Raw genomic sequence first — 461,373 nt, 5'->3', positions numbered from 1 at the left:
GACGACCAGAACACGCCGTCTGCACCCATGGATACCACCACGTCGGACACGCCACCGGCACGGATGCCGTCAACCGTAGCTGCCACTGAGGCCAAATCCTTCAGGGGTGTGCCGGCCCAGTCAGACAGCTCGTCCGTGTTGGGTTTGATGGCGTAGGGACCAGCTTTGATGCCGGCCTTCAGGCCCGCGCCACTGGTATCCAGCCATACCGGTTTGTCTGCTTGGGAAGCTTGCTCGACAAGGTTTGCCAATCCAGAAGGCGGAAAGCCATCTGGCAAACTGCCTCCGATGACCACCGCGTCGCATTCCGGCAGCAGGGATTTGAGGCGGAGTTGAAGGCGCTGAACTGCGTCATCCGGGACCCGGAAACCGGGGCCATTCAGATCGGTTACCCGGCCGCCAGCCTCAGCAATCTTGATGTTGTTTCGGTTCTGGCCGGGAACGCGTACAAAACTGTCCTGCAGGCCCTCTGCCTCAAACAGACGTTCAAAGGGCGCAGCATTGGCGTCTCCCAACAGCCCTGCAACGGTGACCGAATGGCCCAGACGCGCCAGCACCCGAGCTACATTGATGCCTTTTCCGGCCGGCTCCATCAGGGTATGACCTGTGCGATTTACCTCTCCGAGAGCGAGGGGCGCCGTTTCAACACTCAGATCGAGAGCCGGATTCAGGGTGATTGTCAGGATACGGGCCATCACCAGGCCTCCAGGGCATCACGTACCTCGGACGCCGTCGCCAGAGACAGCGCCTTTTCAGCCTGTTGTCGGGCGTTTTCAAGGTTCAGACCGCGAATACAGGCCTTCACCAGGGGCACCCGACGACTGGTCACAGACAGTTCGTCGACATCCAGCCCGACCAGAACCGGAATCGCCTGGGGATCTGAGGCCAGCTCCCCGCACACCCCGACCCAACGGTTGTGGGCATGGGCAGCTTCCACGGTCATCCGGATCAGCCGCAATACCGAGGGGTGCAGTCCATCCGATTCCGCGGAGAGCTGCCCATGGCCGCGGTCGATGGCCAGTGTGTACTGGGTCAGGTCATTGGTACCTATCGAGAAGAAATCCACTTCCGGCGCCAGGGTCGAAGCCAGCAAGGCACAGGAGGGCACTTCAATCATCACGCCGACCTGAACATTACTGGCCGAAACCTCGCTCTGGACTTTTGTAACAATGGCCCTGGCTGCTCGGAACTCCTCGAGATCCTTCACCATGGGGAACATGATGCGAAGGGGGCGATCACCTGCCGCAGTCAGCAGGGCCCTGACCTGGGTTTCCAGAATGTCCGGGCGGGTCAGTGACAAGCGGATGCCACGCATGCCCAGAAAAGGGTTGTCTTCCTGGGGTAACGGCCAGTAATCCAGCGGCTTGTCGCCACCCACATCCAGGGTACGGGCTACCAGGGGCAAACCGTCCAGGGCATCGAATGCGTGCTGGTATTCAGTGACTTGAGTGGCCAGATCCGGCGCTTCCGGATGGGCCATGAAAATGAACTCGGTTCGAAGCAGGCCAACACCGTCGGCGCCCCGTTCAACAGCATCCGGGGTGTGGGCGGTGTTGCCGAGATTGGCGCAGACTTCGATGGTATGGCCATCTACGGTGGTAGCAGGTTGATTGCGGTTCTCATGAGCTTCGGCCTGCAACGCGTCCAGTTGTTGCAGACGGCGACGGATCTTCTCGCAGCGTTCGGCCCCGGGGTTCGGCACCAGGCAACCCCGTTCGCCATCCACCACCAGATCGGAGCCATTCAGGATTGTCAGTATTCGCTCACCGGCACCTACGACCGCAGGCAGCCCCAGGGCTCGGGCCAAAATTGCACTGTGGGACGTCGCTCCCCCGCGGGCTGTGACCAGGCCACGCACCCTGGTGGTATCCAGCCGAGCCACATCCGATGGCCCGAGATCGTCAGCCACCAGGATATAAGGAGTGTCCGGCGGCGTCGGCATGGCCACGCCACAGAGGTTGGACAGGACCCGGCGCCCAACATCCCGCAGATCCGCGGCACGTTCGGCCAGCAAACGGTCCGCCAGCGCTTCCTGGGCCCTGGCCGCGGTATCTATGGCTTTCCACCAGGCTGCTTCGGCGGACGCCCCTTCGTTGATCGCTTCCAACGTAGCCTGGTAGAGATCTTCGTCCTGAAGCATTTCCACGTGTACCGAGAGAATAGGCGCGGCTTCGCCGCCTTCCGCCTGACGGATCAGGGTTCGAAGCTGACCGTCAGCACTATCGACGGCCTGGTTGAGGCGCTGGATCTGTTGTTCGCTATCTTCTGCAAATTGCGGATATTCAAGGGTCGGCTGTCGCATGACGAAAGCCGGTGCCAGCGCCAGTCCGGGAGATGCGGCAACCGCTTTAACCGGCTGATCATCCGTCAGTGCGGGAGCCTGTTCGGCTTCAGGCACCTTGGTTTGCGGACCCGCAGACCGCAATGGAGAAACTTTTTCACCCAGGCCGCCTTCAATGGCGCTGGTCAGAGACTGAATGGCCTGGCGTGCGTCATCCCCAGTCGCCGAAAGCACCAACGTCTGGCCCCTGCGGGCGCCCAGGCCGATCACCCGAGTCAGGCTGGTAGCGGATACTGCGGCACCTTCGCCTTCCAACAGGCGCAACCGAATACTGGCATTGTGGCGACGCGCCTCCTGGACGAGTTGCTTGGCGGGTCGCGCGTGTAGGCCATGGGTATTCAACAGGGTGACTTTCGCCGTCACTGCATCGGCCGCCTCGCCGGAAAGCCTTGCCAACAAGGCCTCAGCACTCAGGCCCTGAATAGGTTCATCACCAGCCAGGAAAGTATCGATGCGCTCCAGCAGGTCATGGCACTCATCACCGGGTCCGGCCAGACAGAACACCCCACGCAGTTCCGCAGTTGCACGCTTTGGTGTTGCCAATGAAAGGGTCGGGCGCCTGGCGCCAACAGTGTGGTGGGTCAGCCAGAAGCCCTGACCAAGATCCACCGGCGGTTGGCCGACAATGCTGGCCAGAAAATCCGTGTCGACGCACCGCAAACTCTGCAGACGTGCAGCTGCAATCAAGGCCAGTTCGTTCGGTGTGGAGGCATCTATTCCGAGACAGAGCGTCTCGCTGTCGCATTTGGCAACGGCCGGAGCTTTGGAAAGCAAGGCAACCAGTTCCGCGGCATCCGTAGCATGGCCCAGCTTCTCAGCCAGTCCTGGCTTATCCAGTACCCGGGTCAAATGGCGGAGAATATCCAGGTGCTCGTCGGACTGTGCAGCGATGGCTACCAGTACATGCACCCGCGCACCATCGTGCCAGGTGACCCCCTCGGGGAATTGAAGAATGCGAACACCGGTTTCAAGGACGGCATCCCGGCTTTCCGGTGTACCGTGGGGAATGGCGATGCCGTTGCCCAATACCGTGGAAGACTGTTGTTCACGGGCGTTCATTCCAGCCAGGTATTCCGGGCAAGTCCGGCCAGCGCGCTCAAGGTCTCGAGCAGCCTGTTGCAGTGCGTCCTGCCAGTCAGAGGCAGTGGCACCCAATCGAACGTCATTGGCAGTTAGCGTAAGCATGAGGTTGCCTCGCTTTTTGTTTTGATACTGCGTATCAGTTTTTGTTTGCTGAATCGTGTCAGCATGCTTAAAATCGATGGTGAAACAGATATGATCAGAAATCAAGCAATCTTTTAATCGGAGCTGTCGTCCATGACCCTTGTAGAACTTGCCCGGCTTGCCGGCGTTTCAAGAACCACGGCCAGCTATGTCATTAATGGTCAGGGGGCTGCACGGCGCATCAAACAGGACACCATCGAAAAAGTGCTTACGGTGGCTCGTAAGCACAACTTTCAGGTAGATACCCAGGCGGCAGCGCTACGGGGTGGCGCCAGCCGGACCCTCGGATTTATTCTGCCGGATCTCGAGAACACCAGTTATGCCCGCCTGGCCAAATTGCTTGAGCAGGGCGCGAGGGCGAGAGGCTATCAGCTCCTGATTGCCGGCTCTGATGACGACCCCGAGACCGAAAAATCCCTGGCCCGAGCACTGAAAGCAAGGCGCTGCGACGCCCTGATTGTTGCCAGTGCTCTGGCCCTGGACGACCCCTTTTATCCCCAACTGCAAAAAGAAGGTCTACCGGTGATTGCTGTTGATCGCGCCCAGTCTCCGGATAAGATTCGATGTGTGGTCAGCGACAACCGCTCAGCAGCCGAGATCCTGACCCGTTCTGTGCTGGGAGGGAAAACCGCCAGTATCGCCTGGCTGGATGCCGTGCCGGAGATCGCCATGACCCGGGAGCGCCGGGAAGGTTTTCTGGCGGCCGCAAATGAGGCCGGCATTGCCCCGCTGGTAGAAAGTGGCCTCCACTACGATCGCGCCTCCGGTGCCGCAATGATGCGTCGGATCCTGACTGACCATGGCTTGCCGGATGCCTTGGTTACAGCCTCTTTCACACTGCTTCAAGGGGTTCTGGATGTTCTGCTCGATCAGCCGGACCCGCTTCCGAAGGCTCTGAAAATAGCGACCTTCGGCGATGACCGGCTGCTGGACTTTCTTCCACTGGCGGTCAACTCTCTGCCCCAGGATCATGAGGCCATCGCCAATGCGACACTTGAGCAGGCACTGTCGGCTATTGCACAGGAAGGCCCTGTAGACACCATAGTGATTAACCGGTCTCTGAAGACTCGGGCCGCGGATCGGCAGAGTCGCCCTGTGCAAACCACCAGCGCGGAAAAAACCTGCTGATGGCCGGCTGCAGAAACCGGTCATCAATGAGCCAGATCACCCCCCGGTCTTCCGGGGTGCGAATCACCCGCCCCGCCGCCTGGGCCACTTTCTGCAGCCCCGGAATCAGATAGGTGTAGTCATAGCCGGCGCCGAAGCGTTTTTCGAGGCGACCCTTCAGGATTTCATGCCAGGCATCGAACGGCGGCAAGCCCAGGGTGGCCACAAAGGCACCGATCAACTGATTGCCGGGCAGATCAATGCCTTCACTGAACACCCCGCCCAACACCGCAAACGCCACACTGCCCTCCGGGTTCCGGAAACCGGCCAGAAAGTCTGCTCGATGCTGAGGCGACATGCCCGGTTGCTGAGCTCGCTGGGGTATATCCGGCGCATGCTCCGCCAACGCGTCGCTGGCCTGCTTCGCGTATTTGAAGCTGCTGAAAAACGCCAGGTAATGCCCGGGCCGCTCACGGAACTGGCGGGCGATCAGGTCGGCAATCGGTTTGAGTGATGCCTCCCTGTGAGCCTGGCGGGTGCTGATACCAGGCGTGAACTGCACCTGCAGCTGGTCGGCGCTGAACGGGCTGGGCAAGGAGGTAAAACGGGAATCCTCGGGCAACCCCAGCAAATCCCGGAAGTAAACACCGGGGCTCAGGGTGGCGGAAAACAGCAGAACCGAATGCGCCGCCTCGAACCTTTCCCTCAGGAAATCCGCCGGAATGAGGTTCTGGATGGTCAGGCTGGCCCGCCCCCGACCGGCGCGCTGGAACTCACACAGGGAATGATCACCAAAGGAGTCCGCCAGCTTCATGAAGGCGACGCTTTCAAACAACAGCTCCTGCAGGGCCAGATCCGGGGGATTATCGGCCAGGTAATCGGTCAGATTCGAGACCATGGCCTGCAGGGCACCCAGCAATTGCGTCGGCAGTGTCTCCAGAAACTCCGGGCTTTCTGTATCAGCCTGGTAATCCCGGATCAGGCTCTGCCAGGCGCGGGCGGTGCGATCGATGGCGGATTTCAGCGGCTTCGGTGCGGTTTTTTTGATCCTCAGTAAGCGCTGCTGATCCAGCCGAACCGAATACATACCCCGGCCACGGTCCACCAGGTTATGGGCCTCATCCACCAGCACGCTGGCCTTCCAGCTGTTCTGGCGAATCAAACCGTGGAGCAGGGCGGATTGATCGAACAGCCGGTTCACATCCCCGATCACCACATCGCTCCACCGGGCCATTTCCTGGGCCAGAAAGTAGGGGCAAATATCGTGACCGGCGGCGATCTTCGCCAGAGTGTGCTGATCCAGCGTGCCTTCGCTCTGGGCGGCTTCCGCCCGGGCGTCAGGAAGCCGGTCGAAAAACCCTTTAGCCAGGGGGCAGGAATCGCCATGACAGGCCTTGTCCGGGTGCTCGCAGGCATCGTCTTTCGAGACCAGTTCCAATGTTCGCAGTGGCCAATGCTGGGCAGCTTGAGCCGAACGCAGGCGGGCTACCGCATCCATGGCCAGCTGACGGGCGGTATTGCGACAGGTGAGGTAGAACAGGCGGTCCTGGCCGGCTGCTGGCATCGCCATCAACGCCGGGAACAGGGTGCCGAGGGTCTTGCCCAGGCCTGTGGGGGCTTCCAGCAAAAGGGTGCCGGACTTTACCGAGTTTTTGTACACCGTCTCCGCCAGCTGGCGCTGCCGGGGGCGAAATGCGGGGAAGGGGAATCTAAGGCCTGAAAGCAGGACATTGCGCTGCTCGCGGTGATGTTCTTCCTGCTCAGCCCAGGCCTTGTAATGACTACACAGGGTTTCCAGTTCCTGCCAGAGCTCTTTGGCACTGGCGGTCTCCACCACTGGCGTTTCCTTGTCTCTTCCAGTGTCGTAATAGATCAGTGCCAGCTCCAGGGTTTTCCGGTTTTCCTGCCGGCACAACAGCGCGCCGTAGGCTCTCAGCTGAGCGCGATGGAGTGCCCGCTGATGCTCACGGATTCGGGACAGGTCGCCCCGATGGGTTTTGATCTCTTCCAGCCGGCCTCGGTGGGGGTTATAGATATCGGCGCGGCCGGAAAGCAATAACCCCATACATTCACCGGTCAGTAAATGCTCGCTTTTATAGCCGTAGCCGCGCCGGGACTGGATTGCCTGATGGCCAGCAATGCCCTCCTCGGCACTGGGTGCCGGGGTATAGCGGAAGTCCAGGTCGCCCTTACGCGCGGCAAACTCGCACAGAGTCCGGACGGCAACTGTCACCGTCATTCCATCGCCTCGCTCGCCTGCCATCGCACGTAACAGACACTGGCGGGGATGCCTTCAACCGCAAAGAACTCGAGCCAACGAATCTGGTGGTCCTGCAAACGGTCACCCGGCCCCTTCACTTCGATCATTTCATAACGCTTGTCAGGCTCAGCCGCATTGGGGAGAAACCGGATCAGATCAGGAAAGCCGCTACGATGCTCCCGGATATTCAACAGCAGGCGACGGAACAGGCGTTCCAGATCCGCCGGTGGCAGACAGTCCAGCGCCAGGCTCAGCAGTTCCTCGGTGATGACCGGCCAGATGACGAACGGATTGGTGGTGCCCTGTTTGGCCCGGTAATTCGCCAGTATCCGCTCCCGATAACTGCCATCCGCCAGCCGCGCAAAGCATTGCTCGAACGATCCCTTCCGACGGCTGACGAAATCTTCCCGGGTCAGGTCCGCCGGGCCCACATGGAAGGGATGGAAAAAGGCCCCCGGCACCGGCGCAAAAATGGTTTGCCAGCACAGAAGGCCGAACAGGCCGTTGATCAGGGTGTTCTCCACATAAAGCACGGGCGCCTCGTCCCGATACAGGTGGTCCCGAACGGCGTATTCGACCGACCCGACCTCTGGCTTCGGCAGGGTGAAGGTGATCTCCCGGATGAGCGGCTGCTCTGGGGGCGGTGGCGGTATCTCGCCAAGCCGGCTCGCAAGCCGCTTGAGAATCCGCGCCAGGCCCTGGGCTTCAGCATCGCTCAGTTCCTGGTTCTGCCACTCGGAGGCAATGGCCCAGGCTTCCTGGTGACGCTTCATCCGCTCCAGCAACCGGAGCTGTTTCAGCCGCGCTTCCCGATGGCCGCTGCTGGCGAAAGCCTCCAACGCCAGCTTCCGTTCCCCCTGGCGCTCTGCCTGCCGGCCCAATTCCAGCAACAGCCGGTCCCGGCGGCTGGTCAGCCAGGCGTTATCCGAGGGTGCCGGAACCGCCTGCCAAACCTCGTGGGCGGGTACGCCCTGGTCCAGCCATTCCCGGCACTGGTGCATGGCAAGATACAGGTCGACCTCTGAACGATACTGGAACGCCCGGGAATCAGGCGTGAAGGTCACCGGCTCATACTGCTGATGGCCCAGTTCCACCAGCACAAAATCGGACCAACTCTGGCGGAGGTTGCCGAAAAACATCAGGCGCACCCGGTCAAACAACGCCATGGTTTTGAGCCTGATAACCGGTCTGGCGTGCTGGCCGAGCCAGTCGGCAACGATCAGAGGGTCGGGAAATCGCAGAAGCAGAGCGTCGCGCATCCGGCCTTTGGGCAGGTTGGCGGGCTCTCCGGCCGCCTTTAAAAGCGGCTCCATGGCCGGACGCAGTTCTCCAAGCGTGAACAACCGAAACAGCTCATCCAGGCTGAGCAGAGGATCGGTGTCCAACCAGCCTGCCTCCATGATTTCGTCGAGGGCACGGGCCTCTGGTACGCCGAGCTCCGGATACTTGAGCTTGTCCGACCGGAAGAGATCGCCCGTGCGCATCACCATTCGGGTCAGCAAGGCCCGGGCCGGCATTGAAAGGGTATGAAAACTGGCCAGTCGATCCAGCTCTTCTGCTGTCAGCAAGTCACCGTGATGGCTCTGAACCCAGCCAAGGACGGTTTCCATGTTCTCGAGGTAATAGAGCGGATTATCGAGATCCGCAGTGGCCAGTTGTGTGCTCTGTCGCTTCGCCGGTGACATGGCCAGGTTGATCTTCCTTCAGGATGGTTCGGGAAAGTGACGCTACCACGTTGAGCCGTCGGCATGACATTAACGTAGGTAAGACACTGATTACAGGAGAACACCATGACCGCACCCATCCTGATTACCGGCGCCGGCCAACGCATCGGCCTGGCCTTTGCCAGAGCCTGCCTTGACCGCGGCCAGCCCATCATCGTCACCTACCGCTCCTATCGACCGGCCATCGACGCGCTGCAGAAGGCGGGAGCAGTGTGTCTCCATGCGGATTTTGCCACGAATGCGGGCATTGATGACTTCATCCAGGCCCTGAAATCCCGGACGGACACGCTACGTGCCATTATCCACAATGCCTCGGACTGGATACCAGAGAGCGAAGACTCCGACCCGGCAGACGTGATGAACGCCATGATGCAGATTCACGTGATGACACCTTACCGGATAAACCTCGCGTGCCGGTCGATGCTGGAGCAGGAGGGTTCGACAACCGACATTATCCACATGACCGACTACGTGGTGGAGAAGGGCAGCGCGAAGCATATCGCCTATGCCGCCAGCAAGGCAGCCCTGACTAACCTGACCCTGTCGTTCGCCCGTCTACTGGCGCCCAGGGTCAAGGTGAACGCCGTGGCGCCGTCCCTGATCATGTTCAACCAGGGCGATAGCCAGGCGTATCGGGAGAAAACCCTGAAGAAGTCGCTTATGGGAATAGAACCGGGGGCTGAGGTCGCTGTCGCCACGCTTCAGTTTCTGCTGGACAACCCCTATATCACGGGCCGCACCCTGCCCCTGGATGGTGGGCGCCATCTGGTTTGATCCCGTTAAATGCCCAGCTCGGCCGGCTGGAGTCTCACGCCGGCCACCTTCCAGACCCCTTCAGTGAGCACCATCCGGTAATAGGCGTCCCATCGCTTGCCCTCCGGCCCCTGCAACCGCACCACCTGGATTTCAAAGGCGCCGTGGGGCACGCGCTGGGTAAACTCGATGGCCGTGGCGTGGTGCACCGCCGGGTAGGCTTCACGAACCATATCGACAAACACCTGTGACGACCCGAATCGACGCTTGATACCCTCGGAGGCGTGGGCCCAGGCCTGCTCCTCGTCGTTGTTCGCAAACGCTTCGATCTGGCGCAGGATGGTGTCGCGGATTTCTGCGTCTTTGTCACTGGCCACAGACTGTGGGGACCCGAGAACCGCGAAGCCAATGAAAGCCAGAAGCACGGGAATCAGCCACTTTCCGGAAACGATGTGTTGGTGACCCATGATGGCACCTCTCTATTGTTCATCTTTTAAACAATACGGTCGGATCAGGGCTCCGGATTCGCGTTCCGCCAGCCAGCTTACTCTCACCGACGCGCCTTCTCCGGCCAGATGATCTTCATCAGGGCCCGACGCTTTGGATCCGGGAAGGCAATGGCGTTGTCAGACCTCGCGATTGAAAGGACCTCGCCGAGCATACGAAACAGTTCGATATTATCGTGAACACAGCGGGGAATGGCCTCATCCCTCAGAAAATCCAGGTAGCGCTCCAGATTCTCCTCATCAGGCCGCCAGTGATCGCCAAAGGCGTTCCGGAACAGGGCCCGGGTAGCAATGGCTCGCCATTCGTCGCGATACCCGGTATCGAGCCTTTCCGGATACACGTACAGATCTTTGATTTCCTGATCAATTTTCACTTCCACGCGGTCCGGGGGGAACAGCATCCGCATGGCCAGCAGGTCGTAGCTGTCATTCAACTGCTCGTCCACGGCGGCTTTCACCAAATCAATCCTGCTCATAGTTGCTCGCTTTATGACCTGTAACGGAAAGCGGTTCGTACCCTTCCTTACGACAACAAACCTGCGGGAGACTTCCCATGCACATGGACACTGGCGAACTGAAAAAACACAAGCACGACACGATTTCTCTGTTGGAGATTGTCTCGATGGAAGGACGCTATTATATGGTGCGGTTCTATCTGGAGGGTCAGGGCTACGTTCTGACGGACCCCTACGACAAGCCAGTCATGTTCACCGGCGCCTGTGCCGTGCGAGAACATTTCCACGAATACGAGGTCGAGCGCACCGAGGTGATTCCGCCGACTGGAACCGATGAAATGATTGGTATGCCTGACAGCGGCTCCGAAACCATGCGGGTCCCTCTCTAGGGCCCGCTTGACGTTCCCCTAGCTTCCAGCGAATGAGAGCGAATCCACCAGATCGGCGCCGTTGAAAACGGCCCCGTGAAAATCGCTCTCCGGTATCTGATTGAGCGTAAACACGATGGCACTGGCGGCCTGTTCGGCACTCAGGCAATCCCCCGACGTCAGACGATTGGCCAGCCACTCCGCGTGGGGCAGATCTAACTTGCCCGCCTTGTCGATATGGCTTCGAATACCCGGCGTATCCACCAGCCCCGGCTGAAAGAGGCTGACAACCGGCCCGTCCGACATGGTGTCGAACTCAACGGACATCTGACGCACCAGCCGACGCAGCGCCATCTTGCTGATCCCGTAGCTGCCCGTTCCGGGTTGCGCATGCTTGTCCATACCCGCACCAATCATCACGATTCGCGACGAGGGTTCACCCCCTTTGAGTATCGGTAACAACGATTGGGTGAGCAGCATGGGCGCGGACACGTTCACGGCCAGGGCTTCCTGGAAATCGATGAGCCCAAGGCTGGCAAAATCCGCAGCCGGCTCACCCACGCCAGCGCAATACACGAACGCTGAGAGATGATCGACGGCATCACTTAGCTGTTGAGCCAGATTGCGGGTGCTTTCGGGATCCGCAAGGTCCACTTCCAGCGTCATCACTTCACGGTCGGGCGCCTCCACGCGGAGCTTTGTCGCGACCTCCTCCAGCTTCGACACGGTGCGACCTGCAAGGATCAGGTCGTGGCCTTGAGCAGCAAGTTCCAGGGCCAGGGCCCGCCCAATGCCCGACCCCGCGCCAGTGATCAGTGTCCACATAGTGCTTCTCCCTTTTGCCGATAATTCACGACACCGTTTGTCGCGACGGGCCGTTATGATTTTTGGAGATCAGACGTTTCAGACAGTCCGCATCTGTGGTCACATACGGTAACCTGTAGCAACAGGATTGAACTGCACACCAGACAAGGAAATTCATGGCCGCACTCTCCACCGAGCCCACCGAGCAACGCGCCAGGATCGAACCCGGGTTTCACGCAATCCACGCCAACCATCTGGAAGACTTGCGCCGGGCCGTTGTCTACATCTGTCGGCACAACCCCATGCCGCCACTGGAGAGCGAGACCTTCCTGGTGCAGAGCAACGGTATTGCCCAGTGGCTAAAGCTGGCGCTGGCGGAGAAGCGCACCGAAGATGGCCTTGAGGGCGGCCTTGGGATTGCCGCCGGTATGGATTTCCTGTTCCCGGCCCGGTTTATCTGGCAAGCCTACCGGGCCGTGCTTCCGGACGGTGAGGTACCGGAACAGTCGCCCTTCGACAAACGGCGGCTGGTGTGGCGGCTGTACCGGTTATTGCCACGTCTGGTGGGGCAGGACGAGGCCTTTACACCGCTCGCCCGGTTTCTGGAAGGTAACGATCCGGACCTGCGCAATTTCCAGCTGGCCGAAAAGGTGGCCGATCTGTTTGATCAGTACCAGGTGTTCCGGGCCGACTGGCTGGCTGCCTGGGAGCAGGGCAAGGACGTGATTATCACGGCCCGGGCCGAGGAAAAGTCGTTGGATGCGGAAACCCGCTGGCAGCCCCTGCTCTGGCGCCGGCTGGTTGAGGATGTGGGCGCAGACGCTCATACCAGCCGCTCCCAGATCCATACCCGGTTCATGGAACAGGGCCAGCGACTTCAGGCGCCGGCCAACCCGTCCCGGCTGCCAACCCGGATCGTGGTGTTTGGCGTCTCGTCGCTGCCACGGCAAGCTCTGGAAGCCCTGTACGTCCTGAGCCGGTTCAGTCAGGTGGTGCTGTGTGTTCACAACCCCTGCCAGTTCTACTGGGCCGACATCATCAGCGACCGGGAACTACTCACCGCCGAACGCAAACGGGGCAGGACCCATCCGACACTTTCCGCCATTGAGGATCCGGACCAGCTGCACCAGCACGCCAATCCACTGCTGGCCGCCTGGGGCAAGCAGGGCCGGGACTACATCCGGCTGCTGGACGAGTTCGACAACCCGGACCAGTACCGGGGCAGCTTCCAGACCCCCGACCAGAAAATTGATATTTTCTCGGACCATGGCAACGAGGACGCACCGCGCCTGCTGCATCAGCTGCAGAACGATATCCACAACCTGACGCCCCTCCAGGAAATCCGCCAGCAACAACGACAACTGGATATTCAGCGGGATCATTCCCTGGCGTTCCACGAGGCCCACAGCCCCCAGCGGGAAGTGGAAATTCTGCACGATCAGCTTCTCGCCGCCTTCAACGTCGATCCCACGCTGCGGCCCCGGGACGTCATCGTGATGGTGCCCGATATCAACGTGTACGCGCCCCACATCCAGGCCGTATTCGGCCGCTACCAGCCGGGCCGGAAGCGCCACATTCCCTTCACCATTTCCGACCAGGGCCAGCGCCACCACGAGCCGGTGCTGATTGCCCTGGAAACCCTGATGTCACTGCCCCGCAGCCGTTTTGCGGTGAGTGAGATCATCAGCCTGCTGGAAGTACCCGGCATACGGGACCGTTTCGGGATCAATGAAGACGAGATCCCCCTGGCTCGTCGCTGGGTCGAGGGCGCCAATATCCGCTGGGGTCTGCACGGCCAGCACCGGGAAAGCCTGGACCTGCCCGCCGAGCTGGAGCGCAACACCTGGCAATCCGGGCTGCGTTCGATGCTGCTGGGCTATGGCATGGGCGACGATGAGCCCTGGGCCGGTGTGGAACCCTTCGGGGAAATCGGGGGCCTGCAGGCCAGCCTTGCCGGCCGCCTGAACGACTTTGTGCATCAGCTGGAAACCCTCTGGCAGGCGCTGCAGACCCATCGCACACCGGACGAATGGGAGGGCCTGTTCTCAGAGATGCTCGGGCAGTTCTTCCATAAGGTCGAAGGCAGCGACCTGTTGCTGCTGAACCGTTTCCGCCGCCAGTTGGCGCAGTGGCTGGAAGACGCCCTGGCAGCGGGCCTTGAGGAACAGACCCTGCCCCTGAACATCGTCAAGGATGTGCTGCTGGAGGGGCTGGATGAAGGCGGCCTGAACCAGCGTTTCCTGGCCGGCAAGGTCAATTTCGCCACCCTGATGCCCATGCGGGCCATACCCTTCCGGAAAGTGTGCCTGCTGGGCATGAACGACGGCGACTATCCCCGCTCCCGGCCGCCGGTGGATTTCGATCTTATGGCCCAGGATTACCGCCCGGGGGACCGCTCCCGCCGGGAAGACGATCGCTACCTGTTCCTGGAAGCCCTGTTATCCGCCCGGGAGCAGCTTTACATCAGCTGGGTAGGCCGCAGCATCAAAGATGATTCGGAACGGCCGCCGTCGGTTCTGGTGGGGCAGCTTCAGGATCATCTGGACAGTCTCTGGTCCGTGGCAGGGCAACCCGAAACCAAGGTCATCGAGGCACTCACTACCCAACACCCTTTGCAGCCGTTCAGCCGGAGCTATTTCCCGAAAGCCAACCGGCTGGAGGAGGGTGGAGAGGGGGAAAACAGTTCGCCCCGACCCCTGGCCGAGGTGTTGGAAGCACGCCGGTTATTCACCTACGAGCGGGAATGGCGCAGTGCCCATGGTGGTGAGGCTGCCGCGCAGACACAGTCGGCACTACCTTACCAGGCGCCCGAAGAGCCCATCAGCCTGAACGATCTGGCGGCTTTCCTGAAAAAGCCCATCGACACCTTTTACCAGCGCCGGCTGCAGGTGCGCTTCGAGGATGTTGAAGACGACGACACCGACAACGAGAATTTCGAGCTGGACGGCCTGGACCGCTGGCGCCTGGACAACGAGCTGATCCAGAACGGGCTGCTGAAAGCCAGCAGCGAAGAGGAACTGCACGACCGGTTGCAGGCAACCCTGGACCGCATGGCGCGACGCGGCGACCTGGGTATGGGCGTGACCGAACACCGCCTGCGTTCCGAGCTGGCGGGGCGCTTGCCCGATCTGTTCGAGCGTTACCAGAACGCACTGGCTGACTGGCCGGAAGCGGTTGCTGAACCGCTGCCCTTTGATTACTGGTTTGAAAGCGCCCTGGGTTCGGTGGAAGTCGCTGATCTGATCGACAACCTGCGCTGCAATGCCCAGGGCGAGCTGTGCCGGCTGGTGGTGGCCAGCTCCAGCCTGCTGACCGGCTCCGGTTCAAGCAAGAAAGTACGCTATGCCAATCTGATACGGGACTGGCTGATCCATCTGAGCGGCCAGCTCGGCGGACAACCCTTTGAAACCCTGGTTCTGGGCAAAGAGGAGGGGCGAAAATTCCGCTTTGCCCCATTGCAGCCGGAACAGGCCAGACCGCTGTTCGAAGCGGTACTCACCCGGTGGATGGAGGCCACCACCCGGGCGTTGCCGCTTCACTGCGAGGCCGGCTTTGCCTGGATCACCAGTTTCTACGGCAGTAAAAAGTATGTCGGTGACCATGAACGAGCCATATCAGAGGCGCAGCAGGCCTATACCATTGCTCTGGAGCGGGATACCGGTTACCTGAGAGGAGCCTTTGAAACACCGGAGCTGCTGATGGCCAGCGGTGAATTCGAAGCCCTGCTGCATCAGCTCTACGTGCCGGTTTGGGAAGCCGAGCAGGACAAATCGGCTGCAGATCAGATCGGAGGCCTGGAATGACCGAGCAGATGACCAACCGGAATCCGAACCTGGATCCCCTGGCACTGGCCCTCAACGGCAGTGCTCTGATTGAGGCCAGTGCCGGCACCGGCAAAACGTTCACCATCGCGATTCTGTATGTACGCCTGGTGCTTGGCCACGGCCAGCCGTCAGACAGCCCGCTGCAAAACCTGCTACCTCCCAACCTGCTGGTGGTTACCTTTACCGAGGCCGCCACCAAGGAACTTCGCGACCGCATCCGCACTCGGCTCACCCAGGCAGCGGAGGTGTTTTCGGAGGCTGCCGACGAGCCCAACCCGCCCGCGGAAACGGCGCTGATCTATCAGCTACGGGATGAAAGCTACCCGGATCCGGCCAGCTGGCCGGAATGCCGCAAGAAGCTGCTGTTGGCCGCCGAATGGATGGACGAGGCGGCGGTATCCACCATCCACAGTTTCTGCAATCGCATGCTCAGCGAGCACGCCTTCGACAGCGGCAGCCTGTTCAAACTCACCCTGGAAACCGACCAGAGTGAGCTGCTGGACGAGGTCGCCCGGGATTACTGGCGCACCTTTGTTTATCCGCTGCCCCCGACGCTGATGGAGGAGGCCCTGAGCCACTGGAGAACGCCGGGGGATCTGCGCCAGGGTATTCGCAACCTGATTGATGATCCGCAAAGCCTGGGCACACCACCGGACAGCGTTTATCAGGCCATCGATCAGGTGGTCCACCGGCGTCTGGAACAGTCACAGGCCCTGAAGGGTCACCCGTGGAGTCAGTGGCATGGGAAGGTCATCGACCTGCTGAACGAGCTGAACAAGAGCAAGCGGCTTCACGGCGCCAGCAAGAATGCCATGATAAAGGTCTGGGAATTTCTGATTGCCTGGGCGGAATCCGACGACCTGTTACCCGAAAAAATCGACACGGCTGCGGGTTTTAAAAATCAGACACCCGAGGGTCTTAACAACATTCTTAAAGGCGATGAAGCCACCCCCCATCACCCAGCCTTTGACGCCATCGAAGCGTTGCTGGATTTCAGCCAGAACCAGCCCAGCGCGAAATCCGATATCCTGCGCCACGCCAGCCACTGGATTGCCGAGCGGCTGGAGTCGGAAAAACAGAAACGCTCGGAGATGGGCTTTGACGATCTGCTCACCCGGCTGGACGATGCCCTGCACGGCGCCCGGGGCGACCAGTTGGCGGCCACCATCCGCCGCCAGTTTCCGGTGGCCCTGATCGACGAATTCCAGGACACCGACCCGGTGCAGTACCGCATCTTCGACCGCATCTACGATGTCGCGGACGGCGATCAAGATACCTGTCTGCTGATGATCGGCGATCCCAAGCAGGCCATTTACGGTTTCCGGGGTGCCGATATCTACACCTACCTGCAGGCCCGGCAGGGCGTGAAAGAGCGCACCTACACACTGGGTAAAAACTTCCGCTCCGCCAAAACCATGGTGGCGGCGGTTAACCGGGTATTTGAACACAGCGACCAGAACAGCCGTGACGGCGCCTTCCTGTTCGGCAAGGGCGATACCTCACCGCTGCCGTTCCAGGGTGTGGACGCCCATGGCACCAAACGAAGCTGGTCGATCAACGGGGAAGTGCAGCCCAGCCTGGTGTTCTGGACCCACGAATCCGGGGAAGAAGACAGGGACGGCAATCCGAAAGGTATGGCCAAGGGCACTGCCACCGCCGATGTGGCGGAAACCTGCGCCAGTGAGATCGCCCAATTGCTGACCCTGGGCCAGGCCGGGCAGGCCGGTTTTGCGCGGCCCGATCATCCCGAGGATCTGGAGCCGGTTGCCCCCAAAGACATCGCGATACTGGTCAACAACCGCAACGAGGCCAGCGCAGTTCGGGAGGCTCTGGGCCAGCGACGTATCAAGAGTGTGTACCTGTCAGACCGTGATTCGGTGCTGACCTCACGGGAATCACAGGAAATGCTCTGCTGGCTTCGGGCATTTGCCGAGCCCCGGCAGCTGGCCTATATCCGCGCGGCCCTCGCTACACCCACCCTCGGTCAGTCCTGGCATGCCATGAATCAGCTGCTCACCGATGAGCTCGTGCTGGAACGGGAAATCGAGCGTTTTATTGGTTACCAGCAGCAATGGCAGAAGCAGGGTGTACTGCCCATGCTGCGAACCTTCCTGATGGATTTCGAGGTGCCAGGCCGGTTACTGCAACGCCCTGACGGCGAACGGCGGTTGACCGACATTCTGCACATTGCCGAGTTGCTGCAGCAGGACAGTCTGCAACTGGACGGCGAACATGCCCTGGTGCACCACTACACCCAGATTCTGCGTGCAGCCGACGAGGAAGATGAACACCGTACCCTGCGGCTGGAGAGTGATGCCGGCCTGGTGAAGGTCATCACCGTGCACAAGTCCAAGGGCCTGGAGTACCCGCTGGTATTTCTGCCCTTTGGCACAGCTTTTCGCGCCCAGAGTGAAAAGCAGGCCTTCGTGCGCTATCACAATGACCAGGGCAGGCTGGTCACGGTATTCGACCCGTCGCCGGACGACGTGGCCAGGGCTGACCGTGAGCGCCTCGGCGAGGATATCCGCAAGTTCTACGTAGCCCTGACCCGGGCCCGCTTCGCCACCTGGGTCGGCACGGCGGCCCTGGACAACTGGCAGCAAAGCGGACTGGGCTACCTGATTGCCGGCGAAGGGCAAAGCCGTATCAGCGATTGCCTGGGGAAACTGGCAGAGGGCAGAGCAGAGATCCGGATAACCCCGTTACCGGATCCGGACGATACGCACTACCACGAACCGGCGCCCGAAGCGCTTGGCCCGGCCATGGTCTCTTCCCGTGAGGCCAGAGAGGACTGGTGGATTGCCAGCTACTCCTCCATCGAATACACCGGCATGACCGGCACCGGGATCGCGTTTACCGGTGAGGTGGAAGATGCCCAGACCCAGAACCTGCTGGAAGAAAGTACCTTGGACGAAGAGGAAAACCCGGCTCAAATGGCCAACCAGTGCAACCAGCATAACTTCCCGAAAGGCGCCGGACCCGGCACCTTCCTGCACGAATTGCTGGAATGGTGCACGCAACAGGGGTTCCAGCGGGTTGTGGATAACCCGCCGCTGCTTCATGAACAACTGACTCGGCGCTGCGGGACCCGTGGCTGGAACGAGTGGGTGGAGTCGCTGGAGCGCTGGTTGCTGGCATTGATCAGCAAACCATTGAGCCTCGACCGGGCCGGTGCAGAAACCGTCTGCCTGGCGGACCTGACCACCCTGCGCCCGGAACTGGAGTTCTGGTTTGAAAGCCGCAACGTCAGTATCCGGAAACTCGACGAGCTGGTAACCGCGCACACCCTGAATCACGCGGACCGTCCCCGAGTCGAGGAGACCCGATTCAACGGGATGCTCAAGGGGTTTATCGATCTGGTGTTCGAACACAACGGGCGCTATTACGTGCTGGACTACAAATCCAATACCCTGGGCGAAGACGACAGCGCCTATACCGATCAGGCAATGGGCAACGCCATCCTGGATAAACGCTACGATCTGCAATACGTGCTCTACCTGCTGGCCCTGCACCGGCTGCTTAAAGCCCGTTTGCCGGATTACGACTACGACCGACACATTGGCGGCGCGGTGTATCTGTTCCTGCGAGGCATTGATTCCAGCACAGGTGGCGCCTTCACCGATAAACCGTCCAGAGTCCTGATTGAACAACTGGATGCCCTGTTCGATGGCGAGTCCGTTGGGGAGGTGGCCGCATGAGCCGTTCCCGTTCCCACACCAGAAAGTCCGACCATCAGATTGACCTGTTCGCCGAGAACACCGGTCCGGAAACGTCGACCGTAACGGCAACCGGTGATACCACCCTCGATATCAACGATCTGCTCTCGAGCCCGGATAAAACCGAGGTTCTGCTGGTGCACTGGCAGCAGGCGGAGTGGATCCGCCCGCTGGATGTGGGGTTCGCCCGGCTGATCCGGGAGCTGTCGGAAGAGCAGGGCGAACGCCCGCACCCGCTGGTTCTGCTGCTGGCGGCACTGGTGTCGCATCAGGTGGGTCGTGGCCATGTCTGCGTCGATCTGGGCAATCTCCTGACCGATCCCGGGAATACCCTGTCACTGCCGCCTGAGGAGTCGGTCCAGGAGCCGCTCACCGATTCAGGCACCAACGAACGGGACCGGCCCAAGCCCGCCGAAGTGCTTGCACTTGTAACGCTGCCGGAATGTTTGAGCATACTGGAAAGCGCCTGCGCCGTAAGTGATGGCTCACATACAACACCACTGGTGCTGAACGAGACCCGGCTCTACCTGCGGAGATTCTGGCGCTACGAGCAACGTATCGCTGACGGCATCCGGCACCGGCTGGCTCTGCCGTCGCCCCTGACAGACCCGGAATCCCTGCCCGCCCGCACCCTGTCTCTTGCGCTGGACACCCTGTTTCAGTCGTCAGAACCGGTGGATTACCAGAAACTGGCCTGTGCCCTGGCGGCTCGAAACCATTTTGCCGTTATCACCGGTGGGCCCGGCACCGGTAAGACCACCACCGTGGTCAACCTGCTGGCGGCCTTGCAGGCGGTCGCCGGGGAATCCCCAGAGCGGGCGGGTCGGAAATACCGGATTCGCCTGGCCGCCCCCACCGGCAAGGCCGCTGCCCGGCTGAACGAATCGATCGGTGGGGCGGTCAGCCGCTTGCCGCTTGCCGAGCTGCCGGGCAACGTGGACCTGAATGATATTCCTACCAGGGTCACGACCCTGCATCGCTTGCTGGGCAGCCGGCCGGATACCCGCAAATTCCGCCATAACCGGGACAATCCTTTGCCGGTGGATATCCTGGTCATCGACGAGGCCTCGATGGTGGACGTGGATCTGATGGCATCGGTGTTCGATGCCCTGCCCGCCAACGCCCAGCTGATCCTGCTGGGCGACAAGGACCAACTGGCCTCCGTGGATGCCGGTGCGGTTCTGGGAGAGCTGTGCCAGCGGGCGCTGCAGGCCCACTACACACCGGAGACGGCCCAGTGGCTGGCCGTCATGGCCGGAGGCGAGATACCGGAGTCACTGGTGGACGAAACCGGCCAACCCATGGATCAGGCCGTGGCCATGCTGCGCAAGAGCTACCGGTTCCGGGAGGACAGCGGTATCCGCGCCTTTGCCGAAGCAGTGAATACTAATGCGCTTGATAACGGCGTGTTGCGCCAGATCCGGGAAGCAGAATTCGACGATGTCATTTTGCTTAACAGCCGGTCGAAAAGTGGGGACACAGAAGACACCCTGGACCTGGTGTGTCGACATGCCATCACCGGCTCACCCGAGGCATTCCGAAATGCCGGGCAGGGCCGGCAAGTGAATGGCCAGAGCCTGCCACCACCAGTTGGTTACCGCCATTACCTCGAACGCTTGCAGAATCATGGCCTGAACGAAAACAGCCCCCGCGAAGACTGGGATGCGATGGCGGTGCAGCTCCTTGAAGCCTTCAGTGACTTTCAGGTGCTCTGTGCCCTGCGCAAGGGCCCCTGGGGCGTGGAAGGCCTGAACGACCGGATCGCAAGGCAGTTACTGGGTGAAAAACTGATCCCGCGGGCCGAGGGCTGGTATGAGGGCCGGCCTGTGCTGATTACCGGCAACGACTACAACCTGGGCCTGATGAACGGCGACATTGGCATTGCCGTCAACGTGCCCTGGGATCGGACCGACACCGGTGAGCCCCGCTATACCCTGCGGGTGGCGTTTCCGGATAGCGACACCGCTGGCGGTATCCGCTGGATCTCGCCCAGTCGTCTGCAGCAGCTGGAAACCGTGTACGCCATGACGGTGCACAAGTCCCAGGGTTCGGAGTTCAACCACACCTGCCTGGTGCTGCCAGACCGCCTGAGCCCGGTCCTGACAAAAGAGCTGGTCTATACGGGCATTACCCGGGCCCGGAACTGGTTCAGCCTGATTGCCGGGGATACTCTGGTGCTCAGGGAGGCCGTCTCGCAACAGGTCACCCGGGCCTCAGGATTGGCGCTCGCGCTTGCGGAATCTACTGACTAATGGGTATCGCCTCCGGCGACAGGTTCTTATATGATCGCCGGAAATTCTCTGACAAGCAGTATATGGAATGCCCTCTCATTCTTTTTATCTTCAGCAAGACGAAGCCTCCCGTCTAAAAACCATCCTTGATGGCACCGCCGCCGGCACTTGGGAATGGAACGTTCAGACCGGGGAAACCATTTTTAACGAGCGCTGGGCCGAAATCATTGGCTACTCATTGGAAGAACTCCAACCGATTTCCATTGAAACCTGGATGAAGCACGCCCACCCGGACGATCTGGCTCTGTCCGAGCAGAAGTTAAATACTCATTTCCGTGGCGACTCAGAGTATTACGAGTGTGAAGCGCGCATGCGTCATCGCGACGGCCACTGGGTCTGGGTCAGAGATTATGGTCGCCTCGTCAGTCGGACACTTGAAGGCGAGCCCGAGTGGATTTCCGGAACGCACATAGAGATCTCCAGCAGCAAGCAGTACGAACAGAGACTGGAGCAAATCAAGGCTGAGCAACAGCAAACGATCCAGCGTTTTGAAAAAATGGCGTCGCTCTTGCCGGGTGTGGTGTTCCAGTTCGAGATCAGACCGGACGGAACCATGACGTTTCCCTATGCCAGTGCCGGCATTGAACGGGTCTATGGTGTCACCCCTGAACAGGCACGGGAAGATGGTTCGATCGTTTTCAACGCGATCCACCCGGAAGATCTCAAATACGTAGAGCAGACCATCAATCTCTCCCGGAGCAGCGGCGAGAAATGGATCTGCGAGTATCGGGTGGTAAACAACGGTGTCACCAATTGGGTTCTGGGTCGTTCGCAGCCCGAATTCAAACCGGACGGCACAGTAGTCTGGCACGGTGCCATCCTGGACATCACATCTCAAAAAGCACTGGAAGAGCAGCTCCGGAAAAGTTCGACCATCGACGACCTGACAGGCGTAGCCAATCGCAGGCGCTTTACCGAGGTTTTGTCTTGGGAATTTGAGAGGATGAAACGAAACGGAGCCGGCTATGCAGCAGTACTGCTCGATTTTGACTGGTTCAAGAAAGTGAACGACCGTTACGGGCACCACATCGGCGACCTGGTGCTCAAGGAAACGGCTCACCGAATCAAGAGTGAACTACGGTCTGGTGACACTCTCGGACGGATCGGTGGCGAGGAGTTTGCTGTGCTCATGCCCCAAAGCGATGAAGGCAGTGCCAGACAACTGGCTGAACGCCTAAGACAATCCGTCGAAGAGTTGGAATTTGTTGGCTTCAAGGAACTCCGGGGCACCATCACCTGCGGCGTCGCAATCGCTGACCGGGCCGACGAGAAGCCCAGCCAGATTCTTGTGCGAGCCGACCAGGCTATGTATCGGGGTAAAGCGCAAGGCCGGAATCAAGTGGTTGTGTTCCGGTCGTCGGAACAGGACACCGACTAGGTTTCGCCATCCTTGCTGTCGGATTGATGCTGCTGCGACCAGAGCCGGGCATAATGGCCCCTCCGGGCCAACAAATCCAGATGGTGTCCGCTCTCCACGATTTTTCCACCCTCCATCACAAGGATGCTGTCCGCATCCATAACAGTGGACAGCCGGTGCGCAATCACTAGTGTTGTTCGCCTTTGGCTCACTTCCTTGAGCGCCGTAAGGATGGCCTGCTCCGAGAGTGAATCCAGGGATGACGTAGCCTCATCCAGGATCAGCAACGGCGGGTTCTTCAGAATCACCCGGGCAATGGCCACTCGCTGCTTTTCGCCACCAGAGAGCTTCAGGCCACGCTCGCCAACCTTCGTCTCGTAACCCTCCGGCAGGCTGTGGATAAAGTCTTCCAGGTGAGCCATTCGAGCCGCCCGATAGACCTCTTCCTCGGTGGCTTCCGGCCGGCCATAGGCCAGGTTCCGGTACAGGGTATCGTTGAACAGCACGGTATCCTGGGGCACCACACCGATCGCCGACCGCAGGCTGTCCTGGGTCACATTTCGGATATCCTGGCCGTCGATCCGTACGGCGCCCTGATCGACGTCGTAAAAGCGGAACAACAGGCGGGCGAGGGTAGACTTGCCCGCACCACTGGCGCCCACCACCGCCACCTTGTGACCGGCCGGGATGGAAAAATTCACATCCTTCAGAATCGGACGGTCAGGGCGGTAGGCAAAGTGGATGTGTTCAAACTGGACTTCGCCTTTATCCACAACCAGCTCGGTGGCGTCCGGGGCATCTTCAATGGCCGGTTTATCCCCCAGCAGTTTGAACAGGCGCTCGACATTCACCAGGGCCTGCCGGATTTCCCGATAGACGAAACCCAGGGCATTCAGGGGAATGAACAGTTGGAGCAGGTAGGCATTGATCATGGTGAAGTCACCGAGGGTGATCTCTCCGCTGGCCACCTCCCGAACAGCCATGGCCATGATCACGATCATCGCCAGACCAATAATCAGTGCCTGACCGGAGTTAAGCGCGGCAAGGGACAACCGGTTTTTCAGCCGGGCCTGTTCCCAGTCGTCCAGATCAACGTCGTATAACTGCGCCTCATAGCGTTCATTGTTGAAGTATTTGACGGTTTCATAGTTCAGCAGGCTGTCTATGGCCCGCGAGTTCGACTGGTTATCCCGGGCATTGGCTTCGCGCACGAATTTCGTCCGCCACTCGGTGATCTTGATGGAAAAGACCACATACACCACCACGGCCACCAGGATCGCCAGCACATAACCCACGTTGAACACCACGAAAAGAATGCCGGCGACCATCAGGATCTCCAGCAGGGTGGGCACAATGTTGAACAGGGTAAAGCGGAGCAGAAAGCTGATGCCGTTGGTACCCCGCTCGATATCCCGCGCCAGGCCACCGGTCTTTCGATCCAGGTGGAAGGCCAGTTCCCGCTGGTGCAGGTGCTCGAACACTCGCAGGGACACCCGGCGCATGGCCCGTTCAGCTACCCGGGCAAATACCGCATCCCGAAGCTCATTGAACAGGGTGGCGCCAAAGCGCAACGCGCCGTAAGCCACCACAAGGATCACCGGGATCCAAAGCAGCATGTCCGCGCCGCGGTTCTGGTCGAGGTAGTCGACGATGTATTTCAGGGCAATGGGCGTGGCAACAGTCGCCAGCTTGGCCAACACCAGCAAAACCAGGGACAGGACTACCCGGCCGCGGAATTCGGCGAGATAGGGCCAGAGGCCTGAAATGATTTTCCAGTCCGGTTTATGATCTGCCGGGTAATCGTTGTCGGCGTAGGCTCTCAATTCATGTTCCTTCCGCTTCGGAGTAGTCGAGCGCGCGGGTGGAGCAGCTTGCCAGGACACGCTGTAAATACGTCCCTGTACGCTCGGCGAAAGCCATCCCTGGCTTTCGACGGTCCTGGCAAGCTGCTCCACCCGCACGCTCTTGCGTAGCTGTATGATAGGTCTTGTATGGAGTACAAACCGTATTGTTAGCGGAGTCTACAGCACCCCGTATCCAGGAGGCACATCATTAACACTCGTCACCGCAAGGCCCTGAGACTGGTCATCGACTTTATCAGCCCCTATCGCCGGGCCGTCGCAGGTGCCCTGGTGGCGCTGATTTTTACGGCCGGTATTACGCTCGGGTTAGGGCAGGGTTTACGTATTCTTGTCGATCAGGGATTAGCCACCGAGTCGCCGGAGAATCTGGCCAGAGCCATCGGTCTGTTTTTCATCCTGGTATTGGGGCTCGCATTTGGCTCGTTTGCCCGGTTCTATCTCGTGTCCTGGATCGGCGAGCGGGTGGTGGCGGATATTCGCAAGAAGGTGTTTAACCACCTGATTGATCTTCATCCGGGCTTTTTCGAGCAGAACCGGGCCCTGGAAATCCAGTCCCGGTTCACCGCCGATACCACGGTTCTGCAGTCGGTGATTGGCTCCACCGTTTCCATTGCGCTGCGCAATGCCCTGATGCTGGTCGGGGGGTTGCTGCTGCTGTTCATCACCAACGCCAAACTGGCGAGCATTATTCTGCTGGGCTTTCCCCTAGTGATCGCGCCTATTCTGTTCTATGGCCGGCGGGTGCGGGCTCTTTCCCGTTTAAGCCAAGACCGGGTTGCCGATGTTGGCAGTTACGTGGGCGAGAACCTCACGCAGATCAAGACCGTTCAGGCCTTCAACCATCAGCCCCACGACCGCAAATATTTTTCCGAAGTGTCTGAACGGGCGTTCGAGATCGCCCGCCAGCGTATCCGTCAGCGCGCCTGGCTGACCACACTGGCCATTTCCCTGGTGATGGGCGCTGTGGGCATCGTTATCTGGATAGGGGGCCTGGACGTTATTCACGGCCGGATCAGCCCGGGTGAGCTGGCAGCCTTTGTCTTCTACAGTCTTCTGGTGGGTGTTGCTGCCGGCGCCATCAGCGAGGTCATCGGCGAGTTGCAAAGGGCTGCGGGGTCGGCGGCGCGGCTGTTTGAACTGCTGCAGACGGAGCCGGCGTTTGAGCGCAAAGAGTCGACGCTGAAACTGCCTGAACACGTGCAGGGAGCAATCCGGATTGACCGGCTCAGCTTCAGCTATCCGGGGCGGCTGGAACAGCCCGCGCTGACGGATCTTACGCTTGAAGTTAAAGCTGGCGAGACCCTGGCCCTGGTGGGCCCGTCCGGAGCCGGCAAATCCACCCTGTTTGATCTGTTACTGCACTTTTACCAGCCGACAGGGGGCCGAATTCTGATCGACGGTCTCGACACGGCCGAGCTGTCTCTCGATGCCCTGCGCCGGTGTTTTTCACTGGTGCCTCAGAATCCCGCCCTGTTCCATGGCACCGTGGCCGACAATATCCGCTATGCCCGGCCCGATCCCAACCAGGAGGATGTCGAACGGGCTGCGAAAATCGCCCATGCCCATGATTTCATCCAGAGCCTGCCAAAGGGCTACGAGACGCCACTCGGGGATGCTGGCCTGGGCCTGTCCGGTGGCCAGAAGCAGCGTCTTGCCATTGCCCGCGCGCTGCTGGCCGATGCCCCGATCCTGTTACTGGATGAAGCTACCAGTGCCCTGGATGCGGAAAGTGAAAACCTGATCCAACAGGCTATGCCGGCGCTCACCGCCGGGAGAACCACCCTGGTGATTGCCCATCGACTGGCCACTGTCCGGGACGCTGACCGTATTGCGGTATTGGACCAGGGACGCCTGCTGGCAGTAGGAAGTCACGAGGAGTTGATGCGCCATAACGCCCTCTATCAGCGCCTCGCAAAACTGCAGTTTCGGGACGATGCCGCCTGAGGGAGACAATAGTCGGTTTGTTTCCTGTGACCGTACTACTTACACTGGTAGGTGAAACTTTCGAACCTGAACCCAGGGAGAATGGCAAAGTGAGCAATAAAGAATTGCAGGCACTCAAAGAACGCTACGTTGCGGCGGGCGCGGCAAGTCCCAACGAACAGTTTGCCGACCATGCAACGAATGCAGAGCTGTGGGATGCAGACGGCAAGCGCATGATCGATTTCGCCGGCGGCATCGGCGTACTGAACATCGGCCATCGCCACCCGAAGGTGGTGGAAGCGGTCAAGGCACAGCTGGACAAGCTGATGCATACCTGCCAGACGGTTATGCCCTATGAGGGCTACGTGAAACTGGCGGAGAAGCTCAGCGGTGTGGTTCCTGTGCGTGGCCACGCCAAGGTAATGCTGGCCAACTCCGGTGCCGAGGCCCTGGAAAACGCCATGAAGATCGCCCGTGCAGCGACTGGCAAAACCAACGTCATCTGCTTCGACGGTGGTTATCACGGCCGGACCTTCTACACCATGGCCATGAACGGTAAGGCAGCGCCGTACCAGACGGATTTCGGCCCCATGCCCGGCACCGTTTATCGCGCGCCTTATCCGGTTCCGTACCACGGCGTCAGTGAAGATGAAGCACTGCGTGGCCTGAAAATGGCCATGAAAGCCGATTCCCCGGCCCGCAACACCGCAGCGATCGTTATCGAGCCGGTGCTGGGTGAGGGCGGCTTCTACGCGGCTCCGACCAGCTTCCTCAAGGAAATCCGCAAGATCTGCGACGAGAACGATATCCTGATGATCGCAGACGAAGTGCAGAGCGGTTTTGGCCGGACCGGCAAGATGTTTGCCATCGAGCACAGTGGCGTTGAGCCGGATCTGATGACCATGGCCAAGAGTATGGCTGATGGCATGCCGATTTCCGCCATCGTCGGTACCGACAAGTACATGGACGCGTCCGGCCCGAACTCTCTGGGCGGCACCTACACGGGCAGCCCGACCGCCTGTGCGGCAGCCCTGGCCGTATTCGACGTGTTCAAGGAAGAGGACATCCTCGGCAAGTCCCAGGCGCTGGGCGAAAAACTGAAGCAGCGCTTCAGCCAGTGGCAGGAACAGTTTGCCCACGTCGACAATGTGCGCAATCTTGGTCCCATGGCTGCGTTTGAGCTGGTGGAAAGCAAGGAAAGCCGTACGCCGAAGCCGGAACTGGCAGCGGCGGTAACCAAGAAGGCGAAGGAGAAGGGTCTGATTCTCCTGAGCTGTGGTATGTACGGCAACACCTTGCGGTTCCTGATGCCGGTCACCATCGAAGACGAGGTGCTGGAAGAAGGACTGGCGATTGTGGAAGAAAGCCTCAAGGAAGTGGGTGCCTGATCGGCGCTGACGTTCAAGAGGAAACAGAAAAGCCGGGCATAAGCCCGGCTTTTTTATGCCCGTTTGGAAAGCGTCTATTCAGCCAGACCGCCGCTTCTGTGTGCGGTGACGGCGGTTACGTCCACACTTGTATTCATCGTATACTGCCCAGACTACTCCGGCAGTGCCTTCCGGCCTGCTCCAGTTTCACCAATCAGGCTAGAACATGACGTCTCCGAGCTCCGCCAACGTTCCGGACCACAAGCCAAGGCCCTGGGTCGACTTGCTGGTCAGTATTATCATTCCATCCGTTATCCTGATGAAGTTCAGTGGCGAAGAACATCTGGGCAGCGTGAACGCACTGGTCATCGGCCTGGCGTTTCCACTGGGCTGGGGGTTGTTCGAACTGATCAAGTACCGCAAGAAAAACTTCATTGCGGTACTCGGTCTGGTCAGTGTCGGGCTGACAGGCGGCATTGGCCTGCTTGAGCTGGATGCGGGTTGGTTAGCCATCAAGGAAGCCGCGATTCCCGCGATTATAGGTCTGGCGGTACTGGCTTCCACACGAACCAAGTACCCTCTGGTACGCACCCTTCTGTATAACCCAAGTGTTCTGGATGTCGATAAGATCCATAAGACCCTTGAAGAACACAATCGGGTTGAGGAATTCGAGGCCCGCCTGCTCAAGGCGAGTTACTTCTTTGCGGGCACCTTCCTGTTTTCATCCATCATGAACTACGTGATTGCTAAATGGATCGTGGTCAGCCCGTCCGGTACCGAGGCGTTCAATGAGGAGCTTGGTCGGATGACCCTGGTGAGCTATCCCATGATCGCCATTCCTTCCATGATTATGATGATGCTGATCTTTTATTATCTCTGGCGCACTATTCGCCGGCTGACCGGGTACACGCTGGAAGAGGTGATGGCACCGCATCTGGCGGAGAAAGAGAGGGAGCGAAACGAATCGTCGGAATCGAGCACCGGTAAATAAAACCTCCAGGGGTCGGTCGTTGCCGAACAGGATCGAAAACAAAAAAAGCGGCGAAGGTTTGAAGCCTTCGCCGCTTTTTTTGTGCCTTTTGGACGGTTGTGATCAGACGTCCAGGTTGGTCACTTCCAGGGCATTGGTCTGAATGAAGTTACGACGCGGTTCGACATCGTCGCCCATCAGGGTTGTGAAGATCTGGTCTGCCGCAATGGCGTCTTCGATCGTCACTTTCATCATGCGGCGGGTCTCCGGATCCATGGTGGTTTCCCACAACTGCTCTGGATTCATCTCGCCAAGACCCTTATAGCGCTGGATATTCAGACCGCGCTGGGCCTCTTTCATCAACCAGTCCAGGGCACCTTCGAACGACAGCACCGGCTGCTTACGCTCGCCACGTTGGATATAGGCGCCGTCTTCAATGAGGCCATCCAGAGTTTCACCCATGCGGGCGATCGCTGCGTACGAGGATGATTCAAAGAACTCATGGCCGAATACATGCTCGTAGGGAATGCCATGCACGTAGATGGTTACCTTCGGCAGGTACAGCGCCCGCTCGGTATCCTTGGTGACCGAGAAGGTGTATTTGGTACCGGTGCGGGTATCCAGGTCCAGGCCATCGCCGAGACGCGCAACCCAGCGAGCCACGGAAGCTTCTTCCTTCAGATGCTCAGGCTTGAGCGTGACGTTCTGCAGCATCTGCTCCAGCACTTTGGCCGGATAGGCCCGAGACAGTCGCCCAATCATGTTCATGACCGCCTGGTAGTCCTTGACCATGGTTTCCAGAGCGGAATCCTTGATCGCCGGGGCTTCCGGGTTCACATAGAGCTGGGCACCTTCCAGAGCGGTCTGGGTGAGGTAAGCTTCCTTGGCCTTCTCGTCCTTCAGGTACTGCTCCTGCTTGCCACGCTTGACCTTGTAAAGCGGCGGCATGGCGATAAAGACATGGCCACGCTCGATGATTTCGCGCATCTGACGGAACAGGAAGGTCAGCAGCAGTGTCCGGATGTGAGAACCGTCCACGTCCGCGTCGGTCATGATGATAATGGAGTGGTAACGCAGTTTATCGGGATTGAATTCTTCCCGGCCGATACCACAGCCCAGAGCCGTGATCAGGGTGCCCACTTCTGCAGAGGACAGCATCTTGTCAAAGCGGGCTTTTTCCACGTTCAGGATCTTACCTTTCAGCGGAAGGATTGCCTGGGTCTTGCGGTCACGGCCCTGTTTGGCGCTACCACCGGCCGAGTCACCCTCCACAATGTAAAGTTCGGAAAGGGCGGGGTCCTTCTCCTGGCAGTCGGCCAGTTTGCCGGGCAGACCGGCGATATCCAGGGCGCCTTTGCGGCGAGTCATGTCACGCGCCTTTCGAGCGGCTTCACGAGCCCTGGCGGCTTCCAGCATTTTGTTGACGATGAGTTTGGCTTCGTTCGGCTGCTCCTGCAGGTACTCCGCAAAACTCTGGTACAGCTCCTGCTCAACCGCGGTCTTCACCTCGGAGGAGACCAGCTTGTCCTTGGTCTGTGAGGAGAACTTCGGGTCCGGAACCTTGACGCTGATGATGGCAGTCAGGCCTTCCCGGGCATCGTCACCGGAGGTCGCAACTTTCGCCTTCTTCCCCAGACCTTCCTGCTCGATATAGTTATTGAGGGAACGGGTCAGGGCCGCCCGGAAGCCGGCCAGGTGTGTGCCGCCATCGCGCTGGGGGATGTTGTTGGTAAAGCAGTAGATGTTCTCCTGAAAAGCATCGTTCCACTGCATGGAGACTTCCACCGCGATACCGTCTTCGCGCTCGCGATTAAAATGGAAAACGCGGTTGATCGGGGTCTTGCTGGAATTCAGATGCTCGACAAAGGCGCGCAGGCCACCTTCGTACTCGAAGACTTCTTCCTTGCCAGAACGCTCGTCGGTCAGACGAATGCGCACGCCACTGTTCAGGAACGCGAGCTCACGCAGACGCTTGGCGAGAATGTCGTAGTGGAATTCAATGTGGGTAAAGGTTTCCGGCGAGGGAATGAAATGCACCTTGGTACCCGATGCGTCAGTCTCGCCGACGGCTGCCAGAGGTGCATTGGGAACACCGTGGGTGTAGGTCTGCTCGTAAACCTTGTTGTCTCTACGAATGGTCAGGGTGAGGGTAGAGGACAATGCGTTCACCACCGAGACGCCCACGCCGTGAAGACCGCCGGACACCTTGTAGGAGTTATCGTCGAACTTACCGCCGGCGTGCAGCACGGTCATGATAACTTCCGCAGCAGAAACGCCTTCCTCTTCGTGGAGGTCCACCGGAATGCCACGGCCGTTGTCCTTCACGGTTACCGATTCGTCCGGGTGGATAATCACACCAATCTCTGAGCAGTAGCCCGCAAGCGCTTCGTCGATGGAGTTATCCACCAATTCAAAGACCATGTGGTGCAGGCCAGTGCCATCATCGGTATCCCCGATGTACATGCCTGGCCGCTTTCGCACCGCATCCAGCCCTTTCAAGACTTTGATACTGGAGGAATTATAGTTCGATTCACTCATTCGGAAACTCCTGAAGCGTGATAGGCCGGGGCATTCTTTGCTCTTCGCACCGGTCTTATTCTTCCGTCAATTTGCCATGTTCCACGTGGAACAATCTGTAATCCGGTGCATTACCCTCCGGCCAGAGCTGATCCACCATGGGACGCTCAATCGACGTGATAAACACCTGACAACGTAATGCCTGTAACCTGATAGCCAGCATGGCGCGATGGCCCTCATCCAACTCGGCGTTAATATCGTCGAGCAAAAAGGTCACCTGCTTGCCCATGTCACTCAACACCATGCCTTGGGCAATCTTCATCAAAATCACCAGGGTTTTCTGCTGGCCCCGGGAGAACGTTTCGGCAACAGGCCTGCCCTGAAACTTCAACCGGATGTCTGCGCGATTCGGACCATATAATGTGTGCCCGACTTTTCGCTCCTGATCCCGATGGTCTACCAGTAATTCTGCCAGCGGCCGACTGACATCCCAGCCCGGGTAATACTCGAGCTTCAGACCTTCGGTCCAGGGTACCTCTACTTCCCGAACCAGCTTTTCAAAAGCCAACTTGAACCGGCCAAAGGTGCCGGCACGGGCCTCAGTAATGCGCTCACTCAGGGTAGCGTACTGATGATCCCAGACACGCATTAAAGCTTCGTCTAGTCTACCATTTCTCAGCGTTTGATTCCGCTGTGATGTCACTCTCTGGCATTGTTGCCAGAGAGATCCAAAGGAAGGTTCCACGTGGAACACTAACCAGTCCAGAAATTTACGCCGCTTCCCGGGTCCACCTGCCACCACATCAAAAACACCAGGATCGATCACAGATACCGGCAGATGCTTGGCGAGGGCAGAAAGACTCCTGACCGCCTCACCATCCACCCGTAACATCGTTTCCTTCTGACCCACATCCCGGGATATTCCCAGGCGATGCACCAGATCGGTCTCGCTGCTATGCCTGCGTGGGTCCAACCCATGATCGAGACCACCAAACACCGTCAGCCGTTGTTCGCCATGACTCACCACTGCCTGGTGTCTGTTCACCCGAAACGAACGGCCCAATCCCAGATAACCGATGGCTTCCAGCACGCTTGTTTTACCGCTTCCATTTTCTCCATAAAGCAGATTAAACGAGGATGAAAAGCTGACCGGCGCCGACGACAGGTTGCGGAAGTTCTCAGTCTGGAATTTTACAAGCGCCATAGAAAAGCAGACTCGAAGGGGACGAGGGCAGGAAACAACACAAAACCCTTTAACGAAAAAGGCAGCGTTACCTTCCCGTCGGTAACGCTGCCCTAGTGTACAAAAGCCAATCGCTCAAGGCGACAGCCTCAGTGGAGCATGTTCAACCGTTCGTCCATGAACACATCCATTTCTGGTGCAAGGATGTGAACATAGCGATCGAAATACAGGAACTGTTTCAGTAGCAAAGCGAATTCCCTTGGAAAATGCAGGCCATGGCTTTCGCCGATCTTAACCATATCCATCAGGATATGATTAACATCGTCTTCTGCCTGCTCCGCCTCATAGGGAACCTCGTCGGGCACCATTCGGTCCATCTGCTGGTAGAGCCGTCTCAAATCGCTGGCCAGATCATCTGCCCGAACCGTCTGACGGGTAATACCGATTCGGATCATCGCGTCGGCCATTCCCTCGAAATTCCCAACCATAACGGCTGAAATGAAATCGCTCACCGCCTGCCAGGTATCCGGCTTGATACGGCCGACAATTCCGAAGTCGATAAAACCAACCCGACCGTCCTTGAGAACCATCAGGTTGCCGGCATGCACATCCGCGTGGAAAAACTCACATTGCGTCAGACTGGAAAACCAGGTGTTCATGGCCGTGATCAGCGTACGCTCCGGATCACGGGCGTAACCGCGGATACTTTCCAGATCGGTCAGGGACACACCGTGGAACCGCTCCATGGTCAGGATCCGCCGGGTGCTGCAGTGTTCAAACACCCTCGGTACTGCCGCATCTTCATTATGGGTAGCGTGCAGAAACTCCCGGAACACCTTCAGGTTGTTCGCTTCCTTGATGAAATCGCACTCTTCCATCATGGTCCGCTGGATTTCCTCGACGATACCGGACATGGAGGTCCAGGACAGTTTCGGTGCCAGAGTTTCCAGAATACGGGCAGACAGGTACAGGAAGTTCAGATCGGTTAAGAGAATGTTTTCCACACCCGGCTTCTGAACCTTGATCACCACTTCTTCACCGGAGACCAGACGCGCGGCGTGAACCTGGGCAATCGATGCCGACGCCAGGGCCACCGGATCGATTTCCGAATAGACTTCGTCCAGGGGCCGACCAAGCTCTTCCCGGATAATTCTCTTGATCACACCAAAGGGCAGGTTGGGTGTTCTGTCCAGGCAGTGCTGGAACTCCTCGACATACTCCTTAGGGAAAAACGTCGGGGAGCTGGCAATGAACTGTCCCAGTTTGATGTAGGTTGCACCGAGGGATTCAAACGTCTGCCTCAGCAAGCGCGGCGTTGGAGGGCGATCCCCCCGAAGCCAGTTGATCCCGGTGCGCCCGAGTACCGACACAGTCTGGCCAATCCTGAAGGCGCCTTTGATTCCATTCGTTACGGTACTCATCAATCTCATCTCCTCCTACAGCCTCATGGGCATGACAACATAGAGGCAACGGTTATCGTTTTGCGCCTCTATCAACGCACTGCTGTTCGGATTCGACAGGGTTATTTTTACCTGGTCCTCATCCAGCGCGTTCATGACATCCACCAGATAGCCTACATTAAAACCGATTTGCAGGGATTCGCCCTGATAGTCCACCGGCAGCGCGTCTTCGGCCTGTTCCTGATCCGGGTTGTTGGCAAATACCTGGAGTTCATTGGATGCTAGGTTCAAGCGCACGCCGCGGATGTTCTCGTGGGACAGGATGCCCGCCCGTTGCAGGGTATTCTTCAAGGTGGCGCGGTCCGCCAGGACGATCTTGTCGCCCCCGCGCGGAATCACGCGATTGTAGTCGGGGAATTTGCCTTCAATCAGTTTCGAGGTGAAGGTATAAGACCCCACCGTCGCTCGCAGGTGGTTATCGCCAATAACCAGGGTCACCGGTGTTTCCACATCATCGAGCAACCGGGCCAGTTCCAGTACCCCTTTGCGCGGAACAATAACCTGACGCAGCTCCGGGCAATTGGTGGCCAGTTCCAGATGTGCCATGGCCAATCGATGGCCGTCGGTAGCTACCGTCCGCACATGGTCCTTGTCCACCTCCAGCAACAGTCCGTTCAGGTAATAGCGCACGTCCTGCTGAGCCATGGCGAACGCCGTGGCATCGAGCATCCGGCCGAGTTCTTTCTGGGGCAATTCCAGACGGAAGCTCTCGTCTTCGTCTTCCACGTTCGGAAAGTGCTCCGCCGGCAGGGTCGACAGGGTAAAGTGGCTGGCGCCACACCGCAGGTGCAACCGATCGCCTTCAAGCGACAGCTCCATCGGCGCCTCGTCCCCCAGGGCCCGGGAGATATCCGACAGCTTGCGGGCCGGAACGGTAATCCGGCCGGGCTGATCTACATGCACCGGTGTTACCCGCGCCACCAGTTCCACTTCCATATTGGTACCGGTCAGGGTCAGGGTATTGTCCTCGGCCACCAGCAACACGTTGGAGAGCACGGGCATGGTCTGTTTTTTTTCCACCACGCCAGCAATGCTTTGCAGCGGGGTAAGCAGGGATTCACGGCTGATCGTCAGTTTCATGGCACTCAGCTTTCTTTATGTTGGAAGGGTGAATGTTGTTCGCCAACGCCCGGCATCAGGTGGTCAGCAGTCTCATAAAATTCTGATAATCCTCGCGGATGCCCGGATCAGTCTCCTGCAACTCCACGATTTTCTTGCACGCATGCAATACGGTGGTGTGGTCACGCCCGCCAAAAGCATCACCAATCTCCGGCAAGCTGTGATTGGTCAACTCCTTCGACAACGCCATGGCGACCTGCCTTGGCCGGGTCACCGTTCGAGTCCGGCGCTTGGATAGCAGATCGGCCACCTTGATCTTGTAATATTCCGCCACCGTGCGCTGAATGTTGTCGATGCTCACCTGTTTCTCGTGCAGCGCCAACAGGTCTTTCAGGCTCTCCCGAATAAACGGCGGAGTGATTTCAGAGCCGGTGAAGTGAGCATTCGCTATCACCAGACGAAGCGCGCCTTCGAGCTCCCGAACGTTTGAACGAATCTTCTGGGCAATAAAAAAGGCCGCTTCGCTGCTGAGCTTAACATTGGCCTGATCGGCCTTTTTCATCAAAATGGCAACCCGCGTTTCCAGTTCCGGCGGCTCTACCATCACCGTCAGGCCCCAGCCAAACCGCGATTTGAGTCGCTCTTCCATATCCACAATTTCTTTCGGAAACCGATCGCAAGTAACGATTACCTGCTGCCCGCCTTCCAACAGCGCATTAAAGGTATGGAAGAACTCTTCCTGAGAACGCTCCTTGCGGGCGAAGAACTGGATATCATCAATCAACAGCGCGTCCACTGAACGGTAATAGCGCTTGAACTCGTTGATGGCGTTAAGCTGCAATGCCTTCACCATATCGGCAACAAAACGCTCCGAACGGAGATAGGCCACCTTCGCCTTGGGGTTACGACGGACAATTTCGTTGCCGATCGCATGCATCAGGTGTGTTTTACCAAGACCAACCCCGCCGTACAAAAACAGAGGGTTGTAGGCGCCACCCGGATTCTCGGCCACCTGCATGGATGCGGCACGGGCGAGCTGGTTGGATTTGCCTTCCACAAAGGTTTCGAAGGTGAACCCCTCGTTGAGGAAGCTCTGGTGTTTGATGTCACCTTCAACCTGAACCGGACGCCGCTGGGTGTCACTCTTCGGGCGCACGGATGGTGTGGATGCAACGGTGGCGGCCACGCCTTTTTCTTCTTCGGTTACCCGGCTGCCGGCCTCTTCCTGAACCTGACCGTTGACGCGGGCAGGTGCTTCCGACCGTTTGACCGGTTCGCCTTCACGGGGTGCGGAACCCACTTTCATATTGACCCGGGGCGCCTGCCCACCGTTCAGATCCTTGAGCACCTCTTCGATACGTCGCAGGTACTTTTCGTTTACCCAATCCATGACAAAACGGTTTGGGGCGAACAGCATCAGCTGCCCCTCCCGGTGATCGGACTGCAGGGGCCTGAGCCAGGTATTGAACTGTTGTGCGGGAAACTCGTCCCGGAGTACTTCAAGACATTGATGCCACATACTGTTTGGCACGACAGCCTGCTCCCGATAACCCTGAAATGTCTCTGAACGGACAAGGGACTTCCTGTCCTGTGAGATGACCCCGAATTCTAACCCGACCGGCCCTCCAGTGAAAGGGCTAAAGCCAGTTCATGAACAGCCTGTGGAAATTTATTTCTTTGTATTTCAATTTTTTACGAACTTACCTACAACCTTGTGTACAGAAAATTCCTACAATGAAAGTTACCCACAGCCCTGTGTGTACAGCCCGGGTTTAACCCTGTTAGGAACCACGGGATGCAACCGGGGATAACTTTCAACCTCGCTTCGAAAACGACTTACCCACATTTCACCCTGCCATCGTCCACAGATCTCAGGGCGCCTTATCAATACCCTTATAAACCGCCCAACGAACTGTTTTTCTGTTATTTTCTTCGCTTATCCACAGAAACCTGCGGTACTAATAACAGTAATAATTAATCCTTAAAAAAATTCTAAAGAGACTTACTGAATTTATTAGCTGACCTGCCTGATTCCGAATTTCGGGCATGCGCATAACCCCCTAGCAATAAGCATTGAATTCCCACCGGTATTTGCATAGAATGCCGCTCCTGTTTTGGCTGTTCATTTTCCAGCCAGTTACTGAATTTCCAACTTACGAATTGTGAGATCATCACCATGAAAAGAACGTTTCAACCAAGCGTCCTGAAGCGTAAGCGCGTTCACGGTTTCCGTGCCCGTATGGCCACTGCCAACGGCCGCAAGGTTATTTCCCGTCGTCGTGCCAAGGGCCGCGCACGTCTGTCCGCGTAAGCTCTGATTGCCTCATGAAGGCTTTGAGTTTCCCGAAATCACATCGTCTCTTGCGACCTGCTGATTACGGCAAAGTCTTCAACGACGTGCAGCTGAAAGTTCCACACCGGAATTTTCTGATCCTGGCGACACCGAATAATCTCGGTCACGCCAGGATCGGTTTGATCTTCTCGAAGAAAAACCTGAAGCTTGCAGTTCAGAGAAACCGGGTAAAGCGCCAGGTCAGGGAAAGTTTCCGTCACCAGACGGACCTGCCCGGCCTGGATCTCGTGGTTCTGGGACGCCAGGGGCTGGTTTCCCTGGACAACCACTCGGTTCGGGCATCCATGGATGACCTCTGGCGACGTCTCAGGAAAAAGTACGCTCAATCTCAGCCATCCCGGGCAGCACCATCGGAATCTGCCAATCGAGGAACGGGTTAATGCGCAAGCTTCTGCTTCTGCCCATCCGCTTCTACCAGTATGCAATCAGCCCGCTGATGGCCAGTCACTGCCGCCACTACCCCACCTGCTCACAATACGCCGTTGAAGCCATTAACCACCATGGCGCGCTTAAAGGATTATTTCTCGCAATCCGGCGTCTGTTAAGGTGTCATCCCTGGGCGGAAGGCGGTTATGATCCTGTACCGGGAACGGCAGAACCCCGGGCTCCGGAAACCGCAACAGCCTGCGTACACGCTGATCACTCCCATACAACAACCCAGACCAGACAGTAACTCTATGGATATTCAACGCATCGTATTATTTGCCGGCCTGGCTATTGTCAGTTATCTGATGGTGCTTGCCTGGAATGAGGACTACCATCAGCCGCCCGAGACGGCTCAGGTCGCTGAATCCCAGCCTTCGCAAACCGCTGGCAACATGGGCAATTCCGACAATATGGTGCTTCCGGAGGACAGCTCCGCTCAGGTTGATGGTGATGGCGAGTTCACCACTCCGGAGACTGGTCAGGCTGTCATCAGCTCAACCGAAACCACCACCGCGGTCAGCGATCAATTCATCACAGTTCGCACCGATGTCTACGATCTGCAGATCGATCGGGTCAGCGGTAACCTGGTAAAAGCACGGCTGCTTGATTACGACGATACCCTGAACAGCGAAAAGCCGTTGACGCTCCTGAACAACACGCAGAATCGCCTGTACGTTCTCGAAAGTGGGCTGATTGGTCGTGATGGCCCGGATAGTCGCAAAAACGGTTCGGCTCCGGTCTACAGTGCTGACGCTGCAAGCTATGAACTGGCGGAAGGCGACAACCAGCTTCAGGTAGATCTGACTTACACCTCTGATAATGGCGTCCAGATCACCAAGCGTTATGAATTTGAACGCAACAGCTACGAAATTGGCGTCAAATATCTGGTTGAAAACCAGTCGAGTGAAGAATGGCAGGCCAATTTCACCGGCAAGATCGTCCGGGATCAGTCCCCGGACCCGACCTCCCAGACCAGCATGGGTATCCAGGCCTTCCTGGGTCTGGTCATCAGCTCCCCGGAAGATCCCTACGAGAAGTTTGATTTCGGAGACCTCCAGGAAAACCAGATCAATCAGTCGGTTACCAACGGCTGGCTGGCCTTCCTGCAGCACTACTTCCTGTCGGCATGGGTACCGGAGCGCGATATTCCCGCCCAGTACCAGACCACGCGCCGTGGCCCGAACTATGTAATGGGCTTTGTTTATCCGGCTACCAGTGTGGCGCCGGGCGAAACCGCAGAGATCGGTGCCCGGGCCTACGTTGGGCCGAAGATCATTGAACGCCTTGAAGGCATGGCTCCGAACCTCGACCGTACCGTTGATTTCGGCTGGTTGTTCTTCATTTCGCTGCCGCTGTTCATCATTCTGGACTGGTTCCATAGCCTGGTTGGCAACTGGGGCGTGTCCATCATCCTGCTGACGGTTCTGGTCAAGGCGGTGTTTTTCCATCTGTCCGCTACCAGCTACAAGTCTATGGCCAAGATGCGGGCCGTTGCGCCTCAGCTGACCCGGCTGAAAGAACTGTACGGAGACGACCGGCAGCGCATGTCCCAGGAAATGATGGCGTTGTACAAGCGGGAGAAGATCAATCCGCTGGGTGGCTGTCTGCCCATACTGGTACAGATGCCGGTGTTCATCTCCCTGTACTGGGTTCTGTTCGAGAGTGTTCAGCTTCGTCACGCGCCATTCATGCTGTGGATTCAGGATCTGTCGGTCATGGACCCGTACTTCATCCTGCCGATACTGATGGGTGCCAGCATGTTCCTGCAGATGAGTCTGAACCCGACGCCTCCGGATCCGATGCAGGCCAAGATCATGAAGATGATGCCGTTGATCTTTACGGTCTTCTTCCTGTGGTTCCCGGCAGGTCTGGTTCTGTACTGGCTGGTGAACAATATTCTGTCCATTGCCCAGCAGTGGTACATTACCCGCAAGATCGAAGCAGAAATGGCCGGCAAGAAGCACTGACCGGTGCCCGAACCGACCCGGCAAAGGCTCCTGTATGGAGCCTTTGTTGTTTTCAGCCTGTGGAAAAAGCATGAGCCAGAGTTCTGACACCATCGCAGCCATCGCCACCGCACCGGGACAGGCCGGAGTTGGCATTGTTCGTATCTCTGGGCCCAAGGCCCTCGCCATTGCAAAAAAGATGCTGGGGTTTGAGCCGAAACCGCGATATGCCCATTACGGCCCCTTCCATGACAGCCATGGCGAGTTAATAGACGAGGGCATCGGCCTGTTTTTCCCCAACCCCCACTCGTTCACCGGCGAAGATGTGTTCGAGCTTCAGGGGCACGGTGGTACGGTGATTCTCGATCTTCTGCTCCGTGAGGTGTGCAGCCAGGGTGCAAGGCTCGCCCGGCCCGGCGAGTTTTCCGAGCGGGCGTTTCTGAACGACAAACTGGACCTGGCCCAGGCCGAAGCGATTGCCGACCTGATTGAAAGCAGTTCGGAACAGGCGGCCCGCTGCGCGGTTCGTTCGATGCAGGGTGTGTTCTCCAGGCAGATCGAGGATCTGGTGGAGGCGGTCACTCATCTGCGGATCTACGTGGAGGCGGCGATCGATTTTCCCGAGGAGGAAATCGACTTCCTGGCCGACGGCAAGGTGGCCAGTGACCTTCAAAACCTCCTGGAGCGGCTCGGGAAAATCCTGGCCGAAGCCCAGCAGGGAACGATTCTTCGTGACGGCATGAAAGTGGTGATCGGCGGAAGGCCTAATGCCGGCAAGTCGAGTCTCCTCAATGCCCTGGCCGGTCGCGAAGCGGCCATTGTTACGGCGATTGAGGGCACAACCCGTGATGTCCTGCGGGAGCATATCCACATCGATGGGATGCCCCTGCACATTATCGATACTGCCGGCCTGCGGGACAGCCCGGACGAAGTGGAACAGATCGGTATTGCCCGGGCATGGGAGGAAATCCGTCAGGCCGATCGCATTCTTCTGATGGTGGATGCGACTACCACCGATAAAACCAGTCCCCATGAAATCTGGCCGGATTTCATCGACCAGCTACCGGCCAACGCCCCGGTGACGGTGATACGGAATAAGGTGGACCTCTCTGGTGAAACGGTCGGTATCAGTGCCGAAGAGCATCAGAGCGCGCCGGTGATCCGTCTGGCAGCAAAGTCTGCCGAGGGCCTGGAGATTCTCCGGGACCATCTCAAACAATGCATGGGGTTTGCCAGCACCACAGAAGGTGGTTTCCTCGCCCGGCGCCGCCATCTTGATGCCCTGGAGCGCGCCCAGGCCCTGCTGATCCAGGGCCAGAGCCAGCTGGAGGGTTTCGGTGCCGGCGAGCTTCTGGCTGAAGACCTGCGTGCCGCCCAGGATAGCCTGGGCGAGATCACCGGGCATCTGACGCCTGATGAGTTACTGGGCAAGATCTTCAGCAGCTTCTGTATCGGTAAATAGCGCTAACCGGTCTTCCGGCGTTCCTCGGAGGTGACTGGCACCAATGCCTCAGTGCTGTTGCGGTTGCCCAGGAAATCCGGGCGCGGTTTGTTGCCGCAGAATGGGGCCTGGAGCTGGTTTTCCACACTGTTATAGACGAAAAACAGGTTGCTGCGCGGCCAGGGCGACATATTGGCATTGGAGGCGTGGAGCGTGTTGCACTCGAAGATGATCAGCGAGCCGGCAGGGCCGGTTGGCGCTTTGATACCGTAGTCATCCGCCATGGCTGCCAGGTCCCGATTGTTGGGAACACCAAGTTCCTGTTTTTTCAGCGACGACTGGTAGTTGTCCTCCGGTGTGCGGCCAACGCAGGGCACAAAGGTCTTGTGGGAACCGGGAATAAGCATCAGGGGGCCGTTGAAAGGCGTGTTGTCGGTGAGGGCGATGGAGAAGCTGACTGCCCGCATCCGTGGCATGCCGTCCTCGGCGTGCCAGGTTTCAAAATCCGAGTGCCAGTCAAAACCCTTGCCGTGGAAACCGGGTTTGAAGTTGATCCGGGACTGGTGGATGTAGGCTTCACTGCCCAGAAGCTGACGTACCATGGCCAGAATCCTGGGATCCCGGGTCAGCCGGTCGAATCGGTCCGACAGTTCGTGAATGCCAAAAATCGAGCGGATTTCCTGCTTGCCGGGTTCAGTAATGGTGCCTTCCGAGCGCAGAATACTTTCATCGTCCTCATAGCCCCGCAAATCCTCCCGGAACTGGCGCACCGTGGCCTGGTCGAGAAAACTGTCGAAGACCAGAAAACCGTCGCGCTCATACTGTGCCAGCTCAGTCTCACTTAGTGGTCCGTCGGAACGGTCCGAGCCGCTGCTGTGAACCACGGGATCCTGACGTTCAAAGCTTTTGGTGGGGCGTTCCAGGCGGGTGGGATAAAAGTCGTCAGTACGAGTCTCCATATTCGAACCTCCTTACTTTTATTCGAGACATCAGAACATTTTCATTTAATTCAGTGAGTTAATAACTCCAATTCGGAAATGCACCTGTAAAATGGGTTCAGGCGGACGTATTTCAAGGGCAAAAAAACCCGGGCCGAGGCCCGGGGATCAGGTGTACCGGATACCCTACCCGGTGAAGGCCAGATCTTCGGCGTCGAGCTGCATCAGGTTTTTGCTGGGGCTGAGCATGCTGGTGGCGTGGCTCTGGGCCCGGGGCAGCAAACGTTCAAAATAGAACTCGGTGGTGGCGAGCTTGGCCTGGTAAAAGCCGGTGGATTCCTCACCACCGTTATCGAGTTTATCCACAGCCACCGCAGCCTGACGCAGCCAGATATAGGCCATGGTGACGTAGCCGCTATACATCAGGAAATCGTAGGATGCGGAACTCACCACATCGCGATCCTTGCGCGCCGCGAGCATGATACGGACGGTCAGCAGGTTCCATTGCCCGGTCAGCTTGAGCAGTTCCAGAGCCCAGGGCCGTAGCCGTTTATCGGTGAGATGCTTACGGGCAAAATTGGCAATGTTCAGGGTGAACTCGCGCACCGCGCCGCCCTGGGTCATCAGCAATACTTTTCGTCCCAGCAGGTCCAGCGCCTGGATACCGGTAGTGCCCTCGTACAGGGTGGCGATGCGGGTATCCCTGACAATCTGCTCCATGCCGTGTTCGCGGATGTAACCGTGGCCGCCAAAAACCTGGACCCCCAGGTTAGCCGCTTCGCAGCCGAGTTCAGTGAGAAAGCCCTTCAGAATTGGCGTCAGGAAGCCGAGTTTGTCATCGTACTTTTCCGCCTTTTTATCGTCACCCTCGGTGAATCCCTCGACCATGTGATCGGCCAGGCGGGCCGCATAATACAGCATGGCCCGACCGCCTTCGGCGATGGCCTTCTGGGTCAGTAACATCCGGCGTACATCAGCATGATGGATCAGGCTGTCGGCGACCTGCTCCGGCTCTTTCTTGCCTGAGAGTGCCCGCATGGAGCGCCGATCTTTTGCATAGGCCAACGCCCACTGATAGGACAGCTCCGCCGGACCGACGCCCTGAATGGCGGTGCCGATGCGGGCGGTGTTCATGAAAGTGAACATGCAATTGAGCCCTTCATTCTCGGGGCCAATGAGAAAACCGGTGGCGCCATCGAAATTCAGTACACAGGTGGCCGAGGCCTTGATGCCCATTTTCTTTTCCAGGCTGCCGCAGACGACACCGTTGCGCTCACCGACATCGCCGTTACCGTCGGGCAGGAACTTGGGTACGATAAAAAGGCTGATGCCCCGGGTGCCCTTGGGGGCGTCGGGCAGACGGGCCAGCACAATATGGATAATGTTCTCGGTCAGGTCGTGGTCGCCAGAGGAGATGAAGATCTTGGTTCCGGTAAGCCGGTAGCTGCCGTCGGCCTGTGGTTCGGCTTTGGTCTTTACCTGGCCCAGATCGGTGCCACACTGGGGCTCGGTCAGGCACATGGTGCCGGCCCAGCGGCCGTCGGTCAGTGGCGCAAGGTAGGTCTGTTTCTGGTCTTCCGTACCATGAAGGAAAATTGTGTTCATGGCCCCCAGGGACAGCCCCGGATACATGGAGAAAGGCCAGTTGGCAGTACCCATCATTTCCTGTTTCAGCAGTCCCATGGACGCGGGAAGGCCCTGGCCGCCGTATTCCTCGGGCGCTGAGAGTCCCTGCCAGCCCCCCATGGCGTAATGCTGGTAGGCGTCCCGGTAACCGGCGGGTGTGGTGACTTCACCGTTGTCCAGTTTGCAACCTTCTTCGTCGCCAGAGAGGTAAAGTGGGCTCAGCACCTCTTCACAAAACTTTCCGCATTCGCCGAGTATCGCGTCCACGATATCGGGCGTGGCGTTTTCACCGCTGGTCAGGGTGGCGTAATGACCCGGGTAATCGAACACCTCGTTCAGCAGGAATTTCATGTCGCGCAAGGGTGCTTTGTAAACCGGCATAGCGGAATCCTCTGTGTCTTTCTCAACAATCTTGGGTGGGCAACCACCGTTCGTTGCCTTGTGTTTTACGCCAATACCCGGGCACTGCCATTGACGAAAAGCACCGGGCAGACTGTCAGAATGGACAATTGGCCGAGATGACGTAGCAGAGATCGTGGATTCCGGGTAATGATCGTTAAAGAGGCTTTCGGCGTATTTCCTTGCGCCGAGGACCCCCACATATTCCTGTTCAGAGAGTGTAAAAGTCATGCAAAGCCTGTTTACCGAGATATCGAAACGCCTCTCGACACCTATACTCTGGGTATTGTTTTCGGCACTGCTGCTCAGTGGCTGTGCCAGTCCCTCGCTCGAGGACTACGCCGACCGCACGCCAGAACTGGTCCCTGAAGAGTTCTTTACCGGCGAACTTTCCGCCCGGGGGGTGGTCAAGAATTTTTCCGGTGAGGTGATTCGCACCTTTGATGCGGATATTAGCGCGTCGTGGGATGACGAGGGCGTAGGCACTCTGGATGAGGTGTTCCGTTTCGATGACGGCGAAGTGCAGACCCGCGTCTGGACCCTGACTCCCGCGGAAGACGGCTACCATGCTGACGCCGGTGACGTGGTTGAACCCGGAACCATGCGTTGGAGTGGCAATGCAATTCACATGAATTATGTGCTCCAGGTGGCCTATGGCGACGGTACCCTGGACGTACGCATGGATGACTGGATGTACCTGATTACGCCCGACACGTTGATCAATCAGACCACCATGAGCAAGTGGGGAATCGACGTGGGCGAGGTGGTTCTGGTCATCCAGAAAAAGTAACAGACGACTAACCTGACCCCGAAATACCTGGAAATCCTATGTGGAAACAGTGGTTGATTGCGTTGGTACTGGTGGCTGTCGCTATCGGCGGCGCCTTTGTGTATCAGAACTTCGATGATGGGACCGCCGCCCAGAGCGGCCGCGAACGTCCCGCCAGCGCCGTTAACACCATGCTTCCGCAGATGGAGGCAGTACGGGATGTGGTCAACGCCGTTGGCAGTCTCAAAGCCCTGAACGCGGTGGAACTGACCACGGAAGTCAGTGGCCGGGTGGTGGAATTGAATCTGGAAACCGGCCGCCGGGTGGGGCAGGGCGACGTCCTGTTGCGGCTTGATGATCGCCAGGCCCGGGCAGACCTGCAGGTGATCGAGGCGCAACTGGCGGATGCCCGCCGACAGCTTGAAAGGGCACAGCGGTTGCGTTCGAACAACAGTATTTCCCAGTCCCAGGTGGATCAACTGAGAACGTCAGTCGATGTCGCCGAGGCTCAGCGCCAGTCAGCTCAAGTTCGTCTGGAAAACCACCGGATCGAGGCGCCGTTTGCCGGTGTGGTCGGGCTGAGTGACATCAGCGTCGGCGCCTATATCACTACCGGAACCTCGGTGACTACCCTGGATAACACCGACCGTATGGAACTGGGCTTTTCGATCCCGGAGCGTTTCCTGGGGCAGGTGAGTCTCGGGCAAGAGGTAAGGGGCGCATCGCCGGCCTATCCGGACCAGACCTTTTCCGGCCAGCTGGTGGAGTTGGGTTCCAGGGTCAGTGAGTTGAGCCGTTCGCTGCCTGTCCGGGCACTGATCGATAACCCGGATGGTCTGCTCCGGCCGGGACAGTTCATGTCTGCGACGCTAACACTCCGGCAACGGCAGGCGCTGGTAATCCCCGAGCAGGCGGTGATGATCCGGGGTGATGAACAATATGTGTTTGTGGCTGAAGACGGTGTGGCCCGGCGGGTTTCGGTGAGCCTGGGCTCGCGCATGCCCGGTTTTGTGGAAGTTTCGAACGGTCTGAGCCAGGAAGACCCGGTGATCGTGACCGGTCAGGACCGACTCAGCAGTGGGGACCGGGTTCGGGTATTGGAAGACGACAAAGCCATTCCCGAGAACCGTTTTATTACGGCCAGGGAGTCGTAACCGGTGGTCCTCTCTGACGTCTCCATCAAGCGGCCGGTGTTCGCTACGGTCCTCAGTCTTCTGATCGTTGTGTTCGGTCTGGCAGCCCTGATGGGCCTGCCGGTGCGCGAGTACCCGGATATTGACCCACCCGTTGTTTCCATCTCTACCGACTACACCGGCGCCGCGGCCGAGGTGGTGGATACCCAGATTACCCAGGTGATCGAAGGTGCCATCAGTGGCATTGAGGGTATTCGGTCGATCGAATCATCCACCGAGCAGGGCGAGTCCCGAACCAGTATTGAATTTACCACCGCCCGGGATGTGGATATTGCCGCCAATGATGTCCGTGATGCGGTGTCCCGGGTGGCCAACCAGCTGCCAGATGAAGCCGATCCACCGGTGGTGCGCAAGGCGGATTCCGATGCACGCCCGATGATGTGGGTGACCCTGCGCAGTGATGTCTGGGACAGTGCCGAATTGAGTGACTTTGCCGACCGGGTCCTGGCGGACAGGTTGTCGGTACTCGATGGTGTTGCCGACGTGCGTATCGGTGGCGAACGGCGCTATGCCATCCGGGTCTGGCTGGACCGCGAACGTCTTGCGGCTCGGGATATCACCGTGGCGGAAGTGGAACGGGCCCTGCGTGCCAACAACGTGGAGCTTCCGGCAGGATCGGTGGATTCGTCCACCCGGAATTTCACCGTGCGGGCCGAGGGCCGGCTGTCGAACGTGGAACAGTTCCGGGAGCTTGTGGTTCGCCGGGATGGTAATGATCTGTTGCGCCTGGGCGAGGTGGCCAATGTCCAGATGGGTGTGGAGTCGGATGTGAGCCGCCTGCGCGCCAATGGCCAGACCGCCATCGGCATGGGGATTATCCGCCAGTCCAAGGCCAACACCGTTGCGGTTTCCGATGCCGTCCGCGCCGAGCTGGAGAAGATCCGGGAGACACTGCCACCGGAAGTCACCATCGCGGAAAGCTACGACGAATCCATTTTCATTCGGGCTTCCATCAAGGAAGTGGTCACCACGCTCGCCATCGCAGTGTCTCTGGTTATCCTGGTTATCTTCCTGTTCCTGCGCTCCTGGCGGGCGACCCTCATTCCCGCGGTGACCATTCCGGTTGCGGTGATTGGTGCCTTTATCGGTCTGGGCTTCCTGGGTTTTTCCATCAACGTACTGACCCTGCTGGCGGTGATTCTTGCCATCGGCCTGGTGGTGGACGATGCCATCGTAATGCTGGAAAACATCCAGCGCCGGATTGACGAGGGTGAGCCCCCGTTGCTTGCCGCCTACCGGGGCGCGAAGCAGGTTGCCTTCGCCGTGATTGCGACCACTCTGACCCTGGTGGCGGTGTTCGTTCCCATCTCCTTCATGGGCGGCAACATTGGCCGATTGTTTGCCGAATTCGGCTTTACCCTGGCGGCGGCAGTGGTGTTTTCGAGCCTCGTGGCCCTGACCCTGGCGCCGATGCTGTGTTCCAAGTGGCTCAGGCACAGCCCCGAATCGGCAGAAGGTCATCGTCTCTGGGCCGCCAGTGAAAAGGCCCTGAATGGCCTGACCAATGGTTACCGCAGGCTGTTGGAGTTTTCCCTGAGGCAGCCGGGCTTGTTGCTGGGCCTTGGACTTGTCGGGCTGGTCATTGCCGCCGTGGTGTATCCGAAATTGCCTCAGGAGCTGGCGCCTACCGAAGACCGTGCCGTGATTATCATGCCCACCAGCGCGCCCCGTGGCTCAACGGTGGAATACACCGACCACTACGTTCGGCAGGTGGAAGAAACACTGCTCCCGTATCTGGACGAGGGGATAGCCAACCGTTTGCTTGCTATCGTCGGATTCCGCAATGAAGAGGACAATGCGTTCATGATCATGGGCCTGGTACCCTGGGAAGAGCGGGATATCAAGCAGCAGGAGGTGACCAGCGAAATCCGCAGGAAGTTGGCTGATGTGTCCGGCATCCGGACCGTGGCCGTCAATCCGGCGGGTCTGGGCCAAAGGGGTTTCAGCCAGGCGATCGAGTTCGTGGTGGCTGGTCCGGACTATGAGTCGGTTCAGGCCTGGAGCCAGGAGATCGTGGAGCGCGCCAAGGAAAACCCGAATCTCCAGAACTTGGATACTGATTTCGAGCTGACCCGGCCGGAACTTCGGGTGAACATCGACCGGGAACGGGCCGCGGATCTGGATATCACGGTAGAAGACGTGGGCCTCACCTTGCAGACCATGCTGGCTTCCCGGCAGGTAACGACTTACATCGATCGAGGCCGCGAATACGATGTAATCATTCAGGCGGAAGATGCCAACCGGGCAACGCCCGAAGACCTCGGCCAGATTTTCCTGCGGCCCCGGGAGGGCGGTAACCTGATCCCATTGCAGGCACTGGTTTCCGTGCAGGAGATCGGCGCCAACCCGGACCTCCGCCGCATCGACCGCCTGCCCGCTGTGGTGATCAGTGCATCTCTGGCGGATGGTTACGACCTGGGTTCGGCATTGACCTACCTGAACAACCTGGCTGTGGATAACCTGCCGCCGGAAGCCCGCGTCAGTTACAAGGGCCTGAGCCGGGAATTCCAGGAATCCTCGGCGGCAATCTACGTTACCTTTGCGCTGGCTTTCGTCATCGTGTTCCTGGTGTTGGCAGCCCAGTTTGAAAGCTGGATACATCCGTTGATTATCATGCTGTCGGTGCCGCTGGCGGTAACCGGGGCTCTCCTGGCGCTCTGGTGGACGGGTATCAGTCTGAACATCTACAGCCAGATCGGCATCATCATGTTGCTGGGGTTGATGGCGAAGAACGGGATATTGATCGTGGAGTTCGCCAATCAGCTCCGGGACAAGGGTTACGAGGTGCGGGAAGCGATTCTCGAAGGCGCCTGTCTGCGTTTCCGTCCGGTACTGATGACCACCATATCGACGATTTTCGGTGCCGTGCCCCTGGTGATTGCCACTGGGGCCGGAGCCGAGAGCCGGGAGTCGATTGGTATGGTCATTCTGGGCGGGCTGGTCTTCGCCACTACGCTGACCCTGTTCATCATTCCGGTGCTCTACAACCTGTTGGCCCGGTTTGCCAAGTCTTCCAATGCGGTGGAAAAAGAACTGGAACGTCAGGCGTCCGGACAGGCGGGTGGCACTGGATTGGCCGCCGCGCCACAGAAACGCGCCGACGATTTCTGACTGACCGGGTGATTACAGGGTGGCCGGGAACTCCAGCTGGCCGCCAAACATCTCATCCGGGTGTATGTCGACGCAGAAGACCTGTTGCCCCGGCAGCATTGTTGAGAGGGTGACGGTACGTTTTGCATCCGGCAGACCGACGTAGGGCCGACAGCTGCTGATGTGCTGGGGCCGTTCCAGGGCATTCCGGAAGTACTCCCGGTGGGTCCATTGAGCGCCGGCGGAATGATACAGCGGATTGAACTTTCCGCGATGAATGTCCGGATTGGCGCGGGCAAGGTTGCCTTGCTGGATGCCCTGTGGATTGAGCAGGAAGCAGCGTTTCACGCCATCCACTTCCAACAGCTTGTTGCAGGCGGTGCTGAACGGCAACTCCCGGCTCAGGGAATGGCAGGCTTCGAGAATTTCGAAACGCAGAAGGCGGAAATAACTCTCCTGATCCCGTATGTCCTGGGCTGATGACTCGCTGGAATCGGCAATGATGCGTTTTAGCGCCTGTTCGGTCAGCTCCGGCTCGTGTTGTTTCAGGTTGGACGGCCTTGCGAACAGGAAGCCCTGCAGAAGATCGGCCTCCGTTTGCAGGGCAATGTGAGCCTGGGTGTGGTTCTCGATCCCTTCCAAAAGCACGAGGCTGCCGCTTTCGCGGATCATCTTTACCAGACTCTCCAGCAGCATTCGGGCGCGACTGTTGTTCTCGGCGTTTACCAATAGGCTCCGGTCGAGTTTCACAATGAGCGGATTGATGCGCCACAGGCGCTCAAAATTGGAATCGCCCATACCGAAATCGTCGATAGCGATCTGAAAGCCGTGTGCTTTGGCCTTGAGGATGAATTCCAGAAGTGCGGTCGGGTTGTCGGACGCGGTTTCGACCAGTTCCAGAACCACTTTCTCGGGATCGATTCCGCTACGCTGGCATTGCAGAGCAAGCTTTTCCAGGGAGGCTTCCGGATGGATGCAGGTACCGGGATTGATATTCAGGAACAGCCAGACGGTCTGGGAGCTGGCCGCAAAGTTGTCCAGATGGAGCTGCAACAGGTGCCGATCCAGCTCCGGTGTCTGGTTGTTTTTTTCGGCCTGTTCGAAAAGCGTAAACGGAGAGATGCTCTCATTGTTCTTTCTGACCCGGACCAATGCCTCGTAGCCAACCAGTTTTCGATGGGTTGGGCTCAGGATAGGCTGGTAAACAGAACTGAAATCATAGTCGTCGATGATCTTTGGAGTCTTGGATATTTCGGCTCCGCGATAGATGCGCCGTGGAAGTCGGACTACGCTGCTCATGGTCAGGAACCTTTATAGTGCCAATAATCCAGCCATCCTGGCCCGATGAAAAAGTGTCTGAACAAGGAGACCAAGCGAATTTCGTACCAGACGGCTAAAAATCAAGCGTTTGAAAATGCTTAACCCCGTCAAATAAATGAACATGATTGCCGCTTTTTGCGCTATTGCACCGGATTCGGGCAAATTTTCGGTCGCAACGCCGGCAACGCACCAAAACAGGGTTTCTTGATGCCATCGAAAAGTCAGTTCCGTTTGCTTGGCCAACGCCGGTTCCTGCCGTTTTATCTGACCCAGTTCTCTGGCGCCTTCAACGACAATCTGTTCAAGAACGCGCTGCTCCTGCTGATCACCTTCAGTGCCGGCGGTTTGATGGGGTTGTCGGTGAATGTGGTGGTTAACCTGGCTGCTTTCCTCTTCATATTGCCGTTTTTCCTGTTTTCCGGTATTGCCGGCGAGATGGCGGATCGCTACGAAAAATCCCGGATTATCCGGAATGTGAAGTTGGCGGAAATTGTCATCATGGCCGTTGCCGCACTCGGACTGTGGTTCGGCTGGTACGAGTTGTTGCTGGTTCTGTTGTTCCTGATGGGTACCCAGTCCACGTTCTTCGGTCCGGTGAAATACGCGATCCTGCCCCAGGTGTTGGCGGACGATGAGCTGGTGGGCGGCAATGGCCTGGTTGGTATGGGCACGTTTGTGGCCATTCTTCTCGGCACCATAGCTGCGGGTTTGTTGATGGGGTTTGAGACTGCGGCCCGGTTAACGGCGATTGCGGTCGTCGCCATGGCGGTCCTTGGCTATCTGGCGGCGCGACAGGTTCCGGCGACGGATTCCGATGGTTCCGGTGTCAATGTCCGGTTTCGCCCGGTGCTCGAAACCTGGAAACTGATGGCTCTGGCGGCCGAGCGCCGGCAGGTGTTGCTGGCGGTGCTGACGATCTCCTGGTTCTGGTTCCTCGGAGCCGCCTATCTGACCCAGTTTCCCAATTTTGCCCGCACCAACCTCCTGGGTGACGAGACCGTGGTGACCCTGTTATTGGCCATGTTCACGATCGGCATTTCCATCGGCTCCATGATGTGCGAGCGACTCACCAAACACCGCATTACCCTGTCACCCGTGCCCTGGGGCGCCCTGGGGCTGAGCCTGTTCGGAATAGACCTGTATTTTGCGGTGCCGGATGATCCCATGGCGTCGACCTGGTGGACCCTGTTGACCGATCCTGTCTATCTGAGGGTTTTGATGGATCTGGTCGGTATCGGGATTTGCGGCGGTCTTTTCATCGTGCCTCTGTATGCCTTTATCCAGCACGAAACGCCACGGACCAAACGTGCCCGTATCATTGCTGCGCTGAATGTCATTAATGCATTGTTCATGGTGGTGAGTGCCCTGGCCGGAATTGTGGTGCTTGGTGTGTTGGAGGTAAGCATTCCGGGGTTTTTCCTCCTGCTCTCGCTCCTGAACGGGTTGGTGTTGCTGGTGGTCTGGCGGCTTCGACGAAAAACAGCCGGCAGTTCTGTGGATAATTAGTTGGACAACCTACGGAAAGCCTCTGGATTACTTTCTGTAAAATAATATAAAACAATAGCTTAGGTGTTTTTTTAGGGTGATTAATAAGTAGTCTTGCATGTGGATAACTTTCTTGAAAACTTTTCTGAGAAGAGTGATCCAAACCCATGAAAAGCCGTAGGTTTCGGTTTTCCACTATCCATTTGACGCTCGGAAAAGTCCCCTTTGAGCCCTGACCAGGCCACTGCCGCTTTCAACGTGGTTCGTCTCTGGTTAAAATTTGCACATCCTGACTGCAATTTCCCGGGTGAAGCGTTATACTCGCCGCCCGATTTTATCCCCCGATTTCCGAGGTGAGCTGTGGATTTTCCGACCCGTTTCGATGTCATTGTCATTGGTGGTGGCCATGCCGGTACCGAGGCCGCGCTGGCGGCTGCGCGCATGGGTTCCCAGACCCTGCTGCTGACCCACAACATTGAGACCCTGGGCCAGATGTCCTGCAACCCGGCCATCGGCGGTATTGGTAAAAGCCATCTGGTAAAAGAAATCGATGCGCTTGGCGGTGCCATGGCCGAGGCCACGGACAAGGCTGGCATCCAGTTCCGGGTCCTTAACAGCCGCAAGGGACCGGCCGTGCGCGCCACCCGTGCCCAGGCTGACCGTGTGCTTTACAAGGCCGCCATCCGCCATACCCTGGAAAGCCAGCCGAACCTGACACTGTTCCAGCAGGCGGCGGACGATCTGATTGTGGAAAACGACCAGGTGACCGGTGTCGTGACCCAGACCGGTATTCGCTTCAACGCCAGGACCGTGGTGCTTACCACCGGTACTTTCCTGGGCGGCGTTATTCACATTGGTATGCAGCACCATGCCGGCGGCCGTGCCGGTGATGCGCCGGCCAATGCCCTGGCACAGCGCTTGCGGGAACTGCCGTTCAACGTTGGTCGCCTTAAAACCGGCACGCCGCCTCGCATCGACGCCCGGTCTGTGGATTTCTCGGTGATGCAGGAGCAGTGGGGGGATGACCCCACCCCGGTGATGTCTTTCATCGGCAGCCGTAGCCAGCATCCGGAACAGGTATGCTGCTACGTGACCCGGACTACCGAACAGACCCACGATATTATCCGCAGCGGTTTCGACCGTTCGCCGATGTTTGCCGGCAGCATCGAAGGTGTGGGTCCCCGCTACTGCCCGTCGATCGAGGACAAGGTAAACCGCTTTGCTGACAAGGATTCGCACCAGATCTTTGTGGAGCCGGAAGGCCTGACCACCAACGAGCTCTACCCGAACGGGATTTCCACCAGCCTGCCGTTTGATATCCAGTTGGCGGCGGTGCGTTCGATTCCCGGGTTTGAAAATGCCCATATCACCCGGCCGGGTTACGCCATCGAATACGACTACCTGAATCCGCAGGACCTGCGCCATACCCTGGAAACCAAGTTTATCCAGGGCCTGTATTTTGCCGGCCAGATCAACGGCACAACCGGCTATGAAGAAGCGGGCGCTCAAGGGCTGCTGGCCGGGATCAACGCTGCCCTGCGGTCGCAGGAAAAAGACGAGTGGTACCCGCGCCGGGACGAGGCTTACCTGGGTGTGCTGGTGGATGACCTGATCACCATGGGCACGTCCGAGCCCTATCGCATGTTTACCAGCCGCGCCGAGTATCGCCTGATCCTGCGCGAGGACAACGCCGATCTGCGTCTGACCGAAACCGGTCGCAAGCTCGGCCTGGTTAATGATGAGCGCTGGCAGAAGTTCAATGACAAGCGCGAGGCGATCGCCACCGAGCGTAGCCGCCTCGAGGCCACCCGGATTCACCCGAATACCGAGGCCGGTGAGCGCGCCAACGGCTTTCTCAAGCAGCCGATGACCCGTGATCAGTCCCTGGCAGAGCTGCTGCGCCGGCCCGAGATTGTCTACAGCCACATTGCCGAGATCGGTGCCGAGAAAGCGGAAGATCCGGTGGTCGCGGATCAGGTGGAAATCGAGATCAAGTACGAGGGTTATATTTCCCGTCAGACGGACGAGATTGAGCGGCTCCGTAAAAACGAGAACACCGCCCTGCCGGTGGATCTGGATTATGACGTCATCGGCGGCCTGTCCAACGAGATCAAGCAGAAGCTCAAGACCGTGCGGCCGGAAACCGTGGCTCAGGCCTCACGTATCCAGGGTGTGACCCCGGCGGCGGTGAGCCAGATCCTGGTGCACCTGAAAAAGCGCGACCTGCTGCGCAAACAGTCGGCCTGATTCGCGCCCATGACCAAGTCACTCTGGCACGGCCAGCTCCGGGATGGACTGGCCACGATGGGCCTGTCCCTGGATGAGGATCGGCAGGAAAAGCTGCTGGCTTTTCTGGGCCTGCTTAACAAGTGGAACCGGGCTTACAACCTCACGGCTGTGCGTGATGAGCGTGTGATGGTGTCCCGGCAACTGCTCGACAGCCTGAGCATTCTGCCGTGGGTAACGACGGACCATCTTCTGGATGTGGGCGCCGGCGGCGGCCTGCCCGGTATTCCCCTGGCGATCGCCCTGCCCGAAAAACGCTTTACCCTGCTCGACAGCAACGGCAAGAAGACCCGCTTTCTCAACCAGTGTGTGCTGGAGCTCGGCCTGAAAAATGTCGAGGTTGTTCACGGGCGCGCGGAAGATTGCAATCCTCCGGAACCCTTCAGCCAGATCAGCAGCCGAGCCTTTACTGCGCTCGAGAATCTGGTGAGCTGGTGCGGTGATCTGTTGGCAAATGAGGGTGAGTTCCTTGCCATGAAAGGTCAGTTTCCGGATGATGAAGTGTCTGCCCTTCCGGCTGGCTGGCAGGTAACATCCAGCCATTCCCTGGACGTACCGGGCGCCGATGGCGACCGCCACCTGCTGGTGATCGCCCGGACCGTGAATTCCCGGTAGTTTGGCAGTCCAATTTCTGAACCGGTAACCCATAAACAAGGAGGCAGGACATGGCGCGCGTGATTGCAGTGACCAATCAGAAAGGCGGCGTGGGCAAAACCACCACCTGCGTCAACCTTGCTGCCTCCCTGGCCGCCACCAAGCGTCGGGTGCTGCTGGTGGATATGGATCCCCAGGGCAACGCCACCATGGGCAGTGGTGTGGATAAAAACGCCCTGGAACTGTCTGGCTACGACATGCTGACCAAGCGCGCCAGTGCCGCCGAGGTGATCATTCCCGCCGAGGCTTCCGGCTTCGATATCCTTCCGGCCAACGGTGACCTGACGGCGGCCGAAGTGGAACTGATGAACGAAATTGGTCGCGAACACCGCCTGAGACTGGCGTTGAACACCGTTCGTGATAATTACGATTACATCCTCATCGATTGTCCACCATCGCTCAGCCTGTTGACGGTGAATGCCCTCTCGGCGGCAGACTCTGTGCTGATTCCCATGCAGTGCGAGTACTACGCCCTTGAGGGGTTAGCGGCGCTGATGAACACCGTTGAGCAGATTCAGGAAACGGTCAATCCGAATCTGCAGGTAGAAGGCATTCTGCGTACCATGTACGACCCTCGCAACAGCCTTACCCTGGACGTTTCCGGCCAGCTGAGCGAGTACTTTGGCGACAAGGTGTATCGTGCAGTGATTCCCCGCAATGTCCGTCTGGCCGAGGCCCCCAGCTATGGGGTTCCGGCCCTGAAATACGACCGCGCCTCCAAGGGTGCGATCGCCTACCTGGCCCTGGCCGGCGAAATGGTACGCCGCCACGGTTCAAAAAAGACATCCGCGCCGGTTGCGGTGTAACATACCGCCCTGTCACTCACTTAAGCACAACGATATTCAACGGGAAGAATGACTGACACCATGGCGGCGAAGAAACGAGGTTTGGGTGAACGTGGACTGGGCGCCCTGCTGGCGGGCTCCAAGGTCAATCTTGACCAGGAGCTGAAAGACCACGACGGTGAGCTCCGCGAAGTTCCCATTGATCTGATCCAGCGCGGCCGGTACCAGCCCCGGCGCGACATGGATCCCGCCGCCCTGCAGGAACTGGCAGATTCCATCCGCCAACAAGGCGTGATGCAGCCGGTGGTGGTTCGTCCCATCGCTGAAGGCCGTTACGAGCTGATCGCCGGTGAGCGCCGCTGGCGGGCCACCCAGATGGCCGGCCTGGACAGCATCCCTGCCATCATCCGGGATGTCCCCGATGAAGCCGCCATCGCCATGGCGCTGATCGAGAACATCCAGCGTGAGAACCTCAATCCCATTGAAGAAGCTTTCGCTCTTCAGCGCCTGCAGGACGAGTTTGGCCTGACCCAGGCCCAGGTGGCCGAAGCCGTGGGCAAATCCCGTACGACTATTACCAACCTGCTTCGACTGATCGGTTTGTCCGAAGACGTTCGTATTATGCTCGAGCATGGCGATCTGGAAATGGGCCATGGCCGGGCAATGCTGACCCTGGCGCCGGAACTGCAGATGCAGGTGGCCAAACAGGTGGTGGCCAAATCCCTGTCGGTTCGCCAGACTGAAGCCCTCGTACGACGGGTGCAACAGGAAACACCGGACAGCAAATCCCGGAAAAAGGGAGTGGTGGACCCCAACATTCGCGCGCTCCAGGATGACCTGGCGGAGCGATTGGGTGCACGAGTGTCCATCGATCATGGCCAGCGTGGCAAAGGCAAGCTGGTGATCGAGTACAGTTCCCTCGACGAACTCGACGGCATCCTGGGCCACATCAAATAAAATCGTCGGGGTTTTGTGGGTCGTCCGACCCCCCTACGAAAGTTCGTATCTGGTTACGTACACAACATGTAGTGGTGAAAAACTGAACGGCCGTCTATTTGTGACGAAAATTGCCAAAACCCAGTTATTACGCCGCTTTTGACGGATCAGCCGGTTCCCGGTTTTGTTGATTCGTGCACATTGAACACATATAATCTGCGGCGCTCGTGTCGGTGTATTTGCTTACTTTTTAAACGACATCGACCGAAAAGCACCGTACTTCCGGAACGAACATGACGAAGGCAGCTTCAGGCGGCATTGGCCGTCCACCCATCGCACGATGGTTTGTTATAGAGAGTGTGGTACTTGTCTTCGTCAGCCTGGCGTTTCTCTTGCGAGGCGAGGTTTCCGGTTATTCAGCGCTGCTGGGTGGACTTATCTTTCTGATCCCCCATGGTTATTTTGCGCTCAAGGCATTCCGCTACGCCGGCGCGCGGTCTGCCAAGAAGATCATGACGTCTTTTTATCAGGGTGAGGCCGGCAAGCTCATCCTGTGCGCCATCCTCTTCACGATGGTGTTCAAATGGATTCAGCCGCTTGATATTGCGGCACTTTTTTTAACATTTGCGATCATGCTGGTCACCAACTGGTTGACACCGCTTCTGGCGGGCAGCAATACGCAGCAAAGCTAACTGGACCTGGGAAACCGTTATGGCAGGAAGTGCATCCGAATATATCCAGCATCACCTCCAGAACCTCACCTACGGTAAACTTCCGGCAGGCTATGAGCGTGCCGACGGTACCGTACTTCAAGATGCAACCTGGACGCTGGCTCACACCGGCAGGGAAGCATCCGACATGGGCTTCTGGGCTCTGCACATCGATTCACTGGGCTGGGCAGTCGCCCTCGGTGCCCTGTTCCTGTTTATTTTCCGCTTGGCCGCCAAGCGCGCCACCTCAGACCAGCCCGGCGGGCTCCAGAACTTTGTTGAAGTGATGGTTGAGTTTGTCGATCAGAGCGTCAAGGAAACCTTCCACGGCAAGAACAAGGTGATTGCGCCGCTATCGCTGACCATCTTCTGCTGGGTATTCCTGATGAACCTGATGGACCTGGTGCCGGTAGACTTCCTGCCCCAGCTGTTCCACCTGATGGGTCTGGAATACATGAAGGTCGTTCCGACTACGGATGTAAACGTAACTCTGGGTATGTCCCTGTCCGTATTCGCTCTGATCATCTATTACAGCCTGAAAGTGAAGGGCGTGGGTGGCTTCGTTGGTGAGCTGACCCTGCACCCCTTCTCTTCAGACAACCTGTTCCTGAAGATTTTGCTTGTCCCGATCAACTTCCTGCTGGAAGGCGTGAGCCTGATCGCCAAGCCGATCTCACTGGCGCTGCGTCTGTTCGGTAACCTGTACGCAGGCGAGCTGATCTTTATCCTGATTGCACTGCTGCCGTTCTGGGCACAGTGGGCACTGTCTGTACCCTGGGCGATTTTCCACATTCTGGTTATCACCCTGCAGGCATTCATCTTTATGATGTTGACGATCGTGTACCTGAGCATGGCTCACGAAGACAGTCACTGATCGGACACCATTAAGCCGTAGTTCTAAACCCTAAACCCTTAAACTGAAAAACCTAACTGAAAACTGGGAGTTATCATGGAAACTGTAGTTGGAATGACCGCTATTGCCGTTGCACTGCTGATTGGCCTGGGTGCCCTGGGTACTGCGATTGGCTTTGGTATCCTCGGTGGCAAGTTCCTGGAAGGCGCTGCGCGTCAGCCGGAAATGACCCCGATGCTGCAGGTTAAAATGTTCATCGTTGCAGGTCTGCTGGACGCCGTAACCATGATCGGTGTTGGTATCGCACTGTTCTTCACTTTCGCCAACCCGTTTGTCGGCCAGATCGCCGGTTAATCGAGTCGCCAGAGCCGGGGTTTTGCCCCGGTCAGATGATTCTTAACAAAACAGGCGAGAGGTGAAGACGTGAACATTAATTTGACGATGATTGGTCAAGCCATCGCGTTCTTTATCTTTGTCGTCTTCTGCATGAAGTACGTGTGGCCGCCAATCATGGCCGCACTGCAGGAGCGTCAAAAGAAGATCGCTGACGGACTGGCTGCCTCAGACCGCGCTGCGCGCGATCTGGAACTGGCTCAGGAAAAGTCAGCTCAGGAACTGCGTGAAGCCAAGCAGCAAGCTGCTGGTCTGATTGAACAGGCCAACAAGCGCGCGGCCCAGATTGTGGAAGCATCCAAGGATGACGCCCGCAAGGAAGGCCAGAAGCTGATTGAGCAGGCCAAGGCCGAAATTGAACAGGAGCGGAATCAGGCTCGTGACGCTTTGCGTGCAGAAATTGCCAGCATTGCCGTTGCCGGTGCCGAGAAGATCCTGGAAACCTCTGTCGATGCCTCCAAGCACAACGAGATGTTGGAAAAACTGGCGGCAGAACTTTAAACGACGAGGTTCATCATGGCAGAACTGAGAACGCTGGCCCGTCCCTACGCAAAGGCAGCATTTAGTGCCGCTCAGGAGCATGAACAGCTGGCTGAGTGGTCCAAGGTGCTGACGATCGCCGGGCAGGTCACCGCGAACAAAGACATTCGACAGCTTCTCGCGAATCCGGGTCTGGAAGAGCAGAAGAAGGCTGAACTGATTCTGGAGGTCGCTGAAGATGGCGTCACCGATCAGGTCCGCAACTTTTTCGCTGTACTGGCTGAAAACCGCCGGCTGACTCTTCTTCCTGAGATTGCAGCGCTCTTCAACACGTACCGGGCTGATCTGGAGCGCACTGTTGATATCGAAGTTACCGCGGCTTTCGAGCTGACGGACGAACAGCAACAGAAGCTCGCCCAGGCACTTTCGAAGAAACTCGAGCGGCAAGTGTCACTCGCAGCGTCATTGGACAAGTCTCTGATTGGCGGCGTGATTATTCGCACCGGCGATCTGGTCATTGACGCATCTGTACGCGGAAAGCTGACCAAGCTGGCCGACGCTCTGGGCTCCTGATTTCAGCACAAGGTTTGAGGATATTGGCATGCAGCAACTGAATCCATCCGAGATCAGTGACATCATCAAGAAGAGAATCGAGAAACTCGACATCTCTTCCGAAGCAAAGAACGAAGGTACGATCCTGTCGGTATCCGACGGTATCGTGCTGATCCACGGTCTGGCCGACGTTATGTACGGCGAGATGATTGAATTTGCCAACGGCACGTTCGGCATGGCTCTGAACCTGGAGCGTGATTCCGTTGGTGCGGTTGTGCTGGGTGACTACGAAGATCTGGCTGAAGGCCAGAAAGTTCGTTGCACCGGCCGCATCCTGGAAGTACCGGTTGGTCCGGAACTGATGGGCCGTGTGGTCGACGCTCTGGGTAACCCCATCGACGGCAAGGGCGACCTCGGTACCGACCTGACCTCTCCGGTCGAAAAGGTTGCACCGGGTGTTATCGCTCGTCAGTCCGTTGATGAGCCGGTTCAGACTGGTCTGAAGGCAATCGACACCATGGTGCCGATCGGTCGCGGCCAGCGTGAGCTGATCATCGGTGACCGTCAGATCGGTAAGACCGCTGTCGCCATCGACGCGATCATTAACCAGAAAGACACCGGCATCAAGTGTATCTACGTTGCCGTCGGTCAGAAGCAGTCTTCCATTGCCGCCGTTGTGCGCAAGCTGGAAGAGCACGGTGCCATGGATCACACCATCGTGGTTGCCGCCGGTGCCGCCGATCCTGCAGCGATGCAGTTCCTGGCTCCGTACTCCGGTACCTCCATGGGTGAATACTTCCGTGACCGTGGTGAAGACGCCCTGATCATCTATGATGATCTGTCCAAGCAGGCTGTGGCTTACCGCCAGATCTCCCTGCTGCTGCGTCGTCCGCCAGGCCGTGAAGCATACCCGGGTGACGTATTCTACCTGCACTCCCGTCTGCTGGAGCGTGCGTCCCGTGTTAACGCTGATTACGTTGAGCAGCTGACCAACGGTGAAGTGAAAGGCCAGACCGGTTCCCTGACCGCTCTGCCGATCATTGAAACCCAGGCTGGTGACGTATCCGCGTTCGTACCGACCAACGTAATCTCCATTACCGACGGTCAGATCTTCCTGGAAACCAACCTGTTTAACTCCGGTATCCGTCCGGCGATGAACGCCGGTATCTCCGTATCCCGGGTAGGTGGTTCGGCCCAGACCAAGATCATGAAGAAGCTCGGCGGTAACATCCGTCTGGCTCTGGCCCAGTATCGTGAACTGGCCGCTTTCGCACAGTTTGCTTCCGACCTCGACGAAGCAACCCGTCAGCAGCTTGAGCACGGTCAGCGTGTAACGGAACTCATGAAGCAGAACCAGTACAGCCCGATGTCTGTGGCTGAAATGGGTACGGTTCTGTTCGCAGCCAACGAAGGCTTCCTGGACGACGTTGATGTCGACAAGGTAGTGAAGTTTGAAGCGCAGATGCTCGACTGGATGCGCTCCGAGCAGAAAGACCTCCTCGACAAGATCAACGAGAAAGGCGATTACAACGACGAAATCGCTGCCGGCCTCAAAGCTGCACTTGAGAAATTCAAGACCACTCAGAGCTGGTAAGAAAACGGGCCTGCGGCAATTGTCGCGGGCCGCTTTTCGTAGCAACGAGTGTCTAACTTGAGAAGGCAGTGAGTTATGGCCGTCGGCAAAGAAATACGTAACCAGATTTCAAGCATCAAGAGCACGCAGAAAATCACCAGCGCCATGGAAATGGTGGCTGCGAGTAAAATGCGTAAGGCTCAGGAACGCATGCAGGCAACTCGCCCGTATGCCGACAAGATGCGTCAGGTGATCGGGCACATTGCCAAGGCGAATGCTCAGTACAAGCACCCGTTCATGGTCGAGCGCGAGGTAAAGCGCGTGGGCTATATCGTGGTGTCAACTGATCGTGGCCTCTGTGGTGGTCTGAACATCAACCTGTTCAAAGCGCTTGTCCGTGAAATGAAAGCGTGGAAAGAAAAAGGAGTGGAAACCGATCTGTGCGCCATCGGGCAGAAAGGGGCTTCCTTTTTCCGGAGCTACGGCGGCAATGTCGTCGCGGCGCTGACCCATCTGGGGGACAGCCCGAGCTCTGAAAAACTCATCGGCAACGTCAAGGTTATGCTGGATGCGTTCTCGGAAGGCAAGATCGACCGTCTTTATGTGGTCAGCAACGAGTTCGTCAACACCATGACCCAAAGCCCGAAGGTCGAGCAGCTTCTGCCCCTGCCTGAGAGCGAAGACGAAGAAGAGATCAAGAACCAGTGGGATTATCTCTACGAGCCCGATGCCAGGCAGATCCTCGATGGCCTTCTGCCACGTTTTATTGAATCCCAGGTGTACCAGGGTGTGGTAGAAAATCTGGCATGTGAACAGGCAGCCCGGATGATCGCCATGAAGAGCGCAACTGATAACGCCGGTAGCATTATCGACGAGCTTCAGCTGGCTTATAACAAGGCGCGTCAGGCAGCCATTACCCAAGAGATATCGGAGATTGTGAGCGGCGCCGCTTCGGTCTGATCCGACCCACAATCCAACTGGTTTTATTGACTATCAAGATAACGAGGAACCGAGCATGAGTAGCGGACAAATCGTTCAGATCATTGGCGCGGTTATCGACGTGGAATTCCCACGTGACTCCGTACCCAAAGTATATGACGCACTGCTGCTTGAAGGTGGCGAAACAACTCTGGAAGTCCAGCAGCAGCTGGGTGACGGCATTGTTCGTACCATCGCCATGGGCAGCACCGAAGGCCTGAAGCGTGGCCTGAAAGCAGAAAACACCGGCAACCCGATTTCGGTACCGGTTGGTACCCAGACTCTGGGCCGTATCATGGATGTTCTGGGTCGTCCTATCGACGAAGCCGGCGAGATCGGCGAAGAAGAGCGTTGGGCGATTCACCGTAAGGCACCGGGCTATGCCGATCAGGCAGCGTCTGCGGACCTGCTGGAAACCGGCATCAAGGTTATCGACCTGATCTGCCCGTTCGCCAAGGGTGGTAAGGTTGGCCTGTTCGGTGGTGCCGGTGTTGGTAAAACCGTAAACATGATGGAGCTGATCAACAACATCGCGAAAGAGCACTCCGGTCTCTCCGTATTCGCAGGTGTTGGTGAGCGGACCCGGGAAGGTAACGACTTCTACTACGAAATGAAGGAGTCCAACGTTCTCGATAAGGTTGCCATGGTTTACGGCCAGATGAATGAGCCCCCCGGAAACCGTCTGCGTGTGGCCCTGACCGGTCTCACCATGGCCGAGAAGTTCCGGGACGAAGGTCGTGACGTACTGTTGTTCGTCGACAACATCTACCGTTACACCCTGGCAGGTACCGAAGTATCCGCACTGCTCGGCCGTATGCCGTCTGCGGTAGGTTACCAGCCGACTCTGGCTGAAGAGATGGGTCAGCTGCAGGAGCGTATTACCTCCACCAAGAACGGTTCCATCACGTCCATCCAGGCGGTATACGTACCGGCGGATGACTTGACTGACCCGTCGCCTGCAACCACCTTCTCGCACCTGGATGCTACCGTTGTACTGAGCCGTGACATCGCTTCCAAGGGTATCTACCCGGCGATCGATCCGCTGGATTCCACCTCTCGTCAGCTGGATCCGCTGATCATCGGTCAGGAGCATTACGAAGTGGCCCGTGGCGTGCAGACCAACCTGCAGCGCTACAAGGAGCTGAAAGACATCATCGCCATCCTGGGTATGGATGAACTGTCAGAAGAAGACAAGCTGACTGTAGCCCGTGCCCGTAAGATCGAGCGTTTTCTGTCCCAGCCGTTCCACGTTGCTGAAGTATTCACCGGTTCCCCCGGTAAGTACGTTTCCCTCAAGGAAACCATCAGCAGCTTTAAGGGCATCCTGAATGGCGACTATGATGAACTGCCCGAGCAGGCGTTCTACATGGTTGGTACCATTGAGGAAGCGGTCGAGAAAGCGAAGGAAATGAAGAGCAAGGCAAAGAGCTAATCTGAGCCGACGCATTTGTTTCCGGATCGATCAAAGAGGCAACTGACATGGGTATGACCGTGCATTGTGATGTGGTAAGTGCCGAAACAAAGATCTATTCCGGATTGGTGGAAATGCTGATCGCAGCGGGCTCTGAAGGTGACCTGGGTATTGCCCCGGGTCACACCCCACTGCTGACCCAGCTGAAGCCGGGCCCTATTCGGATTATCAAGCAGGGCGGTGAGGAAGAAATTCTTTACGTGTCCGGCGGGTATCTGGAAGTCCAGCCCAATCTGGTGACTTTGTTGGCGGATACCGCTGTTCGTGCAAAGGATGTGGACGAAGCAGCCGCGCTCGAAGCTCAGAAAGAAGCCGAGAAAGCACTTGCCAACAAGACTGGTGAATTCGAGTACTCCCGTGCCGCTGCAGAGCTGGCCGAGGCTGTTGCCCAGCTTCGTACCATCCAGCAGCTGCGTAACAAAATGCGCTAAGCATTTCCGTTTCGGGTTTGCCGAACACCGAAGCCGCATCCTGAGCGGCTGGAAGACCAACGTGTTGCGTTGGCCGTCCGGCCCTGAAGGGTGCGGTTTTTTTATTTTCAGCATTCAGAGAGTAAACACTCCGGGAGCCTGACTTTTCCATGAGCCCGCTACACGTCGTCATTCTGGCCGCTGGCCAGGGTTCCAGAATGAAATCCGCACTGCCAAAGGTGCTGCATCCGATTGCCGGCCGCCCTATGCTTCATCACGTGATCGACACCGCCAAACAGCTTGGCGCCGAGAGGATCCATACGGTCATAGGTCATGGTGCTGACAAGGTTCGGGAAACCACCGATGAGGCCTCGGTAAACTGGGTCACCCAGAGTGAGCAGTTGGGTACCGGCCATGCTGTGGCTCAGGCCCTGCCGGATCTTCCCGATGACGCCCGTGTTCTTGTGCTTTACGGCGATGTGCCTCTGACTCGTCATGAGACGCTCGACGGATTGGTTGGGACACTTGATGACCACACCCTGGGTTTGTTGACCGTCACCATGGACAATCCCCAGGGATACGGACGGATTGTCCGGAGTGCTGATGGCGACGTGCAGTCGATCGTCGAGCAGAAAGACGCCTCTCCCGAGCAGCAGCAGATCCGCGAAGTGAACACCGGGATACTGGCGGTGTCGGCGAAACACCTGAAAACCTGGTTGCCGACGCTCTCCAACAGCAACGCCCAGGGCGAATATTATCTGACCGACATCATTGCCATGGCGGTGGAACAGGGTCTCCGTATTGCGGTGTCCCAGCCGGAGAATCCCTATGAAGTCCAGGGAGTCAACAATCGCCTGCAACTGGCTGAACTGGAACGCTGGTTCCAGCGCCAGCAGGCTGACCGGCTGATGACAGAAGGAGCGACACTCGCGGACCCCTCCCGGATAGATGTCCGTGGCGAGCTGAGTATCGGCAATGACCTCTGGATTGATGTGAACGTGGTATTCGAGGGCAAGGTCAGCCTTGGCAGTAATGTATCCATTGGCCCCGGTTGCGTCATCAAGGACGCCACCATTGCAGATGGCGCGGAGATCAAGGCCAACAGCGTGATTGAAGGGGCCGTAATTGGCGCCAGCGCCCAAATCGGGCCGTTTGCACGTATCCGGCCGGGCACGGAACTGGCGGCCAACACCAAAGTGGGCAACTTCGTGGAAACCAAAAAGGCCATTGTGGGTGAGGGCAGCAAGATCAACCATCTCAGCTATGTGGGTGATGCCTCACTGGGCCGTAATGTGAATGTGGGTGCAGGAACCATCACCTGTAATTATGATGGTGTGAACAAGTACCGGACGGTGCTCGGCGACGGGGTCTTTGTCGGCTCCAATACAGCCCTGGTTGCGCCGGTTACCGTTGCGGCCGATGCCACCATCGGTGCCGGGTCCACCATCACCCGTGATGTAGCCGACCACGAACTGGCCGTCGCAAGGGGCCGGCAGCGCAATATCGCCGGTTGGGAAAAGCCGAAGAAACACTGATACAAACGATCAACAGACAGGTAGAACAGCATGTGTGGAATTGTAGGCGCCGTTTCGGAAAGGGACGTTCAGGGTATCCTTCTTGAGGGTCTGCGCCGTCTGGAATACCGGGGATATGATTCGGCCGGTATGGCTGTAATCGGTGGCGACCACAGTGTCCAGCGCGCTCGGGAAGTGGGTAAAGTTGCCGCACTCAGCGATGCCATGGAAGCAAACCCTCTCGCGGGCCACCTGGGCATTGCCCATACCCGCTGGGCAACCCATGGCGAGCCCTCTCAGATCAACGCCCATCCGCACATGTCCGGCGACCGGCTGGCTATTGTCCACAACGGGATCATCGAAAACTATCAGGAGCTGCGTGAAGAATTGCGGGCTGACGGTTTCGAGTTTACGTCCCAGACCGATACCGAAGTCGTCGCGCACCTGATTGAGAAACACTACCGCACACTGGGTAATCTCCATGATTCCGTGCGTTCGGCGATCGCCCGTTTGCGTGGAGCCTATGCCCTGGCGGTGGTACACGCCGACGAACCGGAGCACCTCGTGGTATGCCGTGAGGGCAGCCCCCTGGTCATTGGTGTGGGTATTGGCGAAAACTTCATCGCGTCTGACCAGCTGGCGCTGCTGCCAGTGACCGACCGGTTCATGTTCCTGGAAGAAGGCGATATCGCCGATATCCGAAAGGACGCCATTGCCATACTCGATCGCGATGGCAGCCCCGTCGAGCGGGAGGTAACCCGCTTTGAGCACGGCACCGACTCGGCGGATAAGGGCGAGTACCGTCACTTCATGCTCAAGGAAATCTACGAGCAGCCGAAAGTGATCAAGGCCACGATGGAAGGTCGGGTTACCAAGACGCGGGTGCTGGAGCAGGCCTTGGGTACTGAGGCCGCCAACCTCTTGGAGAACGTTCGCCACGTCCAGATCATTGCCTGCGGCACCAGTTACCATGCCGGTATGGTGGCCCGTTACTGGATTGAGGAACTGGCGGGCGTTGCCTGTTCCGTGGAGGTGGCTTCCGAATTCCGCTATCGCAAACACGTGATCCAGCAGGACACCCTGTTCCTCTGTATTTCCCAGTCCGGCGAAACCGCCGATACCCTGGCGGCCCTGCGTCAGGCGAAAAAAGCAGGTTTCCGGGCAGCATTGGCCATCTGTAACGTGCCGGGCAGCTCCCTGGTTCGCGAATCCGACCTGGTGATCATGACCCAGGCGGGACCGGAAATCGGCGTGGCCTCTACCAAGGCGTTCACCACCCAGCTCACGGCTTTGCTGATCTTTACCCTGGCCCTGGCCCGTCATAATGGGCTGCCCGAGGAGCAGGAAGCTGAAATCGTCGAGGCTCTTCACCTCGTGCCTGGCCAAGTCAGCGATGTGCTGGCCCTGGATGGCGAGATCGCCGAGATGTCCAAGGCATTCATGGATAAGAACCACAGCCTGTTCCTGGGGCGCGGTTCCCAGTTCCCGGTGGCTCTTGAAGGTGCCCTCAAGCTCAAGGAAATCTCCTACATCCACGCCGAGGCCTATCCTGCCGGCGAGCTCAAGCACGGCCCCCTGGCCCTGGTCGACAGCGAAATGCCAGTGGTCACTGTCGCTCCCAACAATGACCTGGTTGAGAAGCTGAAATCCAACCTGGAAGAGGTCCGGGCCCGCGGCGGTGAACTGTTTGTCTTTGCTGATAAAAAGGCCGACGTCAAAGCGGAAGAGGGCCTGCACGTGATGCAGATTCCGTCAGTGCATCCGATTACCGCGCCGATCGTGTACACCGTGCCACTGCAGCTGCTGTCCTACCATGTGGCTGTGTTGAAGGGTACCGATGTGGACCAGCCGCGGAACCTGGCCAAGAGCGTCACTGTAGAATAGCCCCGCAGGCCAGCAAGGCCTTGATGTCAGAGGACATTAAAGTTTGATAAATAACATTAAAGTTTGACTATTTACATTAAAGTTTGATCAAAAAGGACCCCCTGCTATTCTCAAATTAGCAGGGGGCTTTTTTTATGACAGACACTGATAAACCGATTAATCCGAAGCACGAAAAGTTACTTAAAACTCGGGGGCGGGGAAGAGGCAAAGACTACGAGCCGTTCATCAAAGTTCACGAGATCAGCAGCTCAGGTGAGAGCGTGCGAATCCGTAGTGCTTCGGTCGGAAGAGTTCATCACTTACTGTCTCGTATCGAGCTTCTCGCCTTCTTGGTCTTTGATCAATTCGAACAAACGATCGATATACGGGAACAATACCCCCTCCCGATAAACGACACTCTCGATATCTGCTCACGATTAGGCATCAGGCATCCACAGATCCATGGCGGACTGACAGTTGTATCCACTGATCTGTTGGTTGACCTGTCGCCCAGGCAGCAGCTTGCGATTGCGGTGAAGTCTTCCGAAGAGCTCTCTAAGGCGAGAGTTATAGAAAAACTACAAATTGAAAAAATCTACTGGGAAGCGCGTGGGGTTGAATGGAGGATTTTCACAGAAAAAGAGGTATCTGACGGTCTGCGGGAGAATCTCCTGTGGATCCAGCCCTATCTCAACCCAGACATGACCGCCTATCAGCAACTTGGTGATTCAGATGTGCAGGATCTTTTACACCGCTTGAAAAGGCATCCCCGGACCAAAATCACCAAGCTTTGTGCGAAGTTTGACGACCAATACCAGTTGGAACCGGGATTTCATCTCGGACTCCTTCGACATGCAGTCGCCCACCGGTTCATAAGGGGTCCGTTGAATAAGGTATTTCACAGCTGGACTTTTGGCGATCTAAGCCTCAGAGGCGAAGCGTTCGCGAGCGGGGTGAACCATGCTTCTTAATCGGGTATTCAAAGATCCTGCGACGGGCAAGCGTTACCGCGTTGTCCTGGAGCACCTTAGTGATTTGATGTTGATTGATGTGGATAGCGAAAAGGCTTGGCCCTTCCCTATATCAGAACCAGAATTCGAGGCGCTTGGGTATACCACCATTCCCGACCCCTATCCACTATCGACCGTGGAGGAAGGTAGCGTTGGCGCCCAAAGGCGTGACGAAGCCTGGAACACGCTCAGCCCACTGCTGAACCATTACTTGTCATTATTTAGCAAAAAGGAACGAAATCGGCTAATTAAGGAGCTATTAGCGTCCACCGATAAACCCCGACTGTATATTATTCGACAGCTTCGCCGCTACTGGCAAAGGGGAATGGCACCCAATGCGCTGGCGCCGGATTACTACAAATGTGGAGCCAAAGGGCAGCCCAGACGAGAGGTCGAAAACAAGGTTGGTCCAAAACGAACAGTCTCACCGGGAAGAGGCGTTCCTGTAACCGATGAAGTAGCCGAGCTGTTTCGAATGGTACTGGATGGCTTTTACCTAACCAATGAAAAGGTGCCGTTTACCGCGGCATATGACAAAGCAGTGGGGCTCTTCAAAGCCCGATACCCCTCTGCAACTGAAAAAAGCCTGCCCACGATGAGGCAGTTCAGATACTTCTATGAAACCAATTATCGTAAGAACGAGGTGATAAGGAAGCGAACGCCAAGCCGTATCTATCAGAAAGATAAACGGGCGCTTACCAGTACCTCTGCGAATCTTAATTTTGGACCAGGGGCTCGGTATGAGATTGATGCAACCATTGGTGATGTTTATCTGGTGGCTGAGAACGATCCTAGCTCGATAATTGGCCGTCCCGTGATGTATTTCGTCAAAGATGTGTTCAGCAGAATGGTAGTGGGCATGTATGTGGGGCTTGAAGATCCTTCCTGGGCAGCGGCGATGATAGCTTTGGGAAACGCCTTCAGCGATAAAACAGCCTATTGTCGCGAATACGGTGTGAATATCAGGACTGAAGATTGGCCTAGTGTTGGTGTTCCGGCCGGTATCATGGCTGATCGAGGAGAGCTTTTATCCAAGCAAGCCGATGTGTTGGTTAACAGGTTTGGCATTCAACTCAGTAACTCACGGGCCTACCGAGGTGATGACAAGGCGATCTGCGAGCGGTTTTTCAACACTATTCAGAGCAAATTCCGTCCCTATGTAGGCGGTGTGGTCGAGCCGGTAAATGGCAAAAAGCGTAATGGTAAGCGTTATGAACTGGATGCGGAGTTGAACCTACCAGAATTCATGAAATTGCTGATCAATCTGGTCATCATCTACAACACTCAGCACGTTGTCGAAGGCTATGACTTTGCTCCGGATATGCCAACAGATTTGCCGGCAGTGCCAAGAGAGCTTTGGAACTGGGGCATTCAGCATCGCACCGGCATGCTCCGATCTTGCGAGGAAAATCTCGCCCGCATCAACCTCTTACCTTTCGAGACTGGCACGGTATCCCAAGTGGGTATCACCTTCAAAAGCCTCGTGTATACCTGTCAGGAAGCGCTGTCTGCGGGCTGGTTTGATCGAATCCGACAAAACCGTCCCTCAAAAGTATATATCGCTTTTGACCCGCGACGGACTAACACCGTTTACCTGAGGCCTGATTCTCAATTCGAAAACTACTGGGTGTGCGAGCTTTCTGACCGAAGCCGCCGTTTCAAGGATATGAGTTTCGTCGAAGCAGCAGGAATTCAGAAAGAGATGAACCGCACCAAAGCTACAGCCAAGCAAGAGGAGGATTATCATAAACCCGATGCCCTCACCGCCGTTGAGGAGATCGTCGCCAATGCGAAGAAACGGAAAGACGCTAAAAAACCAACTGTTACAAACTCGAACCGACTTAAAGGGATACGGCAAAACCGCGTCAATGAAAAAGAGTTGGAACGAAACCGCAGCGGAATTAAATCCAACACGCAATCTACTCGGGATCGTCCAGCGGATATAGTACCGTTCCGCTCCAACAACACTGAATCAAACGACAGTCTCGATTACCCGGATATGGATGCCTTCTTGGAGGATGACGATGAGTAAATTGCCCCTCGCCCAATACCAAGAGGCAGAAATCCGGGAATATCAGGGCCATCCCCTAATAAATGCCTTACCTCCAATCAATTCGCCCCAAACAGCGGCAAAGTTGTTGGGGCGATTCCCAAAAGTCTACGAATCGGAGAAGTCTCTTCCATCTCATATTCGACGCCAGGCAATGATGAGAATCCTGGATCAGTTTCTTTATCCAACCAAATCACATCTTCAATTGGAGCAAATGATTTCGGGTATGCTCCGCCGAGGGTACCTCAGCCGAAACATTGCCACACCGGATTACCACCATAATCTTGAAGACGTTGACCACACCGACTTCTCCTCGATTGCTCGAAACGCTGGCAACGAGGCTCTTGTGAGCTCGGTTATTGGATGTTCCGGCACTGGCAAGTCGACGGCAGTAGAAGCAATTTTACAAACCTATCCACAGGCTATTTACCATCCCGAATACCAGCACTCTCAGCTCGTTTGGCTGAAAGTGGAGTGTCCGCATGATGGTTCGGTAAAGAACCTTTGCACAAACTTTTTCAGGGCTGTAGATCTTGCCCTGGGGACAGATTACCAAGCCCTTTATGTGAAAAGCCGATCCTCTGCCGAGTCCATGCTCGGAAGCATTGCTCGCGTGTCAGCTCTGCATTCGATAGGACTGTTGGTCATTGATGAGATTCAGCATCTGGAGAAGTCTCGATCAGGTGGCTCAGCCAAGATGATCAACTTCTTTGTGACGTTGACGAACGTGATCAAAGTCCCCGTCCTTTTCATCGGAACACCGAAGGCTCTGGAGCTTTTCCAGCCCACAATGCGATCCGCGCGGCGAGCAGCCCAATTTGGCAGTCTGGATTGGGGCCGTTTTGCAAGGGCAGGAGCCGATAGAGGCGACGGGGAGTGGGAGCAGTTTTTTAAGCGGCTATGGAAACTTCAGTGGCTTGAGAACCCAACTCCCCTAAGCCAGGAAATAATGGATCTGTTCTGGGAGTACACGCAAGGAATTGCGCACATTGCGGTTGCCCTCTTTTATCTCAGTCAGGCGCGAGCCGTCGTTGCTGATCGTAATGCAATTGATAGGCCCCTGGTAACCAAGGTCTATAAGGAAGAGCTCGCGATGATTCATCCCATGATTTCCGCACTGAGAAGCGGACGGGAAGAAACAATCCTTCAGTATGCGGATCTGGATATTCCCCGGGAATCATTGGCAGCGCAAACTTCTTTACCGGAGATGCCATATATACCGAACGATGGCGAGGCTGCTGAACAAGCAGACATCTCAAAATCCAAGCAGCTGATTTCTTTGCTTATCCAAATGGGTATTGGAGAGGACATTGCTCCCAGTGTTGCGGATCAAGCGTTGGCAGAGAACCCGAACGACAGTCTTTTTGAGCTCGTCGGCCATATCAAAAATTTGGAAGAGCGAAGTGTGGATATGCCGGTTCAAAAGACGTCTCCCCGAAAATCTAAGAAGCCCAGCCCAGTGTACGTTGAGGATGATCTGCGACTGGTACAAGGGGAGGATCCAGAAATGACCTATCAAGCTCTGAGGAAAAAAGGAGTGATTATCGAACTCTCGACTTACCTCTGAGGATTCAGCAGTTGATAGCATTGCGAGTTGCACGATGTTTCGTATATGCGCGCGAGCAAACTGTTCAACTGATGATAAGTTTCGGGTTCCGGGTGTAACTGTGGTCGAAATTGCCATCTTTGGATCAATCAGATACGAGGTCAGGGCCATCGCCAGAAAGGATATTAGATTAGAGAGGTGCGAGCAGTTCACGGCAGCTATACAGTATGAGTTGTTTGGCGACTCCCAGTAGGACCAAAAAGCTAAGCATCAAGGGTTAGTGTTGGGTTTTAAACAAAAGCGAACATTCGAGTCAGAGCTTTCCTCCAGAGCCTCCAGTCATTCAGTAATCCTCTTCAAGCAGGCCAACAAGGTCCTGCCGAATGGATTGAGCGCTTAAATCTTCCGGCCGGATAAGCAGGCGAGGATTACCATCACGATCAAACACATAGACTGCACCGCTGTGAGTAACGGCATAGTCACCTTCTGCGTCCGGTTCTTCATGCCCGAACGTCTACCGGTATCGCTGGGTAAGCGTGCGGAGGTCAGAGGCGTTGCCGGTCAGCCCGATGATTTTGTCACCAAAAAAATTGACGTACTCCGCCAGGCGTTCGGGTGTGTCGCGCTGAGGATCGACACTGACGAACAACGTAAGTACTTCCTCCTGATTTTCCGTGCTCAGCCCGCTGACGGCCTGGCTGAGTTTTTGCAGAGCAGTGGGGCAAACATCAGGGCAAGAGGTAAATCCGAAAAACAGCATTCGTACCTGACCACTGTAATCATCGCCTGAAACCCGTGTTCCCTGACTGTCGATCAAATCGAATTCAAGCTTGGGCATCACGCCGCTGATTTCTGTCCCGTGCCAATCCGGCGGATCATCGCCCATGCAGCCAACAAGGAGGATTGCCAGCATCATCATTGCAATGGATGCAAAGCGCTTTGCGTGGTGTTGGAAGCAGGGTTTGATCATCAAGTGGTGTCCTTCAATTACGTGTTGGAAGGATTCTGGTGTCCCAGAACAATCGCCAAGTCTTCCGGCACCGCCATCGGTTCAAATGCGCTGACGTTGGCAAGTCCCGTATTGCCGACAGGAACCCGGATTCGTGAAACCAGCAACGCAGCGAAGGCCCGAGCCAGCTGACCGAGAACCTCGCGAGCATCGCGCGCGTGCCAGCCAAGCCGGAGCATGCGCAAATGTGTTGTCGTGTGCGCTAACGCGAACTTCTGGCTCAGAATATGAGCCCGTTCAAGATGTCTGAACGCTGTAGCGACATCGCCCTGATTGTCAGCATCAGCGGCTGCTGCCGGTTCTGTCAGATAGAACGTCTTGAGTTCACTGTTCACTGCTCAGTTCTCCTGCCTTATCGGCCAGCTAAGTTGTGGGCAAAGATTTGCCCGGGATCAACCGAGTCTTCCGAGTACCGGAAATGCGGATAACATCCATGATGCAAACCGGGTCATCTGTCCCGTCAGCACCATTACCCCCATAACAACCAGAACCAGCCCTGCCAGGATTCTCAGTGACTGACTCCAGCGGCTCATCCAGCGCACTCGCGCCCGAAAGTGCTTAATAAATAAAGCCGTTGCCAAAAATGGAATTGCCAACCCCAGCGAATAAACGGCCAGGTACAGCATGCCGGTTTCAGCATTCGCATGGGTGGAACTGAGAGCCAGGATAGCGCCCAATATCGGGCCAATACACGGTGTCCACCCGACGGCAAAGGCCAAGCCGAGAAGGAACGCTGCCGTGGGCCGTCCACCCTCAAGGGTTTGCCCAAAGCGCCAGTCGCGCTGTAACGCGGGCATGCTCCACCAGCCCAGCATAAATAGCCCCATCAGCACAATCAGAATGCCCGCCACCAGATTGGCTTCCTGCCGGTAGGCCATCAGCCACTGACCGAGCAGACTAGCGCTGGCACCAAAAGCGATGAACACTACACTGAACCCAAGGACAAAACAGATACTGAGCCACAGAGATTGCAGTCGACTCGAACGGTCTGTGACAGTGCCGCCCGTAACGACCGATAGATACCCCGGAACCAGCGGCAGAGTGCAGGGTGAGAAAAATGACACCAGGCCGCCAAAAAAAGCAGCCAGCATTCCCCATGTCGCAAGATCTGGCATTTCCGTGAGTCCTCAATTTTCTGAGTTCAGTTGACGGTGGAGGGCATCAAGCCCATCCGTGTTTTGTTCGACACCGGTCGACTATTTCTGTGCGTCTGGGAGCGACTCCTGAACAAGACGAAGTAGCGGTTTGGGACCAAACTCCGTGAGTTGGCGGCCATTCACGAAAAAAGTCGGGGTGCCCCGAACACCGATGGTTTTGACGTCCTGCATGTCCTGATCAAGGATGGCGCTTATCCGTTCGGATTGCATATCCTCACGGGCTTGGGACAGGTCCAGACCGGCTGCCTCGGCCGCTCCCCATGCCTTGGCAACCTTCGGGTCGTCGTGCCAGGCCGGCTGCACCTCCAACACAGCTTCCAGCACCGGTTCATAGACATCTTGCAGGCGAGCTGCTTCCAGAATTCTGGAGACTTCCTCGGAACCCTGATGGAACATTGTGTACCGCAAAACAAGCCGCACCTGGCCTGGATACTCAGCAAGTATCTGTTTCACGATCGGGTAGAACGCCCGGCAGGCTTCGCAGGAGGGGTCGAAAAACTCAACGATGATCACCGGTGCGTCGGCAGGCCCGAATGTGGGCGAATGGAAGCGTACCAATGCTTGTTGGTTCGCGATCGGTTCGGCAGCGGCAACAGACTTTTCGCCGGTGGTGGCCGTTTTTTGAGGCTGCTGGGGCTGTGGCTTGAATAGGACGGCGGCTGAAAAGGCTGCGATCAGCACGAGACACACGACAACAAAGATGGCACGACGATTCATGTATGAACTCTCCGACGGATAAGCAAGAGCAGAATGATGATGGCAACAAAAATGGCCAGCGATAGAAACGGAAGCGGCAGCCCACCAAATATCGTCATTCCGTCACCCGAGCAGGACGGGCCAGTGGCCGTGCAGGGCTGAATGGGTTGTGGAATGAGCCCCACATAAAGCAGTGAGTGGGCTAGAGCGAACAGGGAGCCAATGACAGACAGCGGCATAGCGTAGCGCCAAACGTTAAAATCCGAGTAGTAGCAGGCGACTGCGAGAATCACCGCCAACGGAAACATGAAGGCGCGCTGAAACCAGCACAGAACGCACGGAGCCTGCCCGAGAACTTCCCCGATGTAGATGGCTGAAAGCGAGGACCCCGCCGCCAGTAGCCAGGCTGACAGCAGCAGCCCCCATGGAATCACCCGGTTATTGGTGGTCACCGGGATGGCTCTCTGGATTCATTGGCACAAGTGCTTTGCGAAGAAGAGCAGCAGCTGTTTCCAGCGGTATCGCCTTCATCTTTGCTCGATTTATCGGCGGTTTCAGCCCCACCGGCACGCCATTCCTCCATACCCTCACGGATGACCTGCCAAGCGGAGTGCAGGAATAGCGCAGCAATGGCGAGGCCCACAATGATGTCCGGCCAGAGGGTATTGGTGAGGGCGACCAATCCTGCCGCAATGATTACACTGCTATTGGCGAACAGATCGTTCCTGGAACACATCCAGGTGGAACGCATATTGAGATCGTCCGCACGATGACGGTAGAGCAACACAAAACAAACGCCGTTTGCAAACAGGGCAAGAGCGCCGACAGCGCCCATCCACTCGGCGGCGGGCACTTCCTGTATCACCAGCTTGCGGATGGCATCGGCGACAACAACAAGCCCGAACAACAGCATAAAGCCGCCTTTGAACAAAGCCGCTCCGGCACGCGCGCGACGGCTTCGGTCCAGCACGAACAGTGTCAGTGCATAGACAGACGCGTCGCCAAACATATCCAGCGAATCGCCCAGCAACGCGGTAGAGCTTGCAATCCAGCCGGCGCTGAATTCCACCACAAACATCACTGCGTTGATGGCAAGCGCAATGTAAAGCACCCGGCTTTGGCTCGCTCGCAATTGTGCCAGTTCACCGGCCTTGTTTTCACAGCAGCTGTCCACGACGAACCCTCCTAAAACGTGCAATACATCGATACACTGGTGGTTATAGTAACTATAAGGTCAATAGCGATGAGCGAAAAAAGGAACACGGTCGGTCGGCTAGCTGATGATACGGGCGTTAAGCCCGTGACCATCCGTTATTACGAAAAAATTGGACTGTTGCCGAAAGCGACCCGCTCGGAGTCGGGCTATCGTCTCTACTCCGAAGAGGATCATTCGCGGCTGCTGTTTATTCGACGAAGCCGCGGGCTCGGATTTAGCCTTGACGATATTCGTGAACTGCTTTCACTGGCGGATCGTCAGCAGGAGTCCTGTGCGGGTGTGGACGCCAAAGTTGAACAACAACTGGTTCAAGTGCGCTCTCGACTGAAAGATCTACATGCAATGGAACACGAGTTGGAAAGACTGAGTGCGTGTTGTGACGGCGGAGTTATTATGGACTGCCGAATTATCGAGACACTCTCCGGCTCTGCTTAACCACTTTGTATGTGCCCGCCAACCAGGACTGTCTCAATTCGAGTTGGGACAGTCTATTCAGTCAGGCATCCTCCTGAATAAGAGCAACGAGGTCATGCCGAATTTCTTCTCTACTCAGATCGGGCCGCATTAAGAGGCGGGGGTTACCTTCGCGATCAAATACATAAATCGCGCTGCTGTGTGACACCGCATAATTTCCATCAGCGGCAGGTTCGTCATAACCGAAGGTTGTTCTATATCGTTTTGCCAGTTCACGAAGCTGGGGTTCTTTTCCAGTGAGTCCTACAATATTGTCGCCGAAGAAATCCACGTATTTTGCGAGACGCTCAGGCGTGTCACGTTTCGGATCGACACTCACGAACAAAGTGAGTACTTCATCCTGAAGCGCGGGGTCCAGGCCACTGGTTGCCTGATTGAGTTTTTGCAGGGCGGTCGGGCAAACATCGGGGCACGAGGTGAACCCGAAAAACAGCATTCTCACGCGGCCACTGTAATCATCGCCAGATACAGACTTGCCCTGGCTATTGATCAGGTCGAATTCCAGCTCAGGCATCAAGCCACTGATGTTTTTACCGTTCCAGTCTTCCTCGTCATTGCCAAAGCAACCAGTCAGCAATAGGGATGCTATCAGCGTTAAGGTCGCCGATATGATTTTGGTGCGCTGTCGCCAGAAGCGAGTTCTCATGACGCTGTTTCCTCAAGTTGTTTGGATTGGTTGGTATATTTTCCGTCCTGATGCATGGCTCGCCGGAGCATCAGAAGAATACCAAGGATGCTCATCATGGCTGGAGGAATATAGGTCAGCATGCCGCCCAGAAGCTGGTCGACTTCCGGGTCCAGCGGCCAGGCCCTGCCACAGACTTCGTAAACGTCATAGACCATGTCACGTGAGAACACGATCCACGCCCCAAGAAACATCTGAAGCACACCTGCGGCAGCCAGAACCAACATGCGTCTGCCATACCCCAACGATGAGGTGATCGCAGGCGGTCGCGGGTCGAAGATCAACCACCAGAACAGCAGGCCATCCAGTAACATGCTCCAGTTCATGACCCAGTACAGATCTCGACTGAGCATGGCGTCGAAATGGATTGATGGCCACAGCCAGAAATAAATGAGCCCGACAAACAGGAATAGGGCGATGAAGGGTTGTTGCAGGACTTGATAAACCCAACTCAGAGGCCGGAGCGTGCGCCTCCAGCCTGGGCTGATTTTTTCAAACCAGAACCGCATGACTGGCAAGGGATTGGAAAGCGCGATCAGGATAGGCCCGATGTGATGAAGAATCAGGTGCTGGCCCCGATGGACGAAGAACATGTATTGTGCGTAGTAATCGAAGCGGGTCTGCATCACCGCATAACAGATCAGTACCCCCAGGGTGAACGCAAAGATCCGCAGTGAGCCTGGCCGGTCCTGTTCCGGCATCCGAATTAGCCCGACGCCATAGAATCCCATCACGAGCATGTAGCTGAGTATGGTCAGCGGCGAGAAATCGTAGGGTAAAAGGTAGTCAAGCAGTGACATAGCGTTGCCGGTTGTTTTGTTGTTATTTCAGTGACCCTACCTTGGATGTCACCAGGTCGTACAGTTCCTGAGGCCCCAGGCGGCTCAAGGTGTCTCCGTTAACGTAGAATGTTGGGGTTCCGGAAATTCCAACCGCCTTAACGTCCGCAGCATCCTGTTGAATAATGCCGTCAATCTCGGGTGAGTTCATACCGGCCCGAGCGGCTTCGACATCAAGTCCGGCTGACTCCGCCGCATCCCATGCTGCGGCGACCTTTGGATCATCGTGCCATTTCGGTTGTGCTTCCATAACAGCGTCCAGTACCGGCTCATAGACCCCCTGTTCACGGGCGGTTTCCAGGATTCTGACGGCCTCTTCCGAGCCTTTGTGAAACAATACGTAGCGCAGTACCAGACGCACGTTGTCCGGGTAGGCAGCCTGAATCTGTTTCACATAGGGATTCATGGCGCGACAACCTTCGCAGGATGGGTCGAAGAACTCGACAATGGTTACCGGCGCGTCCTCAGGGCCAATAACGGGAGAGTAATCCCTCACCAGTGGCGTTTTTTCAACAACGGCGGGTTCATTAGTGCCCTGGGAGCGATCGTAAATAACAAAAGCACCAGCAAAGACAACCAGACAAAAAAGAAGGAGACTGATGACCAGGGTTCGGGTTTGCACGGGAGATTTTCCTATTTTAAATGAGTTTACGGGTTTCAGATTATTCAGGTGTCCGGTAGCAGCCGACTAGGCACCCACCGCAGATAAAGCATCATTCCAAACAGTTCCAACAAAGACTGGACGACAATCACCACGACGGCCACAGCCCAGGCCTCTGGCATTGACAGTGCCAAAGGTAAAACCACGAAGGAGTTGCGTGTTCCTAGGCTGAAGATGACGGTGCGACCGGTTTCTACCGGTAATCGAAAGACCCGGCGCAGAGCCTTTCCAACCAGAGCCGCAGCTAGAAGATAGGCCGGAAACAGAATCATCAAGGGCCAGATAAGTGAGCCGGTACTGTCGATCTGGCTGACCTGTGTCATTGAGATGATGAACAGTACGACTGTCAGCAGAGGGACCGGCATCAGACCCATGAAGCGAATGAACCCGATGGCTTTTCTGGAGTTTTCGGCCCATTTTTCAGTCAGAAATGCCAGGATAAGCGGGACAATAATCAGCCCGCCAAAGGCCGGCAGGAGGTGCCGCCCAAGCTCAAGATTCACGTCGAACTGATTACCCATGAAAAGCCAGAGGTAAAGTGGAAGAAGACCCAGTTGAGCAATCAGCAGAACCGGTGTTGCCGCAATGGCTCGGGTGCTGTCCCCCTTGCCTAGGTGAGTGAAGGTGACAAACCAGTCGGTACAGGGCATCAGCAATACCAGAAGCACTCCCAACTTCAGCGCGTCATTGTCCGGCAGCGCCAATATCAGCAAGGCAGTGATCGCCGGCATGACCAGAAAATTTCCGGTGAGCAAGGCACCCATGAACCGACGGTCCCGGAACATATCAGACAGGTGGGTCAACGGTGTTTGAGTAAATGTGGCGTAGAGCAGAACTCCGAGCAACCCCCAGATTAAGTAATCCGGCACACTGTCACCGAGGGACGATGTCCAATCCACAGACAGTCCGAAAACAACAGCGATGAGGTAGGCCCAGACCTGGTGGCGTTCAATTACGTCTCGCATGGCGTGCTCGTAACCGAGTGGAATGTCGGCCATTCGCAGCATATCTGCCACACGGTACCCTTTTCAGCAGCCCTGCTAGCCATGGCCATAAGTATGGGCATCTTTGTGACTGTGATCAGGATGTTCAAACTCCAATGTTGAATGAGTGATGCCGAACTCGTTTTCCAAAGTTCGTTTTATCCCACCCTTGACTTTTTCAAGTTCATTCCAGGCACTTATTTCGACCACCACATGGGCGTCGAGGGAGGCATCATGCTCACCCATCTGCCAGAAATGTACGTGGTGAAGGTCTAAAACGCCTTCTACGTTTGATAAAGCCTCGATGACAGAATCTGTGTCGATATCCAATGGACTACCCAGCATGAGTGTCCGGATGGTTCCGCCGATTTCCGTTAGACCCAGGTAGAGAATATAGCTTGCGATACCAATTGTGATCGCGGGATCAACCCAACGCATGTCGTACAGGAGAATCAGGGCGCCGCCTACAACGACTGCAATTGACGCAAACGCATCAGACAAGTTGTGTAGAAACAGCGCACGGATGTTGACGCTGTCCTTTTGCATGGAGTAAGTAAGCAGCGCGGTCAAACCATCCACTACCAATGCGATAATGCCAAGCCAAACTACCCACCACCCCTTGATTTCCGGGGGATCTATGAATCGCATGCCACCTTCGTAGATCAAATATGCCCCGATCATTATCAAAGTGGTGTAATTTATGAGTGCCGCAACAACCTCAATTCTCCCGTAGCCAAAGGTCATCTTCGAGTCGGCCGGGCGGCGTGCAATCTTCCGCGCCGCAAATGCGATAAATAGTGACGCCATATCCGAAAAGTTGTGTATAGCGTCGGCTATCAGCGCCAAGCTGCCAGCGAAGATCCCTCCAGCGATCTGAGCCAAGGTTAGGATACCGTTCGCCCAGATAGCTACTGCAACTCTCTTATCCTTAGTATCCGGTGACATGTGAGCATGCTCGTGGCCCATTGTTTTCTCCTTGGTCGTTGCTGTTCAATTAAACGTAGTCGCAACACTCGCTAAGCCTGGCTCAGAGGGCTTAGCGAGTGTTGCGACCGCGCGAAAACTAGCCATTCTGGCGATTTTCCATGTTATTCCCGGCACCTTTCTCGGCTGTGAAGCTCGTGACCAAAATCATGGCCACGCCCAGGACGATGAACACGTCGGCAAGGTTGAACGCCGGCCAGTGCCGGGATTGCCAATGAAAATCCAGGTAATCGACAACATAGCCTCGAAAAACTCGGTCGATGACATTTCCAAATGCACCGCCAAGTACCATCGAATAGGCTAGTGCTTCGGTTCGCTTATGGCTGTCCCGAATCAATTTGACCAGAACAGCCGAGACGACAATGGCTATCGCAATAAAAAAATATCGCTGCCAGCCACCGCCATCGGCAAAGAGACTGAAGGCAGCGCCTTTATTCCATACGTGCACCCAATTAAAGAAAGGGGTGATCTCAACCGATTGTCCGTAAGCCATGGATTGCTGGACGAGCCATTTAATAAGTTGGTCGGCCAGAGCTATAAGTGCCGAAAAGCCGAGAAAAGTGAGCGTAAAAAAGCGAGAACGGTCTTCAGACATCGAATTATCCTTTTAGCGCAAGGATGCGCTTGGCACCAATGAGTACAATGCCTCCCACAATACCGCCAATAACCAGATCCGGGTAGTTGGAGCCGGTCCAGGCAACAAGAAGGGCTGCAAGGATAACTCCCAGATTGATAACCACATCATTGGCCGAAAATATCCAGCTGGCTTTCATGTGAGCACCGCCGTCACGGTGTTTGGCGATCAGGAGCAGGCAACTGATGTTGGCAATAAGGGCCACAGATGCGACGGCCATCATCATTGACGACTGGGGATCACTGCCAAACAGAAAGCGCCTGCCAACTTCAACCAGTACCCCAGCGGCAAGGATAAGCTGGAGTATGCCAGCCACATGCGCCGCTCTGACCTGCATTTTGATGCCGTGCCCAACGGCGTAAAGCGCGAGACCGTAGACGGCGGCATCGGCAAGCATGTCTAGCGAGTCTGCAATCAGGCCAGCGGACTGGGCGATCAGGCCCATCGTCATCTCGACCAGAAACATCAGTGCGTTGATTGCCAGCAGTATCCATAAAGTGCCGGACTCTTCGCTTTCGTTGGCCTTAGAAGATTCAGCCGCTCTGACGGATTCAGCGCTGGCGTCTTCTGTCCTCTGCAAGGAAGCGCCCAGGCCCAGGTTTTCCAGTTTGCTGGTAATAGGACCGGTTTCTCCATGGTGGATAATTTCCAACGTACGACCCGATAAATCGAATGACAGCGACTGAATGTTTTCAACGCCAGTCAGTGCCATTCGAATCATTCGCTCTTCCGAGGGACAATCCATTTTTGGTATTCTGTAGGTGCTTAGCTGGCTACCTGTTTCGGCGGTGGCGCGTCCCTGAAACTTGTCATCTACGACAGAGTCTTCACTGCCACACTGCCCATTGCAGGGTTTGCTCATTTTCTCGGCTCCGGTTCTCGTGCAAATGATGTCATTTAAAACCCTGTAGCTACTACAGGGTCAATGACTAATCTACTCTAGTAGTCGTCAAAATCGGCGTTTGTCTGGATAAAGATCTACAATGATAAGTGCGATGGTGTGGGCATCTAATTTTTTTCGGGGGTAAACTTTATGATTTCATTTAAAAGACTTACAGCAACCGCTGCGTTGTTGGTTTTTCCTGCATTCGTGCTAGCGCATGGTGATCAAGGCTCATGGCAAGGGCATGGTCCTGGCATGATGATGGATCAGGAGCAAATGCAGCAGATGCACCAGAACTGGTCCCACATGAACCAGCTGATGCAACGCATTCCTGATGAAGCTTCACCGCAAGAACGGCAACAATTGATGCGAGAACACAGAGAGGCGATGCAAGAGCAAATGGGTTTTATGCATCACGGTATGATGGGCCCCGGCATGATGCGGGGCCAACGGGGCATGATGGGGGGCCAGCATATGATGAATGGCAGCCAACCAAAAAATGGTGATGGTCCGACTACCGAACAACAAATTCAGATGATGCAGGAGCGCATGGATCAAATGCAGCTGATGATGGAGCAAATGCTGCAATACCAGCAAAATCTGAAGGTAGAGTGATCGAGAAGCCTTCAAATACTTCTGTTTAACAGACGCTTAGTGTCTGGCGAGTTTGATAGGCTGACGTTTGTGAAAACGGCCCAGTAGCTGGCTTTTAGTCTCTACGATCCGTGACCTTTTACGGCTGAAAGTTGGTGCTCTGGGCGCTACTTCGAATGTTCGCTTTGCGACCATCCCGGATTCCGGCCGGCACCGTAAACAAAACCGCGAGTTGCTCCCTCAGTTCACCCTGAGTTGGTTAGGAAACGAGCTTTCATGATCCTGGTAAGCGGTCAAATGGCGTCACAAACGAAGCCCGAGGTAGTGTGTTCGGTTCAAGTGGGCGGCTTGACCAATTGAGAAGCATATTAGAGATGGCGGCCAAGACCTGAAGCTATCATTCATCGTAAAACCCGCCCAATCGACGTGATTAGAACCTAAACAAGGCCATCATCTGGTGTTGCTTACGGCATACATCAAAAGATGTCTTTCCCAGTATCCAGAAAGCCGCGGTCAAAACAGAACCGCGGCTATCACTAAAACTGCACATTAGCACTTGCGCCGACGTGAGCGACTCGTCAACGCGACCAAGCCAAAAGCTAACAACCCTAACGTTCCCGGCTCTGGAACGGGTTTTGGATCGGTTGGACTCGACAATTCTGCGGTAAAACCAATGTTTTGAAAATCGACCTGACGGTTGGATCCTGTAAGAAACGCTGTAACGTATTGAACGTTTAACGGAGCGGCCAGAGTAATATCCTGAGCTGTGATACCTGGAGCACTGCCTAGATCTGGTAAAACATCCAAAATGCCCACTTGAGAATTCGCGGAATTAAAAAAAGTGAACGCGATATTGTCGACATCAAAGTTTTCACCTGTGTAATTCCAAAAGTGCAGAATGTTTAGGTCGTACTCCTGCCCAAAGTCAAATGAGAGTTCCAAGCCCCCGCCGATCTCATCAGCTGTATACCAAATATGTGTTGTTTGATTGTGGAACTCCTCGGAAGTCGCGCTAGGCGCGTCAATCACTTTGTTGATCGTTTGGCCGCCTGAGAAGGTGTTGTTAAACGAACCCGGCGACGTGCCCGAGCCTACTGAAACCGAAATATTTGATTCGTTCAGGTAAATAGGCGCTGCTACAGCATTTACCGCACCCCAGACAAAAAATGCCACTAAACTGTTCAGTAATAGTCTCATTAGCATCTCGATGTTCCTCTCCATTTGTGGGTCGGGATAGTGTTTAAGCAACGGTGATGCCATAGATGTCAAATCCTTTTAATTCAAAGGTCTGTCACTGAGATCGTCTGTACTCGTGTAAAGAAAGTTGACGACAAGAACTACAAACAACGAGGTTTGAACGGGCAAGTTGCGTTGCGGTTTAACAAGAAGATCTTCCAGTGAAACAGCGGGGGGGGGAAGTGAACAAGGTCGCGCGGCCGAGGAAAAGGCCTGTTTTGAGAACAAAGCACAGGCGTTACGCCCGAATCTGAATGTCCGATTTGCGACCGGAGCACCTAAACAAAAGCGGACGTTCAGAAATGATTCAATTGACCACTAAGCGGACCTTTTCAGGTCGGGGCTTACCCAATCCGGCTATTCGGAAACAAAGCACGCTGATGTCGCAAAGCCGACATTCAGATTTACGCCTTGGGTAAGTTCGGTTCCCTTAAAAGGGCATCCGGTGGAGGCCTTTCGCTACTCCGGCATAGAGACCGTTACGCTGATGGATTCGTACCAGGCGGCCAGGTCTGATATTTGCTGGTCCGTAAGGTCTTTTGTGACAACCGACATCATCTCGTTTTCGCGTTTGCCGCTGCGGAAGGCCTTCAGCTGTTTCTCAAGGTAAATCTGACTTTCGCCGGCAAGGTTTGGCGCAATTGGGATTTTCGCAATACCATCAAGACCATGGCAGGTTTTACACTGAGCTGCGAGTGTGCGGCCCTCGGCCGGGTCAGCGGCAAAGGTGTTTGCAGAAAAGCCGAGGGACGCACCCATGAGTATCACGCCGAAGCGCGCTTTGGTCAGTAGTGACATTTATTGTTATCTCTGAGTAGCCAGAGAGCCTGGGACTCTCTGGCGTAAGGGATTGGAGATAGCGTCTCAGGAACCGGATCCGGTATAGGCAATCCGGTAGATGGCGCCAGCCAGGTCATCAGAGACCAACAATGAACCATCTTTCAGTTGTGCCACGTCCACTGGGCGGCCGAGGTATTCGCCGTTTTCGCTAAGCCATCCTTCTGCAAAGGGAACGGTTTCGCCAGTAACATTGCCGTCGGCATCCACCGGAGTGAACATGACTCGTGCACCTACAGGTTCAGTTCTATTCCAGGATCCATGCTGCGCGATGAAAATTCCGCCCTGGTAATGTTCCGGGAACATATTTCCGGTGTAGAACGTCATGCCCAGATCAGCCGCATGAGCGACGGTCTCAACAACCGGAAATACTACCTCCACGGGCACTTCTTCTCCTTGGTATTCGGTTGTGCGCACGTTACCCCCGCCGTACCAGGGGTGGCCAAAATGCTGGCCCATTTCTGTCTGTCGGTTGAGTTCTCCGGGAGGTATATCGTCACCCATACCGTCAACCTGGTTATCAGTCCACCAAAGATTTCCGGTGGTAGGATGGAAGTCCTGTCCGACTGAATTACGTACACCGCGGGTATAAACTTCCCTGCCGGTGCCATCCTGGTTGATACGGATGATCCCGCCGATACCCACTTTACTGAAGGTATCGAGATGTTCTGGCGGAGCAACGTTATAGGGTTGTCCCAGCGAGACATAAAGTTTGCCGTCGGGGCCGATGTCGCATACCCGGGCCGTATGATTGTAGCTGACAAATTCCTCTGGTATCAGCTCACCTTCGGGAATCAGTTCGAAGGCCACCACATCGCCGCTTTCATAGAAAAACTCTGCGGCGGGGTAGGCCAGAATCCGGTTCTGTTCGGCAATGTAAAGCACTCCCTGCGGTGAAAAACACGGGCCATTGGGCACTGCCTTGTCTATCGACGGGGCAAAGTTCTTCACCTCATCCGCAACCCGATCCTTGTCGCGGTCTGTCACTGCCCAGACTTCGGTTTTTCGGGTACCTACAAACGTAACGACCCCCTGCGGCCCCACCGCTATGTGCCGAGCGTCCGGGACCAGAGCATAAAGAGAGATTTCAAAACCTTCCGGCAGTGTAATTTTCTCAAGTGTTTTCCGGATGGCATCGGCACTGCTACTGTTCTGGTCAACAGTCGTGAATTCCGCCTCACCAGTCACCTGGAATTTGCCGAGCTTTTCCAGGTTGTTGGACTGGCCATAAGCGAAGGGTGTGGCGGTAAGGCCTGCCGCGACAGCGAGAACTAAAGCTTTTTTATTCATTGTTTTTATTGCCCTCTTGATTCACTGATTAACAGTCAGCCAGCGATCTGGTGGCTGCAGCTTTACGTTTTGTTATAACAACAAGATTAAAGTTCGCGAGTACCCGGAAGTCAAGGAACAGGTTGGTGTTAGCCAGGGTAATCCCGCCATATGTGAGCTGCTAAAATGATTGGCAGCGAGCTCAGCAACACCGACTATAAAAAGCAGCGAGCCTGCTTAATATATCCGCGTGATTGAGAGCTTTGCGGAATCCGTGGCCTTCTTCCGGGTAAAGCCTGACCAGAGGTTACTGGCCATTCGCTCGGATCGCTTCCGCCTTGCTCCGCGCCTGTTCCGACACGACGACGGAATCCTTGCCGCCCTGAAAGAATGCCATTGGCCGCCTGATTCGACTGGCCTGAGCCAGAGGTGAACGTTGCTCCCACTGGTGAGGCACCTGGTCCAGCGGCCCCGGCAGCCAGTCCAGATAACCGGACTCAAAACGATGGGTCATCTGCCGTAGGCGCTCAGGGTCACTCACACCAAACTAGCTTACGCCGGCGGTGAAATAGCCGGACAATACCAGTGCCATCAGTGCCGTGTAGCCCCCAGAGCTGCGCCCCTGCATGACGACAGACCGACGGCTGGCTTTTTCGGAATTGACGAGGTGTCTGGCTGCAAGCTCCATGTCTTCAACGTCCAGGATTCCCCACTGTCCGGCGAGGGACAAACGGAAATCACGACCAAAACCGGAACTGCCGCGGTAGTTCACTTCGGCTACTGCGAAGCCCTGATGACATAGAAATTGAATCTGAGGACTGAGTACGGGGGGAGGCCATGGAGGTAGGACCACCATGGGCAATCATCACCAGGGGCGGCGCATTGCTCAGCAATGGTATTGCCGTCAGCCTGAGAGAGGGTGCGCAGGGAATGGTAAACGAGGTCTGGTCGGTTGCCGGAACCTTATTCCATCGAGGACCACCATTACAGTGCTCAAGCATCCTGAATAATGGAAATCCACTGCTCAGGTCATCATGAACCTGCGCTGTGCACAAAACATCCAGGGGCATGCCTTCCCGTAACATCAGCAAGCCGGTGGTGTGGTACACCTGGCTGTCAAACAAAAGAACGGCACTTATGCCGGTGTCACGCAATGCCCCGTCTGGCTGCATCGCTGCATCGCATCAAAAGAGGCCAACTGATCGATAAAAATTCCCGCTCGTTACTCTTTCGCCAAGTTGTAGTGTTCAAATAATCCTAAAGAATATTCTAATGCAAGCTTGATCGCTTCCTGAGGGCCTCTCACCGTGCCCGCTTCATTTTCGGGGGTTACAAGACACCTCGTCTTTGGTAGCGATCTTGCCACTTACTCTGGTGTCCGGAATTATTGAACCCCTACATAGTGTAGTGGTCAACTAATCCCGGACAGTATTTTAAGGTTTTCCTCAGCGGCAACGGGAGAAATACCACCGTTGAACGTGTGAGGTCGTTGCCGGTTGTAGTAGTCCATCAGATAGCCACCAACATCTTTTTTGGCCTCAGGCAGGTTCCGATATCCCAAGGCCGGTATCCACTCAGATTTCAGGCTCCTGAACAGCCTCTCCATCGGTGCGTTGTCCCAGCAGTTGCCACGTCGGCTCATGCTTTGTGTCATTCGATAGCGCCATAGTCTCTGACGGAACTTACGGCTTGCATACTGGCTTCCCTGGTCCGAATGGAACATAACTTTCTCTGGGTGACCGCGCAGTTCCCAGGCGTGGTCCAGAGCTTTGACGACCAGATCTGCATCCGGACTGGATGACAACGCCCAACCAACAACGCGGCGAGCATACAGATCCAGCACGACAGCCAGATAACTCCACCGCTGGCCGCTCCAGACGTAGGTGATGTCACCACACCAAGCCTGATTGGGCCGGTCTACCGTGAACTCGCGGGCCAGGTGGTTCGGGATATCCGGTCGTTCGACCGTGGCCTGCTTGTAAGCGTGAGGGCCTGGCTGCTTACAGATCAGCCCCAACTCGCTCATCAGACGTCGAACCTTGAAGCGCCCGACGACAATGCCTTCTTCGCTGAGTAAGCCCTTTATTGTCCGGCTGCCGGCAGAGCTGCGGCTCTTCGTGAACAGCCGGTTTACCTGGGCCTTCAGGGCCAGACGCTCAACATCCACACGGTTCCGCCGTTGGCGGTATTCGTAGTAACTAGAACGACTGATATCAAACGCATTGCAGACCATTTCAACAGGTATTCGCTCACTCAACTGGTCTATCAGCGCGTACGATTCATGTCGTCCGACATCAAGAGAGCGGTAGCCTTTTTTAGTATGTCTTTCTCCTGTTCAAGGCGCTTGCAGCGGGCTTCCAGCTCCTGAATACGGCGCTGCTCCGGGGTTAACGCCTTGCCCTTCGGGGTGACACCGTCACGCTCCTCGGTCAATTGGTTAACCCAGCGCCGGATAGCACTTTCACCAATTCCCAGAGACACGCTCGCCTGGGGAATCGTGTAACCTTGATCCAGCACCAAGCTGGCTGCTTCCTGTTTGAACTCAGGAGAAAAAGAACGTCGCTTTCTGGTCATCAGACACCTCGTTTATGGTGGCGATATTACCACCTACGTTGGTGTCCGGAATCATTGAACCACTACAGGCGGTTCAAGGAACTTGATAGAAACTATGGGATTGATCGTAAACATAGATCTCTTTAAAACGACCATCTCCTTGACGCCGCATTTCTGACAGACATTGGATCAGCTCATCGCGTTCTGGTTCGCCTACAAAAGGTGAGAACAGTCCTACCAGAAGCACACCAGCTCCGCTCTTTTTATAGATATTCCCGATCGATGTGCTCGCGTACTTTTTTTCAACTACGGACTGAACAACGTCAGAAAAGCGAGCGTCGGGATCTCTAATAGCCTTCCGCTCTGTTGGGATATGTTCCATTTCGTCAGCGGCATATGAAGTTAGGCTTCTCGCAAAGTCTGGACCAATGAAAGCATCGGTAATTTCGAGCCAAGTAAGTTGGTTATCCACTTCAACTACAGCATCGGGAGGATCAGGATGGCTTATAACAGTCAGCGCTCTGCCTGCATCTTCAAGGTGCTTTTTGAAGGAGCCGATAACACTCCTCTCATGTGCATCCTTAATCTCACGTCTCTTCATAAATAATCTCAAAACGCTGACAATTAATGGACTAATTCGGTAACTAATCCGCTCGAATTATTGCCGTGATTGCCGACTCAGAAACCTTAATTTTGTCGCCATGAGACCAGCTTTCGTATTCCCATTGAGGGTCAGGACCGATCCCAACCAATTCACCGCTAACCATGCCAGACGAGCATTCTGCCACGAGGATGTAAAAATCAGTGAATGCCCCGGCGCGCACCGTCACTGTGTCATTTGGCTTCGGAGGCCCTTGGTTCGATTTGGCATCGCTACCAATGAACATCCTTCCGAACCTCGGGGGAAGTGGGTTTTCGAACTCATTGTACATCGCACATTCCTTTTGAAAGTTAGGAAAAATATCTTAGGGCAACGTTGAGCGTCGGCAGGGCCGAAAACTTACCCCATATCGCTGAAGGTGCCCAACGCTTGGTCGAGTATGAAGTACGCGTCATCACTTTTTTTCAGAATTGCACATCCAACCCCGTGATTGCACCAGTAATTCTGACTTCCCAGAACAGCTAAGGCTTGATTAGCGGGAACCAGGACTATCGATAACGAAGGCTCAGCCTGCCCGCATCGCAGAGAGTCCCGGTAAATGTGGGCGGAAGACATGGAGTCCAGAATTCGGCTTTTACTCGCTGTGTATTTGCTGTCGAGGCAGATAAATTTTTTCTGTTCGCCATGCACGATTTCCAACAGCATATCTGGGCGCCGTTCCTTAGAAACTGAGAAGTACCCGTATCGGTTGGGTGTTTCAAGGGACGGACAAGTCATCTGGAAAAAGAGAGTTATCCGCTTCGAGCCTGACTGGCCCCGGAGAATCAGATCTGCAGATACCGGGGTCTGCTCCAATTGCCACTCATAATCCGGGTATCGGGATTGCAGGGCCTCCGCGAACGCCACGAAACACCAGACCTCATATATTTCCCATGTGGGCGCAAGGTAGTGCTGCTCATCGCCACCCATATCCGAGAGGCCCTGGCGCAAAAGTCGGATACCAGCCCGAAAGGTCATGTTGTAGTGCGGATGGCCGGAAACGGCATTGAGATCCGCAACCCCTTGTTTGTCGATGCTCGCACTCACGAAGGGCTCGCTCCGTGCGATTCGCCCCAACTGCTTGTCTATGGATTTCAAAAAACGAATACGCCGCGGCAACCGCACTTGTAGGTCGGTTTCCGTTTCCGATCCTGACACCCTCAAGTCTTGAAGCTCTGAAAGCATGGATCGCGCAAGCCTGCGCACTTCGATCAACTGGCGCGCCGTCAGCCGGTTAGCAGGGTTATCCATGGATGGTTCGTGAAAGGGAACGTCCAGATTGCATTGCTCGGGAGCAAGAAGGGGTTCAGCGTCAAGGTCTCCGGATAATGCTGAAAGCAGGGCGGCGTTCGCTGTCAGGCGCTGTACCGTAACTCCATCAATTCTTTTTGCCATATGAAGCGGCATCTGTTCACGGCGACTGCTAAGTCGAACGATAGGCCGGTCTTGTATAGCCCTGAGTCCAGATAGGTAACGATCAATGAACTTTCGAAGTCTGGCATAACGAACCCACAGCGAAATGAACCCGGACCGACCGCTTACGTTGTGCATGGCGGGTTCAGTTCCAGTGGCCAGCTGCGGCAAAAAGTCGATAATTTGTTGCAGGTATTGATTGAACTGATCTCGCCCAGATTTATGTGGAGCTGGGGATACGTCTACCCGATATCGGATCGGCTGTGCCAGTTCAGGCAACTCCAGCTCCAGGCCAACCTCGCCGGCGAAAAAGCCCGGTTCCCAGACCCAGTGTTGCCCGATGTCATCCACATTTAGTAAAGCATCATCGACATAGCACCTGGCATTTTGATCAGGAATGCCGATCAGATAGGTTTGAGCTTCACTCAGGCCCAGCAGAGTCCGCTCAGTATCCAGGTAACCAAGCGGTTCGTTTGAGGCCGTTGACGCGAAAACCGGTAGTTTCATATCAGCGCCAGAATCGCATCATTCCAGTATCTGCCAGGTCAGATTTCAGTGACTCAACCTTGGCACGGCATCGCTTCAGGTCGTAGTCAGCCAGAACCGAAATCAGCTTCAACAAGGACTCGTGCAGCCTCTGGCTTTCGGAGCCCCTCAACTTCGGAAGCACCCGTGCGTAGATAACATCGTCTAGCGCTTGAGATAGCTCGATGTCCGGAGTTTTCTGTGCCAGAGAAAGGTAGGACAACACATCCTCAACGGTGCGCCAGCCAAAGTGCAGTCGCTCGGTTTCCAGTGCTGCGAGAAGATCAGTTAGGCAACTTTTCACACGAGCCAGATCCTGCTCATTCAGTCCGAACTTTTGCCAGTTCGGATAAGCCTGCAGATTGATGTCCCAGAACTCCATGGTAAACGCACGATCCAGCACCTTGTCGGAAATGCCATGGGTGGTTTCGTCCATGTTGACGGTGCCGATGAAAGCTACGTTACTGGGGAATGGGATAGTGCTTGGCACTCCATCAAAGGTTTTTCCTTCATTATGCAGTCGCAAGTGTTCCCCTGTTTCCATTGCAGACAGAACGGGTGCGAAATACTGCTCTGGGTGAGACAGGTTCATCTCATCCAGGATCGCAATGAAAGGTTGGCCAGGGGTGTTGGCGGCTTGAAGCAGAAAGTCCAGCAATGGGGAGCGTACATAGTTGTCCGGCCGTAATGGGTTAATGTGCCCAAACAGTGGGGATGGGTCATACCACCCAGGCTGCACCGCCTGTACAAACACGTGCTTGTCTGCCGGAAGCCCGAACTGCTCTGACAGTGCTTGCCCATACCGTTGAGCCAGAAGTGTTTTACCTGACCCAGACAGGCCAGCGAGGATGGCAAAATGCCTCCGTTCGTGGGACCACAGTCCAAAGTGCAGCTGGCTTACGAGTCTGGCGGAAAAAGCGGTGCTGGCAGTTACGGCTTTGATCAGGGAGCCTTGATCGATACTACCTATATCCAAAGACGCGTCATCGCCATCTACTGCATCACTCTCCTCTCCGAGATCCTCGGGATCGAGGAATTCCGGCTCCCAGTGAATCTGTGCTGCCCATTCCTTGCCGGTTTCAGTGAGTGAGAACAGCCCATTCTCCGAGTTTTGGACCAGATCAAAACCTTTCAGCCATTTGATGATGCTTCCGGGCATAAAGTTCGAGGTCCAGCCGGAATTCACCTTTCTAAGCAGGTTATAGAGCTGACGGCTGGTTTGGTCTTCTTTCCCCAACGCCAAAAGAACATGATCAATTCCCAGAACCCGTGTCAGAAAGATTGGGATCAGTTCTCGGGGATCTTTGGTATCCAGATATAGCTGCCCACGCGTGGTTTTCGTGACAATGCCTTCGTGTTCCTCGATGACATAGAACTCATTCTTCAGAACATTGACCGTCGTCCGCAGGCTGCTTTCCCGGTAATCTGGAAACTCCGACCTGAGAAAATCAATGAGCTCGTCGCGTCGCACGCCATCCTCAACAAAGCTCAGTGCTTTGATCAGGGTCGCAATACCGCCACGAATGCTGGTCAGGCCCTTACGTCTTTGAATCGCAGGAAGCGGTTTCAGCTTCACTTCACCCTTATCATCGGCCTCCTCCGCTACCGTTTCGGTATGGGAGCCCTGAACATGCCCTTCATAGACAAACCAGGGCAGTGTCATGCGTTCGGCAAGCGCCTTAGGTGAGCATTCTACCGGGCCCAATAGCTGTTCCAAACGGCGCATCAGATCATATTGGCAAGTGACCACTTTCGGCCGGCGGGAGGAATCGCCAAACCAGGCCCTGTGACATTCCTGAGCCATAAGATCATAGGTGATGGTGCTGAAATAGCGCGGATAGAGGGCAGCCATTACCCGACAGATTTTCACCCACGCAATCCGATTGGTGTACTTTTTCATCCATGCAGCGATTTCGTCATGGAAGGCTTGGAGCCGGGTGATTCGGGCTTCTGAACTTTCAGGTAGTGGCTTAAGCGACTCCTCAGCAATCCAAGATCTGAATTCAGGATCCTCAAGAGCAGCCGAGATATTGACCGTACCCATTCCCACACCGCTGACGGCATTTTCCTCCCAAAGCTTTTGCTGAAATTCGAGAGTTTTGCGGGTCTCCAGATCCGCCCCTTCAACATACTCAAGAAAATCCGCCAGGCTGGAAACCCAGTCAGGATTTCGTTCACTGGGGGAGATGTCGTCCAGAATGGTTTTGAGTTCCGTGTCCTTAGAGAGATCGGAGTGCACAAGCTATTCCTTTTATTCTTGGGGAGGTGTTCGGGTACCGGGCTTGGGGAGACCGGACTGGAGGCCGTCAATGTGCTCGAACAAATCAGCGTTAACTTCCTGCCACAGGGGATCGAGGATGAATTCAATACCTTCACGTCTCGCCATTTTGGCGGCTGGAACAAAGTCGCTGTCCCCGGCCACCAGAATGATCGTATCGACCTGCTGTTTGAGTGTCAGTGACGCGATATCGATGCCAATTCGCATATCCACTCCTTTCTGCCTGAGCCCCAGGCTAACGGTGCCACCATCCAGTGTGTTCCAGAGATCCCTTAATTTCAGAAGGCTCTGCGTTTGTTCGGGTGACAGGGTGAGTTTGGTTTCATCAGGCATCGAATCACCCTCTGGCGAGGGAATCTGATCAAGCGCGGACAACCACTCTCGGGTCTTCAGAAGTTTTTTCGTGTACTTGGGATTGATGGTCCAATCACTGTCTTTATTGACCTTTCCCAGCCGAAGCGCGACTTTTCGCTGTTTTCTGAGAGCATCGAACAGTTCGTGACGTTGCCTGGCGACATCAGACTTGGAAAAATCGATAGCACGATTATCTACTGGATGGTGGGCCTTGCCGTCGTAAGGCAGCGCATCGTAGAAGAAAATTCGGTAAACATGCTGCTGCCACTGCCGATTGCTGTCGCCCGTCAAAGATCTAATGTGCTGCTTGCACATCCGACGAATGCAATCGGCTATTTTGGTTACTGTATCGCAACCATCGGCATTTACGAGCTTGGGAAGGCGCTTGAGGAAGAAGCCACCATCGATAAGGATGGCAATGTTGCGGTGGCTCATGGCTGACTCCCGAAAGCAGAGATTTTCGAGAGTCCAGAAATAAGAAAGCCCCAGGGGATCGGCGCACCCTCCGGATGTGTGAGGGGGCTTACTGCCAAGGGGCGGATGTGTTGCGAAGTTTGGTAGCCAGGCCCGCTGTTGTCAAGTGACCTTGACGGAAAATGCCGAAAACATCCGTGTTGCATCATTTCGCCTTTTTTCTCAGATTATTTTTAACATCCTGAATTCTAAAGGGTAGTTCAGAGAGAGATTAAACGGTAGTCGGTTTGCTTCGGGTTTTCTTCACAGGCTTCATTGCCGCTCGCTCTGCCTTGATCCTCTCCAGCAATGCCTCCGCACTGTTTTCCCCACTGATCAGCTCCGGATTCTCCTTGCGCCATTGTTCAGTGAGCTCTCCGCGGAAGGCCTTGGCAAGTATGGACGGTGTGAGGTTGTTGACGCGGGCCAGGGCGTTGTTGACCTGTTGTTCGATGCGGTCGGCGTGGGCGAAGAGTTGGTCTACTCGGCGGACGATTTCGGTTTGTTCTTTTTCATCAGGTACTGAAATGCTAATGACACGAACCTTGTTGAGATTAAGGTTTGGCTGAGCCCCACCGGCCGCTGCTTTTCGGGTCTCCTCGTAATTCTCAAGAAGCCTCAGCTTCAGATAGCTGCGTAGGATCTTTTGTTCATCGGCTGTGACGGCAGCGCAGGCTTGGTTACATGTGGCGGACAGTCTCAATTCTGTTACCTGTCCACGAGTTTTACCTTCACCGTACATTGCCAACAACAGTGTGCCTGGTGGAAAGACCTTAAGAGAGCACTCATCAACGGCTCTTTTAGTTACAAATTGCTCCGCTGATTCTGTATAAATTGCTCCTGTACTGGCGCTGGTCAGCCATGGCATATCGCCATCTTTCCAGTATTTGGGCTCTTTTCGGCTAGGAGTTTTTCCTGTTGCAACGGTTGCAACATCACCAACAGTAAGAGCGTCCCAATCGGTAATGCTTACACTATTCTGATCTCGCCACTCCTCGGTCAACCGCCCACTCACTGCCGCAGCCAGCACGGACTGACGGAAGCGTTTGAGGATTTTCGGGATGCGTTCGAGGCGGGCTTTCGTGTTTTCCACCTGGGCCAGCAGGGTATCGAGTTTGTCGGCGATGACTTTTTGTTCGGCGATCGGTGGAAGGGTAATGCTCCAACTTTCCATGCCGGACTTTGTAATGTGGGGCATTGCTACCCCGTGAGCAGAGGCTTTTAAATCCTCAGTGATACGAAGAAGCTCATAGTAAGCGAAGCGCTTATCCATAGCGCTACTGGGGAGTATCTTCCATATGTGGTAATGGAAAATCAGTTTATGGTCCCATCTTGACCAGTACGGGCCAAAAGTAGCTGACCATGCGTAAAGTAGGTCACCTTTTTCGCAATATTTGTCTGGCTGAAGGTTGAGGTCTGAATAAAACCAGTTTTCTCCGCCATTCAGATTCTGAATTCTCAGAATTGGCGTACCGGCATCAAGCATCTCTGGCTTTTTATAAGCTCTTCCGTTTATGAGGGTAAGAACGGTCCCTAACTGACAGGAAGTCCAGCCATTTGGTGTGGTCGGATCAGTCATGACTTCCCACCAGCTAAGACTTCACTAAGAAGCACCTTGGCCCCATCAGCCTCCTCCTCACCCCCCAACTCCCGCATCAAGGCATCCAGCTCTCCCAACGCCTGCACCAGCTCCCCCATAGCCTCGCTCGCCAACACACTCGGCTCCGGTAGATTGGCCGCATCCACACTGTCGCTGTCCTTCAGCCAGGAAATATCCAGCGAGTCGCCCTTGTGCTCGGCAATCCACTGGCGGCTGAAGCTGCGCCATCTACTGTGGGCCAGGCGGGGGTCAATACCTTCGTTCTCGTCGCTGTGTTCCGGCAGTTCAATGTCTTCAGAATGGAAGCTGTATTCGCCCTCTTTGCGTTCGCTGTCGCCGTTGGGGCTGTCACCATACACAGTCTCAAACGGCTTCAGGTGCGGGTCGCCAAAGGGCGTCCGTTTGCCAAAGCTGGGCATGTTGGTGCGCAGGTCGTAGACCCAGACGTTTTCCGTGCATTGTTCTTCCTGGAATTTGTCCGCCGCGCTGCCTTTGGTGAAGAACAGAACATTGGTTTTCACGCCCTGGGCGTAAAAGATGCCGGTGGGCAGGCGCAGGATGGTGTGCAGATTGCACTTGTGCATCAGGTCCCGGCGTACATCGGTGCCCACGCCGGCTTCGAACAGCACGTTATCCGGCAGCACCACGGCGGCGCGGCCACCGGGTTTGAGGTTGCGGTAGATGTGCTGCAAAAAGGCGAGCTGTTTGTTGGTGGTTTTGTAGGTGAGGTCGTCCCGGGTGATGCTTGCATCGCCGCCCTTGCTGGTGCCGAAGGGCGGGTTGGCGAGGATTACGTCGGCCGCCTCCAGTGCCTTACCTGCATCACCTAGGGCGTTGCCCAAGTGGATTACACCTTCATCATCCCCTTCCATGCCATGCAGCAGGCAGTTCATTAGCGCCAGCCGGCGGGTACCGGGCACCAGTTCGATGCCCACGTAGGCCTGGGTGGTCTGGAAGTTTTTCTGTTCAGCGGTCAGTGTATACAGGTCGTCAGTCTGGCTTTTGATGTATTCGTGGGCGGCAATCAGAAAGCCCGCCGTGCCCGCGGACGGGTCTTGGATGCGTTCGCCGGGTTGCGGCTTCAGGCAACGCACCATGGTGTTGATCAGCGCGCGTGGGGTGAAGTACTGGCCGGCGCCGGATTTGGTTTCGTTGGCGTTCTTCTCCAGCAGGCCTTCGTACAGGTCGCCCAAGCCGTCTTTCTGGGCGCTGAACCAGTCGATCTGGTCCAGGGTTTTGATCATCTGTTCCAGGTGGCGCGGCTCCCGCAGGCGGGTCTGGGCATCGGCGTAGATGGCGCTGATCAGCGGGTCGTCGTGTACCAGATTGCTGTCGCCGTCCTTGCCGGTGGAGAGGCTGAGCAGGATGCGTTTGTAGTCGTTCAGCAGGTTGATGCCGGACTTGCCGTTCAGGTCGGTCCAGCGGCAGCCCTCGGGCAGCGGGTGCTTTTTCAGGGTGCCGGCTGCGGTGTTCTCGTGCACCATCTTGATGAACAGCAGCAGCACCAGTTCGGTGACATAGTCCGAGTAGTTGATGCCGTCGTCCCGCAGAACGTCGCAGAGGTTCCAGAGTTTCTGGACGATGTCGTTGTTGGTCATGTTATGAGCCAGTGCCTGTAGTGAGGAGCTATGGTTAGATAGCGAAGGAATTTACCATTTTCTGGGCTTTGATGTTAAAGCACTCTTCTGCTGGGTAATATCCTTGTCCGAATCGTTGTTTTAAGTCCTAGCCAATGCACGGAGCTGTATTTGCGTCACTCTGCCTATCGATTGATTCACCGTTTTCTGAACCCAGTACTTCCGGACTCCCGCCTGAGCGCCTACTTTCGCTGGAAATCAGCGCTGACATTGGTAGGAACGGAGTTTCACGGTGAAAACCTCCGAAAAAATCGGGCAAAACTGGAGCGGCTCTTTGACCCAAATATGCCGCTGCAATCGGAGCTCTCGCGACTTCTTCCGGAAAATTTGAAGGCACCCTATAAGGTTCTGGATGTGGGAGCAGGACCAATCAGCAAGGTCGGCAAAATCGTGGATGGCCGCTCTATAGACTTGATCCCGGTTGATCCTTTGGCAGACGACTACCAGCAGCTGTTGGAAAAAAATGATTTGCAGCCGCCGGTTCCTACCCAGAAAGGTTATGGAGAGAGGCTTACGGAGCAGTTTCCAGAGAATAGTTTCGACCTTATCCATGCTCGGAACAGTGTTGATCACTGCCTGGATCCGGTTGCGGTCATTCTAAATTGTGTTCGTGTACTCAAGCCCGGCTGCCATTTTTATCTGAACCATTACCGGAACGAGGGTATCGCTGCAGATTATTACGGGCTGCACCAATGGAACTTCAACCAGTTGAACGGCCGGTTTGTCGTTTCCGACCGCTTTGGCAAAGTGATATCCATAAGCTCTGTGCTGGAGGGTATGGCGCGTGTGACTTCGGTTGAGATTCAGGGAGACCGAATCATTGTTGTTATTCAGAAAACAGGCTCATGAGTTCGAATACTCAGCAATGGCACCTGATTGGGAATGGCCCTGGCAAGGCTGAGATCAGACCAAATGAGAGATTGATACGTTTCAATCAATCAGATCCCGGGCCAAAGTCATCAACTCTTGTTGTTTCAAATGGTCGCGGAAAAGGGATCAACCAACCGTTCCTCGTTGAAGGGCTGCAACCACCTCATGATTTCGAGCGCCGTTTGAATGAGACTTCAGGGGTTCTTGAAAGCCGACTGGGAGTTCGTCCCTCTGCAGGGCTGACGACCCTTATTGCGTTGGGCGAGGAGCCCTGTAGCCTACGAATTAGCTGCATGGACCTTCTTCCCACTATTGCCCGGCCAGAGCATTTGTCGAACCGTCAGCCACTAGCGTGCTGTTTTCATAATTGGTTGGGCGAACGCCGCATTGCATTGCCATGGGCGCGCAAGCTCGATTGGCCGGGGTTCTGGTTGTCTGAATTGGAGGGTTCCAAGTTGAGCCAGGCTTCCGACCCATACCCTCGGCTTCTGTCACTGTCCTCCATTGAGAGGCAGGAAGGTTTGACGTTGATACGGTGGCTGGCCCGGCTACCTCACGCCTGTTGGAAAACACACGCAACAGAAGAGCTGCTCATGCATGCAGAACATTTGTTCTTCTTGAAGAGAGGTGTTCGCGATACGTCGAACTGGTGGATTTTCGATTTTGAGGCTTCTGGGCTTATGGCGCGGATTCATCGCACGCTGGCAATGGCTCAACAGGCCCTTCTTTCTCCAGTGCAGGCTTTGCCAGAATCTCTTTAAGAGCCGCGACTTCCTGTTCTTTATGTGTGGCTGAGTAATCATCCCGTTCGTGCCAGTATGCATACCCGGAGTCGAGATAGACGGGGCTTCTGGTCAGCTCAGCCATCGGTAGCATGGTGGCGTAGTCGGTCACCTGCCGATACCAGTCATCGTCGGCCGTTTTGAGATGTTGAGCCGGAATGCGATCGAAGAGTTCTTTGGAAAATGCCCTCATGTGGGCCCAGGTATTGCCACCGCCTTTTTGCCTAGGGGAGTTGTAATCCGGTTGATAGAGCTTCAGCGGTTTGTTCGGTCGGAACATCGGCATTTGAATGAGATCATGGCCCTTCGCTCTTGCCCGAAGTAACCGCTCGACAACGGTGTCCTGCATCAGGTAATCATCCTGATCCAGAATCACGATCATTGACGATGGATTGGTACAAATCTGGCTAACGGCTTTTTGCATATTGGCGATATGGCCCTCACGTGTGATGTTCCTTACCAGCGTGTAACGATTCTCGAACGGGCGCATCCGTTCGGGATAGTGCCAGGAATGGGCGTAGCCGCTGGCATCATCGATCAGAATTACTCCGAAGCTCTGGTCTGACTGGTGTTCCAGAGATTTGAGGCACCGCTGTAGTTTTATGGCAGGTGTAAAGCGTCCCTTAAGCAAGAAAATTACAGGCTCATGCCGCTGCGGATACCGCCAGGCCGCGTTTGGCACGAGGTCAAACTGTTCGGCTTGCTTCGAAGGAAAGATGCCCTGGGCGACCAGATCTCGTATTGCAGAGGAGTTCAGCGACGCTTTGTCTTCATTCCGCGGATGGATATAGAAACTTTCAGGGTTCCCACCTCTGAGGGAAGTATGTCTCCCGCTTTCTTTCTGGAATTGCTGTAGGGCACGATGCCAGGTGAGTTGATGGCGGCCGTCGTGTACCGGATTGTTGATTGGCAAACAACGACGGATTCGATTTAGGTCGAGAAGACCGAACCGCACTTCCGGAGGGAATTCACCGGCTTCTCCGTGGTACGCCAAAATGTCATGCGTCGCCTTGGGAATATTGAATCCTACGCTGAGCGCACCATCGGCAGAAATGGCGTCAAGCATGTCGGTAAGATAATCATGGCCCAGCCTTTTTCTGCCAACCAGAATATCGCAGTCACATTGAAGGACATAGCGGGTCTGGATCTTAGAAAAGGCCCAGATCTGGGGATAAAGCGGAGCATTCATCATGGTGTGGGTGTGCGTGGCTTCCGATGCATTAAACCACTGCTTGTAGATAGCCTGTATGGACTCGGTGCCTTTTGGTGGCGTCAAAACTGCGTGAATTAATCCATCAGCTTTCAGCCTGGCTGCCTTATCCAGAACGCTTTGTAGGTCTGGCTCTGAATATTGTCGAAGAAAGGGCCCCGTATACCCATCAACCAGCAGGACTGTTTTAGCGAAAGTAGTTGGGAATGATAGCTGTGTGACGATATGGGCGACTTGTTCGTACAAGCCATCAGCATCCTGGGCGCAGCATTTGATAAGGAGCGTAACGTCAGTTGCTTCTTTGTCGGCGGCTGGGGACGCCGAAGCGGCTGCATTCGGGACATGAAGACCGGAAATCAAGTCGCTATAAAAATCTGCAAATCCTGGAATCTCCGATAAAGCCTCTTCTGGCCGAAGTGTCGACGATCTGCGCACCAGCTCCTCATCGTCGTAACCGAGTATTCCGATGCCGTAAAGCCGCGCGCTCATGTCCAGAAAATACGAACTCGTAAGCGGCTGGATATCTTTTCCTATGTCGATGTAGTGAAGATCACCCTTGGGCGTTAGCCGCAGGTTGTCACGCTTGATATTCAGCGTGGCAATGCCAGCTTTGTAAAGTGCCTGAAGGAAGCGCACGACCTGGTCGAACGGTATGTGTTCTCTTATCGTTGAATAGGCAACCTTCGGTGTTGCATAGTGCCAAAAGCCTTCTCTGGCCTGAGACCATTGAACCGGCGGAATAGGGACAGTTTTATTCCTAAGAAGCTCCTCCAGGATTGCCACTTCGGTGGCATTAATCGACCATGGGTAGAACTCCTTGCAGACAGTATCACTCTCAAGCCAGACGGCACCCTCTAGTCCGTACCCGAGTAGCTTCCGATCATTGTTTTTCAGATTGAGAAGCTTCTGCGCCACAAAAGCCAGTTTTTTGCGGCTATCTGACCAGTAGCCTGAGTCGCGATTGGATTGAGTGTCATTGCCAGTTAACGAATAGATGGCATAGGTGGGTTGGGAGACAACGCTCACTCGATCCGGAAAATCAAAAAGCAGACGCATCACGAACCAATGATCTTCAGCGCTTCGGATATTCGGGTAACGTAATCCGGCATCTGTTCTCAGTAGCAAGTTACAGGAGGGAAGCTCCCTCTCTTGGCCTTCAATACAAAAGCTTTGGATGAGCTGGACGAGGGCTTCTGTATTCAACAGCTCCTCAGGTGAGGCACGGTTGATATTTGAGGAAAGCGACCCATTAATTCTGAGCTTGTTGCTGCCGATTGCCGCGATCGAATTTTCAGATTCCGCCTGGCAGTAGAGGGCTTCGAGGCTATTGATAGCAGCAAACTCGTCGTCTGCATCCAGGCGAGCGACCCAGCGGATGTGGCTCTGCTTTTCTGCCCAGTCGAGAATCTGATTCCGGGATCGCGCCGGGGAACCACAACGGGCAGTTAGTATCGTAATGGCTGGATGATTGAGAATGGCGCCTGTCACCTCCCGCCAATTTTCTTCAGATTGATCATCCAGTACCGTAATTTGTGCCTTTCTCTCATAGACAAGAGTCTGCTCGACGGCGCTTTTAAGAGCCCGTTTCAAGAGCTCTGGTTGGTTCTGGTGAGAGACCGCAATAACGACCGGCGCGGCCCTGAACTCATTGCTGGCGGCTTTCAGACACTGGAGTTTTCTCAGAGTGAGAGTCTGCGATTTCCGGACCGGGGCGCGAAGAGGCAAGCGTTACATTCCTTGTACGGTTTGTTCGATAGTCGATTTATTCAGGCCAAAGAGGGATTCCATGCGACGGAAAAACTGCTCCTGTTGGACCAGGGACATCTTCCGGCCATGTAGCTTCAGAAACTGAGCACTGCCTTTCAGCTTCTGCTCAGACCCTACAGCGGATAATGCATCAGGAGAATGATTGATTTGCCAATCAACGGTGATCCGGCGAGTGTATTGAATGTCGAGGTCACCCAATTCGAGTGCCCGGATGGCGAAGTCTCTGTCGTTACAGCTGATGAGTCCGTCGGTGTATCCGCCGATGCGTAATGCGGTTGATAGCCTGATAAATGTGTTTGAGCCCTGCCAGCCAGGATTGCCGGTTAAAAAATCGTTCGCGCTGATATTTTCAGGGATATTTCTCGCCAGAATGGTGTTGTCTTGGAATACGTTTATTCCAGACAAGACAACATCTGCCGGCCCATTTCTCGAAGTTGCTTCGCAGGAGCCGAGGTGGTCGGCGTGCCAGTGGTCGTCATCGTCGATAATGGCGACGTAGCAATCTTTGTACAATTCTCTGAGGATTGAAAACCCGGTGTTCCAGGTGCCGGCAGCTCCTTGGGAGTTTTGGTTCTGCCCGAAGACCACTTTCACTGAAGGCGTAAGCCTTCTCAACATATCTTGCTCTACGTCGGAAAAGGGTCTTTCATCAGAGACGACCACGATTACGTCTGGTTTACGTTGCTGGGCTTCAACAGCAGGCAGGGCATGCTTAATGAGCAGGTTAGGCCTTGGCCTCGTGGCGATTACTACAGCAATAGGTAACATCAAAAAATTAGGCGCTTTCAGCGCCCCACATGGTGTCGTTTAGCTCCTCCAGTACGGTATCAAGCTGATCGCCCAAAATTTTGTCCATCTGTTTGGCGCCACCGTCATCTGCAAATCGGCTATTCACAAACTCGCGGTCGATAATCACTTCATGCACCAACTGTTTGGCTAGCCGTTCGAGCCATTTTCGTTGAGCCGGGCTCCATTCGTGTTGGGTGTAAATATGGTCCATAGCTTGCGCTACCCGCTGTTCAAACGGGATGAGAGGTTCTCCCAGTGCAGCCTGGCGGATGTACCCCACGATGCTTGCGGCAATATCCTTGTTTGTTTGTCTACGAACAGCACTCTGCAGTTTGGCCTCTGAGTAGCCGTGGTTATCCAGTAGAAGGCGCACCTCCTTCAGTTGCTCACGCGTGAGGTTTCGAGGTCTATTGACCACGACTGAGAGTGCAGCGGACTGGTTCAACTGTTCCTTTATGAACCGACCGAATTCATCCAGATAATCTTCAGGCCGTTCGTGAATGCCGTAGCTCTGAGTTCGCTTTTTGAACTCATCGTCATCATAGGAAATCAGAGGCATGGTTTCCGTGCCGGCGAGAGATTTCACTTCTGCTAACTGGGCCAGTAGTCCGCTATGTTGTTTTATGAACTCCGACGCTTGCCGGGGACCAAGCTTATGCAGGTGTTGGTGTAGGGATTTGGGCTCCACGCCCCAGCTCTGGTGTAGTTCGTCCAGTTTCTGTTTCAGTTCCGGGCGGTTTTCAGCTTTGTTGTCGGCCTTACGCAGCACCCGCATAAGTTTCTGGCTAAGCTGACTGAGCACTACGTCAGCCTGGCTTTCATCGGGTTGTTCGCCGGGACTGCTGAGGGCCTTTTCCAATTGTTCGTCGTCGGTGAGCTCGCCCACCAGTTGCTCAAGGGTGATATTTGGATCTTTCACCAGGGGCTTCATGGTGTTCACATCCTGCAATGCGGCGTAGATGTCTACCGGATCGTAGATGCGGAATACGGTCTTACCGATCTCGTCGCAGCGGCGGGTGGCGCGCCCGATCATCTGTTCGTACAAGATGCGTGAACGTACCCGGCGCATGAACACTAGGTTGCAGATTCGTGGCACGTCGATGCCAGTTGTGAGCAGGTCTACGGTGATGGCAATGTTGGGATATCGTTCGTTTTTATAACGACGAATGAGCTGGTTGACCTTGTCGCTCTGGCCAGTGATCTTAGCGACTGCGGCTTCGTTGTACTGCCCGTTGTAAAGCTCTTTGAAGGCATCATCCAACAACCGTTTGACCATATCAGCATGCAGATCGGTGGCGCAGAAGATCATGGTCTTCTCATCGCCGAAAGGATCAAGTTCTTTTACTAGCTGCTCGCATATAACCCTGTTGAAATTGTCGTTTATCACCCTACGGTTGAAGGCATCCACGTCAAAACTGAGTTCATCCTCCAGCTCGGTGGTGTCCAGTTCTCCAGTCTGAGTATTGATCACTTCGACCGGTTTTCCCTTTTCGAAGCTAATACCGTTCTGGGTGAGCAGGGTTTCATAGCGAATGGGCGGTTCGTGGTCGATCAGCCAGTCGTCTGCCACCGCTTCCCGATAGGAATAGGTGTAAACGGGTTTGCCGAAAATCTCACTGGTGTGCTTGGCTGGCGTGGCGGTGAGGCCGATTTTGACCGCATCAAAGTAATCTAGCACACGGCGGTAGCTGGAGATGTATTGACTCGTATCCCGGGTGGCTAGCTCGCCTTCGGTCATCTCCTGATCCAGGGTATAGCCCCGGTGGGCTTCATCGATGATTATGCAGTCGAACTGGTCGATTGGTGGGGGGGCATCGCTCATGAAGATGCGTTTGACCATGGCCTGAACCGTGGCCACTTGAATTCGCGTTTCCGCTTCGGCGGCCATGTCGCCCAACTCGGCCACGTTATAGATCTTGCTGAGGGTGTGGTTCTGCTCAAGTGGTGCTTCGTTGAAGGCATCGATGGCCTGTTGGCCAAGAGCAGTGCGGTCTACCAGAAACAGAATACGGCCGAAGCGTTCCGCTTTTAAGAATCTATACATCAACCCGATGATTGTCCGGGTTTTACCTGTACCCGTCGCCATAGCCAGCAATGCAGACCGTATACCCCGGGCAAGGGCATGCTCTGTAGTAGTGATGGCCTCTTGCTGATAGTCGCGCAGTTTCAGATAGCCGAATGGCTCGTCACTCAACAATTTTTCGGCGTTTTCTTTATCTCGCGTCAGCAGATCCAACAGGCCGCCCGGAGTGTGAAATCGGGGCAGAGCCCTGCGCAGGTTGCTGGGTTCGCGTACATCCCTGAACCATGTGCCGGATTGTTCCGCCAGTTGGGGGACATAGGGGCGTCCGTTGCAGGAGTAGACAAAAGGAACCATGAAATGACCGTCGTCATCTGACGGCCAGGCGATGGTACGACCGTTAAGCTCCCATGCCCCAACGACCGGCGCTTCGACTTTAAAACCTCTGCTGTAACGCTCGGCTTGGGGGATTTTGCCAGCAACATTGGTATTTTCTTTCTTGGCTTCCACCACTGCAATCGGTGTGAGTCCCGCGAACAACACATAATCCGCCCGACCCTTTTCACCACTGTTATTTGTTGGCCATTCGGCAATCGCTCGGTAAGTACCTTTTTCCGGCCTTGCGCCTTTCTGGTAGGTTATTTCCTGGCTATCAGCTTCCCATCCTGCCTCAACGAGTTGCTGGTCAATGAGGATCCGAGTGAGCTCTTCGTTCAGGACCAGGGTGTCACTGGCGGCTTTGGTTTGCTGGGCTACCTTCTGGCGTTGAGCGTTGACAGTCTTTTCGCCTTGCTCCGCGAGTTGCTGTTGCAGCGACTTGATCTTGTATTCGTAAGCCTGCTGCTGCTCTTCCAAGGCCTGCTCATGCTGCTTGGCCTGTTCAGCCAGAGCACGAGACTCCTCGTCCATCGCGTGGGCTAACGCTTCGTATTCAGCCTTCTCTTTTGCGATCAGCTGGCTGAGTTGCTGGCTGCTATCCAGCTCAATATTGGTTTGTTGGAGTTCGTGACTGAGCTTATCGATATCCGCTTGTAGCTGACGTAATTCGGCGCTGGGGTCGGCCGGCGGCAGGAAGGGACCGGGCTTGAAGCTGGGACCAGTTTTGCCGAAGGAGCGGTGGAACCAGATTGCGAGTGCCCGAGCCAGTTTCAGACCGTCCATGGCTTCTTTATGACGGGTGCGGAACTGATGGGTCGCTTTATTACCCTCAATCCGTAGGGTGTGGAACAGCTCTGTTACCTGAGGTTCCAGGCGCAGCTCCCGGTTCAATCTGTAAAGCAAGTCGGCCTGGCTGGTCTGCTCGTCGAATTCGATTCCAGAGAGAGCGGCAAGGTGCTGGGCCAATGCCTCGCCGAACTGGCGAAGTTTAATCAGAGTCGTGTTGGGATCACTGGAGAAAGCGCGTTCTGCAGTGCCTGCAAGCTCGACAAATAATTGGTCATGTTCGGCCAGAAAGCCGAAGTTTGCCGATGAGTAAATGCTCTCCTGCACGACTGCTCCCTATACCCAACTGTCTCAATTCGCAATGCTCAGAGTCGGGGACGACTCGTCATAAGACAAACAGTTAGGTCTCTCTTGGTTGTTATCTTCCTAACATAGTTGTGACTGTATCAGCGTTTTTTCAGGCAGGCCAATATCTTGTTTGCCTGACGCTTGAGGGAAACTGACACTGGGCATATGGAAAGCGTTTTGCGGTCAATAAGCGCATTGGCGCCCTTCAGACCGCAAGTGCACCAAGGAGATTTAGGCGCCCCTCGGTTAACTTGGCGGGCCGTGTGTCTGTTACCAATATCACTTTTAACTGAGGATGGATGTCCAATGCAGTCTTTAACCAGGCTGAAGTTCCGAAGTCGTTTAGATCGTGTGCATTGTGGATGATCCAAACACCGTCTCTGTTGGGCAGCTGTGGAGTTCGCTGTTTAATAGAGTCGACAAAACACTCAACGCGGTCTTCAGATAACAGTGCTTGAAGGGCTTCGGCAGACTGTTCCAGACCCATCGTTTTAGCTCGATAGACCAAGCAGCGCCCGAAGCCGCACTTATAGGCTTTGGAGGCTTTATGTGCAGCTGCTTTGAGTCTCCCCAATTCTTCTGCTTCGATTGTATTGGTGGTCGACATGTGGCGCTCCTTGCGGTAGCGATCCAGTGAACGAAAGGCTTAGGTCGTAACGGTTAGTTTAGCCTACCGACGTCGGTGTTGAGTGGCTGGTCTGAAAGTCGGCCAATTTGATACTCCCTGTCATGATCGGACAACTTGCATTTATTTGACTATTATTTGATCAGCTTAAGCTTGAGTTTATGAAGTATGCTGATGCAGTTTCCGCGGGCTCACGACGACGAATTGCTAGGCAGCGTTATTGCGAGGTTCGCTCAAAGGCAGGGCCTCGAAGACGATAAGGTAGTCCTGGACCAGCTTTTTGGTTCCCGGCACATTGTCCCGTCAACGGTTCTTCAAGGCCATGCGAATCAGCTTCTTGCACATATTGGGCACCTATGGGACATCTCGCCCCGGGAACTGATAGAAAACCATACCCTTCTTCCGATATTTCGCCCTTTTGTGGCTGCCAAAGTCTATGATCAATTCACTCGCGATTTATGCGGTCAATCCAAGAACCACAGTATGCTTCGAACCGGATTGGCTGCTTCCAATATCATTTGGCCCTCAAGCTTTAGGGTTTGCCCCCTGTGCAGCCAGCGTCAGTTGAGAGGACTTGGCTACCTATACTGGCAGCGGCTCTTCCAATGCCCGGGCGTGGAAGTGTGTCCCGAACATGGGTGTTTGCTGATCGATACCGGTATACCGCTTCAGTCGCAGCGCCGTAATCGGTTCGTCGGTACACAGACCGTGACTCAAAATATTCCCGCGCTTTCAGATCTGGGCGAGAGAAAAGATTGGCTGTTGTCTTCTCTTATTGCAGAGCTACTCCAATCCCGACCAACCGAGGCGCCCAATAGCTATCAATGGTCGAGGTTCTATCGGGCTTTGGCAAAACAGCAGAATCTGTGCAAGGGAAAAGGCGTGAAGCATGACGACATCGCAGCTCAGGTTCGAGAATACTGGGGTGGTGACTGGTTGGAGCGATGGGGGCTCTCGTTGAGGGCCTGTGACAATTGGCTGGTTTCGATGTTCCGAAAACACCGACGTCCTTTTTCGTACCTGCAGCATTTCGCCTGTTGGTGTGCCCTTTATGATCACGAACCTTTGTTGACCTCGGTGTTAACCAAGGCGACAGAGTTTTCGAGGCAGCCTGACAGGCGAGCCGTATATTTCTCGCCTCGTGCAGACACTGTTTGCCATGAGTATCGGGCGAGCTGGATAAAGTTAATGAGTCGTTATGGTTCTTTGCGTGAGATCAGGCAGCAAAGGGATGGTGTGCGAGTTTATTCCTGGCTGTATAGATTTGATGCGAAATGGCTTTCTGTTCATAAACCAGGAGAAATACGGCGGCAAACCAAGGGAAAAATTGATTGGATTAGGCGGGATCGGATGATCTTGAGAGAGCTACTAGTGGTAGAGCGTTCAGTCTGGCAAAAGCTGGACGGACCGAGGAGGTCCAAGAACTGGTACTGCAAGCAGGTTAATGGCGGGAAAACCTTAGAGAAGAAACTCAGCAATCTACCTCTGTGTAAGGCATTTTTTGTTCGCTATGCGGAAACCGTCGAGGAGTATCAGGTAAGGCGCTTAGCATGTATATTTGCCAGCCTGTTAAGAACCAACCAATGGCTGACTCCGATCCATGAAATTGAACGAAGTGCCGGGCTCGATCAGGAAAAGTGTCGCAAGGCTGGCCGAGAGATCCTGGAACAGAACATCCCCGCCTGGCAGTTTTCTGAATCGATTCCCCTCCGATTCCGCTCTCCAACATGCTGATGGTCTTTGGCTGCGAAAATGGTTATTTCTTAAAAGCCGTCCGTTCATAAATGTGCAGTTTGAAGGGCATAAACAAAGCTCGGTTCCGGCCGAGCTAATTCCAATGCTCGTGGTGGGAAGCAAGTATGACAATAAGACGAGAATCCGCAGCTCTAAGAGTCAGCACTCTTCGTTCTACATTGCAGATGAGCCAGAGGCTTTCTCTTCAAAGGCCGGAACAAATTGGTTCCAGTTTCGTACTGGCTCGGGATACAGCGTTCGAGTTCGTCAGATAGAGTTCGCCCGCTGTTTATTTTTGAACAATTTCCACCTGACTAGAACCGCGTTCAGACACGATGGATTATCGGGTTTAGCGCAGGTGTCTGAGTCTGATGAGGCAACCGTCATTAAGCTGTCGGCAATGGCGGACTTCCCTCCGAACAATCTGCGTAACAAAGCAGCGCTTCAACACCTTTCTTGGATGATTCTGGACGAGAAAGCACGCAAAAGTTTTGGATCGATTTTAGGTTGTTGGATGGAAGCGGACCGTGAACCCTGGGCGTTTTCGTTCCATCCCCCCTCAGTAAAAGGCTGGAGAATATCTGGGTTTGGCTTTTATGGTGAGGGTGAAGAGGAAGGCATTTTTACGATTGATGAAATTGCGCGCCTTCACAACCCGGTTTTTATGCATCCGAAAAGGATTGTTGTCGATCACCCTAGATTTGAAATTGCCCTTAGTAAAAGTCCAGAAAGTGGTATCAGGCCAAAGATTCCTCGGACTGTAGAGGAGGATCCGGAGCTTATCCTCGATATGGAACCGGAGCTTGGTAATCAGTTAGATGAGGAAAATGACACGGCATTTGAGTTCTCATTTGAGGAAAACCTGGATATAGAAGTACAGGTGAATGGAAGGCGGTATCGGGTAAAACCCAGAGTGGACGGGGAGCTTTCAAAACCGCGTGAATATACCAGTCCTGGGCATGCGGGGGAGCACGGATTTGGCCGTGAGCTGAATTATGGAATTAATAGGGCAGGAGATTGTGCAACCTTAACAGAAGAAGCACTCATCGAGGTTGAATCGGTCAGTAGGTTTGAGAATTTTGAAAAGGTCGTCAATCGCTTGAGTGAACGACCGGATTTTTATTTGGAAAAGAAAACCTGCTTCCAGCTGCCTTGGCCGGGTGACGTCAATACGACCAGTACTAATACGGTTACCGGGAAACCGGTTCAATGCTATGTCGCTGAGATGAGATACTGCAACACTCACGTCACGATTTTTGAAATTGACGTTGAGAGCTTGCTCAAGGAGCACACTATTAGCAATTTGGTCGTGGTGTTCAAAGATGATGTTCCAAGGTGCATTAGGCGGGTACTTCAAAATTGTTCATCGAAGGGCGTCAAATGGGACCTCAAGCAAATCGAACGATTATCTTCCGCCTATGGCACTTGCAGCCACCCCAAAAGAATGGACAGGAGAAATGGTGTGTCCGTTGAAGTTCCAGCTCACCGTTACCAGGAAAGGTGGGTAGCTGCATTAGAACGTGAAATTAGTGGTGTGGTCAGAGACTTGAACAAGCTGAATGGATAATCAGATAGTTCATTTTAGTACTGGTGCCAAGTCCATCCTGCAGGGGCGGTCATGATCAGAGAGCAATCCCAATAAGATTGACTGCAAAACTTGGATTCCAAGGAGTCTGTTCTTTAGGTCGTCACCACGAAGCGTTACAGCAACCCGCTGCTTGAGATCGGATTGAATGGTCGGCGGGATTTTCGGCACCAAAACAATCATTTGATAAAGCTACTGGAGGCCTAGAAGCACTTGGGCAAGTTTGTCGAGTGGAAGATACAATGGCACCCCAGTGTAGGAAATTAGAGCGTCAGGCATGGCTCTCTTTTCATGGAAAACCGTGCTCAAGGAGCCTGTAAATAAATCTGTGTAACTGCCCACCCCATTACAGGTGGCCGTCCAGGCGGTCACCGAATTCGATAATAAAGCGATTCAATGCCGGCTTCCAATCACGGATCGGCATGGTCCATTTCTTTGAGGCCTGTTGGATCGCCAGGAAGGCCACTTTCAGGGCCGAGTCATCACTTGGGAACAGCTTCCGGCGCTTGGTCGCTTTGCGGATCACGCTGTTCAGCGACTCAATGGCATTGGTGGTGTAGATCACTTTCCGGATCGCCGGCGGGTACTCGAAGATGGTGATCAGGTTATCCCAGTGGCTTTGCCAGGAACGAGAGATCTGTGGGTATTGGCTGTCCCAGCGCTCTCCAAAGGCCTCCAGTGCCTGCCGGGCTTCATGTTCCGTGGCGGACTGATAGATCTGCTTCAGATCGGCCGTCACGGCCTTGTAGTCCTTCCAGGATACATAGCGCAGCGAGTTGCGAACCATGTGCACGATGCATAGCTGCACTTTGGTTTGCGGGTACTCAGCGGCAATAGCATCCGGGAAGCCCTTGAGGCCATCCACACAGGCGATCAGGATGTCCTCCAGGCCCCGATTCTTGAGTTCTGTCAGTACCGACAGCCAGAACCTTGCACCTTCAGTTTCGGCAAGCCACAGGCCCAGCAGCTCCTTCTGGCCTTCCATGTTGATGCCCAGGGCCAGATATAGGGACTTGTTGATCACTCTCTTGTCCTGACGAATTTTCAGAACGATGCAGTCCAGATAGACGATGGGGTAGACCGGATCAACAGGGCGATTCTGCCACTCGTGAACCTGATCGATCACACGTTCCGTCACTTTGGACACCAGCGTGGCCGAGATGTCGGCGTCATACATCTCCTTGAAGGCGTCCACAATATCCCGGGTGCTCAGGCCCTTGGCGTAAAGCGCCAAGATCTGGTCATCCATCTGGGTCAGGCGGGACTGACCTTTACGGACGAACTGAGGCTCGAAGGAACCGTCCCGGTCACGAGGAGTCTGTATCGGTACTTCGCCGTGCTGGCCCTTCAGGCGCTTGGCGGAATAGCCGTTACGGCTGTTGCCGGTGCCACGGCCTTCAAGAGCGTGCTTCTCGTATCCAAGATGCTCATCCAGTTCGGCGTTGAGTGCAGTCTCGACGGTGAGCTTGACCAACTGCTGTGTGAGGGCTCCGAGATCTTTTTCAGACTTGATGTCCTTGGCCAGCTCGGCGGCCATAGCTTTAAGTTTTTCTTGGTCCAATTGCGTACCCACGATGGTATCCTTTTGAAAAGACTACTCAGTCGTGGGCAGTTACACAATTTGGTTTACAGCCTCTGCTCAAGTTTTTTTATGAGGCCTCTAAGAATGCGGATGCGTTCGAGGCTATTCATGAGGTCGATCGGTTTTTCGTTTCCGATAGCTTTAATCGGTTGGTTAAGCCAGGATTCTGCGAGTTCCGCATCACCATCAAACGCCTCAATGACCGCTTTCCGTGCAGCCGCTTGCTCTTCTTCCAGAGAACGGGTTTGGCCGCTCATGAGTGAATCTCCGATGAGTCTCAGTGAATTTTTAGACGAATCCGTCGTGTCAGCCCAAGAAAAGTGAGATTTTGAATTAGCTCATCAACTGAGCCTGTCGCTCACCATATTCTCGTACGTGTTTAAAAATAAAAGGAAATGCTGTTATTCCTTTGTGGCGGACATGCCAAACATCTAGGCTACTCCAAAACCATTCAGGTACGGTGTCATTTCCGGCATCTGCAATATAGACATGATTGAAGTTATCTTGCTTTCGAGCGGGTGATCCAACTGCACCTGCCGTGTACATGCCCGATTCCCGATTAATCCATGTCCCTGTTGAGGCTTGAAATACGCCTAGCTCCCAAGATGCGAAGGGAGCTTTTAGCCGGTATCCATGATCTGCGAGGAAGTCATGGAAATGGCGTTTTTCCGAGCTCTTATAGTCTATGCCACTCAACTCACGAGCAGAAATAGTCTGCTGGGCGTTGGAGCCAAATTCCATCAGTCTTGGTACTAACGTGCTATCGGGGTTATCAGCACAATACTGCGCGATGAGTTCAGAGGGGATGCCGCTTGTAAGCGCGGCATCCATTTCTTTGACCCAGGTATGTATCTGCCCTTCGTTTGGAAGGCAAACTGCACCGGTATCAACTGCGATGATGAATTTTCCAGCGTCCGGCCAATAAATGAGATCGGCGCGATCGTAGCCCTTGAAGACCTGCTTTTGTCGGTTCTCATCGAGATCCATCCATAGTTCATCCCTTACCGCATCTGGAAGGCTGTCGAAGACCAATCGGTCGTGATCCCGGTGAGCGTAAAACATCGGCCAAGGTGCCTTTGGCTGTAAAGTTTTCGTTGACGGCCTTATGGATGTGATGAACCAGGCATCTGCCGGCAATTCCGGATAGTCGAGTAATAATCTTCTTTCCTTTACCTCCATTTTGATCAATAGCTCTTTTATAAGAACCTGAGCAACGTGGGATTTTCCCTCCTCGTGCAATCGCTCAGGATAGCAGGACTGTATAACCGTATCTGGGTACTTTCTGCGAGCTATCTGATAGGGATCCACATCCTTGCTTTCATAACTGTCCTTGGTATTCACGATCAGGATGTTCAGTCCATTTTCTTCGATTTCGTTGGTGAGCGCTGACTGAATTCCAAGACGGTCCAGCTCCGAGGTGAGTCGAATTCCAGCTTCCGGATCGTTGCTAGAGTTTGTTACCCAAATAGGGTGTTGCCTCATCTGATCGTTCAACTTTTTGTACGCATCGCGTACTTGCTGGTGCTTAACTCGGTGGTGGATGTCTGGATGGATTGATTCCTGACTAAAATCGATGGTGGTGCCATAGGCTCTTTTCAGGTCATCCAGAAACATGGAGAGAACCCCAAGACGGGTCTGGTAATAGGACTCCAGTGTTGGCTGGCCCTGTAGATCGATTGCTGAAACGCGGTTTTTCCTTTTTGTCGCCGGCGCTCTTTTGACATACTCGCCTGACGTACCTTTACGAACCTCCTGCCCTAAGCTATCTAGTTCATATCGTGGTAGTTTGGCAATCTTTGGTGGAAGCTGTCCTTGTTCATTTTCGTGCATTTTTACGGGAGTGAATGTTGTCGTCTGAATATCCAAGCGCCAGCGTTTCGCGATCCGGCTCCAGGTTGGATCTATCCGAACCGTTGTAATAACGTTCCATTTCGCGGCATATTTTTTCTGCCTTATTACGTAGTAAAGACCGTCGGCATCGAACCGTGTGGGCTTGTCATCCGGGTCTAAAACCCTTGGGATGGCCCTTATGAGGAGTCCTCGCAACGCCCATTGCGGGATCTGTTCTAGCGGTTCTGCTTTTACGCTCAGCGTGTGGTCGTGCAGCGAGATGTTTTCGGATTTCGGGAGTAACACCAGAAATCGTGATTCTTTCCCTTCCTTGATCAAAGCCAGCACTGGGCCGGATTTGTAAATTCTCGTCGCTAGATGCGGGAATCTGGACTCCTTTTCTTTTTCGCTCCAGCCGCGATACGAAATCGATGCCACCGAAAACCGATCGGCCAAGGCAGGTAAGTCGGATGGTGTCATCGTCATAAAATTCGTTAAAACTGGCTTCATTGGACGCTCCCTATCCACTCCAAGAGGGTTATCAAGTGCTTCTCGATAACATTTCCGGAGCTTCTTTCAATCGCTCCTGGTATTTCAATGACGGAGGTCGCTGCCTGATGTGTCGGTTTTAACTCGTTGTCCAAGAGCCGAAGCTTGCTACCCTTGGAGTCAAACAGGTTAATGTAGACAAAGCGTGTGACCCCAATAGCTTGCTCAATGGCGGCAGCTTTGCGTGAGTGATTTTCGACTATACCTTCATTGCGCCAATGCTTTGCATCTACAGCAATCCAAGGTGTGTCAGGCGATGGCCTGATAAGGAAATCAAACGTTTCATAAACAGGACTGGGGAGGTCGGAGACCTCAAAACCGAAATGGCGAAGTATGACTTTGATCCCCTCTTCGCCGAGAGCACCTTTGTATAAGTTAAAAAATGCCGCTGGATTCATAATGTAGGGATGCGGTTGCCATTCTGTCGCAAAGCCTTGTTCTTCAAAATGCTTGCGCACCTGTGAATTTCTCATCAGTTCTGGAAGGCCACTCTCGCCCTCGCTTACCCAGCGTCCGCAGTCAGCTCGGTCGAAAAACTTGAGTTCGCCCTCAGAGTTGAGAGCCTCCGTCTTCGTCTCAAGGCTTCCGGTGAAGAGGTAACCATCCTGGGTTGGCGATTTAATATAGACACGAGGATAGGTTCCGGCAGCTGTTTCGCGTGTTGGCTCAGTTAGAAGCTGCCTTCGTAGGGCCTCCCAATCTCGAATGGCCGCTTCGGGATCGTTTCCCCGAAAACCGGACATCAGTTCCTTTATCAGTGAGAGTGTATCCGCAGTGTAGAAGGCAGCGCGATTGTGTAGGCGCGTCGTTTCCCTATCCTTAAAGGTATCGGTTCCCAGGGCTTGTGCTGCCTTTACAAGAGCCACATATTCAATTGAAAGTCCTTCTTCAGGCCGGTGGTCTGAGGCCAGAGCTTCCCGGAGGTCTCCATCAGCCAGCAGTTCAATATTTGCTCTTTTAAAAGCTGTTCGGGCAGTGCGGCCAACAGCCTGCTCGACAATTTTACGAACAAGCCAAATGTAATCGCCGGTTTGATGATAGCGACTAAGGTTTTGCTCGTGCCGGGAGCCTAGCAGCGAATTCTTTATCCATTGCCTGGCCTCTCTAAATGGAATCCAGTTTGATTCCTGTAAAGCCATAATCTGGTGGAAAAGCAGCAACTGGTTGATTTGATAATCGTCCGTGTCCGAAAGCCATTGATGAGATGGCTTCTCTAGATATAGGGTATCGATATCAGTTTTGACCTCCTCTGATCTAGGACCATCACCGACCCAAATAAGATTACCCTGATCTTTAGGATGCATCACGTGGTAGTCAGGATTCTTACCCTCGCCCATTGATGCGTAAGTGGACAAAAGAATCACCTTGTCATCGGTATTGCTCAGTTGAGTGAGCACCTCATTGAACTCTCCCAGCTTCATCGACTGTGCATCCATACCTGGAAACAGCCGAACTCGCCTCTTCCCCAGCACGTTCTTATCATCGAGGAATTGCTGGAGAAAGCGGACGAAGTCTGGGTAACGGACGGAATCAATCGTGCGGTTCAAAATCACTAGCATGTATCGATTATGTTGAGCAGCCATGAAGTGCTCCAAAGCTTTGAGAAGCTTGGATACCCAGTTCAAGACGTAATCTCCATCTTGGTCCAGTTGCAGCCATGTATTAAGGACCATTGCTGGCTTCCGCACGGATTTCCCGGATTGAGAAAAAAGCTCCTCGGCAACTAACGCGCGATCTGCCGTCAAAAAGCTTGAATTCACGCTGACCCCACACGAGCTATACCTCCGCCTAGAATGGTAGTAGTCGCTGATTTTCTTTGTCTGCGTTGGGGATAACTCGATAAATCTGGAGCCGAGTCTGGTTTTCATATACTCCAGGTCGAAGTTCTTGATGACAGTTCGGGAGGTGGCGGTCGCACTGATACCGAGGATCTTGGCGCCTGATTCAACCAAGCGTGCCATAAGCCCAGAAGGCGTAATTGTGAAACCTGTATAGAAACAGCTAACCGTGTCACTCGTGCCTTCGTTTCGACGAACATCGGTGAGTTTCAGGCCGTTATCATGGTAAGTACGAGAGGCCATACGAGTGGGGGATTGCAGAAATTTTGAGCGCCTGCCTGCAAAGCTGACTTGAGCGTCGAAAGCAGCGAACACTGCCGAACTCAGGTCCTGCAAGTTGAAGTGTCGCAAAATAGACATCACAGCTTCTTGATAGGTAGAACTCTGCGACCCAGAATCGCCGAAGTGTGAAGAGGCGTTATTACTGAGATAACGCCAAACTGATGCCCGCATCGTCCAGATGAAGCGTCGGAATTGCCAATCCGCTTCATTGACGAATCGACTCAGCCGGTTTGAGAGCTGCTCTGGAGGCATTGCATCGGCGGGAAGGGACTCACTGTGAATGAAGTTTTTGCGCCGATCGCTATCTGTGCGCAGGCTTAGCATGTGCTCTGCACTGTGCGCATGTGTAATGGTTCGATCCGAAAATAGCCGGACCTTTTCTGTCTCCAGCGTTGTTCCTTCAGTATTGAAGGCAAACTGAATATGCCAGCGATCAGCAAATTCTTTGAGGCTTTGTTTTAGGTCGTTGAATATTTCCTCAATACCTTCGTAGCGTTCTGAGCGTTCCAGCTCATGTTGTTGAAGATTTGCATGTATTGTCCGGGTCACTTGGATTAAGTCCAAGGCCGTTTGTTCGGCCATGTGCTGAAGGATAACTTCGTTCTGGCGATCAAATTCATCGATAATGAGCACGGCGCCATCGAGCTCCCGAATGGGATGAACCCTTGATCTCAGTGTTTGATAGCCTGAGAGAAACTTACGAGTGGTCATGAAGCAAACGTTGGCCACCTTCCGTTGAAGGCGATCGCCTGGGACCAATTGATCTAGGTTCTGATAATCGGATGCCGATAGTTGTATCCCTTTTTCGCTGCGCAGGATGCTGTGAATTCTGTTGAGCATGAGCCGATAGGTCTCTGCCGCCTTCTCCTTTATTACCTCTTGCACGCCGGGACGCATCGAAGGGTGTGCGGCTACCGACTGCCTGAGTTTTTGTAAGGATCTCCAGCAGTTTTGGATTCTTGGGTCGGAATGCAGACCAAATCGATCCATAACCGACTCAACAACGGATTCGTTCACGTCGAGCAGTTGAGAGTCTTGGCCAGGTAAGTAGACGATCCGTTGCTTTAGCTGCTCTTTTTCGTTCTCAGATAGGCGCGGTTTTCCGTCGACGGCTTGTGAATCAATCAATTGCAGAAGTTCTTCATAGGTGTGACGAACGTTGTCCACGGAGTTGGTAATGTAGTAGATCGTGCGACGGCGGTTTGGATCTAGATTTTTGGACTGGATGAGCTCTTCCAGGATGGCGACTTTGATGCTGTGAGTCTTCCCTATACCCGTTGGCGCTGGTATCGGCACCAGGCAGCCTTGATCATTTTCTGCCCCCAGAACGTCTTGGAGATCGCGTTGCAGGATCTCATCCAAAGGCGAGAGTGGTGGCTTGGAATCACCTGCAAACCCGCGCTCTGTTATCATTCCCAACTCCTTTTAATGCAAAGATGGATAGCAGGTTGCCGGGTTTCGTTAGAAATCTCGATACTGGATAGGTCTACAATGCGTCCACTTTTTGAACAGGTGTAATAGGGAGAGCCATGTCAGCGGATGATGTCGCGTGGGAAAAGAAGAGTAAGTTCCACCTAATAGAAGTTGTTGCCTATTGGGAGGGGCGCGTGACGAACGATCACTTAAAGCGCGCTTTCAAAATAAACAGCCGCACTACCGGCTCTCGACTCTTCCAAGCGTATAACAGCATTACACGTGGCAACCTGAGCTACTCTGCTAGCCATAGAGGTTATGTTCCGAGCGACAGTTTTGACTTCCGGTTCAGCATCGGTGATCTGGGCGAGTACCTGTCGCTTATGACCCAACACAACACTCTGAACCCATCTTTTTCAGGCATCAAAGATCTACCTGCACCGACAGAGGCAATCTCGATTCCCCATAGGGCTGTTTCCCCTTCGGTTGTCAGGCAAGTGGTTGTTGCAACGCAACAAAGATCAAGGCTGGAGTTAGTTTATCGGTCACATTCAAGCCCTGATGGGGAAGATCGCATTATTGCACCTCACACTTTGGTCTATTCAGGACTACGCTGGCATGCTCGTGCATGGTGCGAGAAGCATAAGAACTTTCGGGATTTTGTGCTCACACGTATTGAACCCGGTGCCGAAGTGATCGGGGAAGCCCTACCGGAGGCTGATCCAGTATTAGATGAAAACTGGAATCGCCAGATTAACCTTAAGTTAATTCCAAATCCGGAACTAAGTGAGGCGCAGCAGCGCATGGTGGCTTTGGACTACGGGATGGGTGATGAGCGAAGCCTGAATGTCCGTGTGCGGGCGGCCATGGTGCATTACCTGATGCTCTCGCTGAACGTGTTCTTGGGCAGGGAAAGGTTTAAGCCGGAGGAGCAGCCTTTGGTGGTGGCAAATATAGATGAGATCGAACCGTTCGTATTTGGTTAAGATTTTGGTGGACCCGTTGGCGTGGAGTAAGGTGGTTCAGATTGGCAGGACGTGGTCTCCGAGACGGAAACTCATAAAATGGCCTTTGTATAGGAGGGCCTGAATGAGATTAGGCCATTTTTGCCGTAGGATTAGCACTTTGTAGGCCAAAAGGCTTACTACTTTAGAAAAACTGGGATCTCTATCGAGGAACTGGCGAAGAATCCGAGGATAAACTATACATACTTGAAATATCCGGATTCCTTGCGTTCCGCGCTTTAATAGATTACTGAGGATCCAGTCTGCGAGCCAAGTACTATCGAGTTTGAAGTGTATAAAAATAAATAAGATGGCGGACATTATGGTTGAGTACGCAAAAGACTGTGAACTGGTTATTGGCCTAGCAAGCCCGGTAGGCGTAAATCATGATGACGTAGAGAGTAGGCTAAGAGATATTTTTGGTCAATTTAATTATGAAGTTAATTATATACATTTGAGCGAGCTTGTTTCAAAGCATTTTGATAAGCGCCCACCTAAAGGTCTAAAAGAAAATGATAGACTTGACTGGGCGATGGAGACTGGAACAGAGCTTCGTAACAGGTATGGTCGCGGCGATTTATATGCGTTGATGGCTATGGATGAAATAAATTTAAATCGAGCTTCTGACCATCAAACAGTCTTGCCAAGAAAGCGCACTGTCCATGTTATTCGATCTTTGAAACATGCCGAAGAGGTTAACACGTTAAGACAAGTATATGGTCAAGGGTTTTTCTTGTTAGGCGTGTCGGCAAGTACAGAAAGCAAGAAGCATTATCTGCGAGAGTTAAAAGGTGTAGAGGACGAAAGTGAGCTCGATAGACTTATTCAGCGAGATGACAAGGAAGTTGATAAGCTTGGACAACAAACAAGAAATGTATTTCAATTGGCAGATGCATTCGCAACAACGGATGATAACACTCGGTTATCGAAGCAGTTGGGGAGAATAGTTGATCTGATATTTTCGCATCCATATCAGCCTCCTACAGAGGAAGAGTACGCCATGTTTATGGCCTATGCCGCATCATTAAGGTCGGCAGATCTGTCGAGACAAGTAGGAGCGGTGCTGACAAATGATATGGGTGACATTGTTTCTACTGGTGCTAACGATGTCCCCAAGTTTGGTGGGGGGCTATATTGGCCGGGCGAGGATGATTGTAGGGACTATGTTCGTAAAGAAGATTCAAATGAAATGCAACGAAATAGAATTATGGAGGAAGTAATAGAGTCCATTGTTGGGAAAGGCGTTGATAAAGCGGAAATTGAAACTTATAAGAGTAAGCTTTCAAAAACAAGAATTGGTGATTTAACTGAATTTGGCCGAGCAGTACATGCGGAAATGGAGGCATTATTACAAGCCTCAAGGAACGGGATATCTATACGAGGGGCTAGGTTATATACTACCACTTTCCCATGTCACAACTGCGCAAAGCATATTGTTGTATCTGGGGCAAAAGAGGTTGTTTACATAGAGCCTTATCCAAAAAGTTTCGCGACAACGTTGCACGATGACTCTATTAATGACTTGGAAGAGCCAGTATTAAATAAGGTGAACTTTAGACAGTTTGTTGGGATTGGTCCTAGGAAATTTATCGACTTGTTTTCGATGAACTTAGGGAATGGGAGAAAGATAAAAAGAAAGGAAAATGGAGTAGTGGTGAGTTGGAGTAGAGGGACTGCAGAACTCAGAGTGCCAATGTCACCGCTCTCTTATCTAGAGTCTGAAACAGATAGCGTGAATCTATTTTCCAGTTTAGTAGGGGGCAGAAATGAATGAACACGAATTGATAAAGAAGAACCACGAAAGAGCTCAGGAGATTGTGAACTCTTGGCCCTCCTGGAAGCGCGAGTTCTCAAAAGTACATTGTTCTTCTGATGTAAAAAGCTTCAATGATCAAGGGCCTAAAGAAAAGCGAACTTGATGACAGTTGTGATAGGAGAGACTGTAGTTTCCCCGCAATTGATATTGAATGCTAAAGATGGTCCTTTAAAAATTATTGAACCTTAGTAAGGCTGTGTTGGGCAAACGACACTGGCCCTTAGCATACGTTGGGAGTCCTAAATCCTGAGTGTCAGAACTAATGAAAGGATCTCCTCACATCGGAAAAAATGTCAAAGTTTATTGTCAATGGATTGTGTAGGCCAGATCTTGTTTGTGTCGAAAAATATCAAACTTTAGAAATCGCTCGGCCTCAAAATGCGCGAAAATGAGGCCGGTTCTTATCAAACATTAATGTCCTCTGACACTTGATCACAGAACAAACGTTTTCTTGTATTTCACGATAATGATAATTATTATCATTATCGTGAATAAACAAGGAGAACGTGATGGAATTTCTGTGTCCCAATCACCGCCAACAGTTCGCGGACCTGCCGCTGGAAGAACGCAAAGACCTGTGGCTGTTCTGGATGGAGAATGCCCACGACTGCAGTGAGCAGGGGCAGTGGCGGGATGTTATCTCGCTGGCTGGCAGCGCCTTCGATCTTGCTTGCCTGCACGGGCCGCGGGATGAATCCTGCATGCACATCGAACTGACTCTCTCAGCCATACTGGTCTCCCGGGCCCTTTCTGATCGCGGTGAGCGGGCCGGTATGGACGCGGTGATTCTCCGGGCACTGGAGAGCCTTCAGCACCCGGACCATGCCGCCCCCATCGACGGTTGCTGTGATATCCACGACAGCGTTTCTGTGCTTATAGATCCTTCACGGCACGCAGACTTTTTTGCCGACTACCTGAACTGGCCCTCCTTACCTTTCGTTCCACCAAAACGGGCAACTATGATACGGACGCTCCATTGACCTCGTAACCGGACAAACACAGGCACAGTTAGCAAACCAGGTTGGATAGGCGTGGAGTGGGCAGGTTGCACACATTCAGTCAGGCAGATTTCGAACGTTTCGGGCAGCTTTACGACATAGAATTTCGGTTCCCGGCCATCCAGGGCGACACCAGAAGTGATGACCGTATCGTTGCCCGGGGTGAGATTGCCGAGTACAGCCTGGCATCGGGTTTTCGGTTTACGTTTTCTTCGCTTCAGGTGCTCCAGGCGTATGAATCAGTCTCTTCTGGTCATGCGCCGTTGCTTGTGCTGGTCGTTCTGGATGGCATCGTTGAGCTTACCCTCGGGTCGGTCGAACACGTTTTGTCACCGGGTGATGCTGTCAGCATGCAGCTGCACCCGGACTATCCGTTACGGGCGCACCAGCCTGAGCAAGAGCATCTGCAAATTGTGGCACTCGCTTTCGACCCACGCGGCGCAACATTGGGCCACGTCTCCTCCAGCTTACAAGACCTGACCATTCTTCCCAGGGTTCCCATGCGCCAATGGAGTGTGCCCCACCCGTTCGAGGAGTTGCTGCGGACCCATGCACGCCTCACGATGACCGTCGCCCAGAAAAGCCTGGTTTTGGAGGGCCTCGCGCTGCAGCTTGCCGGATTGGGTCTGGCAGGCGACGAGCATGAATCCCCGGATGTTCCGGTGGTTCCGGTCCAGCAACGTCAGCGACTTGAGCTCGTAAGGCAGCATCTGGAGTTCACTCCGGACCATGACCACACCCTAAAGGACCTCGCACAGATGGCTGCCATGAGCCCAAGCGGCCTGCGAGCGAAATTCCGGGCGATGTACGGAGTGCCGGTGTTCGACTATCTCAGAAAATGCCGACTTCGATTGGCAAAGCATTATCTGGAGCAAGGCTTCAGTGTTGAACAGAGCGCGAACAGGGTGGGTTACACCCACGCGACCAATTTTTCGACGGCGTTTCGCCGAGAGTTCGGCTTTTCTCCCCGACAACGGGCGGCCAATCACAAGAAATAGCATTGCGCACAGGTTTTTTGGCTTCTGGAATACCAAAACTAGGATCTAAACGACAATAATTCGCATTACACTTAAACCTGTAAAGCGCGTTGTTTGGAGCTGATCAATGAATTCGTTACGTGATAATCGCCAGTACTTACTCCCGTCCGGCCTGGCCGTGGCCATAGCCGGGGTTCTGGCAAGCCCGATACTGTACGCGCAGGAAGCGAATATTACCGAGCTGGATGCCATTGAAGTATCGGCAGATGCCGCCGAACCGAGCGGCACCGCACCGAGTGATGGCTACACCGCAGAGGCGACCGTTACCGGCACGAAAACAACCACCAACGTGGTTGAAACGCCCCAGTCCATTTCCACAGTCACAGCGGATCAGATCGAGGACCAGAACGCGGCCAACCTGGGCGAAGTTCTGCGTTATACAGCCGGCGCCCGAGGCGAGACCTTTGGTTTCGAGCCGCGCACCACGTTTCTGAGAATACGCGGCTTCGATGTGGCCACCAGTGGCTTGTTTCGTGACAACCTGAAACTGGCGAACCCCGGCTTTGCCGCCGGTTACAGTCTGGAGCCCTATGGCGCCGAGCGCATTGATGTGCTCAAGGGGCCTTCTTCCGTTCTGTACGGACAAGCGGGCCCGGGTGGGTTGGTGAACTATGTGTCCAAACGTCCTACTTTCGACACCCGTCGAGAAGTGCGCGTTGAGGCTGGTACCAACGATCTGGTCCAGGGTCAGTTTGATATCAGTGGGGCGGTGAATGACAGTGATACCCTCGCGGTTCGCCTGGTAGGCCTGGTTCGCGACAGCGAAACCCAGGTGGATTTCGTCAACGACGACCGAAAGTACCTGGCCCCCAGCCTGACCTGGCAGCCCACGGACGCCACCCGACTGACGGTATTGGCGCACTGGCAGTACGACGATACCCAGCCATCTCAACGTTACCCGTTGCAGGGCACGTTGGAGCCAAATCCGAATGGACCGATTCCTGACAACCGGTTTACCGGCGAGCCAGGGTACGATGCCTATGAGCGTCGCGAGAGTGCCATTGGTTACGAGTTTGAGCACCGCATCAATGACCAGATAGTTCTGCGTCAGAATGTCCGGGACTACCGTAACGATGTTGACGACCAGACCATCTACACCACCGGCTTGCTGGCGGATCAGAGAACCATTACCCGGTCACGCTTCGACAGTTTCGGTCGCATTGACGGACTGGCCATGGATAACCAGCTGCAGTTGACTGCCCAGACGGGCTCGGCAGAACATACCGTTTTGGTCGGCCTTGACCATCAGGATATCGATGTGTCATCCCGGCAGTTCTTTGGGGCCGCAAGTAACCTGGACATCTATGATCCTGTCTATGGGGCGCCTGTCCCTGATGCCCCATTGTTTAAAGACGAGGACGGACAACTCAAACAGACCGGCATTTACCTCCAGGATCAGATCCGGGTAGACCGTTGGACGGTTTCCCTTGGCGGCCGGTATGACGTGGCCCGTTCCGAGACACTCAATAATCTCACCGGCGCCACAGCTAGCCGGGAAGACGAGGCCTTCACTGGTCGTGCCGGTGCCAGTTACCAGTTCGCGAATGGCTTTGCCCCCTATGTGAGCTACATGGAGTCGTTTCTCCCCACCACAGGTATCGATGCGGCCGGCAACCCGTTCGAGCCCGAAACCGCACACCAATATGAGGTGGGCGTAAAGTACCAGCCCAATACGGACACGCTGGTGACACTGGCCTGGTTCGACCTGACCCGGGAAGACTACCTGACCACCAACCCATCGACCTTCGCCAATGAGCAGAAGGGCGAGGCCAACTCACAGGGCCTTGAGATGGAAGCGCGCACCCGTCTGTTCCATGCGCTGGATGTGATCGCCAGCTATAGCTATACCGACGCCGAGATCACCAAAGCCAGCAATCCGGTGGAAGAGGGCGAGCCGCTGGAATACACACCGGAACATGAAGCGGCCTTGTGGGGAAAATACAGCTTCCGGGGCGGCATGCTGCATGGCCTGGGGCTGGGTGCCGGCGTGCGTTACATCGGCGAGAGTTTTGGCGCGGCGTTCAATGCGGATAATTCTGCCCTGGAAGTACCGGATGTCACCCTGGTGGATGCTGCGATTACCTACGACATTGGCCAGGTGTCGCTGGGGCTGCATGCCCAGAACCTGCTGGACGAACAGTATGTAGCAACGGCTTTCGACAGCTCCGGTACGTATGGCACCCGTCGTGAAGTGACCGGTTCCGTTACTTACCGGTTCTGATTGCATTATCCTCCCGGCGCAGGGACGCGCCGGCTCCGACCCATTTTCTCAACAGACCCTATCAGTGTCCTTCCCCCAGAACATTTGTGTATTTTTTTCACAAAGCGACCTCACAGCCACGCAAATCGGTTAAAATACGCGCGCTACATCTTTGTTGATCAAGTAATACTACGAAGATATCTGTGTTGATCAGCGCCCATTCCCCATTTGCTTGTTAGTAAGACCAAAATCGGTCTTCATTTTGTACCTTTGGCCCATACCCCGGTACGCAAATATCAAGGAAGATGCGGGCCTGCTGGCACACAATACCAATAACCCGTTTTCTCAGAAGATTTCCGTAATGCCCAATACCGTTATCTCCGGCTTTACCCACAACTTCCTTGGCAAGGCGCCCGTCTGGTACAAGCAGGTGATCCTGCTGTTTCTTGTCGCCAACCCGATTGTCATGTGGACCCTGGGGCCCGGAACGGCCGGCTGGCTTCTGATCGCAGAGTTTATTTTTACTCTTGCCATGGCCCTGAAATGTTACCCGCTTCTGCCGGGTGGCCTGCTGGCGGTAGAGGCATTGCTGATTGGCCTGACCACGCCGGATGCAGTGTATCTGGAAGTGCTAACCAACTTCCCGGTGATCCTGCTGCTGATGTTCATGGTGGCGGGCATCTACTTCATGAAGGAACTGCTGCTGGTGACGTTCACCCAGATTCTGGTGGGTGTGCGTTCCAAGTCGGCGTTATCGTTGCTGTTCTGTAGCGCAGCAGCACTGCTTTCGGCCTTCCTCGATGCACTGACGGTTACCGCGGTTATTATTAGCGTGGCGGTCGGGTTTTACGCGGTTTACCACAAGGTGGCCTCCGGCAAGGGCTACCAGCACAAGGACCACAACGCGGGCAGCGATGACGAAGTAATCGAGCTGCACCGTGAAGATCTGGAAAATTTCCGGGCGTTCTTGCGCAGCCTTTTGATGCATGGTGCTATCGGTACCGCGTTGGGCGGCGTTGCCACCATGGTAGGTGAGCCCCAGAATCTGTTGATTGCCAAAGTCGTGGGTTGGGACTTTGCCGGTTTCTTCCTGCACATGGCGCCAGTGAGTTTGCCGGTATTGGCGGCTGGTTTATTTACCTGCTGGGCCCTGGAGAAGCTGCGTTGGTTTGGCTACGGCGGGCGTTTGCCCAAGCCTGTGCGTCAGGTGCTGGAAGAATTTGCGGAGAACGAGCGGACCAAGCGGACCAAGGCTGATCAGGCGGCTCTCTGGGTACAAGCCTTTGCCGCCGCGATCCTGGTGGTGGGCCTCGCTTTCCATCTCGCCGAGGTCGGCCTGATTGGCCTGCTGGTCATCATCCTGATTACCTCCTTTACCGGCGTTACCGACGAGCATCAAATTGGCAAGGCCTTCCAGGAATCCCTGCCGTTTACCTCGCTGCTGGTGGTGTTTTTCGCGGTGGTTGCGGTGATCCACGAACAGCACCTGTTCAAGCCGATTATTGATTACGTGCTGTCGCTTCCGGAAGCCCGGCAGCCTGGCATGTTCTTCATTGCCAACGGCGTGCTCTCAATGATCAGCGATAACGTCTTCGTAGCGACTGTTTATATCAGCGAAGTCAAACAGGCTCTGGATGCAGGGGCCATCAGCTACGAGCATTTCCAGAAGTTGGCAGTTGCCATCAACACAGGTACCAACCTTCCCAGCGTTGCGACTCCCAATGGCCAGGCGGCTTTCCTGTTCCTGCTGACGTCTGCCATAGCGCCGCTGGTTCGGCTGTCCTACGGCAAGATGGTGGTGATGGCGTTTCCCTACATGCTGGTAATGGGCGGTGTTGGTCTGTACATGGTTATCAACCATATTTGACATTATGTTCGGATTTTTGCGGGCGGTGTCAGTGCAGATCTTTCCGGGTCTGTTAATCTTTGGCTAAACAGACCCGAACAATACGGATTCCATGCCCAGAAACTGCCCGGTCCATTCTTCCCGACTCTCTGAAGCCATGCATTTGACCGTTGTCCGGCTTTGGATATTGCTGGTAGGTTTATTATTTACGTCCGCCTCCCTTGGCGCGTCGGAATCCGTAAACAAGACTCTGCGCATTGCCTATGTGGAGTTTCCCCCCATTACCTATCAGGCCAGCGATGGCCGCCCTGCTGGCAGCTTTATAGAGCTTACCCGGAAGATCGCTGTGGAAGCGGGTTACGAGCCGGAATTTCTCTTCTTGCCCATCAGCCGGGTATACCTGTATCTGCGCAACGGTAGAATTGACGTTTGGCCAGGTTCGGCCAACGTTCCTGCCCTTAACGGTGAAGTTCTTGAGACCTGGGTCACTCCCCTCGCGACCCAGCTCAGTGCCTGGTATCTGGAGGGAACCGAACCACTTACACATTTTGATCAACTGCAGGGCAAGACCGTCATCACGATAGGCGGGTACACCTATGGAGGGCTCTTGTACTGGCTGGAGGCGGAAGGTTCGATTGACGTCACCCAGGCTCCAAACTATCGGGCTGCTCTGGAAATGCTCAAGCTTGGCCGAGGCCATTACCTGTTTGGGCATCGGGATCCGGTCGTGGAAACCCTGACCATGCCCAAAGACGAGAAAATCCGTGAATCGGCGATCCGTTTGAGGAATCTGACCTGGCTGTTCTCGCTGGCCAATCCCCGGGCAGCGATCCTGCGGGAAGAGTTCAATGATGCCTACATCCGTCTGGCTGAAAAGGGTGAAGTGCCGCCGATACGAAACCTTGGAGAAAGCTTTGTGATCCCCGGATTTCCCGAGCAATACCGTTAGTAGTGTTCAGGGCTCAGGAATCCGGGTTCAGAAGGATGTCCCCATACCAGGCCGTGGCCTTTTCACCGGTGTTGTCCGAATCCGACATGATGGCAATGCCCACGACCGGTGGCGGTTCCTCGCCAAACGCTTCCCGATAATCGGCCATGATATCCCGCTCCACCGTGACCCATTCGCCGACCTGTTCTGATCCGGAATTCACGGCAATCATCATGGTTTTCTCGGTGTACGGGTTGGGCACAATCTCGCCCTTCGGGAGAGTATTGGCCCAGATGTAGTTGAGGGCATTGCCCGGCAGGGACTCACCGAATAACACCTCGACTGTCTTGCGTTTGGCGCGCTCGAAAAACCCCGCCTTCTCGGGCTGGAACTCGAACGCCACATAGATTCTGGCCGGGTAATCGTCCCCGGACTTTTCCCGGGCATCCCCGTTTTCGAAGACATTCGAGACCTTCCAGCGCCATTGCAGAATCAGCGAATCGGTTGGCTCCAGCCTGACCCGTGCGATCAGTCCCGACGCACCGCCGTCCGTGGTCGCCCGCACGACCTGCTGACCGTATTCGGTTGTCAGTTCATAGCGGCTGAGCTGATCTATCTTGGGGAATTCCAGAGGCTCCCAGCCATCATTCAGGGACTGCATTTCCGAGAAAGGTGTGAGCGGGGATGGTGTCTGTGCCAACAACAGCCCTGACAGGCCCATCAGAACCAGCACTGATAAAAATGTGGCAGTCTTTCTCATCGAGCTTCTCGCTTTCAAGATCACAGTACCCCGATGGACAGACGCTATGAGCAAAAGTGCCCGAGGCCATTACTGGATTGCGAGCAAGCGGATTGCACTGGCTGCGGCCGCCGTCCGGTTTTCTACGCCCAGTTTCCGGAATACCTGCTCCAGGTGTTTGTTAACGGTTCGGGGACTCATATCCAGGATCTGGCCTATCTCCCGGTTGGTCTTGCCGTTCGCGATCCAGAGTAACACGTCGGATTCTCTCAGTGTCAGCTCGAACCGTTGCCGCAGGGCTGCTGTTGCGCTGTTCTGGTTCTGTGGTGTTTTCAGCCGCAGCAGGTATTCCCGGTTATCCACAAGGGCAAGAAACTCTACCGTTCTGTCGATGCCCATGATTTCGACTGGCATGCTGTGGCCCGGCTCGGGACGGTGGCCCAGCCATTCCTCCAGTCTGGCACGTACCTCGGGGAATTCGGGATGCGCTGCGTCGGGCAGGTACTGGCAAACCTGTGGCGTGCCCCACAGCAAGTTCGCCTCGCGGTCCACCGCAAACAGGTTCTGACCGGCCGTATCCAGGGCGCTACGAGCACTGCGGGTCATGCGGGCGTTCGTCAGGTGTACATCCATTCTGGCCAGAAGTTCGGTGGTGTTAATCGGTTTGGTCACGTAATCCACGCCACCGGCGTTGAGCCCCATAACAACGTGCTCGGTATCGCTTAGACCGGTCATGAAGATGATAGGAATATCGGCGAACGCAGGGTTCTCTTTCAATCGACGACAGGTTTCAAAGCCGTCCATATGGGGCATCAAAGCGTCCATCAACACCACATCCGGGGTGATGTTCTGGCTTATCGTAAGGGCCTGGTTTCCTTCCAGCGCAACGAGCACCGTCATACCTGCCTCTTCCATGGCATCGTTGATCATTCGAATGGAGTCGACTGCGTCATCTACGACCATCACGACAGTCTTCCGGTCATTATGAAGCTTCATGTTCGGCTACCTCGAGTAGTTCAAGAATTTTCTCAAACTGGAAATCGTTGGTGAGTCTGGTGAGCTCAATCGCAAAGGGTTCGGCCGCCTCGCCGCTGTGTTTCAGGTCATGCAATGCCTCAAGCAGGCCTTTCCGGTGTCCGATCCGGGCCAGAGTGGCCAGAGCCAGGCGATGCTCCATTTTGGGTAAAGGCAAAACGCCATGGTCGGGTGCTGGAATAGCCGCCATGGGATCCGGGCTCTTATCGAATCGCCAATTGAGATCCAGCACGCTGGCAATGGTGTCGAGCAACAGGTTCAGCCGAACCGGTTTGATGATGTAGCCATCGTGCAGACGCGGTGAGTCTGCGGCGTGGTGGCCCTCGTTAGCGTCGGCAGAGACCATCACGACAGGCATGGTGTGCTTGTGCTGTCGTAGCATTGCCAGGACTTCCCAGCCGCTTTGGCCCGGCATGGACACGTCGAGAAGCACAAGGTCAGGGCGTTCAGCCTCAATGGTTGCCAAAACCTGCAGAGCATTGCCAAGATCGACGATTTCAAAGCCCAGTGGCGAGAGCATGGCCCGCATGACCTGGCGGTGGGACACATCGTCATCCACCAGCAGTACCTTTCGCCGCGAACCGTGGTAACCGTAGATGCGCTTGGCCGGCATTGATATCGAGCGGGGTGTCGAAGAATGCAGGCTTGATAGCATCAGACTGACCCGGAAGACACTACCCTGGCCCGGTACACTCTCCAGCGAGATATCGCCACCCATGATTTCCGTGAGCAGGCGGGTAATGGTCAGACCCAGGCCTGTGCCGGCCCGGCTTTGCCCCGGTGTCCGGATACGTTCGAAGGGTCGGAAGATGCGTTCCACATTCTCAGGGGCTATGCCTTCCCCGGTATCGCGTACGGTGAACTCGGCGACCTGACTGCGATAACGCAGGGTCAGGGAGACGCCGCCCCGATCCGTGTATTTGATGGCGTTGGAGAGAAGATTGATCAGAATCTGGCGCAGCCGCTTCTCATCGGTGGTGACCATTTCCGGAAGCGGGTTGGGGCAGTGGTAATCGAAGGCCAGGCCTTTATCTTCTGCCTGCAGGCGGAACATGGTCACCAGTTGCTCCATCAACAGCTCTATTCGAACCTGATCGCGGTGCAGGTCCAGGCGGCCAGCCTCGATCTTGGAAATATCCAACAGCCCCTCTATCAGATCGGCGAGGTACTCACCGCTGCGGCGAATGACGCCGAGGGCTTCCTTGCGGTGGGAGGGAATGGTCTCGTCGTTTTCCATCAACTGGGCATAGCCGAGGATGGCATTGAGCGGGGAACGGAGTTCGTGACTGATCCCCGTCAAGTAGCGACTTTTCGCCCCGTTGGCGGCCTCCGCCTGTTCCTTTGCCTGCTGAAGAGCCTGGTCGGTCCGTTCGTGGGCGACGATCTCTTCCATCAGGAGGCGATTCTGGCGACGGGACTCTTCCTCGGCCACCACCCGGCTTTCGTGGGCGAGCACGAACAGCCAACAGATCACGCCGGTCACGATCACCAGAATGAAGAACACCTTCCACAGGGTTACCGATAAAAGAATGCCTTCAGCGGGTGAAGCGACCGGCGTCTTGAAATAGATCAGGGACAGCAGCAGGCCGGAAAGGCCGTTGATGAGCACCAGCAGGCTCAGAAAATGCCCGAGCCTTGAGCGCAGACCGGCCAAGACCGGTTTTGGCATCAGGCTCCCGAGAAACTGATTGAGCTGTTCCTGATATCCGGCCCCCGGTTTGCAGGCGTCTGCGCAACGGGCATCGAGTGAACAGCACAGTGAACAGATGGTGCCGTCATACGCGGGACAATGGGTGAGATCTTCCGGTTCGAAGTGATGTTCACAAATCGTGCATTGCACGAGCTGATGGTCAGTAGCGATGGGGACGAATGGCCGTGCTGTGTAGAAACGGCCACCGGTTTTCCAGGCGATCAGAGGCGCCATGATCAGCGCGACTCCCATGGCGATAAAATGGGACAGAGCCTCCGGATAGACGCCCAGTATGCCGGTGTGGCAGATGATTCCTACTACAGAGGCCGTCAGCATGGCACCAACGCCGACCGGGTTGATGTCGTACAGGTGGGCACGTTTGAACTCAATGTGTGCGGGACTGAGCCCCAGTGGTTTGTTGATCACCAGATCCGCCACCAGCGAACCAACCCAGGCAATGGCGACGATGCCATAGAAACCCAGGGTTTCCTCCAGCGCCCGGTAAACACCCAGTTCCATCACCAGCAAGGCAATCGCGACGTTGAAAAACAGCCAGACAACTCGTCCGGGGTGGCTGTGGGTGAGTCGCGAGAAGAAGTTGGACCAGGCGATGGAGCCGGCATAGGCATTGGTAACGTTGATCTTGAGCTGGCAAAGAATGACGAAAATGCCCGCCATCGCCAGGGAGATCTCGGGCGAATGGGTAATGTAATTGAAGGCGATCAGATACATCTGGGTAGGATCAGCCGCCTCCGAGGCGGTAACGCCCTGTTTCAGGGCAAGAACCGCAAGAAAGGAGCCCGCCAGGATTTTCAACATGCCGATCACAATCCAGCCAGGTCCGCCTGCCATAACGGCGGCCCACCAACGTCGCTTTTCCCGGGCATTGCGGGGTTCTGGAATGAAGCGCAGGAAATCCACCTGCTCGCCGATCTGGGCAATCAATGAGAACACCACAGCCGCCGCAGCCCCGAACATAACGATGCTGAAGCCACCGGAATCAACCGGGTTAAGTCCCTCGAACTGTGTCCAGTCGCTGACTGAAGAGGCATCGGCGTAAACAATAAAAACAAAAGGCACCAGTTGGAGAAAAATGAAGGCTGGCTGGGTCCAGACCTGGAACCGGCTGATCGTGGTGATCCCGTGGATTACAAAGGGAATGATCACCACGGAGCAAATCAGGTAGCCGAGAACCAGGGGAACCCCGAACAGCATTTCCAGCGCCATGGCCATGATGGCGGCCTCGATGGCGAAAAAGATAAACGTGAACGAGGCGTAGATCAGCGAGGTGATGGTGGAGCCTATATAGCCAAAGCCGGCACCGCGAGTCAGCAGGTCAATGTCGACGCCATAACGGGCCGCGTAGTAACTGATCGGGATGGCGGTGAGGAAGATCACCAGACTGACGGCCAGTATCGCGGCGACCGCATTGTCGAATCCGTAGTGGAGGGTAATGGAGCCGCCGATGGCTTCCAGTGCCAGAAAGGAGATGGCGCCCAGGGCTGTGTTGCTTACCCGGGCCGCGGACCAGCGCCGGGCACTCTTGGCGGTAAAGCGAAGCGCATAGTCTTCCAGGGTCTGGTTGGCTACCCACTGGTTGTAGCTGCGCCGAACCCGAAAAATATTCTGTCTTGCCGCCATGACTGCCTTGCCTTTGGTGTTTGAGTGCCCCGCGTTAGTGCAGCTTCAAGCTGAAATGCACCGGATGAGAAAGCCGGAACAATATCCGTGCCATAGACCGGTGCAGGAATGTTCTTCTTCTGCATGCCTGCGTTTTTAGCCTGTCCTGTTGGTTACAGGAATGCGTCAAATGACGTAGCGCGCTGGGGCGATTGCCGAATGGGCACCTGTACGGGTGCCGAGCAGAATGATTCTCGTGGGCACTGTGCTTTCGAAGGGAAGCGCGGATCCGGACTTCAAAAACTGCGAGGAATCACCATGGATACGACAGATCAAGCCGCCAACGGGCGGTCGTTCGGTAAGGGACTGGGGCTGAAAAAGAGCCTGATGACGCTGGCGGCTTCCGTCATGCTTGCGACGTCGGCACAGGCGGCAGTGCCGGCCACAGCAGAGGTCAACACGACTGGTCTGGCGGTGACGGATGACACCGTTACGGTCGGCATTCTGCACTCCATCACCGGCACAATGGCGATCAGTGAGATTGGCTCGGTTCAGGCGGAAAAGCTGGCTATTGACCAGATCAACGCCTCCGGTGGTGTCCTGGGCCGCCAGATTGAATTCGTTCAGGAAGACGGCGCCAGTGACTGGCCGACCTTCGCTGAAAAATCCCGGAAGCTACTGCGCCAGGACAACGTTGCTGCGATCTTCGGCGCCTGGACCTCGGCTTCCCGCAAGGCCGTTCTCCCGGTTATCGAGCAATACAACGGCATGCTCTATTATCCCACCTTCTACGAGGGTCTTGAGCAGTCGCCCAACGTGGTCTACACCGGCCAGGAAGCGACCCAACAGATTCTTGCCAGTATCGACTGGGCCGCAGAAACCAAGGGTGCCAAAAGCTTCTATCTGCTCGGATCGGACTACATCTGGCCCCGTACTTCGAACAAGATCGCCCGCAAGCACATCGAGGACAAGCTGGGCCTCAAGGTCTCTGGCGAGGAGTATTATCCGCTGGGTCACACCCAGTTCAACTCGGTGATCAACAAGATCAAGCTGCGCAAGCCGGACGTGATCTTTGCCTCGGTTGTCGGTGGCTCCAACGTGGCCTTCTACAAGCAGATGAAAGCGGCCGGTATCGATTTCACTGATGAGAAGCCCCTTCTGCTGACCATCTCCGTGACCGAGGACGAAATCCGCGGTATCGGCGGTGAGAACGTGGACGGCATCTACGCCTCCATGAAGTATTTCCAGAGCCTCGATAACCCCAACAACAAGGAATTTGTTGCGGCCTTCAAGGAAGCCTACGGCGATGACATGGTCATCGGTGACGTGACCCAGGCGGCTTATCTCGGCCCATGGCTGTGGAAAGCTGCGGTTGAAAAAGCCGGCTCATTCGACATCGACAAGATCCGTGAAGAATTCGCAGGCATTGAGTTCACCAAAGCGCCAGAAGGTTACGTGCGCATCCACGAAAACCATCACCTGTGGTCCAAGACCCGTATCGGCCAGGCTCAACCTGACGGCCAGTACAAGGTTGTCTACGAGACCGAAGAACTGATGGAACCGGACCCGTTCCCGGAAGGCTACCAATAAGCCCGGACTGCTGGCGCCCCCGGGCGCCAGCATCCGTTGCCTCTGAACACAAGATTAAGGGTTTGAAGGGTAAGTTGGTCTAAAGGGGAGTAAGGGTCATGTTTGATGGCTACACCAGCAGTGAGTTGATGTCGATATTTGCCATGCAGGGGTTTGCCGGGCTCTCCCTGTTTTCAGTGTTCGTACTGATGGCATTGGGCCTGGCCATCATCTTTGGTCAGATGGGGGTGATCAATATGGCCCACGGGGAGTTCATGATCCTCGGCGCCTACACAACCTACCTGACATCCGGTTTTTTCCAGTCCTATCTGCCGAGCCTGTTTGGCGGCTACTTCTTCGTCGCCATGGTTCTGGCTTTCCTGATTTGTGCTGCCCTGGGGGCATTCGTCGAATGGCTCATGATACGGCGACTCTATCACCGACCACTGGATACCCTTCTGGCCACCTGGGGTCTGAGCCTGATCATGCAGCAGGCTTACCGATCCATCTTTGGCGCCCGGGAAGTGGGTGTGGACCTGCCCGAGTGGATGATGGGGGCGATCCAGGTGACTGACCTGGTGGAGCTGCCCATCAACGGCTTGTTCGTGATGATCATCGCGCTGTCCATTGCCGTGGGCGTGTATTTCCTGATGTACCGATCCGGCTATGGCAAGAAAGTGCGGGCTGTGGTTCAGAATCGCCCCATGGCTGAAGCCGTTGGTATCAACAGTGCCGGTATCGACCGAGCCACCTTTGCTCTCGGGTGTGGCATCGCCGGCGTCGCGGGTGCTGCCTTCACCATGATCGGTTCCACCGGTCCGTCCTCTGGCCAGGCTTATATCGTAGACACCTTCCTGGTGGTGGTGTTTGGCGGTGCCCAGAGCCTGATCGGCACCATTGTGTCCGCCTTCGGTATATCCCAGGCCCAGTCCACCATGGAGTTCTTCCTCAGTGGTTCCATGGCCAAGGTGCTCACCCTGCTGGTCGTCGTCGGCATCCTGATGCTGCGTCCAGAAGGACTCATGGCCCTCAAGGTCCGTCGCTAGGAGATTGTCATGAAGAGTTCATCCCCATTGAAATGGTTTGCCACCCGCGAGGGACTGTATTACGTCGCACTGGCCGTGTTGCTGGTGGTGCTTTTGCCACTGGCGCTGGACCCATTCCGCCTGAACATGGTGGGCAAGTACCTGACCTACGCCTTTGTCGTCATTGGCCTGGTGATGTGCTGGGGCAAGGCCGGCATTCTCAGCCTGGGCCAGGGTGTGTTCTTTGGCCTTGGCGGCTACTGTATGGCCATGTTCCTGAAGCTGGAGGCCTCCACTCCGGAGGCCACCGCCATCCAGTCCACCCCCGGCATCCCGGATTTCATGGACTGGAACCAGCTCACCGAGCTGCCCTGGTTCTGGGAACCGTTCCACAGCTTCTCCTTCACCCTGCTTGCGGTGATCGGTGTGCCGGTTCTGCTGGCGTTCGTTATCGGCTTCGCCATGTTTACCCGGCGGGTGGGGGGCGTGTACTTCGCCATCATCACCCAGGCCATTGCCGCAATCCTGACGATCCTGATTATCGGACAGCAGGGCTATACCGGCGGTGTGAACGGCATTACCGATCTGCAGACGCTGAACGGCTGGGACATCCGCACCGATGAGGCCCGGACCATCCTGTACTTTGTCTGTGTTGGCATGCTGTTCCTCTGCCTGTTTGTGGCGCGCCTGGTCCAGAACCGGAAGCTGGGCCGCATCCTTGTGGCCATGAACGCCCAGGAAAACCGAGTGCGTTTTTCCGGCTATGACGTTGCCGCCTTCAAGATCTTCGTGTTCTGCCTGGCAGCGGCTTTTGCCGGCGTCGGTGGTGCCATGTTCACCCTGATTGTCGGCTTCATGTCGCCGTCGTTCATCGGCATCGTCGCTTCCATCGAGATGGTCATCTTCTGTGCCCTGGGTGGCCGGTTGTCCATCCTCGGCGCGGTCTACGGTGCCTTGCTGGTGAATGCCGCCAAGAGTGGCTTCTCGGAATCCTTCCCGGAACTCTGGCCGTTTGCCATGGGTGCGTTGTTTATCGGTGTCGTACTGGCCTTCCCGAACGGTCTGGCCGGCCTGTATCAGACCTACGTCATGCCTCTGGAAGACAAGATCTTCAAGCGCAACAAGGGTGCACAGCTGGAGGCCAAGCCCGCGGAAAAAGCCGCAGAGCCGAAGCCGACCGCTGAGAAGACTCCTGATTACGATCCGATGATCGATTCCTACAGCCCGGAGAAATCGTGATGAGTGCAGCCAAAAGCAAAAGTGGGGATTTCCTGCTGGCGGTCGAAGGCCTGACCGTGTCATTCGATGGCTTCAAGGCCGTGGATGACCTGTCCTTCTACCTCGATCCCAAGGAAATCCGGGTCATCATCGGCCCCAACGGTGCCGGTAAAACCACGGTTCTGGACCTGATCTGCGGCAAGACCAAGGCCACGTCCGGCTCCATCAAGTTTGACGGTAAGGAGCTTACCAAGCTCAAGGAGCACCAGATTGTTCACTCGGGTGTGGGCCGGAAGTTCCAGACCCCGTCCGTGTTCGAGGACCTGACCGTCTTTGAAAACCTTGAAGTGTCCTACCCAAAGGGACACAGCGTGATGGGCGCCCTGGGATTCAAGCGCGACGCGGAGGTGATCAATGCTGTGGAGGAGGTGGCTGAAACCATCTTCCTGACCGAGGCCCTGAATGAGCCGGCTGCATCGTTGAGCCATGGCCAGAAGCAGTGGCTGGAGATCGGCATGCTGCTGATCCAGAAACCGGACCTGCTGATGCTGGATGAGCCGGTAGCCGGGATGTCCGTCACCGAGCGCAAGAAAACCGCCGAGCTGCTGAGGGTGATTACCAGGGACCATACGGTATTGGTGATCGAGCACGATATGCAGTTTGTCGGTGATATCGCTGACCGGGTCACGGTCATGCATCAGGGCAAAGTTCTTTCCGAAGGGTCCATCGAGCACGTGAAATCGGACCCGAAAGTCATCGAAGTCTACCTGGGGCACTGATCATGCTGAGCATCAAACATCATTCGGTGGCCTACGGCCAAAGCACCATCATCGATGACCTCAACCTCGACGTGGCAAAGAACGAAATAGTCGCCGTGGTGGGGCGAAACGGCATGGGCAAGACCACGCTGATGAAATCCCTGGTGGGCATGACCCCCACGCGAGGCGGTGAGGTCAGCCTGGATGGGAACGACCTTTCCGGCCTGAAGAGCTTCCAGCGTGTGCGCGCCGGAATCGGTTTCGTGCCGCAGGGGCGGATGATCTTTCCGACACTGACGGTACGGGAGAATATCGAGACCGGCCTGGCCGCCGTGGGTGAGAAGAAGGTACCCGAGGACCTCTACGAGATGTTCCCGGTACTGAAGGAAATGCAGAACCGGCGTGGTGGCAACCTTTCCGGCGGTCAGCAACAACAGCTGGCTATTGCCCGGGCACTGGCCACCCGGCCCAAGGTGCTGCTGCTTGACGAACCCACGGAAGGTATCCAGCCCAACATTATCAAGGAAATTGCGCAGACCCTTCGGCGCATCCGGGATGAGCGGGGCCTGTCGATTGTGGTGTCGGAGCAGGTTCTGAGCTTCGTGATGGATGCGGCAGACCGGATCCTGGTGATTGAAAAGGGCGCGATTGTGCACGAAGAGAGCCGCGAAGAAGCGGATCAGGACAAGATTGCGAGCTATCTGGCGGTTTAACGAGGAGCAGAACGATGAGACACGGTGATATTTCCAGCAGCGACGATACCGTCGGCGTGGCGGTGGTGAACTACAAGATGCCGCGGCTGCATACCAAAGCCGAGGTGTTGGACAACGCCCGCAACATCGCTGACATGATCAAGGGTATGAAGGTCGGCCTGCCGGGCATGGACCTGGTGGTGTTCCCGGAATACAGCACCATGGGCATCATGTACGACAACGAGGAAATGATGGAAACCGCGGCCACCGTGCCCGGTGACGAAACGGCCATCTTCTCCGCCGCCTGTCGTGAGGCGAACACCTGGGGCGTGTTTTCGCTCACCGGAGAGCGACACGAGGATCACCCCAACAAGGCGCCGTACAACACCCTGGTTCTGATCAACAACGAGGGTGAGGTCGTCCAGAAATACCGCAAGTGTATCCCCTGGTGTCCGATCGAGGGATGGTATCCGGGTGACACCACCTACGTCACCGAGGGGCCAAAGGGCATGAAGATCAGCCTGATCATCTGCGACGACGGCAACTATCCCGAGATCTGGCGCGATTGCGCCATGAAGGGGGCGGAGCTGATTGTTCGCTGTCAGGGCTACATGTACCCGGCCAAGGAACAGCAGGTGATGATGGCCAAGAGCATGGCCTGGGCCAACAACTGTTACGTTGCGGTGGCCAACGCCGCCGGATTTGACGGCGTGTATTCCTACTTCGGCCACTCCGCGATCATTGGCTTCGATGGCCGTACCCTCGGGGAATGCGGTGAGGAAGACATGGGCATTCAGTATGCCCAGCTGTCCGTAAGCCAGATCCGTGATGCCCGTGCGAACGACCAGTCCCAGAATCACCTGTTCAAGCTGCTGCACCGGGGCTACACCGGTGTGCATGCCTCCGGGGACGGCGACAAGGGCGTGGCCGACTGTCCGTTCGAGTTCTACCGTACCTGGGTGATGGACGCCCAGAAGGCGCAGGAAAACGTGGAGGCCATGACCCGGAAGACGGTAGGTACCGCCGAGTGCCCGGTGGGCGAGCTGCCGTTCGACGGCAAGGAAAAATCTGCAGGGGCATAAGCCCGGGAGGTGCTGATGCCGTTTATTAACGAACGGCTGGAAGCCAACCGGGAGTCCATCGAAAAGAACCGGGCCGCTTCAGGCCCGGTTCGTGCTTCCCGGTTCCGTTTCGAGCCCGATGCTGTCATGGTCCGCCTGCGGCAAAACATCGTCGGCCAGGACGAGGCCCTTGATGCCATGGAATCCATGCTGGTGCGGGTAAAAGCCGACATTGGCGAGGACAACCGGCCGCTGGCGGTGCACCTGTTCCTGGGGCCCACGGGTGTGGGCAAGACTGAAACCGTGCGCCTGATCGCCGAAGCCATTCATGGCAACCGGGATGGCCTGTGCCGTATCGACATGAATACCCTGGCCCAGGAGCATTACGCGGCGGCACTCACCGGCGCGCCTCCGGGCTACGTGGGCAGCAAGGAAGGCCATAGCCTGTTTGATCTGGACAAGGTTCAGGGTTCCTTCAGCAAACCCGGCATCGTGCTGTTCGATGAAATCGAGAAGGCCAGCAAGGAAGTGGTCCGTACCCTGCTCAATGTGCTCGACACCGGCCGACTGGTCTTCCCCTCCGGCAATCGGGAGATCGACTTCCGCAACACCCTGATCTTCATGACCAGCAACGCCGGTGCCCTGGACGCTGAGACCCACCAACAGCGATACCAGCGGGGATGGCGGCGCTGGCTTGGTTTATCGCCCGGCAAGGGCGAGGCCATTCGCGATGCTGCCTTGCGACGCCATTTCGACCCGGAGTTTCTCAACCGGATCGACCAGATCCTCACCTTTAACCGGCTGACCGACAACTGGCTGGAAGCCCTGCTGGACATCGAGCTGGCAGGTCTCAATCGTCGGCTCTCCAAGAAGCACGCAGAGCTCAGCCTGTTGCCGGAATTGCGCGCTGAACTCTGCCGGAGTTACGACGCCCGCTACGGAGCAAGGGAACTGTTGCGAGCATTTCGCCAGCGCCTGGAGCCGGCGGTAGCGCGGGCACTGCTGGCCTATCCTGAGTGCCGTCGGTTCCGTGCCGGACTGAAGGGCAACACGGTCACCGTTTACCAATACGTCGAATGACGTAGGCACCGGGGGCATTTCGCGAATACCTCACCGGCACGGGATTCCGGATAGTAAAGGCGTTACCTAATCGTGCAAGCCAACACCAAGGAGCGCCCGTTATGGCTGAAACCATTATCAAGATCGATCTGAACAAGTCGGCTTATGAGAACGACAAAATCCACAACCGCTGGCACCCGGACATTCCGCTGGTAGCCACCGTCAAGCCGGGGGACGATTTTATCGTCGAGTGCTACGACTGGACCGGCGGCCAGATCAAGAACGACGACAGTGCCGACGACGTGCGGGATGTCGATCTTAGCCAGGTGCACTTCCTGTCTGGCCCGATCGGCGTGGAAGGCGCCGAGCCCGGCGACCTGCTGGAAGTGGACATCCTCGACATCGGCACCTTCGAAGAAAGCCAGTGGGGCTTCAACGGGTTCTTCTCCAAGCAGAACGGTGGTGGCTTCCTGACCGAACACTTCCCGGAAGCCCAGAAATCCATCTGGGACTTCAACGGCATGTTCACCAAATCCCGCCACATTCCCAACGTGGAATTTGCCGGCCTGATTCACCCGGGCCTGATCGGCTGCCTGCCCTCCAGGGAGCTGCTGGAAACCTGGAACAAGCGGGAAGCCGGCCTGGTGGCCACCGATCCTGAGCGGGTGCCGGAACTGGCGACACTGCCCAACGGCGAGACCGCCCACATGGGCCAGATGACCGGTGAAGCGGCCAAAGCTGCCGGCGCCGAGGCCGCGCGCACCGTGCCGCCACGTGAGCATGGCGGTAACTGTGATATCAAAGACCTTTCCCGTGGTTCCAAGGTTTACTTCCCGGTATACGTGGATGGTGCAGGCCTTTCCGTGGGCGACCTTCACTTCAGCCAGGGCGATGGTGAAATCACCTTCTGCGGCGCCATCGAGATGGCCGGCTGGATTCACCTGCGGGTCAACCTGATCAAGGACGGCGTGAAGAAATACGGCATCAAGAACCCGGTGTTCAAGCCCAGTCCGATCAAGCCCCGTTATGACGACTACGTGATCTTCGAAGGCATCTCGGTAGACGAGGACGGCGGCCAGCATTACCTGGACGTGCATGTGGCCTATCGCCAGGCCTGCCTGAACGCCATCGAGTACATGACCAAGTTCGGCTACACCAAGGCCCAGGCCTACGCGATTCTCGGTTGTGCACCGGTGGAAGGCCACATCAGCGGCGTGGTGGATATCCCCAATGCCTGCGCCACACTCTGGCTGCCCACGGGCATCTTCGACTTCGACATCAACCCGTCCGCTGAAGGCCCCCAGAAGAAAGTCAGCGGGGGCATGGACGTACCGTTGTCGAAAGATAAGGAGTAATCACCATGCCTGTGTATGACTACAAGTGCCGGGAGCACGGCCTGTTCAATACCCTGGCTACCATGGAGGATGCGGCCAAGCCGGCGGAATGTCCGACCTGCAAGGCGCTTTCGCCCAGGGTGATCGTGTTGCCATCGCATATTGCGGCCATGGACCCGGCTAAAAGGGCGGCTGAGGACCGGAACGAGCGGTCTCGACACGAACCGGTTTTTTCCACCGCGGACCGACGGGCCCACGATAAGGAGCACAGCCGGGCCTGCGGCTGCGGCTCCCAGAAACCGGGTAAGTCCATGCTGTTCTACACCGCTGATGGGAAGAAGATGTTTCCCTCCATGCGGCCCTGGATGATCAGCCACTGATTGGCTGAGTTGATACTGTCACGTGTTTGGCCCCCTCTCCGGGGCCTTTTTTTATTCTGCTGGTTGTTCCTTCTGGATATCGTGTATATAGTGTTTTCATCCTTGGTCAAATACCAGATGTAGTGATCAGTGCGTAACCAAATCGGTCAGCGCGTGATCACCCCACACATTCTGGTATCGGGAATCCGGTGAGACTCCGGAACTGACGCGCAGCGGTATTGGGGAACAAGCACGGCATTACGACACTGGTTGATACCGGGAAGTCGCCGAGCGAGGCCGAATCCAACGATTCACGCCCCTGAGTCCGAAGACCTGCCAGGGATACGGAGCTTCACAGCTCCTGACTGCACCTTCGCGACTCAGGGTGAGCAGACCGGTTATGCCCAGCCATTCCTATGGCGAGGTGTGCCCCTGCGTACGCGATGGTGAAAGGAATTCAACGCGTATTCAGGAGAACACACATGTCTGCCTCAGCCCTGGCCGAACCCCGGCCGACCTCGCACACCGATACCGAATCCCTCCAGGTCATCAAACGCAATGGCACTCTTGTCGGCTTCGATCCGTCGAAGATCAGCATTGCCGTGACCAAAGCCTTCCTCGCCGTCGAGGGTGACACCGCCGCCGGCTCCGCCAGAATCAATGATGCCGTACATCGGGTCACCGACCAGGTAATCCAGGCCATTGGCCGCCGCCTGAAGGCGGGTGGCAAGGTGCACATCGAGGATATTCAGGACCAGGTGGAACTGGCCCTGATGCGGGCTGAGGAGCAGAAAGTGGCCCGCGCCTACGTGCTGTACCGGGAAGAGCACGCCCGCGAGCGTGCCCGCCATGCTCCTGTGGAGGCCCACCCGCACCTGACCGTGAAAAAGACCAGCGGTGAAATCGCTCCCCTGGACCTGGGCCTGATGAAACTGCAGGTGGAACAGGCCGCCACAGGGCTGGAGGGAATTGACGGGGATTCCCTGGTAGACGATGCCCTCACCAACCTTTATGACGGCATTGCCGAGGAAGACGTGCTGTCGGCCCTGATCATGACCGCCCGCAGCCGGATTGAGCGGGAGCCGGACTACAGTGCCGTCACCGCGCGCCTGCTCCTTGAGCAACTTCGTCTGGAGAATGCCGCCGCCCTGGGCCTGCCCATCAGTTTGCCCTTGGCTGAGATTTATCCACAGGCCCTGAGTGCCTTTATCGAGGCAGGTATTCGTTATGAACTGCTGGACGAAGCCCTGGCCGCTTTCGATTTGGAGCGCTTGGGAGCCGCCCTGAAACCGGAACGTGACCTGCAGTTCGGCTTCCTGGGCCTGCAAACCCTGTACGACCGCTACTTCCTGCACTGGAACAAGGCCCGTCTTGAGTTGCCGCAGGTTTTCTTCATGCGCGTGGCCATGGGGCTGGCCCTGCGGGAAGACGACCCGAATGCCCGGGCCATCGAGTTCTACGACCTGTTGTCGTCGTTCGACTACATGGCGTCCACACCCACGCTGTTTAACAGCGGTACCCGCCATTCTCAGCTGTCGTCCTGTTACCTGACGACGGTGGGCGACGACCTTGAAGACATCTACGGCGCCATCCGCGACAACGCCATGCTGTCGAAATGGGCTGGCGGCCTGGGCAACGACTGGACGCCAGTCCGTGCGCTGGGCTCCCACATCAAAGGAACCAACGGCCAGAGCCAGGGTGTGGTGCCTTTCCTCAAAGTAGTCAACGACACCGCCGTGGCGGTCAACCAGGGCGGCAAGCGTAAAGGTGCGGTGTGTGCCTACCTAGAAAGCTGGCACCTGGACATCGAGGAATTCCTGGAACTGCGTAAGAACACCGGCGACGAACGCCGCCGCACCCACGATATGAACACTGCCAACTGGGTGCCCGATCTGCTGATCGAGCGCATGCGCGAAGACCGTGACTGGACCCTGTTCTCCCCCAGCGATGCGCCGGATCTGCATGACCTGTATGGCAACGCCTTCCGGGAACGCTACGAGCATTACGAGGCGCTGGCGGAGCAGGGCAAAATCAAGCTGTTCAAGAAAATCCCGGCCAAGCAGCTGTGGCGCAAGATGCTCACCGTGCTGTTCGAAACCGGCCACCCCTGGATCACCTTCAAGGACCCGTGCAACCTGCGCTCCCCCCAGCAGCACCGGGGCGTGGTGCACAGCTCTAACCTGTGCACGGAAATCACCCTGAACACCAGTGCCGAAGAGATCGCCGTATGCAACCTCGGTTCCGTGAACCTGGCCGCGCATATCGCCAACGGCGAGCTGGATGTGCAGCGCCTGGAACAGACGGTGAACACCGCCGTGCGCATGCTCGATAACGTTATTGACATCAACTATTACGCCGTGCCCCAGGCCCGCAACTCCAACCTCAGGCATCGCCCGGTCGGTCTTGGCCTCATGGGTTTCCAGGACGCGCTCTATCAACTGGGCCTGCCGTATTCCAGCCCGGAAGCGGTTGAGTTTGCCGACGTTGCCATGGAGCAACTCAGCTACTTCGCCATCCGCGCCTCGGCTTCGTTGGCGGGTGAGCGAGGCGCCTATGAGAGCTTTGAGGGCTCACTCTGGCAGCAGGGCATCCTGCCGATCGACTCCATCAACCTGCTCAAGGAGAACCGCAGGGAAGGGGATTTAGCCATAAACACCAACGCCCGGCTGGACTGGTCGCCAGTCAGAGAGCTGATCGCCAGAAATGGCATGCGCAACAGCAACGTCATGGCCATCGCGCCCACGGCGACCATCTCCAACATCGTTGGCGTGTCCCAGTCCATCGAACCGGCGTACCAGAACCTGTTCGTCAAATCGAACCTCTCCGGCGAGTTTACGGTGGTGAATCCGTCGCTGGTTCGTGACCTCAAGGCCGAAGGTTTGTGGGACAACGTGATGGTCAACGACCTCAAATACTTCGATGGCAGCGTGCAGCAAATCGACCGCATCCCGGCGGAACTCAAGGCCCGTTACGCCACCGCTTTCGAAATCGATGCGAGATGGCTGGTGGAAGCCGCTGCCCGTCGCCAGAAATGGCTCGATCAGGCCCAGAGCCTGAACCTGTACATGGCCGAGCCCAGCGGCAAAAAGCTGGATGCCCTGTACCAGCTGGCCTGGGAACGTGGCCTGAAAACCACCTATTACCTGCGCTCCCTGGGTGCCACCGGTGCCGAGAAAACCGCTCCGGTTGACGCGCCCCAGCCACAGGTGTGCAGCATCGACGACCCGGACTGCGAAGCCTGTCAGTAACTGCTCACTAAACGATTTCGAGGCAAAACCATGCTTGATTGGGACGACGAACCAAAAACTGAACCCAAAGCGGCGCATCCCGGCGCCCCGGCACCGGTGAACGTGGACGACAAACGAGTCATTAACGGCGAAACTGACATTAACCAGCTGGCACCGTTCAAGTACCCCTGGGCCTGGGAGTACTTCATGAACGCCAACAAAAACCACTGGACCCCCCTGGATGTGAACATGGCCCAGGACGTTCATGACTACCATCACAGGCTAACCGCGCCGGAAAAGCACGTGTACGAGAACGTGCTGGCCTACTTAACCACCTCGGATATCCTGGCCATGCGCAACATCGGCCTGGCGGTCATGGAGAAGATGAGCGCGCCAGAGCTGCAGATCTACCAGGCGCGGCAGGTATACGAGGAAGCCATGCACACCTGGGCCTACCAGCACTGCATCGAAACCCTCAACCTGGACCAGAGCGAGATCTACAACCGCTACCGCGTGGTACCCGCCATCAACGGCAAGATCCAGATTGCCAACCGCCGGCTGGATGCGGCCATGCGCCCGGACATGAACCTGCGTAACAAGGACGACCTGCAGGAATTCATCATGTCCTACCTGTTCTTCGCGGCGGTGTTCGAAGGCACCTGGTTCTACAACGGCTTCAGCCCCATCTTCGCCCTCCAGCGCCGGGGCCTGATGCGTGGTACCGGTGAACAGCTGCAGTACATCCTGCGGGACGAGGCCATGCACTTCTCATTCGGCCTGAAAGTGGTCAACCAGATCGTGGAAGAGGAGAACATCACCTTCGATCCGAAGGCCGTGCGCGAGATGTGGGACGAATCGGAAGCCGCCGAGAGGGCCTATGCGGACTACATCCTGCGGGACCCGATTCTCGGTTATTCGGCTGAGTATCACAGCGAACAGTTCCGCTTTGTGGCCAACCGCCGCGCCCGCACCGTCGGCCTGGAAGAGCCGTTCCCAGGCGCGAAGAACGTGTCGCCCTGGCTGGATGAACAGGCCACCCTGCGCAAGGAAAAGAACTTCTTCGAGACGCGGGTGATTGAGTATCAGACCGGGGCTCAGTTGGAGTGGTGAGGGCTTACTGACTTCTAGCCGAGCGGACTGCGCACCCCTGCGAAACCTTGTCCGAGGACGTGGGTATAAATCTGGGTGGTGCGCAGATCCGCATGGCCCAGTAAATCCTGAACCGTGCGGATGTCGGTTCCCCGCTTCAGGAGTTCCGTGGCAAAGGTATGTCGAAAGGTGTGGCAGCCAGCGCGCTTACCAATGCCGGCTTCTTGTGCAGCCGCGCGCACAGCCCGCTGTACAGAGGATATATGGCGATGATGGCGAGCGACATTACCTAGATTATCCGTGCTGAGCGTGGGAGAGGGGAACAGCCACTGCCATTAAATCCAGGTCCTTGATGCGCAAGCGACAGGCCTCGGTAACCCGCAAGCCCGATCCATAGAGCAGGGAAGCAATCAGCCTGTCGGTTTTACCAAGCCGGTCGATAATCTGCATGGCTTCCTCGTGCGTCAAAACCACGGGTAATTTCCGGGGTTTTTTTGAGCGAATAACTTCCCCAATTTCACCGAGCGGCTTATCCAGCACTTTGTCGTAGAGAAAAACGAGAGCATTCAGGGCCTGCGCCTGGGTGGCTGCCGCGACATTACGATGCACAGCGAGCCAGGTCAGAAACTCATTGACTTCGTGGGGCCCCATATCGGGAGGGTGCTTCATTTGCTGAAAACGAATGAAGTAACGGATCCAGTACCAGTAGGTTTTTTCGGTACGGATGCTGTAATGATTCACGCGGATAACCGCACGAACCTGCTCCCGTAAGCGAGGCTGTTTTCCTTTCATTCGTCTTGGCTCCCTGCCAGTGCTGTTTATTTATACAGTATTGTTGGTGGAGTGGATCACAGATGTCAAATGATTACATGGAAAGGCGGTGTGTCGTGGGCTAACCTGTTGTTTTATAAATTTATGGGCATTGCGTACTGTGATCCAGAAGCCGTAATAACGAAGCGGTCAAATTTCTGCAATCATGAAGCGCTCTGTCTAATTGCTGTTAAGCGCCATCGCTGGGGTTTCGTACTAATTTTTGAAAAGTTAGTAGATGACCGGCGTGTCGAGGTGTATACTAATTTCAACAAAATTAGTATTTGGGGCGAATTGCATGAAAATTCCAGTTTCCCCTCCCTCGCAAGAGAGAGTCTTCGAAATTATTAAAAGCGGCGACGGAGATAAGATCGCGCAGCTTTTCGATAGGTCTATTGGACCCTGTGATTCTAAGGGACGCTATCTGCACTGGGATAAGCTCAGGCATCTCACTATGCCCGAAGGGTATGATGCCGAATTGTACTGGCTAGCAATGAGAGAGTCCCGGTCGAGAATTTCGAAAGAGCTTCCTTTTCGGGATAAGGGAGGAAAGCCGTTTCAATTTTGTATTCCAGATACCGTAATGAGAGACATACTCTGGATAAGTGAAAATGCCACAGGAGCGATACAAGCTGATAGTAAAATCTCAGATCCTAAAACCAAGCAAACCTATCTCATTAATTCGCTTATAGAAGAGGCTATTAATTCCAGCCAATTGGAGGGGGCGTCTACTACTCGCAGGGTCGCGAAGGAGATGCTTAGAACGGGCAGGTCTCCAAACGATCATTCAGAAAAGATGATCCTCAATAACTATAATGCCATGAATTTCATCAGGGAATATAAGGATGAGATTCTGACAAAATCTATGATTTTAGAGCTCCATAGTATTGTGACGGAGGATACGCTTGCAGAAGAAGACTCTGAGAAGATGGGTGTTTTTCGCGGAAAGGATGATGATATTAGAGTCTACTCTCATGATGAAAAGTTGCTTCACACGCCGCCATCGTCGGATGAACTCGATGATCGGATCCAAAAGATATGTGATTTTGTTAATGCTGACTTTGATAAAGAAAACCAGTTTATTCCTCCAGTCATAAAAGCAATCGTCGTGCATTTCATGATTGGTTATGATCATCCTTTTGTTGATGGTAACGGTAGAACAGCTCGCGCCCTTTTTTATTGGATTATGGCGAGGGAAGGATACTGGCTGATGGAGTATATTTCCATATCTAGGGTTATAAAAATGGCGCCAGCCCAGTATATGTATGCTTACCTACATACTGAGACTGACAGCAATGATGTTACATACTTTATTATTCATCAGCTTGAGGTTATCAAAAAAGCTATAAGAGATCTTCATAGTTATCTTGCCCATAAAACTGGGGAGTATAGAAGAGCAGCTAGACTGTTAGAAAATTCAAAGCTGAGTGGTGCTTTGAATCATAGGCAGCTTGGTTTGCTAAAAAATGCTCTCGATAACCCAGGTCAAGAATATACTATTAAGTCACATAAAAATTCGCATGGGGTGTCATATCAAACAGCGCGGACGGATTTGCTAGCTTTGTCTGATGAGTTCAAAATATTAAAAAAGTATAAAGTCGCTAAGACAGATGTTTTTGTTGCGCCGCCAAATTTGGTTGAAATAATAAAGAAAGGATAACTTAACAAGCAGCGTCACTCGGAGGCACTGAAGTGCGGCGGTGCGCTCTGGCGTTAAGCACTGAGGATCTATGAAAGATATCTTGATCTTAATTGTCGGATGGATACTCGGCACCATTTCTACTTGGGTCTTCGCAAGGAAGGGTTCTGCGGATATCGCTGACGCAAGAGATCAGGTCACCACCCACACTCAAGACCAGGTGCGCGAATTGACCGCTCAGCTCTCAGCTCTTGGCAAACTGACGCAGTATTCTCTGGCTCAGATAAAAGAAGCAGACTTGGAATCTGCTGCTGAGTTCGAAAAACAGACTTCCGAGGAGTTCGGCAGAACAAAGAAAGTTCTCGATTCCTTACCGGAAAAAGCCAAGCATGGGATCGATATATCCATGTTTGATCAGACAAGGCCGTGCCGTGTTTGCGGTAAACCAAGCGTCCCTTCAGGTTTCGGTCCAGACCAAGGCGGATCAATGGTTTGGTATTTTCAGTGCCCAGAACACGGGCGTTTTCCAAGCGGCCACATGGCTGACATGCTGGATTGAGGGCTCAACAAGGTGGTCAACGGGACGCCAACTACGCTGCGCTCCGTTGGCGCCCATTACCACTGGCGTTATGAATTCGATTTGGGAACATAGATGGAACCAGTAACACTGTCTCTACTAATCGGCATTTCGGGAAGCCTCATAGCAACCCTTATTTTTATCGGGGTTTCAGAGTTTATCCGAAAAGGGTTTTTGCCTTGGTACGCAGATAAGGTGTACAGAGGTGTCCGAATTGATGGCACCTGGATTATGGACACCGACCGAAGTAAGGATGAAATCCAAGTGTCGCTGACATTGCGACAGCATGGTGAAGATATCTCCGGTAACGTGGTCGTCGAGGTCGAGGACTCAAAAATGGCCTTTGAGTTAATCGGTCGTATTCAAAACATGTACTTTGCCGCAGCCGCCTATCCCGTATCGAAACGGCATATTGACCCGATGACCTTCCTTCTGCACATAGATTTTTTAAAGGGGTCGCTCAGAATGCAAGGGGGCATGTGCCTCGCGAAACAGGCCGGTGATGTCAAAGCTTATGATGAGCAGTGTTTTATTTTCCAAGATTCATAACCAGTCATTCCAGTTCGTTACGGCCCAAATGGGCCTCCACCGGACGGCCTTTTCTTCGCTTTGCTTCGCTACGCAAAGGCCGCCGCTGAATTTTGGCGTTAGAGCTATATGAGCACAGAACGTACAACTCCTTATGGAATGTGGCGTTACGGAAACGATTTCCGCCGTGCCTCGCTATACGTTCGTGACGGAGTCGACGACAAATACTTCATGCCTTACTACTTTCTTGTTGGCCAGTCGATCGAATTATCGTTCAAGGCTTTCCTGATGGGGCGCGGTGAATCAATTGAAGAACTCAGAAAACGATTTGGTCACAATCTCAAAGCGCTGAGTGCGGAAGCTCGGCGAAGGCAGATCGGACGGGAGGTAAAATTGGATCGCGTTCATTTTGGCGTGATTGACCTATTGAGTTACGAATATACGAAACACCGTTTCCGGTACTTTGAGGCTGGCACAATGGCTGTCCCGGACGTCACACTGATACAGGCTGCATCAGATCGACTTTCTGAGGGGTTGAGGACATTCTGCTATAAGGAAACGAAGTGGTAGATCGCTCTAACAAGTAGTTGCAGTTCGTTCCGGCCCTGGCGGGCCTCCACCGGACCGGTTTTCCGGCGCGGTTGCGCCTCCAAACCGGCCGCTGAACATTGGCGTTAGAACACGTTTTAATTAATGGACTTGGAATGAAAATTCATCGCTTTATGGCAGTCGCGCTCTTTCTTTCCGGCTGCGCATCGGGGCCAAGGTCGTACGACAGTGTGCTTGGCTATAGTACCGAGTCGCTACCAGCTGGAATCCAAGTCACCTATGTGGATGAAGCAGACAGTAGTACAGAGAAAATACTCTCCCAAATCTCTGAGGTTTGTAATGAGGCACTCGGGCCGACCTCTAATGCGCCAGTTATTAAGGTGAAATCGGTTACCGAATATGAGCGTCAAGTTAAAATGAGTGTACCAATACCTGTTGGTGTTCAGAATATTGGGACATTTTCCAGCGGAGGGAGCAGTCTTCCAGGCGCCACAATACAGAGTTCAGTTACCCAAACCGATACGGTGTTTCGCAACATTAAACTTCAAGAAGTGGTGGCTCTTTGTTCAACCGCGCCCTAGCCAGCGCAGGCAGGGCGACACCCTTTTCATTGCGTCTTTGGCTCCATTACAAGGGTGCTCATGCTGCGGGCGTTAAATGCCGGTTATAGCCAGGTCCAAAGCTCCAACGATCTGGTCTCTGAAATGTGAGAGAGAGCCAATAGGGGTCTTGAGATGTTTTTCAGGCACGGAGGAAATTTGCGGAGTTAACAGCAATAGCTCTTGATCGGCAAAGCTGATTTCGGGAGTGAGCCCTTGCATAGCTTCGCCACCGAAGGCAGAACGTTTGCCCAAAGGGATGACAATACGAGTTGCCAAATCGCTAAGAAGGCTGCTTTGAATATCCACAAGGTAAGGATAGTGAGCCTTGCTGATTTTGCTCGGGTTGGGGTACACATCGAACTGTGCCATCAAAACTCCCTGAATTCGTCGCCGAAGCATCCATGTTGTTCGACGAAATCGTTGTAGCTTTTTATCGCAGCGCGATTCTCTTCAACCCATTGAGCGGCCTCGCGTTTCGAAAGCTCTTCTTTCAGAGCTCGTTCCAGGGTGGCAGACAAGTTGATGTTCAGTTCCCGGGTCTTACGCAGAAGATCGCTATTGATTGAGAGGTTCGCTGCCTTTTTGGGGGCGGCTGAGTCATAGAGTTCGGCCATGAGGGCCTCCCAGAAGATTTAGAATACAAAGCTTGATCCTATGCGCATAGCTATGCGCATGCAAGCAGTTAACCAATGGCTGTTGTCGGACGTGCATACTCTGGCGCTCTGTCACGCCGCAAAGCCAAGGCGTTAGAACTTAGAGAGGAAACGAATGTTTGTTGCCGTTTATGAGTTTGAAATCAAGGAAGGCGCAGAGACTTCATTTCGCGAAGCCTGGCTCGAAGTGACGAAAGCTATCTATGAGCACTGTGGCAGTTTTGGTTCAAGACTCCATACCTCAGACAAACCGAATATCCTGGTTGGTTATGCTCAGTGGCCTGATCGGGAAACGTGGGAAAAGGATCGTCCCGTAATCGATGAAAAATATCATAGAGCACGCAAACAAATGCTCGACTGCCTGGTTCAATCGAAAACTGTCTATGAATTGGAAGTCAGTGACGATTACTTGCGTGCCAATCAGTCCCGTAGTCCCAACCAGGACTGACTGACAGCCTTCCCCTATTCAGCAAGAAGCGCAAACTTATCCACGCCATATCTCACATCAGGCTGCGCGTACGGCTACCCTCGTACCATTAAACGCCGCGTTGCCGGTCAGTGCGTCAATGCGCCCGGAATCGGTAACGTCGTTCATGCTCACGCCGGGTTGTCCCTGGGCGACCGACATGGCGGTGTCCGGCCGGTTGTGGCCCCAGCCCTGGGGCATGCTGATCACACCCTCGAACATATCGTCGTCGATTTCCACCGGCAGGTTGATGCTCCCGGAAGCCGACGTAACCGTGGCCAGTTGTCCGTCTTCAAGCCCGATTTTGAGGGCATCTGACGCGTTCATCTGCAAAGTGCACGGGTTTTTGCCTTTTACCAGCCGGTGTGAATTCTGGGTCCAGGTATTGTGGCTGCGGGGCAGGCGGCGGCTGATCAGCGTGAACGGATACTCGCTGTTCTCATCTGCCTGCAACAGGCCCGAGGCATCCAGGCGTTTCAGATCCTTCAGGTATAGCTCGGGGGCAATGCGGATCTTGCCGTCCTCGGTCTGGATGCGCTGCGCCAGGCAGGGCTGAAGTGGCCCCAGATCCACCCCATGGGGGTTGGCTTTCAGGGTCTCCAGGCTCATGCCCTCTTTTCCGTAGGCGCCGTGTTTCAGGCCCAGATCCAGCATTGCCTCCGGCGTTACGCCATCGTCTTCCAGGCCCGTTAACTGCAAGGCCAGGTCCCGGAGAATTTCCCAGTCGTGTTTCTGGTTCGGGGTTTTCTCGAACATTGGCTCGGAGAACTTGGCGGTGTTGCGCACGGCGAAAGAGTTGAAGAACACATCGAAGTGGGGCACTTCCAGCCCTGTCGTGGCGGGCAGGATGATGTCGGCATGGCGGGTGGTTTCGTTCAGGTAGATATCCACCGACACCATGAAATCTAATGCATCGAAGGCGTCTTCCAGTCGGGCTCCGCCGGGTGCCGAAAGCACGGGGTTGCCGGCGATGGTGATCATCGCGCGGATCTGGCCTTCGCCCGGGGTCAGGATCTCATCCGCCAGGGTGGCCACGGGGAATTCGTTGTTGAAGTAGGGGAGCTTTCTAACACGGGACTCGTAACGGCCATAGGAACTGGGCTTGCCCTTTTTGTCCCGAACCAGATCAAAGGCCGGTTGGGGGAACATGGCGCCACCGCGGCTATCGAAGTTGCCGGTGAGAATGTTCAGCACGTTGTTCAGCCACTGGCAGAGGCCGCCGAATGACTGCGTCGAGGCGCCCATGCGGCTGTAGCAAACGGCACTTTTGGCGGCCGCCATCTCCCGGGCCAGCTCGCGGATGGCGCTAGCGCTCATACCGCAGGCGTCCGCCACGGATTCCGGAGCATAGGGTTTGACGGCCCCGGCCAGTTGCTGCAGCCCGTCGATCCGGTCTTCCAGGTGGCCCAGGGTAACCAGCTGTTCCTCGAACAGGGTGTGGACCATGGCCAGCATGAACAGGGCATCGGTTTCCGGGCGGATAAACAGGTGCTGGTCGGCCTTTTTCGCGGTTTCGGTGCGCCGTGGATCAACCACCACCACCTTGCCGCCCCGTTGCTGGATGGCTTTCAGGCGTTTGCCCACGCCGGGTGCGGTCATCAGGCTGCCGTTGGAGACAATCGGGTTGGCGCCGATGATCAGCATGAAATCGGTATGGTCGATGTCTGGCACTGGGATTAGCATGCCGGCGCCGAGCATGTAATTGGAAGCCACGTGATGCGGTAACTGGTCGGCGGAGGCGGAGCTGTAGCGGTTATTGGTGCCCAGCGCCTTGAAGAACCGCGGCAGCATGATGGCGTTGCCAAAGTTGTGGGCGTTCGGATTGCCCAGGTACACCCCGACGGCATCCTGGCCATGTTCCTGCTGGATACCCCGAAACCGCGAGGCGATTTCCTCGAAGGCTGCTTCCCAGCTGATCTCCTGCCAGCCGTCCGCGGTGCGCTTCATGGGCGTTTTCAGGCGGTCCTTATCGTTGTAGAAATCCTGCAGTGCGACGGCTTTCGGGCAGATATGGCCGCGGCTGAATGGGTCGTTGTTATCGCCCTTGATGGACAGGATCTCGTTACCCCGATGCTGGATTTCGAGGCCACACATGGCTTCACAGATATTGCAGGTGCGGTAATGGGTCTGGGTGTCGGTCATGGCAAACACTCACTCGGGATATTGTCATTATTGGTTCAGGCAGTGTGGCACAGGCCGGCGAAAAATCAGACGGTCATAATTCACATAAAACCGGTCAATCCCGCCAAATGATGTTTCTGCCGATGTCGGAAAGACAGCCTGGTTTTTCATCGTACAATAGCGCCATGGCAAGATCTTTTTACCGTCGGGGCCCGGACCATCGTGCCAGTGCGCCGGTTACCTTTCTCGACGTCCGCCGTCGTTTCCAGTTCCGTTCCATCGAGCTTGGCCGCTGGGTCACCGAGCCGGAGAAACAGCGCAGTGCGTCGCTGTTCTACGATGCCCTGTGCGACCTGATGACCATTCTTGGCGGCACCGAGTCGCTGGTGTCCCTGCGCGGCACCCTGGCGTTGCAGTACGGCATTGGCGGCCGGCCCGGCGTGTCGGCCCACTACACGCCGGCCACGCGCAGCTTCTCACTGGCCAAGAACGCAGGCCCGGGCAGCATTGCCCACGAGTGGTTTCACGCTTTCGACCATTACATTGGTGAGAAGCTTTTCGGTGAGGCCCAGAGAGGCCAGTTTGCGTCGAAACTCTGGCTCCGCCGCGACGATGCGGTTCGCCACCCTCTGAATGACCGTCTGCAGGCCTGCTTTAAAGCGGTTTTGCTGGACGAAGAAGGCGCAGAGCCCAGCGAGCTCTTCCGGTGCTCGGTGAAGGCGGACAAAGCGGCCGGGATTCAGTACTTCAGCCTGCCCGAAGAACTCTGCGCCCGGGCGTTTGAAGCCTTTGTGCAGGATTCCGACGTAAAGAATGCCTTTCTGGTAAGCGGAACCCGCGAATCCGAAGAAGCAAAACTGGGGCTCTATCCGGTTGGCGCGCAACGGGAACGGGTTAATCGTGCATTCCAGGGTTATTATTCAGCCCTGGGCCAGGCCCTGCGCGCGGCCGGAAGCTGATCGCTTCCCTGGCAGGTGCACTGCCATTGCCGCGCAGGCCTGAGCCATGGAGCGGTCAGTGGCAGTGCGCGTGGGAAGCAGCGTCCTCATCCCGTGGGTCGCCCATGCCGCCTTTGAGGCCGTATTTGATCAACAGCAGATTGGCCGGCCAGGCGGCAAACAACCCGAGTGAGAGCGATACGTAAAGTGATGACCAGAACAGGGCATCACCCATGGTTGCTTCTCCGCCCAGATACAGGTCGGTGGTGATTGCCACGGACTCCATGACCACAATACTGATGGTTTCCGCGACGAAGGCGCCCTTGAAGGCTTCCTTGAAGGGCATCCCGTTCTGCATCATCGGGCCAATGTTCAGGGCAAAGCCGAATATATACGCGAGGGTAAAGGTGATGATGGCTGCCCAGAAGTTGCCCATGGCAAACAGGCCAACCGAGATGATCACCCCGAGAATCTCGCCTATGCCGCAGCCCGAATAGCAATGGGCCACCGAACGAAAACCCTTGCGGGCAAGACTGTCCGTGGGGATCTGTTTGCGCCCGGAATATCGGTAGATGGCAAGGCCTATCGGTCCCGAATAAAGCACGGTCAGCCCCCAAACCCACTGCATCATGGAGGCGATATGGCTGTTGCTGGTTTTCAGGTCATAGATCACCCAGGCAACACTGGCGCCAACGAGTGCCAGCCAGATGCCCAAGCCCGTCCAGGTGTCGATAAGGGCCTGAATCTGATCAAGGCTCATAGAAAGAACAATCCTTTCCCGAGAAGTGTACTGTTAGTGCAGTCCTTGGAGGCCCGGTGTCTTTCTTTCAACCTCCAGCCATGCCTTGAGATCGTCCAGAGGCTTCGGTGGGCAAATCCAGTAGCCCTGGAGCATTTCCGCTCCGAGAGATTCAAGGAGGTGTGCCGATTTTTCGGTCTCAATGCCTTCGGCAACCACCCGATAACCCAGGCCCTGGCCCATACTGATGGCGGTTTCCACAATCATCCGGGCGCTGTCGCTGGACTCGATGTCCTGCAGCAGGGTGCGGTCCAGCTTTATTTCGCTGGCGGGCAGCTTCTTCAGGTAGGAGAGTGAGGAGTAGCCGGCGCCGAAGTCGTCAATTGAGAGCTTGAGCCCGATCGCCGTCAATTCATTCAGGGCTTTCAGGCCCCGGTGTGGATCGTCCATGGCCGCGGTTTCGGTGAGTTCGATGATGACCTGTTCCGCCTGTAGCTGATATCGCTTTATGCGGGTTTCAAACAGGCCAATCAGTTCTGGAGAACTGAGATCGCGAGCGGAGATATTCACTGAGATGGTCAGCTCCGGATCAATCTCGTGGAGTGCTTTGAGATCGTTCATAGCCTGATCCACCACCCAGCGAGTCAGGTGTTTGATCACACCGGTTTTCTCCGCCATGGGAACGAAGTCGATCGGTGGCACCCAGCCCCGGTCCGGGTGATGCCAGCGGATCAGGGCTTCCACACCCACCACTTTACCTGTCGCCAGGCTGATTTTGGGCTGATAGTAGAGCTCGGTCTGATTGTGGTGCAGTGCCTCCCGGAGGTCGGACATCAATGTCAGCCGGCTTTCGTCATAGATGTCATCCTTGCGGGAATACAGGCCGGTTTGATAAGGGCCATGAGGCGCCATTTCCATGCCGACATGGGCATTGCGGATCAGCAGAGCGGCTTTCTTGCCATGTTCCGGATAGCTGGCGGCACCGAACCGGGGATTGGGCTCTATGGCGATGTTATCCAGCAACACGGGTTCCGCCAGTTGTTTAAGTGCGTTATCCAGCGACTGGAAGTCGTCTGCCGTTTTACTGACGTTCACCAACAAACCAAAACTGTCGCCAGACAGCTGATATACCCGCTCATCGTTCCCACGCGCATCGACGGTTTGATGAACCATGGGCAGGCCTGAGGCCAAACGGGTCATCTGCTCTGCCATGGCCTTGAGCAAACGTTCGCTACGGTCCAGGCCCAGGGTCCGGTTGATTTCCTTGAGCTGCGTTATCCGGGTAACGCCCACCATGAAGCGGCCGTTGGGGTTCTGCCGCAATTGCTCATCCACCATCCATTCGAATCGGTTCCGGTTTGGTAGCCCGGTCACCGGGTCATGGGTCAGTGCTTCATTCAATTGGGTCTGGGCTTCGTTGCGGGCCTTCTGTTGTTTGAGGATATCGGCCTGAGCCTGGATTTTCTGTTCCCGTTCCCGGTATAGGCGGTCGGCGAGGGCAAGCGTGAGAATGAAAGCCTCGAGCCCGGAGCCGATCTGCATGGCGTACTCGGTAAAGAAATTCTCCGGCAGCAGGCCCAGGGCCCGCCCCGCCGTTGCCGAGACCCCTATCGTAAGAGGTGTCCAGGCGATCGTGAAGAACACCCCGGCCCTGACACCGGCAGCCCAGGCCACAGGGCCGGCCACCAGGAGCAGTGAGAAGAACGCGAACGCGGAAACGGCCGCCACCCGGATACCGGTGTCGTAATCCAGCAGCGGCGCAGACAGGAAAAACAGCATTTCAAACAAGAGCATAGCCTGCAGGGCCCGGTACAGCCTGGGGCTGTTAGAGCGAACCTGGAGGAACTCCATGCAGAAAAGTATCGAAAACATCGCCAGGAATGGCATCGACAGCAGAAGCACATGCGTGTGAAGAAACGGTGCGCCCGGGTAGATGTGCTGAAGTGTATAGCCGCGCACAGCGGCGAAGAACAGGAAGTAGCCGGAAATGGCCAGGGCGTAGTACAGGTACAGCTTTTCTCGCAGGGTCAGGAACACGGCCAGGTTGATCAGGATGATCACTGCCAGACTGCCGTAATAGAAAAAGTGCAGCTTCTGCTCGTTGGCAGCGGCCTCGTAAAAATCATTCTGTTGCCAGATCTGCAGCGGCACCACCATCGTGCCCTGGGTGGCGACCCGGATATAAAGCGTTTTCGAGGCGTCCGGGGCTACATGGAATCGATATAGCATGTTGGGATGGTCGACATCCCTGGGGTAGAAAGAGCGGGTGTCCCCGGTGGCGAATTCTCGGAGCAGGGTGCCGCCGGAGAGCTCGTGAAACACCACGTCATCAAGCTGGGAATAGCCCAGCTCTGCAATCAGAAGCTGGTCGCGGCCGGTCTGGTTTTGCACCTCAACCCGCAGCCAGTAGGCGGAATCGGTAATCCCGAAGGTGGCCTTACCCGATGGATTGGTCTGCCAGGCGCGATCGGGAAGGGCGCGAACATCGGCCAGTTCCGCTTCGGCGCTGGCGTCTTCCCAGTACTGGAAATGGCTTTCAATCGGTTTTTCTGAGGCAAGTGTGACCGGGGCGCTATTCGCATGCGCAAACTGCGACGTGAAAGTCGCCAGACTCAGTAAAAAGATACGCAGAGCAGTGCTGAGGATCACCAACAGTAGACCCCGTTATATCGCCATCAGGCTTTTTTATTTTCCTGATCATCAGCTTAACAGCCTTTCTTCACCGGAAAAGCCGAGAACCAATATTTAATGTAGCGAAATGTCTCATATCTGCAGATTCTCCGCCTTGCCCACCCGTCCTTTTGTGCTCCCCGTAGCCCTCAAGCACCTGTCTCGATAGCGGCCCATCTGCTACGTTGAAAGGAGACATTCATTCCCAAGGAGGCCTCTATGTTCGTCGCTGAAAAAGCAACCGGGCACCTGATCGAAGTTCTGGATACACAGGCGCTGTTTGATCCCCATAGCCAGCAGGTGCGAGGCAGCCTCCATTACGGAGAGGAGGCGCAGGATCCTGAATTGTTTAAAAAAGCCGAACTCGCATTTCCCTCCGGTGAAGCGCTTCCTGTGTGCTGGACAGACCCGGATTACCGTCGCCATAGCTGATATTTGCTTGCCCTTCCTGCCGTCACAACCGCGCCATATCAGAGTGGCGCGAGGCTTCCCTGCTTTCTGATCAGGTTTGAATTCCCCGCCTCGCTTCTGTAAGATTTTTATTAATTGAACGTTCAATTAATAAAAAGCAGGGCTGATTGGTGCTGCTTTTCAACACCGGAAACAAGACGAGTAACCGAAGCCGCCATGCCAAAAGTTGGGGTCAAAGACACACGCAAGCAGCAGCTGATTGAAGCCACCATGCATTCGATTGCCGAGCTGGGCATGCAGAACACCACCATTGTGAGCATCAGCAAACGGGCGGGCATGTCCTCCGGGATTATCAGCCATTATTTCGGCGGCAAGCAGGGTCTGATTGAGGCGGCCCTGCGTTATCTGCTCGATCAACTGGGCAAGGAACTGCGGGAGCGCATGGCCAAGACCGACCGCTCCCCGGAACAGCGGCTCAATTGCATCATCGAGTCGAACTTTTCCGAGTTTCAGCGCTCGGCGCTGGCGGCCAAGACCTGGCTGAGCTTCTGGGCCCGGTCGATGCATGAGCCGGGGCTCAAGCGGCTGCAGCAGATCAACAACGCCCGGCTGTACAGCAACCTGCGATATTCCTTCGCACAGGTGCTTGAACCCGGCGCAGCGACTGAGGCCGCCCGGCAAACCGCGGCAATGATCGATGGGTTCTGGTTGCGCAGTGCCCTGAGCCTGGACCCGGCAGAGAGTTTTGAAGCCGGTGAGCGGCTCTGCAAGAAATTTGTCCACGAGACACTGGCGCAGGCAACCGCCTGAGCCGGGATTGATTCGAACGGCCCACAAGGCCTGAAGACACCGAACTGAGGTTAATTACCGACTATGTCTGCATCTCTTCCTGTTGTTCAGAATTTCGTCCATGGCCGTTTCCTGGCCAACAGCACCGGCGAAACCTTCCCTGTGGTGAACCCGGCCACGGGTCAGGTTATCTACGAAGTGGAAGTGGCGGATGAATCCGTGCAGCAGGCCGCCATTGAAAGTGCCCGCGCCGGTTTTGCCGAGTGGTCTGCCATGACTGCCATCCAGCGCAGCCGGATTTTGCTTCGGGCGGTTGCGCTTCTGAGAGAGCGTAATGATGAATTGGCTGCCGCAGAGGTGCGCGATACTGGCAAGCCCTGGCAGGAAGCAGAAGCCGTGGATGTGGTCACCGGTGCCGATGCGGTTGAGTTCTTTGCCGGCCTGGCACCCTCCATCGAAGGTAACCAACAGGACCTGGGCGGTGATTTTTACTACACCCGCCGGGAGCCCCTGGGCATCTGCGCCGGCATTGGCGCCTGGAACTACCCGATCCAGATCGCCTGCTGGAAATCCGCGCCGGCCCTGGCCTGCGGTAACGCCATGATCTTCAAGCCATCCGAGGAAACCCCCATGGGTGCGGTGAAGCTGGCGGAAATCTTTACCGAAGCGGGCGTGCCGGCGGGCGTGTTCAACGTGGTGCAGGGCGCCGCCGAAGTTGGCCAGTGGCTGACCCACCACCCGGAGATTGCCAAGGTCTCCTTCACGGGAGAAGTGGCCACCGGCAAGAAGGTGATGGCAGCGGCATCTTCCACCCTGAAGGACGTCACCATGGAGCTGGGCGGGAAGTCACCGCTGATCATCTTTGACGATGCGGATCTCGAGAACGCCATTTCCGCCGCCATGGTCGGCAACTTCTACACCCAAGGTGAGATCTGCACCAACGGCACCCGGGTGTTTGTTCATGAAGATCTGTACCCGCGCTTTATCGAACGTCTGCTGGAACGCACCCGCAACAATATCAAGCCTGGCGACCCGATGAATCCGGACACCAATTTCGGCGCGCTCATCTCCGCAAAACACCGGGATCTGGTGCTCGATTACATCGCCAAAGGCCTGTCCGAAGGCGCGACTCTCAGCCACGGTGGTCGGGCCTTTGAGCCGGAGGATTGCAAAGGCGGCTATTTTGTGGAACCCACCATTTTCAACGACTGCACCGATGATATGACCATCGTAAAGGAAGAGATTTTCGGGCCGGTGATGTCGGTCCTTACTTTCCGCGATGAGGACGAGGTGATTGCCCGCGCAAATAACACGGATACCGGTCTGGCCGCTGGCGTGTTCACCAACGATATCCGTCGGGCCCACCGGGTGATTCACCAGATCCAGGCCGGCATCTGCTGGATCAACAGCTACGGCGCTTCCCCGGCGGAAATGCCGGTCGGCGGCTACAAACTCTCCGGCATCGGCCGCGAGAACGGGCGCGAAACCATTGCTCACTACACCCAGATCAAATCGGTGTATGTGGGCATGGAAGACCTCGACGCCCCGTTCTAATCCCGCACACGACACAGGAGAACGCGTATGACAGAAAATCGATACGACTACATCATTGTGGGTGCGGGTTCCGCCGGTTGCGTGCTGGCCAACCGTCTGACCGAGGACGCGCGCCACCGGGTGCTGCTGCTGGAAACCGGCGGCAGCGACAAGAGCATCTTCATCCAGATGCCCACCGCCCTGTCCATTCCCATGAACACCAAAAAATACGCCTGGCAGTTCGAGACCGAGCCGGAGCCGTTCCTGGACAACCGCCGCATGCACTGCCCCCGGGGCAAGGTGCTGGGTGGTTCCTCCTCCATCAACGGCATGGTGTATGTCCGTGGCCACGCCCGGGATTTTGACGAATGGGATTCCGAGGGCGCTACCGGCTGGCATTACCGCAACGTCCTGCCCTATTTCAGGAAGGCCGAGACCTGGGCCTTTGGCGGCAACGACTACCGGGGCGATAAGGGCCCGCTCGGTGTCAATAACGGCAACAACATGCAGAATCCGCTCTATAAGGCCTTTATCAGGGCGGGTTCCGATGCCGGGTATTTCGAAACCGACGATTACAACGGTACCCAGCAGGAAGGCTTCGGCGCCATGCACATGACCGTCAAGAACGGGCGTCGCTGATCCACCGCCAATGCCTATCTGCGCCCGGCCATGGAGCGGGATAACCTGACCGTGGTCACCCATGCCCTGGTGCACAAGGTGCTTTTGGATGGACGGGATGGCAAAACCGCCACCGGTGTCCGTTACGAGCAGGGCGGCAAGGTGCACGAGGCGAAAGCCGCCGAGGAAGTCATCCTGTCAGCGGGCTCTATCGGTTCACCCCACCTGCTCCAGCTCTCTGGTATTGGCAAGCGTGAGGTACTGGAGCAGGCCGGTATTGAGGTGAAGCATGAGTTACCCGGTGTCGGGGAGAACCTGCAGGACCACCTGGAGTTCTACTTTCAGTATCGCTGCAAACAGCCGGTGTCGCTCAACGGCAAGCTGGACTGGTGGAACAAGCTGAAGATCGGTGTTCGCTGGATTCTCCGCAAGGACGGTCTGGGCGCCACCAATCACTTCGAGTCCTGTGGCTTTATCCGGTCCAAGGCCGGCGTCGAGTGGCCCGACCTGCAATATCACTTCTTACCGGCAGCCATGCGCTACGACGGTAAAGAAGCCTTCAACGGAGACGGATTCCAGCTGCACATTGGTCACAACAAGCCGAAGAGTCGGGGCTTTGTGCATGTGCAATCGGCCGATCCGAAACAGGCACCGACTATCCGCTTCAACTATCTGCAGCACGAGGCTGACCGGGAGGGCTTCCGGGACTGTGTGCGCCTGACCAGGGAAATCATCAACCAGCCGGCCATGGACGAGTACCGCGGAGCGGAGATCCAGCCCGGTGCCGAGGTCCAGACCGACGAGGAAATTGATGCGTTTGTCCGCCAGGCGGTGGAGAGCGCCTACCACCCGTCCTGCTCCTGCAAGATGGGCACCGACGAGCTGGCGGTGGTGGACCCGGAGACGCGGGTTCACGGTATCCGGAATCTCAGGGTGGTGGATTCGTCCATCTTCCCGACCATACCCAATGGCAACCTGAATTCGCCCACCATCATGGTGGCCGAGCGGGCAGCCGATCTGATCCGGGGCAGGGAGCCCCTGCAACCCTCTGACGCGCCTGTGGTAATGGACGACCAGTGGCAGACACGTCAGCGACCGGGACAGGCAAAGCGCGCGCTCGCATAGCGCGTCGTCATCCCACCCGGGCGTGCAACGCGCCCGGGGTTTTGCAAGCCCTCAGGATTTCCCTATCAGCGCGACGGTGTTCTGCCGTTTTCGGGCGCCCGATAGGCAAGTCCTGGGTTTGTGTCCGATTCGAAAGAAGCAGCGCTTACCAAGTAGAGGAGGAACACCCATGCTGTTCATTGCAAAGAAACAAAGTAACCGGAGGACCTTATGACACTCTGGTTATCTGCAGGTCTGATCTTCACCTTCGCCGCCATTGTGCTGATTCTGTACAAATGGTGGGACATCCAGTGCATCGGCGTGACGCCCGTCCGCACCTTCACCTTTATCGCCATCCTGTTCACCTCAGGTCTGGATGTGGGGCTGATCCTGTTCCCGTTGACCGAGTTCGGTGGCTATGGCGATCTGTCTGCGAGCCCTGAGTACGGCTTTGCCAACCCCCTGGCTATCGAATTCGGGTTCTGGGCGTTCCTGATCTGGGGCTTCTATTTCCTGACCTGTTTTTACTTCGCGATCATTGAGCCGCGGGTGCAGTTCTTCGAGATTCCGTTGGTGAAGGTCGTAAACAACGTGGTGATCATCGGCACCTGTGCGTTTACCGCCTATCTGCTGCTGGTGAATCTGCCCTGGTACCTGCCCATGCTAGGTGATGGCGAATCGGTGGTGCCAGCGTTCTACTTCATTGTATTTGCCTCGATTGCGCTGGCGGTCTATTCCAGCTCCAAGATCAAATATGTGCGCATCCTCAGTCTGGGCTCGAGCCTGTTGTTTATTGCCCTGATCGTGGGCATGTGGTTCCGGCCTCACCGGCAGACTTCTTTGGCACCACCGGATTGATCGGCGAGTACTTCGCCAACATCCACCAGTTTGCCCTGCCGATCAACGACTACCACGAGTTCTACCTGTTCTGGTGGTTTGCCTGGAGCATCATGATTGGCCAGTTTACCGCGCGTTTTGTGAGCGGTATCCGTACCTGGCAGCTGTTGATTGCCATGCTGGTGGTACCGTCCATCGCCATTGGTGTCTGGTTTACCGTGCTTTACCACTACCTCGCGGAAGGCCTGCAGATTGCGGCATTCACCAATCTCGCCATGATTTCGGTGGGTGTGTTGATGGTGGTGAACTCGCTGGATTCATTGATCCGGCTCTATACCGACAATCTCAATCTCACTGCCCAGCACCTCGGGCGGGTGAACTATGTGGTGTTCAATTTCCTGGCGATGGTTGGTCTGACCATGCTGTTCCAGCTGGATTTCTTGCGGATTCAGTGGGTTGGCGCCCTGGTGATTGCGCTGTATTTTGGCTGCTTCGTCTATATCCTGGCGAACAAGCGGGCAGAAGTGGCTGCCATTAAAGCGTCACCGAAAGAAAATATTCTGGACTTTGGAAAGATTGAACTGGCTGGCTAAGACCCCATAAACGGGGTGGCGGAAAAATTCCCTTCAGAAGCCAGGGATAGGTTTTTCCTATCCCTGGCTTGGGAATTATCAATTTTATCCGCACCGCCGATATCCGTACTGTGGGCGCCACAAAGTCATTAACTTATGAATCCATCAACAAGGAGTTCTTTAATGGGCATCATTAACAGCGAGATCAAACCGTTCAACGCTACCGCCTTCAAAAACGGCGAGTTCGTTGAAATCAGCGAAGCAGACGTGAAAGGCAAGTGGGCGGTATTTTTCTTCTACCCGGCCGACTTTACCTTCGTGTGCCCGACCGAGCTGGGCGACGTGGCTGACAAGTATGAAGAGCTGCAAAAACTGGGCGTTGAAGTATTCTCCGTGTCTACCGACACGCACTTCACCCACAAGGCATGGCACAGCAGCTCCGAGACCATCGGTAAGATCAACTACTACATGGTTGGCGACCAGAACGGCACCATCACCAACAACTTTGGTGTGATGCGCGAAGGTCAGGGCCTGGCAGACCGCGCTACCTTCCTGATCGATCCGGACGGCGTTATCCAGGCGATGGAAATCACTGCTGAAGGTATCGGCCGTGACGCAGACGACCTGATGCGCAAAGTGAAAGCCGCTCAGTACGTTCGCAAGAATCCTGGCGAAGTATGCCCGGCCAAGTGGAAGGAAGGCGAAGAAACGCTGACTCCGTCACTGGACCTGGTTGGCAAGATCTAAGCTCTCCGAATGGAAAGCTTGGTTACAAAAAACCCCGGAAAATCCGGGGTTTTTTTATGTCTGACGAAAAAGTGAGGTTCAGAGAGCCTCTAGAATGGTTTCGGCGCTGGTCTCGTCCAATCCCTGGGCGTCGATATTCAGCAGCTCAACCTTGCCGTCATTCACGATCATGGCGTAGCGCTGGCTACGAATGCCCATGCCGTTCGCGGTCCGATCCTGGGTCAGATCCAGAGCCTTGGCGAACTCTGCCACGCCATCAGCCAGCATGATGATCTCTTCGGCGTTGTGGGCCTTGCCCCAGGCGTCCATTACAAACGCATCGTTCACTGATGTGCAAACGATGCTGTCGATGCCTTTGGCCCGCAGTTTGTCGGCATTTACCACAAAACCGGGTAAATGGGCGGCTGAACAGGTGGGGGTAAACGCGCCGGGTACGGCAAACAGAACGGCTTTCTTGCCGGCAAAAAGTTCACTGGTACGGACTTTCTCAGGGCCTTTTTCGCCCATTACCTGAAGTTCGATGTCTGGCAGGGTATCACCCGGCTGAATTGGCATTGCTGTGGTCTCCGCTGTTGTCCTTGCTGAAATAGTCGGCACCCCGGGCCTTGAGGCGATAGAACTCTTCAATTACGCCGGCCATCGCCTCGGCACAGTAGGGCCGCAGACCACTTAATACGAGCCGTTTGGTCACTTCGCCCACTGGTGTGTGATCGGCGGTCAGACGGTATTCCAGGAGAACGTTACCCCGTTTACCGGCTGCCTCCAGGGTGGCGTTGTGCAATTCCAGCCCGGGCGAGGGCAGATCCAGATTCTCCAGGGCCAGGCTCATGCTCTCGTACATCACCATGGGGCGATCAGGATTGAACATCACCCCGTTAGACTCCATCAAAGGTTTCAGGGTATGGGGAAAGTTCTTGCCGGAGGCCGCCACATAGGCACGGGTGATGGTCTCGATCAACTCCTCATCCCGGGTTGTCGCGCCACTGCGGGCCACCTCGATATAGACCTTGCCGGCATCGTCACAGACGTCAATGGTGTTTTCGGTTTCAACGAACTTGAGCGGCACATTTTCTCCAAGCAGGCTGCGGAACCGGAAGGTCATATTCTCCGACAGCCCGAACCGAGCAAGCACAATGGCGAAAAGCAGGTCTCCTGGAACGCAGAAACGGCGGGCATCCGGGTCGTGGATGGGATTGAAATCCCCCGCAATTTCCTTGGCGAACTGGCTTGCCTGCAGGGCGGAAATTACGACGTGTCCGTCCTGGACGGAGTGGAAACGGTCTAGAAACATGCTTTGCCTATTCTGGATACCAGAGAATGATGTTGCGACGATATGACAACATCATACTGCGGCAGGCTTTCGGTGGATATGCGCTATTGGTCAAGCCCCGAGCAGCGGTGAATCTGGAGGTATAGCAAAGCCCTATCAAACAGTTTGGGTCAATTAATTTGAGCATTGAGTGGCGGGGCCGTATTGTTGCACCAACTCAACTTAACCACCGTATTTGATTCAAATACTTAGTTCCGAAATTTAAAGGAGAAGTCAGACTATGTTGGATGCCAATATCAAGGAACAGCTCAAGGCCTACATGGACAAGCTGCAGCAGCCGATTGAGCTGGTTGCGGCCTATGACGACAGCAAGAAGTCCCAGGAACTCCGGGAGCTGCTGGAAGAGCTGGAGCCGATGTCTTCCAAGATCAGTCTCCGCACTGAAGAATCCAATGACGTGCGTCGTCCGTCCTTCGCCATCAACCGAGTAGGCACCGATATTGGCGTTCGCTTTGCGGGCATCCCCATGGGCCACGAGTTTACTTCCCTGGTCCTGGCCCTGCTGCAGGTGGGTGGTCATCCCTCCAAGGCGTCCCAGGATGTGATCGAGCAGATCCAGTCTCTGGAAGGCCGGTTCGAGTTTGAAACCTACTTCTCGCTGTCCTGCCAGAACTGCCCGGACGTGGTTCAGGCCCTGAACCTGATGAGCGTGTTGAACCCGAACATCACGAACACCTCTATCGATGGGGCCCTGTTCCAGGATGAAGTGGAGCAGCGCGAAGTCATGGCGGTTCCCAGCGTTTACATGAACGGTGAGCCCTGGGGCCAGGGCCGTATGACCCTGGAAGAAATTGTTGCCAAGCTGGACACCAGCTCCAGCGAGAAAGACGCCGAGAAAATCAATCAGAAAGACGCCTTTGAGGTCCTGATCATTGGTGGCGGCCCGGCTGGCGCCTCTGCTGCCATCTACGCTGCGCGGAAGGGCATTTCCACCGGCATCGCGGCCGAGCGTTTCGGTGGCCAGGTAGCTGACACCATGGGCATTGAGAACCTGATTTCCGTACCCTACACCGAGGGTCCGAAACTGGTGGCGGCCATGGAGCAAAACGTCAAGGAATACGACGTGGAGATCATGAACATGCAGCGCGCGGAGAAGCTGATCCCGGCGTCACGCCCGGGCATGCTCCACCAGGTAAGGTTGGAAAACGGTGCCACACTCAAAGCGCGCAGCCTGGTGCTGTCCACCGGTGCCCGCTGGCGCCAGATGGGCGTTCCGGGAGAGGAAGAGTACCGCAACAAGGGTGTGGCCTACTGCCCGCACTGCGACGGCCCCCTGTTCAAGGGCAAGCGCGTGGCGGTAATCGGTGGAGGTAACTCCGGTGTCGAGGCAGCCATCGATCTGGCCGGTATCGTGGGCCATGTAACCCTGATCGAATTCGGTGCCGAGATGCGTGCTGATGAGGTGTTGCAGAAGAAACTGCGGAGTCTGAAGAACGTGGAGATCATCACGTCAGGACAGACCACCGAGATTACCGGGGAGAATGGCAAGGTCAACGGTCTGAATTACACCGACCGCAACTCCGGTGAGCAGCATCACATCTCCCTGGAAGGTGTGTTTGTACAGATCGGCCTGGTGCCCAACACCGAATGGCTGAAGGGTGACATCGAACTCAGCCAGCACGGCGAGATCATCGTTAACGACCGCAACGAAACCTCCATTCCGGGCGTTTTTGCAGCGGGCGACGCGACGACCGTGCCTTACAAGCAGATCGTGATCTCCATGGGCGAAGGTTCCAAAGCCGCCCTCAGCGCCTTTGACTTCCTGATCCGCAATTCTGTGGACGAGAGCGAAGACGAAGCGGCGTAATCCACTCAACGCCGCCTGATGAGAGAGAAAGGCACCGGAGCGATCCGGTGCCTTTTTTTTTCAAATCCCCATATTTAACAAGGTTTTTCTGGCGTATAGAAAACGACATTGCCATACTGCGGAACCTGTATGAAAAATAGTCATTTATTTGTCGTCATGGACTGATGCGCGAGTCATGAAACGCTACCTCTCTGGATTTCGGGTACTCCTGTTTGCCGCAGTCATACTGAGTACGCCTGCCGTGGCCGATCCGGTGATCCGGATCGCGGTTCCGGATATCACCAGTCTGCTGACCGAAAACCGGGATGGTGTTTACCAGAGAATCCTGCACAGGGCCCTGGAAGGCCTTGATGCGCCTGTGACCGAGCAGTTCTTCCCCTACAAACGGGCCATGATGGTATTCGAGCAGCATGGCGCAGACTGCATCTATTCCTTCACCGAGGTCCTTGAGCGTCGATTGGGCGACGATGCGGTTATTGCCAGTTTTCCACTCGGCAAATTCACCTATTACCTGTTCACCCCGCAGGACGCAGATCCCATCAGTTCCCTGTCGCAACTGGAGGGGAAAACCGTGGGTGCGGTTATTGGTCATGAGACCTATCTGGACGGAGTGCTGGAGGACCACGACGTTAATGTGATCTGGTCGAAGAGCGATGCCCAGAACCTGGCCATGCTCGAGCACCAGAGATTCGGCGCCATGATTGCTGCGGTTCCGGATGTCCGGCCTTTTATGGACGAGCTCAGCTACGATCCGAAGACGCCCCTTCTTGAAAGTTACGATCGGCTTACCTGCCACAACACCGAAGCCAACCGGCAGTTCCTGACCAGGCTCTCGGCTCGGATGAAGAGCCTCAAAGAAGCCGGGCTCTACGAACAATTGGCCGGCCAGCTCTACGTTGAGTTTGAAGACCCCGCTCCGGCCGCTGAACATTCCCTTCTGAACTGAGACATTGGTTACGGATCTCCGCTTGTGTGTTACACGACAGGTCGGTAGCTTAGGCCCCGCGAAAGCGAACGTTGCCAGATCGTCCAGAGGGTTGTTCATTACATGAAGTCCTTTCCAGCCCGCTTCCTCATCGGTTTCCTGCTCCTGTTTACAGTTCCTTTGGCAGACGCCGGCACCCGACCAAGCGTTGTTTTTCTTTCCCCGGACGACTCCCGTTTCTGGCAACTGGTGGCCGGTTTCATGGAGTCGGTGGCGGAGGATCTCGAGGTAGACCTCGAGGTTCAGTACGATCGGGAGAGTCATCGATTCAGCTACCTTCGCATGGCGAAGGACGTGCTGGCCCGCGAAGAAAAGCCCGACTACCTGCTGTTCATGTGCAAGGAGAATGTTACCGAACCCATGCTCAGGCTCGCGGATGGGGCAGGGGTAAAGGTGTTCACTTTCAATACCGATGTGCCTGACGGCGCCCGAGCCAGCATCGGTACGCCGCGAACGGTTCTGCAGGGCTGGCTCGGCCACCTATCGCCGGACAATATTGCCGCCGGTCGCACCCTGGTAACGCTACTGGGTAAGCAGGCTGAACAATCAGGGCTCGCCTCCGAATCCAGAATTCCCATGTTGGCCCTCTCGGGAACACGGGATTCCTCTGCCGGCAAGGATCGGGACGGGGGGATGCTGGCGGCTGCCGTTCAACAGCGCAGTGAGCTTCTGCAGCTTGTGTATGCCAACTGGAGCGGAGCCCTGGCCCGTGAAAAAACGGAAGTCCTGCTGAAACGCTATCCGGAGACTGTTTCCATATGGAGCGCCAGCGATGGCATGGCACTGGGGGCCATTGAAGCTGCCCGGAATGCCGGCCGGGTCCCGGGGCAGGATCTGCTGGTGGGCAGTGTCGACTGGCAACCCGAAGCCCTGGATAAAATCCGGTCCGGGGAGTTGCTGGTCAGCCTGGGCCGGCATTTCATGGGTGGTGGGCTTGCCTTGCTCCTGCTGCATGATTATCACCATGGCCGGGATTTCGATGATATGTCACCGGATTATGTGTTCCGCTACAAGCTGGAACCGGCAACCCGTGACAATATTGATCAGGTACAGCGCATTGCGGATCCGGAGAATTGGAGCAGTGTGGATTTCCGGCAGTTCAGCCGTGTTGGCGAGACTGAGACTGCGAAGGCCGTGCCTGATCCGGATGCCGTGCTGGATGCGATCACTGGAGCGCTGGCAAGGCAGGAAACGGGCTCGGTAGCGAGCAGAGAATAAGGCCTTCGCGGATTCGAGCAGGCTCTAGGGGCTCGATATATCCTGCACCAGACTGCCTTTCGGAGCTTCAGGCTCCTCTTCTTCGGCAAAGAGATGACTGTAGGCCGCCCGGACACCAGAGACGATAAACTCATGGGGCACGTCGTCGAACAGGCCGTGGTCGTTCACATATTCCATGTGCGCGTGGCCATCCTCGGTGTACTCCTGGAACATGGAATCGTGCACCCCATCGAATTCCAGCGGCTCCACCTTCATCAGCTCGCACAGTTGCCGATTGAACGCCGGCGTCGCCTTCACCCATTGGCCATTCAGGAACAGCTCGATATACCCGTGCATACGGAAAATGTCCGACCGCAGCCATTCGATCAGTTTCGGGCTTGAGAGATGGTTGCGTACATCGGCCAGGCCGAGGCGGCTGGGAACGCCAATCGAGCGAGCTGCCGCGCCCAGGAGAACCGCCTTTGGGATGCAGTAGGTTTCGCCGCTTTCCAGAGCGTAGCTGGCACTGAACGTGTTGGCATCGGTCCGGAATACGTAGGGGTTGTAGCTGATGCTGTCACGAACAGCGAGATAGAGCGCCTTGATCTGCTCCACCGGCTCATCAGGAACTCCCTCCAGCTCTGACTCGATCCAGGCCTGCAGCCGGGGATGGTCATAGTCAAAAAAAGCGGTGGGCTGGAGATAGCGTTCCATAGTCATCAGTCCGGTCTCGGGATCAGACTCTGATCGTGCTCAATTGGCAATGCACAGGCAATGGCGGTTTCCGCCAGAACGATTGGGGAAAGTGCTCAGAGCATGGGGTTTGCAGTCTAAAGGTCCCGCATTAATTCGTAGGTGCACATATTCACCGCTGAGGCCAGGTTCAGGGACTCGATCTGCCCCTGGCCTTGAATGCTGTACGACACCGCCTTCAATTGATTGAGGGCCTCCCGCGGCACGCCCCGGGCCTCGTTGCCGAACAGATAACAGTCGTGTTCCCTGAAGCCCCGGGATGCCATCGAACCGCCATTGAGGTCGAGGCAGGCCAGGCTCTGGTATCGGTCGGGAAGGCTTGTCAGAGCAACGTCGGTTTCAAGAGGGACGTGAAAGAGCGCCCCCATGCTGGCTCGCACTACCTTCGGGTTGAAGGGGTCGACACTGCCCGGGCTCAGCAGACATCGGAAACCGCCGAACCAGGCGAGGGTGCGCAGTATCGTACCGAGGTTGCCGGGGTCCTGAACCTCATGCAGGTAAATCGTTTTTTCCCCGGGCACCGGTTCAGCCGGGCGCTCCGGCATGGGCACCACCGCAAGAATCCCCTGGGGTGTCCGGGTGTCGGCGAGCTGTGCCATCTGGCGATCGCTGATGGCATGGGTTCTGAACGGGCTTTGCCAGTGCTCATAGGCGCTGGTGGCGTAGAGCTCCGAGGCTTCAAGAGCAGGTTGGCGGGCCGCGGCTTTCTGCAGCTCAAGAACCAGGTGCTCGCCCTCAACGAGGTAGTGGCCAAACGACTGCCGGTACTTTTTCTGGTGCAGCTTTTTGATGTCGGCCAGATTCACGAGGGCGGTCTCCCGTCAGGTGGGCTTGGTGGGTTCTGAAAAATCACAGGATGCTGGCCGGATTGTACGTGTGGCCGGCCCGGTTGTCAGGATTTTGCCGCCGCCCGGCGCGGCACGTACAATTAGCGCCTGGTTTTCCCGTTTTGAAGAGACCCCATGGCCCGATCCAAAAGCAGTAACCGCTGGCTTGAAGAGCACGTAAACGACCCCTTCGTGAAACAGGCGCAGGTGGACGGCTACCGCTCACGTGCCAGTTACAAGCTTCTTGAAATCAACAAGAAGGACCGGCTGATCCACCCTAACATGGTGGTGGTGGATCTGGGTTCCGCCCCCGGTGGCTGGTCCCAGGTGGCGGCCAAACTGGTGGGCCACAAGGGCCGCGTGATTGCCTCCGACATCCTGCCCATGGATGCCATTGCCGGCGTGGATTTTATCCAGGGTGATTTCACCGAGAACGATGTGTTCGAGTCGATCATGGCCACCCTGGGCGATGACCCGGTGGACGTGGTGATTTCCGACATGGCGCCGAACATCAGCGGCGTGACCGTTGCCGACCAGGCCGCTTCCATGTACCTGGTGGAACTGGCCCTGGACATGGCAAGCCAGGTACTCAAGCCCAAAGGCAGCTTCCTGGCCAAGGTGTTTCAGGGCGAAGGGTACGATGAGTACCTGAAATCGGTCCGTGCTGTCTTCGACAAGGTTGTGGTGCGCAAGCCGGATTCCTCCCGCTCCCGCTCCCGGGAAGTCTACATCCTCGGCAAGGGCTTCAAGGGCTGATTCAGCCTGCAGCCCGGTCGAACCCCTGCATGACGTTGACCGCATTGACGCCGATGGCATCGACGTCGTAACCGCCTTCCATGGTAAAGACGGTTGGTAGTCCAAGCCGGGCAAGTCTCTGGCCCAGGGTCAGGTAATCGCCGGACGTCAGCTTGAAGAACGAAATCGGGTCTTCTTCGAAGGTATCAACACCCAGGGCGACCACCAGGGCGTCCGGCTGGAATGCCTGGATCCGCTCGCAGGCGGTTTCCAGCCCCTGACTCCAGACGCTGTAGGGGGTGTTGGGCGGGTAGACCATATTCAGGTTGTAGCCTTCGCCGACGCCCTCGCCGGTCTCATCTTCAAAACCGAGAAAATGCGGGAACACCAGGTCCGGATCGCCATGCAGGCTGATGGTCAGCACGTCGTTGCGATCGTAGAAAATCGCCTGGGTGCCGTTGCCGTGGTGGAAGTCCACATCCAGCACGGCGACCTTGCCATAGCCCTGGTCACGAAAGGCCTGGGCCACGATGGCGGCATTGTTGAAGAAACAGTAACCGCCGAACAGATCGGCGTGGGCATGGTGTCCGGGTGGCCGGCACAGGGCAAAGGCGGCACGTTCACCCCCGGCCACCAGTTTCTGGGCGGTCAGGGCCACATTGGCTGATGCCCGGGCGGCTTCCCAGGTGCCGTCTGAAATCGAGGTCTCTGCCGCAAAGCTGTAGTAGCCCAGCCGGCCGTCGATGTCTTTCGGCAGCCGATGGCGCATGCCGCGCCCGGCCCAGACCGCCGGGATGGCTTCCCCTGGTTTGCCGGCCGCCAGCCATTCCTGCCAGCAGGTTTCCAGGAAAGCCACATACTCGGCCGTGTGCACCCGTTTGACGGGTTCCAGACCGAATTCTTCCGGTTCCAGAATCTCTCCAAGGGCCTGATCCTTCACCCGTGCCAGGATGGTTTCGGCACGGGAAGGCTTCTCGTGGGGCTCGATCAGCAGTCCGCCGTCCAGTTCGGTTTTGACATGTCGGCGGCTGTGCAGGGGAGAGAATACGGTTTTCATGGTCGGGGACAGTCCTGGCTCAAAGGTGCGAATTACTTTGGCACACGGTGCTCCGTGGCTCAGTTCCGGTAATTATGACAGGCTGAAGCCTTTTCCGGGGAGAAGGCATTTCCGTTATGGCAACAAACAGATACACCGTTGAACAATGACTGAATTTATCGCGGATATGACCCTCGCCGAGGGGCTGGGCCAGGTGTGCGGTCTTGTTGCGCTGGGTTTCTGCATTGCCGGCTTCGCCAACAAGAACGACGACCGGCTGATGGTGCTGCTGATTTCCGCCAACGTTGCCTTTGCCCTGATGTTTGCGTTTTTCGAGAGCTGGACGGCATCGGCACTGACGGTACTGGTGATCCTGCGCATTACCCTGGCCCGCAAATACCAGGGCAACTGGCCCATCATGCTGGGCATGCTGGCGGTCAATCTGGTGGTTGCCTGGGCGACCTGGAAATCGATCACCGACGTGTTCCCCCTGGCTGCCGCGGTTTTCGGCACCGTTGGCATGTTCATGCTCCGGGGTATTCCCCTGCGTATCATCCTTGGACTGGCAGCACTGGCCTGGATGCTCAACAACATCGTGATCGGCTCCCTGGGTGGCACCCTGGCCGAGGGTATGGTGCTGGTCACCAACATCATCACCATCATCAGGCTCTATCGGCTGCAGAAGAAATACCCCGATTTCACGCCCGGAAGTTGAACGGCGTTGCGGGTCGGCGGTTTCGCATCTCGAGACTGACTGAAACAACCAGGGGCAGGGACCACTTTGGCCAATTCCCGACCAGCGCAGCCTGAGCTATCTTGATTGCAGGCCATTGATTATAAAAAGCGGACTGGAATCCGAGAGGACAGGCAATGAGTAACCAGCATTTCGATGTACTGATCATCGGCGCCGGCGTTTCCGGCATTGGCATGGCATGCCATCTTAAGCGTGAATGCCCCGGCAAGTCGTTTGCCATCCTCGAACGTCGGCAGTCCCTGGGTGGCACCTGGGATCTGTTCCGTTACCCGGGAATCCGCTCGGATTCGGACATGTTTACCTTCGGCTACAATTTCCGCCCCTGGACAGGCGGCAAGGTGCTGGCCGACGGCGCATCGATCAAGAATTATGTGGCGGAGACCGCCAGGGAGCATGATGTCGAGCGCCACATCCGCTTCGGGCTGGCGGTGAAGACAGCGGACTGGTCAGGTGTCGACAAATGCTGGAAGCTCTCGGCCCTGAACGAAGCCACCGGCGAAACAGAATACTACACCGCCAACTTCATGGTCGGCTGTACCGGCTACTACAATTATGATCAGGGCTACAAGCCGGACTTCCTGGGTGAAAATGATTTCCGCGGCCAGATCGTACACCCGCAGCACTGGCCGGAAGATCTCGACTACGCGGGCAAGAAGGTGGTGGTTATTGGCAGCGGCGCAACTGCCATTACCCTGGTGCCGACGATGGCAGAGCAGGCCGCTCATGTCACCATGCTGCAGCGCTCACCCACCTATCTGATGCCTCTGCCTTCAACCGACAAGGTGTCTCTGGCCCTGCAGAAAATTCTGCCCGAGAGAACCGCCTATCGGCTGACCCGGGCCCGGAATATTTCCATTTCCCGTTTCCTTTACTTGCGCTCCAGAAGGAGCCCGAAGTTCATGCGCCGGCTGTTCCTGGGCATTATCAAACGCAAGGTTGGGGACACCGCCGATATGCGGCACTTCACGCCGGATTACAATCCTTGGGACCAGCGCCTGTGTGTGGTAAAAGACGGGGACCTTTTCCAGGCCATGAAAGCGGGCAAGGCGTCCATTGCCACCGATCATATTGACCGCTTCACGGAAACCGGCATCCGCCTGAAATCGGGCGAGGAACTGGAAGCAGATATCATCATCCCGGCAACAGGTCTGGATATCCAGATGCTGGGTGGAATCCGGCCGACCGTGGACGGCCAGGAAGTCGTGATGAAAGACAAGATTATCTACAAGAACGTGATGGTGGAGGGCGTGCCCAACGCCGGCATGATCTTCGGTTACACCAACATTTCCTGGACCCTGAAGGTGGACATTGCCGCCGAGTACCTGTGCCGGCTGATGAACCTGATGGACAAGCGTGGCTATCGTACCGTGGTGGCCCGGGACACTGAGAACAGTCGCGGCGACGACACGGTGCTTGGCTCTCTGGATGCCGGCTACATTCGCCGGGCCGCCGATCGCCTGCCCCGCCAGGGCACTCACGGGCCCTGGAAGTCGTCCCAGAATTATCTCGAGGACGTCAAAATCCTGCGATTCGAGCCGATTGAGGATGGCTACCTGGAATTCGATGGAAAGCGGACCCACGCGAGCCACAAGGAATCCGGTGGTTTCCTGCGGCCCCTGCGCTCGGCCCTGTTCGGAACCTGATCACTCAAAAGCCGAACGTATGACATCCCGGTAGTTGCGAATGCGCTGCACGTAATGCACCGGCTCATAGCCTCGGGCGTATCCGTAGCGGGTGCTGGGGTAGTATCGCTTGTCGGCTTTCAGGGGTAGCACCTCGGTCATATCCTGCCAGGAGTCCGGATTCTTGTTCAGGTTCCGCGCCAGTTCCCGGGCATCCAGCAGGTGCCCACGGCCGATGTTGTAGCTTGCCAGCGCCAGGAAGGTGCGGTCCGGCTCAGGAATAGTCTCTGGCAGGCGGCGGTGACGGTCGGCCAGATAGCGGGCGCCACCATCAATAGCTGCATCGGGATCGAGCCGGTTGGTTACACCCAGAGATTCGGCGGTTCGTCGGGTAAGCATCATGATGCCGCGGACACCGGTGGGGGATTTCGCCGCTGGATCCCAGTGGGATTCCTGATAGGCCAGTGCGGCCAGCAGGTCTGCGGGCATGCCGGTTTTGGCCTCCGCTTCCCGGAATTGATCGATGAAATCGGGCAGGCGGTCTTCAATGCGTCGATTCAGGGCCCGCAGATCCACGAAATCAAAGTCGCCAATGTAGGCATAGTAGCGGTTCTCCATCAGCCCTATGGCCTCATCGCCTTCGACGCTATTCATCCACTCGTGGGCATCGGAGGCCAGATCTTCGGAAGCCTTGGGCATGTACCAGCCAAGATTCCGCCCCTGTGTGAGCGTCATCGCCACTTCCAGGTGGGGGAAATGCCGGCGCATGACCTGAACAATGTTGGAATCAGCGACGGTGCAGCCGACATCCCGTTCGGCAACATCCGAGAGAATGACCTCTGTCGTGCGATCTGCATCCTCCTCAAAAGCGATTCCCGGATGCTGTTCATTCAGCTTGTTCAGGGTTTCAACGTAGCTGGAGCCGGCGGTTACGACAATATCAGTGCCGGGAATGTCCTCAGGTTTGCGGGGCATGGGCCGAGCGTCGCGATGGCAGACGAGTTGTTCGGTAATCTCGGTGTGAGCCGGGCCTCTTACAAAGCGCTCATCGCGGGAGGCGAGGTGCGTCAGTCCCGCTGCGGCCAGATGGGTGTTGCCAGATTCCAACGCCGCCAGAACGTCGCTGGTGGAATCAAGCATGGTCCATTCTACCTGCCAGCCCCGACTCTCGGCGTAGGCGCTGATCAGTGCGTGCTCCGGACCGACGGGGTTTTCGTGGCGATCCAGGTAATAGGTGGTGGAGCCATTGCGGGTGGCGACTTTGAGTGTCCCGGTTTCCGACGGTGGTTTGAGCTCTGCTGTCGGCTGTGTTGTCGTCTGTTGGCTGCTATTTTCACTGCAGCCGGCGAATACGAGCGGCAGGATAAGAATGCCGGGGGCGAACTTCCATCGGGACATAGCGAGGAATTTCCTGTCTTTTAGGATGATTTCTACGTATAAACGCGTATCTCCTGTAAACCATACTCCTGAATTCCGGAATTGGATCCCCTTTTGGGCCAACAAGGCCCATGAGGATCTCAAGTATCCCGCCAGCGGAGAATGTGTCAGGCTGAGCGTCCCCTTCCTTATTACAGATCACAGGCGATCGTTGTATGGCCTCCGGTAGAAAAAGTAGAAAACGCGCTCTCTGGCATCCCGCTTTTTGGGGGGCCTGGGCTCTGGTCTTCCTGCTCTGGCTTTTCTCATTTCTTCCCATGGGACTGAAGCAGCGCTTTGGTCGCTGGCTGGGGAGGCTGCTTTCCAGAAAAATGCGATCCCGGGCCAGGGTTGCGGACGCCAATCTCGCCGCCTGCATGCCGGATCTGGATGAAGCAACCCGTCGCCAACTGGTTGAGGATGCCTTTGTGGCCTCGGCGCGTGGCGTTCTGGAAAGCGTTCATGCCTGGTGGCGGGATATGACTCCCTATTGCGAGAGCGCGTCGGTGTATGGCACCGAGCACCTTGAAGAAGCAAAACGACGCGGCAAGGGTGTGCTGCTGATCGGTGGTCACTACAGTATTTTCGATTTTGCACTGCCCTTGATTGCCTGCAAGCTCGATAAGCCGGGTTACATGTATCGCCCCAACAACAATCCGGTGATCGACCGTATGATCGAACGCGGCCGCCGACGCCATTTTGGTATCCGGCCCTTCACCAAGCGTCAGATCAGACCCATGTTGTCGTTCCTTAAAGAAGGGGGGCAGGTCTGGTTCGCCTGTGATCAGGATTTCGGCAACAAGTCGGAGGTGTTTGTGCCCTTTTTCGGGGTCAGTGCCGGCTGTATTACGTCGCCGAGCTACATTGCCCGGGAATCCGGCGCCGCCGTTATCTGCGTGAGTCACCTGCGAATGCCCGATGGCAGTTACCGGGTGGTGTTCTCTCCGATTCAGGAATCCTTCGGCGAACATCCGGAACAGGACGCCAAAGTCTGGAACGGTTTTATTGAAGCCACTGTTCGTGAGCAACCCGATCAGTACCTCTGGCTGCACAAGCGATTCAAGAGCAGGCCAGAAGGTGCGGCAGCGATATACTGAGGCGCGTTCATGCGTAACGCCTGCCTCTGTTCTATCCTGAAAACTTCAGCAAACCCTCTGGAGGATATTATGCGCTGCACTCTCAGACTGGTTCTGGTGGCATCGACTCTGCTGTTCGCCATGTTCACCCATGCCGCAGATGGACTGATCGCGATCAAAAGCAGTCACGATGTAAAAACCACGGCCGACAAACTCGAGTCTGTGCTCAAAGAGAAGGGCATGACGGTCATGGCCCGCGTTAATCATCAGCAGGGCGCCGAAAAAGCCGGGCTGGCGCTGCGGCCGACCGAAGTGGTTATTTTTGGCAACCCCAAAGTCGGCACGCCACTGATGCAGTGCGCCCAGAGTGTGGCCATTGACCTGCCCCAGAAAGCCCTGATCTGGGAGGATGCCACCGGTGAGGTATGGCTGGGGTACAACGATCCGCAATACCTGAAGAGCCGCCATGACATCGAAGGATGCGATGAGGTGCTCGATAAAGTGAGTGGCGCATTGGGAAATTTTGCCAAAGCGGCCACTCAATAGAGAAAACTCAGGCCACTATCGGGAAATCGAGCCAGGTTCATTCCTCGGGTGTACGGATCTGTTCCAGGCCTCTTGCCAGTGTTGCCCGTGACAGTTCGCCCATGTGGGAATCGATTAATTGGCCCTGGGCATTGTAGAAAAGCGTGGTTGGTAAGCCATTGCTGCCCACAGCCCGGGCCAGCTGAGCCTGATCGTCCCGGTACAGATTGTTCAGGTTCAGACGGTTTTCCTCAAGAAAGGAACGGATGGTTTCCGGCTGTTCCCTCTGGTTGGCAAACACAAAGGCGACATCCTGGTAGATATGCTGGGCCTCCTCCAGCACCGGCATTTCGCGAATACAGGGCGGGCACCAGGTGGCCCAGAGGTTCACCACCAGGGGTTTGCCCGGAGCTAACTGGTCCATGTGGACTGCTTCGCCATTGAGCGAACGCAGCGCAACGTCCGGCATGCCTCGGGCCTGCTGTTCGATCAGTGTGATGGTTCCTGCGGTGGCAGCCCAGAACAGGGCGCCCGTCAGCGCAGCAGTAGCCAGGGGTTTGCGCTGCGCTTCCCTGCGCCAGAGCAGAAAGCCGGTGAAGATGAGGGCGCCGACGACACCCCAGAGCACATCGAAACCGCCGTCCCGGATATCAATGATGCCCAGAAGATCATTCTGGTAATGCTCGAAGTAACTGATAACGAAACCGACCCGGGCACAGAGCATCGCTACCACGAAGATATCGGCCACCGATCCGGCTACGGGCACCCTATATTTGCGGCCCAGCACCCCTCCAACCAGCAGAGCCAGGCCGAAGGCGATGACCAGGAGCAGGTGGCCGATGGACAGGCTCAATGGGCCGATGCTGACGCTCATTCTCTCAACTCCATGTTGGCTTCCGGTGATCAAAACACTCTGACTTGAGGATGTCCGCCAGGTTCCTTCGGATGCTTATTATAATCACCTATGGCTAATTGCCCGGGCCTCTGTTAATGTGCCCGCATCCTGCCTCTAGGGATTCCGCAGTTTAAGGCTTTAAGCCCGTGCGACCTTTCCATACGACCTGTCAGAGGACGTCACCCCGATAACGGCGCGTGACCGTAGTCGTCTTTTATTCCATGAATGTTCATGGCATCTGCCCGCATTCACCGAGAACGGTGGTCGTGGAGGCAGAATAATCAAGAGTTGATCCTATATGAGTTTTTCTTCACTCGGTTTGTCCGAGCAGCTGGTCCGTGCCACGTCTGACCAGGGTTATGAAACCCCGTCTCCCATTCAGGCCCAGGCCATTCCCGCCGTGCTTTCTGGCCGGGACGTTATGGCTGCTGCCCAGACCGGTACCGGCAAAACCGCCGGTTTTACCTTGCCCTTGCTGCAGCGTCTGGGTGAAAACCCGCGCACCGGCAAAGGCCCCCGCGCGCTGATCCTGACGCCCACCCGTGAACTGGCGGCACAGGTTCACGACAGCGTGAATCTTTACAGCAAATACGTTCCTACCAAGGCCGCGGTGGTTTTCGGTGGTGTGAAAATCAATCCGCAGATGATGAAGCTGCGCAAAGGCCTGGACGTGCTGGTGGCAACACCGGGCCGCCTGATGGACCTGTATCAGCAGAACGCTGTGCGCTTCAACGAAGTGGAAATCCTGGTGCTGGACGAAGCCGACCGCATGCTGGATATGGGCTTTATCCGCGACATTCGCAAGATCCTTTCGCTGTTGCCGGCCAAGCGCCAGAACCTGTTGTTCTCCGCCACCTTCTCGAATGAGATTCGTACTCTGGCCGAAGGTCTGCTGGATAACCCGGTTCAGGTTGAAGTGGCGGCTCGAAACACCTCTGCCGAAAACATCAAGCAGTCTGTCTACCCGGTGGATCAGAGCCAGAAAACCGCCCTGCTGAGCAAGCTGGTGCGTGACAACAGCTGGGACCAGGTGCTGGTGTTTACCCGCACCAAGCACGGTGCCAACCGCCTGACCCAGAAACTGGAGAAGGACGGTATTACCGCTGCTGCCATTCACGGCAACAAGTCGCAGGGTGCCCGTACCCGCGCGCTGGCGGACTTCAAGGCTGGCGAAGTGCGTGTGCTGGTGGCAACGGATATCGCGGCTCGTGGCCTGGACATCAAGCAGCTGCCCCAGGTGGTGAACTTTGAACTGCCCAACGTACCGGAAGACTATGTGCATCGTATTGGCCGCACCGGCCGTGCCGGTGAGAGTGGTCACGCCCTGTCACTGGTCAGTGCTGATGAAGGAAAAATGCTGGCGGGCATCGAAAGGCTGATCAAGAAGCAGCTGCCGCGCACGGAAGTGGAAGGCTTTGAGCCGACCAACAACCTGCCGCTGAAGCCGAAAGCCAAGGCCGATCCCAGCCGCGCCCGTACCCGCAGTAGTAACGGTGGTGGTAATGGCCGGCCCGGAGGCAAGCCGAAAAGCTTTGGGGACAAGCCAGGTGGCCGCAGTGGTGGCCGGAGCCAGAATGGCGGTGGTCAGCGAAGCCGCTCAGCCCAGCGCCAGAGTGCCTGAGGCAGGTCAGGACAGTTCAGGAAGGCGGGGCAGATGCTCCGCCTTCCTGTTTCTGGCGGACAAAAAAAGGCGGGGCCGGAGGGCCCCGCACAGGAGAGCGCACCTTTCGTCAGCCAACAGACCGTGGCGACTGACGGAGGCACGGGGATCAAAACTTGTAGGACAGGCCTACCATGTAGACCCAGGGGTCGATATCAACGTCAATGGTGCTGGTGTCTGCTTTAGTGTTGCCAGCGTAGGCGTTGATGGTGGCCTCGGTATCGATGTCTGCGTACCAGATAGCGGCGTTTACACCGATGTTGTCTGTGACCATGTAATCCAGGCCAATCTCAGCTGCCAAGCCAAAGCTGTCATCCAGTTCGATGTCGGTGCGGTCCACGCCTGAGGCGAGTGTTGCATAGGTATCGGTCAGAGTCTGGGTGGTTTTCTCTTCAAAGAAGTTGGTGTAGTTCACGCCAACGCCAACATAAGGCTGGAACTTGCTGCCACTTGGCATCGGGAAGTATTGCAGCGTGATGGTTGGCGGCAGTTGCTTGGTTTCGGCCAGTTTGCCGGCGCCACCCAGAATGGATCCATCACCTTCAATGTTGTGCTTGAACGGCGTCGCGCCCAGAATACCCAGAGCAATCTGATCAGTGAACATATAGCTCACGGTCAGGCCCAACTGAGTGTTGGAATCAACGCTAACCTTGGCGCCGTCAAGCTCACCAAGAGCATTGGAGTTCAAATTGCTGCTGGAGGAATCCGGATCAACAGTCACCACGCCAACGCGGCCAATAAAATCACCAGCTTCGTACGCTTGAACAGCCGGCGCCGCAGCCATAACCGCTGCAGCCAGAACACCAAGTTTAAATGTGCGGGACATATCCATCTCCTTAACCTGAATCGTTGATGGCTTCAGATTAGTGGCAGCGGAGAAAGGAAACTTGATTTAGCGCAAGATTGGCCGGGCAGGGGGGCTGGTTTGATCGCAAGATTGACGTAGCTCAAGAAATCGGGCGGCGCCGCGATTACTGCGGAGAGTCAGGCCGAGTTCTTTTTTCGCACTGGCAGGCTTTCTTCCGGAACAAACACATCGCGAATGGACAGGGCTTTGCCATCGGCGTCCTGGACTTCCACCGTGTGTATCGGGCGACCGGTGGCGCGGTCGCGCAGGTCCAGCGGAGCCTCATCCGGGGCGGGGTTCCATTTATCTCCCCACTGGCGCAGGGCAATCACCACCGGGAACAGATCCCGGCCTTTCTCAGTCAGGCGGTATTCAAAGCGGGAGCCGTGTTCGCCCACATCCACCTTGCGCAACACCTCGTTATCCACCAGCCGGGCCAGACGATCGCAGAGGATATTCTTGGCAATGCCCAGTTCCTGCTGGAAGTCCACGAACCGGCGGGTGCCATACATGGCGTGTAGTACGATCAGCAGGGACCACCAGTCACCCACTTCATTGAGGGCACGGGCGACGGAGCAACTGGAGTCATCAAAACGTTTTCTGGCCATGGTGGGAGTGTACTGAATAGGGTTGCATTTTAAAACCAGATTCAATATGGTTGCTTAACGAAACCAAACTAGTAAGGTTGCACATTACCATGAGCATGAATCTTGGCCCGCTTTTCGAACCGTTTGAACTTCACAACCTCAAGCTGCGTAACCGGGTGGCGATGGCACCGATGACCCGCAACTTCTCGCCTGATGGTGTGCCGGGTGAGGATGTTGTGGCCTATTATCAGCGCCGCGCCGAAGCCGGCGTTGGTCTGATCATTACCGAAGGCACTACAGTAAATCACCCCGCCGCCAGTGGTTATCCCAATGTGCCGGCATTTCATGGTTCCGACGCCCTTCAAGGCTGGAAAAACGTTGTTGATGCCGTGCACGAAGCCGGTGGAGCCATTTTCCCGCAACTCTGGCACGTTGGCGCCGTACGCAAGGAAGGCACACCTCCGGATCCTTCGGTGCCCGGTTACAGCCCATCCGGTCTGTTTGGCCCTGGCAAGCCCAACGGCAAAGCCATGACCAAAGAGGATATTGAGGATGTCGTCACCGCCTTTGCCGATGCCGCCCAGGATGCCAAAGCCCTCGGTTTTGATGGTGTCGAGATCCACGGTGCCCATGGCTACCTGCTGGACCAGTTCCTGTGGGAAGGCACCAACCAGCGGGACGATGAATACGGCGGCTCTATGGAAAACCGCCTGCGCTTTGTGGTCGAAATCGTTGAGGCGGTGCGCCATCGCGTCGGGCCTGATTTCCCGATCATGCTGCGGTTCTCCCAGTGGAAGCAGCAGGATTACGAAGCCAAACTGGTGAACAGCCCTGAGGAACTCGAACGGTTCCTGAAGCCACTGGTGGAAGCCGGTGTGGACATTTTCCACGCCTCTACCCGCCGGTTCTGGGAGCCGGAGTTTGAAGGCTCGGATCTGAACCTCGCAGGCTGGACCCAGAAGCTTTCCGGCAAGCCGACCATGTCCGTGGGCAGTGTCGGGCTGACCGAAGATTTCATCAGCGGCACCTTTGCCAGCAAGCAGGAAGCGGTTGAGAAAGCCGGGATCGATGAGCTGGTGGAGCGGATGAATAACCACGAGTTCGAGCTGATTGCCGTTGGTCGGGCACTTCTGCAGGATCCCGAATGGCTGATCAAGGTGAAAGAAGGCCGGTTGAACGAAGTCGAATCCTTCGCCAAGAAGTCCCTCGCCAAACTGTATTGATTATCCCCTTCGATCGGACGATCGACCTGCCGCAGCGCCTCCCGGCCTGCGGCTTTTTTGTTTCCGGAAACCTGTCGTCTTCGTAATCGCGTCTGCTCAGAGACACGTTATGATGGGTGAAATTCACCCGAATATGAGGGATACGTATGTCGATGATTGGTTCGGTTAAAACGTTGTGCGTGGCTCTGGTGATGGCGGCCATGGTGGGCTGTGCGACTGTCGGCAAAGACTTCGCCACCCACAATGTGGACCAGATCCAGATTGGTGAAACCACGCGGGCCGATATCCAGGAGATGTTCGGCGAGCCGTGGCGCACCGGGATCGAAGACGGCAAACGCACCTGGACCTATGGCAAGTACAAGTGGTCTGCCTTCGGTGAAGCGGAAACCACCGACCTGGTGGTGCGGTTCAACCAGGACGGCACCGTGTCGTCCTACGTGTACAACACCACCGAATAACTCCCGAAGAAAACAGGCGCGGGGCTGCCTTCAGCCCCGCAAGCCTCCTACCAGCTTATCGATGCTTTCCTTGGCATCGCCGAACAGCATACGGGCGTTGTCCTTGAAGAACAGTGGATTCTCCACCCCGGAATAACCGGTGGCCATGCCCCGCTTGAGGATAACCACCTGGTGGGCCTTCCAGACCTCCAGCACCGGCATGCCGGCAATCGGACTGCCCGGGTCTTCGGCGGCGGCCGGGTTCACGGTGTCGTTGGCGCCGATGACCAGCACCACGTCGGTATCCGGGAAGTCATCGTTGATTTCGTCCATTTCCAGCACGATGTCATAAGGGACGTGGGCTTCCGCCAATAGCACGTTCATATGCCCTGGCAGACGGCCGGCCACCGGATGAATGCCGAAACGCACGTTTACGCCCCGTTCCCGAAGGATCTTGGTCATCTCGCTGACGCCGTTCTGGGCCTGGGCCACCGCCATACCGTAACCGGGCACAATGATCACCGACTGGGCGTTGCGCAACTCCTCGCAGACATCATCGGCACTGGATTCGTGCACCGTTTGATCGGCGTCCGCGGCCGCCGAACTGCTGCTGGTCTGGCCGAAGCCACCGAGAATCACGCTGATGAACGAGCGGTTCATGGCCTTGCACATGATGTAGCTGAGGATGGCACCGCTGCTGCCCACCAGGGCACCAACGACAATCAGCAGATCATTGCCCAACATGAAACCGATGGAAGCGGCGGCCCACCCGGAGTAACTGTTTAGCATGGATACCACCACCGGCATGTCGGCGCCGCCAATAGCCATGATCAGGTGAATGCCGAGGACCGAGGCAATGGCGGTCATCAGGATCAGGGCAACGATTCCCAGGGCCATGCTCTCGGTGCCCAGGAACCAGGCCCCGAGCAAGACGCAGACAATGATCGCTGTCAGGTTCATCAGATGCCGTCCGGGCAGGGTCAGCGCCTTGCTGTCGATTCGGCCGTCCAGTTTGCCGCAGGCCACCAGTGAACCAGTGAAGGTAATGGCACCTATAAAAATGCCGACAAACACCTCCACCAGTTTGATGGTGTGCTCGGTACCGGAGGTGGCAATCAACGGCTCGATATAACCGGAAAAACCTACCAATACCGCCGCCAGACCCACGAAACTGTGGAGCAGGGCGACCAGCTGAGGCATCTGGGTCATTTCCACCTTGTTGGCGATGGGAATGCCAATGCCGGCACCGAGCAACACGGCAATGATGATGGCGGTAATGCCTCCGTCTACGCTGGCCAGAGTGGCCCCCACCGCGATGATAATGCCGGCGACGCCGTAGAGATTACCGCGCCGTGCCGATTCCTGGTGGCTGAGGCCACCCAGGCTGAGAATAAACAAGATACTTGCGACCACGTAGGCCACGCTCACCAGTCCTGTGCTCATATCGGGCGCCTCCTACTTGCGGAACATTTTGAGCATGCGATGGGTGACCCGGAAGCCACCGCCCACGTTGATGCTGGCAATCAGCACCGCCACAAACGCCATGATGCCAACGGCAATATTCTCCGCCTGGGCCAGATGCAGAATGGCGCCGATAACGATGATGCCGCTGATGGCGTTGGTAACGCTCATCAGGGGGGTATGCAGGGAAGGGGTTACGTTCCAGATCACCTGCCAGCCAATAAAGCAGGCCAGTACGAACACAGTGAAGTGTTGCAGGAAGCTTTCCGGCGCGTGGGCGCCCACTCCGTAGAGCGCCAGGGCCGTCACCACCAGAAGAACGCCTTTGCCGATCAGGCTGCGACGGTCCGCGTCCTTCTTGGCGGCCGCTTTTGCTTCGGCTGAAGGCTCCTCGGTGCCCGGTGCGGGCTTGGGGCTGACCGGCGATTCCGGTTGTGGCGGCGGCCAGGTTATTTCGTCCTCGTGAACCACCGTCAGGCCGCGGATGACTTCGTCTTCCATGTTCACCAGCGGCGTGCCGTCTTTCTCGGGTGTCAGCTCGGTGAGCAGATGCACCAGGTTGGTGGCGTACAGATCACTGGCCACCTTGGCCATCCGGCTGGGCAGGTCGGTGTAGCCGATCAGGGTAACGCCGTGTTGATGGGCGACTTTGCCCGGTTCGGTCAGTTCGCAGTTACCCCCTCGCTCTGAGGCCAGATCCACGATCACGCTGCCGGGCTTCATGGATTTTACCATGTCGGCGGTGATCAGTTTCGGTGCCGGTTTGCCGGGAATCAGGGCGGTGGTGATGATGATATCCACCTCTTCCGCCTGCTCTGCAAACAGCGCCATCTCCGCCTTGATGAACTCGTCACTCATCTGCTTGGCGTAACCACCGCTGCCGCTGCCTTCCTCGTCACCGAAATCCAGTTCCAGGAACTCGGCGCCCATGCTCTCGACCTGTTCCTTTACTTCCAGCCGGGTATCAAAGGCCCGCACGATAGCGCCCATGCTGTTGGCCGCGCCAATGGCTGCCAGGCCAGCCACTCCGGCACCGATGACCATGATTTTCGCGGGTGGCACCTTGCCGGCAGCGGTAACCTGCCCGGTAAAGAAACGCCCGAAGTGGTTCGCCGCCTCGATCACCGCCCGATAGCCGGCGATGTTGGCCATGGCGCTGAGTGCGTCCATCTTCTGGGCGCGGCTGATGCGGGGCAGGCTGTCGATGGCGAAAGACGTGATCTTTCTGGCGGCCAGCTTTTCCAGCAATTCCGGGTTCTGGGCTGGCCAGATGTAGCTGACCAGAAACGCGCCCTCCTTCATCAGATCCGCTTCGTGTTTGCCCAGTGCCGGATTTTCCATGGGCGCGCGGACCTTGAGGATAAAGTCGGCTTCTTTCCACAGTGAGCTGGTATCGGCTGCGATGGCTGCGCCCACTTTTTCATAGGCGGCATCGGAGTAGTTCGCCGCCTCGCCGGCGCCGCCTTCCACGATCACGTCATAACCAAGTCCGATTAACTTGTGAACAGAAGGTGGCGTGGCGGCCACTCGCCGCTCGTCCTCAAAGATTTCCTTGGGGATACCGATTTTCATTATTGGTTTGCCTCCGGATTTCCCGATTGATCACTTGTTCTGGTTATCTACATACTAGTGCAGGTTGCCAGATCTGCCCGGAAAGCGGATTTATCGGAGGTATATCAGCCCTGCCTCAGGGCGAGGCGTTCGACTTCCGTTTGCGACAGGTGATCAAGCATCGCACCCCGGAACTGCCGGTTGATGAAATGTTCGGTTTCGGTCTGGATGGTTTCGCGCTGGGCGGGTTTCTCGATGTAATCCATGGCCCGGAACAGGATGTAGCGGATGGTCATGCGGGAGACTTCATGAATGGTCTCGGACGGCACGGCGCTCACCAGTTGCCGCTCGATAATGTCTTCGGCCATTTCCCGGGCGCTGGCTTCAAGCTGTGATTCAAGGGCCCGTCGCAGTATCGGGGAGGGGCCGTGGAGTTCCCGCACGGCCACCGTAGTTGCCGCCGGATTGGCCAGGAAGTAGTGGTACACAAACGCCACCGTATCCCGCGACGCCTGTTCGGAAGAATCCGCCATCTGCCGCAGATCCCGGACCCCGGCTTTCATCTCCTCGGCAATGTAACCCAGTACCTGCAGGCCGAATTCATCCAGGCTCTTGAAGTGTCGGTAAAAGGTATTCGGATTCAGCCCCGCCTCCCGGGCAAGCTCCCGCAGTCCCAGCGACGTCAGGCTCCGGGTTTCGGTAATCAGCCGAAGCGCAGCCTGGATGAGTTTCAGCTTTCCGCCGGTTAATCCGTTCATCTTTTCCTCTGCTTTGGAGGTTGGCCGCGTTGGCAGGTATTCCGAAAACCGCTGCAAGTACGTCCATGTACGCTTGCTCTCCGCCATCCCTGGCTCCGAGCATTTTCGGAATACCTGCCCACAAATGACCAGCCCCCCCAGCCAGAGCCCGCCGCAGAGGCCAATGATCAGTCACCTGAGGCCAATCACCGAACCAGGAGTATACGGTTGTATACCAAGCTGTGTATACATGTGTCTACCGGCCATGATGACCCGCCGGATAACAACAGACAAGGTCTAGTGTCCCGTTTAGCTGGGGCACTGGGGCCAACGCAGGAGTGCAGCAATGACACAGAACACACAGATCGCCATCATCGGCACCGGATTCTCCGGCCTGGGCATGGCCATCAAACTCAGGGAAGCCGGCTACAACGACTTCGTGATCCTGGAGCAGAGTGACGACATCGGTGGCACCTGGCACCAGAATCATTACCCGGGGTGTGCCTGTGACGTGCAGTCTGCACTCTACTCCTTCTCCTTCGAGCAGAACCCGAACTGGAGCCGGATGTATGCCCAGCAGCACGAGATCAAGGCGTATCTGAAACATTGCGCCGAGAAATACGGGCTGATGAAGCACATCCGGCTGAACACCCACGTGGCGGGAGCGCGATTTGATGAGACCCACCAACGGTGGGTTGTTGAAACCTGTGATAGTCCGACGCTTTGGGCGTACATGCAGGAAAGAGGCGTGAAGCCGGGAGACCGGTTGGATCGAACCGATAAGGGGCTGCCGGAATTCACTACCTTGAGGGCCGATATCCTCGTTTCCGGAATGGGGGGATTGAGCACGCCGGCGTATCCGGAGATCAAGGGGATCGAATCCTTCACGGGCAAGCGTTTCCACTCCCAGGACTGGGATCACGACTACGATTTGCGCGGCAAGCGGGTGGCGGTGATCGGGACCGGTGCCTCGGCCATCCAGTTTGTTCCGGAGGTGGCGAAGCAGGCGGCAAAGGTAGACCTGTACCAGCGCACACCACCGTGGATCATGCCCAAGCCGGACCGTGCCATCCGGCCAGTGGAGAAGCGGCTTTTCCGGATGTTCCCACAAACACTTAATGCGTTCAGGCAGAGTATCTACTGGTCGCTTGAGGCGCGGGTACTGGGCTTTGTGGGCAATCCGCGTATTCTGAAGTTGGGTGAACTGCAGGCCCGCCGGCATATCCGCAACCAGATTCCGGACAAGGCCTTGCGCAGAAAGGTTACCCCGGATTTTCATTTCGGCTGCAAACGGGTGCTGATTTCCAATAACTACTATCCGGCGCTGGCCCAGGACCATGTGGATGTGGTGACCGAGGGTATCCGTGAGGTGCAGGGCAACACCGTGATCGATGGTCAGGGCAACAAGCGGCAAGTGGATTGCATCATCTACGGCACCGGTTTCCGAGCCCAGGACCCGATTCCCGCGGGCATGATCTTTGGCCGTAATGGTCAGGATCTGCTGGATGCCTGGAAGGATGGCGCCGAAGCATACAAAGGCACCACCATCAGCGGTTTCCCGAATTTCTTCATGCTGATGGGGCCGAATACCGGCCTCGGCCACAGCTCCATGGTGTATATGATCGAAAGTCAGATCCAGTACGTGCTGGATGCCCTCCAAAAGATGCGCCGGCAGCAATGGAGCAGCATGGAAGTGAAGCCGGACGCCCAGAGCCGTTACAACGCTTCCATTCACGCAAAGCTTGGTGATTCAGTCTGGCAGACCGGCTGCAAGAGCTGGTACGTGAACGAAAACGGCAAGAACACCACATTATGGCCAGGCTTCACCTGGCAGTTCCGTCAGCAGACACGACGCTTTGATGCGGCTCAATATCTGGTTCGTGCACCAGAATCCGGGGTTAGCGAGCGCGAATCGGCTCTGGCCGTTTAACGGTTGGCAGCGGGGGACTTTCGGGCAGCTTTCGGGCGTGTCCAGGTTGCGTTTTGGCCCTTTTGGCCAATACTGAAAGGATGGTCTTGCCGCTCTCGGCCAAGGATGTCCCCTGATGAAGCTGTTTCACTGTGGCCGATGCGCCAACCTGCTGTATTTTGAAAACAGTCGTTGTACCAGTTGTGGGTCTGGACTGGGCTTTGCCCCGGATGTCATGGACTTGCTGGCTATCGAGCCAAACGATGATGGCACCTGGGCGGCCGTCGCCCGGGGCGACCTCTACAGGCTTTGTGGCAACTATCAGAACCAGGGTGCCTGCAACTGGCTGATCCCTTCTCCGGACGCCCACACCTTCTGTGTCGCCTGCCGACTGAACCGCACCATCCCCGATCTCAGCATTCTGAAGAACAACGATCTCTGGCGGCGTCTGGAGAAGGAAAAGCGGCGTCTGGTGTATTCGGTGTTGCGCCTTGAGCTGCCCTGCGAACCCCGTAATGAGGACCAGTACGGGCTGGCGTTTGATTTTCTGGCTGACCAGCCGGCGATGTTCGACGAACGCGCGAAAGTAAAAACCGGCCACGCAAATGGCGTGATCACCATGAATATTGCCGAGGCAGATCCTGTGGAACGGGAGCGGATGCGCAGCCAGATGGCTGAGCCTTATCGCACTGTTTTGGGGCATTTCCGTCACGAATCCGGTCATTACTACTGGGACATCCTGGTCCGGTCCGGGCCGTGGCTTGGGCCGGTTCGGGAGATGTTCGGTGATGACGCCAGAGACTACAAACAGGCGCTGGACCAGTATTACCAGTACGGCCCGCCGGGTGACTGGCAGAGCTGGTACATCAGCTCCTACGCCAGCAGCCATGCCTGGGAAGACTGGGCCGAGACCTGGGCACACTACCTGCATATGGTGGATACATTAGAGACTGCCTGGCAGTTCGGGATGCGGGTGAATGCCCGCCAGCGCCCGGTAATGAACAGCGAACCAGACCCTGCGTTTGACCCCTACCAGGCCGACGATTTCGATGCACTGATCAAGCACTGGTTACCCCTGACGCTTGCGCTCAACAGCCTGAATCGAAGCATGGGGCATGACGATGCCTACCCCTTCGTGCTTGCGGCTCCGGTGGTGGAGAAACTCCGTCTGGTACACCGAATAGCTCACGGTGGTTAACGAAAGGACCCCAAATGAAAAAGAACAAATCGATAGACTGGAAAAACTACGATCCCAACGAGTTCTACGATGAACTGATTGCTGCCAAGGGCAAGCCCCGGCCTGCGGCCACGGCGATTACCGACTACCTGGGCAATCTTGGTTCCGAGGAAATCCAGGCGCGCCAGCAGGCGGCCGAACTGGCGATACTTGAGATGGGGGTCAGCTTCACTATCTATAGCGAGGGCGAAAATATTGACCGGGCCTGGCCCTTCGACATCATTCCCCGGGTTATTTCGCGTCGGGAGTGGGAAACCATCGAGCAGGGTCTGGCCCAGCGCCTGACGGCCCTAAACATGTTCATCAACGACATCTACAACGACCAGAACATCGTCAAGGACAAGGTCATCCCCAAATATGTGTTCGCCAACTCGAAGAACTTTCGCGAGCAATGTCGGGGGTTCACGCCGCCACTGGGGGTCTGGGCGCACATCTGTGGATCCGACCTGGTGCGGGATAAAGATGGCAAGGTGTATGTTCTTGAGGACAACCTGCGGGTCCCCTCGGGTGTTTCCTACATGCTGGAGAACCGTCAGTTGACCAAACGGGTGTTCCCGGAGCTGTTCGACAAAACCAGCATTCTGCCGGTCGATGACTACACCAACCAGCTGTTCGACATGCTGGCGTCGATTTCGCCCCGGCCTCAGGACCACCCGAAAATTGCGGTGCTCACGCCAGGTATTTTCAACTCCGCCTATTTTGAACATTCCTTCCTGGCTCAGCGCATGGGCGCCGAGCTGGTAGAAGGGGCCGACCTGGTGGTTGGCGAAGATGATTGTGTCTACATGCGTACTGTCGAGGGCCTGGAGCGCGTGGATGTGATTTATCGCCGCATTGACGACGATTTCCTGGACCCGGAGGTATTCCGTTCCGATTCCACTCTGGGCGTGCCCGGTCTGATGCGAGCCTGGCGCAATGGCAAGGTTGGCCTCGCCAATGCACCGGGTGCCGGCGTGGCCGACGACAAGGTGATCTACGCCTTCGTGCCGGACATGATCCGTTACTACCTGGATGAGGAGCCGATCATCCCGAACGTGCCCACCTACATGTGTGTGAACAAGCAGGATCAGGAGTATGTCCTTGAGCATCTCGACGAGTTGGTGGTCAAGCCCGCGAACGAGTCCGGGGGCTATGGCATGCTGGTGGGGCCCCATTCCACCAAGAAGCAGCGCACCGAGTTCGCGCGCCTGATCAAGAAGAACCCGCGCAACTACATCGCCCAACCCACATTGAGTCTCTCTGTGGCCCCAACTTTGTGCGACGAGGGCCTGGCGCCCCGACACCTGGATCTTCGGCCTTTTGTGCTGCAGGGCGTGAGAACCTACGTTACGGCTGGCGGGCTTACGCGGGTGGCGATGCGAAAAGGCTCCCTGGTGGTGAATTCGTCCCAGGGCGGTGGAAGCAAGGATACCTGGATCGTGGACGAGGAGAATTGATGTGCTGTCACGTGTAGCGGAACGACTGTACTGGATGGCCAGATACCTTGAGCGGGCCGAGAACAACGCCCGGATGATCATGGCCTTTAATTCCCTGGCGTTGGACATGCCCCGGGAAACCCAGCTTTCCTGGAAGGGACTGGTGGCCGTGACGGGCATGGGGGCGCTGTTTGACCAGCATCATCAGAAGGCCGATGAGCGCAACTGTGTGAAGTTTCTGATGGCGGATGGCTACAACCCGAGCTCCATTGCCTCCTGCATCAAGGCCGCCCGGGAGAACGTGCGCACCACCCGGGACCAGATTCCAACCGACGCCTGGGAGGTGATCAACGAGCTGTACCGGTACATCCTGGAGAACATAGATCAGGGGGTTGGTAAGCGGGCGAGGTACGAATTCCTCAACGAAATCGTGGGTCGCTGCCAGATGCTCAATGGTTTGCTGGCCGGTTGCATGAGTCACGATGAGGGGTATGACTTCATCCGAGTAGGCCGCAACCTGGAGCGGGCGGACATGGCCACCCGGCAGATTGAAGTGGGCGCCCTGCAGTTCCTCGACGGCTGGGATGGCACCGAAACCTATGGCGGGCTGCTGTGGACCAGTGTCCTGCGTTATCAGAGTGCCTTCCAGATGTACCGTCACAATGTGCGGCGGAAGGTCAGCGGGCCTCTGGTCATTCGTTTCCTGTTGCAGAATGAGCCGTTCCCGCGATCGGTGCTGCACAGCCTCAGCGAAGTCGCGGGCGCTCTCGACCGTCTGCCAAGGAACGAGATTCCGCTCCGCACCGCGTTGCAGGCGGTACGTCACACCCGGGATGGGGACGTGGATGCACTGATCCGCAAGGAGGACGTGATCCTGTTCCTGGAAAAACTGCAGTTAGAAATCGGTGAGCTTCACGACGATATTGCAGAGACGTGGTTTCCTGTCTACGAGACAGCCTGAAACTCCCAATTTTATTCGCCTGTGAGATAGGTTCCATGTCGATTCACGTTGCCCTGAGCCATACCACCCACTATCGCTATGAGCGCCCGATCAGCCTGGGCCCGCAAATAGTTCGATTGCGTCCGTGTCCGCACGGGCGGACGCGCATCCTCAGCTACTCGCTGAAGGTGGAACCAGAGGGTTATTTCCTGAACTGGCAACAGGACCCCCAGGCCAATTATCTGGCCCGCCTGGTGTTTCCGGAGAAAACCGAAGAACTGAAGATCACTGTGGATCTGGTTGCCGAGATGGCCGTGATCAACCCGTTCGATTTCTTTCTGGAACCCCGGGCAGAGACCATTCCGTTTGAATACGAGGAGTGGCAGACGGCAGAGCTGGCGCCTTATTTACAGAAACTACCGGAAACACCGGAATTCCGTAAGTGGATGGCCACCATAGACCGCAAGGAAACTCCCAGCGTGGATTTCCTGGTGGGTGTGAACCAGAGCCTTGCTGACCGTATTGATTACCTGATCCGGATGGAGCCGGGCGTCCAGACCCCGGAGGAAACCCTGAAAAAGGGCTCCGGCTCCTGTCGGGATTCGACCTGGTTGCTGGTGCAGACGCTCCGGCATCTGGGGCTGGCGGCGCGCTTTGTGTCCGGCTACCTGATTCAGCTCAAGGCAGACCAGAAAGCACTGGATGGCCCTTCGGGCGCTGAGGAAGACTTCACCGATTTGCACGCCTGGTGCGAAGTCTTCCTGCCGGGCGCCGGTTGGGTGGGGCTGGATCCGACGTCCGGCCTGTTTGCCGGAGAAGGGCATATCCCGCTGGCCTGCAGCCCGGATCCGTCCTCGGCGGCGCCAATTACCGGCATGGTTGAGGAGTGCGGGGTCGAGTTCGAGCACCAGATGAGCGTTCAGCGCATCTGGGAAGCACCTCGGGTGACCAAACCCTATACCGAGGCCCAGTGGCAACGCATCGTTGGGCTGGGCCATGACGTGGACCAGCGTCTGACAGAACTGGATGTGCGTCTGACCCAGGGCGGTGAACCCACCTTCGTGGCGAATCACGACCGGGACGAGCCGGAGTGGAACACCGAGGCCATGGGCCCCACCAAGCGCAAGAAGGCCATCGAGCTCTATCACCGGATGCGGGATCGCTATGGCGCTGGCGGGTTGGTTCATTTCGGCCAGGGAAAGTGGTATCCGGGGGAGCCGCTGCCCCGATGGTCCCTGAACTGTTACTGGCGCAAGGATGGCGAGCCGATCTGGCGGGACGAGCGCTGGCTGGCGGATGAGCGCATCGAAGGCAACGCAAGCCCGGAAGATGCCCACAGGTTTTTGTCGGCCCTGGCGAAAGAGCTTGGTGTTGATGAAAAACAGCTGTTCCCGGGGTTCGAGGATGCCTTTTATTACTTGTGGCGGGAGCGACGTCTACCGGTCAACGTCGATCCTTTCGATGCGAAACTCGAGAATGCCTTGGAGCGCAAGCAGCTTCAGCAGATTTTCAGCCGGGGACTGGATGAGCCCGTCGGCTACGTGCTGCCACTGCGTGTGTCGGAAAAGGAACAGGCCTGGGAAACCGGCCCGTGGTTCCTTCGCAGTGAACGCTGTTACCTGATTCCGGGCGGCTCCCCCATGGGGCACCGGCTGCCTCTGGACAGCCAGCCCTGGGTGGAGGAAGCCGATTACCCCTGGATCCATGAGCAGGACCCGTTTGCGCCCCGTGGCCAGCTGCCGGCCAGCGAGGAAATCCGCCAATGGAACAGCCGGGGCCAGTCCGGGCAGGTGTCGCCGGAACGGGCGCCGCCTAAAAAAGGAAAGTCGGCACCCGAGATTGTCCGCACCGCCCTGTGCGTGGAGCCCCGGGAGGGCATTCTTCGTATTTTTATGCCGCCGCTGGAGAAGCTGGAGCCATACCTTGCCCTGGTTTCCGCCATCGAGAAAACCGCCAAAGAGCTGCAGCAGTCGGTTCTGCTCGAGGGGTATGAGCCACCCTCGGATCACCGGTTGAGTCATTTCCGCATCACGCCAGACCCCGGGGTGATCGAAGTGAATGTGCAGCCGGTCCGGACTTGGGATGAGCTGGTTGAACAGACTGAGACTCTGTACGCGGACGCCTATGAGTGCCGGCTGACCTCCGAGAAGTTCATGATGGACGGACGTCATACCGGCACCGGTGGTGGCAACCATTTTGTATTGGGTTCGCAAAAGGCAGAGGATTCCCCGTTCCTGCGGCGCCCGGATCTGCTGCGCAGCCTGATCAGCTACTGGCATAACCATCCCAGCCTGTCCTATCTGTTTTCCGGCCTGTTTATTGGTCCCAGTTCCCAGGCGCCGCGGATTGATGAGGCGCGCAACGACCATGTGTTCGAAATGGAACTGGCGTTCCGGGAGATGGAGCGGTTATGCCCTGTGGGCAAAAAAGTCGCGCCCTGGGTGGTGGACCGCTTGCTCCGGGACCTGCTTACGGACGTCACCGGCAATACCCACAGGGCCGAGTTCTGTATCGACAAGCTCTATTCCCCGGACGGCCCGGGTGGGCGTCATGGTCTGCTCGAGTTGCGGGCCTTCGAGATGCCACCCCATGCCCGCATGAGCCTGACCCAGCAATTGCTGCTGCGGGCGCTGGTGGCCCGATTCTGGGAGCAGCCCTACAAACCCAGCGGGCTGGTTCGCTGGGGAACCGAGCTGCACGACCGGTTCCTACTACCTCACTATGTCTGGCAGGACTTCGAGGACGTCATCGACGATATGAAGGCCCAGGGTTACCCGCTCGAGAGCGAGTGGTTCGCGCCCCATTTCGAGTTCCGGTTCCCCCGGATCGGCGATTACAAGGTCAAGGGCATAACCCTTGAGCTGCGTTCGGCTCTGGAGCCCTGGCATGTGACCGGGGAACACGGCGCTATCGGCGGCACCGCCCGCTACGTGGATTCTTCCCTGGAGCGTTTGCAGGTGAAGGTACGCGGCGCTGCCCCGGATCGTTACCAGATCACCTGCAATCAGGTGCCGTTGCCGCTTCAGCCAACAGGGATGGTGGGTGAATCGGTCGCCGGCGTCCGGTACCGGGCCTGGCAGCCATCCCAGTGCATGCACCCGACCATTGGTGTGGATGGGCCTTTGGTGTTTGATATCGTGGACACCTGGAATGAACGCAGCCTGGGCGGCTGTGAATATCACGTGACCCATCCCGGTGGCCGGAATTTCGAGACTTTGCCGGTGAACTCGTTCGAAGCGGAAGGCCGCCGCATGGCGCGCTTCTTCCGGATGGGACACAGCTCGGGGCAACAGCCCCTGCGGCCGGTTCCGGAGCATCGGGAGTTTCCGTTTACCCTGGATCTGCGATATCACAAATAAGATGCCTGGACATGTGGTTTGATGCTGGCTCCGGAGAGTAGAAAGCGGCTATGCTTCCAGCTCACTGACTAACGGAGCCTGAATTCAAGGTGGCGAAGCAGCAAGCAGTTACTGACATCCTCCGCCAGTACCATCCGGTGCCGGACCGGTTTGATGAGCTTGGCACCGGGGGTTCCGGGCCCAAGTCGCACTGGCGTCCGTTGTTGCAGCAGCTGAACCTTGAGTCTGTCGCTGGTCTCAACCTCAGGGCTCAGGCGGTTTCCAATGCCATCGCCGAAGATGGCGTAACCTACAACGTCTATGAAGACCCCCGCGGCGATACCCGACCCTGGGAGGTGGATCTGCTGCCGCTGGTGTTGGGCGCCGATGAATGGCAATGGCTCTCGAAAGCCGTCGCCCAGCGTGCAGAGCTCCTGGACAGCGTTCTGGCCGATCTATACGGCGAGCAGTCGCTGTTAAAAGAAGGTCTTATGCCTCCGGCCCTGGTCTACGGGCAGGCGGGTTTCCAGTGGCCCTGCCAGGGGATTCAGCCTGCCGGGGGCCGGTTCCTGCACCTGTATGCCGTGGATCTGGCGCGCGCACCAGACGGCGGTTGGTGGGTAATGGCAGACCGTACCCAGGCGCCCTCCGGCGCCGGTTACGCCCTTCAGAACCGGCTGGTGATTTCCCGGGCGTTCCCGGCGCCATTCCACAACCTGCCGGTAACCAACCTTTCGGAATTCTTCCAGGGTTTCCAGAACAGCCTGGCGGGCATGTCGCCAGCCGGAACCGAGTCACCGCTTTGCGTTCTGCTGACCCCGGGCCGTTTCAACGAAACCTATTTCGAACATGTGTTCCTGGCCCGTTACCTGGGTTTGCCGCTGGTCGAGGGCCAGGATCTGACCGTGCGAGATGACACGGTGTACCTGAAAACGCTTCAGGGCCTGCGGCGGGTACACGCCATTTATCGCCGGCTGGACGATGGCTTCTGTGATCCGCTGGAGCTTCGCGCCGATTCCGTGCTGGGGATTCCCGGGCTTCTGGGAGCGGTGCGGGCAGGCAAGGTGCTGATGGCAAATGCCCTGGGTTCCGGGGTGCTTGAGAGTGCGGCGTTATTCGGGTTTTTGCCGGAGATTTCGAAGAAATTACTGGGCTCGCCTCTGGCTATGCCGTCGGTGGCGTCCTGGTGGTGTGGTGAGAAACCGGCTCTGGATTATGTCATTGAGCACCTGGACGAGCTGGTCATTAAACCGGCCTTCGCGAGCATGCGAATGGAGCCGGTGTTCGGTTACCAGGTGAAAGGTGCAGAGCGGGACGCCCTGATCAAGAAGATGCATGCCCATCCCCATGCCTTTGTCGGCCAGGAGCTCGTCCATCTTTCCCAGGCGCCGGTCTGGAAGGGGGATCCGGAGCAGCCGCTGGCCACCCGGTCCATCGGCCTGCGGCTGTTTGCGGCGGCCACGCCCTCCGGCTGGCGGGTCATGCCCGGTGGGCTGACCCGGGTCGCCATGGATGCGGGTGTGGAAGTCATCTCCATGCAACGGGGAGGGCTGTCGAAGGACACCTGGGTACAGGCTCGCTACACGGCCCCCTCCAAGTCACTGATCAAGAAACGGCTGCAGGTGTCTGACCTGCTCGACGGCGAGCGGGACACGCCCTCCCGGGTGGGAGAAAACCTGTTCTGGATGGGCCGGCACTCGGAGCGGGCGGAGGGAACTGCCCGTTTATTGCGGGCGGCGTTCAACCGCCTGTCGGGCCACGACCAGGCCAGTGAAGAAGCCCTGCTCGGGCTGCAACAGGCCGCCGAGCAATTCGGGACCCTTCCGGAGCCTGAAGAAGATGCGGTCCCCGAGCCGCTTCCCGACGCCTTGTTGAGAGCGGTGAGTGACCTGCAATTTCCGGGTTCAATTGCGTCGATTCTCCAGGCGTTGCTGTTCAATGCCAGCCAGGTCCGGGACCGTCTGTCTTCCGACAACTGGCACACGCTCAATCGGGTGGGTAAGCCCCTGAGCCCGGCGCCAACTACGCCGGACCGGTCGATTCGGGCACTGAACCTGGTGTTGCTGGACTGCATCTCCCTGGCGGGCTTTGCGATGGATGACATTACGCGGGATGCCAGTTGGGTTTTCCTCGTGATCGGCCGGCGCCTGGAGCGACTGGCCAATCTCTGTACGCTGATTTGCGTGCCCCTGTTCAGCGACCGGTTCAGCCGCCATGCCATGCTAGAGTGGCTGCTGGAAGTGGCCAACTCGGAAGTCACCTACCGCACCCGATACCGTCGGACACCAGAGCTTCTGGGGGTACTCCATACCCTGGTGATAGACGCAAGCAATCCTCATTCGGTGATGTTCCAGCTGCGCCAGCTCCAGAAGGACCTGCCGGAGATGGGTCGTAAAACCGGTCAGCTGTTTCCGCCGGATCTGAACGAATCGCTGCAGCGGCTGCGAGCGCTTGATTTGCATCCGTTTGAGCGCAAACGCCCGGATAAAGCCTGTGAAGCCCTGGCGGAGCTATTGTGTGACATCCGGTCGGAGGCCTATCGTGTGTCTGATGAAATCCAGCGGCAGTGTTTTATTCACACCCGGTATTCCGACCGGTCTGTGAACCCGGATTGAGGCACCTGTCATGACATTTGTCCGTTACCATGTGCGTCATGAGACCCTCTACCAGTACGATCAGGTGGTGGGGGAGTCCCACCATTTGCTGAGGCTTACGCCACGGGCCCTGCCCTGGCAGCGGAATCTGGAACATCATCTGGCGATTGCACCGGAACCCCCGGTGCGAAGCTCGTTCCTGGACAGTTTCGGCAATCGGATTACCAAGATTGATTTTACCGCGGAACATGAGTACTTACGGATCATCAGCGAATTCTGGGTGGAGCTTCGTGAGCGTCCGAAACCCTCGGCAGCCGCGGCAAAAGTTCCCTGGGAAACCGTCCGCGATAGCCTGCGGTACCGTGCCGACAGGAAGTTCCCGGCGGACCATCTTCAGGCCACGGCGTTCCGGTTTGTCTCCACCAATGTGCCCATTGATTCCCAGTACGCCGCCTATGCCCGGGAGGCGTTCCTTCCGGGGCGCGCGCTGGTAGAGGCGGCCGATGCCCTGATGCGGATGATTCATCGCGATTTCAGTTTCGATGCAACGGCGACGGAAACCTTCACTCCGGTCGAACAGGCGTTCAAGGCCCGTCGAGGGGTTTGCCAGGATTTCTCCCACATCATGATTGCCTGTCTTCGCTCGTTGGGCCTGGCCGCACGTTACATGAGCGGGTATATCCTGACCCATCCGCCCGAGGGCAAGGAGCGCCTTGTTGGAGCCGATGCTACCCATGCGTGGGTGGCTGTGTTCGTGCCGGATTTCGGCTGGCTGGAGCTGGATCCTACCAATGCCCTGAGGCCGGACCTGGAACACATTACCCTCGGCTGGGGCAGGGACTTTTCCGATATCACCCCGATGCGGGGCGTCCTGCTGGGGGGTGGTGGACATGAACCGGAGATTGCCGTGACCGTGGTGCCCGAGGAGGAGTTCGCCTCCCTGTACGGCGACGGCGAAACCTATCTGGAAGAACTATCGACTTAACCGAATCCACCCGTCCGGTTGTGGTTGAGCTTATCCATACGTTCACTTCCTTACGGCGGAGTGCCGCGTAGCAAGCTATGCTTGCGGGCTTTCGATGGCACCCGGACGACACGGAATGATTGAAACGTTTTTCTCGACTTACATCAGCAGCACCATTCGCTTCCTGTTCCTGCTGGCGCCTTTTTTCGTAGTGACCATGTTCCTGGCGCTGACCAGGGGCCTTCCAGCAACCGAGAAAACATCGATCATCCGCCGTGCCTGCGTTTCGGCCTTTCTGATGGGCGTGATTCTGTTCTTTGCCGGCCCGCTGTTGTTCAGCGCCATCGGCATTACCCTGAATTCGTTCCGGATCGGTGCCGGTTGCCTGCTGTTTCTGACCGCCATCAGCCTGGTGACCAGTGGTACCCGGAATCACGCCACCGGGCTGCCTGATGAGGACCGTGATGACATTGCCGTTGTGCCACTGGCTATTCCGGTGATGATTGGCCCGGCCACCATTGGTGCGATCATGGTGTACGGTGCCGAACTCAACCGGGTATCTGAGGTGGCCGGCGGGCTCCTGGGGCTGGTATCGAGCCTGTTGATCCTGGCTGTGCTGCTGCATCTGTCAGGCTACCTTGAGAAGGTGCTGGGCAAGACTGGCCTGAACATAATGTCCAAGATCAGTGGTCTGATCCTTTCGGCCATGGCGGCTGAAATCGTGCTGACGGGCATTGCGGGTTTTATTGCGTCCACCTAGAGTATTCCCCGTTCCGTTCTCGCAGCAGGGTGTCTGATGTCTGCCAATACCATTGAGCACAATCGCCAACGATACGATTTCTCCGGCGTCGAGTCGGTCTGGCTGTTTGGTTATGGCTCCCTGATCTACAAGGTCGATTTTCCCTTCCTGGAGCAGCGCCCGGCGTCGATTCGGGGCTGGGAACGGCGGTTCTGGCAGGGGTCGCACGATCACCGGGGAACCCCCGAGTCGCCGGGCCGGGTGGTAACCCTGGTGAAAAAGCCGGATGCTGTCTGCAAGGGCATGGCGTTCCGGGTGTCGCCCAATGTGTTCGAACACCTGGATGTCCGGGAAAAGAACGGTTATCTGCGCCTGAGCACCAGGCTTACCTTCGACGATGGCAGCCATGCCGAGGGTCTGGTTTATATCGCCACCGAAGACAACGAGGCCTTCCTGGGCCATGCGCCGGACGCGGATATTGCCCGCCAGATCGCCTCTGCCTCAGGCCCCAGTGGCCCGAATGCCGATTATCTCTTGCGCCTTGCAGAGTCCCTGAGGGCAATGGGTGCGGATTGCCCGCACACCTTTGCCATCGAATCCCACCTGCGTGATGAGTTGAGCTAAGTCCGTTTAAGTTTGCTTTAAGGTTCGGGGAGCACACTCACCAGACCTTGAATCACACTTATCCCGGAAAATCCCATGGGCTTGTCCTCAAAACCCACTCTTCACGCGCAGCCGTTTGTGCATAGCGGAACCGGTCGGTTTCAATGGCCTGCAATCAAACCGCATTGGCTGGTGTTGATCAGCGCCTTTGCACTTACCGCTCTGTATAACGTTCCTTTCTACACCGCCCTTGATCGATACGTCGGCTTTGATCAGCCGATGCTGATGTTCAAACTCGCGTTTTTGTTGCTGCTGGTCAACCATCTCCTGATCAGCCTGTTTTCGGCACGATTTATCCTGAAGCCGGTACTGGTGTTTCTGTTTTTAAGTGCAGCGCTCAGTGGGTATTTCATGAACGCGTATGGCGTGCTGATCGACAAGCACATGCTGCAGAACGTGTTCGAAACCGATGTGCAGGAGGCTCGCGGCCTGCTGAGCCTCGGACTGCTTGTGCACATGGCGCTCTTCTTTGTGATTCCGGTTGTGCTGCTCTTCCTGGCACGCGTGAGCTGGCCGGCGGGCCTGAAAAGGGTCACTCACTGGTTGGCCCCGATCATTGTTGATATCGCTCTGATTCTGGTACTGGCGTTGACCAGCTATCAGGAGATGGCTTCAACGTTCCGTAATCACCGCGACATCAAGGATCTTGTGGTGCCGGTGAACAGTGTTGCTGCCCTGGCATCGCTGGGTAGCAAGGTGGCTGCGGCGCAGTTTCCCCAGGAATACCAGCAGGTGGGGCTGGATGCGACGGTTTCTCTCCCGGTTTCCGATCGCGCCAAACCCAATCTGGTGGTTTTCGTTCTTGGTGAAACTGCGCGCGCAGACCATTTTGGTCTGAATGGCTATCAGCGCGATACCACCCCGGAGCTCAGTAAACTGGCCCGGCAATCGGGCGGAACACTGGTCAATTTTCCCCGCGTATCCTCCTGCGGGACCGCAACGGCCTTGTCGGTGCCCTGTATGTTCTCGTGGCTGGGCAGATCGGATTACGATGAAGCCGTGGCCAAGAACAGTGATAACTTCCTGGATGTCATGACCCGCGCCGGCATCGTCAGTACCTGGCTGGATAATAACTCCGGCTGCAAGGGCATGTGTGACCGGATTCCGACCGTTCGTCCGGAGGATACCGACCTTTGCCAGGGCGAGTACTGTGATGATCTGGTGCTGCTGAAGGGTGCCCATCAGCAGCTCGATGTTGCAGAAAACAACGACCATTTCATGGTGTTGCATCAGCTTGGCAGTCACGGTCCCGAGTACTACAAGCGCAGCAAACCGGACCAGAAAAAGTACCTGCCCGAGTGTCAGAGCAATGAACTGCAGAGCTGTGACCAACAGGCCATTATCAACGCCTACGATGACAGTATTCTGGTAACCGATCGCTTGCTTGGGGAAACCGTGCGCATGCTGAAATCCATGCAGGCGGATTACAACACTGCCCTCGTGTATGTCTCTGACCATGGCGAGTCACTGGGCGAGGGTGGCATCTACCTGCACGGTATTCCTTACATGCTGGCGCCGGAGGCCCAGACCCATGTGCCCATGGTTGTGTGGTTGTCAGACGGTTTCCGGATGGATAACCGGATTGATGCCGAGTGCGTCAACCGGATCGCATCGCAACCGTTGAGCCACGACAACCTGTTCTCCTCCATGCTGGGACTGATGAACGTAAAGACCGGGGCGATCGAGCCGTCGCTCAATATTTTCGAGGACTGCAGAACCACCTGAGGCGCTGAACGTTTTCTTCACCTTCTGACAGAAAATACGACACTACCGGCCATTCAAACGTCAAGCTGACGGGGCCTTGCGTAAAGATCCTGCAAAGCAGGCCCCAAGGCACTGACATTCGCTCCCGCTTCGATAATCTGGGTTCAGAGGCATCCGGCACTGGGTCCGGATGCGAGATCTGTCTCTGAGCAGAACGGGAGAATCATCATGAAGCGACTGTTGATCGGAAGCCTGGTAACGGCATTCCTGATGGTGTCTGCTCCGGTGATGGCGGATGATGACCGCCGGGGTCAGGGTTGGCAAAAGCACCATGAACGCGGCAAAGCCTCACCTCCGGGTCATGAGAAAAAGTTCCTGCAGGCCCATTACCGCGACAGCCATTACGATCGGCACCATCACAAGCCCCGGCACTACAAACAGCATAAGTGGGACCGCAAGCACCACAATCGTTACGATCGCCACGGCTACCATGGTGACAAGCGCCATTGGGGCAAGAAGCACAAGCGCGATGTCTATCGCGACAGGCATGACCGCCGGCGTGACTGGCATCGCAACCATTCAGGCCATTACCGCCTCAAACTGGGCTACGGTGACGGATTGCCGCCGGAGGCCCGGATTGGTCGGATCATTCACGACACTCACGCGCTAATTGAATCGTCCCGGCACTGAATGAAGCTTCCTGGCTCCGGAGCTGCTGTTGCTCCGGGGCTGGATTAAATCCTCTTGCAGGCTCCTTGCGCCGGTGCTGCAGGCCAATGAGCAGCAGGGGCACCACGATCATCAGGCTGCCGGCCAGGAACCACAGGTCGGGCACCTCTCCGAACCAGATCCAGCCAATCCCCACGGCCCAGATCAGACCGGTGTACTCGGCGCTGGTGACCTGGTTGGCGTCTACCTGGCGGTAGGCCAGCAATACGGTGATGTTGTAGCCCAGAATGAACAGGGCCGAGCCCATGGCGCCGATCAGGATGCCTGAATCCCACTGTGCGCCTTCCCACCAGGCCAGGGCGCCAGCCGCTGGCAGAATCAGCAGGTAGTTCAGGAATAGTTTGTGGACAGTGCTCTGCTGATTCGGAAGTTTCCGGACCAGGACGGCGTTGATGGCAAGGGCAAACGCCGAGCCAAGGGCTGCCACGGCCGCCCAGTTGAATTCCACCGGCCGTAGAATGAGCACGATGCCGGCAAAGCCACTGAATACGGCGGTGACGCTCAGGGGAGTGAGCTTTTCCCGGAACAGGAATACCGAGAGCACCATCACGAGGATGGGCGCTGCATAGAACACGGCGTTGGCAGTCGCCAGGGGCAGGTTGCCCAGGGCGATCACCATGCACAGGAGGCCGGCCAGGTGGATGTGGGCCCGGAAGGTGTGGATCTTCAGTCCGGCGAACAGGTTTTTCCGGTCCAGTTGTCCTGCCAGCGGCAGCAGAAGGCCCAGGGTGATCAGGCAGCGCAGAAACGCAAACTGAAATACGGGCGCGCCGGGCTCCAGGAGTTTGATGAACACGTCAGAGATCAATGCCATGGCGTTGCCGATCACCAGCAGCAGGATAGCGCTGTTTACGGTTTTTCCTGACATTTTTTTCTCCTTTGCTTTTCAAGTTCGGGTGCAAGAGCAAATCGAGCGGCTCCCTCCGAAAACCGCTGTGAATACGTCCCTGTACGCTTGCTCTCCGCCATCCATGGCTCCGAGCATTTTCGGAGGGAGCCACACGATCTGCTCCCGTAACATGTGTCAGTCCAACGCTACGGTGAGATCTGGTGATCTTTGAAATCAAATACTTGCGGCGGGGTCACCAAAATTTCGATTTTGGGTGACCGTGATAAGGCGAGATTTCTAATCGTTAATCACGGATAGCATGAGATTTCTTCCGTGGGCGATCGCTAACGAATTGATCCGAATAGATTTTTAGCACCAAAAATAGGGAAGGTAAAGTGCTGATGGCTTTGGTGGGGCGGCCTGGAAAGAGAACCAAAATAAGGATGATGGGTCGAGATGAAACACCATTGCTTCGCCTTGAATGCTTTAGCAATTGGGGGCGTGAAATACCCTAGCAAGTCATTTAATTTTGCTCAGGCTTGAGCGGGCCTTCAACGGGTCGACTTGGAGAAGCAGAGCTCTCTCAAGCCGGCTACTGAATAGTGAAGTTATGGACCCTAGTAATTTGACACAGCTTTTTCAGTGGCTAAGATGAAAGCCAATGTAGTGCATGCTGCATGGGCTAAACGAGGCCTGAGCCCCCAACTCTATTCGTGATAATCCTGCTTTATGCATTTTCATTTGAATTCAGCTGCTAATAAATGGGGAGCGCAGAGGAGAATTCATATGAAAATTAGTTCCAAAAGAGAGTTTCATGCTGTGGTCGGTTCGCTCCGTAGTCTTCTCGCAGACGATGGAGTTTCAATTAAGACGACACGCACCCAAGAACTGCTCTCTCAGTCTTTAGGCTACAAGTCTGCAAATGGGTTACTCGCATCTCTGCCTGTTGATATTGAGCTTAATGACGCCGTGTTTCGGAACTTTGATGATCGCTTGAGGAGCAATCACGCTGTTTTGAGTGTTGATGCAGCATCGCTGCTCCGGTCTTTAGAGGCTGCTCATCGAAGTTACTCGACTGTCTGGAATAGTGATTCTCGATGCTATCCACAAAAGCTATCTAAAAATGAGAACTACTGGTATTTAACGGAACATGGCTGGATCCCGTGGAGTCAGATGGACTTTGCGAAAATGAGGGTCGAGCTAAATATCTATAAGGTGGTTCAGTCTCATTTCGCACCATTCCTTGATGACGATTCGTTCACCGGTAGCGTATGGCCTATCTGGACGGCAGACATTGCTAGCGATGACTTTGAGAGTCAGGCAACCAAATTAGAGAAAGATTTTGGTGAAATGCCAGATAAAGCGCAGATGTTTTCACGACTGAAATAAACCATAAAAGTGGCAGTTGCCGGAGGCACCTACGCTGCGCTCCGGCACTCCGGAAAAATCAACTTTATAAGTAGGTCTGATGATGCCCGACTTCACGAGAGACGAGATTTTGCTGAGAGCATGTAAAGCGCTTGTCTATAATTTCGCCAACCAAGTAGAGGAGGGGCGGGACGTTGTCCATACCCGAATATTCAATTATTTCCTCCATCCCGAAGATCGTTATGTCTATTATGGCGCGTCAGCATCTGTGACCGGGAAAACTAAAAACCACCCTGAGAATGCAGTGCCGTGTGCTGTGCTAATTGATGAGTGTTTCCGGTTGCTCAAAGATGGAGACCTTAGCCACGATCAGGTCGCTCGTCTGCTTAAAAAACACTGGAAGATTGTCAAAATCACTAAAGAAGAGTCTAGAAAGCTGGATTTTGAACTGGGGTATAAATCGAAAATGCCAGAAGGTTGGTCTTTTGAGGAAGGTGACACTTTTGAGAGGTTCAAGTTGGGAAAAATCGAGCTGATACCTGAGACTTCCAGTTTATAATCAGGCTCTCAAGGAGAACCAAAAGCGCAGTAATTCCGGTTCCCTTGGCTGCGCTTAGGAGCCAATTGTAAACATCCCTGTTTCAGTTGCACCGCTGATTAGAGTTTTCCGCTCGTTGGTGTTTCGCCAGGTATTCCCATGGCGTCAGGTCTTCCAGTGAATCGTGAGGGCGCTCATCGTTGTATTCCGTCATCCAGGATTCGGTCAGTTCTCGGACTTCGGTGAGATTCCGGAAGACATACATATTCAAGATCTCGTCCCTGTAAGTCCGATTGAAGCGCTCAACATACGAATTCTGAGTTGGTGTGCCCGGCTTGATAAACTCCAGCTCGATACCGTGTTGCTCAGCCCAATCTGCCAAGGCCATCGAGATGAATTCAGGACCGTTATCCATGCGTAGTTTGGCCGGGTAGCCTCGCCAAGCAATGATGCGCTCCAGAACTCGTATGACCCTCGGTGCTGGCAGGTTCAGGTCAATCTCAATAGCCAGCACCTCCCGGTTAAAATCGTCCACCACGTTGAAGGTGCGGAACCGGCGACCACAGAACAGACTGTCGCTCATGAAATCCATGGACCAGCATCGATTAACGGTGACTGGTACGCTCAATGGCTCCGGGTTTCGTGTCGGGAGTCGTTTCTTGCCCCGTCGTCGTTTGTTCAGGTTGAGAGCACAATACAGCCGGTGTACCCGCTTGTGATTCCATCCGTGCCCCCAGCGTCTCAGCACCTTGAACAGCTTGCTGAAGCCGTAGGCGGGATAGCGTTCAGTCGCGCTTTGAAGTGCTGCAATCACCGGTTCATCCCGGGAGGTATCTGGTCGATACCGGTACACAGAGTCACTGATGCCAGCGATTCGGCAGGCCCTGCGGATGCTGACACCGTGAGCCTGCTTGAGGTAATCCACCAGTTCTCGTCGAACGGCTGGCTTTACAGCTTTTTTTCGATCACATCCTTCAGCAGCTTGTGATCCAGGCTCAGCTCGGCGTACATCTGCTTCAGCCGGCGGTTTTCCTCTTCCAACTCTTTGAGGCGCTTCACATCAGAGGCCTCCATGCCGCCATACTTCGATTTCCAGTTGTAGTAGGTCGCATCGGAGATGCCGTACTCCCGGCAGACTTCCTTGACCAGGCGGCCGCCCTCGACCTCCTTCAGGATCTTGACGATCTGTGACTCGCTGTACCGTGATTTCTTCATGTCGTTCTCCGTTTGCCTCATTGTAGGCCGGAGAACTCTAATTACGCATGCGCCGATTTTAGGGGATGGTTACACCGGCTAGTCTGTGATGTTTTGCTTGGCACCTACAAAAATAAAACCCGTGCTTCCTGCGGTATCGCTAAAAAAGGCCTTACCCACCAGTGTACTTCCATCATAAGAAACCGCGTCACAGGTAACGGGAACGCTCCCATCGTTCGGAGAGGAAACATCATTGAACCTCTCTACATTCAGCAATTCACCGTCTACTTCTTCAACGAATTCCAGCTTACTTATGGCGCCAGTTATACTGATTTGGCCACTGCAAGAGCCACTTTCCGAGACAACGACTTGCCCTGAGCCAACAGAGATGGATCCACCTACCAACCCAATTCGACCGTCATCCTTTGACGCATCGGCGCCGCTTCCCAACGTCACGACCGTGTAAACACCAGCTTTACCAGTACCGGCAACGATTTGTTCCAAAACGTCTAGCCTATTTTTCAAGTCCTGCACATCAACTTCATTTGTTAATACACGGTTTTGTAGCTCTTCTGCGATTGTTTTTGCCTCCGCAGCATCCGTCGCAGCTGTTTCCGCGGTGTTTTCCGCGCTGGCCGCATCGAGCTGTGCAATCGAAGCCTGGGCTTCTGCCACCTCTGCCGTGGTTTGGGCGTTGTTCGCAGCATCAAGTGCGTTCTGTGCTGCGATGGTGGCCGTATCGGCGGTCGATTGGGCGCTGTTCGCGGACGCTTGAGCTGCGCTGGCTGCGATAGCTGCTGCATTAGCGTCATCTTGCGCTGCATTGGCGTCATCTTGCGCTTGATCAGCTGACGCCTGCGCGTCATCAGCAGTTTGCTTTGCCTCTTCTGCAACTATTTGCAATTCGTTAGCGCTCGCCTGGGCAGCATCGGCCTTTGCTTGAGCATCGTTCGCAACATTTCTTGCATCTCGCGCTGTGTTTAAAGCTACTCCTGCTGTCGAGTCGGCATCGTTAACCCCGGACTCCACTACAGTAAAGTTTTCGTTCATTAGCGTTGCGGAGATGGGATCACCAGCACTAAACGTATTCGGAACAGTAATGGGGTCAGCAAGTGACGCAGAGCTGAGTAGCACGAAAACCGAAACAAAACACATATTTTTGAACATATTAGCTTCCTGCCAGCCTATTGTAATATCAGTCAATTATTCAAATATCGAACCATCGTTCCATTGTGAGCCACCGAATATGCCAGTCTCGCCGACATTACTCCCATCTCCAACAAAGATTCGAAGAGGATCTGTAGGGAAAGCGTCAATGAGATCACTCGCTCCATCGTTGTCAGAGTCGGCGATAAAATTTAGAGAACCTACTGAAATCTCGATTCTGCCATCTATCAAGGCACTCGTATCCGTAGTGGTTCCGGTAACGCTCGTTTCCGAGTCTAGAAGCGATTGGATGCTGCTTATCGGTATTGAGGTTCCCGGTATCGTTAATGTGATGGGATCAATTTCAACCGAGTTTTTGAGGTCCACAATGTCGTTTAACGCTAAAATCGGCGAGCCTGAGACCTTCCCATCAATGCGTCCATCAGTTATGTCCGCAGCGATGGCGTCTAGAATAAGGTCCGGAGTTGAAATAGCTGTAGGATTTTGACTTTCAATTTCGTCGTTCAAAGCGACCGTTAGCGCCGTGATTACTTCAATCGCGGTTCGATATTCTGCGACCTGTAGCAGATCTAATTGGGAAGTGGTTTCATTGTTGACTAGCGGCGCTGCGGTGAAAATATCGATATTTTGATTCATGCCGAAGCCCAAAAATGATTTCACCTGGCCAGCGGCTGCGTCTAGCGCGGAAGTAAACTCTGATGCGCTTGTCACGCCGTCGTCATTTCCCGAGAAGGCCCCGGAGGAACTGTCGGCATTTGAAATGGCTAACTCGACAGCAAGTGTCGTCATTGGCGTTGCATAAATCGGAGAACCTGAATCTAAAATGGCTGGAGACATTACTGTTGTGAGTTTTTTGAGAACAGGAGCGCTCCCAGTCGTTAAGTCTAAGGTGTCAGCATCGGCGACAATTTCAAGAATATAAAATTTGCCGGCTTCTAAATTCAAATCGATGATTTCTGCCCGGTTGTTGGTACTGCCGACATCAAATACCTCACCTTTAAAATCACTCTGACTTGTATCGATACGATAAGCGGTAACCAACGCACCTATTAGAGGACCTTTAACTCCTCCTCCACTAACTGAAATGGGTGTGACTGAGGTATTTGGAGCACTGTCGTTACTCGCACTACCGTCACTTCCCCCTCCACACGCGGTGACGGCTAAAGTAATTATTATCCAAGCTGCAATGCGTATGCTGGCGTCTGATCGCACTTGATTCCCTTCTATGCTCGAATTGATCCAAAATAAAATTCAGCACATTGTGGGCCAACTTTAAAAAGATGTTTTTTTTCATAAAGGTACTTTGGCGGCATTACTCATGGAGTCCAGCGGTGTGTAAACCAAACTGACGGAAACATTGATTTTTGCAAAAAAATGGTGCTCCTGGATCTGATTGTAGCTCTCAGTTGCTCTGTTTTGGCACACTAAAAATTGTTAGAAAGGACCTCGCCTGACTGAGCAATACGAACCTTTTGCAATTTCTCGATATTCAGGTTTTTAAGAAGTTTAAACTGTCCTGAGCGCCTCAGAAGATCCGCTTTGGGAAGGCGCCAAGCAATTCAACCCGGAAAAAAGGCCCGTTTTGAGTACAGGGCAGGCGTTACGCCCGAGGTGAATGTTCGCTTTGCGACCGATTGCCCTATTTGGAGGAAGAAACCCACTGCTTGAGTCATACTTAAAGGCCCCCGCCCTGAATAGGGGTTGTACGGCCTCCCGTCACCCTCTATCAACCAACCTCACGAGAGGCAATGGTATGACTCACTTCAACCTATTACTCCCAATCACCCTGACGATGCTCGTTCTTGTGTCCACCGTCGGTGCACAAGATCAAGACGCACAGCCGCTTCTCTACCAGACAGGCGACCCCACCGAATGGCCTCCCGAGCTGGACGCAGTCATCGCCGCGCCGGAAAATCACACAGTGCTCCTGGAAAACGAGCGAGTGCGCGTGTTCGAAGTTACCCTCGCCCCCGGTGAACTGGAGAACCTGCACCATCACCGTTGGCCCAGCGTTCTTCACATCACGGAGGCAGGTCACTTCATTGACCGCAACGCGGACGGCGAAGTCATCTTCGACTCCCGGGAGATGAGCGGGCCGCTAACGTTGCCGCTGACGATGTGGAAGGATCCGGAGGCTCCTCATTCCGTCGAGAACCTGAGTACTACGCAGAGGCTCAGGCTCCTCCGGGTCGAATTGAAGCAGTAGGGGGCGCTAATTCGGCAGGCCGGGGTTCTGGCGGCGCTCTCTCAGAGCTTCGCCACCAAGCCGTCTGACCAGTCGCTTAGGCGCCGTTCCGGCCGTAAGCCTCCACTGAGCGCCCTAATCAGGGAGCTCTTAAGCTTATGCGTTTGAATTAAAACCTGAATGTTTGCTTTGCGACCGCCGGTTACGAATAAATAACGGTCAATTATTTGCGCACCGCAACGAAAAGCAATTCGTTTTATCCTTCCAGAAAATATGGAAAATAGAAAATCGATCCTGGACCAACAGAGCGAACAGCGTGGAATACCTCGTTTCGATGTGGGAGCTGGCTAGAGCCGGTGATAAGCAAGGTGTCGTATTTTTCATCGCCCTTTACTGCTTTTTGATAATGAGTCTTTCACTCATAGGCCAGTTGAGAATGCGACAGTGGCCTTCAGTCAGAGGCAAATTGCTGGATGGCGGCACCCGTACCTTCGGCGGGAGCGATCGATATGACGCTGACACTCGATATGTTGTTAGCGCGCTCTATGAATATGAGGTCGATGGCAAAAGGTATCGGGGCAAACGTGTCTCACCTTGGATCTTCGTCACCAATCGAAACGCTAGGGGTATTCTCGATCATCAGTTCAAAAGTGTGGATCGGCACGGGGGCTTGGTTAAGATTTTCTATAACCCGAACAACCCGAAGAAAAGCACACTGTTAAAGCCCGGTAAATTCGGACTTTGCGTATCTTTCGCAATTTGGATAGGCCCGCTGCTAGCCTACGGGGCGTCTTTTCATTAAACCTCGCCGATGATGCCGGCAGCTGAAACTGAGATCTGAACGTACGCTTTGCGACCATAGCTTTACTTTTGTAACCCGCCAATCAGTCTTTAGAGCGCCGCAGTCAGTTTCGTGTGTCGTTCTACGCTGAGGAATGACCCTGACCTCCCATTAGGTCTTACAGACGGGATTGGGTCATCCCTTGATATCTCTGTGAGTGGAGGGGTCAACCATTCGCCGGATGAGCCTGCAATACCCGGTGGCTCCTCTGACGCGAACGCAACCCAATAAGAATTAACGGCACCACGATCATGGCGCTGCCCACGGCGAACCAGAGGTCGGGCATCTCATTGAAACCTACCCATCCGATCAATACCGCCCAGATCAGGCCGGTGTACTCAGCACTGGTGACCTGATTCGCATCCACCTGCTGGTACGCGAGCAGGACGGTCATGTTGTAGCCCAGGATGAACAATGCCGAGCCTGAGGCACTGATGAGCATTGAGCCATCCCAACTAGCGCCTTCCCAGAGTGCCAAAGCCGCTGCGGCCGGGACAATTAGCAGGTAGTTCAGAAACAGCTTGTGAATCGTAGACTGCTGCTTGGGCAGCTTGCGCACCATCACGGCATTGATAGCCAGGGTAAAGGCCGAGCCAAGTGCGGCAATGGCTGCCCAATCAAATTCGACAGGCCTCAGGATTAACACGATGCCCAGGAACCCGCTGAACACCGCGGTCACGCTCATCGGTGTGAGGCGCTCACCAAACACAAGGGCAGCCAGGACCATCACCAGTATCGGCGCGGCGTAGAACACGGCGTTGGCCGTGGCGAGGGGCAAGTTGCCCAGGGCTACGACCATGCACAGCATGCCAGCAAGATGGATGTGCGCGCGAAGGGCGTGGATCTTGAGACCTGCGAACAGGTACTTCCGGTTCAGTTTGCCAACCAGTGGTATGAGCATGAACAGAGTCAGGACGCAGCGCAGGAAGGCAAACTGGAAAATAGGGGCACCGGGCTCCAGCAGCTTGATAAAGACATCGGAAATGATCGCCATAGCGTTGCCGATCACCAGCAAAAGTATGGCGCTATTGACGGTTTTTCCTGACATGGTGCCCCCCTTTAAGTTTCGGCGTCGACGGTTTCATGCCCGCCTCGCGCCTGGGTGAATTTCGTTACCTACCGCTCAATGCCAGAGACCACAGACAGGCGCCAAAACGACATCAAGAGCTCGGAATCTCACGCTAAAATTGTGAGGCGCTTTTTCGGATAGGACATAAGCGGACTCACAAGCCTTGGTAGCTCTGGCCTGGAGCAATCCCACGTATCATGAGATCGAATCTCAATCTCAAGTTGGAATGACAAACATGGAGGGCAGTCTAAGTGGGTGCTAATATCCGATAAAATGATCAATATTCACGTGCTATTAGAAAATTAGATAATGAAGCTGCCACCCCTGAAAGCCCTGCCTGTTTTCGAAGCCGTTGCCCGTCTCAACAGCTTTTCACTCGCTGCCGATGAGTTGGCGGTGAGCCAGAGTGCCGTCAGCCATCAGATCAAGCAGCTGGAAACCTACCTGGGCGAGCAGTTGTTCTGGCGCAGTGGACGGACGCTGTCGCTGACCGATGAGGGCCGGCAGTACCTGGATGCGGTCAGTTCAGCGCTGTTGCAGATTGAGCGGGCCAGTGAGCAGATTCTGGGGCATGAGGAGTCCTTGCTGAGGCTCTCGGTGTTCAGTTCGTTTGCCGTGCGCTGGCTGGTGCCACGGTTGCCGGATCTGAAGCGGTTGCATCCTCAGCTGGATCTGGCGCTGGAGATGAGTAGTGGCAATCCGGTGTTGTCGGACCGGGTTGCAGATTGCTTTATTACCGTTAAGCCTTCTTCGCCGGCATTCAGCTATGAGCTGCTTTACGAGGAGCGTCTGTTCCCCGTGTGCAGCCAGGATTACTGGCAGAAGATACGCCGGGAGCTGGCGTTGGAAGAGGTTGCCGGCGACCCGGCATCGGTGTCGTTAACGCCGGCGATGATGGCGGAGTTTCCGTTGCTGTCGACCTACAGCATCTATAACCGGCAGGGTGGGGATTGGGAAGCCTGGTATCGTGAAGCGGGCCTGGACCTGCCCAAATCCTGCCGTTTACTGCACTCGAGTCATATGCTGCTGTCGCTGGAGGCTGCGCGCTTCCACCAGGGAATTGCGCTGACCAACGACTATATGCTCAGCACCCGCAAGGATTCCGGTGACTTTGTGCGCTTGCCCTGCCACTCCGTTATGACGGGCGACATTTTTTACTTTGCATGGAAAACCAGCCGTCGTCGTGAACGAGGGATTCAGCTTCTTCGGCGTTGGCTGGTTTCAGAAGCGATCAATTCAGGATTACGTCCGGAAGAGGTATCCGATTAGCCGGGCAGGCGAGCAGGATGTTAATCCTGCGACGGAACGTAACGTGGACACTGAGCGTGTGTACACAAAGTTATCGGGGCTTGGCGATCCATCGAGCCCGTTCCTGACCTTTGTCTGAGAGGAGCCACAAGACTATGTACAAAACTCTGTTTGCTGCCGTTATTGTATTGCTGTTTGGTGCGACCACGCCCGTCAACGCTGGCAATCACACCGATGCATTGCCGCCCGGGCTGCAGAAGAAGTTGGAACAGGGCAAGCCGCTGCCCCCTGGCTGGCAGAAAAAAGTGGATATTGGCCGGGGCGACCGTTTGCATCGTGAGCTTTACGATTATGGTGATGTGCGCGACATCGGCGATGGTCGGGAAGAAGTGAGAGTGGAAGACCGAATTTATACGGTGATCAAGGACACTCGGGAAATCATCAACATTCTCGATCAGTAACGGGTCACTCCCCACCGCCCGTTTTATCCGGCGCTTTCGGACTGAAGGCGCAGCGGTCTGGCTTGATGTCCAGCAGCGGGGTGCCGTCCAGACAGTCCAGGCCGCGCACGATCAGGGTCCCTTTTTCTATACGAACCAGTTTGACCATGGACGTGCCAATCGGATTGGGCCGAACCGGCGAGCGCAGGGCAAAGGTGCCGAAGGTCTGGCCGTCGCTTCTGGGGCTTTGCCGGATCAGGTCCCGGCGGCTCTGGTCGAGCCAGTAAAGCACCTCAATGGTGTCGTAGTCTTCGAGCCCCGCCAGCGCGTTGTGCCAGACGGGGTCCAGAACCAGCTGGCACTCCGGGCCGTCAAGGCGGCCCTGGCGCGGGCAGTCCTTGCGATCGCGCCAGGGGGTATGAATGGTGCCGATGAATCGCAACGTGGCGTCAGAGGCCGGTTCCAGTTCCACGGCCTCCTCATTGGGACGCAAATCTGCAAGATCGCTCATCGACCAGCCCGTACCTTATTTCTCGTCTCTGGGTGGGCGTTCGACCACCTTGCGCTTGCCTTTGGCGCACCGGGACAGCGCTTTCAGGCCATCGGCATCGAAAGCATCCACGCGAATCACATCGTAAAGCGCTTCCAGTGCTTCCAGCAGTTTGTCGCATTCGTCTGCCTTGACCACGCCCTGGGCACAGGCCCAGTCGACCAGTTCCTTGCGCTGATGGCCCATCAGCAGGTCAATGCCGCCCAGTTCGTCTTCATCGCGGTTACGCATGGCGTCATGCAGTCGGCTGCGCATGTCCGCGGTCTCGTTGGCCAGCTTGTAGGCATTGAGCACCCGCCCGAGCGGATCTTCCGGGTCCATGGTGGTGTAGGTACCGCGACTGATGCGCTGGCGTACCGGGGTGTCCTTGACGATGGATTCCGCGACCTGTGCGCCCAGCTTGTCGTCCGGGCCGTTCAGGCCAGTGGCACCCAGCGGGAACACCAGCAGTCGCAGGGGCCAGCGCAGGGCCGGAACCGGGAAGTTGATGATGGCTTCGCGCATGGAGCCCTGTAGATCCCTGAGGCAGGTCTGTAGGCACCACTCTACCAGCGGCCGCTGGTCATCCGGGTAACCCTCCTCATGCCATTGTTTGATGACGGCGGTGGCGTAATAGAGTTGCACCAGGCAGTCGGCCATGCGCCCTGAGAGGCGTTGCCGGGCCTTGAGGCCTCCACCAACGGTCAGCAGAGTGACGTCAGTCATCAGGGCGAAGGCTGCTGAGAACCGCGCCAGCTGTCGGTAGCTGGACTTGATGTTGCCTTGCCGTGGCACCGATTCGGCCCATCCCCTGGTCAGTCCCAGCAGCAGGGCCCGAAGGGCGTTGCGGGTGGTATGGGCCAGATGCCGGTAGAAGATACCGTCGAATTTCTTCGCTGCCTTGTCCTCGTCTTCCATGCCTGCTGCTTCGATTTCCTCAACAATGAACGGATGGCAGCGGATGGAACCCTGGCCGAAGATCATCAGGCTCCGGGTAAGGATATTGGCGCCTTCCACGGTGATCCCGATGGGGACCGCCTGGTAGGCCCGGGCCAGGAAGTTGCGGGGGCCGGTGATGACACCGCGGCCTGCCACCACGTCCATGGCATGGTTGATGACTTCCCGCATCAGGTCGGTATTGCGGTATTTCAGCACGGCGGACGGCACCGAGGGCCGCACGCCACGGTCCAGCATGCCGGAGGTCAGCAGCCGGGCAGCGTCCATCATGTAGGTGTAGCCTGCGATGGGCTCCAGGGCTTCCTGCACGCCTTCAAACTGGCTGATGGTCCGGCCGAACTGTTCCCGGGTGTAGGCGTAGGAGCCGGTGGCCAGGCTGGCCACCTTGCCGGCACCGGTGCCGAGGGCGGGCAGGGAGATGGAGCGGCCGATAGACAGACACTCCAGCAGCATGGTCCAGCCCTTGCCGAGCATATCCTGGCCGCCGATGACCTGTTCCATGGGAATGAACACGTCGTTGCCCCAGGTGGGACCATTCATGAATACGGTGTTCATGGGCAGGTGGCGGGCACCGGCGTTGACGCCGTCCGTGTCTTTGGGCACCAGTACACAGGTCACACCGATTTCATCGGAATCGCCCAGCAGCTTGTCCGGATCATAGACCTTGATGGCCAGGCCGATCAGTGTCGCCACCGGGGCCAGGGTGATGTAGCGCTTGTTCCAGGTGACTTTCAGGCCCAGCACTTCCTTGCCGTTCCATTTGCCCTTGCAGACGATGCCTTTGTCCGGAATGGCGCCGGCGTCGGAGCCGGCCACCGGGGAGGTGAGGGCGAAACAGGGAATCTCGTCGCCGCCGGCGAGTCTGGGCAGATAATGCTGTTTCTGCTCATCGGTGCCGTAGTGCATCAGCAACTCGCCCGGGCCGAGGGAGTTGGGCACCATCACGGTAACGGCAGCCGATACGCTCCGGGTGGAAATCTTCATCACGATTTCCGAGTGGGCGGTGTTGGAGAACCCCAGGCCGCCGTCTTCTTTGGGAATCACCAGGCCGAAAAAGCCGTTCTCACGGATGAACTTCCAGACCTTGTCCGGCAGGTCGTATTGCTCGTGGGTGATTTTCCAGTCGTCGAGCATGGCGCACAGCTTTTCCACCGGGCCGTCCAGGAAGGCCTGTTCCTCGCTGGTGAGGTGCGCCGGCTTGGCGTCCAGCAACTTGTTCCATTTGGGCTTGCCGGAGAAAAGTTCGCCGTCCCAGTCCACCGAGCCGGATTTCAGGGCTTCCGCCTCGGTATCCGAGAGTTTCGGCAGCCGGCTGCGCACCCAGCCAAGCAGGGGGCGGCTGAGCTTGTCGAGGCGCAAGTCGCCGGGAATAACAAGGATTAACGCCAGCGCCAGCAGTACACCGCCACAAAGAATGCTGATCAGGTGCCATTCATCCTGGAACAGACCCACAACGGTCGCAATGGACATGACGGCAGCGGCTGTGGTGCCGCCTATACCCAGGTAGATCAGCACCAGGGCACTGATCAGCAGAAGTAGAACACTCATGTGAAGACCTCCGTATCGTGAATGCAATCAGCGAGAAACTGACCTTTACCATCGGTCAAAGCCTGACCAGTTGCAAGAGGCGTGGGGGCGGGATGTAAAGATTGATTGCAGTAATGAAAAGCATTGTCAAAAACCCGCAAGTTTCTCTCCATTGATTGATCCAGACTGCAACTTTCGGAGAACACATAGCCTCATTCAATAAAAAGTACCCGGAGCCTAATGATGTTTAGCCAGCTCACCGTTGCGAAACGCCTTGCCCTTGGCTTTGGTCTGATTCTGTCGCTGATGATTGCCATAAGTCTGGTTGGTAATCATCGGGTCGGTTTTATCGACAGGACCCTGACCGACGTGGGTGATGGCGCCGCCGTGAAGCAGCGCTACGCCATTAACTTTCGGGGCAGTGTCCATGACCGGGCAATAGCCATTCGCGATGCAGTACTGGTTGAGAACGACCGGGAGCTACAACGGCACCTCGCGGACATTGAGCGTCTTAAGGGGTTCTATCGGGATTCCGCCGGCCCGATGGATAGGATGTTCCGGGAAGAAGGCGCTAACAGCCGGGAAAGGGAGCTCCTGGCAGCGATCAAAGAGATCCAGCGCAGGGCCCTGACGCTGACCGGCGACCTCCTCGAGCTTCGCCTGGCGGGAGAGATCGACCAGGCCCGGGCATTTCTGCTCAGCGATGTCTCTGGCGCTTACTCGGAGTGGTTGAAACGGGTAAATGCCTTTATTGATTACCAGGAAGAGGTGGTTACAGGTGGCGTGGATGAGGTTCGCGAGGCAGCGAGTACATTCAATGCGTTGAACCTGGCCGTCACCGGTCTCGCGGTGGTTCTGGGTGCCCTGGTGGCACTGGTGATCATTCGCCGATTGAAGAAGATTCTTGGCGGTGAGCCCGAAGACGTTGCCCGGGCCATTCGTCAGCTGGCCGATGGTGAGTTGGACCAGGAGCTCCGGACACGGTACCCGGATAGCGTGATGGGCGCGCTGCAGGACACTGTGGAGCGATTGGGCGGCATTATCCGGGAAGTAGGGTCTGCCGCTGAAGAGCTCTCCACTTCCTCCTCTGAACTTGAAAGCACTTCGGATAACAACAGCCGACAGATACGTCTCCAGGCGACCGAGGCGGAACAGATGGCCACGGCGGTGAACCAGATGGCCGCCACGGTGAACGAAGTGGCGGGTTTTGCCGCCAGCGCGGCAACCGCCACCCAGAAAGCCGACATCGAAGTGGAGAGCGGTAATCGCGTGGTGCAGGAAACCGCGGCCTCCATCGGAGAGCTGGCGGAAACCCTGGAGCAGGCAACACAGACTGTGCAGCGCGTGTCCCAGGACAGCGCCAATATCGAAAAGATCATCGAGGTGATCAACGCCATCGCCGAACAGACCAACCTGCTGGCGCTGAATGCTGCGATCGAGGCGGCACGCGCCGGCACCCATGGACGAGGATTCGCTGTCGTGGCCGACGAAGTACGGTCGCTGGCATCGCGGACCCAGGATTCCACCCGGGAAATTCAGGAGATGATTGGAAACCTGCAGGCGGGCGCCGGCCAGGCGACCGAGGTTATGGAAAGCAGTCGGGAGCTTGCCCGCACCACGGTGGACAAGACCAGCGAGGCGGAAGCTGCTCTGGCCCGGATTCGTCATGAGGTGGGTGCCATCAACGACATGAATGCCCAGATCGCCAGTGCCTCGGAAGAGCAGAGTTCCGTTGCAGAAGAAGTTAACCGCAATATCAGCCGCATCCATGATGCCACGGTGGAGACCTCAGCCGGTTCCGAGCAGGTGGCCGGGGCAAGCCGGGATCTGGCCGTGCTTGCCGGTCAGCTGCGTTCGCGGGTCAGTGTGTTCCGGTTCAAAGGCTGAGGCCGGAGATCAGCAGTGCCAGGGTCGCCAGCAGCACCGCGACGTTGGTGCCGAGGAGAGAGTTGAGCTGTTCGGGGCGGTTGAGCGCGCCGGGCAGCTTGACGCTTATCCAGATCGCTGCCGGCAGAGGCGCAAACGCGAGAGCGGTCCACAGCGGTAACCAGCCAATCCAGATCGCCGAGCCCAGAATCCCAAAGCTGCCCAGCAGCAAAAGCGCAACCAGGCGGGTGGCGGCTTTCTTTCCAAGAGTAATCACCAGATGTCGGCGCCCGACTTTCCGGTCCGCGTCGGCATCCGGTATCTGATTGATCAGCAGCAACTCACTGACGAGCAGCAGGCCGATGGTGGAAACGGTAAGGGCCGTTGCGTCCAGCCGGGCCCCAAGGGCAATCAGACTGCCCAGAATCATCACCGGTCCGAACCCCAGCCCCGGAGCCAGCAGGCAAATCAGCGGCGAACGGGTAATCCAGCGGGTATACGTGAGCACCAGCACCACGCCGGCCGCGCCGAGCACCAGCATTGGCAGGCCCCGGAGCCAGAGAAAATACAACCCGATTGCGACAACCAGTCCCAGTGTGCCAAAGGCGGCCAGCAGGACTTGCCGGGCGGCGGTGGGAACCTCCGGCAAGGCACCACTGCCGCCGGAGAATGGCGTGCGACGGGTAATCAGATCCAGCCCGGAGGCAAAGTCTTCGTACTCATTGAGCAGATTGACGGCGGCATGGGCCAGCAGGGCGCCAATCAGGACGAGCAGGGTATTGAGCAGGGCCGGAGGCTCGCCCTGGTGCCAGGCTACCGCCACGCCAAGGCCGGCACACAGCGGTGCGAGTACCAGGAAATTGGGTCGGGAGGCGCGCACCACCGCAACGGTTTCAGACATCGGGTCCTTCCTCGGCTAACAGAGCGGTTAGTGGGGCAGATGCTCAGACGTAGCCGGCGGCAAACACCAGACCGAGCACAACCGGCATAACCACAAGACTGCCCAGATTGCTCAATAATACCAGCGAGGCGACCTTGTGTGGCTCCTGCCGATACTGTTCCGCCACCATGTAATTGAGTACGGCCGGAGGCAAGGCTGCAAATACCCACAGCGCCGCCACCTGCATCCCGGGAAGATCCAGAACCGCAATCATCGGCCATGCAAGGATCAGACCGCTGGCGGGACAGGCGATGGCGCCCAGCATACCCAGTTTCCAGTCACTGAAATCGATATCAAGCATGCGCACGCCAAGGGCAAAGAGCATCAGCGGTATGCTCACACCACCGAGCATGTTCAGGGTTTCCAGCAGCCATTCCGGCAGGGTCACGCCCCCGAGATTGACCGAGAGCCCGGCAATACTGGCAAATACGATGGGCAGCTTCAGGCGTTTTACGATGGAGGTATGGGGGGCGAGCATGTACAGCCCCACCGAAAAGTGCAGCAGCATTTCCACGATGAATAGCACAATGGCCGCCGGCAGGGCCTCATCGCCGAAGGCCAGTACCAGCAGCGGAAGACCCATATTGCCGGAATTGTTAAACATCATCGGTGGCAGAAAGGTCTTCAGGTTCAGCTTCAGAACCCTGGCCAGCGGATACAGAACAATTCCTGATCCGAGCACAACCACCGTGGCGGCCAGTGCAAGCTGGGCGTAGTTCTGCAGCGGAGCCTGCTGGTCAGCAAGAACAGCGAAGACCAGCATGGGCACAAACAGTTCCATGTTGAGAACGTTCAGTCCCTGGATGTCGGGCGTCCGGTAGCGGCCATAGAGTGCGCCGCAACCGGCGATCAGAAACACCGGCAACATGGTGGACAGAATCTGGCCAATCATTGAACAGGCTCCGGGGAATGTTTGGAAGTTTTTATTGGATAAACCGTTAGGTTCGCAAGTATCGCCCTGCTTGGGCAAGTGTTTATCGACGATGTTCGACCAAAGCCGGATATGGACACGGTGGCGACATCGGCAGCCGACGGTTGCGATGGCCGTTCGGGCCCACCACAATACCGTTTTCCAATGTTGTTATCTGCCCTGGAGAGTCCCTGTGTCCAGCCCGTTTGATCAGCCGGTTTCCCGGGAACACACCTGTTCCGTCAAGTTTGATGCCCGCAAGGCGGTTTTTGGCACCGAGGATGTTATCCCGGTCTGGGTGGCCGATATGGATTTCGCGGCACCGGAGGCTGTCACCCGTGCGTTGAGGGAGCGGGCGGAACATCCGGTTTATGGCTACACCCTGTTTCCGGACAGTCTTTACCAGTCGATGATCGACTGGTTTGCCAGTCGCCATGACTGGGAGATCCGGCGCGAGTGGATACTGATGGCGCCCGGCGTGGTGCCATCGATCAACGCCGCGTGCATGGCCTACGCGGGACCCGGTGAGGGCGTCATCATCCAGCCGCCGGTTTATCCGCCGTTTTTCAGTTCGGTGCGGCACAGTGGCCGGGTGGTGATCGAAAACCCCTTGGTGCCGGAGGATCCGGACACCGGAGACCCGGGCCACTACCGCATGGATCTTGATCACTTGGAGCAGTGCGCAGCCCGCCCCGATGCCCGGATCCTGCTGCTGTGCTCGCCCCATAACCCGGTTGGCCGGGTTTGGTCGGAGGAAGAACTGACGGCGGTGCTGGATATTGCTCGCCGGCACCGGCTGGTGGTGGTCTCCGACGAGATTCATTGTGACCTGACCTTCACGGATAAACCCCGCCACACCATGCTGGCGAAGCTGGCCGGTCCTGAAGATGCACTGGTAACGGCGGTCGCACCGAGCAAGAGTTTCAACATGCCCGGCCTCGGCCTGTCGGCTCTGGTTATTCCCGATGCGGACCGGCGCAAGGCAATGAAGGACGTGTTTGAATCCATGCATCTGCCCCAGTGCAATCCGTTCAGTATTGCCGGGTTTGAGGCCGGCTACCGCCATGGTGCCCCCTGGCTGGACGATCTGATGGCCTATCTGCAGGCCAGCCGGGACTATGTGGTGGAGGCTGTTGGCCAGCGCCTGCCCGCCATTCGCGTGTCCGCTCCGGAGGGCACCTATCTCATGTGGCTGGATTGCCGCGAACTGGGGCTTGACGATGCCGGCCTGAAACGCTTTTTTGTCCGGGAAGCCCGTGTGGGCATGAACCCCGGACTCTCCTTTGGCGACCCGGGCAGTGGCTTTATGCGCCTGAACATCGGCTGCGCCAGATCGGTTCTGGAAGAGGTCATCGGCCGCATTGAAGCGGCTCTCTAGTCAGTTGCCCGTTCCTCGTTACTGTTGGCCTTCCAGGGAACAATGATCCTCCACCAGTTGCCAGCGAGGAGGCTTGTTCATGCCGGGCATGTCACCATTGGTTGCCCGGATAGCCTCCCAGATCTGACCGCCGTGGGTGACCAGGCTGCCAACCGTGTAGCTTCTGGAAAATAGCCACGGGTCCGGTCTTACGCACATGCCGGAAGACGTCTCGCCCCGTTTGCTCTTGCCAACGGATTGGCCGGCCTCGGTGCCTTTCTGGCCGTCTCCGGTCCGGGTTTGGTCAACCGGTTGCTTACGGCCCTCGCAGTCCGGCACAGAATCCAGTTCTTTCCAGTCGAACGTAATGCCGGGCTCCAGGCCCTCGTGCAGTTCGCGGGACTCATACCAACTGCCTTTGTGAAAGACCGCTGCACCGGCTGGATAATAGCGGGTAGGCACCCACTTTGACTCTTCGGGATCACAGGGTTCCGCTGCAGCCGGCGCCGACAGGCCAGCGGCCAACAGGACCAGAACCAGGCAAAAGAAGCGGTGAGAGTTTCCTGGCACAGGTTTAATCATGGGGGTCTCCTTTTGCTGAGCGTTCCGGGGTTGGGTAGTGGGTGTGTTTCCGGGTCTGCGTGGCCAGCACCAGCCCGGCCAGGATCAGTGCCCCGCCGATAACATGAAACAGCCCGAGGGATTCGGCCAGGAAAATGCCGGCCAGAACCGTGGCAAACACAGGGGTCAGGTACATAAAGATGGCCGCCCTGGCCGGACCAATTTTATGCACACCGTGGTTCCAGAATCCATAGGCCAGGATCCCCGGGAAGATGGCGAAGTACAGCAACGGCATGGCGGTGCTTTGCGACAGCTCAAAGCCACCAGAGAAGAACAGCAGATCCGTCAGATAGAAGGGCAGGACGACCAGTGTGCCGAGGAGAATCTGGGTGGTCAGAAACGTTAGTGCAGGCAGTGGTACGGCCTGCCGTCTCAGTAGCACCGAGAACAGGCCCCAGCTGAACACCGCCGCCACCATGATCAGATCCCCCGGCTGGGCCTGAAGGCTGGTGAGCACCGAGAGATCACCGCGGGCAATCACGGTAACGATGCCGGTGATGGCCAGTGCGATCCCGAAGGCCTGGACCGGACGGGTGCGGTCGCCTAGGAGAATCCAGGCCAGCAGTGCCACAAAAATGGGGATGGTGGCGTTGATCAGGGCAATGTTGGTCGCGGTGGTTGTGGTCGCCGCCAGGTACAGCAGGGTATTGAACGCCCCCACGCTGAAGGTCGCCAGGGCCAGCATGGAACCGAACCGCTGGCGGATAACGTCGCGGTGGCGCCAGATACCCGGCAGGCCGAAAGGCAGCAGGATGGCCAGGGCGATTACCCAGCGCCAGAACGACATGGAGAGCGGCGGAATGTTCTCTACCGTGCCCCGGGCGACAACGGCGTTGCCGGCCCAGAACAGAGGTGTAAGAACCAGCCCGATGTAGGCCAGGCCGGGAATTCGTGACAAGACTCCGGCGTTCTCGGAAGACACAAAGGCTCCTGTGGGGTTGGTGAGGCCCGAAAAAAGCCTAGCATACTACTCTCCGGGAACTTCTGCCTCCGTACCAATGTGGTAGGCGGCAAAACCGGCCATCACTACCTGGTCCACGGCCATACCGATAACCCGGCCATCGGTGGTAGACCGGATGGGGTGCTGGGCATTGGTGATCGGATCGGAGACGTAACCGAGAATCTCTCCTTCCGATACGTTTGCCCCCAACTCAATTTCGCTGAACAGAATCCCGCCGTGGTCCGCGCGGATCCAGTCGGAATCGTAATAGACAGGCTCCGGATCGCCCCATACGAACATCCGGGAGATCATGCCCTGACGCTCCATCAGACTGGTGAGGCTGTTCACGCCGGCGCTGATCTGGTGTTGCTGGATGCGGTGGGATTCTCCGGCCTCCAGGGTGACGGTGCGAATACCGGCTTCCACAGCGGCCGTGCGCAACATGCCACCAGAACCAGAGCTGTGCACCACCGCCATGCGATCAAAGCCCCGGGTGAATTCCGCCACGTCCGGGTTGTTCATGTCGGCACGAAGTTGCGGCAGGTTGGTGCGTTTCAGTGAGCCGGTGTGGATGTCCACCAGCATGTCGCACTTGCGAATCACGTTCTCGAACAGTGAGTGGGCAATCCGGTCGGCCAGGCTGCCATCGGGGCTGCCCGGGAAATGCCGGTTGAGATCCCGGCGATCGGGCAGGTAACGACTGCCCTGCTGGAATCCCGGCAGGTTCACAATCGGCACACCCACGACCGTACCCGACAGCTTCTCCGGGTTCAGGTCATACATGGTCTGGCGGATGATCTCGATGCCGTTCAACTCATCCCCGTGAACAGCACCGGTGAGGCACAGCGTCGGGCCGGCGTTGATACCGTTGACCACCAGAACCGGGGTTGTCTGGGACAGCCCGGCAATCTGGATGCCGGGGGTCCAGGCCAGGCGGGTCGAGGTACCGGGCAGAACATCATTGTCCAACAGCGTGAAGACCTCGCCTTCGCGAATCTCGGGCTCCGGCTCGGGTTCGGCCACCGCTTCGGTTGCCATGACCTCGGATTCTGCGGCATCTGCATCGGTATCAGCGGGCGCTGAAACCTGTGCCTCCGGTGGCGGCGCAACCTGCTTGAGATCGATGTTCGGGGCTACCTTGCGGGAACCGGCCGAGGGCGTATCGATACCGGCTCCGCCCTGTGGGACTGCCGGCTGACGGGCTTTGTTGTCCTTCCCTTTGGTCTGCAGGGGGGCCGACTGTTCAACGTCTTCGACGCTCTCGTCCTCGGCCAGTTCCGCGATCAGCACTTCGGATTTTTTGCTGGCCTTTGCCGAATCGGTTTCAGCCAGAACAGGTGCAGACAGCCAGGGTATGACCAGGCCAATAAGCAGGATCCGGGGGGACGGTTTTTGAAGCCGCTCAAACAGCATATTTCCTCACGGTTCGTCAGTGTGCGCTCAAGGATAGAGTGCCTCTGGCGGTCATGAATACTGCTGTGACAAAGGTTTAATGCCACTTTCATGAAATCCGGCCAAGTTATAACAAAAACAGTTATACGCCGGAAAAGTGATTAAAAATATGGGTGTTTTGCGAAATCCCGTGTGCTTTCGTTACTCCCGCGTTAGCTGTCGTGTACGACATGCCACAGATCTTCCTCCCGGAACGCCCTGTGCTCGGCCTCCAGTTTCAGCAAATGCGCCAGGGCTGACCGTGCCGCAAGGCCGTGGATGGCGGCCGGAACATCGTCATAGGCTTTTGCGGTAAGAGCTTTCAGATCCACTGGAGCCAGGGCTTCCAGCGCACGGGCCACCTTGTGCTCACGGGACAGACGGTGGGTGATCAGGAAATCGATGACGGCCTCGGGATGCCCCATCAGGAAGCCGTGTGCCGGCGCAATGTAGCGAATGGATTCGGCCAGCAGCTCGTAGAGCGACTCGATGTAGGCCTTCATGTCGCCGTCCGGCGGATTAATGACCACCGTTGAGCCCTGCATGATGTGGTCACCGGAAAACAGCAGCTTCTGGTCGACCAGCAGAAAACACAGATGGTTCGAGGCATGACCCGGGGTATGAAGCACCTTCAGGAGCCCGGCTTCGGTCACAATCAGATCACCGTGCTCCGGTTCATCATCGGCCCGGAAGGTCTGGTCCTGGCCGGCACCCGGGGGCGCCGGCCAACCGAACACCCGGCAACCGGTGCGCTCTTTCAGGGCCGCAACCGCCGGCGAATGATCCTGGTGCGTGTGGGTAACCACAACCTGATCAATCACCCCACCGGTCACCTCCAGAATTCGCTCGATATGGGACTCGTTGGCGGGGCCGGGGTCGATCACCGTGAAGCGTTCATGGCCCAGAATGTAAGTGTTGGTCCCTGGCCCGGTCATCATCCCCGGGTTGGGCGCCGTCAGCCGGGTGACACGGGCCGCGACCTCAACCGCCTCTCCGGGATTAATCTCCGCCCGGGTCGAGCCTTCACCTTCCGGATCCAGCTTCGCGGCCTCATCATAGGCCGGCGCTCCCGGCTCCAGCGTCACCGGCTTACCCTTTTTGACCGCCGGCCAGGGCTGGTTGGGGTAGGGCTCGGGCGGGTTGGCGTGGGCATAGCGCATCAGCGCATCGGTGGTCTCGAACCCGTTCAGCACCCGCAACGTCCGAATCGTTGGCAACCCCAGCAACCGCTGGCCGTTCCGATGATCCTCAAGGGCCTGTTCCGGGCGGATCCAGACATGATCGATGGTTTCGATACCGTCGTGCCCGGCCAATTGACCTTCCGGAGCGGGCGTCACGAAAAACCGTGTATCGAAACGCCTCGGCGGCCCCGGCGGCGTAATCCAGTGGCCGAGATAGGCAAGCCTGTCCAGCGGAAGCGCCAAGCCGTGCTTTTTGCACAGACTGGCCAGAGACAGATCGCCGTCGAACACCGACCTCCGATCCGCATGGGCCGGATGATCCCCGGATATCGGGTTGCCCTGTTTATCCACCGCAACCAGAACCCCGGACTCCTCAAAACACTCCCGAACCGCCGCCAACATATAGTCCGCGCCGCCTTCATCGACACTCATGGTCTGACTGATCTCGGCGTCTCCGGGCCCGATAATATGGTCCTGCCCGTGAGTCTCGTTTTCCTCGACTCGCCCGCCAGGGAATACAAAATAGCCGGGCATAAACACGGCGTCCCAGGTGCGTTGCAGCAGCAGGACTTCAAGGCCTTCGGCTGTATCTCGAACCAGAACCAAGGTGGCAGCAGGGCGAATATCCATAAAACTCCATCTTCAAATATTTATTGTCAGTGCGCGGGAGTGATACGAACGATGGCAGGGAAGGGCTTTCCAAAACTGTCTGTCGCCAGGGATGGCGACAGTCAAGCGTCACATGGACGTGCCGCAAGGAGCGTGTTTTGGAAAGCCCTTCCCTGCCGTCGCTCCACCAAAACCATCGGCGCGGAGGTCTCATAGCAAGATAACCGATTTGGGACTGGGCGTCTTGAGATGAACACTAAAGTCGAACAGCGTATGATTTGCCCCAAGATACCCAGTGAAAACAGGAACCCCCGTGGCCCGAATCAAACTCTCCTTCCCGGACGACGTCTTCTGCTTCGAAACCAGGATGCCCGTCAGAATCACCGACATCAACGGCGCCAACCACCTCGGCAACGACGCCCTCATCTCCATGCTCTCCGAGGCCCGGGCCCAGTTCCTGGTCAGCTATGGCATTCAGGAAGCCAGCAAGGACGGCACCGGCATTATCGTCACCGACCTGGCCACCATGTACCAGTCCGAGTCCTTCTTCCCGGAAATGCTGCGCTTTGAAGTGGGTCTGATGGACTTCAACAAGTATGGCGGGGATTTCGTATTCCGGGTCACCAAGGCCGAGAGCGGCCAGCCGGTGGCACTGGCCAAATACGGATTCGTCTTCTTCAACTACCACCGCAAGGAAGTGGTGCCGGTACCCGAGAGCTTCCGCTCACGCTTTGCCTGAGGCGAGCTCCGCCTTCAAACGCGTCATGCCGGCCCGGTAGAAGCTGTAAGCCATGGCGCCGGCGAACAGATTGCCCACCAGCGCACCACTCATAAGGCCATAGACCCCGTTGATCTGGCTACCGATCCAGAGCAGGGGCAGGAAGCACAGGAACAGGCGCAGGGTGGACACCAGCAGGGCCCGCATCGCCAGTCCGAGGGCATTGCACACCGACACCATCAGCATGCACACGCCCAGACCGCTGTAGCTCAGCGGCACCCGCACCAGATAACCGGCGAGAACCTTCTGAACATCACTGTCGCTGGAGAACAGTTCCGACACCAACCCGGAAGCCACCACCCAGGTCAGGCCGATGGCCAGCTGCCAGACCACCACAAACCGGACCGCAAGGCGCACCAGTTTACGGATCTGCTCGATATCCCCGGCACCCAATAACCGGCCAATCATCGGCGGCATCGACATGGTCAGGGCCAGCACCACCACAATTGAGAAAAACTCCAGACGGGTGCCCAGGCCCCAGGCGGCAACGGCGGCGGAGCCGAAGCCGGCCACCAAGGCTGTCGCCAGCATGGCCGAGACAGCCGGCATCAGTTGGCTGACCATGGCCGGAGCCATGATGCCATTGAGCTGTTTCAGGGCCTTCCAGAGGGCAAGCTCGCGCAGGTCGAACCGGATCCAGTGGCGTTTCAGAAGTTTCGGATAGATCACCAGACAGCCGATTCCGAACGAGGTAATGGTCGCCCAGGCGGCGCCGGGCAGTCCCCAGCCGAAAACAAAGATGTAGAGCGGGTCCAGGGCGATGTTGGTCAGGCTCGTGGCCACCATCATGTACCCCGGCAATTTTGTGTCACCGTGGGAGCGACACACACTGTAGCCGAAATAGAGGAATGCCCCGGTCCAGGCGGCCATCAGCCAGGGAACCCAGTACTGCCGGATCAGGGGCAGTAGTGAGTCTTCGGCGCCGAGCGCGGTCATGATGGGCCCCTGCAGAAACCACAGAGCCACGCAGATGACAAAAACGAGGCTGCCGCCAACGGTAATGATCAGGCCTCCCAGACGGTAGGCGCGCAGTTCATCGCCGGCACCCAGGGTGCGGGAGACAATCGCGGTGGTCGCAATCCCCAGCCCCACCTGAAGGCCGATGATCAGTTGCTGCATCGGCAGGGTGAAGCCCAATGCCGCCAGCGGGTCCCGGCCAAGCTGACCCACGAAGGCACTGTCGGCCAGCTGGAAGGTCATCAGGGACAACACGCCGAACAGCATGGGCCAGGTCATGCTGTAGAGCTGGCGGGCCAGGGATGGGTTCTGGGTGGTGGTCTGCACGGGGTGTTGTGGGCCTTCGGTTTGGCTTGGGGGCGAGATTCTAACAGGTCTGGCTTTCGGTGTTAGCAAAGGTGCCGGAACGACTTACCAGGAGACGCCGTGAACCCATCCCTGGGGGCTTGGCATTGCCATCCCTGGCAATGCACACTCCTGGTAAGTCGTTCCGGCACCTTTGCCCGGATCGTTGGTGGTGTTTCCAACTGCCAGATTTTGAATTTGAGGGCTTAAAGCGCCTTCAACGCCGCATCGTAATCCGGCTCGTTCTTGATCTCATCGACCAGCTGGCTGTGGACGACCTTATTGTTTTCGTCCAGTACAATCACTGCCCGGGCGCAGAGACCGGCCAGGGGGCCGTCCTGAATGGCAACGCCGTAGTCTTGCTGGAAGCTGTAGTTCCGGAAGGTGGAGAGGGTTTCGACGTTTTTCAGGCCTTCGGCGCCGCAGAATCGGGCGGCGGCGAAGGGCAGGTCAGCAGAGACGACCAGGACCACGGTGTTGTCCAGGCTGCCAGCCTTTTCGTTGAATTTCCGGGTGGAGGCGGCGCAGACGCCGGTGTCGATGCTGGGGATGATGTTCAGGATCTTGCGCTTGCCGGCCCAGTTGTCGAGTTTGACTTCTTCCAGGCCGCTGTTGGTCAGGGTAAAGGGAGGCGCGTTGTCGCCTGTTTCGGGAAATTTGCCGCTCAGTTCAATGGGATTGCCGTCCAGGTTAACGCTGCTCATAGTCTTTGCTCCTCGGTGTCTGGTTTAGAGTGTTAAGTACTCTGTGTAGACCACTTTGGATGATTTTGCCTTAATTGCCGGTCGCGCCTTGTGGCTCGAAACCTTTCGCAGGATAACGCTGAACCAGTACCAGATAACAGCCCGTGGCGATGGCGGCGCAGGCTGCAATGATCAGGGCCATGACCAGAGAAGTGCCATCGTGCAGGTGGCCCACCAGCATACCGGCGACGGCCGCAACGGCCATCTGGGTGAAGCCGAACAGGGCCGAGGCGGAGCCGGCCATGGTGGGGAAGTTCGCCAGGGCGCCGGCCATGGTCTGGGGCAGGACCATCCCGGTGCCGATCATGAACAGGGCTTGGGGCAGGATAACCGCCCAGACGTTGAACACTTCACTAAGGGCCAGCACGGCCATCAGACTGCCGCCAGCCACGGCGATAATCAGGCCGCGCACCAGGATCTGGTCCGGCAACAGACGACGGCCGAGACGGACGGCGGTCAGGTTGCCGACAATATAACCGGCCACCATGCACGCAAAGTAAAGACCGAACTGTTCTGTTGGCACGCCCAGGAAATCGATCAGGACGAACGAAGAACCAGACAGGAACGCAAACAGTCCGGAAAAGATCAGGGCATTGGTCAGGGTATAGCCCAGGAAGCTGATGTCCTTTGCGATGATCCGATAGTTACGCAGCAGACTGCAGAGCTTCAGCGATTGGCGATGTTCAGGCCGCATCGGCTCGGGAATGCCGAAGGCCACCACCAACGCCATGACCAGGGCATAGCCACCCAACGCCAGGAATACAGAAGCCCAGCCAAGGCTGGCGGTTAGCAGACCACCAATGGTCGGCGCAACTGCCGGCGCCAGGGCCATGATACTGGCCAGGATGGCAAGGATCTTGGCGGCTTCGCGGGGCGTGTAAATATCCCGAATCGCCGCCCGACCCAGGACCGGGCCGGCAGAACCACCAAGCGCTTGCAGGAAACGGCACAGAATCAGCGTTTCGATGTTCGACGCCAGGGCACAGCCAATGCTGGCAATGGCGAAAAGCACGAAACCACCAATCATGATCGGCTTGCGACCAAAGCGATCTGCCAACGGACCGCAAATCAGCTGAGCAATGGCAAAGCCGACCATATACAGACTCAGCGTCAGCTGAACCTGATCGGTACCGGTGCCAAAGTCTGAACCAATCTGAGGCAGTGCCGGCAGATACATGTCCGTTGCCAGCGGCCCAAGGGCCACAGCGGCGGCAAGAAGTATCGTTGTCCAGACACTGGTCAAAGTCAGCATGTGTTTCCTAATGCGTTTTCAGAGAGTTACCGAAAGAGTAACGACAGGTCAGGTTGGGAAAGGCTTTCCAAAACTGTAGAGGGCCAAGGATGGCCCGAAACAAGCGCACATGGATGTGCTCGTAGCGTGTTTTGGAAAGCCTTTCCCAACCTGGCCGACCGCCGAGTAATGGCAGTCTAGGTGAGAGGAGGTAAGAAGATAACGCCAGCAAAGCTCATACAACCTATGAGCAAAACTAATTGATTAACTTTTAAGACCGTTGAGGGTAGCGGCAACGGCATTCACCTGGTTGCGCAGCCACTTGTGGGCGGGATCGTTCTGATTGCGGCGGTGCCACAGCATTAGCAGGGTAAAGGGTTTGAAATCAAAAGGTAGCGGAACCCAGGCGAAGTCCCGGAGTAAGTGTTTGCTCATGCCCTCCGGGGCCGTAGCAAGCATATCTGTTCCGCGGAGGAACTCCGGTAGGCCGGAGAAGTTGGAGACCGTCACCACATTGCGACGAACCAGACCACGGGTGTCCATGGCGGTTTCCACAGTCGGTTTTTCGCCGGTGGCGAACAACAGGGCAATGTGGTCTGCCTTAAGGTATTCCGGCAGATCCGCTGGCGGTTTCCGGTGTTCAGGATCATAGAACACCACCATGCGATCGGCCATCAGGCCCCGCTGCATAATGTCCGTCGCCTCCGGCGCGTGGGGAGAAATCACCAGATCACAGACATCCTTCCGCAAAAGGTCTGCCCGAGGAATGCCAGATGGAATCACCTGAAGGCTGATGCCCGGAGCTTCCTGCCGCAACGTTCGCACCAGGCCCGGCAAAAGCAGGTCCCGCTGGTAGTCATTGGCAGCAATCGTGAAGGTGAACTCTGCCGTGGCGGGACTGAACGGCGGGCCCGAGGACAGCGACTGCAGGTCATCCAAAATCTGGCGGATATGGGGCCCGGCCTGAAGTGCGTAGCGGGTTGGCACAATGCCGCGCCCGGACTTCACGAACAGGGGGTCGCCCAGGGCCTGGCGCAGACGTTCCAGCGTGTGACTCACCGCAGACTGGGTAACGCCCAGCCTGACTGCCGCGCGGGACACGCTGCCTTCATCAAGCACCGCCAGAAAGGTGCTGAGGGCCCGGAAATCCAGGTTGAATGTATCAATCGGGTTCATGAATGGCAGTGTAACCCGATGCCTGCGGTGGCGCTACGGCGCCTCGCGGGATTCGTTTGCCTGAATGAATGTTCCAACAGCCTCTGCCAGATCGTCGAACCAGGGGTTGTAAGTCAGCCGGCTGGTATACACCGGACGCTCCGTGTCGTGCCAGGCACTGAACCAGAGATCTTCCTCCGGCAACTGCCGGCAACCCTCCAGAGAGATGTTATTCGGTTCCAGGCATCGCTGCAGTGGCGCGCCCAGGCCGTAGAGTTCGTTGTCTGGCGCAATCAGCAGGGACTGATGAGAGAATTCCAGGATATTGGCATCAGGCAGATAACTGCTCAGGAAACGGATGCGCTCATCGGCCTGAGCGACCGGCCAGGGTTTACGGGTATCCCGAAAGATCATCATGGCATTCCCGGGATTGCTAAACCGCTCCCGGAATTGCGTGACCAGATACTCGAGATTGATCACCGAGTCGGCCTCCGTGGCGGCCAGGAACAAAGGCATATCGAGGCTTTCCTTCTGGATTATCCGGCTTTGCGCCGCCGATATAACGTCGCCGATCTGACTGCCGGCGTTGAAGGAAAACGACTCGTACTTCACCGGATTAAGTTCGGGCTCCTTCTCTACAAAATCAGCAAACACGTCGGCGATGGGCGCCAGCCAGAGGTAGTCCCGCAAACCGTTAAGCTGCCAGGCCGGTGCAACCGCAATCAGACCCGCCGGTCGAGGACCGGTCTCTGAAAGCGCGTAATCTGTGGCCAGTGCCCCGCCCAGAGAAAAACCGCCAATAAACGCCCGATCCACCTCCTGCGACAGGGCAATAAAGTGATTGCGTACCTGTTCGCGCCAGACCTCGGCGCTGGCCGTCACCATATCGCCGGGCCGGGTGCCATGTCCCTGCAGCAACAGCGTCCGGACTTCAACGCACTGATCCGCCAGGTAACGGGCCAGATCCCGGAACACAAAGGGTGAATCGCTCAGGCCGTGAACCAATAGGATCCCGGCACGATCCCCGGAGCTGCAACCCGCCGCCGGTGCCAGCCGGTACGGCAGGTTCCACTGCACCTGCTGCTCCCGCTCAAACCCGTAAACCGGCACCAGATTGGTATCGACATAGGCTTTGACAGATTCCACGTAGCGGTCGAAGTCGGTAACCGGCTCGGCGCCCAGGGTTGAGGGCCCGGGGCTGTAGAGTTGAGTGCTGGTGGCGCAGGCGGCAGTGGCGGCCAGCACCAGTAAAACAAGTAAAGTCCTGAGGATAGTCATAGCCGGCGTGTGGGTTTCGCCCCTTTGGTCATTACTGTCGTCATTGCTGACTGTGTTGAGTGATCGTTCAAATCTCGATACTGTGACTGCAGTATACGACCCCGAACCCCCTTCCGGATGAGGAGCCCCACCGATGACCATGACCCTCGCTTTCGACGTTTACGGAACCCTGGTTGACCCCATGGGCATGTCCCGCCTGCTGGCGGAAGACGCTGGTGACAGGGCAGAGGGCGTAGCCGCGTTGTGGCGGGAGAAACAGCTGGAATTCTCGTTCCGCAAGGGCCTGATGAAAGTCTACGAAGATTTCGGTGTCTGCACCCGCCAAGCTCTGCGCTACGCCATGGCAACCCACAAACTGACCCTGTCCGAAGAGCACGAAAACGCCCTGATGGCGGCCTACCTGTCTCTGCCCGCGTTTGACGATGCCTTGCCGGCGCTGAAAACACTGAAAGGGCAGTATCCGCTGTTCGCGTTTTCCAATGGCGGTTATCCGGCACTGGAGAAAGTGCTCGGGCACAACGACTTGCTCGACCAATTTGAGGGTCTGGTATCGGTAGACGATATCAAGAGTTTCAAACCCGATCCTGCCGTTTACACCTATGCCCGGCGTGCAACCGGTTCCTGGGAAAAGCCCCTGTGCCTTGTGTCCAGTAACGCGTGGGATGTAATCGGAGCCCGAGCTGCAGGATTACTCGCAATCTGGGTTCAAAGAGATCCGAACAAGGTGTTTGAAGATTGGGGTATTCAGCCGTCTGCTGTAATCAACAGTCTTTCAGAACTAGAGGCAACCTTGAAGAACCTCTGATGCCAGCGGAGGCGGGTGTTGGGGTAGGCTTTCCAAAACTGTAGAGGGCCAAGGATGGCCCGAAACAAGCGCACATGGATGTGCTCGTAGCGTGTTTTGGAAAGCCTACCCCAACACTCGCCGGCAAACTCCAAAGCATCCCAAGCAGAAAACTCAGTCCGACCGCAAAGCCAACCACTCCGCCAACTCCAGCCAACTCTGACGAGGCGCCTTGCTCCCGGCAAGGATGCCCATATGGCCACCCGGCACAACCCGGAACGTCTTGTCCGTAGAGCTCACATGATCCATCACCCGCTTGGCCGCACCCGGCGTCACGAGCGTGTCGTCGCCCCCGGCGATGGCCAGTAAGTTGGCACTCACATTGTCCAGCCTGGCAACATCCTCGCCGATCTGTATTTCCCCTTTGGACAACTGGTTGTCGATCCAGACCCGCACCACCGTGTCCTGAATGATCCCGCCGGGGTAGGCCACCATACGGTCCAGAAACGCCGATGTGGTGGCGTGACTGGTGACAAACTCCCGGTCACCCAGACGGATGATCAATTCCCAGTAACTCATCACGCTGGCAATCGGATTGGTCAGCTTGAACCCGATGGTATTGGCCCAGCCGGGGGTATGAAACCAGTGAGGTTTCACATCGTGAAGCCGGAACCCGGTGCGTTTCCGCACAAACCCGGCCACATCCGCCATGCGCTGATTCACAAGCCCCAGGATCCCGGATGCATGGCTGTCGATCGGCGAGCCCAGCACAATGGCATTGCGCACATGTTGATCGTTGCTGAGCGCGGAATAGAACAGCGTGAACATGCCACCCATACTCCAGCCATGCAGCGACAACTCCTGTTCACCGCTATGCTCCCGAACCCGGTTCAGGTAGGCCGGCAGCAACTCGGCCACATAGGTATGCAGGTTGTAGTGACTGTGTTCCCGCGTGGGCATGCCCCAGTCGATCAGATACACCTCAAATCCCTTGGCACGCAGAAACCGAACCAGACTGCGCTGGGGAAACAGATCGTAGATCAGCATATTCACCGCCAGGGGCGGCACGATCACAATCGGTGTCTTATGGGCCGTGCGCTCAACCGCAATGGTCTCGCCTTCCAGCTCGATGAAATCCTCGGCCAGTGGTGGGTAGTAACGCAGGCTGACCAGACCATCGGTATACAGGGTTTCAAACGGCGTCTGCCCGGCCTGCACCAGACTGGCGGCCCGGAACACCCGGTCGAAAGCGTTGCCGGCATAAAGGGCCGTTTGCCGGGTAACGCCTGCCGCCCGGTCAGCGGCGGATTTGAAGAGATTGGGCATGGGAATGTCCATGGAGAATTTGACGCTCACTATACGGATTACCGAACTTCTACTGTCCCGTCTCGCAGGCCAGACATCGAGATTATCCATGGTGAGGCGCAAATCACCATGGCAGAAGTGTCCAAACCGGTGGGCAAACCGGTCACTTCAGGCCACTGCCCAATGCGGTCTGTGGTTGCTATCATTAGCCCCTATTTGGAAACAATAACCAGAAACAGGACCGCCATGCTCAGCTTTCTCCCTGCCCCCGTCATCGGTGTACTCAATTCTATCCTGTTGGGAATCAACACCCTGTTCTGGTGCATCCTGCTCTACATCCCGGCCATTCTCAAACTCATCATCCCCATCCAGGGCTTCCGGGTCCTGTGTACTCGGGTCATCATCTGGATCGCGGAAGCCTGGGTTGCCTGCAACACCGGCTGGATGAAGCTGACCCATGGCACGAAATGGGATGTGAAAGGTGCCGAAAACCTCCAGCGGGAAAGCTGGTACCTGGTGCTGGCCAATCACCAGAGCTGGGTGGATATCTTCGCCATGCAGCGGGTGTTCAACCATCGGGCGCCGTTCCTCAAGTTCTTCCTCAAGCAGCAGCTGATCTGGGTGCCGGTGATCGGCCTCGCGTGGTGGGGTCTGGATTTCCCGTTCATGAAGCGCTACACCCGGGAATACCTGATCAAACATCCGGAGAAGCGGGGCGAGGATCTTCGGTCAACCCGCAGGGCCTGTGAGAAGTTCCGGTACACCCCGGTGAGTGTGATGAACTTTGTCGAAGGCACCCGGTTTACCCAGGCCAAACACGACAAACAGAAGTCGGCCTACAAGCACCTGCTGACGCCCAAGGCTGGCGGTGCCGCCTTCGTGCTCGACGCCATGGGCGATTCGATCCAGACCCTGGTGGACGTGACCATCGCCTATCCGGACGGAGCACCCACCTTCTGGGAATTTATCTCTGGCCGGGTCAAGGAAGTCAAAATGGAAATCCACACCGTTGATATCCCGGAGCATCTGAAAGGCCGGGACTACTCAACGGATGCAGAGCACCGCCGGAACGTGAAAAACTGGCTGGGGGATCAGTGGCAGGCGAAGGATGAACGGCTGGAGCGGATGCTGGCCCGGTAATTACCGGGCATCAGCTGTCGGAGTCGTCTTCCACTTCATCCGGGTGTTCCTGCTTGTAGCGCTCCCACTCTTCCCAGTCGTGGGGCGTCCCCGCATGGGGCCGGCGCAGGTGCTTGGCGTGCTCCATGGCGTTGTGGCGCAGGCTGTGGTCCCGCTCTTCCTCTTCCTTGTCAAAACCGTACTTTTTCAGAAATTCGTCAGGGCTGATGGGCATGGCGCACCTCCATCAAAGGAATATGTCCTTGTAAGTACGATGCGCCTGCCCGTGTGGTTTTTCAACCGTCGTCGGAGCCGGTCCCGGTCGGGATCTCCTGTGCTTCCACCAGCTTGAAGTTGATCTGCCTGCGTTCTTCGTCCACGCCTGCAAAGCTTACCGTTACCGGCTGCTCCAGCTGGAAGATTCGGCCGTTCTTGTTGTGGATCAGGCGAAGAGTGACCGGGTCAAAGCTGTATTTGCCATCCAGATCCTTGCAGCTGACGAACCCTTCCAATCCGTTGGCATCCAGCCGTACAAAGAAACCGGCGGGCACCGTGCGGCTGATCACACCGCTCATGGGTTCTTCGCCGAGTGTTTTGGCAAAGTCACTCTTGAGCCAGGCTTCCAGACTGTTTGCCGCCTGACGGGCGCGGATCTGTGCAGCCTGCAGGGCCTCGAGTTGATCCTCGGTCAAGGCCTTCATGGGGGTGTCCCACAGCGCCGACTTGATCAGCCGGTGGACATAGAAGTCCGAGAACTTGCGCAGTGGCGAAGTAAAGGTGGTGTAGGCGTCCAGGCCCATACCCTGGTGAGGCGCGGGCTTGAAGCTCAGTTCGGCCCGGGCCAGCTGGCGGGACAGTATGGCTTTGACCGGCACCTCGGCTTCCAGGGCATCGGTTTCTTTCATCAGTTTCCGGAAGCCTTCGGCCTGATGGGCATCAACCCCCGAGAGATGTGGTGCGTGGCTGTCGATCAGTGCCCGGATGTTGTCGGCGCGATCATCCCGTAGCCCGGGGTGCTGGATAAACAACCCTGCAGTCTGGTTGGCGAGGAAGTCTGCGGCGCAGCGGTTGGCGGCGACCATGCACTCTTCCACCAGCCGATGGGCTTCATTCTGGACGGACGGTTCAATCAGCCGGATGCGTTTGTTTTCATCGAGCCGGAGGCGGAATTCCGGCCGGTCGCCGCTCAGCAGCGCATGTTCACTGCGCCATTTCCTGAGTGCTGTCGCTGCCTGGTGCAACTGGTCCAGGCTGTTGGCAACGTCGTCCGGAAGTGCCTTGATCTCATCGTCCTCCCGACCTTCGATCAGGTTTGAGACGAGCTCGTAGCTGAGCTTGCCCTTGGACTGGATAACCGCCTGGTGAAAGCTGTAGTCGCCCAGGCTGCCATCGTTGTTAACCTGAAGATCACATACCAGAGCCAGCCGCTTCACGTCTGGCATCAGAGAGCACAGGCGGGTGCTGATGCTGTCAGGCAGCATGGGCAGGGGTTCGCCCGGGAAGTAAATGGCGGTGGCGCGATTGAACGCCTCCTGCTCCGCGGGGCTGTCGGTTTCGATCACAGCGGTCGGGTCGGCAATGGCGATCGACAGCGTCCAGCCGGTGGCGTTGGGTTCGGCCAGCAGGGCATCGTCCATGTCCTGGGTGCCCGGGCTGTCGATGGTCACATACGGGCGATCCGTGCGGTCTTCCCGCCCGGCTTCCCGGGATTCGATATCACTCTCACTGAGGCTGTCGGCCTGTGTACGCACCGCGTCCGGCCAGGTGTCGGCCAGATCAAAGGTAGCCAGGGTGAAAGAGCGTTCAATACCGGGTTCTCCCGCCTTGCCGATTACCCGCAGTACCTTGGCCTGGCCCTTGCCATCCTTGATCGGATGCTTGTGAATCTGACAGTAGAGGTAATCGTCCTGCTGGGCGTTCATTCGCTCTTTGGGGGGAATGAAGATCCAGCGGTTGATGCCCGGGGTTTCGGGCACCACGAAATGGCCTTTGCCTTTCACCAGGTAACGGCCAACAAAGGTGTTCAGGCGGGTTTCCAGCAGTTCGTCCACAACACCCTGGGTTTTGCCTTTCTCAACCTCCTGCTCGGTGACATTCACCCGGTCCCCGGGCAGCACCTTCTGCATTTCCTCGGGTGGCAGGAAGACATCCCGGCCTTCGTCGAGCGCAACAAATCCGAAGCGGCCATTGGTGGCTTTGACTGTTCCGGGAAAAACCACCTTGTTGTCCTTGATATCCGATTTCAGCTGGCGCAACTGGCTGAGGGCGTCGGCATTGAGCATGAAGTAACCTGGCTGGTAAAAAAAATGAATGATGGGGCGGAGTATAACGGTTATGGCGGTATGAGTCAGACCCGTTACGCGGGGTTAATCTCCGGGTCTTCCGAGGTGGTAATACAGACCCGGTTGCGCCCCTCATCCTTGGCCTGATAAAGCGCCCGATCCGCTTGACGAAGAATGGTATCGGTGCTGTCACCCGGCAGAGCAAAGTAGCCACCAACACTGACGGTGACCTGGGTGCCGGTTTTGCGGCTCTCCTGTTCCACGGATTCCCGGATGCGGAGGGCGATACGGTGTAGTGTCTCTGGATCGCAGGGCGACAACAGGACCACGAACTCGTCCCCACCCCAGCGTCCCGGATGGTCGTAGGGGCGCACGCCGGCTTTCAGCCACAGGGCAACCCGGCACAGGATCTGATCGCCGGCCTGATGGCCCAGGTTGTCATTGATGCTCTTGAAATGGTCAATGTCCAGCCAGATCACGCCAAAGCCGGTCTCCTGGCGGCGGGCCCGCTGGATTTCCAAATCCAGCACTTCGTCCAGGCCGCGACGGTTTTTCAGGCCGGTCAGGGGATCGACGCGGGCCAGTCGGTTCAACTCATCCGTTCTTTGAGCGACTTTTTCTTCGAGTTCCCGGGTAGAGTGGCCGAGGCTCTGGGTCATTTTCTCGAAATGATCCGCCAGCCAGCCGATCTCATTATCCGGTTTATCCAGCCGCGGCAGATCGAAGCTGCCCTCCCGGACTTTTTCCACGGCGTGTTTCAGGCTCATGATGGGCTTGAGAATCCGGGACTGGATAATCAGGTGGAACAGCACCAGTGTGACCAGCAGTGTGCCCAGGAATACCGCCACCAGCGGCCACAGATAGCTGGTTGGCAAGAGTGTATTGAGGTCAAGCAGGGTGATCTCAAACCAGCCAATCGCCGGCAGGAAGGCAACCCCGGCCAGATGCTTGCGGCCATCCACCGTCACGAAGCCGCTTTCCACCTGGCCGGCCTGGTCGCCCGGCTTCTTGAGAAGCTGCAACATACCGAGAATCTGCTGCTTGTCCTGGGGATCATCGAACAGCAGGTCGATGGTGTTCTTCTGGCCTTCGGGTTTGATGATGCTGGCGAAGTCGATGTAGTTCCGGTCGCGATAGAGCTGGATGGCGCCATTGTAATCCACGAACAGGGTGGTGATGCCCTCCTGACCGATGTCGACAATATCCTGCAGAAAAGCATCCAGACTCAGACCGGTTCCGACCATACCGACAATTTCGCCGGCCTCATCGCGCATCAGCACATCAATCCAGAGTTTGGTAACACCCAGCTCGGTATCCGGATTTACGTTGAGGTGGAAGTCGCGACCTTCTTCTATGAGCTGGAAAAACCAGGCGTCATCCGGCTTGTCTTTATCCAGCACATATCGGAACTGGTTACCGGCGTATTCGTTCTCCTCGTTGTTGTAGTAATAGTGGGCATTGTTGACGAGGGCAACGAAGTAGTTGTTGTCCCGGAAATTGGAACGAAAACTCTCCATCTGGCGGATGGCTTCAGCTTGGAGTGCGGTGTCATCCGGATTAGCGGCCCAGTTGATCAGGGCGGAGGAACTGGCCATCTGTTTGGCCAACCCGATTTCCCGCTCCAGGGACTGCAGCAGGCGGGCGCTGTCGTAGCGAACCTGTATTTCCGCGACCTGTTGGCCCCAGCGTTCGATGATGCTCTCGGACAGCTCCCGGTAGGCCAGCCACGAAGCCACGGAAGCCACGATGATGAGACTGGCGGCCAGGCCAAGGATGCGGGTTTTAAGGCTCAACGAGTATCCCTCTCGGATTTTTCTGGGTTTCTGGGCGCCAATGATAGAACACTGGTTAACCAGAGTGTAGAAAAAACAGACAGGGACTGGCAGGAAGCGGGAGGAAAAGGAGGCCGCAAGGGCCGATAAATACCGGCCCTTGCCTGGTTATTGGCGTTAATTGTGCTCGGAAAAGATCCGGGTCTGTCCCGCCTCGTTAAACAGGATGACCTTGTAATGATCTTTCCGGTCGCCCATTTCCATGCCGGGTGACCCCATGGGCATCCCGGGCACGCTGAGGCCGGTGGCCTGGGGTGCTTCGCTGATCAGGCGCTTGATGTCCTCGGCTGGCACATGGCCCTCGATGACGTAGTCACCCACGAATGCGGTATGGCAACTGCCAAGACCGGCAATCAGGCCTGCGTCGGCCTTGATCCTGCCCATATCGTTGGTGTTGGTCGCCTCCACCTCGAAGCCATTTTCTTTCAGGTGATCTATCCAGTCATCACAGCAGCCGCAGGTCGGGGATTTGTAAACGTGGATGCTCTGGGCTGCGCCGGCTGCCAGCGCCGTGGTGCTGAATCCCAGGGCTGCCATCAGGCCAAAAGCCAGGGTGTGTTTTTTCATGGCAAGTACCTCAGTGGTGATGTTGATGTTTACTTGAGCCTGTGTCGTCAGAACCGGAAAGCCAGAACCACCAGACGATGGCTGCCATCAGGGCAAGACCTCCGACGTTGACCAGCATTGTTTCCATCAGTTCCGCTCCTGTTGCTGTTTCGGATCACTGTTGCTGTCGTTCTGTTCCGGACGGTGACTGGTTCGGAACAACCTCAGACGGTTGGCGTTCGAAACCACCGTCACCGAAGACAGGGACATGGCAGCGCCGGCCAGTATCGGACTCATCAGTATTCCCCAGACAGGGTAGAGCAGGCCGGCGGCCACCGGAATACCCATTGTGTTGTATACGAACGCGCCAAACAGGTTCTGGTGAATATTTTTCACCGTGGCCCGGGAGATCTCGATGGCATCGGGCACGCCGTGGAGCGAGCCTCGCATCAGCGTGATGCCGGCGCTCTCAATGGCCACATCCGTGCCGGTGCCGATGGCAAAACCGACGTCCGCCGCCGCCAGGGCCGGAGCATCGTTGATGCCGTCGCCGACCATGGCGACTGTGTGGCCCTTGCCGCGCATTTCACTGACCACCTCGGCCTTGTCTTCAGGCAGCACTTCCGCGCGATAGTCATCGATGCCGGCTTTTTTCGCGATGGCCTTTGCGGTGGCGTCGACATCGCCTGTGACCATCATCACCTTGATGCCAGCCTTGTGAAGGCGCTGGATGGCAGCCTTGGAGTCCGGTTTGATGGCATCGGCAACGCCAATGACCCCCAGAGCTTCGGTGCCCAATGCCAGAAACAGGGGCGTGCCGGCTTCTTGGGTAATCGAGTGGGCGGCATCGTCCAGATCGCCCAGCGCAACGCCCTGGTCTTCCAGCCAGCGGCGGTTGCCCAGACGCACGGGCTTGCCGTCGAGTTCACCTTGCACGCCTTTACCATTCAGGGCCTCGAAACCGGTCAGCTTCTCCAGCTGAACGCTTTTTTCTTTGGCCTTCGCCAGAATCGCCTCGGCCAAAGGGTGTTCGGAGTGTTGTTCCAGCCCCGCCGCGAGCGCCAGCAGGCGTTGCTCTTCACCGTCGCTGGCATGAACCCGGGTAACTGCCGGATGACCTTCGGTGATGGTGCCGGTTTTATCGAGTATCACCAGGTCCAGCTTACCGGCGGTCTGCAGCGCATCGCCCTGGCGGATCAGGGCGCCGTATTCCGCCGCCTTGCCAACGCCAACCATCACCGACATGGGCGTGGCCAGGCCCAGGGCGCAGGGGCAGGCGATGATCAGCACCGTGGTGGCGGCCACCATCATATGAACCACCGCCGGTTCCGGCCCGACGTTGTACCAGACCAGCGCCGCCACGACGGCAATCAGCATCACGGTGGGCACGAACACCGACGAAATCTTGTCCGCAAGCCGTCCAATGGCAGGCTTCGAGCCCTGGGCTTTTTTCACCAGCTTGATGATTTGAGCCAGCGCGGTGTCACTGCCAACCCGGGTGGCCTCGTAGACAATCGAACCATGGGTGTTGAGGGTGCCGGCAGACACCTCATCGCCTTCCGATTTGCTCACCGGCATGGGCTCACCGGTGAGCATGCTCTCATCAATGCGAGTAGAGCCTTCGGCAATCACGCCATCGACCGGCAGTTTCTCACCGGGTCTTACCCGGATGTGGTCGCCCTTGAGAACCTCCTCTACCGGAATGTCCTGCTCTTCACCATCCCGAATCACCCGCGCGGTTTTCGCCCGCAGGTCCAGCAACCGGCGCACCGCCTCCGATGTCTTGCCTTTGGCCCGAAGCTCCAGGGCCTGACCCAGGTTGATCAGGCCGATGATCATCGCCGAGGCCTCAAAGTAGACATGGCGAGCCATCTCCGGCAACGCGCCGGGAATACTGGTGACGACAATGGAATAAAGCCAGGCGGTGCCGGTACCCAGGGCAATCAGGGTGTCCATGTTGGCGTTATGGTGCCGGAATGCCTTCCAAGCACCAGTGTAGAAGTGTCGTCCGGTAGCGATCATTACCCCAAGAGTGAGAATGCCCAGGTTCAGCCAGGTGAGCTGATTGGCATCCGTCACCATCATGGTGTCGAAACCCATGCCGTAGACCATCAGCCCAAGACCCAGGCTCAGACTCACGGCCATCTTTATCAGCAGTGTCTTGTACTGCTTCCGGTCTTCCTCCTGCTTGCGTGCGTCCGCTTCGTCCTCGTCCTCGATCACGCTGGCGCCATAACCGGCATTTTCTATTGCCTTCACCAGCGCCTCGGGATCGGCATCACCCGTGGCCGTGGCGGTATTGTCCGCCAGGTTCATATGGGAATGGCTGATACCGGAGACCGACATCAGGGCCTTCTCAATGGTGTTTACACAGGAAGAACAGGTAGCACCGGTCACGGACAGATGAATCTGCCCGTCCGCACCGGCTGCTGCCCCAGAACCAGTCGGAGCAGAATCTGCCTCGGTTGCCTGATCTTCAGAGTCGTCGGCGGTATCGGCCTCATCCTCATTCCCTGAAGAACAGCAACTGGCCGGCTCGGCGTCTTCCTGGAAAGGCTCGGCCGGGTAGCCGGTCTCGGTGACAATCCGAGCCGCCTCATCAGCATCCACGCCCTCCGGCAGGTCCACGGTCTGTTTTTCCAGATCGACCTCAACCAGCTCAGCATCGCCTGTCAACGGCTCCAGGGCGCTGCGAATCTTCTTCACACAGCCCTGGCAGGAAGCCCCGGAAATGCTGAGAGTGGTTTGTAAAACAGGTGTGTCAGTCATCCAGAATCACTCCTCGTTCTGTTCAGTTGCCCCGCAACAGGGCGCCGGATCATCCCAGTGTTCGATCAACCGGCAAATGGTATGGCCATCGGGCGTACCATCCGGCATGTCCTGCCAGGCGGCCAGCGCAACGGTCATCCGCTTGCGCAATTGCTGCAGCTCCCGAATCTCCCGCTCAACCTCCGCCAACCGGTGCTGAAACACATCCCGAACCATCGGACACGGCGAATGATGATTGTCCGCCTGATCCAGGATCTGTCTTATCTCAGGCAACGAAAATCCCAGCTGCCGCGCCTTACGGGCAAACCGAAGCCGTCGAAGATCCTCGGCATCGAACTGCTGGTAGTTGTTGTCCGGGTTACGGGTCGGTTTGAGCAGGTTCTCGCGGGTGTAGAACCGGACCGTATCCGGGTTTACGTCAGCGGCTTCTGCAAGCTCTTTTACTTTCATCGCCTTGTTCTCAATGTGCCAAAGATAATGGCTTCAGGAACCAGAGACTGAAGTCAGCACGGCAAACTCCAAACCAATTAAAAATAGACTAAAACCTGTGAGCAACTCACAGGTCAAAGGTTTTCTTGAGGAGGGAAAATCGAAGGACGGCTATCAATCCCGCGAGCGAAGAAACGTACCGCAGGTCTTGCACTGATCCGGCGCCATCAGCTTCGCCTGCCAGCCAATCTTGTGGCCACAAGCCGGACACGCCAGCTTCAGCTGCAGAACAATAATAGGCGTGATCAGCGCAGCGATCAGAACACCCAGGGGGCCCCAGCTTTCACCGCTGGACAACCCAAGCTGACTGCTGAACACCAGAATGACGGTCAGCGCCACAAACGCGAAAATGAAATAGTTCCGGTTCCAGCGTTCCCACTGGCGAATTTTATCGTCCTGCTCCGGAGTCAGGTATTGCGCGGCCATAGAATCTCACCTGAAGGATTTACCCGTATCTTGGGGACGGGCCGCGGCAATTACAATCCGGAATCGGCCGTAATGCCCGCCACCAGAACACCGGAAGCCAAGGCCTTCTCAAGGTCGGAAACCGGAATCGGTCGGCTGATCAGATAACCCTGGGCAAAGTTACATCGATGATTCTTCAGGAAACTCAGCTGCTCCTCGGTTTCCACACCCTCGGCCACCACCTCAATACCCAGGTTGTGAGCCAGGTTGATCACCGCCCGGGTAATCACCGCGTCGTCATGGCGTTCCGTGACTTCCGTGATAAACGAGCGGTCGATTTTCAGCAGGTCAACGGGGAAATCCCGAAGGTAACCGAGCGACGAATAACCCACCCCGAAGTCATCAATGGCAAGGTGAACACCCAACTGGTGCAGACGCGAAAGCTGATTCAGGTTGTGCTCGATGTTCTGGATGAAGATTTCCTCGGTGAGCTCGACCTCCAGGCGATTCGCCGGCACATTCTCCGCCGCCAGGGCTTCCCGAATGTGGTCCACCAGATCCTCGTCGTCCAGCTCCCGGCCCGAGAGATTGACCGCAATGCGCAGGCCCTCATGGGGAGTGCCTTTCCATGCGGCCAACTGCCGACAGGCCGCCATGACCACCCAGCGCCCGATATCAGTGATCCGACCGCTCTCTTCCGCCAGCGGGATAAACTCCACCGGCGGCAGAAGACCGCGGCGGGGATGGCGCCAGCGGATCAGCGCCTCGACGCTCTGGATTTCACCGGTGTTCAGGTTCAGCTGGGGTTGATAGAAGAGCACGAATTCGTTGTTGGCCAGGGCCTGGCTCAGATCCTTGTCCAGTTCAAGACGCATGACTTCCCGTTGCTGCATGCCCTCGGTATAGAACTGATAGGTATTCCGGCCCTGTTCCTTGGCCCGGTAGAGGGCAATGTCGGCATTGCGCAACAGCGTATCCGCATCCAGACCGCTCTGCGGGTACACCGCTACACCCATTGTGGCGGTAATGCTGTGGGACTGTCCCTGAACATCGAAGGGCTGGTCGAAGCACTGTTTGATCTGGCCCAGCAGGTGAATGATGTCGTCAATGTCGTCCACCTGTTGCTGGCAGAACATGAACTCATCGCCCCCGGAGTAGGCCACCAGCAGGCGTTCATTGCTGAGGCGGTTCAGCCGCTCGGACACCTTGATCAGCAGTTCATCCCCGAACTGGTGGCCGAGGGAGTCGTTGAGGGTCTGGAAACGGTCCAGGTCCAGCATCACCAGGGCAACCTGGCGCATCTGGCGATCGGCAATGTTCAGGGTGTGGGACAGGTCTTCCATGAAGAACCGACGGTTCGCCAGGCCGGTGAGGGTGTCGGTGGATTCCAGTCGCGCCAGATCTTTCTGAATGGCGGTGCGCTGCGCGATTTCCTGATCCAGTTCCCGGCGGGTCTTCAGCAGCGCGCGGTTGCGCTTGAGAATGAGCTGTACCAGCAGCGTGGTCAGACTGGTCAGCAGACCCATCAGCAAAAGGGTTGCAAAGGTCATCCCCGGCCAATAGCTGTACTGGCTTTCCACCCATTCAGTGGAAGGGCGCAGGGTCAATGTCCAGTCCAGGGTCGGCAAATTAACGTCCTGGGTCTGGGCAAAGTCGCGACTAACCGGCTGGGACACGTTCAGTTCATAGCTCACCTCGCCGGCCTCGCGAATCTCGACCCGGAAGGATTCCAGAACCCGCTCGGTGAGAAGCTGGCGCGCCAGCACTTCCATTCTGAACACGCCCGCTATAAAGCCATTATTCTCGGGGCCGGCACCCACCGGTGCATAGATCACCATGCCCTTGCCGCCCTGGCGCAAATTAATGATACCGGAAAGATCCCAGCTGCCGGACTGTTTCGCCCGTTCCAGTGCCTGGCGCCGTTCCTCGTTGAAGGCGACGTTGTAGCCGATGACCTCTTCGTTGTCGGTAATCGGCTCCAGCCAGCGGATAATGAAATCGGAGTCAATCCACTCAATGGCCTGGTAAACGCCGAAGTCGTCGAGGTAGTTGCGGGCATCCCGCCGCCACTCCTGTTTGGTTTTGGCAGGGTCTGCCTCCAGGCGTTTGGCCATGCGCCGGATGGCTTCGGCGTGGATCAGAAATTCCCGCTCCAGGTGGTTGGCCATGGCCCGGGCTTCGTTGGTCAGGTTTGCTTCTATCTGACGTTTGTCCTGCTGTACCAGCCCGTAGCGCAGGCCGGCTGCCAGACCCAGGAAAACCAGAAAGATCACCACCGGAAACAGCGGGCTCAGCAGGCCCGAGACAACAGGTTTGGGAGGTGATACAGGTTGTTCCACAGGTTACTCCGTGACTTTAAACGGTGGTACCGGGCAGTCGGCAGCGCCAGCGCAATTATGAAGCATTTCTACCGGCCACCGCCATCAGTTGCTTGATTCGGTCCCGAAGCGAGACTCCAAAGGCGCCGTCGGACAGTGGCCGTGCAATTTCCGGAGAACCCTCGTCAGGTTCGGAACCCGTGCCTCCCAGGTCGATGATACGCGGGGTGACTGGCTGCTTGTCGCCATTGAGCAGCACCTCCACCTTTGGTTTCAGCTTGCGCCGGGGGTGGGTCGCCAGGACGATGGCCACTTCGCCCGTCGACAGCTCGACCAGGCTGCCGGGCGGATACACGCCAATCATCCGTATGAAGGCTTCCACCATGGAAGCGTCGAACTGTTGGCCGCGGTTACGGAACAGGATGCGAATGGCTTCGGAGGCCGGTAGCCCATCCCGGTAACACCGGTCGCTGGTAATGGCATCGAAGGCGTCGACGATGGAAACCAGACGGGCGAAACGGCTGATCTGCCACTCCGCCAGCTGTTCAGGATAGCCGCGACCATCCATGCGTTCATGGTGGTGACGGGAGACATCGCTGATAATCGGATCCAGATTGACATCAGCACAAAGCAATTCGTAACCCAGCGTTGTGTGCTGTCGCATGATGCTGTGCTCTTCTGGCGTCAACGGGCCGGGTTTATTGAGGATCTCGTCGGGAACCCTGAGTTTGCCAAGGTCGTGCAGCAGACCGCACATGCCCACGGTCTCCAGGTCTTCGTCCGGCATGCCCAGGAAGCGGGCAAAGGCGACACAGAATATAGCCACCCTGAGGCAATGCTCTGCGGTGTAGGCATCCCGGGACTTTATCCTGCTCATCCAGAACATGGCGCTTGCGTTGGCTTTCACGCTGTCGACGCACTCCCGGATGATGGGGCGGGCGCTCTGGAGGTTGAGGTCATTGCCGGCTTCAATCTGTCGGGTGACTTCTTCCACAAAGGCCTGGGTCCGGCTCCAGGTTGCGTGTGCCCTTGGGAGTTCCTGCTGGAGAGAGCAGGTTTCCGGCAGCGGTTCGCTGGTGCGACGCTTGAGTAGCGAGATCTGATCGAGCACCGGGTTCAGGCGTGATTCTTCATCCTCCACCAGAACCCACTCACAGTACTGCCGCAGAATCTGCGCCTGGTTGTCATCAGTCAGGGTGAAGCCCTGAAACAGAACCGGCACCTGGGTCCAGGGCCGGTCCAGGCTCACGACGCGCATGCCGGGCTGGAGAAGGTCCACCGGTAAGCGCACCCGCTGGAGAGTCGAAACAGGGGAGTCCGAATGAGTTGCGAGCGCCGACGGCGCCGAGACGGAATGTCGGTGCTGTTTGCTGGATTTACGTCGGAACCACATGGCTCTACCAGTCTTCTGTTTTATGTCCGGTGATTATGTCAGACCTGACAGACCGGTTACAGAAGAGTGCTGGAAGTGTGACGCAGTTCCTGATGCAGATCGGGTATCAGGCGTTTCCGGAAACTCTGGCAATCCCCAGCCGGGGAATTTCCTGCTTGGGGCAACGGTCCATCACCACGGTCAGCCCCGAGGCTTCCGCTCGCGCCGCCCCTTCATGGTTGATGACGCCAATCTGGAGCCAGACCACGGGGATTTTCAGATCGATGGCCTGGTCGATAATCGCATCGGTGCGCTCCGGCGCCAGGAACAGGTCAACCATGTCCACCGGTTCGGGAAGGCTTCGGAGGTCGGCGTATACCGTTTCACCGAGCACGGTCTGACCTGCCAGGCGGGGATTGACCGGTAGGATTCGGTAGCCCTGGGACTGCAGGTACTCCATGACCTCATGGGAAGGCCGGCTGGTCTTTTCACTCGCGCCGACAAGGGCGATGGTCCTGACAGTGGTCAGGATGTCACGCAACTGTTCCGGGCTGGTACTGGGCATGATGCTGGCGAAACCTCGCTGGATTAACGGTGTGCCTGCAGACAGACAGACACGGACTCCGCGTAGCGTAGCGCGTGGGGCTTGTCGATTTCCACCTCGGCCCACTGGACCGCCTCGTGTTCCATGACAATGGTCAGGACCTCGTGGGTCAGGCGTTCCAGCAGGGCGAAGCGATTGCCATCCACGTGGTGAATGATCTGCTTGGTGATGGTGCGATAGTTGAGGGCGGCAGAGATTTCATTCCGGTTTACCGCCTCAGAGGCATCGTAAGTCAGCGCGACGTTGATCAACACGTCCTGCTGATTATTGATTTCTTCTTCCTTGATGCCGATGTAGGCCCTGAGAAGAAGATCCTTGATGCGGACTTTTGCCAGGTGATTCCCGTTGACGTCTGTCATGCGCCCTCCCTCGGGTCAGATAGTTCAGCGATTGTTACTGATCAGCGTCAGAAACTCTGTGCGGGTCGCCTGGGATTTGCGGAACTGCCCCAGCATCATCGAGGTTTTCATGCGGGAATTCTGTTTCTCCACGCCCCGCATCATCATGCACATGTGCTGGGCTTCGATGACAACGGCCACGCCCTTGGCGCCCGTGACGCTCTCAACAGCTTCGGCAATCTGTCGGGTCAGGTTTTCCTGGATCTGCAGACGGCGGGCGTACATGTCGACGATGCGGGCAAACTTGGACAGGCCCAGTACCTTGCCAGCGGGCAGGTAGGCAATGTGGCACTTGCCGATGAACGGCAGCATATGGTGCTCACACATGCTGTAGAGTTCGATATCCTGAACCACGACCATTTCATCCATGGCCGATTCGAATACCGCATTGTTCACCAGGTCGCCAAGGTCCTGCTGGTACCCGCACGTGAGGAACTGCATGGCCTTGGCCGCACGCATTGGAGTGTCTTGCAGACCCTCGCGATCCGGGTCTTCGCCCAGGCCATCGATGATGGCACGGAAGTGCCCTGAGAGGTCGTCAAGGAGTTTACTCATAGTCTTTTCCGGTTAGCAGTGTCTTACGAGGGCCAAAGCTTAAGGCAATTTGCCCGCCATCTCTACGCTTTACGCAGGCATCGTCGGAAAAGACCACTTTGGCCGCCACGCCCAGTGGTATGGGCGGTGGGGCTATGGCAGTGGCGGCCGGTTTGTTCTACAGTTTCAGGCTATCAATGTTCGTCGGGGACAATGCATGGATGAGGTGATGCCGACCGTTGGTGGGGTTTCCGCCGCGGGGCGCGAGGAAGGCACCCTGGAAGGGTGGCAACATGGAGGTAAGTGGTTCAGTTTCGGGGGACATGCCATCTTCAGCCGGATGGCAGGCTCGGGAGAACCGCTGGTGCTGATCCATGGATTTCCCACTGCCAGCTGGGACTGGAATCGGCTCTGGCCGATGCTGGTTCAGCAGCACAACGTGCTGGCCCTGGACATGCTGGGCTTTGGCTTTTCCGATAAACCCGCCGATTACGATTACAGCATTGAAGACCAGGCGGATCTGTTTCAGGGCTGGATTGAGGGTCTGGGTCTGCCGTCCGTGCACCTTCTGGTTCATGACTACGGGTGCAGTGTTGCCCAGGAGCTTCTGGCGAGGGAGCAAGAGGACCTGCTGCCATTCCGGATTGCGAGTGTCTGTTTCCTCAACGGCGCCCTTTTCCCCGAGGTCCACAATCCCCTGCTTATTCAGAAGCTGCTGGGGAGCCCCTTTGGCGGGCTGATCAGCCGAGGCCTGACCCGACGCAGTTTCGAGCGAAACTTCCGCCGGTTATTCGGAAGCCAGAATCCGCCTGATCGACAGGATATGGAGGATTTCTGGCACCTGCTGACCTACAACAACGGCCGGGGCATCCTGCATCATCTGATCCAGTTCATGGAAGAACGACGCTGTCACCGCAACCGGTGGGTTGGCGCGCTGCAGAAGGCAACGCAGCCGATGCGATTGATTTCGGGTACCGCCGATCCGGTCTCGGGTGCCGGCATGGTCAGACGCTACAGGGAACTGATGCCCGATGGTGATGTGGTCACCCTCAGGAATATCGGGCACTACCCCCATCTGGAGTGCCCCTGGGAAGTTTTCAGTGCCTATCGGGAGTTTCGCAAGCGCTGCGAGGGATAACCCCCGGGGCGGGCTTTCCTTAGCCCGATGCGGAATCGGGCATATCCTCGGCACCCCGGCCTACAACCGGTAGCGGCCGGGCCGCGTTGACGACCTGGTTGCGACCCCGGGATTTTGCTTCGTAAAGCGCCTGGTCCGCCCGGTTCAGCCAGACTGACCAGGTCTCACCCTTGCTGACCTCGGCGACACTGGCACTGGCGGTTACCTTGATATCTTCCAGGAATGGCCGTGCGCTGATGCTGGTCAAAAGCTGATTCGCCAGCACATCGGCATCTTTCTGGCGGGTTTCCGGCAGAACGATCATGAACTCCTCACCACCAATCCGGAACAGCTGATCGCTCTCGCGCAGGCGGGATCTCAGGCGCAGTGCCATTTCCGTGAGCACCTTGTCGCCGGCCAGATGACCCCACTGATCGTTGATCGTCTTGAAGTAGTCAAGGTCCAGCAGAATCAGGCTGGAGACCCGCTCATACCGCTCCCGCATCTGAATCTGACCGTTGAGGATGTCAGCCAGTTGCGAACGGTTCAGACAGCCGGTCAGGGGATCGGTGGTTGCCAGTCGCGTGAGTTCCTGCTGAAGCTTGCCCACCAGCCAGGCGAAAATCATGGCAAACAGGCACGTGAGGCCCAGCGAAAAGGTTATCCGCCAGAAGTCGGCCTCGGGAAATCGTAAAAAGGACACGACGGCCATAACGACAACGAAAACAATGTTACTTCCAATCGCCTCCCTGAGCGGTAGTAAAAAGAACAGGGCCGTGGCCGCCGGGTAGGCCCAGTACAGGCCGGCATGGCCATTGATGTGTGTCGAGTAGGCGGCACTGACCACGGCGAGCAGTGGAAACAGACGGCCTTTGAGGAAGTAGGTGCCCCGGAACCTCAGGAATGCGATAACCAGAAGGGCGTTCGTGCAGAACAGGACCAGTACCGCGGAAAGCAGATAATGGGATTGCTGCCATTGCACCAGAACCAGGGGCGCTACGGCGATAAATGCCCAGAAATGCAGGTGATAAACCAACTGGCGCTTGAAACCCAGCACCGCGAGTGTCGGGTTGGTGGCAAGGGTGGAGGGTGGTACCGAAAAATTCACAGCATACTCCCGCTGTTTGAGTCGTATCCGCCCGCGTCCGGTGCCGGGACAGTCTTGAAGTCTAGCATGGCCGTTCATTTAATGAAGCAGACAGCGCCGTTTATGACCACCATTAGTTTTGTTCAGTTGGCCGCGCCTTGTCCACTTCGTTAAACTCCGCGGGACTGATTCAGGGACACGCCCAGGGACCATCCTATGACTGCTATTCACATCCGAGAACCGGCTCTGACGATCCGGGCAGGCCGGCGCGCGATGCAGCGCCTCAGGGAAACGCCGCTGTCGCCCGAGGATGTGCATGTCATTCCGGGTGCTGCCGGTGGCCCCAAGGCTCTGGGAATAAGTGGCCTGGATAAAGCCATTTTCGGTGACTGGTTGCCAAGGGTTCCGCAGGAGCGATCATTGATCGGCTCGTCGATCGGCAGCTGGCGTTTTGCCGCGGTGGCTTCCTCCGATGACCCGAAAGCCCAGCTTGCCCGGCTGGCAGAACTTTATACCGCACAACGCTTTGCCAAGGGTGTCAGCGCTGCGGAAGTGAGCCGCAAGAGCGTGCTGTTTCTGGAAGAGCTGCTCGGTGGGCGGGAAGACGCCATTCTGAACCACCCATGGTACCGACTGAACGTTGTGGTCGTTCGCAGCCTTGGCATGCTGGCGGAAGACGCCCGGGGCCGGCTGGGGCTCGGCCTTATGGGCGCGATCAGCGCCAACATGGTCAGTCGTCGTCATCTGGGCAGGTTCATGGAGCGGGGGATCATCCATGACGCCCGCCTGAAAGCGCCTGTGTCCAAACTGGTGGATTTTCCCAGCCACGAGGTTGCGTTTAACCGCGATAACCTGTTGCCTGCTCTCCTGGCCTCCGCATCTATCCCCCTGGTGATGTCCGGTGTCCGCAATATCCCCGGCGCGCCCGAGGGTGTCTATCGAGACGGTGGTTTGCTGGACTACCACCTGGATCTGCCTTACCAGCAGCCTGGCGTGGTGCTCTACCCGCATTTCACCGATAAGGTGGTTCCCGGCTGGTTCGACAAGTCCCTGCCCTGGCGGCGGGGCGACGCCTCCCGGTTGCAGGACGTGCTGCTGGTTGCGCCATCAAGAAGCTATCTGGAGTCCCTGCCTGACCGCAAGCTCCCGGACCGGAAGGATTTCGAGCGCTATGCCGGTGACGATGCCGGCCGGGAACGGGCCTGGCGTTCGGCGATTGCCGAGAGTGATCGCCTTGGCGATGAGTTTATGGAACTCACGGAAACCCGGCGCCTGCCCGATGTCATCAGGCCGCTCTGAACACAGGGCTTCCGAAAGAGTGACTATACTGGTGCAGTAAAGTCACGAATCGGGGAATACGTTATGTCGGATGAAAAACCGGTGGTCGCCAGCAAGACACCGTTCTCTGTGATGGTTGAGGCGGGCAAGAACTACTTCTGGTGTGCCTGTGGCCGCAGTGGTAGCCAGCCATTCTGTGACGGTTCCCACAAGGGGACCGGGATAACCCCGATCAAATACGAGGCGGAGAAGAAAGAGTGGGTGTGGTTCTGCGGGTGCAAGCAAACCGGTAACGCCCCTCTCTGCGATGGCAGTCACAAAGCGCTCGAGTAGAGCGCCATTCGCTGCAGGGTGCTCACCCTGAAGCCCGAGAGGCCGTGAACCGGGTCTTTCAGTGCCCGAACCCTGAGTACTACTGGAATCTCCGTCTCCTGGTCACGATGGACCAGGGAAAGGTCAACGCGTTCAATGGAACTGTCACTGCGGGCGGCCGCGAGAGCTCGCCGGAAATTGTCCCGGGACGCCGGTGCAACAAGTTCCTCCAGGGGCTGGTTGACCAGGTCAGCGGGTGCCTGGTCCAGAAGTTCGGCGATTTGCGGTGAAACAAAACCGATCCTGCCTCTTTCGTCCAGTTCCCATATGACCGCACCGGACAGGGCCACCAGATCCCGGCTCCGTTGCTCACTATCGTTCAGTGCCCGCCGAAGTATCGATTTTTCGACCTGAAAGTTGGCGATCTGATGGTCAGCACCAATTTCTCTCTGTTCCAGACCACGAATGTGAAGTGTTTGCCGGTGTAGCCGTCGGTTCAGCACCAGGGTGAGGGCGGCCGCGAACACCGACAGGGCTGCACCGGCGATCCAGACGGTTCGTCGGGAGGCTTGGGCGACCGCTTCAAGTCCCTCTGGCGACGGTACGGTCGTGAGTATCCAGTTCTGATCCATTGGCGAAACTTCGGTACGCAGCGCCCGTGTCGGGTCCACCGAACCGTTGGTGCCCAGTTCCAACAGCGGCATCTTGGTATGTCGTTCGAGGGTGTCGATGCGCAGTCCGAGAGAATCCGGCAGGGTGTCACTGAACAAGGCCTGGAGCCAGGCAGACACGGGTTGGTTGTGGTCGCCCACCATAGACTGGTCCGGAACGTTGGCCAGCAGATGATTCACCAGGGCCTGATGCTGGGCGTGATATCGCGCTTCGGCAAGCGCCATGGCCCGACGCGCTTCAATGTTTGCAGTAATTCCGGTTACCAGCAGGCCGGCGGCGACCAGAAGCAGGGGAATCCAGATTCCTGGCCATAAGACCGGTCTGCGGAAACGGGCTGGAGTCGAGCTTTCCATGCCGGGCGTCCTTTGCGGCTGGGTCTGTACCCTCAGAACAGACCGACGTTACTCCTATACTCTAGTCCAGCTCGTGAAGAGAGGGAAATGCTCAGGTCCGGACTTTGCCAGCTGCGCCGTAGACCAGCAGGAATACGGCAAAAGCCGTAACAACAACGGAAGGGCCGGCCGGTGTGTCCAGGTGCCAGGACAGACTCAGACCGCCGCTCACCGCGACAAACCCGAACCCGACGGCCATGGCCGCCATGATCTCCGGATTGTGGGCCAGGCGCCTGGCGGTTGCCGCAGGAATGATCAGCAGTGCGGTAATCAGCAGCACGCCGACGATTTTCATGGCTACCGCGATGACCAGTGAGAACATCAGCATCAGAACCAGGCGAAGCCGCTCTACGGCAACACCCTCCACCCGGGCGAGTTCTTCGTGAATCGTGCTCATCAGCAACCCCTGCCAGAGCACGGCAAGGAGGATAATGATCAGTGCCGCGCCGCCGTAGATCCACAGCAGGTCTTCACGGCTCATGGCCAGCAGATCCCCGAACAGAAGGCCAGTCAGATCGACGCGGACATCCGGCATGAAGCTCAGGGTTACCAGCCCTATGGCCAGGGCGCTGTGGGCCAGTATGCCCAGCAGGGTATCGGTTGCCAGAGTCCGGGTCCGTGACAGGAGTACCAGTGCCATGGCCAGCACCACACAGGTGATGATCACACCAAGGTTCAGCGGTACGCTGATCAGGAAGCTCAGGGCGATGCCGAGCAAGGCCGAGTGTGCCAGGGTATCGCCAAAATAGGCCATTCGTCGCCAGACCACGAAACAGCCCAATGGCCCGGCTACCAGGGCCACGCCGAGTCCGCCGATCAGGGCGCGCCAGAAGAAATCGTCCAGAATTGCGTCAATGATGGGCATGGTCACATTCCGTGTGTCTGCCCTCGACAACATCCCCGTGCAGATCGTGGCTGTGGTTGTGGTGATGATGATAGACCGCGAGGGACTCTGCCACGGGGCGACCGAATGTTTCGATGAAAGCCGGGTCGTGGGAGATGTCCTCGGGATAACCGCTGCAGCAGACATGCTGGTTCAGGCAGATAACCTTGTCGGTTGCTGCCATGACGAGGTGCAGGTCGTGGGAGATCATGATAACACCGCAGTTCAGGTCATCCCTTAGCTGGCGTATCAGATCATACAATGACGCCTGGCCATTGATGTCGACGCCCTGGGCGGGCTCATCAAGGACCAGAAGGTCCGGTTTGCGGGCCAGGGCCCGGGCCAGCAACAGCCTCTGCTTCTCTCCCCCGGAGAGGTGGTGCACGGAGGCATGCAGCAGGTGTCCGACGCCGGTGCGGGCAAGGGCAGACTCACATTCCGCGAGGGACTGGCCGCTGAGCAGCATGAACCGCTTGACGCTCAGAGGCAGTGTGGCCTCCAGCGTCAGATGCTGCGGGACGTACCCGATCACCAGGTTCTTTTTCAGGGACACCTGACCCTCAGACACTTTCTGGATGCCGAGTACGGCCTTGATCAGTGTCGTCTTGCCTGCCCCGTTTGGACCAATGATGGTGATGATATCGCCACGGTGAATCTTCAGGTTGACCTGATCAACCACGGGGCGTTCGTCAAACCGGACAGTGAGGTTCTCCAGGTTGACCAGAGGATCAGTCATGGCCGGGCTCCGACTGGCATCGGGGGCAAAGGCCGGCAATTTCAAGCGTCGTGGTCTCGGGCCGGAAGCCTTCGCCGGATGCGGCTTTACGAACCTCTGTTGACACCTCTGGAGCGGTCAGTTCGAGCACATTGCCGCAGGCGCGACAGATCAGAAACATACCGGTGTGGCTTTCACCCGCGTGGGTACAGCCGATAAAGGCGTTGAGCGACGCGATGCGGTGCACCAGCCCATGCTGCTGAAGGAAATCCAGTGCGCGGTAAACGGTGGGCGGCGCAGCGTTATGACCATCGGACGACAGCTCCGCCAGCACGTCGTAGGCGCCCAGCGGCTTGTGGGATTGCCAGATCAGCTCCAGAACCCGTTCCCGGATGGGCGTCAGTCGGGCATTCTGCCGCTGGCAAATGGTCCGGGCGTCAGTCAGGGCCTGACTGACACAGGCATCGTGGTTGTGAGGCCGGTAGGGAATAGCACGGGCAGACATGGTCGCAATCCTGCAAAATTTGAAACATTATAACATTTGCAGGGCTGTCTGCCATGTCCGGCAGTGGCACGGGTCAGTGTCGGGACTTTACAACCAGGGATTCCAGAAATTCCAGATTCGGGATCCAGGCATGCTCACCTTCAACCTCGACCTGCATCAGATCCGCCGGCCCCGGTTCACCCTCCAGCTTCCTGACCTGGTCTTCCGCCAAACGGGCCTGGCTGGGAATGCCCTGGGTAACCAGTGCCATAAACGGGACTTCCTTGTGGTGATCGCCGATGGTATTAAGGACCACGATGCGGCCCCGATTATCGCCCGGAACGGTGAGGGCTCCGCCGTTAGCCGCGTCGTATGAAATCACCGGAAGTTGCAGGCCCCGCCAGTCAAGGTAGCCAACCAGCCATTCCGGCGTGTTCGCGCCGGCATCAGCGCTGGCATAGTCGACCACTTCCGCAATCGAGACGTTGGGCAGCAACAGTTGCCGTCCGCTCATGGGAATCATGACGCAGGAGAGGGATTGGCTGTTGTCATTCATTGCGTGTTACCTCAGGCGGAGTCCCGTTTCTGCCGGCTCTTGAGCAGGCAGGATTCTTCGATGGTTTTTACCAGTTCCCGTGCCAGCTGCTCCGGGGTGCCACAGAAACCGCTGCAACCGGTGGCGGCGACGGATTCGGGCATAGAGCTATTGCCGCAGCTTGTGCTCTCCTGGACCCAGATCCGGCTACCGTAGGCTTTCAGTAAAGGCGCTGCAATAGCGCCATCATTACCCATGCCGGAAAAAAGAATAGCATGGCAGCGCTGGCCGTAATGATCCGCGACGTTAAGCAGGACCTGATCAATGGAAGGGCCATAGGGCCCTGGCCAGGCATTGCTGGTTTCCGTCAGGGCTCCCTGCTCGTTCAGCTTCCATTCGTGCTCTACCGGCATCAGCACCACATCACCATTCCTGACCCGATAGCCTTCCTCGGCTCGCTTGAGCTGGTAATGGGCATGGCGACCCAGTACCCGCGTAAGAACCTCTGTAAAGTTCCCATCTATGTGCTGGGCGTAGATGAAGCCCACGGGCAGATTCGGCGGCAGGTGGTCCAGAAACGTCTTAACCGCCGCCGGCCCTCCCAGTGAAGCGCCCAGAATCCAGACTTCCTCGGCGACCGAACCGGGTACGGCAGGCGTTATCCAGTGAGGCAGGTCCGGCGATGGTGCTGGTGCCGGCGTTTCCTGCTCCAGTTCTGCCAGAGTGGCTTCTGAGTCCAGCTCTTCCAGGTGCCCCAGTTGCTGCTCAAGTTTGCCCAGTAAACGTCGTTCCCAGCGAAAATACTCGGTACTTCCCGGCTTGGGTGCTTCATCCAATCCGAACAGTACCGGTGCGTCGGTATTTTCAAGCAGGTGATCGAACAGTAACGGATGATCGGCCTCGTCTTCGAGGGTGACCAGCCAGAGACTGGCATCCGGGAAATCCGGGTAGCCCAGCAAACGCTCTGGATCCCCGGAAAAACGCACCTCCAGACCGAACTTGGATGTTGCGGCCTGCAGTCGGTGTCGCTGCAGAACCACATCCGAGACGATCCCGACCCGCGGCCGGCCAGACTGGCCGGCCATCACTGACGTCCGGTCAGCCGCTCAATGGTCTCAAGCAACTCGGTTTCCTGGAACGGCTTTCCGAGGTACTCATTCACACCAATGGCCAGCGCACGTTCGCGGTGTTTCTCGCCGGTCCGTGAGGTGATCATGCAGATCGGAATTTCCCGCAGGCTGTCGTCGTGGCGCACGAAGCTGGCAACCTCGAAACCATCCATCCTCGGCATTTCGATATCCAGCAGGATGATGTCCGGTTTGTGATCCTGCAATTGTGCGACCGCGTCCAGGCCGTCTTTGGCAGTGATGACTTCCATGCCGTTGCGCTCCAGCAGTCGTGAGGTAACCTTCCGTACGGTAACCGAGTCGTCCACCACCATGACCACGGTAGCCTGCTCCTCGTACCGTGCAGACTCCCGGGCTTTCTCGAGATTGGCCAGGCGCTGGCGCTCGGACAGGATGTCGGAACGGATCATCGCAGGCAGGTCGAGAATCACCACCACGTTCCCGTCACCCAGGATGGTGGCACCGGACACACCGCGCACCGAACTGAACTGCGGGCCAAGGGATTTAACAACGATCTCCCGGCTGCCCATCAGGTTGTCCACCTGCAGGGCCATGGGCTGCTCAGCGCCGCGCACCAGAATCACCGGCAGCGGCAGGGCCTGCCCCTGCAGCTTCGGATGGTGATCGCTGTTCAGCAGGCTGCCCAAATATTGGAGCCGGTATTCCTGGCCGGCGTATTCGTACATCGGCGCGTCCGGCTTGTAGTATTCCTCAAGCTCGTAGGTGCTGACCCGGACAATACCCTCGATGGTGTTCAGCGGGATCGCGTAGAAATCCTCGCCGGTGGACACCATCAGCGCCCGGTTGACGGAAACCGTGAACGGCAGGCGAACCGTAAAGGTGGTTCCGCGGCCAACGGCGGAATCGATGTCGAGGCTGCCGCCAAGCTGTTTGATCTCGCTGGCAACGACGTCCATGCCCACGCCGCGGCCGGAAATCTGGGTCACTTGTTGGGCGGTGGAGAAGCCGGGTTGCAGGATAAACTGCAGGATTTCCCGCTCGGACAGATCCTCGTCTTCCCGCAGCATGCCCTGACGGATCGCCTTGTCGCGAATGACCGAAGAGGGAATGCCGGCGCCATCGTCGATCATCCTCAGGACAACGTCGCCACCTTCGCGGGTCAGTGACAGTGTGACTTCGCCGGTCTCCGGCTTTCCGGCTTGCTTACGGTCCGCCGGGCTTTCAATGCCATGGTCCAGGGCGTTCCGGAGCATGTGCTCCAGGGGCGCGATCATGCGCTCCAGGATGTTCCGGTCCATTTCGCCTTCGGCGTTGCGGACATCGAAGTCGACTTTCTTGCCAAGTTCGCCGCTGATCTGGCGAACGATGCGCCGTAGACGGGGCACCATGGAGGCGAACGGAATCATCCGGGTCTTCATCAGACCCTCCTGGAGTTCCGTGTTGATCCGGGACTGCTGCACCAGCAGGGTTTCAGTGTCCCGTACCCGGTCAGACAGGGTTTCCCGCAGGTCTGCAAGGTCCGAGGAGGACTCGGTCAGAGCCCGGGACAGCTGCTGGATGGAGGAGTAGCGGTCCATCTCCAGCGGGTCGAAGTCGTCGCCGTAATCCGGTCCGTGTTCTTTCTCGGCACTGAACAGGATCTGGGCTTCGGTCTCGATTTCCATCCGGCGTAGCTGCTCACGCAGACGCTCGATGGTTGCGGCCATTTCGTCCAGGGTATGGCCAAAATCGCTGGTCTGCTGCTCAAGCCGGCCACGGGTAATACTGGTTTCACCCGCCAGATTGACCAGCTCATCCAAAAGCGGCGCGGACACCCGAATGGTCTCCTGGGCCGCCCGCTGTGCCTCGGCCGCCTGTTTGCGAACCTTGGCCGGCGATTTCCCGGGCTTGGGTGCCGGTGCTACCGGTTTTTCTGTCTGGGCGGGAGGCGTCGGCTCTTCAGGCTTTTTCGGTTCCGGCGCGGCCGGGGCTGGCGCAGGCTGTTCGGCCTTTGCCGAGGGCACACCCATGCCGGACTCATAACCCTTACGGATGTCGGCAACCAGGGCGATGATGGCGTCGTGATCTTCGGTAATGGCCTGCCACTGGGACTCATCCGGGGCATTGCCGCCAAGGTCGATCAGACGGGTCTCAAAGGCGTGGGCCCTGTCGCCAAGCTGGGTCAGCTGGGAGAGGCGGGCGCCGCCTTTCAGCGTATGCAATGCACGCTGGGCTTCCTGGTTGAAGGTGTGGTTTGCCGGCTCCTTGCGCCAGTCATCGAGCAGCTGCTCCAGCTGGTCCATGATTTCACCGGCTTCCTCCAGGAAGATTTCCAGTACTTCCGGATCGATCGCTTCCTGTTGGGACTCTTCTCGGGGAGCAGCGGTCTTTTCGGCGGCCACTTCGTGGGCCACCCGGAAGTCCTCAATCAGGTCCGCATCGGGCTCGGGCTTGCTGCCCTGTTCCAGGCTGTTGAGCATGGTCTTCAGGCTGCCCAATGCCCGGTCGCTGAGCTTCAGCAACGTCTTCTGGTTATTGGACCCGGAGATGAGGGGATCCAGAGCGTCGGACCAGGCTTCTGCCAGGTTGGCAATCGGATCGACGTCAGAAAGCCGTGCGCCACCCTTGAGGGTATGCAGTTCCTGCTGCAGCTGGGTCAGTCCGGTCAGTTCCTCCGGCTCGTCGCGCCACTGGTCCAGACACTCGCTAATGGCGTCGTAGATTTCCAGGCCTTCGTCCAGGAAGATGCCGATCAGGTCATCATCGCTGGCCTGTGTCAGAGTCTCGCTGAGGTCGGGGGCATCTGCTGACTCCTCGGGGGGCGCCTCGGCAATTTCGGCCCCTGCCGGCTGTTCCGGCTCTTGTACACGATCATCGGACGGCGCCGACTCGCCCCGAAGGATGGACTGGACGCGAGCGACCAGCTCCTCCGCCGGTGGGCAAGGCTTCTGCGTCGCCACCTGCTCAACCATTTGCGCCAGCCGGTCATGGCAGGCGAACAAGAGGTCGTTCATGGCGTCGCTGGCTTCCAGCTGCCCCTCCGCAACCTTTTCAAACAGGTCTTCGAGCACGTGGGTCAGGTCGCCAATGGCCTCAACGCCAGCCATCCGGGCGCCACCCTTGAGCGTGTGAACATCCCGTTGCAGTTCCGCGGCAATGCTCCGGTCCGACGGGTCTTCGGTCCAGGTGTGCAGGGCGCTGCCGGTAGAGTTGATCAGGTCGTAGGCTTCTTCCAGGAAAATGCCGACCAGCTCCGGATCCAGGTGCGAGAGATCGGCAACACCGTCTTCCACCTCGCCGGTTTCCGCGGTTTCTGAATCGGAATCGACGGGTTCCTCGACTTCCGGGAGCGGGGCCTGCTCTTCGTCGTTGAAATCCGGTTCTGCTTCTTCAGGGCTCGCAACATTGGTGACCGGGCGTGTTCCGGTGGCGCTGTCGATGTACGCCTGGATTTCGCCAATCAGATCCGGCGCAGGGCGCGGTGGCTCCTTGGCTTCAAGGTTCTCGACCATGCCCGCAAGCCGATCGTGGCAGCGGAACAGCAGATCTGAGAGCTCATCATTGATCGATAGCCGCTGCTCGGTCAGTCCCTCAAACAGGTTTTCCAACTCGTGGGAAAGATCGCCTACGGCAGGAATGTCGGCCAGGCGTGCACCACCCTTAAGGGTATGCAGATCCCGCTGCAGCAACCGAAGGATATCCAGGTTTCCGGTATTTTCGCTCCAGCTCTGCAGCGCTTCGGCGGTGCTGTCGATGAGGTCGCGGGCCTCTTCCAGGAAGATCTCCGCAAGCTCTTCGTCCATGTCATCATCGGATTCGGACATTTCCGGCAGCGGCGGTTGTTCGGCCGCCGCTGGTTCTTCATTTGCCGGTACTTCGGTTTCATCCATCTCAAAGCTGAGATCGATTTCCTCGAGTTCACCGGTGAATTCCTGCTCGAAGGCGTCGGGCTCCTGGATTTCTGTGCTCGGAGCCCGTTTCAGGTTTTCGAGCGCGGTAACCATGTCGTCGCTGGATTCCGTGGCAAGCCCGGCAGCCACCTGATCCATCATGTTGATTAGCTGTTCGTGAGCTGCCCGAACGGTCTCGAAAAAGGTTTCGTCCGGCGCTTCATCGTGTCTGGCGGCTTCGTCGTAGGTGTCTTTCAACGCGCTTGAGAGCGCGGCAACGTCGCTGAGCCCGGCTTCTGAGGCGCCGGAGGTCAACTGCTCCAGCTCGGAACGCAACGGGTTCAACGACTCCATCTCGCCGGGATTGTCCGCCCAGTGGTCGAGAATCCGGTCAGCATCCAGAACGATGTCGAGGCCTTCGTTCAGGAACAACTGAACCAGCCGTGACGGTGCCTGCTGCGGATGCTGGCGCGGAGCTTCCTCGCTGTGGCCGCGGAGTGTCTCTTCCGTCAGTTGGTCCAGCTTCTCGAGGAAGGCTTCGGTGCCCGGCAGCGAGGCCTGTGGATTTTCACGGATCTGGGCCAGGCCCTGGGTCAGGAAATCGCAGGCGGATTCGATCAGCGAGAGCACGTCGCGGTTGGCCCGCTTGTTCTGTGCCCGGGATTCCTTGACGAAGCGTTCCAGTGGTGTGATTACAGCAGCAATGGGTGCGATGCCGGCGGTATGGGCGCTGCCTTTGAGTGTATGCAGGGCCCGGGAAAGATCATCGGTGTAGGTAACCGTGGTCTTGTCTCCGGCTGCTGACAGGAAATCCTTCAGCGTCTGCAGATGGGTCTCGGTTTCACTTTCAAAAATATCCAGCAATACCGGGTCGACCGCATCCTCTTCAGTCGTCTCGATCTCTGCGTCTGCAGCGGTGATCTCATCTTCCGCTACGGTTTCGGAGCCGTCCGATTCGGCCGCCGGCATCATGCTGGCATCGGGAATCTCACCGCTGGCCAGGGCGTTGGCGCGGGCTTCGAGGTTGGCGGTATCGAAGGAAGCCGCACGGCGCTTCTCGAAATCGTCGACCAGGGCCGGCAGGCTGGCAGTGACATCCTCCAGAAGACTGGCGATGTCATCGTTCATGAAGATGCTGCCGTCGATAACGCGGTTCAGCATGTTTTCCACGGACCAGGCCAATTCGCCAACAACCAGCGCGCCGACCATACGGCCACTGCCTTTCAGCGTGTGGAAGGCACGTCGAACTTCTGACAAAGCGCTGCGGTCATCGTGCTGGCGCAAAAGCATTGGCAGGTATTCGCGAATGGTGTCCAGCACCTCACCGGCTTCTTCGACGAATATTTCAAGTATTTCATCGTCAATCAGGTCATCGTCATCGGCGGACTCATCCGACACGGCCTCAACGGTGGCTTCTTCAACGATGGATTCCGGGGTTTCCTGCTCTTCTTCTCCCGAGTCGGCGACGGTGTCTTCGACCTCGGGAGTGTCCGGAGTCGTCAAGGCATCGTCGTCGGTGCGACGGGTGGTTGCCATGGCCTCGGCCCGGTTGATGAGCTCCTCCACGTCGCCTGCGGTCTGGCCGTCCTTGAATTCACGGATCAGTGACGGAATGCGGGCATTGACCTCGTCCACCAGGGCAAACATGTCTTCGGTGGGGCGAATGGTCTGATCGATCACCCGGTTCAGCAGGTTTTCCACAGACCATGCCAATTCGCCGATACTGGTCGCGCCCACAAGTCGTCCGCTGCCCTTGAGCGTATGGAAAGCACGACGAACTTCGGTCAGAGCCTCACGGTCGTCGTGATTCTGGCGCAGACGGGGATAGAATTCATGAATGGTCTCGAGTACCTCTTCGGCTTCCTCAACGAAAATGCCGAGAATCTCGTCGTCCAGGAGCTCCGAATCCGAGCTTTTGGCTTCTTCCGGGGCGGTCGAAACGCTGGCTTCATCCTGCCCATCAGACGGTTCAACGACGGGCTCTTCCTGGGCCGTGGTTTCAGTCCAGGTGGGCTCAGCCCCGATCGGAAAGCCGAGGGAAGCGAGACTGTCTTCGGCAACCCGCAGAATCGAATCGTTTTCGCCAATCCCTTCAGCGAGGCGCTCCAGGTAATACTCAATGCTGGTAACCGCATCGGCCAGGATGTCGAGCTGCTTCCAGTCAGGAACCTGCTTGCCGTCCAGCAGCACATCGCTGATGTAGCGCTCTGCCGAGGCCAGCATGCTTGCAACCCGGTCCAGCGGGATCAGGCTTAGGCCGCCGCGAATGCTGTGCAGCAGGCCGGGGACATGCTCAATTTCCCGGGTATCCCATTGCGAGGCAATGAAATTGACGATGGCGGATTTCACCTGCTCCAGGGTGTTCCGCGATTCCCGCAGCAACGCGCCGCTGGCCTCACCCAGTTCACGGGAGCCAAGGTTAATTGGTGTATCAGAGGTTTCGTCAGCGGACGACTCCTGCTGACCTTCGCTGTCCAGACCGGCGAGACTGGCTTCGACGTAAAGCAGTGCGCCGGCGATATCCATCAGCGTGCCATCGTCAACCAGCTCGGCCTGGGCGCTGAGTTTCTCAACCAGTTCGACCTGCTCGGTGATCACTTTCCGCGGTATGCCCAGACCCAGTACAGCCAGGGTATTGGCCACCTGGCGCAGACCCGGCAACAGGTCGTCAAGCTCACTGTTCTGGCGGAGCTCTGAGCGGACAAACAGATCCAGCTGATCCTTCAGTTTCGCCAGTTCTTCATTGAGCGCGCCGACAACGGAATGGATGGCGTCCCGGCCGGGGCCGGAGACACGGGTTCGGGCGGCATCAACATCGTCTTCTGACGGCAGTGCCTGGTTCAACTGGTAGGCATCCCGCAGGGCACTGACCTGGGGTGAATCCAGATCCCGCGCACGGGCAACGTAGTAGAGCAGGTGTTTGAGCAGCGCTTCCGGTGCCGGTTGCTGAAGGATATCGGCGTGCTCGTCGGTCAGTCGGCGTATTTCACTGTCCAGCTCCCTGAGCAGGGATTTCACCGCCGCATTCACCGGGTTTACGTGTGCCTGAAGTGTTTCCACGAACGCACTGGCCGCTTTCCAGAGCTCGCCCCGGGGCGTTTTCTGGCATAAACGGACCAACCGTTGAATAACCTTCTGCATGTACTCGAAATGAGCATCGAGATCCGCTTCCCGGATAACACCGGCCAGCGCGAACTGGTACATCTGGCGCAGTTTGCGGATGTGGCCCAGGACTGTGGGGTCCTGCAGGCGCTGGGAGACCTTCCCGGACACAGTCATTCGCGAGGGGGCCAGGTCTGGTTTGAACAAAGAGGTATCAGACAGCAGGGATTCGCCACGGGCGGCCCGGAGGTCGTTAAGCAGTGGCAGCAGCACCATCGGAAAATCGTCCTGGCTGCTGGCCAGATGCTCGAGGTACTGGGGCAACTGCAGGATGGCCTGCATCAGGACTTCAACGGCTTCGTCGGTATTGGCAACGGTTTCGTTGAGTACGGCCTGGGTGAGCTTTTCCATCTCCTCGGTGAGCAGGGCTGCACCATAGAGCTCGACCATTTGCAGGGTGCCATGTACCTGATGGAGATAATTCAGGCAGAAGCGCAGGCGCGCGGTGTCGTCACGATTCTCGACATACGCTTCCAGTGCATGCTGACCCTGGGTCAGCGTGTCCTGTATCTCTCCCCGAACCCAGTCGAGGGCGATGCTGTCATGGTGATTGCCCATAACCACTCCGGTTATTCTTCGTCAGTCTGGCGTTTAATCCACGCCAGCACATGTTCCGAGGGGACTCTCTGTAACCCTGGAGGCTGCCAGTCGGTCAGCTCTCCCTGGCCCAGTACCAGCAACCCCCCGGGCGCCAGCCGCTCTGCAAGTCGCTTGACAATTTCCCGCCGGCGCCAGCGGCGGAAATAAATCAGCAGATTCTGGCAGAAGATAATGTTCATCCCGTGCATGGGTGCTTTATCCAGGTCCAGAACATTCAGTCTGGTAAAGCACACCCTGTCGCGGATGCTGTTCACGATTTCTACGGTGTTCCGCTCGGCCGGGCGGAAATACCGTGCTTTCATTTCCTCGTCCATTCCCAGCAGTTTGCGGGGATTGAACTGACCGTTCCGGGCCTTCTCGATCACCGGCTTGCTGATATCAGAGCCGGTGACACCGAACAGAGTCTGCAATGCCAGCTGCTCCATGCATTCATTCAGCACCATGGCCAGGGTGTAGGGCTCTTCCCCGGTGGAACATCCGACACTCCAGGCCTCCAGGGGGCGCTTTTTCAGCTGTTCCCGCGGCCGTGTCAGGACATAGTCGGATACCAACCGGAAGGCGTCGGGATCCCGGAAGAACCGGGTTTCCTGGACAGTGAGCCGGTCCACCAGCGTTGACCATTCCCTGATTGCATCCGGCCCGGATACGATCTTTTCGTAATAGGCCTGATAGCTGCTGCAGCCGATTTCCCGCATCCGGATGCCAAGGTTCGTTTCCAGAAACGAACGGCGCTCGGACGACAGGGTGATCCCGGTTCGGTGTTCCAGCAGGGTTTGCCACTGGCTGAACTGCGCCTCGTCCATATCCGGAAGTCGACGCAGTGACCAGATGCCCTCGGCAGGTGACAGGTTGTTATGCATTTGCGCCATAAACCGTCAACAGCCCTGGAACGGAAATCAGCCCACCACCGGAACGTCGCTGTCTTCCTCTTCCTCGTAATCCGCCGCTTCTTCTTCCGGCAGAGTAAAGCCGGCAACGGAGGAGCGAAGCTCGGACGCCATTTCTGCCAGGTTACCGATAGACTTCGCAGTCGCGTTGGTACCGGAAGACGTCTGGGACGTGATTTCCTGGATAACGTTCATGGTGTTGGAAATGTGCGCCGCCGACGAAGACTGCTGACGTGCAGCGTTGGAGATGTTCTGGATCAATTCCGCCAGAGACATGGATACGTTCTCGATTTCCTCGAGGGCGATACCCGCGTCCTGGGCCAGACGGGCACCACGGACCACCTCGGCGGTGGTGTGTTCCATGGAGATAACGGCTTCGTTGGTGTCCGACTGGATCGTCTTAACCAGCGCTTCAATCTGCTTGGTCGCTGCAGAGGAGCGTTCCGCCAGTCGCTGTACTTCGTCGGCAACAACCGCGAAGCCCCGGCCAGCGTCACCGGCCATGGAGGCCTGGATCGCCGCGTTCAGGGACAGGATGTTGGTCTGGTCGGCGATGTCGTTGATCAGGGATACGATGTCACCGATTTCCTGGGAAGATTCACCCAGACGCTTGATCCGTTTGGAAGTTTCCTGGATCTGCTCACGGATGTTGTCCATGCCACGGATGGTGTTCTGTACCACTTCCGCGCCTTTCTTCGCGATCGCAACCGACCGCTCTGCAACCGCGGAGGACTCGGCAGCGTTCGACGATACCTGGTCGATGGACACGGCCATCTCGTTCACCGCGGCGGAGGCGCCGGCGATTTCCTGGGCCTGGTGCTCGGAAGCATCGGCAAGATGCATCGCAGTGGCCTGGGTTTCCTGAGCCGCTGACGCTACTCGTACGGCAGTACCACGAATCGCCTGTACCAGTCCGCGCATCTGGTCGATCGCGTAGTTGATGGAGTCGGCGATGGCACCGGTGAAGTCCTCGGTTACCGTGGCCTCGGTGGTCAAGTCACCATCAGCCAGGTCGGCCAGTTCGTCCAGCAGTCGCAGGATCGCGTTCTGGTTCTGCTCGTTCTGCTCTTGCGTAGTAGCCAGTCGGGCCTGGGCTTCGCGGTACAGGGCCAGACCGATAAACACAACAATGGCAACCATGGCGGCCAGGATCGCGAAGGCCAGGGTCGGGCTGACCAGACGTGAGCCGGACTGGGTCCGGAAGTTCTCGGCCAGTACAGACAGTTCGGAAAGCAGGATCTCGGAATTCTGGAAGATGTCGCTGGCAGCAGTACGAACCTTGAAGAGGTCGGGAGAGGCTTCAAGGATTGCGTCTACGTTCTGGGAAACGAACTGGAACAGTTCATCGACAGCTTCAAGGCCGTAGATGGCGTCTTCGTCATTTACCTGGGAGATCCCCATGGCCGGGTTGCCGTTCAGCTGGCCTTCAAGCACTCGGCCGAACAGGCTTGCGTCACGACCGAAACGGTCCGCGGCAATAACCGCGTCTTCGTCACCGGAGAGTACGTTGTTAACCGAGCGAACAATCCGCTCCGCCAGGAGTGACTGACGCTGCGCCAGTGCGATCTGTTCGGCGGGTGCGTCGTTGTCGAGCAGGATTTGTACGATATCGTCGTACTCAACCTGCAGCTGCGGAATGGTTTCGTTCAGAGTCCGGGCAACCTCGTGGAGACCGAGCACCGCATCCTGGGTGGAGAGGATGCTGTCGGCGTTTTCCCGCACGGTGTTCCAGTTTTCCTGAACGCCACTCTGCTGGGCCAGTTCACTCGGCGGCAGACCGGTTTCCGGATTACCCTCGGTTACGTTGGTCCAGAGCTGCTGGAATTCGTCACGGGAGCGGCGCAGCTGGTTGAAGGCCTCGGCTGTACCGCCGGCAGCCTCGGTCGCGTTCTTCGCAATCTCCTGAGAGAGCACCCTCAGTTCGGCGGTGTTGGCGATGTATTCCTGATCGTTCTGGCTGTCTGTATTGATAATGAACAGCACCACAACGAGCAGGATAGTGAGTGCGATCAGCGCGGCGATCAGGCCGGCAACCAGCTTGTTGCCTCCCTGTCCCATACTGAGTCTTCCGGCTCTGTTCTTCATTTTCTGGCTCCCGGCCTCTTCAAGAAATTGGCAAGTTTGTTTTTTCGGGTTTCAGGCGGTCAGGGTGATGTTCCTGCCATTGTCACCACCCTTACCACTGTGCGACGTCAAGAAATCGTTCGTCCTCGAGCAGGTCGACGGCTGAAAACACTTTCCAGACTTCCTCGTTGCGTTCATAACCGCCTGAGACAAACGGTCGAACGTTTTCAGGCACGCCCTCGGGCGAATCCTTGAAACTGTCAGTTGCGAAATACTGCATGCCCAGCACACTATCGACTACCAGCCCGCTGAAAATGTCACCCTGCTCTACCACCAGCACGCGCCGTTCCCGCTGGCTACGGGAAGAGCGGGGAATATCGAAAAAGCCGGCAAGATCAACCAGGGGCAGGAGGCGGCCGCGAACATTGGCCGCGCCAAGCAAAAACGGGCGAACCCCCGGTATATGGGTAAACCGGGGGACGTGGAGGATTTCAGTGACTTCGCCCATGGGGGCAACATACCGTTCGCCTGCGAGAACGAAGCCGATGCCGTTCCACAGTTCAACGGCTTGCTGTTGTTCCGGCAGGCCGGCAGCCAGCGACCGGCTGCGCGCGGCGATATCCGTCAGAACGGCAAAAGGGGCGGCCTGGGCGGACATGCTTACTCCACGGTTGGGGATCAGGCAATCAGACTGTTGATTGTTTTGATCAGGTCGTCTTCGTTAACCGGCTTGACCAGGTAACCCTTGGCGCCCTGTCGGGTGCCCCAAACGCGGTCAGTTTCCTGATCCTTGGTGGTTACGATGACGACCGGGATGGACGCGGTTTCCGGGGCGCGGGTCAGTTGGCGGGTTGCCTGAAAGCCGTTCAGGCCGGGCATAACCACATCCATCAGAACCAGGTCCGGGGTCTCTGCACGAGCCTTGGCAACGCCGTCTGCGCCGTTGTCAGCTGTAAGCACCTCGTGCTTATGCTTTTCCAGGATCGTGGAGATTTTCTTAACCTCGGTAGGGGAATCGTCAACAATAAGAATGCGGGCCATGGTTTCCTCGATAGTTCTTGGGGTCAGCAGGTTTACTGTTCCGCCTGTGGAACATACTGGCGGATGGTATTAAGCAGCTCATCCTTACTGAACGGTTTGGTCAGATACTGGTCCGAGCCGACGATACGGCCCTTGGCCTTGTCGAACAGACCGTCCTTGCTGGAGAGCATGATAACCGGCGTCTTTTTGAAGGAGGAATTGTTCTTGATAAGTGCGCAGGTCTGGTAGCCGTCCAGGCGGGGCATCATGATATCGACAAAAATGATGTCCGGCTGTGAATCGGCAATCTTGGCAAGAGCGTCAAAGCCGTCAGTCGCGGTGATGACCTCACAGCCGACCTTTTTCAGAAGGGTTTCTGCGGTGCGACGTATGGTTTTACTGTCGTCGATCACCATGATCTTCAAGTTCTCGAAGTTGTCATCCATTGTCCAACTGCCTTGCGCTCAGCGACTGTCGTTATTTTAAAACGGGGGTTTTAACACAAACCTTAAGGTTCTTCTATAAACCCCGCTCATTTATAGATTATCAATGGCCGGATAAAAAGTATTAGTTTGTGACCAAATGTACTACTGCCCGCAACGTCACGTAACTGACTGAGGATTTCTCCGGATGCATTTGCAGTTCGGGTACAATACCATCTGATTTCAAAGCATAGCACTTAATGTCTGGTCCGCTCTGCAGACCGGTTCGTGTTTTTAACCCTCAGGAGTGCAGGAACGCCCATGACCGTCAGACTCGGGATCGTGATGGATCCGATTGAAGATATCCACTTCAAGAAAGACAGCTCACTGGCCATGTTGCTGGCTGCCCAGAAACGCGGTTGGGAAATCGAGTACATGGAGCTCCCCGACCTGTACCTGGACGGTGGCCGTGCCATGGCGCACACCCGTGACCTGACTGTGCACATGGATCCGGAAAACTGGTACGGCTTCGGGCCGTCCCAGGACCGGGCGCTGGGAGATCTGGATGTCATCCTCATGCGCAAGGACCCGCCGGTAGACCGGGAGTTCCTGATGGCCACCTATATACTGGAGGCGGCCGAGCAGCAGGGCGCTCTGGTGGTCAATCCGGCGTCCACGCTGCGTGACTGCAATGAGAAGCTGTTCGCCACGCAGTTTACTGACCTGACACCGCCACTACTTGTCAGCCGTTCGGCTAGTCGCTTCCGTGAGTTCTACGCCGAACACGGCGATGTCATCATGAAGCCGGTGGACGGCATGGGCGGTCATTCGATCTTCCGTATCCGGGAAAACGATTTCAATCTCGGTGTCATCATCGAAACCCTCACCAACTATGGCACGCACCAGGCCATGGCCCAGAAATACATCCCCGAAATCAGCGATGGCGACAAGCGCATCCTGCTGATCGACGGTGAACCGGTACCCTATTCACTTGCGAGAATACCCTCCCATGGCGAGAATCGGGGCAATCTGGCCGCCGGCGGCCGGGGTGAAGGTCGTGAACTGACCGCGCGGGATCGTGAGATCTGCGAACGCGTTGCCCCGGTGATCAAAGAGAAGGGCCTCATTTTTGTGGGCCTGGATGTCATCGGTGACTACCTTACCGAAATCAATGTCACCAGCCCGACCTGTATCCGGGAACTCGATGCGGCCTTCGGGATCGATATTGGTGGCTTATTGATGGACGCGATTGCGAAGCGTCTGGGCCAGGCATAATCCGGTGATGGCGGCCGGGCAGGTATAACGACAGGATCCATATCAGGAATGGCAGTTCAGGTAAGCGACTTCGACCGGTTTTCCTTCACCCTGTTTATGGCGCTGGCGGTGCACGCCATCGTGGTGCTGGGAATCACCTTTGCGCCTGAACCGCCCCGTTCCTCTGCCCAGACCATGGAAATCACCCTGTCCCAGTTTGACGATGAGGAAGCTCCGGAGAAGGCGGATTTCCTGGCCCAGACCAGTCAGAAGGGCAGTGGTACCGAGGAAGAGGTTCGGGAAATGACCACCCCGCAGCCGGCGGAGGTGAGCCAGCCGCAGGTGGCACAGGTTCAACCCGAGCCTCCTGCGCAAACCGAGCCGCAGCCGCGTCAGGAAAAGCAGGTCGTTCAGACCGAAAGTTCTTCCAGTCAGAAGGTTCGCCAGCCTGAAGAGCGCACCAGGCCGGAAGAGGAGCCTCTGCCGGTTCGCGAGAAAAAGAGCCTGATGGAGCGCAGCCTGGAAATTGCCAGCCTTGAGGCCCGATTCGATGCCCAGCAGCAGGCCTATGCCCGCAAACCCAGGGTGATGCGGGTAACCGCCGCCTCTACGCTCAAGTCCACCAACGCCTGGTACGTTCAGAACTGGGTGAGCAAGGTAACGCGGGTGGGGAATATCAACTACCCGACCGAGGCGCGCAATGCCGGAATCTATGGCACACTGAGAATGCTGGTGTCGCTGAAGAAAGACGGCACCATTAAAGAGGTGGCTATCCTGCAGTCTTCCGGCAGTACCGTGCTGGACGATGCGGCAATACGCATTGTCAGGATGGCCGCACCTTTTGCACCGTTTCCGGACGAAATGCGGCAAGAGGTGGATGAACTCGAAATCATACGTACCTGGTCCTTCCAGCGTCGGGGGCTGACATCCGGATGACAGCATCGAAACACTCTCCCCATAGCTTGCGGCACCATTTCCTGGTGGCATCACCCTATCTTGCTGATCCGCGTTTCCACGGCGGCGTCATCTATATCTGTGAGCATTCCGACGACGGTGCCCTGGGGCTCATGATCAATCAGCCGCTGGACATCCATCTGGGCGAGATTCTGGAACAACTGGATCTGCCAGGCGGCGAGCTGGATCTGCCGGTATTCAGCGGTGGTCCGGTGCAGCCGGAACGCGGCTTTGTGCTGCATCCCCCAGGCACCAGCTGGCAGAACACGGCGAAGGTCACCGACGATGTTCTACTGACCACATCCCGCGATGTATTGGCAGGCATTGGTCGTGGCGAAGGTCCCGACGAGTACCTGGTGGCATTGGGCTATTCCGGCTGGAGCGAAGGGCAACTGGAAGAGGAACTGGGCAGCAACGCCTGGCTCACCTGTCCGGCCAACACCGACATCCTGTTCCGTACTCCCTGGGAAGAGCGCTACAAGGCGGTGCTGCAGCTGATCGGCATTGATCTCAATCAGCTCAGCGAGTCGGTCGGTCATGCCTGAACCGGCCAGCCGTCGCGTCATGGCGTTCGATTTTGGCACCCGCCGTATTGGCGTAGCGGTTGGTCAGGAGTTGCTTGGATCCGGCCAACCGGTGGCTCTGATTCCTGCCCGAGACGGTATCCCCGATTGGCAACAGATTGAGTCCCTGCTCGAGGAGTGGCGTCCGGACCTGGTCGTGGTCGGTTTGCCCCTCAACATGGACGACACCGAAAACGAGATGTGTGCCCGGGCGCGCAAATTCGGCAAGCGCCTGCATGGGCGCTACCACATGCCGGTCGAGATGGTGGACGAGCGGCTCACCAGCTTCGAGGTCAAGGGTGAAGTGATGGCCGCCGGAGGCAGTCGTGATTTTGGTCGCCACGGAGTGGATGACCGGGCCGCGGTGCTGATCCTGGAAACCTTTTTTCAACAGTGAGGACCGAATGACGGCATTGCTTGATATTGATCAGTTGCTTGACCAGATGGAAACCGGGCTACGTCAGGCGCTCGAGCAACGGGGCGTGCAATCCCCGGTCCTGATCGGTATACGGACCGGAGGCGTCTGGCTGGCCGACGTGCTGAGCAAACGCCTTGGCATCGAAGAGCCGTTCGGCGAACTGGACATCTCCTTCTACCGCGATGATTTCAGCCGCATCGGCCTGAATCCCCGGGTGAAACCCTCGAGTCTGCCCTTCGATACCGAAGGCCGTGACATCATCCTGATTGACGATGTCATCATGAGCGGCCGGACGATCCGCGCCGCCATGAATGAGATCTTCGATTATGGCCGTCCAGCCAGTATCATACTGGCCACCCTGATTGACCTCGGTGCCCGGGAACTGCCCATCCAGCCGGATGTGGCTGGCAAGACAATGGCGTTGGAATCCCATCAACGCGTCAAACTGCGTGGCCCCGACCCGCTCCGTATCGAGCTTCAGGAAGCCGGACAATAAACCTCCGAATCGGATAACAGGCGACCCATGACCGCGAACGACTCTTCCCCGCACCACTTGCAGCTGACCCGGGATGGTCAGTTGCGGCATTTCCTCACTCTCGACGGTCTGGATCGGGCGCTGCTGACCGACATCCTGGACACGGCGGACTCCTTTATCGAGGTCGGTGAGCGAACCATCAAGAAAGTGCCACTGCTTCGCGGGCGAACCGTGGTAAACCTGTTTTTCGAGTCCAGCACCCGAACCCGCAGTACCTTTGAGCTGGCGGCCAAGCGCCTCTCTGCGGATGTGCTCAACCTGGATATCAGCACCTCGGCCACCTCCAAAGGCGAATCCCTGTCTGACACGCTGCTCAACCTGGAAGCCATGGCCAGCGACATGTTCGTGGTCCGGCACTCCCAGAGTGGTGCGCCGCATTTTATTGCCGAGAGCGTGACGCCCGGCGTCGCCATCATCAACGCTGGTGATGGTCGCCACGCTCACCCGACGCAGGCCATGCTGGATATGCTGACGATTCGCCAGCACAAGGGGCGTTTCGAGGGCCTCAAAGTCGCTATCGTTGGCGACGTGCTGCACTCCCGAGTGGCCCGCTCCCAGATCCGGGCTCTCAACGAGCTGGGTGCGGAGGAAGTTCGCGTCATTGCCCCGGGAACCCTGCTTCCCAAAGACGTGGAAAGCCTCGGCTGCACGGTGGAATACGACATGACCCGCGGGATGAAGGATCTGGATGTGGTCATCATGCTGCGACTGCAGAAAGAGCGGATGGAAGGCGCATTGCTGCCCAGCGAGCGCGAGTTCTACCGGCTCTACGGCCTGAACCAGCAAAAACTGGCGTTGGCCCATCCGGAATGCATCGTTATGCACCCGGGGCCGATCAATCGGGGCGTTGAAATCGAATCGGCGGTTGCCGACGGACCACAGTCGGTCATTCTGAACCAGGTGACCAACGGCATCGCCATCCGGATGGCGGTCATGTCCATGGCCATGGGTGGCCAGGTTTCAGAACGGCAGCAGAAATTGAGTGAGAGGGGCCAGGCATGAGCAGTGTCAACACATCCGGAACCAGCCTGAAGATTACCGGAGGCCGACTGTTCGATGGTCAGGGCCCGGAGCAGCAGAATACCGCGCTGCTGATCCGGGATGGCCGTATTGCCGCGATGGGCGAAGCTGCCGCCCGGGCACAGGCCGACGAGACAATCAGTGCAGAGAACGCTGTCATAACGCCGGGGTTTGTCGATCTTTGCTGTAACCTCCGTGAGCCGGGCAATGGCCAGAAAGGCAATATTGCCTCGGAAACTCTCGCAGCGGCTCATGGCGGTTTCACGACGGTCTGCGCTTCGCCGGAAACTTCGCCGGTGAACGATTCCAGTGCCGTCACCCACCTGATCCGGGACGGCGCCGCCAGCCGGTCGCCGATCCGGGTGTTGCCCATTGGTGCCATCACCCGGGGTCTGGAGGGTGATTTGCTCAGCGACATGGCGGGCCTGGCCTCGGCGGGTTGTGTCGCTGTGGGTAATGGCTCCCGGGGCGTGCGCAACGCCCGCATCTTGCGCCGCTGCATGGCCTACGCCCAGACCTTTGGTTTGACGGTGATGTTCAGTCCCGAGAACCAGGCCCTGGCCGCCGACGGCTACGCCCACGATGGCCTGGTAACATCTCGCCTGGGCCTGCTCGGTATTCCGGAAGTGGCGGAAACCGCCGCGGTGATGGAAATGCTGTTGCTGGCGGAGGAGACCGGGGTACGGTTGCATCTGAGCCAGCTCTCCTGTGGTCGCAGTGTTGAAATGCTGGCTGAAGCCCGCCGCCGCGGCATTGCGGTAACCGCCGATGTGGCCATGCACCAGCTTGTGTTCACCGAGGAGGCCCTGGCCGGTTTCGACAGCCGCTTCCATGTTCGGCCTCCTCTGCGCGGCGAGGGTGATCGGAAGGCGTTGATAGCCGGTGTTCGGGACGGCGTGATTGATGCCATTGTCAGTCAGCATCAACCTCACGATACCGCCGCCAAGCAGGCGCCCATGGCAGCCACCGAACCGGGACTGTCGAGCATTGAGAGTGTGCTGTCGTTGGGGCTGGAACTGGTGGAGATGAATGAACTGGCACTGCCCGATCTGATTCGCGCGCTGACCAACGGTCCGGCTTCCGCGCTGGGCAGAACAGCCCGCCTTGCCGAGGGCGAAATCGCTGATGTCTGTGTGTTTGATCCTGATGCCTTCTGGACACCGAACTCGAAAACACTGGTTTCAGCCGGTCGCCATGCGCCGGTGACCGATCGCGAACTGCCGGGTGTCGTCCGGCTCACTCTCAGTGAGGGTCGAAAGGCCTGGCCAAAGCCGGCAATCTGAATCCGGCTCAGGCGACAAAGTGCGGCAGGGGTTGCGGAACCTCTGTCGACACCATCACAGAATCCCCCCTTTATGCTGAAAAACCCTTGATGGCAGGCACCTGTGCCAACGTATTCTTGTAGCCGTCGCCCTATGGTCGACCAAGGAAAGCGTGGCCTGACCGGTTCATTTTCACAGACCGGCGCCCGACAATAATAATCAGGAGTCATCCCGTGAAATCAGCAAACCTCCCCCAGCGGGTAGCTTTGGCAACTGCCCTCTGTGCCAGTCTGGTATTCCCCTCGATGGGGCAGGCACAGGCGCAGAACGAGCCTCTGGAACGCAGCTTTTGCGTTTTTGACCCGGTTGGTGCCAATGGTCCCCTGTTTGCCATCACCAAAACCTTCCAGCCGGTTGCCCTGAAAAACGGCATCAAGCTGGACCTTCGCGCCTACACCGATGAGAAGGTGGCCGCCGAGGACTTCAAGGCGGGCCAGTGCGACGCAGTGCTGCTTACTGGCACCCGGGCCCGGGAATTCAACAAGTTCACGGGCAGCCTTGAAGCCATGGGCGCAGTGCCCGGCGAAGAGGAAATGCGGCTGCTGTACAACACCCTCAGCCAGCCCAAAGCCCGGCCGTTCCTGATTGATGGTCCCTACGAGGTTGCCGGTGTATTCCCCGGGGGCGCCATTTACCTCCACACCCGGGACCGCAACATTGATTCTGTTGAGAAACTGCAGGGCAAACGGATTGCAACCCTCGATTACGATCAGGCATCCGTGCGGATGGTTCGCCATGTGGGGGCATCTGTGGTGGGGTCCAATTCCGCCAACTTTGCCGGCAAGTTCAACAACGGTAGCGTGGACCTGGCCTATGCTCCGGCCGTCGCCTACACACCACTGGAACTTTACAAGGGCGTTCAGCCCAACGGTGCGGTGGTCAAATATGCCCTCGGGTATATGAATTTCCAGGTAATCATCCACCGTGACCGGTTCCCGGATTCCGCCGGCCAGATGGTGCGTGACCAGGCCATCAAACGCATAGACGAGGCCTACGAGATTATTGCCCAGGCAGAGGCTGAAATTCCGGAAGGCGTCTGGATGCAGCTGCCCCAGGAAGACACCGCTGAATACGACAAGATGCTGCGCAAGGTGCGTCTCTCGTTGCTGGAGGACGGTGTATACGATGAGCGGGCTATCAAGTTGATGAAAGCGATTCGGTGCCGGGTAGATGCCACTCGCTCTGAGTGTGCTTCCGTCGCCGGAACCTGAACCAGGGGTAAAGCAGGCCCGCAGCTGCGGGCCTGTGCCTGACTAGCGGATTTCGTCTTTGAGCGCCTTGCCGGCCTTGAAGCCTACGGTTTTGCTGGCAGGGATGCGAATGGTCTCGCCGGTTTGCGGGTTTCGTCCATCACGCGCTTCGCGGCTGCGGATGTTGAAAGTGCCAAAGCCGATCAGGGTGACATCCTCGCCACGGGAGGCGGCGGCCGATACCTGGTCGGTAAATGCGGTAATCACTTCGCTGGCCTTTTCCCGGGTCAGCCCGGTGCGGTCGGCAATGGCCGCGGCGAGTTCAGGTTTGCGCATCGGATACTCCTTTTATTGTATTTCTGCGGGTTCGGTCTGTACTGGCCGGAATCACAACGACTCTCGGTTGCTCCAATCTATAGCGGCTCGCGGCCCATTGTGCAAACCAAGGGGTGGCATAGGTGTGTGTAAATTGGCGTCATTTGCGGCATCGGTCGCATAAAAACGGGGCCTCCTGCGCCATAATGCGTGCCTGGTTACAGACTGTAACAAACCGGTTTCTCCGCCAGAGTCCGGGCCGTGCGATTGCAGCAGGGCTGCATCAGAACAAAAAACGCAAAAGGTGAAGAAGGTATGACCCATTTCCGGAATCCCTCCCGCAAGTCGCCGTTTTCCGCGCGTCGAGTGCGTAACCTTGTGGCGGCTTTCACGGCCAGTTTGGTCCTTGGCGGCTGCAGCGCGGTGAATCACGTGATGTACAAGACCACCGGGGATGTGATGCAGGGCTTCTCCAGGGATCACACGGTGCCTTTTCTGATGGAAAGCAACGATCTGGCCATGGGGTGCGCCATGAGCGAGGCGACTGCGCCACTGCTGATGTCCTTCGGCCGCGTTACCAATGAGCCGGACCAGTTGGCGGTGATGCTCTACCTCAGTGCCGGCGGCTGCGCCGAAGAAGAGGCCAGGGAGCACGAGCTGGCCGCACTTGCCGCCCTGAATGCCATGAACGGCAATGAGGCCGAGGATGCCATGATCCAGCAGAAGCGCGCACATAGCGTTGCTGCCCGGCGCTATTACAAGGCCTGGCAGCACCACAATGCCCATTACGGCAATCCTGCCGATGGCGAATGCCCGGATTTTGATGACGACATGGACGAGTTCATCTACATGGCGGGTCTTCTTTCCGGCCTCCAGGCGCTTAATGCCCAGATTCAGTCCACCTCGTCCATTGGCGTACCGGCGAACGTTGGCTCCATTGCCGCCCGGGCCACAAGCTGCCTCGATAATGAAAAATGGTGGGGTGCGCCCATGGCATTGCGGGCAACGGTGTGGGCGATGATTCCGGGTGCCCAGCCCGAGGGTGAGAACGCGTTTGAACGGCTGGCCATCGCCGACGATCAGGGCGAGGTTGCGGGTGTGCGTTTGCCCCACGTGTTCCACGCCATCGCGGCCCTGAACAAGGGAGACGAAGCCATGGTCCGTTCGGTGATCCGGGATCATGCCGAATCGATCGAGACTACGCCGGCCAATGAGCAGTGGCGGTTCGTGGACGCCATGGCCACCGATATGATCGTCGCGGTTTCTGACCGTCTCTGGGTTGAGAACACCGGGCACCGTACACCCATGGGACAGCTGGGCAGCTTCTGGGATGACCAGGCGGAAGCCGTTGAAACCATGGATCTGGACGATCTGCTGTAACCACTCCCTATCCAGAGTAATCAGTTATGTCGAAGGGCGGTTTTCATCGTAGCGGGCTGGAGTGGTTTTCATCGCTGCCCGCCTGTCTGTTATTGCTTGCAGTGGTCATTTTCTCCACGAGCAGCGACATCCACAACCAGATGCTTCGGGGCGGTGAACAGCTCTGGAGTGGCTATTACAAGTTGCGGATGGATCCGGTTCAGCCCACCTGCGACCCGACTCGGGATATCGACGCGGCGGTTGCTGAAGAAATGGCGGCGGATGCCGAGACGGATGACCCGATGGCCGCGTTGCTGGGGGCCGAGGAAAAAGACCCGGCTGACGTCCGGCTTGCCATCGAACGAGCGGTTGCTGACTGCCGCGAGGCCCACCAGAATTTCGAAAATCTCAGTGAACAGCTGACACCAGGGGTGAAAGCCTATCGGGCCATCGAACTTTTTATTGCTGACCTGATCGCCTTTGGCCTGGAGTCACAGCGTTTCATCCTCGTGATCCTTGTCATGCTGTGCGCGGTCACGGCGACCCTCACTCGTCATCATATCGCCATGCGTGCCATGGAAACCCGGCTGGATTACACGGTCTCCCATACTCTTCAAACCATCGCCAATGCCATGCTGCTGGGGTCGAGCGCAATCTTTCGCCAGTCCAGCCTTGGTTCAGACACGGCGGTCTCGTCCGAAGAGTTGTTGCTGCACAATTTCTGGATTATCGGTTTCGCCTGCCTCACGTTGGCCAGCCTCTACCGGCTGTTCCGGGTGCCTGATGATCTTGAGGAGGGCGGCAGCCTGAACAAGGCCTTCCTGGCCGTTCCGCTCTATACCGTGATGTGTCTGATCTCCGGCACCTATTTTGCGCTGATCGGACACGCGTCGGGGATTGGTATCTATCTCGGAAAGATGATGGAGCTGTCCGACATGTTCCTGAATGTCGGTCTGTATGTGTGGGTGGGCATGATGCTCAAGCAGACCCGCCTGGCCACCCTGGTGTTCAATGTCTTCCGGCCCTGGCGCATGCCACCGGAAATGCTGGCGGTTGTAGCGGTTCTGGTGGCGGCCGTGCCAACGGCCTACACCGGCGCTTCCGGCATTTTCGTGATCGCGGCCGGCGCAGTGATATACAGTGAGCTGCGTGCCGCCGGTGCCCGGCGGCATCTGGCCCTGGCGGCGACCGCTATGTCCGGTTCCCTGGGCGTGGTTTTGCGCCCCTGCCTGCTGGTGGTTGTCATTGCTTACCTGAACCGGGAAGTCACCACTGATGAGCTGTTTGGCTGGGGCATCTGGGTGTTCGTGCTGACCGCCACCATGTTCGCGATCGTGGCCCTCAGTGTGAACCGACAGAGTGAATTCAACCTGGCGCCCTCTGCTGAAGCCTTCCCGGCCATGACGCAGGCGCTCAAACCCCTGATTCCCTACGTTCTGGTCATCGCTGCCGTGGTGCTGTTTTACCGGCTGGCGCTGGACGTGAGCATGGATGAATTCTCGGCGCCAAGGCTGCTGCCGGTGATCATGCTGGCAATCCTTGTGTACGAGCATGTCAGCCTGAAAAACCGGTCAGGAAAAGCCTCGGGAGAGATCAACCATCAGGGCCTGGAGCGAAGTCTCCGCGGCGCCACAAACGATACGACGGCGGAAATTGGCGCGCTGCTGCTGTTGCTGGGGCTGTCGGTCAGCATCGGTGGTGTGATCGAGCGGGCCCACCTGATGGAGGCTTTCCCGCAGTCGTTCGACAGTGCCTGGTCGGCCATGCTGCTGATGGTGGTAATCCTGGTGATCCTGGGCATGATCATGGACGCATTCGGTGCCGTGATCCTGGTGACCGCCACGGTTGCCACGATTGCCTATTCCAGCGGAATTCATCCGATCCATTTCTGGATGGTGACCCTGGTGGCATTTGAACTCGGCTACCTGAGCCCGCCGGTAGCCCTGAACCATCTGCTGACCCGGCAGGTGGTTGGAGAGGCGGAAGTGCTGGCGGCGCAACAGGAAACGGGGACTTTTTATCAGCGCCATGAGCGTATCATCATGCCGCTGATTGCCATGGGGATTTCGCTGGTTCTGGTGGCCTTTGTGCCGCTTATTTTCTACGCCTGATTACAGGATATGGGGCGTCCGCTAGCGGTTGCCCCACATCTTCGACACCGCGGCATCCGAGCCCAACGTCCCGACCACCAAGGACACGCCACCAATACCGAAGAAAACAAGCACGGGAATCAAGGCGCCTGCCTTACCGGTGTAAACGAGCATAGCCGTCGACACCGTCGCCAGAACGAGGAACAGGACGCCCACCACATTCAGCACGGTGCGGTGCGAATCTTTGTAGCTGGGCCCAACTTTTCCGGATTCCAGTGGTTTGAGAATAAACGAAAAGAGCTGGCGTAGATGCTGTTTCATGAAGCCATTTCCTGGAGTGTGTTGGGCTATCATACAAAAAAAGCGCCGTGCTTTCGCAGGGCGCTTTCCTTACTTGCCGTAATCGACTCAGCTCAGCTTCGGACCGGCCTCGACGATCGAATCTGCCACGTCGAACTTCTTGAAGTTCTCGACGAACTGGGCGATCAGTTCCTGGGCCTTGCCATCGTAGTAGTCCGGGCTTACCCATGTGTTGCGCGGGTTCAGCAGCTCGGTGTCCACGCCCGGAACATGCTTGGGCACGTCCAGGTTCAGGGTTGGCAGGTGTTCGGTTTCCACGTCGTCCAGGTCGCCATTCTGGATTGAGGCGATGATGGCGCGGGTGGTCGGAATGCTGAATCGCTGGCCTTCACCGTAAGGACCGCCGGTCCAGCCGGTGTTGACCAGGAAGACCTTGCTGCCAAACTCGTCCATCCGCTTCATCAGAAGCTCGGCGTAAACGCCGGCCGGACGGGGGAAGAAGGGCGCACCGAAGCAGGTTGAGAAGGTGGACTTCAGCTTCGAGGAGGAGCCCATCTCGGTGGAGCCAACCAGAGCGGTATAGCCACTCAGGAAGTGGTAAGCGGCGCCTTCGCGGCTCAGGATGGACACGGGCGGCAGGACGCCGGTCATGTCGCAGGTCAGGAACACGATGTGAGATGGCTCACCGGCGCGGTTCTCGATCACGCGCTTTTCAACGTGCTCAAGCGGGTAGGCGCAGCGGGAGTTTTCGGTGAGGGATACGTCGGTGTAATCCGGCTCACGGGTCTCAGGGTCGATGGTCACGTTCTCGACAATGGCACCGAAACGGATGGCGTCCCAGATGATCGGTTCATTTTTCCGGGTCAGGTCGATGCACTTCGCGTAGCAACCGCCTTCGATGTTGAATACGGTGCCCGGGCCCCAACCGTGCTCGTCGTCACCGATGAGGAAGCGGTGCGGATCGGCGGAGAGGGTAGTCTTGCCAGTGCCGGACAGACCGAAGAACAGGCAGGTTTCGCCGTCTTCACCGACGTTGGCCGAGCAGTGCATGGGCAACACGTCTTTCTCCGGCAGCAGGAAATTCTGCACGGAGAACATGGCCTTTTTCATCTCGCCGGCGTAGTGCATGCCAGCCAGCAGAACCTTGCGCTTGGCAAAGTTGATCATCACGCAGCCGTTGCTGTTGGTGCCATCGCGCTCGGGATCGCACTCGAAGTTGGCGGCGTTCAGGATCTGCCATTCCTGCTTGTCGGCCGGGTTATAGCTGTCCGGACGGATAAACAGGTTGCGGCCGAACAGATTCTGCCAGGCGGTCTCGGTCGTCATTTTGACCGGCAGGTAGTGTTCCGGGTCGGAACCAACATGAACGTGAGACACGAACTGGTCTTTCTCGGCGATGTAGGCTTCAACACGATCCCAGAGGGCGTCGAATTTTTCAGCGTCGAAAGGACGGTTGATCGGACCCCAGTGGATATCGTCCGAGGTGCTGGGCTCCTCGACAATATAACGGTCCTTGGGAGACCGGCCCGTGCGCTCACCGGTTTTTACGACCAGGGAACCGTTGGATGCCAGCTGGCCTTCTTCACGCGCCAGTGCCACCTCAACCAGTCGTGCTGTACTCAGATCACTATAAGTGTTGCTCACTTCGACCTCGCCCTCGGGATGTCTTAGTGATTGCTCAGGCCGCTTCCTAAAATTGACGGAAATCTGAGCAATCGGGTCAATTCAGGCGCGCTATTATGCCAGAGACGCCGGTAAAAAACGACTGCCCGGGAAGCCTTGCTATCAGCGGGTTCCCGGCTAATCGAACGTGTTTCTAGTGTAGCGTATGACCGGTGAAAAGATGATCAATATCATTTCTATCGAAGCGATAGTGAGCATGACAGAACTGGCAGTCCATTTCGATAGAGCCCTCTTCCTCCAGGATGCTGTAACACTCCTCGCGGCCGATGGCTTCCAGGGCGCCGAGGGTACGCTCCCGTGAGCAGCTGCACTGGAAGGCGACCGGTTCGGAGTCAAACAGGCGTACGGTCTCCTCATGGAACAGGCGGTGAAGCAGGGTTTCGCTGTCCAGCTCCAGTAATTCGGAGGCTTCCACGGTTCGGGCCAGATGGTTTACCCGGTCCCAGAGGTCTTCATCCTCCTCTGTGGCGCCCGGCAGGCGCTGTAGCATCAGGCCGGCGGCGCCGTTTTCGTCGGCAAACAGGAACAGGCTGGTGGGAATCTGCTCCGAGCGATCAAAGTATTCCTCAAGGCAGCCGGCGAGTGTCTCCTGATCCCGGGGTACAACGCCCTGATAACGGTTGCCGCGGTTGGGCGTGATGGTAATAGCCATCCGACCCTCGCCGAGCAGATCGTGGAAGCTGTCTTCGCTGACCGCATGCTCATCAAAGCGGGCCAGGCCGCGGATGTGTCTGTCGTGGCTGCACTCGGCCATTAATGTGCGCAGAGGCCCTTCACCCTGGGCCTGTACCGACAATGTACCCTCAAACTTCAGGGTGCTGCTCATCAGGATGCTCGCCACCAGTGCTTCTCCGAGGAGTTCCCGGACCGTGTCCGGGTAGGGCGCCTGGCTGCCGATTTCCTGATAGCTGTCCGCTAGCTGAACCCAGGCTCCCCGCACCTGGCTGTGTTCAAAGATAAAGCGCTGGAACTGGTCGCGGGCTGCCATGTTGTGTCTCCTGAATGCTGAATGCCGGTCGTTGCACGTTTGACTGAGGGCGGGGATGTAATAAAGGGTTCAGAGGCCGTTCTGTTCGCGAAAGCGCTGAATGTCCCTTCGGTCTTTCTTTGAGGGGCGTCTGGCCGGAGGAAGCTGCGCTGCCTGCATGGTTTTACGCTGCCAGGCCATTTCCTCGCGTTTCTTAACGCTGTCTTCGGTTTCGTGGTAGAGCTTCTGAGCTTCGGGTGCACCACGGCGCCGGTCGCTGATGTCATCAACAATAATGATTTTTTCCTGCCAGCCCAGGCGCAACGTCAGCTTTGCGCCGGCTTCCACCAGCCTGCCGGGTTTGCATCTCTGGCTGTTGTAGTGGACCTTGCCACCCTCGATCGCTTCCTTGGCCAGGGAGCGGGTCTTGTAGAATCGGGCGGCCCAGAGCCATTTATCGAGTCTTACACGTTGGTCGTCAGCGGTTGATGCCGTCATGTCTCCTCACCTGATGGGCTAGTAGGCCAATTATAACCCTGTCATCGGCCGGATGGCAGGGGCGACCGCTGGCGAAGCGCGGGGAGAATTTCATCGAAGTGATGAATACAGGGTATTTCCGGGTGCTGTTCCCGGGCTTCCTGCTGGCTGTCCGGCGCCAATACGGCCAGACATTGGGCAATGCCGGCCGCCAGTGCACTTTCCAGCACCGGAAAACTGTCGTCGACCATCAGGGTGCTTTCGGCCTGGTAAGGCGTTACTCGCTGGAGGTCCTGCCAGAACGAGGGATCTTCCTTGGGCTTGCCCAACTGGTGGCTGGAAACAATGGCATCCACCCGTGTATCAAGGCCGGTTCGTTTTAGCTTCAGGGCCAGGGGGTCGGGGTGACAGTTGGTGACAATCACCGAGTGAAGCCCGGCTTGTCGGAGGGCATCGAGAAAATCCGTGACGTGGGGGCGATAACCGATCCGGTCGCCTACCTCTGCTTTCAGCCCCGTGATGTCGAGGGACAGCCGCTCGCTCCAGTAATCGGTGCAATACCAGTTCAGTGAGCCGCGCTCGGCCATGATCATCGGAATCAGGCGGTCTTTCGCTTCCTGGGGGTGGAGGTCGTAGTGCTCGGCGTACCTTGCCGGCAGATGCTCGAGCCAGAAGTGGTTATCGAAATGCAGATCCAGCAGTGTCCCGTCCATATCCAGGAACACCGTGTTAAGCGAGGACCAGTCAACCATAGAGAAAAACAGCCTGAAGAATTTGCTTCAGGCTGCCGGAGTTCGCTCGTCGGGGCAAGCCGTGATAGTACGGAGGCGTGCCCGATGGAGCCGGATCAGTTGCTGGTCTGGACCGTCTCGGGTTTCTTGCCGGTACGGGTGCAGCCCAGGCAGCGCACGAAGGTCGCCTTGGCCGGGCCCATTACCAGAACTTCCCCTGCTTCATCAGCGTTTCCGCCCAGCAGGGAGAAGGGCAGGGAGACCAGGTAGACAGCGCTGCCCACGATGGTGGTAGCCAGCAAGGCCGGGCGAACAAAAATCGCATCACCGGTCATTGCCAGTGCCGACGGGGTTTCGTCCACGGCCTGAGCGTGCCCGAGGGATGAGAATGCCAACAGGCAGGCCGCCACAGTGGCTACCAGGGTGCGGGAAATCTTGCGGGTCATCTTACTGTCTCCTGAGCTTTAGTGGCCCTGAAAGGGTAGTGCTTTAAAGAAAAGCAAACCCGGATCGTATCAACCGGATACCATCCTATTGTAAACCGTGGGCGTTAATCCTCTGTTAACTATGAATCATATTTGCGCATTTTCAAACGATTTTTCGTTGCAGAATGTGCGATCTGGTAAGCGTTCAGCGCTGGCAACGGGGACAGTAAACCGTTGAGCGATTGTTCATCCGGATTTCCTTCAGTGGTGCCCCGCATTCCTTGCAGGGCTGGCCGCCCCGGCCGTACACCAGCAGGGACTGGGCAAAATAGCCGGGCTTGCCATCACTGTTCACGAAGTCCCGAAGGGTGGTTCCGCCCATCAGAATGGCGGCGCTGAGCGTTTCCCGGATGGCTTCGGCCAGCCTGTGATAGCGGTCGAGGCTGATTCTCCCGGCCTTGCGCCGGGGATGAATGCCCGATTTGAACAGCGCTTCATTGGCATAGATGTTACCGGCACCCACGACCACCTGATTGTCCATGATGAACGATTTCACCGGTGTGTTTTTGCCGCGGGAGAGCCGGAACAGGTGCGCGCCATTGAATTCCGGGGCCAGGGGTTCCGGACCCAGGTGGGTGATCAGCGGGTGCTCTTCGGCGGAATCAGCCCACAGCCAGCAGCCGAACCGGCGTGGGTCGTTGAATCGAAGGATGACGCCAGACTGTAATGCCACGTCGATATGATCATGGGTCAGGGGAGGGGTATTGTCAGTGATGATGCGCAGGCTGCCGGACATGCCAAGGTGAACAATCACCGTGCCCCGGTCCATGTTCAGGAACAAATACTTGGCCCGGCGGTCTACACTTTTAATCACCTGACCTTCCAGTTTCTCGCCCAGATCGGCCGGAACAGGCCAGCGCAGACTGCCGTTGCGGACTGTCACTCGGGTTATTGTCTCGCCTTCGCAGTGGGGTGCTATACCCCGTCGGGTCGTTTCTACTTCGGGCAGTTCAGGCACGGGCGGGAATCTCCGGTGGAAAACGACTAAGTGTAATCAGTAACAATTTTGCATCCAAATGCTGTTGTTGTGGCTTACAGCTGTACGCTAAAGTGTGAAGGTTGGCCTCGCGCCAAAGATATTGATTTTGAGGATTTGCTATGTGGTTTAATGGTCTTCTTGACCTGTCGGTGATGCAGCTCATTCTGGTCACCCTCGGAATGACACACGTCACGATTGTCAGTGTAACGCTCTACCTGCATCGCCATTCGGCGCATAACTCGCTGGACCTGCATCCGGCCCTGAAACACTTCTTCCGGTTCTGGCTCTGGTTAACCACTGCGCAGAACACCAAGGAATGGACCGCCATCCATCGTAAACACCACGCCAAGTGCGAAACCGAGGAAGATCCCCACAGCCCGGTCGTCTTGGGTATTCGCAAGGTGCTGTTCCAGGGCGCCGAACTCTATGCGGAATCGGCGACGCCCGAAACGCTCGAGCGCTACGGCCAGCGGACACCGGAAGACTGGGTGGAGCGCAATGTTTACAGCCGCTACAAGATGCTCGGCATCGCGTTGATGGCGGTAATCAACCTGGCCCTGTTTGGCGTTCACGGTATCTGGATCTGGGCGGTGCAGATGATGTGGATTCCGGTCTGGGCTGCCGGTGTGGTCAACGGTATCGGCCACTGGATGGGTTACCGGAACTACGAATGTGCCGATAACGCCCGCAATATCAGCCCACTGGGTCTTCTGATTGGCGGTGAAGAGTTGCACAACAACCACCATACCTATCCCAACTCATCCAAGCTGTCTCGCCGCTGGTTCGAGGTGGATATCGGCTGGGGCTACATCCGCCTGTTCCAGTTGTTCGGACTGGCCAAGCCCAAGGGTTATCGACCGATTGCCCACCATGTGCCAGGTAAACTGGAGGTGGATGTGGAAACGGTTCAGGCCATCGCCAACAACCGGTTCGATATCATGCGCCAGTACCGTAAACGTGTCATGGAGCCGGTCCTGCGCCAGCAGAAGTCGCTGATGGACGATGAGATCCGTCCCCGTTACCGGAAGCTCAAGCAACTGCTCTCCCGTGAGATCACACTGATTCAGCCGAAGGAGAAGGAAACCCTCGAGTCTGTGCTGGAGCGCAATGCGGTGCTGCGCCAGATCTATGAGAAGAGCCACGAGCTGCAGGCCCTCTGGCGCCAGCGTGGGCTCAAACCCCAGGACAAGCTGAACGCGCTGATGGAGTGGTGCCGTGAGGCGGAAGCCAGCGGTATCCGCTATCTGGAAGAGTTCGCCGAGCACCTCCGGGCCTACTCGCTGCGCCCCTCAACCTGATGCCGGGTAGAGAATCGACGTAAACCTGCTTCGGCGGGGAATCCGGGGCCAGATGAAAGCGTTCATCTGGCCCTTTTTTATTCTGGCCCGGAAACAACCCGGAACAGGGAGTAGGTGACCTGTCCCGCACTTTTTTGCCGGTGCAACTGCCAGGAAACGGGCACAGAAGGCGTTGGCAGCTCGCTCTCGTGTTCCACGTAAACCCAGCCGCCGGGTTTGATCCACGCCTGTTTTTCCAGCAACGGAAACAGCTTTTCGAGCCAGCCCTGGCGAAACGGCGGATCCATGAACACGATATCGAATGGCGGTCGGTTTCTCTGGGCCAGATAGCTTTCGACGTCCGAACACACCACTTCGCCGTTGTCGGATTTCAACAACCGGAGGTTGTCTCGCAGTGCTCTGGCCAGGGCTGGCGTGTGGTCCACGAGGGTGGCCTGCCCGGCACCCCGGGAAAGAGCCTCTAGCCCAAGCGCGCCGGAGCCGGCGAACAAATCGAGGCAGTCACTGCCGGCAAGGTGGAAGGCAAGCCAGTTGAACAGGGTTTCGCGGGTGCGCGCGGGGGTGGGTCGAACGCCACCGGCGTCCGGGAAGCGCAGTTTGCGGCTGCGCCAGTCGCCGCCAATGATTCGCAGCTCACCTGTGCCGCTGCCTTTGCCAGCCGGAGCCGCCTCGCGACCGGCTGGGGATCTCGTCTGGTGAGACCTGCTTGCGGATTGTCTGCGCGCCATAGCCGCCGCTCCACGGAAATATTCGGTTCAGGATATGTGCCTGCATCTTACCGGAAACGTTTACGGTCGCGATAATCGGAGCGACCCTCACTTCACCGGGACAGTCTGCTAGAATACCGGCTTTCTTTGTCCCGCCCATTCAGACTGATGGATTGATTTTTATGACGGCAGAGTGGATTTCAATCGGCCTCCTGGCCCTTCTTGTGCTCGTATTTGTCCTGGATATCGTCGGCAACCGTAGCCGGGCACCACGCCCCAAGCCGGTGCCGCAGCGCAAGCCCGAGGTTTCCAAAGGGCCGGCACCAGAGCCGGAAGAGGGCGAGATTGAAGCGCCTGCCGCAGAGCCACAACCAGAGCCGGTGGCTGAGCCGGAACCGACCCCAGAGCCCGAGCCCGCGGAAGAACCGCAGAAAGCACCGGAACCGGAGCCTCAGGTCAGCGTTTTCGAGCGCATCAAAAAGGGGTTGGGCAAAACCCGGGCAAGCCTGACCGGTGGCTTGTCCGACATGTTCTCGCTTGGCAAGAAAATCGATGAGGAACTGCTGGAGGAAATCGAGACTACGCTGCTGATGGCAGACGTCGGCGTAACCGCCACTTCTGAAATCATCGACTCACTCACCGACAAACTTGAGCGCAATCAGCTCAAAGACGGCGAGGCCCTGCGTAAGGCTCTGAGGGATGAACTGCATGGTCTGCTGAAGGATGTCACCAAGCCACTGCAGATCGACTCCGGCAAGACGCCTTACGTGATTCTCATGGTGGGCGTAAATGGGGTGGGCAAGACCACCACCATCGGCAAGCTCACCAAGAAATTCCAGAACGAAGGAAAATCGGTCATGCTGGCCGCCGGCGATACCTTCCGTGCCGCTGCGGTTGAGCAGCTGCAGGTCTGGGGCGAGCGCAACAAGGTTCCGGTGGTGGCGCAACACACCGGCGCTGACAGTGCCTCGGTGATTTTCGATGCCATCCAGTCGGCCAAGTCCCGCGGTGTTGATGTGGTGATTGCCGATACTGCCGGCCGCCTGCAGAACAAGGACAACCTGATGCAGGAGCTGGAAAAGGTGGTCCGGGTTATGAAGAAGCTGGACGAATCCGCACCCCACGAGGTCATGCTGGTGCTGGATGCAGGCACCGGCCAGAACGCCCTGAGCCAGGCGCAGGTGTTCCAGCAGGCCGTCGGCGTCAGTGGCATTACGTTAACGAAACTGGACGGCACGGCCAAAGGCGGTATCGTGTTTGCCATCGCCCGTCAGTTGCAGTTGCCCATCCGGTTTATTGGTGTCGGCGAGCAGGTGGACGACCTGCGCAGTTTTGATGCCGAAACCTTTGTGGACGCCCTGTTTGACGAATAGCCCGGAATCCAGCCGCGCGGAAGCCGCCCATGATTGAGTTTCGCCAGGTCACCAAGCGTTACGACAGTGATCACACCGCTCTGCGACAGGTCAATTTTGGCCTGGAACGCGGCGAGCTGGCGTTCCTGACCGGCCATTCCGGCGCCGGCAAGAGTACCCTTCTGAAGCTGATCATGGTGATGGAGCGCCCCAGTGCCGGTGAAGTGGTGGTTGGGGGGCAGGTTCTGAACCGTTTGCCCCGACGCCAGATTCCCTACATTCGTCGTCACATTGGCGTGGTCTTCCAGAACCACCAACTGTTGTTTGATCGCACGGTGTTCGACAACGTCGCCATGCCACTGGAAGTCATGGGCGCCTCCCCCAGAGATACGGGTCGCCGCGTGCGCGCGGCCCTGGACAAGGTGGGTTTGCTGCAGAAGGAAAAAATGAACCCGATGCAGCTCTCTGGCGGGGAGCAGCAGCGCGTGGGTATTGCCCGGGCGGTGGTGAACAAACCCCCGGTGCTGCTGGCGGATGAGCCCACGGGTAACCTGGACCCGGCTCTGTCTGCGGACATCATGAATCTGTTCGGGCAGTTCAGCCAAGTGGGTGTGACCGTGTTGATCGCAACCCACGACATCGCCCTGATCAACGAGATGGGGCGTCGAACACTGAAGCTGGATCATGGCCGTCTGGTGGCCGGCGGCACGCCAGTTCTCGGGGGAGGTGTCCATGGCCGCTGATCCCCGCAAGAAAGCACAGCCTACCCGCGGCGCCAACCAGGCTCGCGCGCCCTGGCGTGAGCAGGCAGAAAGTTATTTCATCCATCACCGCAAGGTCGCCAGGGACAGTGCCAACCGCCTTTTGCATACACCGGTGGCGAGTCTGATGACGTGGACGGTCATGGGGGTTGCCCTGGCGCTGCCAGTGGCATTGCTGTTGCTGCTGACCAGTCTTCAGGGAGTCAGCGCAGGCTGGGAGAGCAGCGCCCGGGTGACCGCCTATATCGAGTTGGATGTGCCTCTCGAACGAGCCCGAGTGCTGGGTAACGAGATTTCCGGAGACGGCCGGGTGGCAGGTGTTGAGCTGGTGGATCGCGACCAGGCGCTTGCGGAGTTCCGCGCTTCATCGGGCCTGGAAGATGCTCTGGACTATCTCGAGGATAATCCGCTGCCACATACCCTGCTGATTACCCCGGAAGAGGGCGCCCGGTCCACTGAGGGTGTTGAGGGGTTGGTGCGGTTTATCGAGGGCATGGAAGGCATAGAGCGGGTTCAGGTAGACCTGGGCTGGTTGCAGCGGCTGAACGCCATGACGGATCTTCTTGCCCGTGCTGTCTGGGCGTTGGCGATCCTGCTTGCGGCGGCGGTTGTGCTGGTGATCGGCAATACCGTACGGCTTTCAATCGAGAGCCGTCGGGACGAGATTCTGGTTGCGAAGCTGGTGGGCGGAACAGACAGCTTCGTTCGCAGGCCCTTTCTGTACACCGGCGCCTGGTTCGGGCTCGGTGGTGGGATTGTTGCCCTGATATTACTGCAATTGTCACTTTGGTGGCTCAGCGGGCCCATAGAGCGGCTGGCAGGCCTGTACAGGAGCGACTTTTCCCTGGATGGGCTGCACATTGATGGCGCCCTGGCGTTGATAATTGTTTCGATGCTGCTAGGCTGGCTAGGCGCTTGGGTGGCCGTGAAGCGTCATCTGGATGACATGGAGCCGGGTGATATTGCCGGAGGAGCATGATCCGAATAACGGGAAAACCGTATTGAAGAGACAGCTTCTATTGGCGTAAGTTGTTAGATAGTAAAGCCACGGTGAATTTCCCAGATAGTTGTTTTATAACGTTTTACTGGGAATTTCGGGAACTTTCAGGGTTCTTGGCGGTCTAAAGGATAATTGATATATTTAGGGCCGTTGGGTTCGGAGGTTAGAGCATGGGTACGAGTTTACAACTGGTTGACAGACTGGTTCCGGGTCAGAATCTCGAGTCTTATATTCAGGCTGCGAGCCGCATCCCGGTGCTCACAGTTGACGAAGAGCGGGAGCTGGCTGAACGGCTCCATTACGAGGGCGATGTGGAAGCCGCCCGTCAGCTGGTTATGTCCCACCTGCGCTTCGTGATTCACATTGCCCGGAGCTATTCCGGCTATGGCCTCGCTCAGGCGGATTTGATCCAGGAAGGCAACGTTGGCCTGATGAAGGCGGTCAAGCGCTTCAATCCTGAGTACGGTGTGCGGCTGGTGTCTTTTGCGGTGCACTGGATCAAGGCAGAGATTCACGAGTTTATCCTGCGTAACTGGCGGATTGTTAAAGTGGCCACCACCAAGGCCCAGCGTAAGCTGTTCTTTAACCTTCGCAGCCAGAAGAAGAAGCTTGCGTGGCTCAGCCATGATGAGCTGAACGCTGTTGCCGAGGATCTGGGTGTCGAGCCCAGGGTCGTCCGCGAAATGGAAGGCCGGCTGGCGTCTCAGGATACCGCCTTTGACGGTCCTCAGGACGACGATGACGACAACGCCTATCAGGCGCCTGCGTACTATCTGGAAGACGCTCGCAGCAACCCGGCGACCCAGCTTGAGAACGCGGATTGGTCGGACGATTCCAATGGCCGGCTGATGCAGGCTCTGGGGCAATTGGATGAGCGCAGCCAGGATATTCTCCGGGAGCGCTGGTTGTCTGAAAGCAAGTCGACCCTGCACGAGCTGGCCGACAGGTACGGCGTCTCGGCCGAGCGTATCCGGCAGCTGGAGAAAAATGCGATGAAGAAGATTCGCATGCAGATGTCAGAGGTGGCCTGAGTTATTGGCTAGCCACTGAATACTTGAGTCGTAAAAACGCCACCACCGGTTCCGGTTGGTGGCGTTTTTGTTTGTATAATCGGAAACTTGACCTGGGTGCAGAAGCGATTGGGTGGGCCTTTCCAAAACACGCTGTGAATACATCCATGTACGCTCGGCTCCGGCCCTCAGTGCTTATTGCTCCTGCGTCGCACTGAGGGTCCGGGGCAGGCCATCCATGGCCAGCCCGTGAAGCGCTTTCGCGCTTCACCCATGGCTCCGCACGGTTCTGGAAAGGCCCACCCAATCCCTTCTCCAACCTTCGTACAAGGCCTGAAAAATGACTCATAAACACCTTCATATCGCATTCCTTGGCATCGGCCTGATGGGCGCGCCCATGACCCGTAACCTCCTGAACGCGGGTTTTCCAATGACTCTGTGGAACCGCACGTCCAGCAAGTGCGAGCCGTTTGCCTCTGAGGCGGTGATCGCCGAATCCCCGGCGGAAGCGGTTGCCAATGCCGATGTGGTGATCACCATGCTGGAGAACAGCGATGTGGTGGAGCAGGTGCTGGTCGCCCAGGGCGCGATTGATGCCCTGAAGCCGGGCGCGCTGGTGATTGATATGAGTTCAATTCAACCTTCCGTGGCCCGGCGGCATGGCGAGTTGGTTGCAGAGCAGGGCGCTGGGTATGTGGATGCGCCGGTGTCCGGGGGGACTGTGGGCGCGGCTGAAGCCCGCCTGAGTATCATGGCGGGTGGCTCGGAAGCGGATGTGGATCGCGCCCGGCCGGTGTTCGAGGCGCTCGGCAAGTGCACGCGGATTGGTCCTGTTGGCGCGGGGCAACTGGCGAAGCTGGCCAATCAGGCTATTGTTGGTATCACCATTGGTGCTGTGTCCGAGGCGCTTTTGCTGGCGGCGAAAGGCGGTGCCGATCCTGCCGCTGTGCGGGAAGCGTTGCTGGGCGGGTTTGCCGGTAGCCGGATTCTGGAGCTCCATGGCCAGCGGATGATCGACCGGGAATTTGCACCCGGCGCGCCGGCTCGGATCCAGCTAAAGGACATGCGGATGATTCTGGATGAGGCCCGTGCGGAAGGGTTGACCCTGCCCCTGGCTCAACAGACGCACAATGAATACCTGTCGCTGGTGGCCAATGGCCACAGTGATGTCGACCACAGTGGCCTGTTGCTGGAGCTGGAGCATCTGAACGGTGCCCTGCTTGGCTCCCTTGGCCGCGGACCGAAGGAGTAAACACGCCATGCCCCGTTTTGCTGCCAATCTGTCCATGCTGTTCACGGAAGTGGACTTTCCCGAGCGCTTTGCCATGGCCCGGGCCGCGGGTTTTGAGGGCGTGGAATACCTGTTCCCCTATGCCTACCCCAAAGAGCGACTCGGCCAGATGCTGAGCGATAATCAGCTGACTCAGGTGCTGTTCAATCTGCCGCCCGGTAACTGGGACGCCGGTGAACGGGGCATCGCCTGCCTGCCGGACCGGGTTGAGGAGTTCCAGGCCGGCGTGGATCAGGCGATCGACTATGCCAAAGCCCTTGGCTGCCGGCAGCTGAACTGCCTTGCGGGGCTGAAGCCGGCGAACGTTTCCGATGACATTGCCTGGCAGACGTTGGTGAGTAATGTCGCCTGGGCAGCGGGCAGGCTGGCTGACGAGGGTATCACCCTGTGCCTGGAAGCCATTAACTCGCGCGTGGATATGCCAGGCTTCGTACTGGATACCTCCGGCAAGGTGCTCGCACTGATCGAGGAAATCGACGCGGACAACGTGCGCCTGCAGTACGACCTTTACCATATGCAAATCATGGAAGGGGATCTGGTGCGCTCCATGGAGTGTCTTTTGCCCTGGATCGGCCACATTCAGTTTGCGGACAACCCGGGGCGACATGAACCCGGCACGGGGGAGATTAACTTTTCGAATGTTTTTGCGGCCATCGATGCCATGGGATATGACGGCTGGGTAAGCGCGGAATACCGGCCTACCGGGGCAACCGGTGACAGTCTAGGCTGGTTTCCGGGGAAAGCCTGACCGTCGCCATTGGCGACACCCTCTTACAAGATCGTAACTGGCCGGGTTGCCAACTTCTTCGTACCCTTGTCGTTACTGTAATCCGCTATCGGGAGGAGAGCCGGTGAAAGCGCTGGTAATCGAAGACGATCAGGACGTTGCAAATTATCTTGTCAAAGGGCTGAAGGAATCCGACTTCGTGGTCGACCATGCAGCCGATGGCAAGGAAGGCATGATGATGGCGGCCAGCGAGGATTACGACATCATGATTGTAGATCGCATGCTGCCGGGAATGGACGGTCTGTCCATTATCAAAACCGTGCGTGCGACCGGAAACCAGGTGCCGGTTCTGATTCTCAGCGCCCTGGGTGATGTGGACGACCGCGTGGAAGGTTTGCGTGGCGGCGGCGATGACTACCTCACCAAGCCGTTTTCATTCACCGAATTGTTGGCCCGTATCGAATCCCTGGTGCGCAGAAATCGGCAGTCGGCGGAAACCGAGACCGTACTGCGGGTCGCCGATCTCGAAATGGATCTGCTTGCACGCACGGTAAAGCGGGCCGGCCAGAATATTGATGTCCAGCCGCGGGAGTTCCGTCTGCTGGAGTACCTGATGCGTAATGCCGGCCAGGTGGTCACCCGGACCATGTTGCTGGAGAAAGTCTGGGATTACCATTTCGATCCCCAGACCAACGTTATCGACGTACACATCAGCCGGCTGCGAGCCAAGATCGATAAGGAATTCGATACACCCTTACTGCAGACCATCCGGGGTGCAGGGTACATGTTACGTGAAACTGCTTAGCCAGCTCAGGACCTCGTCCTTCCAGCTAGCCCTGCTGTACATGGTGGTGTTCGCCACCTCGGTATTTCTGTTACTGGCCTTTATCTACTGGCGTACGGCGGGCTTCATGACCGCCCAGACCGACGAAACCATTGAAGCGGAAATCGCCGGTCTGGCGGAGCAGTATCGTGGCCGTGGCGTAAATGGCCTCATCACCATCATCCGTGAACGTGTTGCCCGCGACCCCAACGCCAAATCCATCTATCTGCTGACCACCGACGACTTTCTGAAGCTGGCCGGCAACATAGAGACCTGGCCGGAAGGCAGCCGTTCAGAGAGCGGCTGGATCAACTTCACCCTGAACGAATCCGTCGGCTGGACCGGGCCCGAACGCCTCGCCCGTGCCCGGATCTTTGAGGTTCAGGGTGGCTTGCGCCTGCTGGTCGGGCGGGATGTCGACGAACTCACTAACCTCAAGCGGGTAATTGAAACCGCCATCAACTGGGGTATGGGGATCACCCTTGCCCTTGCGCTGCTTGGTGGCTTCCTGATGAGCCGCAGTACGACCCGGCGTATCGAGGTTATCAACAACACATCACGTCGGATCATGAACGGCCACCTTTCCCTGCGGATACCAACCCGTGGCACCGACGATGATTTCGACCAGCTGGCGGAAAACCTCAATCAGATGCTGGACCGGATTGTGTATCTGATGGAGGGCATCCGGCACGTTTCCGACAGTATTGCCCACGATTTGCGCACGCCCCTGACCCGACTCCGCAACCAGCTTGAAAACACGCTGATGTCGGTGGATAACGACGAGGCGAGGGAGCAGGCCGGCCGCGCCGTGGCGGAGGCCGATCAGCTGCTGGCCACCTTCAACGCATTGTTGCGCATCGCCCGCCTGGAAACCCGTGGTAATACCGCCGACATGAAACCTGTGCCGCTGGATGAGTTGGTCACCGATGCCTGTGAGCTCTATGAGGCCTTGGCTGAGGATAAGGACCAGTCGTTCGAGCAGGGCCTGGAAAGCGGAGTGATGATCGAGGGCGACCGCGACCTTCTGTTCCAGATGGTCAGCAACCTGATTGATAACGCTATCAAATATACGCCGGAGCATGGCGTTATAGGCGTATCTGTTCGGCGCGAGGGTGCCGATGCGGTGTTTGAAGTCCGGGACAGTGGAATCGGTATTCCCGATGCCGAGAAAGACCAGGTCTTCCAGCGGTTTTACCGGGTAGGCAAGAGCCGTTCTTTACCGGGTAATGGTCTGGGCCTGAGCCTTGTGAGCGCTGTTGCGGAAATACATCAGGGCCGGATTGTCCTGAGCGATACGCATCCCGGAGAGGCGTCGCCGGGGCTGACCGTGGCTGTGAAGATTCCCGCCTTTACCGAAGCCCGCAAACGCATTCGCGCGGCCCAGGCGGAACAGCCGGCAGATTCAGCGGCCGGGGAAACCCGGGCCGCCTCTCAATCAACCGGCGTAAATACTCACTGACTGGCGCGAAACCGGTTGATCCTCGACAGCACCGGGGCAACCAATGCATCTCTGCGCGACTCGATTTCGTGAGTAATCCTTTCAACCTGGGAGCGGCGACGGTTCACGCGTACCTGAATGCTGTCCCATTCACCTTCCAGGTGCTTCTGCTCTACCGCCAGAAAAGCCGCAATGTTGTGGCGGTTGATCTTGCCGGTAATCCCGTACTGGTCCAGCCGGTAGCCTATGGCATCCACGCCATTAAGCGCCAAGTTCAGCAGGGTCTGAGTGTTCATATTGGTATCTCCGTGAATGGAAGCGGTAAAAATCTGTATGACGCTAACGCTATGCTCAGGACCTAGAGTGTGCAACCTAATTCCGACTTCGCGGGTCTTCATATTCCCTGACCAAAAGGTAATTCCTCGGCCACTCCGGTGTAATCCAGGCTGTGCATAATGGAAACTGTAGCTTTGGAAGCCTGCACGATTTGTTGCTTGCTTCTCCCTCCAGCACAGCGCTAGCCTTACCCCGTTTTTACGGGGTTTTTTTATGCCCTTCCCATTTCTGATTCCCATCTGGCAGAGGACGTTGCAAAACCAATGACCCAGGTTCCCGGTAATGGCGGCCCCCGCCCGCGATACATCACGCCGGAAGGCGAGCGGGCCTTGCGTGATGAATTGCAGTATCTCTGGAAGGTAAAGCGCCCGAAAGTCACCCAGGCCGTGCGTGAAGCCGCCGCCCTTGGCGATCGGTCCGAGAATGCCGAGTACATCTACGGCAAGAAGCAGTTACGGGAAATCGACCGGCGGGTGCGTTTCCTCAGCAAACGCCTGGAAGAGCTTACCGTGGTTGACCGTTTGCCGGATGACCGGGACAAGGTGTTTTTTGGCGCCTGGGTGACGGTGGAAGACGAGGACGGTGATGAGCAGACCTATCGGCTGGTCGGCGCGGACGAGTTTGATCTGAACAAAGGCTACCTCAGCATCAACTCACCCCTGGCCCGGGCCCTGATTGGCAAACGCCTGGACGATGAAGTGAGCGTTCGCACCCCGGAAGGATGGAAGTCGGTGTTCGTGGTTGGTATCCGCTATCAGGCACCGGCCGACCACAAGTGAATAATGTCACAAAATTGGCGAGTGCCCGGGCAGGTTGTGTGATTTGTCGATAGACTGATCAAAATTTGTCAAAACTGTACGCAGACAGGATAGTCTGTTGGGGAAAAGCCATGGGTATGCGTGGAAACGCCAGGAGCGTTCAGAGCAGGGTGGGCACACCGCTGGTGTTGGCGGGGCTGCTAGTGGTTCCGGTTTATACGGGCGGCGCGTTTGCGCAGGGCGACGGTGAGGACAGTGCGTTTCAGTACGAGGAGCGCTCGACCATCGACACCATCCCCCTGAGTTCCATGGAAGAGGAGACCCTGGCCAACACGGTGATCGAAGGTGGTTTGACGGCCCCGGCTGCGGGTGTGCCGCTGAAGCCCCGGGTTGAGGACGATTTTTACCTGGATCCGCTGGGCCTTCGCCCCGGTGACAGCCGTACCGACCTTGGCCGTTCCCAGATTCCGGTGGAGTTCCGGTTCAGCAATCCCAAATCCATTCCCGGGCAGACCCACAGCAACAACTACGTGATCCGTCCACCCGAGAACCGCACCTACGACGCTCTGAACATCAATATGAACGAGCGCTGAGGCAGATTATCAGGCTGCGGCGCAGCCGTTGTCCCCGGCGGACGTCTTACCCAGTACATCCTCATAGAAAAATGTCAGGGCCTGGCTGGCCTGATTAAACCGCGCCCGGGATACTCGCATACCATTGGTGAGGTACTCCAGAAACCGCTGGCGGTCTTCGTTGGCAAGCGCATCCGGATCTTTCAGATCGCTAAACAGCACGAATCGGGTGATCCAGTGGAGGTAGGTTTGCTCTGAGCGGTGATTGAGCTTGTGCTTGTGGATTGCGTCCTTGACCCGGCCCACAAGGCCTGGCTGGGATTGTTCCAGCGCCTCGGTGATGTCCATAAATTACTCTTCCTGATGAATTTGTATTGTTATTTTGCGCGCATCTTATGACAGGCAATTTACGAGCGCAAAGCAAAATTCAGGAAGATTGACTCTGGTCATTTTATGACCAGAGTCTGGGCTGGAAACACGATTACTTCACGGCTTCGAGTTTGTCGATGTACTTCTGCATGGCCTCATCGCTGGACATGCCTTTCAGCTTCTCCCAGGCATCAAACTTGGCGCGGCCGACAAAATCCATCATGCCCGGACGCTTGCCGGACACATCGCCCTCGGTGGCCTGTTTGTAGAGGGCATAGAATTCCAGTTTCATCTCGTTGGAGGGTTTGAAATCGCCCTCGGCAGTCTGGATGTAGTTGACGGCTTCGTCGAAGCGGGTTTTCAGGTCACTCATGTTGATCTCCGTATGGTTTTACTTTGGTCCTGTTTGTTGGGCGAGTATAGCCACAGCCATCGGCTCCGTCATTGACTGAATCTTCGTAGAGCTCCGGCGGAAAGGAAATCCCGGGCATTCTGGCAAAAGCTTGCCCGGGCGCACATTCCGGAAAAATGCTGGCCAGTTTTTGCTTGAGAAAGGCAAATGATCTGTGTAGAGTTTTGCTCGTTGCGTGCCAGGAGGGCGCGTACAAGGGATTGAACAACTGCAAATGATTTGCACAGGGAGCAAGCGCATGTCTTCAAAAGACGGTTCCGTCGCGCCTAAAGAGCGCATTAATATCAAGTACGTCCCCGCCACCGGAGATCAGCAGGCAGAAACCGAGTTGCCGCTGAAGATGTTCGTGGTTGGTGATTTCAAGGGACACGCCGAAGAAACCCCCATCGAAGATCGCAAGGCCATTTCCGTCGACAAGAACAACTTCCGTTCGGTCATGAAGGAAGCCGGCCTGACCCTTTCCACCACCGTGACCAACAAGCTGGATGAGGAAGCCGACGAACTGCCGGTAAACCTGGAATTCCAGACCCTTGATGATTTCTCCCCCGACAGCGTTGCCCGTCAGGTTCCGGAGCTGAACAAGCTGATTGAACTGCGGGAAGCCCTGGTGGCCCTGAAAGGCCCTCTGGGTAACGTGCCGTCGTTCCGCTCCAAGCTCCAGGAACTGCTGGACAACGACGACGCCCGGGACAAGCTGCTGGCCGAACTGGAACTGGCCACAGACAGCAACGAGTAAGGGAATACCCGCTCATAATTTCCGACTGAATTCAAAACGTACTAAAAGGATGTGGTATGTCTGATACTGCTGTGCAGCAATCTGCTGCCTCCGAATCCGTCACTGAAGGCTCTCTCCTCGACCAGGTCATGGCCAACAGCCGTATGGCACCGGCGGATGAGGGATACGATGTCGCCCGTAAGGGCGTGGCAACATTTATCGCCAACCTGCTGAAAAGCGATGAAAAAGGCCAGCCGGTCAATAAGGCCCTGGTGGACCAGATGGTGGTTGAGCTGGATCGAAAGATCAGCGCCCAGATGGATGAAATCCTGCACGCGCCCAAGCTGCAGGAGCTGGAGTCTTCCTGGCGCGGCCTGAAGCTGATGGTGGACCGCACCGACTTCCGCGAGAACATCAAGGTGGATATCCTCCACGCCACCAAGACCGAGCTGCTGGAAGACTTCGAATTTGCGCCGGACGTTACCCAGACCGGCTTCTACAAGCACATCTATTCCACGGAATATGGCCAGTTCGGTGGCGAACCGGTCGGCGCGGTTGTTGGCAACTACGCCTTTACCCCGTCCACACCCGACATGAAGTTGCTGCAGTATGTGTCGTCTGTCGGAGCGATGGCCCATGCTCCGTTTCTGTCCTCAGTGGCACCTTCGTTCTTTGGCGTTGACAGCTACCAGGAACTACCCGCCATCAAGGAACTGAAGGCCGTTTTCGAAGGCCCGAAATACGCCAAATGGCGCTCCCTGCGTGAATCCGAAGACGCCCGTTATCTGGGCCTCACTTCACCCCGCTTCTTGCTGAGGGTGCCTTACGATCCTACCGAAAACCCGGTGCGCAGCTTCAACTACAAGGAAGACGTATCGGCGGACCACGAGCATTACCTTTGGGGCAACACGGCCTATCTGCTGGCCACCCGCCTTACCGAAAGCTTCGCCAAGTACCGCTGGTGCCCGAACATCATCGGTCCCCAAAGCGGTGGCGCAGTCGAGGACCTGCCGGTGCACCTGTTCGAATCCTTCGGTCAACTGGAAGCCAAGATCCCGACCGAAGTGCTGATTACCGATCGTCGCGAATACGAAATGGCCGACGAAGGCTTCATTGCCCTGACCATGCGCAAGGGCAGCGATAACGCGGCCTTCTTCTCCGCCAACTCGGTGCAGAAACCCAAGCAGTTCCCCAACACCAAGGAAGGCAAGGAAGCGGAAACCAACTACAAGCTGGGTACCCAGCTGCCTTACATGATGATCGTTAACCGCCTGGCCCACTACATCAAGGTCCTGCAGCGGGAACAGATCGGCTCATGGAAAGAGCGCCAGGACCTGGAGCGGGAGCTGAACACCTGGATTCGCCAGTACGTGGCCGACCAGGAAAACCCCCCCGCCGAAGTCCGCAGCCGTCGCCCCCTGCGCGCGGCACAGGTCACCGTTTCTGACGTGGAAGGCGATCCGGGCTGGTACCAGGTGTCCCTGGCGGTTCGGCCCCACTTCAAGTACATGGGTGCCAACTTCGAACTGTCACTGGTTGGCCGGCTGGACAAGGATTAATCCGTGTTCCAGCACCCGGCCAGCGACGGATCGCAGGCCGGCAGCGGCAGCCTGTTCGAGAGACTGGAGCAGGCTGCCGAACCGGCCGGCCAGAGTATGGGAGAAGTCACCCACGTTGTTGAATCCATCAAGCGCCATCTGGTTCGGCTGCTGAACGCCCACCCGGGCAACAGCGCCAGCGTGCCGGATCTGGGCCTGCTGGACTTCAACGACGCCACGCTCGGCACCCACGATCTGAGCGTCCAGATCCGTGGCGCGATCCGGCAGTGCATCGAGAAGTTCGAACCCAGGGTGAAGCGGGTGGATGTGGTTAATCTGCCCCAGGGACCCGATCCGCTGCAGTTGCGGTTTCAGGTGACCGTGTACCTGAATGTCGGCGCAAATGACGACAAAACGACCATAGATTTAGTATTGGATGACAAACGTTACTACCAGGTGGTGTAACGAAACGGATAAGCAAACACCAAGGATAGCGAGAGACGGTGGGGATGCTTTTCTGCAGGGAAAAAATGTCTGAGCGCAGCGAGTTGTTTTTTCCCGGAAGAAAAGTGTACCGACCGTCTCATACTCCCAAGGATGCGGTAGTTGTATGAAGTTAAATCGGTTCTACAGGGACGAGTTGAGTTTTCTCAGGCTTCAGGGCCGGGAATTCGCGGATGCCCATCCGCAGTTGACACGGTTTCTGTCCGAGCAGAGCACCGATCCAGATGTTGAACGGCTGCTGGAAGGTTTTGCTTTCCTGACCGGAAAGCTCCGGGAAAAGGTCGAGGACGAGTTCCCGGAGATTACCCACTCGCTGCTGAACATGTTGTGGCCGAATTATCTGCGGCCGGTACCCAGTTGCACGATCATGCGCTTTGATCCGCAGTTGCATGCAATCAGTGAACGCCAGAGGGTAGAGCGTCATACCGAGATCAAGAGCCGTCCCCTGGGCGATGCGAATCGCCAGACCCAGTGTCGGTTCCGCACATGCCGGGCGGTGGATGTATTTCCTGTGAGCGTTGCCGCGGCCCATGCAGAGCACTCACGGGAAGTGTCCTCAGTGACCGTGGACCTGGCACTGCACACCGATCAGCCCCTGTCGTCACTGGGCATGGACAGCCTGCGCTTTTATCTGGGCGGCGAGAGTCATATCGCCGAAACCCTTTTTCTCTGGTTGAACCACTATCTGGAACGCATCGATCTGGTGGTGGGTGACGCTGTTTACCGACTGCCTGCCTCGCTTTTGCGGCCGGTCGGTTTTGGCAACGAAGAGGCCCTGTTGCCGTATCCCAAGAACGCCTACCCCGGTTACCGCATTCTGCAGGAGTATCTCAGTTTCCCGGAGGCCTTCCGTTTTGTGGATATTCTCGGACTCGGGCGTCGGCTGCCAGCGCTGCAGGCCGACGAAATAAGCCTGCGTTTCCATTTCAGTCGGATATTGCCACCGGATGCAAAAGTGCGGGAGGACAATTTCCAGCTCTATTGTGCCCCGGCGGTGAACCTGTTTACCCACGAAGGTGAGCCGGTGGACCTGAACGGCCGCCAGACCGAATACCGGATTTCGCCTTCCAGCCGCTCGCCGGATCACTACGAGGTGTTCAGCATTGAGCAGGTGGAAGGCTGGCTGGAGGGACGGTCCGGGCGCGGTGAGCCCCGCATCTACATGCCCTTTGAGAGTTTCCAGCATGAGGTGGAACGGGATCGAGGACGGACCGCCCTGTACTATCGAGTCCGGGCCCGGGACAGCGTGCGCGGGGACGGCTTTGATCATTATATGTCGTTTGTCCGGGGCGACGAGTCGGAGTGCCTGAGTCGGCAGGAAGCGGTTTCCCTGACCCTCACCTGCACCAACCGCCACTTGCCCAGCCAGCTGGCGGTAGGCGAAATCTGCATGGCGACCGAGAGCACGCCGGCGTTTGCCACCTTCAGCAACATTACCCGGCCCACCGCGACCCTGCGGCCAACCCTGGATGGCAGCCTGTTGTGGACGCTGATCTCGAATCTGTCACTCAATTACCTGTCCATGCTGGACGTGGATGCCCTGCGCACGGTGCTGCGGGTCTATGATTTCCGGGCCCTGGTGGACCGTCAGGCGGAGCGGGTGTCCCAGAAGCGTCTGGCCGGTATTACCGGTATCGAGACATCCCCGGTTGACCGGATGGTCAAGGGCCTGCCGGTGCGCGGGATCCGCTCGGTACTGAAACTGGACCAGCAGGCCTTTGCATCGGAAGGTGATCTTTACCTGTTCGGCACGGTTCTCAGCCAGTTCTTTGCTCTTTACGCCAGTATCAACGCATTTCACCAACTGGAAGTGGTGAACACCGATAATCAGGAACGGTACACATGGACGTTACAGCAAGGTCAGCAGCCGCTGATGTAGCCGAGCTGCAACCCGTTCTGGGCAATGCGCGGCGATACAGTTTTTTCCAGCTGGTGGACCTGATTCACCGGCATCACGGGGATGATCTGGAGCGAAACAGCGACGACCAACCCCGCCAGGAACGGATCCGGTTTTCTGCTTCCGCAGGGTTGGGGTTTCCCGGCAGCGATGTGGTTTCGGCGCTGTCGCCGGAGCACGAGCATGCCCCGTATCAGATGGAAGTCAGCTTTCTGGGGTTGCACGGCTCCCAGTCGCCATTGCCGGGCTATTACCTTGAAGACCTGGCCTGGGAAGCGGGGCAGAATCTGGGCATCCGGCGGCATTTTCTTGATTTTTTCAATCATCGCCTGGTCACGCTGTTCCACCGGGCATGGCGCAAGTATCGCTACTACGTTCGGTTTCAACCCGGTGCCTCGGACGGCTTTTCAGAGCTGATCTTTGCCCTGATAGGTCTGGGCGACAGCCGGTTGCGGGAGGCGACACCGGTGAACTGGTCCAAGATGCTGGCCTATTCCGGCCTGATGGCCGGTCGTAGCCGGTCGCCTGAGGTGGTGAGCGGCATCGTTGCCCATTGCTTCGATCTGGATGATGTCAGTATTGAACAGTGGGTCCTGCGCAAGGTGGCCATCGCCGATGATCAGCAGACCCGACTAGGCCAGGCTAACGCCTGTCTGGGCAGCGACACACTGGTGGGATCGGCCATTCGGGATCGCAGTGGTAAATTCGTGCTCCGGTTGCGAAATCTCAGCCGACAGCGCTTTGCGGATTTCCTGCCTAATGGCCAGGACCACCAACGCCTGGTCAAGCTCGTTGAGTTCACCACACGGGAGCAGCTGGCGTACGACCTGGAGCTTCAAATGCGTCCGAAAGACATCCGTCCCATGGAGCTGGGAGAAGATGTGCGGCTGGGCTGGAATTCCTTCGTGACCCCGGAAAAGGCCAGGCGCCGACCGGCGGTCCGGATCCAGATTCGCCGGTGAATCCGGCAGGGAAGATATTCATGGATGAACAACAGGCTGTGGGACTCAAACTGACAGTCACCAATCCGACTGTTGCTGGCGGCGGGGCAACCATCGACCACTGCTTCAGTGTTCGTGGCGGCTCTATCGGTACAGCAGCCAGTGATACCTGGCGGTTATCGTCCCACCGAACGGGTGCGGTTCCCGGCCACGCGGAGATCCGTTTTCTGGACGGCGGCTTCTGCCTGATTGATCGCAGTGGCCGGACCTACATCAATAGCGCAAGTCAGCCGGTGGGTCGGGGCCGTCGGGCACGACTGAATCATGGCGATACCATCAGTATTGGTCGCTATCAACTTCGTGCGGAGTTGGCCGAGGTTGTAAGTGAACCGCTGCTTGAGAGAGGTGAGGCAGATCAGGCCCGGCAACTGATTGATGTCGATGAAGGGCCGCTGATGCGGGCCGAGTACTTAACCAGCCAGACTGAGAACCCGGAGCCGCTGCAGAATTTTGGCGCGATAGCCGGGGAGGCAGTCAGTGATGACCCATTGGCACCCTGGAACCTACAGCCGGACCAACAGAAGTCGGATGCTGACGCGCTGATGGTCAGCGAGACCTCCTGGCGCGCCGCCGAAAGGCAGGTTTCGGATGAGTACCGTGAAAACCGCGACGTAGCGATGGGCCTGCCAGTTCGCAAAGGAGAGAAAGACAGGATGTCTGAGATTTCAGAGAGCACTGATCGCAGGGAGGCTTCCGATCAGAGCAGCAAGCACATCAGTGGTGCCCCCCTGTTGCGGGGTATGGAAGTCGGGCTGGACTTTGCCGACAGCGACGAGATGCGTCTGTTCCTGGAGGAAGTAGGGCAAACACTGAAGTCGACCGTGGAAGGCCTGTTGGCCCTGCATCAGGGAGAAGACAGCAGGCATCAGGCGCTGCGAACCCGCCTGCAACCCATCGAGGATAATCCACTGCGGTTGGGTGAGGGTTATGAGGATACGGTGCAGACCCTGTTCGCCAGCCATCGTAGCCCGGTTCACCTGTCGGCGCCGGCGGCGGTGCGGGAGAGTCTGCAGAGCCTGAATCACCACCAGCAGGCAACCCGTGAGGCCATCAGCGAGGCATTGGAGGCCATCCTGCATGCCTTTTCGCCCGAGGCCTTGCTGCGTCGTTTCCATGGTTACCGCCGGGGACTGCGCCAGAACGAGGACGAGGGACGCTGGGCATGGGATATGTACCAGCATTATTACCGAGAGTTGAAATCCAGTCGTCAGCAGGGATTCGAGCGTCTGTTCCAGGAAGTGTTCGAACAGGCTTACGACCAGAACCTGCGCCAACTACAGAGGGAGAACCCGTTGTGAAGACCTGCAAATGGAGTTTGCTGGCCATCGTATTCGTGCTTGCCGGATGCAGCACACCCTATAACGCGGTCACCAAAACCGCAAAAGTGCTTTGGGACCCGGATATCCCGGTGGGATACCCGGAGGATCTGCCCAGCCGGGTCGGTCTGACCATGGTGGCCGAACCGGATGTAAACCCGAATGAATCCCTGGCACCCACGCCCGTTGCGTTTCAGATCATCGAGATGCGCGACAGCTCACTACTGATGGCCGGGGATTTCGACCAGCTACTGAGTGACCTCGAGTCGTCACTGGGCCAGAACTATGTGGACCACAGCGATTACTCCCTGGTGCCGGGCCAGTTCAAGTTCATCGAACCCTTTGAGATTGGCGAGGACACCCGATTTATCGGCGTGATCGCCTTTTACGCCTATCCCAACCTGTCCCAGTGGAAGAAAGTGGTGAAGGTGGATCCAATCGGTGGCCGCTACAACCTGCTGGTGAACCTGCGGGAGCGGGAAGTTCAACTCAAGCATTCGGATGACACCTGATGGCGGTAACCAATCGAGTCGTCTGGAGTGATGGCCTGTTCATCAAGCCCCAACACTTCCAGCAACAGCAGCGATATCTGGAACACCAGATCAATGAACGGGCGCTCGCGATCTCCGATTATCTGTATGGCTTCAGCGACCTGGAACTGAACGCAGAGTACCTGAGTTTCGGCCGGGTTGGCCTGGTTCGGGCATCCGGCCTGTTCCCGGATGGCACCCGCTTCAGTCTGCCCCAGGACGATGTGATGCCGGAGCCGATGGAAATCACCGATGCCTCCGTGGCCAATCAGATCGTGTACCTGGCCCTGCCACTGGGCAGTGACAGCCTCGCCGAAGTGGAATGGCCGGACGCCCCGGTGGCGGGCCGGTTCCGTGCCGACTCCCTGGAAATCCGGGATCTGCATTCGGTCGACGGTGATGCCCACACCATCAATGTGGGCCGGGTTGCACCCCGCCTGATGCTGGAGCGAGACGATCGCAGTGCCTATGCGGCCCTGGCCATCGGCCGGATTCTTGAGAAGCGCCCGGACGGCAGCCTGGTGATGGACCCGAACTTCATCCCGACCATGCTGAGTGTGCGAGCGGCACCGAGGCTGCAGCGATTTGTCGGGGAAATGGCGGGCCTGATGCGGGAGCGGGCACGCACTATCGCCGAGCGTGTCGGTGCGCCCGGGCAGGGGGGCGTTGCGGATGTGGCGGATTTCATGTTGCTGCAGATGCTGAACCGGGCCCATCCCAGGTTCATGCACCTGGCCCGCCTGCGCCAGTTGCATCCTGAACGGCTGTTCGAAGCCCTGCTGGAACTGTGTGGCGAGCTGGTGACCTTCACCGATGAAGGGCGCCTGCCGAGGGAGTACCCGGCCTATGACCACGATCTGCCGGAGGATTGTTTTACCCCGCTCATGCAGGTTCTGCGGCAGTCCCTGAGCACGGTGCTGGAACCAAGAGCCCTGGCTATCCAGCTTCAGCAGCGCCAGTACGGCCTGACCGTGGCCCCGGTTCAGGATGCCCAGTTGGTCCGGGATGCGGAATTCATTCTTGCGGTCAAAGCCGACATGCCGCTGGACGATCTGCGCAAGCAGTTCACCCAGCAGTGCAAGGTGGCCTCGGTGGAGAAAATACGGGATCTCATCAGCCTGCAGCTGCCGGGAATTCCGCTCGCTGCGTTACCGGTTGCACCCCGGCAGTTGCCGTACCACGCCGGCTTCGTGTACTTCCGCCTGGACGACCAGAGCCAGGCCTGGCAAATGCTCGACAACGCCAGCGGCTTCGCATTCCACGTGGCCGGCAGTTTCCCGGGCATGGAAATGCAGTTCTGGGCAATCAGGAGCTAAATCATGGCAGATGCACAGGTAATGGACTTACCCAACGGCAGCAGGAATTCCGGCAGCAGTGCGTTCAGTGATCTGATCTTTGCCGACAGCCGGGGAGCCGCTGAGGGCAACAGGGAAGGCCAGGTCGACGAGCAGTTCCAGCTCAGAGGGTTGGAACATAACCGCCTGATTGACGCCGCCACACCATTGCTTGGCCTGGTGATCAGGATACGCAGGCTGGCGGATTATCGCGCGGTGGAACCCCTCTACCAGCAGGTGGTGGATGAGATTGCTGCCATCGACCGGGAACTGGTGGAGCAGGGTTACGACCGGCCGGTTGTTGTCGCCTATCGGTACGTCCTCTGCGCCTTCATCGATGAGGCCGTGCTGGGGACCGACTGGGGCGCCCATAGCGTCTGGTCTCAGCACTCCCTGCTGTCCCGCTTCCACAACGAGACCTGGGGTGGGGAAAAGGTTTTTGCCATTCTTGCCCGGATGGAGCAGGAACCGGCCCGTTATCGCGACATGCTGTCGTTTATCTACCTGTGCCTCTCCCTGGGTTTCGAAGGGCGGTACAAGGTGATGGAAAACGGCCGGGATGAATACGACCGGATTGTTCGTGGCCTGCACGAGCAACTGAAAGCGTTGCAGGAGGAACAGGACCCGGCGCCTCTTGCGGATGCCCGGGCGAACGTAACGCCAACCCGGAACCGGTTGCGCAGCGGCATGCCCGTCTGGGGCATTGCAGGTCTGTTTGTGGCGGCCATGGCCGGCATCTACTCCCTGTATAACATGGCACTGAACGAGCGCATCACGGACGTATTGCGCGTACTCGACCAACTACCGAAATAAGGACATCAACGTGATTCGGGTAGAACTGCCGGCGCTGATCGGGCGCCTCAACGACATGTCACGCCAGGCGCTGGAAGCCTCCGCCGCCCTGTGCATCAGCCGCCAGGGCGCGGAAATCACTCCGGCCCATTTGCTGTTCAAGCTGCTGGAAACACCGTTTTCCGACGTGCGCCAGATTCTGGAGCACACCGGCATTGATCATCAGCAACTGCAACCGCTGGTGGGCGACAGCCTGAACGGAGAGGTGCAAAGCGCTGAGCCCTATCCATCGTTCTCGCCGCTGTTGGTGGAACTGATGCAGGATGCCTGGCTGCTGGCTTCCACCGAACTGGGGCACACCGAACTGCGCTCGGGCGCGGTTTTCCTGGCCCTGCTGATGAATGCCGACCGATACCTTATGCCCCGGGTGGCACAGGCACTGGCGGACATCAACCGTGAGCAGCTGCGCAAGCAATTTGACCGGTTCACCGAGGGCTCCGCGGAGCGGCTGGAACCGAGCGAGCAGGAACCCGGGCAACCGGTGGCAAGCGCGGATCTGGACCCGCTCAAACGCTACGCTACCGACTTCACCGGACTGGCCCGGGAAGAAAAACTGGATCCGGTGGTGTGCCGTGACGCCGAGATCGACCAGATGATCGACATCCTCTGCCGCCGCCGCAAGAACAACCCTATTGTGGTGGGCGATGCCGGTGTGGGCAAAAGCGCCGTGGTGGAGGGCCTGGCTCTGCGCATCGTCAACGGCGATGTGCCTGACCGCTTGAGAAACGTTGAGCTCTGGACCCTGGACATGGGCGCCCTGCAGGCCGGCGCCTCGGTGAAGGGCGAGTTCGAGAAACGCCTCAAAGGCGTGATTGAAGCGGTCAAAGGCTCCGCTACCCCCATCATCCTGTTCATTGACGAAGCCCATACCCTGATTGGCGCCGGCAACAGCGAAGGCGGCTCCGATGCGGCCAACCTGCTCAAACCGGCCCTGGCCCGGGGCGAGCTGCGCACCATCGCCGCGACCACCTGGCGCGAGTACAAGAAATACTTCGAAAAAGACCCGGCCCTGAGCCGCCGTTTCCAGCCCGTGGCATTGGATGAACCCACACCCGGAGAAGCCGTCCACATCCTCCGTGGCCTGCGCACCGTCTATGAAAAAGCCCATCAGGTCCTGATCGCCGACAGCGCCCTGAAAGCCGCTGCCGAGATGTCTGCCCGTTACCTTGCCGGCCGTCAGCTACCGGACAAAGCCATCGACGTACTGGACACCGCCTGCGCACGGGTCAGCCTGAATCTGAGCATGCCGCCCAGACGCCTGAGCCACGTCCGCAGCGAGCTGCATCAGCTGGCCATGGAACAGAACCTGCTGAGCCGGGAACACACCCTGGGCCAGACCGTGGATGCCGACCGGGAAAGGGAACTTGAACAGCGCATTGCCGGGATCACTGCTGAATCCGCAGCCCTGGAACAACGCTGGAACGACCAGCGCGAGCTGGTGGCACGACTGGTGGAGATTCGTGAACAGTTGCTCACCGGCGAATCCCAGGCCGAAGCGGATACCTCTGAATTGACCGATGGGGATACAGAAGAACGCCCGGACCTGAAAAGCGAAGCCGCCGCCATCGAGCAGGAACTGACTGAACTCCATGCCGACGAGCCGCTGGTACACGCCCGCGTTGATGCCAGGCAGGTGGCCGAAGTCATCGCCGACTGGACCGGCATTCCGGTCAATCGCATGACCACCGACGAACTGGAAAAAATCACCCACTTGCCGGCGTATCTGCAGGAGCACATCAAAGGCCAGGACACCGCCATCGACTGCCTGCACCAACACCTGCTCACCGCCCGCGCCGACCTGCGCCGGCCTGGCCGCCCCATGGGCGCCTTCCTGCTGGTGGGGCCCAGCGGCGTCGGCAAAACCGAAACCGTGGTACAGCTCGCCGAACTGCTCTACGGCGGCCGCCAGTTCCTCACCACCATCAACATGTCCGAATACCAGGAAAAACACACCGTCTCGCGCCTGATCGGTTCACCTCCGGGGTACGTTGGCTTCGGCGAAGGCGGCATCCTCACCGAAGCCATCCGTCAGAAACCTTACTCCGTGGTTTTGCTCGACGAAGTCGAAAAAGCCCATCCGGAAGTCCTCAACCTGTTCTACCAGGCGTTCGACAAAGGCGAACTGGCTGACGGCGAAGGCCGACTCATCGACTGCAAAAATGTCGTCTTCTTCCTCACCTCCAACCTCGGCTACCAGACCATCGTCAACCACGCCGAGTCCCCGGCCAGCCTGGACGAAGCCCTCTACCCGGAACTGGCCAGCTTCTTCAAACCGGCCTTGCTGGCAAGAATGGAAGTGGTGCCCTACCTGCCTCTGGGCGAGGAAACCCTCAACCGCATCGTTGGCGACAAACTCCAGCGCCTGGCGGACCAGATCAAGGCCCGTTATCACACCGAAGTGGAACTTCAGGACGGCCTGATCGATGCCATCCGTAGCCGTGCGACAAGAAGCGAAAACGGCGCAAGGATGCTTGAGTCGATCATAGAGGGTGAGCTTTTGCCGCCGGTTTCATTGGCGTTGCTGGAGAAACTGGCGGCGAGGGAGTCGGTTACGAAGGTCATGTTGGGTGTTGAAGATGCCAGATTTACGGGAATGGTGGTTTAGGGCCAATCCAAAGTAGCACAGCGGGGGGTTCTGCTTTCCAAAACCCTGCGGAGCCATGGATGGCGGAGCGGAGCCTACAGGGACGTATTCACGGCGTGTTTTGTAAAGCAGAACCGCACGGTGTGCGGTCGGCGAACACGAAAGCATAAAAATCTTAGGAAAGAGAACCATGGGACGGATGCAGATGGAACTGCACACCGGCATCGACCTGGCGGTGGCCCTGATCCAGCAGGACAACCTGCCGGACCTGCTGAGAACCGCCACAAGACAGCTGGAAAACGCCTTCGGCCTGACCCGCTGCTGGGCACTCGAACTCGACCTCAGTGGCCGAACTCTGCACTGCAGCGACCTCGCCGAACAGGGCGAATTCGACTGCGGCGACTTCAGCCACCCCTTTGCTCACGTTCTGCAAACCGGCAAAGCCCGGGAACTCACACGTGCCGCCAGCTACCGCCTGGACCACGTTGGCTTCCAGGCCCTGTTCGAGGCCAGCGACCGGCCGCGTTCCCTGTGGCTCGAGCCCCTCACCGGTAATGATGGCCGAACCCTGGGGGTGCTCGTACTGTGTCGGGACGAACCCGAGTGGGACGGCATTATCGGCCAACCTCTGTATTGTGGCCTACGGCAACTGCTGGTTCATCAATGGATTACCCAGTTACAGAGCCGTGATCAGGTCTGGCAGCGTCGCCTGCTCAAGCGGTCACTGGATCATCTGCACGACGCCGAAACCGTTCGCACCCGGTGCGAACAACTGGCGCGAACCCTGGTCGGCAACTCCCAGGCCATGACCAGCCTCCGGGCCCAGATCGTCCGGGCTGCCGGCAGTCAGCTGTCCGTTTTGGTTCAGGGTGAGACCGGCTGTGGCAAGGATGTCGTCGCACGGGGTATCCATGAACTGTCCGACCGGGCCGAAGGCCCGATGGTAGTGGTCAACTGCGCCGCCATCCCGGATACCCTTCTGGAAAGCGAACTTTTCGGGCATACCAGGGGAGCGTTTTCAGGCGCCGACCAGGACAAGCAGGGGCTTCTGGCGCAGGCCAACGGCGGCACTTTGTTCCTGGATGAAATCGGTGACATGCCCATGGCACTGCAGTCGAAACTGCTCCGGGTGTTGGAAAGTCGTCAGTTCCGCCCGTTGGGGGCCCGCGAGGAACAGCATTCGGATTTTCGGCTGGTAGCGGCCACCCACCAGCCGCTGCAGGCAGGTATCGAAGACGGCAGCTTCCGGCGGGACCTGTTTTACCGCCTGAGCCAGTTTCCGCTGCGGGTGACGCCCTTGCGGGAGCGGCCCGACGACCTCGAAGCTCTTTGCCGTCACTTTATCCGACTATATACCGAGCGTGAGGACAGTGGACCCATGGGCATTTCCAGCCACGCCTTGCACCTGCTGGCCGGATACGACTTCCCGGGAAATGTCCGTGAGCTGCGCAACATCGTTGAACTGGCCTGCCTGCAAACTCCATGCGGTGACGATATCCAGCCGGAGGTTCTGAGGATTAATGACCTGTTCGAAGAGTCCGATGGCTGGACCAGCCCACCCTGGGATGTCAGAGACAGACACCCGATCGATCTACCTGCTGTGGAAGAGATCCGGGATCTTAAAGCCGCAGCACAGGCATTTGAAGCGGAAATTATTCGCGAGCGATTGCGCCAGTATGGTGGCAACCGGGCCCAGGCGGCAGAAAGCCTCGGCCTGCCAAAGCGGACCCTGGCCCACAAGTGTCTCAAGTACCGGGTGACAGAGTCATGATTCCCCGAAGAGTGCGATTAACCGGTGGTATTGCAGCGGCATTGGCGCTGCTTTCGCTGGTCTCCAATGCCAGCGCTGACCAGCTTGAAGATGCCCGACTCTGTACCAGTGAGCCCCAGCGACTTGAACGGCTGGCCTGCTTTGACGAGGTTTTTGGTACTCCCCTGGCGGCATCCGGCGAGGAACTTGCGGCCCCGGATACCCGGCGATCCGAGCGATGGCGACAGGCCTACGCCAGCCTTGATGCAGAAAATGCCGGTGCCGGTGTGCTTTACCGGAATACCGGGCGAGCAGCTGGCCACCTGGTGACGGTTCCGGCTCTGGGCGTTCAACCTCCCAGACCTCTGCTGGCCCTTCAGTGCTACAACAACATCACGGAACTCACGCTGATGCTGCCCGAGGCAATGGACGAGCAGCGGATTCGGCTGGGGTTTGGCCGGGGACAGACCGTCTGGCGGGTGCGGGACAACGGTTTCGTGCTCAGCGGCGGCCGGGGACTGCCAGCCATTCGTACCGTGAAAGCCATGATCGACGGCACAGAGGCGCGCATTGACTCGCCCAACGGTCGCATTGATGGCCTGCTGTTTGATCTCTCGGGATACCGCCGGGCCATCGAACCGCTACGCGAGACCTGTGGCTGGTAAATGCCGGCTGAACACAGCGATTCAGGACAGCAACATGCAGATCATTGAGCAACATCCCTACGTTGAACAGGTTGTCTCACCATTGCCCGGCGATTCCGGTGTCGGCGAGGCACTCGGAGACGATGCAACGCTCGAGTCTCTGGAAAACGAGATTATGAAGGTGGGCTCTCTGGCCCATACCGACATCGACTGGAGCAAGGTTGAAAGCGATGCCCTGACGATTCTCTCGGACCGCAGCAAGGATCTGAAAGTGCTCGGTTTTCTTCTGGTCGCCCTGCAACGCGGTGGTGATGGTGAACGGTTCGCCCTATCCCTGTACCTGCTGCACCGGGTGCTGCACGAATGGTGGGAGCAGGCCTGGCCCTACCCTGGAGAGACGGGCAAGCGGGCACGCAAGATGATGTTCACCCAGATGCTCCAGCGCGCCGGCAAAGGCGTCGACGCCCTGGCGTTTGATGGCAGTGTTGGCGACGGTCGGGCGTTCTGCCTTGAACTTCTGGCGAGATTGATGGACCAGGCCGCTGGCCGGGAATTGCCCGAGGAGTCGCTGCAGGATCTTAAACGGGCGGTTGAAAAGCTGCCCAGGGTTAACGACGCCGCGGCAGCCCCCGAAACCCGTCCGCAGGCAGGGCAGGTCAGCCAGGATTCGCGAACTGAAACGCCAGAGCAGAAACCTGCACCGTCGAAGCCTTCCCTGGGGGCACTCACTCTGGACCCGGGCGACGAACGAGCAACCCGGCAGAGTCTTCTGAAAGTCGCGGACATGCTCACCGAAACCGGGCCGGACCAGCCTCTGGGGTACCAGGTTCGCCGTTACGCTATCTGGCAGAACATCACCACGGTACCGCCGACACGGGACGGAAAGCGCACCGATCTTGCCGCCGTCAGTGCCGATCGGGTGGCTGACTATCGCGAAGCCCTGGAAAAATCCGCCGACCTGGCGTTGTGGCAGAAAATCGAGCAGAGCCTGTCGGTCAGTCCGTTCTGGCTGGACGGCCATTGGTTAAGTGCCCGGGTAGCGGCGGCCCTGGGCCACCACGCCTGCGCTGAGGCCATCCGTGTGTCCGCAAAGGAGTTTGTTGAGCGCCTTGCCCAGTTGCCGGAGCTCACCTTCAACGATGGCACCCCGTTCCTCTCCCGGGAGGCGGAAGAGTGGCTCTGGTCCGCGCCGGCGACCGGTGGTTCCGCCGGCAGCGCCAACGCCTGGGAGCAGGCTTATGACAAAGCCCGGGAGCTGGCCGGGCAAAAGGGGCTGGCTGCCGGGATGCAACTTCTGGAGGACGGGCTGGCGGAAGCGAGAGAGCCAAGAGACCGCTTTTACTGGCGTCTTGCCAGCGCCCGATTGATGAAAGACGCAGGCCTGAAATCACTGGCCACGCAGCAGATTCAGGATCTGCAAACGCAGGTTCGCGGGCTGGCTCTCGAGGACTGGGAGCCCGCTCTGATCAGGCAGCTTGAAAAGCTGGGCTGATCCCCGGAGCACACCAAGGAATCACAGCAGGAATGGAAACCATGTGGAGAAAAGCTTTACTCATCGGTCGCTGGCTTCTGCCATACCTTAAAAACGCAGCCCCGGTCACCCTGACACTGGGCGTTATCGCCTTGCTGGTGGCCACCTGGTGGCTGGGGCCGCGCTGGGAACTCAATGGTGAGTTTCCATTAGCGGCCTGGCAGATGCGGGCCCTGGTAACCCTGGGCGTTGTCCTTGTGGTCGCGATGATGTGGGGCATGGTGCTGGCGAGCCGCCTGCGCAAGGTGAACGTCCGGCAGGCCGAAGCGCAGAAGGAACAGGAAGATCCGATTCTGCCCATGGAGCGCAAGCAGCAGCGCCTGCTGGATCGTCAGCTGGCGGCCCTGAAAAGCAACCTCCCCGGCCGCAAAGGCATTTACCGGCTGCCCTGGTATCTGGTGATGGGCCTTGAGGATGCTGGCAAGACCAGCCTGATTCAACGGTCCGGGCAGACCTACACGCTCACCAACGTAACCCGCAACAATCGGGTGGATCGCAATGCCTTCGGTTTTGACTGGTGGATCGGCGATGAAGGCGTGCTTATCGATCCGGATGGTGAACTGCTGAGCCAGAGTCAGGGTGAGGGCGCGGGCGCGGAGATCCAGCAGCGTCTTTGGCATCATTTCATCGTCTGGCTTGAGCGAAATCGCCCTCAACGCCCCCTGAATGGTGTGGTGCTGGCCATAGATCTGGCCAGTCTCAGCGTGGCAGACTCCGGCCAGAGGCGGGACCGGGCCATCCTGTTGCGCACCCGCCTGCGGGAACTGATGGAGCAGATCGGCTCCCGTCTGCCCGTTTATGTCACCTTCACCAAGATGGATCTGCTTTACGGTTTTGGCCCTCTGGTGCGGACCCTGAGCAAGCAGGACAAGGAGCAGGCCCTGGGCTTCACCTTCAGCCTCGAAGGCCAGATGGATAACGACGATTGGCTGAACCAGTTCGCTGACCGATACACCGCCATGGTTGAGCGGCTTACCGATCGCTTGCCGGATGTTCTGGCCAATACCCGGGATGCCGAGGAGCGGGCAGCGGCCTACTCCTTTACCCGCCAGCTTGCCGGCCTTAAGCCCGTTCTGGAGCAATTCCTGACCGACCTGCTGTCTGCGGATGTGTTCTCGACACCGGCGATGGTCCGCGGCACCTACTTCACCTCGGTGTTGCAGGAGGGTGTCCCGGAGGATGCCTTTGTCTCAGCGGCTGCTGCCAACTACCAGATTGCAGGGCCCATTCAGCCTGCCCAACGGGCAGGGCAGTCCGCCACGTTGTTCACCCGGGCACTGTTCCCCGAGATCATCTATCCGGAGGCTGGCCTGGCCGGTGACAACCGACGGGTGATTCAGTCCCGGCAACGCCGGCTGGCCGTGGCCGCCGTGGTGGCTATTTGTGCCGGAGCGGGTATGACAGCCGGCTGGCAGCATTTCTTTATCAAGAATGCAGAGGCCGCGACCGCCGTGGAAACCCGTGTGCGGGGATTCATCGATAACTGGCAGCCGGTGGGTTTTGAGCCGGACAATACCGGCCGAAACCTGCTCGGCCCGCTGGATGAACTTCGTGAGGCGACCCTGGCCTTTGGCGACCATCGCCGGAACTGGCCGCTGCTCAGCGATATGGGCCTGTACCGTGGCCATAAGGTGGGGCCGGAAGTGGAGGAATCCTACCTGGATATGCTGGCATACCAGTATTTGCCAGCCCTGATGTTCGGTGTGATGGCCCAGATGGGCCAGGCGCCGGACAATAGCACTGAGCGCCTGGAGCATCTGCGGGTGTTGCGCATGCTGTATGACGCCAGTGGTCGTCGGGACGATATCGTGACCGGCTACATGCAGAACTACTGGCAGCAGGCATTCCCTGGCCAGAGAGAACTGCAGCAGCGGCTACTCGGTCATCTGGACTATGCCATGGCGCATACCGATCTGGCACAGCTCACTCGCCAGGGCGATGCGGTTGCCGATATGACCCTGGCGCCGTTTCGTAGCAGTGTCCAGTGGGCACAACATGAGCTTGGTCGGATTGCCACGCCAGACCGGGTCTACCGGGATCTGGAAATTGAAGCAGAACAGGAATTCCGGGCACCGTTGGAACTGGCCCGGGCATCCGGGCCGGCATTCAGCACGGTGTTCACCCGGCTGGATGGCTATGGCGAGCCGTCGGACTCGGGGGCAGAGGTGGAAGAAGATCCATTGACCATCCCCGCGTTGCTGACCCGGGAGGGACTGGAAAAATGGTTCCTGCGCAAGTCCGGCTCGGTAACGGAGCTGGCTCTGGTGGACGCCTGGGTGCTGGGCCGCCGGGACAACGTTGACTTCAGCAAGGCGGATGAAGCCAGACTGCTGGCCAGTTTGCAGACCCTTTATGCCGAGCACTATGCCGAGGCCTGGCGTACTGCCTTGAGCCGCATCGATATTCAGCGGTTTGAGGACCTGAACCACGGCGTACGTATTCTGGAGAGCCTGACCAGCGGCCACGAGCCCCTGGCAAGTCTGCTCCGGCAGGTTCGCCATAACACGCGTCTTGTGCCTTCGGCGGAAGGGGAGAGTGCTGCGGCCCGGGAGCTTCTGGAGCAGTCGCCTCATTTCCGCATGCTGCAGGATATTGAACGGCAGTTTGCGGAGCTCAACCAGTTGACCCGGGAAAATGGCGATCAGCCAACCGGGCTTGAACAGATCATGCTGGTGGTTGGGGAACTTCACGAGTACATGCGCAACATCCAGGAAGCGCCAGACAAGGGCAAGGCTGCGTTGGCCGCCGCCCGGGCCCGCATGGGCCTGCAGGGAGCCGACCCGATCTTCACCCTGCAGCGCATGGCCGACAACCAGCCGGAGCCCCTGAACCGGCTGCTGACCCGGTTGGCCACGGAAAGCTGGCGGGTGGTTCTGGACCAGGCGGTGGCGCAGCTCGAGCATGAGTGGTACCGCGAGGTGTATCAGCCCTTCCAGCAGAATCTGGCCCGCCACTATCCCTTTAATCCGGACTCCGGGCGGGATGTTGCAATGCAGGATTTTGAACGGTTCTTTGCCCCGGGCGGCGTATTGGACGCCTTCTATCAGGACAACCTGAAACTGTTCCTCGAGGATCACCCGGAACAGGTGGGCGATGCCCGACGTGCCGGTCTGGTACGCGGTGCGGTACTGACTTCCCTGGACAATGCCGACCGAATCCGCAGGGCCTATTTTACCCGTGGTGGTTCCCTGGATGTGGAGTTCGCCCTGGAACCGCTCAATCTCTCAGCCAACAAGCGTCGCAGTGTGGTGAATGTGGATGGCCAACTGGTCGAGTTCAGCCACGGCCCGCGCCAGAGTATTCCGCTGGTCTGGCCCAATACCCTGCGGGACTCTGTCGAGAGCCGTATTACCCTGGTGCCGGTCCAGGTGAACCGTTCACCCCGCAGCCTCTCGGAAAGCGGCCCCTGGGCCCTGTTCCGACTGCTCGATAAAGCCGACATTACCGGCGTGAGCAGCAGCGCGGTGGATGTCCGGTTCCGGGTTGACGACGGGGAGATGCGTTATCGCCTCCACGCGGCCAGCAATACCAACCCGTTCACACAGCAACTACTGGCGGGGTACCGCATACCCCGCAGCTTGTATTAAACTCTTTCAGTACACCAGGGCCGCCCTGATGAGAGCAGGACGTTTTCATCAGGGCTGAACCTTCGCACAGGATGGTGCGAAAGCCCGGATTTTCTTTTTTCTTCAGGGACCGAAGACATGCCCCAGGCAAGCGGACTGCAATTCACCGCCACCATTGGCGAATACTCCTCTGACCACTTTTCCGTTGTTGGCTTTGCGCTGACAGAACGGCTGTCCGAGCTGTTCCAGGGACGCCTTGACCTGGCCAGTACCGATCCGTCTGTTGTCGCCTCGAAGGTGCTGGAGCAACCAGTGGATCTCGTGATCTGGCAGGACCGGGCACCGCTGCGTCGCTTTACCGGCGTGGTCAGCGAATTCGCTCGAGGCGATTCCGGCCATCGGCGTACCCGCTACGAACTGGTTTTCCGTCCGCCGCTCTGGCGCCTGGCGCTGATGCACAACAGCCGCATTTTCCAGAACCGGGGCACGGATGAGATTGTGCGTACCCTGCTGGAGGAGCGGGGGGTTGTCGATACCGTCTTCGACCTTGAACGCCGCCCAGAGGAGCGGGAATACTGCGTACAGCATCGTGAAAGTGATCTGGCCTTTGTTGAACGTCTGGCTGCCGAAGAAGGCTGGCACTACCGCTACCAGCACGGCAGCCTCGATGGTCAGGAGCCACCGGCCCTGGTTTTTGCCGATCATCATCGCGATTCGCCACGGCTCGAAGCCGTCCCCTACAACGGCAAAGCAGGGGGCAGCACCCGAACGCCCTGTGTGTTCCGGTTCGCGTACCGAGAGCGGGTGCGCCCTGCTTCGGTCGCCATGAAGGATTACACCTTCAAAAACCCGGCCTACGCCCTGATGCATGAGCAGTCTGGCGATCAGCTCGTCCACCGGGAGGATTACCAGCACTACGACTACCCCGGCCGATTCAAACAGGATGCCAGTGGTCGGCCGTTCACTGAAGCCAGGCTTGCTGCCCTACGCAGCGATGCCAGCACCACCTTTGGTGAAAGCAATCGTCCGGACTTTGCACCTGGTGCCAGGGTGCCGCTGACCGACCACGACAACGAGGCTGTGAACCGCGACTGGCTTCTCACAGCGATCACCCATACTGGCTCACAACCCCAGGCCCTGGAAGAAGAGGGTGGCAGCGAACCGACACGCTACGGCAACCACTTTACCGCCATCCCCGCAGACCGCAGCTGGCGGCCCGTGTGTGAGCACAAACCATTGATGGACGGACCCCAGATGGCCATGGTGACCGGCCCGGAAGGCGAAGAAATTCATTGCGACCAATACGGCCGGGTGAAAGTGCGCTTTCCCTGGGATCGCTATGCGTTAAATGATCAACACAGCAGTGCCTGGCTCCGGGTCAGCCAGGGTTGGGCCGGCGGCCAGTATGGTTTCACCGCACTGCCGAGGATCGGCCATGAAGTGATCGTTTCCTTCCTGGACGGCGATCCGGACCAGCCGATCATCACCGGCCGGACTTGGCACGCCACCAACACACCGCCGTATTCGCTGCCGGAACACAAAACCCGCACCACCCTGAAAACCAAAACCCACAAGGGCGAGGGCAGTAACGAGCTTCGGTTTGAAGACGAAGCCGGCGAAGAACAGATCTACGTTCACGCCCAGAAAGAACTGGCCCTGATCACGGAGAACAACCGCACTGAAGTCATCAGGAACGATCGCCACCTGACCGTGGGCAACGACCGCAAGGCCCACATCAAAGGCAGTGACCACGTCACGGTGAACGGTGAAAAACGGGAGAAAACCGGCAAAGACCGTAGTTTCAACGTCACTGGTACGTTGCACCTGAAAGCCGGCACGGCTTGGCTAACCGACTGTGGCACCGAACTGCACATCAAGGCCGGCCAGAAAACCGTTATTGAAGCCGGTGCGGAAATCACCCTCAAGGCCGGTGGCAGTTTCGTGAAGATCGACCCCAGCGGTGTGGCTATGGGTGGCGCTGCCATCAAGCTGAATGCCGGAGGTTCGCCGGGTAAGGGGAGTGGGCAGAAGGTTCAGGTGCCGGAGATGCCGGGGTTGGTGGAGAAGAATGGGGGGGCTGTTGCGCCGGTGGCCCTGCCGGAGACACAGCAAAGACCGATGGCCAAGTCCGACCAGATGCGCGCCATCAAGAATGCCGCGAATCAGGGTAAGGGAATTTGCCAGGTCTGCTCACCAGAATCACAAGGTGCGATCTGATGGGGCATCTGGCTGGACTTCCCGGTGAGGGGAAGACGTTCATTCTTATTGATGGCGCCAAAGTAAATAATCTGCCCCAAGTTATTTATCGTGAGATCGAAACACCTCATTGTGATGCGCTCTACAGGCAAACGGAGCTTGCCGACCTATTGGAAGTTTCACCGTGGCTGGTTGAAACGGGAATAGATAGCTCGCTGACACTTAAATGCTTCAATGATTGGAAACATCAGGGTGTTGCCATCGTATTGCGGGCTGACTGCCACTTCGAAGAGGTCATGCAACACTTGCGTGGATTGCTTATGGCGAGGTTGGTCACGGGAGATGAGGTTGTTTTCCGGTTTTATGATCCTGAAATCGCGCGGCACCTGTTGAAGCTGGATTCGTCAGGTGAAAATGTGAGGCGATTGATGGGGCCTTGTAGTCTGTTTGCCATTCAGGATCGCCGCACTGGTGAGTGGGAGTATTTTCATAATGATCAGCCCAGTAGTGAGCGGCAGGCTGAGAGGTTAAGCATTCGTGAGGAACACCAGGTTGCCATGGAAAGAGCGGCGGAACGGACGGCCCTCAGGAAACTCGAACTTCACGTTGCAAACTACTTTCCCCATTTGCTTCACAAAACGGATACAGATGGGAAGGATTGGGGGATGGTCTCTGCTTTAGTCGATGCGGCGAAAGCGCGGGGACTCTGTAGTACCCGAGATATTGCGCTGTTTATCAATACGATTGGCTGGCTTGGACACCAGGCATTCGACGACAGTGAAGTACAGCTTCTGTGGAAAGAGAATTCCGCAGCGCCAGGCAAAGCCATAGCGCGAATTGCAGAATTCGCCGAGAAAAAGTCAACGGAGGGACTGGTTCATGGGTAGCGCTAACAGCTCAGCGTTTATACAGGGTGCTGATGACATAGACTCAGCGGCACAGATGTGCCCGCTCCAGTTCAAAACCGTTGCGTTGTATCCGGTACGTTGGGCGATCAGTCAGGAAGAAGTAGCGCTGCCCCCTCACTTCCGACCGCCCACCGTTGCGCTTGAAACCACGCATTACTGTGTACGAAAACTAACGCCCGGTTGGGTGTATATGTTCTCCGAAGTATTCGGAACGCTGCATGAGTATCGTGTTGACGAACAAGGCGAGTTGACAGAAGTGCAGCCGGGGTTCAACTCGGTTCTTTTTTCCGCTGTGGACGCAGAAAGCGCTTTGCCCGCCTTACATCACCCTGCGGAAGGAAAAGTTTTTCTTAAGTTTGTGCAGCATCGATGGACTTCCCGTTTGCAGGAACTTGTACGCACGGATGCGGAAATTCGCGAAGAGCACATGCAGCCGTTCGACTTGCGAAGCCTACCTGGAAGAGGTGAGGCCGTTAATATCAGTGAAACTGAAGCGATAAGCGAGGTGGTTGAAGATTTTCGATCAGAACCGTTGGATTTTGAATGGAGTCTGACCACCTTAATGCATGGAATCGGTGAATCGGATTTGCAGGGCCAATGCAAAAAAGAAACTGAATTTTCTTACTGCGTTGCTCTTGAAGACGAAATCGGTATCACATCTGATTTGAGTCAATTGCATGCTCTTTATGTGAATCTGATTACGAACTATGCCGAGGAGAACGCATACGCCTATACAACCGCCCAGATGGTAGATGCGCTCATTGCCCGTGAGGCTGGCAAAAAGGAATCGCCTGAGGACCAGCAGGAAACTGCTGAGGAACTTAAAGAACGAGTTCGTTCAGAGGAAAAAGACGCATTCGTCGAAAGCTACCACAAGCAGCTTGAAAAGTATGACCACGCTCGAACATTGGTATTCGATGATTGGAAGCGATGGATTGATTCTGACCAACTGGCCAGGAAGCTGGAGCTCAACGACTGTTACTGCGCCGAAGGGTTCAAGGCGGTTGAGCAGGAACTGGCAGATATATTGGATGGCTACGTCAGTTCGGAGAAAGGTAAGGAAGACTCTGAAAATTGGTTAGCTGCTGATGAGGGCGACGCGGGTACGGTTGGGAACATGTTAAAAACCGTCCTGTTCCTCGCATCTGCTACCAACGGCATGACCGAAAAACTGAAAGGCCTGCCCGGCTTTGACTATGGCAGCCTAAAGATCGTGGATAGTATCTTCGATATGCCTGCCTATGTGCAGGTGAGCACCGCCACCGATACTCTGATGCTGGAATTTGCCGCTCCCGCTGCCAAGATGGGCACCTGGGCGAAAGACCCTCAAACTTGGCCGCAGTGGAGAAAGTGGACCAGGGCCGTCCAGCGACGTTATGGCATTGATGTCCACCGACACGGAATAACATTGAATACCGCGGCCGACTTGCTCCACGAGGTCCACCGTAAATCATTGGAAGGGGCCGGCCATAATCTCTCAGAACTTGCAATGACACCCCTGGCCGCCGGAATGGCGGATGCACGTATCAGGGCCTACCTGAACAGGGCACTGATCGACGTATTCCACCTGACCCCGGACTTCAAGGACAACCCCTTTGGCTGGCTTCATACCCGTCTGGACCCGGTAGTTGAAAGCATCAAGCAGAATAGGGGCAAGTTCATCGGCGCCGTGACTTTCTTCCACGCGATTAATCTGGCAAACCTGTTTTCTGGGTTGGATAAGACTCGGAAGGACGTGATGATTGGCGATAGGACAGCTATTGACCGGTGGGGGGCTGTTTTGTCCGGCCTATGGAGCGTCGGCGAGGGCGTTGTTAATCTCAGTGGAGTATTAGTCAAGGAGGAATATGCCAGAGCCTTGGGGGCAAGTCTCTCTGCGGCTGGTGCCAGGGTTTCGGTGGCTTTTAATGGGCTAAGGTTTGTTAGCAAGGTCGCAGATATTACGGTGAGTCTTGCGAGAATCAGCCTAAAGCCCCTTCCTTACGTCGGTGTCATACTGTCAATAGGTCTGGAAGGCTGGACGAGCCACAAGGCTCTGAACACAGGCCATTACGCAATGGCGTCGCTATCCGGGGTCCAGATTGGGCTGAGTATCGGCATCACTTACCTGGCGTCTTTGGCAGTAGCGGGCGCCGTTACCGGGGCGGGTTTACCCGTTGTGCTTGTGGTGGGTTCTGTACTGGTCGCGATCTCTTTCGTCATCAGTATGGTACAGCTATATATAGCCCGATCTAGCAGCCTGTCGGACTTAACCAAGCAGTATCGACATGAGATAATCGGGGCAACACGGGCCACAACCGGAATTCACTGATGGGACATTTCGTAATAGCTGACCGGGACACCGACTTCCTGCTTCCACCGTCTGTTCAAGACTGGTTGCCTGAAGACCATCTGGCCCGTTTTGTCGTCGAGGTCGTTGATCAGCTCGATCTGTCTGAGCTAACGCGGCAGTATGCCGGGCGCGGCTCACGGGCCCATCATCCTGCCGTATTGCTCAGCTTGTTGATTTATGGATACGCGACCGGCGTTTTCTCCAGCCGCAAGATTGAGCGCGCTACCCACGACTCGATTGCGTTCCGTTACCTGGCGGCCAACACGCATCCGGATCACGACACGATCGCCACCTTCCGCCGTCGCTTTCTTCCTCAGGTTGAGGCTCTGTTCGTGCAGGTCCTGCTGCTGGCGCGGGAAATGAATCTGGTGAAGCTGGGGCGGATCGCCCTGGATGGTACCAAGGTAAAAGCGAACGCCAGTAAGCACAAAGCGCTGTCCTATGCCCACGCAAATAAGATTGAGGCGCAGCTCAAGGCGGAAGTGAACGCACTCGCCGCTCAGGCGGAGGCCGCAGATCAGGCACCAGTACTTGAGGGTATGGATATCCCCGCCGAAATCGCCCGGCGTGAAGCCCGATTGGAAGCGCTGGCAGACGCCAAGCGGGCCATAGAGGCGCGAGCACAAGAACGCTTTGATCAGGAGCAGGCCGACTACCAGCAAAAACAGGCCAAACGGCAGGCCCAGAGGGACGCCGGAAAAAAGCCCCGGGGCCGGGCACCTAAACCACCGCAGCCCGGCCCTCGGGATACCGATCAAGTGAACCTGAGCGATGACGAATCGCGCATCATGCCCGTCTCCGGCGGGGGCTTTGAGCAGTGTTATAACGCTCAGGCCGGAGTGGATACCGAGACGATGCTGGTTGTCAGTACCCACATGACCCAGGCGACAAACGACAAACAGCAGATTACTCCAGCCCTGACCCAGATAGGTGCGTTGCCGCAGGCCCTGGGCACCGTCACTGATCTGCTGGCCGACACGGGCTACTTCAGTAAAACCAATGTTCAGGCGTGCCGGGAAAATAACATCCAGCCGTCACTGGCGGTGGCCCGCGATCAACACCATCTGTCCGTATTTGATCGATTCGCAGCCGATGAACCAGCGCCTGTCACGAACGACCCGGTGGTGCAGATGAAACACCGGCTCACTACCCAATCTGGGCGAGCGCTGTACGCCTTGCGAAAACAAACAGTGGAGCCCGTGTTCGGAATTATCAAGCAGGTGATGGGCCTGAGGCAGTTCTCGATGAGGGGGCTGAAGAAGGTTGCAGGCGAATGGACGTTAGCCACGCTGGCATGGAACGTAAAGCGTATGAGCGTGTTGAAAATGGCGGTGTGAGGGCCTTTTGCCGCCATTTTAAGGCCTTTCATGGTGTACTTTAGGTGCCATTGAGGCCAATCTGTGCACCCCGATGGCCACTTGCGGTGAAAGTCGGGAGCCAAGCGAACAAGATCACTTTAAACGCTGTCTGTCAGGTGCAAGTCCGACAGGCTGCTAGGATCGAGGATTTCATTTCACTGTCATTCTGGGGTAACGCGCCTACATTGCGGTACTGGGATGAGCAATCCAGGCCATCAAGCGCAGAGCTTCTGGAAGATAGCCGAACCATTGTTTCTCAGGGTGAGGGTGTCGATGTCAGGCGATATTTCGAAGCGGAACTGGATGGATTCTACTATTTGCTGTTCTCCCCCCTGGTAAAGATAACTGAGTACATGCCCAAGCATTGGGCGGTAACCCAACAGGGTGAGCAGCGAGTTCTATCAGAATTCACCAGTCTCATCGTGTATTTTCCAGGTTACATTGAAGGTAACTGCGCTGTCTCCATCAAGCTTTTCGTGGCTAATAGAAACTGGTTAGTGGAGAACGAGTCGAGGGAAATCACAGATCTGTTTAATAGAACAGCGAGGATAGACTCCACTTCGCAGGGCTTAATGTATCGGTTCACGCACTACAATCACGACAATTGGGAACAGCTCGAAATGCTGATCGAGTATGAGAAAGACGGCAGGAGCGTAACGGGTGAAAACGGGCTTAGAGTCATTCTGGATAACAACGATGTAGAGGAACTGGGTATCGATGAAAGACTTGCCTTTGAAGTGTGATTTTCCGGACACGAACCTGGAACAACAACTGGAAAAGAAGCTGTACCGAACCCACGGAGCGCGGCTTGCTAGTCCGCCGGCACGAAAAGTGAGGGGGGTGTCCGATTCGTCGGAAAAGATGGAGCACAGTTTTGCCTGCATCTGTGAACGTTTCGTGGACATTCGCACTGCCTTAATGTCTCTTCGCTCAGGCTTGCCAGCAATCATCAATATTTTCATGATTATTGTTATGGTATTGGGTTGGGTTATTAGCTTTTTTTATTCAAAAGCACTGTTTGCGATGTTGATTGCTTTTGGGCCAGTCTGGGTGGCCGTCTATGTGTTCGAAATTTTTCTTCCCCTCACGTTGCCCGTCCGGATCGACCGAAAGGAAGGATTTGTTTACGTAGGGCATAGAGGGACGTTCTACCGGATTCCTTGGGACGAATTGGAAGTGACCTTTTCTTACAACTGGCAATATTTAGGCTCCGGGGTTGTATGGGAACGACAGTACTACGCCCACCTTTTTATGCGGGAAAAGCATTACTTTTGTGGAAAGCCCCCAAAGATGCCCCTGCAGCGGAAAAAAATATCTTCCGGTTTTAAAGAAGAACGTATTTACCAGAAATGGAATTTTATTGTCAGGTATTATGATGAAGGAACCACTAGAGAGGACTTCGATAATCTTGCCTGGGTTAATTACGATTTCTATAAAGAGGATCTGAAAAAGAAATCAATTGGGATCAAAATTGTTGAGTGTTTGGGGGTCATTTTATTTGTTCCGAGTATTATTTGGTGGAATTTTACCCCCTTTAAATACAAATGGCCGAAGGAAATTGAAGCCATTTTCGGTAAAGCCAATTACTACTAGCCATTGAAAAGGAATTCGCGGTGTCTGTAAAAATCGCTCTAATGCTCCTCTGCCTTATTCCCCTCTCCACAAACGCCGGCGTCTACAAATGGGTCGATGCCAACGGTCAGACCCATTTCGGGGACCGTCCACCAGCTCAGGCAGCATCAAGTGAAGTTACGGTAAAGGCCGCCCCGGCCAGCGTGGATGCGGGAGCCCGGGAGCGGCATCAGAAGATGACCGAGTTTCTGGAGCAGCAGCAGGAAGAGCGTGAGACGCGGCAGGCTGCCAATGCCAAAGCCGAGGAGAAGGCGGAGAAGCAAGCCGAGCTGTGCAGAAAGCTTCGGGCGCGCCTCAAGTTTCTTGCCAGCGTTTCGACCTTCTACAACATCAACGATCAGGGCGAGCGGATTTATGTCAATGAGGCCGAGAATACCCGTATTCGTGAGGATTTCCGGGAAAAGGTGAGGAGCACCTGCGGAAACGACTAATACGCGGATGCTGACCAGGGGCGGAAAGGAAAGTCTGACCTCTGTAGGAAAAAGCAACTGAGAGCAAAGGAATTGCCATGCCGTTTCGATTGTTCAGCGCCGCGCTGCCGGTGCTGATTTCCCTTCTGTTTTCCCCCGTGGCGGTAGCGAAACAGCCCGAGCTGACACTCGCCAACGTGTATCAAAAGGGCATGCCGCTGGACGGCTACTGGGTCAGTGAAAAGCTCGACGGGGTGCGAGCATACTGGACTGGCGAGCGATTTCTTTCCCGTGGCGGTCATGAGTATCGGGCACCCGGTTGGTTCACCAGAGGGTTTCCGGCACGTCCCCTGGACGGTGAGCTCTGGATGGGGCGGGGCCGTTTTGCGGAATTGTCAGGGGCGGTGCGTCAGGTGGTGCCCGATGACAACGATTGGCGGCGGATTCGGTTCATGGTGTTTGATCTTCCGGATAAGGAGGCAACCTTCGACCAACGTTTGGCCCGGCTGCGTGTATTAATCCAAGAGGTTGAATCACCCTACATGGCGCTTGTCGATCAGCAACGGGCGAGCACCCATGAGAAACTGATGCAGCGTTTGGATAAGATCGTCGACGGCGGCGCAGAGGGTTTGATGTTGAAGCTGGGGTCCAGTCATTACCGAAGTGGGCGCTCCGATGATCTACTGAAAGTAAAACAGTATCAGGATGCCGAAGCGGTGGTTGTTCATCATCTGCCGGGAAAGGGCAAATACGAGGGGCTGATGGGGTCACTGCTGGTGGAGTTGGACGATGGCAGGCGATTCCGGATTGGTACGGGGTTCAGCGATTCCGAGCGAGCGTCTCCTCCGAGACCCGGAACCACGATCACATTCAAGCACTATGGCCTCACAGCCACGGGGCTGCCTCGCTTTGCCAGCTTTCTCCGTATCCGGAATGATGAACCTGCGCGGTAATTGAGCGCACAGGCTCACTGGCGCTTGACGGGGGTCAAGACTGGCAAGCGCAGCTAGCCATACACTGGAATGAGTCAAATACATCTCATCCCCCACAGTCATGGAGACTGCGCGAATGTCCCTCGAAAAACACGATCTGATTCACGAACTGCCGGAATCCAAAGAAGCCATTCATCTTTTGAAAACCAACAGCACTCACTTCGCCAAGCTGTTTGACGAATATCATGAAGTGGACCATGCCGTTCATCGCGTTGAAACGGGCGCTGAAAACACCTCCGATGAGTATCTGGAAAACCTCAAAAAGAAGCGGCTGAATCTGAAGGACCAGTTGTTTGCCATGATTCGCGAGTATGAGGCTTCGGCGGCTAGCTGAGGGCAACCTGCCAGATAATCCAGCATCGGCTGTCAATTGGCCGTAATCCTCCTTGGGGAGACTGTTGATAGGGTATCATCGGTCTCACAAGGAGGAGGTTATGATGTTACGGATCCTTTCGGGGCTGGTGCTGTGCTCGGTACTTTCCCTGGTACAAGCGGCGACCGTTGAAGAGCTCTCCCCGCAATCAATTGCGCTGGCGCCTGAACAGTCGGAGCCCTCGGTCCATCTGGGACCACGGCCTTTCTGGCTGGTTGGTGCAATGGACGACAGTCCGCTCAAAGAGCGCCTGCAAGCCTGCAATACCGACACTGTCGAGAAAACGGATTTCTCCATCGGCCATCGTGGCGCGCCCCTGCAGTTTCCCGAACATACCCGTGAATCCTACATTGCGGCAGCGCGCATGGGTGCGGGTATTCTGGAATGTGATGTCGCCTTCACCAGGGATCGGGAACTGGTTTGCCGACATGCCCAGGACGACCTTCATACCACCACCAATATCGTTGCCGTCCCTGCATTGAACGCCAAGTGTACCCAGCCTTTTGTGCCCGCCGATCCTGCCACGGGCACGCCGGCACAGGCCGAGTGTCGCACCAGCGATATCACTCTGGCCGAGTTCAAGTCACTGGAGGGCAAGATGGATGCCCACAACCCAATGGCAACCACGCCGGAGGAATACCTGGCTGGCACCGCAGACTGGCGCACTGATCTCTACTCCAGCCGGGGCACCTTGATGACTCATCAGGAGAGCATCGAGTTGTTCAGGGCTCTGGGCGCGAAGTTCACTCCGGAATTGAAATCACCGGTGGTTGCTATGCCCTTTGAGGGGGATTGCAGCCAGCAAGACTATGCCCGCCAAATGATCCAGGATTACATCGATGCCGGTGTGCAGCCGGAAGACGTCTGGCCCCAGTCCTTCAATTTGAAGGACGTTCTTTTCTGGGTAGACGAGATGCCGGAATTTGGTCGGCAAGCAGTCTTCCTCGACCAATCTGAGTCTACCCTTGTGAACGCGTCCGCAACCTATATGGCTTACCTTAAAAGTAGGGGTGTGAACATTCTGGCGCCGGCGCTCTGGAAGCTGCTGACTCTGGACAGCCAGAGGCAAATCGTTCCGTCCCGGTACGCGGAGAATGCGCGCGAAGCCGGCCTGGACCTGATTGCCTGGACCGTTGAGCGCAGCGGTCCGCTGGAAAAGGGCGGCGGCTGGTATTACCAGACGGTGACCGATGCCATTAACAACGACGGCGACGTGCTCACCGTGATCGATGTTCTGGCCCGTGAGGTAGGTGTGATTGGGGTTTTCTCGGATTGGCCGGCGACAACGACCTTCTATGCCAATTGTATGGGGTTGTCTAAGCATTGAGGTAGGGACGGCGCAGCGCCAAGTTGGCCCCCCGGAGAGAATGTGAATCTATGGCCTGTTTCTCCGGAGGACAGACAATAGCGCTCCTGAGCTCTTGTTCACTTAAAAGTCTTGTTCATTATTAATGAACAGTGCTATTTTGTGAACATAATGTTGGAGAGGCTATGAAACCATCAATCAACGAGCGCGCATTTCTAAGCCAGGCAATCCGCGCGTTCCATCAAGAGACAGGTTTAGACTTACACCCTACTGTCGAGAGTGAAGTGATGCCCTGCTCTGATGGCCTCATTCTTGAACTGGGCGATACGGGCATCCAGTACAGCGTTGAGCTGAAGCGCTGGGCGCAGCAGGCGAATATAGGCACTATTGTCGCTCAGCTACGGCGAATGCCGCCGCCCGCATTGCTGGTCGCTGATTACGTAAACCCGAATATGGCAGACCGCCTTCGAGAAGCCGGCGCACAGTTCATTGACGCCGCCGGCAATGCTTATCTGAACGAAAAGACATTCTTCATCTTCGTAAAAGGTAATCGCAAAAGGCCGGTTCATGCATCAGCAAGGAAAACCTCCCGAGCCTTTAATTCATCTGGTTTAAAGCTGATTTTCAGTTTTCTAATGGACCCTCATCTGGTCGGTGAAACTTATCGAAAAATGGCAGAAGTCAGCGGTGTTTCCCTCGGAGCCATCGGCTGGGTTCTGAATGACCTGAAAGACAAGGGCTATGTTCGAGAACATGGAAAGAAGGGCGCAAGGTCACTTGAGAACCCTATGGGGCTGCTTGATCGCTGGGCCGAGTCCTACCCGGAAAAACTGCTACCCGAGTTGGACATGGGGCTATTTCAGGCAACCTCTGCGATGCCGTGGAAGAAAATCCGGCCGGAGCTTCTGGGTGGGTGTTGGGGCGGGGAAGTTGCCGTCTCTCGGCTGGGCAACTATCTGTCGCCTGCCCAGGGGACTATTTATCTGCCCCGAGAAAAGCTGAAAAGCTTGGTGATGGAATATAGGCTTCGTAAAAGCCCGGGCAATTCACCCAATACGTCCGAGACATTGCAGATCAACGAGAAATTCTGGCTCGCTGATTCACTCAACGTAAACCAAACTCCTGGGATTGCCCCAGATATTCTTGTCTATGCTGACCTCCTGATGACCGGCGACTCGCGTAACCTGGAAGCAGCGGAGCGGCTTTATGCCCAGATTAAAGATCGATTCCAAGAATATTGATCCGACTCAATTGAAGACCTACGGAGCCATCAAGTGTGTCGCCGTGGATCAGGATGTGCCATTCATCATTGTCGGCGCCTCCGCCCGTGATCTGGTAATGCATCACGCCTATGGAGCACCCATTCAACGGGCAACAATGGATATCGATCTTGCCGTTCAGGTCCCGGATTGGGCTGATTTTGAACGCATCCGCGATAGTTTGATTGGCAAAGGTTATACCAAAACCGATCTCCCTCATCGTTTGCACGGCCCGAACGGCGCACCCATCGACATTCTTCCTTTTGGAGCTGTTGAAAGTGACGATTCAGTTATTCAATGGCCGCCTTCTGGCGAAGTGCAAATGAGCGTGGTCGGTTTTCAGGATGCCCTGAATAACGCCGACTGGTTGATGATAGCAGCAGAGTCAGAGTCAGAGTCAGAGTCAGAGTCAGAGTCAGAGCTGGAGTTGCCTGTTGCCAGTCCTCAGGGATTGGCCCTTCTGAAACTGGTGGCCTGGTCCGAAAGAGATGCGCAAACAAGACGCAAAGACGCGGCCGATATCGCTTATCTGGCATCCAACTATGAAAATATTCCTGGCCAGATGGACCGGCTTTTCGAACAGCATGAAAGCATCCTCGAAGCCTACGGCTGGGATACGAGACTTGCGGGCGCTCAGTTGCTCGGCAAGGAAACGGCACAGATTGCCAACAAATCAACGATGAAAGTCCTGCGACGCCTGCTCAGTAAGGATCTGATTGCCAACCTGACTAGGGATTCGGGCAACACGTGCGGCGATTTCACCGAAGAAGTTGTGTCAGCGTTTATTGGCGGACTTTTTGGCTCAGAAGTAACAAATGTACAAAATTGACTCAGAAGCCAACCGCATAACACCAATGGCGGTAACTTCTCAGAATGCAAGATTTTAGAGCGAAATCACTGTCAGGAATGGCTCGAAAACGCTCCCGAAGCCTTCGGCGAAGAGCTTCCGATTATCCAGAAAGAGTTCGACGGTTTTGAAGATACCCGTGGACGCCGAGATTCACTTGTTCTCGACAAAGACGGCAACCTGGTCATTATCGAAAAGAAGCTGGATGACATCCGATCGTTATGTGGTCTGGCAGGCGCTGAAGTACGGCGGCTACTCCGCGAATCTGAGCAGTTCCTAGCGCCTGATATTCGTGGCGGCTAAATTCCGCAAAGAAGTCACCAATGTGGTGTTATGGCTCAGCCAGTTCTGATTGCATTCTCTTCCTTGCGCTTGTCTTCTACCGCCTGACACGGCCGGTTTCCTCCAGAAAACGGCAAAAAGGGGTAGAGGCGCAATCAGGTTTAGGTATCGATGCCATTCGCAATCTGATCAAAGCCAATCCCCTGGAGGCCGCGTTGATGGCGTTCGCAGTGGGTATCGCAGAGCAGAAGGATCCCAGGCTCAAATCATTGCTGATGGAAGGTGGCATGGTGCTGATGAAACGGGCCGAGTCGTCTGACCCCGACCGGGTCGTTGCATATAAGACTCCCGAGAACGAGAGTGAAACCAAGCCAGATTCTAATACCCCTCAATAAGTCAAAGTTGTTGTTTTTTCGAGGTTAATTGCGGATTACGGGATCTTAGTCCGGGTTTAACCCGGTAGGGCAGGAATTCCTAGTAGGGTGAGTTCAGGTAATTGAAAGGCAACTTTCGATTTCCATGGAATGAAAGGATATTTGAACTCATTAGGAGGAACGCCCTATGAATTCCGCAATCCGTTTTACCAGCGCCGCACTGTTCACAGCCTCGTTTGTTACTGCGCCCGTCGCATTAGCTCAGAGCAACGTGGAGAGGGACCAGTCAGGCCCGTATGTCAGCGGCAGCTACGGTGGCTACAAATCACACGGCGGCGAGTTCGAGGACGAAAACGATCTGCTTGGCGCCGCTGTTGGCTACCAGTTCAGTCCGTTTTTTGCCCTGGAGGCCGAATACATTGATTTCGGCAACTTTGGCGAGGACGACGTTGAAGGCAAGCTGAAAGGCTTTGGCCTGAGCGCTGTTGGCCGTCTGCCTCTGACCGACAGCTTCGGCGTCTATGGTAAGGCCGGCGCGTTTGCGTCTGCGTTCGATGTTGATGCATTCAACGAAAGTGAAACCTACGATGAGGTATCGCCCTTTGTTGGCGCCGGTGTGGATTTCCGGGTAACGCCCGCGCTGACGGCATTCGCGGAATACAATCGCTATAACGTCGACATTGATAAAGAGGACTTCAACGGCCAGGTAACCAACAGCGGACCGGAGTTTGATACCGGTCGGGTCGGCCTGAAATATCAGTTCTGATGAGTGCAGGGCGCAGCGCGAGGCTGCGCCTTTCTCTTTTACTGAACGTTTTCCTGCTCGCCAAACTGGCCGGCGAATAACGCGGTGGAAAGATAACGCTCGGCGGTATCCGGCAGCACCACCACAATGTTCTTGCCCTGGTACTCCGGCTGCTTGCTGATGCGTACCGCAGCCGCCACGGCTGCGCCGCAGGAAATACCGCAGAGAATGCCCTCTTCCTTCATCAGCCGATGGGCCATGTCCATGGCCTCTTCATTGGTGACCGTCTCCACTTGGTCAACCATTTCCAGATCCAGATTCTTTGGCACGAAGCCCGCACCGATGCCCTGGATCTTGTGGGGCGCCGGCTTGATGTCTTCGCCGTTCATCATCTGGGTGATCACCGGTGAGTCGGTAGGCTCGACGGCAATGGTGGCGATCTGTTTGCCCTTGGTGCCTTTGATGTGGCGGGAAACGCCGGTCAGCGTGCCACCGGTGCCCACGCCCGCCACGAAGATATCGATTTCACCATCAGTGTCTTCCCAGATTTCCGGGCCGGTGGTGTCCTCGTGGATTCGGGGGTTGGCCGGGTTCTGGAACTGCTGGGGCAGGAAATAGTTATCCGGGTCTGACGAGAAGATCTCTTCGGCCTTGGCGATGGCACCCGGCATGCCTTTGGCAGGTTCGGTCAGCACCAGTTCTGCTCCCAGTGCCTTCAAGACCTTGCGACGCTCAAGGCTCATGGAGGCGGGCATGGTCAGGATCAGTTTGTAGCCCCGGGCGGCTGCCACGTAGGCCAGGGCGATCCCGGTATTGCCGCTGGTGGGTTCCACGATGGTCATGCCCGCCTTCAGGGTACCGCGCTTCTCGGCGTCCCAGATCATGGCAGAGCCGATCCGGCACTTAACGGAATAGGCCGGGTTTCGGCCCTCAATCTTGGCCCAGATCGTGGCGCCGTCGTTCACGCGGTTCAGTCTGACCAGTGGGGTATTGCCGATGGACAGGGAATTGTCCTCGTAGATGCGAGCCATGGCGTTCTCCTTGTTACTTTGTTTTTATTCAGTCTAGCACCACTCAGGAACCCACTGAGCGCGCTTCCAGCCGGTTGCGACCGTTCTGCTTGGCCTGGTAGAGCGCCTGGTCTGCCTGTCTGAGAAACTCTGCTGGCGAGTCGTCGGGGCCCGGTATGCCAGTGGCAAGGCCAATGCTGATGGTGAGGTGAACGTCGTGTTCTCCGCACACCGAGCAGCTTTTTTCGACGTGTTTGCGGAAGGATTCCAGTCGGTTACGAATTTCGCTGTTGTCCTCATAGCTGGCGAAAATAACGAACTCTTCGCCACCGAAGCGCGAGAGCCGGTCGGTTTCCCGCCGGAAATGTTTGCGCATAAGCTCTGCCAGTGTTTGCAGGCAGATGTCGCCCGCTTCATGGCCGTAATTGTCGTTGATCCTTTTGAAGTGGTCGGCGTCGACCATGGCCACTGCAAAGCCAGAATTGTGGCGCTGGCACCACTGGAAGCTCTTCCGGAATTCCTGGTCAAAGTAGCTTCGGTTGCCCAACTTTGTCAGGTCGTCGGTAACGCTGAGTTTCGCGAGCGTCTCGTTGGCCTCGGTCAGATCATGGTTGAGGCGATTCAGCTTTCTATTCCAGTAAACCAGTAGGAAAGCGATCACAATGGCGGCGATCGACAGTTGCCAGATCAGGGTGTAATCCACAGGCTCTTTGAGGCGGATGTTGCGCCATTGCCTTTCGAGGTCTTTGCGTTCCTGGGTGGTAAGACTGGATACCAGTTTCTGCATGATGCCCAGAACAACAGGCTCGTCTTTCCTGACTGCAATAGACAGCGACCAGTCTGCTGGAATCCGCCCGATGACCTTCAAATCAGCGAGGCCGAGTTCCTGCATATAGTAACTGGCGGTTGCCAGAGTGGTGATGTAACCATCCAGTTCGTTGTTCTGCAGTTGCCTCAGGCCAGCCTGCTCATTGGGAACTTCGACCAGGTTCAAGGAGGGATAGCGGCTTTGGAGCAGCTCTGCGAACGCGTAGTCCTCGACAACACCGATTCTCTGGCCACGAAGATCGCCCACGCGTTCTATAAAGGGGGCTTCAATCCGGCCAAGAACCACTGTGGGCACTTCGAGATAGGGTTCTGTAAAGTTGAGGAACTCCAACCGTTCCGGCGTTTGCATCGCCATGGTGAAAATCTGACATTTACCCTGTTTGATCGAGGCAATGGATTCGGTCCAGCTTTCTGTGGCAACCAGTTCGAAGTCCACGGGCGATCGTTTGGAGAAGAGTCGCGCAACCTCTGCGGATAATCCGGCATGCCTGCCTTCCTCGTCCAGGCCTTCCAACGGGAACCAGTCCGGATCAATACAGTAGCTGAGTTGATTGTCATGCGTCCCAAGCCAGGCGAGCTCAACGGCGTTCAGAGAAACCTCACCAGTTTCCTGGACTTCCACATCAACACTGGCCCCCAACCAACGGCTCTCGATGGTGTGCATTTCTTCCGGCGTGATTGCTGCCAATGCATCGTCAAGGATTTCCGCGAGCGGCGCGAGCCCTGGTCTCACGCCGAACCGCAGATCTTCTCCCGTCTGTTCGTCCAGTACCAGCTCGCCGGCTATCCGGACACCCGGGATGCCCAACTCGCGAATCCAGAAATTGCCATTGGGCAGGGCGGCCAGAACAACATCCACCTCGTCCCGGGATAGCGCCTGGAACATGGCCTCCTGGGTCGTGAATATTCGGGCATTTTCGCCCAGGGCCTCTCTGACAGGCTCTTCGTAGTAAATACCGGAACCCAGGGCAACACGCTGATTTTTGAGATCAGCCAGGGTCTCGGTTCTCAGGGTTGGGTCCCGGGTAAAAGCGACGTTCGGGATGGTGTGATAGGGCTCGGTGAAACGAGTGAAAGCCTGCCGTTCAGGTCTGAAAGACATGTTGGCCAGGACATCGATCTCGCCATCCCGGAATAATGGCAACAGTTCTACCCATTGCCCCTCAACCGGTATCACCTGTAATCCCGTCAGGTCCGATATCCGATTGAGGATATCAACGGTCAAGCCGTGAATTCGTGTCCCGCTTTCGAAGCTGTAGGGTGCGTAATCCCGCATCAGGCCAACGCGAACAGGGCCCGTTTCAGCAATGAACCGGCGCTGTTCTGGCGACAGGGAAAAACTGGTTCCGCTTACGAGGCTGTTACCTCCAAGGTCCTGCCAACGCTGAAGTAGTTGGCTGATTCGCTCTTTCGGGACCTGTTCCAAACCAGAGGCGATCTTCTGATACAGGTCCTCGTTGGACTTTAAAACGCCAATGCGGAAATCTTCGGTCGCCAGATCGCCAGATCGCCGAGTGGCGCGGGGCCGGCAATTTCGAGAAAACCGAATCCGGCCTTGTTGGCATAGTATTGGAGCGTAAGCCTGGGGCCGACAACGACATCCACCCAGCCGAAGGCAAGGGCCCGAATGAGGCTGTGAACGGAATCGTAGCTCGTGAGGGAGACACCTTCTGCCTGGAGGGCGTCGCGGTAGTACACGTCGCGCACAATGCCGACCCTAAGTCCCTTGAGATCTGAAATGGTGTTGATGTCTCTCAGTGGCCTCTGGGTGTTGTGCATCAGATAGGTCTGGCGAAGGTGGTAGGGCTCAGTGAACAGGATGTTCTCTGCACGCTCGGCACTGAACGAGATGCCGTCGATAACATCTAGTTCGCCCCGCAAAAATGCATCGTAGATTTCCGGCCAGCTGCCGGCGCGAAACTGGAAGGTCAGATCGGCCTTGCGGGCGACTTCCCGAAGCACATCAACAGAAAAACCGGAGGCGCCGGGGCCATCGTCGAACGAGTAGGGTTTGTTGTCGCCCACGATGCCGACAGTCACGGTGTCGTCCGCCTGTTCGGACATCGCCAGTGGGGATGCGAGCAAAAGGCAAAGGGCCCAGAGGACTGTCGCGGCCACGCTCCGGTATCGAGTTTCTTTGTGAGTATCGGAAGTCTTCATCGGCGAGCCGGCGATCCTTTACAGCTTCGACTTAAGTGTAGCCTTAACCGACTCGATTGAACATTACTCAGGTGCTCACTGGGCGGCCGGTGTAATCGGAGAAGTCCGGCTTTTTCGGATGATGCTGGTCGTCTGTCATGTACGCCGAGGTAAGAATGAATTCGGCAGTTGCGCGGTTGCAGGCCACGGGAATGTTCCAGAGCGCGGCAATGCGCAGCAGTGCCTTGATGTCCGGGTCATGGGGTTGAGGTTCCAGGGGGTCCCAGAAGAACACCAGCAGGTCGATTTCGCCCTCGGCGATCTTGGCGCCAATTTGCTGGTCGCCGCCCAGCGGACCGCTTAGCAGGCAATGGATATCGTCCCGCTCCAGGTTATCCCGGAGCAGCCGGCCGGTGGTGCCGGTGGCGTAGAGTTTCAGCGGGGCGAAGCGGGTGCGGTTTTCGGCAACCCAGTCCACCAGTTCCTTTTTCTTGTTGTCGTGTGCCACCAAAGCAACGGATTTTACGGCCATTTGGGGTAAAGTCTCCTGTTATCAAGGTTTTTACGGTGCCAGTGTTTCACAGGCTGGCCCGGTTCGGAATAGGAAAGAGGTTTATGTCCGCGACAACATCGTTTGACTGGCAATCCACACCAGCGGCTGTCTGGCGTCGGCATCGCTCGGGGCTGCGCGCCATCCGCCGGCTCGATCCGGTGCAATGGCAGGATCTGAAGGGCATCGACCGACAGCAGCAGGCTCTGGCCCGAAATACCGAGCGGTTTCTGGCCGGTGAACCCTCCAACAACGCGTTGCTCTGGGGCTCACGCGGCACCGGCAAGTCGTCGCTGATCAAGGCGCTTTTGAACCGCTACCAGGAGCGGGGGCTGCGGATGATCGAGGTGGACAAGGATGATCTGGTCAACCTGCCGGAAATCGTTGACGACATCTGCGAGCTGCCGTTCCGGTTCGTGATCTTCTGCGACGACCTGTCGTTTGACGTTGGTGAGTCCAGCTACAAGGCCCTGAAAAGTGTGCTGGAAGGTTCCCTGGAACTGCCCCCGGAGAATGTGAGGGTGTATGCCACCTCCAACCGCCGTCATCTGATGCCGGAGTTCATGTCCGATAACCTCAAGAGCGAGATGCGCGACGGTGAGCTGCACCCGGCCGAGGCCATCGAAGAGCAGGTGTCCCTGGCGGACCGTTTCGGTCTTCAGCTTTCGTTTTATGCGTTTTCGCAGGCCGTATACCTGCAGGCGGTGGACGCGCTGTTCCCCGAGTTTGATGACCGGGAAGGCCTGCATCGGGAGGCGATTCGCTTCGCCACTGCCAAGGGCGTACGCAATGGTCGCACGGCCCAGCAGTTTTACCGGCAGTTTGCCGGCGAGCAGGATCTCGGCAGGCTGAAGTAGCTACTGCCGTTTTGCCATCTTGATGAAGTGATGGTGGACCACCCGAACGCCGAGAAACACCAGGGTCATCACCACCGGAATGGCGATGCCCAGAACCAGGGTCTTGTTAAAGACAACACCGGCTTCGTAAACCGAATCCAGCCCGAATTTGAGGAGGCCGATCAGGTAATAGGTGATGGCCACCACCGAGAAGCCTTCCACCGTATGCTGCATCATCAACTGGATCTTGGAGCGCCGGTCCATGGAGCTGAGCAGTTGCTGGTTCTGGCTCTGGATGGCCAGCTCCACCCGGGTTCGCATCATGTCCGAGGCACGGTCGACCCGTCGGGAAAGGTCTTCCAGCCGTTCGCTCACCGCTTCGCAGGTTTTCACGGCCGGAGTCAGCCGGCGGGTCATGAATTCGGTCAGGGTCAGGTGGCCAGAGAGTTCGTCTTCCCGTAGTTCCTCCAGGCGGGTCAGTACCAGCCGGTGATAGGCGCGGGTGGCAGAGAAACGGAACGTGGAGTGGGCCCGGAAGGCCTCGATACGGGCGGCAATGTTGGTCAGCTGGGCCAGCAGTTTTTCTTCGTCGACATCCTCGTTTTCCGCCAGTGACCGGGTGATCACGGCCAGTTTTTCATCCATATCGTTCAGCGACGGTGTGATTTCCCGGGCAACGGGAAGTGCCAGCAGTGACATCAGGCGGTAGGTTTCGATTTCCATCAGGCGCTGGGTCAGACGGCCCAGCTGGCTGTCCGACATGTGGTGGTTCATCACCATGAACCGGCCAAAGCCGTCACTGTGTAGCCGGAAGGTGCCCCATACCCTGGCGGCACCCTCCTGGGGACTGCTCCCGACCAGTCGCATGCCTTCGAAGTGCTTGCGTACATAGTCCAGGTCGCCTTCGGTTCCGTCAGCGGCGGGCCGTACTTCCAGGTGGAAGGCCGCAATCACTGTACCGGTCAGCTGTTCCAGCCACCCCTCGGGCAGCGGTGTAATGCCGGTCTCGCTAAAGGGTGTTTCCTCACCCGCAGCCAGGTTGATAAAGGTGTAGGACGCGAATTCCATGTGCATCTCGCGACGCACCCGCAGGGCACCGAAGGTATGTTCAAAGCAGCCCACCTCGTTCTCCGGGACCGGATGCCCCATCAGCCGATGGAGTTCCTGCAGGTGCCGGAATTGTTCCTGCCGTTGCTCAGGTGTTGTCAGAACCGCCATCTGGGTAACCCGCGCCGGTGTCGGTAGCACCTGGAACGGCCTTGAGTGCAGCTCGTTGTAGAGATCGTTCCGAAGCGGGTGAATATCGAGGGAGTCCAGGCGTGCGCTCACGGCGGGGTGGTCCTGTGGTCAAGAGTGGATAGCTGGGATCATAACCCGGAAGCACACACCGTCAATGCCACCTTGGGCGCGGTTCCGGGCTTCCACATGGGCACCATGGTAGTCGGCAATCAGGTTGACAATGAGCAGCCCCTGTCCCAGGTGGCCCTGTTCCTGGCCGTCCCGCATTGAAACGAAGGGGCTGAAGATGTCAGTTGTTGTGTCTTCGGGCAGCGTTGAACCCTCGTTGAAGACCGACAGACACAGCCCTTCCGAAGTTGTTTCCAGGCCCACCTCAATCAGGCCATCCTGTGGTGTGAAATCCCGGGCGTTATCGACCAGCTTGTCGAGCAGTTGCACCATCAGTTCTGGCGAACCCGTGATCTTGCAGCCTGCTTTCGGCCCGGAGTAACGGATCTGATGGCTGCTGTCGAGGGCCTGATACGCAGCGGTTGCTTCTGCGGCTACCTCCGCCAGATCAAACTGCTCTTTATCCGCATGGTCCAGGCTCTGTTCCAGGCGCGCCGCTTCGCTCATGCCATGGAGTATCTGCCGGAGGCGTTCGGTGGCGGAAGCGGCCCTTTCGATGTATTGCCTGCGCTCTTCCTCCGAATCGCTGTGGTTGAGGTTTTCCAGCGAGGAACGAACCACGGCGACAGGTGTTTTAAGCTCGTGAGAGAGTCGCCGGGAGAAGCTTTCCAGGTAGCGGTTGTACCCGTGAAGACGATCCACCATCAGGCTGAAGTGTCGCTGCAACTGGCCCAGTTCGTCCTTGCTTCGGGCATCCGGCACTCTGCCGGTGATCCGGCCGTCTTCATCAATACTGGCGCTGACAGCACGCTGCAGTCGGGTAATCCGCCAGGAGAGCCAGCTGGCATAGCCAAGCAGAACCAGGGTGAGAGCAACAATGATGAGGGTGCTGCGGGCAATGACCGAGCCGAGGGCAGAGCCGGAGAGGGTAAGAAGCTGATCCAGCGATTGCTCCAGAATCAGCGTGCGGCCACCGAAAACCTCCCGGGTGGTCAGCAGCCAGACGCTGTCATCTTCATGACGGACCAGGCTCGTTTCCGGTAGCGCCTCAACGTCCACACGGTTGGTGTCGGTTTCGATTGAGGTGGGTTCTGGCTGGTAGAGGCGGACCAGGCCTCTGAGTGCATTGAGGCTGATCTTTTCGATCACCTGCACCGGGCTGAGACTGTCGAACTCTGGCGCTGTGACGGCTGAGTCAGCCTGTTGTCTCGCGATGACCCATCCGGCCGGTTCAACCAGTCGGGCCTGCTGGCCGGGGTTAAGTTGTGGTTCCAGCTGTCGCTCCAGGGCGAGATTTCGACTGACCAGCACCGGCAATGGATCAACCGACGTGGAGACGCCGGTTACCTGATCACTGCTCCATAAGGCCGCAAAACCCAGGCGGCTGCGGTCGACTGGCATGGGCAGTTTCAGTTCCAGCTGCCAGCCATCGCCGGCGCCCTGCAAAAAGCCGGAGAGGCGATAGTCGGGCTGGCCGCCTTTCTCTTCAAGGCCATAGAGCTGGCCAGGAGCCGGTGTGCGCAGTAACCAGGACTGCCGGCCGGATTCCTGGGCCAGGTTGCCGCCAGAGGGCTCCAGCCAGAGCCTCAGCCGGTCATGGGCCTGTTCCGGGCTGCCGGGATTAAAGAACACGGGTTGCCTATGGCTAACGCGAATTAGCAGGTACAGGTTCCGTCTATCGGTAGCGGCCTGCCATTGCAGAGCCGTTTCCCCGGCTTTGCCGCTGGTGATTCTTTGCCAGTTTCTGGTCTGGTTTGCCTCGTCATATCCTGGCCAATCGTCAGCGTAACCATCCAGGTTCAGGTTGCCGGCAAAAGGTTCCACGTAGATGGCGGGCTCACCGGGCCGGACCACCGGCGTACCGATGATCTGATCGCCGGCAGTCGCGGCCAGTCTTTCGGCCTGGGCCTGGAGTTGCTGTCGGGCCTGTTGGCGAAGGGCATCGTCAAGCTCCAGAACAAACTGAAGGCCCGCCCAAGGGATCAGCAGCATCAGAAGGCTGGCAACGAACAGCTGGCGCTTGAGATTCAAGGCTCAGACCTCACGGGCGTTCCACCGGTAGCCCATGCCGTAGGCGGTCTGTATGCCGTCAAAGGTTGCGTCAATCTGCTGGAACTTGCGGCGGATACGCTTGATGTGGGAGGTGACCGTATTGTCATCCAGCACCGTGCTTGCGGCTTCCATCAATTGTTCCCTGCTGCGGACATGGCCGGGGTGCTGAACCAGCGAGTGCAGCATCCAGAATTCAGTGACAGTCAGGTCGATGGGCGTTTCATCCCAGGCCACTGTCATGCGATCCACATTGAGGGAAAGTTTGCCCCGCTCGAGCACCTCGTCCGGTTTCTGCAGGGCTTCGGCCCAGGCGTCGGCCCGCCTGAGCAGGGCGGTAACCCGGGCCAGCAGGTGGTCCAGGCTCATGTCCTTGGTTACGTAATCGTCGGCGCCGAGGCGCAGGCCATGAACGGAATCAATGTCGCTGTCTCGGGCGGTCAGGAAGATAATCGGCAGGGTCTGGGACAGTGATCTCAGGTCCTGACACAGGGCAAAACCGCCTTCCGGTTCATCGCCCAGCCCGACGTCGATAATGGCCAGGTCGGGTAACGACTGACGCAGCACCTGCCAGGCGGAAGCCCGGTCGCCGTGTGCGCTCACACGATAGCCACGGCGCTCAAACGCAGCGCGATAGTTGTCGCGGATGGCGGGTTCGTCTTCGATCAGTACAACGTGTTTCTTCATGGTGGCGGCTGCTTCCCCTTGCCGGTGTGTGCCTATTTAACCACGGCAGGTGTTGATAACAAGTTCGAAGGGCGTTGTTGCCACAATTCATCATTTTTCGAGGGCGGTTTGTCGCAATCTGCCATGGGAGTTCCTTTCCGGATTGCTGAAATGGCGGTGTTTCGCACAGTCATGCAGTCACAAGGATTCCCTCATGATTATTTCCAGTTCCCTTCTAAGGCTTTATTCACGTCCCTTCGCTAACAGCGGCCAGCGAATCCGGTTAAAGCGCTGCCTGGAGGGCATCAGCCTTTGGCTCGCCGTTATGTTGATGCTGTTTGTCCACCCACTCTATGCCGAGGCAAATGAAACCGACAACGTTGGCCAGTTCCATTTCGTTGACGGCCAGGGTCAGTGGCAGGAGCCGGCCCTGGTTCTGGAGAGCGATTTCGATGTGCGGATCAGCGGTTTGATTGCCGACTCCCGGCTGCTGAGGCGTTTCCGAAACACCAGCGACCGGTGGCGGGAAGGCGTGTTTGTGTTCCCGTTGCCGGAAAAGGCCAGTGTGTATGGACTGACCATGAAAGTGGGCGAGAGGACGATCGAAGGCAAGGTAAAGCCGAAGGAGACGGCGCGCCGGACCTATGAGAAAGCAAAACAGGCCGGGCAGCACGCGGCGAATGTCGAGCAGCAGCGGCCGAATCTGTTTACCGCACGGGTGGCCAACATTCCCCCGGGGGAGACGGTATCGGTGGAGCTGAAGTATCAACAACCGGTGCAGTATCAGGCCGGCGTGTTCGAACTCACTGTGCCAACCACGCTGACGCCCCGTTACATGCCGGGAAAGGCGCTCAGTGCAGCTCCGGATCAGTGGCAGGGTGGTTGGGCAGTGCCGACGACCGAAGTGCCGGACGCCGGTGCCATCAGTCCCTTTACGGTCAATCCGGGTGATGTGGCGGATGATAGCCATCGGGCGGTGATCAATCTGGTGATTGATTCCGGGCTCCCCCTTGAGAGCGTCTCCAGCCCGTCGCACCGACTTGCGACCAGTCAGGACGGCCAGACGTTCAGAGTTCGTCCCGATGGCGGCGAAATCCTTATGGACCGGGACTTTGTGGTGCGCTGGCGCCCGGTTGCCGGGCAAGAGCCCTCGGCAGCGGTGTTCCATCAGTCCTGGGAAGGAGAGGACTACCTCATGGCCATGCTGGTGCCCGGAGAAAGCGGCGCCATGGCGTTGCCCCGTGATCTGGTGTTCGTGATCGACACCTCCGGTTCCATGGCGGGCGAATCGATCCGCCAGGCCCGAGATGCTCTTCAGGCCGGTCTGGGCACACTGACACCAAGGGATAGGTTCAATGTCATCCAGTTCAACAGCCAGACGCATTCCCTGTTCATGCAGCCTGAAGTGGCCACCGGTAACAACCTTGCCCGGGCGCGCCAATATGTGGATCGCCTTCGTGCCGACGGTGGCACCGAGATGGCACCGGCTCTGTCCAGAGCCCTGGAAGGCGGAGGCGAGACTGAAGACGGCGCACGGGTGCGCCAGGTCATTTTCATTACCGATGGCGCGGTGGGAAATGAAGCCGCCCTGTTCCGGCAGATCCGCCAGCAGCTTGGAAACCAGAGGCTGTTTACGGTGGCTATTGGCTCTGCGCCGAACCGGCACTTCATGCGCGAAGCCGCCCGCTGGGGGAGGGGTACCTACACGGCGATTCACTCGCCTTCGGATGTGGATGGACCTCTGCAGGCCCTGTTCTCAGCCATGGAGTCACCGGTTCTGACCGATATCGGGGTCAACTGGCCCGGCCAGAAAGCCGGTCAGGAGTCGTTTCCGAGACGCCCGGGCGATTTGTTCCAGGGCGAGCCGCTGATTCATGTGGTCCGTGGCGTCCCGGCCACGGGGCAGCTGGAGGTGTCGGGGCGCCTGCCGGGTGGCAGGGACTGGACCAGAACGCTGGATCTGCAGCAGGCCGCTCCCGCAACGGGGCTGCATCGGCATTGGGCGAGGGAGAAAATCGACAGTTTGGAGGATGAGGCTAAGGTCACAGGCCGGGAGCCGGATGAGGCCGGCCTGACCGAGCTGGCGGTTCAGCACGGCCTGATGTCTGCCTACACCAGTTTTGTGGCCGTGGATTCCACACCCGCCCGAAGTTCAGAGGCGCCCATGGAATCGGATAATTTGCCCACTCTTCTACCGGCGGGCAGCCAGGCGGGCATGCTGCGCTATCCACAGACGGCAACATCGGCGCCGTTGCTGATCGCGCTCGGTTTGGTGGGGTTGATGTTTTCACTGGCGATTGTGCTGCTGCAGAGGAGGGCGTTCTCATGACCCGGCTTCTGCTTCTGTTATTGACCAGCTCTGCTACCTTGTTGGTATTCGGGTTATGGATTCCGCTCAAGGCGGTTATCGCCCAGGAATTACTGGCGATCGCCTGGGCTGAAAGCCAGGCACGGCAGACGGAATCGCGTCCCTGGCCCTGGGCGGACACCTGGCCGGTAGCCCGGCTGGCTATTCCGGAACTGAACGACTCGATGATTGTTCTGGCCGATACCCATGGTGAGAGCCTGGCCTTTGGGCCGGGCCGATTAACCGGAGGCGCAGATGTCGGGGGAGCCGTGATCATTGCCGGGCACCGGGATACACATTTCCGGAGCCTGAAAGCACTGGAGACCGGCAATGAGGTGCGTCTGCAGGGAAGGGATGGCCGTTGGCAGAGTTACCTGGTGGAGGGTGCCCGGGTGGTGGACAGCCGTTCAGAGCTGATCGATACCCAGCGTCTGCCAGAGGGGACGCTTCTGCTGGTGACCTGTTACCCGTTCGACAGTGTCGACGCCGGTGGGCCGCTGCGATACGTCGTCAGAGCCTCGGCAAAGGGTAAACAAAGGGAACAAATTGACACTGTTGCCGGAATATAAAGTTGGCGTACACTTGTGCGCCAAAATTTCGCTGCAGAGTTTGGTTGCATGGGTATTATCAGAAAACTGCTGGCGTGGCTGAGCGTACCGATCATTTGCCTGTTCGCGCTCGTGTTCTACGCGGCGAGGCCGTTCAATCCGGACAACAACCGTATCCTGGCGCGCGTCGTCGCTCGTTTCGGGCGGGCGGTTCTGGGTATGGAGCGCCCTCTTGAAGGCTGGGAAAACATGCCGCAGGACCGGCCTACCGTCGTCATTGCCAATCACCAGCACAATGACGATCTGTTTGTTGTGGGCGACTTGTTGCCGCCGCGCACCGTCACGGTTGGTAAATCGTCACTGGTCTGGGTGCCTTTCTTTGGCCAGGTCTTCTGGCTGGGCGGTAACGTTATCCTTAATCGCGGACGCTCCCACAAAGCCATTGCGGTCATGAAGGCCACCAGCAGCGCCATCGCACGGGATCGAAAGAGCCTCTGGGTTTTCCCCGAAGGCACCCGCAGCAGGGGCCGGGGACTGCAGAAATTCAAGAAAGGCGCGTTTCACGCAGCGGTAGCATCGGGCGCGCCCATCACCATGGTCTGTGTTCAGGAGTACGCCGATGAGGCCGTCGGCTGGACCGGCCGGCGTGAGTCAGTGGCCATTCGGGTTTTACCGCCCATCGAAACCGAGGATCTCACGGCTGATGATATTCCGGAGCTGATCGAGCGTTGCCACAAAAAAATGTCGGAGACGATTGCCACATTGTAATCGCCTCGTCTGGAAGTGCTTGAAGCACTTCGGTAAACAGGGCAGTCTTGCGGGACTGATCGTTTCGTTCAACGACCCTCAGGGAGAGGCAAGAGATGAATCTGATTCTGTTTTTGATTATAGGCGGTGTGGCCGGTTGGCTGGCTGGTTTGATCATGAAGGGCCGTGGTTTTGGCATTCTGGCCAACATCGGTATTGGTATTGTCGGCTCGTTTCTCGGCGGTTTTGTGTTCCGCCTTCTGGGTCTGGCGGCCCAGGGTGCTGTTGGTGAGCTGGTCACCGCAACGGTAGGCGCTGTGTTGCTTCTCGCTATTGTTAGTGCAATCAAGAAGGCCTGAGCATGATCGTACCCGTAACCGGAGTGTTTGCCGCAGTTATCGGCATTCTTTTGCTGGTGTTGTCGGCGCAGGTCGTCAAATTTCGTCTGAAGTACAAAAAGGGCCTGGGCGTCACCGATGATCGGGATTTCGAGGCCGCGGTCCGGGCCCACGCCAACCTGGTGGAGTATGCGCCACTCGGTCTGCTCATGCTGGCTATCGCTGAGCTCAACGGCGTTTCCAGTACTCTGATTTACTGGACCGGTATGGCGCTGGTGGTTGGCCGCATTCTTCATGCCTTCGGCATGATCAACGGTCGCGGTGGCACCCATTGGGCCCGTATGATCGGCATTCTGCTGACCTGGCTGGCGATTCTGGTGACAGCCTTATTGCTGTTGTGGAACGTCTGGCAGGTTTATGGCTAGACCAGAAAAGAACGGGCGGCCAATGGCCGCCCGTTCTGCTTTCAGCAACCCGGTTTTATACCCGGTCAGTCTTCAACCTGGCTCTCATCCTCCAGGATAAGCTCTACTTCTTCCGCATCCAGTACCTGAGGCTCATAGGTCAGTCCCTGTGCCTCGATCACGCTTACAAAGGCTTTCAGGTGGCTTTTTGATCCATCCAGCAGGTTGGAATAGGCAAGAATGATGGCGCGCTCATCGGTTTGATTAATCGCAGCCAGAATATCTCTCATATCCTTCTCTTCGATCAGGCCCCCTACGAACAGGCCATCAACAAACGAGTTTTTTCCCTTGGCAACCAATTCGTCATACAGGGCCTGAAGTTCCTGATTGGTGAATACGCCGATCGTGTCATTCACTACCGGGTCTTCAACATCAAACTTTTTCAACAGGTAGTCTACGGTGCTGGTATGAGATTCTTCGGACAGCGCGATTCTTGCGAATACCTGCGTTCTGTCGCCCCAGTACTGGTCCATTGTGAGATAAACGTCTCGGGCCAGCTTTTCCTCTTCGCGCATGAACTGCAGATCGCTCACCTCAATGGTGGTCAGATCTTCCGAATCGGCAGTTTCTGCCGATCGACCCCCGCCGTCGCTGTTGCGCGGACCGCCTGCAGCGAATGTGGCGCTGGTAAGGAACATCGAACCAATGAGTGCGGCAGTGGTGAAGGTTTTTGCGTTCATAGTGACCTCTCTAGTCAGGTAACAGTTAAACCCTGGATACATGACTAAGACGAGGAATTCGGGCAAAAGGTTCGTTAAATAAATGTAAGTTTGCTTTCTAGTTTGTAAATAAAGTCTTGTTTTTATTGAATAATAATTTCAGTTTTAATGAAATTGATCCGTTTACCGCTTCAGAAATCGGAATAATTAAGATTTCATAAAAGCCGCCGACAGCGGTTGCAGGGTGTTCCATCACGCCTGTGCAGGGTGCATCCAGCCCCCGCTACGCGGTAAGTCCGGGGGCGGCCTATGGGGTTGGTGTTGCCGCTCAGAGTGCCTGGGCGACATCCATGTCCATGTATTCCAATTCTACTCGGCGGTTGGCAGCCCTGTCTTCCGGCGTTGCCAGAGGGCGCGCTGAGCCCCAGTGCCGCATTAGAATCCGGGATTCCTCCACGCCTTCCTGAATGAGACTTCGCGCCACTGCATTGGCCCGCAATCGTGACAGAAACTGGTTGTAATCCTCCGAACCGAAGTTGTCGGAATGGCCATGAATCCGCACGCTCACGGAAGGATGCTCCTTCAGGTAGGCGGCGTGCTGTTGCAGGAAGGCAATGTCATCCTTGTCCAGTGAGTGCTTGTTGAAGCCGTAATGGAACTTCATGCGGTGCGGGCGTCTGGTCCCGGCATCGTAAGTGGCAGCGGTGAAGCCTGCGGCCATCGCAGCATTGGCGATCAGGCCCGGGTTATCCAATACAAGTACGGTCATCTGAAAATCCTTGGTTCGGTATCCGGTTTTTCTTGTTATTCCTGTTCACTATTGGCCGGAGCAGGAATAACGGCAATTGGCGAAAAGTCGATACATGTCCCGGCACAGTCCGTCGCTGGAAATGATTTAATGTCATTTGTGTGACGCGCCAATGACAGTCTCACCGGTAGTCCGGGCTTTTCCGACTCTGTGGGGTGTGCCACATTTCCGGGATTGACCCATAGCGACCTTTGCGCTGGATTCCATTTGAGCGCGAAAAGAAGGCGTGGCTGTGGTAAAAAGCAGACTTTCAGGGACAGATTATGATGAATTGTGACCGCCCATGCTGATTATCCCCGCCGAGAACGCCATCAACTGGAAACGCCCGCCCTGGGTCACCCTGGGCCTGATCATGGCCTGCCTGCTGGTTTTCCTGTTTTATCAGGGGGACGACAGCCGGAAACTCGAGCAGGCCGTTGAACAGTACCTGGCCGCCGATCTACATGAGCTGGAGGCGCCGGCCTACGAGGATTACCTGCAACGGCAAATCCAGTTCCAGGGTGAAGAAGGCCGGGTATACGAACTACAGCAGTTTCAGCAGCTCCGGGAAGAGAACGAAACCTTCTGGCTGGCCATCAATCTGATGATGGATCGGGAGTTCTACCAGTATCTGCTGCAGAACCGTGATGTGATCTGGGCGCCGACAGAAAGGGCCCGTTGGCAGGAGCAGCGCACTGCGATAGAGCAGCAGTACATCCAGAAGCTGAGTGCCAACCAGTTGGGACTGGTTCCTGCCGATCTGTCACTGTATACCCTGATCACCTACCAGTTTCTGCACGGCGGCTGGGGCCACATCATCGGTAACCTGATCTTCCTGTTCCTGCTGGGATTCACCGTTGAGAAAGCCCTGGGGCCGGGTCGGTACCTGATTGCCTATCTGGTTTGCGGTGCCTTGTCCGGCCTGATGTTTACCGCGGTTTCGGCGGGTAGCTATGTACCCCTGGTGGGTGCCTCTGGCTCGATCTCCGGCCTGATGGGCATGTACGTAGCCATCTATGGCCTGCAGAAGATCCGTTTCTTCTATTTTCTCGGCGTTTACTTCAACTATTTCCGTGCTCCGGCTATTGCTCTGTTACCGGTATGGGTGGGCAAGGAAATCTACGATTACTGGTATGCCGGTGCCACCGGTATCGCCTACATGGCCCACGCTGGCGGTCTGATCGCAGGTGCCGGCCTGGTCTGGCTGCTTGGCAAAAGCTGGCTGCAGGTGCGAGAGGAATTTTTTGAACCGGAAGAGGAAGAGCAGGATGCCCGGTTTACCACCGGTTACGCCCAGGCCATGGCCAGCCTCGGCCGAATGGAGTTCGATCTGGCCCGGCGGCAATTCGAGGCTCTTCGTGAGCACTATCCGGAACGCCATATTCTGCTGGAACACCTTTACCAGTTGGCCAAACTCCGCCCGGACTTGCCCGAATATCGTGATCGCGCCAAAGAGCTGATGAACGATGCCCTCAGCCGGCGCCAGCCAGAGCAGATGATTGCGATTTGGCAGGAATACCTGGGTAAAGGGGAAAGCTATCAGCCGTTATCGGCGCAAGACCATAACCGGGTGTTGTTTACCAGCCTGAAACAGCATGATCTGAAAGCTGCCGAGAAAGCCTTTGAGCGATTGAAAAGCACCGGCGATGACATGCTGACCACCGAGGCCTGTCGGTTGCTTGTGGAAGAGTTTGAAAAGCGCCAGATGGCGCCCAAAGCTCGTCATTATCGTCAACTTCTTCAGGCCGGCTAGCCTCGGGGCAGCAGGGTATGGGAGGGGCTTCCCAAAACACGCTGTGAATACGTCCCTGTACGCTCGGCTCCGCCATCCATGGCTCCGCACGGTTTTGGGAAGCCCCTCCCATACCCTGCGTCAGTCCTGGGCAGAAAACGTTGCTTTCGGTCCCTTCAGCGGCTCTTTATTCTGCGCCTGCTCCAGATAAACCGTAATCTGCTCATGCAGCGGATGATTCACGCATTTTTTCTGAATAAACGTCAGGAAAGCCGTCGCTTTTTCCCACTGGGACAAGCCGTTGGCCAGGGTCTGGGCGACGAGCAGATAGGCTGGGGCCAGCTGTTCGCTGTCCGGGAAGCGTTTGTGGAAATCCTGAAGCACTCGCAAGGCCGGTTTGAACTGGCCACGGTGATACAAGGCCCTGGCGCAGCGCACTGAAAGGTCCGGATCCTCCAGTTTGAAGCCGGGTTCTGCTTTCTGGATCGTATTCAGCACATCGGCGATGCCTTCGCCGTCGTTGCGGTCGGCCAGCCAGCCCAGAATGCGTGGATGGTAGCGGTAGAGTTCGTCGGTGTCCTGGCGGGCGGTGAGTAGCTGGTACAGCTGGCCGATTCTCAGGGCGTTATCCCGGTCCCGCTTCAAAGCTTCCTTCAACATGCTCTGCACCCGATCGTAGTTGCCGTCTTTCAGGTTCATATCGATATCGGCATCAAAGCGGGCGCTACGGTCGCGCTGGTGGGTGTCCTGCCCGGTGGTGTCATCCTGGATATCCGAGGCAAAACCCAGCTCTTCCTGGTACTGGAACAGCAGGTAGCCCAGCATGTGGAACAGGATCAGGGTGAAGGTACTGTTCAGGAAGCCGGCCAGGGGCTGGGCCACCCAGAACGGAAAGTGATTCACCGCAAAGTCCTGGGCCGCGCCCGAGGCGAGGGTCAGCAGGATCAGGTAGCCGTAGAGCAGGAAATAAGGGGTGCCAATTCGCGAGATCAGCACCGCCAGGTTCATCGGATTCACCGCAGCACCCACCGAGCGTTCCATGGCCAGAACCATGATGCTGGCCGGTAATGCCAGAATGACAAATGCCAGCGCCAGCAGCATCAGGATGGGGCCGCCGAGCATGGCAGCCGCGCCAACCAGCCCGCCCATCAGCACGAAGACCAGCAACTGCAGGATGACAATATCAAAGCCACTGCCGGTGAAGGCGACGGACACGGCGGGCGGTTTCAGGTGGCCTTCAGCGGTGTGGTTAATCACCGCATAGGTGTACTTGAACAGGGCCAGGGCAAGCACCAGCCAGATCAGGATGCCAATCAGGTTGGCGGGGGCTACCACCGGCACCAGGGTACAGATGGCGATCACGATCAGCGGATCGGTATGGAACGGGTAGCGGAAGAACGCGCCGAGTCGCTGCCAAAACGGGACCACTTCGGTGGCGGCGCCCAGGTATCGCATGGCCTTGCTGCAGTGCGGACACAGGGCCCGACGCTGTCGGGTATCGGCGTCGGGCATGCAGCGGCTGCAGTAGTGAATCTGGCACTCCCCACAGTGCCATTTGGCAGGGTCGCCGGGGTGATAGTGGCAATCGTGTTTCACAGGTGCTTGTGTCCTGGTCCATCAGAAAATCGTTGGCTCATGATGACAGATGTCGGTTTTGATCGCAGCAAACCAGTTAACAGGTAGACTATTGTCAGTTCCCGGGCGTATCCAACCGGGCACATCTGATTATCCGGAGGTTGCTTGGAACACCCGCAAAACAGCGTAACCGGTATCGATACTCGCGAAACCCGGCAGCAGTACACCTGGCGGGATATCTTTGGGCTTGCGCTCAAGCACAAGCCAAGACTGGTGCGTGCCAATCTGCTGGCTATCATGGCAACCGTGATGAGTGTGCCGGTGCCACTGCTGCTGCCGGTTCTGGTGGACGAAGTGCTGCTGGACGAGCCTGGCCCTGTGTTACCGGTAATGGATTCCTTCCTGCCGGGGAGCTGGGAAACACCGGTGGTCTATATCGGCCTGATGGTTGTGGTGGCATTTCTGCTTCGTGTGGCGGCACTGTCGTTCAACGTTTTGCAGTCCCGGGAATTTTCCAAGGTTTCCAAGGATGTGGTGTTCCGCATCCGGTCCCGCCTGCTCGGGCGTTTGCAACGGGTGGCCATGTCCGAGTACGAAACTCGCGGCTCGGGCGGAATCAGCAGTCACTTTATTACCGATCTGGATACCGTAGACCAGTTTCTGGGTACCACCATCAGCCGTTTTCTGGTGGCGAGCCTGACAGTGCTGGGTACCGCTGGGGTCCTGCTCTGGGTGCACTGGGAGCTGGGCCTACTCATTTTGCTGTTCAATCCGCTGGTTATCTTCGCCACGATTCTGATCGGCAAGCGGGTCAAGGAGTTGAAGCGCCGGGAGAACAGCGCTTACGAAGACTTCCAGGGCGACCTGACCGAAACCCTGGATGCGATTCACCAACTGCGGGCGGCTAATCGGGAAAAGCATTACCTTCGCCAGCTGATCGACCGCGCCCGCAACGTGCGGGACCACGCGATCCAGTTCGAATGGCGCAGCGATGCAGCCAGCCGGGCCAGTTTTGCCCTGTTCCAGTTCGGCGTCGACGCGTTCCGGGCCGCCGCGATGGTAACCGTGCTGTTCAGCGACCTGAGCATCGGCATGATGTTCGCCATTTTCGGCTACCTCTGGTTCATGCTGACGCCGGTTCAGGAAATGCTCAACATGCAGTACGCCTGGTTCGCCGCCAATGCGGCGCTCGGGCGTATCAACCGGTTGCTGGATCTGAAAGAAGAGCCCCGCTATCCGGCGCTGGAGAACCCGTTCCGCGACCGTCATACCGTGGGGCTTACCCTGCGCAATATCCATTTCGCTTATGGCGAGGAGCAGGTGCTCCGGGGCATCAATCTGGAGTTGGCGCCCGGCGAAAAAGTGGCCCTGGTGGGCGCCAGCGGTGGCGGCAAGTCGACTCTGATTCAGGTCATCCTCGGCATGTACACACCGCAGCAGGGCGAGGTGTTGATTGATGGAGTGCCTGTTGAGCGCATTGGCTTGCCCTGCCTTCGTGAACATGTCGCGACCGTGCTTCAGCACCCGGCGCTGTTCAACGATACCGTTCGCCAGAACCTGACCCTTGGCCGGGACAAGCCCGATGCCGCGCTCTGGGATGCCCTGCGAATCGCCCAATTGGACGGCACGGTTGCGGCAATGCACGACCAGCTTGATACCGTTATCGGCCGACAGGGCGTGCGCCTGTCGGGCGGACAGCGTCAACGCCTGGCCATTGCCCGGATGATCCTGTCAGAGCCTTCAGTGGTGATCCTGGATGAAGCCACCTCGGCTCTGGATGCGGAAACAGAGTTTCAGCTCCATCGGGACCTCGAAGCTTTCCTCAAACAGCGCACCACGCTGATCATTGCCCATCGCCTCAGCGCCGTTAAACAGGCAGATCGTGCCTGTGTTTTCGAGGATGGCCGGATTATCGAAGAGGGTCACCACGACGAGCTCATTGCCAAAGAAGGGCTGTACGCCCAACTTTATGGCGAGCGCCAGATGTAATCCTGTCCCTAAAGTTTACTTCTCATTACAACAAAAAAAGATCTGTCGCTTTTTGCGTCCGTAAAAGATTGGAAATGCAAGTTCTAGGGGCTAAACGTTGCGTAATGCACCCATAGCCCGGTTTCAAACTTCTCTGCAAACTTGCGCGGATCTTTCACGGACAGGAAAAGTGAACAGGAAAACGACAAGTATTCTGCTTTTCGCCGCAGCTTTCCTTTTGGCACTTGCGCTCCCGGTGATGCCGTCGCTGCTGAACAATAGCGGCTTTTACGGGATGGCGATTGATGAGCCGGGAGAGAACCTGAATGGCTACCAGCCTCCGCAGAACGGACTTTCCGTTATTTTCTTTGGTTATCGCCAGTGCGGAACCGTTTGCCCGGTTCAATTGGTCAATCTGATGGAGTTGAGCCAGCTTTTGGATGGGGCTGAGGTCGAATTCCTGTTTGTCACCCTTGACCCGGAAAACGACACGCCGGAAGTGCTTGACCAGACCATGGAGAGTCTTGGGAAGGTGTTCAGATTCTACCGGCCAGAAACTCACCGGGCCGCTCAAAAACTGGCTTCAGCGTACAACGATTTTGCCGTTAAACAGGGTAGTTCCGAGGATGATCTCATTGCTCACAGCGCACATCTGCATGTAGTGACGGGAGAGTTCCGCAGAAGGCTGGTTTACACAACGCCAGATCTGAATCTCAAGCTGGTTGAACAGGATCTTCGCCGCTTACTAAAAGACAAAAATAGCGAGAGTTCCAAATGATGAGCGCAGTAAACAGTCAGTCTTACGAAGTTGAAATCCGGGAGCGCACCGATCGCCAGATGTTGTTGATCCTTCTGGCTCATATTCCGGTGGTCGGCTTGCTGGTGCCGATGGGCTATGGCACCACTATGTTCGCTCTGATTGCGTCTTTGCTGGTGGGAGGTCTTGCAACTGCCGGCTTCTTTACGATGCGTGGAACAAGGGCCTTGTCGTCACTGTTCGCAATCTGCCTGATGCTCTTCTCAGCCATCATGATCCAGGCGCAGTTGGGTCGCATTGAAATGCATTTCCACATCTTTGCCGCCCTGGCTCTGGTGATCATTTATCGGGACTGGCTGCCGGTGGTGGTCGCGGCAGGTACCATCGCTGTTCATCATTTGGCGTTGACGGGCCTGCAGCTGAGCGGTGCGTCCTTTGGCAACATGGCATTGATGATCTTCAACTATGACTGCAGCTGGTCGATCGCATTTCTGCACGCAGCTTTCGTGGTTTTCGAGGCGGCGATTCTGGTGTTCTTCGCGATTCGAATGGGTGCGGAGCAAAAGCAGTCGATCCAGATAATCGAGATTATTCGAGGATTCGATTCCAACAACGATCTGACGACACGTCTGGATGACGCGGACAAAAGTGTGACGGCCGGTTCGTTCAATAACATGCTGGAGCGGTTTGTCGAATTGATTTCCAGGCTCCGGGAGCTGTCAGAACAACTTCGCTCAAACGCTGATGACATGACCAGTGTCAGTGACACAACCACGCAGATTGCCAACGAGCAGCAGGTTCAGACTGATCAGGCGGCCACGGCAACCAATGAAATGTCCGCCAGTATCCAGGAAGTCGCCAGTAACGCGCAGTTGGCGTCCGATGCGGCCAGCAATGCTTCTGCTGCCGCCACCAGAGGTGGTGAGGCCATGGCTAACGCGTCGAAACTCACGGAGTCTACCGATGAAGCTCTTGAAAGCAGTGCTAATCGGGTTGATGAGCTGAGCGAAAAAATCGAATCCATTTCCTCTGTCGTCGGCTCTATCAATGCGATCTCCGAACAGACCAACCTGCTGGCCCTGAACGCCGCCATCGAGGCGGCAAGAGCCGGAGAGCATGGCCGTGGATTCTCCGTGGTGGCGGATGAGGTCAGGGCGCTTTCCCTGAGAACCCAGGAATTTACTGACCAGATTCGGGCTACCGTCGGCGAACTTAGCGACATATCAGAAGCCACCAAGGCTTCGATGGAGATGGGCCGGACCCGTTCTGCCGAGTCAACACGGGCCATGCGAGAAACCGGCGAGGCAATTCGCGAAGTTGAAGCAGCCATCGGCGAGGTTTCGCGAATGAATTACCAGATCGCATCGGCTTCGGAAGAGCAGGCAGCCACGTCGCTTCAGATCAATGAGAATATTCATTCCATCGCCAACCGGAACAACGATGTGGTATCCGAGGCGGAGCGGGTCAGAACCATGGCTTCAGACCTTGAGGCGGTCACCGAAAAACTGAATGAACTGGTGAAGCTGTATCGCATCTAAACCTTCCAGGAACTGATGTCGGAGAGTCGTCCGGCTCTCCGACGTTGGTCTGATATTCACCGCGCTGATGCCGAACATTCACCGGCCCGCGGTTGAACTCTCGTTAATTGCTGCAATAGTTAAAGGTGACTTCACGCTGTGGAGTCCTTTCATCAGGCTATTGCCCGGTATGGGATTGCTTTCCCGGTCGATGCGTTGCTGAAAGGGCTTCGAAAGAGCCTTCCGGAATACGCGGATAACGACGAAAAAGGAGGCACCACATGTCGAACGAAAGTCTCAGTAAAGACAGTCTGAATACCCTTTCCAGCCTGGATGCTGGCGGTAAAACCTTTCATTACTACAGCCTGCCCAAGGCTGCGGACACCCTCGGCGACCTGAATCGCCTGCCGTTTTCGCTCAAAGTGCTGATGGAAAACCTTCTGCGCAATGAGGATGGCACCACCGTGGACAGAAGCCACATTGATGCCATGGTGCAGTGGATGAAGGACCGTCATTCCGACACTGAAATCCAGTTCCGGCCTGCCCGTGTGTTAATGCAGGATTTCACCGGCGTGCCCGGCGTCGTCGACCTGGCTGCCATGCGTGAAGCGGTCAAGGCAGCCGGTAAGGATCCGGCGATGATCAACCCGCTGTCGCCTGTGGACCTGGTGATCGACCACTCGGTAATGGTGGACAAATTCGGCGACGCGTCCTCGTTCAAGGACAACGTAGCCATCGAAATGGAACGCAACCAGGAACGCTATGAGTTCCTGCGCTGGGGCCAGCAGGCGTTCGACAATTTCCGTGTGGTGCCACCGGGCACGGGTATCTGTCACCAGGTAAACCTGGAATATCTCGGCAAGACCGTCTGGCAGAAGGACCAGGACGGCAAGACCATCGCCTACCCGGACACCCTGGTCGGTACCGATTCTCACACCACCATGATCAACGGCCTGGGCATTCTTGGCTGGGGCGTTGGCGGTATTGAAGCGGAGGCCGCCATGCTGGGCCAGCCGGTCTCCATGCTGATTCCGGAAGTGGTGGGCTTCAAGATCACCGGAAAGCTTCGGGAAGGAATCACCGCAACAGATCTGGTGCTTACCGTCACCGAAATGCTGCGCAAGAAAGGCGTGGTGGGCAAATTCGTGGAGTTCTACGGCGACGGCCTGAAGGACATGCCGGTGGCAGATCGGGCCACCATCGCCAACATGGCCCCGGAATACGGCGCCACCTGTGGTTTCTTCCCGGTAGACGAGCAGACCATCAAGTACATGCGCCTGACCGGCCGTGAGGAAGAACAGCTGGAGCTGGTGGAAGCCTACGCCAAGGCCCAGGGCTTGTGGCGTGAGCCCGGCCATGAGCCGGTGTACACCGACAACCTGGAACTCGACATGGGCGAAGTTGAGGCCAGCCTTGCCGGCCCCAAACGCCCGCAGGATCGTGTTGCCCTGAAGAACATGAAGTCCTCCTTTGAGCTGTTGATGGAAACTGCCGAGGGGCCTGCCGAGAACCGTGAGGCCAACCTTGAATCCGAGGGTGGTCAGACCGCCGTTGGCGTTGACGACAGCTACAAGCATCATGCCAGCCAGCCCCTTGAGATGAATGGCGAGAAAAGCCGGCTGGATCCGGGTGCGGTCGTCATTGCGGCGATCACTTCCTGCACCAACACGTCGAATCCGAGCGTTATGATGGCCGCAGGCCTGATCGCCCAGAAAGCGGTCCAGAAGGGACTGAGTACCAAGCCCTGGGTCAAGACATCGCTGGCGCCGGGTTCCAAAGTCGTCACTGACTATCTGAAAGTGGGTGGCTTCCAGGACGATCTGGACAAGCTCGGCTTCAACCTCGTCGGCTATGGCTGCACAACCTGCATCGGCAACTCCGGGCCTCTGCCGGACGCGGTAGAGAAAGCCATTAGTGATGGTGACCTGACCGTGGCCTCGGTGCTCTCCGGCAACCGAAACTTCGAAGGCCGTGTGCATCCGCTGGTGAAAACCAACTGGCTGGCATCGCCGCCCCTGGTGGTTGCCTATGCGCTGGCGGGCAACGTGCGCCTGGATCTCTCAAAAGATCCGTTGGGTAACGACAAGGATGGAAATCCGGTGTACCTGAAGGACCTCTGGCCGAGCCAGCAGGAGATCGCTGAAGCTGTGGAGAAAGTGAAAACCGACATGTTCCGCAAGGAATACGCGGAAGTCTTCGATGGCGACGCCACCTGGAAGTCCATCAAGGTGCCGGAAAGCAAGGTGTACGAGTGGTCTGATAAATCCACCTACATCCAGCATCCGCCGTTCTTTGAAGGGCTCAAGGAAGAACCGGACGCGATTGACGATATCAAGGATGCCAACATACTGGCACTGCTGGGCGATTCGGTGACTACCGACCACATCTCACCGGCCGGTTCCTTCAAGCCGGACACCCCTGCCGGTAAATACCTGCAGGAACACGGTGTTGAGCCGAAAGACTTCAACTCCTATGGCTCTCGCCGGGGTAACCACGAAGTCATGATGCGTGGCACCTTTGCCAATGTGCGTATCAGGAACGAAATGCTCGACGGCGTGGAAGGCGGTTATACCAAATTCGTGCCCACGGGCGAACAGATGGCGATTTACGATGCCGCCATGAAGTATCAGGAGAACGGCACGCCGTTGGTGGTCATTGCCGGCAAGGAATACGGTACCGGCTCAAGCCGCGACTGGGCGGCCAAGGGTACCCGTCTGCTGGGTGTAAAAGCTGTGGTGGCCGAATCCTACGAGCGCATTCACCGCTCTAACCTGATCGGTATGGGCGTAATGCCACTTCAGTTCCCGGAAGGCACGGACCGCAAGAGCCTCAAGCTTACCGGTGAGGAAACCATCAGCATCGAAGGCCTGTCTGGTGAGATCAAGCCGGGACAGACCCTCAAGATGACGGTGAAGTACAAGGACGGATCCACGGAGACCTGCGAGCTGAAATCTCGCATCGACACCGCCAACGAGGCCGTCTACTTCAAGCATGGCGGCATCCTCCATTACGTGGTGCGGGAAATGTTGCGCACTGCCTGAGTGGACAGGGTGAAATGGCATAGCGGGCGGCCGCTATGCCGAATTCAAGAGATCAATGAGAGAAACGAGAGAGACATTATGACCGATCAACCGTTTCTGACCGACGTGAAAACCCTCAGAGAGCGGGCCCGCAAGCACATCGAAGAAGGAGCGCTTACCGAGGGCTACGGTGCCAACCGCGACAATGTCGTGAAAATCCTGAATGAGGCACTGGCAACCGAAATTGTCTGCACGCTGCGCTACAAGAGCCATTACTTCCGTGCCGACGGCATCAACGCCAATGTCGCTGCCCAGGAGTTCCTGGAGCATGCAGACCAGGAACAGCAGCACGCCGATTGGCTGGCCGAACGTATCGTGCAGTTGGGTGGGAAACCGAACTTCTCGCCCGAAGGTCTTTTAACGAGGTCCCACGCCGAGTTCGTTGAGGGCGATACCTTGCGGGAAATGGTGGTGGAAGATTTGGTGGCGGAGCGGATTGCCATCGATAGCTACCGCGAAATTGCCCGTTATCTGGGCGATCAGGACCCGACCTCACGGCGGATTATCGAGGAAATCCTGGCTCAGGAAGAAGAGCACGCCGACGATATGGCCGGCTTGCTGGAAGGGCTGGACAGCTGATTTATCGTGTTTTCAGCATACCGTTTGCGAGCCGGGGGCCTTATTGATTCCCCGGCTCCGCGAGCGGCAAGGTGATCCAGAAGCAGGCGCCAGATCCCTCTTCGGATTCGAAATCGACCTCACCGCCCATTGCCTGCATCAATTCCCGCGTAATCGCGAGGCCCAACCCGGTTCCTTCCTTGGTTCGTGAAGACGTCGAATTTGCCTGGGCAAATTTCTGAAAAATCCGCTCCCGGAAACTTTCAGGTACTCCGGGACCCTGATCCCGGACCTTGAGTTTCGCGTTATCTCCGGATTTGAGCAGATCCACCTCAACGGCAGCACCTCCGGGGGAAAACTTGATTGCGTTTGACAGAAGATTTGTTATGGCCTGGGTAAGCCGAACAATGTCGTAGTTGGCATACAGGTCTCGTTCCAGGACATTCAGTTGCACCTCGACGCCTCGCTTTCTGGCCATCGGCTGGATCTCTTCGATGGCTGCCTCGGCTGCTTTATCCAGTCTCTGGACAGACGCGTCGAACGTCACGTTGCCGCTGACCAGCTTTTCTATATCAAGAAGATCGTCGATAAGATGCCGCAGTTGTTTACTGTTACGCTGGGCAATAGCAAGCATCTGAGCGGTTTTCTCGTTGATTGGACCGGTTGCGCCGCCAAGGATCAGCCCCAGAGAACCGGATATTGAGGTTAATGGTGTTCGTAATTCATGGCTGACGGTGGAGATGAACTGGTTCTTCATTTCATCGATTCTCTGGCGTTCATCAACATTGGTGATGTAACCGTGCCACAGGATGCTGTCATCGGGCAGAGCCTCCGGTTGTGCCAGTCCCTCAACCCAGCTCCAGCCACCGGTATCCAGGCGCACTCGGTACCGGAGCTGCCATTGAGAAAGGGCCTGTGCAGATTCCTCAATCGACTTGAGCACCCCGGGAAGGTCATCAGGGTGTACCCGGGCTATGGCTTTGTTGGCGTCGATAGCCGCTTCTTCGGCGTCAATCCCATAGATCTCTTTAATGCCTGGGCTGGTGTAAGGAAAACTGCTGTGTCCGTCAGGCCACAGGCGGTATTGGTAAAGCATACCGGGCGCCTGGGTTACCAGTTTGTTCAGGGTTTCTGTGCGCTGGACGCGATAAAGGGTATCGGCCACCCAGTCTGCAAAGAGGGTGACGAACATCTCCTCTGTTGCGCTGAACGGGCGATGTCTGGGCGAGTGCGACGAGAAGTTTACGGTTCCAAAGATTTCGCCGTCGATCCAGATAGGCGCTGCCAGATACGTCTCTAGCCCGAAGATCTCGTAACACGGGCGGTTGGTGAATCCGGATTCGGCCATGTTTTGAATGGCAAACAATTTATGGCTGGATTCGAGGAGCAGGGAGCAATAGGTTTGTTCGAGGGGTAAGGTCGTGCCGTTTTCGATCGGGTTAGTGCCACGGGTGAAATGCCAGTGGATGGTATACACCGTGTCGGTGACCCGGCTGACAATGCCGGTTTCTAGACCCAGGTAGTCGCAGGCGATCCTCAGGGCTCTCGCCGCTCGCTCATCGGTGTCACCGGCAGAATCCAGCACAATCTCCGTCAGCACGTTGAGTGCTCGGGTACGATCCTCGGAGTGGTCCCGGATTGCACCGATCGAAAACTCGCGTTCCACGAGACCTGCCAGATCTCTCAGTGTCGTCTTCTCTTCCTCCGAAAAAAACCGAGGCTTTCGATCGATAATACACAGCGTTCCTACTCTGTGGCCCTGAGGATCATGAAGCGGTGCACCGGCGTAAAATCGGATATTAGGGTCACCGGTTACCAGGGGGTTGTCATGGAATCGCTCATCGTTGAGTGCGTTCTCGATCACTAGCGTTTCTTCGCTCAGAATCGCATGACCGCAAAAGGAGATATCCCGGCCGGTTTCCGTTGCGCCCAGTCCTTGCCGTGACTTAAACCATTGTCGGTCCTTGTCAATCAGGGAAACGAGAGCAATTGGAGCGTCAAGAGTTCGCGCGGCGAGCCGAGTAAGTCTGTCGAACCTTTCTTCAGGCAATGTATCCAGAAGCGCCAGCTCATTCAGGGCTGACAGTCGGTGGGATTCGTTGGGCGGGAACTCAGGCGTTTTCACGCTCGCCTCCAGCTTGCGAATGGTTCGACTTTGCCGCAGGTAACTCAACCCAGAAGTGGGCTCCCTTGTCGTAATAGTAGCCCACTTCACCATCCATGAGCCTGGACAGTTCCCTCGTAATCGCGAGTCCAAGGCCTGTACCGGCTTTGGCGCGATCTGTTCCTGATTCTGCCTGCTCGAATCGTTGGAACAGACGGGCTTCGAATGCTTCCGGAACGCCCTCACCTTCGTCCGCAACAGTGATTCTTATCTGTCCATCCGATGAAACGGAGGACCGTATACGTACTGAGCTTCCGACCGGTGAAAATTTGATAGCGTTGCTTATGAAATTATCCAGTATCTGCCGCAGCCTTACGGGGTCAGCGACAATTTGATGGTCTTCAGAATCATCCGGTTCAAGCAGAACACGATAATGATTGGCCATGGCGTTATTGCCCTGACAGGCACCAATAACAGCCCTTCGGGCACTCAGCTCTTGCGGGTAAATGGGCATCCGGCCGGCGACCGTCTTGTTGAAATCCAGCAGGTCTGATATCAGGTGCTGCAGCTGTTCGCTGTTCCGGAAGGCCACATCAGCCATCGCCGAAGCTTTGGGCGGCAAGTCGCCTGCGGCGCCGGAACGCAGTAACTGCAGAGAGCCATTGATAGAGGTGAGTGGGGTTCTCAGTTCATGGCTTACCGTGGAGATGAACTCGTCTTTCAGGCGGTCGAGCCCTTCCCGTTCCTTCATCAGGGTATTGAACGCCGCAGCCAGATTACGGATTTCCGGAGGGCCCGACTCGGAGACGCGTCCCGAGACCGAACCATCACGGGTCATGCTCCGTATTCTTCTGGACATAAGCTCAAGGGGGCGGGTTGCGGCGCGCGTGAGGGCCAGCGCTGCTGCCGCAAGCAGCAACGTGGCAAATACACTTGCCATCAGGAATTTCCGGAAAGATGCCCAGGCAGGTTGGGTGGCGGTTTCATAGGGGACGGCGCGTAGAAACATCCATCCCACCCGTTGGAGATGTTCAGTGGCATAGATCCACTTCTGGCCATCTCTGTCTGTTACCACGCCCGAGGTAACGCCTGAAAGGGCTGCGTCGATGATCAGATCCTCTCCCGGTGTCGGAAGCTCTGGCATGGGGGTGTTTGAGGCTAGCGAATCCACCTGAATGAAGCGTTCAGTGTCGATGACCTTGAACAATGCATTTCGGTTATTGCTTGAGGAAGAAGGGATCAGGTCGGATTGCTCAAGATTGATAATGCCGCCTGCAAAGCCCAACAAGTCCCCTTCGTCGCTTTCGATTGGTGCCAGAAACGAAAGTAGTGGGAGACCTGTTCTACGCCCGATGATCGGGCTGCTGATCACCGGTTTGCGGGTGGCGATCGCTCGTCTGAAGTGACTTCGGTCGGCGTAGGAGGTGCCGATCCGTCCTGGAACGAAAATATTCTCCGCGATGGCGACAGCATTTGCGTCCATCACGGTAAGTCCCTCACCGAAGTAGTTGCTGAGAGAGGTTTGGCGACCCAACAGGTTGTCCATTCGACGTTTGGAAATCAGTTTTTCGCCGTCGGTGAGCGTGGCTGCGAGGGCTTGTAATGCTGAAATGCGTGTTTCCAGGGAGCGGTTGACCTCGTCCGCCAGGCTTCGTGTTTCGATTAACTGCTTTTGTGTGAGTACCCGCTCGAAATCCCGAAGCAGTTCTGTGTAGGCGGTTCCCAGCAGAATCAAAACTGTAACGGCGCTGGTAAGAACGGTTATCAGGGCAATGCGGGTACCGAGGGACAAACTTTTCAAATTACTTCCTTGGAGCAATAGCCTTGCGGCCCGGAACGTGATTTCATTAGAGCCGAGAATAGTGGATTTAATCAGTGCGGCAAACTGTTTTTGCCGGGGGAAAGTGAGTGGTTTCGCAGTCCGATAATAGTGTCTCGGAGAAGTTAGAAGCTTTGAGAGCCAAATTTCTCGAGAGAGCTAACAATGATCTTCGGGAGCTGAGCGCCTACGCTGATCAGGCTCGTGCTGGCAAGTTATCTGCAGAGGGGCTCATCCGGTGCTATCAGTCTTTGCATCGACTTGCCGGATCGGCCGGGACTTTCGGTCTGCCTGAACTGGGACAGCAAGCCCGTCTGCTCGAAAAGAAGCTGAAAAGCCAGGCAGAAGAGTTGGGCGCGGCTTCCGGTATTCACCAGCAGTCTATCCAGGTTTCTGATGGCTTTGCCGACGGTATCGATTCCCTGGCGGGATTGGTGGAAACGAATTCCCGGAAGTCGCCTGTTTCCGCTCCTGATAAGACGGTTTCAACCGAACAACATCGTGTTGATGGCAGCCATGGCAGTCATGGCATGCAGGTGCGGATCATTGTGGTGGACTCCGACAGGACTGGTGGTGTTGGTTCGTTGTTGTCTGAGCTGGCACGCTACGGGTTTGTTTGCCAGTTTGTAGACGTGCACGACGAAGAAGCTTTGCGCAGTTCAGCCAGGGAAAGTGGCAGCGCTGCTGCCGTTCTTTGTTATGACTCCGTTTTGCCTGTCGTCATACCGCATTTGAAAAGCCGGGGAGGAACAGGCTCACGGCGCCGGCTGCCAGTGGTTGCTGTCGGTAACGATGACTCCTTTGCGAACAGTTACCAGGTTGCGAAAGCAGGTGCCTCAGCTTACTTCGCTGCCCCAATTGATGTACCGGAACTGGCTGAACGCATTGAGTCCCTGGCTGTGGAGCGCAGTACTGGCGTGAACGGCCGAGTCCTTATCGTGGAAGATGACGAGGAGTTAGCGGAGCACTATTGTCTGGTTCTCCGGGCCGCCGGCATTGAGGCACGATCTCTGACCGAGCCCGAGCGCCTGATGCCGGAGCTCTCTGCCTTCCAGCCGGACATCGTCCTGATGGATGTCCAGATTGGAGATTACTCTGGGGTCACCCTTGCTCGCCTCATTCGTTTCGAGTCCCGTTGGCTGAGTCTGCCAATCATTTATCTCTCTTCGGAGGACAACCCGGACGATCAGCTGGAAGCCCTGTCCAAAGGGGCTGACGAGTTTCTCGTGAAGCCAGTCTCGGATGATTACCTCGTCCGCTCAGTTCGTATTCGGTGTTACCGCGCCCGTCAGCTATCGGATCTGATGAATCGTGACAGCCTCACTGGGCTGCTCAAGCACTCGTTGATCAAGCAGGAATTGGAAAAGGAATTGGCCCGTTGCCGCCGTCTTGGACACCAGTCCAGTGTCGTGATGATTGATCTGGACTACTTTAAGCAAGTCAACGATACCTGGGGCCATCGCTACGGCGATATTGTGATACGGGCGCTTGCAAATCTGTTACGGAATCGCCTGAGAGAAACGGATATGATTGGCCGCTACGGTGGTGAGGAGTTCATGCTGGTTTTGCCGGATTGTTCGGTGCAGGCAGCGGCAAAACTGGTCAGTGGCATCTGCGAGAGCTTTTCCGAGCTGACCTTTCCGGTTGGTGAAAAAAGCTTTCATGTCACGCTCAGTGCCGGGGTCGCAGGCATCAATGACTTCGAAAGTGGAGAGTCGGCCCTGGAAGCAGCAGATCAGGCGCTTTATCGCCGCAAGCGTGGGGGTCGCGCCGGGGTTACAATTCACGACGCGCAGTAATGATGGTGTTTTCTACATATTGGGTGGTAGTCGTTTGAAAGCGCTAATCCTGGAAGATGATGATCTGGTATCCGAACTGCTGGAGACAGTGGTTGCCGGGATATACCCGGGCGCTCTGGTTAAAATCGCAGAAACCCTGGACGAAGCTTATGAATGTGTAAGGGCCAACACGTTCGATCTCTTCATTACCGATTGGAATTTGCCGGATGGGGCCGGGCTTGATCTTGTAAAACAGATTCGAAAAACAGATACCGACGTGCCCATCGTCATGGTCTCAGGGCGATCAGATCGTGATTCTGTGCTACAGGCCGCTCATTTTGGTATCGACGGATACATGACCAAGCCGTTCGACGTGAAGCAGTTGCACGAGCGTCTGGTGAAAGTACTAAAACCTTCGCAGACGAGCGTTCCTGATGTTTCCGAATTGCTTGAGAGCTCCTTGGAAGAGGTTGTTCAGTTGCCATCCGATGTCGATCCCGCGGATGTTCTCGAATTGATCAGCCGTCAGGATGACTTGTCACCTGCGCAACTTGCTGAGCGTTGGCGGGAAGAGGCGAGCGTAACCGCAAGGTTGATGGATGTGGCCAATAGCACGTCTTTTCGTCGCACTGGTAAACCGGTCGAAAGCTTGAGAGATGCCATTTCCTCAATGGGAGTAGCCCTCACGCTCAATCAGGTTCTGGCGCTGTCCCTGGATGTAACTGGTAAGTTGAAGCACGAGGCGCTGAGAGAGCTGTCGAGGACTCATTATGATGCCGCGCTCCAGGTTGCTAAAAAGGCCCAGACTCTCGCTATTAAGCTGAAAAAACCGCCGGTTCCTCTGCAGAAAGCCGGTTTGCTGAGCCGCGTCGGAGAGCTGGCGGTTCTGAAAGTGCTCAACGATTTTATTGCGCTTGGTGGCTCTCTTGAGATGACTGAAGCAGAGCAGCTGTTGCGCAAATGGTCACAGGCTTACGGCAACCGCCTCAAAGTGCAGTGGCGCTTGCCATTACGAGTAAGGGAGTTGATCGGAGCCGTCCATTTTTTGCCAACGGACTCCACCCAGGAGGATAGACTTATCATGCGCGCTGCAGCTATGTTGGCCGCTGGCAGTGATCGCTCCGAAGAGTGCCAGCGGCTTCTACGGCGTCTGGGAATTGATACAGAAGCGCCAGTGAAGGATTGACGACATGACAGCAGTCAACAGTCCCTCAATCTCTCGGGTAATGTACGTTGAGGACGACCCGGACATCCGAGCGATCGCTGAAATCGCCCTTCAGGATGTTGGTGGTTTCGAAATCGCGTTGTGCGAGTCCGGCGCCGTTGCTGTCGAGACCGCATCGGGATTTGATCCTGAACTTATCCTGTTGGATGTGATGATGCCCGGTATGGACGGTCCGACAACGCTCAAAGCCTTGCGAGAGCTCGATGGTATGGCCGATGTTCCCGTGATATTCATGACCGCGCGGCTGCAGAAGTCGGAAATCAGAGAATACCAGGAACTGGGCGCCCTGGGAGTGATCCCAAAACCATTTGACCCAATGACCTTGTCTGAGCAGATTGCAGAAATGGTGCAAGGTGCGCAGGGGTAGAGCAGGGTTTCTTCACTGGCGGTGGAAAGGTGCGAGTGAGTGTAATTTCCGGTAGTCTGGCGAGCCTTGAGTTCTGAATTTTAAATGAGGTATCCATGTCTTCCTCCCAGTCCCGGGACGAACTGAAAGCCAAGCTGAATCTTGAGACTTCTCGCATCCACTGGCACGAACTGCAGACCTACTTTGCGAGGGGGCAGGTCGTCAGGGTGTCGCCGGACCTGGATCTGCTTGAAGTGGCGACTGAGTTGGCGGCGGATAACAAAGCTCGTTTCGAGCAGTGGATGAACGATGGTCGCGTTGGTGAGGTTGCGCCGGACACCGCGCAGGATTGGTATGATCGCAATGCGGAACTCTGGGCGGTCGTCATAGCACCCTGGGTTCTCGTTCAGGACAGGTCAGGGCATGTTCTGCACTGACAGCATAACGCCATGAAGCTCCACTATTTCCACGGCCGTAGCCCGCTCCGGGATCTTGTCATGGTGAAAGACGGCCAACGCATCGAGCTACACATCCGGCCAGCAGGCGGCGGCCATTGGGGCCTGGTCGCTCTCTCTGGCCCAGACCAGGCGCGCCCGGATGGGCAGTTCTGCCGTGGGCCCTGGCCAACCCAGGCCCGGGCTGAATCGGTTCTGAGGAGCGTCGCCGGCACCATGATGGGAAAAGGCTATGAGCCGAAGCCCGGAGATTATGCGGTCTGGTCCGTTACCGCCCAACGTCTTGCCCGCACCATCGGCGTTCCCCAGGGTGAACAGGCCAGCCCGGATGCCGACCCCGACCAGTTCAAACCCCTGACCTGATAACCCCCTTTTTGTTTCGAGGACGCCATGCTGACTGGAGCCTTGCTCATTCTTGCTCCCCTTTTTCTGGGGTTTGCCATCGCCCTGGAAAACCGCCGGGCCATGACGGTGATCCATTACACGGTGGAGGCACTGGTTTACTTCATCCTGTTGCTGCTGGGCCTGGGGCTTGGCCAGATGGAGGGCCTGGCGGCGCAACTGGGTGGCATGGCGACTCAGGTACTGGCACTGGTGCTGGTGCTTTTCGTCGCCAACATGTTTGGGCTCTGGATGTTCCACCGCTGGCAGCCAATGTCCATCGAGCGGGTCGAGGGCAGTGTCAGCCCCGGATACCGCCGGCTTTTTCTGGCTGGCCTGAAACCGCTGGTGGCGGTTATTGCCGGGCTGCTTGCCGGCTACTACCTGTTGCCGGACATGCCCATGGCGGAACAGCTGGCGACGTGGTCTCTGATGTTGCTGCTGTTTCTGATCGGCCTGCAGTTGCGCAATGCCGGGCTGTCGCTGCGCAAACTGCTGATGAATCGTCAGGGGCTCGGTATCGCGCTGGCTCTAACGCTCAGTTCCCTGGTGGCCGGTGCCCTGTTGATACCCTGGCTTGGGTTGCCCTGGCACGACGCCCTGGCGGTTGCCTCCGGGTTTGGCTGGTACTCGCTGTCCGGCATTGTCATCGGCGAAGCCCTTGGCCCTGCGTGGGGCGGCGTGGCCTTCCTCAATGATGTGCTCAGGGAGATTGTTGCGCTGGCAATCATCCCCTTGTTGATTGCCAACAGGCCGGCCATGGCTATTGGTTATGGTGGCGCTACCGCCATGGACTTCACCCTGCCGGTAATCCGCAGCAGTGGCGGGCTGACCTGTGTTCCGGTGGCGATCGCCTCCGGTTTCTTGCTGTCTTTTCTCTCGCCGGTGCTGATGGGGGTGTTCCTGTCTTTGGGATAAATTGACACGGTGCAAGGCAAGTTGCGGTTTTACGGGTAGTATGTGAAGCAGTAAACTGTCGTTTATTGACAAATGTTAATGTCTTTACCCGGTCCGGAGCCTGATGCAACGCCGTGAATTCCTTGGTTTATCGATAGCAGCCGGACTGTCCGCGGCGGGATTGCCGGGTTGCAGCGATTCCGGCCCGCTGAGGTTCGGTATTCACCCCTGGATCGGCTACGAGCCACTGTACCTTGCCCGTGATTTCAACTGGTTGCCGGATACGGTTGCGCTGGTGCCGGGCACGTCTGCCAAAGACTCCATGGAAGGCCTGCTTTCAGGGGCGCTTGATGGGGCGGCGCTGACTCTGGATGAAACCATACGCGTCTGGTCGAGAGGGCTGGAATTGGTTGTGGTTGCTGTCGCTGATGTGTCCGCCGGCGCCGATGTTCTGATGGTCAAGCCATCAATCACCGAATTGACAGCCCTCAAGGGGCAGCGGATTGCGGTAGAGCTGGACGGTGTCTCCGGCGTTATGCTGTTTAAAATCCTCGAAGTCGCGGGGCTCGGTCGCAGCGACGTGATAAAAGTGGATTTGCCGGTAAGCCAGCATGCACAAGCCTGGTCCCGCGGTGAAGTGGATGCTTCCGTGTGCTACGAGCCAACAGCGTCACTCATAGAGAACGCCGGAGGCGTCAGACTCTTCGATAGTAGCGACGTTCCGGAAACCATCTTTGATGTGCTGGTGGTGACCCGGAAAGCGGCAGAGAGCAATTCCAGAGCGGTTCGCGACCTGTTGACCGGACATTTTACCGGCCTGCAGCACCTGGTGCGGAGCATGCACGACTCAATATACCGGATTGCCACCCGTCAGGGGATCAGCCCGGACGAGGTCCGCATGGCACTGGCCAGCGTTATGCTGCCGGATCTGGCCGCAAACCAGCGTTATCTCAGAGCAGCCGGACCCATCGAAACCAGGGCCGGATCCCTGTCTCGCCTGATGCTGGCAGAGGGGATGATTGATCAGAATCCGGTCATCCAGCGCTTGTCAGATTCTTCGTTTTTGCCGGCGAGGGTCTCTTGAACATTCGCCGGTTTGCTGTCTGTCTTTGTTTTCTGTTTGCCACGGAATTTGTGGCGATGACATCAGCCAATGCTGATGAAACACTGACTCTGGGCGTATTCGCCTACCGCCCGGATGACGTGCTCCGGGAACGCTACCAGCCTTTGACCGACTACCTGACCCTAGAAACCGGCATCCAGATAGAGCTCGAGATTCTCAACCAGGAGAATATGAGTCGGGCGATCGCCGCCAACCGGCTGGATTTTTTTCTTACCAATCCCAGCCATTTTCTGCTGATCCGAAGCGAACGCAGTCTGACCGGCGTTCTGGCGACTCTGGTCAGGCGCTCCGGCCAGTCTGCGACCGGCAGTCTTGGTGGCGTGATCTTTACCAGGGCCGAGCGCGACGACATTGAGCAGCTCGCCGATATTCGTGATAAGACCATTGCCTCACCCGGCGTTCATTTCCTCGGGGGCTACCAGACGCAGGTTCTCGAGCTGATGGATGCCGGTATTGATATCCGGAGAGTGAATCTGATTCGGTTTATGGGCACCCACGACCGAGTGGTTCGTTCGGTTCTCTCCGGAGATGCCGATGTTGGCTTTATCCGAACCAGCATACTGGAGCAGATGGCGCAGGAAGACCCTGATCTGTTTACCCGGGTGAAGGTTCTGAACCGTCAGCGGCTGGCGGGTTTCCCCTACGTTGTTTCAACCCGTCTATATCCGGAATGGCCCGTGGTGGCGCTGCCCCATGTCAACGAGCGGGCCGTCCGTCGTATCGCGTCGGCGCTTTTTGCGATTGAGCCGGAAGACGAGGTTGCGCTGTCAGTCGGCATTTCGGGTTTTTCGCCGCCCGCGGACTACCAGTCGGTTGAGTATCTGGCGCGCACTCTGCGGGTGCCGCCCTACGACCAGGCGCCCCAACTTACCTGGGTGGATGCGTTGCACCAGTATCGGCTCTGGGTCTTTACCATTCTGGTGTTGGTCATGTTGCTGGTGGCATCGTCGCTCTGGCTGGGCAAGAGCAAGCGGCAGCTGGCCGCGGAACAGAGGCGTCTGCGCCAGCTTATCCGGGGTTGGCCACAAGCTGCATTGCTGATCCGGGGTGGACTTTTCATCGATACCAACCGGGCTTCTGTTGACCTGCTCAGGTACACCTCCAGTGAATCACTGGTCGGCAAGGATCTGGCGGTCTTTTCGCCGGAATTCCAGCCAGACGGGCAGATCTCCCGACAAAAAATGGTGCCCATGCTGGCCCGGGTTTCGGCGGGTCAGGTGGAACAGTGCGAATGGGTTCTGAATCGCTCTGACGGCACGGAGATCTGGGTGGAGCTTACCATGGCGCCCGTCCACACCGAGGACGAACCGGAAGCTCTGATTCTTTGCTCCCTGTATGAAATCACTCTCCGGAAACACGCGGAACAGCGGCAGCGGCTGGCGGCGAGCGTCTTCGAATACGCCCGCGAGGCTATTTTCATTACTGATAATCACGGCATCGTGATTGATGCCAACGATGCGTATCTGGCGATAACCGGCCGGCCCCGCAATCGGGCAATAGGAAGACTGCCACCCCTACCGGTGGAGGAAGGCAGTGGTATTTTCGCCAGTGCCCGGTCTCAGGGCTTCTGGTCCGGAGAGTTTTCCAGCAGACGCAATGATGGCGAGCCGATTACCTTGTCGGTAACACTGAGCAGTGTTCGTGGCGATCATGGCGAAGTCTCGCATTTTGTCGGTATTTTCAGTGACATCAGTCGGCTTAAAGAGCAGGAAAGAAAGCTCCGGATCATGGCCCATTACGATGCCCTGACCGGAATGCCTAACCGGGTTCTGTTTGCCGACCGATTGCAGCAAGGCATGGCTCTTACCCGGCGTCAGAGCGGCAAACTGGCGGTGGTTTATATTGATCTGGACGAGTTCAAGCCGGTAAACGATGCCTTCGGTCATGAGGCGGGTGACCAGTTGCTTGTCGAGGTGGCCGCCCGTATGCGTTCGGAACTCCGGCAAGAGGATACTCTGGCGAGGCTCGGTGGTGATGAGTTTGCGGCCATCGTGATGAATGTTCAGGACGACGCATCTCTTGAGACCCTGTTGGTACGTCTTTTGGCGCGGGTGGCAGAACCTGTCTGGGTTGCCGATCACAGCGTCGAAGTTTCAGCCAGTATCGGCTACACGCTGTTCCCGCAGGCAGAGGATCTGGACGGCGACCAGCTCCTGCGCCAGGCCGACCAGGCCATGTATCAGGCCAAGCACCGGGGCCGCAATCGCTATGTCCGATTCTCTGATCCATCTTCCTGATAGCAGCCGTTGAACCACTCTATTCCGAGCTGTCCGCGGCTGTCAGCGTTCTCAGGCGAGGAATTTCCTGACATCAATCTTGTAGGTTTCCGGATCAACGGCTCGCAGAATCCGGTCCTGTGTGCCCGGTTTCGCGAGATCGAGGGTATCTACTGTGATCGGCATGCGGAATTTGGTGTGGTACATAACGCGCACAGTCGGCAGCCTCTGGTCACTTTCATTGGCTTCAACCACGACGCCAAGGCGACCACTTTCCAGAAGCACCAGCGAACCCACCGGGTAAAGGCCCAGGCACCGGATAAACTGTTTGACCAGACTGGGATCAAGGTGAGTGCCGCTCCACTCCAGAAGCTTCTTCAGACCCTGTGTTGGTGTCATGCCCTTGTGATAGACCCGGTCTGCGGTAATGGCATCGTATACATCGCTGATCGCCACCATGCGACCGTATTCCGAGATCTCATCACCCTTCAGGCCCTCCGGATAGCCTGTGCCGTCGAGGCGTTCGTGGTGCTGGGCCGCCGTGATGACGGTGAGCTCGCCAATGCCCTCTGTGGTAGCCAGAATGTCCCGTGAATGACGGGCATGGAGTTTCATCACTTCAAACTCTTCCGGTGTCAGGCGGCCGGGTTTGTGCAGTATTTCGTCGGGTGTGAGGATTTTGCCAAGGTCGTGGAGAAGTGCGCCCACAATGGTCTGATGCAGGACATCGGAGGACAGGCCACGATGGTTTCCGAACAGGGACATCAACACACTCAGATTTACCGAGTGTTCCAGAAGATAATTGTCCTTTTCCCGGATGCGCCCCAGGCAGCTTAGTGCGTTGGCATTCCTGAGCACGGAGTGTTGCAGTTCGTCCGCCAACTGGTGGATGGGCGCCACATCGATAGCGCTGCCCACCTTGGCGTGGTTCATGAACTCACCCACCAGCCCCTGGGCCTGACTATGGATCTGCTGGGCAATCACGATTTCTTCGGCGAGCGGAACATGCGGCCGCAAGCCTGGCGTCAGTTCACCCGCCTTTTGCAGGGCCGACTCGTTCCGACGATCCACGTCGGCGGCCGTTTCCGAGTCTTGGGAATCGAGGCCTTTTGAAGCGTCGATGTAGACAAACTCTACCCCCATCCGGCGGATTTTCTCGATGGTTTCCTCTTTTTTGATAACACCTCGCTTGCGCTGGGTGTTGTGGGGAATCCAGTCGTTGTTCAGGTCGGTTATGTACATGCCGACCTTGAGTGCGGAAATGGGGACGCGCTTGATCATTCGCTGGAGAAAAACGTCCTCAGGCTGTTGTGATACGTCTTGCCAATCACTTCGTCCAGAGGCAGCTCTTTCACCTCAGCGATTTTCTCGGCCACAAACGGCAGGTAGAAGGGCGCGTTTTCCTTGCCGCGGTAGGGTACCGGGGTAAGAAAGGGCGAGTCGGTTTCCAGCAGGATCTGGTTAATCGGAGCCATACGCACGATGTCGCGTACATTCTCGGCCTTGTTGAATGTTGTGATGCCGTTAAAGCCCAGGCACCAGCCCTGATCCAGGGCATACCGGGCAAGTCCCGGGCCGGAGGTGAAGCTGTGAATGACACCGCGGCGTTTCAGGGTGTCCTCAAATTCGCCAAGGATCTCGATGGTATCCTCGTCGGCTTCCCGGCTATGGATAACCACGGGCCGATCCGTGTCGCAGGCGATTTGCAGCTGACGCCGGAACACCTCGCGCTGAACATCTCGGTCGGCGTTGTCGTAAAAGTAGTCCAGCCCGATTTCGCCCACCGCAACGATCTTCTCGTCCCTGGCGTGGGCACGGATTTCGGCTTCTACGTCATCGGAATAGCTTTCAGCGTCGTGGGGGTGGATGCCCTGGGTGCCATACACCCAGGGCGCAACGTGGCTGAGCTCCCGCACCCTGGCGAGGTTGTCCGGGGAGACCGCGATGGTGATCACTTTCTCGATATTGACCCCTCGTGCCTGCTCCAGGGTTTCCTCGAGCGGACGGTCCTTGAGGTAATCCAGGTGACAGTGGGTTTCAATGATCGGGTGATCAAATACGGGAATCTCGCGACGTTTTTTACTCATTGCCGGGTACTACACTCCATCGCAACCTGCAAACAGGCTGCTATTCTGTGAATTCGGGCTCACAAGTTTACCAGCTTGTACGATTGTTGACCTGTATTACCTCCATAGGGACTTGCACGGAGTAATTTGATGAGGTTGTCGGCGTTTACCAGTTCGTTTCTTTATGAACCCGGGAAACCGAGATTCCGGGATTACCCGACTTTTCTGGATGGCGATGACACCACCCTGCCAGGGTTGGAAGCCAGTCTGGATCAGATTGGTGAATATCAGCGCCGGCTCTGGGCAAACCAGTCCAGGGCGGTTCTATTGGTTACCCACGGCCCGGACACCAGCGGAAAAGACAGCCTGATCCGTACTCTGGCAACCTACGCCGACCCCGCTGGTTTCCATGCCTGGTCGTTCAGCCGGCCCAGGGGTGCCGAAACCCGCCATGACTTTCTCTGGCGGGTCACGCCGTTTCTGCCCGGCTTTGGTGAGATGGTCGCCTTCAATCGCAGCCATCATGAGGCTGTGATCGCAGAACGGGTCTGGCCGGTTCATGAAGCAGACAGCTATAACTGGGAAAACCGTTACCGCTCCATCCGGAACTTCGAGAATCATCTCGTGGAAGAGGGCACCACGGTGATCAAGATCTGGCTCAACCTGTCTGAGGATGAGCATCGCCAGAGGCTTCTCAAGCGTCTGGACAAGCCGCGCAAGCGCTGGAAGTTTGATCGGTCCGATATCGATGGCTGGGAAAAACGCAGGGAGTACGAAGCGTTTGCCGAGGAAGCCATTGCCGCGACCCATACAGAGCAGGCACCCTGGTTTATCGTGCCGGGCGATCGGAAGCCCCAGGCGCGCCCGATTGTCGCAGCCATACTGGCTGAGCAATTGCAGAAACTGGCGCCGGAATATCCGAAAGAAGATGAAAGCGTTTTAAAAGAGTACCGGCGTCTTCTGGCGAAGACCGGCGTGGAGTAAACATGAGGGAGGAATGCATGCACATTGCTGTTGTTGGTGGCGGCGTGGTGGGAATGACCACCGCCTATGAACTGAATCGCCGGGGCCACCAGGTGACTGTGCTGGAACGTCATTCAATGGCCGGCAACGAGACCAGCAAGGCCAACGCGGCCCAGCGATCCTATGGGGTGGTGTACCCCTGGGCCGATCCCGCGATTGTATTCAAGGCCATCCCCTGGATCCTCAAGCAGGATGGCCCCCTGAAGCTACGCTTTCCGCCGTCTGTGGAAACACTCAAGTTCATGTTCGCCACGCTCCGTTACGCCTGGTCGCCAGGGCTGTTCGGGTTGAATCGCCGCGCCATGTTGCGCCTCGGTATCCACAGCCGGGAGCGATTCATGGCGCTTGAGAAGGAGCTTGATCTGTCCTTCGATGGCGACCACCAGGGTCTGCTGCACCTGGCGAGCACACCGGAAGCGCTGGAAGGCTACCGGACGACCCATGAATTGCTGAACGAACTGGGCATCCCTTCCCGTTTGCTCACACCCGAACAGGTGCGCGACGCCGAGCCCGGCATGGTTGGCAATGGTCCGCTTTATGGCGCCCTGAGCTATGACACCGACGGAACCGGCGATTGCCACAAATTTTCCCGGGAACTCGCTAAAGTCTGCGAGGCAAAGGGGATAGTGGTTCGTTACAACGTGGAAGCGGAAAAGCTGATTGCCGATGACCAGAGGGTCAGCGCAATTTCAGTCAGAAACAGCGATGGAGTCATGGAAGCCCTGGAAGTGGATGCCGTGGTGATCAGCGCCGGCTGCTGGTCCAACCACCTAGTTCAGCCCCTGGGCCTCGAACTGCCCATCTATCCGGTAAAAGGTTACAGCCTGACGGTCCCCATGAAGGACCCGGAACGAGGCCCCGCTTCCACCATTCACGATGACAACTACAAAGTGGTTTCTACTCGTCTGGGCAATCGATTACGCGCCACAGGGTTTGTCGAGCTAGCGGATTTCAACAGAGACATTCCGGAGGCGAGGCTGGCCACGATCCGAAAATCGGTGGAGTCCCGGTTCCCCGGCTGCGCCGATCTCGACGCCGCGGAAACCTGGACCGGCTTCCGCCCCATGACCCCGGATGGCCCTGCGATTATCGGCCGCGGTCCCCGAGACAACCTCTACCTCAACACTGGCCACGGCACCTTCGGCTGGACCCTGTCCGCGGGCAGTGCCGATGTCATCGCCCAGGTAATCGAAGGCGAGGAGCCGTCCGTTTGCCTGGATGCCTTCCGCCCAGGAAGATTCCAGGAGTAGGCTCAATACCCCGGTGCGCGCAAAAGGCCCGAGAGCAGGGCGGATAGCCCCTCCCGGGATCGTCGAAAACATGGATGTTTTCGTCGAGCGTACATGGACGTATTCACAGCGTATCCCGGGAGGGGCTATCCGTCCTGCTCCGCCTCGGAATTCGAGCGCGACTGAGATCTGCAATCCACAGCGCGCTCAATGTTCGAACACAGCGTATGAACAAACCCGATATCCCGATCAGACAACAAGGGCAAACGCTCGAAAACCCACTGGGACAGTTTTCCCTCAGGCGGTGTGTCCAGTTCCGGTAGCAAGGTTTCGAGTCGTCCACGAAGCGCGCCAAGACGATGTTCACCTGCGGGCTCAATCTGGCTCTCCGTAGCTACCGATAGCCCGGACATTTCCCAGGCATAGAGCATCACCGACTGGGCAAGGTTCAGGGAGGGGTAGGTGACCTTCATGGGGATGCCGGTTAACAGATCGCAGAGAGCCAGCTCTTCATTGGACAGCCCGCGATCTTCCCGGCCAAACACCAGTGCTGCGGTTGCCACGGACGCACCCTTCGTGGCCAGAACCTTCCGCAGATCTGAGGGGCCGTGCCAATCCTGGCGCTGATGCCGGGTCTTGGCGGAGGTCCCCATCAGCAGGTCTACGGAGTTTCTTACCGCAGCCAGATCGGGGAAAATGCGCGCATTGTCCAGGATATGGTCGCTGCCATGGGCCAGCCAGTGGGCTTCCGGGCGGGTGTGCAGATCGGAATTGACCAACCACAGTTCGCCGAAGCCCATAGTGCACAACGCACGGGCGGCTGCACCGACGTTTTCCGGAACCTTGGGTTCAACAAGTACAAAGGCCAGTTGCATGACGTTACCTCCGGCGGCGAGTTTACACCACGGCGCGGAATCTTTTTACCAGCATTGGCAGCAGCTGAACGACTGGCTGGTACAGCATTCCGAGTTCTGGCAACCGGCGCCGTTCATGACGCCGGAGCCTGCCTGGGCGCGTCGTTATCCGGAACTGGCCGCCATGCTGGCGGAACTAACCGATGGGGAATGCCAGCAACTGGATGGCAGCCCGGTTGAGTTGGCGGCTCGGGTTGCCTCATGGTTGCCGTCCCTCGACCGTTACGCCGACATGGTTCAACTGCCGGAGCTGTTATCGGCACCCGAAAAGGCATCAGAGGCGACTCTCCCGGAAATCCGGGCCACGGATATGCCCGGTCGGAAACGCCTGCAGTCGGGCGCCTTTACGGCGGCACTGACACCGCTGGAACACCCCGCCCTGGACTGGTGTTGTGGTAAGGGCCATCTGTCCAGGACGCTGGCGCCGTTTTGCCCCAGTGAGATACAGGGTTTCGAGTGGAATCCGGAGCTGGTGCGCGATGGCAACCGACTGGCACAACAGTTCGGAGATCCCGTGTCGATCCGCTGCCAGGATGTTATGGCAGAGGATTTGTCGCTTCCCAGCCGTCACCACGGTGTTGCACTGCATGCTTGTGGCGATCTGCACCGGCAGTTGCTGCAGCGAGGCAGTGAAGCCGGGTTGCCAAGATTGAGCGTCTCGCCCTGCTGCTACCACCTCACCGAGATGGAACACTACCGGCCGCTTTCACAGCGGGCGGCGGATCACCCAAAAGCGCTGCAGCCGAGCCGTAACGATCTTCGGCTTGCGGTTCAGGAAACCGTGACGGCACCGGCCCGGGTGAGGGAACAGACCCGCCTTGTCAGCCAGTGGCGCCTGGGATTTGATGGTCTGCAGCGGCAACTTCGTGGGTGTGATGAGTATCTGCCGGTTCCTTCGAATCCGCCCCGCCTTTTGAACAAAGGCTTTCCCGCCTTTTGCCGTTGGGCGGCGGCAAAAAAACAGCTGCGATTACCCGATACGGTGGACTTTGATCACTGGCAGGCGTTTGGCGTGCAACGGCTGGCCGAGGTTCGCCGCCATGAGCTGGTCAGGCATCTGTTCCGGCGCCCTCTGGAACTCTGGATGGTGTTGGATTACGCGCTTTTTCTGGAAGAACAGGGGTACAGGGTCAGGCTGGGGCATTTCTGCGACCGTTCACTGACACCCCGCAACCTGCTGCTTGATGCGGTCAGGGTTTCCGGTACTCAACCCGTTCAACACAGCCATCCCTGAAATACACATAGGTCAGCTCATAGAGCGCGCCGTAATAGCGGGTCTGGTAGATCCAGACTTCCTGGGGGCTGGTGTAGGTCTCAGGAGGGTTGCCGAAAGCACGGCGCACGTTGTCACGGGTCATGCCTCGCACCACCTGCTCACGAACCAGATAACGACGCAAATCGGTAGAGTTGATAAAACGGCATGTGCCGGCCTCTTTTTCTTGTTCTGACTCTTCGGTCTGCTCTTCTGGATCAGGGGACTCCTGCACCGGGAGGTTCTGATTGAAACTGCCGCCAATGCGGTTATCCCGTAGCTCAAGCGATTCAGCATCCTCGCCGCAGGGCTGGTCCGAGAACACCGTATTGCCGTCTTTTTCGCAGCGAAAAACCTGGGACTGCGCCGGCACTGCCAGAACAGAGAGCGTGAAGATCAGTGCCATGGCTCTGAGCATCGGTTCCTCGCATTTTTGCAGAAACAAAAAAAGGCGCCCGAAGGCGCCTTTTCAAACCACTCAGGTAAAACCTTAAATTAACGGCGAACCTGAATGCGCGCTTCAACCCGGCGGTTGGCAGCTCGGCCGTCCGCTGTGTTGTTGGATGCGATCGGCTGCTCCTCACCGTAACCTACGGCTTCCACTCGTGCCGGATCAACACCCAGAGGCCCGGTCAGACGGCCAGCAACTGCTTCAGCGCGACGCTGGGACAGGAACTGGTTGTAGTCGGCAGCGCCACGGCTGTCGGTATGACCGGCGATTTCCACGATGGTTTCGGGGTTTTCCTGCATAAAGTCAGCGACGCGACGGATCTCCGCATCGTAGGCATTGCCGATGACCGAACTGTTGCTCGGGAACTGGACTTCAATGGTGAAGGTTTCGATGGTCTCGGTTACACCTTCACAACCTGTCTCATCAACCTCTGCGCCTGCGGTCGTATTTGGGCACAGATCCTGGCTGTTGACCACGCCGTCATTATCGCTGTCCAGCTCACATCCACGGCTGTTTACTTCCGCACCGCGCGGTGTGTCCGGGCACTGGTCACGACTGTCGGCCACGCCGTCGCGATCCGAATCCGGCTCGCAGCCATTGCTGTCAACGGTTGCGCCTGCCGGGGTGCCGGGGCACTGGTCCCGCGAATCCGGCACGCCATCACCATCTGCATCTGCCGGGCGCACAGGCGCCGGCGCTGCTTGCGCCACGGTGCGGGTAAACGCAAAACTGATGCCCAGAGAGACCTGAGTGTCGAAGGTGCTTTCATCAATGCCGTGGAATTCACGGAGGTCACCGCGCAGTGATACGGCGTCGCTGATGTTGTAGCGGAAGCCGGTACCCACGTTCACTCGGGTTTCGTCATGGTTGCTGCCCGCGGTGCGAACGCCACTGTTGTCCGAACCAAAGTCTGCATGGCCTGCGCCCAGAGAAACGTATGGGTTCCAGGCTTCGTCCGGCCCTGCAAAGTAATACGTACCGTCAACCCGAACTTCATCAAATTCCGATTCGCCCGGCACGTATTTGCGGTCTGCATCGGCACGTGAGTAAAGCGCCTCCACCGACCAGTGGGGACGGAAGCGGTATTCCACACCAACGCCGAAGGTGCCGGTTTCGCTCAGATCGCGCTTGTCGTCAAACAGCTGAAAACCTGCAAACGGGTTGATGTAAACGGTTTCCTGACGATCGGCCATGGCCGGGGTTGCCAGGGTAGCGGCCAGTACAGCCGCGGAAATCGGACGCATGACGTTCATGCAGAACCTCCTGTTCGTTATCGTTGTGGTACCGCACTTCCTCATGAAAAGTGCTTGTATACCCGGAATTTAGGCCAGTAGGCCAAAAAAAACAAAAAAATGATACGGATTGTTACGTCCGCAATTGTACACAGTTGACCTTTACGTACCCGAGGTCGTTTCAGGCCAGAGCGGAAAAATACAGATGCGCGCTTTTTTTACTGAAGTTAAGCATCTCGCCGTTGTCGAAATGCACCTCGAAAGAATTCTCATCTTCGGCGACCACCGAGCCGGGACCAAAGATCGCGTGGCCAAGACGTTTTTGATGCCAGAGTGGTTCCGTTGAGTTTTCGAATGTTGCCGCCTGGCCCTCAAGGGTGACGCTCTCCCGGTCGGCGTAACGCTGGCTGACCGGTGTCAGGGGGGCAGTTAACCGAATGGTTGATGTTTCTGCCGGAGATCGATCATCCAGCCAGCGACCGAATTCCTCGGCAAGTTCAAAACAGCACTCTTCCACGAAACGGCTTGGGCCCAGATCGCCGTCCAGGTGCGGTTGCTTGCTGGCCGGTCGGGTGATCATGTGCAGCCGCTGGCGTGTGCGTGTCATGGCCACATACAGCAGCCGTCGCTCGCTTTCCAGAAATGCTCTGGCATTGTCCTGGGGGCGGGGGCTGTACGGCAGGTATTTCTCCTGTAGTCCGGGAATGATAACTGTTGGCCATTCCAGACCCTTGGTGCGGTGAATCGTTGAGAGCAGCACCCCACCCTGCTGTTTTTCTCCCGCCTGTTGTTTGAGGGTTTTCAGGTGTTCCAAGGCGCCTTCAGCTGTGACATCAAGGCTTTTAAGGTACTGCCGGAATCCTTGTATCGTATCGATCCGTTCCTCGGCACTCTCATGCGTCAGCGCCAGGCTGCGGATGCCCTCGTAAAGATCAGTGTGCTCGGCATAGACGCTGATCAGTCCTGCAACCGGACCTCCGTAGCTGCGCAGTTGGGCAAGCACTTCGCCGAGTTTCCGGAGCTTGCGGGCGGCCATGGGCGCCAGCGCGTCGAAGTCCATCGCCAGCAGACGCTCGTGCCAGCCACTGGAAAATCCTGCCAGGAAACGCGCCAACTGCTCCAGCTCCGGCTCTTTCAGACCCACATGAGGAAAGCGCAACAACTGCCGTGCCAGCTCCAGGCGATCCTCGTCCGGCAGGTTTTCCAGTTTCCCGGTCACCACCATCAGAAGGGCAGTGATCGCCTGAACTTCCCGGCTGAACAGCGCGCCCTTGCCGGCATCAATCCGGTAGGGAATCTGACGAGCCAGCAACTTCAGCTCGATAGGGACACTCTGACTCCAGACCCGGAACAGTATGGCCGTGCCTGCCAGAGCCGGTTCCGGTTGGCCCTGAAGAATTTGAAGCACGGCATCGGCATCGCTTTCCGACCGATGCAGGGTGATCTCCGTGCCGGGTGTGGAAGCGTGGGAATGGCAAAGCACATCCTTGCGACCGGTGTTGTGGCAGATCAGATGGTTGGCGAGCAAAGCGACGCGATGGCCGTACCGGAAGGTATAGCTGAGCGTCTGCTCCAGCGGGCTTTCGAACTCATCGCTGAACCGCTTGAGAATAAACTCGGGCTTTGCGCCCCGGAACTCGTAGATCGTCTGGTCCGGGTCGCCAACAACCGTCACCCGGGCCCGGTCTCCAGCCACGTAGCGCAGCAGCAGGTGCTGGATTTCATTGGTGTCCTGGTACTCATCCACCAGAATCAGATCCATCTTGTTGCCCACCAGCCGCTGCAACGGCGGATTCTGGTGAATCGCCATCACCGGCTCGTACAGCATGTCGGCATAACTGATCCGGCCCTGGCTTTTACGCCACTGCTCGAAGCTGTGGAACAGATCAATGAGGTACTTGTGCTTGTCCGAATACCCCAACTCCTCAAACACGATCTCCGCCGGTGACAGCGTTGTCTTTACCAGATCAATAAACCCCGTCGCCGTCTCGACAAAATCCTTCTTGTTGCGCCGTATCTCATCCGCCAGATCCTCCGGCGCCAGCCGTCGGGTCAACTGCCAGGCCTGGAAGCTGATCTCCTGCTCGGTCAGGATTTTGTCCGAAAACCCCGGCAGATAGCCCTCCCGAACAAACCTCTTGTACAACCTCAAGCCCATGGCGTGATACGTCCGTATCTCTGGCAGCGCCAGCCCGCTCCGGGCGCACACCTCCTGCAGCTTGCGCTCGAAATCCACCCGGGCGCTGCGGTTGAACATCAACACCAGCATCCGGTCCGGATCGTGGCCCTGTTCCAGCAGATACCGGATTCGCCAGGCCAGCGTCGACGTCTTGCCACTGCCGGCTACGGCGGTAATCACCGAATGCTCATAGCCCGCGGTGATAATCGCCCGCTGCTCATCGGTGAGGAAGTCCGGAAGGTTGGTGGTCTCAGGAATTTGGGGTTCGGTCGGCATGGCCGGTATTGTAACGGCCTGCTGGTAGAGCGGATACCGCTCCCGCATAATTGCGATCAAAACATGAGAGCGAAAGGGTCTTAAACATGGAAATGTCCGAATCGGTAAACGTACTTGGCGAAAAACTCGAAACCTGCGGCAAAGACCCGATCACCGGCTTTTACCGCGATGGCTGCTGCAACGTCGGCCCGGATGATTTTGGCCTGCACGCCGTCTGCGCCGTGGTAACCGACGAATTCCTCGAATTCTCCAAAGCCCAGGGCAACGACCTCAGCACCCCCAGGCCTGAATTCGGTTTCGAAGGCCTGAAAGCGGGCGATAGCTGGTGCCTGTGTGCCGGCCGCTGGCAGGAAGCCTTTGAAGCCGGCTGTGCCCCCAGGGTTCGACTGCGGGCCACCCATCGGGCTGCCCTTGAAAAATGCGCCCTGGACGACCTCAAGTCTCATGGTGCCGACCTTAGCTGATGAGCCATTCCGGACCCGATGCCAAAGCGGATCCGTCCGCATGGCGTGCCCTGCAGGACAGCCTCACCGCCAACGGTGAACGCCGACTGGTTCTGCTTGAGGGTGATCGGGAACAGAACCTCAGGTGGCTTTCCGGTCTGTTACCCGGGTTGGAAATACAGAGCGGCCTATGGACGGGACCAGCGGATCATAGCCCCGATACCCGGCTGACCCGGGTCACGCCTCCCGGGGCTCGAAAGTGGCTCGGGTGTGAAGTCTCGCTTATCGTCTGGGATGGCTGGCACGGCAATCCTCCGGATGCCTTTGCCGCGCTCTCGGGTGCGCTCACCGCTGGTGGCCTGCTGTTCTGGCTGATGCCGCCGCTGGCAGAGTGGTCCCGCTTTGCGGATCCCGATTACTCGAGAACCGGTCTGGAGCATGGTCCGAACCATCCGTTTGCTGCCCGCATGGCCGACCTGCTTGCCGACGATGATGCGGTCATCCGGGTGTCGCCCGACCGTCCGGAATCACGGCCGCCGGTTCCACCCCTGCCTGAGAAACGCTTTCGAATCGCCGCCACCCGGGATCAGGAACAATTGGTTCAGCGCCTCGTCCGTTTTGGCCTGGGCCGACGGCGCCGGCCGCTGGTAGTGACGGCGGACCGGGGCCGTGGCAAATCTGCGGCGATGGGCATGGCTGCAGCCGAATTGTTGCGCCAAGGCAGGCAGGACATCGTGGTTACCGCGCCCTCGGAGCAGAATGTGGAGACCCTCTTTCGCCACGCCCGTGAGTCTCTCGGGGACGAATTGGCCGAAGCCAGCCCGGGGATACTCGCCTCCCGAACCGGTGGCCGCCTGAGGTTTATGCCGGTGCGTGACTTGCTGGCTTTGCGGCCGGAAGCCGAAGTGGTCCTGGTGGATGAGGCAGCAGCGATTCCGGCGCCGCTGCTGAAATCGGTTCTGCTCGGCTGGCCGAGAGTGGCGTTCGCCACCACGGTTCATGGTTACGAAGGGGCTGGCCGGGGCTTTGCCATTCGTTTTCGACAGGTCCTTGATCAATCAACGCCCCAGTGGCAGTCGGTAACGTTGAGCGAGCCGGTACGCTGGTCCATGAACGATCCGCTGGAAGCCCTGATTAGCCGACTCTTTTTGCTGGAGGCCGACGGTGGTCGCTTGCCCGGTAAAACTGAATACAGCGCCGGCGAGCTGGTCATCGAACCCTGGGAGCCGGCAACGGCAAGTGACGAAGCTCTGTCCCGTGCCTTTGGGTTGCTGGTGGATGCCCATTACCGGACCAGCCCCGCTGATCTGAGGCAGTGGCTGGATGACCCGGCCGCCCGTAGCTGGCGCGCGCGAATTGGCGATCAGACGGTTGGTGTGCTCTGGTGCGCGCTCGAAGGTGGCCTTCCGGATGAGCTGGCACAGCAGGTCAGTCTGGGTACCCGGCGAATACGGGGCCATCTGCTGCCGCAATCGTTGGCCAGCCACAGCGGCTATCCCGAGGCCGCGGTCCTGCGGGGTCTGAGGGTTGTCCGCATTGCAGTATCAGACGAGGTCAGACGCGCGGGCATTGGCCAAAGCATGGTGCAGGCTGCCAGGGCGTATGCCGCCGAGCAGGATGTTGATTACCTCGGAACCAGCTTCGGTGGCAGCGCTGACCTGCTCGCGTTTTGGCAGACCTGCGGTCTGCATGTGGTCAGGGTTGGCTTGCAGCAGGAAGCATCCAGTGGCGAATACCCACTGCAGATGGTGGCCGGCTTTTCGCAGGCTGGTCGCGATCTGGAAGGGCGCATCCGCAACCGCCTGGCCGATCATTGGCTTACTCTCTTGCCCGGCAACTGGCAGGGGCTGGAGCCAACATTGCTGGCCGGGATAACCGCCGATCTGCCCACCGGGCCGACGCTGGACAAGGATGATTTGCGGGATCTCCGCAATTTCGCCAATGGGCATCGTGGCTTTCAGGTTACTGTCCCGGTATTGCGGAAGCTGAGTCAGGTGCCGGGGATCATGGCGTGGCTGAAAAGCCATGAGGCGCTTGCGGTCTGGTGCCAGGGTGTTCTTCAGGGGCGGCCCTGGTCCGCGCTGCAGGCGGACAGGCTTTGCCTGGGCCAGAGAGAAGGCGAAGATCGTCTGCGACAGGTGGTGCGTGATCTTTTGAAGGATGGCCCGGGTTTGTGACTCGCTCGATTTAATTTCCGCCGGTGTCTGCCCAGAATGGGCTCTCGTATCCTTTCAACGAGATCCACAGAGACTGTTTGTTATGGCCAAGGGAACCGGCGCCTTCCGTTTTTTGCTGATATTACTTCCGCTTGTTGTTTTCCTGTCCGCCTGCGCCTCCCCGAACCAACCGGTTGCTCTGAGCCCCGAGGCCCTGGCCGAGGCGGATGCACTGCTGGTTTCAGCCGCCGGGAATGGTGAAAAGCGGCGCGTGCAGCTGTTGTTGTCGGCCGGCGCCGATGTGAACACCAGTGACCAGTACGGGTATACCCCCGTGATGCGGGCGGCGGAAAACGGCCATCTGTCGGTGGTGAAGGTATTGGTGGCAGCCGGTGCCAACGTCAACGTGAGTCAGGGGGGCGAATCCCTGCTGATGAAAATCGTGGCCAACGGGGATTTGCTGACGGCGGAGAGGCTGGTGGCGGCCGGAGCCGACGTCAATTACGAGGCGAGCGATGGCCAAACGGCACTGGACGTTGCCCGCGCCACCAACAATCGGGATCTGGAAATGTTGCTGGTGCAGGCGGGCGCCGAGTTCTAGCGCCGACCGGCTTACTCCAGGCCCATCGGATCCGTCTCGTCATCCCACTCCGGGGTGAAATGAGCCGCAACCACGTCTTCCGGCACATCGGCCACGCTCGGGTAACTCCATTTTGGCTGACGGTCCTTGTCGATAGCCAGAGCCCGGATTCCCTCTGCCAGATCAGGCCGGCGGATGCATTCGGAAACCATCGCCAGTTCCATGCGGAAGGCGTCCTTCAGGGACATTTGCTGCGCTTTCTGTAACTGGGTCCAGACCAGCCATGCAGAGACCGGGCATCCGTTTCTGAGCGTGTTCATACACGCATGCCACCAGTCGCAGTCAACCTCCGCTGCAAGCAGTTGATCAACGATGTCCGGAAGTTCATCGCCGGCGCTCAGCCTGGCAATCCGCTGTTCGTGCCGGGCGAGGTGACTGGGTGGCAGTGTCCGGTAATCCGGTGTCTGGATCTGGTTGAGTAACCTGAACAGTCGATTGTCATCGGCGGCGGTTTGGCCGGTCCAGCGTTCCGAGGCCAGTCGGTCAAGCAGGCGATCCCGGTCCTCCGGCAGGATGGCCATGTCGGCGAGACCAACCCGCAGCGTATCGCTGACGTTCAAACGGGCGCCGGTCAGCCCCATGAACAGCCCCAGCCTTCCTGGCAGCCGTTTCAGAAACCAGCTGGCACCCACATCCGGAAACAGCCCGATCGTGATCTCGGGCATTGCCAGCGTGACATCGGGTGTAACCAGCCGATACCGGCAGCCTGAGAACACACCAAGACCGCCGCCCATCACCACGCCGTGGGCTATACCCAGCACCGGCTTTGGGAAGCGATGGATGTTGTAATCCATCCGGTATTCCCGGCTGAAAAACCGTACCGGTTTCTCCGGCTCTTGCCCATCGAGAATTGCATCATAGAGTTCGCGGATATCACCGCCGGCGCAAAAGGCTCTCTCACCGGCGCCCTGAATGACCACGATGCAGATTCGGTCATCATTGGCCCAGCGGTCCAGGATGTCCTGGATCTGCTCGATCATGTGTTCGGAAAGCGCGTTGAGAGTGCCCGGGGAGTTCAGTGTCAGAACACCCATGTGCCCTTCGCGGCATGCAAGTTCCTCGGCCTCTACAGACATTGGCGTTTTCTCCGGAGAATTAAATCAATCTTGGATACGGAATCGAACGTACTTTCACCCTAATAGCCAGAACAGGAAAGAGGACTAACGTCGAAAAGATGTCCTTGACCTATCGCATTTGAGGTTGCCCCGCTCTGTGCTATAAGTGCAAGTCAGTTTAGTGCCCGGCCTCCGAACCGGCCTTAAAATCTGGAAAATGACGATGAGAGGGTAATAACAATGAATCTGAAACACTACGCTGTTGCGGGAATTTTTGCGCTTGGCGCTGCTGTGCCTGCAGTAGTTTCTGCCGCAGATGCCGAAGCCGGCAAGGCCAAGGCGGCTGTCTGTGCTGCGTGCCATGGCCAGAATGGTCTTGCGCAAATTCCGACATACCCGAACCTGGCGGGCCAGAACGAGCAGTACCTGGTATCGGCCCTGAAGGCGTACAAGAACAAGCAACGCTCTGGCGGCCAGGCTGCGATTATGCAGGGGCAGGCTGCTGCCCTGAGTGACACTGATATCGCCAACCTCGCGGCCTACTACGCCAGTCTGCCGGCAGACGGCGGCAAGTAAGCCTTACCCTGTCAGCGAAGCGGCTCAGGCCGCTCCGCTGACGATGCGATAGCTCGGTCTGTAAGCCGAAGAACCCGGTAGTTTCATTCGGTTCTGGGTCACAAACTGCTCGAGCATGGCTTCGAGCGGTTTTATCAGAGTCGGGTCGCCTGCGATTTCGAATGGCCCCTTCTCCTGAACCTGTCGTATGCCACCCTCCTTGACGTTACCGGCAACAATGCCACTGAAGGCCTTGCGCAAATTCGCAGCGATAAGGTGCACAGGCTGGTCCCGGTGCAGCTCCAGCGCCCGCATGTTGTCGTGATTGGGCTCGAACGGCAGCTGGAACACCGGGTCGATCTTCAGCATCCAGTTGAAATAATAGGCATCCTGCATGGCGCGCCGGAACGTCTCGACCTCCTTCATCCCTTTTTTCATGGTCTGGGCCACGCGCACCGGATCGTCGATGATGATCTCGTATTTGCTCGCAGCCTCATCCCCGAGGGCGTTCCGGATGAACTTGTCGATCATCTCGAAGTATTCCGCGTTTTCCTGCCGGCCGGTAAATACCACCGGGAAGGGTAGATCCGCATTGTCCGGATGCAGCAGGATCCCGAGCAGGTAGAGAATTTCCTCGGCGGTGCCGACACCGCCCGGGAATACAATCACGCCGTGACCACAGCGGACGAACGCTTCCAGGCGCTTTTCAATGTCCGGCATGATGACCAGTTCATTGACGATAGGGTTTGGGGCTTCGGCGCCAATGATGCCGGGTTCTGTAATACCGATGTAGCGACCGTTCTTTACCCGCTGCTTGGCGTGGCCAATGGTGGCACCTTTCATGGGCCCTTTCATGGCACCCGGGCCACATCCGGTGCAGATGCTCAGGGCCCTGAGCCCCAACTGATGACCGACATCCTTGCTGTACTGGTATTCTTCATGTCCGATGGAGTGGCCACCCCAGCAGACCACGAGGTCTGGTTGTCTTCCCGCCTGCAGCACCCGGGCGTTGCGGAGAATGTGGAACACGTAATTGGTCAGGTCCTCCGGATCATCCCGGCGAAAACCGGCGGCTGTCTGAGGGATCGAATGCGAGTAGATAATGTCTCGTAAAACCGAGAACAGGTGCTCGCGGATCGCCCTCAGCATTTCGCCATCAACAAAGGCATGGCCGGGCGCATTGATCAGTTCCAGTTTGAGGCCCCGGGGCTGCGGTACCAGGCGGACATCAAAGTCGGCATGGGATTCCATCAATGCCTTGCAGTCGTCAGTCTCGATGCCGGTATTGAGAACCGCCAGCGCGCATTGGCGAAACAGCCGGTAAAGGCCGCCTTCGCTGCGGTCCTTGAGGCGGTTGACCTCATGATTGGAGAGAATTTCAAGGCTGCCCTCTGGTGAGACGAGGGCATTGATGGTGGTTTCCTGCATTAACGGTGAAACTCCTGGATGTTGCGGAAATGCCCGATTTTGAGGCACGCATTCAAAAGGGTAGACTAAGGCCTTTCAGTACAATACGCCACCCGACAAAATTCCGATTTATGAAACTGCTTATTCGTCCCGCTCCGGAAGTTGCTATCAAGAGTAAACCCGTCCGTCGCCAGCAGATGCGTCATCTGCGCCAGAACATCCGAAAGCTGCTGGCGCGGCTTGATCCGGAGATTCGGGTTGAAGGCAGCTGGGACAGGGTGGACGTGGAGGTGCCAGACGGTCGTGGGTTGTCCGGGCCGGCCCTTGAGCTGCTTTTGCGCATACCGGGCATTTCCACGATCCAGGAAATCGGAGCGTTTCCATTTGTCAGTCTGGAAGACGTTGCCGAGAAGGCTGTTGAGGCCTTTGCGGACCGGTTGGCTGGCAAAACCTTTGCCGTCAGGGCCCGACGTCACGGTGAACACAGTTTCCGCTCTATTGATCTGGAGCGCACCGTGGGTGCCGCGCTTATGCAGGCATCGGGTGCCAGTGGGGTTGATCTGAAATCCCCACAGGTTGAGGTGCGGATTGAAGTCCAGGACGACCAGTTCCATATTGCCCATCGCAAGCACCGGGGGTTGGGCGGCTATCCGCTGGGCAGTGTCGAAAATGTGCTGACCCTGATTTCCGGGGGCTATGATTCTTCGGTGGCGGCTTACTTGATGATGCGAAGGGGTTTGCGCAATCACTTCCTGTTTTTCAACCTCGGAGGCACGGCTCACGAGGTTGGTGTGCGCCAGGTGGTGCACTACCTGTGGGATCGCTACGGTGCCTCCCACAGTGCCAAGTTTATCTCGGTGCCCTTCGAGGGTGTTGTCGCTGAAATCATGCGTTCGGTGAGTCACCGTCACTGGGGCGTGGTTCTGAAACGACAGATGCTGATGGCAGCTGCCGAGATTGCTCGCAAGAACAACTCAGTGGGCGTGGTAACCGGCGATGCCGTCGCCCAGGTATCGAGTCAGACTCTGAGCAACCTCAACGTGGTAGACAGGGCCAGTGACGAGGTGGTTCTGCGCCCGTTGGTTTCCATGGACAAGGAATCCATTATCCGCATCGCCAGGGAGATTGGTACCGAAGTCTACGCCTGCAACATGCCGGAATACTGTGGTGTGATTTCCCAGAAGCCGGCCACTCGTGCCAAGTTACACCGGGTAGAGGAAGATGAATCCCGGATGGATGCTTCCGTGCTTGCAAGCGCAATCGAGGCCCGGGAAGAAACGCCGGTCAATCGGTTGCTGGAAACGACCGTGACCCCTGAGGAAGTGGAAATGGTGCAGACGCCCTCCGTGGATGACGTGATTATTGATGTCCGCCACCCTTCCGAGGGGGAGCAGTCACCGCTGAAACTGACTAACAACGAAATTCTGCAGATTCCGTTCTACGAGCTGAATCAACAGCTGCCGGAGTTGCCGGCCAACCGGCAGTATCTCCTGTATTGCGATCGCGGCACCATGAGCCGCATGCATGCGGGGCACCTCAGGGCCGAGGGGCACGAAAACGTAAAGGTTTACGCGCCCGCGGCCTGAAATATCAGCCGGCCAGGCCTTTGAAGAACTGCTGGACGTTCTCGCTCAGGGCGTCCAGGTCATATCCGCCTTCCTGCACCACCAGAGTAGGCAGTCCCAGCTGGCGCACATGGGTGCTGAGCCTGCAGAAACCTTCCGATGATACCGATACCTTGGCCTGGGGATCGTTCTTGTAGATGTCGAACCCGAGGGCGAGGATTATGGCGTCCGGCTGGAACAGCTTGATCGCTGCAAGGGCGTCGTCCAGTTTCGCGAAGAAGTCATCTTCCGAGGAACCATGGGGCATCGGCATGTTGATGTTGTAGCCAAAACCTTCCCCTTCACCACGTTCGTTCTCGAAGCCGCTGACTACCGGGTAGAAGTTGGTGGTATCGCCGTGGATGGAGATGTACAGCACATCGCTGCGATCGTAGAAAATCTCCTGGATACCCTGGCCGTGGTGCATGTCGGTATCCAGGATAACGATTTTCGGGAACCGTGCCTTCATATGCTCGGCAGCAATTGCGGCGTTGTTGAGGTAACAGAAACCACCGGCGGCATCCCGGCGGGCATGGTGCCCAGGCGGACGGCACACGGCGTACGACGTTCTGTCGCCGGCGATCAGTGCATCAGCCGCACCCAACGCGCTCTGGGCAGACCAGTACGCGGCATGCCAAGTGTGTTCGCCAATCGGACAGCTGCCATCAGCCTGATAGCGGGCCGCCTCTGCGAGAATGCCAGTCAGGTGATTCGGGGAACGGACGAAAATATTCGAAATAACCTCATCGCCCCAGTCATCCATCTGCTTCCAGCGCCGATGCGCAGATTCAAGAAAGCGCAGGTAGCCCAGATCGTGGACTTTTGAAATCGGCCCCGCGCCCTGGTCTGCTGGCTGCAGCACAGAGATGCCCAGTTCCCTGAGTCCGCCCAGCATTTCACCAGTGCGGGCAGGAATTTCCTGGGGCTGGCGCATCTGTCCCCGGGTAAAGTAGGTCTGTGGAACATGCTCATCCTGTGCGGGATGGAAAAATGCCTTCATTGTTCGGTCTCCTGGGTGGCTGATCCCCCGAGTATAGGCACACTCAGGCGATGATCAAAAGCCTGCCCTTGACTTTACAGGTTGGGATACAACATCCACTATGAAAGACATAAAACACTGACGCAACCAGATTACCTTTACTGCGCCCCACTCGGGGCGGAGCCAATCACAGAAGAGGAGCCGAGATGATCGAGTCACCCCTGCTGGAAAAGCTGACCGGCTATATCGGTGGTCGCTGGACTGACAATGAACATGGCAACACCTTCGATGTCTATAACCCGGCAACGGGTAAGGTGATCGCCCAGGTCGCATCCATGTCGGAAGACGAAGTGAACGCCGCCGTTGCCTCCGGCAAGTCGGCACTGCGACTGACCAGTCCCTACAGCATCGAGACCCGCCGGAAGTGGCTGGAAGACATCCGGGATGCGCTCAAGGCCAACAAGGAGGAAGTCGGTCGGATCCTGTGCATGGAGCATGGCAAGCCGCTGCAGGAGGCCCAGGGCGAAGTGGATTACGCCGCCGGGTTCTTCGATTACTGCTCCAAGCACATCCAGGCCCTGGATGCCCATACCATTCCGGAAAAGCCAAAAGACTGCACCTGGACCGTTCACTACCGGCCCATTGGCGTCACCGGCCTGATCACGCCCTGGAACTTCCCAATTGGCATGATCGCGAAGAAGCTCTCCGCTGCGCTGGCGGCAGGCTGCCCCTCGGTGATCAAACCGGCCAGTGAAACCCCGCTGACCATGATTGCCTTGTTCAGCCTGATGGATAAGCACACCGACATACCTGACGGCATGGTGAACCTGGTGATGGGTAAAGCCAGTGTGATCGGCAAGGTTCTCTGTGAGAGCCCCGACGTGCCCATGCTCAGCTTTACCGGTTCCACCGAAGTGGGCCGTAAGCTGATTGTCGACACCGCAGATCAGGTCAAGAAACTGGCCCTCGAGCTGGGCGGCAACGCACCGTTCATCGTCTTCGACGACGCCGATCTGGACGCTGCGGCGGATAACCTCATCGCCAACAAATTCCGTGGTGGTGGCCAGACCTGTGTTTGTGCCAACCGGATTTTCGTGCATGAGAAAGTGGCCGATGCCTTCGGTGAAAAGCTTGCCGAGCGTGTTAACAAGATGACCGTCGGTGACGGCATCAACGGCGACGTGGATCTTGGCCCCCTGATCAACCAGGCTGGCTACGACAAGGTCAAACGCCACGTACAGGACGCCCTTGAAAAAGGCGCTACCCTGGTTGCCGGCAAGAAACCGGAAGATCTGGGTAACGACCTGTTCTTCCCGCCGACCGTCGTGCACGGCGTAAACCGGGATATGTACTGCTACCAGGAAGAAACCTTCGGCCCGCTGGTGCCCATGGCCCTGTTCCGCACGGAAGAGGAAGTCATCGAAGCCGGTAACGACACCGAGTTCGGTCTCGCCTCCTACGTGTTCACCAACGATGCCGAACGCGCCCAGCGCGTGGCTGCTGGCCTTCGTTTCGGCCACTGCGGCTGGAACACCGGCACCGGCCCGACACCGGAAGCGCCGTTTGGTGGCATGAAAGCCTCTGGTATTGGTCGTGAAGGCGGCCTGGAAGGTCTGTTCGAGTTTGTTGAAGCGCAGACTGTACCAAGGGGTTTTTAACAGAGAAGCCATCTCCAAAGCGAGATAAGCGCGGGGGCGGGGCTCTGTTCAGGACTGTCTGTGGCCAGGGATGGCCACAGCCAAGCGCACATGGATGTGCTCGTAGCGTGTCCTGAACAGAGCCCCGCCCTCGTGCTTTTCCCCTCAAGAAAAGGGCTAACCCAAGCCCAAAAGAAATCCCGCATTTCTCCTGTTATACTCTCAGACCTGTTTATTTAACCAGTAGCGAACCGATTCTTTATGGACGTCTCCCACATCATCGATCCGTTGAACGATGCCCAGCGTGAAGCTGTTACCGCTCAGAACGATCACCTTTTGGTTCTGGCAGGTGCAGGAAGTGGTAAAACCCGTGTTCTGGTGCACCGGATCGCCTGGTTGATGACCGTGGATCGGGTGCCGCCCACTGGCATCCTGGCGGTTACGTTTACCAACAAGGCCGCCAAGGAGATGCGTTACCGCATTGAGCAGATGATGGACATTCCGGCTCGCGGCCTCTGGTTTGGCACCTTTCATGGCATCGCGCACCGTCTGTTGCGCTCGCACTGGAAAGACGCTGGCTTGCCGGAGAACTTCCAGGTTCTGGACAGTGACGACCAGCTGCGGCTGATCAAGCGGGTGATGCGGGAAAACCAGATTGATGAGAGCAAGTGGCCGCCGAAGCAGGCCCAGTGGTTTATCAGTAGCCAGAAGGACGAAGGGCTGCGGGCGGATCATATCCAGGAGAATCCGGGCGACCATTTCCTGTCGATCATGCTGAAGATCTATCGCCAGTACGAAAAACTCTGCCAGCAGGGTGGTCTGGTGGATTTTGGCGAGTTGTTGCTGCGATCCCATGAACTGTGGCTGCATCGTCCGGAGCTGCTGGCCCATTACCAGAGCCGGTTCCAGCATATCCTGGTGGACGAGTTTCAGGACACCAACACCATTCAATACGCCTGGCTGCAGGTGCTGGCCAGCAATCGCGTGCCAATGACGGTGGTGGGGGACGACGATCAGTCTATCTACGGCTGGCGGGGCGCCAAGGTCGAAAACATCCAGCAGTACCAGCGGGATTTCCCCAATGCCCGGTTGGTGCGTCTGGAGCAGAATTACCGCTCCACCCAGATGATCCTGAAGGCGGCCAACGCGGTGATCGCCAACAACCAGGGCCGGCTGGGCAAGGAGCTCTGGACCGACGGTCCGGAAGGCGAACCGATCAGCCTTTACGCGGCGTTCAACGAACAGGACGAAGCCAACTACATTGCCGACAGCATTTCCGCCTGGGTGCAGGACGGCAATCTGCGCAGTGAATCCGCGATTCTCTATCGCTCCAACGCCCAGTCCCGGGTGCTGGAAGAATCGCTGATGCGCCAGGGGATCCCATATCGGGTCTATGGAGGTCTGCGTTTCTATGACCGCCAGGAAATCCGAAACGCCCTGGCGTACCTGAGGCTGGTCCAGTATCGTCGCGACGATGCGGCATTTGAGCGAGTGGTGAATGTGCCGCCCCGCGGCATTGGCGCAAAGAGCCTCGCGGAGCTTCGGGAATACGCCACCGAGCAAAGCATCTCCTTGTGGGAATCCGCCGAGCGGCTGCTGGACGCCGGGCAGGTGAAAGGCCGGGCCAAAACCGGCCTGCAGTCTTTCATTGCCATCATCGAAGGCCTCTCCGAAATGGTCGGCGATGCGTCATTGCATGGCCTGATGAAGCAGACCATCGAAAACAGCGGCTTGAAGGATTATCACGCCAGCGAAAAAGGCGAGAAAGGCCAGGCCCGGGTGGAAAACCTCGAGGAACTGGTGAATGCCCTGTCTGATTACGAAGTGGAGGATGGCGTCGACGCGCTGTCGGAATTCATTGCCCAGGCGGCTCTGGATGCGGGTGAGTCCCAGGCCGGGGATCATGAAGACAGCGTTCAGCTGATGACCCTGCACTCTGCCAAGGGCCTGGAGTTTCCCCTGGTGTTCCTGGCCGGCGTGGAAGAGGGGCTGTTTCCCCACGGCATGTCCCTGGAAGAGCCGGGTCGCATGGAGGAGGAGCGCCGATTGGCCTACGTGGGCATAACCCGGGCCATGAAGAAGCTGGTACTCACTTACGCCGAATCCCGGCGTTTGTACGGTCAGGAAAAGTTCAACGCGTTGTCCCGGTTTGTGCGGGAGATTCCGGGCGACTGTCTGCAGGAAGTGCGGCTGCGCAATACCGTCACCCGTCCGGCCATGGTCGAACGCCCCAACCAAAGCATGTTCAGTCAGGATTCAGCACAGCAATCCGGGTTTAGCCTGGGGCAGCGGGTGCGCCATCCCAAGTTTGGCGAGGGTATCGTGATGAATTCGGAGGGCACCGGGCACCATACTCGGGTGCAGGTGAATTTTGATGAGGGCGCCAAGTGGCTGGTTCTGGCGTATGCGCCTCTAGAGGCCTGCTAATTGTAAGCAGGCCTACATCAGAACTGCGTAAATCACACCCGCCAGAACAATCCGATAGATAACATACGGCCACATGCCTACCTTGTTGAGCCACTTCAGGAAGAAGTGGATCGCGGTAATGGCCATAAGGAACGAAGTCACCCCGCCAATCAGAAAACCACTCCAGTCGACGATCACATCCGAAGTTGCTACTTCCAGCAGTTTCACCGCCGATGCCAGCACGATGATGGGAATTGCCAACAGGAATGAGAACCTGGAGGCGGTTTCGCGGGTCATGCCCAGGAACAGGCCGGCGGTGATGGTTACGCCGGAACGGGAGGTGCCGGGGACGAGGGCCATGGCCTGGGCAATGCCTACCAGGACGGCGTCTTTCCAGTTCAGTTTGTCGAGGGTGCGCTGACGTTTGGGCAGCCAGTCTGCAAGGCCGAGGAGCAGGCCGAAGAACAGGGTGGTGAAGACGATGACTTCCACCGCCCGGAGTTCATTGTCGATCATATCCAGCAACGCCAGGCCGGCCAGGCCCGCAGGGATGGTGCCGATGACGAGGTACCAGGCCAGGGCGCCCTGGCCAACGATTTTGCGGCGGCTGACGGAAATCAGACCGTCCCGGGCAATACCAAAAACATCCCTTCGGAAATAGAGCACAACCGCCAGTAAGGTCCCGACGTGCACCGACAGGTCGAAGCCTACGCCCTGATCGGTCCAGCCGAACAGCGCCGGGGTGAGGATCAGGTGAGCGGAGCTGGAGATGGGCAGGAATTCGGTCAGTCCCTGGAGAAGGCCAAGGAAAAGGGCCTGGAAAACGTCCATTGCGTGGATTCCGTCAGAGTCAGTGCGTCAGAAATGTGGCCGCGATATTAGCAGGGTGACGGTGAGCTGAACAGGTAATGCGAGTGAGGTCAGCGCCGTGACCAAAAGCCCGGCGCTGGCCGCCGCGATTTATGCCGGGAACCGATCCCGGGTCTTGTTGGCGATGCGAACGAGCACCAGCATCAGAGGTACCTCCACCAGAACCCCGACGACGGTTGCCAGCGCTGCGCCGGATTGCAGGCCGAACAATGCGATGGCCGCAGCCACGGCCAGTTCGAAGAAGTTGCTGGCACCAATCATGGCGCCTGGCGCAGCGATGCAATGGCGGACTTTCCATAGCCTCGCCCAACCGTAGGCCAGGAAGAAAATCAGGAAGGTCTGAACGATCAATGGCACGGCGATCAGCACGATGTGCAGGGGATTATTCAGGATCACTTCGCCCTGGAAGGCGAACAGCAGCACAAGGGTGACGATCAGCGCCGCCGGGGTGACTGGGCTGAGGCGCTTCATGAAAACGTCGTCATACCATTGCTGACCGTGGCGCGAAATCAGGGCGCGACGGGTCAGGTAGCCGGCTGTTAGCGGAATCACGATGTACAGGACGACGGACAGCAGCACGGTATCCCAGGGCACCTGGATGTCGGAAATGCCCAGCAGGAAAACAACAATAGGCGCGAAGGCAAACAGCATGATGATGTCGTTAAGCGATACCTGCACCAGAGTGTAGGCGGCATCGCCTTTGGTCAGGAAGCTCCACACGAACACCATGGCGGTGCAGGGCGCCGCACCCAACAGGATCGCCCCGGCCAGGTACTCGCTGGCCAGTCCCGGCGCGATCCATGGCTCGAACACCACCATCAGAAAGAACCAGGCAATGGCAAACATGGTGAAGGGCTTGATCAGCCAGTTGACGATGGTAGTGATCGCCAGGCCTTTCGGTTCTTTCCGTACACCGACCACCGCACTGAAATCAATCTGCGCCATCATCGGGAAAATCATCGCCCAGATCAGAATGGCGATGGGGATGGAGACCTGCGCGTATTCGAAACGGGACAGGGTCTCGGGTACCACTGGTGCGAGCTGACCGAGCGCCACGCCGGCGATGATGGCCAGGGCTACCCATACCGACAGGAACTTGCCGAACAAATCCATGCCGCCGTCGGCGTCTTCAGCCCGGGTTATTTCTGTGTTGGTGCTCATCGTATTTGATGATTCCTTTACTCGTAGGGAGACTGAATCTATTATGCACAAAATTGGATATCCATAAAGCCGAATATATGGGGAAGCAGATATGAAGCGCCGCGTTTTGTTTGTCTGTACCGCCAACAGTGCCCGTTCTCTTATGGCAGAAGCCTTGCTGCGGGACATAGCCGGGGACCGGTTTGAAGTGGCCAGCGCCGGTACCGAGCCAACCGAGCCCCACCCGATGGCATTGCAGGTTCTTGAGGAAGCCGGCGTATCGACGGAAGGGCTTTCTAGCAAGCGGTTGGCAGATTTGCAGGAACAGTATTGGGATTACGTGATTACCCTCTGCGAGAAAGCTTCCAGCGAGTGCGGTGCGGTCTGCCAGCCGGCCCAGCAGATTGCCTGGGATTTTGCCGATCCGGTACCAGCAAACCGCCATTCCACTTTCGCCCTCAGGCTTAAGGAGATCAAAGAGCGAGTCGCCCTGTTCGCACTCATTCATCAGAAAGAAACTGGAGCGAAACCCGCCAGCTATGACCCGGTCACGGTGTTCAAGGCGCTGGCCGACGATTTCCGCCTTGCGGCGCTGTTAATGATCCGCAGCCAGGGGCAACTCTGTGTCTGCGAGCTTACCGAAGCCTTTGAAGCGCCCCAGCCGAAAGTCAGCCGGCATCTGGCCACGTTGCGGGATGCCGGCCTGCTGGCCACGGAGCGTCGGGGCCAGTGGATCTACTATTCCCTGAACCCGGGCATTCCGCAGTGGCTGGCCCGGGTGCTGGATGAAACCGCCAGCCATAACGGCCGATTGATAGAGAACCCGCTTGCGCGATTGCAGGCCATGGCAGACCGCCCATCTGTCCAATGTCTGTAATGTCCGCAGGGTCTAATGTACGGAACAGGTTTATCAGGAGCACAACATGAGCAAGATCAAAGTAGGCATTAATGGATTCGGCCGTATCGGTCGTCTGGCCTTGCGGGCCGCCTGGGGCTGGCCAGACATGGAGTTTGTAGCCATCAACGATCCGGGTGCCGACGCAGCTACGCTGGCGCATCTGCTCAACTTTGACAGCATCCATGGTCGTTGGAGCCATGACGCAACAGCCGATGGAACGGAGATCGAGATCGAAGGGAAGCGCATCCGCGTGACCCATAACCGCACCATTGGCGAAACTGACTGGTCCGGCTGCGATCTGGTGATCGAGGCCAGTGGCGTCAACAAGAAGGTCAGTGCCCTGCAGGCGTATCTGGATCAGGGCGTGAAACGCGTCGTGGTCACCGCACCGGTGAAGGAGGCGGGCGCCAAGAACATTGTGGTTGGTGTGAACGACGATATTTTCGAGCCGGCCAGCGACCGCATTGTGACCGCTGCTTCCTGCACCACCAACTGCCTGGCACCGGTGGTAAAGGTGATTCACGAGAAGCTGGGCATCAAGCACGGCTCTATCACCACCATTCACAGCCTGACCAACACCCAGACCATTATTGATGCGCCCCACAAGGACCTGCGCCGGGCGCGGGCCTGCGGGAGTTCACTGATTCCTACCAGCACCGGTTCGGCAACGGCGATTATCGAAATATTCCCCGAGCTGAAAGGGCGTCTGGATGGCCATGCCGTGCGCGTTCCGCTGACCAATGCGTCGCTCACCGATTGCGTGTTTGAAGTTGAAACGGCCACGGACAGGGATACAGTAAACCAGCTCTTGAAAGAAGCCGCGGAAGGCGAGCTCAAAGGCATCCTGGGTTACGAAGAGCGACCGCTGGTGTCGATCGATTACAAGACCGACCCGCGTTCCTCCATCGTCGATGCCCTGTCCACCATGGTGGTGAATGGCACCCAGGTGAAAATCTACGCCTGGTACGACAACGAATGGGGCTACGCCAACCGCACCGCGGAACTGGCGCGCAGGGTGGGTCTGGCCTGATATGACGGCTGCCATCCGACACTACCTGGTAATCACCGGCAACTACTGGGCTTTCACCCTTACCGATGGCGCCCTGCGGATGCTGGTAGTGCTGCATTTTCACCAGTTGGGCTACTCGCCCCTGGAAATCGCCCTGCTGTTCGTCTTTTACGAGTTCTTCGGGGTGGTCACCAATCTGGTGGGTGGTTACCTGGGCGCCCGCATGGGGCTGAACCGCACCATGAACATCGGGTTGTTCCTGCAGATTGTGGCGCTGGCCATGCTGGCGGTACCGGCGGCGATGCTGACCGTGCCCTGGGTAATGGCGGCGCAGGCGCTCTCAGGCATTGCCAAGGATCTGAACAAGATGTCCGCCAAGAGCGGCATCAAGCTGCTGGTGCCGGATGAGCAGCAGGGCACCCTGTACAAGTGGGTGGCCATTCTGACGGGCTCCAAGAATACCCTCAAAGGTGTGGGCTTTTTCCTCGGTGGGCTCCTGCTGATGGCGGCCGGCTTCAAGGGTGCCGTGATTATCATGGCGGTGGCTTTGGGACTGGTCTGGCTGTCCAGCCTGTTCCTGCTGGGACAGGATCTGGGCAAGAGCAAAGCCAAACCGAAGTTCAGCGAGATCCTCTCCAAAAGCCGGGCCATCAACGTTTTGTCCGCAGCCCGGATGTTTCTGTTCGGCGCCCGGGATGTCTGGTTTGTGGTGGCCTTGCCAGTATACCTGCACACGGTCTTTGGCTGGGATTTCTGGAAAGTAGGCGGCTTTATGGCGAGCTGGATTATCGGCTATGGCTTTATCCAGACCATTGCCCCGCGCATCACCGGCAACATGGAAGGCAAACAGCCTGCTGTGCTCTGGGCAGCAGCGCTGGCGCTGATTCCGGCAGCGATTGCCATCGGCCTGGCAGCGGGTTGGTCACCCCAGTTCGTGATTGTTGGTGGCCTGCTGTTGTTTGGCGTGCTGTTTGCCGTCAACTCCTCTTTGCACAGTTATTTGATTGTCAGCTATGCCCGTGGTGATGGCGTGTCGCTGGATGTGGGGTTCTATTACATGTCCAATGCCGCCGGCCGGCTGCTGGGAACCATTCTGTCAGGGTGGGTCTACCAGGCCTGGGGGCTGGAGGCCTGCTTGTGGATATCGTCGGGTCTGGTGGCCATGGCCGCGTTGCTGTCGGTTTTGTTGCCCCAGCGGCGGCCATTGACGGCCTGACCGGGCCTCAGAACCGAATGGCCAGCCCTGCGGCGGCTTCCACCTGCAGGTAGCCGCTGCTGTCGAATCTGAGTTCGCAGCCGCCGGAGCAAAACGCGGAACCGCCCGAGTTCAGGGCTGTGTAAACACCGCGCAGATCCAGCCTCAGGCGCAGTTGTTCAGTCAGGAAAAACTGGTACCCGCCGCCAATGGACAGGGCGGCCCGGTGGTGGGTTTCATACCGTGAATCGTCCGGCTCTAGGCGGGTAAGGCCGAACACGCCAGAGACAAACCCGCCATGATTCTGGCCACCCGGGAAATACAGCCCGCCGAACTGTAGCTGGTAAATGGTCAGGTCGATGGAATCCTGGCCCGGTGCAAACAGACCATTGTCCAGTCGGGCCGAGGTGCTTTGCCGGCCGAAATAAATCTCTCCCTGTTTGCCGGGCTCCGCCAGATCAAAATTGAACACCAGTCCCTGGCTGGCAGAATCCCGGAAGTCGATCTGGTCTGAGGTGCTGGCGCCAGCGGTCTCGATATCCACCGAACTGCTCATGCGAAAACCGGCAAACGGTGCCAGACTGACCTCTGCTGCCAACGGCGGGGCAATCAGTGCAACTGCCAGTGTGAACGTAACAAGAGATCGAAGCTTCATACATCCCTGGCCTGTGTGGCTGGTTGTTGGCAGGACACTGTGCAATGGTATATCCGTTATGAACATTGGCGAGCCCTGATGAGGCTATCTTGACAGATTTGGTCCTGAAAAATCTCTGTGTTGGCACTCTCAGTAACGTGTCTTTGACGGTACCTGGTGGACAGGTTGTCTGTCTGTCCGGTCCGTCAGGCAGTGGCAAGAGTCGGCTGCTGAGAGCCGTGGCGGACCTGGAGCCCCATGGGGGCACCGTGTCTGTGGCTGATACCTGCCAGGAGGATTTGCCCGCCCACCAATGGCGAAGCCGGGTGGTGATGGTGCCGGCAGACAGCCAGTGGTGGTTTGATGAGGTTGGAGGTCACTTCCCGGATCATGTGAAGGCAGATTTGCCGTCAGCGCTGGGCTTCCCGCCCGAGGTGCTGGAGTGGTCGGTAAGCCGGTTGTCTTCCGGTGAGCGGCAGCGGCTGGCGCTCTGGCGGGCCCTGCTGCTTGAGCCTGAGGTTCTCTTACTGGACGAACCCACCGCCAACCTCGACAACGACAGCACAGAAGCGATTGAAACCTGGTTGCTTGAGGAAATCCGGAGGCGGCAGATCGCAGTGCTCTGGGTCGCCCATGATGTTGGCCAGATTCATCGGGTGGCCGATGCCCATTACCGGATTCTTGGCACCAGTCTGGAGCGCGCAGATGGAAGTGATTGATCTGGCCTGGTGGAAGTTGGGGCTGGCGGCGCTGCTGGTGCTCGCCCTGGCTGGGACGGGGTATCTGGCCCGGCTGGGCATTACCCGAAACCTGTTGATCGCTGCACTTCGAACGGTGATTCAGCTGGCGCTGATCGGGCTGGTTCTGGAGGCACTGTTTGCGTCGTCCGGGTTCTACTGGATCGCCCTGATGGCCCTGGTCATGCTTCTGGTTGCCGGCCGGGAGGTTGTGGCACGTCAGGGCCGAAGACTCCAGGGCTGGTGGGCGTTCGGTATCGGCACCGGATCGATGTTCGTATCGTCCTTCTCGGTGACGGTACTGGCGCTCTCGGTAGTGATCGGCCCAGACCCCTGGTACACCCCACAGTATGCCATTCCCCTTCTGGGCATGATGCTCGGAAACACCATGACAGGCGTCAGCCTGGCGCTGGATCGTTTGAACGAATCGGTCTGGCGGCAGCGGGCCGTCATCGAGAACCGCCTGATGCTGGGCCAGACCTGGAAGCAGGCGCTGGAGGATATCCGGAGGGACGCCATGCGCAGTGGTATGATGCCATCCATCAACGCCATGGCCGCTGCCGGCATCGTCAGCCTGCCCGGTATGATGACCGGCCAGATTCTCGCAGGCAGCCCGCCGGCAGTGGCGGTGAAATACCAGATTCTGGTGATGCTGATCATCACCGTCGGCACCGGATTCGGTGCCCTGATGGCAGTTTCCTGGGGCGGGCGAAGACTGTTCGACGACCGGGAGCGCCTGCGACTGGACCGACTGGTGAAACAATGATCGACCTGCTACGACGTTACCCCCTCCCTGTGATCGTTCTGGCCCAGCTTTTCGGCACTTCGCTCTGGTTCAGTATCAACGGTGTCTGGTTGTCGCTGGCCGGCGAGCTTGGCCTGACCGAAAGTGATCTCGGGCGGCTGACATTGGCGGTGCAGGCCGGGTTTATCGCAGGCACCCTGACCATTGCGGTGACCGGCCTGGCCGACCGCTTTGGCGCGAGTCGGATCTTTGCGCTGTCGAGCCTGTTGGGGGCTCTGGTTAACGGTGGATTTATTTTCGCTGCCGGTGCGCCGCCGCTCGATTTCCTCCTGCGCTTTGCCACCGGGCTGTGTCTGGCCGGGATCTATCCCCTGGGCATGAAAATGGTCATTGCCTGGACGCCAAAGTATGCCGGGGCTGCCCTGGCCTGGCTGGTGGGCATGCTGACACTGGGAACGGCGCTGCCCCACCTGATGCGCGGAGCAACCCTGGGCATGCCCTGGGAGTGGCCGCTGATGGCGGCGTCCTGTCTTGCCGTGGCCGGAGGGCTGCTGGTGTTTCTGCTGGGTGACGGCCCGCACCTGCCTAGAAGCAGCGGGCGATTGCCCCTCAGCCAGGGGCTGGCGGCTCTGCGCATCCCGAGATTCCGGGCAGTGGCCGGTGGTTACTTCGGCCATATGTGGGAGCTCTACGCGTTCTGGACATTAACACCCCTGCTCATCGGCCGGGAGCTGCAGCGGATGGGGCAGAGTGACGCACTTATTCCCTGGTTGTCGTTTGCTGTCATTGGCATTGGTGCGGCAGGTTGCGTCGGTGGTGGCCGGCTCAGCCGAACACGGGGTAGTGAATGGGTGGCCCGGCGAGCCCTGATGGTGTCCGGGGCCTTCTGCCTGGTTTACCCCTGGCTGAACGGACTATCGCCGGCCTTGCTGATCGTTTTGCTCATTGTCTGGGGCATTGCTGTGGTTGCCGACTCACCTCAATTCTCGGCGCTGGCCTCGGCAACGGCGCCGAGGGAGTCGGTAGGCTCCTCTCTGGCGGTGATGAATGCGGTCGGGTTTGGTCTGACGCTGCCGGCCATCTGGCTGACCAGTGGGCTCTGGGGCCAGTTGAATGTCTGGGTGGTTCTCCTGCTGTTCCCCGGTCCGGTGCTCGGGCTTTGGGCACTCTCCCGGGCTCGGCCTGAGATTCAGGCTGGTTAGTGAGACATCGTATGACGACCTCTGGAACCACGCCGAGAATACTCCTTCTGTCTGGCTACGATGCCGCCAGTCACAGGCGCTGGCGGGAGCAGTTGAGCGCCATGTTTCCGCGTTATGAATGGCAGTTTCTTGCTTTGCCGCCAAGATTCTTCCGCTGGCGTATCCGTGGCAATCCACTGAGCTGGCTGAATGAGCCGCTCCTGCAGGAATCCTGGGATCTGATCATCGCCACCTCCATGGTGGACCTGGCAACCTTGCGGGGGCTACATCCGCGCCTGGCCAATACCCCCTGCCTGCTGTACATGCATGAAAACCAGTTCGCCTTCCCGGTATCCAGTGGCCAGAACGCCAGTGCCGATCCGCAGATGGTGAACCTGTACAGCGCGCTTTCGGCCGATTGTGTCGTGTTCAACAGTGGCTGGAACCGGGACAGTTTTCTGGCTGGCGCCGACTCTTTCCTCAAGAAGCTGCCCGACGCAGTGCCCGAGGGCCTGATCGAAACCCTGCGGGACAAGTCGAGGGTGATACCGGTGCCGATCGAGGACCGGTTGTTTGCTGATCGCCGGCCACTTATGAACCGGGCCTGCCCCCATCTGCTCTGGAACCATCGCTGGGAATATGACAAGGGGCCTGACCGTCTGCTGAAGTTCCTGCAGGTGCTGGACCAGCGTTCGATGCCGTTCAGGTTGAGTGTGGTGGGTGAGCGATTTCGCAGCTATCCGAAGGCATTTGACCGGATCCGGGAACAGTTTGGTCCTTGCATCGAACACTGGGGGTTTTTCGAGAATCGTGAAGACTATGATCAGTTGCTGCGTCAGGCCGATATTGTGATCTCCACGGCACTGCACGATTTCCAGGGGCTGTCGATGCTGGAAGCCATGGCTTCAGGTTGCGTGCCACTGGCGCCGGATCGCCTGGCCTATCGCGAATACGTGCCGGATCTGTGTCGCTATGAGAGTCATCAGGAAAATGCGGCGATGGAGGCTGAAGTGGTTGCCGACACGCTTGAACAGCTGCTGGAAGGACAGCTTCTGGCCTGCCCGCCGGAGGATTGGCGGGCATCCAGCCTGGCCGGCGATTATCATTCCCTGTTCCAGGATTTGATTCAGGCAGGATCAGCCAGTTCCTGAACCTGTTTCTTCCTCAAATCTGTCTCAGATCAATCCCGTTCCTTTGCGGTTGGCCCGGCCGATACTAGACTCAGAACTGTCTTTCGGCCTCACCACAAGGAGTTGTGGCCATGGAGTTTCATACCCTCGATGGCAATGAAGCGGTGTCTTCGGTGGCTTATCGCCTGAGCGAGACCATTGCCATCTATCCGATTACCCCTGCTTCGGTCATGGGCGAGCATGCCGATGACTGGGCGGCCCTGGGCAAGCCCAATCTCTGGGGGCAGGTGCCAAGTGTGGTCGAAATGCAGTCCGAGGCTGGTGCCGCGGGTGCCATGCACGGGGCACTGCAGGCCGGTTCACTGGTGACCACCTTTACTGCGTCCCAGGGGCTGCTGCTGATGCTGCCCAATCTGTACAAGATTGCCGGTGAGCTGTCGCCCTTCTGCATGCATATTGCTGCGCGCAGCGTTGCCACCCATGCCTTGTCGATCTTCTGCGACCATTCCGATGTAATGAGTGCCCGCGGTACCGGCTTTGCCCTGCTGGCTTCGGGGTCGGTACAGGAGGCCCAGGACCTTGCGGCCATCGGCCACGCCGTCACCCTGGAAAGCCGGGTGCCGGTGATGCATTTCTTCGACGGCTTTCGCACCTCCCATGAAATCTCCAAGATTGCGGCGCTCAGTGACCAGGATTTGCAGGCGCTGGTATCGCACGACGGAGTTGAAGCACATCGCAGCCGCCGGATGACACCGGACCGGCCAGTGGTTCGCGGCACCTCCCAGAACCCGGACGCCTTCTTCCAGGCCCGGGAGGCCATCAATCCCTTCTATCAGGCATTCCCGGGGAAGCTTGAAGCCGTGATGGACCGTTTCGCCGGTATCACCGGTCGGCAATACCGTCTGTTTGATTATGTTGGGCACCCTGAGGCCGACAGAGTGGTCATCCTGATGGGTTCCGGGGCCGAATGCGCCCATGAAACGGTGGAGTGGCTGCTGGCGCAGGGTGAGAAGGTCGGGGTTCTCAAGGTCCGCCTGTTCCGGCCCTTTGCCACGTCGCGTTTTCTGGACGCTTTGCCCGATACCGTCGAACATCTCGCGGTGCTGGATCGCACCAAGGAACCGGGAGCCCAGGGTGAGCCCTTGTTGCTGGAAGTCAGCGGTGCCCTGATGGAGGCCTACAGCCGGGGGGATCGGAAGGTACTGCCCCGGGTGATTGGCGGCCGATATGGGCTGTCTTCCCGTGAGTTTACGCCGGCCATGGTCTGCGCCATTTTCGACGAACTTAAAGCGGCAGCGCCGAAAACCCGCTTCACCGTCGGCGTGCGGGACGATGTCAGCCACCTTTCCCTGGAGGTGGATAGCGAACTGGATATTGAATCCCCGAAAACCCGCCGGGCGCTGTTCTTCGGTCTCGGTGCCGATGGCACTGTCAGCAGCAACAAGGCCAGCATCAAGATCCTGGGTGAGGGCACGGAGCTGTTTGCCCAGGGCCATTTTGTCTATGACTCCAAGAAATCCGGCGCTACCACTGTCTCCCATCTGAGATTTGGGCCGCTGCCGATCCGCTCCAGTTACCAGATCAACAGGGCCCAGTTTGTCGCCATTCACGCGCCCCAGTTTCTGGAGCGGTTTGATGTGCTCGAACACGCTGCCGAGGGCGCCACGGTGCTGCTCAATGTGCCCTGGTCAAAGGACGAGATCTGGGATCGGCTCTCGGTCGAGGTCCAGCGGGTATTGGTCGAGCGCAAGGCTCGGCTGTTCGTGATTGATGCCGCCGAGGTGGCGGAAAAGGCGGGTCTGGAGCGGCGGATCAACACCGTGATGCAGGTCTGCTTCTTCGCCCTGGCAGATATCCTGCCCCGGGAAGAGGCCATTGCCCATATCAAGGAATCCATTCGCAAAACCTGGGGCCGCCGTGGGCCGGAGGTGGTGCGCCGCAACGTGGAAGCGGTGGACTCGGCCCTGGACAACCTGCATGAGGTGCCGGTCCCGGACAAGGTGACGGCAACACGCACCCGACCGCCAAGGGTGCCCGAGAATGCGCCGGACTTTGTGCAGAAAGTCACTCGCCTGTTACTGGAGGGGCAGGGTGACAAACTGCCGGTCAGTGCGTTCCCGCCGGACGGTACCTGGCCAACGGGAACCAGCCAGTACGAGAAGCGAACCATCGCCCTGGAAATCCCGATCTGGGAATCCGACCTCTGCGTGCAGTGCAACTTCTGCGCGATGATTTGCCCGCACACCGCGATCACCAGCAAGGTGTTTGAGCCCGAGTCGGTCAAAGGGGCGCCGGAGGCGTTCGAGGTGGTGCCGGAAACCCAGACGTCTGAACTGGAGGGCCTGGATTACCGGATTCAGGTGGCGCCGGATGACTGCACCGGTTGTGGGCTGTGTGTCGAGGTCTGCCCGGCAAAGGACCGCACCCAGCCCAAACGCAAAGCGATCAATATGCAGCCGATCGAAGCGCACCGTGAGGTGGAGGCAGAGAACCTGGCGTTTTTCCGGCAATTGCCGGCTGTGCCCAGAGACCGTATCCCCCGGGACTTCAAATCCCTGCCGCTGCTGATTCCCCTGTTCGAATATTCCGGCGCCTGCTCCGGCTGCGGTGAAACACCCTACATCCGTCTGCTGACCCAGCTGGTGGGCGATCGGTTGCTGATTGCCAATGCCACCGGATGTTCCTCGATCTATGGTGGCAATCTGCCCACCACGCCTTACACAGTGAACGCCGACGGCCGTGGTCCTACCTGGAACAACTCGTTGTTTGAGGACGCGGCGGAACTGGGCCTGGGCATGCGTCTGGGGCTGGACAAGCTTGTCGGTCGGGCCTGGCAGTTACTGGAAGGGTTCCGGGAAGAACTACCTGACGGACTCTACCCGGAGCTGACCAGCGCCTGCACCACCGTTGATGAATGGGCAATGGCAGCCAGACGCACAGCCATTGAGCAGCTGCGGAACTGGCTGGCAGACAAGCAGACGCCAGAGGCCCGGGAACTGGACAGTCTGGCCGATGAGCTCTGTCCGAAGAGTGTCTGGGTAATAGGGGGCGACGGCTGGGCCTACGATATTGGTTATGGCGGTCTCGACCACGCCCTGGCCTCGGGTCAGAATGTGAAACTGTTGGTACTCGATACCGAAGTCTATTCCAACACCGGCGGGCAGCAGTCCAAGGCCACCCCCATGGGTGCGATTGCCAAGTTCGCCGCTGCCGGCAAGGCCACCCGGAAGAAGGATCTGGGCCTGCTGGCCATGAGTTATGGTCACGTCTACGTGGCCCAGATTGCCATGCAATCCCACAGCAACCACACCACCAAGGCCCTGCAGGAAGCCGAGAGCTTCGACGGCCCGGCACTGATCATCGCCCACAGCCCCTGCATTGCCCACGGTTACGACCTGGTGCACTCGCCCGCACAGCAGAAGCGGGCGGTAGACAGCTGGGCCTGGCCGCTGTACCGGTTTGATCCCCGGCGTATTCACGAGGGGCTGCCGCCCCTGCAATTGGACTCCCTGCGTCAGAAAGTCACCATGAAAGCCTACATGCAGGAAGAAGCCCGCTTCCGGATGCTGGAGCTGCGGGATCTCCAACGCTATGAACAGCTGGTGGCTGCGGCTTCGGAGGCGGCCACTGAACAGCGTGAGCTCTACAAGCAGCTGGCGGGGATTCACTTTGAGCCCCATGAAACTTCTGACGCTGACAATGAAAAGGGTGAACGTCATGACTGAATTGGCAACCCGTTGGCTGGGGTTGGAGCTTCGCTCCCCCCTTGTGGTCGGCGCCAGCCCCCTGACCGATGACCTGGACGCGCTGAAGGCCTGTGTTGACGCTGGCGCCGGTGCCGTGGTGATGCATTCCCTCTTCGAGGAGCAGTTGGTGGAGGAGCAAATGGCGGCTCACCGGTTTATTGATTCGCGGATCAACATGGACGCCGAAGCCCGATCGTTCTTTCCCGAATCCGAGTTGTTCGAGATGGGATCGGACAGCTACCTGCAGCGGTTGGAGCTGTTGCGACATTCGCTGGGTGTGCCGGTGATTGCCTCGCTCAACGGTATTTCAGCGGGTGGCTGGACCCGGCATGCACGTGAGCTGGAAGCGGCGGGCGCCCATGCTATCGAACTGAATCTCTATGACCTGGCCTCGGATCCGGAGGAAACAGCGGAGGCACTGGAACAGAGACAACTCTCGGTTGTGAGGTCAGTGGCTGAGCAGGTGAGCATTCCGGTCAGCGTCAAGCTATCGCCTTTCTACTCGGCCTTGCCTGCGTTCGTCGCCGGTATCGAAGAGTCGGGGGCCCGGGGCGTGGTGTTGTTCAACCGGTTCTATCAGCCGGATATGGATCTGGATGAGCTGGAGTTAAGCCGGGAGGTGGTGCTGTCGACCAGTGCCGAGCTGCCGTTGCGGTTACACGCAGCCGCCATGTTGTTTGGCCAGACAACACTGGAGATGGCGGTTTCGGGTGGCGTTCACAGTGGTGACGATGCGGCAAAAGCCATTCTTTCGGGCGCTTCCGCTGTGCAGGTGGTCTCGGCCGTGTTGTCGGAGGGTACTGGCGCCCTGTCGAGGATTACCCGGGAAATGACGGCTCGGCTCTCCGGAATGGGATACCGCTCGCTGGCGGAAGCCCGGGGCGTCCTGTCAATGGCGAACGCCCCCAATGCCCGAACCTGGGAGCGTCTTAACTACGCCCGCCTTCTGCACGGCTGGAAATAGAGCGGCTCAGGGTCAGAGAACCTGCTCCGGCACCTCGCGGATCCGACCGTGCTCATCAATGGCAACGTAGACGAACAGACCCTCGGTGACCTTACGTGGATTCTTGGCAGTGCGGTCAAGGGTCCACACTTCCACGCTGATTTTCATGGAACTGCGGCCGATATCGACGAGTTCGCAGTAACAACCTACCTGGGACCCTACTCGCAACGGTGACAGGAACTCCATCCGGTCCATGGCCACGGTGGCGTTACGGCCCTGGGAAATCCGTCCGGCCATGGTCGCCGCGGCGAGATCCATCTGTTTTACCAGCCAGCCGGCAAAGACATCGCCATTGGCATTGGTGTCTGAGGGGAGCGGGATAATCTGCAGGGTGAGTTCGCCACGGGGCGTGGGTTTGTCATCATCTAACGCTGTCATAGTACTGCCTTCTTGCGAGCCTGGAATTGTTTTAACACGCATGGTAGCGGGCTGAAGCAGCGCTGCAAGCAAATTTGAACATTCCTGACTATATTTCAGAAGCTGTAACAAAGTTGTCACAGAGTGCCATTAGTCTGCACCCATCGGTAAAGCACATCCGACAAAACGTCCAAACCAAAAAATGGAGACATGACGTGATGAAACTGAACAAAGCACTCGCGACTGTAGCACTGGCCGGCTCCGTAGCCGCCATGTCTGCACCAGCCATGGCCCGTGACACCATCAGCATCGTGGGTTCCTCAACTGTTTATCCGTTCGCCACAGTTGTTGCCGAGCGTTTCGGCACCAAGACCGACTTCAGCACACCCAAGCTGGAATCCACCGGTTCAGGCGGCGGTCTCAAGCTTTTCTGCCAGGGCATCGGCACCCAGCACCCGGACATCACCAACGCGTCACGTCGCATGAAGACGTCCGAGTTCGAACTCTGCCAGAGCAACGGCGTTACAGACATCACCGAATTCCGCATTGGTTCTGACGGCATCGTGATCGCCAGCTCTAAAGAAGCTGAGAACCTCGATATCACCCTCGAGCAGCTGTTCCTGGCCCTCGGTTCCAAAGTGCCTGTTAACGGCGAGTGGGTAGCCAACCCGAACAAAAACTGGAGCGATGTTGACTCCAGCCTGCCGAACAAGCCGATTCGTGTAATGGGTCCGCCCCCGACTTCCGGCACCCGTGATTCCTTCAACGAGTTGGCTCTCGCCGCTGGTTGCGACGAGCTGCCTGAAGCCGCCAGCCTGAGCAAGGACGAGCACGCCTCCATCTGCGAAAGCGTTCGTGAAGACGGCGCCTTTATCGAAGCGGGTGAAAACGACAACCTGATCGTGCAGAAGCTGATTGGCGACACCGGCATGTACGGTGTATTCGGTTACAGCTTCCTGGAAGAAAACGCAGACCGTCTGCAGGCTGCCACTCTGAACGGTATGATCCCGACTGCCGAAGCCATTGCTGCGGATGAGTATCCGGTGGCCCGTTCGCTGTTCTTCTACGTGAAGAAAGCTCATGTTGGTGTGGTTCCGGGCATTGCGGAGTATGTCAGTGAGTTCACCAGCAACGCTGCCATGGGCCAGAACGGCTACCTGAAAGATGTGGGCCTGATCGTGCCGCCGCGGGCTGCTTTGATGGACCTGATGGACAAGGCAGAAAGCATGCCGAACCTGACCCTGGACGAGCTCAAGTAAGACCGTCGTCCGGTCAAGAATGGAGGTGCGGGTCTCGTTGGAGGCCCGCACCTTTTGCACGTTTGGACGATCCGGTGCGAGTTCAGAGCTGAATCTGTAAACTGTGCGCCAATTCGAAGTCGAATACAGGAATTTTCATGCAACCGGCTAATCTTTTATTACTGACTCTGGTGCTGGCGATCGTGGCCTATTGGCTCGGTTACGCTCGCTCCCGGTCGTTGGCGATGCCGCTGGGTGGGATCCGTCACCTCAAGTCCCTGCCTTTTTATTACGGAGCCCGAGCGGCATTGTGGAGCGGTATCCCCGCTCTTATCGTGCTTGGTCTTTGGGCGGCATTCCAGGGCAAAGTCATCCAGATGATCGTTATTGGTGGTTTGCCTGAAGGTATAATCCCGGCGACCGACGGTGAGGCGAGCCTGCTGTTGAGCAAGATCAGCAATGTGGCCAGCGGAGCCTTGCCTCCTGGCTTCGTTGAAGCACCGATAGCTGAGGCCGCCGAGCGTTTACAGGCACTGCGCACGCAGAGTCGGTTCCTGATGTCTGGTCTTGTAATCTCGGTTGCCGTGCTTGCGGGTTTTCTCGGGTGGTTGAGAATTCGCCCCCGCCTGAATGCCCGTTCCCAGGTCGAGTCCATTCTCAAGTGGGTATTTTTCGCCTGTGCGGCCCTGGCTATATTGACCACCGTCGGAATCATTTTCTCGGTGGCGTTCGAGACTTTTCGTTTCTTTGGCAAGGTCCCGTTCACCGAATTTATCTTTGGTAGTCACTGGAGCCCCCAGACCGCTCTGAGGGCCGATCAGGTGGCTTCTCAGGGCGCCTTCGGGATGATTCCCCTGTTTACAGGTACCCTTCTGATTTCTGCCATTGCCATGGTTGTGGCTGTGCCGGTGGGCTTGCTGTCGGCCATTTACCTGTCGGAATACGCGGGTAGAAAGGTGCGCGGTGTGGTCAAGCCGTTGCTGGAAATGCTGGCGGGTATTCCCACCGTGGTTTACGGCTTCTTCGCCGCTCTTACGGTCGCTCCGTTTATCAGCGATCTGGCCGCATCCATGGGTATCGAGGCATCAAGCCAGAGTGCCCTGGCCGCTGGTGCCGTTATGGGCATCATGATCATTCCGTTTGTGTCTTCCCTGTCGGATGACGTGATCAATGCCGTGCCCCAGGCCATGCGTGATGGCTCTCTTGCGCTCGGAGCCACCCAGTCCGAGACCATGAAAAAGGTGATTTTCCCGGCTGCACTGCCCGGCATCATGGGCGGTATTCTGCTGGCGGTCTCCCGGGCCATCGGTGAAACCATGATCGTGGTCATGGCCGCTGGTCTGGCTGCTAACCTGACGGCCAACCCGCTGGAAACGGTTACCACCGTAACCGTGCAGATCGTGACCCTGCTCACCGGTGACCAGGAATTCGACAGCGCCAAGACGCTGGCTGCCTTCGCATTGGGCGCCATGCTCTTCCTGGCAACCCTGTTGCTCAACGTCATTGCACTGAAAATCGTACGCAAATATCGGGAACAGTATGACTGACCAACGTTCACAGGCGGAGATTGTCCGCCAGTCGCTCAAGCGTCGCTACCGTAAGGAACGCCGTTTCCGCGCCTACGGCATCATGGCAATCGCCATTGCCCTGGGGGCCCTGTTAATCCTGTTCACCGATATCATCGGCAAGGGTTATACCGGCTTCGTGAAGACCACCATCACCATGGATGTGCAGTTGGATGGTGAGATGATGTATCTGGATGATCCCACGGACGAGCGTCAGATCAAGATGGCCGATTTTGTCGAGCCTCTGGTTCAGGCACTGATCAAGGAGATCCCTGGAGCAACGGAGGATGACCGGAATCAGGTTCGCGAGCTGATCAACCCGTACGCCTCGGTGACGCTACGGGATGCCCTGAAGGCAAACCCCGATTGGTTGGGCACCACCCAGACCATGACCTTTCTCACGCACACGGATGTGGATGTCTACGTCAAGCATGCAGGGGATGATGCCTACTCGATCAAGCTGAACGACCAGCAAAAAACCTGGGTCGATGAGCTTCTGGAGCGGGACGTTATCGAGACATCGTTCAATGATGTGTTCTTCAGTGGCGGCGATTCCCGTGATCCGTCCAAGGCAGGTATTCTTGGCGCCATTGTCGGTTCGCTGCTGACCATGTTCGTTACCCTGATCCTCTCGTTCCCGATTGGTGTGGCCGCGGCGATCTACCTGGAAGAATTCGCGCCCCAGAACAAATTCACCGATTTTATCGAGGTGAATATCAACAACCTGGCGGCGGTTCCTTCCATCATCTTTGGTCTGCTTGGCCTCGCGGTGTTTATCAACCTGTTCGGGATGCCACGTTCGGTTCCGGTGGTTGGTGGTCTGGTGCTGACGTTGATGACTCTGCCGACCATCATCATTTCCAGCCGGGCCGCGATCAAAAGCGTACCACCCTCGATCCGGGAGGCCGCTGAAGGTATCGGTGCATCCAAGATGCAGGTAGTTCTGCACCATGTGCTGCCGCTGGCCATGCCGGGTATGCTCACCGGTTCCATCATCGGTATGGCCCAGGCACTGGGTGAAACCGCACCGCTGCTGCTGATCGGTATGGTGGCGTTCATTGTGGACGTACCCGACGGGTTCTTCGATTCGGCGACGGTGCTGCCTGTGCAGGTGTTCCTGTGGGCGGGCAGCCCGGAGCTGGCCTTTATTGAGCGAGCGTCGGCAGCCATCATGGTGCTGCTGGCCTTCCTGATCAGTATGAACGCATTGGCCATCTGGATGCGCAAACGTCTCGAGCGCCGGTGGTAAGGAGAATCAAGATGAATAGTGTGAATACAACCATTACCAGTGAAGTTACCCAACCGGACGAGGTTGCCGTGCCAGTTCAGGAATCGAAGCCCGCTGAAACCATCATCGAGGAAGGCAAGACCGTCGGTAAGCCTTACTCGGACGACCCCAAGTTCAAGCTTCGGGATGTCGAGGTATTCTACGGGGATGCCCCCGCGATCAAGAAGATCAGCCTTGATATTGGCCGTAACGAAGTCATTGCCTTCATCGGCCCATCCGGTTGCGGCAAATCCACCTTCCTGCGCTGCCTGAATCGCATGAACGACAGCATCGATATCTGTCGTGTGAAGGGTTCCCTGCAACTGGACGACCACGACATTTACGACCCCAAGCGGGATGTGGTCGAACTGCGGGCCAGGGTCGGTATGGTATTCCAGAAGCCGAACCCTTTTCCCAAGTCCATCTACGACAACGTGGCTTACGGCCCCCGGATTCACGGGCTGGCCAACCGCAAGTCGGATCTGGACGAGATAGTGGAAAACAGTCTGCGCAAGGCCGGCCTCTGGGAAGAGGTAAAGGATCGCCTGGACGCCAACGCAACCGGCATGTCCGGCGGCCAGCAACAGCGTCTGTGTATTGCCCGTGCCATTGCCGTGAGCCCGGAAGTGGTGCTGATGGATGAGCCCTGCTCGGCCCTGGACCCTATTGCGACCGCGAAAGTGGAAGAGCTGATTGCCGAACTGTCCGAAAGCTACACGATCGTTATCGTGACCCACTCGATGCAGCAGGCGGCCCGGGTATCTCACCGTACGGCCTACTTCCACCTGGGACACCTGGTTGAAGTGAACGAGACCAACAAGGTATTCACCTCGCCGGAACATGAACTGACCGAGTCCTACATCACCGGCCGTTTTGGCTGATTCCGGACCTGAGGAATTTTGGAGAAGAACAGTATGCCTACAAAGAAGGACGACGTTTACGGGGATCACATCTCCCACAAGTTCAATGACGAACTGATGGAGCTCAAGACCGAGTTCCTCAAAATGGGCGGCATGGTTGAGGCCCAGGTCGATAATGCCATCCTCGCCCTGGTGGATGGCGATGGTCATCTGGCCGACGAAATCCGTGCCAACGACAAGAAAGTTGACCGGATGGAAGTGGAAATCGACGAGGAGGCCACCCTGATCATTGCCCGTCGCCAGCCGACGGCCCGGGATCTGCGTCTGGTGATCTCAGTCATCAAGATGGTGGCCGACCTTGAACGGGTTGGCGACGAGGCCAAGAAAATCGCCAAGCTGGCCATCAAGCTGCAGGAAGAGGGCCAGGCCCCGCGGGGCTATGTGGAAGTACGCCACATTGGCACCCACGTGCTCAGCATGCTTCACGATGCCCTGGATGCCTTTGCCCGGCTGGATTCCGAGCAGGCGTTGCGGATCATGAAGGAAGACAAGCGCGTCGATGAGGAATATCAGGCAGCTGCTCGGACCCTGCTGACGTTCATGATGGAAGATACCCGTAACATTTCACGGTGCATGTCGGTGATGTGGGTGCTCCGTGCCCTGGAGCGGGTGGGTGACCACGCATGTAACATTGCTGAGAACGTGATTTTCATGGTCAAAGGCGAGGACGTTCGTCATACGCCGGTTGAAGAGGCTGAGAAAGTCGTCGGCCGCTGATTTTTTGGCCTGGGAGGAGGGCCGCCGCGTGGTGCGGCTTTCCGAGACACGCTCGAGCCGTCCATGGTCGCTTGGCTTTCGCCATCCATGGCGAAAGACAGTCCCGGAAAGCCGCACCACACGCCGTCCGATCAGAGCTGGGAGTCAGCCTGGTCCCTTAACAAAACAGATAATTGGGCGCCTACGAGCGATAGCTCCCAGGTTTGAGCAAGTGGGCCGGCAATGCTGTTTGGGACTATCTTTCGCCAGGGATGGCGAAAGCTAAGCGCGCATGGATGCCTTGAGCGTGTCCCAAACAGCATTACCGGACCGCTTGCCGGCACCCAAGCCTAAAGCAATCAGGCATGCTTCATTTTTTCGGTATACGGCGGCCAGCCCAGCGGCTTCCCGGCAAGAACATGCAGATGAATGTGGAACACCGTCTGCCCTGAATTTTCCCCGCAGTTCATGACGACTCGATAGCCGTCGTCGGCAAAGCCCTTCTCCTTGGCAATTTTCGCAGCCACCAGATACAGATGCCCCACTAGTTCCCGATCTTCCTCGGTGATGTCGTTAATGGTGGCGATGGCCTTTTTCGGGATGACCAGGAAATGAACCGGCGCCTGGGGGTTTATGTCGCTGAAAGCGAGGGCGATGTCGTCTTCGTAGAGGATGTCCGCGGGAATTTCCCGGTTGATGATCTTGGTGAAAATCGTCTCTGACATGGTGGCTCCTTTGCACTTGTCCTTGGGATTGTTGTTTGGCTCTAAAGCTGATTCAGGCCCGGAATCCGGGAGGCTATCTGCCGCACCACGGCCGGCAGTTTCTCGTCGATGCCCATGGCGTAGCGGGCAACCCGGTTGCGGGCGAAGGGTAGGGCGCGGGCGGCGCCGAGGCCGAGGTTGCGTAGCAGGTGGACGGGTGGAATCCGGTTGCTGAACAGATGGTAGAACAGATCCATGGTCAGCATCATTCTGCGGTTCGCCGGCCGGCGCTGTTGTTCGTAGAGGTTCAGCCACTTCGGATTTGCCAGATCATCGCCGGCGCGCTTGGCCTCTTTGAGGGCTGACTGGAGGGCTTGCGCATCCTGGAATCCCAGGTTCACCCCCTGGCCGGCCAGCGGGTTGATGGTATGGGCAGAATCACCGGCCAGGACAACTCGTCCAGAGTGATATTGTTTGGCGTGCTGGCGGGCGATGGGGAACGAGGCTTTGATGTCGATGTGGGTCAGCAAGGGCAAACTCGCGGGAAACGACGACTGGATTTCGCTCATCAGGGTGCTGTCGTCCAGGGCTTTCAGGCGTGCCAGTTCATCGGGCGAATCGTACCAGACCAGGGAGCCCCAGCTTTCACCCGGATGTTCCGGACCGGCACTGTGCAATGGCAGGAAGGCTCGGGGCCCCGAGGGGTGAAAGCCCTGCCAGGTAATGTCTTCAACCGGCCCCTGATAGCGTACCGAGATAACCATTGCCTGCTGGTCATACTGGTTACGGGTTACGCCGATGCCGGCCAGGTCCCTGATCCGGGATTGGGCGCCATCGCAACCGACTACAAGGCTTGCTAGCAGCTCGCGGTCGTCATCCAGGGTGACCGTGGCTGTATCACCGGACTGCGCCAGTGAGGCGACACCCTGACCGTGGAACAGGGATATCTGGGGGCAGGCCTCGGCGGTTTGCCAGAGCGCCTGTTGGGTTACTGAGTTTTCGACGATGTGTCCCAGGTGGTGGGCGCCCAGCTCGGTGGCGTCGAATTGGACCTCAGCCAGTTTTCGGGGCACCAGGTTCTGCAGTGGATAGCGGGTTTCATCCCACACGGCCAGTCGCCTATAGGGCGTCGAGCGCATCCCGAGGATGTGGTCCCAGGCGCCCAGGCTCTGGAGATAGCGCTCACTGCCGGCGCTCAGGGCAGAAACCCGGATGTCCGGGGCGCTTTCCGGGTCAAAGTCGGGGGGCGGAGCCCGGTCGACAAGGGCAACGCGGAAGCCATTCTGGCCGAGGCCAGTGGCGAGAGCAGCGCCGACCATGCCGGCACCAACTACGACAATATCAAAGACTTGAGTCATATCGGTTTCCTGTCTGATGCCCTCAGTTTACGCGATGACGGCAGCCAGACAAGAGACCGGGATCAAGCCGGAATGAAAACCCTCAATAGCCTGCCATACCTGACACCCGCGGCTCGGCAGCGTCGTCAGGCCTGCGACGGTTCTTGATCAGCCAGGCGGGCTTCTGTGCACCCGGTTTGTTGAATCCCTGGTTCAGGACCATGGGTTGCACGAGGGTCAGGAAATCCGAGGTTTTCATATGTGCCGATTCGCTGTGGCTGCCTGCGGCGAACGCCAGTTCGGGCTGCTCGGTCAGCGCTTCGGCGCAATAGACGGTCATTCCGAACAGGTTGCCAAAGGGGGGCATGGCGCCTACCTCGCAATCCGGGAAGCGGTCCTGGAATTCCTGTTCGTCAGCGAGGTCAAGAAAGTCGGTGTCGAGGATGCGGGATAACCTGTCCCAGCGGATTCGCCAGGTGGCCGGCATCACCAGCATTGCCATTTTACCATCCAGTTCGATGATCACCGTTTTGACGACACGGTCGCCGGCAATCTTGACGTGGTGGGCGAGTTCCTGGGCGGTAAATGCAGGAGGGTGGGAGAGGCACATGTATTCCACACCCGCCTCATCGAGGAATTCCTTCAACTGCTGTACCGGCATAGTGACAACCTCCTACCAGCAATGACAGCGTTCCGGAGCCTGTGTTGATCTAATTGCCTGGCCCCGATGGCCTGGCGGGGTTGGTCAACCCCGCCATTAATGGTCAGCTTAGTTGAGGTTACGCAGTTTGCGAGTAACCGGATGTATCAATGAGAAACCGATCGCGAATCTCAGTCGGTTTTAATCATATGAACATCGCGCTGGGGGAACGGAATGCTGATACCCTCGGCGTCGAATGCTTTTTTCACTTTCTCATGCATGTCCCAGTAGAAGGGCCAGAGATCACCTGATTTGGTCCAGGCCCGAACGGTCAGGTCGACGGAGCTTTCGCCCAGTGCACCAACAACGATCAGTGGTTCGGGGTCCTTCAGTGCGCGCTCGTCTTCTTCAATAAGGCGCTTGCAGATGGCCTTGGCCTTGTCGATGTCATCACCGTAGCCGATGCCGAAGCTCATGTCGCAGCGACGGGTTTCATAGGCGCTCAGGTTGGTCAGGCTGGCGTTGGCCAGTTGACCATTCGGGATCACAATCCGGCGGTTATCGAAGGTGTCGACAATGGTGTACAGGATGGAGATTTCGCGGACGGAGCCGAGGTAGCCCTGGGCATCAATCGTGTCACCAACCTTGAACGGTTTGAAGATCAGGATCAGCACGCCGCCGGCGAAGTTGGCGAGGCTGCCCTGAAGCGCAAGACCGACGGCCAGGCCGGCAGCACCGATAATGGCAATGAAGGAGGTGGTGGCAATTCCGACCATGGAGGCGACAGAGATCAGCAGCAGAATCTTGAGGATTGCTCCGATCAGGCCGCAGAGAAACTTGTTCAGAGTGGGGTCTTTTTTGCCCAGCTTGTTATCTAGAACGCCGACAAACCGGTTGATCAGCCACATGCCCACAATCAGAGTGACAATGGCCAACACGACCTTGGGGGCGTATGTCATGACCAGAGCCATGGCCTGATTCATGAGTTCCGAGGCACCGCCTTCAGCGCCAAATAGGTCTTCCATAAAGGACTCCTTGTTCGTTGGTATTTTTCATAAGTGTCTGATTAACGGACAAATTCCTGCAACAACATGATTCGTCTACTTCTTTATATAGCAGACAAATGTCGTGAGTGTGTACTGCAGGCGTAATATTCAGTCAGGGCCTTACGCAACCGAGCTTTTGTTGGCCCAGTCGAGAATGGTCTTGGGGCCTCCACGAACAAGAATCCGGCCTTCTTTCTTGCCCAGTTGGTAGTCGTACATTGGGTCGTAATAATCCTGGAGCAGTGACTGGATCCAGGCGTTGTGGGCCGCTGTCTCTCCGGTGGCTTCCTGCTGCAGGAGTGCCTGGTCCATCAGGCCGCGCAGCTGCTGGTGTCGCTCCCCGCCCAGGCGCTTGCGGATGCGGTCAATGGCGCTCAGCAGATAGTCCCGGAAATTCAGCCAGCCTGCTTCGGCCCCGTCGCGGTCCACGTAATCCGAGTACATTCCCTCAACATAATCCTCGCGGATGATGCCAATACGCTCTTCCATCGGTTGCTCGAGGATCAGCAACGGCGACCTGGCCATCCGCTCCTTGAGGGATTCGGGCAGGGCGCAACGGCCAACAAGGCGGCTTTCATCTTCCAGATAGACCGGACCACTGTTCAGGTGGCGGGCTTTGAGCATGGCTACCGCCAGCCGGTTCTCGAAATCGATTTGTGAAGGCTGCGGTGTTACCTGACGCCCGAAGCTGGAACCCCGGTGATTGGCCAGGCCTTCAAGATCCACCGGATTGGGGAGCTGTTTCAGTACCCGGGTCTTGCCGGTGCCGGTGCGCCCGCTGAGAATCCGGAACTCGCCGGATTCGATCTGCGCTTCCAGACTGTCGATCAGGAATCGGCGCAATGCCTTGTAGCCGCCTTTGACCAGCGGGTAGTCAATTCCGGCCTCCCGGATCCACTGCTGGGTGAGCCGGGAGCGCAGGCCACCCCGAAAACAGAACAGGTAGCCGTTCGGGTGGCGGGCGACAAAACGTTTCCAGGCTTCAATGCGCTGGGCCTTGATGTCACCGGACACCAGCTGGTGCCCCAGTTCAATCGCCTTGTCCTGACCTTTCTCCTTGTAACAGATGCCGACCCGATGGCGCTCCTCATCGTTCATCAGGGGCGCGTTTTCGGTATTCGGAAAGCTGCCACGGCTGAACTCTACCGGTGCCCGGACGTCCATCAGCGGCACATCATTCAGGAACAGGGAAAGGTAGTCGTCGGTGTTGGGTCTGCTTGCCATTTCAGCGGTAAACCAGTTGTCAGATGGAGGCGGCAGTATAGCGGAAATGGGGTTTTTCTGCTTGTCGCCGCCTGTTTCCCGGACTGGTCACGGGTACAATGACGCCTTCCGGAAAATTGAGGTTGGGTACCCCATGTCAGTGGACAGTCTGAATCAGCACCTGCGCAAAACCCTCTCCCGAGGCCGGGTGGCCGTTTCCCGTCCTGCCGGTTGTGAGCGCATTGCCCTGTACCTCTTTGACCCGAGGGTGCTTGAGGGGCCGTTATCGCACGAAGAGGCCCAGGCGGTCGTTGCCGAACCCGCCTACTGGTCGTTCTGCTGGGCCAGCGGCCAGGTGCTCGCCAACTGGATTCTGGACAATCCCCATTGGGTTGAGGGCAAGCGCGTCCTGGATTTCGGCTCGGGATCCGGAATCGTGGCTGTCGCGGCGGCAATGGCCGGAGCGAAGGAAGCCATCGCCTGTGACATTGATCCGGCTGCGCTGGACGCGGCCAATGCAAATGCGGCTCTCAATGGTGTTTCCGTTGGCCTTTGCCCTGACTGGGCAGCCCGACCGGACGAAATAGATGTCGTGACCGCCGCGGATGTGCTCTATGATCCGGAAAACCGGCCGTTGCTCGGCGTTTTACGCGAGGCGGCTCCTCGGGTGCTGCTGGCGGATTCGCGGATGAAAGTGTTGGGTGACGATGCCTACCGCAAGCAGACAACGCTTGAGGCCCGGACCTGGCCGGATCTTAACGAATTCGAGGAGTTCAATAGGGTTCGTATCTACCTGGCCGAGAACAACCAGTGATGGATCAGAGGTGAGAAAAAAGAAGGTATAAAAAAATAAAGGGCAACCAAACGGTTACCCTTTCTCGGAACAGGTCGGCGCATCCTTGCGCATTTGGCAACAGCCGTGTTGCGAGATCCTTGAGCCACTCCGTGGTGCCGGCATCCGAGCCGGCTATCCGAATAGTTATCCCTTAAGCGAGGCGTCCTTGTGTCCCTACCTCTCCCCGCGGTCCTTGCCGGGGTGCATCCAGTGCGTCGTCCATTTCCCTGTCATCCTTGACAACAACAATATACCAACTGGATTCTGACAAACGTGTGAACTGTGCACGCATCGCAGGAGATGTCAGCGTGGGTGTCTACAATAAAACAAATTTATCAGTGAGTTAGCTTTTCCCTGAAGAGTTTCTGGCACTGCCGCGTACACAACGTCACTGTAAGATCTCACGCCTTTGTAAGAGATATCTCACAGCGATTCTGGCGAATTTCGCAAATCCGGTTTTCCGGTGTTTCGGATGCCGGGCCAGGGAAGAAGTCCGATGGCAATGCCGGCGCCGTCCGCAGCCAGATCGGCCAGGGAAAATTCCCGATAGGGCAGGGTTGCCTGGATAAGCTCAATGCCAAGGCCAAAGCCCAGCAGGGCCGGCGCAAACCAGATGGGCCGGAGCTCCGGCCAGGCCAGCCGGGTGAGGATGGTGAGCTCGAGGAAGGCGATCAGATGGTTCACCTTGACGTTCGACGATGAAGGTATGGCATGAGGGCTGTCGGTTGTCGCCAGAAACCCGATGGCCAGAACGGAAACCACAAAGGCTGCCTGCCAGAGGGGGCGGAATTGCAGCAGGCTGGTCAGTTGTTGTTTCAATGTATCCATCGGGGAAGTCACTGAGCGTTCTCGGGCTGTGGGAATGTTGCCAACATGATATGCTTTGCGCCCCGTCATTGTCATTGAAGCGGAGGTCCTGCCAGCTATGCTCAAGGGTAATTTTTTTCGTGGACTGGGCTACCTGGGTGAGGGTTTCCGCCTGATTCGTCAGCCCGGTCTTCGGCTGTTCGTCATCATTCCACTGGTTATCAATATTCTGCTCTTCGGATTGCTGTTCTTCTTCATGGGAGAGCTGTTTGCAGGCCTGATTGCCACCGCGATGTCGTGGTTGCCGGACTGGGCGTGGCTTCAGGCACTGGATTGGCTGTTCTGGATTCTGTACGGGGCGGTCATCGTACTGATGCTCGCCTACGGCTTTGTGATCGTTGCCAATCTGATTGGTTCCCCTTTCTATGGCTATCTTGCCGAACTGACAGAAAAGCACCTGACCGGCCAGGAGGTGAATACCGATGACAGTTGGGCATCGATCATCAAGGATATTCCCCGGGCACTCTGGCGCGAGGTTCAGAAGATCCTGTATTACCTGCCGCGGGCTATCGGTTTACTGATCATCGGTCTTATACCGGTTGTTAATCTGGTGGCTGCTGTTCTCTGGTTCCTGTTCAACAGTTGGATGATGGCGCTGCAATACGTGGACTACCCGGCAGACAACCACAAGGTCAGTTTCCCCGCACTGCGACGGTTGCTCGGCGACACCCGCCTGTCTGCCTTCGGCTTTGGCCTGCCGGTGGCGCTGGCCGCCATGGTGCCGGTGCTGAATCTGTTTGTCGTGCCGGCGGCCGTATGTGGGGCGACGGCTTACTGGGTGCGTGAGAACGGCGCCACAAGAACTTAATTGGTCTGGAGGTTTCTTGGATACATCGGAATTTGTTATTGGTCAGCGTTGGGTCAGCCACAGTGATACCGGCCTGGGGCTCGGGATCGTCACGGATATCTCCGGGCGCCGGGTGACCCTCGGGTTTCCCGCCGCCGATGAGGAGCGCAGCTACGCGATTGATAACGCCCCGCTGTCCCGCATCATCTATCAGTTGGGGGAAGAGATTGAGACCTTCGATGGCGAACGGTACACCGTCCGTGCAGTTGAGGACCGGGGCGGGGTGCTCCTGTATCACGGGGACGACGGCACCGACCTGCACGAAATTTCCGAGGTGAAACTCGCCGGATCCGTGAATTTTTCTGCGCCGCACCAGCGGCTGTTTGCGGGCCAGTTCGATCGCAACGGCGCCTTTCGCCTGAGGTTTGCCACGCTTCAGCACATGAACCGCCTGCGGGCATCGTCAGCCCAGGGGTTGATCGGCGCCCGCACGCAGCATCTGCCACACCAGATATACATTGCCCATGAAGTTGCCCGGCGCCATGCGCCACGGGTTCTTCTGGCAGATGAGGTCGGTCTTGGCAAAACCATCGAGGCGGGGCTGATCCTCCACTATCAGCTGCACACTGGCCGGGCAAAGCGTGCCTTGATCGTGGTACCGGATTCCCTCACCCATCAATGGCTGGTGGAAATGCTCCGCCGCTTTAATCTGCGATTTTCCATAGTGGATCAGGGTCGCTACGACGCTCTGAAAGAGCAGGAAAGCGACGTGGATGCGCTGGTTAACCATATTTTTGGCGATGAAGATGCGGTGAATCCGTTCGAGAGCGAACAGCTGGTGCTCTGCAGTCTCGACTTCCTGAAGAAAAGCCAGAAGGCGCAGGACGATGCCCTCAAGGCTCACTGGGACCTGATGATTGTTGATGAGGCCCATCATCTTGCGTGGAGCCCTGAAGAGGTTAGCCCGGAATACCGGATTGTTGAGGAACTGTCGGCGGTCAGCCGCGGCCTGCTCTTGCTGACAGCAACGCCCGAGCAGGTGGGTATCGCCAGTCACTTTGCCCGCCTGCGGCTTCTCGACCCGGCCCGTTTCCATGATCTGGAAACCTTCCGCAGAGAAGAGCAGCAGTATGAAGCCATCAACAGTGTTGTCCGGCGGCTTCAGGACGAAAGCTCCGATATCAGCGAGGGCGATCAGAAGCTGCTGCGGGAATGGTTGGGTGAAGAGCTGGACCAGCTGTTTGCCGGTGACAATCCGAGGCAATCGGTGATCGATGCCCTGCTGGACCGGCATGGTACCGGTCGCGTGCTGTTCCGGAACACCCGGGCGGCCATCCAGGGATTTCCCGAGCGTCGACCCGATCCTGAACCGTTGCCTTGTCCGGCCATGTACGAAGGGCAGGCCTCAGGTATTCAGGGGTTGACCCCGGAGCAACTGGTGCCCGAGGAGCAGTGGCTGGCGGACGATCCCCGGGTTGAATGGCTTGAGAAAAAGCTGATCGGCCTGCGCCCCGCCAAAGTGGTGGTGATCTGTGCCAGTGCCCAGACTGCCATGGTCCTGGAGCATTATCTCCAGCTGCGAGCGGGTATCCGCAGTGCTGCCTTCCATGAACACCTGAGCCTGATCGAGCGTGATCGTGCCGCCGCCTATTTCGCCGACACGGAGCAGGGTGCCCAGGCGCTGATCTGCTCTGAAATCGGCAGCGAAGGCCGCAATTTCCAGTTTGCCCATCATCTCGTGCTCTTCGATCTGCCTGCAAACCCGGACTTGCTCGAGCAGCGCATCGGGCGGCTGGACCGGATCGGTCAGACAGAAGCGATTGATATTCACGTGCCCTACCTCAGTGGCACCAGTCAGGAGGTGCAGTTCCGCTGGTTCCACGAGGGCCTGAACGCCTTTGCCGAGAGCTGCGCGGTGGGCGTTGCCGTTCAGGAAGCGTTGCAGGCCCAGTGGCAGCAGGCTATTGATGGCGACCTTGATGTGGCTGATGGGCTGGTCGAGGCCTCCGCGGACGAAGCAACGCGCCTGAAAACGCTCTTGCAGGCTGGCCGTGATGCCTTGATCGAGCTGAATTCCTGTCGCCCTGAGGTGGCAGAGGATCTGATCGCCGCCATCGAAGACGAAGAATCCGAGGCCCGGGTTCGGGATTACATGATGGAGGCTTTTGACATCCTCGGCGTGGATGTCGAAGACCATGCCGATCACTCCGACATTCTGCGACCCGGCGAGCAATATCAGGCCGGCCATGTCGCCGAATTACCGGAAGACGGGATTACCGTGACCTGGGACCGACAGAGTGCCTTGGAGCGGGAAGACCTGGCTTTCATGAGCTGGGAGCACCCGATGGTCACGGGGGTGATGGACTCGGTGACCAGTTCCGGCCTTGGCAAGGCCGCCCTCGCCAGTCTTTCCGTAAAGGCGCTGCCGCCCGGAACGCTGTTGATGGAGGCCCTGTTTACTGTGCACTGCCCGGCACCGGAAGCGCTCCAACTGACCCGCTACCTGCCGGTCTCGCCACTTCGGCTGCTGGTGGATGTAAATGGCAAGGAGCTTTCGGGCGCGTTGCCTCACGACCGGCTCAACGAGATGTGCTCGAATATCCGGCGGCGCACGGCCCAGGCCATCGTTCCGCAGATCCGGCCCCAGGTGGAAACCATGGTGGACCACGTGGAGCGGTTGTCGGAGCCTCATCTGGAGCCCCTGAAGTCTCAGGCGCTTGAGCAGTTGGAGGCCAGTTTCGGACCGGAAATCCGTCGGCTGGAAGCATTGCAAAAGGTGAATCCGGCGATTCGTGAGGAGGAAATCGACTTTTTCCGCGATCAGTTTGAAGCGGCAAAAGAGGCGATAGGGCACGCCAGTCTGGCATTGGAAGGCATTCGTGTGATCGTGACCGCATAATGCCAGGTGTGATCTCCGTAACTGGCTGACTGTGCGGCATTTGCTGGTCAGCCCTCATCTGATGCGGTACCGTAAACGTAACGGTTTATAGTCTTCGACATTCCCGAACCATGGATGATAGAGAGAACCTATGATGACTTTCATACTGTTTGTAGTGGCACTGGCTGGCCTGCTGATTGTGATGCGGCGCGAGTCTGGTGCAACGTCCGCGATTGGCGTAATGGCCGTTACCGGCCTGCTGTCGCTGATTTTTGCCTCTGGTTTGCTGGCCCTGGTTTTGTTTATTGGTGCCGCCCTAACAGCTGCTGCCGGCCTCCCCGGGTTTCGCCAAAGCTGGCTGACACCCCGCATTTTCGCGATGTTCAAGAAGGTCGCACCGAAGGTTTCCGAGACTGAGAAAGTGGCTCTCGAAGCCGGTACGGTCGGCTGGGACGGTGAACTGTTCACTGGTCGGCCTGACTGGCACAACCTGCTGATCAACCGCAATACCGGCCTGAGCGAGGAAGAACAGGCCTTCGTCGACAATCAGTGTGTCCAGGCAATTTCCATGTGTAACACCTGGGACGTGGCGGTCGAGCGGGCTGATCTGCCCAAAGAGCTGTGGGACTTCCTCAAGAAGGAAGGTTTCTTCGGGATGATCATTCCCAAGGAATACGGTGGCCTCGAATTCTCTGCCAAGGCGCAGTCTGCAGTTCTGCAAAAACTGGCATCCAACGAGACGCTCATGGTGTCTGTGGGCGTACCCAATTCCCTTGGTCCTGGCGAGCTGCTCGTCAAGTACGGCACCGAGGAGCAGAAAAACCATTACCTGCCAAGGCTTGCAGACGGTCGTGAAATTCCTTGCTTTGGTCTGACGGGCCCAAGGGCTGGTTCAGATGCGACGTCGCTTCCGGACACCGGTATCGTTTGCAAACAGAAAGTCGATGGCAAGGAAGTTGTCGGTATCCGGCTGAATTTCGAGAAGCGCTGGATCACCCTGGCGCCCATCGCCACGGTTGTTGGCCTTGCCTTCCGCATGTTCGATCCGGACGGGCTCCTGGGCGAAACCGAAGACTATGGTATTACCTGCGCACTGATCCCCAGGGACACCAAAGGCATGGAGATCGGCCGTCGTCATTGCCCGATTGGCAGCCCGTTCCTGAATGGCCCGATCAAGGGTAAAGATGTCTTCATTCCGCTGGACTACATCATCGGTGGCGTGGATATGGCCGGTCAGGGCTGGCGTATGCTGGTTGAGTGCCTGTCGGTGGGTCGCTGCATCACCCTGCCGTCCGGTGCGGCCGGTGCGGCTGCGTCGGCCGTTGGCACCGCTGGTGGTTTCACCCGTATCCGCCGTCAGTTCAATACGCCGGTTGCTGATATGGAGGGTGTGCAGGAGCCTCTGGCCCGAATCGCCGCCAAGACCTATATCTCTCAGGCAGCTGTAAACCACACTGCCAATATGATTGATAAAGGTGAGAAGCCGGCAGTGCCGTCTGCCATCCTTAAATACCACCTTACCGAGTTCCAGCGCGGTGTATTGACCGATGCCATGGACGTTCACGGTGGCAAGACCGTCACGCTTGGCCCGCGTAACTACCTGGGCATAGGCTACAGCGGTGCCGCTGTCTCGATCACTGTTGAGGGTGCCAACATCATGACCCGCAGCCTGATGATCTTCGGCCAGGGCGCCATTCGCTGCCATCCGTATGTGCTCAAGGAGCTGGCGGCCAAGGACAACGATGATATCAACGCGTTTGACGATGCGTTCTTCGGCCACGCCGGGCTGATTTTCGGCAATGCCGCCCGCGCCTTCACCCAGGCTCTTGGTCTTGGACGGGCAGATGTGCCGTTTGACAGTGCCAGTCGCAAGTACGCGCAGGCCGTGGCCCGCTTCAGCGCAGCCTTTGGTCTGTGCTCGGATGCCGCGATGACCACGCTTGGCAGCGAACTGAAAATGCGGGAGCTTATCTCTGCACGGCTGGGGGATATGCTGTCCAACCTGTACCTGGCTTCCATGGTCCTCAAGAACTGGCACGAGACCCAGCCGGTAGAGGGTGAGAAGGAAGTAATGGAGTACAGCCTGGGCATGCTGCTGCATCGCACTGAAAACGCCCTGGATGAGTTCCTCCAGAACCTGCCGAATCGCGCCGTGGCGCTGGTTCTGCGGGGCGTCACGATGCCGCTTGGCCGTCGCTGGGGCAGTCCGCAGGACGACCTTGCGCGCAAACTGGCTCGTGCAATATCCACAGACACGCCTATCCGCAATAAGCTGATTGCCAGCATCTGGCATACCAATGGCGAGGGCACCGTGGAGAATCCGGTGGCTCGCTACAACGGTCTGCTCAAGGACTATGACAAGGCAGAACAGCTATACCGGAAAGCGACCAAGGCCTACGCCAAAGGTGAATTGCCGATGACCGCCTTGCATCCGGAAGAGCGGTTTGAGGCGGCCCTGAAGGCTGGTATCTATACCAAGGAAGAGGCCGATTTCATGCGCCAGTATGAGACCGTTGTACTTGAGATGCTGACGGTCGATGACTTCCCGTTTGATGAGTTTGCGCGCAACAAGGAGACAGTGATTGATCACAACCCTGCCTGACAGGAGACAGCCCTGACATGTGGTTGTCGTTCGTTGCTGTGAGTGTTGGCGCCGTTATCGGCGCCAACCTTCGTTGGGCTCTGGGGTTGTGGTTGAACACGACCTACCATGCCGTTCCTTACGGAACGCTGGTTGCCAACCTAAGTGGTGGTTGGCTGATCGGGCTGCTGATCGGTTACTTCAGCCATGGCACCACGCTGGCACCGGAGTGGCGGCTCTTTGCCATAACCGGATTGTGCGGTGCGCTGACCACCTTTTCGACGTTTTCACTCGAGATGTTTGCTGCAATCCAGGACGGCAAATGGGCCATGGCCATCACCGGTATTCTGGCCCACGTTGTCGGCTCCATCCTCATGACTGCACTGGGAATTTACACCTTTGGCCTGGTGAAGGGATGATGGGTACCACTACCTACACAAATTCTCGAAAATACCCTTGGCAAGCTTCGGATTCAGGAGTAGAGTGAAGGGCGTAGGAAAGATTCAGTAAAGCATTTCATGAATAAGACGTACCTCCGCAGTTAGTAGTGACCGTCCTGTTTTTGATTCCGCGAGTTCTGTATTTCCGCAAAACGCTGACCTGACACCATGAAGGTGCGAGGCGGCAGATAATATGATTGATTTCAGGAAGTTTAAGTATGTCTACTACTACCGGTACTGTTAAGTTCTTCAACGAAGCAAAAGGCTTTGGCTTTATCACTCGTGAAGGCGGCCCGGACGTTTTTGTTCACTACAGCGCTATTCAGGGCAGCGGTTTCAAAACTCTGGCAGAAGGCCAGCAGGTTGAGTTCACCGTTACCCAGGGCCAGAAAGGTCCTCAGGCGGAGAACGTTGTTGCCCTGTAATCCCTGATGGATTCGGCAATAACCGCCAAAAAGGCAGCTTCGGCTGCCTTTTTTAATGGCTGAAAAACGCCTGGCAAGGTGGCACGCTTTTGTTATTTTCCCATCATTGTGTAATCTTTACCGACCTGCTGCTCGTTTAACCGGAAGTCGAGATCTCCAGGAATCATTACATGCTCCGACCGCTCAAGGCCGCCTGGATCCTGTTCTGGGCCATACTGCTCACCCTGATTCTGTTCTTCCCGATTGTTATTGCAGCCCTTTTGGGCAAGCGAGGGGATGCAGCGTTCCACGGCACCCAGATTTATGCATGGATTATCCTGAAAGTCTGCGGTATCCGCCTCAAGGTTCGTGGCAGGGAAAACATCGAGCCCGGTCAGCGATATGTCATTCTGAGCAACCATGCCTCCTATCTTGATCCCCCGGCGCTGGTGCTCGCCCTTGGTCTGCAATATCGATGGGTGATCAAGAAAGAGTTGCGCAAGGTGCCCCTGTTCGGATTGGCACTGGAAGCCTCGCGGAATTTGTTTATCGATCGCTCGAAAGGCAGTGATGCACTGGAGAGCATCAAGCGGGGTGTCGGCCAGCTCCCGGACGGCACCGGCATTCTGATTTTCCCGGAAGGAACCCGTTCGTGGGATGGCAAATTACTACCCTTCAAGAAGGGTGGTTTCGTCATTGCACAGGATGGCGAGCTTCCGATTCTTCCTGTCACCATCTGTGGGTCCCACCAGCGATTGCCCAAGGGAAGTGCTGCCTTCAGCAGCGGTGACATTGAAATCGTCATTCATCCCCCGATGGCGTCCGGGGCTTTGCCGCTGGATGATCTGATGACAGACGTTCGCAACAGTATTGCGTCGTCCCTCTGAAGCAGAAGAACCCGGCCGTCCGGCCGGGTTCCGGTGTTCAGCGCACGGTGTTACCGGGCGAAAATAGCCTCGTAGAAACGCATGGTTCCCTCCCAGGAACGGGTGGCGGCCTCTTCGTCATAACCTATCGGCATGCCGAACTCCTCGGCGACCTTGTCAGCGCCAGGATTGGTGAATGAGTGCAGCACGCCGGGAAAGCTCACCAGGGTGAGATCGACTTCTGCATCCTGCATCTCCTTCACCAGGCCGGCGACCTGGTCCGAGGGAACCATCTTGTCGGCACCACCGGTGTAAACCTGAACCCTGGCCTTCACTGTTCCGGCTTCGGCGGTTATGGGGCTGCCAAGCGCACCGTGGTAGCTGACGACGCCGTCCAGATCCACGCCCATACGTGCCATATTCAGGACCACCGCGCCGCCGAAACAGTAGCCTTGTGCAGCGATGCGGGACGCATCAACGCTTTCATGGTTTTGCAGGATCTCCATCGCCTTCATGAAGCGCGCCTTCACCTGATCCATGTCCTTGGTCGCTTCCTGCATGAACTTCTGGGCGGTATCAGGGTGGTCCGCCTGCTTGCCAGAGCCATACATATCCAGGGCAAACGCGGTATAGCCGGCGGCGGCGAGCCGCTCTGCCTGATCCCGGGCGAATTCATTGTGGCCCCACCACTCATGCACCACCAGAACACCCGGGCGCTTCTCTTCGAACTCATTATCCCAGGCCATGTAACCGGTGAAGGTGGTTTCACCGACCTTGTATTCAACGGTCTTGGTTTGCATTTCTGCCAGTACCTGCGTGCTTGCCAGAGTTAGTGACAGGGCTGCGGCGGTCGCCGCTGTTTTCAGAGTTTTCATGATCTGTCCTGCTCCTTTTGGGTCGGATTGTCTTTTTATCCGGAAATCTACGCCCGGAACCGGTAAACCGATGCAATCAGTTGCCAATCCAGTATAGGACCTTTTGACTACACTACAGTCAGACACCCGCAAATCCCGAATGATCTGGAGGTTGTGTATGAGGATCGGTGTACCCAGGGAAATCAAGAACCGCGAATACCGTGTAGGCATGACACCCGCTGCCGTTCATGAGCTGTGCGGCCACAATCATGAGGTGTTTGTGGAAACCGGAGCTGGCCTCGCCATCGGTTTTTCTGACGAGGATTATCGGCAGGCCGGAGCGCGAATTCTTGAGACGGCCGGGGAGGTTTTCGATACCGCAGAGTTGATCGTCAAGGTCAAGGAGCCCCAGGCCGAAGAGCGGGCCATGCTGAAGCCGGAACACACGCTTTTCACCTATCTGCATCTGGCCCCGGACAAAGCGCAGACGGACGACCTGGTGAAGTCCGGCGCTACTTGCATTGCCTATGAGACAGTGACCGACCATGGAGGGCATTTGCCCCTGCTGGCGCCTATGTCGGAAGTCGCCGGGCGCATGTCGATCCAGGCCGGTGCCCATTGCCTGGAGAAAGCCATGGGCGGTCGCGGCGTGCTTTTGGGCGGCGTACCCGGTGTCAGTCCGGCGCGGGTAGCGGTCGTTGGTGGCGGAGTTGTCGGCCAGAATGCGATTGCGATGGCGGTCGGGTTGGGTGCCCAGGTCACGGTTCTGGACCGCAACATGGACGTACTCAGAAACCTGGACCATCTCTACGGCAACCGCATCACAACCCTGTTTTCAACGGCCCAGACTCTGGATCAGGCGGTGACGGAATCCGATCTTGTCATCGGCAGTGTGCTCATTCCAGGGGCCTCTGCGCCAAAGCTGATCACCCGCGATATGATCCGCCGGATGCCGGAGGGAAGCGTTATCGTGGACGTTGCCATTGATCAGGGTGGTTGTGCCGAAACCTCCCGGGCCACGACGCACGACGATCCCACGTATATTGTTGATGGTGTGGTACATTACTGCGTGGCGAATATGCCGGGTGCCGTTGCGCGCACGTCGACTCTGGCGTTGAATAACGTCACTTTGCCTTTTGTGGCGGCCCTGGCCAACAAGGGTCCGGATCGGGCGATGAAGGAAGATCAACACCTCAGGGCCGGGCTGAACGTGGCCGCGGGCAAGGTGACCTACAGGGAAGTGGCAGAAGCGACCGGGCACCCATACACCAACCCTGAATCCCTGTTGGGATCCTGAGTGTGAAATCCCCGGAGAAACCATGAAACTGATCGGATCCACTACTTCACCTTACGTTCGGCGTATTCGTATCCTGCTGGACGAAGAGCCCTATGAATTCCTCAATCTCAATATCTATGGTGAAGGCCGGGACGAGCTGCGGCGAAACAATCCGACCCTGAAAATTCCGGTACTCGAAGACGGTGGCAAGGAAATCTATGATTCCCGGATTATCGCCCGTTACGTCAGTGCCAAACAGGGCCGCGATCCGCTGACCTGGGATCAGGAAAACCAGCTGACCATGATCGATGGCGCCAATGACTCCGCGGTCACGTTGCTGCTCTCGGAGAAGTCCGGAATCGATACCGGCGCCGACCTGATGTTCTACAACCTTCAATGTGAACGCATCATGACAACCTTGCGCACGCTGTCGGCAATGGCGGAAGAGGGCCAGTTCGAGGAATGGAATTACCCGGCCATCTGTCTTTATTGCCTGGTAGACTGGCTGGATTTCAGGGACCTTGTGGACTTTTCCGGTGTGGAGAGCCTGTTATCCTTCCGCGACAGCCACCGGGATTACCCCTGGGTTGCCGAGACCGATCCGCGCAATTCCTGACTCCGCGCGGCCGGCAATCGCCGGCCGCCGCCTCCAGCCAAGGCTGAAAAAAAACTTGCCCGATCATCCTGCGTCATTTTGCTTTCGCAATCGCTGTTCTTGACTATAGTTAAGATTAAGGAACAGCGTCTGATCTGCCGGTTACCGCGTTCCGTACGTATAAATACCAACAATAGAAGAGAGAGGGGGTCATCCATGCTCCTGTCACATGCGTTCGGTCTCTTTACCCATCCTGATGAAGAGTGGGCTTCCATACGAAAAGAACATGAAACTCCGCGCCGGGTCTATGTTGCCTATGTTCTGATTCTGGCGGCGATAGCTCCCATTTGTGCCTACATATCGACTGCCTATTTCGGCTGGACGGTCGGCAATGAGCGGCTGATCAAGTTAACCGAGATCAGTGCAATGCAGCTCAGCGTGTTGACCTATCTGGCAATGCTGGTCGGCGTTTTTGCGCTGGGTTACGCCATCAACTGGATGGCAAGAACCTACGGCGCCAAGGAAGAACACGTACCCTCGAACGGTATTGCCCTGGCAGCCTACTCCTGCACTCCTCTGTTCCTCGCAGGATTTGCCCTGCTGTATCCAGTGCCCTGGTTCAACGCCATCGTCTTCCTGGCCGCCGCCTGCTATGGCGCCTATCTCATGTATGACGGGCTGCCGATTGTCATGGGCATCGAAAAGGAGCGGGCGGTAATGTACGCCGGAGCGTTGCTGACCGTCGCCCTGGTGATCCTGGTATCCACTCGCGTGGGTTCCGTCATTCTCTGGAACTTCGGAGTTGGTCCGGTATTTATCAGCGGATAGACCGGGTTTAAACGGACCGCAAAAGGGGAGCCACTGGCTCCCTTTTTTTATGGTTTCTGGTTCTTGCAAAAGACTTGTCGTGATTTGCCATCCCCCTGTCGCAAATTGGCAATGCGTTCTTAACCAAGCCCGATTAGCTTCTTCATTTGGAGTAGAAACGGCGAAAGGTGCAGAACGTCGAGACTACAAGGGACGAATGCAGGGGAAGATATAACAATGAAACGACTGACACGACGGGATTTTCTGAAGGCATCAGCCATGGGTATGGGCGCCGTGGTGATTTCGACCGGCCTCGCAGGCTGTGTACTGGACAGCTCCGACAAGCGAACAATCAGCTTTACCCATGGAGTGGCCAGCGGCGACCCGCTTGCCGATGGTGTCATGCTCTGGACCAGGGCTGCACCGGCGACCGGTTCGGCACCTGTCGGTGTCGCCTGGGAGGTATCGACGGATGAGGGTTTCGAGAACCTTGTGCACTCCGGCACGGCAGAGGCCACTGAGGCCCATGACTTCACCGTCAAGGTGGACGTCCGCGGCCTGGCACCGGGGCAGAGCTACTATTACCGCTTTCAGACGACCGATCGGCAGTCACCGGTGGGCGTAACCCGGACCTTACCGGAAGGCAGTATCGACTCAGTGCGCCTGGCCGTGGTCTCCTGCGCGAATTATCCGGCCGGTTATTTCAACGTCTACGGGGAAATCAGTAAACAGAATGACCTGGATGCCGTGGTCCATCTGGGCGACTACATCTACGAATACAGCTCCGACAGCAGCAGTTATGCGGCACAGGATGCCCAGGCCCTGGGGAGGACCTTTTCTGAGGACAACAATCTTGAGCTGATTGAACTGGTGGACTATCGCAAACGTTACGCTGCGTATCGGGCAGACCCGGATCTTCAGTCCCTGCATGCGAGAGTGCCGTTCATTGTGGTGTGGGACGACCACGAAGTGGCGAACGACGCCTGGGAAGAGGGAGCTGAAAACCACAACGAGGGCGAGGGCGATTTCACCCAGCGTAAGCTCAATGCCCTCAAGGCCTATTTTGAATGGATGCCGATCCGTCCTGTGTTCGAGGGCAGCGACGAGGCCATTTTCCGGACCTTCCGGTTCGGCGACCTGGTGGATCTGCACATGCTCGACACCCGCATTATCGGTCGCGACCAGCAACTGGACTACATGGACTACTTCACGGGAGAAGGCCTTGATGCCGCCCGCTTTACTGCGGATGTTGGCAGTGAGAACCGTACCCTGCTGGGTGCGGAGCAACTGCTCTGGCTGCAGTCTTCCCTGAACTACTCCACCGCCACATGGCAGGTGTTGGGGCAACAGGTGCTCATGGGCCGAATGAATCTGCCCGCGGAGCTGCTGGTGGCCATTGCTACTGAGCAGTTTGACGGTCTGCCGGAAAAACTGGCGGAACTGGCCCAGCTCAAAGGCCGGGAGCTCCAGGGGGATCCGTCCCTGACTCCAGAGGAATTGGCTCGCATCAATACAGTTGCCCCCTACAATCTGGACGCCTGGGATGGCTACCAATATGAACGGGAAGTGGTTCTGGGAACGGCCAAGGCGCTGAACAAGAACCTGGTTGTACTGGCGGGGGATACCCATAACGCCTGGGCCAACAACCTGAAAGACATCCAGGGCGACCAGATTGGCGTGGAGTTCGCTACAGCGTCGGTTACATCACCCGGCCTGGAGGAGTATCTGGGCATTCCGGATGACATGATTCAGGGCGCGGAACAGGCCATTGGTCTGCTGGTGGATGACCTGGATTACCTGAACGTGAATCAGCGTGGCTACATGCTGGTGACCTTTACGCCCGAAGAAGCCCGGGCCGACTGGTATTTCGTGGACACCATCAAGCCAAAGGAATATCAGATCGACGCGAGCCGCACCGCTTCCCGGCGGGTACTGGTCGGTCAACGCACCCTCATGGAAGGCCCCGGGTAATCACCGCCGGGTCCCCCCGGCCTTCTACCGCTGCCAGCTCCGCACTGGACAGCCATTCGCCCGGGGGCTTGTCCATCACGCTGGCACAGGCAGCCAGAGCATGGCCCCAGGAACAGCCGTTGGCAAACAGCATGCCGGCCTCATTCAATGTCCCGCCGCGGTTGATGTAGCCAAGAACCCGGGCCTGCGACGGTTCCGGGAACAGCGGATGGAGATGGCCCCGGAAGACCTCCGGGCGCATGTGCGTGAGAGCAACCCGTCGGCGAATGCGGTGGGGGAACAGGCGCTCCCGCTCGAATTCGGACAGGCATACCTGGGCTTCCATGGTGTCCCTCGGTTGGCGGAATCTGCCGGGTTCCTGGATATAGACCAGGCGAAAGGGGGTGCCGGTCTCCCTCAGGCGTTCGCAGGCTCTGATTGACTCGGATAACTGGTAGGCGCCATTGGCGATGAGCAGCAATGGTTCACCGGACGAGGTATCTTCATCCACCACCAGGGCCCCGTGCCTCGCCAGCAGTTCCGCTTCCCGGGTGTCGAAGACGCAGGGGCGTTCCCGTTTCGGGATCACCATGCAACTGATCGTGCCCCTTTCACGGAATACCGATGGCAATGTTGCCAGGGTGCTGTTGTAGTCTGCCGGAAACAGCACCCGGGAGACGTCGTTCATCTCCGCGAGCATACTTTCGCAGAAGGTGGTGTCCTGATGGGACTGCTCGTTCTTGCCATTTTCCCAGGTGTGTGAGGTGGCAATAACCGGCAAGCCGAGCCAGCGGGCAGAACGCCCGATTTCTTTCTGGTGCCGGGCAAAAATCAGCTCCTGGCGGATGGCGCCAAGCATTTTCACGCAGAAGGCCTCATAGCTGGCGACCAGATTCAGCCCCGCCTTATTGGCCAGACAAGCCGATACCACAGATTCTTCGTTCAGTGCCGTGATGATCTTGCCGTGCACCGACTCCTGATCGTTCTCGGGATCGTTCACCCGATGCTTCAGATCATCCAGCACTCCGCCAAGACGATTGCTTGCCAGCTCGTCCGGATTGCCCACTCTGGCCCTGAGGTCCGGGTTCTGGGCTACCAGCGCCCGGAAAAAATCATCCACAGCCTTCATCGGCGAGGTGCATTCCCGACAGGCCGGAAGCCGGGGGATTATCGGGTCCGGTGGATTGCGGGTCGCGAGAGCATGATCACGCTCAAGTGGGCGAGATTGCCCGGCGTGCTGGTTAAGATGAGTGATAGCGATTTGAAGCTGATCCGGAGCCACCCACAATCTGGCGGCATGCTCGTTAAACAGCTCCCTGGCCCGGGCATCCATTCGCGGGTTTCCGGGCAGTGGCAGGTTGTGGGCTGCATTGCTGCTGGCGCCATAAAAACCATACCCCTTGGTGGTCTCCGCAATGCCATAGGGTACCCGAACGGGATAGCCGCTCTCTCCCCGTAGCGCCGCCTCGCCATTGGTGGCGAGTGCCTGCTCCATTTCATAGAGAGCACAGACAAAGCCGGCAGGATCGCGGCCATCAAAACGGAAGGGCACAAAGCCCCTGTGTTCGAGATGCGCTTCAAAACGTTCGAGACCCTCGCGGGTGCCCAGCTCGGTTCGCTGTTCAATGCGCCGTCCATTGGCAATCATAACCGGCATCACTGCGCCGCAGTCCTCGGCGCGCCACCAGCGGGGGATCCAGTCGCTGCCGCGCTGCTCCTCGGCGGCCCCATCAGACAGAAAGGCCACCAGAGACTCACCCGGCAGGGGCATATGGGCGTATTGCAGCTCGGCAAACCCGAGGTAGCCCCCTTCGAGAATACCACCGGCGGTGTGCGGATTGACGTGGCTGCCAAGGGGCGCGGCCATGGTACCGTCCGGCTTCTGGCGGTAGCTGTAGAAATCGGAAACCAGAGTTGAGAGCCCGTCCGGCCCTCGATAACGTTCCGCCTGTTCCGGATGAAGGTTTCCGGTGAGGACATTCAGGGCGTCCACGGCTGCCACGCAGTGCCCCTGGCCCATCAGCCAGCTCCGTGTGCGTCCGGTCAGATTGTTCAGAGCCAGATAGCCGGCATAGGCCGGCACCATGTTCAGTGCCCCGCCGGTGTGGCCTTCCGGATTGGTCTTGAAGTCCTGAGGCGCCAGCGGCTGGCCGGAGACATCAACCCGGCGGGCGTAGGTCATGTGGACTACCAGCCAGAGACCGGCACTGGTGAGTCTGTCCAGGTCGGCGAGTTTACGATAGACCGTGGCAGCATCGGGCTGGTGGCCGGCAGCAACCAGGTGCTCTGCCAGTAGGCTGACCTGATGTTGCGTGGCTTCACTGTGCTGGATGACGCCATAACCATCGCACCAGCGCCGGAAATCCGGGCAGTCTGAAGCGGCGTGATTCACCGCTGCTGTTTGAATGGGAAATGGCATGAGATGCCTCCATGGCGTCAGTGTGTCCGCGAATTTTAAAACCACCGCTGTGAACTGCCATTGATGCAGGTCAGTCGAAACTGCATCTTTCTGCAGACTGCTCCAAGCCAAGCGTTCCACCCGCCCGCGGGCAGGCTTGCTCGCCTGCCCGTTGCCGAAAGCCATGGTTTCTGAGAGTCTGTTCGAATAAGCCACCTGATAAGGAGACTCCCATGACGCAAGACAAGAATCAGGACAAGCGCCGGAAATATTCGGCCCCCGTTGTTGATGGCATTGGCAAATCCGCCAGCCGTGCCATGCTTCGGGCCGTCGGGTTTACCGATGAGGATTTCAAAAAGCCCCAGATCGGCATTGCGTCCACATGGAGTAACCTCACGCCGTGCAACATGCACATCAACCAACTGGCCGAGGAGTCGGCTGCCGGAGCCGATGAGGCAGGCGGCAAGTCGCTGATTTTCAATACCATTACCATATCGGACGGCATTGCTAATGGTACCGAGGGCATGAAGTATTCTCTGGTGTCCCGGGAGGTGATCGCCGATTCCATCGAGACCGTGGCCGGTTGTGAAGGGTTCGATGGCCTGGTGGCGATCGGTGGCTGCGACAAGAACATGCCCGGTTGCATGATGGGCCTGGCGCGTCTGAACCGGCCATCTGTGTTCGTGTATGGCGGCACCATCATGCCTGGCGAGAACCACACCGATATTATTTCCGTGTTTGAAGCCGTGGGTGCCCACGCCCGGGGTGATCTGGATCTGATTGAGGTGAAGCAGATAGAGGAAACCGCGATTCCGGGGCCAGGGTCCTGTGGTGGCATGTATACCGCCAATACGATGGCGTCGGCCATCGAGGCCATGGGCATGAGCCTGCCGGGCAGCTCCGCCCAGAACGCTGTGTCGGAGACCAAGGCGGAGGATTGTCGAGGTGCCGGGGCTGCGGTGCTGAACCTGCTGGAGAAAGACATCAAGCCCAGCGACATCATGACCCGGAAAGCCTTCGAAAACGCCATTACGGTCGTCATCGCCCTGGGCGGTTCCACCAATGCGGTACTGCACCTGCTGGCCATGGCCAGCACCGTCGGTGTCGATCTGGAGCTGGAAGACTTTGTCGAGATTGGCAAGCGGGTGCCGGTGCTGGCGGATCTGCGCCCGAGCGGCCACTACATGATGTCGGAGCTGGTGGCCATCGGCGGTATCCAGCCGCTGATGAAAATGTTGCTGGACCGCGGGCTGCTGCACGGTGACTGTCTTACCGTAACCGGTCAGACGCTGGCGGAGAACCTGGCTGATGTTGCCCCCTACCCGGAAGGGCAGGACATCATTCACGCCTTCGACAACCCGATCAAGGCGGACAGCCATCTGCGGATCCTTTTCGGGAACCTGGCGCCAACCGGAGCGGTGGCGAAGATCACCGGCAAGGAAGGCACGCATTTTACCGGCCGTGCCCGGGTATTCCATTCGGAAGAAGAAGCCCAGGAGCGGATTCTCGACGGCACAGTGGTGGCCGGCGATGTGCTGGTCATCCGCTACGAAGGCCCCAAAGGCGGACCGGGCATGCGGGAGATGCTGAGCCCCACCTCCGCGATCATGGGCAAGGGCCTGGGCAGCGATGTCGCGTTGATTACCGATGGCCGGTTCTCAGGGGGCAGCCACGGTTTCGTGGTTGGTCATATCACACCGGAAGCGGCCGAGGGCGGCCCGATTGCGCTGGTCGAGGATGGCGACACCATTACCATTGATGCCGTCAGTAATCGGATTGAGCTGGATGTCTCGGATCAGGAACTGGAACGTCGTCGGCAGGCCTGGCAGGCGCCCAAGCCACGGTTCACTCGCGGCGTTCTGGCAAAATACGCTCGCACCGTGGGCTCTGCATCCAACGGGGCCATTACCGATCTGCCATGATCCGATGACTCCGGGCAATCACTGCTATAATCCGCCGCTGGCGGGGCAGTGATTGCCCGTACAGTTAACAAGTGAAGGGGCTTTGAAGCATGGGTATCCGCAGTATGGCCATCTGGTGGGTGTTTTTGCTGGCGCTGCAGCCCGGGATGTCCCAGGCTCACCAACAGGAGGCATCGGCCAGTTCGTCAGCATCGTCGAAACAGGATGGTCCAAACCTGGCATCGGTGAATGCCGCGGTTGCCGTGGCTGGTGATAACGAGCTGATTTTCGGCAAGAATGCCGACCGGTCCGTACCCATTGCCTCTGTCACCAAGGTCATGACCGCGCTGGTCGTGCTGGAATCCGGCGAGCCGCTGGATGAGTGGCTGACTTTTCATGAGCGGCATACGCCCGCCGCCGCCAACGCCTACAGTCGGATTCGCATCGACTCGGAGATGCGGCGTAAAGATGTCTTGCGCATTGCACTGATGTCCTCCGAAAATTTTGCCGCCTACACCCTTGCCCGTAGCCACCCGGGCGGGTTCGATGCCTTTATCGAGGCGATGAACGCCAAGGCCGCGGCCCTGGGAATGACCGGTACCCGGTTTGTTGATCCGACCGGGCTGTCGTCGGAGAACCTTTCAACCGCCGCGGATCTTGTAAAGCTGGTAAACGCTGCGGCTGATTACCCGGAAATCCGGGAGTACTCCACCACCGGTTATTTCCGTGGGCAATTCCGGCAGCCCCGTTACAGCCTGTCGTTCGGGAATACCAATGCCCTGGTGCATCGGGATAGCTGGGGGGTGGCCCTCAGCAAGACCGGCTATCTCTCCGAGGCCGGGCGCTGCCTGGTGATGATTTCGAAGATGAACGGCAAAGAGGTGGTGACCGTGCTGCTGGATTCCCTCGGTACCCGCTCGCCGATGGGCGATGCCGGACGGATAAAGCGCTGGCTTGATACCGGAGCCAGGGGCTCGGTGGCCGCTGCCGCCCGGCGTTACGAACAGGAAAAGAACGCGTCATACGCGACCGCTGGTAACAGTACGGTCAGTGTGAACTGACACTGAAAGGAATCCCGTTATGATCCAGATATTCACGACCGGTGGCACCATCGACAAGGTCTACTTCGATGCCAACAGCGAGTTCGAGGTAGGGCACAGCCTGCTGCCGGAGCTGCTGTCTGAATCCAACATCCACGAGGGCTATCGCCTGCGGGAACTGCTGCGCAAGGACAGCCTGGAGATGACCGATGATGATCGCCAGCAGGTACTGGCGGCGGCCAGTGAATGCGATTGTGGCCGAATCATTATCACCCACGGCACGGACACCATGGCCGATACTGCGGCGGTGCTTTCCGGCCTGAAGGACAAGACCATCGTATTGACCGGCGCGATGCAGCCGGCCCGGATGCGCCGAACCGATGCGGTATTCAATGTCGGGTTTGCCTGGGCTGCGGTGCAGCTGCTGCCGCCGGGTGTGTATATCGCGATGAATGGTGAAGTGTTCGAGGCCGGTGCAGTGCGCAAGAATCTCAAGGCGCAACGTTTCGAGCGCACCTGAGTATCACGCCAGGCTGTCTCTTTCCTCGGCGGTCAGTTCCCGGTATTCGCCGGGCATCAGCGCATCGTCCAGTTCGACCTGTCCAATGCGGACACGATGAAGGGCTTCCACGTGGTTGCCAACGGCTGCCATCATGCGCTTGACCTGATGATAGCGCCCCTCCGAAATCGTCAGCTCAATGATCCTGTCTTCCAGAAAATGCACCCGGGCCGGTCGCGTCGGCCTCGGATCATTATGCAGGTCCACGCCTCGCTCCAGTTGCTGTGCCGCAGCGTCGCTCAGAGGTTCGTTCAGGGTTACCCGGTAAGTCTTGGGGCAGTCGGTTCGCGGTGAGGTGACCCGGTGAGACCACTGCCCATCGGTGGTCAGTAACAGGAGGCCGGTTGTATCTGCATCGAGGCGCCCGGCAATATGGAGATGTCGGGTGATCTCTGCTGGCAACAGGTCCAGCGCTGTTGGATGGTCGCTGTCGGTCGTCGCGCTCACCACGCCTGCTGGCTTGTTCATCATCAGATAGCGCTCGCCTGGGAGGCTCAGAGGGGTGCCTGACAAGGCCACCCGTTCATCCCCGGCCAACCTGGTGTTGGCGCCCTTGCAGATTTGTTCATTGATCGTTACTACTCCGCGGCCGATGGCCCGCTTGGCCTCTTTTCGGGAGAGCTCGGTGCTGTTGGCAATAAACTGGTCCAGTCGCATGGTATTCAGCAGCTTTGTCCGGGTGCCGGGGAGCTCAGACTGGCCAGGCAGAGCACCGGCGTTTCGGCAATCATCCGGGACCAGAGCAGCCCGAGGGCTTCGGAGCTTACTGGTGGGCGTGGAGTCCGAAAGCTCGCCGTGGGGTCGATGCCGCTGCCATTGCGGGTCGCCAGAACAAAGGTAAACGGGTGCGCGCCTGGAATGCCCAGCCGGATATCGGTGGCCGTGATGCGGTCGCCGGCCTGGTCGTAATCCAGGAAGCCCCGGGTGAACCATTCAAGACGCCGGGCCTCGGGCAGGTCCGAGACTTCGCTCGCCAGCTCCGGGCGGCGTGGAAAGTATTCAAGATTCAGCGGCGTGTCGCCATCCAGAAAGCCGGTGACAATTTCTACCCGCTGATCACCCTGCAGAGCCGTCGCCCGCCACAACAGTGTGCTGAATGGCATGGGCTGAACCAGCAGGTCCGGGTTTTCCAGGCCGGCGGCCGCAAGCGCGGGTTGAACTCGCTGTGTCATCACTTGCTGGGCCAGAGCACTCCAGCCCAGGTACAGGGTGGACACTGCCAGGCCTGCAACTATCGCTGTTTTGGCGGGCGGCCGGGCGAGAAAAAACAGGCAGCCTGCCAGCAGGGGCAGGGTGTATAGCGGGTCGATGATAAAAATGCTGCTGACGGCTACGGGGGGCCCGATGGGCCAGAACAACTGGGTGCCATAGGTTGTAAAGGCATCCAGTAAAGGATGGGTAATCAGGATCAGCCCCGTCAGGGCGAGCCACCGCTGAAAACTCAGTTGTGGTTTCCAGCGCCAGAGCAGCCAGGCAAGGGCCACTGCCAGAGGGGCCAGAACGAACAACGAATGGCTGAATCCACGGTGTTGGGTGAAATTGGCCACTGCGGTGCCGTAATCGATGACGACATCCAGATCCGGGAGGGTGCCCAGAACTGCGCCTGTCAGCAAAACCGAGCGGCCAAGAGTCTTGCCGGCTACGGCGCCGGCCAGGGAGGCGCCCAGGGCGGCCTGGGTGAGTGAATCCATGTCAGATCAGTCTCGCATCAAAACGGTGTCCTGCAGTAGTAGGCCGCCGACTCCCCGGTGGATCACTGTCCTGCAGGTATTTCCAGCGCCGCCAGCACCGATTCACCGGGGTAGCCATCAGCCACCAGGTTGTTGGCAGCCTGGAACTGTCGGATGGCAGACCGCGTTGCCGGGCCCATGATGCCATCGGGGTTACCTGGCTCATACCCCCGTTGCTGCAGGGCTTTCTGGAGGTTGATGATGTTGGCGCGGGACAGCGCAGGCGCGTCTTCGGGCGGAGGATTTTGCAGTTTACCCGCGCCGGCAATCCGGTCAGCCAGATGACCAACCGCAATGGCGTAGAACTCGGAGCGGTTCCAGCCCATGATCACGCGGAAGTTGTGATAGGCAAGAAACGCAGGCCCGCGGTGCCCTGCCGGCACCACGAGGGCGGCATTAATCGGTTCGCGGGCCAGTGGCTTGCCGAAGGCATCCGTAATGCCCATTTCGCGCCACTGCTCGAGTGGCAGACGTCGTCCGTCCGCAAGGGAATAGTCGAAATTCTCGGGTAACAGGACCTCTCGGCCCCAACGGTAGTCGCCGTCCCAGTTCATGGATTCGAGAAACCTGCCCGCAGACATCATGGCATCCGGAAGGCTGTTCCACAGATCCCTTCGGCCATCACCATCGGCATCCACCGCGTGTTTCAGGAAAACCGTCGGCATGAACTGAACGTGGCCCATGGCGCCGGCCCAGGAACCTTCCATCTGGTCTGCCGGAATGGCGCCCTCGTCAATAATGCGCAGGGCCGCGATCAACTGCTCGGTGAAGAAGGTGCTGCGGCGGGGATCGCAGGCCAGTGTCGTCAGGGAGCTGGGTACCGGCATCTTGCCGAAATAGCTGCCAAAATTGGTTTCCAGGCCCCAGAAGGCCACCAAATAAGGCGCGGGCACGCCGGTTTCCCGGGTGACTCTGGCCAGCAGCTCCTGATGCTCCTGCAACAGTTCGCGGCCGGTGTTGACCCGGGCATCGTTAACCCGCCGGCTCAGGTAGTCGGCAAAGGTAGTGGTGAACTCCGGTTGCCGCCGGTCCAGTTCGATCACCCGTGCCAGATGCTGGACCCCGGACATCACCTCGCTGGCGGTCTTGCTGCTGACCCCGGCGGCAATGGCCTGCTCCTGAAGCCGGGCCTTGCATTCGGCAAATCCCGCTGGCTCAACTTCAGCGCTGTCCTGGGCAATGGCGGGCAGTGACAGACATGACAGAAAACCGGAAAACAATAAGCCGCGAGTAACGCCGCCCTGGCGAAGAATCCTTGCAGGTTTGGTCAGCACACAAAACCTCTATCAGGCTGATGATCGTGGAGTATCCTGAGCCCATGTTAGCGCGTTTTCCAGCCGGAGAAACACTGTCCTGGCTCCCGTGGAGTGACAATTCTTTAACCTGACGGTTCCCGAAAAACGGCGATTGTGGTCTTTTTGTTGCCGACAGGTTTCTGGCGTGGGTGTTTGTTCTATAGTTGCACCATAGAACCGGGTTGTGGATAGGGGAAGGTCTGAACTATGGCAATGCTGAAAGCGCTGGTGGTGGATGACGCCAGCTTTGTACGTGATCTGGTCAAGCGAACCGTGCGCCAGCGTTTCCCGGTCATCGAGACTACCGACGCCCAGAACGGCCGGCGAGCGCAGTCATTGATGTCGAGGACCGCGTTTGACCTGATTCTGTGCGACTGGGAGATGCCAGAAATGTCCGGGCTGGAATTGTTGCAATGGATGCGCCAGCAGCCCCAGTACGAAAACGTGCCTTTTATCATGATCACCAGCCGGGGCGACAAGGATCACGTGATCGAAGCGGTCAAAGGCGGCGTTTCCGAATACCTTGGCAAACCGTTCAGCCCCGAGGGGTTGAGCAAGAAAATTATCAAGGTGATGGGCCGCAAACTGAAAGATGCCATGGACCGGAGCGGCAAATCCATGGCCAGCCCTGCCGATGCCTTCAAAGAGTCGGCCAACCTGCTGACTCGCAAGCCCGAAGCCGCGGCGGAGGTTTCCGCCGAGTCACCGCCCTCCTCCCCCCGGCCCGAGCCTTCGGCACCGACAAGGCCGACCTCGGCCCGGGCGCCCATGAGCCTGGCCTCGGTACGCTTCGCCGAGAGCACCCTGAAATCGGTGGTTAAGGATATCAATCTGACGGAGGTGCGGGTGATCGCGAAGCGGGACCAGGTATTCCCGGGGATTCTCGACCAGGCGGTGGTGGACATCGAGATCGCCGAGGGCCAGATGGCGAGGCTGAACGGCTATGTGCACCAGTTGCAGGCGGTGGACAAACGCCAGGACACGGACTTTGTCAGCGTTACCATTCGTTTTGTCGATGAAGACCCGAAAAAGCTGGAGGACCTGTCGAGGTTTGTCGCCCGCTTCCGCGCGGGTATGCGCTAGCTCTCTGCCTTCTCGGGGATCCGCTCGACCAGTCGCTCCCGCGGGAAATGACAGATAAACTCACTGCCCTCGCCAATCCGGCTGCGAATCTCCAGATTGCCATCGTGGTTGAGCAACACGTGTTTGACGATTGCCAGGCCAAGGCCGGTGCCGCCGGTGTCTTTGTGACGACTGGGATCGGCCCGATAGAAGCGTTCTGTCAGACGGGGGATATGGACCGGGTCGATACCGATGCCGGTATCCCTGACTGAAAGGTGTGCGCCTTCCCGGTTGGTGGACCAGGACACGATAATCTGGCCATTTGCAGGGGTGTACTTCACCGCATTGAATATCAGGTTCGAGAAAGCGCTGCGCAGCTGGCTTTCATCGCCTTTCAGCAGGCGGTGGTCGCCGATATGCACGGTAATCTCGTGCTGTTTTTCGCCACTGAGCGCCCGGGCGTCATGACAGATCTGGGTCAACAACTGGTCCACGTCCGTGAGGGTGTCGTTGACCGTTTGCTCCCCGGTTTCAATACGTGAGAGCAGGATCAGATCGGTGATCAGGGCTTCCATCCGGGATGACTGGGCAGCCATGGTGTTAATGGCCCGGCGCCACTTGGGCGGCAGGTCTGCGGCGTTGTCCACCAGGGTTTCGAGGTAGCCGCTGATGACCGTGAGAGGCGTGCGCATCTCGTGGGACACATTGCCGACAAAGTCACGGCGCATCTGTTCGAGCTGGTACAGCCGTGTTACGTCCTTGGCGACAATCAGACGGTCGTCGTCACCAAACAGGCTGATCTGGATCTGAAGGTGAATATGAGGTCTGGCCGGAGAATGTATCTCCAGGGGTTCGCGGTAATCCCGTGAATCGAAATAGGTCTTGAAGGCCGGCGTGCGGATCAGGTTATGGATGTACTGGCCCTGATCGGTGTTGCGCCGGAAACCCAGCAGATACTCGGCGGAGCCGTTCCACCATTCCATGGCGCCGCGGGAGTCGGTCATGATCACGCCATCGCGCATGGCGTTGGTGGATTCCTGCACCCGATTGATCTGGGCCCTCAACCGGTCCTGGGTTCTCAGGTGGGTCTGGTGCAGTTTGTGAAGATTGTCGAAAATGTCGCCCCACAGGCCGATGCTCTGGGGGGCTTCGTCGGTGGCGCTGGGGTTGGACAGCCACTGGTAGAGGCGCCTGGCCTGAACCAGCGTCCACCACAGATAGACAACCAGCCCGAAGGTCAGCCCGTAGACGGGCTCTCCGAAATAGAGGCCAACCAGGGTGGAGCCAATCAGGCCACCGATAATGTAGCGCAGGTATCGTGACCAGTTGTGTTGCATCAAAAACTGCCTTGTGTCCGTTCCGGGGCTGATGCTCAGCTGGCCGGAGTTACTTACGCGGCTCTGGTCGAGAAGCGGTATCCGGTTCCGCGTACGGTCTGGATCAGATGGTCGTACTGGTCGCCAAGTGCCTTGCGGAGCCTGCGGATATGCACATCCACGGTCCGTTCCTCAACATAGACATTGCCACCCCAGACCTGGTCCAGGAGCTGGGAGCGAGTATATACCCGTTCCTGGTGCGTCATGAAGAACTGAAGCAGTCGGTATTCTGTCGGGCCCATGGTAAGGGCGCCATCCTGGGTGGTGACCCGATGCCCGACCGGATCCAGCGTCAGGCCTTCCACTTCAATCGGGCTGTCTACGCCCGGCGGCGTCGCACGCCGAAGCACGGCTTTCAGGCGGGCGACCAGTTCCCGGGGGCTGAACGGTTTGGTGATGTAATCATCGGCACCAACTTCCAGGCCCTGGATCTTGTTGTCTTCCTCGACCTTGGCGGTGAGCATGATGATGGGAATGTCGGCGGTCGCTTCTTCTTTCTTGAGGCGGCGTGCCAGTTCCACGCCGCTGGTGCCGGGCAGCATCCAGTCGAGGAGTACGAGATCCGGGTGTTTGTCGACAATCAGGGCATGGGCTTCCCGGGCGTCCGCTGCCTCCAGATAGTCATAATCCGCCATTTCGAGGGCCACCGCGATCATCTCGCGGATCGGGGCCTCATCATCGACGATCAGGACAGTTTTTCCAGTCATGAGCTTTTAACCTGTGTCAGACCTTGATTTGTTGCTGCCTCATTACAACGCTCAAGTGTTACAAGTATATGACAGGTTCAGCTGACCATGAGATCAATTACAAGGCCGGCAAAAACGGCAAAGCCGGCCCAGTTGTTGTTCAGAAACGCCTTGAAGCAGCCGTCCCGTTCACGTTCCCGCGCCAGGTACTGGTGGTAAATGAACAGGCAGGCCATGGCCACGACGCCCAGATAGTAGAAGGTGCCCAGCTCGGCACGATGGCCCACCATGATCAGGATCAGTACAACCATGGCCTGCAGCATGCCAATGATCGCCTTGTCGGCTTCTCCGAACAGGATGGCCGTGGACTTGATGCCCACTTTCAGATCGTCATCCCGATCCACCATGGCATACAGGGTGTCGTAGGCAACGGTCCATAGCACGTTGGCGGTGAACAGCAGCCAGGTGAGCTGACTCAGTTCGCCGGCCTCCGCCGCCCAGGCCATGGGGATGGCCCAGGAAAAGGCCGCGCCCAGAAACAGCTGAGGCAAATGGGTGTAACGCTTCATGAACGGGTAAATGAATGCCAGCAGGGCACCGCCGAACGACAGATACAGGGTCAGCGGGTTGGTGAACAGAACCACCATCAGGAAGGAAACCAGGCACAGTCCCGCGAACAGCGCCACCGCTTCCCAGGGTTTTACCCGGCCCGCGGTCAGTGGCCGGTCCTTGGTGCGTTTGACATGCTTGTCCCAGTCCCGGTCAGCGAAATCGTTGATGGCGCAGCCAGCCGCGCGCATGAAGAAGACGCCCAGGGTGAAAATGATGACATTAGCCAATGCGGGGCTGCCGTCTCCGGCCAGCCACAGGGCCCAGTAGGTCGGCCACAGCAGGAGCAGGGTTCCGATCGGGCGGTCGATTCTGAGCAGGCTGGCGTAGTCGGCCAACCGGCGCTGGATAGGTTCTGGCACAGCGTCAGGCAGCATGGCGCGCGTCCGTCTGGTGTTCTTCGAATTGAATGAGTGCTGGGATTATAGCCAGTCGCGGGAGGCCGGTTAAAGCGTGTTCCGCTGAAACAGCGCCGGTAGCAGGTATTCACCAACCAGCAGGGAGCTGTTGTGGCCACTGAACAGGGAGCGCCTTGCCAGTTCCGGCTGTCCCGGGATTACCGGTCTGCAGAGGCCGGTTTCCAGAGGGCCCCGTTGCCAGTGGGGGCTGGTGAACAGGTAGGCGCCCAAAGGTCGATTGCCCAGGTGAAGCAGCCGGCGCCCCTCGCCCTCCAGACACTTCAGGGGAATGACCGTCCTGGCCAATACCCAGGGCTGGTTGTCGCCGCACAGGCTGACTTCCCGTATCCAGGCGTGTTGACGGTGGGGAATGCGCAGGCGCCGGGCCTCTTCCTGTGTCGGCGTTGCAAAGCCCTCCCGGCGGACCTCAACGTGAAAGGAACGGCTGCACTGTTTCTGCAGGGCCCGTGTAAACGAACCCTCTACCTGCAACCAATAGCGGGCAGGCCCGTGAACCGCCGGGTTCAGGAGGCCGGCGGCCGTCAGCGATTGGTACCAGTCCGTCGGGGGTATGGTCAGGTGACTGTCGATGTCAGAGACCCTTGACTGCATAGATGCCGGGGGCATTGCGCCAGTAGCCCTTGTAGTCCATGCCGTAACCGAACAGGAAGCGGTCTTCCACTTCCAGGCCGGTGAAATCGGCCTTCAGATCCGGACGGGCTTTCCGGTCATGTTGCTTGTCGACCAGAACGGCCGTCAGTACCTCACTGGCACCGTGAGCGCGGCAGTAGTCGGCGATGGCGCACAGGGTCGTCCCCTCATCCAGAATGTCATCGATAATCAGGATGGTACGGCCGTGCATATCGGCTTCGGGTTGCAGTTTCCACTCGAGAATGCCGCCGGTAGTTTCCTGACGGTAGCGGGTGGCATGCAGGTATTCGGCCTGGACCGGAAACCGGAGCCGGGGTAGCAGTTGTCCGGTCAGGATCAGCCCGCCGTTCATCACGCAGAACAACAGGGGGTTACTGTCTTTCAGGCGGGCGGTAATATCGTCGGCCAAGTTGCCAATTGCAGTCTGTACCTGCTGTTCATCCACCAGGCAGTCGGCTTCGGCCATAACCTGGTTCATTTCGGCGACGGTATCGGTCATATCGGTCGGTCCTGTCGTAAAACGGGCGATTATACCGGACAGGGCCTGCAGAGGGGAGGGGCCACCCCGGTTGTCAGATCTGTATTTGTGGCTATTGGCAGAAATCCCCTGACCGGACCGTCGGCATTGGCATTGGTCAATACCGGGGCGATGGGTATGATGGCCTGATTCGACAGTTGTTCGTATCTGTTAACTGAATAAAACACTTGCGTGTAATATTGTCTGACAATTATTATTGCGCCCGTCTGATGTTGGGAGAACGTTATGAAGAAGTGGCAGTGTGTGGTGTGTGGTTTGATTTACGATGAAGCCGAAGGCTGGCCCGAGGACGGCATTGAGCCGGGCACCAAGTGGGAAGACGTACCGGAAGACTGGGTATGCCCGGATTGCGGTGTCGGCAAGGAAGATTTTGAAATGATCGAGATCGGTTGATAGCACCCGGCACGGCCGGTAAAAGCCGCCCAGGTGAGTTAAATACAGGAACACGGTTATGACTGAACAGGCCCCCATCATTATTGTCGGTACCGGGTTGTCCGGTTATTCCCTGGCTCGGGAAATCCGGAAGCAGGATAAGGAAACCCCGGTTCTGATGGTTACCGCCGACGATGGCGTGAGCTACTCCAAGCCCATGTTGTCCACCGGCTTTACCAAGGGCAAGGACGCGGATGGCCTGGCCCAGGGCGGTACCGACGCCATGGCGGATCAGCTGAATGTCCGGATTCGCACATTTGCCACGGTCACCGGCATTGATACCGAGGCCCACGAACTGATTCTCGGTGATGAACGACTTGCCTACAGCAAGCTGGTTCTGGCCTGGGGCGCCGATGTGATCCGGCTTGGCCTGGACGGTGATGGCCAGGAGCATGTTTTTTCGATCAATGACCTGATGGATTACCGTGCCTTCCGGGACGCCCTGGGCGACGGCAAGCGGGTGGCGATCATGGGGGCTGGTCTGATTGGTTGTGAGTTCGCCAACGACCTGCGCAATGGCGGTTACGAGGTTGACGTGATTGCTCCTTCCGAGGAGGTGATGCCGGGGCTGCTGCCGGAGGCGGCCGCCCATGCTGTTCAGCAGGAGCTCGAGAATCTGGGGGTCGGGTTTCATCTCGGAACCGTGGTTGATCGGATCGACCGCAGGGGTGACGGGGTCAGTCTGACCCTGGCCAATGGCGAGGCTCTGGACGCTGATCTGGTACTGTCCGCTGTGGGCCTGCGCCCGAGGACCGATCTGGCCCAGGCTGCCGGGCTGGAGACGGCCAGGGGCATCGTAGTGAATCGCGCGCTGGAGACTTCCGCGCCGGATGTCTACGCACTCGGTGATTGCGCCGAAGTCGACGGCCACGTGCTGCTTTATGTCCTGCCGCTGATGGCCTGTTCCCGGGCGCTTGCAAAAACCTTGCTCGGTGAGCGCACCGAAGTGAGCTATGGCACCATGCCGGTGATGATCAAGACCCCCTGCTGCCCGACCGCCGTCTGTCCACCACCGTCGGCAGCCGAGGGCAACTGGGAAGTTGAGCAGGATGGCACCAGCGTCAAGGCGCTGTTCAAGAGCGCCGGGGGCGATGTACTGGGGTTTGCGGTAACCGGCAGCTATGCCATGGAGAAACAGGCCCTGTCCAAGGAAGTGCCTCCGATACACGGCTGATTAGCCGGACTCCAATCCGCAGCCCCGATACCAAGGGGCTGCTTTCTCTTGGCCGGCGACGGCTTTTCATTGCGAAATTTCGCCGCTTGCGGTAGAAAACTCCTTCGTGTGCTAACGAAATCACAGGAGCAGGCATGCTTGAGGTAACCAAGAAACTGGTGGAGTTGCTGGATCTCTCGCCCATCGGTGACGACCATTTCCAGGGGGACAGCGAGGATCTGGGCTTTCCAAACGTGTTTGGCGGGCAGGTTCTTGGTCAGGCGCTGATGGCGGCCAGCCGAACTGTTGAAGGTCGCCTTTGCCACTCCCTTCATGCCTACTTTTTGCGCCCCGGCAATCAGGACATGCCCATCGACTACGAGGTCCAGCGGGTCCGTGATGGTGGCAGTTTCTCGGTACGTCGGGTGATTGCCCGCCAGGACGGCAAGGAAATCCTGACCGGTTCCATGTCGTTCCAGGTAGCCGAGGAAGGATTCGAGCATCAGCTGACCATGCCGGATGCGCCGGACCCGGAAACACTTCGCTCGGAACAGGAGTGGGGCGAACTGCTCGCACCCCAGGTACCCGAGAAGATGCGCCCGATTCTGACCCGGGACCGCCCGATCGAGATCCGCCCGGTGAACCCGGTCAATCCCCTGAAGCCGGAGAAGCGGCCGCCCCACAAGCAGAGCTGGTTCCGGGCCCAGGGGCATCTGCCAGACGATCCCGTACTTCACCGTTGCCTGCTCACTTACGCATCGGATTTCCAGTTCCTCGGGACTTCCCTGAACCCGCACGGCCTGACATTCATGAGCAAGGGGCTGCAGGTGGCCAGCCTTGATCACTCGATCTGGTTCCACCGGGATTTCCGCATGGACGAATGGCTGTTGTACGACAAGGATAGCCCCAGCGCTTCGGCCGGACGGGGATTCAATCGGGGTAATTTCTTCAATCAGGACGGTGTGCTGGTGGCATCCACTACCCAGGAAGCACTGATTCGTCAGAGGTCCTAGCCGGCTAGCCCAGCTTACGCTGGTCCGGCTGCTGGTGATTCTTATCCAGCCAATCCATCATTTCGTCGAAGGGCAGTGGCGGTGTCAGCAGGTAACCCTGGATCATGTCGCAGCCCATGTCCCTGAGCAGATTGGCGGTTACCTCATCCTCCACACCCTCGGCCACCACCTGATAGCCCAGGCTGTGGCACATATCAATGGTGGTCTGCACAATCACCCGGTCTTCCGCCTCGGTGGTCAGCTCGGTGACCAGTGACCGATCGATTTTGACCTCGCTCGCAGGTAGCTGCTTGATGTATGACAGTGAAGAGTAGCCGGACCCAAAGTCATCGATCGAAACCGGAATGCCGGTGGCGCTGAGTGAGTTCAGCGCTCGCAGGGAGTTGCCCGGGTCCTGCATCATGGACGTTTCCGTTACCTCGAAAATAATCGAGCCCTGATGGCTGTGATAGCTGTTCATCAGACGCTGAACAAAGATGGGAAAGTCCGGTTCCCGCAGGTTGTTGGGCGAAATATTGATGGATATGTTCAGGGGCCAGCCGCGCTCCAGTAAGTGTGAGCGCAATTCCAGTGATTGCTCAATGACCCACCGGGTCAGAGGTTTAATTAGACCGGTCTGTTCCGCCAGACTGACAATCTCATCGGCGCGGATGGGGGTTGCCCGGCCGGGCCACCGGATCAGAACCTCAATTCCGACGATTCGACCCGTTTTCAGGCTCTGCTTGGGTTGCATGAACAGAGCGAGCTCGTTGGTATTGAGCGCATGCCGTAGCTCCGACACCAGGGTCAATCGGTCGGCGCTGTAGGAGTCCTTTTTGGATTTGTAATAGGCTATGCCACGTTCCCGCGCAGAGTCGGATCCTTCAGCGATCACTGCCCGACGTATCAGGGTATTGGCATCGGTGCCGTGCTCGGGAAAAATTGCCACTCCCAGGGCGGGGTCCAGAGGTATCTGCATGCCCAGATAGTCGATCGGGTAGCGTATGCCCTCCAGCGCCTTCAGAATGGCTCTGGGAACGTGGCCGGTTGCATCGGCGTCGACAACAAAGGCGAATGTCTGTGGGTCCAGTGACGCCAGGTAGAAATTGCGCTGATCACTCTGCTCAATCGGCAAGGCGCCCGGGAGCTCCCTCGCCACGGCATTGTAGTGCTTGGATGCCAGCGCCAGAATGCGGTCGCTGTTGCGATGCCCCAGCGTCTTCGTGACCGACTGCAGGTTATTCAGGTGGATGACGGCGACGCCATAGCGTCGCTCGGGGCTGCGCAGCATCAGGTCGTTCAGCATCATTTCCAGGCTGCTCCGATTGGGGAGGCCGGTAAGGGGATTATGCAGCGCATGATCCATCAGTTTCAGCTCTGCTGACCGTCGTGCTGCCAGAGCATTCAGTTCGGCTTCCCGGGCGTCAACCTTGTCCTGGCGTTCCTGATAAATTCGCGCCGCGAGGGCCAGCGTGAGCAGAATGGCCTCCAGTGCCGACCCAATCTGCATACCGTAGGTGGTCACAAAATTGTTTGGCAGCAGGCCGTACTTGTTGGCCGCGGTTATTGCGCTGCCCAGTGTCAGTGCCGCCCAGGCCACCGTGTAATAACCGGCTTGCGGGTTCCCCTTCCACCATTGCACGGGCCCCAGAACAGTGAGCAAAAGGCAGCTGGGTATTGCCAGGGCCACGGTCAGTCGGCTGCCCGTGCTGTAGTCCAGAAAGAATGTCATCAGACCAACCACTGCATTCAGTGAGATCATGAACAGTACGAGCCGGTTCAGAACAGGCCCGGTGTGTTCAAGTTTCAGGAATGAGCGGGAGAACACCAGGGTGAAGAAAAGAGAGAAAGGCACAGCCAGCAACATGATCTGATTCTGTAGGGCAGGGCTGTCAGGCCAGAGAAACTGATAAGTTGAGCCATTCAGGCTTCCGATAAGTAATAGATAGCCGAGTGTCGAGAGCACGTAGAGCAGGTATACCGGCTCTCGTAGCGCGGCAAAAATAAACAGGTTGAAGAAAATCACCGTGATCAGGATGCCGTAGTAAAGCGCGTGCATCTGGTCTTCGGTGGAAGAATGCTCGAAGAACGCCTGGGCGTTCCAGAGACGAACCGGAATCTGCATGGCCCCCTCGGTGCGCACCTCCAGCAGAATCTGGTACTCGCTGGCTATGCTTTGCTCGAAGGGGAACAGGAAATGGCGGTGCAGTATCGGGCGCTGTTCAAACGGAACGTGGTCTCCGGTCTCCACCCGCCGTGCGATTCGGCCGTTCTCAATCAGGTGGAAGGTCACTTTATCCAATTGCGAGTAGCGAACTTCAAGAAGGTTGATGGTCGCCGGCTGCGATACCGGAAACCGAAGCCAGACGGTATCGCGGATATAGCCAAAATTCGGACTTTTTTCCTCGAGAGTTTGCCAGCTGTCGGAGGCCAGGGCTTCACTGACCGTCAGCTTGTTGTCGGGGGCAACGCGCAGGTACTCGATTTGCGGAACATAGGAATCCTCGGCCCCGAAGGATGGGGCGGACAGGCCGGATAACAGCAAAAGTGTTATCAGTAAACGAAGCCAGAGGGTGGATGCCACGTCGTACCGCTTAATTGTCATTGTCTCTGGGAGTATGGCGTGTCGTCTTTGGCGGCTCAAGTCGCTGGCAGAGCCTGATTGGCAAATTTTTGTAGCCGTGTCTCAGATCTGCTCCAGCCACCCCCGGACCCAGGGCAGCGCTTCGGCCTCCGGTTCCATGGTTTCCAGGGCATCAATCCGAAGCGTGTCACCAACCTTACGGGCAGCGGTTTCGTAAAGCGCTTCCTCCATGAGGTCGCCAGCGCCACAGAAAGTATCTCCGTAGGAGCTGTCACCCAGGACGATGATGCCAAACGGCCGGCCGGGTTGTTGTGGCAACTGGTCCCTCAGGTCCAGGTAGAAGGGCAGCAGATTGGCCGGAAGCTCGCCCTGTCCGGTTGTCGATGTGCATACCAGTAGCGCATCGTTGTTCGACGTGATGTCATCCAGTGCCGGATTTTCCAACACGGTCACGTGGTGACCTTCCCCCTCAAGCTCTTTCTTGAGCGTTCTGGCCGTCAGGAGCGCGCCGCCATAGACGCTGCCCACCAGGATTCTGATTGATGTCATAGGTTATCTGCTCGCTGCCTTGGCACTGTTCATACGGTCGTTCGGTGGCGCACGATCATAGCGGGAGTGCTTTCTCGCCTCAAGGCGAGTGGGTGGGGGAAGGTTCGCTTTCCTGGCTTCGAACCCGCGGTGCTATCCGGTTGCGCCCGGATTCCTTGGCATTGTAGAGGTTCAGGTCGGCCTGTTTGAGAAGATCGTCAAGTGACCGGGCCTTGGCGATGGAGCAGACACCGGCGCTGATGGTTACCGGTAATGCCTGATCTCTGAACCGGAACGGGTGCCTGGCAACTTGCGACCGCAGTCTTTCAGCCAGGCTCAGGGCCTGGAGCAGTGAAGTGTCAGGCAATAACACCAGAAATTCTTCACCGCCCCATCGGGCCGCGACATCCGCCTGCCGAATCACGGTTCGCATCAATGCAGCGAACTCCCGCAGGACATCGTCGCCCGCGTCGTGTCCGAACTGGTCGTTGATCTGTTTGAAAAGGTCGAGATCGATCAGGGCAATGGAGAAGTGGTGGCCGGAGCGCTGGTAGCGGGAAAACTCCATGGTCAGGCGGTTCTGCATTTCACGGCGGTTGGCCAGCCCGGTGAGCTCGTCGGTGCGGGCGGCGTGCTCATGGGTTTCGGCCAGCGCCAGAAGTTCATTACGTGCTTTCAGTCGGCTGGCTTCGAGGACGAAACAGAAAATCGATTCGAAGGTCAGGGCCGCAAAAAAGCGGATCTTGAAATCCATGCTGTATTCCGCCGAGACCAGCGGTAGCCCGGGAAACTGGAACACCACTACCGCGACCAGGTAGCAGAACAGCAACACCGCCGTGCCGGTTTTCAGGTCAGTCAGGTAAAAAAGCAGAGGCGGGAAGACGTAAAACCAGAGTGGCCCGGTGTTGCTCTCGCCGCCGGACGCAATCAGGTAGGTGAAAAGCAGGCCGACAATAACGATCATCCCGGCTTTCTGGCGTGCCCGGTTGCCGGTGCTGGCAAAGTGCAGCATGTTCACGGCAATCAGACCGATGAAGGACCAGAGCACCCAGGCATGGGTCTCGTGTCCGGCGAACCAGGCCTTGGTACCGATGCCAACCAGAAAAGCGATAGCGGTTGCCGAGAGCCAGGTGAGCAGACGCGAGACCTGGCCGTCTTCCCGTTCGCCGGCAGCGAGCTGTCCGGAGGAAGTTGAATGAGGCATGGGAACCTTTTTTTTGCTGTTTTTGTGATTTTGGCGCTTATGTCCGGGATTATGAGTCAATTTAGTGCGTTTTTGCACTCGAGTCTGTGATGTGTTTAGTCTGTGTGAATTGTGACCGTTTTATTTCATTTTCATGTCAAAAAAATTATAGTTGCCGCGCGAAAGTGTTCGCCCCCAATCCTCACAGACTAAACGAGACCTGATCTGTTATGGCCCGTTCGAGCGGATTCCTGGATACCCTTCTCACCAGCCCTACCACGGAACGATACAGGGTCGGCATCAGCCTGCTTTTCTTACTTGGCGTGTGGCTGACTGTCGGATCATTCAGCCAGGGAATGCCCAACAGTATGTTGCTGATGGCCGCCGCGGTGATTGGCGGGTACATGGCGATCAACATTGGCGCCAATGACGTTGCCAACAACGTGGGGCCAGCGGTGGGTTCTGGTGCCCTGTCCCTGGGTGCCGCTGTGCTCATCGCAGCCGTTTTCGAGGCCGGTGGCGCGATCATCGCCGGCGGAGATGTGGTCTCCACCATCAAGGGTGGCATCATTGATCCCTCCAATCTGGAAGAGAGCAGGGCGTTCGTGTGGCTGATGACCGCCGCCCTCCTGGCTGGC

392 protein-coding genes, 2 pseudogenes and 1 riboswitch (2 of these 395 cut by a window edge) are annotated in these 461,373 nt (G+C 57.4%); of the genes and pseudogenes, 222 read left to right on the top strand and 172 right to left on the bottom strand.

Going from position 1 to position 461,373, the window contains the following annotated elements:
* Both pfkB and ptsP read right to left on the bottom strand, forming a co-directional pair.
* Positions 1–695, bottom strand: partial view of a 1-phosphofructokinase gene (gene pfkB / locus ACP86_RS09225; RefSeq protein WP_053113414.1) — the 5' portion only. The gene continues 271 nt to the left of window position 1, outside the view; the window shows 695 of its 966 coding nt (coding positions 1–695); its start codon is at positions 693–695; its stop codon lies beyond the left edge, outside the window.
* Positions 695–3,526 (bottom strand): phosphoenolpyruvate--protein phosphotransferase, encoded by a 2,832-nt coding sequence (gene ptsP, locus ACP86_RS09220; protein WP_053115504.1) that lies wholly within the window; start codon positions 3,524–3,526, stop codon positions 695–697. Before ptsP ends, pfkB begins: the two co-directional genes overlap by 1 nt.
* 132 nt (positions 3,527–3,658) lie before the next feature.
* Here ptsP and cra point away from each other — a divergent pair, with 132 nt between their 5' ends.
* A complete protein-coding gene (cra, locus tag ACP86_RS09215) occupies positions 3,659–4,693 on the top strand; it encodes a catabolite repressor/activator (protein WP_053113413.1) in 1,035 nt (344 codons plus the stop codon).
* Here the strand turns inward: cra and ACP86_RS09210 are convergent.
* Both ACP86_RS09210 and ACP86_RS09205 read right to left on the bottom strand, forming a co-directional pair.
* On the bottom strand, positions 4,614–6,911 hold the full coding sequence (locus ACP86_RS09210; protein ID WP_227507856.1) for an ATP-dependent DNA helicase: 2,298 nt from the start codon (positions 6,909–6,911) through the stop codon (positions 4,614–4,616). The two genes, cra and ACP86_RS09210, sit on opposite strands and share 80 nt — an antisense overlap.
* Positions 6,908–8,617 (bottom strand): VRR-NUC domain-containing protein, encoded by a 1,710-nt coding sequence (locus tag ACP86_RS09205; protein WP_053113412.1) that lies wholly within the window; start codon positions 8,615–8,617, stop codon positions 6,908–6,910. The genes ACP86_RS09210 and ACP86_RS09205 overlap by 4 nt, the downstream gene beginning before the upstream one ends.
* 105 nt (positions 8,618–8,722) lie before the next feature.
* Between ACP86_RS09205 and folM the strand changes: the two genes are divergently transcribed.
* Positions 8,723–9,430, top strand: a complete 708-nt coding sequence (gene folM / locus ACP86_RS09200) for a dihydromonapterin reductase (RefSeq protein ID WP_053113411.1) — start codon at positions 8,723–8,725, stop codon at positions 9,428–9,430.
* A 5-nt stretch (positions 9,431–9,435) separates the two neighbouring features.
* Here folM and ACP86_RS09195 read toward each other — a convergent pair whose 3' ends face one another.
* Together ACP86_RS09195 and ACP86_RS09190 are read right to left on the bottom strand one after the other, a co-directional pair.
* Positions 9,436–9,876 (bottom strand): DUF4864 domain-containing protein, encoded by a 441-nt coding sequence (locus tag ACP86_RS09195; protein WP_053113410.1) that lies wholly within the window; start codon positions 9,874–9,876, stop codon positions 9,436–9,438.
* Between the two features lie 83 nt (positions 9,877–9,959).
* The gene (locus ACP86_RS09190; protein ID WP_053113409.1) at positions 9,960–10,391 is read right to left on the bottom strand and encodes a hypothetical protein; all 432 of its coding nucleotides are present in this window, start codon (positions 10,389–10,391) and stop codon (positions 9,960–9,962) included.
* Between the two features lie 77 nt (positions 10,392–10,468).
* Here ACP86_RS09190 and ACP86_RS09185 point away from each other — a divergent pair, with 77 nt between their 5' ends.
* A complete protein-coding gene (locus tag ACP86_RS09185) occupies positions 10,469–10,759 on the top strand; it encodes a DUF6482 family protein (protein WP_053113408.1) in 291 nt (96 codons plus the stop codon).
* Between the two features lie 18 nt (positions 10,760–10,777).
* On the opposite strand, the gene ACP86_RS09180 is transcribed toward ACP86_RS09185, so the two are convergent.
* The gene (locus tag ACP86_RS09180; RefSeq protein WP_053113407.1) at positions 10,778–11,563 is read right to left on the bottom strand and encodes an SDR family NAD(P)-dependent oxidoreductase; all 786 of its coding nucleotides are present in this window, start codon (positions 11,561–11,563) and stop codon (positions 10,778–10,780) included.
* A gap of 155 nt (positions 11,564–11,718) precedes the next feature.
* Between ACP86_RS09180 and recC the strand changes: the two genes are divergently transcribed.
* The 4 genes from recC to ACP86_RS09160 all read left to right on the top strand — a co-directional run bounded on the left by recC (position 11,719) and on the right by ACP86_RS09160 (position 22,751).
* Entirely contained in the window at positions 11,719–15,345 is a 3,627-nt protein-coding gene (gene recC, locus ACP86_RS09175; protein WP_053113406.1) for an exodeoxyribonuclease V subunit gamma, read from the top strand.
* Positions 15,342–19,064, top strand: coding sequence for an exodeoxyribonuclease V subunit beta (recB, locus tag ACP86_RS09170; RefSeq protein ID WP_053113405.1), 3,723 nt, complete (start codon positions 15,342–15,344; stop codon positions 19,062–19,064). The genes recC and recB overlap by 4 nt, the downstream gene beginning before the upstream one ends.
* Entirely contained in the window at positions 19,061–21,334 is a 2,274-nt protein-coding gene (gene recD, locus ACP86_RS09165; RefSeq protein WP_053113404.1) for an exodeoxyribonuclease V subunit alpha, read from the top strand. The genes recB and recD overlap by 4 nt, the downstream gene beginning before the upstream one ends.
* Before the next feature lie 67 nt (positions 21,335–21,401).
* The gene (locus tag ACP86_RS09160; protein WP_053113403.1) at positions 21,402–22,751 is read left to right on the top strand and encodes a sensor domain-containing diguanylate cyclase; all 1,350 of its coding nucleotides are present in this window, start codon (positions 21,402–21,404) and stop codon (positions 22,749–22,751) included.
* On the opposite strand, the gene ACP86_RS09155 is transcribed toward ACP86_RS09160, so the two are convergent.
* Positions 22,748–24,553 (bottom strand): ABCB family ABC transporter ATP-binding protein/permease, encoded by a 1,806-nt coding sequence (locus ACP86_RS09155; RefSeq protein ID WP_053113402.1) that lies wholly within the window; start codon positions 24,551–24,553, stop codon positions 22,748–22,750. The genes ACP86_RS09160 and ACP86_RS09155 overlap by 4 nt on opposite strands.
* A 252-nt stretch (positions 24,554–24,805) precedes the next feature.
* Between ACP86_RS09155 and ACP86_RS09150 the strand changes: the two genes are divergently transcribed.
* The 3 genes from ACP86_RS09150 (at position 24,806) to ACP86_RS09140 (ending at position 28,873) form a co-directional block, all read left to right on the top strand.
* Positions 24,806–26,536 (top strand): ABC transporter transmembrane domain-containing protein, encoded by a 1,731-nt coding sequence (locus ACP86_RS09150; protein ID WP_053113401.1) that lies wholly within the window; start codon positions 24,806–24,808, stop codon positions 26,534–26,536.
* Positions 26,537–26,625: 89 nt separating this feature from the next.
* Complete coding sequence (gabT, locus tag ACP86_RS09145) at positions 26,626–27,903, top strand: 4-aminobutyrate--2-oxoglutarate transaminase (RefSeq protein ID WP_053115502.1); 1,278 nt, start codon at positions 26,626–26,628, stop codon at positions 27,901–27,903.
* Positions 27,904–28,108: 205 nt separating this feature from the next.
* Positions 28,109–28,873 carry a VC0807 family protein gene (locus ACP86_RS09140; RefSeq protein WP_008176596.1) on the top strand — a complete coding sequence of 255 codons (765 nt, stop codon included), beginning with the start codon at positions 28,109–28,111 and terminating at the stop codon, positions 28,871–28,873.
* A gap of 102 nt (positions 28,874–28,975) precedes the next feature.
* Here the strand turns inward: ACP86_RS09140 and gyrB are convergent, their stop codons facing one another.
* From gyrB to dnaA, 5 genes are all read right to left on the bottom strand, one after another.
* On the bottom strand, positions 28,976–31,390 hold the full coding sequence (gene gyrB / locus ACP86_RS09135; RefSeq protein WP_053113400.1) for a DNA topoisomerase (ATP-hydrolyzing) subunit B: 2,415 nt from the start codon (positions 31,388–31,390) through the stop codon (positions 28,976–28,978).
* Positions 31,391–31,445: 55 nt separating this feature from the next.
* Entirely contained in the window at positions 31,446–32,573 is a 1,128-nt protein-coding gene (gene recF, locus ACP86_RS09130; protein WP_053113399.1) for a DNA replication/repair protein RecF, read from the bottom strand.
* A gap of 128 nt (positions 32,574–32,701) precedes the next feature.
* Positions 32,702–33,973, bottom strand: a complete 1,272-nt coding sequence (locus ACP86_RS09125) for an ABC1 kinase family protein (protein ID WP_053113398.1) — start codon at positions 33,971–33,973, stop codon at positions 32,702–32,704.
* Positions 33,974–33,988: 15 nt separating this feature from the next.
* Entirely contained in the window at positions 33,989–35,092 is a 1,104-nt protein-coding gene (gene dnaN / locus ACP86_RS09120; RefSeq protein ID WP_008172539.1) for a DNA polymerase III subunit beta, read from the bottom strand.
* A 55-nt stretch (positions 35,093–35,147) separates the two neighbouring features.
* Positions 35,148–36,590 carry a chromosomal replication initiator protein DnaA gene (dnaA, locus tag ACP86_RS09115; RefSeq protein ID WP_014578837.1) on the bottom strand — a complete coding sequence of 481 codons (1,443 nt, stop codon included), beginning with the start codon at positions 36,588–36,590 and terminating at the stop codon, positions 35,148–35,150.
* A gap of 657 nt (positions 36,591–37,247) precedes the next feature.
* Between dnaA and rpmH the strand changes: the two genes are divergently transcribed.
* The 5 genes from rpmH to mnmE all read left to right on the top strand — a co-directional run bounded on the left by rpmH (position 37,248) and on the right by mnmE (position 41,258).
* Positions 37,248–37,382, top strand: coding sequence for a 50S ribosomal protein L34 (gene rpmH, locus ACP86_RS22080; RefSeq protein WP_008172542.1), 135 nt, complete (start codon positions 37,248–37,250; stop codon positions 37,380–37,382).
* A 14-nt stretch (positions 37,383–37,396) separates the two neighbouring features.
* Positions 37,397–37,804: a ribonuclease P protein component gene (gene rnpA, locus ACP86_RS22075; RefSeq protein ID WP_075267623.1), complete on the top strand. Its 408-nt coding sequence runs from the start codon at positions 37,397–37,399 to the stop codon at positions 37,802–37,804.
* The gene (gene yidD, locus ACP86_RS09105; RefSeq protein WP_008172546.1) at positions 37,804–38,097 is read left to right on the top strand and encodes a membrane protein insertion efficiency factor YidD; all 294 of its coding nucleotides are present in this window, start codon (positions 37,804–37,806) and stop codon (positions 38,095–38,097) included. The genes rnpA and yidD overlap by 1 nt, the downstream gene beginning before the upstream one ends.
* A gap of 4 nt (positions 38,098–38,101) precedes the next feature.
* The gene (gene yidC / locus ACP86_RS09100) at positions 38,102–39,817 is read left to right on the top strand and encodes a membrane protein insertase YidC (protein ID WP_053113396.1); all 1,716 of its coding nucleotides are present in this window, start codon (positions 38,102–38,104) and stop codon (positions 39,815–39,817) included.
* Positions 39,818–39,887: 70 nt separating this feature from the next.
* Positions 39,888–41,258, top strand: coding sequence for a tRNA uridine-5-carboxymethylaminomethyl(34) synthesis GTPase MnmE (mnmE, locus tag ACP86_RS09095; RefSeq protein WP_053113395.1), 1,371 nt, complete (start codon positions 39,888–39,890; stop codon positions 41,256–41,258).
* Between the two features lie 2 nt (positions 41,259–41,260).
* On the opposite strand, the gene thpD is transcribed toward mnmE, so the two are convergent.
* Positions 41,261–42,196: an ectoine hydroxylase gene (gene thpD, locus ACP86_RS09090; protein ID WP_053113394.1), complete on the bottom strand. Its 936-nt coding sequence runs from the start codon at positions 42,194–42,196 to the stop codon at positions 41,261–41,263.
* A 165-nt stretch (positions 42,197–42,361) separates the two neighbouring features.
* On the bottom strand, positions 42,362–44,182 hold the full coding sequence (locus tag ACP86_RS09085; RefSeq protein WP_053113393.1) for an acyl-CoA dehydrogenase C-terminal domain-containing protein: 1,821 nt from the start codon (positions 44,180–44,182) through the stop codon (positions 42,362–42,364).
* A gap of 247 nt (positions 44,183–44,429) precedes the next feature.
* Between ACP86_RS09085 and ACP86_RS09080 the strand changes: the two genes are divergently transcribed.
* From ACP86_RS09080 to ACP86_RS09070, 3 genes are read left to right on the top strand one after another with little or no spacing between them, the layout of a single operon-like run.
* Positions 44,430–44,990 carry a DUF3833 domain-containing protein gene (locus ACP86_RS09080; RefSeq protein WP_008172557.1) on the top strand — a complete coding sequence of 187 codons (561 nt, stop codon included), beginning with the start codon at positions 44,430–44,432 and terminating at the stop codon, positions 44,988–44,990.
* Positions 44,991–45,028: 38 nt separating this feature from the next.
* Entirely contained in the window at positions 45,029–46,123 is a 1,095-nt protein-coding gene (locus ACP86_RS09075) for an efflux RND transporter periplasmic adaptor subunit (protein WP_053113392.1), read from the top strand.
* A 3-nt stretch (positions 46,124–46,126) separates the two neighbouring features.
* On the top strand, positions 46,127–49,273 hold the full coding sequence (locus ACP86_RS09070; protein WP_053113391.1) for an efflux RND transporter permease subunit: 3,147 nt from the start codon (positions 46,127–46,129) through the stop codon (positions 49,271–49,273).
* A 12-nt stretch (positions 49,274–49,285) separates the two neighbouring features.
* Here ACP86_RS09070 and ACP86_RS09065 read toward each other — a convergent pair whose 3' ends face one another.
* The gene (locus tag ACP86_RS09065; protein ID WP_053113390.1) at positions 49,286–50,551 is read right to left on the bottom strand and encodes an EAL domain-containing protein; all 1,266 of its coding nucleotides are present in this window, start codon (positions 50,549–50,551) and stop codon (positions 49,286–49,288) included.
* A 228-nt stretch (positions 50,552–50,779) separates the two neighbouring features.
* On the opposite strand from ACP86_RS09065, the gene ACP86_RS09060 reads away from it, so the two are divergent.
* The 19 genes from ACP86_RS09060 to ACP86_RS08970 all read left to right on the top strand — a co-directional run bounded on the left by ACP86_RS09060 (position 50,780) and on the right by ACP86_RS08970 (position 72,142).
* Positions 50,780–52,078 (top strand): MFS transporter, encoded by a 1,299-nt coding sequence (locus ACP86_RS09060; RefSeq protein ID WP_053113389.1) that lies wholly within the window; start codon positions 50,780–50,782, stop codon positions 52,076–52,078.
* Positions 52,079–52,417: 339 nt separating this feature from the next.
* Complete coding sequence (mnmG, locus tag ACP86_RS09055) at positions 52,418–54,304, top strand: tRNA uridine-5-carboxymethylaminomethyl(34) synthesis enzyme MnmG (RefSeq protein WP_008172567.1); 1,887 nt, start codon at positions 52,418–52,420, stop codon at positions 54,302–54,304.
* Between the two features lie 9 nt (positions 54,305–54,313).
* A complete protein-coding gene (gene rsmG, locus ACP86_RS09050; protein WP_008172570.1) occupies positions 54,314–54,958 on the top strand; it encodes a 16S rRNA (guanine(527)-N(7))-methyltransferase RsmG in 645 nt (214 codons plus the stop codon).
* Between the two features lie 50 nt (positions 54,959–55,008).
* Positions 55,009–55,803: a ParA family protein gene (locus ACP86_RS09045; RefSeq protein WP_008172572.1), complete on the top strand. Its 795-nt coding sequence runs from the start codon at positions 55,009–55,011 to the stop codon at positions 55,801–55,803.
* Between the two features lie 60 nt (positions 55,804–55,863).
* Complete coding sequence (locus ACP86_RS09040) at positions 55,864–56,739, top strand: ParB/RepB/Spo0J family partition protein (protein WP_039881967.1); 876 nt, start codon at positions 55,864–55,866, stop codon at positions 56,737–56,739.
* Between the two features lie 272 nt (positions 56,740–57,011).
* Entirely contained in the window at positions 57,012–57,410 is a 399-nt protein-coding gene (locus ACP86_RS09035) for a F0F1 ATP synthase subunit I (protein WP_008172578.1), read from the top strand.
* 19 nt (positions 57,411–57,429) lie between these two features.
* Complete coding sequence (gene atpB, locus ACP86_RS09030; RefSeq protein ID WP_008172580.1) at positions 57,430–58,302, top strand: F0F1 ATP synthase subunit A; 873 nt, start codon at positions 57,430–57,432, stop codon at positions 58,300–58,302.
* Positions 58,303–58,377: 75 nt separating this feature from the next.
* The gene (gene atpE, locus ACP86_RS09025) at positions 58,378–58,635 is read left to right on the top strand and encodes a F0F1 ATP synthase subunit C (RefSeq protein ID WP_012138088.1); all 258 of its coding nucleotides are present in this window, start codon (positions 58,378–58,380) and stop codon (positions 58,633–58,635) included.
* A gap of 69 nt (positions 58,636–58,704) precedes the next feature.
* A complete protein-coding gene (locus ACP86_RS09020; RefSeq protein ID WP_008172587.1) occupies positions 58,705–59,175 on the top strand; it encodes a F0F1 ATP synthase subunit B in 471 nt (156 codons plus the stop codon).
* A 15-nt stretch (positions 59,176–59,190) separates the two neighbouring features.
* Positions 59,191–59,727, top strand: coding sequence for a F0F1 ATP synthase subunit delta (locus ACP86_RS09015; protein WP_008172588.1), 537 nt, complete (start codon positions 59,191–59,193; stop codon positions 59,725–59,727).
* A 28-nt stretch (positions 59,728–59,755) separates the two neighbouring features.
* Positions 59,756–61,300, top strand: a complete 1,545-nt coding sequence (atpA, locus tag ACP86_RS09010; RefSeq protein ID WP_008172590.1) for a F0F1 ATP synthase subunit alpha — start codon at positions 59,756–59,758, stop codon at positions 61,298–61,300.
* Between the two features lie 75 nt (positions 61,301–61,375).
* The gene (gene atpG, locus ACP86_RS09005) at positions 61,376–62,239 is read left to right on the top strand and encodes a F0F1 ATP synthase subunit gamma (protein WP_008172593.1); all 864 of its coding nucleotides are present in this window, start codon (positions 61,376–61,378) and stop codon (positions 62,237–62,239) included.
* A 55-nt stretch (positions 62,240–62,294) separates the two neighbouring features.
* Positions 62,295–63,689: a F0F1 ATP synthase subunit beta gene (atpD, locus tag ACP86_RS09000; protein WP_008172594.1), complete on the top strand. Its 1,395-nt coding sequence runs from the start codon at positions 62,295–62,297 to the stop codon at positions 63,687–63,689.
* A 47-nt stretch (positions 63,690–63,736) separates the two neighbouring features.
* The gene (locus tag ACP86_RS08995; protein WP_008172596.1) at positions 63,737–64,159 is read left to right on the top strand and encodes a F0F1 ATP synthase subunit epsilon; all 423 of its coding nucleotides are present in this window, start codon (positions 63,737–63,739) and stop codon (positions 64,157–64,159) included.
* Positions 64,160–64,308: 149 nt separating this feature from the next.
* Positions 64,309–65,673: a bifunctional UDP-N-acetylglucosamine diphosphorylase/glucosamine-1-phosphate N-acetyltransferase GlmU gene (gene glmU / locus ACP86_RS08990; protein ID WP_053113388.1), complete on the top strand. Its 1,365-nt coding sequence runs from the start codon at positions 64,309–64,311 to the stop codon at positions 65,671–65,673.
* A 30-nt stretch (positions 65,674–65,703) separates the two neighbouring features.
* Positions 65,704–67,536, top strand: coding sequence for a glutamine--fructose-6-phosphate transaminase (isomerizing) (glmS, locus tag ACP86_RS08985; protein ID WP_008172600.1), 1,833 nt, complete (start codon positions 65,704–65,706; stop codon positions 67,534–67,536).
* Between the two features lie 134 nt (positions 67,537–67,670).
* Positions 67,671–68,486 carry a heteromeric transposase endonuclease subunit TnsA gene (locus ACP86_RS08980; RefSeq protein WP_053113387.1) on the top strand — a complete coding sequence of 272 codons (816 nt, stop codon included), beginning with the start codon at positions 67,671–67,673 and terminating at the stop codon, positions 68,484–68,486.
* Entirely contained in the window at positions 68,476–70,557 is a 2,082-nt protein-coding gene (locus ACP86_RS08975) for a Mu transposase C-terminal domain-containing protein (RefSeq protein WP_053113386.1), read from the top strand. Before ACP86_RS08980 ends, ACP86_RS08975 begins: the two co-directional genes overlap by 11 nt.
* Positions 70,550–72,142 carry an ATP-binding protein gene (locus tag ACP86_RS08970; RefSeq protein WP_053113385.1) on the top strand — a complete coding sequence of 531 codons (1,593 nt, stop codon included), beginning with the start codon at positions 70,550–70,552 and terminating at the stop codon, positions 72,140–72,142. The genes ACP86_RS08975 and ACP86_RS08970 overlap by 8 nt, the downstream gene beginning before the upstream one ends.
* A gap of 493 nt (positions 72,143–72,635) precedes the next feature.
* On the opposite strand, the gene ACP86_RS08965 is transcribed toward ACP86_RS08970, so the two are convergent.
* The 6 genes from ACP86_RS08965 to ACP86_RS08940 all read right to left on the bottom strand — a co-directional run bounded on the left by ACP86_RS08965 (position 72,636) and on the right by ACP86_RS08940 (position 76,157).
* Entirely contained in the window at positions 72,636–73,091 is a 456-nt protein-coding gene (locus ACP86_RS08965; RefSeq protein WP_227507855.1) for an SCO family protein, read from the bottom strand.
* Between the two features lie 17 nt (positions 73,092–73,108).
* Positions 73,109–73,465, bottom strand: a complete 357-nt coding sequence (locus ACP86_RS08960; protein ID WP_053113384.1) for a DUF3703 domain-containing protein — start codon at positions 73,463–73,465, stop codon at positions 73,109–73,111.
* Between the two features lie 57 nt (positions 73,466–73,522).
* Positions 73,523–74,245: a cytochrome c biogenesis CcdA family protein gene (locus ACP86_RS08955; protein ID WP_008173647.1), complete on the bottom strand. Its 723-nt coding sequence runs from the start codon at positions 74,243–74,245 to the stop codon at positions 73,523–73,525.
* Between the two features lie 81 nt (positions 74,246–74,326).
* Positions 74,327–75,004 (bottom strand): DsbA family protein, encoded by a 678-nt coding sequence (locus tag ACP86_RS08950; RefSeq protein WP_008173644.1) that lies wholly within the window; start codon positions 75,002–75,004, stop codon positions 74,327–74,329.
* Complete coding sequence (locus ACP86_RS08945) at positions 75,001–75,435, bottom strand: disulfide bond formation protein B (protein WP_008173641.1); 435 nt, start codon at positions 75,433–75,435, stop codon at positions 75,001–75,003. The genes ACP86_RS08950 and ACP86_RS08945 overlap by 4 nt, the downstream gene beginning before the upstream one ends.
* Positions 75,432–76,157: a cation diffusion facilitator family transporter gene (locus ACP86_RS08940; protein ID WP_008173639.1), complete on the bottom strand. Its 726-nt coding sequence runs from the start codon at positions 76,155–76,157 to the stop codon at positions 75,432–75,434. The genes ACP86_RS08945 and ACP86_RS08940 overlap by 4 nt, the downstream gene beginning before the upstream one ends.
* A gap of 69 nt (positions 76,158–76,226) precedes the next feature.
* On the opposite strand from ACP86_RS08940, the gene ACP86_RS08935 reads away from it, so the two are divergent.
* Positions 76,227–76,634 carry a MerR family transcriptional regulator gene (locus ACP86_RS08935; RefSeq protein ID WP_008173636.1) on the top strand — a complete coding sequence of 136 codons (408 nt, stop codon included), beginning with the start codon at positions 76,227–76,229 and terminating at the stop codon, positions 76,632–76,634.
* Positions 76,635–76,695: 61 nt separating this feature from the next.
* On the opposite strand, the gene ACP86_RS08930 is transcribed toward ACP86_RS08935, so the two are convergent.
* From ACP86_RS08930 to ACP86_RS08900, 7 genes are all read right to left on the bottom strand, one after another.
* Positions 76,696–77,319: an SCO family protein gene (locus tag ACP86_RS08930; protein WP_053113383.1), complete on the bottom strand. Its 624-nt coding sequence runs from the start codon at positions 77,317–77,319 to the stop codon at positions 76,696–76,698.
* Entirely contained in the window at positions 77,316–78,158 is an 843-nt protein-coding gene (locus ACP86_RS08925) for a cytochrome c oxidase assembly protein (RefSeq protein WP_053113382.1), read from the bottom strand. Before ACP86_RS08925 ends, ACP86_RS08930 begins: the two co-directional genes overlap by 4 nt.
* 22 nt (positions 78,159–78,180) lie before the next feature.
* Positions 78,181–78,819 (bottom strand): DsbA family protein, encoded by a 639-nt coding sequence (locus ACP86_RS08920; RefSeq protein WP_053113381.1) that lies wholly within the window; start codon positions 78,817–78,819, stop codon positions 78,181–78,183.
* 44 nt (positions 78,820–78,863) lie between these two features.
* On the bottom strand, positions 78,864–79,865 hold the full coding sequence (locus ACP86_RS08915) for an arsenic resistance protein (protein WP_206769037.1): 1,002 nt from the start codon (positions 79,863–79,865) through the stop codon (positions 78,864–78,866).
* A 33-nt stretch (positions 79,866–79,898) separates the two neighbouring features.
* Entirely contained in the window at positions 79,899–80,807 is a 909-nt protein-coding gene (locus ACP86_RS08910; protein WP_008169406.1) for a cation diffusion facilitator family transporter, read from the bottom strand.
* A gap of 97 nt (positions 80,808–80,904) precedes the next feature.
* Positions 80,905–81,420 carry a signal peptidase II gene (gene lspA / locus ACP86_RS08905; protein WP_023011862.1) on the bottom strand — a complete coding sequence of 172 codons (516 nt, stop codon included), beginning with the start codon at positions 81,418–81,420 and terminating at the stop codon, positions 80,905–80,907.
* 4 nt (positions 81,421–81,424) lie between these two features.
* Positions 81,425–82,321, bottom strand: a complete 897-nt coding sequence (locus ACP86_RS08900) for a cation transporter (RefSeq protein WP_039881754.1) — start codon at positions 82,319–82,321, stop codon at positions 81,425–81,427.
* Between the two features lie 171 nt (positions 82,322–82,492).
* Here ACP86_RS08900 and ACP86_RS08895 point away from each other — a divergent pair, with 171 nt between their 5' ends.
* Positions 82,493–82,957 carry a hypothetical protein gene (locus ACP86_RS08895; RefSeq protein WP_008169412.1) on the top strand — a complete coding sequence of 155 codons (465 nt, stop codon included), beginning with the start codon at positions 82,493–82,495 and terminating at the stop codon, positions 82,955–82,957.
* Positions 82,958–83,485: 528 nt separating this feature from the next.
* Here ACP86_RS08895 and ACP86_RS08890 read toward each other — a convergent pair.
* The 13 genes and pseudogenes from ACP86_RS08890 to ACP86_RS08825 all read right to left on the bottom strand — a co-directional run bounded on the left by ACP86_RS08890 (position 83,486) and on the right by ACP86_RS08825 (position 97,692).
* Positions 83,486–84,196 carry a PEP-CTERM sorting domain-containing protein gene (locus tag ACP86_RS08890; protein WP_041657503.1) on the bottom strand — a complete coding sequence of 237 codons (711 nt, stop codon included), beginning with the start codon at positions 84,194–84,196 and terminating at the stop codon, positions 83,486–83,488.
* A 435-nt stretch (positions 84,197–84,631) separates the two neighbouring features.
* A complete protein-coding gene (locus ACP86_RS08885) occupies positions 84,632–84,970 on the bottom strand; it encodes a c-type cytochrome (RefSeq protein WP_053113380.1) in 339 nt (112 codons plus the stop codon).
* 66 nt (positions 84,971–85,036) lie between these two features.
* On the bottom strand, positions 85,037–86,299 hold the full coding sequence (locus ACP86_RS08880) for a PQQ-dependent sugar dehydrogenase (protein WP_053113379.1): 1,263 nt from the start codon (positions 86,297–86,299) through the stop codon (positions 85,037–85,039).
* 286 nt (positions 86,300–86,585) lie between these two features.
* On the bottom strand, positions 86,586–86,792 hold the full coding sequence (locus ACP86_RS08875; protein WP_053113378.1) for an alpha/beta hydrolase family protein: 207 nt from the start codon (positions 86,790–86,792) through the stop codon (positions 86,586–86,588).
* A 33-nt stretch (positions 86,793–86,825) separates the two neighbouring features.
* On the bottom strand, positions 86,826–87,134 hold the full coding sequence (locus tag ACP86_RS08870; protein ID WP_075267621.1) for a prolyl oligopeptidase family serine peptidase: 309 nt from the start codon (positions 87,132–87,134) through the stop codon (positions 86,826–86,828).
* 16 nt (positions 87,135–87,150) lie between these two features.
* Positions 87,151–87,456 (bottom strand): annotated as a pseudogene (locus ACP86_RS22070) (MBL fold metallo-hydrolase); the annotation flags it as partial.
* A gap of 233 nt (positions 87,457–87,689) precedes the next feature.
* Positions 87,690–88,852 (bottom strand): IS3 family transposase gene (locus ACP86_RS08865; RefSeq protein ID WP_085986438.1). Its coding sequence is split into 2 segments (ribosomal slippage): positions 87,690–88,597 and positions 88,597–88,852, totalling 1,164 coding nucleotides; the frame shifts between segments, so codons are not numbered across the junction.
* A gap of 73 nt (positions 88,853–88,925) precedes the next feature.
* Complete coding sequence (locus ACP86_RS08855) at positions 88,926–89,432, bottom strand: hypothetical protein (RefSeq protein ID WP_053113376.1); 507 nt, start codon at positions 89,430–89,432, stop codon at positions 88,926–88,928.
* Between the two features lie 399 nt (positions 89,433–89,831).
* Positions 89,832–91,391, bottom strand: coding sequence for a nuclease domain-containing protein (locus ACP86_RS08845; protein WP_053113374.1), 1,560 nt, complete (start codon positions 91,389–91,391; stop codon positions 89,832–89,834).
* A 1-nt stretch (position 91,392) separates the two neighbouring features.
* Positions 91,393–93,648: an McrB family protein gene (locus ACP86_RS08840; protein ID WP_053113373.1), complete on the bottom strand. Its 2,256-nt coding sequence runs from the start codon at positions 93,646–93,648 to the stop codon at positions 91,393–91,395.
* A 12-nt stretch (positions 93,649–93,660) separates the two neighbouring features.
* Positions 93,661–94,476: an NYN domain-containing protein gene (locus tag ACP86_RS08835; RefSeq protein WP_053113372.1), complete on the bottom strand. Its 816-nt coding sequence runs from the start codon at positions 94,474–94,476 to the stop codon at positions 93,661–93,663.
* A 250-nt stretch (positions 94,477–94,726) separates the two neighbouring features.
* Entirely contained in the window at positions 94,727–96,073 is a 1,347-nt protein-coding gene (locus ACP86_RS08830) for a restriction endonuclease subunit S (RefSeq protein ID WP_053113371.1), read from the bottom strand.
* Positions 96,070–97,692, bottom strand: coding sequence for an N-6 DNA methylase (locus ACP86_RS08825; RefSeq protein ID WP_053113370.1), 1,623 nt, complete (start codon positions 97,690–97,692; stop codon positions 96,070–96,072). The genes ACP86_RS08830 and ACP86_RS08825 overlap by 4 nt, the downstream gene beginning before the upstream one ends.
* A gap of 150 nt (positions 97,693–97,842) precedes the next feature.
* Here ACP86_RS08825 and ACP86_RS08820 point away from each other — a divergent pair, with 150 nt between their 5' ends.
* Both ACP86_RS08820 and ACP86_RS22615 read left to right on the top strand, forming a co-directional pair.
* Positions 97,843–98,580: a class I SAM-dependent methyltransferase gene (locus ACP86_RS08820; RefSeq protein ID WP_053113369.1), complete on the top strand. Its 738-nt coding sequence runs from the start codon at positions 97,843–97,845 to the stop codon at positions 98,578–98,580.
* Positions 98,577–99,362 carry a hypothetical protein gene (locus ACP86_RS22615; RefSeq protein ID WP_141201849.1) on the top strand — a complete coding sequence of 262 codons (786 nt, stop codon included), beginning with the start codon at positions 98,577–98,579 and terminating at the stop codon, positions 99,360–99,362. Before ACP86_RS08820 ends, ACP86_RS22615 begins: the two co-directional genes overlap by 4 nt.
* Here the strand turns inward: ACP86_RS22615 and ACP86_RS08815 are convergent.
* From ACP86_RS08815 to ACP86_RS08800, 4 genes are all read right to left on the bottom strand, one after another.
* A complete protein-coding gene (locus tag ACP86_RS08815) occupies positions 99,280–102,318 on the bottom strand; it encodes a glycosyltransferase family A protein (RefSeq protein ID WP_094182523.1) in 3,039 nt (1,012 codons plus the stop codon). The two genes, ACP86_RS22615 and ACP86_RS08815, sit on opposite strands and share 83 nt — an antisense overlap.
* 3 nt (positions 102,319–102,321) lie before the next feature.
* Entirely contained in the window at positions 102,322–103,128 is an 807-nt protein-coding gene (locus ACP86_RS08810; RefSeq protein ID WP_053113368.1) for a glycosyltransferase family 2 protein, read from the bottom strand.
* Positions 103,129–103,135: 7 nt separating this feature from the next.
* Positions 103,136–106,660: a type I restriction-modification system endonuclease gene (gene hsdR, locus ACP86_RS08805; protein WP_053113367.1), complete on the bottom strand. Its 3,525-nt coding sequence runs from the start codon at positions 106,658–106,660 to the stop codon at positions 103,136–103,138.
* Between the two features lie 226 nt (positions 106,661–106,886).
* A complete protein-coding gene (locus ACP86_RS08800) occupies positions 106,887–107,288 on the bottom strand; it encodes a hypothetical protein (RefSeq protein WP_053113366.1) in 402 nt (133 codons plus the stop codon).
* 186 nt (positions 107,289–107,474) lie between these two features.
* Between ACP86_RS08800 and ACP86_RS08795 the strand changes: the two genes are divergently transcribed.
* Positions 107,475–109,040, top strand: a complete 1,566-nt coding sequence (locus ACP86_RS08795) for a TnsD family Tn7-like transposition protein (RefSeq protein WP_053113365.1) — start codon at positions 107,475–107,477, stop codon at positions 109,038–109,040.
* Between the two features lie 1,931 nt (positions 109,041–110,971).
* Here the strand turns inward: ACP86_RS08795 and ACP86_RS08785 are convergent.
* The 4 genes from ACP86_RS08785 to ACP86_RS08770 form a co-directional block, all read right to left on the bottom strand.
* Positions 110,972–112,186 carry an IS256 family transposase gene (locus tag ACP86_RS08785; RefSeq protein WP_053115474.1) on the bottom strand — a complete coding sequence of 405 codons (1,215 nt, stop codon included), beginning with the start codon at positions 112,184–112,186 and terminating at the stop codon, positions 110,972–110,974.
* Between the two features lie 65 nt (positions 112,187–112,251).
* Positions 112,252–112,464 carry an antitoxin Xre/MbcA/ParS toxin-binding domain-containing protein gene (locus ACP86_RS08780; RefSeq protein ID WP_053113363.1) on the bottom strand — a complete coding sequence of 71 codons (213 nt, stop codon included), beginning with the start codon at positions 112,462–112,464 and terminating at the stop codon, positions 112,252–112,254.
* 76 nt (positions 112,465–112,540) lie between these two features.
* A complete protein-coding gene (locus ACP86_RS08775; RefSeq protein WP_053113362.1) occupies positions 112,541–114,547 on the bottom strand; it encodes a hypothetical protein in 2,007 nt (668 codons plus the stop codon).
* On the bottom strand, positions 114,544–118,119 hold the full coding sequence (locus ACP86_RS08770; protein WP_053113361.1) for a hypothetical protein: 3,576 nt from the start codon (positions 118,117–118,119) through the stop codon (positions 114,544–114,546). The genes ACP86_RS08775 and ACP86_RS08770 overlap by 4 nt, the downstream gene beginning before the upstream one ends.
* A gap of 116 nt (positions 118,120–118,235) precedes the next feature.
* On the opposite strand from ACP86_RS08770, the gene ACP86_RS08765 reads away from it, so the two are divergent.
* The 7 genes from ACP86_RS08765 (at position 118,236) to ACP86_RS08730 (ending at position 127,969) form a co-directional block, all read left to right on the top strand.
* Positions 118,236–119,105, top strand: a complete 870-nt coding sequence (locus ACP86_RS08765) for a WYL domain-containing protein (RefSeq protein ID WP_053113360.1) — start codon at positions 118,236–118,238, stop codon at positions 119,103–119,105.
* A 340-nt stretch (positions 119,106–119,445) separates the two neighbouring features.
* Positions 119,446–120,897 carry an anti-phage dCTP deaminase gene (locus ACP86_RS08755; RefSeq protein ID WP_053113358.1) on the top strand — a complete coding sequence of 484 codons (1,452 nt, stop codon included), beginning with the start codon at positions 119,446–119,448 and terminating at the stop codon, positions 120,895–120,897.
* Between the two features lie 551 nt (positions 120,898–121,448).
* Entirely contained in the window at positions 121,449–121,919 is a 471-nt protein-coding gene (locus ACP86_RS08750; RefSeq protein WP_053113357.1) for a hypothetical protein, read from the top strand.
* 56 nt (positions 121,920–121,975) lie between these two features.
* Positions 121,976–122,935, top strand: a complete 960-nt coding sequence (locus ACP86_RS08745) for a helix-turn-helix transcriptional regulator (RefSeq protein ID WP_053113356.1) — start codon at positions 121,976–121,978, stop codon at positions 122,933–122,935.
* A gap of 106 nt (positions 122,936–123,041) precedes the next feature.
* Positions 123,042–125,195 (top strand): TonB-dependent siderophore receptor, encoded by a 2,154-nt coding sequence (locus ACP86_RS08740; protein ID WP_053113355.1) that lies wholly within the window; start codon positions 123,042–123,044, stop codon positions 125,193–125,195.
* A gap of 340 nt (positions 125,196–125,535) precedes the next feature.
* Positions 125,536–127,041 (top strand): sodium/proton antiporter NhaB, encoded by a 1,506-nt coding sequence (gene nhaB / locus ACP86_RS08735; protein WP_053115500.1) that lies wholly within the window; start codon positions 125,536–125,538, stop codon positions 127,039–127,041.
* Positions 127,042–127,132: 91 nt separating this feature from the next.
* A complete protein-coding gene (locus tag ACP86_RS08730; RefSeq protein WP_053113354.1) occupies positions 127,133–127,969 on the top strand; it encodes a substrate-binding periplasmic protein in 837 nt (278 codons plus the stop codon).
* 13 nt (positions 127,970–127,982) lie between these two features.
* On the opposite strand, the gene ACP86_RS08725 is transcribed toward ACP86_RS08730, so the two are convergent.
* From ACP86_RS08725 to ACP86_RS08715, 3 genes are all read right to left on the bottom strand, one after another.
* The gene (locus ACP86_RS08725) at positions 127,983–128,669 is read right to left on the bottom strand and encodes a DUF3047 domain-containing protein (protein WP_053115499.1); all 687 of its coding nucleotides are present in this window, start codon (positions 128,667–128,669) and stop codon (positions 127,983–127,985) included.
* A 108-nt stretch (positions 128,670–128,777) separates the two neighbouring features.
* On the bottom strand, positions 128,778–129,683 hold the full coding sequence (locus ACP86_RS08720) for a DNA-binding response regulator (RefSeq protein WP_053113353.1): 906 nt from the start codon (positions 129,681–129,683) through the stop codon (positions 128,778–128,780).
* Positions 129,670–133,053 carry an ATP-binding protein gene (locus ACP86_RS08715; protein WP_053113352.1) on the bottom strand — a complete coding sequence of 1,128 codons (3,384 nt, stop codon included), beginning with the start codon at positions 133,051–133,053 and terminating at the stop codon, positions 129,670–129,672. Before ACP86_RS08715 ends, ACP86_RS08720 begins: the two co-directional genes overlap by 14 nt.
* A gap of 297 nt (positions 133,054–133,350) precedes the next feature.
* On the opposite strand from ACP86_RS08715, the gene urtA reads away from it, so the two are divergent.
* The 11 genes from urtA to ACP86_RS08660 all read left to right on the top strand — a co-directional run bounded on the left by urtA (position 133,351) and on the right by ACP86_RS08660 (position 146,444).
* Positions 133,351–134,622, top strand: coding sequence for an urea ABC transporter substrate-binding protein (urtA, locus tag ACP86_RS08710; protein WP_014578807.1), 1,272 nt, complete (start codon positions 133,351–133,353; stop codon positions 134,620–134,622).
* A gap of 98 nt (positions 134,623–134,720) precedes the next feature.
* Positions 134,721–135,647, top strand: coding sequence for an urea ABC transporter permease subunit UrtB (urtB, locus tag ACP86_RS08705; RefSeq protein ID WP_014578806.1), 927 nt, complete (start codon positions 134,721–134,723; stop codon positions 135,645–135,647).
* Positions 135,648–135,656: 9 nt separating this feature from the next.
* Complete coding sequence (gene urtC / locus ACP86_RS08700) at positions 135,657–136,865, top strand: urea ABC transporter permease subunit UrtC (protein WP_053113351.1); 1,209 nt, start codon at positions 135,657–135,659, stop codon at positions 136,863–136,865.
* Complete coding sequence (urtD, locus tag ACP86_RS08695; RefSeq protein WP_053113350.1) at positions 136,865–137,623, top strand: urea ABC transporter ATP-binding protein UrtD; 759 nt, start codon at positions 136,865–136,867, stop codon at positions 137,621–137,623. The genes urtC and urtD overlap by 1 nt, the downstream gene beginning before the upstream one ends.
* A gap of 2 nt (positions 137,624–137,625) precedes the next feature.
* Complete coding sequence (gene urtE, locus ACP86_RS08690) at positions 137,626–138,315, top strand: urea ABC transporter ATP-binding subunit UrtE (RefSeq protein WP_014578803.1); 690 nt, start codon at positions 137,626–137,628, stop codon at positions 138,313–138,315.
* 14 nt (positions 138,316–138,329) lie between these two features.
* On the top strand, positions 138,330–139,376 hold the full coding sequence (locus tag ACP86_RS08685) for an aliphatic amidase (protein WP_053113349.1): 1,047 nt from the start codon (positions 138,330–138,332) through the stop codon (positions 139,374–139,376).
* Positions 139,377–139,391: 15 nt separating this feature from the next.
* A complete protein-coding gene (locus ACP86_RS08680) occupies positions 139,392–140,435 on the top strand; it encodes an AAA family ATPase (protein WP_053113348.1) in 1,044 nt (347 codons plus the stop codon).
* A 101-nt stretch (positions 140,436–140,536) separates the two neighbouring features.
* Positions 140,537–141,769, top strand: coding sequence for a formamidase (fmdA, locus tag ACP86_RS08675; protein ID WP_053113347.1), 1,233 nt, complete (start codon positions 140,537–140,539; stop codon positions 141,767–141,769).
* A gap of 5 nt (positions 141,770–141,774) precedes the next feature.
* Positions 141,775–142,128 carry a zinc ribbon domain-containing protein gene (locus tag ACP86_RS08670; protein WP_053113346.1) on the top strand — a complete coding sequence of 118 codons (354 nt, stop codon included), beginning with the start codon at positions 141,775–141,777 and terminating at the stop codon, positions 142,126–142,128.
* Positions 142,129–142,265: 137 nt separating this feature from the next.
* Positions 142,266–142,463: riboswitch (cobalamin riboswitch) on the top strand.
* A 126-nt stretch (positions 142,464–142,589) separates the two neighbouring features.
* Positions 142,590–145,355 (top strand): ribonucleoside-diphosphate reductase subunit alpha, encoded by a 2,766-nt coding sequence (locus tag ACP86_RS08665; RefSeq protein ID WP_053113345.1) that lies wholly within the window; start codon positions 142,590–142,592, stop codon positions 145,353–145,355.
* Positions 145,356–145,385: 30 nt separating this feature from the next.
* The gene (locus ACP86_RS08660) at positions 145,386–146,444 is read left to right on the top strand and encodes a ribonucleotide-diphosphate reductase subunit beta (RefSeq protein ID WP_053113344.1); all 1,059 of its coding nucleotides are present in this window, start codon (positions 145,386–145,388) and stop codon (positions 146,442–146,444) included.
* Positions 146,445–146,458: 14 nt separating this feature from the next.
* On the opposite strand, the gene ACP86_RS23685 is transcribed toward ACP86_RS08660, so the two are convergent.
* The gene (locus ACP86_RS23685; RefSeq protein WP_413771720.1) at positions 146,459–146,749 is read right to left on the bottom strand and encodes a tyrosine-type recombinase/integrase; all 291 of its coding nucleotides are present in this window, start codon (positions 146,747–146,749) and stop codon (positions 146,459–146,461) included.
* Positions 146,718–147,215: a phage integrase N-terminal SAM-like domain-containing protein gene (locus ACP86_RS08650; protein ID WP_053113342.1), complete on the bottom strand. Its 498-nt coding sequence runs from the start codon at positions 147,213–147,215 to the stop codon at positions 146,718–146,720. Before ACP86_RS08650 ends, ACP86_RS23685 begins: the two co-directional genes overlap by 32 nt.
* A gap of 316 nt (positions 147,216–147,531) precedes the next feature.
* Here ACP86_RS08650 and ACP86_RS08645 point away from each other — a divergent pair, with 316 nt between their 5' ends.
* From ACP86_RS08645 to ACP86_RS22610, 5 genes are all read left to right on the top strand, one after another.
* Positions 147,532–148,893 (top strand): Fic family protein, encoded by a 1,362-nt coding sequence (locus ACP86_RS08645; RefSeq protein ID WP_053113341.1) that lies wholly within the window; start codon positions 147,532–147,534, stop codon positions 148,891–148,893.
* 70 nt (positions 148,894–148,963) lie between these two features.
* The gene (locus ACP86_RS08640; protein WP_053113340.1) at positions 148,964–149,431 is read left to right on the top strand and encodes a hypothetical protein; all 468 of its coding nucleotides are present in this window, start codon (positions 148,964–148,966) and stop codon (positions 149,429–149,431) included.
* Between the two features lie 93 nt (positions 149,432–149,524).
* Entirely contained in the window at positions 149,525–149,998 is a 474-nt protein-coding gene (locus ACP86_RS08635; protein ID WP_053113339.1) for a hypothetical protein, read from the top strand.
* Positions 149,999–150,106: 108 nt separating this feature from the next.
* Positions 150,107–150,547 (top strand): hypothetical protein, encoded by a 441-nt coding sequence (locus ACP86_RS08630; protein ID WP_141201896.1) that lies wholly within the window; start codon positions 150,107–150,109, stop codon positions 150,545–150,547.
* 134 nt (positions 150,548–150,681) lie between these two features.
* The gene (locus ACP86_RS22610) at positions 150,682–151,107 is read left to right on the top strand and encodes a hypothetical protein (RefSeq protein WP_141201895.1); all 426 of its coding nucleotides are present in this window, start codon (positions 150,682–150,684) and stop codon (positions 151,105–151,107) included.
* A 72-nt stretch (positions 151,108–151,179) separates the two neighbouring features.
* Here the strand turns inward: ACP86_RS22610 and ACP86_RS08625 are convergent, their stop codons facing one another.
* Together ACP86_RS08625 and ACP86_RS08620 are read right to left on the bottom strand one after the other, a co-directional pair.
* Entirely contained in the window at positions 151,180–151,497 is a 318-nt protein-coding gene (locus ACP86_RS08625; RefSeq protein WP_053113337.1) for a CcdB family protein, read from the bottom strand.
* Positions 151,497–151,742, bottom strand: coding sequence for a type II toxin-antitoxin system CcdA family antitoxin (locus tag ACP86_RS08620; RefSeq protein ID WP_053113336.1), 246 nt, complete (start codon positions 151,740–151,742; stop codon positions 151,497–151,499). Before ACP86_RS08620 ends, ACP86_RS08625 begins: the two co-directional genes overlap by 1 nt.
* 154 nt (positions 151,743–151,896) lie before the next feature.
* Between ACP86_RS08620 and ACP86_RS08615 the strand changes: the two genes are divergently transcribed.
* Positions 151,897–152,229, top strand: coding sequence for an antibiotic biosynthesis monooxygenase family protein (locus tag ACP86_RS08615; RefSeq protein WP_053113335.1), 333 nt, complete (start codon positions 151,897–151,899; stop codon positions 152,227–152,229).
* Between the two features lie 57 nt (positions 152,230–152,286).
* Here the strand turns inward: ACP86_RS08615 and ACP86_RS08610 are convergent, their stop codons facing one another.
* Positions 152,287–154,389, bottom strand: coding sequence for a molybdopterin-dependent oxidoreductase (locus ACP86_RS08610; RefSeq protein WP_053113334.1), 2,103 nt, complete (start codon positions 154,387–154,389; stop codon positions 152,287–152,289).
* A gap of 164 nt (positions 154,390–154,553) precedes the next feature.
* Here ACP86_RS08610 and ACP86_RS08605 point away from each other — a divergent pair, with 164 nt between their 5' ends.
* Positions 154,554–155,327: a CLCA_X family protein gene (locus ACP86_RS08605; protein ID WP_053115498.1), complete on the top strand. Its 774-nt coding sequence runs from the start codon at positions 154,554–154,556 to the stop codon at positions 155,325–155,327.
* A gap of 55 nt (positions 155,328–155,382) precedes the next feature.
* Here ACP86_RS08605 and ACP86_RS08600 read toward each other — a convergent pair whose 3' ends face one another.
* Together ACP86_RS08600 and ACP86_RS08595 are read right to left on the bottom strand one after the other, a co-directional pair.
* On the bottom strand, positions 155,383–156,066 hold the full coding sequence (locus ACP86_RS08600) for a DUF4396 domain-containing protein (protein ID WP_053113333.1): 684 nt from the start codon (positions 156,064–156,066) through the stop codon (positions 155,383–155,385).
* 33 nt (positions 156,067–156,099) lie between these two features.
* A complete protein-coding gene (locus ACP86_RS08595) occupies positions 156,100–158,694 on the bottom strand; it encodes an EAL domain-containing protein (RefSeq protein ID WP_053115497.1) in 2,595 nt (864 codons plus the stop codon).
* A 240-nt stretch (positions 158,695–158,934) separates the two neighbouring features.
* Between ACP86_RS08595 and ACP86_RS08590 the strand changes: the two genes are divergently transcribed.
* The 7 genes and pseudogenes from ACP86_RS08590 to ahpC all read left to right on the top strand — a co-directional run bounded on the left by ACP86_RS08590 (position 158,935) and on the right by ahpC (position 165,326).
* Positions 158,935–159,147: a hypothetical protein gene (locus tag ACP86_RS08590; protein WP_053113332.1), complete on the top strand. Its 213-nt coding sequence runs from the start codon at positions 158,935–158,937 to the stop codon at positions 159,145–159,147.
* A 195-nt stretch (positions 159,148–159,342) separates the two neighbouring features.
* Positions 159,343–159,936 (top strand): transcriptional regulator BetI, encoded by a 594-nt coding sequence (gene betI, locus ACP86_RS08585; RefSeq protein WP_014578776.1) that lies wholly within the window; start codon positions 159,343–159,345, stop codon positions 159,934–159,936.
* A 63-nt stretch (positions 159,937–159,999) separates the two neighbouring features.
* Positions 160,000–161,469 carry a betaine-aldehyde dehydrogenase gene (betB, locus tag ACP86_RS08580; protein WP_053113331.1) on the top strand — a complete coding sequence of 490 codons (1,470 nt, stop codon included), beginning with the start codon at positions 160,000–160,002 and terminating at the stop codon, positions 161,467–161,469.
* 27 nt (positions 161,470–161,496) lie between these two features.
* A pseudogene (betA, locus tag ACP86_RS08575) lies at positions 161,497–163,191 on the top strand (choline dehydrogenase).
* Positions 163,192–163,401: 210 nt separating this feature from the next.
* Entirely contained in the window at positions 163,402–164,028 is a 627-nt protein-coding gene (locus tag ACP86_RS23185) for a hypothetical protein (RefSeq protein WP_227507852.1), read from the top strand.
* Positions 164,025–164,600 (top strand): BCCT family transporter, encoded by a 576-nt coding sequence (locus ACP86_RS23180; protein ID WP_227507851.1) that lies wholly within the window; start codon positions 164,025–164,027, stop codon positions 164,598–164,600. The genes ACP86_RS23185 and ACP86_RS23180 overlap by 4 nt, the downstream gene beginning before the upstream one ends.
* A gap of 162 nt (positions 164,601–164,762) precedes the next feature.
* Positions 164,763–165,326 (top strand): alkyl hydroperoxide reductase subunit C, encoded by a 564-nt coding sequence (gene ahpC / locus ACP86_RS08565; RefSeq protein WP_008172630.1) that lies wholly within the window; start codon positions 164,763–164,765, stop codon positions 165,324–165,326.
* Between the two features lie 78 nt (positions 165,327–165,404).
* Here the strand turns inward: ahpC and ACP86_RS08560 are convergent, their stop codons facing one another.
* Together ACP86_RS08560 and ACP86_RS08555 are read right to left on the bottom strand one after the other, a co-directional pair.
* Entirely contained in the window at positions 165,405–165,881 is a 477-nt protein-coding gene (locus ACP86_RS08560; protein WP_053113330.1) for a peroxiredoxin, read from the bottom strand.
* A complete protein-coding gene (locus ACP86_RS08555) occupies positions 165,862–166,617 on the bottom strand; it encodes a DUF3581 domain-containing protein (protein ID WP_053113329.1) in 756 nt (251 codons plus the stop codon). Before ACP86_RS08555 ends, ACP86_RS08560 begins: the two co-directional genes overlap by 20 nt.
* 259 nt (positions 166,618–166,876) lie before the next feature.
* On the opposite strand from ACP86_RS08555, the gene ahpF reads away from it, so the two are divergent.
* From ahpF to ACP86_RS08540, 3 genes are all read left to right on the top strand, one after another.
* Positions 166,877–168,463, top strand: a complete 1,587-nt coding sequence (gene ahpF, locus ACP86_RS08550; RefSeq protein ID WP_053113328.1) for an alkyl hydroperoxide reductase subunit F — start codon at positions 166,877–166,879, stop codon at positions 168,461–168,463.
* Positions 168,464–168,638: 175 nt separating this feature from the next.
* Positions 168,639–169,409, top strand: a complete 771-nt coding sequence (locus tag ACP86_RS08545; protein WP_053113327.1) for a transporter substrate-binding domain-containing protein — start codon at positions 168,639–168,641, stop codon at positions 169,407–169,409.
* A gap of 102 nt (positions 169,410–169,511) precedes the next feature.
* Positions 169,512–170,666, top strand: a complete 1,155-nt coding sequence (locus ACP86_RS08540; protein ID WP_053113326.1) for an ABC transporter substrate-binding protein — start codon at positions 169,512–169,514, stop codon at positions 170,664–170,666.
* A 24-nt stretch (positions 170,667–170,690) separates the two neighbouring features.
* Here ACP86_RS08540 and ACP86_RS08535 read toward each other — a convergent pair whose 3' ends face one another.
* Both ACP86_RS08535 and ACP86_RS08530 read right to left on the bottom strand, forming a co-directional pair.
* A complete protein-coding gene (locus ACP86_RS08535) occupies positions 170,691–171,359 on the bottom strand; it encodes a transglutaminase-like domain-containing protein (protein ID WP_008172637.1) in 669 nt (222 codons plus the stop codon).
* Between the two features lie 116 nt (positions 171,360–171,475).
* Positions 171,476–172,204 (bottom strand): TrmH family RNA methyltransferase, encoded by a 729-nt coding sequence (locus tag ACP86_RS08530; RefSeq protein ID WP_053113325.1) that lies wholly within the window; start codon positions 172,202–172,204, stop codon positions 171,476–171,478.
* 156 nt (positions 172,205–172,360) lie between these two features.
* Between ACP86_RS08530 and rlmE the strand changes: the two genes are divergently transcribed.
* Positions 172,361–172,981 (top strand): 23S rRNA (uridine(2552)-2'-O)-methyltransferase RlmE, encoded by a 621-nt coding sequence (gene rlmE / locus ACP86_RS08525; protein WP_053113324.1) that lies wholly within the window; start codon positions 172,361–172,363, stop codon positions 172,979–172,981.
* A 1-nt stretch (position 172,982) separates the two neighbouring features.
* On the opposite strand, the gene ACP86_RS08520 is transcribed toward rlmE, so the two are convergent.
* A complete protein-coding gene (locus tag ACP86_RS08520) occupies positions 172,983–174,017 on the bottom strand; it encodes a histone deacetylase family protein (protein ID WP_053113323.1) in 1,035 nt (344 codons plus the stop codon).
* A gap of 145 nt (positions 174,018–174,162) precedes the next feature.
* Here ACP86_RS08520 and ACP86_RS08515 point away from each other — a divergent pair, with 145 nt between their 5' ends.
* Both ACP86_RS08515 and ACP86_RS08510 read left to right on the top strand, forming a co-directional pair.
* Positions 174,163–174,711, top strand: a complete 549-nt coding sequence (locus ACP86_RS08515) for a YgjV family protein (RefSeq protein WP_053113322.1) — start codon at positions 174,163–174,165, stop codon at positions 174,709–174,711.
* Between the two features lie 155 nt (positions 174,712–174,866).
* Positions 174,867–176,393: a flavin-containing monooxygenase gene (locus tag ACP86_RS08510; RefSeq protein ID WP_053113321.1), complete on the top strand. Its 1,527-nt coding sequence runs from the start codon at positions 174,867–174,869 to the stop codon at positions 176,391–176,393.
* On the opposite strand, the gene mltF is transcribed toward ACP86_RS08510, so the two are convergent.
* On the bottom strand, positions 176,394–177,770 hold the full coding sequence (gene mltF / locus ACP86_RS08505) for a membrane-bound lytic murein transglycosylase MltF (RefSeq protein WP_053113320.1): 1,377 nt from the start codon (positions 177,768–177,770) through the stop codon (positions 176,394–176,396). It abuts the gene before it with no gap.
* Between the two features lie 194 nt (positions 177,771–177,964).
* On the opposite strand from mltF, the gene ACP86_RS08500 reads away from it, so the two are divergent.
* On the top strand, positions 177,965–178,885 hold the full coding sequence (locus ACP86_RS08500; protein WP_053113319.1) for a lysophospholipid acyltransferase family protein: 921 nt from the start codon (positions 177,965–177,967) through the stop codon (positions 178,883–178,885).
* Between the two features lie 69 nt (positions 178,886–178,954).
* A complete protein-coding gene (locus ACP86_RS08495) occupies positions 178,955–179,410 on the top strand; it encodes a DUF302 domain-containing protein (RefSeq protein ID WP_053113318.1) in 456 nt (151 codons plus the stop codon).
* Between the two features lie 37 nt (positions 179,411–179,447).
* Here ACP86_RS08495 and ACP86_RS08490 read toward each other — a convergent pair whose 3' ends face one another.
* Positions 179,448–180,263, bottom strand: a complete 816-nt coding sequence (locus ACP86_RS08490; RefSeq protein WP_053113317.1) for a prolipoprotein diacylglyceryl transferase family protein — start codon at positions 180,261–180,263, stop codon at positions 179,448–179,450.
* 319 nt (positions 180,264–180,582) lie between these two features.
* Between ACP86_RS08490 and ACP86_RS08485 the strand changes: the two genes are divergently transcribed.
* Positions 180,583–181,905: a DEAD/DEAH box helicase gene (locus ACP86_RS08485; RefSeq protein ID WP_053113316.1), complete on the top strand. Its 1,323-nt coding sequence runs from the start codon at positions 180,583–180,585 to the stop codon at positions 181,903–181,905.
* A gap of 148 nt (positions 181,906–182,053) precedes the next feature.
* On the opposite strand, the gene ACP86_RS08480 is transcribed toward ACP86_RS08485, so the two are convergent.
* Both ACP86_RS08480 and ACP86_RS08475 read right to left on the bottom strand, forming a co-directional pair.
* Complete coding sequence (locus tag ACP86_RS08480; protein WP_008172661.1) at positions 182,054–182,770, bottom strand: OmpW/AlkL family protein; 717 nt, start codon at positions 182,768–182,770, stop codon at positions 182,054–182,056.
* A 158-nt stretch (positions 182,771–182,928) separates the two neighbouring features.
* On the bottom strand, positions 182,929–183,399 hold the full coding sequence (locus ACP86_RS08475; RefSeq protein WP_053113315.1) for a winged helix-turn-helix transcriptional regulator: 471 nt from the start codon (positions 183,397–183,399) through the stop codon (positions 182,929–182,931).
* Between the two features lie 89 nt (positions 183,400–183,488).
* Between ACP86_RS08475 and ACP86_RS08470 the strand changes: the two genes are divergently transcribed.
* Positions 183,489–184,601 (top strand): NADH:flavin oxidoreductase, encoded by a 1,113-nt coding sequence (locus ACP86_RS08470; protein WP_008172665.1) that lies wholly within the window; start codon positions 183,489–183,491, stop codon positions 184,599–184,601.
* A 152-nt stretch (positions 184,602–184,753) separates the two neighbouring features.
* Positions 184,754–185,059: an outer membrane protein assembly factor BamE gene (gene bamE / locus ACP86_RS08465; RefSeq protein ID WP_053113314.1), complete on the top strand. Its 306-nt coding sequence runs from the start codon at positions 184,754–184,756 to the stop codon at positions 185,057–185,059.
* Positions 185,060–185,089: 30 nt separating this feature from the next.
* Here the strand turns inward: bamE and pntB are convergent, their stop codons facing one another.
* From pntB to ACP86_RS08450, 3 genes are all read right to left on the bottom strand, one after another.
* Complete coding sequence (gene pntB / locus ACP86_RS08460; protein WP_053113313.1) at positions 185,090–186,481, bottom strand: Re/Si-specific NAD(P)(+) transhydrogenase subunit beta; 1,392 nt, start codon at positions 186,479–186,481, stop codon at positions 185,090–185,092.
* Positions 186,482–186,493: 12 nt separating this feature from the next.
* A complete protein-coding gene (locus ACP86_RS08455; protein ID WP_008172671.1) occupies positions 186,494–188,071 on the bottom strand; it encodes a Re/Si-specific NAD(P)(+) transhydrogenase subunit alpha in 1,578 nt (525 codons plus the stop codon).
* A 104-nt stretch (positions 188,072–188,175) separates the two neighbouring features.
* The gene (locus tag ACP86_RS08450; RefSeq protein ID WP_039881970.1) at positions 188,176–188,808 is read right to left on the bottom strand and encodes a TetR family transcriptional regulator; all 633 of its coding nucleotides are present in this window, start codon (positions 188,806–188,808) and stop codon (positions 188,176–188,178) included.
* A 325-nt stretch (positions 188,809–189,133) separates the two neighbouring features.
* Here ACP86_RS08450 and ACP86_RS08445 point away from each other — a divergent pair, with 325 nt between their 5' ends.
* From ACP86_RS08445 to ACP86_RS08395, 11 genes are all read left to right on the top strand, one after another.
* A complete protein-coding gene (locus ACP86_RS08445; RefSeq protein WP_053113312.1) occupies positions 189,134–190,717 on the top strand; it encodes a flavin-containing monooxygenase in 1,584 nt (527 codons plus the stop codon).
* A gap of 115 nt (positions 190,718–190,832) precedes the next feature.
* A complete protein-coding gene (locus ACP86_RS08440) occupies positions 190,833–191,894 on the top strand; it encodes a putative zinc-binding metallopeptidase (protein ID WP_053113311.1) in 1,062 nt (353 codons plus the stop codon).
* A 14-nt stretch (positions 191,895–191,908) separates the two neighbouring features.
* Positions 191,909–193,369, top strand: a complete 1,461-nt coding sequence (locus tag ACP86_RS08435; protein WP_053113310.1) for a circularly permuted type 2 ATP-grasp protein — start codon at positions 191,909–191,911, stop codon at positions 193,367–193,369.
* Position 193,370: 1 nt separating this feature from the next.
* Positions 193,371–194,309 carry an alpha-E domain-containing protein gene (locus ACP86_RS08430; protein ID WP_008172676.1) on the top strand — a complete coding sequence of 313 codons (939 nt, stop codon included), beginning with the start codon at positions 193,371–193,373 and terminating at the stop codon, positions 194,307–194,309.
* A gap of 35 nt (positions 194,310–194,344) precedes the next feature.
* Positions 194,345–197,647: a DUF2126 domain-containing protein gene (locus tag ACP86_RS08425; protein WP_053113309.1), complete on the top strand. Its 3,303-nt coding sequence runs from the start codon at positions 194,345–194,347 to the stop codon at positions 197,645–197,647.
* A gap of 89 nt (positions 197,648–197,736) precedes the next feature.
* The gene (locus ACP86_RS08420; RefSeq protein ID WP_053113308.1) at positions 197,737–200,241 is read left to right on the top strand and encodes a circularly permuted type 2 ATP-grasp protein; all 2,505 of its coding nucleotides are present in this window, start codon (positions 197,737–197,739) and stop codon (positions 200,239–200,241) included.
* A 10-nt stretch (positions 200,242–200,251) separates the two neighbouring features.
* Complete coding sequence (locus ACP86_RS08415) at positions 200,252–201,205, top strand: transglutaminase family protein (protein ID WP_053113307.1); 954 nt, start codon at positions 200,252–200,254, stop codon at positions 201,203–201,205.
* Positions 201,206–201,320: 115 nt separating this feature from the next.
* The gene (locus ACP86_RS08410; RefSeq protein ID WP_008172684.1) at positions 201,321–201,944 is read left to right on the top strand and encodes a MarC family protein; all 624 of its coding nucleotides are present in this window, start codon (positions 201,321–201,323) and stop codon (positions 201,942–201,944) included.
* A 36-nt stretch (positions 201,945–201,980) separates the two neighbouring features.
* The gene (locus ACP86_RS08405) at positions 201,981–202,547 is read left to right on the top strand and encodes a gamma-glutamylcyclotransferase (RefSeq protein ID WP_053113306.1); all 567 of its coding nucleotides are present in this window, start codon (positions 201,981–201,983) and stop codon (positions 202,545–202,547) included.
* 75 nt (positions 202,548–202,622) lie between these two features.
* Positions 202,623–204,311, top strand: a complete 1,689-nt coding sequence (locus ACP86_RS08400; protein WP_082220551.1) for a phosphoethanolamine transferase — start codon at positions 202,623–202,625, stop codon at positions 204,309–204,311.
* Positions 204,312–204,518: 207 nt separating this feature from the next.
* Positions 204,519–204,980, top strand: coding sequence for a hypothetical protein (locus ACP86_RS08395; RefSeq protein WP_053113305.1), 462 nt, complete (start codon positions 204,519–204,521; stop codon positions 204,978–204,980).
* Here ACP86_RS08395 and ACP86_RS08390 read toward each other — a convergent pair.
* Positions 204,937–205,887: a DMT family transporter gene (locus ACP86_RS08390; protein ID WP_053113304.1), complete on the bottom strand. Its 951-nt coding sequence runs from the start codon at positions 205,885–205,887 to the stop codon at positions 204,937–204,939. The two genes, ACP86_RS08395 and ACP86_RS08390, sit on opposite strands and share 44 nt — an antisense overlap.
* Positions 205,888–206,634: 747 nt before the next feature.
* Between ACP86_RS08390 and ACP86_RS08385 the strand changes: the two genes are divergently transcribed.
* Positions 206,635–207,237 (top strand): hypothetical protein, encoded by a 603-nt coding sequence (locus ACP86_RS08385; protein ID WP_053113303.1) that lies wholly within the window; start codon positions 206,635–206,637, stop codon positions 207,235–207,237.
* 79 nt (positions 207,238–207,316) lie between these two features.
* Complete coding sequence (locus tag ACP86_RS08380) at positions 207,317–207,775, top strand: hypothetical protein (protein ID WP_053113302.1); 459 nt, start codon at positions 207,317–207,319, stop codon at positions 207,773–207,775.
* Between the two features lie 82 nt (positions 207,776–207,857).
* On the opposite strand, the gene ACP86_RS08375 is transcribed toward ACP86_RS08380, so the two are convergent.
* The 3 genes from ACP86_RS08375 to ACP86_RS08360 all read right to left on the bottom strand — a co-directional run bounded on the left by ACP86_RS08375 (position 207,858) and on the right by ACP86_RS08360 (position 211,327).
* A protein-coding gene (locus ACP86_RS08375) for an IS3 family transposase (protein WP_227507849.1) occupies positions 207,858–208,969 on the bottom strand; the annotation gives its coding sequence in 2 pieces (ribosomal slippage) (positions 207,858–208,708 and positions 208,708–208,969; 1,113 coding nt in all).
* A 78-nt stretch (positions 208,970–209,047) separates the two neighbouring features.
* A complete protein-coding gene (locus ACP86_RS08365; protein WP_053113300.1) occupies positions 209,048–210,115 on the bottom strand; it encodes a hypothetical protein in 1,068 nt (355 codons plus the stop codon).
* 36 nt (positions 210,116–210,151) lie between these two features.
* Positions 210,152–211,327: a hypothetical protein gene (locus ACP86_RS08360; protein ID WP_141201817.1), complete on the bottom strand. Its 1,176-nt coding sequence runs from the start codon at positions 211,325–211,327 to the stop codon at positions 210,152–210,154.
* A 541-nt stretch (positions 211,328–211,868) separates the two neighbouring features.
* Between ACP86_RS08360 and ACP86_RS08355 the strand changes: the two genes are divergently transcribed.
* Positions 211,869–212,321, top strand: a complete 453-nt coding sequence (locus ACP86_RS08355; protein ID WP_053113298.1) for a hypothetical protein — start codon at positions 211,869–211,871, stop codon at positions 212,319–212,321.
* Between the two features lie 313 nt (positions 212,322–212,634).
* Complete coding sequence (locus ACP86_RS23680) at positions 212,635–213,102, top strand: DUF3592 domain-containing protein (protein WP_227507874.1); 468 nt, start codon at positions 212,635–212,637, stop codon at positions 213,100–213,102.
* A 205-nt stretch (positions 213,103–213,307) separates the two neighbouring features.
* Here ACP86_RS23680 and ACP86_RS08345 read toward each other — a convergent pair whose 3' ends face one another.
* Entirely contained in the window at positions 213,308–214,189 is an 882-nt protein-coding gene (locus ACP86_RS08345) for a DMT family transporter (protein WP_053113296.1), read from the bottom strand.
* Between the two features lie 330 nt (positions 214,190–214,519).
* Here ACP86_RS08345 and ACP86_RS08340 point away from each other — a divergent pair, with 330 nt between their 5' ends.
* On the top strand, positions 214,520–215,479 hold the full coding sequence (locus ACP86_RS08340; protein WP_053113295.1) for a LysR family transcriptional regulator: 960 nt from the start codon (positions 214,520–214,522) through the stop codon (positions 215,477–215,479).
* Between the two features lie 134 nt (positions 215,480–215,613).
* Positions 215,614–215,919: a hypothetical protein gene (locus ACP86_RS08335; RefSeq protein WP_053113294.1), complete on the top strand. Its 306-nt coding sequence runs from the start codon at positions 215,614–215,616 to the stop codon at positions 215,917–215,919.
* Between the two features lie 4 nt (positions 215,920–215,923).
* Here ACP86_RS08335 and tsaA read toward each other — a convergent pair whose 3' ends face one another.
* Both tsaA and ACP86_RS08325 read right to left on the bottom strand, forming a co-directional pair.
* A complete protein-coding gene (gene tsaA, locus ACP86_RS08330) occupies positions 215,924–216,409 on the bottom strand; it encodes a tRNA (N6-threonylcarbamoyladenosine(37)-N6)-methyltransferase TrmO (RefSeq protein ID WP_053113293.1) in 486 nt (161 codons plus the stop codon).
* A gap of 15 nt (positions 216,410–216,424) precedes the next feature.
* On the bottom strand, positions 216,425–218,932 hold the full coding sequence (locus ACP86_RS08325; protein WP_008172698.1) for an acyl-CoA dehydrogenase: 2,508 nt from the start codon (positions 218,930–218,932) through the stop codon (positions 216,425–216,427).
* 222 nt (positions 218,933–219,154) lie between these two features.
* Here ACP86_RS08325 and ACP86_RS08320 point away from each other — a divergent pair, with 222 nt between their 5' ends.
* A complete protein-coding gene (locus ACP86_RS08320; protein WP_053113292.1) occupies positions 219,155–220,798 on the top strand; it encodes a methyl-accepting chemotaxis protein in 1,644 nt (547 codons plus the stop codon).
* On the opposite strand, the gene ACP86_RS08315 is transcribed toward ACP86_RS08320, so the two are convergent.
* Both ACP86_RS08315 and ACP86_RS08310 read right to left on the bottom strand, forming a co-directional pair.
* On the bottom strand, positions 220,788–221,678 hold the full coding sequence (locus ACP86_RS08315; RefSeq protein WP_053113291.1) for a prenyltransferase: 891 nt from the start codon (positions 221,676–221,678) through the stop codon (positions 220,788–220,790). The two genes, ACP86_RS08320 and ACP86_RS08315, sit on opposite strands and share 11 nt — an antisense overlap.
* Before the next feature lie 43 nt (positions 221,679–221,721).
* Complete coding sequence (locus ACP86_RS08310; protein ID WP_008172703.1) at positions 221,722–222,609, bottom strand: AEC family transporter; 888 nt, start codon at positions 222,607–222,609, stop codon at positions 221,722–221,724.
* 211 nt (positions 222,610–222,820) lie between these two features.
* Here ACP86_RS08310 and ACP86_RS08305 point away from each other — a divergent pair, with 211 nt between their 5' ends.
* Positions 222,821–224,005, top strand: a complete 1,185-nt coding sequence (locus tag ACP86_RS08305) for a MalY/PatB family protein (protein WP_053113290.1) — start codon at positions 222,821–222,823, stop codon at positions 224,003–224,005.
* Positions 224,006–224,023: 18 nt separating this feature from the next.
* Here ACP86_RS08305 and ACP86_RS08300 read toward each other — a convergent pair whose 3' ends face one another.
* From ACP86_RS08300 to ACP86_RS08285, 4 genes are all read right to left on the bottom strand, one after another.
* Positions 224,024–224,566 (bottom strand): carbohydrate-binding protein, encoded by a 543-nt coding sequence (locus tag ACP86_RS08300; RefSeq protein ID WP_008172708.1) that lies wholly within the window; start codon positions 224,564–224,566, stop codon positions 224,024–224,026.
* Positions 224,559–225,527 (bottom strand): DMT family transporter, encoded by a 969-nt coding sequence (locus ACP86_RS08295; protein WP_053113289.1) that lies wholly within the window; start codon positions 225,525–225,527, stop codon positions 224,559–224,561. Before ACP86_RS08295 ends, ACP86_RS08300 begins: the two co-directional genes overlap by 8 nt.
* Positions 225,528–225,572: 45 nt before the next feature.
* The gene (locus ACP86_RS08290; RefSeq protein ID WP_053113288.1) at positions 225,573–226,958 is read right to left on the bottom strand and encodes a succinylglutamate desuccinylase/aspartoacylase family protein; all 1,386 of its coding nucleotides are present in this window, start codon (positions 226,956–226,958) and stop codon (positions 225,573–225,575) included.
* 191 nt (positions 226,959–227,149) lie between these two features.
* Positions 227,150–228,787 carry an MBL fold metallo-hydrolase gene (locus tag ACP86_RS08285; RefSeq protein ID WP_053113287.1) on the bottom strand — a complete coding sequence of 546 codons (1,638 nt, stop codon included), beginning with the start codon at positions 228,785–228,787 and terminating at the stop codon, positions 227,150–227,152.
* Between the two features lie 292 nt (positions 228,788–229,079).
* On the opposite strand from ACP86_RS08285, the gene ACP86_RS08280 reads away from it, so the two are divergent.
* Positions 229,080–229,505: a thioesterase family protein gene (locus ACP86_RS08280; protein ID WP_008172718.1), complete on the top strand. Its 426-nt coding sequence runs from the start codon at positions 229,080–229,082 to the stop codon at positions 229,503–229,505.
* Here ACP86_RS08280 and ACP86_RS08275 read toward each other — a convergent pair.
* From ACP86_RS08275 to ACP86_RS08255, 5 genes are all read right to left on the bottom strand, one after another.
* On the bottom strand, positions 229,491–230,828 hold the full coding sequence (locus ACP86_RS08275) for an MATE family efflux transporter (protein WP_227507848.1): 1,338 nt from the start codon (positions 230,826–230,828) through the stop codon (positions 229,491–229,493). The genes ACP86_RS08280 and ACP86_RS08275 overlap by 15 nt on opposite strands.
* A 224-nt stretch (positions 230,829–231,052) precedes the next feature.
* Entirely contained in the window at positions 231,053–231,550 is a 498-nt protein-coding gene (tpx, locus tag ACP86_RS08270) for a thiol peroxidase (protein WP_053113286.1), read from the bottom strand.
* Between the two features lie 70 nt (positions 231,551–231,620).
* Entirely contained in the window at positions 231,621–232,841 is a 1,221-nt protein-coding gene (locus ACP86_RS08265; RefSeq protein WP_053113285.1) for a Bcr/CflA family multidrug efflux MFS transporter, read from the bottom strand.
* Positions 232,842–233,084: 243 nt separating this feature from the next.
* Positions 233,085–233,996, bottom strand: coding sequence for a LysR family transcriptional regulator (locus ACP86_RS08260; protein WP_008172727.1), 912 nt, complete (start codon positions 233,994–233,996; stop codon positions 233,085–233,087).
* A 33-nt stretch (positions 233,997–234,029) separates the two neighbouring features.
* Entirely contained in the window at positions 234,030–235,253 is a 1,224-nt protein-coding gene (locus ACP86_RS08255) for an alpha/beta hydrolase (protein ID WP_053113284.1), read from the bottom strand.
* Between the two features lie 133 nt (positions 235,254–235,386).
* Between ACP86_RS08255 and ACP86_RS08250 the strand changes: the two genes are divergently transcribed.
* Positions 235,387–236,058 (top strand): haloacid dehalogenase type II, encoded by a 672-nt coding sequence (locus tag ACP86_RS08250; protein WP_053113283.1) that lies wholly within the window; start codon positions 235,387–235,389, stop codon positions 236,056–236,058.
* 153 nt (positions 236,059–236,211) lie between these two features.
* Here the strand turns inward: ACP86_RS08250 and ACP86_RS08245 are convergent, their stop codons facing one another.
* Complete coding sequence (locus ACP86_RS08245) at positions 236,212–237,363, bottom strand: alpha/beta fold hydrolase (protein ID WP_053113282.1); 1,152 nt, start codon at positions 237,361–237,363, stop codon at positions 236,212–236,214.
* Positions 237,364–237,588: 225 nt separating this feature from the next.
* On the opposite strand from ACP86_RS08245, the gene ACP86_RS08240 reads away from it, so the two are divergent.
* A complete protein-coding gene (locus tag ACP86_RS08240; protein WP_053113281.1) occupies positions 237,589–238,482 on the top strand; it encodes an acyltransferase in 894 nt (297 codons plus the stop codon).
* Between the two features lie 10 nt (positions 238,483–238,492).
* On the opposite strand, the gene ACP86_RS08235 is transcribed toward ACP86_RS08240, so the two are convergent.
* From ACP86_RS08235 to folE, 12 genes are all read right to left on the bottom strand, one after another.
* Complete coding sequence (locus tag ACP86_RS08235; RefSeq protein ID WP_008172739.1) at positions 238,493–238,696, bottom strand: hypothetical protein; 204 nt, start codon at positions 238,694–238,696, stop codon at positions 238,493–238,495.
* 61 nt (positions 238,697–238,757) lie between these two features.
* A complete protein-coding gene (locus tag ACP86_RS08230) occupies positions 238,758–240,743 on the bottom strand; it encodes a ribonuclease R family protein (protein ID WP_053113280.1) in 1,986 nt (661 codons plus the stop codon).
* Positions 240,744–240,817: 74 nt separating this feature from the next.
* On the bottom strand, positions 240,818–242,536 hold the full coding sequence (locus ACP86_RS08225; protein ID WP_053113279.1) for a diguanylate cyclase: 1,719 nt from the start codon (positions 242,534–242,536) through the stop codon (positions 240,818–240,820).
* A 156-nt stretch (positions 242,537–242,692) separates the two neighbouring features.
* Entirely contained in the window at positions 242,693–243,142 is a 450-nt protein-coding gene (locus tag ACP86_RS08220) for a DUF411 domain-containing protein (protein ID WP_008172744.1), read from the bottom strand.
* 126 nt (positions 243,143–243,268) lie between these two features.
* Positions 243,269–245,890 carry a heavy metal translocating P-type ATPase gene (locus ACP86_RS08215; protein WP_053113278.1) on the bottom strand — a complete coding sequence of 874 codons (2,622 nt, stop codon included), beginning with the start codon at positions 245,888–245,890 and terminating at the stop codon, positions 243,269–243,271.
* Positions 245,891–245,896: 6 nt separating this feature from the next.
* Entirely contained in the window at positions 245,897–246,340 is a 444-nt protein-coding gene (locus ACP86_RS08210; RefSeq protein WP_053113277.1) for a MerR family transcriptional regulator, read from the bottom strand.
* 153 nt (positions 246,341–246,493) lie between these two features.
* Positions 246,494–246,805, bottom strand: coding sequence for a hypothetical protein (locus ACP86_RS08205; RefSeq protein WP_008172753.1), 312 nt, complete (start codon positions 246,803–246,805; stop codon positions 246,494–246,496).
* 50 nt (positions 246,806–246,855) lie between these two features.
* A complete protein-coding gene (locus tag ACP86_RS08200; RefSeq protein ID WP_008172754.1) occupies positions 246,856–249,123 on the bottom strand; it encodes an EAL domain-containing protein in 2,268 nt (755 codons plus the stop codon).
* 55 nt (positions 249,124–249,178) lie between these two features.
* On the bottom strand, positions 249,179–250,495 hold the full coding sequence (locus tag ACP86_RS08195) for an HD-GYP domain-containing protein (protein WP_053113276.1): 1,317 nt from the start codon (positions 250,493–250,495) through the stop codon (positions 249,179–249,181).
* 106 nt (positions 250,496–250,601) lie between these two features.
* Positions 250,602–251,039: a CoA-binding protein gene (locus ACP86_RS08190; protein WP_053113275.1), complete on the bottom strand. Its 438-nt coding sequence runs from the start codon at positions 251,037–251,039 to the stop codon at positions 250,602–250,604.
* A 23-nt stretch (positions 251,040–251,062) separates the two neighbouring features.
* Entirely contained in the window at positions 251,063–251,437 is a 375-nt protein-coding gene (folX, locus tag ACP86_RS08185) for a dihydroneopterin triphosphate 2'-epimerase (protein WP_053113274.1), read from the bottom strand.
* A 24-nt stretch (positions 251,438–251,461) separates the two neighbouring features.
* Positions 251,462–252,031, bottom strand: coding sequence for a GTP cyclohydrolase I FolE (folE, locus tag ACP86_RS08180; RefSeq protein WP_008172758.1), 570 nt, complete (start codon positions 252,029–252,031; stop codon positions 251,462–251,464).
* Between the two features lie 196 nt (positions 252,032–252,227).
* Between folE and ACP86_RS08175 the strand changes: the two genes are divergently transcribed.
* Positions 252,228–253,148 carry an alpha/beta fold hydrolase gene (locus ACP86_RS08175; protein WP_082220550.1) on the top strand — a complete coding sequence of 307 codons (921 nt, stop codon included), beginning with the start codon at positions 252,228–252,230 and terminating at the stop codon, positions 253,146–253,148.
* Positions 253,149–253,167: 19 nt separating this feature from the next.
* On the opposite strand, the gene ACP86_RS08170 is transcribed toward ACP86_RS08175, so the two are convergent.
* A complete protein-coding gene (locus ACP86_RS08170) occupies positions 253,168–254,235 on the bottom strand; it encodes a sensor domain-containing diguanylate cyclase (RefSeq protein ID WP_014578682.1) in 1,068 nt (355 codons plus the stop codon).
* A 195-nt stretch (positions 254,236–254,430) separates the two neighbouring features.
* Here ACP86_RS08170 and ACP86_RS08165 point away from each other — a divergent pair, with 195 nt between their 5' ends.
* Positions 254,431–255,513, top strand: a complete 1,083-nt coding sequence (locus tag ACP86_RS08165; protein ID WP_053113273.1) for a patatin-like phospholipase family protein — start codon at positions 254,431–254,433, stop codon at positions 255,511–255,513.
* A gap of 63 nt (positions 255,514–255,576) precedes the next feature.
* Complete coding sequence (locus ACP86_RS08160) at positions 255,577–255,825, top strand: CDGSH iron-sulfur domain-containing protein (protein ID WP_008172764.1); 249 nt, start codon at positions 255,577–255,579, stop codon at positions 255,823–255,825.
* Here the strand turns inward: ACP86_RS08160 and ACP86_RS08155 are convergent.
* From ACP86_RS08155 to pilG, 12 genes are all read right to left on the bottom strand, one after another.
* On the bottom strand, positions 255,807–256,829 hold the full coding sequence (locus ACP86_RS08155; RefSeq protein ID WP_008172765.1) for a PAS domain-containing protein: 1,023 nt from the start codon (positions 256,827–256,829) through the stop codon (positions 255,807–255,809). The two genes, ACP86_RS08160 and ACP86_RS08155, sit on opposite strands and share 19 nt — an antisense overlap.
* Before the next feature lie 91 nt (positions 256,830–256,920).
* Positions 256,921–257,733: a zinc ABC transporter permease subunit ZnuB gene (gene znuB / locus ACP86_RS08150; RefSeq protein ID WP_008172766.1), complete on the bottom strand. Its 813-nt coding sequence runs from the start codon at positions 257,731–257,733 to the stop codon at positions 256,921–256,923.
* A complete protein-coding gene (znuC, locus tag ACP86_RS08145) occupies positions 257,720–258,487 on the bottom strand; it encodes a zinc ABC transporter ATP-binding protein ZnuC (protein ID WP_008172767.1) in 768 nt (255 codons plus the stop codon). Before znuC ends, znuB begins: the two co-directional genes overlap by 14 nt.
* Positions 258,480–258,971 carry a Fur family transcriptional regulator gene (locus ACP86_RS08140; protein ID WP_008172768.1) on the bottom strand — a complete coding sequence of 164 codons (492 nt, stop codon included), beginning with the start codon at positions 258,969–258,971 and terminating at the stop codon, positions 258,480–258,482. Before ACP86_RS08140 ends, znuC begins: the two co-directional genes overlap by 8 nt.
* A 73-nt stretch (positions 258,972–259,044) precedes the next feature.
* Positions 259,045–259,506, bottom strand: a complete 462-nt coding sequence (locus tag ACP86_RS08135) for a chemotaxis protein CheW (protein ID WP_008172769.1) — start codon at positions 259,504–259,506, stop codon at positions 259,045–259,047.
* Between the two features lie 11 nt (positions 259,507–259,517).
* Positions 259,518–260,570: a chemotaxis protein CheB gene (locus ACP86_RS08130; RefSeq protein ID WP_053113272.1), complete on the bottom strand. Its 1,053-nt coding sequence runs from the start codon at positions 260,568–260,570 to the stop codon at positions 259,518–259,520.
* Positions 260,570–268,162: an Hpt domain-containing protein gene (locus ACP86_RS08125; protein ID WP_053113271.1), complete on the bottom strand. Its 7,593-nt coding sequence runs from the start codon at positions 268,160–268,162 to the stop codon at positions 260,570–260,572. The genes ACP86_RS08130 and ACP86_RS08125 overlap by 1 nt, the downstream gene beginning before the upstream one ends.
* Before the next feature lie 11 nt (positions 268,163–268,173).
* A complete protein-coding gene (locus ACP86_RS08120) occupies positions 268,174–269,073 on the bottom strand; it encodes a CheR family methyltransferase (RefSeq protein WP_053113270.1) in 900 nt (299 codons plus the stop codon).
* Positions 269,074–269,100: 27 nt separating this feature from the next.
* The gene (locus tag ACP86_RS08115) at positions 269,101–271,176 is read right to left on the bottom strand and encodes a methyl-accepting chemotaxis protein (RefSeq protein ID WP_053113269.1); all 2,076 of its coding nucleotides are present in this window, start codon (positions 271,174–271,176) and stop codon (positions 269,101–269,103) included.
* A 91-nt stretch (positions 271,177–271,267) separates the two neighbouring features.
* Positions 271,268–271,813, bottom strand: coding sequence for a chemotaxis protein CheW (locus tag ACP86_RS08110; RefSeq protein ID WP_008172777.1), 546 nt, complete (start codon positions 271,811–271,813; stop codon positions 271,268–271,270).
* A gap of 20 nt (positions 271,814–271,833) precedes the next feature.
* Positions 271,834–272,196 (bottom strand): twitching motility response regulator PilH, encoded by a 363-nt coding sequence (gene pilH / locus ACP86_RS08105; RefSeq protein WP_011787171.1) that lies wholly within the window; start codon positions 272,194–272,196, stop codon positions 271,834–271,836.
* 32 nt (positions 272,197–272,228) lie between these two features.
* Complete coding sequence (gene pilG, locus ACP86_RS08100) at positions 272,229–272,621, bottom strand: twitching motility response regulator PilG (RefSeq protein ID WP_008175635.1); 393 nt, start codon at positions 272,619–272,621, stop codon at positions 272,229–272,231.
* Between the two features lie 297 nt (positions 272,622–272,918).
* Here pilG and gshB point away from each other — a divergent pair, with 297 nt between their 5' ends.
* The 8 genes from gshB to ACP86_RS08060 all read left to right on the top strand — a co-directional run bounded on the left by gshB (position 272,919) and on the right by ACP86_RS08060 (position 279,874).
* The gene (gshB, locus tag ACP86_RS08095; RefSeq protein WP_014578672.1) at positions 272,919–273,872 is read left to right on the top strand and encodes a glutathione synthase; all 954 of its coding nucleotides are present in this window, start codon (positions 272,919–272,921) and stop codon (positions 273,870–273,872) included.
* Positions 273,873–273,920: 48 nt separating this feature from the next.
* Positions 273,921–274,787, top strand: coding sequence for an energy transducer TonB (locus tag ACP86_RS08090; RefSeq protein ID WP_053113268.1), 867 nt, complete (start codon positions 273,921–273,923; stop codon positions 274,785–274,787).
* The gene (locus tag ACP86_RS08085) at positions 274,784–275,350 is read left to right on the top strand and encodes a YqgE/AlgH family protein (protein ID WP_053113267.1); all 567 of its coding nucleotides are present in this window, start codon (positions 274,784–274,786) and stop codon (positions 275,348–275,350) included. The genes ACP86_RS08090 and ACP86_RS08085 overlap by 4 nt, the downstream gene beginning before the upstream one ends.
* Positions 275,343–275,765, top strand: coding sequence for a Holliday junction resolvase RuvX (ruvX, locus tag ACP86_RS08080; protein WP_053113266.1), 423 nt, complete (start codon positions 275,343–275,345; stop codon positions 275,763–275,765). The genes ACP86_RS08085 and ruvX overlap by 8 nt, the downstream gene beginning before the upstream one ends.
* Before the next feature lie 7 nt (positions 275,766–275,772).
* Positions 275,773–276,282 carry a bifunctional pyr operon transcriptional regulator/uracil phosphoribosyltransferase PyrR gene (gene pyrR / locus ACP86_RS08075; protein WP_008175647.1) on the top strand — a complete coding sequence of 170 codons (510 nt, stop codon included), beginning with the start codon at positions 275,773–275,775 and terminating at the stop codon, positions 276,280–276,282.
* Positions 276,283–276,309: 27 nt separating this feature from the next.
* Positions 276,310–277,323 (top strand): aspartate carbamoyltransferase catalytic subunit, encoded by a 1,014-nt coding sequence (locus ACP86_RS08070; protein WP_008175649.1) that lies wholly within the window; start codon positions 276,310–276,312, stop codon positions 277,321–277,323.
* Complete coding sequence (locus tag ACP86_RS08065; protein WP_014578668.1) at positions 277,320–278,624, top strand: dihydroorotase; 1,305 nt, start codon at positions 277,320–277,322, stop codon at positions 278,622–278,624. Before ACP86_RS08070 ends, ACP86_RS08065 begins: the two co-directional genes overlap by 4 nt.
* A gap of 284 nt (positions 278,625–278,908) precedes the next feature.
* Entirely contained in the window at positions 278,909–279,874 is a 966-nt protein-coding gene (locus tag ACP86_RS08060; RefSeq protein WP_264752596.1) for a putative solute-binding protein, read from the top strand.
* 42 nt (positions 279,875–279,916) lie between these two features.
* On the opposite strand, the gene ACP86_RS08055 is transcribed toward ACP86_RS08060, so the two are convergent.
* Positions 279,917–280,189, bottom strand: coding sequence for an HU family DNA-binding protein (locus ACP86_RS08055; RefSeq protein ID WP_008175654.1), 273 nt, complete (start codon positions 280,187–280,189; stop codon positions 279,917–279,919).
* A 294-nt stretch (positions 280,190–280,483) separates the two neighbouring features.
* Between ACP86_RS08055 and ACP86_RS08050 the strand changes: the two genes are divergently transcribed.
* The gene (locus tag ACP86_RS08050) at positions 280,484–281,548 is read left to right on the top strand and encodes a hypothetical protein (protein WP_008175657.1); all 1,065 of its coding nucleotides are present in this window, start codon (positions 280,484–280,486) and stop codon (positions 281,546–281,548) included.
* A gap of 26 nt (positions 281,549–281,574) precedes the next feature.
* Entirely contained in the window at positions 281,575–283,638 is a 2,064-nt protein-coding gene (locus ACP86_RS08045) for a TRAP transporter large permease subunit (RefSeq protein WP_008175659.1), read from the top strand.
* Positions 283,639–283,659: 21 nt separating this feature from the next.
* On the opposite strand, the gene ACP86_RS08040 is transcribed toward ACP86_RS08045, so the two are convergent.
* From ACP86_RS08040 to mutM, 7 genes are all read right to left on the bottom strand, one after another.
* Positions 283,660–283,938, bottom strand: coding sequence for a hypothetical protein (locus tag ACP86_RS08040; protein ID WP_053113264.1), 279 nt, complete (start codon positions 283,936–283,938; stop codon positions 283,660–283,662).
* A gap of 87 nt (positions 283,939–284,025) precedes the next feature.
* Positions 284,026–285,561 (bottom strand): phosphoenolpyruvate carboxykinase, encoded by a 1,536-nt coding sequence (locus tag ACP86_RS08035; RefSeq protein ID WP_008175663.1) that lies wholly within the window; start codon positions 285,559–285,561, stop codon positions 284,026–284,028.
* A 172-nt stretch (positions 285,562–285,733) separates the two neighbouring features.
* Positions 285,734–286,588 carry an Hsp33 family molecular chaperone HslO gene (gene hslO, locus ACP86_RS08030; protein WP_008175666.1) on the bottom strand — a complete coding sequence of 285 codons (855 nt, stop codon included), beginning with the start codon at positions 286,586–286,588 and terminating at the stop codon, positions 285,734–285,736.
* 69 nt (positions 286,589–286,657) lie between these two features.
* Positions 286,658–287,065, bottom strand: a complete 408-nt coding sequence (gene hslR / locus ACP86_RS08025) for a ribosome-associated heat shock protein Hsp15 (RefSeq protein ID WP_008175667.1) — start codon at positions 287,063–287,065, stop codon at positions 286,658–286,660.
* Positions 287,066–287,106: 41 nt separating this feature from the next.
* Positions 287,107–287,796 carry a GMP/IMP nucleotidase gene (yrfG, locus tag ACP86_RS08020; RefSeq protein ID WP_008175670.1) on the bottom strand — a complete coding sequence of 230 codons (690 nt, stop codon included), beginning with the start codon at positions 287,794–287,796 and terminating at the stop codon, positions 287,107–287,109.
* Between the two features lie 95 nt (positions 287,797–287,891).
* Positions 287,892–288,221, bottom strand: coding sequence for a hypothetical protein (locus tag ACP86_RS08015; protein WP_008175672.1), 330 nt, complete (start codon positions 288,219–288,221; stop codon positions 287,892–287,894).
* A 184-nt stretch (positions 288,222–288,405) separates the two neighbouring features.
* Entirely contained in the window at positions 288,406–289,218 is an 813-nt protein-coding gene (mutM, locus tag ACP86_RS08010) for a bifunctional DNA-formamidopyrimidine glycosylase/DNA-(apurinic or apyrimidinic site) lyase (protein ID WP_039882121.1), read from the bottom strand.
* A 140-nt stretch (positions 289,219–289,358) separates the two neighbouring features.
* Between mutM and ACP86_RS08005 the strand changes: the two genes are divergently transcribed.
* Positions 289,359–290,537, top strand: a complete 1,179-nt coding sequence (locus tag ACP86_RS08005) for a fatty acid desaturase (RefSeq protein WP_053113263.1) — start codon at positions 289,359–289,361, stop codon at positions 290,535–290,537.
* 77 nt (positions 290,538–290,614) lie between these two features.
* Here ACP86_RS08005 and rsmD read toward each other — a convergent pair whose 3' ends face one another.
* Positions 290,615–291,265: a 16S rRNA (guanine(966)-N(2))-methyltransferase RsmD gene (gene rsmD, locus ACP86_RS08000; RefSeq protein WP_053113262.1), complete on the bottom strand. Its 651-nt coding sequence runs from the start codon at positions 291,263–291,265 to the stop codon at positions 290,615–290,617.
* A gap of 161 nt (positions 291,266–291,426) precedes the next feature.
* Here rsmD and ftsY point away from each other — a divergent pair, with 161 nt between their 5' ends.
* From ftsY to ACP86_RS07960, 8 genes are all read left to right on the top strand, one after another.
* Positions 291,427–292,617, top strand: coding sequence for a signal recognition particle-docking protein FtsY (gene ftsY, locus ACP86_RS07995; RefSeq protein ID WP_008175681.1), 1,191 nt, complete (start codon positions 291,427–291,429; stop codon positions 292,615–292,617).
* A gap of 29 nt (positions 292,618–292,646) precedes the next feature.
* Positions 292,647–293,339: a cell division ATP-binding protein FtsE gene (ftsE, locus tag ACP86_RS07990; protein WP_008175683.1), complete on the top strand. Its 693-nt coding sequence runs from the start codon at positions 292,647–292,649 to the stop codon at positions 293,337–293,339.
* Positions 293,329–294,336, top strand: coding sequence for a permease-like cell division protein FtsX (gene ftsX / locus ACP86_RS07985; RefSeq protein WP_008175686.1), 1,008 nt, complete (start codon positions 293,329–293,331; stop codon positions 294,334–294,336). The genes ftsE and ftsX overlap by 11 nt, the downstream gene beginning before the upstream one ends.
* Positions 294,337–294,527: 191 nt before the next feature.
* Entirely contained in the window at positions 294,528–295,388 is an 861-nt protein-coding gene (gene rpoH / locus ACP86_RS07980) for an RNA polymerase sigma factor RpoH (RefSeq protein WP_008175688.1), read from the top strand.
* 319 nt (positions 295,389–295,707) lie between these two features.
* On the top strand, positions 295,708–296,619 hold the full coding sequence (locus ACP86_RS07975; protein ID WP_053113261.1) for an NAD(P)-dependent oxidoreductase: 912 nt from the start codon (positions 295,708–295,710) through the stop codon (positions 296,617–296,619).
* A 7-nt stretch (positions 296,620–296,626) separates the two neighbouring features.
* Entirely contained in the window at positions 296,627–297,406 is a 780-nt protein-coding gene (gene hyi / locus ACP86_RS07970; RefSeq protein WP_008175692.1) for a hydroxypyruvate isomerase, read from the top strand.
* Between the two features lie 103 nt (positions 297,407–297,509).
* Positions 297,510–298,190 (top strand): response regulator transcription factor, encoded by a 681-nt coding sequence (locus ACP86_RS07965; RefSeq protein ID WP_008175694.1) that lies wholly within the window; start codon positions 297,510–297,512, stop codon positions 298,188–298,190.
* Positions 298,177–299,667, top strand: a complete 1,491-nt coding sequence (locus ACP86_RS07960) for a sensor histidine kinase (protein WP_053113260.1) — start codon at positions 298,177–298,179, stop codon at positions 299,665–299,667. Before ACP86_RS07965 ends, ACP86_RS07960 begins: the two co-directional genes overlap by 14 nt.
* Here the strand turns inward: ACP86_RS07960 and ACP86_RS07955 are convergent.
* Positions 299,661–299,942, bottom strand: a complete 282-nt coding sequence (locus tag ACP86_RS07955; protein WP_008175698.1) for a hypothetical protein — start codon at positions 299,940–299,942, stop codon at positions 299,661–299,663. The two genes, ACP86_RS07960 and ACP86_RS07955, sit on opposite strands and share 7 nt — an antisense overlap.
* 303 nt (positions 299,943–300,245) lie before the next feature.
* On the opposite strand from ACP86_RS07955, the gene greB reads away from it, so the two are divergent.
* Complete coding sequence (greB, locus tag ACP86_RS07950; protein ID WP_053113259.1) at positions 300,246–300,761, top strand: transcription elongation factor GreB; 516 nt, start codon at positions 300,246–300,248, stop codon at positions 300,759–300,761.
* Between the two features lie 110 nt (positions 300,762–300,871).
* Complete coding sequence (locus ACP86_RS07945; RefSeq protein WP_053113258.1) at positions 300,872–301,333, top strand: hypothetical protein; 462 nt, start codon at positions 300,872–300,874, stop codon at positions 301,331–301,333.
* A gap of 9 nt (positions 301,334–301,342) precedes the next feature.
* Here ACP86_RS07945 and ACP86_RS07940 read toward each other — a convergent pair whose 3' ends face one another.
* Both ACP86_RS07940 and ACP86_RS07935 read right to left on the bottom strand, forming a co-directional pair.
* On the bottom strand, positions 301,343–301,660 hold the full coding sequence (locus ACP86_RS07940) for a site-specific integrase (RefSeq protein WP_053113257.1): 318 nt from the start codon (positions 301,658–301,660) through the stop codon (positions 301,343–301,345).
* Positions 301,661–301,793: 133 nt separating this feature from the next.
* Positions 301,794–302,054 (bottom strand): acyl-CoA-binding protein, encoded by a 261-nt coding sequence (locus tag ACP86_RS07935; RefSeq protein ID WP_053113256.1) that lies wholly within the window; start codon positions 302,052–302,054, stop codon positions 301,794–301,796.
* 277 nt (positions 302,055–302,331) lie between these two features.
* On the opposite strand from ACP86_RS07935, the gene tssB reads away from it, so the two are divergent.
* From tssB to ACP86_RS07795, 28 genes are all read left to right on the top strand, one after another.
* Entirely contained in the window at positions 302,332–302,829 is a 498-nt protein-coding gene (gene tssB, locus ACP86_RS07930) for a type VI secretion system contractile sheath small subunit (protein WP_008175709.1), read from the top strand.
* 56 nt (positions 302,830–302,885) lie between these two features.
* Complete coding sequence (tssC, locus tag ACP86_RS07925; RefSeq protein WP_008175710.1) at positions 302,886–304,367, top strand: type VI secretion system contractile sheath large subunit; 1,482 nt, start codon at positions 302,886–302,888, stop codon at positions 304,365–304,367.
* Positions 304,368–304,370: 3 nt separating this feature from the next.
* Positions 304,371–304,811, top strand: a complete 441-nt coding sequence (tssE, locus tag ACP86_RS07920) for a type VI secretion system baseplate subunit TssE (protein ID WP_008175712.1) — start codon at positions 304,371–304,373, stop codon at positions 304,809–304,811.
* Positions 304,812–304,956: 145 nt separating this feature from the next.
* Positions 304,957–306,729 (top strand): type VI secretion system baseplate subunit TssF, encoded by a 1,773-nt coding sequence (gene tssF / locus ACP86_RS07915; RefSeq protein ID WP_008175714.1) that lies wholly within the window; start codon positions 304,957–304,959, stop codon positions 306,727–306,729.
* Positions 306,693–307,709, top strand: a complete 1,017-nt coding sequence (tssG, locus tag ACP86_RS07910; protein ID WP_008175716.1) for a type VI secretion system baseplate subunit TssG — start codon at positions 306,693–306,695, stop codon at positions 307,707–307,709. The genes tssF and tssG overlap by 37 nt, the downstream gene beginning before the upstream one ends.
* 20 nt (positions 307,710–307,729) lie before the next feature.
* Positions 307,730–309,046, top strand: a complete 1,317-nt coding sequence (gene tagH / locus ACP86_RS07905; RefSeq protein WP_008175718.1) for a type VI secretion system-associated FHA domain protein TagH — start codon at positions 307,730–307,732, stop codon at positions 309,044–309,046.
* A complete protein-coding gene (gene tssJ, locus ACP86_RS07900) occupies positions 309,043–309,576 on the top strand; it encodes a type VI secretion system lipoprotein TssJ (RefSeq protein ID WP_008175720.1) in 534 nt (177 codons plus the stop codon). Before tagH ends, tssJ begins: the two co-directional genes overlap by 4 nt.
* Positions 309,576–310,910, top strand: coding sequence for a type VI secretion system baseplate subunit TssK (gene tssK, locus ACP86_RS07895; protein ID WP_053113255.1), 1,335 nt, complete (start codon positions 309,576–309,578; stop codon positions 310,908–310,910). Before tssJ ends, tssK begins: the two co-directional genes overlap by 1 nt.
* 3 nt (positions 310,911–310,913) lie before the next feature.
* Positions 310,914–311,741 (top strand): type IVB secretion system protein IcmH/DotU, encoded by an 828-nt coding sequence (gene icmH, locus ACP86_RS07890; RefSeq protein ID WP_008175723.1) that lies wholly within the window; start codon positions 310,914–310,916, stop codon positions 311,739–311,741.
* Positions 311,742–311,751: 10 nt separating this feature from the next.
* Positions 311,752–314,385 (top strand): type VI secretion system ATPase TssH, encoded by a 2,634-nt coding sequence (tssH, locus tag ACP86_RS07885; protein WP_008175725.1) that lies wholly within the window; start codon positions 311,752–311,754, stop codon positions 314,383–314,385.
* Between the two features lie 178 nt (positions 314,386–314,563).
* Positions 314,564–316,135, top strand: a complete 1,572-nt coding sequence (locus ACP86_RS07880; RefSeq protein ID WP_053115493.1) for a sigma-54-dependent Fis family transcriptional regulator — start codon at positions 314,564–314,566, stop codon at positions 316,133–316,135.
* Positions 316,132–316,779: a type VI secretion system-associated protein VasI gene (vasI, locus tag ACP86_RS07875; protein ID WP_008175730.1), complete on the top strand. Its 648-nt coding sequence runs from the start codon at positions 316,132–316,134 to the stop codon at positions 316,777–316,779. The genes ACP86_RS07880 and vasI overlap by 4 nt, the downstream gene beginning before the upstream one ends.
* 34 nt (positions 316,780–316,813) lie before the next feature.
* Positions 316,814–318,250, top strand: coding sequence for a type VI secretion system protein TssA (tssA, locus tag ACP86_RS07870; RefSeq protein WP_053113254.1), 1,437 nt, complete (start codon positions 316,814–316,816; stop codon positions 318,248–318,250).
* 32 nt (positions 318,251–318,282) lie between these two features.
* Positions 318,283–321,876 (top strand): type VI secretion system membrane subunit TssM, encoded by a 3,594-nt coding sequence (gene tssM, locus ACP86_RS07865; RefSeq protein WP_053113253.1) that lies wholly within the window; start codon positions 318,283–318,285, stop codon positions 321,874–321,876.
* Positions 321,877–321,993: 117 nt separating this feature from the next.
* Positions 321,994–324,072 carry a type VI secretion system Vgr family protein gene (locus ACP86_RS07860; protein WP_053113252.1) on the top strand — a complete coding sequence of 693 codons (2,079 nt, stop codon included), beginning with the start codon at positions 321,994–321,996 and terminating at the stop codon, positions 324,070–324,072.
* Entirely contained in the window at positions 324,072–324,938 is an 867-nt protein-coding gene (locus ACP86_RS07855; RefSeq protein ID WP_008175739.1) for a DUF4123 domain-containing protein, read from the top strand. The genes ACP86_RS07860 and ACP86_RS07855 overlap by 1 nt, the downstream gene beginning before the upstream one ends.
* On the top strand, positions 324,931–327,270 hold the full coding sequence (locus ACP86_RS07850) for a toxin VasX (protein WP_227507843.1): 2,340 nt from the start codon (positions 324,931–324,933) through the stop codon (positions 327,268–327,270). The genes ACP86_RS07855 and ACP86_RS07850 overlap by 8 nt, the downstream gene beginning before the upstream one ends.
* Positions 327,270–328,628 carry an IS1182 family transposase gene (locus ACP86_RS07845; protein WP_053113251.1) on the top strand — a complete coding sequence of 453 codons (1,359 nt, stop codon included), beginning with the start codon at positions 327,270–327,272 and terminating at the stop codon, positions 328,626–328,628. Before ACP86_RS07850 ends, ACP86_RS07845 begins: the two co-directional genes overlap by 1 nt.
* A gap of 137 nt (positions 328,629–328,765) precedes the next feature.
* Positions 328,766–329,392: a hypothetical protein gene (locus tag ACP86_RS07840; protein ID WP_227507842.1), complete on the top strand. Its 627-nt coding sequence runs from the start codon at positions 328,766–328,768 to the stop codon at positions 329,390–329,392.
* The gene (locus ACP86_RS07835) at positions 329,367–330,242 is read left to right on the top strand and encodes a hypothetical protein (protein ID WP_053113249.1); all 876 of its coding nucleotides are present in this window, start codon (positions 329,367–329,369) and stop codon (positions 330,240–330,242) included. Before ACP86_RS07840 ends, ACP86_RS07835 begins: the two co-directional genes overlap by 26 nt.
* A 20-nt stretch (positions 330,243–330,262) precedes the next feature.
* On the top strand, positions 330,263–330,712 hold the full coding sequence (locus tag ACP86_RS07830) for a DUF4124 domain-containing protein (RefSeq protein WP_227497864.1): 450 nt from the start codon (positions 330,263–330,265) through the stop codon (positions 330,710–330,712).
* Positions 330,713–330,789: 77 nt separating this feature from the next.
* The gene (locus ACP86_RS07825; protein WP_053113248.1) at positions 330,790–331,644 is read left to right on the top strand and encodes a DNA ligase; all 855 of its coding nucleotides are present in this window, start codon (positions 330,790–330,792) and stop codon (positions 331,642–331,644) included.
* Positions 331,645–331,759: 115 nt separating this feature from the next.
* A complete protein-coding gene (locus ACP86_RS07820; protein ID WP_008175748.1) occupies positions 331,760–332,017 on the top strand; it encodes a YdcH family protein in 258 nt (85 codons plus the stop codon).
* A gap of 100 nt (positions 332,018–332,117) precedes the next feature.
* Positions 332,118–333,383 carry a glycerophosphodiester phosphodiesterase family protein gene (locus ACP86_RS07815; RefSeq protein ID WP_053113247.1) on the top strand — a complete coding sequence of 422 codons (1,266 nt, stop codon included), beginning with the start codon at positions 332,118–332,120 and terminating at the stop codon, positions 333,381–333,383.
* A gap of 164 nt (positions 333,384–333,547) precedes the next feature.
* Positions 333,548–334,603 (top strand): type IV toxin-antitoxin system AbiEi family antitoxin, encoded by a 1,056-nt coding sequence (locus ACP86_RS07810; protein ID WP_039882122.1) that lies wholly within the window; start codon positions 333,548–333,550, stop codon positions 334,601–334,603.
* Positions 334,569–335,450, top strand: a complete 882-nt coding sequence (locus ACP86_RS07805) for a nucleotidyl transferase AbiEii/AbiGii toxin family protein (RefSeq protein WP_053113246.1) — start codon at positions 334,569–334,571, stop codon at positions 335,448–335,450. The genes ACP86_RS07810 and ACP86_RS07805 overlap by 35 nt, the downstream gene beginning before the upstream one ends.
* A gap of 341 nt (positions 335,451–335,791) precedes the next feature.
* A complete protein-coding gene (locus ACP86_RS07800) occupies positions 335,792–336,145 on the top strand; it encodes a hypothetical protein (RefSeq protein ID WP_008175757.1) in 354 nt (117 codons plus the stop codon).
* 166 nt (positions 336,146–336,311) lie between these two features.
* Positions 336,312–336,890 carry an outer membrane beta-barrel protein gene (locus tag ACP86_RS07795; RefSeq protein WP_053113245.1) on the top strand — a complete coding sequence of 193 codons (579 nt, stop codon included), beginning with the start codon at positions 336,312–336,314 and terminating at the stop codon, positions 336,888–336,890.
* 38 nt (positions 336,891–336,928) lie between these two features.
* Here the strand turns inward: ACP86_RS07795 and cysK are convergent, their stop codons facing one another.
* From cysK to ACP86_RS07780, 4 genes are all read right to left on the bottom strand, one after another.
* The gene (gene cysK, locus ACP86_RS07790) at positions 336,929–337,900 is read right to left on the bottom strand and encodes a cysteine synthase A (protein ID WP_053113244.1); all 972 of its coding nucleotides are present in this window, start codon (positions 337,898–337,900) and stop codon (positions 336,929–336,931) included.
* 43 nt (positions 337,901–337,943) lie between these two features.
* Positions 337,944–340,133, bottom strand: a complete 2,190-nt coding sequence (locus tag ACP86_RS07785; RefSeq protein ID WP_227507841.1) for a diguanylate cyclase — start codon at positions 340,131–340,133, stop codon at positions 337,944–337,946.
* 38 nt (positions 340,134–340,171) lie between these two features.
* Entirely contained in the window at positions 340,172–340,867 is a 696-nt protein-coding gene (locus tag ACP86_RS23175) for a transporter substrate-binding domain-containing protein (RefSeq protein ID WP_227507840.1), read from the bottom strand.
* A gap of 67 nt (positions 340,868–340,934) precedes the next feature.
* The gene (locus ACP86_RS07780) at positions 340,935–341,378 is read right to left on the bottom strand and encodes a methylglyoxal synthase (RefSeq protein WP_008175765.1); all 444 of its coding nucleotides are present in this window, start codon (positions 341,376–341,378) and stop codon (positions 340,935–340,937) included.
* A gap of 83 nt (positions 341,379–341,461) precedes the next feature.
* Between ACP86_RS07780 and ACP86_RS07775 the strand changes: the two genes are divergently transcribed.
* Positions 341,462–342,253 carry an ATP-binding protein gene (locus tag ACP86_RS07775; protein WP_053113243.1) on the top strand — a complete coding sequence of 264 codons (792 nt, stop codon included), beginning with the start codon at positions 341,462–341,464 and terminating at the stop codon, positions 342,251–342,253.
* On the opposite strand, the gene ACP86_RS07770 is transcribed toward ACP86_RS07775, so the two are convergent.
* From ACP86_RS07770 to pdsR, 3 genes are read right to left on the bottom strand one after another with little or no spacing between them, the layout of a single operon-like run.
* Entirely contained in the window at positions 342,254–343,561 is a 1,308-nt protein-coding gene (locus tag ACP86_RS07770) for a DUF3422 family protein (RefSeq protein WP_053113242.1), read from the bottom strand.
* Positions 343,562–343,579: 18 nt separating this feature from the next.
* The gene (locus tag ACP86_RS07765) at positions 343,580–345,610 is read right to left on the bottom strand and encodes an ATP-binding protein (protein WP_053113241.1); all 2,031 of its coding nucleotides are present in this window, start codon (positions 345,608–345,610) and stop codon (positions 343,580–343,582) included.
* Positions 345,611–345,613: 3 nt separating this feature from the next.
* Positions 345,614–346,315 (bottom strand): proteobacterial dedicated sortase system response regulator, encoded by a 702-nt coding sequence (pdsR, locus tag ACP86_RS07760; RefSeq protein WP_014578623.1) that lies wholly within the window; start codon positions 346,313–346,315, stop codon positions 345,614–345,616.
* Positions 346,316–346,508: 193 nt separating this feature from the next.
* On the opposite strand from pdsR, the gene ACP86_RS07755 reads away from it, so the two are divergent.
* From ACP86_RS07755 to ACP86_RS07735, 5 genes are all read left to right on the top strand, one after another.
* On the top strand, positions 346,509–348,623 hold the full coding sequence (locus ACP86_RS07755; protein ID WP_053113240.1) for a marine proteobacterial sortase target protein: 2,115 nt from the start codon (positions 346,509–346,511) through the stop codon (positions 348,621–348,623).
* A complete protein-coding gene (locus tag ACP86_RS07750; protein WP_053113239.1) occupies positions 348,620–349,210 on the top strand; it encodes a class GN sortase in 591 nt (196 codons plus the stop codon). Before ACP86_RS07755 ends, ACP86_RS07750 begins: the two co-directional genes overlap by 4 nt.
* Before the next feature lie 48 nt (positions 349,211–349,258).
* Positions 349,259–349,957: a lysophospholipid acyltransferase family protein gene (locus ACP86_RS07745; RefSeq protein WP_053113238.1), complete on the top strand. Its 699-nt coding sequence runs from the start codon at positions 349,259–349,261 to the stop codon at positions 349,955–349,957.
* A gap of 95 nt (positions 349,958–350,052) precedes the next feature.
* The gene (locus ACP86_RS07740; RefSeq protein WP_008175780.1) at positions 350,053–350,295 is read left to right on the top strand and encodes a GlsB/YeaQ/YmgE family stress response membrane protein; all 243 of its coding nucleotides are present in this window, start codon (positions 350,053–350,055) and stop codon (positions 350,293–350,295) included.
* Between the two features lie 2 nt (positions 350,296–350,297).
* A complete protein-coding gene (locus ACP86_RS07735; protein ID WP_041645712.1) occupies positions 350,298–350,699 on the top strand; it encodes an MAPEG family protein in 402 nt (133 codons plus the stop codon).
* Between the two features lie 65 nt (positions 350,700–350,764).
* On the opposite strand, the gene ACP86_RS07730 is transcribed toward ACP86_RS07735, so the two are convergent.
* Complete coding sequence (locus ACP86_RS07730) at positions 350,765–351,418, bottom strand: DUF2202 domain-containing protein (RefSeq protein ID WP_053113237.1); 654 nt, start codon at positions 351,416–351,418, stop codon at positions 350,765–350,767.
* Positions 351,419–351,725: 307 nt separating this feature from the next.
* The gene (locus tag ACP86_RS07725; RefSeq protein ID WP_014578618.1) at positions 351,726–352,166 is read right to left on the bottom strand and encodes an OmpA family protein; all 441 of its coding nucleotides are present in this window, start codon (positions 352,164–352,166) and stop codon (positions 351,726–351,728) included.
* 322 nt (positions 352,167–352,488) lie between these two features.
* Here ACP86_RS07725 and ACP86_RS07720 point away from each other — a divergent pair, with 322 nt between their 5' ends.
* Complete coding sequence (locus ACP86_RS07720; RefSeq protein WP_053113236.1) at positions 352,489–353,937, top strand: rhomboid family intramembrane serine protease; 1,449 nt, start codon at positions 352,489–352,491, stop codon at positions 353,935–353,937.
* A gap of 120 nt (positions 353,938–354,057) precedes the next feature.
* Here ACP86_RS07720 and ACP86_RS07715 read toward each other — a convergent pair whose 3' ends face one another.
* On the bottom strand, positions 354,058–355,512 hold the full coding sequence (locus ACP86_RS07715; RefSeq protein WP_053113235.1) for a hypothetical protein: 1,455 nt from the start codon (positions 355,510–355,512) through the stop codon (positions 354,058–354,060).
* Between the two features lie 144 nt (positions 355,513–355,656).
* Between ACP86_RS07715 and ACP86_RS07710 the strand changes: the two genes are divergently transcribed.
* From ACP86_RS07710 to ACP86_RS07690, 5 genes are all read left to right on the top strand, one after another.
* Complete coding sequence (locus ACP86_RS07710; protein ID WP_053113234.1) at positions 355,657–357,480, top strand: ABC transporter ATP-binding protein; 1,824 nt, start codon at positions 355,657–355,659, stop codon at positions 357,478–357,480.
* Positions 357,481–357,577: 97 nt separating this feature from the next.
* Positions 357,578–358,237, top strand: coding sequence for an SCO family protein (locus ACP86_RS07705; protein WP_227507839.1), 660 nt, complete (start codon positions 357,578–357,580; stop codon positions 358,235–358,237).
* Entirely contained in the window at positions 358,234–359,754 is a 1,521-nt protein-coding gene (locus ACP86_RS07700) for a methyl-accepting chemotaxis protein (protein WP_053113233.1), read from the top strand. Before ACP86_RS07705 ends, ACP86_RS07700 begins: the two co-directional genes overlap by 4 nt.
* A 260-nt stretch (positions 359,755–360,014) precedes the next feature.
* Positions 360,015–362,774, top strand: coding sequence for an aconitate hydratase AcnA (gene acnA, locus ACP86_RS07695; RefSeq protein ID WP_053113232.1), 2,760 nt, complete (start codon positions 360,015–360,017; stop codon positions 362,772–362,774).
* Positions 362,775–362,852: 78 nt separating this feature from the next.
* Positions 362,853–363,392 (top strand): ferritin-like domain-containing protein, encoded by a 540-nt coding sequence (locus ACP86_RS07690; protein ID WP_008173036.1) that lies wholly within the window; start codon positions 362,853–362,855, stop codon positions 363,390–363,392.
* A 40-nt stretch (positions 363,393–363,432) separates the two neighbouring features.
* Here the strand turns inward: ACP86_RS07690 and ACP86_RS07685 are convergent, their stop codons facing one another.
* Positions 363,433–365,496, bottom strand: coding sequence for a GAF domain-containing protein (locus tag ACP86_RS07685; RefSeq protein WP_075267616.1), 2,064 nt, complete (start codon positions 365,494–365,496; stop codon positions 363,433–363,435).
* Positions 365,483–367,276, bottom strand: a complete 1,794-nt coding sequence (locus tag ACP86_RS07680; RefSeq protein WP_053113231.1) for an ATP-binding protein — start codon at positions 367,274–367,276, stop codon at positions 365,483–365,485. Before ACP86_RS07680 ends, ACP86_RS07685 begins: the two co-directional genes overlap by 14 nt.
* Before the next feature lie 152 nt (positions 367,277–367,428).
* Here ACP86_RS07680 and ACP86_RS07675 point away from each other — a divergent pair, with 152 nt between their 5' ends.
* The 8 genes from ACP86_RS07675 to ACP86_RS07640 all read left to right on the top strand — a co-directional run bounded on the left by ACP86_RS07675 (position 367,429) and on the right by ACP86_RS07640 (position 375,736).
* The gene (locus tag ACP86_RS07675; RefSeq protein ID WP_227507838.1) at positions 367,429–369,093 is read left to right on the top strand and encodes a diguanylate cyclase; all 1,665 of its coding nucleotides are present in this window, start codon (positions 367,429–367,431) and stop codon (positions 369,091–369,093) included.
* Positions 368,990–370,258 carry a response regulator gene (locus tag ACP86_RS07670; protein WP_176443077.1) on the top strand — a complete coding sequence of 423 codons (1,269 nt, stop codon included), beginning with the start codon at positions 368,990–368,992 and terminating at the stop codon, positions 370,256–370,258. The genes ACP86_RS07675 and ACP86_RS07670 overlap by 104 nt, the downstream gene beginning before the upstream one ends.
* A 4-nt stretch (positions 370,259–370,262) precedes the next feature.
* Complete coding sequence (locus ACP86_RS07665; protein ID WP_053113229.1) at positions 370,263–370,664, top strand: response regulator; 402 nt, start codon at positions 370,263–370,265, stop codon at positions 370,662–370,664.
* A gap of 95 nt (positions 370,665–370,759) precedes the next feature.
* Complete coding sequence (locus tag ACP86_RS07660; protein WP_053113228.1) at positions 370,760–371,080, top strand: DUF2288 domain-containing protein; 321 nt, start codon at positions 370,760–370,762, stop codon at positions 371,078–371,080.
* 12 nt (positions 371,081–371,092) lie between these two features.
* Entirely contained in the window at positions 371,093–371,461 is a 369-nt protein-coding gene (locus tag ACP86_RS07655) for a hypothetical protein (protein ID WP_053113227.1), read from the top strand.
* 27 nt (positions 371,462–371,488) lie between these two features.
* Positions 371,489–372,397, top strand: coding sequence for a lysine exporter LysO family protein (locus ACP86_RS07650; RefSeq protein ID WP_014578602.1), 909 nt, complete (start codon positions 371,489–371,491; stop codon positions 372,395–372,397).
* 103 nt (positions 372,398–372,500) lie between these two features.
* Positions 372,501–373,460: an ABC transporter substrate-binding protein gene (locus tag ACP86_RS07645; protein WP_053113226.1), complete on the top strand. Its 960-nt coding sequence runs from the start codon at positions 372,501–372,503 to the stop codon at positions 373,458–373,460.
* A gap of 56 nt (positions 373,461–373,516) precedes the next feature.
* Positions 373,517–375,736: a diguanylate cyclase domain-containing protein gene (locus ACP86_RS07640; RefSeq protein ID WP_227507837.1), complete on the top strand. Its 2,220-nt coding sequence runs from the start codon at positions 373,517–373,519 to the stop codon at positions 375,734–375,736.
* 51 nt (positions 375,737–375,787) lie between these two features.
* Here ACP86_RS07640 and ACP86_RS07635 read toward each other — a convergent pair whose 3' ends face one another.
* Positions 375,788–376,996: an HD-GYP domain-containing protein gene (locus tag ACP86_RS07635; RefSeq protein WP_053113224.1), complete on the bottom strand. Its 1,209-nt coding sequence runs from the start codon at positions 376,994–376,996 to the stop codon at positions 375,788–375,790.
* Positions 376,993–377,802, bottom strand: a complete 810-nt coding sequence (locus ACP86_RS07630) for a TatD family hydrolase (RefSeq protein ID WP_053113223.1) — start codon at positions 377,800–377,802, stop codon at positions 376,993–376,995. Before ACP86_RS07630 ends, ACP86_RS07635 begins: the two co-directional genes overlap by 4 nt.
* A gap of 129 nt (positions 377,803–377,931) precedes the next feature.
* On the opposite strand from ACP86_RS07630, the gene ACP86_RS07625 reads away from it, so the two are divergent.
* The gene (locus ACP86_RS07625; protein WP_053113222.1) at positions 377,932–378,765 is read left to right on the top strand and encodes a polyphosphate kinase; all 834 of its coding nucleotides are present in this window, start codon (positions 377,932–377,934) and stop codon (positions 378,763–378,765) included.
* Between the two features lie 17 nt (positions 378,766–378,782).
* Positions 378,783–380,054, top strand: coding sequence for a D-amino acid dehydrogenase (locus tag ACP86_RS07620; protein ID WP_053115489.1), 1,272 nt, complete (start codon positions 378,783–378,785; stop codon positions 380,052–380,054).
* Positions 380,055–380,179: 125 nt separating this feature from the next.
* Here the strand turns inward: ACP86_RS07620 and ACP86_RS07615 are convergent, their stop codons facing one another.
* On the bottom strand, positions 380,180–380,908 hold the full coding sequence (locus tag ACP86_RS07615; protein WP_008173009.1) for a tRNA/rRNA methyltransferase: 729 nt from the start codon (positions 380,906–380,908) through the stop codon (positions 380,180–380,182).
* Between ACP86_RS07615 and ACP86_RS07610 the strand changes: the two genes are divergently transcribed.
* A complete protein-coding gene (locus ACP86_RS07610; protein WP_008173007.1) occupies positions 380,907–382,181 on the top strand; it encodes a methyltransferase in 1,275 nt (424 codons plus the stop codon). The two genes, ACP86_RS07615 and ACP86_RS07610, sit on opposite strands and share 2 nt — an antisense overlap.
* Here the strand turns inward: ACP86_RS07610 and ACP86_RS07605 are convergent.
* The 3 genes from ACP86_RS07605 to ACP86_RS07595 all read right to left on the bottom strand — a co-directional run bounded on the left by ACP86_RS07605 (position 382,138) and on the right by ACP86_RS07595 (position 386,385).
* Complete coding sequence (locus ACP86_RS07605) at positions 382,138–382,617, bottom strand: DUF4124 domain-containing protein (RefSeq protein ID WP_008173005.1); 480 nt, start codon at positions 382,615–382,617, stop codon at positions 382,138–382,140. The two genes, ACP86_RS07610 and ACP86_RS07605, sit on opposite strands and share 44 nt — an antisense overlap.
* A 77-nt stretch (positions 382,618–382,694) precedes the next feature.
* Positions 382,695–383,903: an OmpA family protein gene (locus ACP86_RS07600; RefSeq protein WP_053113221.1), complete on the bottom strand. Its 1,209-nt coding sequence runs from the start codon at positions 383,901–383,903 to the stop codon at positions 382,695–382,697.
* Between the two features lie 160 nt (positions 383,904–384,063).
* Positions 384,064–386,385: an ATP-dependent helicase gene (locus tag ACP86_RS07595; RefSeq protein ID WP_053113220.1), complete on the bottom strand. Its 2,322-nt coding sequence runs from the start codon at positions 386,383–386,385 to the stop codon at positions 384,064–384,066.
* A 38-nt stretch (positions 386,386–386,423) separates the two neighbouring features.
* Between ACP86_RS07595 and ACP86_RS07590 the strand changes: the two genes are divergently transcribed.
* The 3 genes from ACP86_RS07590 (at position 386,424) to ACP86_RS07580 (ending at position 389,537) form a co-directional block, all read left to right on the top strand.
* Entirely contained in the window at positions 386,424–386,801 is a 378-nt protein-coding gene (locus tag ACP86_RS07590; RefSeq protein ID WP_008173000.1) for a DUF2237 family protein, read from the top strand.
* Complete coding sequence (locus ACP86_RS07585; protein ID WP_053113219.1) at positions 386,801–388,957, top strand: tRNA(Met) cytidine acetyltransferase TmcA; 2,157 nt, start codon at positions 386,801–386,803, stop codon at positions 388,955–388,957. The genes ACP86_RS07590 and ACP86_RS07585 overlap by 1 nt, the downstream gene beginning before the upstream one ends.
* A gap of 82 nt (positions 388,958–389,039) precedes the next feature.
* On the top strand, positions 389,040–389,537 hold the full coding sequence (locus ACP86_RS07580; protein ID WP_008172997.1) for an ankyrin repeat domain-containing protein: 498 nt from the start codon (positions 389,040–389,042) through the stop codon (positions 389,535–389,537).
* Positions 389,538–389,548: 11 nt separating this feature from the next.
* Here the strand turns inward: ACP86_RS07580 and ACP86_RS07575 are convergent, their stop codons facing one another.
* Positions 389,549–390,652 carry an enoyl-CoA hydratase/isomerase family protein gene (locus tag ACP86_RS07575; RefSeq protein ID WP_008172996.1) on the bottom strand — a complete coding sequence of 368 codons (1,104 nt, stop codon included), beginning with the start codon at positions 390,650–390,652 and terminating at the stop codon, positions 389,549–389,551.
* Between the two features lie 219 nt (positions 390,653–390,871).
* Here ACP86_RS07575 and ACP86_RS07570 point away from each other — a divergent pair, with 219 nt between their 5' ends.
* Complete coding sequence (locus tag ACP86_RS07570; RefSeq protein WP_053113218.1) at positions 390,872–391,207, top strand: c-type cytochrome; 336 nt, start codon at positions 390,872–390,874, stop codon at positions 391,205–391,207.
* 24 nt (positions 391,208–391,231) lie between these two features.
* Here ACP86_RS07570 and ppnN read toward each other — a convergent pair whose 3' ends face one another.
* Complete coding sequence (gene ppnN / locus ACP86_RS07565; RefSeq protein ID WP_014578587.1) at positions 391,232–392,614, bottom strand: nucleotide 5'-monophosphate nucleosidase PpnN; 1,383 nt, start codon at positions 392,612–392,614, stop codon at positions 391,232–391,234.
* 110 nt (positions 392,615–392,724) lie between these two features.
* Here ppnN and thiI point away from each other — a divergent pair, with 110 nt between their 5' ends.
* Positions 392,725–394,179, top strand: a complete 1,455-nt coding sequence (gene thiI, locus ACP86_RS07560; RefSeq protein WP_053113217.1) for a tRNA uracil 4-sulfurtransferase ThiI — start codon at positions 392,725–392,727, stop codon at positions 394,177–394,179.
* Between the two features lie 4 nt (positions 394,180–394,183).
* Here the strand turns inward: thiI and ACP86_RS07555 are convergent, their stop codons facing one another.
* On the bottom strand, positions 394,184–395,197 hold the full coding sequence (locus ACP86_RS07555; RefSeq protein WP_008172990.1) for a histone deacetylase family protein: 1,014 nt from the start codon (positions 395,195–395,197) through the stop codon (positions 394,184–394,186).
* A gap of 185 nt (positions 395,198–395,382) precedes the next feature.
* Here ACP86_RS07555 and ACP86_RS07550 point away from each other — a divergent pair, with 185 nt between their 5' ends.
* Together ACP86_RS07550 and uvrD are read left to right on the top strand one after the other, a co-directional pair.
* Positions 395,383–396,834 (top strand): NAD-dependent succinate-semialdehyde dehydrogenase, encoded by a 1,452-nt coding sequence (locus ACP86_RS07550; RefSeq protein WP_008172988.1) that lies wholly within the window; start codon positions 395,383–395,385, stop codon positions 396,832–396,834.
* Between the two features lie 240 nt (positions 396,835–397,074).
* On the top strand, positions 397,075–399,240 hold the full coding sequence (gene uvrD, locus ACP86_RS07545; protein WP_053113216.1) for a DNA helicase II: 2,166 nt from the start codon (positions 397,075–397,077) through the stop codon (positions 399,238–399,240).
* 12 nt (positions 399,241–399,252) lie between these two features.
* Here the strand turns inward: uvrD and ACP86_RS07540 are convergent, their stop codons facing one another.
* Both ACP86_RS07540 and arsB read right to left on the bottom strand, forming a co-directional pair.
* Complete coding sequence (locus ACP86_RS07540; RefSeq protein ID WP_053113215.1) at positions 399,253–400,050, bottom strand: undecaprenyl-diphosphate phosphatase; 798 nt, start codon at positions 400,048–400,050, stop codon at positions 399,253–399,255.
* A 129-nt stretch (positions 400,051–400,179) separates the two neighbouring features.
* The gene (gene arsB / locus ACP86_RS07535; RefSeq protein ID WP_008172984.1) at positions 400,180–401,250 is read right to left on the bottom strand and encodes an ACR3 family arsenite efflux transporter; all 1,071 of its coding nucleotides are present in this window, start codon (positions 401,248–401,250) and stop codon (positions 400,180–400,182) included.
* A 91-nt stretch (positions 401,251–401,341) separates the two neighbouring features.
* Between arsB and ACP86_RS07530 the strand changes: the two genes are divergently transcribed.
* Genes ACP86_RS07530 through arsJ form a run of 3 tightly spaced genes read left to right on the top strand, consistent with a single transcriptional unit; the run spans position 401,342 to position 404,352 of the window.
* Positions 401,342–402,106 (top strand): metalloregulator ArsR/SmtB family transcription factor, encoded by a 765-nt coding sequence (locus ACP86_RS07530; protein WP_008172983.1) that lies wholly within the window; start codon positions 401,342–401,344, stop codon positions 402,104–402,106.
* Positions 402,107–402,152: 46 nt separating this feature from the next.
* Entirely contained in the window at positions 402,153–403,157 is a 1,005-nt protein-coding gene (locus ACP86_RS07525) for an ArsJ-associated glyceraldehyde-3-phosphate dehydrogenase (RefSeq protein WP_014578578.1), read from the top strand.
* A gap of 1 nt (position 403,158) precedes the next feature.
* A complete protein-coding gene (gene arsJ / locus ACP86_RS07520) occupies positions 403,159–404,352 on the top strand; it encodes an organoarsenical effux MFS transporter ArsJ (protein ID WP_053113214.1) in 1,194 nt (397 codons plus the stop codon).
* Positions 404,353–404,359: 7 nt separating this feature from the next.
* Here the strand turns inward: arsJ and ACP86_RS07515 are convergent, their stop codons facing one another.
* Entirely contained in the window at positions 404,360–404,986 is a 627-nt protein-coding gene (locus tag ACP86_RS07515; RefSeq protein WP_053113213.1) for a hypothetical protein, read from the bottom strand.
* A gap of 89 nt (positions 404,987–405,075) precedes the next feature.
* Here ACP86_RS07515 and ACP86_RS07510 point away from each other — a divergent pair, with 89 nt between their 5' ends.
* The 6 genes from ACP86_RS07510 (at position 405,076) to ACP86_RS07485 (ending at position 413,468) form a co-directional block, all read left to right on the top strand.
* Complete coding sequence (locus ACP86_RS07510; protein WP_008172979.1) at positions 405,076–405,684, top strand: ATP-binding cassette domain-containing protein; 609 nt, start codon at positions 405,076–405,078, stop codon at positions 405,682–405,684.
* Complete coding sequence (locus ACP86_RS07505) at positions 405,671–406,468, top strand: ABC transporter permease (protein ID WP_041645695.1); 798 nt, start codon at positions 405,671–405,673, stop codon at positions 406,466–406,468. The genes ACP86_RS07510 and ACP86_RS07505 overlap by 14 nt, the downstream gene beginning before the upstream one ends.
* Entirely contained in the window at positions 406,465–407,649 is a 1,185-nt protein-coding gene (locus tag ACP86_RS07500) for an MFS transporter (RefSeq protein ID WP_053113212.1), read from the top strand. The genes ACP86_RS07505 and ACP86_RS07500 overlap by 4 nt, the downstream gene beginning before the upstream one ends.
* An 11-nt stretch (positions 407,650–407,660) precedes the next feature.
* Positions 407,661–408,779, top strand: a complete 1,119-nt coding sequence (locus tag ACP86_RS07495; RefSeq protein WP_053113211.1) for a DUF3524 domain-containing protein — start codon at positions 407,661–407,663, stop codon at positions 408,777–408,779.
* Positions 408,780–408,889: 110 nt separating this feature from the next.
* Positions 408,890–412,483, top strand: coding sequence for a pyruvate:ferredoxin (flavodoxin) oxidoreductase (gene nifJ / locus ACP86_RS07490; RefSeq protein WP_053113210.1), 3,594 nt, complete (start codon positions 408,890–408,892; stop codon positions 412,481–412,483).
* Entirely contained in the window at positions 412,476–413,468 is a 993-nt protein-coding gene (locus ACP86_RS07485; protein ID WP_053113209.1) for a dihydroorotate dehydrogenase-like protein, read from the top strand. Before nifJ ends, ACP86_RS07485 begins: the two co-directional genes overlap by 8 nt.
* 12 nt (positions 413,469–413,480) lie before the next feature.
* Here ACP86_RS07485 and ACP86_RS07480 read toward each other — a convergent pair whose 3' ends face one another.
* Positions 413,481–413,885 (bottom strand): acyl-CoA thioesterase, encoded by a 405-nt coding sequence (locus ACP86_RS07480; protein ID WP_008172970.1) that lies wholly within the window; start codon positions 413,883–413,885, stop codon positions 413,481–413,483.
* Between the two features lie 197 nt (positions 413,886–414,082).
* On the opposite strand from ACP86_RS07480, the gene ACP86_RS07475 reads away from it, so the two are divergent.
* The 5 genes from ACP86_RS07475 (at position 414,083) to phoU (ending at position 419,571) form a co-directional block, all read left to right on the top strand.
* Complete coding sequence (locus ACP86_RS07475; RefSeq protein ID WP_008172969.1) at positions 414,083–415,123, top strand: substrate-binding domain-containing protein; 1,041 nt, start codon at positions 414,083–414,085, stop codon at positions 415,121–415,123.
* Positions 415,124–415,260: 137 nt separating this feature from the next.
* A complete protein-coding gene (gene pstC / locus ACP86_RS07470) occupies positions 415,261–416,649 on the top strand; it encodes a phosphate ABC transporter permease subunit PstC (RefSeq protein WP_008172968.1) in 1,389 nt (462 codons plus the stop codon).
* Positions 416,642–417,916 carry a phosphate ABC transporter permease PstA gene (pstA, locus tag ACP86_RS07465; RefSeq protein ID WP_053113208.1) on the top strand — a complete coding sequence of 425 codons (1,275 nt, stop codon included), beginning with the start codon at positions 416,642–416,644 and terminating at the stop codon, positions 417,914–417,916. Before pstC ends, pstA begins: the two co-directional genes overlap by 8 nt.
* Positions 417,917–417,927: 11 nt before the next feature.
* The gene (gene pstB, locus ACP86_RS07460) at positions 417,928–418,815 is read left to right on the top strand and encodes a phosphate ABC transporter ATP-binding protein PstB (RefSeq protein WP_041645688.1); all 888 of its coding nucleotides are present in this window, start codon (positions 417,928–417,930) and stop codon (positions 418,813–418,815) included.
* 33 nt (positions 418,816–418,848) lie between these two features.
* The gene (phoU, locus tag ACP86_RS07455; protein ID WP_008172965.1) at positions 418,849–419,571 is read left to right on the top strand and encodes a phosphate signaling complex protein PhoU; all 723 of its coding nucleotides are present in this window, start codon (positions 418,849–418,851) and stop codon (positions 419,569–419,571) included.
* Positions 419,572–419,909: 338 nt separating this feature from the next.
* Here phoU and ACP86_RS07450 read toward each other — a convergent pair whose 3' ends face one another.
* From ACP86_RS07450 to mnmH, 5 genes are all read right to left on the bottom strand, one after another.
* Positions 419,910–420,275 carry a histidine triad nucleotide-binding protein gene (locus ACP86_RS07450; protein ID WP_053113207.1) on the bottom strand — a complete coding sequence of 122 codons (366 nt, stop codon included), beginning with the start codon at positions 420,273–420,275 and terminating at the stop codon, positions 419,910–419,912.
* A gap of 41 nt (positions 420,276–420,316) precedes the next feature.
* Complete coding sequence (locus ACP86_RS07445) at positions 420,317–421,612, bottom strand: FAD-dependent monooxygenase (protein WP_053113206.1); 1,296 nt, start codon at positions 421,610–421,612, stop codon at positions 420,317–420,319.
* An 82-nt stretch (positions 421,613–421,694) separates the two neighbouring features.
* Entirely contained in the window at positions 421,695–422,252 is a 558-nt protein-coding gene (locus ACP86_RS07440; RefSeq protein ID WP_053113205.1) for an aminoacyl-tRNA deacylase, read from the bottom strand.
* Between the two features lie 170 nt (positions 422,253–422,422).
* Positions 422,423–423,256, bottom strand: coding sequence for a mechanosensitive ion channel family protein (locus ACP86_RS07435; protein WP_053113204.1), 834 nt, complete (start codon positions 423,254–423,256; stop codon positions 422,423–422,425).
* Between the two features lie 141 nt (positions 423,257–423,397).
* Entirely contained in the window at positions 423,398–424,501 is a 1,104-nt protein-coding gene (gene mnmH, locus ACP86_RS07430; protein ID WP_053113203.1) for a tRNA 2-selenouridine(34) synthase MnmH, read from the bottom strand.
* 133 nt (positions 424,502–424,634) lie between these two features.
* Here mnmH and ACP86_RS07425 point away from each other — a divergent pair, with 133 nt between their 5' ends.
* Positions 424,635–425,294, top strand: a complete 660-nt coding sequence (locus ACP86_RS07425) for a class I SAM-dependent methyltransferase (RefSeq protein ID WP_041645686.1) — start codon at positions 424,635–424,637, stop codon at positions 425,292–425,294.
* 444 nt (positions 425,295–425,738) lie between these two features.
* Here the strand turns inward: ACP86_RS07425 and ACP86_RS07420 are convergent, their stop codons facing one another.
* On the bottom strand, positions 425,739–426,143 hold the full coding sequence (locus ACP86_RS07420; protein ID WP_053115488.1) for a VanZ family protein: 405 nt from the start codon (positions 426,141–426,143) through the stop codon (positions 425,739–425,741).
* Positions 426,144–426,240: 97 nt separating this feature from the next.
* Here ACP86_RS07420 and cysZ point away from each other — a divergent pair, with 97 nt between their 5' ends.
* The 6 genes from cysZ to ACP86_RS07390 all read left to right on the top strand — a co-directional run bounded on the left by cysZ (position 426,241) and on the right by ACP86_RS07390 (position 434,159).
* Positions 426,241–426,990 (top strand): sulfate transporter CysZ, encoded by a 750-nt coding sequence (cysZ, locus tag ACP86_RS07415; protein WP_008172957.1) that lies wholly within the window; start codon positions 426,241–426,243, stop codon positions 426,988–426,990.
* A gap of 16 nt (positions 426,991–427,006) precedes the next feature.
* Positions 427,007–429,868 (top strand): RNA polymerase-associated protein RapA, encoded by a 2,862-nt coding sequence (rapA, locus tag ACP86_RS07410; protein ID WP_053113202.1) that lies wholly within the window; start codon positions 427,007–427,009, stop codon positions 429,866–429,868.
* Positions 429,869–429,998: 130 nt separating this feature from the next.
* Positions 429,999–432,449 (top strand): acyl-CoA dehydrogenase, encoded by a 2,451-nt coding sequence (locus ACP86_RS07405; protein ID WP_053113201.1) that lies wholly within the window; start codon positions 429,999–430,001, stop codon positions 432,447–432,449.
* A 17-nt stretch (positions 432,450–432,466) separates the two neighbouring features.
* The gene (gene crcB / locus ACP86_RS07400; protein ID WP_008172952.1) at positions 432,467–432,847 is read left to right on the top strand and encodes a fluoride efflux transporter CrcB; all 381 of its coding nucleotides are present in this window, start codon (positions 432,467–432,469) and stop codon (positions 432,845–432,847) included.
* Between the two features lie 239 nt (positions 432,848–433,086).
* The gene (locus ACP86_RS07395) at positions 433,087–433,293 is read left to right on the top strand and encodes a cold-shock protein (RefSeq protein ID WP_008172950.1); all 207 of its coding nucleotides are present in this window, start codon (positions 433,087–433,089) and stop codon (positions 433,291–433,293) included.
* A gap of 170 nt (positions 433,294–433,463) precedes the next feature.
* Complete coding sequence (locus ACP86_RS07390) at positions 433,464–434,159, top strand: lysophospholipid acyltransferase family protein (protein ID WP_053113200.1); 696 nt, start codon at positions 433,464–433,466, stop codon at positions 434,157–434,159.
* Positions 434,160–434,209: 50 nt separating this feature from the next.
* Here ACP86_RS07390 and ACP86_RS07385 read toward each other — a convergent pair whose 3' ends face one another.
* Complete coding sequence (locus ACP86_RS07385; RefSeq protein WP_053113199.1) at positions 434,210–435,013, bottom strand: dienelactone hydrolase family protein; 804 nt, start codon at positions 435,011–435,013, stop codon at positions 434,210–434,212.
* Between the two features lie 157 nt (positions 435,014–435,170).
* Here ACP86_RS07385 and ald point away from each other — a divergent pair, with 157 nt between their 5' ends.
* The 4 genes from ald (at position 435,171) to ACP86_RS07365 (ending at position 439,641) form a co-directional block, all read left to right on the top strand.
* On the top strand, positions 435,171–436,289 hold the full coding sequence (gene ald / locus ACP86_RS07380) for an alanine dehydrogenase (protein ID WP_053113198.1): 1,119 nt from the start codon (positions 435,171–435,173) through the stop codon (positions 436,287–436,289).
* Between the two features lie 22 nt (positions 436,290–436,311).
* Entirely contained in the window at positions 436,312–436,884 is a 573-nt protein-coding gene (locus ACP86_RS07375) for a glutathione S-transferase family protein (protein ID WP_053113197.1), read from the top strand.
* A gap of 195 nt (positions 436,885–437,079) precedes the next feature.
* Positions 437,080–437,691 (top strand): Yip1 family protein, encoded by a 612-nt coding sequence (locus ACP86_RS07370; protein WP_008173563.1) that lies wholly within the window; start codon positions 437,080–437,082, stop codon positions 437,689–437,691.
* 216 nt (positions 437,692–437,907) lie between these two features.
* Positions 437,908–439,641 carry an alkaline phosphatase D family protein gene (locus tag ACP86_RS07365; RefSeq protein ID WP_053113196.1) on the top strand — a complete coding sequence of 578 codons (1,734 nt, stop codon included), beginning with the start codon at positions 437,908–437,910 and terminating at the stop codon, positions 439,639–439,641.
* On the opposite strand, the gene ACP86_RS07360 is transcribed toward ACP86_RS07365, so the two are convergent.
* The gene (locus tag ACP86_RS07360; RefSeq protein WP_053115487.1) at positions 439,622–442,039 is read right to left on the bottom strand and encodes a xylulose 5-phosphate 3-epimerase; all 2,418 of its coding nucleotides are present in this window, start codon (positions 442,037–442,039) and stop codon (positions 439,622–439,624) included. The two genes, ACP86_RS07365 and ACP86_RS07360, sit on opposite strands and share 20 nt — an antisense overlap.
* Positions 442,040–442,251: 212 nt before the next feature.
* On the opposite strand from ACP86_RS07360, the gene ilvD reads away from it, so the two are divergent.
* The 3 genes from ilvD (at position 442,252) to ACP86_RS07345 (ending at position 445,479) form a co-directional block, all read left to right on the top strand.
* Positions 442,252–443,940 carry a dihydroxy-acid dehydratase gene (gene ilvD, locus ACP86_RS07355; RefSeq protein WP_053113195.1) on the top strand — a complete coding sequence of 563 codons (1,689 nt, stop codon included), beginning with the start codon at positions 442,252–442,254 and terminating at the stop codon, positions 443,938–443,940.
* Between the two features lie 89 nt (positions 443,941–444,029).
* Positions 444,030–444,980 (top strand): D-alanyl-D-alanine endopeptidase, encoded by a 951-nt coding sequence (pbpG, locus tag ACP86_RS07350; RefSeq protein ID WP_227507835.1) that lies wholly within the window; start codon positions 444,030–444,032, stop codon positions 444,978–444,980.
* Positions 444,981–444,999: 19 nt separating this feature from the next.
* Positions 445,000–445,479 (top strand): asparaginase domain-containing protein, encoded by a 480-nt coding sequence (locus ACP86_RS07345; protein ID WP_008173551.1) that lies wholly within the window; start codon positions 445,000–445,002, stop codon positions 445,477–445,479.
* Between the two features lie 3 nt (positions 445,480–445,482).
* On the opposite strand, the gene rsuA is transcribed toward ACP86_RS07345, so the two are convergent.
* The 3 genes from rsuA to ACP86_RS07330 form a co-directional block, all read right to left on the bottom strand.
* A complete protein-coding gene (gene rsuA / locus ACP86_RS07340) occupies positions 445,483–446,175 on the bottom strand; it encodes a 16S rRNA pseudouridine(516) synthase RsuA (RefSeq protein WP_053113194.1) in 693 nt (230 codons plus the stop codon).
* A gap of 5 nt (positions 446,176–446,180) precedes the next feature.
* A complete protein-coding gene (locus ACP86_RS07335; RefSeq protein ID WP_053113193.1) occupies positions 446,181–447,209 on the bottom strand; it encodes a metal-dependent hydrolase in 1,029 nt (342 codons plus the stop codon).
* Between the two features lie 62 nt (positions 447,210–447,271).
* Positions 447,272–448,522 (bottom strand): lytic murein transglycosylase, encoded by a 1,251-nt coding sequence (locus tag ACP86_RS07330; RefSeq protein WP_053113192.1) that lies wholly within the window; start codon positions 448,520–448,522, stop codon positions 447,272–447,274.
* Between the two features lie 228 nt (positions 448,523–448,750).
* Here ACP86_RS07330 and ACP86_RS07325 point away from each other — a divergent pair, with 228 nt between their 5' ends.
* Positions 448,751–449,626: a response regulator gene (locus tag ACP86_RS07325; RefSeq protein ID WP_053113191.1), complete on the top strand. Its 876-nt coding sequence runs from the start codon at positions 448,751–448,753 to the stop codon at positions 449,624–449,626.
* Here ACP86_RS07325 and phoR read toward each other — a convergent pair.
* The 5 genes from phoR to ACP86_RS07300 all read right to left on the bottom strand — a co-directional run bounded on the left by phoR (position 449,623) and on the right by ACP86_RS07300 (position 453,824).
* Positions 449,623–450,942, bottom strand: coding sequence for a phosphate regulon sensor histidine kinase PhoR (phoR, locus tag ACP86_RS07320; RefSeq protein ID WP_053113190.1), 1,320 nt, complete (start codon positions 450,940–450,942; stop codon positions 449,623–449,625). The genes ACP86_RS07325 and phoR overlap by 4 nt on opposite strands.
* 53 nt (positions 450,943–450,995) lie before the next feature.
* Positions 450,996–451,688, bottom strand: coding sequence for a phosphate regulon transcriptional regulator PhoB (gene phoB, locus ACP86_RS07315; protein ID WP_008173539.1), 693 nt, complete (start codon positions 451,686–451,688; stop codon positions 450,996–450,998).
* Positions 451,689–451,765: 77 nt separating this feature from the next.
* A complete protein-coding gene (gene ubiA / locus ACP86_RS07310) occupies positions 451,766–452,653 on the bottom strand; it encodes a 4-hydroxybenzoate octaprenyltransferase (RefSeq protein WP_008173537.1) in 888 nt (295 codons plus the stop codon).
* Between the two features lie 69 nt (positions 452,654–452,722).
* Positions 452,723–453,286 carry a chorismate--pyruvate lyase family protein gene (locus tag ACP86_RS07305; RefSeq protein ID WP_053113189.1) on the bottom strand — a complete coding sequence of 188 codons (564 nt, stop codon included), beginning with the start codon at positions 453,284–453,286 and terminating at the stop codon, positions 452,723–452,725.
* The gene (locus tag ACP86_RS07300) at positions 453,267–453,824 is read right to left on the bottom strand and encodes a hypoxanthine-guanine phosphoribosyltransferase (RefSeq protein ID WP_008173534.1); all 558 of its coding nucleotides are present in this window, start codon (positions 453,822–453,824) and stop codon (positions 453,267–453,269) included. The genes ACP86_RS07305 and ACP86_RS07300 overlap by 20 nt, the downstream gene beginning before the upstream one ends.
* 264 nt (positions 453,825–454,088) lie before the next feature.
* On the opposite strand from ACP86_RS07300, the gene ACP86_RS07295 reads away from it, so the two are divergent.
* The 3 genes from ACP86_RS07295 (at position 454,089) to tesB (ending at position 456,461) form a co-directional block, all read left to right on the top strand.
* Positions 454,089–454,256, top strand: a complete 168-nt coding sequence (locus tag ACP86_RS07295; RefSeq protein WP_008173532.1) for a rubredoxin — start codon at positions 454,089–454,091, stop codon at positions 454,254–454,256.
* 58 nt (positions 454,257–454,314) lie between these two features.
* Positions 454,315–455,469 (top strand): NAD(P)/FAD-dependent oxidoreductase, encoded by a 1,155-nt coding sequence (locus ACP86_RS07290; RefSeq protein ID WP_053113188.1) that lies wholly within the window; start codon positions 454,315–454,317, stop codon positions 455,467–455,469.
* Positions 455,470–455,603: 134 nt separating this feature from the next.
* Positions 455,604–456,461 (top strand): acyl-CoA thioesterase II, encoded by an 858-nt coding sequence (gene tesB / locus ACP86_RS07285; protein ID WP_053113187.1) that lies wholly within the window; start codon positions 455,604–455,606, stop codon positions 456,459–456,461.
* Between the two features lie 4 nt (positions 456,462–456,465).
* Here tesB and ACP86_RS07280 read toward each other — a convergent pair whose 3' ends face one another.
* From ACP86_RS07280 to ACP86_RS07270, 3 genes are all read right to left on the bottom strand, one after another.
* Entirely contained in the window at positions 456,466–459,045 is a 2,580-nt protein-coding gene (locus ACP86_RS07280) for an EAL domain-containing protein (protein WP_053113186.1), read from the bottom strand.
* Positions 459,046–459,126: 81 nt separating this feature from the next.
* Complete coding sequence (locus ACP86_RS07275; RefSeq protein WP_008173520.1) at positions 459,127–459,573, bottom strand: flavodoxin; 447 nt, start codon at positions 459,571–459,573, stop codon at positions 459,127–459,129.
* A 79-nt stretch (positions 459,574–459,652) separates the two neighbouring features.
* The gene (locus tag ACP86_RS07270) at positions 459,653–460,756 is read right to left on the bottom strand and encodes a GGDEF domain-containing protein (RefSeq protein WP_053113185.1); all 1,104 of its coding nucleotides are present in this window, start codon (positions 460,754–460,756) and stop codon (positions 459,653–459,655) included.
* Between the two features lie 209 nt (positions 460,757–460,965).
* Between ACP86_RS07270 and ACP86_RS07265 the strand changes: the two genes are divergently transcribed.
* On the top strand, positions 460,966–461,373 hold the beginning of the coding sequence (locus tag ACP86_RS07265; RefSeq protein ID WP_053113184.1) for an inorganic phosphate transporter. 1,152 nt of this gene lie beyond the right edge of the window; 408 of the gene's 1,560 nt are visible here — the first part of the coding sequence; it begins with the start codon at positions 460,966–460,968; its stop codon lies beyond the right edge, outside the window.

The sequence above is a fragment of the Marinobacter sp. CP1 genome (assembly GCF_001266795.1).
GTDB lineage: Bacteria > Pseudomonadota > Gammaproteobacteria > Pseudomonadales > Oleiphilaceae > Marinobacter > Marinobacter flavimaris.
This window is presented reverse-complemented; position numbering and strand designations above follow the sequence as displayed.

Coding starts and splice junctions, on each gene's coding strand:
- ubiA (WP_008173537.1), bottom strand. CDS start 452,653: ATGCTGCCTGACGCTGTGCCAGAACCTATCCAGCGCCGGTTGGCCGAC.
- ACP86_RS08680 (WP_053113348.1), top strand. CDS start 139,392: ATGCCGTTTATTAACGAACGGCTGGAAGCCAACCGGGAGTCCATCGAA.
- pilG (WP_008175635.1), bottom strand. CDS start 272,621: ATGGATGACAACTTCGAGAACTTGAAGATCATGGTGATCGACGACAGT.
- ACP86_RS08335 (WP_053113294.1), top strand. CDS start 215,614: ATGTACAAAACTCTGTTTGCTGCCGTTATTGTATTGCTGTTTGGTGCG.
- ACP86_RS08395 (WP_053113305.1), top strand. CDS start 204,519: ATGAAGCGACTGTTGATCGGAAGCCTGGTAACGGCATTCCTGATGGTG.
- ptsP (WP_053115504.1), bottom strand. CDS start 3,526: ATGCTTACGCTAACTGCCAATGACGTTCGATTGGGTGCCACTGCCTCT.
- znuC (WP_008172767.1), bottom strand. CDS start 258,487: ATGACTGATCCTCTGGTCAACCTGGAGAACCTCACTGTCCGGTTTGAC.
- ACP86_RS08995 (WP_008172596.1), top strand. CDS start 63,737: ATGGGTATGACCGTGCATTGTGATGTGGTAAGTGCCGAAACAAAGATC.
- folE (WP_008172758.1), bottom strand. CDS start 252,031: ATGAGTAAACTCCTTGACGACCTCTCAGGGCACTTCCGTGCCATCATC.
- ACP86_RS07420 (WP_053115488.1), bottom strand. CDS start 426,143: ATGGATACATTGAAACAACAACTGACCAGCCTGCTGCAATTCCGCCCC.
- ACP86_RS08235 (WP_008172739.1), bottom strand. CDS start 238,696: ATGCCCATCAGCCCTGACGAATTTCTGAAAAAGTACGGTTTTGACAAG.
- ald (WP_053113198.1), top strand. CDS start 435,171: ATGAGGATCGGTGTACCCAGGGAAATCAAGAACCGCGAATACCGTGTA.
- ACP86_RS08715 (WP_053113352.1), bottom strand. CDS start 133,053: ATGGCGGCAAGACAGAATATTTTTCGGGTTCGGCGCAGCTACAACCAG.
- ACP86_RS07530 (WP_008172983.1), top strand. CDS start 401,342: ATGAAGCGCCGCGTTTTGTTTGTCTGTACCGCCAACAGTGCCCGTTCT.
- ACP86_RS07645 (WP_053113226.1), top strand. CDS start 372,501: ATGCAACGCCGTGAATTCCTTGGTTTATCGATAGCAGCCGGACTGTCC.
- nifJ (WP_053113210.1), top strand. CDS start 408,890: ATGGAGTTTCATACCCTCGATGGCAATGAAGCGGTGTCTTCGGTGGCT.
- ACP86_RS08875 (WP_053113378.1), bottom strand. CDS start 86,792: ATGACCCATCGTTTTGAGTCCGGTTATCTGGACTGGCTGCCGGGGCCG.
- ACP86_RS09140 (WP_008176596.1), top strand. CDS start 28,109: ATGACGTCTCCGAGCTCCGCCAACGTTCCGGACCACAAGCCAAGGCCC.
- ftsY (WP_008175681.1), top strand. CDS start 291,427: ATGACGGCAGAGTGGATTTCAATCGGCCTCCTGGCCCTTCTTGTGCTC.
- ACP86_RS07305 (WP_053113189.1), bottom strand. CDS start 453,286: ATGCAGTCAAGGGTCTCTGACATCGACAGTCACCTGACCATACCCCCG.
- hslO (WP_008175666.1), bottom strand. CDS start 286,588: ATGGCAGCCCGCGACCAGTTCCAGCGCTTTATCTTTGAACACAGCCAG.
- ACP86_RS08510 (WP_053113321.1), top strand. CDS start 174,867: ATGAGTAACCAGCATTTCGATGTACTGATCATCGGCGCCGGCGTTTCC.
- folX (WP_053113274.1), bottom strand. CDS start 251,437: ATGACAGACGTCAACGGGAATCACCTGGCAAAAGTCCGCATCAAGGAT.
- ACP86_RS07300 (WP_008173534.1), bottom strand. CDS start 453,824: ATGACCGATACCGTCGCCGAAATGAACCAGGTTATGGCCGAAGCCGAC.
- ACP86_RS08085 (WP_053113267.1), top strand. CDS start 274,784: ATGACAGCATCGAAACACTCTCCCCATAGCTTGCGGCACCATTTCCTG.
- tpx (WP_053113286.1), bottom strand. CDS start 231,550: ATGAGCAGCGTTAACCTGGACGGCAATCCCATTGAACTGAGCGGCAAA.
- ACP86_RS07940 (WP_053113257.1), bottom strand. CDS start 301,660: ATGGACATCACCGAGGCGCTGGAACAATCCCAGCCAGGCCTTGTGGGC.
- recC (WP_053113406.1), top strand. CDS start 11,719: ATGGCCGCACTCTCCACCGAGCCCACCGAGCAACGCGCCAGGATCGAA.
- ACP86_RS08485 (WP_053113316.1), top strand. CDS start 180,583: ATGAGTTTTTCTTCACTCGGTTTGTCCGAGCAGCTGGTCCGTGCCACG.
- cra (WP_053113413.1), top strand. CDS start 3,659: ATGACCCTTGTAGAACTTGCCCGGCTTGCCGGCGTTTCAAGAACCACG.
- yrfG (WP_008175670.1), bottom strand. CDS start 287,796: ATGGTTGACTGGTCCTCGCTTAACACGGTGTTCCTGGATATGGACGGG.
- ACP86_RS07515 (WP_053113213.1), bottom strand. CDS start 404,986: ATGAAGCTTCGATCTCTTGTTACGTTCACACTGGCAGTTGCACTGATT.
- ACP86_RS08160 (WP_008172764.1), top strand. CDS start 255,577: ATGTCGGATGAAAAACCGGTGGTCGCCAGCAAGACACCGTTCTCTGTG.
- ACP86_RS08620 (WP_053113336.1), bottom strand. CDS start 151,742: ATGGCCGAACTCTATGACTCAGCCGCCCCCAAAAAGGCAGCGAACCTC.
- ACP86_RS08965 (WP_227507855.1), bottom strand. CDS start 73,091: ATGATCAAACCCTGCTTCCAACACCACGCAAAGCGCTTTGCATCCATT.
- uvrD (WP_053113216.1), top strand. CDS start 397,075: ATGGACGTCTCCCACATCATCGATCCGTTGAACGATGCCCAGCGTGAA.
- ACP86_RS07855 (WP_008175739.1), top strand. CDS start 324,072: ATGGGGCATCTGGCTGGACTTCCCGGTGAGGGGAAGACGTTCATTCTT.
- pstA (WP_053113208.1), top strand. CDS start 416,642: ATGACTGACCAACGTTCACAGGCGGAGATTGTCCGCCAGTCGCTCAAG.
- ACP86_RS08190 (WP_053113275.1), bottom strand. CDS start 251,039: ATGCCCAGTACCAGCCCGGAACAGTTGCGTGACATCCTGACCACTGTC.
- recF (WP_053113399.1), bottom strand. CDS start 32,573: ATGGCGCTTGTAAAATTCCAGACTGAGAACTTCCGCAACCTGTCGTCG.
- ACP86_RS08155 (WP_008172765.1), bottom strand. CDS start 256,829: ATGGAAAGCTCGACTCCAGCCCGTTTCCGCAGACCGGTCTTATGGCCA.
- ACP86_RS07445 (WP_053113206.1), bottom strand. CDS start 421,612: ATGACTCAAGTCTTTGATATTGTCGTAGTTGGTGCCGGCATGGTCGGC.
- arsJ (WP_053113214.1), top strand. CDS start 403,159: ATGACGGCTGCCATCCGACACTACCTGGTAATCACCGGCAACTACTGG.
- ACP86_RS08980 (WP_053113387.1), top strand. CDS start 67,671: ATGACAGACACTGATAAACCGATTAATCCGAAGCACGAAAAGTTACTT.
- ACP86_RS07615 (WP_008173009.1), bottom strand. CDS start 380,908: ATGCAACTGGCCTTTGTACTTGTTGAACCCAAGGTTCCGGAAAACGTC.
- ACP86_RS07370 (WP_008173563.1), top strand. CDS start 437,080: ATGCTCCTGTCACATGCGTTCGGTCTCTTTACCCATCCTGATGAAGAG.
- ACP86_RS09075 (WP_053113392.1), top strand. CDS start 45,029: ATGTGGAAACAGTGGTTGATTGCGTTGGTACTGGTGGCTGTCGCTATC.
- ACP86_RS08210 (WP_053113277.1), bottom strand. CDS start 246,340: ATGAAAGTAAAAGAGCTTGCAGAAGCCGCTGACGTAAACCCGGATACG.
- ACP86_RS07555 (WP_008172990.1), bottom strand. CDS start 395,197: ATGAAGGCATTTTTCCATCCCGCACAGGATGAGCATGTTCCACAGACC.
- ACP86_RS07845 (WP_053113251.1), top strand. CDS start 327,270: ATGGGACATTTCGTAATAGCTGACCGGGACACCGACTTCCTGCTTCCA.
- ACP86_RS09040 (WP_039881967.1), top strand. CDS start 55,864: ATGGCGGCGAAGAAACGAGGTTTGGGTGAACGTGGACTGGGCGCCCTG.
- ACP86_RS08140 (WP_008172768.1), bottom strand. CDS start 258,971: ATGTCTGCCCGTGCTATTCCCTACCGGCCTCACAACCACGATGCCTGT.
- tssA (WP_053113254.1), top strand. CDS start 316,814: ATGCAGATCATTGAGCAACATCCCTACGTTGAACAGGTTGTCTCACCA.
- phoB (WP_008173539.1), bottom strand. CDS start 451,688: ATGACTGGAAAAACTGTCCTGATCGTCGATGATGAGGCCCCGATCCGC.
- ACP86_RS23680 (WP_227507874.1), top strand. CDS start 212,635: ATGTGGGAGCTGGCTAGAGCCGGTGATAAGCAAGGTGTCGTATTTTTC.
- ACP86_RS08130 (WP_053113272.1), bottom strand. CDS start 260,570: ATGGCCGGCCAGTCTGGCCGGCCGCGGGTCGGGATCGTCTCGGATGTG.
- ACP86_RS07485 (WP_053113209.1), top strand. CDS start 412,476: ATGACTGAATTGGCAACCCGTTGGCTGGGGTTGGAGCTTCGCTCCCCC.
- ACP86_RS09045 (WP_008172572.1), top strand. CDS start 55,009: ATGGCGCGCGTGATTGCAGTGACCAATCAGAAAGGCGGCGTGGGCAAA.
- ACP86_RS09085 (WP_053113393.1), bottom strand. CDS start 44,182: ATGCCGGTTTACAAAGCACCCTTGCGCGACATGAAATTCCTGCTGAAC.
- ACP86_RS08260 (WP_008172727.1), bottom strand. CDS start 233,996: ATGAACCCGATTGATACATTCAACCTGGATTTCCGGGCCCTCAGCACC.
- ftsE (WP_008175683.1), top strand. CDS start 292,647: ATGATTGAGTTTCGCCAGGTCACCAAGCGTTACGACAGTGATCACACC.
- ACP86_RS09160 (WP_053113403.1), top strand. CDS start 21,402: ATGCCCTCTCATTCTTTTTATCTTCAGCAAGACGAAGCCTCCCGTCTA.
- ACP86_RS07730 (WP_053113237.1), bottom strand. CDS start 351,418: ATGAACGCAAAAACCTTCACCACTGCCGCACTCATTGGTTCGATGTTC.
- ACP86_RS08110 (WP_008172777.1), bottom strand. CDS start 271,813: ATGTCCGCCCAGGCCGCCCCTTTTGCCGTTCTGACGGATATCGCCGCG.
- ACP86_RS07595 (WP_053113220.1), bottom strand. CDS start 386,385: ATGCGGGAGCGGTATCCGCTCTACCAGCAGGCCGTTACAATACCGGCC.
- greB (WP_053113259.1), top strand. CDS start 300,246: ATGACCCAGGTTCCCGGTAATGGCGGCCCCCGCCCGCGATACATCACG.
- ACP86_RS07650 (WP_014578602.1), top strand. CDS start 371,489: ATGCTGACTGGAGCCTTGCTCATTCTTGCTCCCCTTTTTCTGGGGTTT.
- ACP86_RS08120 (WP_053113270.1), bottom strand. CDS start 269,073: ATGGCGCAAATGCATAACAACCTGTCACCTGCCGAGGGCATCTGGTCA.
- ACP86_RS07660 (WP_053113228.1), top strand. CDS start 370,760: ATGTCTTCCTCCCAGTCCCGGGACGAACTGAAAGCCAAGCTGAATCTT.
- ACP86_RS08450 (WP_039881970.1), bottom strand. CDS start 188,808: ATGAACGGATTAACCGGCGGAAAGCTGAAACTCATCCAGGCTGCGCTT.
- ACP86_RS08040 (WP_053113264.1), bottom strand. CDS start 283,938: ATGAAACAGCATCTACGCCAGCTCTTTTCGTTTATTCTCAAACCACTG.
- ACP86_RS07360 (WP_053115487.1), bottom strand. CDS start 442,039: ATGCCATTTCCCATTCAAACAGCAGCGGTGAATCACGCCGCTTCAGAC.
- ACP86_RS07440 (WP_053113205.1), bottom strand. CDS start 422,252: ATGCCGGTACAGCAGTTGAAGGAATTCCTCGATGAGGCGGGTGTGGAA.
- atpB (WP_008172580.1), top strand. CDS start 57,430: ATGGCAGGAAGTGCATCCGAATATATCCAGCATCACCTCCAGAACCTC.
- ACP86_RS08405 (WP_053113306.1), top strand. CDS start 201,981: ATGTCTGCCAATACCATTGAGCACAATCGCCAACGATACGATTTCTCC.
- rsmD (WP_053113262.1), bottom strand. CDS start 291,265: ATGGCGCGCAGACAATCCGCAAGCAGGTCTCACCAGACGAGATCCCCA.
- ACP86_RS08440 (WP_053113311.1), top strand. CDS start 190,833: ATGAAGCTGTTTCACTGTGGCCGATGCGCCAACCTGCTGTATTTTGAA.
- vasI (WP_008175730.1), top strand. CDS start 316,132: ATGATTCCCCGAAGAGTGCGATTAACCGGTGGTATTGCAGCGGCATTG.
- ACP86_RS08600 (WP_053113333.1), bottom strand. CDS start 156,066: ATGAGCCTTGATCAGATTCAGGCCCTTATCGACACCTGGACGGGCTTG.
- ACP86_RS08230 (WP_053113280.1), bottom strand. CDS start 240,743: ATGCTCAATGCCGACGCCCTCAGCCAGTTGCGCCAGCTGAAATCGGAT.
- ACP86_RS08645 (WP_053113341.1), top strand. CDS start 147,532: ATGAAAATTCCAGTTTCCCCTCCCTCGCAAGAGAGAGTCTTCGAAATT.
- ACP86_RS07665 (WP_053113229.1), top strand. CDS start 370,263: ATGACAGCAGTCAACAGTCCCTCAATCTCTCGGGTAATGTACGTTGAG.
- ACP86_RS08770 (WP_053113361.1), bottom strand. CDS start 118,119: ATGATAACAGAGCGCGGGTTTGCAGGTGATTCCAAGCCACCACTCTCG.
- urtD (WP_053113350.1), top strand. CDS start 136,865: ATGAGTGCAGCCAAAAGCAAAAGTGGGGATTTCCTGCTGGCGGTCGAA.
- pdsR (WP_014578623.1), bottom strand. CDS start 346,315: ATGAAGAAACACGTTGTACTGATCGAAGACGAACCCGCCATCCGCGAC.
- ACP86_RS08495 (WP_053113318.1), top strand. CDS start 178,955: ATGCGCTGCACTCTCAGACTGGTTCTGGTGGCATCGACTCTGCTGTTC.
- ACP86_RS08625 (WP_053113337.1), bottom strand. CDS start 151,497: ATGGCACAGTTCGATGTGTACCCCAACCCGAGCAAAATCAGCAAGGCT.
- rsmG (WP_008172570.1), top strand. CDS start 54,314: ATGACCAAGTCACTCTGGCACGGCCAGCTCCGGGATGGACTGGCCACG.
- ACP86_RS07820 (WP_008175748.1), top strand. CDS start 331,760: ATGTCCCTCGAAAAACACGATCTGATTCACGAACTGCCGGAATCCAAA.
- hyi (WP_008175692.1), top strand. CDS start 296,627: ATGCCCCGTTTTGCTGCCAATCTGTCCATGCTGTTCACGGAAGTGGAC.
- ACP86_RS08390 (WP_053113304.1), bottom strand. CDS start 205,887: ATGTCAGGAAAAACCGTAAACAGCGCTATCCTGCTGCTGGTGATCGGC.
- ACP86_RS08340 (WP_053113295.1), top strand. CDS start 214,520: ATGAAGCTGCCACCCCTGAAAGCCCTGCCTGTTTTCGAAGCCGTTGCC.
- ACP86_RS08245 (WP_053113282.1), bottom strand. CDS start 237,363: ATGCCCAATCTCTTCAAATCCGCCGCTGACCGGGCGGCAGGCGTTACC.
- mnmE (WP_053113395.1), top strand. CDS start 39,888: ATGAGCCAGAGTTCTGACACCATCGCAGCCATCGCCACCGCACCGGGA.
- ACP86_RS08320 (WP_053113292.1), top strand. CDS start 219,155: ATGTTTAGCCAGCTCACCGTTGCGAAACGCCTTGCCCTTGGCTTTGGT.
- ACP86_RS08265 (WP_053113285.1), bottom strand. CDS start 232,841: ATGCTGACTTTGACCAGTGTCTGGACAACGATACTTCTTGCCGCCGCT.
- ACP86_RS07345 (WP_008173551.1), top strand. CDS start 445,000: ATGATCCAGATATTCACGACCGGTGGCACCATCGACAAGGTCTACTTC.
- gshB (WP_014578672.1), top strand. CDS start 272,919: ATGACCGTCAGACTCGGGATCGTGATGGATCCGATTGAAGATATCCAC.
- ACP86_RS07635 (WP_053113224.1), bottom strand. CDS start 376,996: ATGATCAAGCGCGTCCCCATTTCCGCACTCAAGGTCGGCATGTACATA.
- ACP86_RS07580 (WP_008172997.1), top strand. CDS start 389,040: ATGGCCAAGGGAACCGGCGCCTTCCGTTTTTTGCTGATATTACTTCCG.
- ilvD (WP_053113195.1), top strand. CDS start 442,252: ATGACGCAAGACAAGAATCAGGACAAGCGCCGGAAATATTCGGCCCCC.
- ACP86_RS08630 (WP_141201896.1), top strand. CDS start 150,107: ATGAGCACAGAACGTACAACTCCTTATGGAATGTGGCGTTACGGAAAC.
- ACP86_RS07735 (WP_041645712.1), top strand. CDS start 350,298: ATGATCGTACCCGTAACCGGAGTGTTTGCCGCAGTTATCGGCATTCTT.
- ACP86_RS08345 (WP_053113296.1), bottom strand. CDS start 214,189: ATGTCAGGAAAAACCGTCAATAGCGCCATACTTTTGCTGGTGATCGGC.
- ACP86_RS08775 (WP_053113362.1), bottom strand. CDS start 114,547: ATGAAGCCAGTTTTAACGAATTTTATGACGATGACACCATCCGACTTA.
- cysZ (WP_008172957.1), top strand. CDS start 426,241: ATGCTCAAGGGTAATTTTTTTCGTGGACTGGGCTACCTGGGTGAGGGT.
- ACP86_RS22610 (WP_141201895.1), top strand. CDS start 150,682: ATGAAAATTCATCGCTTTATGGCAGTCGCGCTCTTTCTTTCCGGCTGC.
- urtE (WP_014578803.1), top strand. CDS start 137,626: ATGCTGAGCATCAAACATCATTCGGTGGCCTACGGCCAAAGCACCATC.
- ACP86_RS08135 (WP_008172769.1), bottom strand. CDS start 259,506: ATGAATGACAACAGCCAATCCCTCTCCTGCGTCATGATTCCCATGAGC.
- crcB (WP_008172952.1), top strand. CDS start 432,467: ATGTGGTTGTCGTTCGTTGCTGTGAGTGTTGGCGCCGTTATCGGCGCC.
- ftsX (WP_008175686.1), top strand. CDS start 293,329: ATGGCCGCTGATCCCCGCAAGAAAGCACAGCCTACCCGCGGCGCCAAC.
- ACP86_RS07775 (WP_053113243.1), top strand. CDS start 341,462: ATGTCCGCGACAACATCGTTTGACTGGCAATCCACACCAGCGGCTGTC.
- ACP86_RS07850 (WP_227507843.1), top strand. CDS start 324,931: ATGGGTAGCGCTAACAGCTCAGCGTTTATACAGGGTGCTGATGACATA.
- betI (WP_014578776.1), top strand. CDS start 159,343: ATGCCAAAAGTTGGGGTCAAAGACACACGCAAGCAGCAGCTGATTGAA.
- ACP86_RS07425 (WP_041645686.1), top strand. CDS start 424,635: ATGTCAGTGGACAGTCTGAATCAGCACCTGCGCAAAACCCTCTCCCGA.
- ACP86_RS08650 (WP_053113342.1), bottom strand. CDS start 147,215: ATGAAAGGAAAACAGCCTCGCTTACGGGAGCAGGTTCGTGCGGTTATC.
- ACP86_RS07590 (WP_008173000.1), top strand. CDS start 386,424: ATGGAAATGTCCGAATCGGTAAACGTACTTGGCGAAAAACTCGAAACC.
- phoR (WP_053113190.1), bottom strand. CDS start 450,942: ATGCAACACAACTGGTCACGATACCTGCGCTACATTATCGGTGGCCTG.
- nhaB (WP_053115500.1), top strand. CDS start 125,536: ATGCCCAATACCGTTATCTCCGGCTTTACCCACAACTTCCTTGGCAAG.
- atpG (WP_008172593.1), top strand. CDS start 61,376: ATGGCCGTCGGCAAAGAAATACGTAACCAGATTTCAAGCATCAAGAGC.
- ACP86_RS07475 (WP_008172969.1), top strand. CDS start 414,083: ATGAAACTGAACAAAGCACTCGCGACTGTAGCACTGGCCGGCTCCGTA.
- glmS (WP_008172600.1), top strand. CDS start 65,704: ATGTGTGGAATTGTAGGCGCCGTTTCGGAAAGGGACGTTCAGGGTATC.
- ACP86_RS08455 (WP_008172671.1), bottom strand. CDS start 188,071: ATGAAAATCGGTATCCCCAAGGAAATCTTTGAGGACGAGCGGCGAGTG.
- cysK (WP_053113244.1), bottom strand. CDS start 337,900: ATGGCTCGCATCTACGAGGACAATTCCCTGTCCATCGGCAATACCCCA.
- ACP86_RS08640 (WP_053113340.1), top strand. CDS start 148,964: ATGAAAGATATCTTGATCTTAATTGTCGGATGGATACTCGGCACCATT.
- ACP86_RS08910 (WP_008169406.1), bottom strand. CDS start 80,807: ATGGGCCACGAGCATGCTCACATGTCACCGGATACTAAGGATAAGAGA.
- ACP86_RS08285 (WP_053113287.1), bottom strand. CDS start 228,787: ATGGATATTCGCCCTGCTGCCACCTTGGTTCTGGTTCGAGATACAGCC.
- ACP86_RS08380 (WP_053113302.1), top strand. CDS start 207,317: ATGATGCCCGACTTCACGAGAGACGAGATTTTGCTGAGAGCATGTAAA.
- ACP86_RS22615 (WP_141201849.1), top strand. CDS start 98,577: ATGAGTTCGAATACTCAGCAATGGCACCTGATTGGGAATGGCCCTGGC.
- ACP86_RS07390 (WP_053113200.1), top strand. CDS start 433,464: ATGCTCCGACCGCTCAAGGCCGCCTGGATCCTGTTCTGGGCCATACTG.
- ACP86_RS08750 (WP_053113357.1), top strand. CDS start 121,449: ATGGAATTTCTGTGTCCCAATCACCGCCAACAGTTCGCGGACCTGCCG.
- gyrB (WP_053113400.1), bottom strand. CDS start 31,390: ATGAGTGAATCGAACTATAATTCCTCCAGTATCAAAGTCTTGAAAGGG.
- ACP86_RS08800 (WP_053113366.1), bottom strand. CDS start 107,288: ATGTCGACCACCAATACAATCGAAGCAGAAGAATTGGGGAGACTCAAA.
- ACP86_RS08880 (WP_053113379.1), bottom strand. CDS start 86,299: ATGAATAAAAAAGCTTTAGTTCTCGCTGTCGCGGCAGGCCTTACCGCC.
- ACP86_RS08415 (WP_053113307.1), top strand. CDS start 200,252: ATGACATTTGTCCGTTACCATGTGCGTCATGAGACCCTCTACCAGTAC.
- ACP86_RS08300 (WP_008172708.1), bottom strand. CDS start 224,566: ATGATTAAACCTGTGCCAGGAAACTCTCACCGCTTCTTTTGCCTGGTT.
- ACP86_RS08410 (WP_008172684.1), top strand. CDS start 201,321: ATGATTGAAACGTTTTTCTCGACTTACATCAGCAGCACCATTCGCTTC.
- dnaN (WP_008172539.1), bottom strand. CDS start 35,092: ATGAAACTGACGATCAGCCGTGAATCCCTGCTTACCCCGCTGCAAAGC.
- ACP86_RS07280 (WP_053113186.1), bottom strand. CDS start 459,045: ATGACAATTAAGCGGTACGACGTGGCATCCACCCTCTGGCTTCGTTTA.
- ACP86_RS08660 (WP_053113344.1), top strand. CDS start 145,386: ATGCTTGATTGGGACGACGAACCAAAAACTGAACCCAAAGCGGCGCAT.
- ACP86_RS07275 (WP_008173520.1), bottom strand. CDS start 459,573: ATGACATCAATCAGAATCCTGGTGGGCAGCGTCTATGGCGGCGCGCTC.
- folM (WP_053113411.1), top strand. CDS start 8,723: ATGACCGCACCCATCCTGATTACCGGCGCCGGCCAACGCATCGGCCTG.
- lspA (WP_023011862.1), bottom strand. CDS start 81,420: ATGTCTGAAGACCGTTCTCGCTTTTTTACGCTCACTTTTCTCGGCTTT.
- betB (WP_053113331.1), top strand. CDS start 160,000: ATGTCTGCATCTCTTCCTGTTGTTCAGAATTTCGTCCATGGCCGTTTC.
- arsB (WP_008172984.1), bottom strand. CDS start 401,250: ATGAGCACCAACACAGAAATAACCCGGGCTGAAGACGCCGACGGCGGC.
- ACP86_RS08475 (WP_053113315.1), bottom strand. CDS start 183,399: ATGGCCAGAAAACGTTTTGATGACTCCAGTTGCTCCGTCGCCCGTGCC.
- ACP86_RS08955 (WP_008173647.1), bottom strand. CDS start 74,245: ATGCCAGATCTTGCGACATGGGGAATGCTGGCTGCTTTTTTTGGCGGC.
- ACP86_RS09180 (WP_053113407.1), bottom strand. CDS start 11,563: ATGTGGACACTGATCACTGGCGCGGGGTCGGGCATTGGGCGGGCCCTG.
- ACP86_RS07795 (WP_053113245.1), top strand. CDS start 336,312: ATGAATTCCGCAATCCGTTTTACCAGCGCCGCACTGTTCACAGCCTCG.
- ACP86_RS07295 (WP_008173532.1), top strand. CDS start 454,089: ATGAAGAAGTGGCAGTGTGTGGTGTGTGGTTTGATTTACGATGAAGCC.
- ACP86_RS07800 (WP_008175757.1), top strand. CDS start 335,792: ATGTGGTGTTATGGCTCAGCCAGTTCTGATTGCATTCTCTTCCTTGCG.
- ACP86_RS07745 (WP_053113238.1), top strand. CDS start 349,259: ATGGGTATTATCAGAAAACTGCTGGCGTGGCTGAGCGTACCGATCATT.
- ACP86_RS08670 (WP_053113346.1), top strand. CDS start 141,775: ATGCCTGTGTATGACTACAAGTGCCGGGAGCACGGCCTGTTCAATACC.
- ACP86_RS08765 (WP_053113360.1), top strand. CDS start 118,236: ATGTCAGCGGATGATGTCGCGTGGGAAAAGAAGAGTAAGTTCCACCTA.
- ACP86_RS08445 (WP_053113312.1), top strand. CDS start 189,134: ATGACACAGAACACACAGATCGCCATCATCGGCACCGGATTCTCCGGC.
- ACP86_RS08310 (WP_008172703.1), bottom strand. CDS start 222,609: ATGATTGGCCAGATTCTGTCCACCATGTTGCCGGTGTTTCTGATCGCC.
- ACP86_RS08540 (WP_053113326.1), top strand. CDS start 169,512: ATGAAGTCCTTTCCAGCCCGCTTCCTCATCGGTTTCCTGCTCCTGTTT.
- ACP86_RS07815 (WP_053113247.1), top strand. CDS start 332,118: ATGATGTTACGGATCCTTTCGGGGCTGGTGCTGTGCTCGGTACTTTCC.
- ACP86_RS08425 (WP_053113309.1), top strand. CDS start 194,345: ATGTCGATTCACGTTGCCCTGAGCCATACCACCCACTATCGCTATGAG.
- ACP86_RS07405 (WP_053113201.1), top strand. CDS start 429,999: ATGATGACTTTCATACTGTTTGTAGTGGCACTGGCTGGCCTGCTGATT.
- ahpC (WP_008172630.1), top strand. CDS start 164,763: ATGGGCATCATTAACAGCGAGATCAAACCGTTCAACGCTACCGCCTTC.
- urtB (WP_014578806.1), top strand. CDS start 134,721: ATGTTTGATGGCTACACCAGCAGTGAGTTGATGTCGATATTTGCCATG.
- ACP86_RS08835 (WP_053113372.1), bottom strand. CDS start 94,476: ATGAGCCACCGCAACATTGCCATCCTTATCGATGGTGGCTTCTTCCTC.
- rpoH (WP_008175688.1), top strand. CDS start 294,528: ATGGGTACGAGTTTACAACTGGTTGACAGACTGGTTCCGGGTCAGAAT.
- ACP86_RS07395 (WP_008172950.1), top strand. CDS start 433,087: ATGTCTACTACTACCGGTACTGTTAAGTTCTTCAACGAAGCAAAAGGC.
- ACP86_RS07495 (WP_053113211.1), top strand. CDS start 407,661: ATGACGACCTCTGGAACCACGCCGAGAATACTCCTTCTGTCTGGCTAC.
- ACP86_RS08610 (WP_053113334.1), bottom strand. CDS start 154,389: ATGACCGACACCCAGACCCATTACCGCACCTGCAATATCTGTGAAGCC.
- ACP86_RS08365 (WP_053113300.1), bottom strand. CDS start 210,115: ATGTTCAAAAATATGTGTTTTGTTTCGGTTTTCGTGCTACTCAGCTCT.
- ahpF (WP_053113328.1), top strand. CDS start 166,877: ATGTTGGATGCCAATATCAAGGAACAGCTCAAGGCCTACATGGACAAG.
- ACP86_RS07290 (WP_053113188.1), top strand. CDS start 454,315: ATGACTGAACAGGCCCCCATCATTATTGTCGGTACCGGGTTGTCCGGT.
- ACP86_RS08935 (WP_008173636.1), top strand. CDS start 76,227: ATGAGCGAAAAAAGGAACACGGTCGGTCGGCTAGCTGATGATACGGGC.
- ACP86_RS08060 (WP_264752596.1), top strand. CDS start 278,909: ATGGGGCAGGCACAGGCGCAGAACGAGCCTCTGGAACGCAGCTTTTGC.
- ACP86_RS09190 (WP_053113409.1), bottom strand. CDS start 10,391: ATGAGCAGGATTGATTTGGTGAAAGCCGCCGTGGACGAGCAGTTGAAT.
- ACP86_RS08045 (WP_008175659.1), top strand. CDS start 281,575: ATGTCGAAGGGCGGTTTTCATCGTAGCGGGCTGGAGTGGTTTTCATCG.
- tsaA (WP_053113293.1), bottom strand. CDS start 216,409: ATGAGCGATCTTGCAGATTTGCGTCCCAATGAGGAGGCCGTGGAACTG.
- tssF (WP_008175714.1), top strand. CDS start 304,957: ATGAAGTTAAATCGGTTCTACAGGGACGAGTTGAGTTTTCTCAGGCTT.
- ACP86_RS08930 (WP_053113383.1), bottom strand. CDS start 77,319: ATGAGAACTCGCTTCTGGCGACAGCGCACCAAAATCATATCGGCGACC.
- ACP86_RS08780 (WP_053113363.1), bottom strand. CDS start 112,464: ATGAGCGGCCAAACCCGTTCTCTGGAAGAAGAGCAAGCGGCTGCACGG.
- hslR (WP_008175667.1), bottom strand. CDS start 287,065: ATGACGGCATCAACCGCTGACGACCAACGTGTAAGACTCGATAAATGG.
- ACP86_RS07740 (WP_008175780.1), top strand. CDS start 350,053: ATGAATCTGATTCTGTTTTTGATTATAGGCGGTGTGGCCGGTTGGCTG.
- ACP86_RS23185 (WP_227507852.1), top strand. CDS start 163,402: ATGACACTCTGGTTATCTGCAGGTCTGATCTTCACCTTCGCCGCCATT.
- ACP86_RS07585 (WP_053113219.1), top strand. CDS start 386,801: ATGAGCCATTCCGGACCCGATGCCAAAGCGGATCCGTCCGCATGGCGT.
- ACP86_RS08165 (WP_053113273.1), top strand. CDS start 254,431: ATGACTGCTATTCACATCCGAGAACCGGCTCTGACGATCCGGGCAGGC.
- recD (WP_053113404.1), top strand. CDS start 19,061: ATGAGCCGTTCCCGTTCCCACACCAGAAAGTCCGACCATCAGATTGAC.
- rlmE (WP_053113324.1), top strand. CDS start 172,361: ATGGCCCGATCCAAAAGCAGTAACCGCTGGCTTGAAGAGCACGTAAAC.
- icmH (WP_008175723.1), top strand. CDS start 310,914: ATGGCAGATGCACAGGTAATGGACTTACCCAACGGCAGCAGGAATTCC.
- ACP86_RS08015 (WP_008175672.1), bottom strand. CDS start 288,221: ATGACCCGCAAGATTTCCCGCACCCTGGTAGCCACTGTGGCGGCCTGC.
- ACP86_RS07780 (WP_008175765.1), bottom strand. CDS start 341,378: ATGGCCGTAAAATCCGTTGCTTTGGTGGCACACGACAACAAGAAAAAG.
- ACP86_RS08755 (WP_053113358.1), top strand. CDS start 119,446: ATGGTTGAGTACGCAAAAGACTGTGAACTGGTTATTGGCCTAGCAAGC.
- ACP86_RS08720 (WP_053113353.1), bottom strand. CDS start 129,683: ATGAAGCTTCATAATGACCGGAAGACTGTCGTGATGGTCGTAGATGAC.
- ACP86_RS07810 (WP_039882122.1), top strand. CDS start 333,548: ATGAAACCATCAATCAACGAGCGCGCATTTCTAAGCCAGGCAATCCGC.
- thpD (WP_053113394.1), bottom strand. CDS start 42,196: ATGGAGACTCGTACTGACGACTTTTATCCCACCCGCCTGGAACGCCCC.
- ACP86_RS07550 (WP_008172988.1), top strand. CDS start 395,383: ATGATCGAGTCACCCCTGCTGGAAAAGCTGACCGGCTATATCGGTGGT.
- pntB (WP_053113313.1), bottom strand. CDS start 186,481: ATGAGCACAGGACTGGTGAGCGTGGCCTACGTGGTCGCAAGTATCTTG.
- ACP86_RS07540 (WP_053113215.1), bottom strand. CDS start 400,050: ATGGACGTTTTCCAGGCCCTTTTCCTTGGCCTTCTCCAGGGACTGACC.
- ACP86_RS07655 (WP_053113227.1), top strand. CDS start 371,093: ATGAAGCTCCACTATTTCCACGGCCGTAGCCCGCTCCGGGATCTTGTC.
- ACP86_RS07640 (WP_227507837.1), top strand. CDS start 373,517: ATGACATCAGCCAATGCTGATGAAACACTGACTCTGGGCGTATTCGCC.
- ACP86_RS07375 (WP_053113197.1), top strand. CDS start 436,312: ATGAAACTGATCGGATCCACTACTTCACCTTACGTTCGGCGTATTCGT.
- ACP86_RS08400 (WP_082220551.1), top strand. CDS start 202,623: ATGGGCTTGTCCTCAAAACCCACTCTTCACGCGCAGCCGTTTGTGCAT.
- ACP86_RS08900 (WP_039881754.1), bottom strand. CDS start 82,321: ATGAGCAAACCCTGCAATGGGCAGTGTGGCAGTGAAGACTCTGTCGTA.
- ACP86_RS08895 (WP_008169412.1), top strand. CDS start 82,493: ATGATTTCATTTAAAAGACTTACAGCAACCGCTGCGTTGTTGGTTTTT.
- tssC (WP_008175710.1), top strand. CDS start 302,886: ATGTCTGATACTGCTGTGCAGCAATCTGCTGCCTCCGAATCCGTCACT.
- ACP86_RS08890 (WP_041657503.1), bottom strand. CDS start 84,196: ATGGCATCACCGTTGCTTAAACACTATCCCGACCCACAAATGGAGAGG.
- ACP86_RS08970 (WP_053113385.1), top strand. CDS start 70,550: ATGAGTAAATTGCCCCTCGCCCAATACCAAGAGGCAGAAATCCGGGAA.
- ACP86_RS07325 (WP_053113191.1), top strand. CDS start 448,751: ATGGCAATGCTGAAAGCGCTGGTGGTGGATGACGCCAGCTTTGTACGT.
- tssB (WP_008175709.1), top strand. CDS start 302,332: ATGTCTTCAAAAGACGGTTCCGTCGCGCCTAAAGAGCGCATTAATATC.
- ACP86_RS07480 (WP_008172970.1), bottom strand. CDS start 413,885: ATGACAGCGTTAGATGATGACAAACCCACGCCCCGTGGCGAACTCACC.
- ACP86_RS07625 (WP_053113222.1), top strand. CDS start 377,932: ATGAGGTTGTCGGCGTTTACCAGTTCGTTTCTTTATGAACCCGGGAAA.
- ACP86_RS07700 (WP_053113233.1), top strand. CDS start 358,234: ATGATGAGCGCAGTAAACAGTCAGTCTTACGAAGTTGAAATCCGGGAG.
- ACP86_RS08560 (WP_053113330.1), bottom strand. CDS start 165,881: ATGCCAATTCAGCCGGGTGATACCCTGCCAGACATCGAACTTCAGGTA.
- ACP86_RS08555 (WP_053113329.1), bottom strand. CDS start 166,617: ATGTTTCTAGACCGTTTCCACTCCGTCCAGGACGGACACGTCGTAATT.
- pstB (WP_041645688.1), top strand. CDS start 417,928: ATGAATAGTGTGAATACAACCATTACCAGTGAAGTTACCCAACCGGAC.
- ACP86_RS08290 (WP_053113288.1), bottom strand. CDS start 226,958: ATGCTGTTTGAGCGGCTTCAAAAACCGTCCCCCCGGATCCTGCTTATT.
- tagH (WP_008175718.1), top strand. CDS start 307,730: ATGGATGAACAACAGGCTGTGGGACTCAAACTGACAGTCACCAATCCG.
- ACP86_RS08740 (WP_053113355.1), top strand. CDS start 123,042: ATGAATTCGTTACGTGATAATCGCCAGTACTTACTCCCGTCCGGCCTG.
- ACP86_RS07570 (WP_053113218.1), top strand. CDS start 390,872: ATGAATCTGAAACACTACGCTGTTGCGGGAATTTTTGCGCTTGGCGCT.
- ACP86_RS08500 (WP_053113319.1), top strand. CDS start 177,965: ATGGCCTCCGGTAGAAAAAGTAGAAAACGCGCTCTCTGGCATCCCGCT.
- atpA (WP_008172590.1), top strand. CDS start 59,756: ATGCAGCAACTGAATCCATCCGAGATCAGTGACATCATCAAGAAGAGA.
- rpmH (WP_008172542.1), top strand. CDS start 37,248: ATGAAAAGAACGTTTCAACCAAGCGTCCTGAAGCGTAAGCGCGTTCAC.
- ACP86_RS08055 (WP_008175654.1), bottom strand. CDS start 280,189: ATGCGCAAACCTGAACTCGCCGCGGCCATTGCCGACCGCACCGGGCTG.
- ACP86_RS08870 (WP_075267621.1), bottom strand. CDS start 87,134: ATGGTGGTCCTACCTCCATGGCCTCCCCCCGTACTCAGTCCTCAGATT.
- pbpG (WP_227507835.1), top strand. CDS start 444,030: ATGGGTATCCGCAGTATGGCCATCTGGTGGGTGTTTTTGCTGGCGCTG.
- ACP86_RS08730 (WP_053113354.1), top strand. CDS start 127,133: ATGCCCAGAAACTGCCCGGTCCATTCTTCCCGACTCTCTGAAGCCATG.
- ACP86_RS08915 (WP_206769037.1), bottom strand. CDS start 79,865: ATGCTGCGAATGGCCGACATTCCACTCGGTTACGAGCACGCCATGCGA.
- ACP86_RS07505 (WP_041645695.1), top strand. CDS start 405,671: ATGGAAGTGATTGATCTGGCCTGGTGGAAGTTGGGGCTGGCGGCGCTG.
- phoU (WP_008172965.1), top strand. CDS start 418,849: ATGCCTACAAAGAAGGACGACGTTTACGGGGATCACATCTCCCACAAG.
- pyrR (WP_008175647.1), top strand. CDS start 275,773: ATGACGGCATTGCTTGATATTGATCAGTTGCTTGACCAGATGGAAACC.
- ACP86_RS08950 (WP_008173644.1), bottom strand. CDS start 75,004: ATGAATCGTCGTGCCATCTTTGTTGTCGTGTGTCTCGTGCTGATCGCA.
- ACP86_RS08545 (WP_053113327.1), top strand. CDS start 168,639: ATGAAACGCTACCTCTCTGGATTTCGGGTACTCCTGTTTGCCGCAGTC.
- ACP86_RS07385 (WP_053113199.1), bottom strand. CDS start 435,013: ATGAAAACTCTGAAAACAGCGGCGACCGCCGCAGCCCTGTCACTAACT.
- urtA (WP_014578807.1), top strand. CDS start 133,351: ATGGATACGACAGATCAAGCCGCCAACGGGCGGTCGTTCGGTAAGGGA.
- ACP86_RS07860 (WP_053113252.1), top strand. CDS start 321,994: ATGCCCCAGGCAAGCGGACTGCAATTCACCGCCACCATTGGCGAATAC.
- rsuA (WP_053113194.1), bottom strand. CDS start 446,175: ATGCGACTGGACCAGTTTATTGCCAACAGCACCGAGCTCTCCCGAAAA.
- ACP86_RS08825 (WP_053113370.1), bottom strand. CDS start 97,692: ATGACCAACAACGACATCGTCCAGAAACTCTGGAACCTCTGCGACGTT.
- ACP86_RS09035 (WP_008172578.1), top strand. CDS start 57,012: ATGACGAAGGCAGCTTCAGGCGGCATTGGCCGTCCACCCATCGCACGA.
- ACP86_RS07750 (WP_053113239.1), top strand. CDS start 348,620: ATGACCCGGCTTCTGCTTCTGTTATTGACCAGCTCTGCTACCTTGTTG.
- ACP86_RS08005 (WP_053113263.1), top strand. CDS start 289,359: ATGTGGTTTAATGGTCTTCTTGACCTGTCGGTGATGCAGCTCATTCTG.
- ACP86_RS07270 (WP_053113185.1), bottom strand. CDS start 460,756: ATGCCTCATTCAACTTCCTCCGGACAGCTCGCTGCCGGCGAACGGGAA.
- ACP86_RS08070 (WP_008175649.1), top strand. CDS start 276,310: ATGACCGCGAACGACTCTTCCCCGCACCACTTGCAGCTGACCCGGGAT.
- ACP86_RS08490 (WP_053113317.1), bottom strand. CDS start 180,263: ATGAGCGTCAGCATCGGCCCATTGAGCCTGTCCATCGGCCACCTGCTC.
- ACP86_RS08885 (WP_053113380.1), bottom strand. CDS start 84,970: ATGTCACTACTGACCAAAGCGCGCTTCGGCGTGATACTCATGGGTGCG.
- ACP86_RS08635 (WP_053113339.1), top strand. CDS start 149,525: ATGGAACCAGTAACACTGTCTCTACTAATCGGCATTTCGGGAAGCCTC.
- ACP86_RS08830 (WP_053113371.1), bottom strand. CDS start 96,073: ATGACTGATCCGACCACACCAAATGGCTGGACTTCCTGTCAGTTAGGG.
- ACP86_RS07725 (WP_014578618.1), bottom strand. CDS start 352,166: ATGACCGTACTTGTATTGGATAACCCGGGCCTGATCGCCAATGCTGCG.
- ACP86_RS09015 (WP_008172588.1), top strand. CDS start 59,191: ATGGCAGAACTGAGAACGCTGGCCCGTCCCTACGCAAAGGCAGCATTT.
- znuB (WP_008172766.1), bottom strand. CDS start 257,733: ATGCCCATCATTGACGCAATTCTGGACGATTTCTTCTGGCGCGCCCTG.
- ACP86_RS08215 (WP_053113278.1), bottom strand. CDS start 245,890: ATGACTGACACACCTGTTTTACAAACCACTCTCAGCATTTCCGGGGCT.
- ACP86_RS08115 (WP_053113269.1), bottom strand. CDS start 271,176: ATGAAGAACAGAGCCGGAAGACTCAGTATGGGACAGGGAGGCAACAAG.
- ACP86_RS07945 (WP_053113258.1), top strand. CDS start 300,872: ATGGGTATGCGTGGAAACGCCAGGAGCGTTCAGAGCAGGGTGGGCACA.
- ACP86_RS09080 (WP_008172557.1), top strand. CDS start 44,430: ATGCAAAGCCTGTTTACCGAGATATCGAAACGCCTCTCGACACCTATA.
- ACP86_RS08355 (WP_053113298.1), top strand. CDS start 211,869: ATGACTCACTTCAACCTATTACTCCCAATCACCCTGACGATGCTCGTT.
- tssG (WP_008175716.1), top strand. CDS start 306,693: ATGGACGTTACAGCAAGGTCAGCAGCCGCTGATGTAGCCGAGCTGCAA.
- mltF (WP_053113320.1), bottom strand. CDS start 177,770: ATGTCCCGATGGAAGTTCGCCCCCGGCATTCTTATCCTGCCGCTCGTA.
- ACP86_RS07825 (WP_053113248.1), top strand. CDS start 330,790: ATGCCGTTTCGATTGTTCAGCGCCGCGCTGCCGGTGCTGATTTCCCTT.
- ACP86_RS07605 (WP_008173005.1), bottom strand. CDS start 382,617: ATGCTCAGAGCCATGGCACTGATCTTCACGCTCTCTGTTCTGGCAGTG.
- ACP86_RS07600 (WP_053113221.1), bottom strand. CDS start 383,903: ATGAACGTCATGCGTCCGATTTCCGCGGCTGTACTGGCCGCTACCCTG.
- ACP86_RS08470 (WP_008172665.1), top strand. CDS start 183,489: ATGAGCATGAATCTTGGCCCGCTTTTCGAACCGTTTGAACTTCACAAC.
- ACP86_RS07670 (WP_176443077.1), top strand. CDS start 368,990: ATGACTTCGAAAGTGGAGAGTCGGCCCTGGAAGCAGCAGATCAGGCGC.
- ppnN (WP_014578587.1), bottom strand. CDS start 392,614: ATGCAGGAAACCACCATCAATGCCCTCGTCTCACCAGAGGGCAGCCTT.
- urtC (WP_053113351.1), top strand. CDS start 135,657: ATGAAGAGTTCATCCCCATTGAAATGGTTTGCCACCCGCGAGGGACTG.
- ACP86_RS08535 (WP_008172637.1), bottom strand. CDS start 171,359: ATGGAACGCTATCTCCAGCCCACCGCTTTTTTTGACTATGACCATCCC.
- ACP86_RS07975 (WP_053113261.1), top strand. CDS start 295,708: ATGACTCATAAACACCTTCATATCGCATTCCTTGGCATCGGCCTGATG.
- glmU (WP_053113388.1), top strand. CDS start 64,309: ATGAGCCCGCTACACGTCGTCATTCTGGCCGCTGGCCAGGGTTCCAGA.
- ACP86_RS08255 (WP_053113284.1), bottom strand. CDS start 235,253: ATGACTATCCTCAGGACTTTACTTGTTTTACTGGTGCTGGCCGCCACT.
- rnpA (WP_075267623.1), top strand. CDS start 37,397: ATGAAGGCTTTGAGTTTCCCGAAATCACATCGTCTCTTGCGACCTGCT.
- fmdA (WP_053113347.1), top strand. CDS start 140,537: ATGGCTGAAACCATTATCAAGATCGATCTGAACAAGTCGGCTTATGAG.
- ACP86_RS08605 (WP_053115498.1), top strand. CDS start 154,554: ATGGCAAGATCTTTTTACCGTCGGGGCCCGGACCATCGTGCCAGTGCG.
- acnA (WP_053113232.1), top strand. CDS start 360,015: ATGTCGAACGAAAGTCTCAGTAAAGACAGTCTGAATACCCTTTCCAGC.
- ACP86_RS09185 (WP_053113408.1), top strand. CDS start 10,469: ATGCACATGGACACTGGCGAACTGAAAAAACACAAGCACGACACGATT.
- ACP86_RS08590 (WP_053113332.1), top strand. CDS start 158,935: ATGTTCGTCGCTGAAAAAGCAACCGGGCACCTGATCGAAGTTCTGGAT.
- recB (WP_053113405.1), top strand. CDS start 15,342: ATGACCGAGCAGATGACCAACCGGAATCCGAACCTGGATCCCCTGGCA.
- ACP86_RS08250 (WP_053113283.1), top strand. CDS start 235,387: ATGACCATGACCCTCGCTTTCGACGTTTACGGAACCCTGGTTGACCCC.
- ACP86_RS07525 (WP_014578578.1), top strand. CDS start 402,153: ATGAGCAAGATCAAAGTAGGCATTAATGGATTCGGCCGTATCGGTCGT.
- ACP86_RS08615 (WP_053113335.1), top strand. CDS start 151,897: ATGTTTGTTGCCGTTTATGAGTTTGAAATCAAGGAAGGCGCAGAGACT.
- tesB (WP_053113187.1), top strand. CDS start 455,604: ATGCTTGAGGTAACCAAGAAACTGGTGGAGTTGCTGGATCTCTCGCCC.
- ACP86_RS08090 (WP_053113268.1), top strand. CDS start 273,921: ATGGCAGTTCAGGTAAGCGACTTCGACCGGTTTTCCTTCACCCTGTTT.
- ACP86_RS08125 (WP_053113271.1), bottom strand. CDS start 268,162: ATGGGCAATCACCATGACAGCATCGCCCTCGACTGGGTTCGGGGAGAG.
- pilH (WP_011787171.1), bottom strand. CDS start 272,196: ATGGCCCGCATTCTTATTGTTGACGATTCCCCTACCGAGGTTAAGAAA.
- ACP86_RS08435 (WP_053113310.1), top strand. CDS start 191,909: ATGAAAAAGAACAAATCGATAGACTGGAAAAACTACGATCCCAACGAG.
- ACP86_RS08220 (WP_008172744.1), bottom strand. CDS start 243,142: ATGAAAAAACACACCCTGGCTTTTGGCCTGATGGCAGCCCTGGGATTC.
- ACP86_RS07755 (WP_053113240.1), top strand. CDS start 346,509: ATGATTATTTCCAGTTCCCTTCTAAGGCTTTATTCACGTCCCTTCGCT.
- yidD (WP_008172546.1), top strand. CDS start 37,804: ATGCGCAAGCTTCTGCTTCTGCCCATCCGCTTCTACCAGTATGCAATC.
- ACP86_RS08975 (WP_053113386.1), top strand. CDS start 68,476: ATGCTTCTTAATCGGGTATTCAAAGATCCTGCGACGGGCAAGCGTTAC.
- ACP86_RS07720 (WP_053113236.1), top strand. CDS start 352,489: ATGCTGATTATCCCCGCCGAGAACGCCATCAACTGGAAACGCCCGCCC.
- ruvX (WP_053113266.1), top strand. CDS start 275,343: ATGCCTGAACCGGCCAGCCGTCGCGTCATGGCGTTCGATTTTGGCACC.
- thiI (WP_053113217.1), top strand. CDS start 392,725: ATGAAACTGCTTATTCGTCCCGCTCCGGAAGTTGCTATCAAGAGTAAA.
- ACP86_RS08925 (WP_053113382.1), bottom strand. CDS start 78,158: ATGTCACTGCTTGACTACCTTTTACCCTACGATTTCTCGCCGCTGACC.
- ACP86_RS08050 (WP_008175657.1), top strand. CDS start 280,484: ATGACCCATTTCCGGAATCCCTCCCGCAAGTCGCCGTTTTCCGCGCGT.
- ACP86_RS08205 (WP_008172753.1), bottom strand. CDS start 246,805: ATGGCCGCGCAATACCTGACTCCGGAGCAGGACGATAAAATTCGCCAG.
- ACP86_RS09060 (WP_053113389.1), top strand. CDS start 50,780: ATGCCATCGAAAAGTCAGTTCCGTTTGCTTGGCCAACGCCGGTTCCTG.
- ACP86_RS07500 (WP_053113212.1), top strand. CDS start 406,465: ATGATCGACCTGCTACGACGTTACCCCCTCCCTGTGATCGTTCTGGCC.
- ACP86_RS08795 (WP_053113365.1), top strand. CDS start 107,475: ATGCTGATGCAGTTTCCGCGGGCTCACGACGACGAATTGCTAGGCAGC.
- ACP86_RS07690 (WP_008173036.1), top strand. CDS start 362,853: ATGACCGATCAACCGTTTCTGACCGACGTGAAAACCCTCAGAGAGCGG.
- bamE (WP_053113314.1), top strand. CDS start 184,754: ATGATTGGTTCGGTTAAAACGTTGTGCGTGGCTCTGGTGATGGCGGCC.
- ACP86_RS07955 (WP_008175698.1), bottom strand. CDS start 299,942: ATGAACACTCAGACCCTGCTGAACTTGGCGCTTAATGGCGTGGATGCC.
- ACP86_RS08665 (WP_053113345.1), top strand. CDS start 142,590: ATGTCTGCCTCAGCCCTGGCCGAACCCCGGCCGACCTCGCACACCGAT.
- dnaA (WP_014578837.1), bottom strand. CDS start 36,590: ATGTGGCATCAATGTCTTGAAGTACTCCGGGACGAGTTTCCCGCACAA.
- ACP86_RS23175 (WP_227507840.1), bottom strand. CDS start 340,867: ATGAAGACTTCCGATACTCACAAAGAAACTCGATACCGGAGCGTGGCC.
- ACP86_RS08325 (WP_008172698.1), bottom strand. CDS start 218,932: ATGAGTGTTCTACTTCTGCTGATCAGTGCCCTGGTGCTGATCTACCTG.
- ACP86_RS08315 (WP_053113291.1), bottom strand. CDS start 221,678: ATGTCTGAAACCGTTGCGGTGGTGCGCGCCTCCCGACCCAATTTCCTG.
- ACP86_RS08240 (WP_053113281.1), top strand. CDS start 237,589: ATGCTCAGCTTTCTCCCTGCCCCCGTCATCGGTGTACTCAATTCTATC.
- ACP86_RS07835 (WP_053113249.1), top strand. CDS start 329,367: ATGAAAGACTTGCCTTTGAAGTGTGATTTTCCGGACACGAACCTGGAA.
- ACP86_RS09210 (WP_227507856.1), bottom strand. CDS start 6,911: ATGACGGTGACAGTTGCCGTCCGGACTCTGTGCGAGTTTGCCGCGCGT.
- ACP86_RS09195 (WP_053113410.1), bottom strand. CDS start 9,876: ATGGGTCACCAACACATCGTTTCCGGAAAGTGGCTGATTCCCGTGCTT.
- ACP86_RS09125 (WP_053113398.1), bottom strand. CDS start 33,973: ATGAGTACCGTAACGAATGGAATCAAAGGCGCCTTCAGGATTGGCCAG.
- ACP86_RS08385 (WP_053113303.1), top strand. CDS start 206,635: ATGAAAATTAGTTCCAAAAGAGAGTTTCATGCTGTGGTCGGTTCGCTC.
- ACP86_RS07935 (WP_053113256.1), bottom strand. CDS start 302,054: ATGAGTGACCTGAAAACCCGCTTCGACGAAGCCGTCAACTACATCCAG.
- ACP86_RS08175 (WP_082220550.1), top strand. CDS start 252,228: ATGGATGAGGTGATGCCGACCGTTGGTGGGGTTTCCGCCGCGGGGCGC.
- ACP86_RS07610 (WP_008173007.1), top strand. CDS start 380,907: ATGACGTTACCTCCGGCGGCGAGTTTACACCACGGCGCGGAATCTTTT.
- ACP86_RS08685 (WP_053113349.1), top strand. CDS start 138,330: ATGAGACACGGTGATATTTCCAGCAGCGACGATACCGTCGGCGTGGCG.
- ACP86_RS08520 (WP_053113323.1), bottom strand. CDS start 174,017: ATGAAAACCGTATTCTCTCCCCTGCACAGCCGCCGACATGTCAAAACC.
- ACP86_RS08065 (WP_014578668.1), top strand. CDS start 277,320: ATGAGCAGTGTCAACACATCCGGAACCAGCCTGAAGATTACCGGAGGC.
- ACP86_RS07450 (WP_053113207.1), bottom strand. CDS start 420,275: ATGTCAGAGACGATTTTCACCAAGATCATCAACCGGGAAATTCCCGCG.
- pstC (WP_008172968.1), top strand. CDS start 415,261: ATGCAACCGGCTAATCTTTTATTACTGACTCTGGTGCTGGCGATCGTG.
- yidC (WP_053113396.1), top strand. CDS start 38,102: ATGGATATTCAACGCATCGTATTATTTGCCGGCCTGGCTATTGTCAGT.
- ACP86_RS07805 (WP_053113246.1), top strand. CDS start 334,569: ATGCCCAGATTAAAGATCGATTCCAAGAATATTGATCCGACTCAATTG.
- ACP86_RS08195 (WP_053113276.1), bottom strand. CDS start 250,495: ATGTGGTTCCGACGTAAATCCAGCAAACAGCACCGACATTCCGTCTCG.
- atpE (WP_012138088.1), top strand. CDS start 58,378: ATGGAAACTGTAGTTGGAATGACCGCTATTGCCGTTGCACTGCTGATT.
- ACP86_RS08480 (WP_008172661.1), bottom strand. CDS start 182,770: ATGTCCCGCACATTTAAACTTGGTGTTCTGGCTGCAGCGGTTATGGCT.
- ACP86_RS07365 (WP_053113196.1), top strand. CDS start 437,908: ATGAAACGACTGACACGACGGGATTTTCTGAAGGCATCAGCCATGGGT.
- ACP86_RS07620 (WP_053115489.1), top strand. CDS start 378,783: ATGCACATTGCTGTTGTTGGTGGCGGCGTGGTGGGAATGACCACCGCC.
- ACP86_RS07575 (WP_008172996.1), bottom strand. CDS start 390,652: ATGTCTGTAGAGGCCGAGGAACTTGCATGCCGCGAAGGGCACATGGGT.
- tssM (WP_053113253.1), top strand. CDS start 318,283: ATGGAAACCATGTGGAGAAAAGCTTTACTCATCGGTCGCTGGCTTCTG.
- mnmH (WP_053113203.1), bottom strand. CDS start 424,501: ATGGCAAGCAGACCCAACACCGACGACTACCTTTCCCTGTTCCTGAAT.
- ACP86_RS07630 (WP_053113223.1), bottom strand. CDS start 377,802: ATGAGTAAAAAACGTCGCGAGATTCCCGTATTTGATCACCCGATCATT.
- ACP86_RS08515 (WP_053113322.1), top strand. CDS start 174,163: ATGACTGAATTTATCGCGGATATGACCCTCGCCGAGGGGCTGGGCCAG.
- ACP86_RS09065 (WP_053113390.1), bottom strand. CDS start 50,551: ATGAGCAGCGTAGTCCGACTTCCACGGCGCATCTATCGCGGAGCCGAA.
- atpD (WP_008172594.1), top strand. CDS start 62,295: ATGAGTAGCGGACAAATCGTTCAGATCATTGGCGCGGTTATCGACGTG.
- ACP86_RS07435 (WP_053113204.1), bottom strand. CDS start 423,256: ATGGAAGACCTATTTGGCGCTGAAGGCGGTGCCTCGGAACTCATGAAT.
- ACP86_RS07880 (WP_053115493.1), top strand. CDS start 314,564: ATGCAGATGGAACTGCACACCGGCATCGACCTGGCGGTGGCCCTGATC.
- ACP86_RS08855 (WP_053113376.1), bottom strand. CDS start 89,432: ATGAAGAGACGTGAGATTAAGGATGCACATGAGAGGAGTGTTATCGGC.
- ACP86_RS08845 (WP_053113374.1), bottom strand. CDS start 91,391: ATGAAACTACCGGTTTTCGCGTCAACGGCCTCAAACGAACCGCTTGGT.
- ACP86_RS08725 (WP_053115499.1), bottom strand. CDS start 128,669: ATGGGCCTGTCAGGGCTGTTGTTGGCACAGACACCATCCCCGCTCACA.
- ACP86_RS07335 (WP_053113193.1), bottom strand. CDS start 447,209: ATGGATTCACTCACCCAGGCCGCCCTGGGCGCCTCCCTGGCCGGCGCC.
- tssK (WP_053113255.1), top strand. CDS start 309,576: ATGGCGGTAACCAATCGAGTCGTCTGGAGTGATGGCCTGTTCATCAAG.
- ACP86_RS09205 (WP_053113412.1), bottom strand. CDS start 8,617: ATGTCACCGGCGAAGCGACAGAGCACACAACTGGCCACTGCGGATCTC.
- ACP86_RS08810 (WP_053113368.1), bottom strand. CDS start 103,128: ATGTTACCTATTGCTGTAGTAATCGCCACGAGGCCAAGGCCTAACCTG.